General features: G+C 73.8%; 415 protein-coding genes, 3 tRNA genes, 2 other RNA genes, 6 pseudogenes and 2 riboswitches (2 of these 428 only partly in view). Of the genes and pseudogenes, 215 read left to right on the forward strand and 211 right to left on the reverse strand.

The features are described from left to right. The 8 genes from selD to ANAE109_RS17645 all read right to left on the reverse strand — a co-directional run. Window positions 1–386, reverse strand: the 5' portion of a protein-coding gene (gene selD, locus ANAE109_RS17610; RefSeq protein ID WP_083776950.1) for a selenide, water dikinase SelD. Its footprint begins 661 nt before the window's first position; the window shows 386 of its 1,047 coding nt (coding positions 1–386); its start codon is at window positions 384–386; its stop codon lies off the left edge, out of view. Window positions 387–436: 50 nt separating this feature from the next. Next, a complete protein-coding gene (locus ANAE109_RS17615) occupies window positions 437–1,135 on the reverse strand; it encodes a tetratricopeptide repeat protein (protein ID WP_041449372.1) in 699 nt (232 codons plus the stop codon). A gap of 79 nt (window positions 1,136–1,214) precedes the next feature. Further along, the gene (locus ANAE109_RS17620) at window positions 1,215–2,021 is read right to left on the reverse strand and encodes a nuclear transport factor 2 family protein (RefSeq protein ID WP_012098233.1); all 807 of its coding nucleotides are present in this window, start codon (window positions 2,019–2,021) and stop codon (window positions 1,215–1,217) included. Next, the gene (locus ANAE109_RS17625) at window positions 2,005–2,781 is read right to left on the reverse strand and encodes an outer membrane protein assembly factor BamD (protein WP_012098234.1); all 777 of its coding nucleotides are present in this window, start codon (window positions 2,779–2,781) and stop codon (window positions 2,005–2,007) included. The genes ANAE109_RS17620 and ANAE109_RS17625 overlap by 17 nt, the downstream gene beginning before the upstream one ends. Window positions 2,782–2,840: 59 nt before the next feature. Further along, complete coding sequence (locus ANAE109_RS17630; RefSeq protein ID WP_012098236.1) at window positions 2,841–3,335, reverse strand: RecX family transcriptional regulator; 495 nt, start codon at window positions 3,333–3,335, stop codon at window positions 2,841–2,843. A 73-nt stretch (window positions 3,336–3,408) separates the two neighbouring features. Further along, window positions 3,409–3,882 (reverse strand): hypothetical protein, encoded by a 474-nt coding sequence (locus ANAE109_RS17635; RefSeq protein ID WP_012098237.1) that lies wholly within the window; start codon window positions 3,880–3,882, stop codon window positions 3,409–3,411. 106 nt (window positions 3,883–3,988) lie between these two features. Further along, window positions 3,989–5,263 (reverse strand): type IV pilus twitching motility protein PilT, encoded by a 1,275-nt coding sequence (locus tag ANAE109_RS17640; protein WP_041448475.1) that lies wholly within the window; start codon window positions 5,261–5,263, stop codon window positions 3,989–3,991. A 71-nt stretch (window positions 5,264–5,334) separates the two neighbouring features. Next, window positions 5,335–6,417: a lysylphosphatidylglycerol synthase domain-containing protein gene (locus tag ANAE109_RS17645; RefSeq protein ID WP_012098240.1), complete on the reverse strand. Its 1,083-nt coding sequence runs from the start codon at window positions 6,415–6,417 to the stop codon at window positions 5,335–5,337. A 113-nt stretch (window positions 6,418–6,530) separates the two neighbouring features. On the opposite strand from ANAE109_RS17645, the gene ANAE109_RS17650 reads away from it, so the two are divergent. Beyond that, window positions 6,531–7,793, forward strand: a complete 1,263-nt coding sequence (locus tag ANAE109_RS17650) for a phosphatidylserine/phosphatidylglycerophosphate/cardiolipin synthase family protein (protein ID WP_012098241.1) — start codon at window positions 6,531–6,533, stop codon at window positions 7,791–7,793. 69 nt (window positions 7,794–7,862) lie between these two features. Here ANAE109_RS17650 and rpsI read toward each other — a convergent pair whose 3' ends face one another. Beyond that, window positions 7,863–8,255 carry a 30S ribosomal protein S9 gene (rpsI, locus tag ANAE109_RS17655; protein ID WP_041449375.1) on the reverse strand — a complete coding sequence of 131 codons (393 nt, stop codon included), beginning with the start codon at window positions 8,253–8,255 and terminating at the stop codon, window positions 7,863–7,865. 12 nt (window positions 8,256–8,267) lie between these two features. After that, a complete protein-coding gene (gene rplM, locus ANAE109_RS17660) occupies window positions 8,268–8,717 on the reverse strand; it encodes a 50S ribosomal protein L13 (protein WP_012098243.1) in 450 nt (149 codons plus the stop codon). 225 nt (window positions 8,718–8,942) lie between these two features. Here rplM and ANAE109_RS17665 point away from each other — a divergent pair, with 225 nt between their 5' ends. Further along, window positions 8,943–9,908: a M28 family peptidase gene (locus tag ANAE109_RS17665; RefSeq protein ID WP_012098244.1), complete on the forward strand. Its 966-nt coding sequence runs from the start codon at window positions 8,943–8,945 to the stop codon at window positions 9,906–9,908. Window positions 9,909–9,942: 34 nt separating this feature from the next. Here the strand turns inward: ANAE109_RS17665 and ANAE109_RS17670 are convergent, their stop codons facing one another. Both ANAE109_RS17670 and ANAE109_RS17675 read right to left on the reverse strand, forming a co-directional pair. Next, window positions 9,943–10,179: a hypothetical protein gene (locus ANAE109_RS17670; protein ID WP_012098245.1), complete on the reverse strand. Its 237-nt coding sequence runs from the start codon at window positions 10,177–10,179 to the stop codon at window positions 9,943–9,945. Window positions 10,180–10,409: 230 nt separating this feature from the next. Further along, window positions 10,410–12,431 carry an ATP-dependent helicase gene (locus ANAE109_RS17675; RefSeq protein WP_041448476.1) on the reverse strand — a complete coding sequence of 674 codons (2,022 nt, stop codon included), beginning with the start codon at window positions 12,429–12,431 and terminating at the stop codon, window positions 10,410–10,412. Between the two features lie 201 nt (window positions 12,432–12,632). Between ANAE109_RS17675 and ANAE109_RS17680 the strand changes: the two genes are divergently transcribed. After that, window positions 12,633–14,414 carry a dipeptidase gene (locus tag ANAE109_RS17680; RefSeq protein ID WP_012098247.1) on the forward strand — a complete coding sequence of 594 codons (1,782 nt, stop codon included), beginning with the start codon at window positions 12,633–12,635 and terminating at the stop codon, window positions 14,412–14,414. A 149-nt stretch (window positions 14,415–14,563) separates the two neighbouring features. Here the strand turns inward: ANAE109_RS17680 and ANAE109_RS17685 are convergent, their stop codons facing one another. Further along, entirely contained in the window at window positions 14,564–15,451 is an 888-nt protein-coding gene (locus ANAE109_RS17685) for an RluA family pseudouridine synthase (protein ID WP_012098248.1), read from the reverse strand. Window positions 15,452–15,593: 142 nt separating this feature from the next. On the opposite strand from ANAE109_RS17685, the gene ANAE109_RS17690 reads away from it, so the two are divergent. The 6 genes from ANAE109_RS17690 (at window position 15,594) to ANAE109_RS17715 (ending at window position 22,996) form a co-directional block, all read left to right on the forward strand. Then, window positions 15,594–16,778, forward strand: coding sequence for a cache domain-containing protein (locus tag ANAE109_RS17690; RefSeq protein WP_012098249.1), 1,185 nt, complete (start codon window positions 15,594–15,596; stop codon window positions 16,776–16,778). 170 nt (window positions 16,779–16,948) lie between these two features. Then, entirely contained in the window at window positions 16,949–18,328 is a 1,380-nt protein-coding gene (locus tag ANAE109_RS17695) for a multiheme c-type cytochrome (protein WP_012098250.1), read from the forward strand. A gap of 10 nt (window positions 18,329–18,338) precedes the next feature. Then, on the forward strand, window positions 18,339–19,496 hold the full coding sequence (locus ANAE109_RS17700) for a hypothetical protein (protein ID WP_012098251.1): 1,158 nt from the start codon (window positions 18,339–18,341) through the stop codon (window positions 19,494–19,496). 15 nt (window positions 19,497–19,511) lie between these two features. Beyond that, window positions 19,512–21,374: an ATP-binding cassette domain-containing protein gene (locus ANAE109_RS25890; RefSeq protein ID WP_012098252.1), complete on the forward strand. Its 1,863-nt coding sequence runs from the start codon at window positions 19,512–19,514 to the stop codon at window positions 21,372–21,374. A gap of 41 nt (window positions 21,375–21,415) precedes the next feature. Then, complete coding sequence (locus tag ANAE109_RS17710) at window positions 21,416–21,988, forward strand: caib/baif family protein (RefSeq protein WP_234945175.1); 573 nt, start codon at window positions 21,416–21,418, stop codon at window positions 21,986–21,988. Window positions 21,989–22,009: 21 nt separating this feature from the next. Beyond that, window positions 22,010–22,996 (forward strand): M23 family metallopeptidase, encoded by a 987-nt coding sequence (locus ANAE109_RS17715; protein ID WP_012098254.1) that lies wholly within the window; start codon window positions 22,010–22,012, stop codon window positions 22,994–22,996. On the opposite strand, the gene ANAE109_RS17720 is transcribed toward ANAE109_RS17715, so the two are convergent. Continuing rightward, entirely contained in the window at window positions 22,983–23,774 is a 792-nt protein-coding gene (locus ANAE109_RS17720) for an inositol monophosphatase family protein (RefSeq protein ID WP_041448477.1), read from the reverse strand. The genes ANAE109_RS17715 and ANAE109_RS17720 overlap by 14 nt on opposite strands. A gap of 177 nt (window positions 23,775–23,951) precedes the next feature. On the opposite strand from ANAE109_RS17720, the gene ANAE109_RS17725 reads away from it, so the two are divergent. From ANAE109_RS17725 to ANAE109_RS17745, 5 genes are all read left to right on the forward strand, one after another. Next, the gene (locus ANAE109_RS17725) at window positions 23,952–24,794 is read left to right on the forward strand and encodes a hypothetical protein (protein ID WP_041448478.1); all 843 of its coding nucleotides are present in this window, start codon (window positions 23,952–23,954) and stop codon (window positions 24,792–24,794) included. 15 nt (window positions 24,795–24,809) lie between these two features. After that, entirely contained in the window at window positions 24,810–25,511 is a 702-nt protein-coding gene (locus ANAE109_RS17730) for a hypothetical protein (protein WP_012098257.1), read from the forward strand. A 12-nt stretch (window positions 25,512–25,523) separates the two neighbouring features. After that, window positions 25,524–27,683: a PKD domain-containing protein gene (locus ANAE109_RS17735; protein WP_012098258.1), complete on the forward strand. Its 2,160-nt coding sequence runs from the start codon at window positions 25,524–25,526 to the stop codon at window positions 27,681–27,683. Between the two features lie 91 nt (window positions 27,684–27,774). Continuing rightward, on the forward strand, window positions 27,775–28,065 hold the full coding sequence (locus tag ANAE109_RS17740; protein ID WP_012098259.1) for a hypothetical protein: 291 nt from the start codon (window positions 27,775–27,777) through the stop codon (window positions 28,063–28,065). A gap of 6 nt (window positions 28,066–28,071) precedes the next feature. Further along, window positions 28,072–29,838 (forward strand): histone deacetylase, encoded by a 1,767-nt coding sequence (locus tag ANAE109_RS17745; RefSeq protein ID WP_041449380.1) that lies wholly within the window; start codon window positions 28,072–28,074, stop codon window positions 29,836–29,838. Between the two features lie 20 nt (window positions 29,839–29,858). Here ANAE109_RS17745 and ANAE109_RS17750 read toward each other — a convergent pair whose 3' ends face one another. Then, window positions 29,859–30,365 carry a TlpA disulfide reductase family protein gene (locus ANAE109_RS17750; RefSeq protein WP_012098261.1) on the reverse strand — a complete coding sequence of 169 codons (507 nt, stop codon included), beginning with the start codon at window positions 30,363–30,365 and terminating at the stop codon, window positions 29,859–29,861. Between the two features lie 238 nt (window positions 30,366–30,603). Between ANAE109_RS17750 and ANAE109_RS17755 the strand changes: the two genes are divergently transcribed. Then, the gene (locus tag ANAE109_RS17755; RefSeq protein ID WP_012098262.1) at window positions 30,604–31,935 is read left to right on the forward strand and encodes a hypothetical protein; all 1,332 of its coding nucleotides are present in this window, start codon (window positions 30,604–30,606) and stop codon (window positions 31,933–31,935) included. Beyond that, window positions 31,935–32,978 carry a cytochrome c3 family protein gene (locus ANAE109_RS17760; RefSeq protein WP_012098263.1) on the forward strand — a complete coding sequence of 348 codons (1,044 nt, stop codon included), beginning with the start codon at window positions 31,935–31,937 and terminating at the stop codon, window positions 32,976–32,978. The genes ANAE109_RS17755 and ANAE109_RS17760 overlap by 1 nt, the downstream gene beginning before the upstream one ends. Before the next feature lie 132 nt (window positions 32,979–33,110). On the opposite strand, the gene mpl is transcribed toward ANAE109_RS17760, so the two are convergent. The 3 genes from mpl to ANAE109_RS17775 all read right to left on the reverse strand — a co-directional run bounded on the left by mpl (window position 33,111) and on the right by ANAE109_RS17775 (window position 36,734). Then, entirely contained in the window at window positions 33,111–34,532 is a 1,422-nt protein-coding gene (gene mpl / locus ANAE109_RS17765) for a UDP-N-acetylmuramate:L-alanyl-gamma-D-glutamyl-meso-diaminopimelate ligase (protein WP_041448479.1), read from the reverse strand. Window positions 34,533–34,617: 85 nt separating this feature from the next. Further along, window positions 34,618–35,802, reverse strand: coding sequence for a serine hydrolase (locus tag ANAE109_RS17770; RefSeq protein WP_012098265.1), 1,185 nt, complete (start codon window positions 35,800–35,802; stop codon window positions 34,618–34,620). Beyond that, complete coding sequence (locus ANAE109_RS17775; RefSeq protein WP_012098266.1) at window positions 35,799–36,734, reverse strand: LD-carboxypeptidase; 936 nt, start codon at window positions 36,732–36,734, stop codon at window positions 35,799–35,801. The genes ANAE109_RS17770 and ANAE109_RS17775 overlap by 4 nt, the downstream gene beginning before the upstream one ends. 247 nt (window positions 36,735–36,981) lie before the next feature. On the opposite strand from ANAE109_RS17775, the gene acs reads away from it, so the two are divergent. From acs to ANAE109_RS17800, 5 genes are all read left to right on the forward strand, one after another. Further along, entirely contained in the window at window positions 36,982–38,877 is a 1,896-nt protein-coding gene (gene acs, locus ANAE109_RS17780; RefSeq protein WP_012098267.1) for an acetate--CoA ligase, read from the forward strand. A gap of 47 nt (window positions 38,878–38,924) precedes the next feature. Further along, window positions 38,925–40,160 carry an AI-2E family transporter gene (locus tag ANAE109_RS17785; protein ID WP_041448480.1) on the forward strand — a complete coding sequence of 412 codons (1,236 nt, stop codon included), beginning with the start codon at window positions 38,925–38,927 and terminating at the stop codon, window positions 40,158–40,160. Beyond that, window positions 40,157–40,888, forward strand: coding sequence for an FKBP-type peptidyl-prolyl cis-trans isomerase (locus ANAE109_RS17790; RefSeq protein ID WP_012098269.1), 732 nt, complete (start codon window positions 40,157–40,159; stop codon window positions 40,886–40,888). The genes ANAE109_RS17785 and ANAE109_RS17790 overlap by 4 nt, the downstream gene beginning before the upstream one ends. Before the next feature lie 126 nt (window positions 40,889–41,014). Continuing rightward, on the forward strand, window positions 41,015–41,665 hold the full coding sequence (yfcF, locus tag ANAE109_RS17795) for a glutathione transferase (RefSeq protein ID WP_012098270.1): 651 nt from the start codon (window positions 41,015–41,017) through the stop codon (window positions 41,663–41,665). 98 nt (window positions 41,666–41,763) lie between these two features. Next, window positions 41,764–42,210, forward strand: a complete 447-nt coding sequence (locus ANAE109_RS17800) for a pyridoxamine 5'-phosphate oxidase family protein (protein WP_012098271.1) — start codon at window positions 41,764–41,766, stop codon at window positions 42,208–42,210. Window positions 42,211–42,223: 13 nt separating this feature from the next. Here ANAE109_RS17800 and ANAE109_RS17805 read toward each other — a convergent pair whose 3' ends face one another. Next, window positions 42,224–43,333: a methyl-accepting chemotaxis protein gene (locus ANAE109_RS17805; RefSeq protein ID WP_012098272.1), complete on the reverse strand. Its 1,110-nt coding sequence runs from the start codon at window positions 43,331–43,333 to the stop codon at window positions 42,224–42,226. 114 nt (window positions 43,334–43,447) lie between these two features. Continuing rightward, complete coding sequence (locus ANAE109_RS17810; protein ID WP_012098273.1) at window positions 43,448–44,242, reverse strand: DUF481 domain-containing protein; 795 nt, start codon at window positions 44,240–44,242, stop codon at window positions 43,448–43,450. Window positions 44,243–44,397: 155 nt separating this feature from the next. On the opposite strand from ANAE109_RS17810, the gene ANAE109_RS17815 reads away from it, so the two are divergent. Next, window positions 44,398–46,956 (forward strand): RNA helicase, encoded by a 2,559-nt coding sequence (locus tag ANAE109_RS17815; RefSeq protein ID WP_041448481.1) that lies wholly within the window; start codon window positions 44,398–44,400, stop codon window positions 46,954–46,956. Between the two features lie 3 nt (window positions 46,957–46,959). Here the strand turns inward: ANAE109_RS17815 and ANAE109_RS17820 are convergent, their stop codons facing one another. Beyond that, window positions 46,960–47,700, reverse strand: coding sequence for a hypothetical protein (locus ANAE109_RS17820; protein WP_012098275.1), 741 nt, complete (start codon window positions 47,698–47,700; stop codon window positions 46,960–46,962). Between the two features lie 96 nt (window positions 47,701–47,796). Here ANAE109_RS17820 and ANAE109_RS17825 point away from each other — a divergent pair, with 96 nt between their 5' ends. After that, on the forward strand, window positions 47,797–48,102 hold the full coding sequence (locus ANAE109_RS17825) for a hypothetical protein (protein WP_041449381.1): 306 nt from the start codon (window positions 47,797–47,799) through the stop codon (window positions 48,100–48,102). Here ANAE109_RS17825 and ANAE109_RS17830 read toward each other — a convergent pair. Then, window positions 48,023–48,616 (reverse strand): DUF488 family protein, encoded by a 594-nt coding sequence (locus ANAE109_RS17830; RefSeq protein WP_012098277.1) that lies wholly within the window; start codon window positions 48,614–48,616, stop codon window positions 48,023–48,025. The two genes, ANAE109_RS17825 and ANAE109_RS17830, sit on opposite strands and share 80 nt — an antisense overlap. A gap of 303 nt (window positions 48,617–48,919) precedes the next feature. Between ANAE109_RS17830 and ANAE109_RS25375 the strand changes: the two genes are divergently transcribed. Together ANAE109_RS25375 and ANAE109_RS17835 are read left to right on the forward strand one after the other, a co-directional pair. After that, entirely contained in the window at window positions 48,920–49,066 is a 147-nt protein-coding gene (locus tag ANAE109_RS25375) for a hypothetical protein (RefSeq protein ID WP_158305911.1), read from the forward strand. 81 nt (window positions 49,067–49,147) lie between these two features. Then, the gene (locus tag ANAE109_RS17835; protein ID WP_012098278.1) at window positions 49,148–49,501 is read left to right on the forward strand and encodes a hypothetical protein; all 354 of its coding nucleotides are present in this window, start codon (window positions 49,148–49,150) and stop codon (window positions 49,499–49,501) included. A 24-nt stretch (window positions 49,502–49,525) separates the two neighbouring features. Here the strand turns inward: ANAE109_RS17835 and ANAE109_RS17840 are convergent, their stop codons facing one another. Beyond that, window positions 49,526–49,894 (reverse strand): peptide chain release factor-like protein, encoded by a 369-nt coding sequence (locus ANAE109_RS17840; protein ID WP_012098279.1) that lies wholly within the window; start codon window positions 49,892–49,894, stop codon window positions 49,526–49,528. A 182-nt stretch (window positions 49,895–50,076) separates the two neighbouring features. On the opposite strand from ANAE109_RS17840, the gene ANAE109_RS17845 reads away from it, so the two are divergent. The 7 genes and pseudogenes from ANAE109_RS17845 to ANAE109_RS24995 all read left to right on the forward strand — a co-directional run. Next, the gene (locus ANAE109_RS17845) at window positions 50,077–51,663 is read left to right on the forward strand and encodes a 7TM domain-containing protein (protein WP_012098280.1); all 1,587 of its coding nucleotides are present in this window, start codon (window positions 50,077–50,079) and stop codon (window positions 51,661–51,663) included. Further along, window positions 51,660–52,634, forward strand: coding sequence for a sugar-transfer associated ATP-grasp domain-containing protein (locus tag ANAE109_RS17850; RefSeq protein ID WP_012098281.1), 975 nt, complete (start codon window positions 51,660–51,662; stop codon window positions 52,632–52,634). The genes ANAE109_RS17845 and ANAE109_RS17850 overlap by 4 nt, the downstream gene beginning before the upstream one ends. Then, entirely contained in the window at window positions 52,631–54,535 is a 1,905-nt protein-coding gene (locus ANAE109_RS17855) for a tetratricopeptide repeat protein (protein WP_012098282.1), read from the forward strand. The genes ANAE109_RS17850 and ANAE109_RS17855 overlap by 4 nt, the downstream gene beginning before the upstream one ends. Before the next feature lie 17 nt (window positions 54,536–54,552). Further along, entirely contained in the window at window positions 54,553–55,752 is a 1,200-nt protein-coding gene (locus ANAE109_RS17860; protein WP_012098283.1) for a tol-pal system YbgF family protein, read from the forward strand. Between the two features lie 13 nt (window positions 55,753–55,765). After that, the gene (locus tag ANAE109_RS17865; RefSeq protein ID WP_012098284.1) at window positions 55,766–56,959 is read left to right on the forward strand and encodes a hypothetical protein; all 1,194 of its coding nucleotides are present in this window, start codon (window positions 55,766–55,768) and stop codon (window positions 56,957–56,959) included. 61 nt (window positions 56,960–57,020) lie between these two features. Continuing rightward, complete coding sequence (locus ANAE109_RS17870; RefSeq protein ID WP_012098285.1) at window positions 57,021–57,779, forward strand: class I SAM-dependent methyltransferase; 759 nt, start codon at window positions 57,021–57,023, stop codon at window positions 57,777–57,779. A 323-nt stretch (window positions 57,780–58,102) separates the two neighbouring features. Further along, window positions 58,103–58,261 (forward strand): annotated as a pseudogene (locus tag ANAE109_RS24995) (HNH endonuclease); the annotation flags it as partial. A gap of 344 nt (window positions 58,262–58,605) precedes the next feature. Here the strand turns inward: ANAE109_RS24995 and ANAE109_RS17875 are convergent. Further along, entirely contained in the window at window positions 58,606–59,772 is a 1,167-nt protein-coding gene (locus tag ANAE109_RS17875; protein ID WP_012098286.1) for a GNAT family N-acetyltransferase, read from the reverse strand. A 125-nt stretch (window positions 59,773–59,897) separates the two neighbouring features. Between ANAE109_RS17875 and ANAE109_RS17880 the strand changes: the two genes are divergently transcribed. From ANAE109_RS17880 to ANAE109_RS17895, 4 genes are read left to right on the forward strand one after another with little or no spacing between them, the layout of a single operon-like run. After that, window positions 59,898–60,872 carry a fumarylacetoacetate hydrolase family protein gene (locus tag ANAE109_RS17880; RefSeq protein ID WP_012098287.1) on the forward strand — a complete coding sequence of 325 codons (975 nt, stop codon included), beginning with the start codon at window positions 59,898–59,900 and terminating at the stop codon, window positions 60,870–60,872. Next, window positions 60,869–61,531, forward strand: coding sequence for a maleylacetoacetate isomerase (gene maiA, locus ANAE109_RS17885; RefSeq protein ID WP_012098288.1), 663 nt, complete (start codon window positions 60,869–60,871; stop codon window positions 61,529–61,531). Before ANAE109_RS17880 ends, maiA begins: the two co-directional genes overlap by 4 nt. Continuing rightward, on the forward strand, window positions 61,528–62,703 hold the full coding sequence (locus ANAE109_RS17890; protein ID WP_012098289.1) for a 4-hydroxyphenylpyruvate dioxygenase family protein: 1,176 nt from the start codon (window positions 61,528–61,530) through the stop codon (window positions 62,701–62,703). Before maiA ends, ANAE109_RS17890 begins: the two co-directional genes overlap by 4 nt. Before the next feature lie 2 nt (window positions 62,704–62,705). Beyond that, a complete protein-coding gene (locus ANAE109_RS17895) occupies window positions 62,706–63,863 on the forward strand; it encodes a homogentisate 1,2-dioxygenase (RefSeq protein WP_012098290.1) in 1,158 nt (385 codons plus the stop codon). Here the strand turns inward: ANAE109_RS17895 and ANAE109_RS17900 are convergent. Continuing rightward, complete coding sequence (locus ANAE109_RS17900; RefSeq protein ID WP_234945176.1) at window positions 63,775–64,560, reverse strand: hypothetical protein; 786 nt, start codon at window positions 64,558–64,560, stop codon at window positions 63,775–63,777. The genes ANAE109_RS17895 and ANAE109_RS17900 overlap by 89 nt on opposite strands. Before the next feature lie 156 nt (window positions 64,561–64,716). Here ANAE109_RS17900 and alr point away from each other — a divergent pair, with 156 nt between their 5' ends. Beyond that, window positions 64,717–65,898, forward strand: coding sequence for an alanine racemase (gene alr / locus ANAE109_RS17905; RefSeq protein ID WP_012098292.1), 1,182 nt, complete (start codon window positions 64,717–64,719; stop codon window positions 65,896–65,898). Between the two features lie 14 nt (window positions 65,899–65,912). Here alr and ANAE109_RS25380 read toward each other — a convergent pair whose 3' ends face one another. Next, complete coding sequence (locus tag ANAE109_RS25380; protein WP_012098293.1) at window positions 65,913–66,341, reverse strand: CBS domain-containing protein; 429 nt, start codon at window positions 66,339–66,341, stop codon at window positions 65,913–65,915. A 187-nt stretch (window positions 66,342–66,528) separates the two neighbouring features. On the opposite strand from ANAE109_RS25380, the gene ANAE109_RS17915 reads away from it, so the two are divergent. Further along, window positions 66,529–66,915 (forward strand): hypothetical protein, encoded by a 387-nt coding sequence (locus ANAE109_RS17915; protein WP_041448483.1) that lies wholly within the window; start codon window positions 66,529–66,531, stop codon window positions 66,913–66,915. Window position 66,916: 1 nt separating this feature from the next. Here ANAE109_RS17915 and ANAE109_RS17920 read toward each other — a convergent pair whose 3' ends face one another. Then, window positions 66,917–67,411, reverse strand: coding sequence for a hypothetical protein (locus tag ANAE109_RS17920; protein ID WP_012098295.1), 495 nt, complete (start codon window positions 67,409–67,411; stop codon window positions 66,917–66,919). Window positions 67,412–67,572: 161 nt separating this feature from the next. On the opposite strand from ANAE109_RS17920, the gene ANAE109_RS17925 reads away from it, so the two are divergent. Together ANAE109_RS17925 and ANAE109_RS17930 are read left to right on the forward strand one after the other, a co-directional pair. Beyond that, complete coding sequence (locus tag ANAE109_RS17925; protein WP_012098296.1) at window positions 67,573–67,944, forward strand: VOC family protein; 372 nt, start codon at window positions 67,573–67,575, stop codon at window positions 67,942–67,944. 110 nt (window positions 67,945–68,054) lie between these two features. Further along, window positions 68,055–69,665 carry an NAD(P)/FAD-dependent oxidoreductase gene (locus tag ANAE109_RS17930; RefSeq protein ID WP_012098297.1) on the forward strand — a complete coding sequence of 537 codons (1,611 nt, stop codon included), beginning with the start codon at window positions 68,055–68,057 and terminating at the stop codon, window positions 69,663–69,665. A gap of 15 nt (window positions 69,666–69,680) precedes the next feature. Here the strand turns inward: ANAE109_RS17930 and ANAE109_RS17935 are convergent, their stop codons facing one another. Continuing rightward, window positions 69,681–69,908: a hypothetical protein gene (locus tag ANAE109_RS17935; RefSeq protein ID WP_012098299.1), complete on the reverse strand. Its 228-nt coding sequence runs from the start codon at window positions 69,906–69,908 to the stop codon at window positions 69,681–69,683. A 182-nt stretch (window positions 69,909–70,090) separates the two neighbouring features. Here ANAE109_RS17935 and ANAE109_RS17940 point away from each other — a divergent pair, with 182 nt between their 5' ends. Further along, window positions 70,091–70,570 carry a CoA-binding protein gene (locus ANAE109_RS17940; RefSeq protein ID WP_012098300.1) on the forward strand — a complete coding sequence of 160 codons (480 nt, stop codon included), beginning with the start codon at window positions 70,091–70,093 and terminating at the stop codon, window positions 70,568–70,570. A 9-nt stretch (window positions 70,571–70,579) separates the two neighbouring features. Here ANAE109_RS17940 and ANAE109_RS17945 read toward each other — a convergent pair whose 3' ends face one another. Further along, a complete protein-coding gene (locus ANAE109_RS17945; protein WP_012098301.1) occupies window positions 70,580–71,248 on the reverse strand; it encodes a hypothetical protein in 669 nt (222 codons plus the stop codon). A gap of 284 nt (window positions 71,249–71,532) precedes the next feature. Here ANAE109_RS17945 and ANAE109_RS17950 point away from each other — a divergent pair, with 284 nt between their 5' ends. The 4 genes from ANAE109_RS17950 (at window position 71,533) to ANAE109_RS17965 (ending at window position 75,898) form a co-directional block, all read left to right on the forward strand. Then, complete coding sequence (locus ANAE109_RS17950) at window positions 71,533–72,900, forward strand: DEAD/DEAH box helicase (protein WP_012098302.1); 1,368 nt, start codon at window positions 71,533–71,535, stop codon at window positions 72,898–72,900. A 76-nt stretch (window positions 72,901–72,976) separates the two neighbouring features. Next, window positions 72,977–73,258, forward strand: a complete 282-nt coding sequence (locus ANAE109_RS17955) for a pyrimidine/purine nucleoside phosphorylase (RefSeq protein ID WP_041449386.1) — start codon at window positions 72,977–72,979, stop codon at window positions 73,256–73,258. A 79-nt stretch (window positions 73,259–73,337) separates the two neighbouring features. Further along, the gene (locus tag ANAE109_RS17960; RefSeq protein WP_143828013.1) at window positions 73,338–74,573 is read left to right on the forward strand and encodes an SMP-30/gluconolactonase/LRE family protein; all 1,236 of its coding nucleotides are present in this window, start codon (window positions 73,338–73,340) and stop codon (window positions 74,571–74,573) included. Window positions 74,574–74,794: 221 nt separating this feature from the next. Continuing rightward, window positions 74,795–75,898, forward strand: a complete 1,104-nt coding sequence (locus ANAE109_RS17965) for a CotH kinase family protein (protein WP_158305912.1) — start codon at window positions 74,795–74,797, stop codon at window positions 75,896–75,898. A 155-nt stretch (window positions 75,899–76,053) separates the two neighbouring features. Here ANAE109_RS17965 and ANAE109_RS17970 read toward each other — a convergent pair whose 3' ends face one another. The 4 genes from ANAE109_RS17970 to ANAE109_RS23660 form a co-directional block, all read right to left on the reverse strand. Continuing rightward, window positions 76,054–76,902 carry an acyl-ACP desaturase gene (locus tag ANAE109_RS17970; RefSeq protein WP_012098306.1) on the reverse strand — a complete coding sequence of 283 codons (849 nt, stop codon included), beginning with the start codon at window positions 76,900–76,902 and terminating at the stop codon, window positions 76,054–76,056. A 90-nt stretch (window positions 76,903–76,992) separates the two neighbouring features. Continuing rightward, window positions 76,993–78,015: an endonuclease/exonuclease/phosphatase family protein gene (locus ANAE109_RS17975; protein WP_012098307.1), complete on the reverse strand. Its 1,023-nt coding sequence runs from the start codon at window positions 78,013–78,015 to the stop codon at window positions 76,993–76,995. Between the two features lie 57 nt (window positions 78,016–78,072). Beyond that, window positions 78,073–78,792, reverse strand: coding sequence for a DUF4253 domain-containing protein (locus ANAE109_RS17980; RefSeq protein ID WP_012098308.1), 720 nt, complete (start codon window positions 78,790–78,792; stop codon window positions 78,073–78,075). A gap of 210 nt (window positions 78,793–79,002) precedes the next feature. Next, window positions 79,003–79,872 carry a hypothetical protein gene (locus ANAE109_RS23660; RefSeq protein ID WP_049768628.1) on the reverse strand — a complete coding sequence of 290 codons (870 nt, stop codon included), beginning with the start codon at window positions 79,870–79,872 and terminating at the stop codon, window positions 79,003–79,005. A gap of 149 nt (window positions 79,873–80,021) precedes the next feature. Here ANAE109_RS23660 and ANAE109_RS23665 point away from each other — a divergent pair, with 149 nt between their 5' ends. Together ANAE109_RS23665 and ANAE109_RS17995 are read left to right on the forward strand one after the other, a co-directional pair. Then, window positions 80,022–80,837 carry a hemerythrin domain-containing protein gene (locus ANAE109_RS23665; RefSeq protein ID WP_012098310.1) on the forward strand — a complete coding sequence of 272 codons (816 nt, stop codon included), beginning with the start codon at window positions 80,022–80,024 and terminating at the stop codon, window positions 80,835–80,837. 14 nt (window positions 80,838–80,851) lie between these two features. Continuing rightward, window positions 80,852–82,150 carry an App1 family protein gene (locus ANAE109_RS17995; RefSeq protein WP_012098311.1) on the forward strand — a complete coding sequence of 433 codons (1,299 nt, stop codon included), beginning with the start codon at window positions 80,852–80,854 and terminating at the stop codon, window positions 82,148–82,150. A gap of 398 nt (window positions 82,151–82,548) precedes the next feature. Here the strand turns inward: ANAE109_RS17995 and ANAE109_RS18005 are convergent, their stop codons facing one another. Continuing rightward, window positions 82,549–82,992, reverse strand: coding sequence for a hypothetical protein (locus tag ANAE109_RS18005; protein WP_012098312.1), 444 nt, complete (start codon window positions 82,990–82,992; stop codon window positions 82,549–82,551). Between the two features lie 163 nt (window positions 82,993–83,155). On the opposite strand from ANAE109_RS18005, the gene ANAE109_RS18010 reads away from it, so the two are divergent. The 6 genes from ANAE109_RS18010 to ANAE109_RS18035 all read left to right on the forward strand — a co-directional run bounded on the left by ANAE109_RS18010 (window position 83,156) and on the right by ANAE109_RS18035 (window position 87,607). Beyond that, entirely contained in the window at window positions 83,156–83,602 is a 447-nt protein-coding gene (locus ANAE109_RS18010; RefSeq protein WP_012098313.1) for a hypothetical protein, read from the forward strand. Between the two features lie 96 nt (window positions 83,603–83,698). Continuing rightward, window positions 83,699–84,193, forward strand: a complete 495-nt coding sequence (locus ANAE109_RS18015) for an asparaginase domain-containing protein (RefSeq protein ID WP_012098314.1) — start codon at window positions 83,699–83,701, stop codon at window positions 84,191–84,193. Between the two features lie 63 nt (window positions 84,194–84,256). Then, window positions 84,257–85,147: a glutathione S-transferase gene (locus ANAE109_RS18020; RefSeq protein ID WP_012098315.1), complete on the forward strand. Its 891-nt coding sequence runs from the start codon at window positions 84,257–84,259 to the stop codon at window positions 85,145–85,147. Between the two features lie 75 nt (window positions 85,148–85,222). Further along, window positions 85,223–86,437, forward strand: coding sequence for a winged helix DNA-binding domain-containing protein (locus ANAE109_RS18025; RefSeq protein ID WP_012098316.1), 1,215 nt, complete (start codon window positions 85,223–85,225; stop codon window positions 86,435–86,437). A 197-nt stretch (window positions 86,438–86,634) separates the two neighbouring features. Beyond that, window positions 86,635–87,138, forward strand: coding sequence for a polymer-forming cytoskeletal protein (locus ANAE109_RS23670; RefSeq protein ID WP_012098317.1), 504 nt, complete (start codon window positions 86,635–86,637; stop codon window positions 87,136–87,138). A 31-nt stretch (window positions 87,139–87,169) separates the two neighbouring features. Then, complete coding sequence (locus tag ANAE109_RS18035; protein WP_012098318.1) at window positions 87,170–87,607, forward strand: hypothetical protein; 438 nt, start codon at window positions 87,170–87,172, stop codon at window positions 87,605–87,607. A gap of 94 nt (window positions 87,608–87,701) precedes the next feature. On the opposite strand, the gene ANAE109_RS18040 is transcribed toward ANAE109_RS18035, so the two are convergent. Then, window positions 87,702–88,307 carry a CDP-alcohol phosphatidyltransferase family protein gene (locus tag ANAE109_RS18040; protein ID WP_012098319.1) on the reverse strand — a complete coding sequence of 202 codons (606 nt, stop codon included), beginning with the start codon at window positions 88,305–88,307 and terminating at the stop codon, window positions 87,702–87,704. Window positions 88,308–88,453: 146 nt separating this feature from the next. On the opposite strand from ANAE109_RS18040, the gene ANAE109_RS23675 reads away from it, so the two are divergent. The 4 genes from ANAE109_RS23675 to ANAE109_RS18055 all read left to right on the forward strand — a co-directional run bounded on the left by ANAE109_RS23675 (window position 88,454) and on the right by ANAE109_RS18055 (window position 92,821). Continuing rightward, a complete protein-coding gene (locus ANAE109_RS23675) occupies window positions 88,454–88,834 on the forward strand; it encodes a hypothetical protein (protein WP_012098320.1) in 381 nt (126 codons plus the stop codon). Between the two features lie 66 nt (window positions 88,835–88,900). Further along, a complete protein-coding gene (locus tag ANAE109_RS18050; protein ID WP_049768630.1) occupies window positions 88,901–91,462 on the forward strand; it encodes a DEAD/DEAH box helicase family protein in 2,562 nt (853 codons plus the stop codon). Window positions 91,463–91,490: 28 nt separating this feature from the next. Continuing rightward, window positions 91,491–92,177 carry a DUF3427 domain-containing protein gene (locus tag ANAE109_RS24655; RefSeq protein ID WP_143828014.1) on the forward strand — a complete coding sequence of 229 codons (687 nt, stop codon included), beginning with the start codon at window positions 91,491–91,493 and terminating at the stop codon, window positions 92,175–92,177. Window positions 92,178–92,542: 365 nt separating this feature from the next. Continuing rightward, on the forward strand, window positions 92,543–92,821 hold the full coding sequence (locus tag ANAE109_RS18055; protein WP_041448488.1) for a hypothetical protein: 279 nt from the start codon (window positions 92,543–92,545) through the stop codon (window positions 92,819–92,821). A 129-nt stretch (window positions 92,822–92,950) separates the two neighbouring features. Here the strand turns inward: ANAE109_RS18055 and ANAE109_RS18060 are convergent, their stop codons facing one another. Then, window positions 92,951–93,553, reverse strand: coding sequence for an alpha/beta fold hydrolase (locus ANAE109_RS18060; RefSeq protein WP_012098322.1), 603 nt, complete (start codon window positions 93,551–93,553; stop codon window positions 92,951–92,953). A gap of 351 nt (window positions 93,554–93,904) precedes the next feature. Here ANAE109_RS18060 and ANAE109_RS25385 point away from each other — a divergent pair, with 351 nt between their 5' ends. After that, window positions 93,905–94,402, forward strand: coding sequence for a nuclear transport factor 2 family protein (locus tag ANAE109_RS25385; RefSeq protein ID WP_012098323.1), 498 nt, complete (start codon window positions 93,905–93,907; stop codon window positions 94,400–94,402). Between the two features lie 72 nt (window positions 94,403–94,474). Here the strand turns inward: ANAE109_RS25385 and ANAE109_RS18070 are convergent, their stop codons facing one another. The 8 genes from ANAE109_RS18070 to ANAE109_RS18105 form a co-directional block, all read right to left on the reverse strand. Next, window positions 94,475–96,178: a nickel-dependent hydrogenase large subunit gene (locus ANAE109_RS18070; RefSeq protein ID WP_012098324.1), complete on the reverse strand. Its 1,704-nt coding sequence runs from the start codon at window positions 96,176–96,178 to the stop codon at window positions 94,475–94,477. Continuing rightward, window positions 96,175–97,392: an NrfD/PsrC family molybdoenzyme membrane anchor subunit gene (nrfD, locus tag ANAE109_RS18075; RefSeq protein ID WP_012098325.1), complete on the reverse strand. Its 1,218-nt coding sequence runs from the start codon at window positions 97,390–97,392 to the stop codon at window positions 96,175–96,177. Before nrfD (ANAE109_RS18075) ends, ANAE109_RS18070 begins: the two co-directional genes overlap by 4 nt. Continuing rightward, complete coding sequence (gene hybA, locus ANAE109_RS18080) at window positions 97,389–98,270, reverse strand: hydrogenase 2 operon protein HybA (protein WP_012098326.1); 882 nt, start codon at window positions 98,268–98,270, stop codon at window positions 97,389–97,391. Before hybA ends, nrfD (ANAE109_RS18075) begins: the two co-directional genes overlap by 4 nt. A gap of 3 nt (window positions 98,271–98,273) precedes the next feature. Then, on the reverse strand, window positions 98,274–99,383 hold the full coding sequence (locus tag ANAE109_RS18085) for a hydrogenase small subunit (RefSeq protein WP_012098327.1): 1,110 nt from the start codon (window positions 99,381–99,383) through the stop codon (window positions 98,274–98,276). 262 nt (window positions 99,384–99,645) lie between these two features. After that, window positions 99,646–100,851 (reverse strand): NrfD/PsrC family molybdoenzyme membrane anchor subunit, encoded by a 1,206-nt coding sequence (gene nrfD, locus ANAE109_RS18090; protein WP_012098328.1) that lies wholly within the window; start codon window positions 100,849–100,851, stop codon window positions 99,646–99,648. A gap of 374 nt (window positions 100,852–101,225) precedes the next feature. Then, window positions 101,226–102,311, reverse strand: a complete 1,086-nt coding sequence (locus ANAE109_RS18095) for a sialidase family protein (RefSeq protein ID WP_012098329.1) — start codon at window positions 102,309–102,311, stop codon at window positions 101,226–101,228. Window positions 102,312–102,317: 6 nt separating this feature from the next. Beyond that, window positions 102,318–102,614, reverse strand: coding sequence for a MoaD/ThiS family protein (locus tag ANAE109_RS18100; protein WP_012098330.1), 297 nt, complete (start codon window positions 102,612–102,614; stop codon window positions 102,318–102,320). Between the two features lie 102 nt (window positions 102,615–102,716). Beyond that, entirely contained in the window at window positions 102,717–103,640 is a 924-nt protein-coding gene (locus ANAE109_RS18105) for an OmpA family protein (RefSeq protein WP_012098331.1), read from the reverse strand. Window positions 103,641–103,872: 232 nt separating this feature from the next. Between ANAE109_RS18105 and ANAE109_RS18110 the strand changes: the two genes are divergently transcribed. From ANAE109_RS18110 to ANAE109_RS25390, 3 genes are all read left to right on the forward strand, one after another. Further along, a complete protein-coding gene (locus ANAE109_RS18110; RefSeq protein ID WP_012098332.1) occupies window positions 103,873–104,316 on the forward strand; it encodes a polymer-forming cytoskeletal protein in 444 nt (147 codons plus the stop codon). Between the two features lie 146 nt (window positions 104,317–104,462). Continuing rightward, window positions 104,463–106,205 carry a hypothetical protein gene (locus ANAE109_RS18115; RefSeq protein WP_012098333.1) on the forward strand — a complete coding sequence of 581 codons (1,743 nt, stop codon included), beginning with the start codon at window positions 104,463–104,465 and terminating at the stop codon, window positions 106,203–106,205. 79 nt (window positions 106,206–106,284) lie between these two features. Next, complete coding sequence (locus ANAE109_RS25390) at window positions 106,285–106,434, forward strand: hypothetical protein (RefSeq protein WP_158305913.1); 150 nt, start codon at window positions 106,285–106,287, stop codon at window positions 106,432–106,434. A gap of 58 nt (window positions 106,435–106,492) precedes the next feature. Here ANAE109_RS25390 and ANAE109_RS18120 read toward each other — a convergent pair whose 3' ends face one another. The 10 genes from ANAE109_RS18120 to ANAE109_RS18165 all read right to left on the reverse strand — a co-directional run bounded on the left by ANAE109_RS18120 (window position 106,493) and on the right by ANAE109_RS18165 (window position 117,504). Next, window positions 106,493–108,142 (reverse strand): hypothetical protein, encoded by a 1,650-nt coding sequence (locus tag ANAE109_RS18120; RefSeq protein WP_012098334.1) that lies wholly within the window; start codon window positions 108,140–108,142, stop codon window positions 106,493–106,495. A 17-nt stretch (window positions 108,143–108,159) separates the two neighbouring features. Further along, on the reverse strand, window positions 108,160–108,501 hold the full coding sequence (locus ANAE109_RS18125) for a hypothetical protein (RefSeq protein WP_041448489.1): 342 nt from the start codon (window positions 108,499–108,501) through the stop codon (window positions 108,160–108,162). Between the two features lie 122 nt (window positions 108,502–108,623). Next, window positions 108,624–109,736 (reverse strand): chemotaxis-specific protein-glutamate methyltransferase CheB, encoded by a 1,113-nt coding sequence (cheB, locus tag ANAE109_RS18130; RefSeq protein ID WP_012098336.1) that lies wholly within the window; start codon window positions 109,734–109,736, stop codon window positions 108,624–108,626. After that, a complete protein-coding gene (locus ANAE109_RS18135; RefSeq protein WP_012098337.1) occupies window positions 109,733–112,159 on the reverse strand; it encodes a response regulator in 2,427 nt (808 codons plus the stop codon). The genes cheB and ANAE109_RS18135 overlap by 4 nt, the downstream gene beginning before the upstream one ends. A gap of 2 nt (window positions 112,160–112,161) precedes the next feature. Then, window positions 112,162–112,677, reverse strand: a complete 516-nt coding sequence (locus ANAE109_RS18140; RefSeq protein ID WP_012098338.1) for a chemotaxis protein CheW — start codon at window positions 112,675–112,677, stop codon at window positions 112,162–112,164. After that, window positions 112,674–113,078, reverse strand: coding sequence for a PleD family two-component system response regulator (locus ANAE109_RS18145; protein ID WP_012098339.1), 405 nt, complete (start codon window positions 113,076–113,078; stop codon window positions 112,674–112,676). Before ANAE109_RS18145 ends, ANAE109_RS18140 begins: the two co-directional genes overlap by 4 nt. Beyond that, entirely contained in the window at window positions 113,075–114,268 is a 1,194-nt protein-coding gene (locus ANAE109_RS18150; RefSeq protein WP_083776954.1) for a methyl-accepting chemotaxis protein, read from the reverse strand. Before ANAE109_RS18150 ends, ANAE109_RS18145 begins: the two co-directional genes overlap by 4 nt. 47 nt (window positions 114,269–114,315) lie before the next feature. Beyond that, window positions 114,316–114,873 (reverse strand): chemotaxis protein CheW, encoded by a 558-nt coding sequence (locus tag ANAE109_RS18155; RefSeq protein WP_158305914.1) that lies wholly within the window; start codon window positions 114,871–114,873, stop codon window positions 114,316–114,318. 38 nt (window positions 114,874–114,911) lie between these two features. Continuing rightward, window positions 114,912–115,781: a phosphate/phosphite/phosphonate ABC transporter substrate-binding protein gene (locus ANAE109_RS18160; RefSeq protein ID WP_012098342.1), complete on the reverse strand. Its 870-nt coding sequence runs from the start codon at window positions 115,779–115,781 to the stop codon at window positions 114,912–114,914. 16 nt (window positions 115,782–115,797) lie between these two features. Next, a complete protein-coding gene (locus ANAE109_RS18165) occupies window positions 115,798–117,504 on the reverse strand; it encodes a methyl-accepting chemotaxis protein (protein WP_012098343.1) in 1,707 nt (568 codons plus the stop codon). A gap of 321 nt (window positions 117,505–117,825) precedes the next feature. Here ANAE109_RS18165 and ANAE109_RS18170 point away from each other — a divergent pair, with 321 nt between their 5' ends. Next, window positions 117,826–119,142 carry a hypothetical protein gene (locus ANAE109_RS18170; RefSeq protein WP_012098344.1) on the forward strand — a complete coding sequence of 439 codons (1,317 nt, stop codon included), beginning with the start codon at window positions 117,826–117,828 and terminating at the stop codon, window positions 119,140–119,142. Window positions 119,143–119,425: 283 nt separating this feature from the next. Continuing rightward, entirely contained in the window at window positions 119,426–120,115 is a 690-nt protein-coding gene (locus ANAE109_RS18175) for a hypothetical protein (protein ID WP_049768633.1), read from the forward strand. Between the two features lie 74 nt (window positions 120,116–120,189). Here ANAE109_RS18175 and ANAE109_RS18180 read toward each other — a convergent pair whose 3' ends face one another. Then, window positions 120,190–120,903 (reverse strand): hypothetical protein, encoded by a 714-nt coding sequence (locus tag ANAE109_RS18180; protein WP_012098346.1) that lies wholly within the window; start codon window positions 120,901–120,903, stop codon window positions 120,190–120,192. 175 nt (window positions 120,904–121,078) lie between these two features. Between ANAE109_RS18180 and ANAE109_RS18185 the strand changes: the two genes are divergently transcribed. The 6 genes from ANAE109_RS18185 to ANAE109_RS18210 all read left to right on the forward strand — a co-directional run bounded on the left by ANAE109_RS18185 (window position 121,079) and on the right by ANAE109_RS18210 (window position 130,699). Next, window positions 121,079–121,750, forward strand: a complete 672-nt coding sequence (locus ANAE109_RS18185) for a TetR/AcrR family transcriptional regulator (RefSeq protein WP_012098347.1) — start codon at window positions 121,079–121,081, stop codon at window positions 121,748–121,750. A 6-nt stretch (window positions 121,751–121,756) separates the two neighbouring features. Further along, complete coding sequence (locus ANAE109_RS18190) at window positions 121,757–122,416, forward strand: DUF6448 family protein (protein ID WP_012098348.1); 660 nt, start codon at window positions 121,757–121,759, stop codon at window positions 122,414–122,416. 85 nt (window positions 122,417–122,501) lie between these two features. After that, window positions 122,502–123,350, forward strand: coding sequence for a neutral zinc metallopeptidase (locus ANAE109_RS18195; RefSeq protein WP_012098349.1), 849 nt, complete (start codon window positions 122,502–122,504; stop codon window positions 123,348–123,350). A gap of 59 nt (window positions 123,351–123,409) precedes the next feature. Further along, a complete protein-coding gene (locus ANAE109_RS25600) occupies window positions 123,410–124,741 on the forward strand; it encodes a 26S protease regulatory subunit (protein ID WP_012098350.1) in 1,332 nt (443 codons plus the stop codon). Beyond that, window positions 124,738–125,658 carry a tetratricopeptide repeat protein gene (locus ANAE109_RS25395; RefSeq protein ID WP_012098351.1) on the forward strand — a complete coding sequence of 307 codons (921 nt, stop codon included), beginning with the start codon at window positions 124,738–124,740 and terminating at the stop codon, window positions 125,656–125,658. The genes ANAE109_RS25600 and ANAE109_RS25395 overlap by 4 nt, the downstream gene beginning before the upstream one ends. A 199-nt stretch (window positions 125,659–125,857) precedes the next feature. Next, the gene (locus ANAE109_RS18210; protein WP_012098352.1) at window positions 125,858–130,699 is read left to right on the forward strand and encodes a CARDB domain-containing protein; all 4,842 of its coding nucleotides are present in this window, start codon (window positions 125,858–125,860) and stop codon (window positions 130,697–130,699) included. A gap of 90 nt (window positions 130,700–130,789) precedes the next feature. Here ANAE109_RS18210 and ANAE109_RS18215 read toward each other — a convergent pair whose 3' ends face one another. Further along, window positions 130,790–131,290: a methylated-DNA--[protein]-cysteine S-methyltransferase gene (locus tag ANAE109_RS18215; RefSeq protein WP_012098353.1), complete on the reverse strand. Its 501-nt coding sequence runs from the start codon at window positions 131,288–131,290 to the stop codon at window positions 130,790–130,792. Continuing rightward, window positions 131,287–132,744 carry a DNA-3-methyladenine glycosylase 2 gene (locus ANAE109_RS18220; protein WP_012098354.1) on the reverse strand — a complete coding sequence of 486 codons (1,458 nt, stop codon included), beginning with the start codon at window positions 132,742–132,744 and terminating at the stop codon, window positions 131,287–131,289. The genes ANAE109_RS18215 and ANAE109_RS18220 overlap by 4 nt, the downstream gene beginning before the upstream one ends. 238 nt (window positions 132,745–132,982) lie before the next feature. On the opposite strand from ANAE109_RS18220, the gene ANAE109_RS18225 reads away from it, so the two are divergent. Then, on the forward strand, window positions 132,983–133,663 hold the full coding sequence (locus ANAE109_RS18225; RefSeq protein WP_012098355.1) for a YkgJ family cysteine cluster protein: 681 nt from the start codon (window positions 132,983–132,985) through the stop codon (window positions 133,661–133,663). A gap of 17 nt (window positions 133,664–133,680) precedes the next feature. Here ANAE109_RS18225 and ANAE109_RS18230 read toward each other — a convergent pair whose 3' ends face one another. Then, a complete protein-coding gene (locus ANAE109_RS18230) occupies window positions 133,681–133,878 on the reverse strand; it encodes a hypothetical protein (RefSeq protein ID WP_041448490.1) in 198 nt (65 codons plus the stop codon). Window positions 133,879–134,014: 136 nt separating this feature from the next. Here ANAE109_RS18230 and dnaE point away from each other — a divergent pair, with 136 nt between their 5' ends. Next, on the forward strand, window positions 134,015–137,668 hold the full coding sequence (gene dnaE / locus ANAE109_RS18235) for a DNA polymerase III subunit alpha (RefSeq protein WP_012098356.1): 3,654 nt from the start codon (window positions 134,015–134,017) through the stop codon (window positions 137,666–137,668). A 49-nt stretch (window positions 137,669–137,717) separates the two neighbouring features. On the opposite strand, the gene ANAE109_RS18240 is transcribed toward dnaE, so the two are convergent. Both ANAE109_RS18240 and ANAE109_RS18245 read right to left on the reverse strand, forming a co-directional pair. Continuing rightward, window positions 137,718–138,173 (reverse strand): hypothetical protein, encoded by a 456-nt coding sequence (locus tag ANAE109_RS18240; protein ID WP_200860872.1) that lies wholly within the window; start codon window positions 138,171–138,173, stop codon window positions 137,718–137,720. A 20-nt stretch (window positions 138,174–138,193) separates the two neighbouring features. After that, the gene (locus tag ANAE109_RS18245; RefSeq protein ID WP_012098358.1) at window positions 138,194–138,976 is read right to left on the reverse strand and encodes a GNAT family N-acetyltransferase; all 783 of its coding nucleotides are present in this window, start codon (window positions 138,974–138,976) and stop codon (window positions 138,194–138,196) included. Window positions 138,977–139,423: 447 nt separating this feature from the next. On the opposite strand from ANAE109_RS18245, the gene ANAE109_RS18250 reads away from it, so the two are divergent. The 7 genes from ANAE109_RS18250 (at window position 139,424) to ANAE109_RS18280 (ending at window position 146,496) form a co-directional block, all read left to right on the forward strand. Then, complete coding sequence (locus ANAE109_RS18250) at window positions 139,424–139,888, forward strand: response regulator transcription factor (RefSeq protein WP_234945177.1); 465 nt, start codon at window positions 139,424–139,426, stop codon at window positions 139,886–139,888. A 129-nt stretch (window positions 139,889–140,017) separates the two neighbouring features. Then, window positions 140,018–141,229 (forward strand): threonine ammonia-lyase, encoded by a 1,212-nt coding sequence (locus ANAE109_RS18255; RefSeq protein ID WP_012098361.1) that lies wholly within the window; start codon window positions 140,018–140,020, stop codon window positions 141,227–141,229. 2 nt (window positions 141,230–141,231) lie between these two features. Continuing rightward, a complete protein-coding gene (locus ANAE109_RS18260) occupies window positions 141,232–141,453 on the forward strand; it encodes a hypothetical protein (protein WP_041448491.1) in 222 nt (73 codons plus the stop codon). Window positions 141,454–141,647: 194 nt separating this feature from the next. Beyond that, complete coding sequence (locus ANAE109_RS18265; RefSeq protein ID WP_012098362.1) at window positions 141,648–142,217, forward strand: RNA polymerase sigma factor; 570 nt, start codon at window positions 141,648–141,650, stop codon at window positions 142,215–142,217. 12 nt (window positions 142,218–142,229) lie between these two features. After that, on the forward strand, window positions 142,230–145,532 hold the full coding sequence (locus ANAE109_RS18270; protein ID WP_012098363.1) for a protein kinase: 3,303 nt from the start codon (window positions 142,230–142,232) through the stop codon (window positions 145,530–145,532). A gap of 2 nt (window positions 145,533–145,534) precedes the next feature. Next, complete coding sequence (locus ANAE109_RS18275) at window positions 145,535–146,023, forward strand: hypothetical protein (protein WP_234945178.1); 489 nt, start codon at window positions 145,535–145,537, stop codon at window positions 146,021–146,023. Window positions 146,024–146,157: 134 nt separating this feature from the next. Beyond that, entirely contained in the window at window positions 146,158–146,496 is a 339-nt protein-coding gene (locus ANAE109_RS18280) for a hypothetical protein (protein WP_041448492.1), read from the forward strand. A gap of 19 nt (window positions 146,497–146,515) precedes the next feature. On the opposite strand, the gene ANAE109_RS18285 is transcribed toward ANAE109_RS18280, so the two are convergent. From ANAE109_RS18285 to bioB, 3 genes are read right to left on the reverse strand one after another with little or no spacing between them, the layout of a single operon-like run. After that, window positions 146,516–146,755, reverse strand: coding sequence for a DUF2905 domain-containing protein (locus ANAE109_RS18285; protein WP_012098365.1), 240 nt, complete (start codon window positions 146,753–146,755; stop codon window positions 146,516–146,518). A 7-nt stretch (window positions 146,756–146,762) separates the two neighbouring features. Further along, window positions 146,763–147,956: an 8-amino-7-oxononanoate synthase gene (gene bioF, locus ANAE109_RS18290; RefSeq protein ID WP_012098366.1), complete on the reverse strand. Its 1,194-nt coding sequence runs from the start codon at window positions 147,954–147,956 to the stop codon at window positions 146,763–146,765. Window positions 147,957–147,959: 3 nt separating this feature from the next. After that, a complete protein-coding gene (gene bioB, locus ANAE109_RS18295; RefSeq protein ID WP_012098367.1) occupies window positions 147,960–149,066 on the reverse strand; it encodes a biotin synthase BioB in 1,107 nt (368 codons plus the stop codon). A 155-nt stretch (window positions 149,067–149,221) separates the two neighbouring features. Between bioB and ANAE109_RS25010 the strand changes: the two genes are divergently transcribed. Further along, on the forward strand, window positions 149,222–149,374 hold the full coding sequence (locus ANAE109_RS25010) for a lmo0937 family membrane protein (protein ID WP_012098368.1): 153 nt from the start codon (window positions 149,222–149,224) through the stop codon (window positions 149,372–149,374). Window positions 149,375–149,465: 91 nt separating this feature from the next. Here the strand turns inward: ANAE109_RS25010 and ANAE109_RS18300 are convergent, their stop codons facing one another. Then, on the reverse strand, window positions 149,466–149,720 hold the full coding sequence (locus ANAE109_RS18300) for a DUF2892 domain-containing protein (RefSeq protein WP_012098369.1): 255 nt from the start codon (window positions 149,718–149,720) through the stop codon (window positions 149,466–149,468). Window positions 149,721–149,847: 127 nt separating this feature from the next. On the opposite strand from ANAE109_RS18300, the gene radA reads away from it, so the two are divergent. Continuing rightward, window positions 149,848–151,233, forward strand: coding sequence for a DNA repair protein RadA (gene radA / locus ANAE109_RS18305; RefSeq protein WP_041448493.1), 1,386 nt, complete (start codon window positions 149,848–149,850; stop codon window positions 151,231–151,233). 253 nt (window positions 151,234–151,486) lie between these two features. Here radA and glpK read toward each other — a convergent pair whose 3' ends face one another. Together glpK and ANAE109_RS18315 are read right to left on the reverse strand one after the other, a co-directional pair. Further along, window positions 151,487–152,965, reverse strand: a complete 1,479-nt coding sequence (gene glpK / locus ANAE109_RS18310; RefSeq protein ID WP_012098371.1) for a glycerol kinase GlpK — start codon at window positions 152,963–152,965, stop codon at window positions 151,487–151,489. Window positions 152,966–152,967: 2 nt separating this feature from the next. Continuing rightward, window positions 152,968–153,846, reverse strand: a complete 879-nt coding sequence (locus ANAE109_RS18315) for a carboxylesterase (RefSeq protein ID WP_012098372.1) — start codon at window positions 153,844–153,846, stop codon at window positions 152,968–152,970. A gap of 101 nt (window positions 153,847–153,947) precedes the next feature. Here ANAE109_RS18315 and ANAE109_RS18320 point away from each other — a divergent pair, with 101 nt between their 5' ends. The 9 genes from ANAE109_RS18320 to ANAE109_RS18360 all read left to right on the forward strand — a co-directional run bounded on the left by ANAE109_RS18320 (window position 153,948) and on the right by ANAE109_RS18360 (window position 162,467). Then, complete coding sequence (locus ANAE109_RS18320; RefSeq protein ID WP_012098373.1) at window positions 153,948–154,259, forward strand: DUF3467 domain-containing protein; 312 nt, start codon at window positions 153,948–153,950, stop codon at window positions 154,257–154,259. 41 nt (window positions 154,260–154,300) lie between these two features. Further along, the gene (locus ANAE109_RS18325) at window positions 154,301–155,110 is read left to right on the forward strand and encodes an ABC transporter substrate-binding protein (RefSeq protein ID WP_012098374.1); all 810 of its coding nucleotides are present in this window, start codon (window positions 154,301–154,303) and stop codon (window positions 155,108–155,110) included. 161 nt (window positions 155,111–155,271) lie between these two features. Next, on the forward strand, window positions 155,272–155,535 hold the full coding sequence (locus ANAE109_RS18330) for a hypothetical protein (protein ID WP_012098375.1): 264 nt from the start codon (window positions 155,272–155,274) through the stop codon (window positions 155,533–155,535). Continuing rightward, window positions 155,532–155,861: a helix-hairpin-helix domain-containing protein gene (locus tag ANAE109_RS18335; RefSeq protein ID WP_012098376.1), complete on the forward strand. Its 330-nt coding sequence runs from the start codon at window positions 155,532–155,534 to the stop codon at window positions 155,859–155,861. Before ANAE109_RS18330 ends, ANAE109_RS18335 begins: the two co-directional genes overlap by 4 nt. Before the next feature lie 104 nt (window positions 155,862–155,965). Then, window positions 155,966–156,168: riboswitch (cobalamin riboswitch) on the forward strand. 69 nt (window positions 156,169–156,237) lie between these two features. Further along, window positions 156,238–158,199, forward strand: coding sequence for a TonB-dependent siderophore receptor (locus ANAE109_RS18340; RefSeq protein ID WP_012098377.1), 1,962 nt, complete (start codon window positions 156,238–156,240; stop codon window positions 158,197–158,199). After that, window positions 158,196–159,728 (forward strand): MXAN_6577-like cysteine-rich protein, encoded by a 1,533-nt coding sequence (locus ANAE109_RS18345; RefSeq protein ID WP_012098378.1) that lies wholly within the window; start codon window positions 158,196–158,198, stop codon window positions 159,726–159,728. The genes ANAE109_RS18340 and ANAE109_RS18345 overlap by 4 nt, the downstream gene beginning before the upstream one ends. Continuing rightward, window positions 159,716–160,639 carry an ABC transporter substrate-binding protein gene (locus ANAE109_RS18350; protein ID WP_012098379.1) on the forward strand — a complete coding sequence of 308 codons (924 nt, stop codon included), beginning with the start codon at window positions 159,716–159,718 and terminating at the stop codon, window positions 160,637–160,639. Before ANAE109_RS18345 ends, ANAE109_RS18350 begins: the two co-directional genes overlap by 13 nt. Next, the gene (locus ANAE109_RS18355; protein WP_012098380.1) at window positions 160,636–161,676 is read left to right on the forward strand and encodes an iron ABC transporter permease; all 1,041 of its coding nucleotides are present in this window, start codon (window positions 160,636–160,638) and stop codon (window positions 161,674–161,676) included. The genes ANAE109_RS18350 and ANAE109_RS18355 overlap by 4 nt, the downstream gene beginning before the upstream one ends. Then, window positions 161,673–162,467 carry an ABC transporter ATP-binding protein gene (locus ANAE109_RS18360; RefSeq protein WP_012098381.1) on the forward strand — a complete coding sequence of 265 codons (795 nt, stop codon included), beginning with the start codon at window positions 161,673–161,675 and terminating at the stop codon, window positions 162,465–162,467. Before ANAE109_RS18355 ends, ANAE109_RS18360 begins: the two co-directional genes overlap by 4 nt. A gap of 324 nt (window positions 162,468–162,791) precedes the next feature. Here ANAE109_RS18360 and ANAE109_RS18365 read toward each other — a convergent pair whose 3' ends face one another. Continuing rightward, complete coding sequence (locus ANAE109_RS18365; protein WP_012098382.1) at window positions 162,792–163,652, reverse strand: hypothetical protein; 861 nt, start codon at window positions 163,650–163,652, stop codon at window positions 162,792–162,794. Between the two features lie 100 nt (window positions 163,653–163,752). Between ANAE109_RS18365 and dksA the strand changes: the two genes are divergently transcribed. The 3 genes from dksA to ANAE109_RS18380 all read left to right on the forward strand — a co-directional run bounded on the left by dksA (window position 163,753) and on the right by ANAE109_RS18380 (window position 165,810). Then, on the forward strand, window positions 163,753–164,103 hold the full coding sequence (dksA, locus tag ANAE109_RS18370) for an RNA polymerase-binding protein DksA (RefSeq protein WP_012098383.1): 351 nt from the start codon (window positions 163,753–163,755) through the stop codon (window positions 164,101–164,103). A gap of 76 nt (window positions 164,104–164,179) precedes the next feature. Further along, on the forward strand, window positions 164,180–165,049 hold the full coding sequence (galU, locus tag ANAE109_RS18375; protein WP_041448494.1) for a UTP--glucose-1-phosphate uridylyltransferase GalU: 870 nt from the start codon (window positions 164,180–164,182) through the stop codon (window positions 165,047–165,049). Further along, entirely contained in the window at window positions 165,046–165,810 is a 765-nt protein-coding gene (locus ANAE109_RS18380; RefSeq protein WP_012098385.1) for a hypothetical protein, read from the forward strand. The genes galU and ANAE109_RS18380 overlap by 4 nt, the downstream gene beginning before the upstream one ends. Before the next feature lie 53 nt (window positions 165,811–165,863). Here ANAE109_RS18380 and ANAE109_RS18385 read toward each other — a convergent pair whose 3' ends face one another. The 3 genes from ANAE109_RS18385 to ANAE109_RS18395 all read right to left on the reverse strand — a co-directional run bounded on the left by ANAE109_RS18385 (window position 165,864) and on the right by ANAE109_RS18395 (window position 170,042). Further along, window positions 165,864–167,336 (reverse strand): sigma-54 dependent transcriptional regulator, encoded by a 1,473-nt coding sequence (locus ANAE109_RS18385; protein ID WP_012098386.1) that lies wholly within the window; start codon window positions 167,334–167,336, stop codon window positions 165,864–165,866. Between the two features lie 18 nt (window positions 167,337–167,354). Beyond that, complete coding sequence (locus tag ANAE109_RS18390) at window positions 167,355–168,905, reverse strand: ATP-binding protein (protein ID WP_012098387.1); 1,551 nt, start codon at window positions 168,903–168,905, stop codon at window positions 167,355–167,357. A gap of 168 nt (window positions 168,906–169,073) precedes the next feature. Further along, the gene (locus ANAE109_RS18395; protein ID WP_012098388.1) at window positions 169,074–170,042 is read right to left on the reverse strand and encodes a diguanylate cyclase; all 969 of its coding nucleotides are present in this window, start codon (window positions 170,040–170,042) and stop codon (window positions 169,074–169,076) included. 172 nt (window positions 170,043–170,214) lie between these two features. On the opposite strand from ANAE109_RS18395, the gene ANAE109_RS18400 reads away from it, so the two are divergent. Further along, window positions 170,215–170,973: a hypothetical protein gene (locus ANAE109_RS18400; RefSeq protein ID WP_012098389.1), complete on the forward strand. Its 759-nt coding sequence runs from the start codon at window positions 170,215–170,217 to the stop codon at window positions 170,971–170,973. On the opposite strand, the gene ANAE109_RS18405 is transcribed toward ANAE109_RS18400, so the two are convergent. Both ANAE109_RS18405 and ANAE109_RS18410 read right to left on the reverse strand, forming a co-directional pair. Continuing rightward, the gene (locus ANAE109_RS18405; protein ID WP_012098390.1) at window positions 170,933–171,391 is read right to left on the reverse strand and encodes a PPC domain-containing DNA-binding protein; all 459 of its coding nucleotides are present in this window, start codon (window positions 171,389–171,391) and stop codon (window positions 170,933–170,935) included. The genes ANAE109_RS18400 and ANAE109_RS18405 overlap by 41 nt on opposite strands. Next, window positions 171,388–172,728: a hypothetical protein gene (locus ANAE109_RS18410; RefSeq protein WP_012098391.1), complete on the reverse strand. Its 1,341-nt coding sequence runs from the start codon at window positions 172,726–172,728 to the stop codon at window positions 171,388–171,390. The genes ANAE109_RS18405 and ANAE109_RS18410 overlap by 4 nt, the downstream gene beginning before the upstream one ends. Before the next feature lie 54 nt (window positions 172,729–172,782). Here ANAE109_RS18410 and ANAE109_RS18415 point away from each other — a divergent pair, with 54 nt between their 5' ends. The 4 genes from ANAE109_RS18415 to ANAE109_RS18430 all read left to right on the forward strand — a co-directional run bounded on the left by ANAE109_RS18415 (window position 172,783) and on the right by ANAE109_RS18430 (window position 175,329). Continuing rightward, window positions 172,783–173,346, forward strand: coding sequence for a cob(I)yrinic acid a,c-diamide adenosyltransferase (locus ANAE109_RS18415; RefSeq protein WP_012098392.1), 564 nt, complete (start codon window positions 172,783–172,785; stop codon window positions 173,344–173,346). Further along, window positions 173,343–174,050 carry an SDR family oxidoreductase gene (locus ANAE109_RS18420; RefSeq protein WP_012098393.1) on the forward strand — a complete coding sequence of 236 codons (708 nt, stop codon included), beginning with the start codon at window positions 173,343–173,345 and terminating at the stop codon, window positions 174,048–174,050. The genes ANAE109_RS18415 and ANAE109_RS18420 overlap by 4 nt, the downstream gene beginning before the upstream one ends. Before the next feature lie 129 nt (window positions 174,051–174,179). Next, the gene (erpA, locus tag ANAE109_RS18425) at window positions 174,180–174,563 is read left to right on the forward strand and encodes an iron-sulfur cluster insertion protein ErpA (protein ID WP_012098394.1); all 384 of its coding nucleotides are present in this window, start codon (window positions 174,180–174,182) and stop codon (window positions 174,561–174,563) included. 112 nt (window positions 174,564–174,675) lie between these two features. Further along, complete coding sequence (locus ANAE109_RS18430) at window positions 174,676–175,329, forward strand: MBL fold metallo-hydrolase (RefSeq protein ID WP_012098395.1); 654 nt, start codon at window positions 174,676–174,678, stop codon at window positions 175,327–175,329. Between the two features lie 111 nt (window positions 175,330–175,440). Here ANAE109_RS18430 and ANAE109_RS18435 read toward each other — a convergent pair whose 3' ends face one another. Together ANAE109_RS18435 and ANAE109_RS18440 are read right to left on the reverse strand one after the other, a co-directional pair. Next, entirely contained in the window at window positions 175,441–176,289 is an 849-nt protein-coding gene (locus tag ANAE109_RS18435; RefSeq protein WP_012098396.1) for an enoyl-ACP reductase, read from the reverse strand. A 4-nt stretch (window positions 176,290–176,293) separates the two neighbouring features. Continuing rightward, window positions 176,294–176,623, reverse strand: a complete 330-nt coding sequence (locus ANAE109_RS18440; protein WP_012098397.1) for a tetratricopeptide repeat protein — start codon at window positions 176,621–176,623, stop codon at window positions 176,294–176,296. A gap of 87 nt (window positions 176,624–176,710) precedes the next feature. On the opposite strand from ANAE109_RS18440, the gene ANAE109_RS18445 reads away from it, so the two are divergent. The 6 genes from ANAE109_RS18445 to ANAE109_RS18475 all read left to right on the forward strand — a co-directional run bounded on the left by ANAE109_RS18445 (window position 176,711) and on the right by ANAE109_RS18475 (window position 185,818). After that, entirely contained in the window at window positions 176,711–177,322 is a 612-nt protein-coding gene (locus ANAE109_RS18445; RefSeq protein WP_012098398.1) for a molybdenum cofactor guanylyltransferase, read from the forward strand. Window positions 177,323–177,583: 261 nt separating this feature from the next. Next, window positions 177,584–178,102, forward strand: a complete 519-nt coding sequence (locus ANAE109_RS18450) for a hypothetical protein (RefSeq protein ID WP_012098399.1) — start codon at window positions 177,584–177,586, stop codon at window positions 178,100–178,102. Next, on the forward strand, window positions 178,099–181,704 hold the full coding sequence (locus tag ANAE109_RS18455) for a nitrate reductase subunit alpha (protein ID WP_012098400.1): 3,606 nt from the start codon (window positions 178,099–178,101) through the stop codon (window positions 181,702–181,704). Before ANAE109_RS18450 ends, ANAE109_RS18455 begins: the two co-directional genes overlap by 4 nt. 9 nt (window positions 181,705–181,713) lie before the next feature. Continuing rightward, window positions 181,714–183,171, forward strand: coding sequence for a nitrate reductase subunit beta (narH, locus tag ANAE109_RS18460; protein ID WP_012098401.1), 1,458 nt, complete (start codon window positions 181,714–181,716; stop codon window positions 183,169–183,171). Then, window positions 183,168–183,722 carry a molecular chaperone TorD family protein gene (locus ANAE109_RS23680; RefSeq protein WP_012098402.1) on the forward strand — a complete coding sequence of 185 codons (555 nt, stop codon included), beginning with the start codon at window positions 183,168–183,170 and terminating at the stop codon, window positions 183,720–183,722. Before narH ends, ANAE109_RS23680 begins: the two co-directional genes overlap by 4 nt. Continuing rightward, window positions 183,719–185,818 (forward strand): NarK family nitrate/nitrite MFS transporter, encoded by a 2,100-nt coding sequence (locus tag ANAE109_RS18475; protein WP_012098403.1) that lies wholly within the window; start codon window positions 183,719–183,721, stop codon window positions 185,816–185,818. The genes ANAE109_RS23680 and ANAE109_RS18475 overlap by 4 nt, the downstream gene beginning before the upstream one ends. 525 nt (window positions 185,819–186,343) lie before the next feature. On the opposite strand, the gene ANAE109_RS18480 is transcribed toward ANAE109_RS18475, so the two are convergent. Together ANAE109_RS18480 and crcB are read right to left on the reverse strand one after the other, a co-directional pair. Further along, on the reverse strand, window positions 186,344–187,033 hold the full coding sequence (locus ANAE109_RS18480) for a hypothetical protein (protein WP_041448496.1): 690 nt from the start codon (window positions 187,031–187,033) through the stop codon (window positions 186,344–186,346). Window positions 187,034–187,361: 328 nt separating this feature from the next. Further along, a complete protein-coding gene (gene crcB, locus ANAE109_RS18485) occupies window positions 187,362–187,739 on the reverse strand; it encodes a fluoride efflux transporter CrcB (RefSeq protein ID WP_041448497.1) in 378 nt (125 codons plus the stop codon). Between the two features lie 113 nt (window positions 187,740–187,852). Here crcB and ANAE109_RS18490 point away from each other — a divergent pair, with 113 nt between their 5' ends. Continuing rightward, the gene (locus ANAE109_RS18490) at window positions 187,853–188,599 is read left to right on the forward strand and encodes an SDR family NAD(P)-dependent oxidoreductase (protein WP_012098406.1); all 747 of its coding nucleotides are present in this window, start codon (window positions 187,853–187,855) and stop codon (window positions 188,597–188,599) included. Window positions 188,600–188,628: 29 nt separating this feature from the next. Here the strand turns inward: ANAE109_RS18490 and ANAE109_RS18495 are convergent, their stop codons facing one another. Then, the gene (locus ANAE109_RS18495; protein WP_041448498.1) at window positions 188,629–188,994 is read right to left on the reverse strand and encodes a DUF1841 family protein; all 366 of its coding nucleotides are present in this window, start codon (window positions 188,992–188,994) and stop codon (window positions 188,629–188,631) included. A gap of 504 nt (window positions 188,995–189,498) precedes the next feature. Between ANAE109_RS18495 and cobA the strand changes: the two genes are divergently transcribed. The 9 genes from cobA (at window position 189,499) to ANAE109_RS18540 (ending at window position 198,759) form a co-directional block, all read left to right on the forward strand. Continuing rightward, entirely contained in the window at window positions 189,499–190,866 is a 1,368-nt protein-coding gene (gene cobA / locus ANAE109_RS18500; RefSeq protein ID WP_012098408.1) for a uroporphyrinogen-III C-methyltransferase, read from the forward strand. 11 nt (window positions 190,867–190,877) lie between these two features. Continuing rightward, the gene (locus ANAE109_RS18505) at window positions 190,878–192,722 is read left to right on the forward strand and encodes a nitrite/sulfite reductase (RefSeq protein WP_012098409.1); all 1,845 of its coding nucleotides are present in this window, start codon (window positions 190,878–190,880) and stop codon (window positions 192,720–192,722) included. 75 nt (window positions 192,723–192,797) lie between these two features. Continuing rightward, window positions 192,798–192,873: riboswitch (SAM riboswitch) on the forward strand. Window positions 192,874–192,906: 33 nt separating this feature from the next. Beyond that, window positions 192,907–194,181 carry a threonine synthase gene (thrC, locus tag ANAE109_RS18510; RefSeq protein ID WP_012098410.1) on the forward strand — a complete coding sequence of 425 codons (1,275 nt, stop codon included), beginning with the start codon at window positions 192,907–192,909 and terminating at the stop codon, window positions 194,179–194,181. A gap of 16 nt (window positions 194,182–194,197) precedes the next feature. Then, on the forward strand, window positions 194,198–194,473 hold the full coding sequence (locus ANAE109_RS18515; RefSeq protein WP_012098411.1) for a MoaD/ThiS family protein: 276 nt from the start codon (window positions 194,198–194,200) through the stop codon (window positions 194,471–194,473). Between the two features lie 3 nt (window positions 194,474–194,476). After that, the gene (gene moeB, locus ANAE109_RS18520; protein WP_012098412.1) at window positions 194,477–195,640 is read left to right on the forward strand and encodes a molybdopterin-synthase adenylyltransferase MoeB; all 1,164 of its coding nucleotides are present in this window, start codon (window positions 194,477–194,479) and stop codon (window positions 195,638–195,640) included. Further along, window positions 195,640–196,614 (forward strand): cysteine synthase A, encoded by a 975-nt coding sequence (gene cysK, locus ANAE109_RS18525; RefSeq protein WP_012098413.1) that lies wholly within the window; start codon window positions 195,640–195,642, stop codon window positions 196,612–196,614. The genes moeB and cysK overlap by 1 nt, the downstream gene beginning before the upstream one ends. After that, on the forward strand, window positions 196,611–197,564 hold the full coding sequence (locus tag ANAE109_RS18530) for a PLP-dependent cysteine synthase family protein (RefSeq protein ID WP_012098414.1): 954 nt from the start codon (window positions 196,611–196,613) through the stop codon (window positions 197,562–197,564). The genes cysK and ANAE109_RS18530 overlap by 4 nt, the downstream gene beginning before the upstream one ends. Then, a complete protein-coding gene (locus ANAE109_RS18535; protein WP_012098415.1) occupies window positions 197,561–198,004 on the forward strand; it encodes a M67 family metallopeptidase in 444 nt (147 codons plus the stop codon). Before ANAE109_RS18530 ends, ANAE109_RS18535 begins: the two co-directional genes overlap by 4 nt. A 128-nt stretch (window positions 198,005–198,132) precedes the next feature. After that, window positions 198,133–198,759 carry a hypothetical protein gene (locus ANAE109_RS18540; protein ID WP_012098416.1) on the forward strand — a complete coding sequence of 209 codons (627 nt, stop codon included), beginning with the start codon at window positions 198,133–198,135 and terminating at the stop codon, window positions 198,757–198,759. Window positions 198,760–198,790: 31 nt separating this feature from the next. Here the strand turns inward: ANAE109_RS18540 and ANAE109_RS18545 are convergent, their stop codons facing one another. Together ANAE109_RS18545 and ANAE109_RS18550 are read right to left on the reverse strand one after the other, a co-directional pair. Continuing rightward, window positions 198,791–199,600: a DUF3014 domain-containing protein gene (locus ANAE109_RS18545; protein WP_012098417.1), complete on the reverse strand. Its 810-nt coding sequence runs from the start codon at window positions 199,598–199,600 to the stop codon at window positions 198,791–198,793. An 8-nt stretch (window positions 199,601–199,608) separates the two neighbouring features. Further along, window positions 199,609–200,625 carry a bile acid:sodium symporter family protein gene (locus ANAE109_RS18550; protein WP_012098418.1) on the reverse strand — a complete coding sequence of 339 codons (1,017 nt, stop codon included), beginning with the start codon at window positions 200,623–200,625 and terminating at the stop codon, window positions 199,609–199,611. Between the two features lie 418 nt (window positions 200,626–201,043). Here ANAE109_RS18550 and ANAE109_RS25895 point away from each other — a divergent pair, with 418 nt between their 5' ends. Together ANAE109_RS25895 and ANAE109_RS18560 are read left to right on the forward strand one after the other, a co-directional pair. Then, window positions 201,044–201,253: a pirin-like C-terminal cupin domain-containing protein gene (locus ANAE109_RS25895; RefSeq protein ID WP_012098419.1), complete on the forward strand. Its 210-nt coding sequence runs from the start codon at window positions 201,044–201,046 to the stop codon at window positions 201,251–201,253. A gap of 120 nt (window positions 201,254–201,373) precedes the next feature. Then, on the forward strand, window positions 201,374–202,135 hold the full coding sequence (locus ANAE109_RS18560; RefSeq protein WP_012098420.1) for a substrate-binding domain-containing protein: 762 nt from the start codon (window positions 201,374–201,376) through the stop codon (window positions 202,133–202,135). 23 nt (window positions 202,136–202,158) lie between these two features. Here the strand turns inward: ANAE109_RS18560 and ANAE109_RS18565 are convergent, their stop codons facing one another. Then, entirely contained in the window at window positions 202,159–202,725 is a 567-nt protein-coding gene (locus tag ANAE109_RS18565) for a bifunctional 2-polyprenyl-6-hydroxyphenol methylase/3-demethylubiquinol 3-O-methyltransferase UbiG (RefSeq protein WP_012098421.1), read from the reverse strand. Here ANAE109_RS18565 and ANAE109_RS23685 point away from each other — a divergent pair. Further along, on the forward strand, window positions 202,687–203,493 hold the full coding sequence (locus ANAE109_RS23685; RefSeq protein WP_143828016.1) for a hypothetical protein: 807 nt from the start codon (window positions 202,687–202,689) through the stop codon (window positions 203,491–203,493). The genes ANAE109_RS18565 and ANAE109_RS23685 overlap by 39 nt on opposite strands. 31 nt (window positions 203,494–203,524) lie before the next feature. Here the strand turns inward: ANAE109_RS23685 and ANAE109_RS18570 are convergent, their stop codons facing one another. Together ANAE109_RS18570 and larA are read right to left on the reverse strand one after the other, a co-directional pair. Continuing rightward, window positions 203,525–204,688, reverse strand: coding sequence for a Xaa-Pro peptidase family protein (locus tag ANAE109_RS18570; protein ID WP_012098422.1), 1,164 nt, complete (start codon window positions 204,686–204,688; stop codon window positions 203,525–203,527). A gap of 76 nt (window positions 204,689–204,764) precedes the next feature. Continuing rightward, window positions 204,765–206,024, reverse strand: a complete 1,260-nt coding sequence (gene larA, locus ANAE109_RS18575; RefSeq protein WP_012098423.1) for a nickel-dependent lactate racemase — start codon at window positions 206,022–206,024, stop codon at window positions 204,765–204,767. A 177-nt stretch (window positions 206,025–206,201) separates the two neighbouring features. Between larA and ANAE109_RS18580 the strand changes: the two genes are divergently transcribed. Further along, window positions 206,202–206,501 carry a hypothetical protein gene (locus ANAE109_RS18580; RefSeq protein WP_012098424.1) on the forward strand — a complete coding sequence of 100 codons (300 nt, stop codon included), beginning with the start codon at window positions 206,202–206,204 and terminating at the stop codon, window positions 206,499–206,501. A gap of 55 nt (window positions 206,502–206,556) precedes the next feature. Here the strand turns inward: ANAE109_RS18580 and ANAE109_RS18585 are convergent, their stop codons facing one another. Genes ANAE109_RS18585 through ANAE109_RS18595 form a run of 3 tightly spaced genes read right to left on the reverse strand, consistent with a single transcriptional unit; the run spans window position 206,557 to window position 208,075 of the window. Then, complete coding sequence (locus tag ANAE109_RS18585) at window positions 206,557–207,156, reverse strand: hypothetical protein (protein ID WP_012098425.1); 600 nt, start codon at window positions 207,154–207,156, stop codon at window positions 206,557–206,559. Continuing rightward, on the reverse strand, window positions 207,153–207,422 hold the full coding sequence (locus ANAE109_RS18590; protein WP_012098427.1) for an anti-sigma factor: 270 nt from the start codon (window positions 207,420–207,422) through the stop codon (window positions 207,153–207,155). The genes ANAE109_RS18585 and ANAE109_RS18590 overlap by 4 nt, the downstream gene beginning before the upstream one ends. Then, a complete protein-coding gene (locus tag ANAE109_RS18595) occupies window positions 207,419–208,075 on the reverse strand; it encodes an RNA polymerase sigma factor (protein WP_012098428.1) in 657 nt (218 codons plus the stop codon). The genes ANAE109_RS18590 and ANAE109_RS18595 overlap by 4 nt, the downstream gene beginning before the upstream one ends. Window positions 208,076–208,303: 228 nt before the next feature. On the opposite strand from ANAE109_RS18595, the gene ANAE109_RS18600 reads away from it, so the two are divergent. From ANAE109_RS18600 to ANAE109_RS18610, 3 genes are all read left to right on the forward strand, one after another. Beyond that, window positions 208,304–208,609, forward strand: coding sequence for a hypothetical protein (locus tag ANAE109_RS18600; RefSeq protein WP_041448499.1), 306 nt, complete (start codon window positions 208,304–208,306; stop codon window positions 208,607–208,609). Window positions 208,610–208,784: 175 nt separating this feature from the next. Further along, window positions 208,785–210,155 (forward strand): NAD(P)/FAD-dependent oxidoreductase, encoded by a 1,371-nt coding sequence (locus ANAE109_RS18605; RefSeq protein WP_012098429.1) that lies wholly within the window; start codon window positions 208,785–208,787, stop codon window positions 210,153–210,155. Then, a complete protein-coding gene (locus ANAE109_RS18610; RefSeq protein ID WP_083776956.1) occupies window positions 210,152–210,451 on the forward strand; it encodes an anti-sigma factor in 300 nt (99 codons plus the stop codon). The genes ANAE109_RS18605 and ANAE109_RS18610 overlap by 4 nt, the downstream gene beginning before the upstream one ends. A 48-nt stretch (window positions 210,452–210,499) precedes the next feature. Here ANAE109_RS18610 and ANAE109_RS18615 read toward each other — a convergent pair whose 3' ends face one another. Together ANAE109_RS18615 and ANAE109_RS18620 are read right to left on the reverse strand one after the other, a co-directional pair. After that, window positions 210,500–211,249, reverse strand: coding sequence for a hypothetical protein (locus ANAE109_RS18615; protein WP_012098430.1), 750 nt, complete (start codon window positions 211,247–211,249; stop codon window positions 210,500–210,502). After that, on the reverse strand, window positions 211,246–211,782 hold the full coding sequence (locus tag ANAE109_RS18620) for an RNA polymerase sigma factor (RefSeq protein WP_158305915.1): 537 nt from the start codon (window positions 211,780–211,782) through the stop codon (window positions 211,246–211,248). Before ANAE109_RS18620 ends, ANAE109_RS18615 begins: the two co-directional genes overlap by 4 nt. Before the next feature lie 328 nt (window positions 211,783–212,110). On the opposite strand from ANAE109_RS18620, the pseudogene msrB reads away from it, so the two are divergent. Together msrB and msrA are read left to right on the forward strand one after the other, a co-directional pair. After that, a pseudogene (msrB, locus tag ANAE109_RS18625) lies at window positions 212,111–212,566 on the forward strand (peptide-methionine (R)-S-oxide reductase MsrB); the annotation flags it as partial. Further along, complete coding sequence (gene msrA / locus ANAE109_RS18630; RefSeq protein ID WP_012098433.1) at window positions 212,563–213,222, forward strand: peptide-methionine (S)-S-oxide reductase MsrA; 660 nt, start codon at window positions 212,563–212,565, stop codon at window positions 213,220–213,222. The pseudogene msrB and the gene msrA, both read left to right, overlap by 4 nt. 58 nt (window positions 213,223–213,280) lie before the next feature. Here the strand turns inward: msrA and ANAE109_RS18635 are convergent, their stop codons facing one another. The 8 genes and pseudogenes from ANAE109_RS18635 to ANAE109_RS18665 form a co-directional block, all read right to left on the reverse strand. After that, window positions 213,281–213,985 carry a molybdopterin-dependent oxidoreductase gene (locus ANAE109_RS18635; RefSeq protein ID WP_012098434.1) on the reverse strand — a complete coding sequence of 235 codons (705 nt, stop codon included), beginning with the start codon at window positions 213,983–213,985 and terminating at the stop codon, window positions 213,281–213,283. After that, on the reverse strand, window positions 213,982–214,641 hold the full coding sequence (locus ANAE109_RS18640; protein ID WP_012098435.1) for a cytochrome b/b6 domain-containing protein: 660 nt from the start codon (window positions 214,639–214,641) through the stop codon (window positions 213,982–213,984). The genes ANAE109_RS18635 and ANAE109_RS18640 overlap by 4 nt, the downstream gene beginning before the upstream one ends. A gap of 105 nt (window positions 214,642–214,746) precedes the next feature. After that, the gene (locus tag ANAE109_RS18645; RefSeq protein WP_012098436.1) at window positions 214,747–215,259 is read right to left on the reverse strand and encodes a DUF417 family protein; all 513 of its coding nucleotides are present in this window, start codon (window positions 215,257–215,259) and stop codon (window positions 214,747–214,749) included. Window positions 215,260–215,462: 203 nt separating this feature from the next. Next, window positions 215,463–215,846, reverse strand: coding sequence for a response regulator (locus tag ANAE109_RS18650; RefSeq protein WP_012098437.1), 384 nt, complete (start codon window positions 215,844–215,846; stop codon window positions 215,463–215,465). Further along, a complete protein-coding gene (locus ANAE109_RS18655) occupies window positions 215,843–216,946 on the reverse strand; it encodes a HAMP domain-containing sensor histidine kinase (protein ID WP_234945179.1) in 1,104 nt (367 codons plus the stop codon). Before ANAE109_RS18655 ends, ANAE109_RS18650 begins: the two co-directional genes overlap by 4 nt. A 158-nt stretch (window positions 216,947–217,104) precedes the next feature. Continuing rightward, window positions 217,105–218,283: a glycosyltransferase gene (locus ANAE109_RS18660; protein WP_012098439.1), complete on the reverse strand. Its 1,179-nt coding sequence runs from the start codon at window positions 218,281–218,283 to the stop codon at window positions 217,105–217,107. A 220-nt stretch (window positions 218,284–218,503) separates the two neighbouring features. Next, window positions 218,504–218,929 (reverse strand): annotated as a pseudogene (locus ANAE109_RS26205) (metallophosphoesterase); the annotation flags it as partial. A gap of 103 nt (window positions 218,930–219,032) precedes the next feature. Continuing rightward, on the reverse strand, window positions 219,033–219,371 hold the full coding sequence (locus ANAE109_RS18665; protein WP_012098440.1) for a P-II family nitrogen regulator: 339 nt from the start codon (window positions 219,369–219,371) through the stop codon (window positions 219,033–219,035). Between the two features lie 370 nt (window positions 219,372–219,741). Between ANAE109_RS18665 and ANAE109_RS18670 the strand changes: the two genes are divergently transcribed. Next, on the forward strand, window positions 219,742–221,271 hold the full coding sequence (locus tag ANAE109_RS18670) for an ammonium transporter (protein WP_012098441.1): 1,530 nt from the start codon (window positions 219,742–219,744) through the stop codon (window positions 221,269–221,271). A 160-nt stretch (window positions 221,272–221,431) separates the two neighbouring features. Then, the gene (locus tag ANAE109_RS18675) at window positions 221,432–222,925 is read left to right on the forward strand and encodes a glycosyltransferase (protein ID WP_012098442.1); all 1,494 of its coding nucleotides are present in this window, start codon (window positions 221,432–221,434) and stop codon (window positions 222,923–222,925) included. 75 nt (window positions 222,926–223,000) lie between these two features. Here the strand turns inward: ANAE109_RS18675 and ANAE109_RS18680 are convergent, their stop codons facing one another. Next, window positions 223,001–223,600, reverse strand: coding sequence for a YceI family protein (locus ANAE109_RS18680; RefSeq protein ID WP_041449424.1), 600 nt, complete (start codon window positions 223,598–223,600; stop codon window positions 223,001–223,003). A 41-nt stretch (window positions 223,601–223,641) separates the two neighbouring features. After that, window positions 223,642–224,190: a YceI family protein gene (locus ANAE109_RS18685; protein WP_012098444.1), complete on the reverse strand. Its 549-nt coding sequence runs from the start codon at window positions 224,188–224,190 to the stop codon at window positions 223,642–223,644. A 115-nt stretch (window positions 224,191–224,305) separates the two neighbouring features. On the opposite strand from ANAE109_RS18685, the gene ANAE109_RS18690 reads away from it, so the two are divergent. Then, window positions 224,306–225,202, forward strand: coding sequence for a LysR family transcriptional regulator (locus ANAE109_RS18690; RefSeq protein ID WP_012098445.1), 897 nt, complete (start codon window positions 224,306–224,308; stop codon window positions 225,200–225,202). A gap of 328 nt (window positions 225,203–225,530) precedes the next feature. Then, on the forward strand, window positions 225,531–226,529 hold the full coding sequence (locus ANAE109_RS23690; RefSeq protein ID WP_012098446.1) for a choice-of-anchor D domain-containing protein: 999 nt from the start codon (window positions 225,531–225,533) through the stop codon (window positions 226,527–226,529). Between the two features lie 104 nt (window positions 226,530–226,633). On the opposite strand, the gene ANAE109_RS18700 is transcribed toward ANAE109_RS23690, so the two are convergent. The 3 genes from ANAE109_RS18700 to ANAE109_RS18710 are packed head-to-tail and all read right to left on the reverse strand — an operon-like array spanning window position 226,634 to window position 228,585. After that, window positions 226,634–227,083: an arsenate reductase ArsC gene (locus ANAE109_RS18700; RefSeq protein ID WP_012098447.1), complete on the reverse strand. Its 450-nt coding sequence runs from the start codon at window positions 227,081–227,083 to the stop codon at window positions 226,634–226,636. Further along, window positions 227,080–228,225 (reverse strand): ACR3 family arsenite efflux transporter, encoded by a 1,146-nt coding sequence (gene arsB / locus ANAE109_RS18705; RefSeq protein WP_012098448.1) that lies wholly within the window; start codon window positions 228,223–228,225, stop codon window positions 227,080–227,082. Before arsB ends, ANAE109_RS18700 begins: the two co-directional genes overlap by 4 nt. A gap of 9 nt (window positions 228,226–228,234) precedes the next feature. Next, a complete protein-coding gene (locus ANAE109_RS18710; RefSeq protein ID WP_041448501.1) occupies window positions 228,235–228,585 on the reverse strand; it encodes a helix-turn-helix transcriptional regulator in 351 nt (116 codons plus the stop codon). A gap of 153 nt (window positions 228,586–228,738) precedes the next feature. Here ANAE109_RS18710 and ANAE109_RS18715 point away from each other — a divergent pair, with 153 nt between their 5' ends. The 4 genes from ANAE109_RS18715 to ANAE109_RS18730 all read left to right on the forward strand — a co-directional run bounded on the left by ANAE109_RS18715 (window position 228,739) and on the right by ANAE109_RS18730 (window position 231,228). Then, window positions 228,739–229,146 carry a co-chaperone YbbN gene (locus ANAE109_RS18715; RefSeq protein ID WP_012098450.1) on the forward strand — a complete coding sequence of 136 codons (408 nt, stop codon included), beginning with the start codon at window positions 228,739–228,741 and terminating at the stop codon, window positions 229,144–229,146. Between the two features lie 9 nt (window positions 229,147–229,155). Beyond that, complete coding sequence (locus ANAE109_RS18720; RefSeq protein WP_012098451.1) at window positions 229,156–229,854, forward strand: cytochrome c biogenesis protein CcdA; 699 nt, start codon at window positions 229,156–229,158, stop codon at window positions 229,852–229,854. A 97-nt stretch (window positions 229,855–229,951) separates the two neighbouring features. Next, the gene (locus ANAE109_RS18725; RefSeq protein ID WP_234945180.1) at window positions 229,952–230,983 is read left to right on the forward strand and encodes a permease; all 1,032 of its coding nucleotides are present in this window, start codon (window positions 229,952–229,954) and stop codon (window positions 230,981–230,983) included. Between the two features lie 11 nt (window positions 230,984–230,994). Beyond that, window positions 230,995–231,228 (forward strand): thioredoxin family protein, encoded by a 234-nt coding sequence (locus ANAE109_RS18730; protein WP_012098453.1) that lies wholly within the window; start codon window positions 230,995–230,997, stop codon window positions 231,226–231,228. An 86-nt stretch (window positions 231,229–231,314) separates the two neighbouring features. On the opposite strand, the gene ANAE109_RS18735 is transcribed toward ANAE109_RS18730, so the two are convergent. Continuing rightward, the gene (locus ANAE109_RS18735) at window positions 231,315–232,244 is read right to left on the reverse strand and encodes a hypothetical protein (protein ID WP_012098454.1); all 930 of its coding nucleotides are present in this window, start codon (window positions 232,242–232,244) and stop codon (window positions 231,315–231,317) included. A 306-nt stretch (window positions 232,245–232,550) separates the two neighbouring features. On the opposite strand from ANAE109_RS18735, the gene ANAE109_RS25615 reads away from it, so the two are divergent. Further along, window positions 232,551–232,694, forward strand: coding sequence for a hypothetical protein (locus ANAE109_RS25615; RefSeq protein ID WP_200860873.1), 144 nt, complete (start codon window positions 232,551–232,553; stop codon window positions 232,692–232,694). A 25-nt stretch (window positions 232,695–232,719) separates the two neighbouring features. On the opposite strand, the gene ANAE109_RS18740 is transcribed toward ANAE109_RS25615, so the two are convergent. Further along, window positions 232,720–233,349 carry a pyridoxamine 5'-phosphate oxidase family protein gene (locus tag ANAE109_RS18740; RefSeq protein WP_012098455.1) on the reverse strand — a complete coding sequence of 210 codons (630 nt, stop codon included), beginning with the start codon at window positions 233,347–233,349 and terminating at the stop codon, window positions 232,720–232,722. Between the two features lie 65 nt (window positions 233,350–233,414). Beyond that, complete coding sequence (locus ANAE109_RS18745; protein WP_012098456.1) at window positions 233,415–233,966, reverse strand: carboxymuconolactone decarboxylase family protein; 552 nt, start codon at window positions 233,964–233,966, stop codon at window positions 233,415–233,417. Window positions 233,967–234,126: 160 nt separating this feature from the next. On the opposite strand from ANAE109_RS18745, the gene ANAE109_RS26025 reads away from it, so the two are divergent. From ANAE109_RS26025 to ANAE109_RS25900, 3 genes are all read left to right on the forward strand, one after another. Further along, entirely contained in the window at window positions 234,127–234,261 is a 135-nt protein-coding gene (locus ANAE109_RS26025; protein WP_255342588.1) for a hypothetical protein, read from the forward strand. A gap of 21 nt (window positions 234,262–234,282) precedes the next feature. Continuing rightward, window positions 234,283–234,483, forward strand: coding sequence for a hypothetical protein (locus ANAE109_RS18750; RefSeq protein ID WP_041448502.1), 201 nt, complete (start codon window positions 234,283–234,285; stop codon window positions 234,481–234,483). A gap of 108 nt (window positions 234,484–234,591) precedes the next feature. After that, window positions 234,592–234,750: an OsmC family protein gene (locus tag ANAE109_RS25900; RefSeq protein ID WP_234945181.1), complete on the forward strand. Its 159-nt coding sequence runs from the start codon at window positions 234,592–234,594 to the stop codon at window positions 234,748–234,750. 17 nt (window positions 234,751–234,767) lie between these two features. Here ANAE109_RS25900 and ANAE109_RS18755 read toward each other — a convergent pair whose 3' ends face one another. The 4 genes from ANAE109_RS18755 to ANAE109_RS18770 form a co-directional block, all read right to left on the reverse strand. After that, on the reverse strand, window positions 234,768–235,631 hold the full coding sequence (locus ANAE109_RS18755; protein ID WP_049768637.1) for an adenylate/guanylate cyclase domain-containing protein: 864 nt from the start codon (window positions 235,629–235,631) through the stop codon (window positions 234,768–234,770). A gap of 50 nt (window positions 235,632–235,681) precedes the next feature. Then, complete coding sequence (locus ANAE109_RS18760) at window positions 235,682–236,383, reverse strand: metallophosphoesterase (RefSeq protein WP_041448503.1); 702 nt, start codon at window positions 236,381–236,383, stop codon at window positions 235,682–235,684. 142 nt (window positions 236,384–236,525) lie between these two features. Continuing rightward, window positions 236,526–236,741 carry a hypothetical protein gene (locus ANAE109_RS24660; RefSeq protein WP_041448504.1) on the reverse strand — a complete coding sequence of 72 codons (216 nt, stop codon included), beginning with the start codon at window positions 236,739–236,741 and terminating at the stop codon, window positions 236,526–236,528. 1,158 nt (window positions 236,742–237,899) lie between these two features. Next, complete coding sequence (locus ANAE109_RS18770; protein ID WP_049768638.1) at window positions 237,900–238,616, reverse strand: SDR family oxidoreductase; 717 nt, start codon at window positions 238,614–238,616, stop codon at window positions 237,900–237,902. Between the two features lie 114 nt (window positions 238,617–238,730). On the opposite strand from ANAE109_RS18770, the gene ANAE109_RS18775 reads away from it, so the two are divergent. Continuing rightward, window positions 238,731–239,354, forward strand: coding sequence for a TetR/AcrR family transcriptional regulator (locus ANAE109_RS18775; RefSeq protein ID WP_012098461.1), 624 nt, complete (start codon window positions 238,731–238,733; stop codon window positions 239,352–239,354). 515 nt (window positions 239,355–239,869) lie between these two features. Here ANAE109_RS18775 and ANAE109_RS18785 read toward each other — a convergent pair. Beyond that, window positions 239,870–240,910 (reverse strand): LysR family transcriptional regulator, encoded by a 1,041-nt coding sequence (locus ANAE109_RS18785; RefSeq protein WP_234945182.1) that lies wholly within the window; start codon window positions 240,908–240,910, stop codon window positions 239,870–239,872. 64 nt (window positions 240,911–240,974) lie between these two features. Between ANAE109_RS18785 and ANAE109_RS18790 the strand changes: the two genes are divergently transcribed. Both ANAE109_RS18790 and ANAE109_RS18795 read left to right on the forward strand, forming a co-directional pair. Then, window positions 240,975–241,910 carry an alpha/beta fold hydrolase gene (locus ANAE109_RS18790; RefSeq protein ID WP_012098463.1) on the forward strand — a complete coding sequence of 312 codons (936 nt, stop codon included), beginning with the start codon at window positions 240,975–240,977 and terminating at the stop codon, window positions 241,908–241,910. Window positions 241,911–242,024: 114 nt separating this feature from the next. Beyond that, window positions 242,025–242,822 (forward strand): MBL fold metallo-hydrolase, encoded by a 798-nt coding sequence (locus ANAE109_RS18795; protein WP_012098464.1) that lies wholly within the window; start codon window positions 242,025–242,027, stop codon window positions 242,820–242,822. Window positions 242,823–243,068: 246 nt separating this feature from the next. Here ANAE109_RS18795 and ANAE109_RS18800 read toward each other — a convergent pair whose 3' ends face one another. Together ANAE109_RS18800 and ANAE109_RS25400 are read right to left on the reverse strand one after the other, a co-directional pair. Beyond that, complete coding sequence (locus ANAE109_RS18800) at window positions 243,069–243,788, reverse strand: MBL fold metallo-hydrolase (protein ID WP_012098465.1); 720 nt, start codon at window positions 243,786–243,788, stop codon at window positions 243,069–243,071. Continuing rightward, a complete protein-coding gene (locus tag ANAE109_RS25400; protein WP_049768640.1) occupies window positions 243,760–244,419 on the reverse strand; it encodes a TetR/AcrR family transcriptional regulator in 660 nt (219 codons plus the stop codon). Before ANAE109_RS25400 ends, ANAE109_RS18800 begins: the two co-directional genes overlap by 29 nt. A 566-nt stretch (window positions 244,420–244,985) precedes the next feature. On the opposite strand from ANAE109_RS25400, the gene ANAE109_RS18810 reads away from it, so the two are divergent. Next, complete coding sequence (locus ANAE109_RS18810; protein ID WP_012098467.1) at window positions 244,986–245,444, forward strand: SRPBCC domain-containing protein; 459 nt, start codon at window positions 244,986–244,988, stop codon at window positions 245,442–245,444. Between the two features lie 106 nt (window positions 245,445–245,550). Here the strand turns inward: ANAE109_RS18810 and ANAE109_RS18815 are convergent, their stop codons facing one another. Further along, entirely contained in the window at window positions 245,551–245,988 is a 438-nt protein-coding gene (locus ANAE109_RS18815; protein WP_012098468.1) for a hypothetical protein, read from the reverse strand. 128 nt (window positions 245,989–246,116) lie between these two features. Here ANAE109_RS18815 and ANAE109_RS18820 point away from each other — a divergent pair, with 128 nt between their 5' ends. The 6 genes from ANAE109_RS18820 (at window position 246,117) to ANAE109_RS18845 (ending at window position 254,793) form a co-directional block, all read left to right on the forward strand. Then, complete coding sequence (locus ANAE109_RS18820) at window positions 246,117–247,007, forward strand: LysR substrate-binding domain-containing protein (RefSeq protein WP_012098469.1); 891 nt, start codon at window positions 246,117–246,119, stop codon at window positions 247,005–247,007. 254 nt (window positions 247,008–247,261) lie between these two features. Beyond that, window positions 247,262–247,744, forward strand: coding sequence for an STAS domain-containing protein (locus ANAE109_RS18825; RefSeq protein ID WP_012098470.1), 483 nt, complete (start codon window positions 247,262–247,264; stop codon window positions 247,742–247,744). A 425-nt stretch (window positions 247,745–248,169) separates the two neighbouring features. Continuing rightward, window positions 248,170–248,523: a GYD domain-containing protein gene (locus ANAE109_RS18830; RefSeq protein WP_041448506.1), complete on the forward strand. Its 354-nt coding sequence runs from the start codon at window positions 248,170–248,172 to the stop codon at window positions 248,521–248,523. 375 nt (window positions 248,524–248,898) lie between these two features. Continuing rightward, window positions 248,899–251,649, forward strand: a complete 2,751-nt coding sequence (locus ANAE109_RS18835) for a DUF4062 domain-containing protein (protein ID WP_012098472.1) — start codon at window positions 248,899–248,901, stop codon at window positions 251,647–251,649. 816 nt (window positions 251,650–252,465) lie between these two features. Further along, window positions 252,466–253,734 carry a LuxR family transcriptional regulator gene (locus tag ANAE109_RS25905; RefSeq protein WP_234945183.1) on the forward strand — a complete coding sequence of 423 codons (1,269 nt, stop codon included), beginning with the start codon at window positions 252,466–252,468 and terminating at the stop codon, window positions 253,732–253,734. Between the two features lie 138 nt (window positions 253,735–253,872). Next, complete coding sequence (locus tag ANAE109_RS18845) at window positions 253,873–254,793, forward strand: alpha/beta fold hydrolase (protein WP_012098474.1); 921 nt, start codon at window positions 253,873–253,875, stop codon at window positions 254,791–254,793. A 308-nt stretch (window positions 254,794–255,101) separates the two neighbouring features. Here ANAE109_RS18845 and ANAE109_RS18850 read toward each other — a convergent pair whose 3' ends face one another. Then, a complete protein-coding gene (locus ANAE109_RS18850) occupies window positions 255,102–255,653 on the reverse strand; it encodes a hypothetical protein (RefSeq protein ID WP_041448508.1) in 552 nt (183 codons plus the stop codon). Window positions 255,654–256,041: 388 nt separating this feature from the next. Here ANAE109_RS18850 and ANAE109_RS18855 point away from each other — a divergent pair, with 388 nt between their 5' ends. After that, a complete protein-coding gene (locus ANAE109_RS18855; protein WP_012098477.1) occupies window positions 256,042–256,752 on the forward strand; it encodes a gamma-glutamyl-gamma-aminobutyrate hydrolase family protein in 711 nt (236 codons plus the stop codon). Window positions 256,753–256,971: 219 nt separating this feature from the next. Here ANAE109_RS18855 and ANAE109_RS18860 read toward each other — a convergent pair whose 3' ends face one another. Both ANAE109_RS18860 and ANAE109_RS18865 read right to left on the reverse strand, forming a co-directional pair. Further along, window positions 256,972–257,283 carry a helix-turn-helix domain-containing protein gene (locus tag ANAE109_RS18860; protein WP_012098478.1) on the reverse strand — a complete coding sequence of 104 codons (312 nt, stop codon included), beginning with the start codon at window positions 257,281–257,283 and terminating at the stop codon, window positions 256,972–256,974. Continuing rightward, entirely contained in the window at window positions 257,280–257,633 is a 354-nt protein-coding gene (locus tag ANAE109_RS18865) for a type II toxin-antitoxin system RelE/ParE family toxin (RefSeq protein WP_012098479.1), read from the reverse strand. Before ANAE109_RS18865 ends, ANAE109_RS18860 begins: the two co-directional genes overlap by 4 nt. Window positions 257,634–258,160: 527 nt before the next feature. Between ANAE109_RS18865 and ANAE109_RS18870 the strand changes: the two genes are divergently transcribed. From ANAE109_RS18870 to ANAE109_RS18880, 3 genes are read left to right on the forward strand one after another with little or no spacing between them, the layout of a single operon-like run. Further along, on the forward strand, window positions 258,161–258,547 hold the full coding sequence (locus ANAE109_RS18870) for a hypothetical protein (RefSeq protein ID WP_012098482.1): 387 nt from the start codon (window positions 258,161–258,163) through the stop codon (window positions 258,545–258,547). A gap of 3 nt (window positions 258,548–258,550) precedes the next feature. Beyond that, on the forward strand, window positions 258,551–258,946 hold the full coding sequence (gene tnpB / locus ANAE109_RS24670) for an IS66 family insertion sequence element accessory protein TnpB (RefSeq protein WP_012098484.1): 396 nt from the start codon (window positions 258,551–258,553) through the stop codon (window positions 258,944–258,946). Window positions 258,947–258,965: 19 nt separating this feature from the next. After that, complete coding sequence (locus tag ANAE109_RS18880) at window positions 258,966–260,513, forward strand: IS66-like element ISAnsp12 family transposase (protein ID WP_012098485.1); 1,548 nt, start codon at window positions 258,966–258,968, stop codon at window positions 260,511–260,513. A 653-nt stretch (window positions 260,514–261,166) separates the two neighbouring features. Here the strand turns inward: ANAE109_RS18880 and ANAE109_RS18885 are convergent. Beyond that, complete coding sequence (locus ANAE109_RS18885) at window positions 261,167–265,153, reverse strand: DUF3320 domain-containing protein (protein WP_012098486.1); 3,987 nt, start codon at window positions 265,151–265,153, stop codon at window positions 261,167–261,169. Window positions 265,154–265,193: 40 nt separating this feature from the next. On the opposite strand from ANAE109_RS18885, the gene ANAE109_RS25625 reads away from it, so the two are divergent. Further along, window positions 265,194–265,460, forward strand: a complete 267-nt coding sequence (locus ANAE109_RS25625) for a hypothetical protein (protein WP_012098487.1) — start codon at window positions 265,194–265,196, stop codon at window positions 265,458–265,460. On the opposite strand, the pseudogene ANAE109_RS26210 reads toward ANAE109_RS25625, so the two are convergent. After that, window positions 265,386–266,018 (reverse strand): annotated as a pseudogene (locus ANAE109_RS26210) (DUF4011 domain-containing protein); the annotation flags it as partial. The gene ANAE109_RS25625 and the pseudogene ANAE109_RS26210 sit on opposite strands and share 75 nt — an antisense overlap. 81 nt (window positions 266,019–266,099) lie before the next feature. Between ANAE109_RS26210 and ANAE109_RS26215 the strand changes: the two are divergent. Then, a complete protein-coding gene (locus tag ANAE109_RS26215) occupies window positions 266,100–266,438 on the forward strand; it encodes a tyrosine-type recombinase/integrase (RefSeq protein WP_083776960.1) in 339 nt (112 codons plus the stop codon). Between the two features lie 76 nt (window positions 266,439–266,514). On the opposite strand, the gene ANAE109_RS18900 is transcribed toward ANAE109_RS26215, so the two are convergent. After that, window positions 266,515–266,589: transfer RNA gene (locus tag ANAE109_RS18900), tRNA-Gly, on the reverse strand. Between the two features lie 115 nt (window positions 266,590–266,704). On the opposite strand from ANAE109_RS18900, the gene ANAE109_RS18905 reads away from it, so the two are divergent. Next, window positions 266,705–267,895, forward strand: a complete 1,191-nt coding sequence (locus ANAE109_RS18905) for a glycosyltransferase family 9 protein (RefSeq protein ID WP_234945184.1) — start codon at window positions 266,705–266,707, stop codon at window positions 267,893–267,895. On the opposite strand, the gene pgsA is transcribed toward ANAE109_RS18905, so the two are convergent. Genes pgsA through ANAE109_RS18920 form a run of 3 tightly spaced genes read right to left on the reverse strand, consistent with a single transcriptional unit; the run spans window position 267,793 to window position 270,645 of the window. Beyond that, on the reverse strand, window positions 267,793–268,527 hold the full coding sequence (pgsA, locus tag ANAE109_RS18910) for a CDP-diacylglycerol--glycerol-3-phosphate 3-phosphatidyltransferase (protein ID WP_012098490.1): 735 nt from the start codon (window positions 268,525–268,527) through the stop codon (window positions 267,793–267,795). The genes ANAE109_RS18905 and pgsA overlap by 103 nt on opposite strands. Then, the gene (locus ANAE109_RS18915) at window positions 268,524–270,011 is read right to left on the reverse strand and encodes a tetratricopeptide repeat protein (protein WP_012098491.1); all 1,488 of its coding nucleotides are present in this window, start codon (window positions 270,009–270,011) and stop codon (window positions 268,524–268,526) included. Before ANAE109_RS18915 ends, pgsA begins: the two co-directional genes overlap by 4 nt. 4 nt (window positions 270,012–270,015) lie before the next feature. After that, the gene (locus tag ANAE109_RS18920) at window positions 270,016–270,645 is read right to left on the reverse strand and encodes a lytic transglycosylase domain-containing protein (RefSeq protein WP_012098492.1); all 630 of its coding nucleotides are present in this window, start codon (window positions 270,643–270,645) and stop codon (window positions 270,016–270,018) included. 90 nt (window positions 270,646–270,735) lie between these two features. Between ANAE109_RS18920 and nadB the strand changes: the two genes are divergently transcribed. Then, window positions 270,736–272,343, forward strand: a complete 1,608-nt coding sequence (gene nadB / locus ANAE109_RS18925; protein ID WP_012098493.1) for an L-aspartate oxidase — start codon at window positions 270,736–270,738, stop codon at window positions 272,341–272,343. A 19-nt stretch (window positions 272,344–272,362) separates the two neighbouring features. On the opposite strand, the gene ANAE109_RS18930 is transcribed toward nadB, so the two are convergent. The 8 genes from ANAE109_RS18930 to ANAE109_RS18965 form a co-directional block, all read right to left on the reverse strand. Beyond that, window positions 272,363–273,016 (reverse strand): hypothetical protein, encoded by a 654-nt coding sequence (locus ANAE109_RS18930; protein ID WP_012098494.1) that lies wholly within the window; start codon window positions 273,014–273,016, stop codon window positions 272,363–272,365. Next, complete coding sequence (locus ANAE109_RS18935) at window positions 273,013–273,651, reverse strand: orotate phosphoribosyltransferase (RefSeq protein WP_012098495.1); 639 nt, start codon at window positions 273,649–273,651, stop codon at window positions 273,013–273,015. The genes ANAE109_RS18930 and ANAE109_RS18935 overlap by 4 nt, the downstream gene beginning before the upstream one ends. Beyond that, window positions 273,648–274,466 carry a ParB N-terminal domain-containing protein gene (locus ANAE109_RS18940; protein WP_012098496.1) on the reverse strand — a complete coding sequence of 273 codons (819 nt, stop codon included), beginning with the start codon at window positions 274,464–274,466 and terminating at the stop codon, window positions 273,648–273,650. Before ANAE109_RS18940 ends, ANAE109_RS18935 begins: the two co-directional genes overlap by 4 nt. Before the next feature lie 15 nt (window positions 274,467–274,481). Then, on the reverse strand, window positions 274,482–275,018 hold the full coding sequence (locus ANAE109_RS18945) for a polymer-forming cytoskeletal protein (RefSeq protein ID WP_012098497.1): 537 nt from the start codon (window positions 275,016–275,018) through the stop codon (window positions 274,482–274,484). Between the two features lie 2 nt (window positions 275,019–275,020). After that, window positions 275,021–275,389 carry a polymer-forming cytoskeletal protein gene (locus ANAE109_RS18950; RefSeq protein WP_012098498.1) on the reverse strand — a complete coding sequence of 123 codons (369 nt, stop codon included), beginning with the start codon at window positions 275,387–275,389 and terminating at the stop codon, window positions 275,021–275,023. A gap of 113 nt (window positions 275,390–275,502) precedes the next feature. Then, window positions 275,503–276,369, reverse strand: coding sequence for an alpha/beta hydrolase (locus ANAE109_RS18955; RefSeq protein ID WP_012098499.1), 867 nt, complete (start codon window positions 276,367–276,369; stop codon window positions 275,503–275,505). Window positions 276,370–276,402: 33 nt separating this feature from the next. Then, complete coding sequence (locus ANAE109_RS18960) at window positions 276,403–278,319, reverse strand: tetratricopeptide repeat protein (protein WP_012098500.1); 1,917 nt, start codon at window positions 278,317–278,319, stop codon at window positions 276,403–276,405. Window positions 278,320–278,379: 60 nt separating this feature from the next. After that, window positions 278,380–279,012: an excisionase family DNA-binding protein gene (locus ANAE109_RS18965; RefSeq protein WP_012098501.1), complete on the reverse strand. Its 633-nt coding sequence runs from the start codon at window positions 279,010–279,012 to the stop codon at window positions 278,380–278,382. 29 nt (window positions 279,013–279,041) lie between these two features. On the opposite strand from ANAE109_RS18965, the gene ANAE109_RS18970 reads away from it, so the two are divergent. Beyond that, complete coding sequence (locus ANAE109_RS18970) at window positions 279,042–279,854, forward strand: carbon-nitrogen hydrolase family protein (protein ID WP_012098502.1); 813 nt, start codon at window positions 279,042–279,044, stop codon at window positions 279,852–279,854. A gap of 4 nt (window positions 279,855–279,858) precedes the next feature. Here the strand turns inward: ANAE109_RS18970 and ANAE109_RS18975 are convergent, their stop codons facing one another. The 10 genes from ANAE109_RS18975 to uppS form a co-directional block, all read right to left on the reverse strand. Further along, entirely contained in the window at window positions 279,859–280,572 is a 714-nt protein-coding gene (locus ANAE109_RS18975) for an MXAN_2562 family outer membrane beta-barrel protein (RefSeq protein WP_012098503.1), read from the reverse strand. Next, window positions 280,569–281,492: a fibronectin type III domain-containing protein gene (locus ANAE109_RS23700; RefSeq protein ID WP_012098504.1), complete on the reverse strand. Its 924-nt coding sequence runs from the start codon at window positions 281,490–281,492 to the stop codon at window positions 280,569–280,571. The genes ANAE109_RS18975 and ANAE109_RS23700 overlap by 4 nt, the downstream gene beginning before the upstream one ends. 153 nt (window positions 281,493–281,645) lie before the next feature. Continuing rightward, window positions 281,646–282,668, reverse strand: coding sequence for an aspartate-semialdehyde dehydrogenase (locus tag ANAE109_RS18985; RefSeq protein WP_012098505.1), 1,023 nt, complete (start codon window positions 282,666–282,668; stop codon window positions 281,646–281,648). Window positions 282,669–282,774: 106 nt separating this feature from the next. Beyond that, window positions 282,775–283,674: a TIGR01777 family oxidoreductase gene (locus tag ANAE109_RS18990; RefSeq protein ID WP_012098506.1), complete on the reverse strand. Its 900-nt coding sequence runs from the start codon at window positions 283,672–283,674 to the stop codon at window positions 282,775–282,777. A 12-nt stretch (window positions 283,675–283,686) separates the two neighbouring features. Continuing rightward, complete coding sequence (locus ANAE109_RS18995) at window positions 283,687–285,141, reverse strand: site-2 protease family protein (RefSeq protein WP_012098507.1); 1,455 nt, start codon at window positions 285,139–285,141, stop codon at window positions 283,687–283,689. Between the two features lie 101 nt (window positions 285,142–285,242). Continuing rightward, window positions 285,243–286,001: a tRNA (adenosine(37)-N6)-threonylcarbamoyltransferase complex dimerization subunit type 1 TsaB gene (tsaB, locus tag ANAE109_RS19000; RefSeq protein WP_012098508.1), complete on the reverse strand. Its 759-nt coding sequence runs from the start codon at window positions 285,999–286,001 to the stop codon at window positions 285,243–285,245. A 10-nt stretch (window positions 286,002–286,011) separates the two neighbouring features. Continuing rightward, window positions 286,012–287,688: an RIP metalloprotease RseP gene (gene rseP, locus ANAE109_RS19005; protein ID WP_012098509.1), complete on the reverse strand. Its 1,677-nt coding sequence runs from the start codon at window positions 287,686–287,688 to the stop codon at window positions 286,012–286,014. A 105-nt stretch (window positions 287,689–287,793) separates the two neighbouring features. Then, window positions 287,794–288,951: a 1-deoxy-D-xylulose-5-phosphate reductoisomerase gene (dxr, locus tag ANAE109_RS19010; RefSeq protein ID WP_041448509.1), complete on the reverse strand. Its 1,158-nt coding sequence runs from the start codon at window positions 288,949–288,951 to the stop codon at window positions 287,794–287,796. Between the two features lie 46 nt (window positions 288,952–288,997). Next, the gene (locus tag ANAE109_RS19015) at window positions 288,998–289,831 is read right to left on the reverse strand and encodes a phosphatidate cytidylyltransferase (protein ID WP_012098511.1); all 834 of its coding nucleotides are present in this window, start codon (window positions 289,829–289,831) and stop codon (window positions 288,998–289,000) included. 3 nt (window positions 289,832–289,834) lie between these two features. After that, window positions 289,835–290,602, reverse strand: a complete 768-nt coding sequence (uppS, locus tag ANAE109_RS19020; RefSeq protein ID WP_012098512.1) for a polyprenyl diphosphate synthase — start codon at window positions 290,600–290,602, stop codon at window positions 289,835–289,837. A gap of 90 nt (window positions 290,603–290,692) precedes the next feature. Here uppS and ANAE109_RS19025 point away from each other — a divergent pair, with 90 nt between their 5' ends. From ANAE109_RS19025 to ANAE109_RS19035, 3 genes are all read left to right on the forward strand, one after another. Further along, window positions 290,693–291,739 carry a serine/threonine-protein kinase gene (locus tag ANAE109_RS19025; protein WP_012098513.1) on the forward strand — a complete coding sequence of 349 codons (1,047 nt, stop codon included), beginning with the start codon at window positions 290,693–290,695 and terminating at the stop codon, window positions 291,737–291,739. A 182-nt stretch (window positions 291,740–291,921) separates the two neighbouring features. After that, window positions 291,922–292,590: a hypothetical protein gene (locus tag ANAE109_RS19030; protein WP_041448510.1), complete on the forward strand. Its 669-nt coding sequence runs from the start codon at window positions 291,922–291,924 to the stop codon at window positions 292,588–292,590. 12 nt (window positions 292,591–292,602) lie between these two features. Then, window positions 292,603–293,484, forward strand: coding sequence for an ATP-binding protein (locus ANAE109_RS19035; RefSeq protein ID WP_012098515.1), 882 nt, complete (start codon window positions 292,603–292,605; stop codon window positions 293,482–293,484). Between the two features lie 51 nt (window positions 293,485–293,535). Here ANAE109_RS19035 and ANAE109_RS19040 read toward each other — a convergent pair whose 3' ends face one another. Further along, window positions 293,536–294,699 (reverse strand): aspartate kinase, encoded by a 1,164-nt coding sequence (locus ANAE109_RS19040; protein WP_012098516.1) that lies wholly within the window; start codon window positions 294,697–294,699, stop codon window positions 293,536–293,538. A gap of 222 nt (window positions 294,700–294,921) precedes the next feature. Between ANAE109_RS19040 and rpoZ the strand changes: the two genes are divergently transcribed. After that, a complete protein-coding gene (gene rpoZ / locus ANAE109_RS19045) occupies window positions 294,922–295,188 on the forward strand; it encodes a DNA-directed RNA polymerase subunit omega (RefSeq protein WP_012098517.1) in 267 nt (88 codons plus the stop codon). A gap of 109 nt (window positions 295,189–295,297) precedes the next feature. Here the strand turns inward: rpoZ and ANAE109_RS19050 are convergent, their stop codons facing one another. Next, window positions 295,298–295,984, reverse strand: a complete 687-nt coding sequence (locus ANAE109_RS19050) for a hypothetical protein (protein WP_012098518.1) — start codon at window positions 295,982–295,984, stop codon at window positions 295,298–295,300. Then, window positions 295,981–296,592, reverse strand: a complete 612-nt coding sequence (locus ANAE109_RS19055) for a hypothetical protein (RefSeq protein ID WP_012098519.1) — start codon at window positions 296,590–296,592, stop codon at window positions 295,981–295,983. Before ANAE109_RS19055 ends, ANAE109_RS19050 begins: the two co-directional genes overlap by 4 nt. 435 nt (window positions 296,593–297,027) lie before the next feature. Between ANAE109_RS19055 and groES the strand changes: the two genes are divergently transcribed. From groES to ANAE109_RS26220, 4 genes and pseudogenes are all read left to right on the forward strand, one after another. Beyond that, entirely contained in the window at window positions 297,028–297,321 is a 294-nt protein-coding gene (gene groES / locus ANAE109_RS19060) for a co-chaperone GroES (protein WP_012098520.1), read from the forward strand. A gap of 40 nt (window positions 297,322–297,361) precedes the next feature. Beyond that, window positions 297,362–299,005, forward strand: coding sequence for a chaperonin GroEL (groL, locus tag ANAE109_RS19065; RefSeq protein ID WP_012098521.1), 1,644 nt, complete (start codon window positions 297,362–297,364; stop codon window positions 299,003–299,005). A 205-nt stretch (window positions 299,006–299,210) separates the two neighbouring features. Next, window positions 299,211–299,420 carry a hypothetical protein gene (locus ANAE109_RS19070; RefSeq protein WP_143828020.1) on the forward strand — a complete coding sequence of 70 codons (210 nt, stop codon included), beginning with the start codon at window positions 299,211–299,213 and terminating at the stop codon, window positions 299,418–299,420. Window positions 299,421–300,373: 953 nt separating this feature from the next. Continuing rightward, a pseudogene (locus tag ANAE109_RS26220) lies at window positions 300,374–300,733 on the forward strand (tetratricopeptide repeat protein); the annotation flags it as partial. Window positions 300,734–301,010: 277 nt separating this feature from the next. Here ANAE109_RS26220 and ANAE109_RS25910 read toward each other — a convergent pair. The 3 genes from ANAE109_RS25910 to ANAE109_RS19085 all read right to left on the reverse strand — a co-directional run bounded on the left by ANAE109_RS25910 (window position 301,011) and on the right by ANAE109_RS19085 (window position 302,919). Further along, a complete protein-coding gene (locus ANAE109_RS25910; protein WP_012098524.1) occupies window positions 301,011–301,451 on the reverse strand; it encodes a hypothetical protein in 441 nt (146 codons plus the stop codon). Between the two features lie 81 nt (window positions 301,452–301,532). Beyond that, window positions 301,533–301,934: a PaaI family thioesterase gene (locus ANAE109_RS19080; protein ID WP_012098525.1), complete on the reverse strand. Its 402-nt coding sequence runs from the start codon at window positions 301,932–301,934 to the stop codon at window positions 301,533–301,535. A gap of 88 nt (window positions 301,935–302,022) precedes the next feature. Beyond that, window positions 302,023–302,919 carry a DUF1207 domain-containing protein gene (locus ANAE109_RS19085; protein ID WP_012098526.1) on the reverse strand — a complete coding sequence of 299 codons (897 nt, stop codon included), beginning with the start codon at window positions 302,917–302,919 and terminating at the stop codon, window positions 302,023–302,025. Between the two features lie 205 nt (window positions 302,920–303,124). Here ANAE109_RS19085 and ANAE109_RS19090 point away from each other — a divergent pair, with 205 nt between their 5' ends. Then, entirely contained in the window at window positions 303,125–304,354 is a 1,230-nt protein-coding gene (locus ANAE109_RS19090; RefSeq protein WP_049768642.1) for a phosphatidylserine/phosphatidylglycerophosphate/cardiolipin synthase family protein, read from the forward strand. 72 nt (window positions 304,355–304,426) lie between these two features. Here ANAE109_RS19090 and ANAE109_RS25410 read toward each other — a convergent pair whose 3' ends face one another. The 3 genes from ANAE109_RS25410 to sucC form a co-directional block, all read right to left on the reverse strand. After that, a complete protein-coding gene (locus tag ANAE109_RS25410) occupies window positions 304,427–308,515 on the reverse strand; it encodes a hypothetical protein (protein WP_158305917.1) in 4,089 nt (1,362 codons plus the stop codon). 354 nt (window positions 308,516–308,869) lie between these two features. Further along, entirely contained in the window at window positions 308,870–309,859 is a 990-nt protein-coding gene (sucD, locus tag ANAE109_RS19100) for a succinate--CoA ligase subunit alpha (protein ID WP_012098529.1), read from the reverse strand. Between the two features lie 34 nt (window positions 309,860–309,893). Beyond that, window positions 309,894–311,072 carry an ADP-forming succinate--CoA ligase subunit beta gene (sucC, locus tag ANAE109_RS19105; RefSeq protein ID WP_012098530.1) on the reverse strand — a complete coding sequence of 393 codons (1,179 nt, stop codon included), beginning with the start codon at window positions 311,070–311,072 and terminating at the stop codon, window positions 309,894–309,896. 242 nt (window positions 311,073–311,314) lie between these two features. Here sucC and prpR point away from each other — a divergent pair, with 242 nt between their 5' ends. Beyond that, window positions 311,315–313,240, forward strand: coding sequence for a propionate catabolism operon regulatory protein PrpR (prpR, locus tag ANAE109_RS19110; protein WP_041448512.1), 1,926 nt, complete (start codon window positions 311,315–311,317; stop codon window positions 313,238–313,240). 19 nt (window positions 313,241–313,259) lie between these two features. Here the strand turns inward: prpR and ANAE109_RS19115 are convergent, their stop codons facing one another. The 7 genes from ANAE109_RS19115 to ANAE109_RS19145 all read right to left on the reverse strand — a co-directional run bounded on the left by ANAE109_RS19115 (window position 313,260) and on the right by ANAE109_RS19145 (window position 323,283). Beyond that, on the reverse strand, window positions 313,260–313,505 hold the full coding sequence (locus ANAE109_RS19115) for a hypothetical protein (protein WP_012098532.1): 246 nt from the start codon (window positions 313,503–313,505) through the stop codon (window positions 313,260–313,262). Between the two features lie 99 nt (window positions 313,506–313,604). Next, a complete protein-coding gene (locus ANAE109_RS19120) occupies window positions 313,605–314,426 on the reverse strand; it encodes a hypothetical protein (RefSeq protein ID WP_012098533.1) in 822 nt (273 codons plus the stop codon). Window positions 314,427–314,532: 106 nt separating this feature from the next. Then, window positions 314,533–315,513: a cyclic nucleotide-binding domain-containing protein gene (locus tag ANAE109_RS19125; RefSeq protein WP_012098534.1), complete on the reverse strand. Its 981-nt coding sequence runs from the start codon at window positions 315,511–315,513 to the stop codon at window positions 314,533–314,535. Further along, window positions 315,503–318,232 carry a HEAT repeat domain-containing protein gene (locus tag ANAE109_RS19130; RefSeq protein WP_012098535.1) on the reverse strand — a complete coding sequence of 910 codons (2,730 nt, stop codon included), beginning with the start codon at window positions 318,230–318,232 and terminating at the stop codon, window positions 315,503–315,505. Before ANAE109_RS19130 ends, ANAE109_RS19125 begins: the two co-directional genes overlap by 11 nt. After that, window positions 318,229–319,431, reverse strand: coding sequence for a translocase (locus ANAE109_RS19135; protein ID WP_012098536.1), 1,203 nt, complete (start codon window positions 319,429–319,431; stop codon window positions 318,229–318,231). The genes ANAE109_RS19130 and ANAE109_RS19135 overlap by 4 nt, the downstream gene beginning before the upstream one ends. A gap of 113 nt (window positions 319,432–319,544) precedes the next feature. Further along, window positions 319,545–322,103: a BamA/TamA family outer membrane protein gene (locus tag ANAE109_RS19140; protein ID WP_041448514.1), complete on the reverse strand. Its 2,559-nt coding sequence runs from the start codon at window positions 322,101–322,103 to the stop codon at window positions 319,545–319,547. A 178-nt stretch (window positions 322,104–322,281) separates the two neighbouring features. Then, on the reverse strand, window positions 322,282–323,283 hold the full coding sequence (locus ANAE109_RS19145) for an alcohol dehydrogenase (protein WP_041449442.1): 1,002 nt from the start codon (window positions 323,281–323,283) through the stop codon (window positions 322,282–322,284). A 710-nt stretch (window positions 323,284–323,993) separates the two neighbouring features. On the opposite strand from ANAE109_RS19145, the gene ANAE109_RS25030 reads away from it, so the two are divergent. Continuing rightward, window positions 323,994–324,281 carry a hypothetical protein gene (locus tag ANAE109_RS25030; protein ID WP_143828021.1) on the forward strand — a complete coding sequence of 96 codons (288 nt, stop codon included), beginning with the start codon at window positions 323,994–323,996 and terminating at the stop codon, window positions 324,279–324,281. Between the two features lie 109 nt (window positions 324,282–324,390). Here ANAE109_RS25030 and rnpB read toward each other — a convergent pair. Next, window positions 324,391–324,780: RNase P RNA component class A (rnpB, locus tag ANAE109_RS23870), an RNA gene on the reverse strand. Window positions 324,781–325,053: 273 nt separating this feature from the next. Between rnpB and ANAE109_RS19155 the strand changes: the two genes are divergently transcribed. Together ANAE109_RS19155 and ANAE109_RS19160 are read left to right on the forward strand one after the other, a co-directional pair. Continuing rightward, a complete protein-coding gene (locus ANAE109_RS19155; protein WP_041448516.1) occupies window positions 325,054–325,416 on the forward strand; it encodes a CidA/LrgA family protein in 363 nt (120 codons plus the stop codon). Next, window positions 325,413–326,132 (forward strand): LrgB family protein, encoded by a 720-nt coding sequence (locus ANAE109_RS19160; protein ID WP_012098541.1) that lies wholly within the window; start codon window positions 325,413–325,415, stop codon window positions 326,130–326,132. Before ANAE109_RS19155 ends, ANAE109_RS19160 begins: the two co-directional genes overlap by 4 nt. Before the next feature lie 22 nt (window positions 326,133–326,154). Here ANAE109_RS19160 and ANAE109_RS23705 read toward each other — a convergent pair whose 3' ends face one another. Together ANAE109_RS23705 and nth are read right to left on the reverse strand one after the other, a co-directional pair. After that, window positions 326,155–327,333, reverse strand: coding sequence for a hypothetical protein (locus tag ANAE109_RS23705; protein ID WP_012098542.1), 1,179 nt, complete (start codon window positions 327,331–327,333; stop codon window positions 326,155–326,157). Between the two features lie 67 nt (window positions 327,334–327,400). After that, on the reverse strand, window positions 327,401–328,081 hold the full coding sequence (nth, locus tag ANAE109_RS19170) for an endonuclease III (RefSeq protein WP_012098543.1): 681 nt from the start codon (window positions 328,079–328,081) through the stop codon (window positions 327,401–327,403). A gap of 768 nt (window positions 328,082–328,849) precedes the next feature. Between nth and ANAE109_RS24410 the strand changes: the two are divergent. The 8 genes and pseudogenes from ANAE109_RS24410 to ANAE109_RS19215 all read left to right on the forward strand — a co-directional run bounded on the left by ANAE109_RS24410 (window position 328,850) and on the right by ANAE109_RS19215 (window position 337,071). Next, window positions 328,850–329,864 (forward strand): annotated as a pseudogene (locus tag ANAE109_RS24410) (HNH endonuclease). Window positions 329,865–330,263: 399 nt separating this feature from the next. Then, window positions 330,264–330,809 carry a mismatch-specific DNA-glycosylase gene (locus ANAE109_RS19185; protein WP_012098545.1) on the forward strand — a complete coding sequence of 182 codons (546 nt, stop codon included), beginning with the start codon at window positions 330,264–330,266 and terminating at the stop codon, window positions 330,807–330,809. A gap of 96 nt (window positions 330,810–330,905) precedes the next feature. After that, on the forward strand, window positions 330,906–331,937 hold the full coding sequence (gene ltaE / locus ANAE109_RS19190) for a low-specificity L-threonine aldolase (RefSeq protein WP_012098546.1): 1,032 nt from the start codon (window positions 330,906–330,908) through the stop codon (window positions 331,935–331,937). A 95-nt stretch (window positions 331,938–332,032) separates the two neighbouring features. Then, a complete protein-coding gene (locus ANAE109_RS19195) occupies window positions 332,033–333,031 on the forward strand; it encodes a M23 family metallopeptidase (protein ID WP_012098548.1) in 999 nt (332 codons plus the stop codon). A 158-nt stretch (window positions 333,032–333,189) separates the two neighbouring features. After that, window positions 333,190–334,236: a hypothetical protein gene (locus ANAE109_RS19200; protein ID WP_012098549.1), complete on the forward strand. Its 1,047-nt coding sequence runs from the start codon at window positions 333,190–333,192 to the stop codon at window positions 334,234–334,236. A gap of 142 nt (window positions 334,237–334,378) precedes the next feature. Beyond that, entirely contained in the window at window positions 334,379–335,233 is an 855-nt protein-coding gene (gene pssA, locus ANAE109_RS19205) for a CDP-diacylglycerol--serine O-phosphatidyltransferase (RefSeq protein ID WP_012098550.1), read from the forward strand. Window positions 335,234–335,236: 3 nt separating this feature from the next. After that, on the forward strand, window positions 335,237–335,824 hold the full coding sequence (locus ANAE109_RS19210; protein WP_234945185.1) for a phosphatidylglycerophosphatase A: 588 nt from the start codon (window positions 335,237–335,239) through the stop codon (window positions 335,822–335,824). A 14-nt stretch (window positions 335,825–335,838) separates the two neighbouring features. Further along, window positions 335,839–337,071, forward strand: a complete 1,233-nt coding sequence (locus ANAE109_RS19215) for a competence/damage-inducible protein A (RefSeq protein WP_012098552.1) — start codon at window positions 335,839–335,841, stop codon at window positions 337,069–337,071. Window positions 337,072–337,101: 30 nt separating this feature from the next. Here ANAE109_RS19215 and ANAE109_RS19220 read toward each other — a convergent pair whose 3' ends face one another. Then, the gene (locus ANAE109_RS19220) at window positions 337,102–337,545 is read right to left on the reverse strand and encodes a hypothetical protein (protein WP_041448519.1); all 444 of its coding nucleotides are present in this window, start codon (window positions 337,543–337,545) and stop codon (window positions 337,102–337,104) included. Between the two features lie 64 nt (window positions 337,546–337,609). Between ANAE109_RS19220 and ANAE109_RS19225 the strand changes: the two genes are divergently transcribed. After that, window positions 337,610–338,098 (forward strand): hypothetical protein, encoded by a 489-nt coding sequence (locus ANAE109_RS19225; protein ID WP_012098554.1) that lies wholly within the window; start codon window positions 337,610–337,612, stop codon window positions 338,096–338,098. A gap of 112 nt (window positions 338,099–338,210) precedes the next feature. Then, window positions 338,211–341,333 (forward strand): PD40 domain-containing protein, encoded by a 3,123-nt coding sequence (locus ANAE109_RS19230; RefSeq protein ID WP_041448520.1) that lies wholly within the window; start codon window positions 338,211–338,213, stop codon window positions 341,331–341,333. Window positions 341,334–341,615: 282 nt separating this feature from the next. Here the strand turns inward: ANAE109_RS19230 and ANAE109_RS19235 are convergent, their stop codons facing one another. The 4 genes from ANAE109_RS19235 to ANAE109_RS19250 form a co-directional block, all read right to left on the reverse strand. Further along, on the reverse strand, window positions 341,616–343,433 hold the full coding sequence (locus ANAE109_RS19235; RefSeq protein WP_012098556.1) for a MopE-related protein: 1,818 nt from the start codon (window positions 343,431–343,433) through the stop codon (window positions 341,616–341,618). Between the two features lie 508 nt (window positions 343,434–343,941). Then, entirely contained in the window at window positions 343,942–344,964 is a 1,023-nt protein-coding gene (gene recA, locus ANAE109_RS19240; protein ID WP_012098557.1) for a recombinase RecA, read from the reverse strand. Window positions 344,965–345,024: 60 nt separating this feature from the next. Continuing rightward, entirely contained in the window at window positions 345,025–346,545 is a 1,521-nt protein-coding gene (locus ANAE109_RS19245) for a YifB family Mg chelatase-like AAA ATPase (protein WP_012098558.1), read from the reverse strand. Window positions 346,546–346,734: 189 nt separating this feature from the next. Beyond that, window positions 346,735–347,718 (reverse strand): YafY family protein, encoded by a 984-nt coding sequence (locus ANAE109_RS19250; RefSeq protein WP_012098559.1) that lies wholly within the window; start codon window positions 347,716–347,718, stop codon window positions 346,735–346,737. A gap of 63 nt (window positions 347,719–347,781) precedes the next feature. Here ANAE109_RS19250 and ANAE109_RS19255 point away from each other — a divergent pair, with 63 nt between their 5' ends. Beyond that, window positions 347,782–348,330, forward strand: a complete 549-nt coding sequence (locus tag ANAE109_RS19255; RefSeq protein ID WP_012098560.1) for a dihydrofolate reductase family protein — start codon at window positions 347,782–347,784, stop codon at window positions 348,328–348,330. Beyond that, the gene (locus ANAE109_RS19260) at window positions 348,327–349,157 is read left to right on the forward strand and encodes an NAD(P)H-binding protein (protein WP_012098561.1); all 831 of its coding nucleotides are present in this window, start codon (window positions 348,327–348,329) and stop codon (window positions 349,155–349,157) included. Before ANAE109_RS19255 ends, ANAE109_RS19260 begins: the two co-directional genes overlap by 4 nt. A gap of 15 nt (window positions 349,158–349,172) precedes the next feature. On the opposite strand, the gene ANAE109_RS19265 is transcribed toward ANAE109_RS19260, so the two are convergent. The 15 genes from ANAE109_RS19265 to ANAE109_RS19330 form a co-directional block, all read right to left on the reverse strand. Continuing rightward, complete coding sequence (locus tag ANAE109_RS19265) at window positions 349,173–349,886, reverse strand: uracil-DNA glycosylase (protein ID WP_049768643.1); 714 nt, start codon at window positions 349,884–349,886, stop codon at window positions 349,173–349,175. Window positions 349,887–350,008: 122 nt separating this feature from the next. Beyond that, window positions 350,009–351,559: a tetratricopeptide repeat protein gene (locus ANAE109_RS19270; RefSeq protein ID WP_012098563.1), complete on the reverse strand. Its 1,551-nt coding sequence runs from the start codon at window positions 351,557–351,559 to the stop codon at window positions 350,009–350,011. 299 nt (window positions 351,560–351,858) lie between these two features. Beyond that, window positions 351,859–352,464: a hypothetical protein gene (locus ANAE109_RS19275; RefSeq protein ID WP_012098564.1), complete on the reverse strand. Its 606-nt coding sequence runs from the start codon at window positions 352,462–352,464 to the stop codon at window positions 351,859–351,861. 31 nt (window positions 352,465–352,495) lie between these two features. Then, window positions 352,496–353,083 (reverse strand): ATP/GTP-binding protein, encoded by a 588-nt coding sequence (locus ANAE109_RS19280; RefSeq protein ID WP_012098565.1) that lies wholly within the window; start codon window positions 353,081–353,083, stop codon window positions 352,496–352,498. Between the two features lie 2 nt (window positions 353,084–353,085). Continuing rightward, entirely contained in the window at window positions 353,086–353,565 is a 480-nt protein-coding gene (locus ANAE109_RS19285) for a roadblock/LC7 domain-containing protein (protein WP_012098566.1), read from the reverse strand. A gap of 164 nt (window positions 353,566–353,729) precedes the next feature. Then, window positions 353,730–354,326 carry a recombination mediator RecR gene (gene recR, locus ANAE109_RS19290; RefSeq protein ID WP_012098567.1) on the reverse strand — a complete coding sequence of 199 codons (597 nt, stop codon included), beginning with the start codon at window positions 354,324–354,326 and terminating at the stop codon, window positions 353,730–353,732. Between the two features lie 3 nt (window positions 354,327–354,329). Beyond that, window positions 354,330–354,641, reverse strand: a complete 312-nt coding sequence (locus tag ANAE109_RS19295) for a YbaB/EbfC family nucleoid-associated protein (RefSeq protein WP_012098568.1) — start codon at window positions 354,639–354,641, stop codon at window positions 354,330–354,332. A gap of 23 nt (window positions 354,642–354,664) precedes the next feature. Beyond that, complete coding sequence (gene dnaX / locus ANAE109_RS19300) at window positions 354,665–356,485, reverse strand: DNA polymerase III subunit gamma/tau (protein WP_012098569.1); 1,821 nt, start codon at window positions 356,483–356,485, stop codon at window positions 354,665–354,667. 26 nt (window positions 356,486–356,511) lie between these two features. After that, window positions 356,512–356,605: signal recognition particle sRNA small type (ffs, locus tag ANAE109_RS23865), an RNA gene on the reverse strand. Window positions 356,606–356,673: 68 nt separating this feature from the next. Beyond that, window positions 356,674–356,763: transfer RNA gene (locus tag ANAE109_RS19305), tRNA-Ser, on the reverse strand. A gap of 68 nt (window positions 356,764–356,831) precedes the next feature. Beyond that, window positions 356,832–356,919: transfer RNA gene (locus ANAE109_RS19310), tRNA-Ser, on the reverse strand. Window positions 356,920–356,963: 44 nt separating this feature from the next. Then, a complete protein-coding gene (gene tadA, locus ANAE109_RS19315; RefSeq protein WP_041448521.1) occupies window positions 356,964–357,434 on the reverse strand; it encodes a tRNA adenosine(34) deaminase TadA in 471 nt (156 codons plus the stop codon). A 42-nt stretch (window positions 357,435–357,476) separates the two neighbouring features. Beyond that, window positions 357,477–358,979 (reverse strand): hypothetical protein, encoded by a 1,503-nt coding sequence (locus tag ANAE109_RS19320; RefSeq protein WP_012098571.1) that lies wholly within the window; start codon window positions 358,977–358,979, stop codon window positions 357,477–357,479. Window positions 358,980–358,988: 9 nt separating this feature from the next. Continuing rightward, window positions 358,989–359,801 carry a hypothetical protein gene (locus tag ANAE109_RS19325; protein ID WP_041448522.1) on the reverse strand — a complete coding sequence of 271 codons (813 nt, stop codon included), beginning with the start codon at window positions 359,799–359,801 and terminating at the stop codon, window positions 358,989–358,991. Between the two features lie 234 nt (window positions 359,802–360,035). Then, window positions 360,036–361,793 (reverse strand): radical SAM protein, encoded by a 1,758-nt coding sequence (locus ANAE109_RS19330; RefSeq protein ID WP_041448523.1) that lies wholly within the window; start codon window positions 361,791–361,793, stop codon window positions 360,036–360,038. Between the two features lie 225 nt (window positions 361,794–362,018). On the opposite strand from ANAE109_RS19330, the gene ANAE109_RS19335 reads away from it, so the two are divergent. Genes ANAE109_RS19335 through truD form a run of 3 tightly spaced genes read left to right on the forward strand, consistent with a single transcriptional unit; the run spans window position 362,019 to window position 365,273 of the window. Further along, a complete protein-coding gene (locus ANAE109_RS19335; protein ID WP_012098574.1) occupies window positions 362,019–362,942 on the forward strand; it encodes a thioredoxin domain-containing protein in 924 nt (307 codons plus the stop codon). 10 nt (window positions 362,943–362,952) lie between these two features. Beyond that, window positions 362,953–364,227: a DUF4388 domain-containing protein gene (locus ANAE109_RS19340; RefSeq protein ID WP_012098575.1), complete on the forward strand. Its 1,275-nt coding sequence runs from the start codon at window positions 362,953–362,955 to the stop codon at window positions 364,225–364,227. Further along, on the forward strand, window positions 364,224–365,273 hold the full coding sequence (gene truD / locus ANAE109_RS19345) for a tRNA pseudouridine(13) synthase TruD (RefSeq protein ID WP_012098576.1): 1,050 nt from the start codon (window positions 364,224–364,226) through the stop codon (window positions 365,271–365,273). The genes ANAE109_RS19340 and truD overlap by 4 nt, the downstream gene beginning before the upstream one ends. 147 nt (window positions 365,274–365,420) lie before the next feature. Here the strand turns inward: truD and ANAE109_RS19350 are convergent, their stop codons facing one another. Together ANAE109_RS19350 and ANAE109_RS19355 are read right to left on the reverse strand one after the other, a co-directional pair. Beyond that, window positions 365,421–366,743, reverse strand: a complete 1,323-nt coding sequence (locus ANAE109_RS19350; RefSeq protein ID WP_012098577.1) for an OmpA family protein — start codon at window positions 366,741–366,743, stop codon at window positions 365,421–365,423. Then, on the reverse strand, window positions 366,740–367,039 hold the full coding sequence (locus ANAE109_RS19355; RefSeq protein WP_041448524.1) for a DUF4398 domain-containing protein: 300 nt from the start codon (window positions 367,037–367,039) through the stop codon (window positions 366,740–366,742). The genes ANAE109_RS19350 and ANAE109_RS19355 overlap by 4 nt, the downstream gene beginning before the upstream one ends. Window positions 367,040–367,241: 202 nt before the next feature. Between ANAE109_RS19355 and ANAE109_RS19360 the strand changes: the two genes are divergently transcribed. Further along, window positions 367,242–367,508, forward strand: coding sequence for a GlsB/YeaQ/YmgE family stress response membrane protein (locus tag ANAE109_RS19360; protein ID WP_012098579.1), 267 nt, complete (start codon window positions 367,242–367,244; stop codon window positions 367,506–367,508). A 67-nt stretch (window positions 367,509–367,575) separates the two neighbouring features. Here ANAE109_RS19360 and ANAE109_RS19365 read toward each other — a convergent pair whose 3' ends face one another. The 3 genes from ANAE109_RS19365 to ANAE109_RS19375 all read right to left on the reverse strand — a co-directional run bounded on the left by ANAE109_RS19365 (window position 367,576) and on the right by ANAE109_RS19375 (window position 371,590). Next, the gene (locus ANAE109_RS19365) at window positions 367,576–368,997 is read right to left on the reverse strand and encodes a right-handed parallel beta-helix repeat-containing protein (protein WP_143828022.1); all 1,422 of its coding nucleotides are present in this window, start codon (window positions 368,995–368,997) and stop codon (window positions 367,576–367,578) included. Window positions 368,998–369,107: 110 nt separating this feature from the next. Continuing rightward, the gene (locus ANAE109_RS19370) at window positions 369,108–370,061 is read right to left on the reverse strand and encodes a PEGA domain-containing protein (RefSeq protein WP_012098581.1); all 954 of its coding nucleotides are present in this window, start codon (window positions 370,059–370,061) and stop codon (window positions 369,108–369,110) included. Next, window positions 370,058–371,590, reverse strand: a complete 1,533-nt coding sequence (locus ANAE109_RS19375) for a serine/threonine-protein kinase (RefSeq protein WP_041448525.1) — start codon at window positions 371,588–371,590, stop codon at window positions 370,058–370,060. Before ANAE109_RS19375 ends, ANAE109_RS19370 begins: the two co-directional genes overlap by 4 nt. Window positions 371,591–371,656: 66 nt before the next feature. Between ANAE109_RS19375 and ANAE109_RS19380 the strand changes: the two genes are divergently transcribed. From ANAE109_RS19380 to ANAE109_RS19430, 11 genes are read left to right on the forward strand one after another with little or no spacing between them, the layout of a single operon-like run. Next, entirely contained in the window at window positions 371,657–372,595 is a 939-nt protein-coding gene (locus ANAE109_RS19380) for an FHA domain-containing protein (RefSeq protein ID WP_049768644.1), read from the forward strand. Window positions 372,596–372,648: 53 nt separating this feature from the next. Then, window positions 372,649–374,073, forward strand: coding sequence for a sigma-54 dependent transcriptional regulator (locus ANAE109_RS19385; RefSeq protein WP_012098584.1), 1,425 nt, complete (start codon window positions 372,649–372,651; stop codon window positions 374,071–374,073). After that, the gene (locus ANAE109_RS19390) at window positions 374,070–374,549 is read left to right on the forward strand and encodes a hypothetical protein (RefSeq protein WP_012098585.1); all 480 of its coding nucleotides are present in this window, start codon (window positions 374,070–374,072) and stop codon (window positions 374,547–374,549) included. The genes ANAE109_RS19385 and ANAE109_RS19390 overlap by 4 nt, the downstream gene beginning before the upstream one ends. A 19-nt stretch (window positions 374,550–374,568) precedes the next feature. Then, window positions 374,569–375,267, forward strand: coding sequence for a PTS sugar transporter subunit IIA (locus ANAE109_RS19395; protein ID WP_012098586.1), 699 nt, complete (start codon window positions 374,569–374,571; stop codon window positions 375,265–375,267). Beyond that, window positions 375,264–377,276, forward strand: coding sequence for a proton-conducting transporter membrane subunit (locus ANAE109_RS19400; RefSeq protein WP_012098587.1), 2,013 nt, complete (start codon window positions 375,264–375,266; stop codon window positions 377,274–377,276). The genes ANAE109_RS19395 and ANAE109_RS19400 overlap by 4 nt, the downstream gene beginning before the upstream one ends. Next, window positions 377,273–379,237: a proton-conducting transporter membrane subunit gene (locus ANAE109_RS19405; RefSeq protein WP_012098588.1), complete on the forward strand. Its 1,965-nt coding sequence runs from the start codon at window positions 377,273–377,275 to the stop codon at window positions 379,235–379,237. Before ANAE109_RS19400 ends, ANAE109_RS19405 begins: the two co-directional genes overlap by 4 nt. Further along, the gene (locus tag ANAE109_RS19410; protein ID WP_234945187.1) at window positions 379,234–380,157 is read left to right on the forward strand and encodes a respiratory chain complex I subunit 1 family protein; all 924 of its coding nucleotides are present in this window, start codon (window positions 379,234–379,236) and stop codon (window positions 380,155–380,157) included. The genes ANAE109_RS19405 and ANAE109_RS19410 overlap by 4 nt, the downstream gene beginning before the upstream one ends. Before the next feature lie 5 nt (window positions 380,158–380,162). Then, complete coding sequence (locus ANAE109_RS19415; RefSeq protein WP_012098590.1) at window positions 380,163–380,810, forward strand: NADH-quinone oxidoreductase subunit K; 648 nt, start codon at window positions 380,163–380,165, stop codon at window positions 380,808–380,810. Window positions 380,811–380,817: 7 nt separating this feature from the next. Continuing rightward, the gene (locus ANAE109_RS19420) at window positions 380,818–382,251 is read left to right on the forward strand and encodes a proton-conducting transporter membrane subunit (protein WP_012098591.1); all 1,434 of its coding nucleotides are present in this window, start codon (window positions 380,818–380,820) and stop codon (window positions 382,249–382,251) included. Window positions 382,252–382,255: 4 nt separating this feature from the next. Continuing rightward, window positions 382,256–383,803 (forward strand): NADH-quinone oxidoreductase subunit C, encoded by a 1,548-nt coding sequence (locus tag ANAE109_RS19425; protein ID WP_012098592.1) that lies wholly within the window; start codon window positions 382,256–382,258, stop codon window positions 383,801–383,803. After that, on the forward strand, window positions 383,800–384,570 hold the full coding sequence (locus tag ANAE109_RS19430; RefSeq protein ID WP_012098593.1) for a 4Fe-4S binding protein: 771 nt from the start codon (window positions 383,800–383,802) through the stop codon (window positions 384,568–384,570). The genes ANAE109_RS19425 and ANAE109_RS19430 overlap by 4 nt, the downstream gene beginning before the upstream one ends. Before the next feature lie 1,181 nt (window positions 384,571–385,751). Here ANAE109_RS19430 and ANAE109_RS19435 read toward each other — a convergent pair. Continuing rightward, a complete protein-coding gene (locus tag ANAE109_RS19435) occupies window positions 385,752–386,246 on the reverse strand; it encodes a GNAT family N-acetyltransferase (protein WP_041448526.1) in 495 nt (164 codons plus the stop codon). A gap of 95 nt (window positions 386,247–386,341) precedes the next feature. Here ANAE109_RS19435 and ANAE109_RS19440 point away from each other — a divergent pair, with 95 nt between their 5' ends. Beyond that, window positions 386,342–386,971 (forward strand): class I SAM-dependent methyltransferase, encoded by a 630-nt coding sequence (locus tag ANAE109_RS19440; RefSeq protein ID WP_012098596.1) that lies wholly within the window; start codon window positions 386,342–386,344, stop codon window positions 386,969–386,971. A 46-nt stretch (window positions 386,972–387,017) separates the two neighbouring features. Further along, a complete protein-coding gene (locus ANAE109_RS23710; protein ID WP_012098597.1) occupies window positions 387,018–387,344 on the forward strand; it encodes a PspC domain-containing protein in 327 nt (108 codons plus the stop codon). Window positions 387,345–387,636: 292 nt separating this feature from the next. Here the strand turns inward: ANAE109_RS23710 and ANAE109_RS19450 are convergent, their stop codons facing one another. After that, window positions 387,637–388,725, reverse strand: a complete 1,089-nt coding sequence (locus ANAE109_RS19450) for an HNH endonuclease (protein WP_012098598.1) — start codon at window positions 388,723–388,725, stop codon at window positions 387,637–387,639. Window positions 388,726–389,132: 407 nt separating this feature from the next. Next, entirely contained in the window at window positions 389,133–390,608 is a 1,476-nt protein-coding gene (locus tag ANAE109_RS19455; RefSeq protein WP_012098599.1) for a nicotinate phosphoribosyltransferase, read from the reverse strand. Window positions 390,609–390,821: 213 nt separating this feature from the next. Here ANAE109_RS19455 and ANAE109_RS19460 point away from each other — a divergent pair, with 213 nt between their 5' ends. Both ANAE109_RS19460 and ANAE109_RS19465 read left to right on the forward strand, forming a co-directional pair. After that, on the forward strand, window positions 390,822–393,677 hold the full coding sequence (locus ANAE109_RS19460) for an aconitate hydratase (protein ID WP_012098600.1): 2,856 nt from the start codon (window positions 390,822–390,824) through the stop codon (window positions 393,675–393,677). A gap of 77 nt (window positions 393,678–393,754) precedes the next feature. Next, on the forward strand, window positions 393,755–394,063 hold the full coding sequence (locus ANAE109_RS19465; protein ID WP_041448528.1) for a hypothetical protein: 309 nt from the start codon (window positions 393,755–393,757) through the stop codon (window positions 394,061–394,063). A gap of 39 nt (window positions 394,064–394,102) precedes the next feature. Here ANAE109_RS19465 and ANAE109_RS23715 read toward each other — a convergent pair whose 3' ends face one another. Both ANAE109_RS23715 and ANAE109_RS19475 read right to left on the reverse strand, forming a co-directional pair. Beyond that, window positions 394,103–396,280 (reverse strand): ATP-binding protein, encoded by a 2,178-nt coding sequence (locus ANAE109_RS23715; RefSeq protein WP_012098602.1) that lies wholly within the window; start codon window positions 396,278–396,280, stop codon window positions 394,103–394,105. A 98-nt stretch (window positions 396,281–396,378) separates the two neighbouring features. Further along, window positions 396,379–396,729: a putative signal transducing protein gene (locus tag ANAE109_RS19475; RefSeq protein ID WP_012098603.1), complete on the reverse strand. Its 351-nt coding sequence runs from the start codon at window positions 396,727–396,729 to the stop codon at window positions 396,379–396,381. 138 nt (window positions 396,730–396,867) lie between these two features. Here ANAE109_RS19475 and ANAE109_RS19480 point away from each other — a divergent pair, with 138 nt between their 5' ends. Both ANAE109_RS19480 and ANAE109_RS19485 read left to right on the forward strand, forming a co-directional pair. Continuing rightward, a complete protein-coding gene (locus tag ANAE109_RS19480) occupies window positions 396,868–397,287 on the forward strand; it encodes a hypothetical protein (RefSeq protein ID WP_012098604.1) in 420 nt (139 codons plus the stop codon). Between the two features lie 332 nt (window positions 397,288–397,619). Further along, complete coding sequence (locus ANAE109_RS19485; RefSeq protein ID WP_012098606.1) at window positions 397,620–398,948, forward strand: citrate (Si)-synthase; 1,329 nt, start codon at window positions 397,620–397,622, stop codon at window positions 398,946–398,948. Between the two features lie 195 nt (window positions 398,949–399,143). On the opposite strand, the gene ANAE109_RS19490 is transcribed toward ANAE109_RS19485, so the two are convergent. Together ANAE109_RS19490 and ANAE109_RS19495 are read right to left on the reverse strand one after the other, a co-directional pair. Next, complete coding sequence (locus tag ANAE109_RS19490; RefSeq protein WP_012098608.1) at window positions 399,144–400,343, reverse strand: M23 family metallopeptidase; 1,200 nt, start codon at window positions 400,341–400,343, stop codon at window positions 399,144–399,146. 119 nt (window positions 400,344–400,462) lie between these two features. Continuing rightward, window positions 400,463–400,813, reverse strand: coding sequence for a DsrE family protein (locus ANAE109_RS19495; protein ID WP_041448529.1), 351 nt, complete (start codon window positions 400,811–400,813; stop codon window positions 400,463–400,465). A 49-nt stretch (window positions 400,814–400,862) separates the two neighbouring features. On the opposite strand from ANAE109_RS19495, the gene ANAE109_RS19500 reads away from it, so the two are divergent. Further along, window positions 400,863–402,446, forward strand: coding sequence for a S1 RNA-binding domain-containing protein (locus ANAE109_RS19500; RefSeq protein WP_012098611.1), 1,584 nt, complete (start codon window positions 400,863–400,865; stop codon window positions 402,444–402,446). Window positions 402,447–402,465: 19 nt separating this feature from the next. Here the strand turns inward: ANAE109_RS19500 and treZ are convergent, their stop codons facing one another. Continuing rightward, the gene (treZ, locus tag ANAE109_RS19505) at window positions 402,466–404,238 is read right to left on the reverse strand and encodes a malto-oligosyltrehalose trehalohydrolase (protein ID WP_012098612.1); all 1,773 of its coding nucleotides are present in this window, start codon (window positions 404,236–404,238) and stop codon (window positions 402,466–402,468) included. 229 nt (window positions 404,239–404,467) lie between these two features. Here treZ and ANAE109_RS19510 point away from each other — a divergent pair, with 229 nt between their 5' ends. From ANAE109_RS19510 to ANAE109_RS19520, 3 genes are all read left to right on the forward strand, one after another. Then, complete coding sequence (locus ANAE109_RS19510) at window positions 404,468–406,255, forward strand: phosphoenolpyruvate carboxykinase (GTP) (RefSeq protein ID WP_012098613.1); 1,788 nt, start codon at window positions 404,468–404,470, stop codon at window positions 406,253–406,255. Between the two features lie 132 nt (window positions 406,256–406,387). Next, window positions 406,388–407,146, forward strand: coding sequence for an NRDE family protein (locus tag ANAE109_RS19515; RefSeq protein ID WP_012098614.1), 759 nt, complete (start codon window positions 406,388–406,390; stop codon window positions 407,144–407,146). Between the two features lie 34 nt (window positions 407,147–407,180). Next, window positions 407,181–407,510: a DUF971 domain-containing protein gene (locus ANAE109_RS19520; RefSeq protein WP_012098615.1), complete on the forward strand. Its 330-nt coding sequence runs from the start codon at window positions 407,181–407,183 to the stop codon at window positions 407,508–407,510. Between the two features lie 582 nt (window positions 407,511–408,092). Here ANAE109_RS19520 and ANAE109_RS19525 read toward each other — a convergent pair. From ANAE109_RS19525 to ANAE109_RS19545, 5 genes are all read right to left on the reverse strand, one after another. Beyond that, window positions 408,093–408,998 (reverse strand): HD domain-containing phosphohydrolase, encoded by a 906-nt coding sequence (locus ANAE109_RS19525; RefSeq protein WP_012098616.1) that lies wholly within the window; start codon window positions 408,996–408,998, stop codon window positions 408,093–408,095. Window positions 408,999–409,135: 137 nt separating this feature from the next. Beyond that, window positions 409,136–409,633, reverse strand: a complete 498-nt coding sequence (gene smpB / locus ANAE109_RS19530) for an SsrA-binding protein SmpB (protein ID WP_012098617.1) — start codon at window positions 409,631–409,633, stop codon at window positions 409,136–409,138. Continuing rightward, window positions 409,630–410,499 (reverse strand): pantoate--beta-alanine ligase, encoded by an 870-nt coding sequence (gene panC, locus ANAE109_RS19535; RefSeq protein WP_012098618.1) that lies wholly within the window; start codon window positions 410,497–410,499, stop codon window positions 409,630–409,632. Before panC ends, smpB begins: the two co-directional genes overlap by 4 nt. 39 nt (window positions 410,500–410,538) lie before the next feature. Further along, entirely contained in the window at window positions 410,539–411,456 is a 918-nt protein-coding gene (gene panB / locus ANAE109_RS19540) for a 3-methyl-2-oxobutanoate hydroxymethyltransferase (RefSeq protein WP_012098619.1), read from the reverse strand. Window positions 411,457–411,521: 65 nt separating this feature from the next. Next, complete coding sequence (locus ANAE109_RS19545; protein ID WP_012098620.1) at window positions 411,522–412,169, reverse strand: deoxynucleoside kinase; 648 nt, start codon at window positions 412,167–412,169, stop codon at window positions 411,522–411,524. Window positions 412,170–412,384: 215 nt separating this feature from the next. Here ANAE109_RS19545 and ANAE109_RS19550 point away from each other — a divergent pair, with 215 nt between their 5' ends. After that, complete coding sequence (locus ANAE109_RS19550) at window positions 412,385–412,651, forward strand: hypothetical protein (protein WP_012098621.1); 267 nt, start codon at window positions 412,385–412,387, stop codon at window positions 412,649–412,651. 415 nt (window positions 412,652–413,066) lie between these two features. Here ANAE109_RS19550 and ANAE109_RS19555 read toward each other — a convergent pair whose 3' ends face one another. The 5 genes from ANAE109_RS19555 to ANAE109_RS19575 form a co-directional block, all read right to left on the reverse strand. Then, window positions 413,067–414,137: an rRNA adenine dimethyltransferase family protein gene (locus tag ANAE109_RS19555; RefSeq protein WP_012098622.1), complete on the reverse strand. Its 1,071-nt coding sequence runs from the start codon at window positions 414,135–414,137 to the stop codon at window positions 413,067–413,069. Further along, window positions 414,134–415,135, reverse strand: coding sequence for a tRNA (adenosine(37)-N6)-threonylcarbamoyltransferase complex transferase subunit TsaD (tsaD, locus tag ANAE109_RS19560; protein WP_012098623.1), 1,002 nt, complete (start codon window positions 415,133–415,135; stop codon window positions 414,134–414,136). Before tsaD ends, ANAE109_RS19555 begins: the two co-directional genes overlap by 4 nt. Window positions 415,136–415,220: 85 nt before the next feature. Further along, window positions 415,221–417,428, reverse strand: coding sequence for a response regulator (locus tag ANAE109_RS19565; protein ID WP_012098624.1), 2,208 nt, complete (start codon window positions 417,426–417,428; stop codon window positions 415,221–415,223). Between the two features lie 104 nt (window positions 417,429–417,532). Continuing rightward, window positions 417,533–419,215, reverse strand: a complete 1,683-nt coding sequence (locus tag ANAE109_RS19570; protein ID WP_012098625.1) for a DUF4388 domain-containing protein — start codon at window positions 419,213–419,215, stop codon at window positions 417,533–417,535. Between the two features lie 25 nt (window positions 419,216–419,240). Beyond that, window positions 419,241–419,729 (reverse strand): tRNA (cytidine(34)-2'-O)-methyltransferase, encoded by a 489-nt coding sequence (locus ANAE109_RS19575; protein ID WP_049768750.1) that lies wholly within the window; start codon window positions 419,727–419,729, stop codon window positions 419,241–419,243. On the opposite strand from ANAE109_RS19575, the gene ANAE109_RS19580 reads away from it, so the two are divergent. Together ANAE109_RS19580 and ANAE109_RS19585 are read left to right on the forward strand one after the other, a co-directional pair. Next, window positions 419,728–420,669, forward strand: a complete 942-nt coding sequence (locus ANAE109_RS19580) for a diacylglycerol kinase family protein (protein WP_041448530.1) — start codon at window positions 419,728–419,730, stop codon at window positions 420,667–420,669. The two genes, ANAE109_RS19575 and ANAE109_RS19580, sit on opposite strands and share 2 nt — an antisense overlap. Window positions 420,670–420,693: 24 nt before the next feature. Further along, the gene (locus ANAE109_RS19585) at window positions 420,694–421,464 is read left to right on the forward strand and encodes a Stp1/IreP family PP2C-type Ser/Thr phosphatase (protein ID WP_012098627.1); all 771 of its coding nucleotides are present in this window, start codon (window positions 420,694–420,696) and stop codon (window positions 421,462–421,464) included. A 131-nt stretch (window positions 421,465–421,595) separates the two neighbouring features. On the opposite strand, the gene ANAE109_RS19590 is transcribed toward ANAE109_RS19585, so the two are convergent. Both ANAE109_RS19590 and ANAE109_RS19595 read right to left on the reverse strand, forming a co-directional pair. Further along, on the reverse strand, window positions 421,596–422,630 hold the full coding sequence (locus tag ANAE109_RS19590; protein WP_012098628.1) for a sugar phosphate nucleotidyltransferase: 1,035 nt from the start codon (window positions 422,628–422,630) through the stop codon (window positions 421,596–421,598). Between the two features lie 8 nt (window positions 422,631–422,638). Then, window positions 422,639–423,085 carry a GAF domain-containing protein gene (locus ANAE109_RS19595; protein WP_049768646.1) on the reverse strand — a complete coding sequence of 149 codons (447 nt, stop codon included), beginning with the start codon at window positions 423,083–423,085 and terminating at the stop codon, window positions 422,639–422,641. A gap of 20 nt (window positions 423,086–423,105) precedes the next feature. Between ANAE109_RS19595 and ANAE109_RS19600 the strand changes: the two genes are divergently transcribed. Next, window positions 423,106–424,320, forward strand: coding sequence for an MFS transporter (locus ANAE109_RS19600; protein ID WP_012098630.1), 1,215 nt, complete (start codon window positions 423,106–423,108; stop codon window positions 424,318–424,320). Between the two features lie 193 nt (window positions 424,321–424,513). Further along, window positions 424,514–424,945 carry a hypothetical protein gene (locus ANAE109_RS19605; protein WP_012098631.1) on the forward strand — a complete coding sequence of 144 codons (432 nt, stop codon included), beginning with the start codon at window positions 424,514–424,516 and terminating at the stop codon, window positions 424,943–424,945. A gap of 65 nt (window positions 424,946–425,010) precedes the next feature. Here ANAE109_RS19605 and ANAE109_RS19610 read toward each other — a convergent pair whose 3' ends face one another. The 5 genes from ANAE109_RS19610 to ANAE109_RS19630 form a co-directional block, all read right to left on the reverse strand. Further along, a complete protein-coding gene (locus ANAE109_RS19610; protein ID WP_012098632.1) occupies window positions 425,011–425,643 on the reverse strand; it encodes a BON domain-containing protein in 633 nt (210 codons plus the stop codon). A gap of 97 nt (window positions 425,644–425,740) precedes the next feature. Then, on the reverse strand, window positions 425,741–426,343 hold the full coding sequence (locus tag ANAE109_RS19615; protein ID WP_012098633.1) for a 3'-5' exonuclease: 603 nt from the start codon (window positions 426,341–426,343) through the stop codon (window positions 425,741–425,743). 45 nt (window positions 426,344–426,388) lie between these two features. Continuing rightward, complete coding sequence (locus ANAE109_RS19620) at window positions 426,389–428,206, reverse strand: DUF294 nucleotidyltransferase-like domain-containing protein (protein WP_012098634.1); 1,818 nt, start codon at window positions 428,204–428,206, stop codon at window positions 426,389–426,391. Window positions 428,207–428,272: 66 nt separating this feature from the next. Next, window positions 428,273–430,069, reverse strand: a complete 1,797-nt coding sequence (locus ANAE109_RS19625; protein ID WP_012098635.1) for a DUF294 nucleotidyltransferase-like domain-containing protein — start codon at window positions 430,067–430,069, stop codon at window positions 428,273–428,275. A 51-nt stretch (window positions 430,070–430,120) separates the two neighbouring features. After that, on the reverse strand, window positions 430,121–431,122 hold the full coding sequence (locus ANAE109_RS19630; protein WP_012098636.1) for a DUF294 nucleotidyltransferase-like domain-containing protein: 1,002 nt from the start codon (window positions 431,120–431,122) through the stop codon (window positions 430,121–430,123). A gap of 70 nt (window positions 431,123–431,192) precedes the next feature. On the opposite strand from ANAE109_RS19630, the gene ANAE109_RS19635 reads away from it, so the two are divergent. From ANAE109_RS19635 to ANAE109_RS19655, 5 genes are all read left to right on the forward strand, one after another. Continuing rightward, window positions 431,193–431,672, forward strand: coding sequence for a hypothetical protein (locus ANAE109_RS19635; protein WP_012098637.1), 480 nt, complete (start codon window positions 431,193–431,195; stop codon window positions 431,670–431,672). Window positions 431,673–432,005: 333 nt separating this feature from the next. Beyond that, the gene (nhaA, locus tag ANAE109_RS19640; protein WP_012098638.1) at window positions 432,006–433,379 is read left to right on the forward strand and encodes a Na+/H+ antiporter NhaA; all 1,374 of its coding nucleotides are present in this window, start codon (window positions 432,006–432,008) and stop codon (window positions 433,377–433,379) included. 413 nt (window positions 433,380–433,792) lie between these two features. Beyond that, window positions 433,793–434,233, forward strand: coding sequence for a hypothetical protein (locus ANAE109_RS19645; RefSeq protein ID WP_041448532.1), 441 nt, complete (start codon window positions 433,793–433,795; stop codon window positions 434,231–434,233). Window positions 434,234–434,343: 110 nt separating this feature from the next. Then, window positions 434,344–435,255, forward strand: coding sequence for a universal stress protein (locus ANAE109_RS19650; RefSeq protein ID WP_012098640.1), 912 nt, complete (start codon window positions 434,344–434,346; stop codon window positions 435,253–435,255). Window positions 435,256–435,304: 49 nt separating this feature from the next. Beyond that, window positions 435,305–436,309: a sodium:calcium antiporter gene (locus tag ANAE109_RS19655; protein WP_012098641.1), complete on the forward strand. Its 1,005-nt coding sequence runs from the start codon at window positions 435,305–435,307 to the stop codon at window positions 436,307–436,309. Between the two features lie 138 nt (window positions 436,310–436,447). Here ANAE109_RS19655 and ANAE109_RS19660 read toward each other — a convergent pair whose 3' ends face one another. The 3 genes from ANAE109_RS19660 to ANAE109_RS19675 all read right to left on the reverse strand — a co-directional run bounded on the left by ANAE109_RS19660 (window position 436,448) and on the right by ANAE109_RS19675 (window position 440,259). Continuing rightward, complete coding sequence (locus tag ANAE109_RS19660; protein WP_012098642.1) at window positions 436,448–438,208, reverse strand: sodium:solute symporter family protein; 1,761 nt, start codon at window positions 438,206–438,208, stop codon at window positions 436,448–436,450. Between the two features lie 30 nt (window positions 438,209–438,238). Then, window positions 438,239–438,499, reverse strand: a complete 261-nt coding sequence (locus ANAE109_RS19665; protein WP_012098643.1) for a DUF4212 domain-containing protein — start codon at window positions 438,497–438,499, stop codon at window positions 438,239–438,241. A 380-nt stretch (window positions 438,500–438,879) separates the two neighbouring features. Further along, window positions 438,880–440,259 carry a sodium:proton antiporter gene (locus ANAE109_RS19675; RefSeq protein ID WP_083776963.1) on the reverse strand — a complete coding sequence of 460 codons (1,380 nt, stop codon included), beginning with the start codon at window positions 440,257–440,259 and terminating at the stop codon, window positions 438,880–438,882. Between the two features lie 439 nt (window positions 440,260–440,698). Between ANAE109_RS19675 and ANAE109_RS19680 the strand changes: the two genes are divergently transcribed. Together ANAE109_RS19680 and ANAE109_RS19685 are read left to right on the forward strand one after the other, a co-directional pair. Further along, entirely contained in the window at window positions 440,699–441,037 is a 339-nt protein-coding gene (locus ANAE109_RS19680) for a DUF485 domain-containing protein (protein ID WP_012098645.1), read from the forward strand. A 24-nt stretch (window positions 441,038–441,061) separates the two neighbouring features. After that, a complete protein-coding gene (locus ANAE109_RS19685; RefSeq protein WP_012098646.1) occupies window positions 441,062–442,681 on the forward strand; it encodes a cation acetate symporter in 1,620 nt (539 codons plus the stop codon). A gap of 232 nt (window positions 442,682–442,913) precedes the next feature. Here the strand turns inward: ANAE109_RS19685 and ANAE109_RS19690 are convergent, their stop codons facing one another. Then, window positions 442,914–443,560 carry the final stretch of a methyl-accepting chemotaxis protein gene (locus ANAE109_RS19690; protein WP_012098647.1) on the reverse strand. The gene runs 1,039 nt beyond the window's last position, so 647 of the gene's 1,686 nt are visible here — the last part of the coding sequence; the start codon falls outside the window, past its right edge; it ends in the stop codon at window positions 442,914–442,916.

A 443,560-nucleotide genomic window follows, 5' to 3' on the forward strand; every position in this document is an offset into this window, starting at 1 on the left:
CGCGCCGACTCCGCGCCGCCGCGCAGCACCTCCCCGAGCATCTCCATGGGCAGCTTCGCGACCGGCCAGCCGACGAGGTTCAGCGCGAAGAGCGGCCGCGCCCCCATCGCCCACACGTCCGAGAGCGCGTTCGCCGCGGCGATGCGGCCGAACCAGTAGGGGTCGTCCACGACGGGCGTGAAGAAGTCGACCGTCTCGACGATGGCCTCGGTGTCCGACAGCTTGTAGACGGCCGCGTCGTCGCGCGTCTCGGTCCCCACGAGGGCGCGCGGCTCCTCGACCCTGGGCACGTGGCGCAGCACCTGCGCCAGATCCGCCGGGCGGATCTTGCAGGCTCAACCCGCGCCGTGGCTCATGCTCGTGAGACGGATCTTCTCGAGCTCCATGCGATCCCCATACTGGCGCCGCCGCGCGCGGGCAACGGCCGGCGCCGACGTCAGGCGCCGGCGACCTGGAGGTAGAGCTCCGCGTTCCGGTTGCCGGGAGAGACCTCGAGGACCGCGCGCCACTGCGCGACGGCGTCCTCCCTGCGCCCGCCCCCGTACAGCGCGAGGCCCAGGTTCAGGCGGGCGAGGACGTAGGAGGGGTTCTGCCGCACGACCTCCTCGTACTCGCGGATGGCCTGCTCGCGATCGCCCGCGTCGCGCAGCGCGCCCGCGAGCTTCGCGCGGATGTCGCAGAACGCGGGGCCGAGCGCGAGGGCGCGGCGGTACTCGGCGATGGCCTCCTCGTGCAGGCCGGCGGAGAGGTACACGTCGGCGATGTCCGCGTACATGTTCGCGAGCTTGCCCTGGACGTAGCGGTCGAGCTTCCCGTGCGCGGCGCCGGAGCGGGAGAGCGCGTGCCGATACGTCTCCTGCGCCTCGCGGTACTTGCCGGTGTCGTTGTAGGTGACGGCCAGGTTGAGCGCCGCGTCCGTGTACCCGGGGTTTATCCGCAGCGCCGCCTCGAACGCCCGCAGCGCCTTCTGGTACTGGCCCTGGTCGTGGTAGACGACGCCCAGCATGTTGTAGACGTCGGCGAACGAGGGGTTCGACTCGACCACCTGCGTCAGGTACGTCTCCGCGAGGCCGTAGTCCTTCTTCAGATAGTACGCGCGCCCGAGCGCGAGCGACTGCTTCAGGGTGTCGTCCACGGAGCCCTCCGGCCGCGCAGCGTAGCACGCGGACGGCGTGGCCACGCCGATCATGACGGCGCCCCCCGGCGCGCGACGATCACAGCCCCGACGCGATGGCCCAGCGCTCCCCTTCGCGGACGAGCTCGTAGCGGGCGCGCAGCGCGCGCGGCGGCTCCTCGCCCACCGCGAGCTCGTAGTCCTCGCCCACGATGGCGCGGTCGCGCTCGACCCGGATCTGCCACGCCGAGATCCGCACCCGCGCCGCGGGCGCCGCGCGGAGATCCTCGCGGAGGCGCGCGAGCAACGCGTCCTTGCCGCCCGCCCCGGCGTACCGCTCCGAGACGAGGCGCGCGTAGGAGTCGGGATCCCGACCGTTGAACGCGTCCTCGCGCCGGAAGAGCGTGGCGAGCACGCCCTTGAGGCCCGCGAACTGCCGCCCGTCGCCGCACCAGCCGGCGGCGTTGCACCGGCTCATCTCGAACGCCTCGCGCCCCACGTACGAGAGCTGCGCGCGCTCGTCTCCCCACGCCACGTCGCCGTCGGCCTCGACGACGGCCACCACGCGCGCCTTGCCCCCATCCACCGCGACCACCACGTCCTCGTAGCGCACCGCGCGCAACGAGGCGGTGCCGCCCGAGCGGAAGCCGTAGACGTCGGGGACGCGGGCGCGATCCTGGCGCGCGAGCGCCGCCTTCACCTGCGTCTCGGGGCTCGAGACCGCGAGGCCGGCGCCCCCGCAGGAGATCCTTCCCCACAGCGCCCACGCCGCCGCGGCGGCGAGGAGCGCGAGCAGCGACGGGACGAGGTGGGGAGCGCCGACCCGCGCCGCCCGCTCCCGGCGGACGCGCGCCCGCGCGCCGAGCTCCGGACGCGGCGCCCCCGGCGGCTCACCGGAGGGACGCAAGGAGCTTCTCCGCCTCCGGGCGCCGCGGGTCCTGCGGGTGCTTCACGATGAGCTTCTGGAGCGCCGTCCGGGCGCGGTGCTTCTCGTCGATCTCGAGGTACGAGCGGGCGAGCTTCATGAGCGCCTCCGCCTCGTGCCGCGACCCGGGGTACTTCGCGACGAGGGCCTCGTAACGTCCGGCCGCGCCCGCCCAGCGCTTGCGCTTGAAGTAGTACTCGCCGACGTACCACTCGTGCGACGCGAGGCGCCCCTCCGCCTCGGCGAGGAGCTTCCTCGCCTGGGGCGCGTGCTTCGAGTCGGGCTTGGCCTGCACGAAGTCGCGCAGCGCGCGGGCGGCCTTCTCCACCTGCCGCTGGTCCTTCTCGTGGGCCGGCGGGAACAGGACGAAGTCGCCGGGGGCGTCGCGCAGGTACGAGAGGCCGACGCGGAGCTCCGCGTACTCGACCTCCTCGTGCGTGGGGTGCATGGTCACGAACTGCTGGTAGGCCTCGGCGGCCTCGACGTAGCGCTCCTGGTCGAACTTGAGGTCGGCGAGCCGCAGCTCGGAGAGCGGCGCGTACTTCGAGAACGGGAACTTGGTCCGGACGTACTCGAAGAACTTCACCGCCTCCGAGAAGTTGTCGTGCTTGAGCTCGTCCACGCCCGCTTCGTAGTTGGCCTCGGCCGTCGGCTCGTACTTGATCTGGCCGCTGAAGCTGACGCGCTTCGAGCCGCACGCGGACAGGAGGACACAGAGCGCGAGGGCGGCGGGGAGGCGCATGAGGCCGGGGAGGATAACAGAGGCCCGCCCGGCGCGCAGCCGCGCTCGGAGGCCGTGATTCAGGCGTCCTCCCAGATCCCCAGCACCCGCGCGACGACCGGGCCGGCGAACCCGCGCCCGAGCAGGAAGCGCGCGAGCCGCCGGCGCGCCCGATCGTCGAGCGTCTCGAGCGCCGCCCCGCGCGCGCGGCGAGCCGCGAGGGCGCGGCAGAGCGCGACCTCGCCGCCCTCCCCCTCCCCCTCGGCCTCCGCGAGCGCGGCGGCGACGGCCGCGCGCGCCTCTGCGCCCGCGATCCCGGCCGTGCGCAGCCGCCGCTCCGCGAGCCGCGGGCCGAGCCGCCCGGGCGCGACGAGCGCGCGGGCACGCGCGCGGGCGTAGGCCGCGTCGTCGAGGTAGCCGAGCCCGCGCAGCCAGCCCACCACCGCGTCCCCCTCCGCCCCCAGCTCGGCCTTCGCGAGCCGGGCGCGGAGCTGCGCCTCGGTGCGCGCGCGGCTGGCGAGGAGCCGGAGCGCGAGCGCCTTGGCGCGCGCCAGGGGGGGAGCGTCGTCCGCCATCGCGGGGGTCCTTCGCCTGCCCGGGGGCGCCATCGAGGTGACGCTACGCCGCGCGGCCGGCCCCGGGAAGCGCTCAGCCGGCGATGGTGAGGGACAGCTCGGCGCCGTTGCAGACGATGCGCGCGACCTGGCCGTCGTGCCGGGCGGTGGTGGCGCCGAGGCGAGTCTCGCCGACGTTCCACGCCGGCCCGAGCGCCTTCACGAGCTCCTCGCGGACGTGCTCGCAGCCGTCGCGGGGGGGAGCGGCGGCGAGCGAGACGGAGCGGACCCGGGGCAGATCCGCCTTGGCGGTGATCATCACCTCCTCGAAGCGGACCCCGGCGATGACCACCTCGGTCTTCGCCGTCGACGCGCGCGCGCCGACGGCGCTCGCGTCGCGCAGGTGAGGATCGAGCCGGGCGAGCGCCTCGTGGGCGCCGTCCCACGGCGAGCCGGGGAGCACCGGCAGGGCGCTCTCGATGCCCGGGCCGGAGGCGCGGGCGCAGGCCGAGGCGAGCGCGACGAGGAGGACCGCGGCAGCGCCGCGGGGGAGCGAGATGCGGGACACGGGTGACCTCCTGGAAGAGCAGCCGATATAGCGCCACTCGCCCCGCGGAGGAAGCCCCGGCCGAGCCGACGGGACGGGGCTCCACCCGCTTCCCGCCGGACGCGGCTCAGAAACGCTCGATCTGGAAGTCGTCCTCTCGCGCCTTCGCGGGGGCGGCCGCGGGCCGCGGTGCGACGGGCGGGACGGGCGGCCGTCCGGGCTGCGCGCGCGCGGCGGCGGCCGCGCCCGCGGGCGGCCGCGCGGCGGCGCCGGGCGCGGGCGGCCCCGCGGGATCGGCCTTCTCGAACGAGTCCCACTTCGAGTCGCTCGTGCCCGACACGCCGGAGACGCGGAGCGCGAAGTCGTCGGGGTTCGTCGCCTGCCGCAGCGCCTCCTCGTAGGTGATGAGCCCGGACTTGAGGAGCGACATCAGCGACTGGTCGAAGGTCTGCATCCCGTACGAGACGTGGCCCTGGGCGATGGCCTCCGGGATCTCCTTCGTGCGGTCCTTGTCCTCGATGAGCTCGCGCACGCGCGCCGTCGCGAGGAGCACCTCGATGGCCGGGACGCGGCCCTTGCCGTCGGCGCGGGGCACGAGCCGCTGGCTGATGACGCCGCGCAGCACCGACCCGAGCTGGAGCCGGACCTGCTTCTGCTGGTAGGGCGGAAACGCCGAGATGATGCGGTTGATGGTCTCGGTCGCGTCGAGCGTGTGGAGCGTCGACATGACGAGGTGGCCCGTCTCCGCCGCGGTGAGCGCGGTCTCGATGGTCTCGAGGTCGCGCATCTCGCCCACCAGGATGACGTCCGGATCCTGGCGCAGCGCGCTCTTCAGCGCGTGCCCGAAGCTCATCGTGTCGACGCCGACCTCGCGCTGGTTCACGATCGAGCGCTTGTCGCGGATGAGGAACTCGATGGGATCCTCGATCGTCATGATGTGGCAGGTCTCGGTCGCGTTGATGTGATCGATCATCGCCGCGAGGGTGGTGGACTTGCCGGAGCCGGTGGTGCCGGTGACGAGGACGAGCCCGCGTTGCTCGGCCGCGAGCTTCTCGAGCACCTTCGGCAGCATGAGCTGCTCGATCGACTGGATCTTGAACGGGATGACGCGCAGGACCACACCGAGGGTGCCGCGCTGCTGGAAGACGTTCACGCGGAAGCGGCCGAGGCCCGGCACGCCGTAGGCGAGGTCCACCTCGTTCGTCTGCTTGAACTTCTCCTTCTGGTACTCGTTCATGATCCCGAAGGCCATCCGCGCGATCTCCTCGGGCGGGAGGCGGCGCGCGTCCTTCAGCGGGAGCAGCGCTCCGTCCACCCGGAACATCGGCGGGAGGCCCGCCTTGAGGTGGATGTCCGAGGCGCCGCCGCGGAGCGCGACCTGCAGGATCTCGTTGAGTTCCATCGCGCGCGGAGCGTAGCACCGCGATCCGGGTGGATCCATTGCCGGAACCGCGGGACGGCGCGCCGCTGCGCCTATGTAGGCGAGCGTGAGTGACCGTCGGTGGAAGCCGCCGCGGTGCGCTCCTCCGCGCGGGTCGTGAGCTCGGCGACCTCGCGCCGGCGGCGGCGCAGCTCGCGCAGGGCGCCGCGGCGCGCGACCGCGGAGACCGCCCCCACCGCGACGCTCGCCGCGACCATCGCCGCGTGCGTGAGCACCGCCAGCGCCGCCGCGTCGTCCGGCGCCGCCCCCAGCCGGCGCGCGCCCCACGCCGCGAGGCTCCAGTACACCCCGGTGCCGACCGGCAGGCCGGGCGTGAGCTGGCCGAAGGTGATCACGGCGACGAGCACCGCCCCGCCGGCGATCCCCTCGTCGACGCCGAACGCGGCGAGCGGGATCGTGTACGCCGCGGCGGCGGTGAGCGCGGGCGCCACGGCGGCGAGGAGCGCGAGCCCGAGCCGCCCCGGGCTCCCGACGCCCGCGAGCCCCGCGCCGAGCGCGCCCAGGGCCTCGCCGGCGCGCGGGAGCCGGCGCCCGAGCCGGGCGCCCGCGCGCGGGGCGAGCAGCGCCGTCGCCGCCGCCGCGACGGCGAGGGCCGCGAAGACCGCGGCGCCGGCCATCACGGCGCGGCCGAGCCCCTCGATCCGCGGCAGCGCCCAGGCGGCGCCCGCGCCCAGCACCACCACCGCGCCCATCTCGAGCAGCTTCGCGACGAGCTGCGACGAGAGCGCCGCCGCGAACGGCTCGCGCGAGCTGCGCGAGAGCACGAAGGCGGCCGCGAGCGGCCCGAGCTTGCCGGGCACGGTGTTGTGGACGAGGGCCCCGAGCGCCGTGGCGTGGTACGCGTCCCGGTACCGCGGGCGCGGCGGCGGGGCGACGAGCTTCCAGACGAGCGCGCGCCAGGCGAAGAGCGAGGCGGCGAGCGCGAGGAAGCCGGGCAGCCAGGCGGCGTGCTGTGGGAGCTGGCGGACGAACGCGCCGAGGTCGAAGCGGGGGACGAACGTGGGCCCGCCGTGCCACTCGACGCGGAAGAACACGAGCGAGACGAGCAGCGCGCCGAGCAGCGCGCCGGCGACGCCCGCGACGGCGTGGCGCGGGCGGACGGATCGGCGCGCCATGAGGTGAAGCTCGTCATCGCGCCGCGCCGGCACACCCACGCGCCGCGGACCCGGGGGGCTCGGTCCGCGCCCGGGACCGTGCCGCCGTCGCAGGGGGTGCAGAACGTACGATCGTGCGAACGCATCCCATCCTGGCCGGGCTCGCGCTCGGGACGGTGGGGGTGGCGGTCGGCGGTCACCTCACCCGCCGCCTCCGCCGTGCCCAGCTCTCGCGGCGCATGCTGCGGTACGCCGAGCAGGTCCCGCTGGACGTGCTGCTCGAGCGCGAGGTCGGCGTGCCGGTGCGGGGCGGCAACGCGATCGAGCTCATCGAGGACGGCGCCGTCTTCGACGCCCTCGAGGAGGAGATCCGCAACGCCCGCGAGCACATCCACGTCTGCGAGTTCATGTGGATGGGCAAGGGGAATCCGTCCGCCCGGATCGGGAAGGCGATCCTGGAGCGGCGCCGGGGGGTCACCTGCCGGATCGTGCTCGACTGGTTCGGCTCGAAGCGCTTCAGCGAGCCGCGCTTCGATCCCGAGCTCGAGCGGCGGCTCGTGGCGAGCGGCGTCGAGCTGCGGACCCACCTCCCCTGGCCCGATCCGTTCCGCCTCTCCCACCGGCGCATCTTCGTGTTCGACGGCCGGACCGCGCTCGTGGGCGGGTTCGGGATCTGGAAGAGCTGGCTGGGCGACGGGAACGGCCCCGACGAGTGGCGCGACACCTCGTGCCGCGTCCGCGGCCCGATCGTGTCCGACCTGCAGCGCGCGTTCGATCACAGCCTCCAGGCGGCGGGCGGCGAGCCGCTGCCGGGCTCGGCCTACCCGCGCCAGGGGCGCGCCGGCGACTGTCACGCCGCCGTGGTGGCGAGCACGCCCAAGTGGGCCCGCACCACCACCGCCGCGCGCATGTACTACGCCCTCATCGCCTCCGCGCGGAGGCGGCTGTACGTCGCGAACTCGTACTTCGTGCCGGACCGCTCGCTGCAGCACGTCCTCGTCGCGCGCGCGAAGGCGGGCGTGGACGTGCGCGTGCTCGCGCCCGGGCCGCACCACGATCAGCCCCTGGTGCGCGCCGGGCAGCGGCGCACGTACTCGCGCCTGCTGCGCGGCGGCGTCCGGATCTGGGAGTACGGCGCGTCCATGATGCACGCGAAGACGCTCGTCGCCGACGACGTGGCGGTGATCGGGTCCACCAACATGGACTCGCAGAGCCTGTCGTTCCTGTGGGAGACGTCGGTCGTGTGCGACGCGCCGCCGATCGCGCGGCGGATCGTGGAGCGCTACGAGCTCGACCTCGAGCGCTCGAGCGAGATCCGGCTCGAGGCGTGGCGGCGGCGCCCGCTGCGGATGCAGCTCGGCGAGCAGGCCGCGGGGATCACCGAGCCGTGGCTGTGACCGGCCCAAAGCACGACGGCCGGCGCCGCGGGGTCGCGGCCCGGCCGTCGAGCGTCGCTTCGGGGCGGACTAGCGCTTCGAGAACTGGAAGCGCTTGCGGGCGCCGGGGCGACCGTACTTCTTGCGCTCGACCGCGCGCGCGTCCCGGGTCATGAAGCCGGCCTTCTTGAGGATGGGCCGGTACTCCGGGTTGAGATCGCACAGCGCGCGGCTGATGCCGTGGCGGATCGCGCCGGCCTGGCCGGAGAGGCCGCCGCCGCGGGCGGTCACGAGCACGTCGAGCTTGCCCATCTGGTCGACGAGCTTCAGCGGCTCGACGAGGATCATCTTCGACGTCTCGCGGCCGAAGTACACGTCCATCGTGCGGCCGTTGATCGTGATGTTCCCGGTGCCGGGCACGAGCCGCACCCGGGCCACCGACTCCTTGCGGCGGCCGACCGAGATGTTCGCCTGAGTCGCCATCATCGTCTTTCCTTACTGCGCGAGGGGGAGCGCCTCGGGCTTCTGCGCGGCGTGCGGGTGCTGGTCACCCGCGTAGATCTTCAGCTTCGTCATCATCTGCCGGCCGAGCGCGCTCCGCGGGAGCATGCGGCGAACGGCGTTCTCGAGGATGTCCTCGGGGTGACGCTGGCGGAGCTTGTTCATCGGCGTGAGCTTCTCGCCGCCCGGGTACATCGTGTGGGTGAAGAAGACCTTGTCCGTCTCCTTCTTGCCGGTGAAGCGGGCCTTGCCCGCGTTCACCACCACGACGAAGTCGCCGGTGTCGAGGGAGGGCGTGTAGAGCGGCTTGTGCTTGCCCTTGAGGATCGACGCGATGCGGGTCGCGAGGCGCCCGACCGTCTGGTCGTTCGCATCGACGAGCCACCACCTGCGGCCCTTCAGGGCCTCGGCCTTCGTCGCGCTGTGGGTGGTGCCTTTGGCCATGGATGAACCTGGGGAAATCCCGAAATTGGAAACGCGCCTTTTAGAGGAGGGCCGCCCGGATGTCAAGGGCGAACCCGGCCGCCGAGAGAACCCGGGCGACGTCCTGAGGCCGGCGCAATCTAGCTCCTTCACGCCGCCCCCACAAGAGGCGGCGCCCCTTCTCTCGACGGCCCTCCCGCAGGCCGAGCTTGCGCCGCCGTCGCGCGCGGTGTGAACTCGCCCGCGATGCGCGCCGCGATCCCCCTCCTCCTCGCCCCGGCGCTGCTCTCCGCGGCGTGCGGCCACCGCCGCCCGAGGCCCGCCGCCGAGCTGGCCTGCCGCGCCGTGCGCGCCGACCCGGCGCGGCTGCGGGAGCACGTCGAGGCCCTGACGACGCGCTTCCAGCCGCGGAGCGCGGCGCACCCCGCGAACCTGGACCGCGCGGCGGCGTGGGTGGAGCAGGCCTTCCGCGCGGCGGGTGCCCAGGAGGTCGAGGCGCAGGTCTACCCCGCGTTCCGGGCGAGCTACCGGAACGTCATCGCCCGGTTCGGGCCGGACACCCCCGAGCGGCTCGTGCTGGGCGCGCACTACGACGCGGCGGGCGACGATCCCGGGGCGGACGACGACGCGAGCGGGGTGGCGGGCCTCGTCGAGATCGCCCGCATGCTCGCGGCCCAGCCGCCTCCGCTCCGGGTCGAGCTCGCCGCCTACACCCTCGAGGAGCCGCCCGGCTTCGCGACCGAGGCCATGGGCAGCGTCGTGCACGCCCGCTCGCTCAAGGAGGCGGACGTCCGGGTGCGGCTCATGATGTCGCTCGAGATGCTCGGCGCGTTCTCGGACGTCCCGGGGAGCCAGTCGGTCCCGGTCGGCATGAAGCGCGACGCCCTGCCGATCACCGGCGACTTCATCGCCATCGTCGGCCGGAGCGGCCACGCCGGCATGGTCTCCGAGATCGCCGCGGCCATGCGCTACGCCTCGGCCGTGCCGGTCCAGACGCTCGTCGCCGCGCGCGACATGCCCGGAGTGGATCTCTCGGACCACCGCAGCTTCTGGGACCTCGACTACCCGGCGGTGATGGTGACGGACACCGCGTTCTTCCGGAACCCGCGCTACCACACGCCGGAGGACACCCCGGACACCCTCGACTACCCGCGGATGGCGGAGGTGGTCGAGGGCGTGCATTGCGTGGTGCAGGCGGTGGCGAGGCGGTGATACCCGAGGGGTCTGCCCCGTCTTGACGCAGCCGCTACCCGGCGCTGCGTCGCGCGGCGCGCCACGAACGCCACGACAACCAGGCGCCGGCGAGCAGACACAGGATCTCGACGGACGTCAGCGCGCTGATGACGCCGAAGCGCGTGAGGGGCGCGAAGACCGCGTCCCCGCCCGCTTCGCCCCGAGCCCGCCGGGGTGACAGGTCGAGAATGGCGAGCGCCGCCATGGCCGCGACGAGGAACAGGCCGACGACGAGTCTCCTGCGCGCCATCACCGCCTCCGAAGGTCGCGGAGCGCGCGACGACCCGTCCATCCGGAATTGCGTCTACGCGCCAATTCACTGCTCGTGCATGAGACGGATCGTGAGTCCCGGGCGCAACGCATCTCTTGGGGAGCCGCGCTGAATCGGTTCCCATCATTGCCGGCACGGTCCGCGGCTCTCGGGGCCGAGTTCCCGCGAACCGCTGTGGCGCAATGACGCGGCGAGCCGCTGGCCCTCCGCTAGGCCTTCCCGCCGCCGAGCCTGGCCCGCAGCGCCGCCATGACGCTCTCGGTCTGCGCCGCGACCTGCGCCGGCGAGGACGACAGCGCGTCGGGATCCACCTGCTCGTGCGCGTCCGGGGGCAGGTCGCCGAGGAAGCGCGACGGCGTGCGCGGCAGGAGCTTCCCGCGCTTCGTCCGCGTCGCCGCGCGGGTGAGGTAGAGCCGCTCTCGCGCGCGGGTGATGCCGACGTAGGCGAGCCGGCGCTCCTCGTCGAGATCGCGCGCCTCCCCCTGGATGCCGGCGCAGGGGAGCAGGTCCTCCTCCACCCCCACGAGGAAGACGACCGGGAACTCGAGCCCCTTCGCGGCGTGCAGGGTCATGAGCGTGATGCCGTCGTCCTTCGCGGGGTCCTCCTCCGAGCGCGAGTCGAGCGCGAGCCGCTGCAGCCACGTCGCGATCGACGGCCGCGCCGTGCGCTGCTCGTAGCCCTCGAGCGAGCGGAGGATCCCGTCGAGCGCGTCCACCTTGCGCTGCCCGGCCTCGAACGACTGCACGCTCGCGCGGGCGTGCCCGTACAGGTCCACCTCGGCGACGAGCGCGCGCGCCGCCTCCGCCACCCGCCCCTCCCCGAAGCGCGCCCGGTACCTCTCGATGAGCGCGACGAAGGCCGCCATCCGCTCGGGCGCGCCTTTGGGCAGCTCGGGGATCTCCGCGGCGCGGCCCAGCGCGTCGAACAGGTGGACGCCCCGCGCCACCGCCCACGCGTGCACCCGCTCGAGCGACGCGTCCCCGATGCCCCGCGCCGGCACGTTCACGATGCGGGCGAGCGACACCTCGTCGTGCGGGGAGACGCAGACCTTCAGGTACGCGAGGAGGTCGCGCACCTCGGCGCGGTCGAAGAACGCGGGCCCGCCGTGCATGACGTACGGCATGGACGCCTCGCGCAGCGCCTCCTCGATGGGGCGCGACTGCGCGTTCAGGCGGAACAGGATGGCGAAGTGGCTCCAGGGCCGGCCCTCCTGGCGGAGGCGCGAGAGCTCCTCGGCGACGAAGCGCGCCTCGTCCTCCTCCTGCGCCAGCGCGAGGACGCGCACCGGCTCGCCCGGACCCGCGGCGGTGAAGAGCCGCTTCGGCTTGCGCTCGGCGTTCTTCGCGATGACCGCGTTGGCGCAGTCGAGGATCCGCCCCGTGGAGCGGTAGTTCTGCTCGAGCCGGATCTCCCTCGCGCCCGGGAAGTGGCGCTCGAAGCGGAGGATGTTGCGCACCTCGGCGCCGCGCCAGCCGTAGATCGCCTGGTCGTCGTCGCCCACCGCGCACACGTTTCGCCGCTCGCCGGCGAGGTGCTTCAGGAGCTCGAGCTGCGCGACGTTCGTGTCCTGGTACTCGTCCACGAGCAGGTAGCGGAACCGGCGCTGGAGCCGCCGGCGCACCTCGGCGTCGCGGGCGAGCAGCTCGACGGGCTTCGCGATGAGGTCGTCGAAGTCCACCGAGCGCTGCGCCCGGAGCGCCTGCTCGTAGCGCGGGTAGACCTCGCTCGCGACGAGGTCGTAGTCGTCCCCCTGCCCCTCGGCGCCCGGGACGATGCGCTTCTTGCCCGCGTTCTTCGCGCGAGAGACGAGGGCGAGGACGCGCTGCGCGTCGAAGGCGCGGTCGTCCACCTTCACCTCGCGCATGCAGCGCTTCACGAGCGCCGCCTGGTCGCCCGCGTCGCAGATCGCGAAGCGCTTCGGGAGGCCCGCGGCCTTGTGCTCCTCCTTGAGGAGCCACAGCCCGAAGGAGTGGAACGTCGAGACGAACACGTCCACGCCGGGGGGGCCGGCGAGCGCCGCGACGCGCTCGCGCATCTCGCCCGCGGCCTTGTTCGTGAACGTGACGGCGAGGATCTGCTCCGGCTCGACCCCCTGCAGCAGCAGGTAGGCCACCCGGTGCGCGATGACGCGCGTCTTGCCCGAGCCGGCGCCCGCGAGGACGAGGAGCGGCCCCTCCGTGGTGGTCACTGCCTCGCGCTGCGGTGGGTTGAGCGTCGAGAGGTCCAGCATCGGAGCCGCGCGTTGTGACACGCGCACCGGCCACCCGGCAAGACTTGACTCGCCCGGACGTCCGCCCGGCGGGCTGGCGGCTCTCGTCGCCGACGCGCGCCGCAGGACCCTGAGGCGAAGTCGCGGACCTGCAGGTCCAGGTGACGTGAGGAGGGCACGGGCGCGCTTGCCGCGGGTCAATTCCGGTTATGCTGCGCGCCCATGATCCGTCGCTCGCTCGCCGTCCCGCTCGCCGCCCTCTTCGCGGCCAGCGCGCTCGCCGCCCGCCCCGCGCGCGCCTGCACGAACATCCTGGTCTCCCGCGGCGCCACCGCGGACGGCTCCACGCTCGTCACCTACGCCGCCGACTCGCACGACCTGTACGGCGAGCTGTACTACACCGCCGCCGCCCGCCACCCGGCCGGCGCCGCGCGCGAGGTCGTCGAGTGGGACACGGGCGACCGCCTCGGCCAGATCCGGCAGGCGGAGGTCACCTACAACGTCGTCGGCAACATGAACGAGCACCAGGTCGCGATCGGCGAGACCACCTTCGGCGGCCGCGACGAGCTCGTCGACCCGAAGGGCGGCATCGACTACGGCAGCCTCATGTACGTCGCGCTCGAGCGGGCGCGCACGGCGCGCGAGGCGATCGAGGTCATGACCTCGCTCGTCGCCGAGTACGGCTACCGCAGCTCGGGCGAGTCCTTCTCGATCTCGGATCCGAAGGAGGTCTGGATCCTCGAGATGATCGGCAAGGGGCCGGGGCGGAAGGGCGCGGTGTGGGTCGCCCGGCGCGTGCCCGACGGCCACGTCTCGGCCCACGCGAACCACGCGCGCATCCGCCAGTTCCCGCGCAACGATCCGAAGAACACCCTCTACGCGAAGGACGTCGTCTCGTTCGCCCGCGAGAAGGGCTGGTTCACGGGCAAGGACGAGGACTTCAGCTTCTCCGACACCTACGCGCCCCTCACCGCCGGCGCCCTGCGCGCGTGCGAGGCGCGGGTGTGGAGCGTGTTCCGCCGGGTCGCCCCGTCGCTGAACCTCTCCGTCGAGCACGTGACGGGCGGCCCGAGCGCGCCGCGCCTGCCGCTGTGGGTGAAGCCCGACGCCAAGGTGTCGGTCCGTGGCGCGATGGAGCTCATGCGCGATCACTTCGAGGGGACCCCGCTCGATCTCTCGCAGGGCGTGGGCGCCGGCCCGTTCGCGCTGCCCTACCGGTGGCGGCCGATGACCTGGAAGGTGGACGGGGCCGAGTACCTCCACGAGCGCGCCATCTCCACGCAGCAGACCGGCTTCTCGTTCGTGGCGCAGGCGCGCGAGTGGCTCCCGGGGCCGATCGGCGGCGTCCTCTGGTTCGGGCTCGACGACACCTACTCCACCGTCTACGTCCCCCAGTACTGCGGCAACCGCGCGGTCCCGCGGACGTTCGGCGTGGGCAGCGGCAACTTCCAGGAGTTCAGCTGGGACTCGGCGTTCTGGGTCTTCAACTTCGTCTCGAACTGGGCGTACGGGCGCTACAGCGACATGATCCAGGACGTCCAGAAGGTGCAGCGGGAGCTCGAGAGCGGGTTCCTCTCGCGGCAGGAGGACGTGGAGAAGGCCGCCCTCGCCCTCCACAAGACGTCCCCGGGGCTCGCGCGCGACTACCTCACCCAGTACTCGGTCGAGCAGGGCGACCGCACCACCGCGCGCTGGCGCAGGCTGGGAGAGACGCTCATCGTGAAGTACCTGGACGGGAACGTGCGCGACGAGCACGGCAAGGTGAAGCATCCCGATTACCCGGAGGGCTGGCGGCGGCGGATCGCGCAGGACCGGGGGGAGCAGATCAAGGTGGTGAGGTTCCCGGGGGAGAAGGAGGAAGAGGAGCCGACCTCGACCCCGACCTCGACGGCGCCGGATCGGACGGCCGCTCATCCCGAGCGCAGCGACCCCGCGGCCGCGGCGGCGCGGAGTCGAGGGACGACCCCGACCCCGAGCGGATCTCCTGAGGCCGCTCGCCCGTGAGCGTGGCGACGCGGCGCCGGCCGCGGCGCGAAGTCGAAGGGGCCCGACCGCGACCTCCCGAACCGCTCGTGGTTCGACAGGCTCACCACGAGCGGCTGCTCGCTGCTTCCGCTCGCCCTGAGCCTGTCGAAGGGCGAGGCCGTGAGACCCTAGCCGCCGCGCGCCAGCGCCTCGATCGCGCGCGCCAGGTCCTCCGGGAGCGGCGCGCGCACCTCCACCCGCGCCCCGTCGCTCGGGCGGGGGAACGCGAGCCGCTCGGCGTGCAGCGCCTGGCGGGCGATGGCCTCCGACGCCACGCCGTACACCGCGTCGCCCAGCACGGGGAACCCCGCCTCCGCGAGCTGGACGCGGATCTGGTGGGTGCGCCCGGTGTCGAGCACGACGCGGAGGAGCGCCGCGCCCGTGAGGCGCCGCTCGACCGCGAAGGTGAGGCGGGCGCGGCGGGGGGACGGGGCGCGGGTGGTGAAGCGTCGAGGGTCGGCGGCGCTGCGGCCGTACGGCGTGTCGAGCGCGCCGCGGTCCGGCGGCGCTCCGGCCGCGAGCACGAGATACTCCTTCTCGACCGCCCGGCCCTCGAACGCGGCGCGAAGCGCGGCGAGGGCGCGATCGTGGCGCGCGAGGAGAAGCGCCCCGGTCGTGTCGCGGTCGAGCCGGTGCGGCAGGCCCGGCGCCGCCCGACCGTCGACGTCGAAGGTCCCGATCCGGCTCGCCGCCCCGACGGCGGACGGCGCCCCCGGGCTGGAGGGCTCCACCGCGAGCCCCGCCGGCTTGGAGACGACGAGGCAGTCGGGATCGTCGTAGAGCACCGTCAGCGCCGGGCCCGAGGCGCGCTCGGCGCGCGGCGCCGGCCGCTCCACCTCGACCCGCTCCCCCCCGAAGAGCCGCCGCTGGATCGCGCAGGTCTTGCCGCGGATACGCGCCCTGCCCGCCTCGACGAGCGCGCGTGCCCGGTCGAGCGGGATCGCCAGCGCCCCGGCGAGCCACCGGTCGAGCCGCTCCCCCGCCGCCTCCCGCGGCACCTCCAGGATCTCCCGCATCGCGGGATCTTGCCACGCTCCGGCCTCGAGACGCCCGGCCCCTCCGGTGCGATCGACCCGGTACGCGTCCCCGCGGCTGGCGCGGCCGCTGTCCCGCGTTCGTGGTAGGGTCGCTCCGTCGCGGGGGCGTGACGGAGACCTGATGCGAAGCCTGTCGGTCGAGGTGAAGCTGGCCCTCGCGCTCACCCTCGTCGCGCTCGGGGTGACCCTGGCCGGCGCCTGGCTCACCACGGCGTGGATCGAGCGGAACGTCGAGGCCGCCGCCGCGGTGTCGCTGCACCGCGCCTCCGAGGCGTTCGACGCGGAGGAGCACGCCCAGCTCGAGAAGCTCGCCGCGACGCTCGACGCGCTCCTGGGGAACCCGGAGCTGCGCGCCGCGTTCGTCGCGCGGGACCGCGAGCGGCTGCTCGCGGCGGCCACCCCGATCTTCGAGGTCATGCGCGAGCGGAACGGGATCACGCACTGGTACTTCCACCTCCCCGAGCCCGACGACGCCGTCTTCCTGCGAGTGCACCTCCCGGAGCTCCACGGGGATCACGTCGAGCGCGCGACGCTGCGGCGCGCCGAGGAGACGCGCGAGCTCGGGGCGGGGAAGGAGCTCGGCAAGACCGCCTTCGCGCTGCGCGCGGTGCGCCCGTGGCTCGAGGATGGGAAGCCGATCGGCTACGTGGAGCTGGGCCAGGAGTTCGACCAGTTCCTCCGCCAGCTGAAGACGCGCACCGGCGACGACTACGGCCTGCTCGTGCAGAAGAGGTTCCTCGACGAGCGGGCCTGGGCGAGCGTCCTCGGGCCCCGCCAGAACACCTGGAACGATCGCCCGGACGTCGTGGCGATCGACGCCGGCCCGTTCACCGAGGGGCTCGCCGACTTCGACGCCGACGTCGAGGCGCTCCCCGACGAAGGCCGGGTGCTCGGCCACGTCGAGCGGGGCGATCGGGCGCTGCTGCGCGGCATCGTGCCGCTGCGGGATGCGAGCGCGCGAAAGGTGGGCGGCCTCCTCGTGCTGCACGACTTCACCCCGCAGCACGAGGCCCTCGAGGCAGGCGCCCTCCGGATGTACGCCGCGTTCCTGGCCGTGTCGCTCGCGGGCGCCGCCGCCTTCCTCGCGCTCGTGCACGCGCTCGTGTTCCGGCGGCTCGCGCTGCTCCGGCGCGGACTCGAGGCGCGCGCCGCCGGCCGGCCGCCGCCCGCACGCTCCGTTCGGCTCCGCCGCGCGGACGAGCTGGACTGGATCGAGGCGCTGTTCGAGCGGCTCGCCGGTCGGGGGAGCGGAAGCGAGACTTCCGGCGGTGAGCGGAACGCACCGGCGGCACCTCCGGAGCCCTGAAGAGCGCGAGGCCTCCCCGGTCCCGCAGGGGAGCGCGCCGGCGGGCGGGCGGGCGCGTCATCGCGTCACGCCCCGGCTCGACACGACCCGCGCTCACGCTGGGTGCCTACCATCGCGCCGATCCGGCGACGCGCGGCGGAGCGGGAGCGCGCCCCGGGAAGGAGCCGGCCATGTTCACCCTCCGTCACGCCGCCAGCGCGGCCGCTGCCGTCGCGCTTTCGCTCGCTTCGCCCGCGCTCGCGGCCCAGCGCGCCTCCCCTCCCGGCAAGTCGGGCGACGACGCGCTCGGCTCGCGCAAGTACTCCGACTACGACAAGCCGCAGGCCTGCGCCGGCTGCCACGTGGACATCGCGCGCCAGCACGAGCAGGCGATGATGTCGCAGGCGTTCACGCACCACTGGGACGAGATCGAGTACTTCGAGCTCGCCGTGCCGCACGCCGAGAAGGTCGAGAAGGTGAAGGGGGTGAAGGCGGGCTGCAACGGCTGCCACTCGCCGCTCGCGTTCCTCGCCGGCGACATCCCGCCCAGGCCGGTGGCGGCCGGCACGCGCGCGAACGAGGGCGTCTCGTGCGAGGTCTGCCACACCATCGTCGACCGCGGCGGCGATCCATCGGTGAACTACAACTGGATCTCCGAGCCCGGCAAGACGAAGCAGGGGACGCGCGCGGGACTCCAGAGCCCCTACCACAAGACCCGCGAGAACCCGTTCCTCCGCACCGCCGAGTTCTGCGGCACCTGCCACAACGAGCAGGACCCGTGGGGCGTCTGGGTGAAGTCCACGCAGCTCGAGTGGAAGGAGAGCCCCCAGGCGAAGGCCGGCATCGTCTGCCAGGACTGCCACATGCCGCCCGCGCCCGGACGGAGCGCGCGGATGGGGAAGGAGCGCCCGGACATCCGCCAGCACCTCTTCCACGGCGCGCACGACGCCGGGAAGCTCGCGGGCGTCGCGGAGGTGCGCGTCCACCCCGAGGCGCGCGAGGTCGAGCCGGGCGATCCCATCCGCCTCACCGCGGTGGTGGTGAACGCCAAGGCGGGGCACAAGATCCCCTCCGGCTCCGCCGAGGAGCGGGTGCTCTGGCTCCACTTAGAGGCGAAGGACGCGTCCGGCAAGGTGTGGCCGCTGCGCGTCGACCGGAAGGGCTTCGCGGGCGAGGAGTACACCATCGCCGACCCGAGGGCGCTCGCCTACCAGGACATCGGGGACATCCGCGGGATCGCCGGCTTCCAGGGGTTGCCGCGGGACGGCCTCGTGCCCGGGGGCGACCGGATCTTCCGGCTGCCGTACCTCGACGAGAAGGGGCGGATGACCATCGCCCAGTGGAACACGGCGAGGCTCGGGACCGACTACCGGCTCGCGCCGCTGCAGGCGGTCTCGGAGACCTTCACCTGGTCGCCGCCCGACCTGCCCGAGGGACCGGTCACGGTGACCGCGACGGTCTGGTACTCGCGCCTCGTCTCGTCCGTCGCGGAGTTCCTGAAGGTCCCGCGCGAGGAGTACGAGCCGGTCCTCGTCTCCACCCACACCACCACCTTCACCGTCCTGCCCTGAGGAACCCGCCGTGATCCGACGCGTCCTGGCCCTCCTGCCGCTCGCCGCCGTCGCCGCAACGCTCGCCCTCCCCTCGCCCGCGGAGGCGATCCCGGCGTTCGCGCGCCGCTACCGCTTCTCGTGCACCACCTGCCACGCGCCGTTCCCGCGCCTGAAGCCGTACGGGGAGGAGTTCGCGGGGCGAGGTTTCGCGCTCGAGCCGGGCGGCGAGCCCGCCCGCGCGACGCTCGACCTCGGCGACCCGCTGCTCGATCTGCCCCGCGAGTTCCCGCTCGCGCTGCGCTTCGACGCGTTCGGGACGGTGAACGACAGCTCGCCCGAGCTCGACTTCCAGACGCCCTGGATCTTGAAGCTCCTCGCCGGCGGGCGGATCGCGGACAAGGTCGGCTTCTACGCCTACTACATCCTCGAGCAGGGCGAGCCGGGCAAGATCGAGGATGCGTACCTCCAGGTCTCGGACGTGTTCGGCCTCCCGGTGAACGTGCTGGCCGGGCAGTTCCAGGTGTCGGATCCCATCGCCAAGCGCGAGCTGCGGCTCGAGCGGCTGGACTACGAGATCCTGCGGACGCGCGTGGGCGACTCCGTCGTGGATCTCACCTACGACCGGGGCGTCGCGCTGACGACCGGCGTGGGACCGGTGAGCGCCTACGCCACGGTCACGAACGGGAACGGCATCGAGGGCGCGCAGGGCGGGCGCTTCGACACGGACTCGTACAAGAACGTGTCGCTCCACCTCTCCGGCGACGTGGGCCCGGTGCGCCTGGGCGCGTTCGGCTACTGGGGGCGCGAGCGCCGCGACGGGGTGAACGACACGATGGTCTACTGGGGTCCGCAAGCGGCGATCACGCTCACCGAGATGCTCCACCTCTCGGCCGTGTACCTCGAGCGCTACGACTCGAACCCGCGCTTCGGCCCCGTCGACGAGGACCTCGTGACCCGCGGCGGTTTCGTCGAGGCGCTCTTCCTTCCTGCCGGCGCCGACGGACGCTGGGTGGTCGTGGCGCTCTACAACCTCGTCCGCTCGGACGACGACGCGGCCGACGCCGAGTCCGCCGCGCTCTCGTTGCAGTGGCTGTTCCGGCGGAACGTGCGGCTCGCGGCCGAGGTCGACCACGACCTCGAGCGCGACGCCTGGAGCGGCAGCATCGGCACCAGCGCGGCCTTCTGACAATATAGGAGGGACGTGCCGGCGCCCCTCGTCACCCTCGATCGCGTCGACGTCCGCCTCGCCGGCGCGAGCGTGCTCGCGGGCGTCTCGCTCGAGGTGCGCCGCGGCGAGGGGCTCGCGGTGGTGGGCGCGAGCGGCTCCGGGAAGTCCACCCTGCTGCGCCTCCTGCGCGGCGAGCTCTGGCCGCATCCGGCGAGCCGGGGTCGCCGGCTCTTCCACGGCGCGGACGGCGCGAGCGAGAGCCCCATCGGCGTCCGCGAGCGCTTCACGCTGGTCGCGCCGGAGGCGCAGGACGCCTACGTGCGGCGCGACTGGGATCTGCGGGCCGAGGCGGTGATCCGCTCCGGCTTCTTCGACGCCCCCTACCCCGCCGAGCGCGCGACGCCGTCGCAGGCGGCGCGGGTGCGAGCGGTCGCGGAGCTCCTCGACGTCTCGCCCCTGCTCGGCCGATCGATCCTGGAGCTCTCCCGGGGCGAGGCGAGGCGCGTGCTCCTCGCCCGCGCGCTCGCGCCGGCGCCCGAGCTGCTCGTGCTCGACGAGGCGTGCGACGGCCTCGACGCGCACGCGCGCGAGGCCTTCCTCGCGCACGTGTCGGAGGTGCTGCGGTGCGGGACCGCCGTGGTGATGGCGACGCACCGGCCCGAGGAGATCGTCCCCGAGATCGCGCGGGTGGTGGTGCTCGAGGCCGGGCGGATCGCGAGGGAAGAGGGACGGGAGGAGTACCTGGCGCGTCTCGACCGCTCGGCCCGATCCGCGAACGGATCTCCAGCGGCCGGTCATCCCGAGCCCTTCGACTCCGCGGCCGATGGCCGCTACGCTCAGGACAGGCTGCGCGTCTCCGCGGCAGCGGAGACGCGGAGTCGAGGGACCCCGACCTCGACCTCGACCCCGACCCCGACCCCGACCTCGACCCCGACCTCGACCCCGACCTCGACCCCGGCCTCGACCTCGACCCCGACCTCGACCTCGACCCCGACCTCGACCCCGACCCCGACCCCGACCCCGACCCCGACCTCGACCCCGACCTCGACCCCGACCTCGACCCCGACCCCGACCTCGACCCCGACCTCGACCTCGACCCCGACCCCGACCTCGACCCCGACCCCGACCCCGACCCCGACCTCCGAACCGCTCGCTGGTTCCGCTCGCCCTGAGCCTGTCGAAGGGCGAGCGATCCCGACTCCGCCGACCTCCCCCGCCTCCCCGCGGTTCTCCCTCTCCTCCGTCACGGTCCTCGTCGGGGGCCGCCCCGTCCTGCGGGACGTCTCCTTCTCGGTCGCGCCCGGCGAGCAGCTCGCCTTCGTCGGGCCCAACGGGGCCGGCAAGTCCACCCTGCTGCGGCTGCTCGCGGGCGAGGAGCAGCCGGCCTCCGGGACGATCACGCGGCTCGACCTCGGAGCGCGCGCGAGCGCGCTGGAGCTGCGTGGCCGGGTAGGCCTGGTCTCCCCCGAGCTCCAGGCGCGACATCGCTTCGACGCGACCGGCGAGGAGGTCGTCCTCTCCGGCTTCGCGGGCACGATCGGCCTCGCCGTCGCGCCCAGCCTCGCCGAGCGCGCCGCGGTCAGCGCGGTCCTCGCGCGGCTCGGGATCGCGGCGCTCGCGGCGCGGCACCTGCTGTCGCTCTCGTACGGCGAGCTGCGCAAGCTGCTCCTCGCGCGTGCGCTCGCCCCGCGCCCGGAGGCGCTCCTCCTGGACGAGCCGCTCGCCGGGCTGGACGCCGCCTCCCGGGCGTGGATGCTCGCCGCCCTGGAGGAGGCCTGCGCCGCCGGCGCGGCTGCCGTCGCCGTCTCGCACCACGCCGACGAGCTCCCCACGGGCGTACGCCGCGTCGGCTGGCTCTACGGCGGGCGGATCGTCCGCTGGGGCGGTCGTCCGTAGCTGGATTCCCTTCGACGGGGATCCGGGGCAGGATGTCCCCGATGGCCGACGACCCGCGCCACCGCCCCCCGCTCGCCCCACCGCCCCCTCCCGAGCTCGCCCGGACGCCGGCCGTCCGCGAGATCCGGGGCTCGATGTTCATCGACACGGCCGCGGGCACGTTCCAGGACCTGCGGCCGCCCCCGCCCCCCGTCATGTCGCGGCGCGAGTTCGAGGCGGAGCTCCAGCGGCTGCTCCGCAGCTACGAGGGCGACGCGTCGAACCCCGGATCGATCCGCTGCGAGGGCTGCCGCCGCTGCGCGAGCTGCATGTTCTGCGTGGACTGCGAGGAGTGCTATCGCTGCACGCACTCGCGGGGCTGCAAGTCGTCCACCCACCTCACGCACTGCGTGGACTGCGTGGGCTGCCACGACTGCGCCTACTGCGTGGCGAGCGAGAACTGCACGAGGTCGAGCTACCTCGTGCTCTCCCGGGCCTGCTCGGAGTGCACGTACTGCTTCGGCTGCGTGGGGCTCCAGAAGAAGGATTTCCACATCCTGAACGTGAAGTACACGCGCGCCGAGTACTTCCGGATCGTGAAGTCGCTCCAGGAGGAGCTCGGGCTCGGCGGGTAGCCGCCGCCCGCGCCCACCGAAATGACGGCTCCCGCCCTCCTCGCGCTCGCGGTCGTCCTCGCCGCCCCTCCTCGCCTCCACGTGACGACGGCGCCCGCGGCCGCGCGCCCGGGAGACGCGGTCCTCGTGCGGGTGTCCGGCGCCGCGGCGGAGCCGCGCGGCGAGCTCGCCGGGCGACCGCTGGCCTTCTTCCGCGCGGGCCGCGAGTGGCGCGCGTTCGCCGCGCTGCCGACCGAGACGCCCGTCGGCCAGGTGCGCGCGACGGTCGAGGCCGGCCGCGCGCGGGCCGAGGGTGTCGTCGCGATCGTGGAGCCGGGCTGGCCGGCCCGGGCGATCGGCGGCGTGCCCGCCAAGTTCGTGAACCCGCCGCCCGACGTGACCGCGCGCATCGCCGCCGATCGCGCCGCCTTCGACGAGGCCTACGCGCGGCCGCCCGAGCCGCCGCGCTTCCGGCGCGCCTTCGCGTGGCCCAGGCGGGCGCGCGTGACCGGCCGCTTCGGCGACCAGCGCGTCTTCAACGGCGTGAAGCAGAGCGTCCACTACGGAACCGACGTGAGGGGGCCGGTCGGGGCGCCCATCCGCGCCGCGAACGACGGCCGCGTCGTGCTCGTCCGGGAGGCGTACCTGTCCGGACGGACGGTGGTGCTGTCCCACGGGGCGGGAGTCTTCACCGCGTACTTCCACCTCTCCCGCATCGACGTCCGCGCCGGCCAGACGGTCCGCCGCGGGGCGCAGATCGGCAGGCTCGGCGCCACCGGCCGCGCGAGCGGGCCGCACCTGCACTGGAGCGCGCGCGTCGGTGGCCTGTTCGTCGATCCCGAGTCGCTCCTCGCGATCGATCCCGCCAGGGGAAAGGCTCCGCCGCGCGCGCCGCGCCTGCCGCCGGCCGCGCCGCCGGCGCCCACCGTCGCCGGCGCGGGGCAGCCAGCTCCCGCTCCCGCCGCCGGCGCGCTCGAGGCGCCACCGCAGGGCGGGGACGCCGGCCCGGCCTCCCTCAGCGCGCCGTAGTCCCGATGACCTCGAGCATCGGCGGGTGGAGCCCCGGCGCCGCGGCGACGATGTCGCCGGTCTCGAGCATCCGGTCTCCCCCTCCCATGTCGGTGACGAGGGCGCCCGCCTCGCGCGCGAGGAGAATCCCCGGCGCGATGTCCCACGGCTTGAGGCGCTGCTCCCAGAACCCGTCGAACCGTCCCGCGGCCACGTAGGCGAGATCGAGGGCGGCCGAGCCGAAGCGGCGCACCGCGCGGGCCTTGCGGATGAACGCCCCGAACAGCCGCAGCGGGAACTCGTTGTGCTGGTGGATGTCGTACGGGAACCCGGTCACGAGCAGCGAGCCGACGAGCCTCGCGCACCCGGAGTGCCGCAGCCGCTCGTCCCCGAGGAACGCTCCCTCCCCCCGCGCCGCCATGAAGAGCTCGTCCCGGAGCGGGTCGTAGGTCGCGCCCGCCGCGAGGCCGCGCGCGTCGGCGACCGCGACGTTCACCGCGAAGTGCGGGACCCCGTGCGCGTAGTTCGTGGTGCCGTCGAGCGGGTCCACGAAGAAGCGCAGCTCCCCGACGCCTTCCCCGGACGCCCCCGACTCCTCGGCGAGGATCGCGGCGCCCGGGAGGCGGCCCCTCAGGAACCCCAGGACCGCGGCCTCGGCCGCGCGGTCCGCGTCGGTCACGAGATCGATACCGCCCTTCAGCTCGATGATGCGCTGAGTCTTCCACCGCTCGCGCAGCACCGCGCCGCCCCGGCGGGCCGCCTCGACGCAGATCTCCCTCAGCTCCGCCGCCTCCGCCACTTCCACCTCCGTGAGCCGCCGCAGCCCCGCGCCGCTCGGCCGGAGGACAGCATAGCCACATCGCCCGCGGCGCGCAGCCGCCGTGGGCGAGCCGCGCAGCGCCGCGGCGCCCACCTCCCCTCATCCCTTGGACGAGTGACGCGCGCCGCTTCACGTTTCGTTCACAAGTCACCCAACGTGCACTACGCTCCCGCGAACTTCGATCTCCGGGTGGACCTCATGATCGCACGACGTCTCGCAATCGCCCTCGCCACAGCCCTCGCGGCGTCCTCCGCCGCGCGCGCGCAGACCGCTCCGCCGCGCCGCGCTCCGGCCGCCGCCACGGCCGCGAAGAAGCCCGCTGCGAAGAAGGCTCCGGTCGCGCCCGCCACGCCGCCGGCACCGGCCACGCCCGAGAAGGCCCCCGCGGCGGCCACGGCGCCGGCGATCGCCGCGACGCCCGCCGCGCCGGAGCCGCCGCGCCCCACCTTCTCGCCGCTGCCCGCCGGCCGGACCCTCGCCGGCGAGGCCTGGCGCGGCACCCTGCTCGTCGGACCGGAGATCTACGACGGGGCGACCGCGCTCAAGCTGCGCGCCGATCTCGAGACGGATCTCCTGCCGCTCGCGCCCAGGGCGATGCTCTCGGGCGTGGTCTGCCTCGGGTTCGCCCGCTGGAGCGAGGACGAGACGACGCCCTTGCTCGACGCGCAGGTCACCTCCGAGGCGAGCACGAACACCTTCGAGCTCGTGCCCTCGCTGAGGACGAGCGTCGGCGTCGGCAGGAAGGGGACCCTGCACGCGGACGCAGGCCTCGGCCTGTTCCACGCCCGCACCTCGGTCGAGACGAGCGCGCCCGGCCTGGGCTCCGTGAAGGGCTCCTCCTCCACGACCGGCGCGGTGCTGCGCTTCGGCGTCGGCGGCCAGCTCGACGTGAACCCCCGCCTCCGCCTCGCGGCGGAGGCCATCGGCCTCAACTTCCACCTCGCCGACGGGGGCGCGACCTCGGTCACGATCCTCGGCGGCGCCGCCTACCGCTTCTAGGCTCCGGAGGACGTCGTGAACGGATCCCGCCTCGCCCTCGCCGTCGGCGTCGCCGCCGCGCTCGCCGCCGCACCCCGCGCTGGCGCGCAGCCTGCGCCCGCCGCCGTCCCACTCCCTCCACCGCCGCCGGGCACCGCGCTCGTGGCGCCCGCGCCGGCCTCCGCCTTCGGCGCGGGCTGGGTCGGCCTCGCCGCCGGCCCCTACGCCGCCTTCGACCGCGGCCGCTCGGTCGCGCTGGTCCTCGACTTCGGCATCGAGCGCGCACCGCTGGGCCGCTTCGACGCGGAGTGGCACCTGGCGGTGGTGGCCGTGAACCCGACCGAGGAGACCGGCCTCAGCAGGGTGCAGCCCTCGCCCGGCTACGGCGTGCCGGCCATGACCGTCCCCTCGGGCGTCGAGGACGCCAGCGCGGTCGTCGTCGAGGTCGTCCCGATGATGCGGCTGCGCTACCCCTTCGTGCCGGGCTTCGGGCTCGTGCTCGACGGCGGCCTCGGGGTGTGCCAGACGTTCGAGCGCTACGAGCGCGACGAGATGTTCGTCGGGCGCTCGGAGCGCACCAGGAACGTGACGGCGGTCGCGCTGCGCGCGGGCGTCGGCGTCGCGGTGGACTTCACGCCGCGGCTGCGGCTCCTGTTCGAGCCCATCGCCCTCTCGGCCCAGCTCGGCGCCGACTACTCCGGCTTCACTCCGCTGCTCGGCCTTTCCTACCGGCTGTAGGGATCGCGTGCCATGACCAGACGCCTCTTCGCCCTGACGCTCGTCTCGTCCCTCCTCTCCGCCTGCCAGCTCGGCGGCGGGACCGAGCAGTTCGTCCCGCCCGCCTCGTGCACGCCGATCCAGGGCGCGTGCGAGACCAACTCCGACTGCTGCTCGTACGGCTGCATGAGCGGGATCTGCACACCGAACCCGGTCCCCGGCGGGATCTGCCGGACCAGCGACGACTGCGGCGTCGTGATGGACGCGACGGGGTTCCACTACATGGGCTGCAAGTCCGGCGCGTGCACGACCGACGTGGTCTGCCGCGACGACGCGGACGTGTGCGACTCCGACAACGACTGCTGCAGCGGCAACTGCGTCGGCGCGTCCTGGGGCACGTCCGGCCAGTGCAAGCCGAACTCGGCGCCGGTCGTGGATCTCGGGGCGGACCGCGAGATCCCCTACAGCCGCACGGCGGCGCTCACCGCGACGGTCTCCGATCCCGACGCCACGGACACGCTCGTGTACGGGTGGACGCTCGTCGCCGCCCCGCCGGGCAGCACGGCCACGATCTCGAACCCCACCGCGGCGAGCCCCACCTTCGTGCCGAACGTGCCGGGCGCGTACCACCTCCGGCTCGTGGTCACCGACGGCCCGACGACGCAGCGGAGCCGGCTCCAGGGCTCGGACGAGGTGACGCTCGTGGCCGTCAACCACCCGCCCCTCGCGGACCCGGGCGCGGGCTCGAGCCACGCCTCGCGGAACGTCCTCCAGCCGCTGGTCGCCCAGGTGTCGGACCCCGACCTCGACCCGCTGACCTGCACGTGGAAGATCTCGTCGCCCGGCCACGCGGAGGAGATCCGCCGCGGCCCGGAGGCGTGCGCGGGCACCTTCGCCTCCGACTTCACGCCTGACCTCGAGGAGACCTGGACGGCCACGCTCGTCGTCACCGACGGCGTGAACACCACCACCGTCTCGGCCGCCTACGCGTGCGTGAACGACCCGCCGGTCGCGAGCGCCGGGCCCGCGCGCGCCGGGAACCTCGGCGGCGGTCCGGTCCCGATCCAGGGGAGCGCCACCGACGTCAACGGCGACACCGCCTTCGAGTACCTCTGGTCGTTCGACCAGGTGCCGGCGGGCAGCAAGGTCACCGACACGCCGCTGCCGGCGACGGCGGCCGTGAGCTTCACGCCGGACGTGCTCGGGCAGTACGTCCTCCGCCTGCGGGTGAGCGACCGGCCGGGGTCGTACACGGAGAGCACGGTGGACGTGCAGGTGGACCGGAGGGTGATCGCCGTTCACGACGTGAGGGTCGCCGCCTACGCCAAGACGGCGAATCGGCTCGTCGTCGCCGGCCAGGACCCGGACGACTCCACGAAGGGGCGCGTCTCGGTCCTCGATCCCGCGACCGGCAACGCCGTGGCCTACGCCCAGCTCTCCGGGGTGCCGACGTCGATCGACACCAACGCGGATGCGACGCTCATCGCCGCGGGAGGGCCCGCCGCGCTCTGGTGGGTGACGGTCTCGGGCACGACCGCCACGCCGAACGTGATCACCCAGGTGCCCTTCTCGATCAACGACGTCGTCGCCGTGGACGCCCGCCGCATCTTCCTGCTGCCCGCGACGAGCGGCTCGTACGTCTACGCGTTCGACACGCAGAACGCGGCGCAGGGGCCCGTGCAGACGGCCGCGCGCGGGACGAAGGCGTCGCTCGACCCGTCCACCCGCAACGCGCTGTTCGTCTGGGATCCGGGGTGGGGTGAGCTCAGGCGCTACGCCGTCAACTCCACCGGCCAGGGCTCCTCGAGCCTCGGCGCGACCAGCGTCTACGCCCCGACGAGCGGCGTCTCGGATCTGTGGGTCTCGCAGAACGGCGACGCGCTGTTCCTCTCGTCGGGCGCGATCCGCTCCACCATGACCCTCGCGGCGCTCGCGGAGTCGCTGGGGTTCTCGCCCGGCCTGGTCGACTCCTCGGCGGACGGCCGGATCGTGGCGGTGGGCTCGGGAGCCAGCCAGCTGCGGCTCTTCTCGTCGGTCTACGCACCCGCTGGCACCGACCTCCTCCCGCTGTGGGGGTTCGACGGCAACCGGAACCAGACGACCGCCCGACACGCGTTCCTCTCGTCCGACGGGAACACGCGCTACGCGATCGTCTCCGCCGCGGGGCGGTACGGCCTCGTGACGTTCCCCTGACGGGCCCCCTCGGGACCGCCTCCGCGCGCCGCCGCGCGCGGGGGCGGAACCTGCCCGCCCCGCCGCGCCGCGCTGCGCTACACTCCGCGGCATGCTCAAGCTCCTCGCGGTCCTGCGCACGCTGTTCCTGATCTTCGTCATCGGGTACACGGTCCGTGCGATGACGTGGACGTTCGACCTGCCCACGGACTCGGCCGAGGCCTACAACCTCTGCCGCACGGGGCTGTCGGGCCTGCGCAAGGCGGCCTGGATCGCCATCGGCTGGATCGCCTTCGAGACCGCGATCGGCTGGTGGCTCGCGACCCGCGTGGCGCGCGCGAAGCTCCCCGCGGACGTGCCGAAGGGCGGCGAGCCGCCGTTCGCACCCCCCGGCCACCGCTGACCCTTGCTGCGCGCCCGCACCCTGCTCTACCGGCTCCGCTCCTGGCTGCACCGCCGGGACGTGAGCGTCTGGTACGACCGGCGCTACCGGCTCCCGCTCTCCGGGCTGGAGGTGAGCGTGGGCATGGAGCCTCGCCGCGCGGACTTCGCCCTCTGGTGGCTGCGCGAGTGCGGCGCGGTGCCGACGAGGGCGATCCACTCGCCGCGGCGGATCGCCTACGACGACCTGGCGCGGGTCCACACGCCCGAGCTGCTCGAGTCGCTCGGGCGGCCGGAGAACGTCGCGCACATCTTCGCGGTCGACCCGTCCGACGTCCCGGTGGACGAGGTGATGACCACCATCCGGCTCGCCTGCGGCGCGACCCTCTCCGCGACCCGCGAGACGCTGCGGACGAAGCAGCCCGCGCTGAACCTGCTCGGCGGGTTCCACCACGCCTCCCCCGGCGCGGCCGGCGGCTTCTGCCCGGTGAACGACGTCGCCGTCGCGCTCGCGGCGGTGCGGGCCGAGGGGTTCACTGATCGCGTGGTCGTGCTCGACCTCGACGCCCACCCGCCGGACGGGATCGCCGCCTGCCTCGCCGGGGACGCGAAGACCTGGATCGGCTCGCTCTCCGGCTCGGACTGGGGGCCGCTCGCGGGCGTGGACGAGACGGTGCTGCCGGAGGGCACCGGCGACGCGGAGTACCTCGACGCGCTGGCCGCGCTCCTCGGCCGGATGCCGCGGCCGCAGCTCGCCTTCGTCCTCGCGGGCGGCGACGTGCTCGCCGGCGACCGCTTCGGGAAGCTCGGGCTCACGCTCGAGGGGGCCCGCGAGCGTGACCTCCTCGTCGCCGCGGAGCTCGAGGGCGTGCCGCAGGTCTGGCTGTCGGCCGGCGGCTACTCGAACCGAGCGTGGCGCGTGCTCGCCGGCACCGGCATGGCCCTCGCCGCGGGCTCGTCCGAGCTCATCCCGGCCGGCTACGATCCGCTCGACGCGCGCTTCACGGTGCTCTCCCGGGAGATGTCGTCCGTGGACCTCACCGAGACGGGCGAGCTCACCGCCGACGACCTGGAGGAGGCGCTCGGCATCCGCCCGCAGCGCCAGCGGCTGCTGCTCGGGTTCTACACCGCCTCGGGCATGGAGCACGCGCTCTACCGCTTCGGCGTCTTCGAGCAGCTCGAGCGCATGGGCTACCGGCACTTCCGCGTCGCGTTCGACTCCGGTGGCCTCGGGGAGCGAGTCCGGGTGTACGGCGAGTGCGAGGCGCAGGAGCACCTGCTCATGGAGGTCGTCGTCGAGCGCCGGCGCGTCTTCGGGGTGGAGGTGCTGTACGTCCACTGGCTGTCCCTGCGGAACCCGCGCGCGCACTTCAGCGATCGCCGGCCGCGCCTCCCCGGCCAGGACGTCCCCGGCCTCGGCCTCGCGCGCGAGGCCGGCACCATGCTCGCGCGCATGGCGGTCCGGCTGGGGCTCGGCGGGGTCGTCTTCCGGCCCGCCTACTTCCACACCGCCTACGCCGCGCGCCAGGAGTTCGCCTTCATCGATCCCGAGCGCCAGGGCCGGTTCGAGGCGCTCGTCCGGGATCTCGCCCACGTGCCGCTGCTGGAGGCGACCATCGCCGTCGCGGAGGGGCGCGTGCGGATGGACGGCGAGCCCTACACCTGGGAGGCCGACGAGATGGCGTACTGGCTGCGCGAGTCGCCGGCCGACGCGGGCGAGGTCGAGCGCGAGCGGGAGCGGGTCCGGTTCTCGCTCGTCGAGCGGCCCGCGGAGGGCCCGCCGACCGCGCCGTGACGGCCCGCGCCCGGCAGGCGTCACTCGGCGAGGAGCCTGCGCACCTCGTCCTCGAGCTTGCGGCCCTCGGCCGCGTCGTAGCCGAGGTGGACGGAGCGGACGACCCCGGCGCGGTCGACGAGGAGGGTCGTCGGCAGGCGGGTGATCTCGAAGCGCGCCGAGAGCTGCTCCCCCCCGCGATCCCACAGCACCGGGAACGAGACCGGGGTGTGGGCCAGGAACGCCTCGACCATGGCGCGGTCCTCGTCGAACGCCACCCCGTACACCTCGAGCCCGCTCGGGCCGTGCTCGCGCGCGAGCCGGTCGAGGGCGGGGAGCTGCTCCCGGCAGGGGTCGCACCAGCTCGCCCAGAAGTCGATGACCCGCACCTTCCCGGCGGCGTCGGCCACCCGGACCTGGCGTCCGGAGAGGTCCTCCGCGACGACCTCGGCGGGCCGACCGACGAGGGGCGAGGGGGCACGGACCGCGGGGCGGGCTCCGGCGCACGCGGCGGCGAGGAGTCCCAGGAGAACGAGAGCGCGGCGCATCGCCACATCATAATCGGGGGCCGTCCCGGTGTGCCGGCTTCACCTTGCGTCCGGGATCCGATCGGGCGCGCGCACCGACGGGAAATCCCGTGCCCGGAACGGAGGTTTCCGGGGCGTAAATGATCTCAGACAAGATTGGTTCAGGCCTCCTGTGCCATCGTCCGCGCAACCCCGCGGCCGCCGGCCGGCCACCGCCGAGCCTCGCCGCGACGCACTCCACCCTCGAGGTGAGCTCCTGATGCGCAACATCACACCAGTCATCGCCCTTGGGCTCGCGCTCCTAGCCGGCCCGGCGGTGCGAGCGGACACGATCGACGTGAGCTCGACCACCTTCCTCACGGTCGGCGAGCAGACGCGCGGCGGACGCGCCGGGGAGACCCCGGAGCTCGTCACCGTGGCCCCCCTGTACGAGATCCTCAACATCGCCGCGCGCGGCATCACGAACCCCATCGCGAACGACCTGCAGCTGGTCATCTCGACCTGGGGCTCCTACGAGCTCTCCGATCCGCGCTGGGACAACGGGACCAGCTCGGACGTCACGGGCGACGTCGTCACCGGCTACCTCTCCGGCCGCCTCCTCGGCGACGCCCTCACGCTGCGGCTCGGCCGCGCGCACGTGATGACCGGCGTCGCGCGCATGATCCAGCTCGACGGCGGCGAGGCCATCGTCGCGCTGCCGTTCGGGATCCGCCTCTCCGGCTACGCCGGCGTGCCCGTGTCCCAGCGCTTCTCCTCGCGCAGCGGCGTGCGCAGCTGGAACCCGGTGGCGGGCGACCTCGCGTACGGCGGACGCGCGGCCTGGTACCTCGCCATCCCCGGCTACTCCGGGCGCGGCCTCGACGTCGGCGCCTCGGCGAACTTCGTCGAGGACGGCGGCGACCCCGTCCGCCAGGAGGTGGGCGCGGACTTCCGGCTCCAGCCGTTCGCGAAGGTCCTCACCTTCTCCGGCTTCGCCGGCTTCAGCCTGTACGACGAGCGGTTCTCCGAGGGGAACCTGGCGGTGAGCTGGGCGGCGATGCCGCGGCTCCACGTCACCGCGGACTGGCGCTACACGGCGCCGGATCTGCTCCTCTCGCGCAGCTCGATCCTGTCGGTCTTCTCCGACGAGGACCGGAACGACTTCGGCGGCGGCGTGCGGTACGAGCTCACGAAGGAGCTCGAGCTCGGCGCCGACTACCACCTCGCCATCGAGCCCGGCGAGGACGGCGACTACTACGGCCACATCGCGGAGGGCAGCCTGGAGTGGGGCCGCGGCGCGACCCGCGCCGGCGGCGAGGTGTTCTTCCTCGACAACGAGGACAACGGCTACTTCGGAGGCCGCGTGTTCGGGCGCCAGGACTTCGGCCGCTTCTTCGCGACCGCGGACGTGCTCGCGCACCTCTTCCGCGACCAGATCAACGGGGAGGACTACTCCCTCACCGGCACGCTCTCGGCCGGCGCCAAGCTCGCCAAGGGCTTCAGCGCCGTGGTGGCCGGGCGCGCCGGCATGACCCCCTTCCTGGAGCAGACGTACGACGTCATGGCGAAGCTCGTGTACAACCAGTCCTACAGCATCCGGGAGGTGCGCTAATGAACCGCACGCTCCCCCTCCTCCTCGCCGCGCTGGTCGTCGCGGGGTGTAGCGCCAAGGCCAAGAAGGTCGAGAAGGAGCAGCAGGCGCAGCGGCCCGAGCCGGAGTTCCCGCACTCGATCCACGTGGATCAGGGCATCGAGTGCGCGGACTGCCACGCCGGGATCGACAAATCGACGTCGCTGTCGCAGCAGCACCTCCCCACGAGCGAGAAGTGCAGCGAGTGCCACGAGGGCTACGACGCCCCGAAGCCGGGGCCGCTCCCGCAGCGCATCAACTTCTCGCACGCGAAGCACCTCGGCCAGGCGGCGGTGAAGGGCAAGTGCGACACCTGCCACAAGAAGCTGCCCGAGATGGGCGAGCCGCGCTGGTCGATGCCCATGGACACGTGCACCGCGTGTCACAAGCACCAGGCCGACTTCAACGAGGGCCGCTGCCGCCCCTGCCACGTGGACCTGAAGGGCTACTTCCCCGAGCGCGCCTACTCGCACCAGGGCGACTGGATCCGCCTGCACGGTCCCCTCGCGCGCCCCAGCGCCGAGAGCTGCGCGCAGTGCCACGACCAGCCCTACTGCGCCGAGTGCCACTCCGCGACCACCGCGGCGGCGCGCCCCTCCATCATTTTCCCGGAGGAGGTCGAGCGGGGCTTCATCCACCGCGGTGACTACGTCTCGCGCCACATGGTGGAGGCCGCGAGCGATCCGGCGAGCTGCCAGCGCTGCCACGGGCGGAAGTACTGCGAGACCTGCCACGAGCAGCAGAACCTGCAGGGCGTCATCGGCGCCGGCCGGATCCCCGAGTCGCACGCGAAGCTCGGCTGGTCGAACGACCGCGCGAGCGGGAACTTCCACGGCGACGCGGCCCGCCGCAACATCACGAGCTGCGCCGCGTGCCACGACCAGGGCGCGGACTCGCTCTGCGTGGCCTGCCACCAGGTCGGCGGCCCCGGCGGCAACCCGCACCCGAGCTCGTTCCGCAAGCGCCACGACGCCGGCGACATCCGCGACAACGCGATGTGCCGGAACTGCCACACGGCCGGGTAGCCCTCCGGACGCGCTGAAACCACGAGGCCCGGTCGCGCGAGCGGCCGGGCCTTCGTCCATCGTGGTCGCGCTCGGAACCGCTCACCCTGAGCCTGTCGAAGGGTGAGCGAGATCGCGGGGAACGCGCGCCCTTCAGTGAAGGGCGGACAGCAGCTTTCCCCAGATGCCGCCAAACGCCCCGTTCGACATCGCCACCACGACGTCTCCCGGGCGCGCCGTGGCGGCGATGGCCGGGACCATCTCCTCCACCGTCGCGAACGCGCGCGCCGGCGTGCCGGCCGCGGTGACGTCGCGGACCACCGCGTCCACGTCCAGCCGCTCGCTCTCGGGGACCCGATCCGTGGGGGCGGGGCGGAGCAGGAACACCTCCGCCGCGTCGCGCCACGTCGCGCCGGCCGCGTACTCGCGCTGGTGGAGGTTGCGGCGGCTGGTGTTGGAGCGCGGCTCGAAGGCGGCGAGGAGCCGCGCGCCGGGGTACGCGCCACGGATGGCGGCGAGCGTCTTCTGCACCGCGCGCGGGTGATGGGCGAAGTCGTCGATCACCGTCACCCCGCCCGCCTTTCCGCGCACCTCCTGGCGGCGCTTCACGCCGTGGAACGCGCCCAGCCCGGCGGCGATCTCGGCGGGCGAGAGCCCGAGGGCGCTCGCGGCGGCCGCGACGCCCAGCGCGTTCTCGACGTTGTGCGCCCCGCCGACCGGCAGCAGGACCTCGGCGAGCGCCTCGCCCCTGCGCGCCAGCGTGAAGCGGGCGCCCTCCGGGGAGAGCGCGAGCCCCCGCGCCTCCCAGTCCGCGCCCGGGCGGTCGACGGCGTAGGTCTCGACGCGGCAGCGGGCGCCGCGGGCGATGCGGAGCACGCTCTCGTAGCTCGCGCAGGCGGCGAGGAAGCCGTCCTCCGGCAGGATCCCCATGAACCGCTCGAACGCGCTCTCGTAGTGGGCCTCGTCGCGGTAGATGTCCGCGTGGTCGAGCTCGCAGCTCGTGAAGATCGCGGTGCGCGGGCGGTAGTGGAGGAACTTGGGCCCCTTGTCGAAGTACGCCGTGTCGTACTCGTCGCCCTCGACCGCGAAGTGCGGGCCTGCCCCGAGCCGGTAGTTGGAGTCGAAGTCGCGCGTGACGCCGCCGACGAGGAACGAAGGATCGCGGCCGGCGTGGTGGAGGAGGAAGCCCATCATCGCGGAGGTGGTGGTCTTCCCGTGCGTGCCGACCACCACCACCCCGTGCCTCGGCGCGATGAACGCCTCGCCGAGGGCCTGCGGGAACGAGACGTGGGGCAGCCCGCGCTCCCGCATCGCCGTCGCCTCCGGGTTCACGCTCCGGACGACGTTGCCGACGACGACGAGGTCGGGCCGGGCGCGATCGAGGTTCTCGGCCCGGTAGGGCGTCATCACCTCGATGCCCCAGCGCTCGAGCTGGGTGGACATGGGCGGGTAGACGTTCTCGTCGGAGCCCGTCACCGTGTGGCCGGCGGCCTTGAGCATCCCCGCGAACGAGCCCATGCCGGTGCCCGCGACGCCGATGAGGTGGATGCGCTTCACCTGGGACCAGTCGATCACTGCGCTGCTCTCCTTGGTAACGAACGGCCGCTCGGCTCGGGGCTGGGCCGCCCGTCTCCGCGACGGGGGACGCCGAGCCGAGGGACTACCCGATCCCCAGCCCGTCCGCCACCGCGTCATGGAACCGGCGGCGCAGCTCGCGGATTCGCGGCTTGTCCGATCTCCCGGAGGGGTGGACGTGGTTCGTGAGCAGGGCGCACACCACGCCGGCGTCGAGGTCGAGCCACAGCGAGCAGCCGGTGTAGCCGAGGTGGCCGAGGGCGCCGCGCGGGCCGCGGCCGAGGCGGCTGCCGACGGCGGGGGCGGCGCCGCTCGGCGTGTCCCATCCGAGGGCGCGGGCGCTGCCGGGGGTCGAGGCGTCGCGCCGGGCGAACTCCTCGGCCGCGGACGGCGGCACGAGCGCGCCGCTTGCGCCCTGGAGCGCCTCCAGCCACGCCTGACCGAGGGCGGCGACCTCCGCGGCCGTGGAGAACAGCCCCGCGTGTCCCCCGACCCCTCCCATCGCCCACGCGTTGTCGTCGTTCACGGCCCCGCGCACCAGCTCGCGCCGGGGGGCGCTCCAGCCGGCGGGGACGAAGGTCCGGCCGTCGGCCCAGGCGCGCCGTGAGGCCGCCGCCGCGTCGAGGTACCCGGTGGAGGCGAGGCCGAGCGGGCCGAACACCCGCCGCTCGGCGAGCTCCGCGAGCGGCGCCCCCGCGATCGCCTCCACGAGCAGCCCGAGCGCGATGAAGCCGGGATCGCAGTAGCAGGCGCGGGTGCCGGGCGCCGCCTCGACGGGCTCCGCGAGGACCGCCTCGCGCACCAGCGCGCGGCCGCGCCGCGCGGCCTCGCCGAGCGACGCCGCCGGTGGCCGCTCGCCGGGGGGCAGGAATGCGCGGCCCGCGAGCGGATCCCGCGCCACGCGCTCGTAGTACGGCCTCCACTCCGGCAGCCCGCTCGCGTGCGCGAGCAGGTGCCTTGCGGTGACCGCCGCCTTGCCGCCTGCCTCGAACCCGGGGAGCAGCCGCGCGACCGGCGCATCCAGGGCGAGCTCGCCGGCGCCGGCGAGCTGCGCCGCGAGGGTCGCCGTCGCCATCACCTTCGTGAGCGACGCGACGTCGAAGAGATCGTCGCGGCGGAGGGGGCGCGCGACGGGCGAGTCGAGCTCTCCGTGGCAGCTCGCGTGGACGAGCCGGCCGCCGGCGAGCACCGCGGCCGAGAGCGCGCCCGCGACGCCTTCGCTCCGGCCCGCCTCGAGCACCCCCGCGACGGGCGCGAGGACCGGCGTCACGCGACCCCCCTCTCCCCCTCGGTCCACTCCTCGAACACCAGCCTCGGCGCGCCGCTCTCTCCGGGCCCGGGAGCGACGAGCGTGGCCCGCGCGCCGAGCGGCACGGCGAAGTTCGCGTCCTCGTGGCCGCAGGGCACGCCCTCGATGGCGGGCACGCCGAGCGCCAGGACCGCCTCGCGCACCACGTCGGCGCCGTGCGCGTTGGCGTCGTCGCAGCCGGTGAGCTGGCCGATGGCGACCCCGGCCAGCTCGCGCAGGGCGCCCGTGAGGGCGAGGTGCGTGAGGTACCGGTCCAGCCGGTACGGCTTCTCGCCCACGTCCTCGAGGAGGAGGATCGCGCCTGCGAGCCTCGGCGCGTACGGCGTCCCGGCGAGGTGCGAGAGGAGCGTGAGCGAGCCGCCGAGGAGGGGTCCCGTGGCGCGGCCCGCACGGACGGTGGCTCGCCCGGCGAGCCCGGCCCCCGCGCGAGGCGCGCTCCCCCGCAGCAACGCCTCGAGGTGGACGAGGGCCTCCTCCGGCAGCCGCGAGAGCTGGGTGACGCCCGGCCCGTGCACCGTCGCGAGCCCGGCGCGGTTCAGGTGCGCGTGCAGCGCGGTGATGTCGGAGAAGCCGAGGAGCAGCTTCGGGCGGGCGAGGAGCGGGGCGGGATCGATCGCCGGGAGGAGCCGCATGGCGCCGTAACCGCCGCGCGCGCAGAAGATCGCCCGGGCCTCCACGTCGGCCACCGCCTCGCGCCACTCCGCGACGCGGCGGGCGTCGTCGCCGGCGAGGTAGCGCCAGCGCGCGGCCACGTCGTCGCGCATCCGCGGCTCGAGCCCGAGCCGCCGGGAGAGGACCGCCAGGCCGCGCTCGAACGGCTCGGGATCGAACGGGCTCGCGGGGGCGATGACGCGAACGACGTCCCCTGGGCGCAGCGCGGGCGGAAGGATCACGGCGCGGAGGATAACGCCCGCCGGCGCTCCGGTCGAGGCGTTGCGCCGCAGCGCGTCATGGAGGGCGAGGGCGGGCGCGAGGGCCGGAACGCGCGAGGTCCGTGATCGCCGCCCCACCCGGGAGCGGCTTTCGCTACCCTGCCCGTAGGATTCTTCTCCGCTACACCCATTGACGAACCCGCGCTCCGGCCCACCCCGCAGGGCCCGGGCGTCGAGGCCGGCGCCCACGCCGGCAAGGAGCCGCATCATGCCGAAGCCGCAGCAGCTCGAGGGCGAGGTGTTCCACCCGTCCTCGGAGATCGTCTCCCAGGCCCGCGTGAAGGACTGGGAGTCGCTCGCGCGCCGCGCCGACGAGGATCTCGAGGGCTTCTGGGCTGCGGAGGCCGAGGAGCTCGAGTGGTACCGCAAGTGGGACAAGGTGCTCGACGCGTCGGAGAAGCCCTTCTTCAAGTGGTTCCAGGGCGCCCAGACGAACATCGTCCACAACTGCCTCGACCGGCACCAGCGCACCTGGCGGAAGAACAAGCTCTCGCTCGTGTGGGTCGGCGAGAAGGGCGAGGTCCGCACCTACTCGTACTTCGCGCTCAACCGGGACGTCTCGAAGTTCGCGAACGTGCTGAAGGCGATGGGGGTGAGGAAGGGCGATCGCGTCACCATCTACATGCCCCGCATCCCCGAGATCGTGATCGCCATGCTGGCGACCGCCAAGATCGGCGCCATCCACTCGGTCGTGTACGGCGGGTTCTCCGTCGACGCGCTCCAGGGGCGCATCGAGGACTCGGAGTCGAAGGTCGTCCTGACCGCCGACGGCGGGTTCATGAACGGGAAGATCGTCGAGCTCAAGAAGACGGTGGACGACGCGGTCCGCCGCTGCCCGACCGTCGAGACCGTCATCGTGGTGCAGCGCACCGGCCACGAGGTCCGGATGGAGCCCGGGCGCGACTACTGGTACCACGAGCTCATGAAGCTCCCCCTCGCGACGGGCCACTGCCCGACCGAGGTGATGGAGTCCTCCGATCCCCTCTACGTGCTCTACACGTCCGGCACGACCGGCAAGCCCAAGGGGCTGGTGCACGGGCACGGCGGGTACATGGTCGGGATCTACTCCACGTTGAAGTACGTCTTCGACGTGAAGGACGAGGACCGCTACTGGTGCGCCGCCGATCCGGGCTGGGTGACCGGCCACAGCTACATCGTGTACGGACCCCTGCTCATGGGGGCGACGACCTTCATCTACGAGGGCGCGCCGACCTACCCGTACCCGAACCGCTGGTGGTCGCTCGTCGAGAAGTACGGCATCACCATCCTCTACACGGCCCCGACCGCGATCCGCGGGCTCATGCGCTTCGGCGAGTCCTGGCCCAACCGCCACGACCTCTCCACGCTGCGGCTGCTCGGCTCGGTCGGAGAGCCCATCAACCCCGAGGCGTGGAAGTGGTACCACCGCGTCATCGGGAAGGGCCGCTGCCCGATCATGGACACCTGGTGGCAGACGGAGACCGGGATGTTCCAGATCACGCCCGTCCCGACCATGCCGCTCAAGCCGGGCTCGGCGGCTCGCCCGTTCTTCGGCCAGCACGCGGAGATCCTCGACGAGCAGGGCAAGCCCGTGCCCGACGGCGAGGAGGGCTACCTCGTCCTGGACCGGCCCTGGCCCGCCATGGCCACGACGATCTACCGGGACCCGGAGCGCTTCGTCCGCACGTACTGGAGCAGGTACCCCGGCAAGTACATGGCCGGCGACTCCGCGAAGCGCGACCGCGACGGCTACTACTGGGTCATCGGCCGCACCGACGACGTCATCAAGGTGTCCGGCTACCGGCTCGGCACCGCCGAGATCGAGAGCGCGCTGGTCTCCCACCCCGCCGTGGCGGAGGCGGCGGTCATCGGGCTACCGCACGAGGTGAAGGGGCAGGCGATCCACGCCTACTGCCTGCTCCGCCAGGGCTTCAAGGCGAGCCCCGAGCTCGAGGACGAGGTGAAGACCCACGTCGCGCAGCACCTCGGGCCCATCGTCCGACCGGAGAAGGTGAGCTTCGTCGACGTGCTGCCGAAGACCCGCTCCGGAAAGATCATGCGCCGGGTGCTGAAGGCGCGCGCGCAGGGGCTCCCCGAGGGCGACGTCTCGACCCTGGAGGAGTGAAGATTCGGAGGGCGCCCGGGGGGACGATGCGGGATACTCGCGCCCCGATGTCCTTCCGCGCTCCGCTCTGGAAGAGACCGCGCGCGCAGCTGCTCGCGCTCACGGCGGTGATCTGGGCGCTGGTCGCCGCGATCTTCGTGATCGCCTGGCCGGTGCTCCTCCCGTTCGTCCTCGCCGCGCTCGCGGCCTACGTCATCGATCCCCTCATCTCGCGGCTCGCGCGCACCCGGGTCGGCGGGCACGCCGTCCCGCGCTGGGGCGCGGTGGTGGTCGTCTACCTCGGGATCGGCGCGCTCGCCTACCTCGCCGGCGTCTCGATCTTCCCGCAGATCTACCGCGAGGCGGTGCGCGGCCTGGTCGAGCTGCGCGACTTCCTGGCGAGCGTCACGCCCGAGAAGATCGACGCCTGGGCGCGCGCGATCGACGCGTTCCTGGAGCAGTACGGGATCCCCGTCGACGTGCTGCCGTACGAGGGGCCGCGCCAGGGGGCGCGCTTCTCGGTGGATCTCGCCGCCGGGATCGCGGCGGCGCTGCGCGACGCGAGCGAGAGCATGCGCGGACGGGTCGGGGACGTGGTCGCGTTCTCGCGCGCGATCCTCGCCGGCACGTTCCAGGCGATGTTCTTCAGCATCCTCCTGTTCATGCTGACGGCGTTCATCTCCATGGACGCGCCGCGCATCGTGCGGTTCTTCGAGACGCTCTTCCCCACCCAGGCGCGCGACGACTTCCGGCGGCTCCTGCACGGCATCGACTCCGGCCTCGCCGGGGTGGTGCGCGGGCAGCTCACCATCATGCTGGTGAACGGGGTGCTGACGCTCATCGGCCTCCTGGTCATCCAGGTGCCGTTCGCGTTCGCGCTCGGCGCGCTCGCCACCATCCTCTACGTCGTCCCCATCTTCGGCACGATCCTCTCCTCCATCCCGATCGTGCTGCTCGCCCTCACCGCTGGGGGGCTCTCCAAGGCCCTCCTGGCGCTCGGGTGGATCCTCGTCATCCACGCGCTCGAGGCGTACGTGCTGAACCCGAAGATCATGGGCGACGCCTCGAAGATCCACCCCGTCCTCATCGTGCTCGCGCTCGTCATCGGCGAGCGCACCTGGGGGCTCGTCGGCGCCCTGCTCGCGGTTCCGGTGGCGAGCGTCGTCGTCGCGATCTTCCGGTTCCTGCACCGCAAGCTGGCGGAGCTCGACGAGCGCGCCGCCCAGCCGCCCATGGTGCCCGCAGCCCCCCCCACGCCGGACGTGGCGCCGCGCGCGCCGCGCACGAAAGGAAGCTCATCATGAGAAGGACCCTCGCCGTGCTCGCCGCCCTGGCCCTCGCGACGTCCGCGCACGCCCAGGGCGACAAGGCCGCCGCCCCCGAGAAGAAGCCCGCGCCGGCGCCCGCCCCGAAGAAGACGACCCCGGCCGACACCGAGAAGACGCTCTACTCGGTCGGCCTCGCGGTCGCGAACAGCCTCCAGGTCTTCTCCCTCACGCCCGCCGAGCTCGAGACCGTGATGCGCGGCATCCGCGACGGCGCCACCGGCAAGGCGAAGACGGAGCTCGATCCCCAGGCCAGCGCCGCGGTGAACGAGCTCGCGCGCGGGCGCATGGAGAAGGCGAACGCGGCCCAGTCCGCGAAGGAGAAGGAGTCCGGTCCGGCCTACCTCGCCAAGGCCGCCGGCGAGAAGGGCGCGACGAAGACCGCGTCGGGCGCGATCGTCATCCCCATCAAGCAGGGCACCGGCGCGACGCCGGCCGCCACCGACAAGGTCAAGGTCCACTACACCGGCACGCTCGTGAACGGGAAGGTCTTCGACAGCTCCGTGCAGCGCGGCCAGCCGGCGGAGTTCCCGCTCGGCGGCGTCATCAAGTGCTGGACGGAGGGGCTCCAGAAGCTGAAGGTCGGCGGGAAGGCCAAGCTCGTCTGCCCGTCCGACATCGCGTACGGACCGCAGGGTCGCCCGCCGGTCATCCCCGGCAACGCGGTCCTCACCTTCGAGGTCGAGCTGCTCGAGATCGTGAAGTAGCCTCCGCTCCGTCCGGCCTCCCGCGCCCGCGGTCCGCCACGCGCGGCCGCGGGCGCCGCCGTCTGCGGGCCGCCACCCCCGCGCGAGCGTCCCCGCCTCGCGGCGCCGCCGGTTAGAACAGCTCGCATGCCCACGCCCGACGACCTGGTCCTCTACGCGAACGACACGTTCTCGAGCCCGTACGCCTTCTCCGCCTTCGTCACGCTGAAGGAGAAGGGGGTCCCGTTCCAGCTCGAGCTCCTCTCGCTCGAGCGCCGCGATCACGAGCGCGCGCCGTACGCAGAGAGCTCGATCACCGGGCGCGTGCCGGCCCTGCGCCACGGCGACTTCTGGCTCGCCGAGTCGTCGGCGATCGACGAGTACGTGGACGAGGTGTTCGGCCCCCCCGCGCACCCGCGCCTCTACCCGGAGGAGCCCCGCGCCCGGGCGCGCGTCCGCATGGTGCAGGCCGTCCTGCGCAGCGATTTCCTGCCGCTCCGCCAGGAGCGATCGACCTCCAGCTTCTTCTCGGGCGAGGCGGTGAAGCCGTTCACGCCGGAGGGGCGCGCCTCGGCGGAGCGCCTCGTCCGCATCGCCGAGCGCGTGCTGCCGGCCGGCGCGTCGTTCGTCGCGGGGGCCTTCAGCCCCGCGGACCCGGACCTCGCCCTCATGCTCCAGCGGCTGGTGGCCAACCGCGATCCCTGCCCCCAGCGGCTCGCCGACTACGCGCACGCGGTGTTCGCGCGCCCCTCCGTGCGTGCGTGGCTCGGGCACACCGGCTGGCGGGATCGGGCCTAGGGCGCCCTTCTGGCGGATCGCCGCGGGGGCCCCCGGGCCCCAACCGGCGCGCGTCCACCCGCGCGCCGCGAGGCGCATGATGCCCGGGGAGGCAAGCCATGGCCGAAGATCCCCGCGGGTACGCCGCGCTCCTCGCCGCCTACCGCACCGCGATCCTCACGACGCGCGGCGCCGAGGACGGCCACCTGCACGCGCGGCCGATGGCCATGCGGCAGCAGGTGCGGGGCGAGGAGATCTGGTTCGCGACCTCGCTCGGCTCGAACAAGTGCAAGGACCTCGAGGCGGACCCTCAGTGCGCGCTCGCGTTCTTCGAGGCCGCCGACGGGACGACGGTCTCGGTCTCGGGGACGGGCGAGGTGCTGAAGGACAAGAAGCTCGCGCTCGAGCTGTGGGATCCGTCGTGGGCGCGGTGGTTCCCGGAGGGACCGGAGGCGCGCGAGCTGGCGCTCCTGCGCGTGATCCCGGAGCACGTCGAGCGGCACGACGGCCGGACCGGCAAGCTCGAGGTGCTCTTCAGCCGCCCGCGGCGCCGTCGAGAGCGCTGACCAGCCCCGCGCGTCACGTCTTGGTGGCGGTCCTGAGGAAGCTCGCCAGCTCGTTCAGGGCGCGCGCCTCCCGGTCGACCTCGCGGGTCGAGGCCGCCGTCTCGTCCGTGGCGTGCGCGATCTCGGTCATCGACTTCAGCACCTGCTCGATCGCGCCCTCCTGCTGCTGCGCCACGCGCGCGATCTCGCGCGCGGCCCGGGCGGACTCCTGCAGCGCCGTGGCGAGCCCGCGGATCGTCTCGCCGTTGCGGGTGGCCGTCCTGGCGCCGAGCTGGGCGTGGCCGATCCCCTCCTCCGCCGCGCCCATGGCCGCGAGCATGGCCCGGTGCACCTCCGTGAGGACCTGCCGGACCCGGACGGCGGCGCCGCGCGTGTCCGAGCCCAGCCGCTGCAGCCCTCCGGCGATCTCGCCGAGCCCCTCCGCGCCGGGATCCGAGCGGCCGGCCAGCGAGGCGGCCTGCTCCGCGAGCTGCTCGGAGCGATCCGCGAGGCGGCGGATCAGATCGCCGAGGTCGTAGACGTCGCGCATCTGCGCGTCCACCGCCTCGATGCGGCGCGACAGCCCGCGCACCTCCTCGGCGAGCCGCAGCAGCTCCGCGCCCGACGCCTCCGCCTGCTCGAGCCCCTGCGCGCTCTGGCGCTCCGCCTCCATCGCCAGGCCGATCACCGTCTCCGCCGTGAGCGCGGCGGCGGCGGCGCCCTGCGCGAGCTGGTTCATCGTGAGGGTGGTCTGGCGCACGCTCCCGGCGCTCTCCGAGGTGGTCCGGGTGAACGCCGCGACGTTGCCCAGGAGCCCCTGCGCCGCGTGGGAGAGCTCCTTCGCCGTCCGGTCGAAGCTCTCGCGGCGGGCCTGCTCGAGCCGGACGATCTCGTCGCTCTGGCGCACGAGCTCCTCGCTCTGGCGGACGAGGTCGTCGTGCTGACGCTGGATGACCTTCCCGAGCGCGGCCAGGACGAACGGCGTCGTGTCCATGATCCAGAGGAGCGGCTGCTGCAGGTGCGTGCGGAGGAGCGCCCCCGGCGCGACGCTGCCGAGCTGGCGGAACGCCTCGATGATCGTCGCGACGACGGGCAGCCCCGCCCCGACGATCGCGCCGTAGACGTCGTAACGCAGCCTCTTCATGTCGGAGCGATCCCCCGGAGCCGAGTGCCGCCGGATTGTCCTTCAACCCTCCCCGGGCCGCCACCCTCGCGGCCTGGCCCGGAGTCACGCCGGGGACGCCTCCGCCGCGAGCGTCTAGAAGGCCACCTCGGCGATGAAGGAGAGCTTCGTGTCGGTCTCCACCTTCCCGGGCGCCGGCGCCGAGTCCCACGCGACGAGGTACGCGGCCCCGATCGTCAGCGCGGAGACGAGCCTCGTCGTGAGCTTGGTCTGCGAGCGCGCGTTGTACCGCTCGTCGCCGAGGACGTTCGCGAGGACCTCCGCCTCCTCCACGAAGGTCGTGTCCTTCGAGAGGGCGAGCTGGAACGTGGCGCCGATGCGCGGCGCGAGGAGCTCCACGTCCTCCAGGTCCCCCACCGGCGCCGCGGCGGTCGCGTAGTACTGCCAGCGCGAGTCGTACGCGTAGCGGCCGCCCAGGTCGGTGCGGAGGAAGAGGTGACGGTCGCCCTCCTGCTTGCGGTCGATCCAGACCACGCTCGCGCCCGCGTCGCCGAAGGCGCGGTACTCGAGGCTCGCGACGTGATCCGTCTCCGCGCCCACGATCGTGAACACGGAGAGGTGCGGCGCGAGCTTGCGGTCGCCGCGGAGCTGGCCCGAGCTGGCGAGCGCCACGGTCTCGGACGGCGTCGAGCGGTCCGCCGGGCGCGTGCGGCCGTAGACGCTCGTCGTGCGCAGCGCCAGGATCCACTTGGCCCACTCGCGCTGCACGGCCGCGGCGCCGTTCACGGTGGTGGTGCTCGTGTTCCCGGTGAGGTGGATGACCCCGGCGCCGGCCGTGCCGGACCACTCGGGCTTCACGGGGGCCGGCTCGGCCGCGGCGAGCGCGGGCGCGAGGAGGAGCGCGGGGAGGACGTGTCGGAGCGTGGACATGCGCGGCAGTCTCGCCCACGACTCCGTCACTCGCCACGAAACGGCGGCGCGCGTCCGCGACGGATCGCCTCGCCGCGCGTCCGGCCCCGGCGGCCCCCGGGTCGGCGGTGGGCCCCTGGCGTCGGGGGGCCGCGCGCGGTACGTACTCCCCGCTCATGACCACCGCCGCCGCCCTCGGAGAGGCCCCGCTCGCCGCGCTCCTGCCCCCCCACGGCGAGACGCTCGCCCCCGACGCCGTCCTCGATCGCTTCGTGGCCTGGGTCGGGGCCACCGGGCTGACGCTCTACCCGCACCAGGAGGAGGCGATCCTGCAGCTCCTGGACCGCCGCCACCTCGTGCTCAACACGCCGACCGGCTCGGGCAAGTCGCTCGTGGCGACGTTCCTTCACTTCCAGGCGATGGCGGAGGGGAAGCGCTCGTTCTACACGTGCCCGATCAAGGCGCTCGTCAACGAGAAGTTCTTCGATCTCTGCCGGCTCTTCGGCCCCGACAACGTGGGGATGATGACCGGCGACGCGGCGGTGAACCGCGACGCGCCCATCGTGTGCTGCACCGCCGAGATCCTCATGAACCTCGCGGTGCGCGAGGCGGCGCCGCGCGCGGACGCCGTGGTGATGGACGAGTTCCACTACTACGGGGACCGGGAGCGCGGCGTGGCGTGGCAGGTGCCGCTGCTCGCCCTCGAGGACAGCCGCTTCCTGCTCATGTCGGCGACGCTCGGGGACACGCGGGCGATCGAGGAGTCGCTGCGGCAGGTGAGCGGGCGCGAGGTGGCGGCGGTGCGCCACGCGGCGCGCCCGGTGCCCCTGGAGTTCGAGTACCGGGAGACGCCGCTGCACGAGACGCTCGAGGCGCTCGTCACCGCCGTCCGCGCGCCCATCTACCTCGTCAACTTCACCCAGCGCGCCGCGGCCGAGCAGGCGCAGAACCTCATGAGCGCGAACTTCTCCTCGAAGGAGGAGAAGGGGCGCATCGCCGCGGCGCTGGAGGGCTTCCGGTTCGACTCCCCCTACGGCAAGGACCTGCAGCGCTTCCTGCGCCACGGCGTCGGGCTCCACCACGCCGGCCTCCTCCCCAAGTACCGGCTGCTCGTCGAGAAGCTCGCGCAGGGCGGTCTCCTCAAGGTGGTCTCGGGGACCGACACGCTCGGCATGGGCGTGAACATCCCCATCCGCACCGTCCTCTTCACCCAGCTCTGCAAGTTCGACGGCGAGAAGACCGCCATCCTCTCGGCCCGCGACTTCCACCAGATCTCCGGGCGCGCGGGCCGCAAGGGCTTCGACGAGCGCGGGTACGTGGTCGCCCAGGCGCCGGAGCACGTCATCGAGAACAAGCGGCTCGCCGAGAAGGCCGCCGCCGGCAAGAAGGTCGTGAAGAAGCAGCCTCCCACGAAGGGGTACGTCCACTTCGACCGGAGCACCTTCGAGCGGCTCATCCAGAAGGAGCCCGAGCCGCTCGAGAGCCGCTTCGATCCCACCTTCGCCCTCCTCGTGAACCTGCTGCAGAGCGAGACCTCGCGAGTCGGCGGCGGGTACGGGCGGCTCGTCGAGCTCATCGCGCGCTCGCACGGGAACGACTACGTCCGCGCCAAGCACCGGCGCCTCGCGGCCCAGCGCTTCCGCACGCTCCGCGCCGCCGGCCTCCTCGAGGTGCGGCGCGTCGAGGGCTACCCCGGCGCCTACGTCCGGCCCTCGCGCGGCCTGCAGAAGGACTTCTCCCTCTTCCACACGCTCGCCCTCTACCTGCTCGACACCCTGCCGCGCATCCCGCCCGAGCGCGAGACGTACGCGCTCGACGTGCTCTCCATGGTCGAGTCGATCCTGGAGGATCCGGACGTCATCCTCTGGAAGCAGCTCGACCGCGCCCGCGGCGAGGCGGTCGCCGAGATGAAGGCGAAGGGGATGGAGTACGACGAGCGGATGGCGGAGCTCGAGAAGGTCGAGTACCCGAAGCCGAACCGGGACTTCGTCTACGCCACGTTCAACGAGTTCGCCGCCAAGCACCCATGGGTCGGCCAGGAGAACATCCGCCCGAAGTCGATCGCGCGCGAGATGGTCGAGCGCTTCATGACGTTCGCGGACTACGTGCGCGAGTACGAGCTGCAGCGGTCGGAGGGGCTCCTGCTGCGCTACCTCTCCGAGACGTACAAGACGCTCGTGCAGACCGTCCCCGAGACCTACCGGGACGACGCGCTGCTGGACGTGATCGCCTTCCTGCGCGCGACGGTGCGCGGGGTCGACTCGTCGCTCATCGACGAGTGGGAGCGCATGCGCGACCCGGCGTACCAGGCGAGCGCGATCGACGCGCGCGCCGCCGTGGCGGAGACGCTGGGGCCGCCGCCGGTGTGGGCCGACCCGCGCGCCTTCGCGGCGCGGATCCGCAACGAGCTCCACGCGCTGCTCGTCGCGCTCGCGCGCAAGGATCTCGCCGCCGCGCTCGCCGCCCTGGCGCCGGGGGGCGAGTGGACTGCGGCGCGCCTCGAGGAGGCGATGGCCCCCTACTGGGCGGAGCACGGGCGCATCGACACGACGCCCGCCGCGCGCCGCCCTCACAACACGTTCGTGAAGGAGCTCGGGCCGCGCCGCTGGGAGGCGATCCAGCGGATCGTGGACGAGCACGGCGAGGTCGACTGGATGATCCAGTGCGAGATCGACCTCACGGCGCCCCGCGACCCGGAGCTCCCGCTGCTCTCCCTGGTGCGCGTCGGGGCCTGATGCTCACGGCCGGAAGAGATCCGGCGGGAACGAGCCGGGGAAGTCGACGCTCGTGAGCACCGTCTCGCCGGTGTTCTTCCCGTTCGCCCAGTTCTCCTCGTGGAACGGGACGAGCACGCCGTCCACGGTGCGGAAGTCCGAGTAGGTGGTGACGAACTCGACCGGCGCTGGTCCGGCGGCGCTCCCGCGAGAGCGCAGGATGCGGCCGCTGTCGGCCTCGATGGCCGCCTCGACGGTGACCCCCGGCGCGACCTCGAGCGCGAGCACCCGCAGCGTCCTGCCCCCGAGCGCGACCGTGCCGCGCGAGGTGACCTTGGCCCCCGGCGCGGCGAGCAGCGCGGGGAGATCCATGCGCGCCGCCTGCAGGATCATGGCGGCGAGGGGCGGCCCGGTCACCTCCTGCCCCTGCCGCCAGCCGCGCCCGCCGTCCAGCACGCGGATCTCGCCGTCCGGCGCGTCCGGGAACGCGACCTCGACCCGCAAGCGGCCGGGGCGGGCGTAGGCGCGGGCGAGGCGGCCGGGGCCTCCCGGGTGCAGGAGCGAGGTCACCGTGCCCTCGTGCACGCTCGCGGACGCGCGCCCGATCGCCGCGGCCCCGCCGTACGCCTCGACGCAGCGCCGGATGAGCGCCGCGGTCTCGCGCTCTGCCGCGGCGGCGGCGCGGGGGTTCGGGGTGGGCGCAGCCTTCGCCGCCGGGGCGGAGGGAGCGGCGGCGAGGAGCACGGCGAGCGAGAGGGCGAGCAAGGGGGACCTCGGGACGGCGGGGCGGCGAGTGTCCCCCGCCCGGCGGAGCGGACGCAACGGGTGGCCGGCGGCGTGGACGAGGGCCACCCTTCACGGGTGACCGAGCTCCTCGGCTGGCTCAGCTCCGCGATCCTCGTCGCGACGATCCTGAAGCAGGTGCACAAGCAGTGGCGGGAGGGGTCCAGCGAGGGCGTCTCGCGCTGGCTCTTCGCGGGCCAGATCGCGGCGTCGACCGGCTTCACGGTCTACAGCGCGCTGCTGGGGAACGCGGTGTTCGTGGTGACGAACGCGATCCTGCTCGCGAGCGCGGTGACCGGCCTCGTCATCGTCCTCCGGCACCGGCGTCGCGCGCGTCGGGCGGGTAGGTCACCTGCCGTCCGGAGATCCGCGCGAACGGCGTGAGCCGGTGCGGGCGGGTCCGGCCCCGGCCGACGATGTGCCGCACCACCACGCCGCGCGCGAGGAGGGCGTCGGCGATGAGGGAGCGGTGGCATCGCCACGGCACCGCCTCGGCGCACATGACCGCCACCGGCCCCTCGCGCGCCAGCGTGCGGAGCTGCACGAGCCCCTCCTCGAACTCCGGCGTCGCCATGTGATCCGCGTAGCCCCGGAAGCTGGCGTTGCGCCACCCGCCGTTCGGCGAGTCCTTGCGGGCTCGCCGCAGGCCGCCGAGCGCCGGCAGGTGGACGTAGCCGATGCCGGCCGCCGCGAGGGCCCGCGCCAGCGCCTCGCCCTCGTACTGCGGGTTCGCGCGCGAGCGCGGGATCGTCCGGACGTCCGCGAGGGTCGCGACCCCCGCCCCCTCGAGCAGCTCCAGGAGCTCGGAGATCGGCCGCGTGGAGTGGCCGACGGCGAGGACCTGCGCCCTCCCCCAGCCTGGCGCCGCCCTCGGCCTCGCTTCCCGCTCCTCGGCCATCTCGACCTCATTAGGCGCTGGCCGGCGCCGCGTTCCAGCCCGCGACGGGTGCGTTCCACCTTCCCAGCGAGGCCCCCGCCGGCCTAAGCTCCGGAACCCCTCCAGGCCGGAGGGGCTCCCACCCCCGCGATGACGACCGCCCCCGAGCCCACCATCGAGATCGACCCCCGCGCCCGCGAGACGCTCCTCGCGCTGGCAGGCACGGGCGAGCACGCGCATTACGTCCGGATCCACGTCGGGCGAGGCTGAGGTGGCTGGAGCTTCCAACTGTCTCTGGACGAGACGGCCGACCCGCAGCGGGACGTGGTGATCGAGGAGCACGGGGTACGGTTCCTGGCGGAGGTGCACCAGCGGCACCTCGTCGAAGGGCTCCGCATCGAGGTGCAGCGCGTCTTCGGCCGCGAGGGGCTCGTGGCGTACAGCCCGCGGCTCGAGCCGGGCGGTTGCTGACGGCAGGCGGGCGCCTCCTCGCGGGGTAACGAGAACCCCAGGATTGACAAGGACCCAGCCGCGATCGATACGTTCCGGCCGATGCTGGGCAAGCGCAACGAGCCGAAGCGGTGGCCGCGGGGTCAGAAGTTCACGCTCTCCCCGGAGGGCGCGGACGCCGAGGCCGCCTACCGGAACGTCGTCGCCGAGTCCCGCTCGAGCGGGCGCGCGGCGCTCGACGCCGCGCTGGCGGCCTGGGCCGGCCCGCACCGCGTGGCCCCGGCCGACGGGGTGGTCCTCTCGGAGCTGCGCGGCAAGCGGCTCGGCGTTCCGGACCTGGTGCGCGAGCTGGAGGCCGCCGGCATCGCCGCGGACGAGGTGCGCGCCTCGCTCGAGCGGCTCGTCGCCGCGGGCGTCGTCGCGCCCATTCCGCTCGCGTCGCAGCTCGGGAACTAGGGACGGCCCTCGAGCCGCCGACCCCTACTCCCAGCCGCGCCGCCCCGCCTTCTTCTCCCCGCGTCGCTTCTTCGCCGCGATGCGGCGCTCCTGCGAGCCGCGCGTCGGCCGGGTGGGCCGCCTCGCCTTCGGGCGGTGCGCGAGCGGGCCGAGCCGCTCGCGCAGGCGCGCCAGCGCCGCCTCCCGGTTCTGGAGCTGGCTGCGCCGCTCGGTGGCGGTGACGGTCACGCCGGTGGGGCGGTGGACGAGCCGGACCGCGCTCTCCGTCTTGTTCCGGTGCTGCCCGCCCGGTCCGCCCCCCACGAAGAACGTCTCCTCGCACTCGGCGAGGAGCGCCGCCTCGGGGAGCGCGAGCGCGCGGCGCGCGGCGGCGCGGAGCTCTTCCGTGATCACCCGGTCCTCGAGAGTCGCATGAGGCCGGGAGAGTAACGCGGCCGGCCGCAGGCGCGGAGCCGGGTCGGGCGAGGTGCGCGCCCGCCCCGCGCCAGCCCCGCTCCGCCCACCCGCCCGGCCAGGCGAGCGGGCGCTACATTGACCGGACGCCGGCCAGCCGTGATGATTCGCCGCACCCGAACATGGCCGTCGCCCACCACCACAAGGTCGCCGCTACCGTCGTCGCGCTCGTCGCCACGACCGCCGCGCTGATGCTCTACAAGGTCCACGCGCTCGGGTACTCGCTCGCGGACATCCTGCCGGTCCGGCAGTACGAGGTCACCTACGCGCTCCGGCTCGACGGACACGGCGGCGACGTCCGCGTGCGGACCTTCCTGCCCGCGAGCGACGCGCGCCAGACGATCTCCGACGAGCGCACCGAGTCGGCGGGGTTCCACCTGTCGCAGGTGCTCGACGGCCCGAACCGGGTGGCGACCTGGGTCGGCGCGCAGATCCCGGACGGCGCCGAGATCCGGCACACCGTGCGGATCGTCCCGCGGCGGGTCGCCTACGCGATCCCCGCCGATCTCCCGGTGCCCACCTCCTACCCGGCTTCGACGGCGCCGGCGCTCCGGCCGGAGAAGGAGATCCAGGTCGACGCGCCCGAGATCGCGGCCGCCCTCGCGAGCATCGGGGCGGACCGCGGGAGCGTCATGGAGCGGCTGCGGCGAATCCATGACTACACCCATGGGCTGACGACGCGGCCGTTCAAGGGAACCACCGACGCGCTCACCGCGCTGCGCCTCGGCGAGGCGAGCTGCAACGGGAAGAGCCGCCTCTTCGTGGCGCTCGCGCGCGCGACCGGCATCCCGGCGCGCCTCGTGGGCGGCCTCATCCTCGAGACCGGCTCGAAGCGCACCTCTCACCAGTGGGTCGAGGCCTACGTGTCCGGCCACTGGATCCCGTTCTGCCCCACGAACGATCACTTCGGCGAGCTCCCCGAGCGCTACCTCTCCCTCTACTACGGCGACGAGGTCCTGTTCCGGCACACGGCCGACGTGAACTTCGACTACCGGTTCGACGCCCGCTCGCAGCTCGTCCCCTCGCCCCGCGCCAAGGCGTCCTTCACGTTCCTCGACGTGTGGGGCCTGTTCGATCGCCTGAAGCTGCCCTTCAGCCTGCTGCGGACGATCCTGATGCTCCCCATCGGCGCGCTCCTCACGGTACTCTTCCGGAACGTCGTCGGCATGCCGACGTTCGGCACGTTCCTGCCCGCGCTGCTCGCCGCCGCGGCGGGCGAGACCGGCGCCGGGTTCGGCGTCCTCGCGGTGCTCATCGTGGTCGCGGCGGTCGCGACCGCTCGCTGGGCCGTGTCGCGGCTCGAGCTCCTCCACTCGCCCACGCTCGCGATCCTGCTCTGCGCGGTGGTCGTCACCCTCGTCGGCACCTCGATGCTCGCCGAGCGGCTCGGGATCTCCGGGCTCACCCACGTGACGCTGTTCCCGCTCGCGGTGCTCGCCATCTGCGCCGAGCGCTTCTACCTCTCGCTCACCGAGCACGGGGCGCGCGCGGCCGGCAAGGAGCTCGCGGGCACGCTCGTCGTGATGCTCGCCTGCTACGTGGTGATGAACTCGCTCGCGCTGCAGGTGCTCGTCATCGGGTTCCCCGAGGTGCTGCTGCTCGCGGTCGCCGCGAACGTGTACCTCGGGCGCTGGGTGGGGATGCGGCTCAGCGAGTACCGGCGGTTCCGCGGGCTGCTCGGGGCCGCCTCGCCCGGAGGCTCGCCGTGAGCCTCTTCGCCGCCGCGCGCGGCCGCGTCCGCGCGCTCCTCGCGCGGCGCGAGGCGATCTACGGCATCAACCGCCGCAACCTCGTCCTCGTGTACCCCAACAACCACCGGCGCGATTACCCGCTCGCGGACGACAAGCTCCTCGCGAAGCAGCGGTTCGCGGAGGCGGGGGTGCCGGTCCCGGAGACGCTCGCGGTGTGCGACGGGCTCTTCGCCGTGCCCGGCGTCGTCGAGGCGCTGCGCGGACGGTCGCGCTTCGTCGTGAAGCCGGCGAACGGCTCGGGGGGCGGCGGGATCCTCGTCGCGGGGGAGTGGCTCCCGGACGCCGGCGGCTGGCGCCGCGCGGGCGGCGCCCTCCTCACCCCGCGCGAGCTCTCTCGCCACCTCGCGGACGTGGTCTTCGGGGTCCACTCGAACCAGCTCGAGGACCGCGCCTTCGTGGAGCGCCGCGTCGAGCCGCACGCCGTGTTCGCGGCGCTGTGGGCCGACGGGCTCTGTGACGTGCGCGTCATCACCCTGCGCGGCGAGCCGGTGCTCTCGATGATCCGCGTCCCCACCGCCGAGTCGGGCGGGCGCGCGAACCTGCACCAGGGCGGCCTCGGGATCGCGGTGGACCTCGCCACCGGCGAGACCTCCCGCGCGCTCCACCACGGCCGCGCCGTGGAGCGCCACCCGGAGTCCGGCGCGCCGCTCGTCGGGCTCGCCCTGCCCCGCTGGCCCGAGATCCTCGACGTGGCGCGCCGGGCCGCCCGCGCGGTGCCGCTCGGCTACCTCGGCGTGGACGTGGTGGTCGACCGCGAGCGCGGGCCGCTCGTCCTCGAGATCAACGCGCGCCCCGGCCTCGAGATCCAGAACGTCACCGGCCGCGCGCTCGGGGACGCGCTCGCGGCGCTGGAGCACGCGCCCGCCGGGCTCACGGAGGCGCGGGCGCCGATCGTGCGCGCTGGCGGCGCGCAAGGGAGCGCCGCATGAACCCGCTCGTCCTCGACCGCCTCTGGCCCATGCTCGTGTTCCTCGGCCTGCTGCTCGCGGGGGCGCTCGCGCTCGAGACCTTCGCCGCGCGGCGCGGCAACGACCCGCTCGTCATCTCCATCGCGGGGGACGAGGTGACGCTGGACGACGACGACGCGTCGGCCTCCGCGGCGACGGCCGCGGATGCGCCGGTCTCGGACGCGCACGCGCGCGCGCGGCGCGCGGCCCGCCGGGGCGAGCAGGCGGAGGCGCTGAAGCTCTACGAGGCCGCGCTCGCCGCGAGCCCCGGGGCCGCCGTCCTCGAGGAGGAGCTCGGCGCCGTGCTCCTCGCCGCGGGCGACGCGGCCAAGGCGCTCCCGCACCTGGAGCGCGCGGAGCAGCTCGACCCCGGCGCGCAGCGCGCGCTCCGCGTCGGGCTCGCCCGCGCGCGCCTCGGCGACCTGGAGGGCGCCGAGCGCGACCTCCGCCGCTCGCTGGAGCGCCGGCCCACCGGCGACGCTCGCGTCGCGCTCGGGAACGTGCTCCGGCGCCGCGGCGATCCGGTCTCGGCCATCGCGCTGCTGGAGCCGGCGGTCGCCTCCGGATCGAACGAGGATCGCGCCAGGGCGCTCGTCGCGCTCGGCGCGGCCGAGCTCGCCGCCGGGCGGCGCGAGTACGCGGAGCTCCGCTTCTCGAAGGCCGTCGAGTACGCGCCCGCGCGCGTGGAGATCCTGCTCGGCGTGGCGCGCGCCTGGCTCGCCACGGGCACCGCTCCCGACGTGCGCCGCGCGGTGCAGGTGCTCCTCAGGGCCGCGGACCTGGCGCCGGACGTCGCCGCGGTCCACGCGCTGCTCGGGCGCGCCCACGAGCGTGCGGACGAGCCGGGCGCGGCGCTCGAGGACTACGATCGCACCCTGCGTCTCGACCCCACCCACCGGTACGCGCGGCGCCGCCTGCTGCGGCTCGCGCTCCAGGCGCGAGACTTCGCCCGTGCGCGCCACGAGGCGGACCGGCTCGTCGCCGACCGGGCGGAGGAGCCGGAGCACCACTTCCTCGTGGCGCTCGTCGCCGATCGCGACGACCGCGACGACGACGCGCGGCGGGCGTACCGGAAGGCGATCGCGGTCGCCAGGGGCGACTACCCCGAGGCGTACCTGAACCTCGGCGCGCTCGAGAAGCGCGCGGGCGACGTCGCGGCCGCGCGCGCGGCGTACGGCGAGGCGCTGCGCCTGCGGCCCGATTACGGGGCCGCCTGGCTGAACCTCGGCAAGCTCGAGGAGGCGGGCGGCGACCCGGGCGCGGCCGAGGCGGCGTACCGCAAGGCCCTCGCGCTCGACGCGAAGTACGCCGCCGCCTGGCTCGCGCTCGGGCAGCTCCAGTCCGCCGCGGGGAGGTTCGAGGAGGCGCGGTCGTCGCTCGGACGCGCCCTCGTGGCCCGCCCGGGCTACGACGCCGCCCAGCTCTCGCTGGGCGTCGCCGCCGCGCGCGCCGGCCGTCCCGACGAGGCCATCGCCGCGTACCAGGCGCTCCTCGCCCGCTCGCCGCGGAACGTCTCCGCCTGGTACGACCTCGCCCTGGTGCTCGAGGCGGTCTCCCGGCGCGACGAGGCGCGCGCCGCCCTCGCGCGCGCGCTCGCGATCGACCCCGGCCACGCACCCTCGCTGCGCACCGTCGCCCAGCTCCACCTCGACTCTGGCCGGCTGGCGGAGGCTCGCAAGGCGTTCGAGGAGCTCCTCGATCTCGTCCCGGGAGATCTGGAAGGCCGCGCCGCGCTCGCGGAGATCTCCGCCCGCGAGGGGAACCGCGCCGCCTGCGACGCAGCCGCGCGCCGCCTCCTCGCCGAGGCCCCCCAGGACCCGCGCGTCCAGACCCTGCCCGCGCGGTGCGCCGGCCCCCCCGCGCGCACCGTCTCCGCGCCCTAGCCTCGAAGGAACCCTCGGTGCTCAAGCGTCGCCTCTTCACGGTCCCCCGCCTCGTCGTCCTGGCCGTCCTCGCGCTCGCGTGCGGCGGCGGGCAGAAGGGCCCGAGCGCGCCGGGCGTCCCGATCGATCTGAGCCGCCCGGACGACGCGCTCTTCGCCGAGGGCCTCGCGCTCTACGACGCCGCCAACGCCTCGGCGTCCGAAGCGCGCAGGCTCGGCGCGACGGATCTGGCCGCCAGCGCGGCGAAGGAAGCCCAGGCGCTGCAGGGCTACGCGGAGGCGCGGGCGAAATTCGACGCCCTGCCGGTCCGGTTCCCAACCTCCATTCGGCTCGACAACGCCGCCTACCTCGCCGGCCGCTGCAGCTACGAGCGCGGGACGATCGGGGGCGATCCGCTGGAGTTCCAGGACGGCGCGCTCCGGCTCGACGCGATGCAGGTCGCGTTCCCCACCTCGCCGTTCATCGACAACGCCGCCTACTTCGCCGGGCGCGCCCGCTTCCAGCTCGGAGACTACGAGGCCGCGCGCCTTCAGTTCCAGCGCTCGCTCGCGGCGGCTCCGACCGGACCGTACGCGGACAACGCGCAGTACTTCCTCGGCCGCAGCGACTTCGAGCTGGGGCTCGCGCTCGCGGGTGCGGGGGACGGCCTCGGCGCCCATGCGAAGCTCGACCTCGCCGAGGCGGAGCTGCCGGCGGTCCCGACCACGAGCGCGTTCTACGACAACGCGCAGTACTACCTCGGGCGGAGCTACTTCGAGGAGCCGGTGAACGCGACGGCCACGTTCACCTTGCTCTCCCCGGCGGAGTCGGCCGCGCGCAAGGCCAACCTCGAGGCGGCGATCTCTGCCTTCGGGCGCACGCTCGCGGTGCCGGCCGCGACGCACGCGGACTCGGCCCGCTTCTGGCTCGGCCGCGCGCGCTACGCGCACGCGTTCTACGCGACCGCCGGGCTCGACCCGGCGGACCTCGCCGCGGCGGCGGCCGCGTTCCGGGCCGTCCCGGCGACGAGCACCTACGCGGACAACGCGCTCCACTACCTCGCTCGGACGTACGTGAACTCGAGCTGGCGGTACTGCACCACGCCGCACCCGACCGATCCCGCACCCGCCTCGGCCTGCGCCGCCTACGCGGCGCTCGCCGCCGGCTTTCCCTCGAGCAGCTACGTGGCGTCGACGGCGGAGTACCTCGCCGCCCAGACCTGCACGTGCACCTTCTGACAAGGACCCCCCGATGATCCGCACCCTCGCCCCCGTCACAGCCCTCGCGCTGCTCCTGTCGGCCTCGCCCGCGCGCGCCGCCGACGAGGCCCCCAGGTGGACCCTCGACGCCCGCGCCGGCCTGTACGCGGGCGCCTTCGATGGGTGGAGCGTCCGGCGCGACTCGGGCACGCTCCTCCTCGCCGAGGGGGCGCTCACGCCCGAGCTCGAGAGCGGCCGCTTCCAGCTCGAGCTGCCCGTCCGCTTCGCGCACCGGCAGACCTTCGGCGCGACGCTCCCCGAGACCACCGGCTCGGTCGGGGTCGAGCCCGCGTACCGCGTCCTGCGGCGGCTCAAGCTCGGGGCGGAGGCCGGCGTCGGGGGCGCGTGGCGCCCGGGGTGGGACGACCTGTACCAGCGCGACGCGCTCGGCGAGATGCCGGGGACGGACCGCTACGGCTACTTCAGCTGGCGCGCCGGCGTGAGCCTGTACGCGATCCCGGCGCCGCACCAGCACCTCAGGATCAAGTACCGCTACGTCTCGTACTCCTACGTCGAGGACCCCGCCTTCGATCCGGCGGCCCCCATGCACCTCACGCCGCGTGACAACGGGCAGCAGCAGCTCGAGGCGTCGTGGCGGATCCTGGGCGAGCGCTACGCGACGGCGTTCCGGGTGGACTACGTCCACCGGCAGGACTTCACGCTCCTCGCGCGCGACGCGGGGACCGGCGCGACGAGCGGGAACCCGGAGCAGCAGCTCGACTCGGTGGAGCCGTCCGTGGAGATCGAGCTCGCGAGGCTGGGCGGCGCCGTGGACGTCTCGCTCCGCTACGGCTACGAGGTGCAGCGCGACGCGTTCCAGGGCTACTACTCCTACCAGGGGCAGCACCCTCGCCTCATCGTGAAGTCTCCCCTCACGGATCGCCTCGAGGCAGCGCTCCGCGCGGAGGCGTGGCTCCGCGCCTACGGGGCGGACTCGAAGGCGAACACGTCGGACGGGGCGCGGCTCTTCGACCGCCGCTTCGCCCTCGGGGGCGAGCTCCGCTACGCGCTCGGCGGCGGGCTCGCGGCGCGCGCCGAGGCGGAGTGGGTGACGCGTGACACGAACTATCCGGATTACGTCCCCGGCGTCTACCCCGCCGGCCGCTACTACGACGTCCGCTGGAGCTACGACAACGCGCGCGTCATCGCCGGCCTCGAGTGGCGCAGGCCGCGCGCGAGCCGCTGAGGGACCGTCGCCGCCGTCGCTGGCGCTGGCGCGCGGCGGGGCCCGCGGCTAGGCTCCGCGCGTGTCCCGCCGCGGCGTCCGCGTCTCCGATCCCTCCCGCTGGGTCTTCAACCGGCTCGTCGAGGACTACCGCCTGCGACCCGGCTACCCCGGGCCGCTCGTGGCGCGCCTCCTCGCGCTCGCGGGGGGCCCCGGCGCGCGCGTCGCGGAGCTCGGCGCGGGCACCGGCCTCCTCGCGCTGCCCCTGGCGGCCGCGGGCGCCGAGGTGACGGCGGTCGAGCCCGCGCGGGCCATGCTGGACGCGCTGGCCGCGGAGGCCGCGCCGGGCGTGACGCCGGTGCACGCGGCCGGGGAGGACACCGGGCTCCCGGCGGGGTCCTTCGAGCTCGTGGTCCTCGCGGACGCGCTGCAGTGGGTCGATCCGGAGCGCGGCGGGCGCGAGGCGAGGCGGCTGCTCGCGCCCGCGGGCGGGCTCGCCGTGGTGACGCCCCACCTCGCGGAGACCCCGTTCCTCTCGGCCCTGCGGGAGCGGATCGCCGCCGCGAACGTGAAGGCGCGCCCCGCCGCCCCGCCGCTCGCGCTCCTCTTCTCCGTGGCCGGGCTGCCCGCGCCGGTGGAGGAGCGCTTCGAGGCCGAGGAGCTCCTCCCGCCGGACCGGCTCGACGCGGTGCTCCGCTCGCTCTCGTACGTGGGGCCGGCGCTCGGCCCCGGCGCCCTCGAAGCCGTCCTCTTGGATGCGCGGGCGCTCGCGGAGGCCCACGGCGGCGCCGTCTGGCGGCGGGAGATCGTGCTCGCCTGGGCGCGCGCGCCCGCCGGCTGACAGCGTCGCTCGCTCGGGTGAGCAGTCGAAGGACCGCGACCGCGACCCCGACGACCCGACCTCATCATCCATCACGAGTCGGCGACGGTTCTGCCGGAAACGGCTGTATCCGCCAGGCGGCGGTCCCGAGCTGGCTCGAGACGAGGGGGACCGGCCGGAGCGCTACCGAGGACCGGAACGTCGCCGCGCGATCGGCTAACAAGAAACCCGAGGGCGAGACGCGGCACGGGCGTGCTTCGCCCGAACGAGAACGAGATCACGTCTCCGATTGACAGGCCGTTTCATCCTAGTGGCGGTTCGAGTCCGGCGAGCGCTGCGACTGCCGGCGGCGGCTCGAGTACGACCACCTCGAGCCCCTCGCGCTGGGCGGGGCGTCCACGATGGACAACGTCCGGCTGGCCTGCCGTCCCCACAATTTGCTCTCGGCCCGGCAGGTCTTTGGAGATGCGGTGATGGACCGCTACTGCGCCGTCGGCGGTTGACGTCGGAGCAGAACGTGCATTTCTCGCGGTAGCCTTCCTGCCTCATCCGCGTGACCAGCCTGCTCGAGGGCGACTGGATGGCGAGCTGCGCGCGCACGCCCGCGCGCCGCCTCCCGTACGGGCTTCTGGTGAGCCGATCGCGCCGCACCGGTACCGGTATTCGGCGCCGGTCCGGCCCTGCCCCCTCCTCTCGAGCCAACCTCGGCGACGTGCACGAGGCGGAGACGGACCGCCGCCGCGGATCCGGCCGCCGGACCTGAGAGAAATGATCAGACCCCGACCCGCGTCGTCGCATCCCCTCGGCTCCTCGGCCCCGCCCTCCGCGGGCACCATCGGGAGCCTGGTCACCCCCCGAGCCGCGGGTGCTCCGCGCGCCAGCGCTGGACCGCGTCGAGCCGCTCCGCGCGCTCGGCGGCGAGGTGCCGCCGCACGGCCGCGTCCAGCCGCGCGTCGAGGTGGAGGTGCGCGCTCCAGGTCTCCGACGGCTCGAACCCGCGCGAGAGCTTGTGCTCGCCGCCTGCGCCGCCCTCGAACACCTGCTTCCCGCGCCGGATGCACTCGTCGATGGAGTGGTAGAGCGCGACGTTGAAGTGGAGGAACGGGTGATCCTCCACGCACCCCCAGTACCGGCCATAGAGGCGGTCGGGACCGGCGAGGTTGAAGGCCATCGCCACGAGCCTCCCCTCGCGGCGCGCCTCGACCACCTCGACCGCGTCCGGCAGCCAGGCGATGGCCCGCTGGTAGAACCCGAGGTTCACCCAGCGCATCCCCCACACCATGCGATCGGTCGACGCGCGGTGGAGGCGATGGCAGCCTCGCGCCCACCCCTCGGGATCGCGCGCCAGCTCGTCTCCGCGGACGGTGCGGATGGCGATGCCCTGGAGCGCCGGCGCGGCGCGCTCGCGGCGCATCGCGGTCCGGCGCTTCGAGGGGAAGCGCGCGAGGAACTCCTCCGGCGACCGGTAGCCCTCGTTCCGCCAGTGGTACTGGAAGTCCACCCGCGGCGCGAGCCCCGCCCCCTCCAGCTCGCGCGCCTCCTCCGCGTCCGCGAAGAGCACGTGGAGCCCTCGCGCACCCTCGTCCTCCGCCACCTGCCGCGCGCCCGCGAGCAGGGTGGCGACCAGCGCGCGCCGGTCCTCGCCGGGCGCGACGAGGACGCGCCGGCCGGTCGCCGGGGTGAAGGGGACCGCGAGGACGAGCTTCGGGTAGTACGGGATCCCCGCGCGCTCGGCCGCCGCCGCCCACTCCCAGTCCCGGGAAAAGTCTCCGTCCGAGCCGTCCTTCAGGTAGGCGGGCGCGGCCGCGACGAGGGCCCCGCCCCGGCGCAGCGCGAGGTGGCGCGGACGCCACCCCGAGCGCGGCGCGGCCGACCCGCTCTCCTCCAGCGCCCGCAGGAACGCGTGGCGCACGAACGGGCTCGCTCGGGCCGGCTCGTGCGCGAGGAGCGCGTCCCACTCCTCGGCCCGGAGCTCCGAGATCGAGGCGTGCGCGGTGAGGGAGAACCCGGTCACGGGCGGTCTTTATAGCGCCGGCCCACGCCCCTGCCGCAACGCGGCACGGCCGCCCCTCGACCTCACCGGGACGCCCCGCGCACCTCGCGTCGGCGAAGGGACGCCATTACTACCTTCGCCCCAGGATGCGCCTCGCGACCTTACGTGACGGGAGCCGCGACGGGCGGCTCGTGGTGGTGCGCCAGGACGGCGGGGCGTTCGCCGACGCCTCCGGGGTCGCGCCGACGCTCCAGGACGCGCTCGACGGCTGGGAGGCGTGCGAGCCCGCGCTGCGGGCCCTCGCCGAGTCGGTCGACGCGGGCCGGGTCCACGCCGAGCCGCTCGATCCCGCGCGCCTGCTGTCGCCCTTGCCGCGCGCGTACGAGTGGGTGGACGGATCGGCGTTCCTGAACCACGTGCGGCTCGTGCGGAAGGCGCGAGGGGCGGAGCCGCCTCCCACGCTCGAGCGCGACCCCCTCGTCTACCAGGGCGGCTCCGGCGTGCTGCTCGCGCCCTGCGAGGACCTCGCGCTCCCCGATCCGGCCTGGGGCATGGACTTCGAGGCCGAGGTCTGCGCCGTGCTGGGCGACGTGCCGCGCGGCGTCGCGGCCGGCGACGCGGGGCGGTACGTGCGGCTCCTCTGCCTCGCGAACGACGTCACCTACCGGAACCTCGTGCCGGCGGAGCTCGCGAAGGGCTTCGGCTTCTTCCAGTCGAAGCCGTCGACCGCCTTCTCCCCGTTCGCCGTCACGCCCGACGAGCTCGGCGGCGCGTGGCGCGGCGGGCGGCTCTTCTCGCGGCTGGAGGTGCGCTGGAACGGCGAGCGCGTCGGGGACGTGGACACGGGGGAGATGCACTTCTCCTTCCACGATCTCCTCGAGCACGTGGCGCGGACGCGCGCCTTCACCGCGGGCACCCTCCTCGGCAGCGGCACGGTGTCGAACGCCGACCGCGCCCGCGGCTACTCGTGCATCGCCGAGCGGCGCGCGCTCGAGATGATCGAGGAGGGGGCGCCGCGGACGCGCTACCTCCAGCCCGGTGACCGCGTCGAGATCGCGGTGCGCGACGCCGGTGGACGCGACGTGTTCGGCACGATCCGGCAGCGGGTGGTGGCGGCATGATGCGGCTCTACTCCTACTGGCGGTCCTCCTCGGCCTGGCGCGTCCGCATCGGCCTCGCGCTGAAGGGCCTGCCCTACGAGTACGCGGCGGTGAACCTCCTCGCCCAGGAGCAGTTCGACGCGGCGTACCAGGCCCGCAACCCGATGGCGCAGGTGCCGGTGCTGGAGGTCTCGGAGCACGGCTACACGGTGCGCCTCGCGCAGTCGATGGCCATCCTGGAGTGGCTCGACGAGCGACATCCGCAGTCCCCGCTCCTGCCGCGGGATCTCGACGGCCGCGCCCGGGTGCGCATGCTCGCCGAGCACGTGAACTCGGGGATCCAGCCCCTCCAGAACGCGATCGTGCTCCGCACGCTCCGCGGGAAGCTGCCCGGCTACGACCAGGAGTGGGCGGGGCTCTGGATCCGCCGGGGGCTCGACGCGCTCGAGCGCACCCTGCAGGACGACGAGACGGGCCGCTTCTGCCACGGGGACGCGCCCGGGCTCGCCGACTGCTACGTGGTGCCCCAGCTCTACAACGCGCGCCGCTTCGGCCTGGACGTGTCCCCGTACCCCACGCTCCTGCGCATCGAGGAGGCCTGCGCCGCGCTCCCGGCCTTCCACGCCGCCCACCCCGACCAGCAGCCGGACGCACCGCCGGCGGACCGGAGGACACCATGACCACGACCAGGCTGGAGCCGCTGGGGATCCGCCGCATCGAGGCGCTGCACTACTACGTCCACGACCTGGAGCGGAGCCGCCGCTTCTACGTCGAGCGCCTGGACTTCTCCGAGTCCGGCGCCTCCACGCCCGAGCTCGAGCGCGAGGGGCGGCAGCGCTCCGCGGCGTTCGAGGCCGGCGACGTGCGCATCCTCTGCTCCCAGCCGGCCGGCGAGGGCGGGCGCGCCTGGCGCTACCTGCGCAAGCACCCCGACGGCGTCGGCGCGGTGATCTTCGAGGTGGAGGACGCCGAGCGCGCCTTCCGCCTGCTCGAGGAGCGCGGCGGGACCCCCATCACCGACCTCCAGGTCCACGAGGACGACGGGGGGACGCTCCGCACCTTCAACATCACGACGCCGCTCGGCGACACCACCTTCCGGTTCGTGGAGCGCCGCGGGTACCGCGGGCTCTACCCCGGCGTCGCGCGCCACGCGGCGCCGAAGGGCGGGGCGAACGCGTTCGGCTTCGGCTACGTCGACCACCTCACCTCGAACTTCCAGACCATGAAGCCGGCGCTCCTCTGGATGGAGCACGTGCTCGGCCTGGAGGAGTTCTGGGAGGTCCAGTTCCACACGAAGGACGCCGCCGAGGCGAAGCGGGCGGCGATCCAGGCGCAGAAGGGGTCGGGGCTGCGCTCGGTGGTGATGAAGGACCCCGCCTCGGGCGTGAAGTTCGCGAACAACGAGCCGTGGCGGCCCGCGTTCAAGTCCTCCCAGATCAACGTGTTCAACGAGGATCACCGCGGCGACGGCATCCAGCACGCCGCGCTCACCGTCGCGGACATCCTCTCCGCCGTGCGCGGCCTGCGCGCGCGCGGGGTCGAGTTCATGCCGACGCCGGCGTCCTACTACGAGGCGCTCCCCGAGCGGATCCGGCGCACCGGGATCGGCCGGATCGACGAGCAGGTGGAGACGCTGCGGGAGCTCGAGATCCTGGTGGACGGCGCCGGCCAGGGCTCTTACCTGCTCCAGATCTTCCTGCGCGACGCGGCGGGGCTGTACCACGAGCCCGCGGCCGGCCCCTTCTTCTTCGAGATCATCCAGCGCAAGGGCGATCAGGGGTTCGGCGCGGGGAACTTCCGCGCGCTCTTCGAGTCGATCGAGCGCGAGCAGCAGCGCGAGGGGCGCACCTAGCCATGCTCGACCGGATCGTGCAGGGCGCGGTCCCGCGGAAGCACCACATCGCCTTCCGCGATCCCGACGGGCGCCTCCTGCACGAGGAGGCCTTCACGCGCGCCGGGTTCGACGGTGCGTACACCCTCGCCTACCACCGGCACCGGCCCCACGCGACGCACGCCGCCGAGGTCCGTCACGGCTGGACGCTGCCGCGGGCGGCGCCGCCGCGCGGTCTCCTGAAGCGCCACTACCGCACGCAGGAGCTCCCCCTGCCCGCGGGGCCGGCGGTGGACGCGCGCGTCCCGCTCCTCTTCAACGCGGACGTGGTCGTCGGCCTCGCCACGCCGAGCGCGGAGGATCCGGTCTACCTCTCGAACGGCGACGGCGACGACCTCTTCTTCGTCCTCGAGGGAGGCGGGCTCTTGCGCACGCCGCTCGGCGACCTGCGCTTCGCGCAGGACGACTACGTCTACGTGCCGAAGGGGCTCCTCCACCGCTTCGTGCCGGGCGCGGGTCCGCAGCGCTGGCTCTCCCTCGAGTTCCCGGGCGGCCTCCACCTGCCCTCCCAGTGGCGCAACGAGACCGGCCAGCTCCGCATGGACGCGCCCTACTCCCACCGCGACTTCCGCCGCGTCGAGTGGACGGGCCCGCTCGACGAGGGGATCCGCGAGCTCCTCGTCAAGCGCGCCGGGGCTTTCCACGCCTTCCGCTACGACGAGTCGCCGCTCGACGTGGTGGGCTGGGACGGCGCCGTGTACCCGTTCGCCTTTCCCATCCTGAACTTCCAGCCGCGCGCCGGGCTCGTGCACCTGCCGCCCACCTGGCACGGCACCTTCGCCGCCCGCGGCGCGCTGGTGTGCTCGTTCGTCCCGCGCGTGGTGGACTTCCACCCCGAGGCGATCCCCTGCCCCTACCCGCACGCCTCGCCGGACGTGGACGAGATCCTGTTCTACGTCCGCGGGGAGTTCACCTCCCGGCGCGGCGTGGGCCCCGGCTCGATCTCGCACCACCCCGCGGGCGTGATGCACGGGCCGCACCCGGGCGCCTACGAGGGCTCGATCGGCGCCCGCACCACGAGCGAGCTCGCGGTCATGCTCGACTGCTACCTCCCGCTCGCCGCGACCCCCGCCGCGCTGGGGATCGAGGACCCCGGCTACCAGGAGAGCTTCGTGCGCTGAGCGCGGCCTCAGCGCCCTTCGACGCGGCCCCCTTGGAGCGAGGCTTCGCCGGGGACGCGCGGCGCGCCGGGCGCGGGGCGGCCTCGAGCTCCTCGACCTCCTCCTCCTGCCCGATCGCGAGCTGCTCGCCCTCGCTCTCCTCCGCCTCCTCGCTGGCCCCGGGCGCCGGCGCGGGCGGCGCCCCCCGCGCCAGCTCGAGGAGCCGCTCGGTGGAGATGGGGATCTTGAGCCCGCGCCCGCCGTTCTCGAGGAACAGCCGCAAGCCGTACTCGTAGTGACGCTTCACCGCGTTCAGGATGGACTCGTAGATCGGCTGGAGGTGCTCGGGCGTGGGCGCCGCGACCTCGAAGTCCTCGAAGCCGAACAGGCTCACGATGTAGCGGGTGTCGAGCTTCTTGAAGCGGAGGCGGAGGAGGATGGAGTCGCGGGCGCGCGGCTCCTCGATGGCGAGGCGCAGGCCCACGTGCCAGAAGGCGTCGGGGTCGAGGTGCATGGCGTCCTCGATCCGGTGCGTCGGCGCGGCCGGCGCGTCGCCGGGGAGCGGCTCGTAGGTGACGAGCTCGCGCGGCCAGCCGGCGTGGTCGATGAGCCCGCGCGACAGCGTCGCGGCGAACAGGACGCACTCGGAGCGGTACGCCGCGAACTGCGAGCGCGCGTCCTCGAGCGTCTGGCAAAGCTGCTGGTAGCGGCTGATCACGGCAGTTCCCCCTCCGCAGCGAGCATCCCGCATCGGCGCCGGCATCTCCCGCGCCGTCCGGGGCGTGTAGCACGGGGTCGGAGGCGCCGCCGCGTCACGAGCGGGCGAGCGCCTCCCCGAACCTGAGAAGGGCGGAGGCGCGTATATTGCCGCCTCATGGTCACGGACCCTTCCCAGTGGGGCGGCCGGCCGGTCTGGGCGGAGATCGACCTGGACGCCCTCGCCCACAACGTCCGCCTGCTCGCCGCCCGCGCCGCGCCCTCCAAGCTGTACGCGGTGGTGAAGGCGAACGCCTACGGGCACGGCGCGATCGCGGTGGGCCGGGCGGCCCTCGCCGCGGGCGCCTCAGCGCTCGCCGTCGTCTGCGTGGACGAGGCGGAGGAGCTCCGCCGCGGCGGGGTGGACGCCCCCATCCTGGTCATCGGGTACACGCCGCCCGCGGACGCCGCGCGGGTGGTGGCGCTCGACCTCCGGCCGACCGTGGCCTCCGCCGACGTCGCCGAGGCGCTGGCCGTCGCCGCCAAGCGGCGGGGCGTCCCGGTCGCGGTGCACCTCGAGCTCGAGACCGGCCTCAACCGGCATGGCCTCACGCCGGACGCGCTCGTGGCGCTGGCGACGCGCCTGCGCGCCATGCCCGAGCTGCGGGTGGAGGGCCTCTTCACGCACTTCGCCGCCGCCGAGGAGGGCGATCAGCGCTTCACGCGCCGCCAGTTCGACGTCCTGCGCGACGTCTCCGCGAGGCTCTCCTGGATCCCGGAGCGCCACTGCGCCGCGTCGGCGAGCCTGCTGCTCGACCACGAGATGGCGCTCGAGGTGGTGCGGGCCGGCCTGTCGATGTACGGCTACCGCCCCGCCCCGTGGTGCGGCACCGACGCGGACCTGCGCCCGGTGCTCTCGCTGCGCGCCCGGGTGGCGCGCGTCCTCGAGGTCGAGCGCGGCGCGACCGTCGGCTACGGGCGGACCTGGGCGGCGGCGCGACCTTCGCGCGTGGCCCTCGTCATGTGCGGCTACGCCGACGGCTACCGCCGCTCCCTCGGGAACCGCGCCCACCTGCTCGTGCGCGGCCGCCGCGCGCCGGTCGTCGGCCGCGTCGCCATGGACATGTGCATGGTGGACGTGACCGCCGTCCCCGAGGTGCGCGCGGGCGACGTCGCGACGCTCCTCGGGCGGGACGGCGAGGAGCGCGTGGACGCGGACGAGCTGGCGTCGCTCGCCGACACCATCTCGTGGGAGATCCTCGCCGGCATCACCGCGCGCGTGCCGCGGCTCTACCTGCGCGGCGGCGTGGTGGAGTCGGTCTCCACGCTCGCCGAGCGCGTGCCGCTCGCGCCGGGGTAGGCGGCGGCGTGCCGCTACGGGTGGATCTCCCGCTCGGAGATCTGCCGCATCGTCTCGGCGGCGCGCCGATCGTCCTCCTCCTCGACCACGTCGGAGAGGCTGATGACGCCCACCAGCCGGCCGTCCTCGTCCACGATCATCATCCGCGACTTCCGGTAGCGCGCCATGAGCTCCTCGGCGGCCTCGATGGGATCGCTCTCCCGGCAGGTGATGATCTCCCGCGTCATCACCGCTCCCGTGCGCGTCTCGCTGGCGCGGCGGTCCTCGCCGCACACCCGCAGGGCGATGTCACGGTCCGTCAGGGCGCCCAGCGGGTGCCCGTCGGCGTCGCAGATGGGGACGAAGCCGATGTTCACCTCGCGCATGCGAAGCGCGACGGCGAGGACGGAGTCGGTCTCGCGGAACGTCTCGACCTCGCTCTTCATGACCTCCCGGCACAGCATGGGGCACCTCCATGTGCTGGCGGACTGGACCGGCGTCTCGCACCGTGGATAAACCCCGGCACGAGCCGGTGGCGCGCCCGCGCGGGGGGAACCCGGCATGGGCCGCCGCGGGGGCCTGGACGCCTCCCGGACAGGCACGGCGGCGAGCGCGCCGTCCGGCGCCCCGGACGGCGCTATATTGCCGCTCATGCCCGTGACCGTGGAGACCGGCACCACCCTGGCCTTCGACCGCTTCTGGCGCTGGCTCAAGCGCCACCCGAACTGCATCCTGCGCGCCGGGACCTCCGACGCCTTCCTCTACGACGACGAGGATCTCCACTGGCACCTCGAGGAGGACGAGGAGCGCACGCCCACCGTCCAGGTCCTGCGCGGCAAGCAGCTCCTGGGCGAGATCGTGATCGAGGCCCGCGAGGTCATGTTCGTCCAGGCCATGCCCGATCCCGACGGCGAGCAGGGCCAGTTCCTGTTCGAGCTCGTGGGGGGCTCCGGCGACGAGCCTTACGCCGTGTACCACGTGGTGGTCGCGCACGGCTTCGACGAGGAGGCCCAGCACCGGCCGCAGCTGAAGCAGTGAATCACGCCCTGGGCGTCAGGGGCTCGCGCCAGCCCGCGAGCACGTCGCGCACCCGCTCGTAGCCGTCGAGCTCGCGCGGGACGACGATCCCGCGGCCGTCGCGTGCGCGCACCGCCAGCCCGGCGGGGAGCTCCTCGATCGCGGTCACGTCGGCGCGGAGGATCCGCACCGGAGGGAAGCCGAACACCATCCGCCCGATCGCGTCCTCCTCGAGGGCGATCTCGAACGACGTCCACCGGGCCCGGAAGCGCCTCATGCGTCGCACGTACGAGAAGGCCGCGAGGACGAGCAGGAGCGCGAACGGGATCACGAGCGCGTCGAGGCCGCGGCCGCTCTCGCGCATCCCCGCGGCGTAGGCGGCGAGCACGAGCAGCACGACGGCGACGAACGTCGCGGCGAAGCGGCGATTCATCCTGCGGGCGGTGGCGCGCGACGCGTCCGGCCGGAGCCGGAAGCGGGTCACGATGCGGTGCTCCATCTCCATTCGGGGGCGCATGCTACGTCCCGCGCGCGACGAACGCCACCGGTCCCGTGCTGCCGGAACGGCGCCCGACCGCCCGCCGCCGCCCCCCGCGGGCGGGATCCCGGCAGGAAGGCGCGGCGGGTTGCCGCGCCGCTTACGTGGCACGCGGAGCACCGCAGACAAGGAGGAGCGACATGCTGGGGAATCGTCACTTCACGGCCATGTTGCCGGTCACCGACGTCGCCCGCGCCCGGAAGTTCTACGAGGAGAAGCTGGGGCTGCACGCGACCCGGACGCTGGACAACGGGGACGTGCTGTTCCAGGGAGACGGCGGTGAGTTCGCGCTCTATCCGCGGGAGGCGCCGCCGAAGTCGGATCACACCGCGATGTCGTGGGAGGTGCCCGACGTTCGCGCCGAGGTGAAGGACCTGCGGGCGCGCGGCGTGCAGTTCGAGGAGTACCCGCAGCTGAAGACGAAGGAGGGCGTCGCCGAGGTCGGCAACGAGACCTGCGCCTGGTTCAAGGACCCGGACGGCAACATCCTCTGCATCCACCACCACGCGTGAGCGCCCTTTGGACGGCTCGCGCCGAGGCCCGGGAAGGCCGCGCGCCGGGCCGTCCGCCGCGCTAGGCACGCCGGCGGGCTCCGGCTCCGGCTCCGGACCCGCGCTCGCGCGTGCTGACCTGGGACGTCATCGTCGTCGGCGGAGGCCACAACGGCCTCGTCCTCGCGGCGTACCTCGCCCGCGCGGGCGAGCGCGTCCTGGTGCTCGAGGCGCGCGACCGCGTGGGCGGCGCCTGCACCACCGAGGAGACCTGGGCGGGCTTCAAGGTGTCCACCGCGGCGTACGTGGTGAGCCTCTTCCGTCCGGAGATCGTGCGCGACCTGGAGCTGGCCCGGCACGGCTACGCGGTGCTGCGCCGCGACCCGTCCTCGTTCACGCCGCTCCCGGACGGCCGCTCGCTGACGCTCGGGCCGGACCTGGCGCGCAACCAGCGCGAGGTGGCGCGGTTCTCGGAGCGCGACGCGGCCCGGCTGCCCGGCTACGAGGCCCAGCTCGAGCGGATCGCGCGCGCCATCGAGCCTTCGCTCCTGGAGACGCCGCCCGATCCGTTCTCGGGGCGGCCGCGCGAGCTCCTGCGCCTCGCGCGGATGGGCGCGCGCCTCCTGCGGCTCGGCGCGGACGGCCCCGCGGCGGTGGAGATCCTCACCGGCGCCGCTCGCGACGTGCTCGACCGCTGGTTCGAGTCGGACGCCCTCAAGGCGACGCTCGCCACCGACGCCATCATCGGCGCCTGGGCCTCGCCGTCGACGCCGGGCACCGCCTACGTGCTCTTCCACCACGTGATGGGCGAGGTGGACGGCGCGCGCGGCGTCTGGGGCTACGTCCGCGGCGGCATGGGCGCCCTCCCGGAGGCGATCGCCGCCGCGGCCCGAGCGGCGGGCGCGGAGATCCGGACCGGCGCGCGCGTCGCGCGCATCCAGGTGCGCGGCGACGCCGCCGAGGGCGTGGTGCTCGAGGACGGGACCGAGCTCTACGCCAAGCGGATCGCCTCCAGCGCGGACGCCACCCGGACGCTCCTCGGGCTGGTGGGGGAGGAACACCTGCCGCCGGAGGTGGCCGAGCGGGCGCGCCGCATCGACTACGCGAGCGGGTCGGTGAAGATCAACGTCGCCCTGTCCGCGCTGCCTCGCTTCCGCGCGGTGCCCGGAGGCGGCGCGGGGCCAGGGCCGGAGCACCGCGGCACCATCCACGTCGCGCCGTCGCTCGACTACCTCGAGCGCGCCTTCGACGACGCGCGCGCGGGGCTGCCGTCGCGCGCGCCGGTGCTCGAGTGCACCCTGCCCTCCGTGGTGGACGAGAGCGTCGCGCCGGCCGGCAAGCACCTCATGTCGATGTTCGTGCAGTACGCGCCCTTCCGGCTCGCGCAGGGGAGCTGGGACGAGGAGCGCGACCGCTTCGCGGACCGCTGCTTCGCGGCCCTGGAGGAGTACGCGCCCGGGTTCACGGCGGCGGTCCTCGCGCGCGAGGTCCTGGCCCCTCCGGATCTCGAGCGGCGGTTCGGCCTCACCGGCGGAAACATCTTCCAGGGCGCGATGACGCTGCCGCAGCTCTTCTCGATGCGCCCGCTGCCGGGGTTCGCGGATTACCGCACCCCGATCGAGAACCTGTACCTCTGCGGCGCCGCCACCCACCCAGGCGGCGGCGTCATGGGGGCCTGCGGGTACAACGCGGCGCGGGAGATGCTGCGGGATCGCCGGCGCGGCTGGCCGCGGCGACCTTGACTGCGGCGCGGCCTCTCAAGCCGGCGGCGGCGGGAGCCCCCGCGCGCTGCGGACGTGGAGCTCGTCGATCTCGAGCGTCCCCACGCGCGCCTCCTTCACCGCGAGCTTGCGGATGGCGAGCGCGGCGATGGCGACGCCGCCCACCGCGAGCGCCCCGAGGCTCGCGGCGCCGAGGGCGAGCGCGAACGTCGCCCGGCCGAGGTCCTTCCTCCTCCCCCACTCCCGCCCCGCTCGACGCCCCATCCCGTCCTCCCGCGCCGCCGTCGCCGCGATCGCAGGATGGGGCCGGCGGCCGGAGGTGGCTCGGCTGGCCGGTCGCGTGGGGAGCCGCGCCACGCCGCGCACCGCGGCGAGGCACCCCGCGAGACCGGGGACCCGCCCGAAAGCCAGGTGAGATAGCGTGAGGGGTAGGAACGGAGGGTGTCATGCGTGGGATCGCGCTGGATGCCGCCCGCGAGTTCCTGGCCCGCAAGCGCATCGCGGTGGTCGGGGTCTCGCGGAACGAGAAGGACTTCAGCAGGGAGGTGCTCCGCGCCCTCGTGAAGGCCGGCTACGACGCCGTGCCGGTGAACCCCGCGCTCGAGATGGCGGAGGGCCGGACCTGCTATCCGCACGTGCAGGACGCGAAGCCCCCGGTGGAGGCGGCGCTGCTCCTCACGCCGCCGGCGCAGACCGAGGAGGTGGTCCGCGACTGCGCGCGGGCCGGCGTGCGTCACGTGTGGATGCACCGCGGGATGGGAGCGGGTTCTGCGAGCGCGGAGGCGCTCCGGTACTGCGACGCCCAGGGGATCTCGGTGGTGACGGATCTCTGTCCGTTCATGGCGCTCCAGGGGAGCGGCTTCCCGCACGGCCTCCACGCGCGGCTGCGCACGCGCTTCGGGCGGCCGCGCCTCGCGACGGCGTGACGTGACGGCTCAGGGCGCGGCGGCGCGCGGCGGGCCACGGCGCGCCGCGGCGAGCGCCTCCGCTCGCCGGCGGATGCCCATCAGCTGGGCGCGCACCATGACCAGCTCCTGCGGCTCGATCACCGCCACCAGGGCCGCGCTGCGCAGGCCCGGGGCGGCCGTGGCACGGACGCGAAGCACGAGCCGGGTGGCCTCCTCGTCGACCGGGTACAGCCCCCAGGACTGCGTGACCAGCACCTCGCCGTGCACGATGCGCAGGACGAGGGAGCGCTCCCGCTCGACCGCGTGCACCGGCCACCCCGCCGTCCCGCCGATGGGGATGACGTCGCCCGGCCGGAGCTCCTGCCACTCCGGGAGGATACGCTCCGCGCTGGGCGCCTCGATGACGCCGAGCAGCCGGTCGAGGAGATCGAGGCTGTAGAGCCCGCCGCGGCCGTTCCCCATCTGCACGATCCACGGCCAGATCTCCTCCGGCCTCGCGCGGATGGTGATCCCACGGGTGGTGACGTGGCGGGGAGCCGGCACGAGCTCGTCGCCGGGCATCGGCCGGCGCACCTCCTCGCCGGTCGCCCCCCATGTGCGCATCCACGGCCGGACGAACGCCGCCCAGCCCGCGATCGCGGCGGTAGGCACGGCCACGAGGAGGCCGGCGCGTCTCAGCGTCGAGCGTGCGCTCATGAGCAGACGCTACAGCCCCGGGGGCGCCGGCGTCGCGGAATGCTCGGCGTCCCCCGTCCCCGCCCCGATCCGGGGAGGCAGGGCCCGCCTGCCCGGCTCCCGGGCGAGCGATCGCTTGCGTTGCCGGATCGCGCGCGGACGGGTATACCTCGCGCGGCCGTTTCGTTCGTACCGCGCCCCATCGGTCTCGCCGGAGCTTCCGGCCCGCGCGGTCCCCCCGTTCTACCCGGCCTCACTTCACGGCGCGCCGCGAGTCGCCGCGCGCCGCACGCGAGGAGCACCTGTTGTCGACGACGTCTTTCGCCGAGCTGCACCTTTCCCCCGAGGCGCTCGCCGCGCTGCGGCGCGCCGGCTTCGAGCACCCCACGCCCATCCAGGCCCAGGCCATCCCGCCGGCGCTCGCCGGCAAGGACGTCATCGGCACCGCCGCCACGGGCACGGGCAAGACGGCGGCGTTCCTCCTTCCTCTGATCGACCGCCTCGCCGGCAAGCCCGGCACGCGCGCCCTCGTGCTCGCGCCGACGCGCGAGCTGGCCCTGCAGATCGGCGAGGAGCTGGAGCGCTTCGGCCACGCCCGGCGCGTGCGGGGGGCGGTGATCATCGGCGGCGTCGGCATGGCGCAGCAGGCGGAGGCCCTCCGGCAGAAGCGCGAGATCGTCATCGCCACCCCCGGCCGGCTCGTCGACCACCTCGAGCAGGGCAACGCGCGCCTCGACGGCATCGAGGCGCTCGTGCTCGACGAGGCGGACCGGATGCTCGACATGGGGTTCAAGCCGCAGCTCGACCGCATCCTGCGCCGGCTCCCCAAGCAGCGCCAGACGCTCCTGTTCTCCGCGACGATGGCCGGCGAGGTGGCGGACTTCGCCCGCGCGCACCTGCGCGACCCGGTCCGCGTGGAGGTCGCGCGCAGCGGCACCACCGCCGCGCGCGCCGAGCAGCAGGTGTTCCTGGCGGATCAGCACGAGAAGCTCCCGCTCCTGCTCACGCTGCTCGAGCGCGACGGCGACTCGACCCTGATCTTCACCCGCACGAAGCGGCGCGCGGACAAGATCTGGAAGCACATCGGCCGCGCCGGCCACAAGGTCGCCCGCATCCACGCCGACCGCTCCCAGGCGCAGCGGCGCATGGCGCTCGACGGCTTCAAGGACGGCACCTACCGCGTGCTCGTCGCGACCGACATCGCCGCGCGCGGCATCGACGTGGCCGAGATCGGCCACGTCGTGAACTTCGACCTGCCCCACGTGCCGGAGGACTACGTCCACCGCGTCGGGCGGACGGCGCGGGCCGCCGCGAGCGGCCGCGCCTCGAGCTTCTCCGCGCCGGACGAGCGCGACCTCCTGCACGCCATCGAGCGGCTCACGCGCGCGGTGCTCCCGCGCGCCCCGGTGCCCCGGGACGCGGAGACGTTCCAGTCGGAGCTGAAGCGCGCCGCGGCGGCGCAGGCGGACCCGGGGCCGGCCCAGCCGCGCCACCGGACCTCGCAGCCCGCGGCCCCGCGCGCTCGCCGGCGCGCCGAGGCTCGCCCGCAGCACGCCGTGCGCTCGAAGTCCGGCGGCGCCTCCGCCGCCGGCGGAGCGGGCGGAGAGGGCGGTGGGGGCTCGAAGCCGCGGCTCGTCGGGTCGTGGAGCGGCGGCTCCAAGCGGCGCCGTTGAGAGGCGGCGAGGGCGGCGACGCCGCTCCGGCCTTCCGCGCTTGAACGACCGGCCGCGCCCGTGCTCGAATCCCGCCATGCTCAAGCACAACACGTACTTCGAGGGCGGGGTCCAGAGCGTCGGGTTCGAGCGGAACGGCCGCCGGCACACCGTCGGGGTCGTCGACGCCGGGGAGTTCCACTTCGCGACCGACGCCGCCGAGCGGATGACGGTCGTGTCCGGCGAGCTCTGGGCCAAGCTCCCCGGCGAGGCCGCCTTCCGGCCGTTCGCGTCGGGAACGGTCTTCGAGGTGCCGGCGAAGAGCGGCTTCGAGGTGAAGGCCCTCGCGCCGGCGGCGTATCTCTGCGAGTTCCTCTAGGACCGCGCGGGCGCTTCGCGCCGAGTCACATCTCGCCCGAACGCGACTCATTCCAGGGCCGACCTCCCGCGAGGTGCCCGTGATCGCGACCGCCCGCGCCGTCCTGCTCCTGCCCCTCTTCGTCACCCTCGCCTGCCGCCACGGTACGACCGCCCCGGCGGCCGATCCTGCGGGGACTCGACTCGACGCGAGCGACGCGGATCCCGGCAGGCTGTACGTGCGGGCATGGAGCCAGAACGGGGGCGGCGATGCGGACGGCGCGCTCGCCACGCTCCGCCAGCTCGACGCCCGCGGATGGGACGTCCCGCTCGACCCGCGCGACTTCCCCGGCCTCGCCGATCGCGCGGAGTGGCGCGCGATCGCGGAGCGGGCGGCGGCCCGGGCGCCGCGCACGGCCCAGGCGCCGGTCGCGGTCACCCTGCAGGAGCCCGGCCTCGTCGCCGAGGGGATCGCCGCCGATCCCCGGGACGGGGCCCTGTACGTCGGGAGCATCCGCCTGCGCAAGATCGTCCGCGTCGCTCCCGACGGGACGGTGCGCGACGCGGTCCCGAGCGCGACGGGCGGGCTCGGGCGCGTCCTCGGGCTGAAGATCGACGCCGAACGCGGGCTCCTCTGGGCCGCGGCGAACCGCGGCGACGCGGGGACGGCAACCGGCCGGGGCACCGTATCGGGCGTTTACGCGTTCGACCTCGAGACCTGGGCGCCCGTCCGGGCGGTGACCATCGACGGTGCGGGGCACCTGCTCAACGACGTGGCTCTCGGCGCCGACGGAACCGTGTTCGTGACGGACAGCGAGGCCGGCGCGGTGTACCGGCTCGTCCCGGGCGCGAGCTCGCTCGCGGAGGTGGTCGCCGAGGGGACCTTCGTCTACGCGAACGGGATCGCGTTCGCCGAGGGGCGGCTCCTCGTCGCCGACGCCCTCGGCCTCTGGGAGGTGAACCCGCAGGGTGGTGGTGGCGCCCCGCGTCGCCTCGCCGGGCCGCCCGGCTTCCCGCTCGGCGGGATCGACGGGCTCTCGGCGCAGGGGCGGACGCTCGTCGCGGTGCAGAACGGGCTCGGCACCCCTCGCATCGTCCGGCTGGAGCTCGCCGCCGGCGCGGGGCGCGTGGAGCGCGCCTGGGTCCTCGAGGCCGCGAACCCGCTCTGGCACCTGCCGACGACCGGCGCCCTCGCGCGAGGGGCCTTCCTCTACATCGGCAACAGCCACGTGGACGGCTGGAAGGACTCGACGATCGATCCGGCCGGCATGGTGGAGACGAGGCTCCACAGGCTGGAGATCGCGGTGGACGAGCCCGCTCGCGCCCCCGCCCCCTGACACCCTGGGCGTGTCCCCAGGACGCGGCGCGCCGTCGAGCTGTGCGCCGTCACCGCCCACGCTGGGTGAGGATCCATCCCGTCACTGTCGACCGGGCGGGCGCATGACCAACTCGTCGGTGCATGAACACGCCGGGAACCGGTCCCTCGGGGTCCGCTCGTTCGTACGCCTTGCTCGCAGTGGTCGGCGCGGTGCTCGGCTGCAGCGACGCGTCCTCTCCCATGGGCGCTCCGACGCTCGACCCTCCCTTCGTGCAGCCGCCGGGAGAGCCGCCCCCGCCCCCACCCTCCACGGTCAGCTATCCGCTCGCGTGCGCCGACCTGTACGCGGACGGCGCGTTGCCGACGTTCGAGATCGAGATCTCGGAGGCCGACTGGGCCGCCCTCGAGCAGGATCGCCTCGAGGGCGAGGAGATCTACTACCCGGTGGTCTTCCGCCACGAGGGCGAGGTCGTGACGAACGCGATGATGCGGCTGCGCGGCGGGAACTCGCGCTGCGGCGACAAGGCCCAGTTCGCGATCGCGTTCAACCAGGTCGACCCGCGCGGACGGTTTCACGGGCTTCGCCGCCTGAACCTGGATCACGGCGGCTGCCGGCTGCTGCACGAGCGGCTCGCGATGTCGTTCATGCGCGACCTGGGAGTGCCGGCGCCCTGCGTGAACAACGCGCGGCTCGTCGTGAACGGCCGCTACTACGGCCTGTTCGTCAACCTCGAGCACGTGAACCAGGACTTCCTCGAGCGGAGCTTCGGCGAGGAGGGAGACGACGGCAACCTGTACAAGGGCGGCCTGTATCTCCGCACGAACGAGCAGGCGGCGGACTACTCCGGGCTCGAGGCCTATCGCTCGGCCCCCGACGTCGCGTCGCTCGCGGCGCTCGCCGACCTCGAGGCGTCGATCCGGGAGTGGGCGGGCGAGGCGGTGCTGCCGGTCCACGACAACTACTGGAGCGACGGCTGGAACTACTACCTGTACGACCACCCCACGCGTGGCTTCCTGTTCATCCCGAACGACATCGACATGCCGTTCACGACGGCGGCGTCGCAGCCGATCCTGCCGGCCGCGCTGCAGTACCCGGCCGGCATGGTGCTCGCGGATCCGGTCTGGCGGGCACGCTTCGACGAGGCCGTCCGGCGCGCGATCGCGGCGTACGACACCGACGCGTTCGACGAGCGAATCGATCGCTGGTGGGCGCAGATCGCCGGCGCCGCCGCGGAGGACCCGCACGCGATCTACACCGCCGGCGACGCGGAGGAGCTGAGGTGGAGGGTCCACGTCCGCCGAGAGTGGCTCCTGGAGGTCGCCGACGATCCCGCGGCGTGGTAGCGGCTGGTTCTCGTCACCATCCCGAGTCAGCGACGGTTTCGCCGGGAACGTGCCCCTCGTCCCGAGCGTACCTGGGGCGACGCGCACGAGGCGGAGACGGACCGCCGCCGCGGACCCCGGCCGCCGGAGTTGCGACGAACGATCAGAGCGTTCGGCTAGGCCATCGCCGGCCGCGCGTCGCCCGCGCGCGCCTTCCGGAACCGGTTGAGATCGCGGACCGTCTCGAACGTCTCCCCGAACAGCGCCGAGAGGCTGCGCAGGATCGCGCGCACCACGCGCTGCTCGCACTCGGCGTCGAAGCGCAGCTGCTCGTCGAGCCAGCGCTCCAGCCACTCCGGGTCGGGGAGGCGGCTCTGGACGGTGTCGTTCGGGAACAGCGCGCGGCTCACGTGCAGGTTGGTGGGGTGGAGCGGCTTCCCGCCCCGCCCGCCGCTCGCCATGAGGACGCCGATCTTCGCGAACGCCGCGCGCGCCGTGTCTCCGTCGCGCTCGAGCGCGCGGCGCATGTACTTCAGGTACGCGCCGGCGTGACGCGCCTCGTCCTCGGAGACGAGGCCGTACACGTGGCGGATCACCGGCTCGGCGTGCCACGCCGCCGCGCGCCGGTACCACTGGGTGAGCCGCACCTCCCCGCAGAAGTGGAGCATCAGCGTCTCCAGCGGCGGCGCCGGATCGAACTCGAAGCGGACGGCGTGGAGCTCGTCCTCGGTGGGCAGGAGCTCCGGGCGAAAGCGGCGCAGGTACTCCATGAGCACCAGGGCGTGCTTCTGCTCCTCGTAGAACCAGATGGACATGAAGGCGGAGAAGTCGCTGTCGTCGCGGTTGTCGCGCAGGAACATCTCCGTCGCCGGCAGGGCCGACCACTCCGTGATGGCGTTCATCTTGATGGTGAGCGCCTGCTCGTCGCTCAGCGCCGCGGGCTCGAAGCGATCCCAGGGCACGTCGTCGGCGAGGCTCCAGCGGGCGCGCTCCAGCGAGCGGAAGAGTTCGGCGTACAGGGGCATCTCGGCTCCTCGTCGAGGGGAGCCAGGGAGGTAAGGAGCCCGTGTCTCGGTCGTGTCACGGCGCCCGCCGGGTCGGGCCCGGCGGCGCGATCACGGCCCGAGCTCGAGCGTCGCCGCGACGCCGGCGTGATCGGAGGGCCAATGGCCGGCCTGGAAGCTCGCCGCCTCGGCGCCGAGGAGGGCGATCGTGCGGGCGGTGAAGCCGCGGTGCAGGATCAGATCGACGCGCTGGGTCAGCGCGGCGGCGGGATCGTCGACCTGCTCGCGGCAGCAGGTGAGACCCGGGCCGGCGCCGGCCTCCCAGGCGTCCCGGAGCCCGACGGGCCCGCTCACCAGGAGCTCGTACGCAGGATCGCCCGGCGCGGAGTTGAAGTCTCCGACGAGGACCACCGGCAGGTCCGACCCGGCCACGTCGACGAGCTCCGCCGCCTGCGCCGTGGAGACCGCCTCGACGGTCTCGAGGTGCGTGCTCACGAACCGGAAGCGCCCACCGTCGAGCTCGACGTCCACGCTGGTCCACGCCCGCGGGATCCGCGAGGACCCGCCGCCCGGGATGGGGAGCGGCAGCTGCAGCCCGGCGTCGAACCTGCCCGAGCGCGGGTTCGAGACCGCGAGCCCCTCGCGCGCGAGGATCACGTCGCGGTCGGTGAACCGGTACGCCGCGCGCGCGCCGGGGAGCGTGGCGTCCGAGGCGGCGGCGACGACCGCGAGCGCATAGGGCGCGCCGAGGATCCGCAGCTCGTCGAGGACGAGCTGCGCGAGGTCGTACGCGACGGCCGCGCTCCCGTCGCGCGGCTCCGAGCGCCAGAGCGCCGCCTCCTGGAGCCCCACCAGGTCGGGCCGCGCCGCGGCGATCCCGGCGGCGACCGCCCGCATCCGCCCGGCGGGGTCGCTCGCCTCCATCTCGGCCCACACCTCGTCGATGGCCCTGGGAATGTCCGCGGGCGCCGCCGAGGTGACGCGATCGAACCGGCCGCCGTGCAGGACGTTCCACGTCACGAGCTCGACGGTGACCGGCCCCGCCGGTCCGCCGGGTGCCTCCCCGCCGCCGTCGCCGCAGGCCGTCGCGACCAGCGCGACGGCGAGCGCGAGCGCCTTGAAGCCGTCGCGCATGGCCCCCTCGCTCGCTACCTGCGGGGGCCGGATCGCCGGCGCATGGCCAGCGCGGGGTCAGTCCCAGATCAGGTACAGCGTCCGGTGCTTGCCGATGAGATCCGTGAGCCCCGCGATGGGGTTCGTGTGCCCCGCGACGAGGTCGGGCGCGATCTTCGCCGCGCGCCGCGCGATCGCCTCGGGGTGCTTCGGCGCGCGCAGGAACTTGCCGGCCACGTAGTCGGGCCCGATCTCGAACAGCTCGAACGCCTCCTCGCGCTCGAGCGCTGAGAGCCACGACACGACCTGCGCGTTCGTGACGCCGCGCTTCGGCCCCGCCGTCCCCATGCGACGGATCACGGCGCGCTGGTCGCCGGTGGCGAGCAGGCCCACCATGTCCTTCTCCCCCTCGAGGCCAAAGCTCCGCTCGTACCGGAACAGGAACACCCCCGCCTTGCGGAAGGTGGAGTGGCTGCCGGTGAGGAGCCGCTCGGCGACGCGGGGATCGACCGCGAAGGCGCGCCCCTCGGCAAAGGCAATGGGGGCGGCGTCGCTGTCGATCGTGCCGCCCTTCACCCCCACCGCGTCCTCCACGAGCTTCACCGCCGCCTCGAAGCTCTTCGGGGCCGGCAGGACGATCGGACCGTCGACGGCGACCGCGTCGGGAGCGCCCGCGGGCACGGCCGGCTCGGCGAGGGCCCCCAGGGGGGAGAGCGCGAGCAGCAGGGCGGCACCGACCGGAGGAATGGGCGAGCTCGAGCGCGCACGCGGCGCGCGGAACCACTTCGATGGCGTCATCACGGCTCCCCCTCCCCCGAGGTTCAGCCGATGGTATGCGGCCGAGTGTCGCGCGGCAAATTCGCGCCCGTGCACCGCGAGCGTCGTACAGCGCCTGACATCGGGCGTTGTCGCGCGGAGGCGCTCGGAACACGGGAGGAAGAGCCCGGGCGCCGTCGCGGAAGCGGGCGCTCTCGGGCCCTCGCCTGGGAGTGCAGGGGCGCGGTGGAGCTACCGCGGGCGCCAGCCCGGGGGCGGCTCGGCGAAGCCGCGGCTCTCGCGGAACGGCTCGGCGGTCTCGCGCAGCCAGGCGTCGTCGCGCGCCGCCCAGCGCCCGTCCACGTCGATTCCGAGCGCGAGGAGCCCCCGGCGATCGTCGTAGAGGAGGGTGAGCACGGCGGCGGGCCGCGCGCTCGCGCGCTCGAAGTGCACGGTTCGGACGTGGGACGCGTGCTCCTCCCCGAACTCGGTGCCGAGCCCGGACCGATCCTGCGGCCGCGGAGCGGCCTCGGCGCGCGCCTCGCCGGGTGCCGACGGCGAGGAGCGGTGCTTCTCGTCCGGCGCACCGGCGCGGCCTTCCTCCGGGGAAGGCGCGACGCGGCGGGGTGGCGCGAGGCGCGCCGGCTCGCGCTCGGGGAAGACGGCGACGCCGATGACGCCCACGTCGCGGGCGTCACCCTTCAGCGCCGCGTACGAGCGCGGCACGCTGGAGAACCGGAACGCCGCGACCGCGGCGTCGCTGAGGCGGAACCCGTCGATCGCCGCCTCCCCGCCGGCCTCGAGGAGGTATCCGCGCTTGGCCCAGGAGGCGGGGCGCCCGTCGATGACGTCGCGGCCGTCCACCGACACGACGACCTCGGCGCGCCGGCCGGTCTGGTTCCGGACGCGCACGAGGTACCTCTCGCCGAGCGCGCCGAGGACGTACGTGCGACCGCGGTGCGTCCAGGTCGGCAGCACGTTGCCGAGCTCGTCGGTGAGCTCGACGAAGTACGGGCCGTGCCGGGCCGGCCTCTCGACCGGACGGGCGGGATGACCCGCGGCGGCGGTGGACGTGAGGCTGGCGAGCAGCAGGGCGGCGAGGGCGTGGATGCGGACGTGCATGGGCATTCCTCCTGCGAGGGGGGAACGGGCGAGCGGCTGAAAGGATCTGAGGGCCCGCAGCTGCGCCTTTCGTCCCGCTGGCAGTCGCCGGCGCTCCCCCGACCGCATGACGCGTTGCGTCCCGCCGGGCAGGTGTGGAGATTCGCGGGATGGCCACGTCCATCGATGCAGTCGGCGTCCTGGAGCGCGATCACCGTGACCTCGAGGAGCTCTTCCAGGCCTTCGAGCGCTCGGGGAGCGCCGCGCGGAGGAAGGAGCTCGCGGCCCGCATCGTCCGCGAGCTCTCCATCCACGCCTCCCTCGAGGAGCAGCTCGTGTACCCGCGCATCCGGCGCGTCGACGATCGCCCCGCCGGAGCGGCGGGCCGGCGAGGCGCGTCGAAGGAGCCGCAGGTCCTGGTGGCCCTCGAGGAGCACCACCTCGCGAAGGTGGCGCTCGCGGAGATCGCGAGGCTCCCGCCCGGCGACGCCCGCTTCGACCCGAAGGTGCGCGTCCTCATCGCGAGCGTGCGGCGCCACGTCGAGGAGGAGGAGCGAGATCTGCTGCCCGCGATGGCGCGGGCCTATACGCCCGAGGAGCTGCAAGAGCTCGGGACGGCGCTCGACCGCGCGCGGCGGATCGCGCCCACGCGGCCGCACCCGACCGCGCCGGACGAGCCGCCCGGCGCGTTGTTCGCCGGGCTCGCCGCGGGAGCGTACGACCGGAGCCGCGACGGCATCGCGCAGCTCGTCGAGCTGACCGCCGACGTCGCGCGGCAGCTCGCCGACGCGGCCCTGCGCCGGGGCGAGGGCGCCGTGCGGCACGCCCGCGAGCGCTTCACGCGCCAGCTCGGGGAGGCGCGCGCGGAGCTCCAGCCGGCCGCCATCGAGCGGCGCGTCCGTCGCGGCGCCCGGCGGGGGCAGCAGCGGGCCGGCGAGGCGGTCGAGGAGGCGGGCCGCGCGCTGCAGTCGGCCTCGCTCCACTGAGCGTCGCGCCCTCGATGGCTCGCGTCCGGTCCCTCGCCCGCCGGATCACGCTCCGCGCCGCCGCCGCGGCGCGGGCCGTGCGCAACCGCGCCTACCTCTCCCTGGGCGGCCCGGGGTCGATGGAGATCGTCGCCTACCGGGGCTACGGGGGCGAGGATCGACTGCACGTGAAAGGACGGGTCCTGGCCGACAAGGGGATCCGCCCTGGCCGCGCCGACGATCGCCTGTGGCACGACCTGCGCAACATGCGGAAGCGCGTCCTCTCGCGGCCCATCCCGCACGCCCGGCTCGTGGCGACGTTCCAGGGCCGGAGGCTCGAGGCGAGCACCGACGACCTGGGCTACTTCGACCTCTGGATCCGCCCCGACGGACCGCTCGCTCCGGGACGGAGCTGGGTGGAGGTGCCGCTCGAGCTCGTGGCGCCCCTGAACCGACGCCAGGGGCCGGTGCGGGCGACGGCGCAGGTGCGCGTCCCCGGACCGCGCACGCGCTTCGTCGTGGTGAGCGACATGGACGACACGGTCGTGCGCACCGGCGCGACGAGCGTGCTCTCCCTGCTGCGCGAGTCGTTCACGGGCAACGCGTACACGCGCGTGCCCTTCCCCGGCGTCGCCGCGCTGTACCGCGCCCTGCGGGCGGGCGCAGGGGGAGACGAGGAGAACCCGCTGCTCTTCGTCTCCCGCAGCCCCTGGAACCTCTACGACCTGTTCCAGCAGTTCCTGCAGCTCCACGAGATCGACGAGCGGCCCGTCGTCTTCCTGCGCCGGTGGGGCCTCACGGAGGAGGGCCTGACGCTCGCCGACGTGAAGGGGCTCAAGTACACGCTCATCTCGCAGATGCTGGAGCTCCACGCCGGGCTGCCGTTCATCCTCGTGGGGGACAGCGGTCAGAAGGATCCGGAGATCTACCGCGAGGTGATCCGCGCGTATCCGGGGCGCGTCCTCGCCGTCTACGTGCGCAACGTGAGCCGCGATCCGGCGCGCGCCGAGGGGGTGCGGGCGCTCGCGCGCGAGGTCGCGGCCCAGGGATCCACGCTGATCCTGGCCGCGGACTCCGTCGAGATGGCGCGGCACGCGGCGAGGAACGGCTGGATCGACCCGTCGGCGGTGTCCGCCGTCGCGGGAGAGCGCGCGGTGGAGCGCGAGTCCGGGGGGCGCGTGGACGAACGTCCGGCGAGGCACGTGGGCGGGCCCGACGCAGCGGGGACCGAGGCGGCGGTGCGCGCCGGCGCCCTCGACCGCGAGCTGGAGGAAGCCGAGCGGGAGCACGCGCCGGTGGTGGTCGAGGCGGAGCACCGCGACTCCCCGCGCTGACGCGCGCCGCGGGCTGCCGACGCGGACCCACCCGCGGGTGCGCCGTCGCACCTCCGCGCCCTTGTGACCCGCCGGCCAGCGTGCGAGGTTCGCGCTCGCCCCCTCGTCTGCCTCCGCGAGCCTCGAGGAGACGAGGGCGGGACTCGCCACGCCGGTGCGCGTCCGCGCCGGGTCGAGAAGGGAGCCGCCATTGAAGAGCCTCGTCGCCGCGCTGTCCGCCGTCGTGCTCCTCGGGGCCGGGTGCGCCGTTCACGTTCCGTACGCGCGATCCCGCTCCGCCTCGACGGCCTCGGGCACGAAGCGGTGCCCGCCGGGCCACACCTGGAGTGACGGCCGCTGCCACGACAGGGGCAGGGGCCACGACTCGGCACGGAAGGCGCGGTAGGGCGCAGGACCCGTCAGGCGGGAGCGCCGCGCCAGCGCACGGGCCGCCTGCGGCCGGTCCACCAGCGCGCCAGGACCGACAGCACGAAGCCGGCCGACAGGACCGCCAGCATCGCGCGGTGGAACCCCTCGCCCATCGCGGTGCGCGGCGCGTACCCCAGCTCGAGCGACCCGACGCCCACGAGGACGCCCACCAGCGCGAACGCGTGCGCGCGCAGCGCGGTCCGCCAGCGCGTGTAACTCCCGCCCAGCAGCGCGTGCGCGGCCGCGAGCAGGGCGATCCCGCAGAGGCCCTCGACGAGCGTGGCCGTCGCGATGGGCGGCTCCTCGAGCCGGACCGGCCCGAGCACGAGGGGTGAGCCGAGGTGCGCCGCGGCGAACAGCAAGAAGACGATCGCCTCCGCCAGCACGAGCAGGCCGAAGGCGACCGCGCCGAGCGGCGTCCGGTGCATTCCCATGTCGAAAGCTCCTCCTCGACTGCCTCCCGGCGGGGGGCGGTCCGCTGGAACGTCCGCATGCACGGTGCGAACGCGCCGGCAGAGTGGCTCGGTCCCCTGCCTGCCTGACGCACTGCGGCGGCCCAGCGGAACGACCGACCATCCGGCGTGCTACCGTCCGGGCGTGGACCACGACCTACCGCCCCCCAGCGTGGTCGTCTCGATGCTCGCCGCGGGCGTGGTGGCCATGGAGCTCGTCGTCCTCGCGGCGGTCTGCATCCCCTACATCGCGGGCGGCGAGGCTCGTCTCCCCGCGCTCGTGACGAGCCTCATGAGCCTCGGGGTGGCGATCGGGATCTTCACGTTCATCTCCGGGGCGCTCCGGCAGCGGCCCGACGCCCGCGCCTCCGCCGTCGGCTGGTCCGTGCCGGTCGCCGCAGCCCTCGGGGTGCTCGCGATCATCGTGGGGCTCTTCGCGCTCCTGCTCGGCGCGCGACCCGCGGCCGCCCCGCTGCTCACGTTCGTGCTCGCCGTGGTGCTCCCGATCGGCACCATCGGCGTGGCGCTGCTGCGCCCCTCGGCGCGAGCCTGGTTCGAGCGGGACGGACCGCGGCGGTCGCGGCGGCCCTGAACCGGCGCGCCGGGGTGAGCCGTCCACGCGTCACGAGGGGAGCGCCCGCGGCCGCGCACATGCGCTCTCGAGCGTTCCGCCCTATCCTGCGCCGCCATGGCGACCGAGCCCATCCGACTCTTCGTGACCGGCGGCACCTTCGACAAGGAGTACGACGAGCTGTCGGGCCGCCTCTACTTCAAGGACTCGCACGTCCACGAGATGCTCCGGCTCGCGCGCTGCCGCGTCGAGACCCGCGTGCAGACGCTCATGATGATCGACAGCCTCGACATGACGGAGGCGGACCGCGCGACCGTCGTCGAGAGCTGCCGGAGCGCGGCGGAGCGGCGCATCGTGGTCACGCACGGAACGGACACCATGCCCGAGACCGCCCGCGCCCTGCTCGCCGCCGAGACCGGCAAGACGGTGGTCCTCACCGGCGCGATGGTTCCCTACGCGTTCGGCTCGTCGGACGGGCTCTTCAACCTCGGGAGCGCGCTGTCGTTCGCGCAGGTGCTCCCGCCCGGCGTCTACGTCGCGATGAACGGACGCGTGTTCCCGGCGGACCGGGTACGGAAGAACCGCGAGAGCGGCATCTTCGAGGAGACCTGACGCCGGCGGACGGACCCGCCCGGGCGCTCGCGCGGCGAGGGGCGTTGCGCCAACGTCCGGCGCATGCCCCCGCCAGACCGATCCCCCACGTACGAGCTCCTCTACTGGCCCGGCCTCCAGGGACGCGGCGAGTTCATCCGCCTCGCGTTCGAGGACGCCGGGGTCCCCTACGTCGACGTCGGCCGCGCGCCGGAGTCGGAGGGCGGAGGCGTCGCCGCCATCGAGCGGCTGCTCCAGGAGCCCGGCCCCTGGCTCACGCCGCTCGGGCCGCCGGCGCTGAGGCACGGGGACGTGCTCGTCGCGCAGACGGCGGCCATCCTGCAGTACGTCGCACCCCGCATCGGCCTGGTCCCGGAGGACGAGGCGAGCCGGCTGCGCGCCCACCAGATCCAGCTCACCCTCGCGGATCTCGTCGCGGAGGCGCACGCCACGCATCACCCCGTCGCCGTCTCGCTCCATTACGAGGCTCAGAAGCGCGAGGCCGCGCGCAACGCGGAGGCGTTCGTCCGCGAGCGCATCCCGCTCTTCCTCCGCTACCTCGACCGCGCGCTCGACTCGAACCCCGCGGGCGGCGGGCGCTGGCTCGTCGGTACGGGCTGCAGCTACGTGGATCTCTCGACGTTCCAGGTGATCGCCGGGCTGCGCTACGCGTTCCCTCGCGCGATGCGGCGCCACGAGCGGCGCTGCCCGCGCCTCGGCGCCCTGCACGACGCCGTCGCCGCGCGGCCGCGGATCGCGGCGTATCTGGCGTCCGAGCGGCGCCTCTCGTTCAACGAGTGGGGCATCTTCCGGCATTACCCGGAGCTCGATCTGCCCGGTCCCGCCCGCCCCTCCCGGGCGAAGGCGAAGGCCGGCGACGGCTCCGGGAAGCGGCGCCGGTCGAGCGGGGCCGGGAGCCGCGCCGCCGCGGGTACCCGGTCCGCCACGCCCCGGCCCCGCCGCCGCAAGGCGTGAGGGCCTTCGCCGCCGCGGAGGCGGCCGTCCCCCGCGGGTGAAGCGCGCGTCCGCGCGCTCGCCTATCTCCGGCGCGTGGCCGACCGCCCCCTCACGCTGCGCGCGCTGAACCGCGCGACGCTCGCGCGCCAGCTGCTCCTCGCTCGGGAGCGTATCCCCGCGCTGCGCGCGGTGGAGCGGGTCGCCGGCTTCCAGGCGCAGCTCGCGCGGTTGCCGTTCATCGGGCTCTGGTCCCGCGTGGAGGGCTTCCGCCGCGAGGAGCTGATCCGGCTCGCCGCTGCCCGCGCCGTCGTGCGCGGGCCGCTGATGCGCGCGACGCTCCACCTCGTCAGCGCGGCGGATTACCTGCGCTTCCGCGGCCCGCTCCAGCCCGTCCTCGACGGAGCGGCGAGGGTCGTCGCGGAGAGGCTCGCGGAGGTGGACGTAGCCCGCATCGTCGCCGCCGCCCGCGCGTTCCTCGAGGAGGAGCCGCGGACGTTCGACGAGCTACGGCCCCTGCTCGCCGCGCGGTTCCCCGGCCTGGACCCGCGCGCGATGGCCTACGCGGCGCGAATGAAGCTCCCGCTCGTTCAGGTCCCGAGTGACGTCGCCTGGGGGTTCCACGGCTCGGCGCGCTTCACGATGGCCGAGGCCTGGCTCGGCGAGCCGATCCCCGACGGTCGCTCCCCCGAGGCGCTCGTGGTGCGCTACCTCGCCGCGTTCGGGCCCGCGACGGCTGCGGACGCGCAGGCATGGTCGGGGCTGGCGAGGCTCGAGGGGGTCCTCGCGGCCCTCCGGCCGAAGCTGCGGAGCGTCCGCGACGAGGACGGTCGGGAGCTCCTCGATCTGCCGCACGCTCCCCGCCCGCCGGAGGATACCCCCGCGCCCGTGCGCTTCCTGCCGGAGTGGGACAACCTCCTGCTCGGGCACGCCGACCGCCGGCGCGTCGTCTCCATCGCGCACCGGAAGGCGATCGTCACGAAGAACCTGCTCGTGCCGCCGACGTTCCTCGTGGACGGCTTCGTGTCAGGGACGTGGCAGATCGCTGGCAAGGGGGCGCGTGCAAGGCTCGAGCTGAAGCCATTCGCGCCGCTGGCGAGGCGCTCGCGCGACGCGCTCATGGAGGAGGGCGAGCGGCTCGTGAGGTTCGTGGAAGGTGACGCCGACGAGGCCCGGGCGTCCACGGCGGCGGCGGAGCCGCTCCGTCGCCGTGCCCGAGCGTCCAGCGAAGCCCGTCCGGCGCGAGGCCCCCGGCCCGGAGGTACCCGCGGAGCACGCCGTACAGCTGGTCGGCCGCGCAGCGGGAGGTGAGCTTCGAGGGACCGTCGCCGCGGCCACGCGAGCGGGCACCACCCGATCGCGGACCGCTCGCCGAGGACGGGCGTCTCGCGGGAGGCGGGCGGCCTGCGCCGACGGCCCTTCCGGGCTGTCCGTTCGCGCTGCCGGGCGCGGCGCCGCGAAATACGAACGGCCGGGCCGCGTAGGGAACCGCGTCCCCGGAGGTCGTCATGCGCACGCTCGTCGCTTTCCTCGGTTCCGTCGCGCTCGCCGTACCCCACCTCGTCGCCGCCGCTGAAGACGAGGAGCGCGGGTGCGACATCGAGATCACCGGGCGCGACGAGGTCGTCCGGAGCGGAGACATCGTGGTCGGCCCGGGCGAGCGCCTCCGCGAGGTCGTGGCGCTGAGCGGCTCGGTGCGCGTGAAGGCCGGCGCCACCGTCGAGGACGTCGTCGCCCTCGGGGGGCAGATCGTCGTGGAGGACGGCGCGGTCGTGACGGGCGACGCCACCGCCGTGGGCGGCGACGTGCGCCTGCAGAAGGGCGCGCGCGTCGAGGGGAGCGCGACCACCGTCGGCGGGAAGCTAAAGGTGGCGGAGGGCGCGCTGCTCGAGGGCGACCGGAACTCGGTCCAGGCCGAGCTCGGCGGAAAGAGCCTGGAGCAGCACCTCCTGCGCGCGGTATCCTCGGCGCTGAAGGACGCGGACTGCCGGATCCGGATCCACCAGGACTAGGCGCGCGTCCGCCTCTGCCCGGGATCCCCGCGTGCTCTTCTCCCGCCGCCTTCCGCACGTGCTCACGCAGAAGGACCTCGTCCTGCTGCTCGCCCCGACGTACGCGGCTGCGCGAGGCGTCGACGAGGAGGAGGCGCGGGATCGGCTGGCGCGCGCCCTCGCCGTCCCGGCCGCCCTCGACGACGTGTACCGCGGCATCTCCGAGGCCCTCCGCGCCGCCCAGGGGCCCCGGACCAGCGAGGATCAGCTCGTGGACAAGCTGTCCGCCGGCGTGGTCGCGCGTCGCGCCCGCGCGAAGCCCGCGCCTGCGACGGCGGCGGTCTCGGCGGCGCTCGTGCGGCTCGACCTGGAGATCGGCCTCGCCGCCGACGCCATACGCGCGACGCTCGCCTCGCCGCGCGGGGAGGCGCTGCTCGACGAGGGGCTGAAGGCGCTCGGCGCGCACCTCCTGAAGGACCTGCTGAAGTAGCGAGCCCCGCGCGCGCTGCGGCCGGGGCGCGCGCGTCACCCTCCGTGATACCCGCTCGGAGCGGACGCCGAGGCGCCGCGCTCGCGCCGCCTCTTCACGCCGCCTCCTCGCGCAGCTCCTCGAGCGTGCGGGTGAGCCGGTTCCAGCAGGTGAGGAGCGCCAGCGCCGCGAGCGCGTCGAAGAGCCAGGGGGCCGCGGCCGCGGCCGGCGCGTGCAGCGACAGCACGAGCGCGTACGCCCCGACGACGAGGGCGCGGTCGCTCTTGCCCATCGGCCCGTCGTGGCGGCGCCGTCCGCCGAGCGCCTGGCCCAGCACGCCGCAGAACTCCGTGAGCACCCCCGTCGCCGCGAACAGGAAGACGGGCAGCGCGGCCTCGGGAGCGCGCAGGGCGAACGGCAGGTACAGGGCCAGGTCGGAGACCACGTCGCCGACCTCGTTCAGCACCGCGCCGAGCTGCGTCGCCCGGCCGAGCTCGCGGGACATCATCCCGTCGAGCGCGTTCAGCGCCATCCGCGCGAGCAGCCAGGCGGGGAGCAGCGCCAGGCTCCACGGCGCCGCTCCGGCGGCGATCACGCCACCGACCGCGACCGAGCCGACGAGCGCGGCGGTCGTGACGGCGTTCGGCGTCACGCCGGCGCGCGAGAGCGCGCGTATCGCGGGCCGGAGCAGCGCCTGGAGGCGGTCGTGGATCGAGGTCACGCGCGAAGGACAGCACGCCTCGGTCGGCGGTGTCGATTCGACGCTGTGTGCACCGCTCCCCCTGCCCCTCGCCCGGCCCTACACGCCCGGACACGGTCCGTGACAGCCGCCGCGACCGTCATCACCTTTCGAGCAGGGAGGGGATCATGCTGAGGAAGCTTCTCTTGCCGGGGATGGTGATCGCGCTGGCCGCCTGCTCGACCACGTCACAGCCGGCCGACCGGCCAGCGAGCACGCCGACGGCCCGCGACTCGCCGGTCGCGACGGAGCATCCGTTCGAGGTGAAGGGGACGGTGAAGTCGGTCGGCGAGGGGCTGCTCGGGATGGGCGAGAGCCTGACCGTGGCGCGCGACGGCGCCCCGTCGGCGCAGCTCAAGATCGCGGAGCGGACCCGCATCACGCTCGACGACCGTCCGGTGAAGCTCTCGGACCTGCGCGAGGGCGACGAGGTGCGCGCGCTGTTCGACTTCGACGGCGCGACGCCGGTCGCGATCGAGATCGAGGCGAAGCCGGCGAAGCGGCGGTAGCGGGGAGGAGGCGACGCCGGCCGCGGCGGCTCGCGGCGTGGGGCGCACGTGGAGTAACATGCCCGCGTGCCGAAGCTCCTCGCCGACGGCGTCTACGACCACCTGCTCGACGAGGCGCTCCGCGCGCTCGTCCGCGACGCGGAGGGCGGGCGCGCCGTCCACGTCGGCGACCTCGACCCCGAGCGCACCCCGAGCTTCCTCGCCGCGCACTTCCGGCCGCTCCTGGAGCGGGTCCTGGAGGAGGTGCCGGGCGAGGACGACGAGCGTCAGCGGCGGCGGGTGGAGATCCTGAACCGGCTCCTCGCGACGCTCGCCGAGGCCGCGCGCGAGCACTGCGGAGAGTTGCCGCTGAATCCCGACGCGACCGTCGTCACCGCCGCGCGCCACCTTCGCTCGGTCTGGCCGTGTGGCCCGCTCGGCGCGGCGCCCGAGGTCCGCCTGCCGGAGACGCCGCTCTCCGAGAGCGCGCTCCTCGTGAACGCCTCGGGCGAGCCGTCGCTCGGCCACGAGCTCGCGCGCGAGCTCGCGAGCGCCGACCGCGTGGACCTCCTCTGCGCGTTCGTGAAGTGGAGCGGGCTGCGCTTCGTGCTGGACGAGCTCCGGGAGCTCGTCGCGCGCGGTCGCCACCGCGGCGAGGTGCGCCCGCTGCGCGTGCTGACGACGACCTACATCGGCGCGAGCGACGCGCGCGCCATCGAGGAGCTCGCCCGGCTCGGCGCCGAGGTGCGCATCTCCTACGACGCCCAGCGCACGCGTCTGCACGCGAAGGCGTGGCTCTTCCACCGCCACTCGGGCACGCACACGGCATACATCGGCTCGTCGAACCTGTCGCGAGCGGCGCTGCACGAGGGGCTCGAGTGGAACGTGCGCCTCTCCCAGCGCGACGCCGCGCCCCTGCTCGAGAAGTTCCGCCACGCGTTCGACTCCTACTGGGAGTCGGACGAGTTCGTGCCGGTCGATCCGGATCGGGACATGGCGCGGATCCGGGCGGCGCTCGCAGCGCAGCGGACCTCCGCTCGCGCAGAGCCTGTCGAAGCGCGAGCGGGTTCGGAGTGGAACCCCATTCACTTCGACCTCCGCCCGCATCCCTACCAGGAGCCCATGCTGGAGGCGCTCCGCGTCGAACGCGAGCGCGGCCATCACCGCAACCTCGTCGTCGCCCCCACCGGCACCGGGAAGACGCTCGTCGCGGCGTTCGATTACGCGAGCCTGCGCAAGGAGCTCCCGCGCGATCGGCTCCTCTTCGTGGCGCACCGCGAGCGGCTCCTGACGCAGAGCCGGGCCGCCTTCGCGGCGGTGGTGCGCGACGCGTCCTTCGGCGAGCTCCTCACCGCAGAGGCGAAGCCCACGGCGGGCACCCATGTCTTCGCCACGATCCAGTCGCTCGCGCGCGCGGACCTCCCGCGAGACTTGCCTCCCGACCACTTCGACGTCGTCATCGTCGACGAGTTCCACCACGCCGAGGCGCCGACGTACGACCGCCTGCTCTCGCACGTCCGCCCGAAGGTGCTCCTCGGCCTCACCGCGACGCCCGAGCGGCACGATGGCAAGGACGTGCGCCGCTGGTTCGACGGCCGGACCGCGTTCGAGCTGCGCCTGTGGGACGCGCTGGAGCAGGGGCTCCTCTCGCCGTTCCAGTACTTCGGCGTGAAGGACACGGTGGACCTCTCGGACGTCGCCTGGAGCCGCGGCTGGGGCTACGACCGTGACGAGCTCTCCCGGCGCTACGTGGCCGGCGGCGCCGAGGCGCGCGTGCGGCTCGTGCTCCAGGAGGTGCACCGCCGCGTCGCCGAACCGCGCCGCATGCGCGCGCTGGGGTTCTGCGTCTCCGTGGCGCACGCCGAGTACATGGCGCGCACGTTCACGGAGAAGGGGCTCCCGAGCGTCGCGGTGACGGGCGACACGCCCGGCGAGGCGCGCGAGGGCGCCATCCGCCGGCTCGAGCGCGGCGAGCTCACGACGCTCTTCACGGTGGACCTCTTCAACGAGGGCGTGGACATCCCGGCGGTGGACACGGTGCTCTTCCTTCGCCCGACCGAGAGCGCGACGGTGTTCCTCCAGCAGCTCGGCCGCGGACTGCGCCGCCACGCCGAGAAGCCCTGCCTCACGGCGCTCGACTTCATCGGCAACGCCCGGCGGGAGTTCCGCTTCGACCGCCGCTTCAAGGCGATCCTCGGCGGCACGACGCGCCAGGTGAAGGCGGCGATCGAGCAGGGCTTCCCGTACCTGCCGCCCGGCTGCGCGATGCACCTCGACCACCTCGCCACGCGCGCCGTGCTGGACAACATCCAGCACAGCATCGGCGCCGGCGTGCAGTGGCTCTCGTCCGAGCTCGCCGCGCTCGGCATCGGCACGCCGCTCCGCCAGTTCCTGCGCGACGCCGACCGAGCTGTACGCCAACGACCGGAGCTTCACGTCGCTCTGCCAGCACGCGTTCGGGACACCGATCCTCGACGAGCCGCTCCGAGACCTGCACGCGCGGCTGCGGGCGGTGACGCACGTCGCGGACGACGAGCGGCTCCGGTTCCTGCGGCGGGTCGCCGGCGACCAGCCGTTCGGGGAAGCCGATGCGCAGCTCTCCGCTGGCCCCGACCCCTCGGCAGGCTCGGGGGAAGGGCGAGCGGGTAGGAGCGCCCGCGAGGCTCGCCTCGCGGCGATGGCGGCCGCCGCGCTCGTGGACAGCCGCAAGCCCGCCGACGCGTTCACCGCGCTCGAGGAGGCCCGCCGCCATCCGACGTTCCGCCGCGAGCTAGGTGAGCTGCTCGACGTGCTCGAGGACGACCGCCGCGACGCGACGTTTCCGTGGCAGCCTCCGGACCGTCACCCACCGCCGAGCGTGGCGTCGCCGGAACAGGCACCGAAGCGAAGCACGCACGGCGCCATCCCGCTCCACGTCCACGCCCGCTACCGCCAGGAGGAGGTCCTCGCCGCGCTCGGCGCCGGCACCGGCACCCTCCCCCGCCTCCAGGCCGGCGTGTACTTCGCGGAGCGCGAGAACGTGGACGTGCTCTTCGTGACGCTGAAGAAGAGCGAGTCGGGCTTTTCTCCGTCCACGATGTACCGAGACTTCGCGATGAGCCCGACCCGTTTCCACTGGGAGACGCAGAACGCCGCGCATCCCGGCTCCGGCGCCGGCCGCCGCTACCTCGAGAAGACGAGCACGGTCCTGCTCTTCGTCCGCGAGTACCGCAAGCAGCCGAACGGCGTCGCAGAGCCCTACTGCTTCCTCGGCCCCGCGACGCTCGAGTCCGCCTCCGGCGAGCGGCCGATGCAGATCGTCTGGCGCCTCGAGCACGCGATGCCGGGGCACCTCTACCAGCGGGCGACGCTGGCGGCGGGGTGAGGACGGGCGTCCGGTCACGCTCGCCAGGCCTGAGGGGACCCTGCCGCGCTGCGCCTCGTCGCAGGTCGCGCCCCGTCGGTGCTCACCTCCACCCGCGCCACGACCCGGCGACCGGCCCCCGTCCGACGTCGCCGTGTGCTCATCGGAAGACCCACGAACCGGCCGGCCCGCTCCAGGAACGCCGAGCAGGGGACCGGGTGATGTCGCGGCTCGTGCGTGCGCGAGCCCAGCTGGCGAGTTCACTCTCCTCCTCGTCCCGTTCGCCCGGCGCGCCTCGAGCGCTGCGCCTACGCTTCGCTCACCGCTGTCGTGGGCGGAGCTCCCTCCGCTCGGCCCGGGCGCGGACCTTCGCGAGGAGGCTCGACATGGACGACGACCTGACCGTGCTCACCCGGGACCAGCTGGTCGACGAGGTCAAGCGGCTTCGCGCCGGCATCCGCGCTCACCGCGACAGCAGCGGACACGGACTGTGCTGGCATCATCCAGAGCTCTGGGCGCTCCTCCCGGAGCCGCTGGAGCAGAGGGTCTCCGTTCCCGCGTGGCCTCAGTTCATGCGGGGCTGCATCCGGTACCGCGAGTCGCTGGACGAGCAGCTCCCGGGGGCACCTCGGTCCACCGAGGAGTTCGAGGGTCAGCGAGGATGACGCGGTGCCGTGCGGGTGGGGCTCGCCGTTCGGGACCTGACGTCGGTCAGCGAGGCGCCGAGCCTGGCGGAGCTCATCTTCATCGGCCGAAGATGTCTCTCGCCTGACGTTGCGCTGCCATTCGTGCGGTCATCCGGTCAGGTGCGAACGGATGATCGAGGCGACCTCGTCCGGGCGCTCGCTCGCGAACGCGTGGGTCCCGCCCGCCACCGTGACGATGCGCGCGCGCGGGATGCGCTCGGCGAGGAACCGGGCCACCCCGGGCGGGCTGACCGGATCCTGGTCGCTCCACAAGAGGAGCGTCGGCGCGCGGATCTCGGAGAGCCGGCCGGTGAGGTCGGTGCGGTCGTCGATGAACCAGCCCGGAACGTCCGGCAGGGACGCGCGGTACTCGTCGCGCCACTCCGCCGCCCCCAGCCGTCGAACGTCCACGCCGCCCGAGGTCGCCACCAGGACCAGGCGTGCCACGCGCTCCGGCCGCTCCGCCGCCAGACGCGCGGCGAGGATTCCTCCCATGGACTGTGCGATGACGTGGCTCGATCCTGGCGGGAGGCGCTCCACGACCCAGCGGTACAGATCGTCGAGCGACCTCACGCCGTGATCGGCAGGGACGTCGCCAAACCCGGGATAGCCGAGGACCTGCGCCGAACCGAGGTCCTCCAGCCGGTCGGCCACGGGCCGCCAGCAGGACGCCCTTCCACCAGCGCCGGGCAGGAAGACGAGGGGTGGCATGGCGGTGAGCCTCTCTGGTAACGAATGAACGAGCCGCGCCGCAACGCCGCGTCGCTCGGCGCTGCGACTGCCAGCGGCTACTGGGACCTGGTGACGTTCCTGGGACGCGCACCGCGTCGCGCGAGAGTGGCCGTTCGCGCGCGCGCCGTGCCTCCGGGCTTGTCGCCGCCAGGGCGCTCCGCCGGGACACGGTGCGCGAGCTTCGAGCAGCCGGCTGCCCGTCGCGCGCCGGGCGTGTCGGAGGGGTTGGCCCGACGAGACGTCGCCCGAAGCGCTCACGACGCGGCGCGCGGCGCGTGCGACGATCACGACGGCTTGACGTGGAGCAGAGGCCGGGCCAGGAGGGCGGCCATGATCGGAGCACTGATCGCGAGGTCGCGCGCGCGTCGCGGGTTCGACGCGTTGAACCGCAAGGACCTCGCCGCGGTGGTCGGTGCGTTCGCCGACGACGCCGTGTTCGAGTTCCCGGGGCGGACCCGGATGTCGGGGCGGTTCGAGGGAAAGCGCGCCCTCGAGGAGTACTTCCGGCGCTGGTTCGCCGAGCGGGCGATGATCCGCTTTCGGGTCATGCACGTGTGCGTCGAGGACGTCCTCGCGCTCGGCGGCACCAACACCGTGCAGGTCGAGTGGGCGCTCGAGGAGGCGGATCGGCACGACGTGAGCTTCCACCTCTCCGGCGTGACGGTGCTCGACGTCCGCCACGGCAAGATCGTGCGCGCACGCGACTACGTCTTCGAGCCGGACGTGCTCGAGCGCGAGTGGGCGACGCCCGAGGCCGCCGCGCTGCCCCACCCTCGGCGAGGAGCGCGCGCCTCGACCGCATCCTCCACGAGCACCGCCGGTGGGTGATACCCCGCTCCCCGGTGCGCGCGCTGGACCGACGTGGGCGAGGCGAGCCGCCCGGGCGGCGGCCGCTCCCGCTCACCCCACCCTGACCGTCGACAGCTCCGTCCCGTCGGCGTCCACCGCGTGGACCGCGCACGCGAGGCACGGATCGAAGGAGTGGATGGTGCGCAGCGCCTCGAGGGGCAGCTTCGCGTCGGCGATCGGATTCCCCACCAGCGCCGCCTCGTACGGGCCCGCCTGCCCCTTCCCGTCCCGCGGCCCGGCGTTCCAGGTCGACGGCACCACGGCCTGGTAGTTCTCGATCGCACCGTCCTCGATCACGACCCAGTGCGACAGCGCCCCGCGCGGCGCCTCGTGAAAGCCGAACCCGCGCACCTCGCCCTTCGGGAAGGTCGGGGGGTTGAACACCGCCGTGTCGCCCCGGCCGATGTTCTCGACGAGGAGCTGCCAGTGCTTCAGGGCGAGCTCGGCGAGGACGGCCGTCCGGATGGCGCGGGCCGCGTGGCGCCCGAGCGTGGAGTGGAGCACGGCCGGGGTGAGCTTCGCGCCCGCCACCGTCCCCGCCACGTCGAGGCAGCGATCGGCCCAGAAGCGGATGCGCGGGTGGCCGAGCGCGTAGCCGACGAGGACCTGCGCGAGGGGGCCGACCTGCATCGGCCTGTCCTGGAAGCGCGGCGACTTCACCCACGAGTACTTCCCCTCCGGCTGCCAGTCCTGCACCTTGGGGACGGTCTCCTCGGCGAACGGGCTCTTCTGCCAGTCTCCCTCGTAGAACGAGCGCGCGATGGACTCCGTGACGTTGTCGCGGAAGTACGGATCGGTGAACGAGGTGAATGCGCGCGCCGAGGAGAGGTCCCCGGCCATGATCGTCCCGCCGGGCAGGTCGAACTTCGTCGCGGCGGCGTCCACCGGCAGGTCGGGGACGGAGAGGTAGCTCGTCACGCCCGCGCCGTGGCGGAGCCACTCGGGGTACATGCCGGCCACCGCGCAGACGTCGGCGAAGTACGCCTGGTGCACGAACGCCTGCACCTCCTCGAGCAGCGTCTTCACCTGGTACAGCTTCTCCATGTTCAGCGCGGCGGGGCTGTCCAGGTTGATGGCGTTCGCGACCCCGCCCACGGCGAGGTTCTGGATGTTGGGCGTCTTGCCGCCGAGGATCGCGACCGCCTGGTTCGCCTTGCGCTGCACGTCGAGCGCCTGCAGGTAGTGCGCGACCGCGAGGAGGTTCACCTCGGGTGAGAGGCGCATCGCCGGGTGGCCCCAGTAGCCGTTCCTGAAGATCCCGAGCTGGCCCGCCTTCACGAAGCCGTCGAGCTTCCCCTTCACGGCGGCGAGCGCGGCCCGCGAGTTCCCCGGCCAGGCCGACAGGCTCCCGCCGAGCGTCGCGGCCTTCGCGGGATCGGCCTGGAGCGCGCTCGTCACGTCCACCCAGTCGAGCGCGGAGAGCTGGTAGAAGTGCACCACGTGGTCGTGCAGCGCGTGAGCGGCGACGAGCAGGTTGCGGATGAGCTGCGCGTTCAGCGGGATCGGGAGGGCGATCGCGTTCTCGACCGCGCGCACCGACGCGATCGCGTGGACCGTCGTGCACACCCCGCAGATGCGCTGCGTGAACACCCACGCGTCACGCGGATCGCGGCCCTTCAGGATGAGCTCCATCCCGCGCCACATCGTGCCGCTCGACCACGCCTTCCGGACCGCGCCACCGTCCACCTCGATGTCGATGCGCAGGTGCCCCTCGATCCGGGTGACCGGATCGATCGTGATGCGCTGGCCCGTCATGATGCCGCTCCTTCCTTGAGCCCGGCCGGCAGGCGCCTCGGCTCGGGGAGGCTCACGCCCGCGAGGATCGGGAACCGCCGCACCGCCAGGATGTAGACCATCGTCTCGGTGGCGATGAAGCCGAGGGTGATGAGGAGCTCTCCCACCGACGGGAAGTACCGCCAGCCGTGGCCGGGCTGGAACGCGACCAGGAACGCGTCGACCCGGTACAGCGCGCCGCCCGCGAGGGCGAGGAGCGCCGCCTGGAGCTGCGTCGCCGGGCTCGCGTGGATCCACTGCTGCAGGAAGAGCCCCGCGGCGGACAGCAGGAGCAGCGTCTCGGCCCAGAAGAAGAACGACAGCGTGCCCGAGGTGACGGTGAGGCGGAGACGCCCTGCGCCCATGAGGCCGGCGAAGCGCACCGCGACGAACACGAGGATCACGCCGGCGATGAACACGCCGAGCGAGCCGAGCAGCTTCGTCTCGAGCGGCCGCCGGAACGCGACGTTCGAGAAGATCGTCTCGAAGTACAGCACGGCGTACCCCATCCCGAACGCGGTGAGGAGGAACAGCAGCGGGAGCGCGCCCGTGTGCCACAGCGGGTGGACCTTCGTCCCGGCGACGACGAGCAGCGACCCGAGGCTCGACTGGTGCATCGTGGGGAGCACGAGCCCGAGCGCGATCACGAACGGCAGCGCGCGCGCGAGCCGCGGCAGCCAGCGAACCGCGAACGCCTGGCGTCGCAGGTGCCGCTCCGCGGCCCAGCGCTCGAGCAGGGCCGGCGAGAGCTCCACGAGCAGCACAAACAGGTACGCCATGATGCAGAGCGCGACCTCGAGGAGGATCGAGCTCGTGTTCCAGCGCCACGGCATGGCAGGCACCTTCCACAGCGCCCAGTAGCGGCCGACGTCGAACATGACCGCGATGCCCGCGACGGAGTACCCGAGCGCGCTCGTCAGGATCGCGGGCCGGACGAGCGGGTGGTAGCGGCCGCGGTTCAGGACGTAGACGAGCAGCGCGATGGCGTACCCGCCGCTCGCGAGCCCCGTCCCCACCACCACGTCGAACGCGATCCACAGCCCCCACGGGTAGCCGTCGTTCAGCGCCGTGACGGCGCCGAGCCCCTGCGTGAACCGCACGACGCCGACCGCCGTCGCAGCGGCCCAGAGGACCAGCATGAGCTTGAAGGTCGGCGTGAGGAGCCGGCCTCCCACCGCGCGCGCCCCGGTCGTCATCGCTCGTCCTCCCCGCCATCGCTCGCCCGCCGGTTCCGCCACGTGACCCAGGCCAGCGCACCGAACAGGGCCACCGGCGCGACGAAGCCCTGGTAGATGCCGTGCTGGATCGTCTCGCCGAGCGCGGGCACCGCCTCCGGCCCGAGCGCCGGGAGGCCCATCGCCGTGAACGGCACCGCCGACAGCACGAGCACGCCCGTGCCCCCGCCCTCGCGCTCGCCGTACACGCCGGCCCGGTAGCGGTCCGGCTCGGCCTCGAGCCTGCGGTGCGCCTCGGCCCGCAGCTCGGCGCGCGCGCCGAACACCACCGCCTCGCGCGGACAGGCCTCCGCGCAGGCAGCGCCCTTGCCCTCGCGCCAGCGGTGCCGGCACAGCTCGCACTTCACGATGCGCGGCGTGGCCGACGACCACTGGAAGCGCGGCACGTTGAAGGGGCAGGCCACCTGGCAGTAGCGGCACCCGACGCAGCGGCTGACGTCGTACGCGACGACGCCGCGCTCGCCCTTGTGGAGCGCGCCGAGCATGCACACCGAGACGCAGGCGGGATCCGCGCAGTGCATGCACTGCGCCTTCACGAACGCGCCGTCCGCCCCGTCGCTCGTGCGCTTGATGACCGTGAGCGTCCGGTCGTTGAGGTCGATCGGCGCGTCGTAGGGCACGCCGTCCACGAGCTTCACGTCCTCGGTGAGCGAGTTCGCCTCGCGGCAGCGCACGGTGCAGGCGCGGCACCCCACGCAGCGCGTCGAGTCGAAGAGGAGCCCGAGGTCGTCGTCGCGCGGCGGCTTCGGAGCGCGGGCCTCCGCGGGCGCGGGGGCCGCGGCGAGCGCGGCGGCGCCGCCGAGCGTTCCGAGGACGGTGCGGCGGGAGACGTTCGGCATGGCCTACCCCTCCCCAGGCGGTTCCTTGGGCTCGTCGTGCGCGAGCTTGCGCGAGGAGACGTAGCCCGCGGCGGCGAGACCGCCGACGAGGAGCCCCGCCACGCCCGCGGAGACGGCGCTCACCTCGCCGCGCTCCGGCGCGATCCCGGGGTACGCCATCGGCCCGGTCGGCTTCTGGACCTCGACCGTCGTGTGGAGCGGGACGCGGAACGCGATCTCCTGCTCGGTGCAGCCGACGCAGGGGTGGCCGATCCCGATGGGCCAGGCGCCGGGCACCTCGCAGAACGGGAGCAGCGAGCAGTTGGCGTGCGTCTGGGGTCCCTTGCAGCCGAGCTTGTAGAGGCACCAGCCGTCCCGGTGCCCCTCGTCGCCGAACGTCTTGGCGAACCGGCCGGCGTCGAAGTGCGGCCTGCGCGGGCAGTCCTCGTGGATGACGCGGCCGTAGGCGAACTTCGGGCGCCCCTTGTCGTCGAGCGCGGGGAGCGTGCCGAACGTCGCGAACTGGAGCACGGTGCCGAGGAGGTTGTACGGGTTCGCCGGGCACCCCGGCAGCGTCACGACGGTCTTGCCCGCGAGCACCTCCGGCGCGCCGGTCGCGCCCGTCGGGTTCGGCGCGGCCGACGGCACGCCGCCCCACGACGCGCACGAGCCGATCGCCGCGACGGCCCCGGCGCGACCCGCGACGGTGCGCGCGATCTCGAGCGCCGTGCGGCCCCCGATCATGCAGTAGCGCCCGCCCTCGCGCGTCGGGATCGCGCCCTCGATGACGCACACGTACTTGCCGTCGTTCTCGTCCATCGTCTTCGCGAGCGCGTCCTCCGCCTGGAAGCCGGCGGCGGCGAGGAGCGTCTCGTGGTAGTCGAGCGAGACGAGGTCGAGGATGAGCGCCGCGACGTCGGGGTGGCTCGTGCGGAGGAGCGACTCGGTGCACCCGGTGCACTCCTGGAAGTGGAGCCAGATGACGGAGGGCTTCTTTCCCTTCGCGACCTCCTCCGCCATCCGTTCGCCCGCCCACGCCGGGAGGCCCACCGCGGCGGCGGCGGTGGTGCAGACCTTCATGAAGTCGCGCCGTGACGGCGAAGAGGGTCCCGCGACCGAGGTCGGGTGCGGCATCGCGCCTCCTTCCCGCGGGCATCCGCGGACGGTGCGATGATGGGCGCCGTTTTCGGGCGCCCACCTTGACCTCTGTCATTCGGCGCAAAGATCGCGCGCAACTCTTGCGTTCGCTCGTGAATCCGGGATGTTGGCCGTCGCGCAAATTCGGGCCGAGCGGCGAGGACCGGCCGCCTCGGCGCCAGAATTGACTCCTTCGCACCAGGAGTTCACCGACGAGCTGTGATCGAGCCAGCCCGATCACCGCCCCGCGTTCGCGCCTTCACGCGTGCGCGCGCAGGCGCGCGGCCTCCTGTCGCCGCCCGGTGGGCTCGGCGACGCCGCTCAGGATCGGCAGCCGCTTGACCGCGACGACGTACAGCGCGACGCCTGCCGCGGCGAGGCCCAGCGAGAAGACGATCTCGGCGAGCGACGGGAAGTAGCTCCAGCCCATTCCAGGCGAGAACGCACCGAGGTAGACGTCGAAGCGGTACAGCGCCCCCCCGGCGACGGCGAGCTGCGCGGCCCAGAAGAGGCGGCCGGCGTTCTCGCGGTACGAGCGCCGGAGGACCCGCACCGCCGGATAGGTGAAGAGGCCCAGCTCCACGAGGAAGAGCACGCCGCGCCAGCCGGTGACGTTGCGCAGCGCGCCGGACGTGGCGAGATCGCCGACGCGGAGCGCGACGAAGGCGAGCGACAGCCCGGCCATCACGAGCGCGAGCGAGGAGCACAGCCGGACGTCCCGCCTGCGCCCCCACGCGAGGTGCGTGAGCGTGTCGACGACGATCACCGCGCCGAACCCCATGCTCAGACAGGAGAGCAGGAAGAGCGCGGGTAGCCAGCCCGTGTACCAGAGCGGGTGGAGCTTCGTCGGCGCGAAGAGGAACAGCGCGCCGAGGGACGACTGGTGCATGAAGGGCAGGACGATCGCGAGCGCCAGGAGGAAGGGGAGCATCTCCTGCGTCCGCGGCAGCACGCGCGCGGCGAGCCGGCCGCGCGCGCCCGGCGCGTCGCGCCAGCGCTCGAGCAGGGCGGGGAGCACCTCGAGCCACAGGACGGCGCAGTACGCGATGACGCAGAGCGCGACCTCGAGCAGCACCGAGCCGACGTTCCAGCGGGTCGGGACGACGAGCGCCCAGACGGTCCACCATCGCCCGAGATCCACGAGCACGGAGATGCCGGCGAGCGTGTAGGTGATGGCGCCGGTCAGGACCGCTGAGCGGACGAGCGGGTGATGGCGGCCGCGGTTCGCGACGTGGGCGACGAGCGCGAGCCCCAGCGCTCCCGCTCCGATGCCGGTGAACGTCACGACGTTGAGCGGCTTCCAGATCCCCCACGCGAAGCCGTCGTTCAGCGCGGTGATCGGCCCGAGGCCGGTGAGCAGCCGAACCGACACGAGCACCGATGCGGCCGCCGCGATGAAGAGCGCGAGCCTCGTGCCGCGGGTGAGGAGCGGACCTCCGACGGGAGCCACGGACGCGTGGGCCATGTTCCACCTCCCCGCTCCGGAGGGAGCGGTGAGGGACCCGCAGCGGCGGAAGACCCCGAGCGACCGCGGGCCCCCGAGCCCTCACCTCGCAAGCCCGGCGCCAGGGCCCGCGCCCGGCCTCGCGCCGCGTCGAACCCGCGGCTGGCGCGCCGTTCCGGCAGCCGCACCGGCGCCGCGACGAGGGGAGCCGCGACGGGGCTGTTGCCTTGCTCAACGGCCCCGACCGTGGGCCACGCGTGGAAAGGCCAGGCGTATCGCGGACGTCCTCCCCCTCGGCGAGCGCCGTGGCGATCCTCGACGGCCGTCGAATTCGTCCACACCCGCGCGGATGGCGTGCTCACCTGTTCGAGCGGCCCCGCCGCGCCGGCCGGAGCTCAGCCGCCGAAGGCCACCTGGTAGATGGGCGGCAGGCGCGCGGCGAGGAGCTGCCAGCGATCCCCGCCGTCCTCCGAGATCCACAGGCCGCCGGTGGTCGAGCCCATCACCAGCCGCCCGCCGTCGTCGCTGACGTCGAGCCCGTGTCGGTACACGAGATCGTAGGCGTGCTCCTGGGGGAGCCCGTCGCGGAGGACCTCGAAGCTCTCCCCGCCGTCGCGCGTCCGCGCCACGACGAGCCTCCCGTCCACCGGCACGCGCCGCTCGTCCTTCACCGCGGGCACGAACCAGGCGGTGCGAGGATCGGCGGGGTGCGCGGCGACGGCGAAGCCGAACTTGGAGGGCCGGATGGCGGTGATCTCCGTGAACGTCCGCGCGCCGTCCGTGGAGCGGAAGGTGCCGTTGTGGTGCTGCACGTAGAGGACGTCGGGAGAGGACGCGCACTGCGCCAGCCGGTGCACGTCCTGCACGTTCAGGTCGTCGCGCCGCTCGGGAGGCATGTACTCGGCGTACATGCCGTGCCCGCACGGCGTCCAGGTCTCGCCGCCGTCATCGCTCGCCCAGACGCCTCCCGTGGAGATGGCGCAGCGCAGCCGCCGCGGATCGCGCGGGTCGACGCAGATCGAGTGCAGCCCCGGCTCGTCGTAGCCGCCGCCGGCCCACTCCTTTCGCTCCGGTCGATCCCACAGCGAGCGGACGAGCGTCCACGACGCGCCGCGGTCGGCCGAGCGGAAGAGCGCGGCGGGGATCGTGCCCGCCCAGAGGGCCCCGGCTTCGCGAGGACCGCCCGCGGCGAGGGCCCAGAGCTGATGGACCGTGGGGGCGTCCCCGGCGCCCTCCGGCGCGGCGGGGAACGCCGGCGCGCACACCTCGCTCCAGCTCCGGCCGAGGTCGTCCGACCGGTGGAGCTTCACCCCGAAGTGCCCCAGCGCGAGCGCCGCGTAGAGCGTGCCGTCGCGCCGGTCGTCGAGCACCATCGAGACCGGGTCCCCGAGGAAGGAGACGCGCGCGACCGCCCAGCCGCGCGCGCCGCGCTCCAGCAGGAACAGCCCCTTCCGCGTGGCCACGTGGATCGCGTCGCTCATCGCGCCTCATCCTCCCGAGAGGGCCTGCATGACGAACACCGCGCTCGAGGGGCGCACCGCATCCGTGAGGCGATCGCGATCGGCGACGAGCTCTCCGTCCACGAACACGACCACGTGCTTGCGCAGCCGTCCCTGATCGTCGAGCACGTAGCTGCGCAGGCGCGGGTTCGCGCGGAACACTTCGTCCAGCGCCTCGCGCACCGTCGCGCCCGCCACGCGGGTGGCGGGAGCGGCGAGGTGACGCTCGAGCGTGCGCGTGAAGGTCACCACCGGCATGCGGTCCACGGTCCGTCGCGGAGTCATCGCATGCCGCCGGGGCGACGCGGACGCAATCCTCGGGCGGGGTGCCCGGCCGGTAAACGGGCTCTTATTCTCCGCCGCCGCGCGCCCCGCCGGCGGCGGAGGTCAGCGCTTCGCCCGGCCCCCGCTCGCGCGCTTGCGCGGCTGTGCCGGTGCGGCCGGAGCCGCCGCGGCCGGCTGCGCAGCCGGGGCCGCGACCGCCGCCTTCCCGCGGTCGGGATCGATCTCCGGCGTGAGCAGGATCTCGATGCGGCGGTTGCGCGCGCGCTCCTTCGCGGTCTTCCCGGTGGAGATCGGATCGTACTGTGAGTGCGCGGCCCCGACGAGGCGACGGCCGGGCACCCCGGCGCGCTCCTCGAGGAACCGCACCACCGTGATGGCGCGCGCCGCGGAGAGCTCCCAGTTCGTGGGGAAGCGCTCCACGAGCCGCTTCGAGATGGGCAGGTCGTCGGTGTGACCCGAGACCTGGATGTGCTTGTCGCTCATGCGGGCGAGCACCGCGCCCACGCGGGAGAGCACCTCCGCGCCCTGGGCCGAGATCGAGGAGTCGCCCACGTCGAACAGGATCTCGTCCACCATGTCGACCTTGATGCGTCCCTTCTCCTGCGAGAGGCGCACGTTCCCCTTCTCGATCTCCGCCTTCATCTTCTCCTGCAGCTCGTCGAACTCCCCGCGCAGCGCCGCGATCTCCTGCTCCTTCTGCTGCACGTCCTGGGAGAGCTCGTCCTTCACGGCGAGGAGATCGCGCCTCTCGACCTCCGCCTGGCCGAGGCGCGTCGCGAGGTCGGCCCGCTGCGTACGGGCGTCGTCGAGCGCGGCGCGCGCCTCGTGGAGCCCCCGCGTCGCGCTCGCCGCCTCCCCGCGCGCCTCCCGGAGCTGCCAGTAGAGCCAGCCCGCTGCGCCCGCGCCTGCGGCGAGCACGAGGAGGAGCAGCATCCACGGCGCGCGGCTCGGCCGCTTCGCGGCCACCGGCTCCGCGGACAGCTCCTCGAAGTCGTCGAACAGCTCCTGCTCGTCGAGCTTCGGCATGCACCGTCCTCCCGTCGAGGCGCGGGATTCTTCCACCCTGCGTCAGGAAGCGAGCAAGCACCAGGGTGGGCGGAGAGACCACCTCGGCGCCCGGTCAGGGGCGCGGGACCCCCGGATGCGGACGCGGGCGCCCCGCTGGAGCCGCCTCTCGGGTTTCGCGAAGCGTGCGGGAATGCTCACCCTCGCCCGGCTGTAAGTGGTGCGTCGCAGCACCCACGCCGAGGAGCCCTGAATGTCCATGATCAAGCGCGACGAGCTTTCCCCTCCGCCCATGCCCTCCACGAACGGCCCGATGTCGAGCGGCCACAGCGATCTCCTCCTCGGCGCGGGCGCCGAGTTCGAGGGCAAGCTGACGTTCCGGGGCACGGTCCGGATCGACGCGCTCTTCAAGGGATCGATCGTGACGAACGACGTGCTCGTGGTCGGCGAGCACGCCCGCATCGACGCGGAGATCACCTGCGGGACCGTGGTCGTCGACGGCGAGGTGAACGGCGACATCCACGCCAAGACCGCGGTCGAGATCCACCGCTCCGGGCGCGTGCGCGGCAACGTCGAGTCGCCCTCCCTCGCGCTCGACAAGGGCGGGCTCCTGTACGGCTCGGTGAAGATGACGCCCGGCGAGAAGCCGGCCGACAAGCCGGCGCCCGTGAAGCCGACGCCGGCGCCGTCGAAGTAGCGCCGCCGCGCTCGCGCCGCGCGCCCAGGCGCGCCCGGCCCCGTGCAGCGCTGCCGCCCCGCTCCCACGCCTCCCCACATTGATCGTTCGCATCCGGTCACGTACGGGATGGGCGCGTTCACTTCGTGAGAACGGGAGGGCAGCGCATGCGCGAGCTCCAGCACCGGGCCCAGGGCCCAGGCCTCGAGTCCCCGCCGGTGGACGCCGCCTCGCTCTACCCGGAGCCGGACGGCTTCCTCGGGCGGCGCGCCAAGGCGGCGCGGGCGAAGCTGCTCGCCGGCCTCGAGGACGTCCTCGCGAAGGCGCTCGCACCGGGCGAGACGGTCCGCTACGTCGCGCGCGCATGCCGCTTCTTCCTCGCCGAGTACTGGTTCGGCGGCGCGGCGGCGTACTACCACAACACGACCGCGCTGGTGCTCACCGACCGGCGGCTCCTCCTCGTCCAGATCGATCGCCGCGGGCGGCCCGGCGACCTCAAGAACCAGGTCTCGCTCACCGCCGTCCGCGGCGCCGGGCGCACGCTCCTGTCCGGCTGGAGCATCCGCCTCGCGGACGGCTCCAAGCTGTCGTTCACCGCGCTCCGCGGCGCCGACCGAAAGCGGCTCGAGGCGCTGCTCCCCCGCGGCGACGGACCGAGGTCCGCGCAGCGCTCGCTCGAGCACCTCTGCCCGGCGTGCCTTCGCGTCGTGCCCGGTCCGGTGGGCGCGGCGGCGGCCTGCCCCGAGCCTACCTGCCGCATCCCGTTCCGCGACCCGGAGAAGGCGGCGCGCCTCTCGACGTGGGTGCCCGGGCTCGGCGACCTGTACCTGCGTCACCACCTGTTCGGCACGCTCGAGTTCCTCGGGTCGATGGTCATGCTCGGCGCCGGCCTGGCGCTCGCGCTCGACGCCGTCGCGGACCCGGAGCCCTCGAGCGGGATCGCCGCGGCGGCGATGCTCGCCCTGCTCGTCGTGGTCCCGCGCGTCATCGACCGGTCCATCACGCGCCACATGGCGCGCAAGGGGCTCGTCCCGCTCGCCCTCGCGCCGGCGCCCGGGGCCCAGGCGCGGAACCTCCCTTCCTTCCCGCGCTGGAGCCCGCTGCTGTTCGCGGCGGGCCTCGCGCTCACCGGCGGCATGCTCGCCCTGGTCGCGCAGGACGTCGGCCACGACTCCGCGGTCCGGGAGGCGAGCCGGCTCGCCGGGCAGGGCCGCTTCGACGACGCGCTCGCGCGCTGGGACGCGTTGAAGGCCGCGGGCGGCGCCGACGAGACGCGCCGGATGCGCTTCGCGCTCGCGCTCCTCGAGGCGGGCGACCTCACCGGCGCGGACGAGGTGCGCGGAGAGCTGGAGGGCACGCCGGTGGATCGGCAGCTCGTCCAGCGCTTCGAGGCCGCCTTCGAGCGGGAGGAGGCGGCGCTCACGGACTACGCCGAGGGTCTCCAGGCGCTCGTGCAGGGCGACGACGCCGCCGCATGGCCGCGCCTCGATCGCGCCCTCGAGTACCTGCGCGACGTGAAGCGGCCGCACCTCCCGGCGACCCGCGCCGAGGTGCACGCGCACCTCGCGACCGAGCTCCTCGCCGAGCCGCTCGCGGGTGGCGATCTCGCGGCGGCGCCCCGCTGGCTGGACGGCGCCGCCGGCGCCCCCGCGGCCGAGCTCGCGGTGGTGAAGGCCGCCTACCACTCAGCCCGCGACGAGGCAGACGCCGCGCGCGCCGCGCTCGCCGGCGCCGACGTGAGGGCGCTTCCGCTCGACTTCCAGCTCCTCGCCCTCGAGGCGCGGGCGCGGCTCGCGACGACCGACTCCGCGCGCGCCGAGGTCCGCGCGGCGGCGCAGGCCCTCCCGCGCGACGGGCTCTCCGGCCACGCGGCCGCGCGGGTGGAGGCCCTCACCGGACCGGGTGAGTGACGGATGACGAGGCGCAGGTGCGCGTCGCCCACTTGCCGGCGCCGTTCCCTGGCGGAGGCGAGGCGGAGCGTCACCCACCGTGACACGCTCCCGCCGTCCCCGGTTCACGGCCATCCCGCCGGCGAACGCCACCAACGCGCAGCTGCTCGGCGTGCACGGCACGCTCGTGGGAACGCTCCCCGCGCTGGAGACCGGCGGAGGGCCGGTCACCTTCCGCGCCACGTTCTGAGCCGGTCGAGGCGCCTCCCGTCCACGAAGGACGCTCGGCGGACGCTTCGACGAAGCCGCTACGGCGAGGTCGCCTCGTCGAGCCCGTCCGCGGCCGCCTGCGCGCCCGGATCGGCGGGTTGCTCGTCCCAGCCCTGGAGCGAGTAGCCGGCGGGGATCGTCTCGCCGAGGCAGCGGATCTCCCGCGGCGGCGTACCGATTCCGTCGCCATCGGCGTCCGGATACAGCACGGTCCAGCGCCAGAGCGCGGTGTCGGCGTCGTCGCAATCGTTCCCCGCGGCGCTCGCGCGGTACGGTTCGGGGAGCTCGGCGCCGACGCACAAGGTCCCGCCCACGCGCGTGGTGAACCCGTCGCCGTCCTCGTCGAGGCCGGCGTAGGAGAGCTTCTGCCAGGCAGCGGGGTCGGTCGGGGCGCAGTCCGTCCCGGTGACGACGCGATCCGCCGGGAGCGCGCCCGCCGTGCAGTACCGCACCGCCGGCCCCGCGCCCACCGTGTCGTCGTCCTCGTCGGCGTAGCCCCACAGCTCGGTGTGGATCGAGGCGTCCCCGTCGTCGCAGTCGTAGGACGAGGTCGACGTCGCATAGCCCGGCGGGAGCTGCGCGCCGTAGCACACCTTCCCGCTCTGGTAGACGAAGCGCCCGTCGCCGTCCGCGTCGCGGTAGGAGTACGCGTACTCGCGCCACCTCGTCGCGTCGTCGGGAGCGCAGTCTCCCCCGGTCTCGAGGTACCCCAGCGGCAGGGATCCCGCCGTGCAGAGCGTGAGGAGGGCACCTCCCCCGACTCTGTCCCAGTCCGAGTCCGCGTATCCGTACACGACCGCGTGCGTCCTCACGTCCGTGTCGTCGCAGTCGCCGTTCCCGCGCCAGCCCGGGCCGGTCGAGTACGGCGACGGAAGGCCGCCGCCGCCACAGAGGGAGCCGGGCTCGTAGACGCTGTAACCGTCGTAGTCGCGATCCACGTAGGAGTAGGAGAGCCACTGCCAGCGCTGACCGTCGCCCTCGGCGCAGTCGCCGCCCTGCGCGGCCCAGCCCGCCGGGAGGTGGTCCCCCGCGCAGACCTGCCCGGGCTCGCCGCCGCGACCGTCCCCATCCCCGTCGTGGAACGCCGAGGTGAAGGCGAACGCCCGCGGGTCGCCGTCGTCGCAGTCCTGTCCGCTCGGGTCCGCCGCGTAGCCCGGCGGGAGCGACTCTCCGCTGCAGACCACGCCCACGCCCTCGGTCGTGAAGCCGTCGCCGTCGGCGTCCACGTAGAGGTAGGGCAGCTCCCCCCACCGCGAGGAATCCTCCGGGGCGCAGTCCGTCGCCACGTCCGCCCAGCCGGACGGGAGCGCGTCGCCGCGGCACACCGGCGCGAGCGCGCCGCCGGCCCGCCCGTCGCCGTCCGCGTCCGGGTACCCCTCCCCCATCGTCCAGCGCCGCGCATCGTAGTCGTCGCAGTCGGTCCCATCGGCCGACCAGCCCTCCGGCAGCCGGTCTCCGGCGCAGGTCACGCCCTCGCCGGCGACGCCCCTGCCGTCGCGATCGACGTCGCGGTGAGCGCTCACTCGCCGCCACACGTTCGCGTCGAAGTCGTCGCAGTCCTCCGCGCTGACGACGCCGTCGCGATCCACGTCGACGATGGCAGGATCCGCGACCGAGCGGCCCTCCCCGCCTCCGCAATGGAGGGCGGACGTCGCGAGCGCGGCGATGAGCCAGTGCGCGGCGCGCATGGTCGCGGGCCGGCGCGCTACGGCGTGACGCGCGCGAGCTTGCACGCCGGGTACTGGTAGTAGGTGGTGCCGCCGGCGACCTCGAACCGGAACTGACCGGGCCTCGTCATCGCGAGGAGCGCCAGCCGCTGACAGGCCGCGACGTCGTCCCTCTCGCTCGAGGTCGAGCTGCTCGAGAACGTGAAGGTGACTGCCCGAGCTTCGCTCTCGCCGTCCAGAACGCCGGTGACGGTGAACAGGTTCGCTCGGATCTCCAGCGCGTCCACGGCCACGAACACGTGCCGTGGGAGGGCGGTCTGGGCCTGCGCAGTCGCGGCGACGAGCGCGGCGGCCGCACAGGCGAGGAGAAGCCGCTTCATGTGAGCCCTCGGAGCCGGCCGCGCGGCCGGCGCACCTCGAGTGTGACCGCGGTCGTTCCGCGACTTCACGGGTCGTGTCAACACCAGCGGCGCGGCCGCGACATCCGCTCCCTCGCCGGCGTTCACGCGCGGTCGGTGGCGCGGGCCTCGCGCCCGGCGAGCCGCAGGATTTCCCCTGGGATCTCGTCGAGCTCGAGCTCGTGCGCCGCGGCGCCGCGCTCCAGGGCCGCCCTGGGCATGCCGTAGACCACGGAGGAGGCAGCGCTCTGGGCGGCGGTGTAGCCGCCCGCGCGGCGCAGCGCCGCGAGCCCCTCGGCGCCGTCGCTCCCCATGCCCGACAGCACCATCCCCGCGCCCCGCGCCCCGAGCTCTCGGGCCACCGACGAGAACAGGTGCGTTCCGGAGGGCCGGAACCCGTGCACGGCGGGCTCGTCGGAGAGCCGGATGGTCCGGCCGCGGACGCCGAGGTGCCGCCCGCCGGCGGCGAGGTGGACGGTCCCCGCCGCGAGCGGTGCGCCGTCGACGGCGAGCCGCACCGTGAGAGGAGTGAGGGTGTCGAGCCAGCGCGCGAGCTCCGGCTCGAACCCGGGCGCGATGTGCTGCACCACGAGCAGCGGCAGCGGCAGGTCTCGCGGCAGCGGCGCGAGGATGCTCGCGAGCGCCGCGGGCCCCCCTGTGGACGCCGCGATGGCGAGCACCTCCGGCCGCGCACCACCCGGCGGCTCCAGCCGTGCGGGGACGAGGGGCGCCGGCCGGCGCGGCTCCTCGCGACGCGGCGGCTCGCCGGCGAGCGGGGCGGGCCGGGCGGGCCGGGCGGGGCGCCTGCGCCCGACCAGCAGCAGCCCGGCGACGGCGCGCACGGCCTGGCGGATCGCCTCCGCCTGCCGCTCGAAGCGCGGCGTGCCCGGATCGCGCGGCTTCGCCAGCACCTCGATCGCGCCGAGCTGCAGCGCTCGGAAGGAGAGCTGCTGCGCCTCCCCGCCCGCCTCGGCGCTCACCACCACCACGGGGGTCGGCGCCACGCGCATGATCTCCTCGAGCGCGGCGAGGCCGTCGAGGCGGGGCATGCGCACGTCCATGGTGACGACGTCGGGCCGGAGCGCCCGCACGAGCGACACCGCCTCGCGCCCGTCCCCCGCCTCACCCACCACCTCCACGCCGGGGGCGGAGGAGAGGATCTCGCGGAGCACCGCGCGGAAGGCGCGCGCGTCATCGACGACGAGGCAGCGGATCATGCGGGGAGCAGCTGCCGGACGAGGTCCAGCAGCTTCCCGCGCTGCACGTCGCGCTTCACGAGGTAGCCGTCGGCGCCGGCGGCGAGCCCCGCGGCGCGATCCTCGGGCGCGTCCAGCGAGGTCACGAGGACCACGGGCACGTGCGAGAGCTTCGGGTCCGCCCTCAGCCGCCGGGTCAGGCTCACTCCGTCGAGGCGCGGCATCTGGACGTCGGTCACGACGAGATCGCAGCCGGGATCTCGGGCGAGCGCGAGCGCCTCCTCGCCGTCGGCGGCCGGGAGCACCACGAAGCCGGCGATCTCGAGGATCGCCTTCACCGCCGAGCGCGTGCCCAGCGAGTCGTCGGCGACGACGATGCGCCTCGGCGACGGCCCCTTCGCCTCCTCCGGGATCGGCGCCGTCCCCACGAGGTGCGCCGGCTGGAGCACCGCCACCACGCGGCCGTCGTCCAGCACCGCCGCGCCCGCGATGTGGGGCGCCGTGGACATCCGCCGTCCCAGCGAGCTCACCACGATGGCCTGCTCGCCGAGCACCTCGTCGACGGCCAGGGCCGCCCTTCGCCCGCCGGAGGCCACGAGCAGCGCGACGGCCGTCTCCGAGGGCCTCGCCGAGCCGCTCGCCCCGACGACCTGCGCCAGCGGCGCGAACGGGATCTGGTCGCCGTCGACGCAGACCATCACGTGTCCGGCGACCGTCCCGAGGTCGCCCGGGCCCACGAGCAGGACCCGCTCGATGGCGTCGGCGGAGAGGAGCGCCAGCCCGCCGCCCGCGCGGAACAGCAGGCCGGTGGTGCCTGCGATGGTGAGCGGCACGTCGATCACGAAGGACGCGCCGCGGCCGCGCTCGCTCGCGACGTCCACCCCTCCGCCCAGGCGGCGCACCGCCTCGGCGACCACGTCGAGGCCGACGCCCCGCCCCGACAGCTCCGTGATCTCGGCGGCGGTGGAGATGCCCGACCGGAAGGCGAGGCGGAGGGCGTCCGCGTCGCTCAGGCGCGCCGCCTCCGCTGCGGTCACGTCGCCGCGCTGCACGGCGGCGGCCCGCAGCCGCTCGGGCGAGAGCCCCGCGCCGTCGTCACGGACCGTGACGAGCACACGATCGCCGCGCGGCTCGACCCGCACCGCGAGGAGCGCCTCGGCCGGCTTGCCCGCCGCGCGCCGCGCCTCGGGGGGCTCGATCCCGTGATCGAGGGCGTTGCGCACGAGGTGCAGGAGCGGTCCCTTGAGCTCGTCGAGCACGCGCCGGTCGAGGCGGACCTCGCCCCCCTCGAGCCGCAGCGAGACGTGCTTGCCGAGCCGCGCGGCCACCTCCCGCACGGTGGGCCGCAGCGCCAGCAGCGCCGACTCCGCGGGGACCATGCGCAGCTCCTGCAGCGTGTCCCGCAGCGCGTGGGCCGAGAGCCGCTCGCGCTCCGCCTCGCGCCGGAGCTCGCGAGCGGCGCGGCCGACGTCCGCCGCGTGGGTGCGGATCCGGTCGACGCCCTCGTCGAGCGCGCGCGGCCGGGTCTCGTGCGGGATCCCCGCCTCGTCGAGCCCGCGCTGCACGAGCAGGAGCGCCTCGCGCAGCGCCTGCGCCATCCGCTCCAGGTCGCGCCCACGCCGCTCGCGGCGAGAGACGCCGACGACGAGCTGGTCCACCTCGGCGGACACCGTGTCCAGGCGGCTCGCGTCCACGCGGACCACGCGGTCCTCGCCCTTCCTCGGGCGCGAGGCTCCGCCGTCCGGCGCGTCACCGCGCGGCCCGGCGACGGAGGTGGCCACCAGGGCGGCGCGGAGCTCCACCAGCTCGGCGGCCGCGCGGGCGACCGCGCGGGCGACGTCGGCGCCGTCCGCCTCCAGCTCGCCGACGCTGCGCGCCACTCGCCCCGCCAGCTCCCCCGCCCGCCCGCGCAGCGCGCCCTCCAGCCGCTCCGCGACGGCGCGCGCGCGTGCGGCGTGCGCGGCGCGCTCGGCGCCGTCGACGACGCAGATCGAGGAGAGCTCCGCGGCGAGCACGTCCAGCTCGGCGGAGCGGCCCTCGCCGGGCTCCGGCGCCAGCGGCGCGGGCGCGCGCCCGTCGCTCACGGCTGCCAGGCGGGCGAGGACCTCGGCCATGTCGGCGATCCGGCCGGGCGTGGGCGAGGTCAGCGCCTCCTCGACCGCGCGGGCCGCGCGCAGCACGGCCTCCACCGCTCCGGCGGGCAGGCCGCGGTCGCCGTCGGCGAGCACGAGCACGTCCTCGACCGCGTGGGCGGCCTGCTCGATGTCATGGAGCCCCAGGCTCGCCGCCGTCCCCTTCAAGGTGTGGGCGATGCGGCGGAGCGGCATCACCGCGTCGGGCGACGGCGCCGCCTCGAGCTCCAGCACGCCGGCGGCGAGCGCCTGAACCTGCTCGCGGGTCTCGGCCTCGAAGACGGGCCAAACGCGCTCGAGGAGATCCGACACGCTCAGCTCCTCTCGCGCGCCGCGCCGAGGCGCGAAGGATCGAGGACGGCGCAGCGATCGGGCGTCACCCAGGCGAACGGTCCCGCCTCCGGCGCGCGCAGGTCGGAGAGCGGCACCTCGACCCGTCGGCCCACCCGCTCCACGGCGAGGCCGAACAGGTCGCCCTCGTCGTCGACCACGACCACCCGCTGCAGATCCGAGAGGCCGCCGCCCTCGAGGCCGAGCAGCGAGCGGAGATCGAGCACCGGCACCGGGCGAGTACGCCCCACGATCGCGCCGATCACCCCGCGCGGCGCGCCGAGCAGCGGGTGGACGCGGCTGGCGTCGAGGACCTGATGGACCCGGACCACCTCCACCGCGTAGCGATCTCCCGCCACCTCGAACGGCAGGATCACGCGGACGTCCGCGCGCTCCTCCTCGCGGGCCAGCGCCAGCTCCCGGGCGCGCTCACGGAGGATCGCCTCGGAGCCCTCGTCCGTCGCGGCGGGGTCCGCCGCGCGCGTCTCCTTCGCGCTCACTGGCCCCCCTTCGCCGCCGCCACCTTCGCCGCCGTCGTCCTGGCCGCCGTCACCTTGCGGACGGCGTCCCGCAGCTGGAGCGGCGACACGGGCTTGGTCAGGAACGCGCTGGCGCCGACGAGCTCGCCACGCTGGCGCGACGCGTCGTCCCCGCGCATCGTCAGGAGCACCACCGGGATCCGGCGGAGGGCCGGATCGCTGCGCATGGCGGCGCACAGCTCGAAGCCGTCCATCACCGGCATGTTCACGTCCGAGATCACCACGTCCGGGCGGAGCTCGCGCGCCCTGGCGAGCCCCTCCGCGCCGTCGCACGCCTCCGCGAACTCCCAGCCCTGGGCGATCAGGTAGATCTGCACGAGCGAGCGGAGGGTGTGGGTGTCGTCGACGATGAGCACCTTCATGCGCGCTCCCCGTCCCGGTAGCGCGCCGTCGCCTCGTCCAGCCGGCCGGCGAGCGCGGAGAGGCTCGCGGTGGCGCGCTCCACGACCCGCGTCCCGGCCGTCGCCTCCTCGGAGGCGGCGGACAGGTCCGCGATCGCCGCCACGATCTGCTCGACGCCGATGCCCTGCTGCCGCGTGTTGTTGGCGATCTGGCGCGCGGACAGCGAGGAGTCGCGGATCGCGCGGGTGAGCCCGGAGATCGCCTTCGACGCCTCCGCGGCGAGCTCCATGGCGCCCTGCGCGCGGCGCGTCCCCTCCTCGGCCACGCCCATCGCCGCGTGCGTGCCCTTCTCGATCTCGGCGAGGATGCTGCGGACGTCGCCTGCCGCGGAGGTGGACTGCTCCGCCAGGTTGCCCATCTCGACCGCGACCACGGAGAAGCCGCGCCCGCGATCGCCCGCCTTGACCGCCTCGATGGAGGCGTTCAGCGCGAGGAGGTTCGTCTGCTCGGCGAGGTCCTTCAGGCCGGCCACGATCTCGCCGATGTGCCGCGACCTCCGCGCCTGGTCGGCGATGGCGCGCGAGAGCGCCTGGACCTGGCCGGCGAGGCTGCGGATGGTCTCCACGGTGCGTTCGAGCACCTGCTGCCCGTCCGCGGAGAGCTCCTCCGACCGCTGCGCGACCTCGACCACCTCCTCGGCGTGGAGCGCCGCCGCCCGCGCGGTCTGCGCGATCTCCGCCGCGGTGGTGCTCGTCTCGGCCACGGCCGCCGACTGACGGGCGGCCAGCTCGGCCTGCCGGGACACGCCCTCGAGGAGCGCGCCCGAGTCGGCGCCGAGCTGCGCCGACGCCTTCGCCAGCTCGCCGAGCACGCCGTGCAGCGACTGGCGCAGGTCCTCGAGGTGAAGGCCCGTGCGCAGCACCTCGGCAGGGCCCTCTGCCTCGACGGGGCGGCCGAGGTCTCCTCGTGCAGCGGCCCGGGCCGCCTCCGCGAGGCGCTCCGCCGGCCGCGCGAGGAGCGTGGCGGCGCCGAACACCGCCGCGCCCGCGAGCGCGAGGGCGAGGACGAGGGCTCCGCCCCCGCCCGCGAGCCGGGACGCCGCCACGCCCGCGGCGAGGCCCGACGAGCCGACGAGCAGGATGCCCCAGCGCAGCGAAAGCCCAGGCCGCGGGCGGCGTGGATGTCCAGTCGGACTCTCCGTCCGGTTCACTCCGAGACCTCCATGCCTGGGACGGGACGCGTCCGCGGGTGACGGGATCAAGACGTCTCCAGCACTTCGCGCTCCAGCAGCTCCGGAGCGAGGACCGGCACGGCCTCGTCCTCCACCGTGCAGGCCCCGAGGAGGAGGCGCGACGCGGCGCCCTCCTCGGCGCCACCGTCGGCGAGGACGGGGTCCTCGGCGAGGCCGAGGACGTCGTCGATGACCAGCGCCACGGTGGGCGCCCCGTCGAGGATCGCCATCATCGCATCGCGAGAGCGCACCGGCGCCCGGCCGAGCCGCTCGCCGAGGTCGACCGCGAGCGCGGGGCGGCCTCGCCATACGAAGCTCCCCAGCGTCCAGGACGCCGCACCAGGGACGCGGTCGACGGCGACCCGCCGGGCGAGCTCGGCGATGCGCGCGGCCGGGAGGAGCAACCTCCCGCCCGCGACGGCGGCGATGACGTACACCCCGGGCAGCCGCTCTCCCGGGCCGAGCGCCACGAGCCCCGCGCGAAGGCGCTGATACTCACGCTCGATCGCGCGGAGCTCCCGCAGGAGCGAGCGGCGCTGCGCGCCGGCCTCGCTCGTGTCGCCCGCTCCAGGCCTCGTACTCATGGTGCTCATGGGTCTCGCGGCCCGGTTCGGGGCGCCGCTCACTTCGCGGTGATCGCCTTCGTCACGCGGAGGAGCTCGTCGCGCGCGTGGCGGACGTCGTCCCAGTCCGACGGCTTCGCGGCCTCGAACCCGGTCTTCATGTTGAGCGCCTCGAGCATGCGCTGGTTGGCCGGGTCCTTCGCGAACGAGGCGAGCGCCTTCTGGACCTTGGCGACCGCGTCCGCCGGCACGTCCTTGCGCGCGGCGAACGGCAGCGGCGAGTACGCCTTGGTGGTGTAGAGCACGCGGAGCTTGGAGCGCGTCTCCTTGGGGAGGAGCTCGAAGGTCCGCGTCAGGCCGCCGGAGGCCACGGCCTTGCCCTGCAGGACCGCCTGGTAGCCCGCCTCGTGCGAGCCCGCCACGACGACCTTGAAGTCCTTCTGGAGCTCCAGCCCGCCCTCCTTCTGGATGGCGAAGAGCGGGAGCACGGCGGCGCCGAACGAGCCGGCGCTCGGGATCGCGACGGTCGCGCCCTTCAGGTCCGCGAGCTTGGAGAGCTTGCTGTCCTTGGCGACCACGAGCACGCCCACCGTCTTGGCGCCGACCTCGCGCGCGAACGCGCTGTACTGATCGTCCTGCTGAACGTAGGCGAGGGTGTTGTGGTAGTAGAACGCGTACGCTCCCGCCTTCGCCCGGGTCCCGAACTCCGAGATGCTGGGGGCGGTCACGAAGCGCAGCTTCACGCCCGACATCTCGCTCACCTTGTCGAGGAACGGCACCCACTGCTCCGCGACCTTCGCCGTCGCGACCTGGGGGAGGACCCCGAAGTCGTAGACGGTCTCCTCCGCGCGGGCGGTGCGGGCCGTCGCCACGACGCCCGCGAGCAGCGCCGCGGTCGCGGCGACGAGAGCCCTCTTCTTCCGAACCATGTCGTCTTCCTTTCGTTCAGTTGCGGTAGCGCTGCACGAGGTCGGTGAGCCGGCCGGAGACGGCCTTGAGCCGCTCCGCCGCCCGCCTCGTCTCCTCACTCCCAGCCACGTTCCCCTCGGCGGCCTGCGCGAGCTGCGCGAGCGCGCCGACGATCTCGTTCACGCCCCCGGCCTGCTGTCGTGAGCTCTCCGCGATCTGCCGCGCCGCGCCGGCGGACTCGCGGCAGACGTTCGCGAGGTTCCCGATGGTCTCCCCCGCGCGCCGCGCCAGCGCCGCGGTGGAGCGGGCCTTGTCGCTGCCCTGCTGCGTGGCGGCGGAGGCGGACTCGCTGGCCTCCGCGATCTCGCCCAGGAGCTTCGGCACCTCGCCGGCGGTGGCGCTGGACTGCTCGGCCAGCGTCCGCATCTCGCGGGCGATGACCGAGAAGCTCGCGCCGGTCTCTCCGGTTCGCGCCGCCTGGATGGCGGCGTTCAGCGCCAGCACGTTCGAGCGGAGGGCGAGGTCCTTGACCTTGCCGATGATGTCGCCGATCTCCCCGACCCGCGTCGAGAGCGCGCCGAGCCGGTCGGCGATGCCGGAGACGTGCTGCTCGACCTGGTTCGTGCTCCCCACCGCCTCCTCGACGATCCCCTCGCCGGCGCGCGACGACTCCTCGGCCGTCTGCGTGACGGCGATCACCCGGTCGGCCTGCTCGATGGCGGCGGTCGAGGTCTGCGCGATCTCCTGCGTCGAGGCGTTCATCTCGGCGACGGCGGCCGACTGCTGCGCGGCCATGGCCGCCTGCCGCGTGGCGGCGCCCAGCATGGCGTCGGACTCCTGCGCCAGCACCGCGGAGGCCTCCTTGAGCTCGCGGAGCATGGCCTGGAGGCCCTCGACCATCCGTCCGAAGCTGCGGGCGAGGTCGGCGACCTCGTCTCTCCCGTTGCGCGCCACGTCCTGCCGCAGGTCTCCCTGCGCGATCCCGAGCGCCGCGCGGGAGAGGTCCGAGAGCGGCCTCGTGGTGAAGCGCGCGATGGGGAAGATCGCGACGAGGCAGCCGATCAGGACCACGAGCGCGAGCCCCCCCGATCTGCGGGTCGCGGTGGCGATCTGGCTCCGCAGGTCCGCGTAGGCGAACCCGAGCTCCACCGAGCCGAGCACCTTCACCCCGGAGTCCCCGGCCGCGCCGGCGCCCAGGCCCTCCTCGAGCCCGAGGGGATCGAGGTACTGCGCGTCGGACTTGCTCTTGAACGTCACGAGCGCGACGACGTGCAGCATCTCCTTGCCGCCCACGTCCAGCGTGCGTTCGAGGAGGCGGCTCCCGAGATCGAGCTCCTCCACCCTGGTCGGGGTGGGACGCGCCGGGCCGAGTCCCTCCTTCACCGCCTCGGCGAGCGCCCGGCCGCGCTCGTCGCGGACGATGACGTACGCGGCGCCGGGCACGTCCGCGAGCGTCGCCGCCGTGAGGGCCTCGAGCCCCGTCACGTCCTGCGCGAAGATGAAGTTCGCGGAGGTGTTCGCGACGGTCAGGGTCGCGAGGCGCCCGCGGCTGGTGAGCTCCTGCTCGAGCAGCTTCTCCACCTCGTGCCCGAAGGAGAGCGCGAGGATGATCGCCACGAGCGCGGTGGAGACCCCGGCGATCGCCACGATCTTGAGGCTGAGCCCGAACCGCGCCTTCCCGGCGCCCGCCTCGAGCCTCCGGCGAGGAGCATCGCGCCCCGACGTGCTCGCCTCTGTCTGCATGTGCGCCACCTCTCGGATGAACGAGCTTCCCTCTTCGAACGCCTCGCGCCGCGCCGATACGCAACGTCGATTGTCTCGAAAAGTGAACGCAGCCTATGCGCGGTGCCCACGCTGCGTCAACGGCGCGCACCTGCCCCTCGCGCTCACACGGGCCGGTGGGCCGCCGTCGCACACCGGCGGTCGATCGCTCACGGGTCGCCCGCGCACTCGGCTGGGTCCGCGATAGCCAATCGACGGGCGTGGAGGCGCGCTGTACGCTGCCGCCCGTCACCGTGCAGTGAATCTTCACGGCACGTCTCACAGGCAACCGAAGGGGACATCATGAAAGCTCGCATCACGCGCCTGCGCACCGCGGCCACCGCGCTCGTCGCCTGCGCCCTCGCCCTCCCGGCGCAGAGCGCGCTCGCGAAGGACATCTACTTCCGCAGCTTCTCGTCCGCCGAGGCGATGGGGCCGCCCGCGGAGGAGTTCGGCGCCAAGCTCCAGAGCATCACGAACCTGACGCTGGGGCCCTCCGGCGAGGTGCGGTTCGTGAAGCTGCCGGGGATCCCCGCCATCCCCTCGGTGTTCAAGGGCGACATCGTCGCGGCCGTCGGGGCCGGCGCCGCGGGCGGCGGCTTCGACGCCGCGTACAACTCGGGCAGCGAGCTCAACAAGGCCTGGGGCTTCCTCTTCAACTCGGGCGTTCCCTTCGGCCCCGGCTTCGACGAGTACCTGGGCTTCCTCTTCGGAAGGTCCGTCGACGACGGGCAGCGGACGGGGCTCGAGCTCGCGCAGTCCATCCTCGACCTGAACAACAGGAACGTCGTGGTCGTCCCCATCGTCGGCAACGCCGAGCAGCTGTCGGGCTACTTCTTCGAGCCGATCGGCGACGCCGGCAGCACGAAGGGCATCGGCCTCGCGGGCCTGTGCCAGCGCAACTGGACGTTCCGCTACCTCCCCCCCGGCGAGTACACGCTCAACCGCGCCTGCGACGACCTCGTCTCCAGCGGCGTCATCCCCGCGAAGAACCTCAAGTTCATCGCCCCGATCCCGGGCGGCGGCTCGCTCGTGGACGCGGTGAAGAACGGCTACCTGCAGGGCTTCGAGTTCGCCACGCCGCTCGACGACGTCTCGTCCCTCTTCAACACCGCCGACAACCCGGGCACGGTGGGCGTCCGCTACGTCCACTTCCCGGGCTGGCAGCAGCAGTTCCTCATCACCTGGATGATCATCAACAAGCAGGTGTGGGACTCGATGAGCCTGGCGCAGCAGACGCTCACCTACAGCGTGGCGCGCGATCACGTGCTCTCGTCGTACGGCGAGAACATGCGGCGGCAGGGGGCGGCCCTGAAGTACATCCTCGAGGTGAACCGCTTCGACGCCGACCCGAACAACGACCTCGTGCTCGTCGAGTGGCCCAAGAAGGACCAGGAGCTGATGATCGCGTCGTCGATCCGCATGCTCAACGACCGGGTCTACGACGCGACGCTCCCCGCCACGGATCGCCGCGACTACAAGACGATCCTCGAGGCGCTCCGCAAGTACGTCGAGTCGAACGACATCTACTGGGACGATCGCAAGGTCGGCTCGAAGGTGCGCTTCAAGAACTGGACGGACGAGCTCGGGCAGTCGTGGGAGACGGCGCTCGTGAAGTGATCGCCTCCGGCTCGAACCCGGGCACGGAGTGAAGCATCGGCGGCCGCTCCCTCGCGGGGGCGGCCGTCGCCATTTCGGAGGCGATCGAGGAACCTCGGCCCGTGGCGAGCGGGCCGCGGGCACGCCTGCCCACCCTGCGGGCGCCTCCCAGGCGGTCCGAGCACCGTCCGTCAACCGTCCGGTCGCCATGGATGGGGGAAGCCGCCCCTGGGAGGTGACGCGCGGGTGCCTCGCCGCTAACCCGACGTGAACCACCCCGTGTCACCACGGAAGGAGCGAAGGCATGAAGAAGCTGGTGCGGACCCTCGTTTTGCTCAGCGTGCTCGTCCCAGTGGCCGTCCTCGGCCAGGCGTCCTCTGCGCAGCCGGCCGCGCCGGAAGGCGCGGGCGATCCCATGGCGGGCTGGAGGCCTCCGAAGAAGATCACGCCCGCGGAGGAGAAGAAGGCGAAGGCGGACATCAACGCGCTGTTCAAGAAGATGGAGCAGGCGGGCCAGAAGGGCGAGCTCGACACCGCCGCCGCGCTCGTCGACTTCCCGGTGCTGATGCTGACCGACACCAAGGACGGCGACGCGGTCGGCGACCCCTGGGACGAGCAGCAGTGGCGCGAGATGATGACGCCGTTCTACGCGCAGCCGATGAAGGACATGCGCACGACGCACAGCCCGAAGGTCTTCCTCGTCACCGGGGCGCTCGCCAGCGTCGACGACGACTGGACCATGACGATGGGCAAGAAGAAGACGTCGGGTCGCAGCAGCATGCTCCTCGTCCGCAAGGCGGGGGAGTGGAAGATCAAGGCGATGGTCGAGGGCGGCTGGGGCGACATGCCCATGCCCGAGCAGCCCGCCGGGGCAGAGAAGGAAACGCCGGGCGGGACGACGGCTCCGGGCGAGCCGCCGCCGGCCCCCGGGGGTGCGACGCCTCCCGCCGGGACCCCGCCCGCGGAGAGGGGAACGCCGCCCATCACGAAGTGAGCTCGGAAGTCGAGCGCGGCGGCACCGGCCGCGCTGCGCACGCGCGATCGCGCGGCGCAGCGCGGAGCCGAGCCTCAGGGCGAGCTGCCCACGAGGTCCACGAGCTCCGCCGGGCCGTCGACGATCATGCCGACGCCGGCCGCGAAGACCTTGAAGCCCTTGTCGCCGTCGAGCGGGTTGTACTCGCGTAGCCGGATCGTCTCGCCGAACGTGCCGAAGGGCACGGTGACCGGCCCGATCCCGACGACCTTCGCCTGGTCCTCCGCGATCCCGGGCGCGAGCTCCATCGGGAAGCGCACTCCGGGCCACGGCTCGGCGGGCATGAAGATCCCGGGCCGCGCGCCGGCCACCCCCGCCCGCCACGCGCCCTCGTGCGAGACGACGTTCACGCCCGTCTCGTCGTAGAGGTCGACGTCCTCGCCGAAGTAGCAGATCGTCCCCTCCCTCGCGGCGTAGAAGTTCCTCGAGACCTCGACCAGCACGCCGTCGCTCCACTCGCGCTCCTCGACCACTCGGGTCGTGACGCCTGCGACGCTCTCGGTCTCGTCGAGGACGGTGATCACCAGGCGCACCTCCTCGCCGCCCTCCTCGCCCTCGTAGGTCCACGCGAGGCCCACGTCGATCGGGAAGTACGCGTTCTCGGAATCGAGCGTGAAGCCGCCGAGCGTCGGATCGCACGACGACAGATCGAGGATCTTCACGTCCGGCTTCCCCTCCGGTGCCGCAAACGCGCTCAGCGCGAGCGCTGTGAGTGAAACGGCCGCGACGACCTTCCACGAGACGCGCATGGTGGGGCCTCCAGGCCGCCTTACCTCCTGCGAGCGCGGACGCAGCGCAAGGTCACGCACGTGCTCCCCCGGGTGCGGCCCCGCGGTGGGAGGGCGGCGGCCGCGGGGCGCGTCCCGGGAGGGGCTGCGCTGCGATCGGGTGGCAAGTTAGTTTGTACTCACTTACAACGCGGGCATGACGATCAGCCCCGCACGCTCGCGCAAGCCCGCCGAGGATCGGCGCCGCGACATCGCCGACGCGGCGCTCCGCGTGATCGCCGACGACGGGCTCGGTCGCTTCACGGCGCTCGCCATCGCGCGCCAGGTCGGGGTCTCGGACGCCGCGCTGTTCCGGCACTTCCCGAACAAGGAGGCCATCGTCCTCGCCGCCATCGAGCGGGTGGAGGAGCTGCTCCTCGACACCTTCCCGCCGCCGGGCGGCGACCCGCTGCTTCGGCTCGGCACCTTCTTCCGCCGGCGCGTGAGCGTGATCCGCTCCCGGCCCGGGATCGCGCGCCTCTTCGCCTCGGAGGAGCTGTCCCGCGCCGCGCCGCCCGAGGGCGTCGCGCGCCTCGCGACGCTGCGCCAGCGCTCCATGAGCTTCGTCGGGGCGTGCGTGGCGGAGGCGGCCGCGAGCGGGATCCTCGCCCGCGGCGTCGCCGCCGAAGAGGCGGCGCTGGTGGTGCTCGGCGCGCTCCTCGCGCTCGCGCACTCCGGCGCGGTCCCGCCCGGCGACTCGGGCGATCTGCCCGAGCGCGTCTGGCGGACCCTGGAGCGCTTCCTCCGCGGGCCTGCCCGCCCGCGGCACGTGGCCCGCCGTCCGCCGCGCTCCGAAGGACGGCGAACCCGTTCCCCCAAGCAGAGGTGAGTCATCATGACGAACACGAAGCTGCTCCTGACGCTCGCAGTGTCCGCCCTCCTCTCCCCCGCCCTGGCCCGCGCTCACTGCGACACGCTGGACGGGCCAGTGGTGGTCGCCGCCCGCTCCGCGCTGGAGTCGGGCCAGCTGAACCCGGTGCTGGCCTGGGTCCAGCCGGGCGGTGAGGCCGAGATCCGCGAGGCGTTCGCAAAGGCCCGCGCCGCCCGGAAGGCCGGCAAGGAGGCCCGCGAGGTGGCGGACCGCTGGTTCTTCGAGACGGTCGTGCGCGTGCACCGCGCCGGCGAAGGCGCGCCCTACACCGGCCTGAAGGCCGCGGGCCAGGTGGAGCCCGCCGTGGCGGTGGTGGACGAGGCGATCGGCAAGGGCGATCCCGCGCGCATCGACGCGCTCCTCCGCGGTGCGGTGCACCAGGGGCTCGAGGCGCGGTGGAGCCGGCTCGCCGCCGAGAAGCCGCCCGCGGGCGACCTCGCCGCTGGGCGCCGCTGGGTGGCCGCCTACGTCCCGTTCGTCCACTGGGTCGAGGCGGTGCACGCCGCGGCGTCCGGGCCGGACACGCACGGCGAGATCGGCGCCGCGAAGGGCGCCGTCGACGTCGGGCACGCCCACCGCCCGGCCGAGCCGGCCCACGGCGCCGCGCCGCAGCACGCGCACTAGCCTCGGCCCCTCCAGGGAACGGTGGGCGCGCGCGTGAAGCGCGGGCGTGCCATCGTTCCCACGTTTTCTGCCGGGAGGTGGGTGCATGCGGCTCGGGAAAGGCGATCGCTCGAACGTGGAGGACCGCCGCGGGCTCGGCGGGACGGGGCTGAAGCTGGGGATCGGCGGCACGCTCGTCCTCGCGGCGCTGAGCCTCATCTTCGGCCAGGACTTCCTCTCGATGGCCGGCGGCGGCTCGGAGCCGGCCTCGCCCGAGCAGGTCGAGCAGCGCAAGGCAGGGGAGGCGGAGCTCGAGGGCGTGGCGGTCGCGTCCTTCAACGACGCGCAGGACGTCTGGGGGCGCGCGCTGGGGGACCGCTACCGCGCCTCGAAGCTGGTCCTGTTCTGGGACGGGACGCGCTCCGGCTGCGGCGACGCGTCGGCGGCGATGGGTCCGTTCTACTGCCCGCTCGACGAGAAGGTGTACATCGACCTCGGCTTCTACCGCGAGCTCTCGCGGCGCTTCGGCGCTCCCGGCGAGTTCGCGCAGGCCTACGTGATCGCCCACGAGGTCGGCCACCACGTGCAGCACGTCCTGGGGATCGCGCCGAAGGTGCGCGCCGCGCAGGAGCGGGATCCCTCGAGTCGAAACGCGCTCTCGATCCGGATGGAGCTCCAGGCGGACTGTCTGGCCGGCGCCTGGGCCAGCTCGGTCGGCGCCCGGGGTCAGCTCGATCCCGGCGACATCGAAGCCGGCCTCGGCGCCGCCGCGGCGGTGGGAGACGATCGCATCCAGCGGAAGACCACGGGGAGCGTGAACCCCGAGGCCTTCACCCACGGCACGGCTGAGCAGCGCGCGCGCTGGTTCCAGCGCGGCTACGAGACCGCCACCCTGGAGGCGTGCGACACGTTCAGCGGCGGCGCGGTCGCGCAGGACGGCGAGCCGCGGCGGTGAAGGCCAGCGCGCGAGCGCGGTTGTTCCCCAACGCTCCGCCGAACGGGTAGCATCGCCCGGTGACCAGCGACCCCGTCGTGCTCGCGCTGCGCGCCGCCATCGCGGCGAACGACTCTTCGGAGCTGCGCGCCGCGCTCGGTGAGCACCTCCTCCGCTCCGGCGCGCCGCGGGAGGCGCTCGCGGAGCTCGAGGCGGGCCTCCGGCTCGCGCCCGCCTCCGCGCCCTTGCTCGACGCCGCCGCCCGCGCCGCGGAGGCGGCGGGCGACCCGGGCCGCGCCGTGGCCTACCGGCTCGCCGCCGGGGCGATCGCGGGCGCAGCGGGCGCGACGCCCGCTGCGGCTCCGGTCCCTTCCCCGCCGCCGCCCCTCGCCACCGCCCGCGGGCCGTCCGGCGAGCTCGAGGGCGACGAGCGAGAGGACGACGCCGGGGCCGAGGACGACGCGCCAGCCCGCGGCGATCGCCTCGCGGGCGGCCCGAACCTCCGCCTCGTGCCCGGCGACGGCGATCCGCCCGAGGACGACGCGCCCCCGCCCCTGACGTTCGCCGACGTCGGCGGCATGGACGAGCTGAAGGCGAGGCTCGAGCGGAGCTTCCTCGGACCGCTCCGCGATCCCGACACCTACCGGCGGTTCGGGAAGAAGATCGGCGGAGGCATCGTGCTCTACGGTCCGCCGGGCTGCGGGAAGACGTTCCTCGCCCGCGCGCTCGCCGGCGAGATCGGCGCCCGCTTCACCGAGGTGGGGCTGTCGCAGGTGCTCGACATGTGGTTCGGCGAGAGCGAGCGTCGGCTGCACGAGCTCTTCGAGAACGCGCGCCGGCGCGCGCCGACGGTGCTGTTCTTCGACGAGGTGGACGCCCTCGGCCAGCGCCGCTCGCAGCTGCGCGGCGCGGCCGGGCGCAACCTCGTGAACCAGCTCCTCTCCGAGATGGACGGCTTCGCCTCGCGCAACGAGGGCGTGTTCTTCCTCGCCGCGACGAACCACCCCTGGGACCTCGACCCCGCCCTCCGCAGGCCCGGCCGCTTCGACCGGCTCGCCTTCGTGCCGCCGCCCGATGCGGAGGCGCGGCGGCGCGTGCTCGAGCTGAAGCTCGCCGACCGGCCGGTGGCGGCCGGCGCCGACCTCTCGCGCGTCGCGAGAGCGACCGACGGGTTCAGCGGCGCGGACCTCGCGGCCCTGGTGGACGCCGCGACCGAGCTCGCCATCGAGGCCACCCGCAAGAAGAAGACCGAGCAGCCCATCGACGACGCCTTCCTGGCCCGCGCCGCGAAGGACGTGAAGCCCTCCACCCGCGCCTGGTTCGAGGTGGCGCGGAACCACGCGATCTACGCGAACGAGGGGGGCGCCTACGACGACCTCCTCGATCACCTCAAGGCGATGAAGCTCGCGTGAGCACCCCGGGGTTCGAGGAGCTGGTCGGGCGGGCGCGCGCCGCCCTCGAGGTGGGGCGCCTGGACGAGGCCGAGCGCGCCGCGCGGGGCGCCCTCGCCGCGGAGCCGTCCGCGGAGGACGGCCACGCCCTCCTCGCCCGCGTGCACCTCGCGCGCGGCGACCACGGCGAGGCGCTCCGGGCCGCCGAAGGCGGGGTCGCCGCCACGCCCGAGTCGGAGTGGCTCCAGCGGCTCCGCGCGCTCGCGCTGAACGGCATGGGGCGCCGCAAGGAGGCGCTCGCGGCCGCCGACGAGGCCGTGCGGCTCCAGCCGGACGTCGCGCCCGGGCACTTCGTGCGGTCCGTCATCCTCGCGACCCTCAAGAAGCTGCCCGAGGCGCGCGAGGCCGCGGAGCGCGCCCTGGAGCTCGATCCCGAGGACGCCGGCCACCACGCGCAGCTCGGCGATCTGTGGCTGAAGCAGGATCCCGCCCGCGCCGAACGGCACTACCGGGAGAGCCTCGCCCTCGACCCAGCGCGCGCGGACACGCTCAACAACCTCGGCGTGGCGCTGGACGCGCAGAAGCGCACCCGGGACGCGGCGCTCGCCTTCCGCTCGGCCGTGATGCTCGACCCGACCCTCACGGTCGCGAAGCAGAACACCCACTCGACCATCCGCCGCATGACGGGCGGCGGCGCGCTCTTCGTCGTGGCGGTGGTCGTGACGCAGGGCGCTCGCGTCGCGGAGCGGTTCGGGCGCGGCACGAGCGACACGGTGCGCTGGGTGGCGCTCTCCGTCGTGCTCGCCGGCGTCGCCGCGACCTGGGGCATCTGGTGGTGGCGGCGAACGGCGGGGATCCGCCGCCTGGCCGAGACCGACCCGCAGCTCCACGCCATCTACGTGAAGCTCGAGGCCGACCGGAACGCGAAGCGTCGCTGAACGGCGGTCGCGACGCGCGCGCGTGCGCGCTGTTTCCATCAGTGAAGCTCACTGCTCGGCGAGCCGCGACCGCGTCAAGAGGTGGTTTGTCGCGGTTGCCGCCGCTCGGCGGGGAAGACATACGAACGGGCGATTGCTCGCCTGCATTCCCGCTTGCTCTCATCGCGCTCCCACCGACTTTCCTCGGAGTGGAGGGAACATGAGAGCTCGCCTCATCGGTCTGGTCCTGGTCTCGTCGATCGCAGCCTGCAGCGCGGAGCGGGAGCCGCCCGCGCCGCCGGAAGCGAAGACGGCAGGGGCCTTCCCCCAGGTGCAGATCAACGGGTTCTCCATCGACGTTCGCGGCCAGCAGCCCGCCGTCCCCGACGCGCTCCAGGCGCCGGAGGACGCGCCGGCGCAGGTCATCTCGAAGCGCGGGGCCTCCTCCGACCGCGAGGCGCGCGACCGGCCCGGGAAGTGGATCGTCCAGTTCACGGGCCCGATCCGGGAAGGGGAGAAGCGGCAGGTCATCGAGCTCGGCGTCCGGCTCGGCAGCTACCTGCCCGAGTTCTCGTTCATCGCCACGATGGACCCTGCCGCGCGCCGGCGGGTGGAGGCGCTGCCGTTCATTCGCGGCGTGGCGCGCTTCAAGCCGGCCTACAAGATCCAGCCCCGGCTGAAGAATCCGGACGGCTCGGTGCGGATCGACGGCACTCCGGCGCGGCTCGTGGTGCGCGTGGAGGGGGCCGACGGTCTCGGCGGGACGCTGGCGGCGGTGCATCGGCGGCGGGGCAAGGTCCTCCAGGTCGGGCGGGACGTCGCCCGGATCGAGCTCTCGAGGGCGGACATCGCGGCGCTCGCGCAGCTGGAGGACGTCGTCGCCATCGAAGAGGCCCGGGACCTGGTGCTCTTCAACGACGTCTCGCGGTGGACCATCCAGACGAACGTCCCGAACGACACGCGCATCTGGCAGGAGGGGCTGAGCGGTCAGGGGCAGATCGTGGGCATCGGCGACACGGGCCTCGACCTCGACATGTGCTACTTCCGCGACCCCTCGGGCGCGCCCATCGGCGCGACGCACCGCAAGGTCGCGGGCTACCAGGCCTTCACGGACGACTGGGACAGCGACTCGGGGCACGGCAGCCACGTCGCGGGAACCGTCGCGGGCGATCAGACGCCCCTCACCGGCGGCGCCGCCGCGAACGGCATGGCGCCCGGCGCGCGGATCTTCATGAGCGACCTCACGCCCGGTGAAGACTCGTACGTGTACCCGCCGCTCGACCTGGGGGATCTCTTCGTCGTGGCCTACTGGGCGGGCGCCCGCATCCACACGAACAGCTGGGGCGCGAACTCCAGCTGGTACGGGAGCTTCGAGTTCACCACCGACCGCTTCCTCTGGGAGCACAAGGACATGCTCGTCCTGTTCTCCAACGGGAACGCGGGACCGGCCCCCGGCTCCGTGGGCTCGCCCGCCGTCGCGAAGAACGTGGTCAGCGTCGGCGCCACGTGGAACGGCCCGCTGGCGGAGGATCTCGCGTGGTTCAGCAGCTACGGGCCCGCGGCCGACGGACGCATCAAGCCGACCCTGACCGCCCCGGGCGTCAACGTGGTGTCGGCCGACTCGGACGGTCTCCGGGACAGCTTCAACTGCGGCACCCGGAGCTACAGCGGGACCTCGATGGCCACGCCGACGACCGCCGGCGCCGCGGCGCTCGTCCGGGAGTATTTCCTGGAAGGCTTCTGGCCCTCGGGGCTCCGCTCCCCGGCGGACGGCTTCGCGCCCTCCGCGGCGCTCTTGAAGGCGACGCTCATCAACAGCGCACAGGAGATGACCGGCGCCGACGTGGGTGGGCCGATCCCGTCCAACGGCCAGGGCTGGGGGCGCCTCAACCTCTCGAACACGCTCCGCTTCGCGGGGGACGCTCGCTTCCTCGACGTCGCGGACGTCACGAGCGGCGGACTCGGCACGGGCGCCACGTGGTCGCGGAGCTTTTACTCGTCGGGCGATCAGCCGCTCAAGATCACGCTCGTCTGGACGGACTACCCGGGCGTGGACGGCGCCCCGAAGGCCCTGGTGAACGACCTGGACCTCACGGTCGCGGGGCCGGGAGGCGTCACCTACACCGGGAACGTCTTCGCGGACGGCACGTCGGTCACGGGCGGGAGCCCCGATCGCCTCAACGTCGAGGAGCAGGTCCTCGTCCCGCCCGGTCAGGCGGGCATCTACGTCGTCACGGTGAGCGGCTACAACGTTCCCCAAGGACCGCAGCCGTTCGCGGTCGTCGTGAGCGGCGGCGGCGGCATCCGCTCCAACGGGTACATCGGCCTCGACCGCACCCGCTACAACGCGGCGAGCGTGGTCGAGCTGAAGGTGGTCGACAAGGACCTGAACGCGAACGACGCGCTCGCCGAGGAGGTCGTCGTGTCGATCCGGAGCGGCACGGAGCCGGGCGGCGAGCCGGTGACGCTGGTCGAGACGGGGCCGAACACCTCCATCTTCCTGGGGTCCATCCCGACCGCGCCCGGCCCGGTGGTGAGCTCGAACGGCGCGCTGGAGGTCGGCCCCGACGAGACCATCACGGCGACGTACCTGGACGCGAACGACGGGACGGGGGCGCCGGCGACCGCGACGGCCACGGCGACGGTGGATCTCGCGCAGCCCACGATCTCGGGGTTGGGGGCGGTCGGCATCGACCAGTCGAGCGCGACCATCTCGTGGACCACCGACGAGCCCGCGGCGGGCAGGGTCCTCCACGGGGACACCACCGCGCTGGGAGGGGTCGCGGAGGCGGCGTGGCTGAGCATGCGTCACGACGTGGTCCTCGGGAACCTGAGGGAGAACACGACGTACTACTTCGCCGTCGAGGCCACCGACGAGGCCGGGAACACGGTCCGTGACGACCAGGGCGGGGCGCTCCACTCCTTCACGACACGGCTCCTGCCACCCACCCTGAGCGCGCAGTCCTCGGTGGGCAGCGACACCTACGCGGCCGGGGCGACGATCTTCGGGAGCGCGGCCGACCCCTCCGGCATCGGATCGGTCACCATCAACGGGCAGCCGGTCCCGCACCGCGCGAGCGACGGGTACTTCGAGCTCGCCGTGCCGCTCGCGATCGGGGCGAACGCGTTCACCGTGGTCGCCACCGACACGCTCGGTCAGGCGATCTCGAGGACGGTCTCCGTGACCCGGCTCGAGCTGCCGAACCTGGCCTTGACCGCGCTCTCGATGCCGACGCCCGCGGGCATCGGCATGCATTCCCGGGTGACCACCACGCTGTGCAACCTCGGCCCCGGCCCCGCGCCCTTCTCCGGAGCGATCGCCTGGTACCTCTCGCCGGACGCGGTGATCACGCCCGGGGTGGATCGCGAGTTCGGGCCGCGCGTCGTCTACGGCGATCCGCTCGCGCCCGGCGAGTGCTTCACCTTCCCGTGGGACATGTTCGTCCCTCGCGACCTCACGCTCGTGGGTGGGACGTACCACGTCGGCGCCTTCATCGACCTCGGCGAAGAGGTGCAGGAGGCCGACGAGTCCGACAACGCGCTCGCGGGCAACCCGGTCACGTTCGCAGGCCCGGACCTCGCGATGACCTCCGTGTCGGCGCCCGGGACCGTCGGTCTCTACGATGCTTTCACGGTGGACGCCTCCGTGACCAACACGGGGATCGGCGCGAGCCCCCTGTTCGCGGTCGGCTACTACCTCTCGGCGGACGACGTGATCACGCGGGCGGACGCCCGGATCACCGAGTACACGACCGCGCTCAGCGGCGGCGCATCGGCCTCCACGTCCCTGTCGCTGACCATCCCGTACGGCCTGCCGCCGGGGACCTACCGACTCGGGGCGATCGCGGACGCGTGGGAGGGCATCGCCGAGCCGGACGAGCTCGACAACGTCCTCCTCGGGAACCTCGTGACGGTCGTCGCCGGCGCTGATCTCGCGGTGAGCGCGGTCTCGAGCCCGCCGAGCGCCGCGGTCGGCGGGACGCTCGCGGTGACGAACACGGTGGCGGCGGCGCCGAGCGGCTACGCGTCGGGCGCGACCTCGGTCAGCCTCTACCTGTCCACGGATCCGATCATCACCCCGTCGGACGTCCCGCTCTCGAGCCGCACCGTCCCGAGCCTCGCCTCGGGCGCGTCCAGCACCGCACTGACCGTGGTGACGATCCCGGCCGTCGCCAGCGGGACGTATTACGTCGGGGCCATCGTGGACGTCAGCGGCCAGGTCGTCGAGACGGACGAGGCCAACAACGCCCTCGCCGGCAACGCCGTCACCATCGGCGGCCTGAACCTCGCCATGTCCTCGGTGAACGGGCCGACCGCCGGGATCGTCGGAGGGGCGATCGTGATCGACGAGTCCGTCACCGCGACCGGCGCGGGGGCCGCGACGACGGGGTTCAACGTCGGGATCTTCCTCTCCACGGACGCCGTCATCACCCCGTCGGACACCCTGCTCGCCTACCGCTGGGTGCCCGGGCTCGCGCCCGGCCAGTCGAGCCCCTCCTCGACCACGACGACGATCCCCCTGGGCCTGCCACCCGGCACGTACTTCGTGGGCGCCATCGCGGACGACTTCCCCGTGGCCGCTTACGAGGAGGCGACCGACAGCTACTACACCGTCCAGGATCTCGTGCCGGAGGCGGACGCGAGCGACAACGCGCTCGCCGGGAACACGATCGTCGTGACCGGGCCCGATCTCAGCATCACGGCGCTGACCGTCCCCTCGACGGCCATCGCCGGCTCCTCCGTCACCGTCCAGAACACGGTGGCGGCCACCGGCGCTCACGCGGGAGGGTTCTCGGTGTCGTTCTACCTCTCGACGGACCCCGTCATCACCACCGCCGACACGTACGTGGGGGGCCGATGGGTGGCCAGCCTCGCGCCGGGCGCCGCCACCGCTGCGAGCACGGTCGCCTACCTCCCGCTGGAGCTCCCCGCGGGACCCTACTACTTCGGCGCGCTGGTCGATCCCGCCGGCCAGGTGCCGGAGAGCGACGAGACGAACAACGCGCGCGGAGCGGGCGTCGTGACCGTGTCCGCGCCTCGCCGCCCACCGCCGGGTGAATAGCGCGTCGCCGGATCGACACCTGCCGCGTCGGGGATCGAGCAGCACCGGTCCCCGGCGCGGCGGTCCGCCCGAGCAGGAGCGGCCGGGCGATCACCGCTCCGTGCCAGGTCCCCGCCGCACCGCCCGCTCGTGGGCCAGCAGCCACCGCTTGCGCTCCATGCCGCCGGCGTACCCGGTGAGCGTCCCGTCCGCGCCGATGACGCGGTGGCAAGGGACCACGATGCCGATGGGATTCCGCCCGTTCGCGGCGCCCACGGCCCGCGACGCGGAGGGGCGGCCCAGCCGTGCCGCGATCTCGCCGTACGTCCGCGTCTCGCCGAAAGGGATCTCGCAGAGCGCTCTCCACACCTCGAGCTGGAAGGGCGTTCCGCGCGGGCGCAGCGGCAGCGAGAACGTGGTGCGCTCGCCCGCGAACCACTCCGCGAGCTCGCACCGAACCCGCTCCAGCAGCGGGTCGCCGCGCCCGCCGGGGGGATCGAGCCGCGGCTCTCCGGCGCGGTCCTCCATGGTGACTCCGACCAGCGCCTCCCCGTCCGACAGCAGGCGCAGCGCGCCGACGGGGCTCTCCATCCACGCTTCACGCAACGTCATGCTCCTCCTCCTCTCGCCGCCCGGGACCACAGGTGCATCACCGCGTACGAGCGCCACGGGCGCCACGCCTCGGCGCGCGCCTCGGCCTCGAGCGCCGACGACGCGCCCAGCGCGCGCAGCACGCCGAGGTCCGAGGCCGGAAACGCGTCCGGCTCGCCGAGCGCGCGCATGGCGACGACCTCCGCGGTCCACGGGCCCACGCCCGACAGCTCGAGGAGGCCGGCCCGCACGGCCTCGCCGTCGCCGCCCCGGTGGAGCGCGAGCCCGCCCCCGGCCACGGCGCGCGCCAGCTCCAGGATCGTCCGGGCGCGCGCGCCCGGCATGCCGACGCGCGCGATCGCATCGACGCCGGCCGCCGCGATCGCCTCCGCGGATGGAGCCAGCCGGTCCAGCCCGGGGAACGGCGTCGCCACGGGCTCCCCCAGCGCCGCGGCCAGCCGGCCGCTCACGGTGGTCGCCGCCGCGACGCTGACCTGCTGGCCGACGATCACGCGCACCGCCGCGTCGAGGCCGTCGAACGCCCCGGGGACCCGCAGCCCCGGGTGGCGCCGGAGCGCGCGCGCGAGCAGCGGATCGCGCCGCAGCCGGGACGCCACCGCGTCGGGGCGCGCGTCGAGGTCGAGCTGGGCGCGCAGGCGCGCCGCGAGCGGCATGAGCGCTCCCGCGAGCGAGAGCGACGCCTCGGCGCGCAGCGCGGTCGGCCGGGCCGGATCGCGCGTGACCGACACCCAGCCGGTCCGGCCGCCGAGGCGCACCGTGCGGCGATACGCGCCGCCTTCGACCTGCTCCACGCCCGCCGTGCACCGCGCGGCGAGGAAGGCGAGCAGCGCCTCCCAGTCGAGCGGGGGGCGGAAGTCCAGGCGGAGGACGAGCGAGGCCGGCGCGGCGCCGTCGCCGTGGGCGCGCCGGAGCGCCGAGGGCGGACGGCCGAAGCGCTGCTGGAAGAGCGCGTTGAACCGGCGCAGGCTCGAGAAGCCGGCCGCGAACGCCACCTCCGCCATCGGGAGCGCGGTGTCGTGGAGCAGCTGCTTCGCGAGCGCCATGCGGCGCGACTGCGCGAGCTCGACCGGCGTGACGCCCAGCTCGGCGGCCATCGCGCGGCGCAGGTGCCGCGGCGTGACGCCCAGCCCCGCCGCCAGCGCGTCCACCGAGCCCTCGTTGAGGAACCCCTCCTGGATCCGCGCCGCGGCCGCGGACACGAGGCGCGGGATCGCGTCCACCGGTCCGCCGCCGGGCGCGAGCTCGGGACGGCAGCGGAAGCAGGCGCGAAACCCCTCCCGCTCCGCCTCCGCCGCCCGCGCGAAGAACACGCAGCGCTCGCGGCGCGGCGTGCGGGCCGGGCAGATGGGCCGGCAGTAGATGCCGGTGGTCCGCACGCCCACGAAGAAGCGGCCGTCGAAGCGGGGATCGCGCGCCGCCAGCGCGCCGAAGCAGGTGTCTGCGTCGAGGGTCACGGCCCCTGTCTATCGCCTGCCGGGGACGGCGTCTGGCCGTTTTCGGACCCGGCCGCAAGGAAGGCTCAGGCTTCAGGGTTTCAGGCCACGGGAGAGGCTCCCGGGCCCGCCGTCGAGGAACCCGAAGCCTGGAGCCAGTAGCCGCTCTCGAGGTGCTGCTTCCGGGCCTGGGCTCGCGCGGACGACCCAAGCCGGCCGCTCGTCTCCACGGGACGGCGGTCGAGAATGCGAGAACGCCATGCACGAAGACCCCATCACCCGCTGTCAGGAGCGCCTCGGCGCCCTCGCCTCCGGGGCGCTCGCCCGCGCGCGCGGGGAGGACGACCTCGCGGAGCTGCTCGCCGCCGCGTGGGCGATCGTCGAGGAGGAGCTCGCCGCGGGTCGCCCGGCCGGAAGCCCCGCGCCCGCGTGCGGCCCGGGGTGCGCGACGTGCTGCACCCTCAACGTCGGGACGCTCGCGCTCGAGGGGGCCGTCGCGGCGCGCCACCTTCGCCGGAGCGTCCCGGCGGCCGAGCTCCCCGCGCTCGTCGCGAACCTCCAGGCGTTCCACGATCGCGTGCGGTGGCTCGAGGACCGGGAGCGGATCGCCGCGCGGCTCGCGTGCCCGTTCACGGACGCGTCCGGCCGCTGCGTCATCCACCCGGTGAGGCCGCTCGCGTGCCGGAGCGTCAGCTCGCTCGATCCGGCCGAGTGCCGCCGCGCGCTCGACGAGCGCGAGGACGACGACGCGGGCCTGGTGCGGATGGACTGGCTGCAGCGAGCGCTGCACGACGTCGCGCGCGCGACGCTCGCCGAGGCGCTCGCCGCGCGAGGCCTGGACGCCCGCTGCCGCGACGTGTCGGGGATGACGGCGGCGTTCCTCGCGGACCCGGCCTCCGTCGAAGGATTCCTCGGCGGGGCGCGGACGATCGTCGACTGACGGCGCCCGCCTCGCCGTCACCGCCCGCGCTGCGACGCCTTGCGGCCCTGCTGGGCGACGAACGGGTTCCTCGGCTTGCCGACGTGGAGCTCGGCCCTCGGCGGCTGAGCCGCTCCCTCGGAGTCCGCGGACGAGCCGGTCGTGTCGGGCGAGCCGGAGGGCTGCGCCCGCCGCACCGGCTTTCCGTGCTTCTTGCGCTTCGGGCTGACGGGCATGGTGTTCTCCTGGGGCGCAGTTCTACACTCGAAGCCGCGGCGACGCACCTCCTCCCTGCGCGGCGCGCGCGATCGCCGAACCCGCTTGCCCCTCACTGGGTTGGCCGTCAGGCCCTCCTGCTAAGAACCCCCCGCGATGCCCGACTTCGTCCACCTGCACCTGCACACGCTCTACTCCCTCCTCGACGGCGCGATCCGCATCAAGGACCTGCTCAAGACCGTCCAGGCGAAAGGGATGAAGACCGTCGCGGTCACCGACCACGGCAACCTCTTCGGCGCGGTGGACTTCTACAAGAAGGCGAAGGACGCGGGCGTGAAGCCCATCATGGGCATGGAGGCGTACGTCGCGGGCGACAAGGGCCGGCACGACCGCTCCGAGCGCGTGGGCCGGCACCTCATCCTCCTCGCCAAGAACGCGGAGGGGTGGGCGAACCTCCGCTTCCTCTCCTCCAAGGCCTTCACCGAGGGCTTCTACTACGACCCCCGCATCGACAAGCAGCTCCTGCGCGACCACTCGAAGGGCCTCGTCGGCCTGACGGCCTGCCTCGCCGGCGAGGTGCCGCGCCTCGCCCGCCAGGGCGACATGGACGGCGCGCGCCGCGTCGCGCGCGAGTACCGCGACATCTTCGAGCCGGGCTCCTTCTTCCTGGAGGTGCAGTCGAACGGGATGCGCGAGCAGCTCGACGTGAACGCCAAGCTCGCCCAGCTCGGGCGCGACGAGGGCATCCCCCTCGTGGCGACGGCCGACGCCCACTACGTCTCCCGCCAGGACGCGAAGGCACACGAGGTCCTCATGTGCATCGCGTCCAACAAGACGTTCCAGGACCCGAAGCGCCTGCGGCACGAGACGGACGGGCTCTTCATCCAGTCGCCCGACGACATGGTCGCGGCGCTCCCGGAGTACCGCGAGGCGATCGACAACACGATCCGCATCGCCGAGATGTGCAACGTCGAGCTGCAGCTCGGGAAGTCCTTCCTCCCGCGCTTCCAGCTCCCCGACGGCGTCTCGGAGGAGGAGTGGATCGAGAAGCTCGCGAAGGACGGGCTCGACGCCCGCTTCCGCGAGATCGACGGCAAGTACCCGCACGACCGCGACGCGTACCGGCAGCGGCTCGAGATGGAGCTGGGCGTCATCAAGAAGATGGGGTTCAGCGGGTACTTCCTCATCGTCCAGGACTTCATCAACTGGGGGAAGCAGCACCAGATCCCCGTCGGCCCGGGCCGCGGCTCGGGCGCGGGCTCCATCGTGGCCTGGTCGCTGCGCATCACGGACCTCGACCCCCTGCGCTGGAACCTGCTCTTCGAGCGGTTCCTGAACCCCGAGCGCGTGTCGATGCCGGACTTCGACGTCGACTTCTGCCAGAACCGGCGCGACGAGGTCATCGACTACGTCCGCGAGAAGTACGGCAAGGACAACGTCGGCCAGATCATCACCTTCGGCTCGCTCAAGGCGCGCTCCGTCATCCGCGACGTCGTCCGCGTGATGGGGCTGCCCTTCGCCGAGGGCGACAAGATCGCGAAGCTCGTCCCGGACCCGGTCCAGGGCAAGACCCCGCCGCTCAAGGAGCTCGTGTTCGGCAGCGACAAGATGCCGGCCGAGCCCAGGCTCGAGGAGCTCTACAAGAAGCCCACCGTCATCTCGCAGTGGGTGGACGAGAAGGGCGTCCAGCACACGGTCACCACGAAGGACCTGCTCGACATCGCGATGAGCCTCGAGGGCCTGAACCGTCAGGCCGGGCTCCACGCGGCGGGCGTCGTCATCGCGGACAAGCCGCTCTGGGACTACGTGCCGGCGTACAAGGACGACAAGTCCGAGATGCTGGTCTCGCAGTTCGCGAAGGAGGAGGTCGAGGCGGCAGGCCTCGTCAAGTTCGACTTCCTCGGCCTCAAGACCCTCACCGTCATCGACGACGCGCTCCGGATGGTGAAGCAGAACCACCCCGAGATGAAGGACTTCACCGCCGCCGACATCCCCATCGACGACCCCAAGGTCTACGAGCTCATCAGCCGCGGCGACACCGCCGGCGTCTTCCAGATGGAGTCCTCGGGCTTCACCGAGATGGTGATCAAGATGAAGCCCTCGCGGTTCGAGGACGTCATCGCCGCGGGCGCGCTCTACCGGCCGGGCCCCCTCGACCAGAAGCTCGAGGACGGCCGCACCATGGTCGACGTCTACATCGACCGCAAGCACGGCCGCGAGAAGGTGGTCTACGACCACCCCAAGCTCGAGCCGGTCCTGGAGCCGACCTACGGCGTCATCGTCTACCAGGAGCAGGTGATGCAGATCTCGCAGGTCCTGGCGGGCTACTCGCTGGGACAGGCGGATCTCCTGCGCCGCGCGATGGGGAAGAAGAAGGCCGAGGTCATGGCCAAGGAGCGCGTGGGCTTCCTCGCGGGCGCCGTGAAGAGCGGCGTCGACGAGAAGGTCGCCGGCGGCATCTTCGACCTCATGGAGAAGTTCGCGGCGTACGGCTTCAACAAGTCGCACTCCGCCGCGTACGGCCTCCTCACCGTCCAGACCGCCTGGCTCAAGGCCCACTATCCGGTGGAGTTCATGGCCGCGCTCATCTCGAGCGAGGCGTCGAACACCGACAAGGTCGTGCTGCACATCTCCGAGGCGCGCGCCGACGGCATCGAGGTGCTGCCGCCGGACGTGAACGAGTCCGACAAGGACTTCGGCGCGTTCGGGCCGGCCGAGTCCGCTCGTCCTTCGACGGGCCCAGGACGAGCGGCCAACAAGGGCCGCATCCGCTTCGGCCTCGGCGCGGTGCGCGGTGTGGGCGACTCGGCGGTGCAGGCGATCCTCGAGGCGCGCGCGGAGGGTGGGCCGTTCAAGACGCTCTACGACCTCGCCTCGCGCGTGGACTCGAAGAAGATCAACAAGAAGGTGGTCGAGGCGCTCGTGAAGTCGGGCGCGCTCGACTTCGAGGGCGTGCCGCGCTGGCAGCTGTTCGCCGGCATCGACTCCGCCTTCGCCGCCGGCGCCTCCGCCCAGGCCGACCGCGCCTCGGGCCAGGCGAGCCTCTTCGGCGCCCTCCCCGCCGCGCAGGTGGAGCAGAAGCCGCGCTACCCGCGGCCGGGCGACGTCGTCGGCGAGCTCACCGTCGAGGAGTGGCCGGAGCGCGTACGGCTCGCCTTCGAGAAGGAGGCGCTCGGCTTCTACCTCACCGGCCACCCGCTGCAGGGCTACGAGAAGGAGGTCCGGCGCTACGCCTCGACCACCTGCGCCGCGGTCGCGAACAAGCGGCACGGCGACAAGGTCTCGGTGGTCGGCGTGGTCGCCGCCGTGCGCGAGCGGATGAACAAGGAGAAGGGCACGCGCTTCGGCTTCCTCACGCTCGAGGACCTCACCGGCACCGTCGAGGTCGTGTGCTGGGCGGCGCGCCCGGCGAACGGCCAGCGGCCCGCGCAGAAGGGCTGGACCGACTGGGAGGTCTTCTGCAAGTCCGACGAGCCGCTGCTCGTCCACGGCGAGGTGCGGATCAACAACCGCGAGGAGGAGAACCCGCGGGCGGAGATCACCGCCCTCGACATCGAGCCGCTCGCGCTCGTGCGGAAGCAGAAGACGTCCGAGATCGCGCTCCGCATCGACGCCGATCGACTCACGAAGGAGCGCACGACCGACCTGAAGGCGCTCCTCGGCCGGCACCCCGGCGGCTGCGCCATCACCGTGCGCGCCGTGATCCCGGAGGAGTCGGAGACCACGCTCTCGGTCGCGGCCAGGGTCGAGCCCGGCGACGAGCTGCTCGAGGCCGCGCGCAGGCTCGGGTTCGAGGTGGAGCTGCGCTGACCTCGCCCCGCGGCGGTCGACCTCTCACAGGGTTGTTCAGACAGCCCTCTCAGGGCTCCGGCACGGCCTCGCGCCGCTCGACGGGGATGACGCGCGCGGCGCTCCATCCGCCGGCGCTCGCCGCCGGCCGTGCGTCCGCGCGCGCTCGGCGCAGCGCCATCCCCCAACCCGCGACGGTGAGCGCCTCGAGCGCCGCGTCGGCGAGGTAGATGCGCCGGATCCGGCCGCGCGCCGCGTACCAGCCCCCGGCGCCGCCGAGCGCCGCGGCGCTGGCGGCCCCGAGCAGCGCGATCTCCCCGGTCACGCGCCGCCGCGCTCCGGCGACGGCGAGCGTCGTCCCCACGGCGGCGATGAGCGCGCCGACGGTCTTCACGAGCCACCCCGCCTGCTTCGGCCCCGTCACCGCCTCGAAGCTCGTCAGGTGGACGATCGGCCAGATCCCCGACGCCACCCAGTACGTCCCCTGGACGACCGCCAGCCTGCTCGCGAGCGCGCTCCGTTCCATGCCGGAACCATGAGCAGGGTTCACCGCTCGCGCACCATCACCGCGCGCGGATAGGCGCAGCGGAAGCCCGCCTTCTCCAGCGTCCGCTGCGAGGCGGTCCCGGGCTCGGTCGCCGAGGAGGCCAGATCGCACCCCGCCGCCTCCGCCCAGGCGAGCCGCGCGCGCACGAGCGCGAGCTGGATGCGGCGGCCGCGCCGCTCCGGCACCACGCCCGCGCCGGAGAGCGTCGCGACGCCCCGGTGCCCGGAGGCGAGCGCGACGCCGGCGAGCTCGCCCTCGGCGAAGGCGCCGAACGCGACGTTCCCGTCGGCGCGGGGCATCGCGAGGAGCCCCTCGAGCATCGAGGCGTACTGCGGCATCCGGCCGAAGTAGGCTACCGCGAACGCCTCCGCCCAGGCGCGCTCCTCCTCGGGCCGGATCCTGCGGACCTCCACGCTCGCGACGACGTCCGGCAAGGGCGAGGGCGCGCGCCACCAGATCTGGTGAAACCGCTCGATCCGGTAGCCGCGGCGGGCGAGCTCCGCGCGCAAGGAGGCGTCGGCCGGCGCGGCGACCTCGACGCGGATCGCGCCGCCCCCGCTCCCCAGGTGCGCCTCGACGCGATCCAGCTCCGCGGCGCTCACCGCGCCCTGGAGGCCCAGGCCCAGCGCCGCCGAGAACGGCGAGCCGGGCCCCTTCGACACCGCGAGCCCTCCCGCGACCTCGAGCGCGCCGCGCATCCCCGGCTCCCCCGTGCGCGCGAGCTGCTCGGCCTCGGCGCGCTCGATGCGCCTGGCCACCTCGCGCAGATCGGGGAAGGACATGGTCCGAGTCTCGGCGCGGATCCTGCGCGTGTCCAGCGCGTTCGGGGCCGCTCGCCCGCCCGATCTCCGCGCGCGGGGACCCGCGCACGCGCCGCGGTGACGCGCACCACCTCATGCGCGGGTCGCGCGCGACCTCTCGCCGCGCTTGCGGGACGGCTTCGTCGGGCCCGCGCGCCGGCTCGGCTCGGCCGTACGCATGGTTGGTCCGCCCGCACCCGCCCTGAGTCACCGGGACACCGGACACGAAGCCCCTGTAAAGTCTTTGAAAACCCAAATTAGCTTGCCCGTCGGCCCGCTGCGGGTGACCAGTTGTTTTCAAGCCTGTAGTATGTGGGACCTGTCTCCACACGGAGACGAAGAGACGACAGGGGGTGCAGTGTCATGATGCGCGCGAACGTCCGCGTCCCCGCCCCTCGGGGCGCAGCGGCCCACTGCGAAGGCGAAGCCATGCTCCGCTGCGATCGTCAGGCCGAGGACATGCTCCGGGTGTTCTTCCCTGACGCCACCGACGGCGCAACGATCCCTTCGGAGCTCCGCAGCCTCACGGACGGTGCACAGCTGGGACCTCCCGGCATTCGCCGCACCCTCGTGATGGAAGGTCACGGCGAGCGGCTCCGCATCGAGGTGACGGCGGTCGGCAAGGGCAAGACGCAGCTGCACCTGTGGCGCGAGCCGCTCGCGGAGCCGGTGCAGATCGGGCCGGAGCCGGTGCAGGCCGCCTCCCCCGCCGATGGGCTCACCCAGCGTGAGCGCGAGGTCGCCCTGCTCGTCGCCGACGGCCTCCGGTCTCGCGAGGTCGCCGAGCGGCTCGGGATCGCCTCGCAGACGGTCAAGAGCCACCTCAAGACGATCTTCGACAAGCTGGGCGTGCGGAACCGCGTCGAGCTCGCCCGCCGGCTCGTCCAGCACTAGCCCGCGCGGCGAACGCGCGCGCCTGCCCCCGCGCGGGGGCGTCGGCCGCGCCGCCCGGGACCTGTCCACCCGACCCGGGCCTCCGGCCTTGCGATCCACCGCCCCCGGGGGTTAGCGTCCCCGTCCCACATGGTCTCGCTCCAGGACGTCCAGGCCGCGCTCGGTCGGATCCGGGATCGCATCTACGTCTCGCCCTGCGCCCGCACCGAGACGCTCTCCCGGCTCACCGGCACGAGCGCCCATCTCAAGCTCGAGAACCTCCAGATGACCGGCGCCTACAAGGAGCGCGGGGCGCTGAACAAGCTCCTGCTGCTCTCGCCGGCGGAGCGCGACCTCGGCCTCATCGCGGCGAGCGCGGGGAACCACGCGCAGGCGGTCGCCTACCACGCCGGGCGGCTCGGCGTGAAGGCGACCATCGTGATGCCGGAGACCACGCCCATCACGAAGGTGGCGAACACCCGCGCCCACGGCGCGCGCATCGTGCTGCACGGCGCCAGCTACGACGAGGCGTACGCGGAGGCGCGGCGGCTGGAGCAGGCCGAGGGGCTCACCTTCGTCCACCCGTTCGACGACCCCGCCATCATCGCGGGCCAGGGCACCGTCGGGCTCGAGATCCTGGAGCAGGACCCGGCGGTCGAGACGATCGTCGTGCCCATCGGAGGCGGCGGTCTCGTCTCCGGCGTCGCGGTGGCGGCCAAGGAGACGCGGCCCGGCGTACGCGTCGTGGGCGTCGAGACGGAGGTGCTGCCCTGCATGGTCGCGGCGCTCGAGGCCGGCAAGCCGGTGACGCTCGAGGCGGCGAACACCGTCGCCGACGGCATCGCGGTGAAGCGCGCGGGCGAGCTCACGCTCGATCACGTGAAGCGCTACGTGGACGACATCGTCACGGTCTCGGAGGAGGAGATCGCGAGCGCGATCCTGTACCTGCTCGAGAAGGAGAAGACGGTCGCGGAGGGCGCCGGCGCGGTCGCGGTGGCGGCGCTCATGCAGCGCAAGATCCGCGGCGTCGAGGGGCGGAACGTCGTCGCCGTCGTCTCCGGTGGCAACATCGACGTGAACCTCGTCGCGCGCGTGATCGAGCGCGGCCTCGTCAAGGACGGGCGGCTCGTCCGGATCAGCGTGGCGCTCCAGGACAAGCCGGGGCAGCTCGCCAAGGTGTCCGCCATCGTGGCCCACCACCGCGCGAACGTGATCGAGGTTCACCACACGCGCGCGTTCGCCTACCGCTTCGGCGACACGACGCTGCAGCTGACCCTCGAGACGCGCGGGCCAGAGCACGTCGAGGAGCTCCTCACGGCCCTGCGCGAGCGGGGATACCAGGTGCAGCGGATGGGGATGTAGACGTGGCGAGCCGCAGGGAGCGGAAGGCGGCCCGGGCGCGCTCGGCGGACCCGGCTCGGCGGCGGATGCGCCGGCGGGCGCTCGTCGCCGGCGTGATCGTCGCCGCGATCCTGGGGTTCGGCGCGGGCTGGCTCGTGCGGGCCTTCAGCGACCGCTCGCCCGAGCAGCGCGCCCGGCAGACGGTGGACGACCTGCGCGAGCGGGCGCGCAAGGCCGCGCACTGACCGTCTCGAACGAGAAGTCACATCGGCCGTCCCGGTGTCTCGCTAGCGGGAGGGAGTCCCGCGCGACACGGGGGACCCCGAGGAGGGCGAAATTGCTGGGCGCCGCCTGCGTTGAACCCTTGGGGACCATCGGCCATGATCTCGCGCCGGTGGCCGAGCCCCGAGGGGGGCGGCCCGCGAGGAGACGCGCGCCAATGAACGACGATCGTGCCGGCGCGCTCATCGACGCGGGGCAGCTGGGGGCGGGGGCCGAGGCGATCGTCCGCGACTACGGCGCGCAGATCCTCGGGTACCTCACCTCGATCCTGCGCAACGACGCGGACGCGGCGGAGGTGTTCTCCCAGTTCACCGAGGACCTGTGGCGGGGGCTGCCCGGCTTCCGCGGCGAGTGCCCGGTGCGCGTGTGGGCGTACCGCCTCGCGTGGCACGCCGCGGCGCGCTACCTGCGCGACCCGTACCGGCAGCGCGGCCGCCGGCTCGAGACGACCGAGCTGTCCCGCATCGCGGAGGAGGTCCGCTCGAGCGTGCTCCTCGGGCGCCGCGAGGCGCGCCAGCGCGGCATCGACCGGCTGCGCGCGCGCCTCTCGCCCGACGAGCAGACGCTGCTCGTGCTGCGGCTCGACCGCGGGCTGTCCTGGCGCGAGGTCGCCACGGTGCTCGCCGACGACGGCGCCGCGGTCGACGAGGCCGCCCTCCGGAAGAGATTCGAGCGGCTGAAGGACCGCCTCGCGCAGATGGCGCGCGAGGAGGGACTCCTCGAATAGGAACGGCGGCGCATGGCCGGCGGCCCGGACCCGAAGCGTCCCGCGCCCCCCGAGCTGGCGGGGGAGAGCGAGGCCATGTCCGCGCTCCTCATGGAGCTCGCCAGCGCCCCCGCGCGCGACCCGGGCGATCTCGCGACGCCCTTCGCGGCCGGGCAGCGGGTCGGCCGCTTCGAGCTGCTGCGCGAGGTCGGCCGCGGCGGCTTCGGCGTGGTGTTCGAGGCGCGCGACACGGAGCTCGGGCGGCTCGTCGCCTTCAAGGCGATGCGTCCATCCCTCGCCCAGCCCGACGAGCTCGAGCGGCCCCTGCGCGAGGAGGCGGAGGCGGCCGCGCGGCTCAACCACCCGAACGTCGTCACGCTGCACGACTACGGGCTGCACGAGGGCACGCCGTTCCTCATCCTCGAGCTCCTGCGCGGCGAGACCCTCCAGCAGCGGCTCCGGCGGGGAGCGATCGCCCCGCTGGAGGCGGTGCGGCTCGCGCGGGACGTCGCGCGCGGGCTCGTCCACGCGCACGCGCAGGGCGTCGTGCACCGGGACCTGAAGCCCGGGAACGTCTTCCTCACCGACGAGGGGGGCCTGAAGATCCTGGACTTCGGCCTCGCGCGGCTCCTCGACCGCGCGAGCCTCGCCGGCGGCACGCCCGCGTACATGGCGCCCGAGCAGCTCCGCGGCGCGCCTGGCGACGCGCGGGCGGACGTGTTCAGCGCGGCGGTCATGCTCTTCCAGATGCTCGCGGGGCGGCTGCCCTTCCCGGTGGTGGGCGGGCGGTGCACCGTGCTCGATCCCGGCCCGCCCCCGCCCCTCCCGCTCGTCGATCCGCCGCCGGAGCTCGCCGCGCTGCTCGCGAGCGCCCTGTCGCGCGATCCCGCCGGGCGCCCGCAGAGCGCGAGCGCGCTCCGAGCCGCTCTGGAGGGCGTCGAGGAGTCCTACACCCGGCGCGCCGCCCGGGCCTCCCGCGCGCTCCGCCACCGGCGCCTGCGCCGCGTGGCCGCCGCGCTCGGGGGGCTCGCGATCGCCGCGACGTCGGGCGCCGCCTTCCTCGCGCTGCGCGCGCGGGCCGACTCGGAGCGGGCGCTCCGCGCGTCGCGCATCGCGAGCGCCGCGGAGGGCGCCTCGGATCCGCTCACGGCGGCGCTCCTCATGACGGAGCTCGGCGACGATCCGCCCCCGCGGGCGCTCGAGATCGCGCAGCGCATCCTGGCGGAGCCCATCCCCGTCGCCGTCCTCGAGCACCCGCCGGGCGGCCTCGGCCTGGCGATCAGCCCCGACGGTCGCCAGGTGGCCGTGGGCGCCGCCGCGGCGCGAGCCGGCGGCGGCGCCGCGGAGACGGGCGTCGCCATCTCGAGCGCGGACGGCAGGGGCGGCGTGCGCGTCCTCACCGCGCCGGGGGGGCGCGTCAACGCGGTCGCCTTCACGCCCGACGGGACGCGGGTGGTCGCCGCCTCCCACGACGGCGAGGTGCGGGTCTTCCGCGCCGACGGGAGCAGCGCGCCGCTCCTGCTGCAGGCCGGCTCGAGCCCGCACGCGGTGCTCGCCGTCGACCCCGGCGGCCGCACCGCCGCGGTCGGCGCGCTCGACGGGAGGGCGTGGCTCGTCGCGCTGGACGCCGCGCGCCCGGCCCAGCCGCTCGTGCACGACGGCGCCGTGCTCGCGCTCGCGTACGCGCCGGACGGCGCCAGGCTCGCGACGGGGAGCGGAGACGGGCACCTGCGCATCTTCGACGCCCGCTCGGGCGCGCTGCTCGAGCGCGTGACCCTCCCCGGCGGCGCGGTGTTCGCGCTCGCCTGGTCCCGGGACGGCCGCGCCATCGCCACCGGCTCGGAGGACGGCGTGGCGCGGCTCTTCGGCGCCGACGGCCGGCCGCGCGCGGCGTTCGGCGCGACCGGCGCGCCGCTCTCGACCGTCGCCTTCAGCCCCGACTCGCTGCGGATCGCGACCGCCTCGCAGGACGGCTCGGCGCGGGTCTATCCGATCGCCTCGCCGGCCCAGGAGGTGCGGCTGCGAGGGCACCGCGGATCGGTGTCCGACGCGCGCTTCAGCCCGGACGGCAGGCGCGTGCTCACGGTGAGCGGGGACGGCACCGTGCGGGTGTGGCCCGCCGACGGCGAGGGTCCGACGATGGTGCTCCGCGGGCATCCGGCCTTCGAGGCGTCCTTCTCGCCGGACGGCGCGCGCATCTTCACGCGCGGCAAGGACCACACCGTCCGCGTGTGGACGGCGGAGGATCCCCGCGACCGGGGCGTCCTGCGCGGCCACGGGGATCTCGTGGATACGGTCGAGTGGACGCGCGACGGCGCTCGCGTCGTGACCGCCGGGCACGACGGCACCGCGCGGATCTGGCCCGTTCACGGGGAGGGCGCGCCGCTCGTGATCGCCGATCCCGGGCGCGTCCTGCACGCGGCGGACCTCGACCCCGACGAGCGGCGGCTCGTCACCGCCTCGGAGGACGGCGTGGTGCGCCTCTGGGACGCGCGCGACGGGCGCCTGCTCCGCGAGCTGCGCGGCCACACGAGCTCGGTCCTGTCGGCGGCCTTCAGCCCCGACGGCTCCCGCATCGCGAGCGCCTCGCTCGACGGAACGGTCCGCGTCTGGCCGGTCGCCGGCGACGCGCCCCCGGTCGTGCTCACCGGCCACGAGAAGGGGATCACCTCCGTCTGCTGGACCCCGGACGGCCGCGCGGTCGTCTCGGCCTCACAGCTCGACGCGACGGTGCGCATCTGGCCGCTCGACGGCAGCGCCGCGCGGGTGATCCGCGCGGAGCGCAGCGTGTTCCGCGCGACCGTCACGCCCGACGGGACGCGGCTGCTCGTCGCCGAGGAGAACGGGCCGCTCCACGTGTATCGGCTCGACACGCTCGGCGAGCTCCCGCCCATCGCGGCGCTCCCCGAGGGCCTGTTCTCCGCGGCGGCGAGCCCCGACGGCGCCCGCATCGCGCTCACCTCGCACGACGGCATCGTGCGCGTGTACCGCGCGAGCGGCGAGGGCGAGCCGCTCGTGCTGCGCGGTCACGACGGCAGCGTGGGGCACGCGACGTTCAGCCCCGACGGCTCGGAGCTCGCCACCGCCTCGGTGGACGGGACCGCGCGCGTGTGGCCCGTCTCGTGGGACCGCGTCCTCGCGCTGCTGCGCGCCGCGACCACGGCCTGCCTGCCGGTCGGGCACCGGATCCAGATCCTCGGGGAGAGCGCCGCCGAGGCCGAGCGCAGCGCCGCCGCCTGCGAGCGCCTCCACGGACGTGCGCCCGAGCCGCCGCGGCGCATGCGGAGCACGCCGTCGGCCGGCCTCCCGTCGGTGGCCCCGTCGCGAGGAGGATGATCGTGCGCGCCCGCCTGCTCTCCCTCGCCCTCGCCGCCGCCCTCGCGGGCGCCGCCGCGCGCGCCGACGCGCCGGCCGGGCCGCGCGTACCGCCCCCGCCGCCGTCGCCGCCGCCACCGGGCGCCACGCGCGTGGAGGTCCACGTCACGTTCCCGCCCTGGCAATACGTCGGCAAGTTCCTGATCCAGTCCACCTCGGGCGAGCGGCTGGACGCGGGCACGGTGCGGGACGACGGCGGGTTCGCGCCGCAGGAGACGAGCGTCGAGCGGGTGCTCGAGGGCGCCCGCGGGACGCTCGTCCTGCGCGTGCAGGGCGGCGCGAGGGTGCCGCGCTTCCCCGCGCTGTTCGGGCGCTGGACCATCGTGCGCGGCACGGGCGCTTACGTCGGCGCCGCCGGCGGCGGCACGTTCACGAGCTGCTCGTCGGGCGAGACCGGCAAGGGGAGCCCCTTCGAGCGGCAGACGCTCGTGGGCCACGCCCGGCTCCGGTGATCTCCCTGGCCCTCCGGCGGGCCCCCCACGGAGCCCGTCACGAGAGCGTGTCGCATCGCTCTTGATCCATGGGCGGCGCGAGCGTCGGGGAAGACGAACCGGCGGGCGCGAGGGGCCTCTGGAGGATGTGAGCCATGACGACCGGGAATCAGAAGATCCTCTTCGCCGGGCTGCCGCGCCGGCGGCGCCTCGCGGGGCTCGTCACCGTCGGCCTCTGGCTCGGCATCTGCGTGGCGTTCGTCAGCGACGCGATCCCCACCAGCTCCAGCGAGGACTGGCTCTACGGAGTGGAGGCGCGCCGCGATGCGCACGCACGCGTCCTCGCCCAGCGCGCGGCAGCGCAGCAGCCCGCCCCTCGGCGCGCGGCGCGGGCGACGCCACCCGCCGAGCGCGAGCGCCGCGCGCTCTCGATCGTCGACGCCAGCGTCGTTCCGCTGCCGTCGCACGTCCAGGCCGCGGTGTGCAGGCCGTGAAGGGGGCTCGCGGCGGCCCCTACCCGCGGCGCCCGAGCAGCCAGAAGAGGAGCGACAGGACGATCGAGAGGACGATCGACGTGCCGAGCGGGAAGTAGAACCTGAACCCGTCTCGCTCGACCGACAGGTCGCCGGGCAGGCGCCCGATGCGCAGCCCGGGGAAGCGCTCGGCGACGAGGAGGAGCGCGCCGACCAGCGCGACGAGCGCGCCCGTCACCAGGAGCATGCGGCCGAGGCCGCCGAGTCCACCCGCGGGCATGCGCGGATCATAGCACCCGGGGGGCTCCGCCCCCCGGCACGCGCAGCACCTCCTCCAGCGCGCCGAGGAACGCGTCCACCTGCGCCTCGCCGTGCGCCGCGGTGAGCGTCACGCGAAGCCGGCTCGTGCCGCGCGGCACCGTCGGCGGCCGGATGGCGCGCACGAAGAAGCCGCGCTCGCGGAGGGCGCGCGAGGCGGCGACCGCGCGCGCCTCGTCGCCCAGGATCACCGGGAAGATCGGCGCGGCCACCCGCGAGACGTCGAAGCCGAGCCGCTCGAGGCCGACCCTCATCCGGGCGGCGAGCGCGAGCACGCGGGCGCGCCGCTCGGGCTCGGCCTCCACGATCGCGAGCGCGGCGAGCGCCGCGGCCGAGGCGGCCGGCGCGGGCGCGGTGGTGAACACGAAGGTGCGCGCGCGGGAGACGAGGAGGTCCACCAGGCGGCGCTCTCCGGCCACGAACGCCCCGGCCGCGCCGAGCGCCTTCCCCAGGGTGCCCATGTGCACGTCCACGCGGTCCGCCACGCCGAGCGCCTCGGCGAGCCCCCCGCCCCGCGGCCCGAGCACGCCGGTCGCGTGAGCCTCGTCCACGTAGAGCATGGCGCCGTGCCGATCGCACAGCCCGGCGATCTCGCGGAGCGGGGCCGCGTCGCCGTCCATCGAGAAGATCGCGTCGGTGACCACCAGCTTGCGTCGCGCGGGGGTGCCCGCGAGGAGGTCCGCGAGCTCCTGCACGTCCGCGTGGCGGTACCGCACGAGCTTCGCGCGAGAGAGCAGGCAGCCGTCCACGATCGAGGCGTGGTTCAGCACGTCCGAGAAGACGGCGTCGTCGCGCCCGACCAGCGCCGGCGGGACGCCCGCGTTCGCGTGGTAGCCGGACCCGAAGAGCAGCGCCGCCTCCGTCCCGGCGTGGCCCGCGATGGCGCGCTCCAGCGCCCCGTGGACCGGGAGATCGCCCGCGACGAGCCGAGAGGCGCCGCTCCCCGCTCCCTCGCGCTCCGCCGCCTCGGCCGCCGCGCTGCGGAGGCGCGGATCGGCGGCCAGCCCGAGGTAGTCGTTGGAGCAGAGGTTCACCAGGCGGCGACCCCCGACCTCCACCACCGGCCCCTGCGGCGAGGCGAGGGGCTCGAGCGCGCGGCGGAGCCCCTTCGCCTCGAGCGCCTCGAGCTCGCGGTCGATCCAGTCGAGGGGAGCGCGCGCCATCGGCTAGGCGCAGCCGCCGCGCGGCGGGCCCACCACCGGCAGCCCGCGCTTGCCGCCCGGCTCGGCGGCGCGGCGGTTCCACTCCGCCTCGGCGGGGGCGCTCCCGTCGAAGGCCCACTCGCGCCCGGTGTCCGGCGCCCTGAGCCGCAGGCCCTGCTCCTCCACCATCCGCACCGTCTCGCCCGGTCCCCGTCCTGCGCTCGTCAGGTAGTTGCCGACCATGGTGCCGTTCGCGCCGGCGCGGAAGATGAGGTGCTGCCGCCCGCCCAGGTTCACCTCGCGCCCGCCCATCACGAAGATGTGCGCCGCGGGCATCATGAGCCGGAACACCGCCACGGCGGCGAGGCACTCCTCCGCCGTGATCGCCTGCACGTGCTCCATCGGCGTGCCGGGACGAGGGTTCAGGAAGTTCATGGGCACGCAGTCGATCCCGAGCTCGCGGATCGTGGCGGCGAGCTCGACCCGCTGCTCCGGGGTCTCGCCCATGCCGAGGATCCCGCCCGAGCAGAGCTTCAGGCCCTGCCGCTTCGCGGCGCGGATGGTCTCGAGCTGCTCGTCGTACGTGTGCGTGGTGCAGACGTTCTCGAAGAAGCTGCGGGCCGTCTCGAGGTTGTGGTGGTAGTGCATGAGCCCGGCAGCCTTGAGCCGGACGAGCTCCGGCTCGCGGACGAGGCCGAGCGACGCGCACGGCTCGACGGCCGTCTCCGCCCGGAGCTTGCGCACCGCCTCCTCGATCGTGGCGAGCTCGCTCTCCTTCGCGACGCGCGTGCCCGAGGTGACGATGGAGAACTCGCGCGCTCCGGCGCGCTCGGCCACCTTCGCCTGGGCCACCATCTCCTCGGCCGGCACGAGCGGGTACACCGGGGCGTCCGCGCCCGGGAAGTGCGCGGACTGGGAGCAGAAGCCGCAGTTCTCCGGGCAGCGCCCGCTCTTCGCGTTGGTGATGCCGCACAGCGCGACCTCGTCTCCGTGGACGGCGCGCCGCACGGCGTCGGCGCGGTCGAGCAGGGCGTCGAGCGCCGGGCCGCCGGTGTGGCGGATGAGCGTCCTCGCCTCCTCGACGGTGATCGGGACGATGTCCGGCGGAAGGGTCCTGGCGGTCTCACACATGGGACCCGCACGATAGAAGCGAGGGATCCCGTCGTCAACCAGGCGAGCAGGCCCCGGTTTACGACGCGCCGCGCCGCGAGAGCCCTCGCCCGGCGGTGGCCACGCAGCGTGCGTGCGCGCGGGCCGGATGCGTACTTTTCATCCGGGAGGGAACGATGCTCTGGACAATCACGATCCTGCTCGTGGTGCTGTGGGCGCTCGGGATGGTCTCCGGCGCGACGCTCGGCTGGTGGGTGCACCTGCTGCTCGTCCTCGCGGTCATCTCGCTCATCTTCGCCGTGATGCGCCGCGGCAGCGCTGCGGTTTGACGAGGGCGGCGGCGTCCGGTCGGCTCCGGGCGCCGCCGCGTTTCACCTGGCCCGGCTTCGCGGCTCTTTCGCGCCGCCGGGGCACGCACGCTCACGCGCGCGGCGCGGCCCGCACCGCTGGGGCCTCGGCCCCGGCGCCCTTCCCGTCGGGCAGGCCGGCCTTCCTCAGGATCATCTCCGCCGGGCAGAACCCGGTGAAGGCGCTCTGCAGCAGGTTCACGCCGACGAAGGCGGTGAGCCAGAGGAAGCGCGACGACACGAACAGCGGGCTCGCCGCGACGCCGAGCGCGAGCGAGGTGAGCACGACGGTTCCGGCGACCACGCGAACGCCGTTGTCCACGGTCATATGAGCGAGCTCCTCGGGCGACGCGCCCGTCGTGCGTTTTGAGGCGCCCGGCGCCGAAACGGTTCGCCGAGCCCCACGGGGTCCGCCGCCGCGCCGGATGGGTCAGACCGGCGTGCTACGGGAGCGCATGGCCCGCCCCGCTCCCAAGACGAAGACCGTCTATGCTTGCGCCGAGTGCGGGCAGACGAGCCCCAAGTGGCTCGGCCAGTGCCCGGCCTGCCGGCAGTGGAACACCATGCAGGAGGAGGTCGCCGCCCCGGAGCCCAGGGGCGCGGCGCCTCGTGGCTGGGGGCTCGCCACCACCGCGAAGCCCATCCCGTTGCACGAGGTCGAGGCCCGCGAGGAGGAGCGGCAGCGGACGGGCATCGGGGAGCTCGATCGTGTCCTCGGCGGTGGGGTGGTGCCGGGCGCGCTCGTGCTGCTCGGCGGAGATCCGGGCATCGGCAAGTCCACGCTGCTGCTCGCCGCGCTCGACCGGCTCGCGCGCGCCACGCCCGACAAGCCCGTCCTGTACGTCTCGGGCGAGGAGTCCGCGCGGCAGGTGAAGCTCCGCGCCGACCGGCTCGGCGTCGGGGCCGAGAACCTCCGGGTGCTCTCCGAGACCGACGCCCAGAAGGTGCTGCAGGCGGCCGAGGCGCTCGCGCCGGCGGCGGTCGCGGTGGACTCGATCCAGACGCAGTACCTGCCCGAGCTGCAGAGCGCGCCGGGCACCGTGACGCAGATCCGCGAGGTCGCCGCCCGGCTCATGGCCTACGCGAAGACGAGCGAGACGCCGGTCTTCCTCGTGGGCCACGTGACGAAGGACGGCGCGATCGCCGGGCCGCGCGTGCTCGAGCACATGGTGGACACCGTCCTCTACTTCGAGGGCGGCGGCGCGCACCCGTACCGCATCCTGCGGGCGCACAAGAACCGCTTCGGCTCGGCGAGCGAGATCGGCGTCTTCGAGATGAAGGCGGGCGGCCTCGCCGAGGTCACCAACCCCTCTGCGCTGTTCCTGGCCGAGCGGCCCGAGGGGGCGCCCGGCAGCGCCGTGACCGCGGTGCTGAACGGGACCCGCACGCTGCTCGTGGAGATCCAGGCGCTCGTGGCGCCGACCGGCTTCGGCACCCCGCGCCGCACCGCGCTCGGCATCGACTCGAACCGCGTGGCCCTGCTCGCCGCCGTGCTCGAGAAGAAGGTGGGGATGGAGATCCTCGGGTGCGATCTGTTCGTGAACGTCGCCGGGGGCCTCTCCGTGGACGACCCCGCGGCCGATCTCGCCGCCGTCGCCGCGCTCGCGTCGAGCTTCCGCGACAGGCCCCTGCCGCCGCGCACGCTCGTCCTCGGCGAGGTGGGGCTCGCCGGCGAGGTGCGCGCGGTCTCGCAGCCCGAGATCCGGCTCGCCGAGGCGGCGCGGCTCGGGTTCGAGCGCGCCATCGTCCCGTCCGCGAACGCGCGGCACGCCGAGCTCCCCGCCGGGATCGAGCTGGTCGGCGTCGAGACGGTGGCGGACGCGCTCGATCGCCTGGCCTGAGCGCGCCCTCGTCTCGCCCTTCGACAGGCTCAGGGCGAGCGGTCCCTCCGAACGCGCTGCTCGTCCGCTCCTCGCGAGCCTTCCGTCCGCTCCTCGCGACCGTCCGCTCGTGGTGAGCCTGTCGTCCGCTCGTGGTGAGCCCGTCGCCCGCTCGTGGTGAGCCTGTCGCCCGCTCGTGGTGAAGCCTGTCGCCCGCTCGTGGTGAGCCTGTCGAACCACGAGCGGAACGGCTCCCCCATCGAGCTCGCGTGCTCTAGGCGCTCTGCACCGCCCGGCGCCACTTCGCCAGGTGCGCCTCGCGCTCGACGGCCTTCATCTTCGGCTCGAAGCGCTTGCCCACCTTCCAGGCCCGGCGGATCTCCTCGCGATCCTTCCAGAAGCCGATGGCGAGGCCGGCGAGGAAGGCGGCGCCCAGCGCGGTGGTGTCGATCATGCGCGGCCGCTCGACCGGGACGTCGAGCAGGTCCGCCTGGAACTGCATGAGCAGGTCGTTCTGCGAGGCGCCGCCGTCCACCTTGAACACGGGGTAAGCCTTGCCCGCCTCGGCCCTCATCGCCTCCGCGAGGTCGTAGATGAGGAACGCGATGCCCTCGAGGGTGGCGCGGGCGAGGTGCGCGGCGGAGACGCCGCGGTCGATGCCGCGGATCACCCCGCGCGCCTCGGGCCGCCAGTGCGGGGCGCCCAGCCCGGCGAGCGCGGGGACGAACACGAGGTCGCCCGTGTCCTTCACCTGCTTCGCGAGGGCCTCCACCTCCGGCGTCTTCTTGAACAGCCGGAGCCCGTCGCGCAGCCACTGCACCGCCGCCCCGGCGATGAACGAGGAGCCCTCGAGCGCGTAGGTCACCTCGCCTCCGACGTCCCAGGCGACGGTGGTGAGCAGGCCGCGCGAGGACTGCACCGGCTCGCCCCCCACGTTCTGGAGCAGGAACGCCCCGGTGCCGTAGGTGCACTTCGCCTCGCCGGGCGTGAAGCACGCCTGGCCGAACAGCGCCGCCTGCTGGTCGCCCGCCATCCCCGCGATGGGGATCCCGTCCGGCAGGTCCTTCACGTTCCGGGTGGTGCCATAGACGTGCGAGGAGGGGACGATCTCGGGCAGCACGCTGCGCGGCACGCCGAAGAGGTCGAGCAGCTCGCGGTCCCACGCCCGCGCGCGGATGTCCATGAGGAGCGTGCGGCTCGCGTTGGAGACGTCGGTCACGTGCGTCCCGCCGTTCGTGAGCCTCCAGACGAGGTAGCTGTCGATGGTGCCGAACGCGGCGGCGCCGGACTCGGCCCGCTCGCGCAGGCCGCGGACGTTGTCGAGCAGCCAGCGCATCTTGGTGGCGGAGAAGTAGGGGTCGATGACGAGCCCGGTCTTCTCCCGCACGCGCTGCTCGTGCCCCTCCGCCTTGAGCGACGCGCACGCGTCGGTGGTGCGGCGGTCCTGCCAGACGATGGCGTGGTGGAGCGCGCGCCCCGAGAGCCGGTCCCACGCCGCGGTGGTCTCGCGCTGGTTCGTGATCCCGATGGCCGCGATCTCGCGCCCGCGCAGGCCCGCCTCGCGCAGCGCGCGCTGCACCGTCGCGACCGTCGAGCCCCAGAGGTCGTCGAGATCGTGCTCCACCCACCCGGGCTTCGGGAAGATCTGCCGGAACTCCTGGTTCACGCGGGCGCGGGGCGCGAGCCGCTTGTCGAGGATGAGGACGGTGGTGCCCGTCGTCCCCTGGTCGATCGCCATGACGTAGGAAGCCATGCTCACCTCGCGCGCGGACGCCGCCCCTGCCCGCGCCCGCTCGTGCCGCCGGTGCGATCCTTGCGCGCCCTCCCCTTCGGCCGCGGCTTCCCCGCCGCGCGCGCGCCCGGCACCGGAAGACCTTCGAGGAAGCGCGCCGCCTCGTCCGCGCAGAGGTCGCGCTCCACGTCGATGCCCACGAGGTGAAAGCTGTCCGGCAGGACGACGAGGTGGGCGGGGCCGCTCCCGATGCGGCGCGCGAGCCGCCGCGCGCCCGCGACGGTCACGGTGTGATCGTGCGCGCCCGCCACGACCAGAGCCGGCGCGGCGATCCCGGGGAGCTGCCGGTCCACGTGATCGGCGAGGGCGCGCAGCTGCGCCACCGCCGCGAGCGGCACGCCCTCGAGCGTGGCGACGCGGTTGCGCTCGCGCTGCTCGGGGTCGCTGACGTCCGAGCCCGCCGTCTTCGGGACCACCAGGCGCGAGAGCGGGGCGTGTCGCCCGAGCAGCGCGGCCAGCCTCCCGTGGAGCTGGAGCTCGAGCGCGGGGGCGAGCAGGACGAGGCCGTCCACGCGCTCGGGGTGATCGTGGGCCAGCGCGCAGGCGACGAGCGCGCCCATGGAGCAGCCGACCACGAACGTTCGCCGCGCCCCCTCGAGCCGCGCGAGATCCCGGCGCGCCTTCGCGACCCACTCAGGCCAGGGCACGCCGAGCAGGTCCCGCGCCTCGCCGCCGTGGCCCGCCATCACCGGCGCGAGGCAGCGCATCCCCTGCTCGGCGAGGCGGCGCGCGACGACGTGCATCTCGAACGTGGAGCCGGTCAGGCCGTGCAGCAGCAGCACGGCGTCCGGGCCGCCGCGCAGCTCGAACTCCCTCCCGTGCTCGATGCCGGTGCGTGCCAACCGAACGATCGCTTACCCCTGGATGGGCGGCCTTTCAACGTTCCCGGTGCGGCGGCCCCGTCCAGGCAGCGTCGCCGGAGCCGGCATGGTAACACCGCCTCATGTCAGACAAGCCCGGCGTCCCGCCCCACGCGATCCAGCTCCAGATCGAGATCGACCCCGTCACCGCGAACGGCGCGTTCGTGAACATGGCGATGGTCAACCACACGGAGACGGAGTTCACGCTCGACCTCGTCTACGTCCAGCCCCAGGCGCCCAAGGCGACCGTCCGCGCGCGGGTCATCACGACGCCCAAGCACATGAAGCGGTTGATGCACGCCATCCAGGACAACGTCGAGAAGTACGAGGCGCGCTTCGGGACGCTCGACCTCGGCGACACGCCCCACTTCCCGCACGGGGGCGCGGTGGCGTAGGCCGCCCGCCGCACCGCACCGCCCTGGAGATCGGTCGTTCCGTGAAGATCACCTCCCCGCTCCTCGGCACCGCGCTCGAGCTCCCCGCGCGCCCGGCACGGATCGTCTCGCTCGTCTCGTCCGCCACCGAGACGCTCTTCGCGCTCGGGGCTGGCGACGCCGTGGCGGGCGTGACGCCCTACTGCGCGCGGTACGTGCCCGGCCTCGCCGCGCCGGTCGTGGCCGACTACGTCTCCGCCGAGATCGAGGCGGTGCGCGCGGTGGCCCCCGAGCTCGTCATCGCCACCGACGGGGTGCAGCTCCCGCTCGCGCGCCGGCTCGCCGCGGCCGGGCTGCCGGTGGCGCTGCTGCCCGTCCCGCAGAGCCGGTTCGGGATCCTCGAGAACACGGTCGCGCTCGGGGCGCTCTGCGGACGGCTCGCCGAGGCGCGGTCGCTCTGCGACGCGCTGGAGCGCGCCTGCGCGGACCTCGTCGCCTCCGCGCCGGCGCCGCGACCCCGGGCGTACGCGGAGCTCTGGTTCGGGCGCCACCTGCGGCGTCCGGGTGGGCGCGCGTTCGTGCACGACCTGCTCTGGCTCGCCGGGCTCGATCCGGTCCACGGAGCTCGGCCCGACGCCTACGCCCCGCCGGAGCTCGACGAGGTGCCTCGGCTCGCCCCGGAGTGGGTGATCGTGTTCTCCGAGCCGGAGCACCCCATCGACGCGCGGGCGCTCGTGCGCGAGCGCGGCTGGGACCGGGCGTTCGCCCCGCGCGTGCTCGCGTCGAGCACCGACCGCGGGCGGAACCTCATCCACGACGGCCCGTCCTTCGTCGAGACGGCGCGCTGGCTGCGCGGGGCGATCTCTCCCTGACGCACGCCGCGGCGCAGGGCCGCCGCTCGTCCGCCAGGGAGCGCCCCTGAACCTCCGTTCCGTGCCCGCCTCCAGCGATCTCGCGGAGTTCGGACGGGCACGGGGGCTGCTCCCCCACCGCCCGGCGCGCAGGGAGCGCGCCCGAACGGAACGGAGAGACGATGAGCGATTCGAACGACAAGGGCGGCGGCGCCCGCAAGCTCGCGGTGTACGCCATCCCGGAGAGCACGAACGGGGAGCGGGCCTGGTGGACCAAGATCGGCGTCGCGTTCACGAACCGCGACGGGAGCATCTCGATCCTGCTCGACGCCCTGCCCCTCGGGACGAACAAGCTGCAGGTCCGCGAGCAGCGCGAGGACGGCCGGCCGTCGGCGAACGGAGGGCCGCGCCGCACCGCGCTCGAGACGGTGGAGGTGAGGCCGTGAGCCGCGCCGTCCTCGCCTCCACGATGGCCGCGCTCCTCCTCGCGGCGGCCCCCGCGCTGGCGGCGAAGAAGGCGCTCGGGAGCGCCGAGCGGATCGACCTGAACCGCGCGAGCGTGGGGGAGCTCATGCGGCTGCCCGGGATCGGGGAGAAGCGCGCGCAGGCGATCGTGGCGCATCGCACCCGCCAGGCCTTCCGCCGCCCGGAGGACGTGCTCGCGGTGAAGGGGATCGGCCCCGCGTGGCTCGCGAAGGTGAAGGGCAACGTGACGGTGGGCGCGGCCCCCTCGACCGCGCCGGCGCGAGGCGCGACCACCGCGCGGCGCTGAAGCCCGCGGATCTGCTGGGCGACCCGGCCGGTGCCGCGCAACTCCGGCCGGGCTCGCTCGCACCGCCGGGCACCGGCCGCTTGACAGCGGTTGCGCGCGGGAGCTACTCGTCTGCTCGTTTTCGTTTCAGCGGCTCGGAGGAACAGGGAAGCCGGTCGAAGTCCGGCGCGGTCCCGCCACTGTAGCCGGGTGAAGGTGCCTCGGAAGTCACCACTGCCGTGGACGTCTCGCGGTGGGAAGGTGGAGGCACCGCGCGGGGGCAACCCTCCGCGGCCCGGGAGCCAGGAGACCTCCCTTCGAGCACGTCGCGCATGGTGCGCGGCCTCGCCGTTCGCGGCGAGCAAGGATGCATCGGGTCCGGAGGAGACCCGAGGACTTGAGCTCGATCTCCCGATCGCCGGGGCGCGTGCGCGCCCTCTCCGTCGCGCTGTCGCTCGCGCTCGCGCCGCTCGCGCGCGCGGCGCCCGCGGCCGCCGTCGCCCCGCAGGAGAGCGAGCCGCCCGTCGTGCTCCCCGAGGTCGAGGTCCGCGTACCGCGCGCGGAGGTCGAGAAGGATCCGACCGCCTCGGCGACGGTGGTCACCGCCGAGCGCTTCGAGGGCGAGGCGAAGGACGTCGCGCAGCTCCTCGCGACCGCCCCGGGCGTGTCGGTGACCCGCTACGGGACGCTCGGCCAGCTCGCCACGGTCTCGATCCGCGGGGTCGCCGCGGACGGCGTGAAGGTCCTGCTCGACGGGCTGCCGCTCGGCACCGCGGGAGGCGGCGTCGATCTCGCGACCATCCCGCGCCAGTGGATCTCCCGCATCGAGGTCGTGCGCGGCGCCGCGGGGGCGCAGTTCGGCGCGGGCGCGCTGGGCGGCGCGGTGAACGTGGTGACGCGGGGCGGCCAGGTGGGCGACGTGTCCGGAGAGGCGACCGCCGGGGCGTTCGGCACCTACGCGGCCTCCGTCGACACGGTCGCGCCGGTCGGCCCCTTCGCGCTCTTCGCCGCCGCGAGCGGCGAGATCACCGAGGGCGACTTCAGCTACGAGCTCGACCGCACCCCGGATCGACCCGGCGGTCCCGTCGAGGAGAAGACGCGGGTGAACAACGGGGCGCGCCGCGCCGGGGCCATCGCGAAGCTCGGCGGCTTGGCGGGGGGCTTCCGCGTCGACGGCCTCGCCCAGCTGACCGCGGGGCGGCGCGAGCTGCCCGGCTCCCCCTACCAGCCGACGCCGGGCGACTGGCAGGAGGACGGCCGCGTGCTCGCCATGCTGCGCGTCGCCCGCGAGGTGCGGCCGCGGCTCACGCTCGCCGGGCGCGTCCACGGCAGGCGTGACCTGCTGGACACAGAGCTCGCGACGCTCGGGACCGAGCCGACGCGACAGCGCGGCGGAGCCATCGGCGTCGAGGTCGAGGGTGGGCTCACCCACGGTGTAGGCGTGCTGACCGCCGTCCTGTCGGCGGAGAACGAGGGCTACGAGAGCGAGGCGCTGGGCGGCACGCGCGATCGCGCGGGCTTCGCCGGGGCCCTCGCCGAGGACCTGCTCCTGGCCGGGGGCCGGCTGCGGATCGGCGCCTCGGTGCGCGCCGAGCGGACCGGTGACTTCGCGGGGGTCTCCGCCAAGCTCGGGGCGGCATTCGAGCTCGCGCGCGGGCTCGCGCTCCGCGCCAGCGGCGGCCGGACCTACCGCGTCCCGAGCTTCGCCGAGCTCCACCTGGAGCAGGGCCTCCTCTCGCCGAACCCCGACCTGCGCCCCGAGACCGGCGCGGGCGCGGACGCCGCGCTGGTGTACGACGGCGCGCTCGGGCTCCTGTCGGTCGGCGGCCACGCCGCCGTCTACGAGGACATCATCACCTACGAGCCGGCGAGCCTCGGCCACTTCCGCCCGTTCAACACGGGCCGCGCGGTCGTCTCCGGCGTGGAGGCCGAGGCCGCGACCACGCCGTGGCGCCGCGCCCTCGGGCTGGCCCTCTCCGGCGCGTACACGTTCCTCCCGACGGAGGTGCTGCGCGGCAGCCCCGGGGTGCTGGGGAACGCGCTTCCGAGGCGGCCGCTGCACCGCCTCTACGCGCGGGCCGCCGTCTCGCCCGGGCGCTTCGGCGCGCACGTCCAGGTGGAGCACGCGCGCGACCAGTACCTCGGCGTGCTGAACCAGGAGACCCCGCTGCCCGACGTCACCCTGGTCGGCGCGGGCGCATCGATCCGGTTCCTGCGCCGACCGGCGCTCGCGCTCCACGTCGAGGTCGACAACGTCGCAGACGACCGAACGCTCGTCGACGGCTACGGCAACCCCCTCCCCGGCCGGACGTGGATGGTCACGCTCCGCGCCGCTTCCTCCCAGGAAAGGACCCGATGAGAACGCTTGGAACCCCCACCCTCTTCGCGCTCGCCCTCACCCTGACGCTCGTCACCGGCTGCAAGGACGAGCTCGTCTGCCCCCAGGGCGAGACCGACTGCGGCGGCCGCTGCGTGTCGCTCCTCTCCGACGAGGCCCACTGCGGCGCCTGCGGCGCCGCGTGCGGGGCCCTCGAGACGTGCAGCGGCGGAGCGTGCGCGTGCGCCGACGCCGTCGCGGAGTGCGGCGGCGCGTGCACCGACCTCGCCCGCGACGCGGAGAACTGCGGCGCCTGCGGCCTGGCCTGCGAGGCCGCCGCCTACTGCACCACCACGGGCGGCGCGACCTCCTGCACCGCCGGGTGCGAGGCCGGGCTCGTCCCCTGCGACCGCGCCTGCGTGGATGTGGCCTCCGACCGGTATCACTGCGGCGCCTGCGGAGCCCGCTGCGCGGACGGCGAGGTGTGCCGCGACGGCGCCTGCCGCCCCGAGATCTACGTCGCCTGCTACGCCTCGGCGGACGTCCGGCCGGTGAACGCGGAGCTCCGCGACGCCGGCGCGCCGCTCGCCGCGAACGGCAGCCCCACCGCCCTGGCGCTCGGCGATCTCGCCATCTACACCGCGAACGGCGGCGTCCCTGCGAGCGTCGGCGTCCTTCCCCTGGGCTCGCAGCTCGCCGCGGCGACGACGGTGCTCACGGGCACCGACGTGCAGGACGTCACCGTGCACGGGGGGGCGATCTTCGCCGCGAACGCGTTCGTCGGCACCATCGTGGTCCTGGACCCGGCGGGCGACATCCTCGACGAGGTGGTCATGCCCGGCGAGAGCGCGAACCCGCACGGCCTCGCCGCCGTCGGCGACCGGGCCTACGTGCCCCTCTTCGGCAAGGCGGTCGCGCCGGGCGCGCCGCCCTCCGGGCAGGCCATCGCCAAGCTCGACCTCTCCGGCCTCCCCGCCTGCCTCGCCGCGGGTCCGGGCGCGGGCGGGTGCGCGGCGACCGACGGCGCGATCGACCTTCGCGCGATCGACGGGACCGCGACGGCGGGCGCCTACCCGTTCCCGGCCAGCGCGCTCGCGGTGGGGCAGCGGGTGTTCGTCACCCTCTCGAACCTCGAGTACGCCGACTGCGGCGGCGGGTTCTTCGAGTACTGCAAGCCGGCCGGGTCCGGTCGCCTCGCCGTCATCGAGGCGGCCAGCGGCGGCGTGTCGATCGTCGACCTCGGCGAGGGGTGCAAGAACCCCGGCGGCCTCGCCGTGAGCGACTCCACGCTCTGGGTCTCCTGCGGCTCGTTCGGCTTCCCGGACCTCGCGCCCGGCGGCCTCCTCCCCGTCGAGATCTCCGGCGCACCCACGCCCCGCGCGCCGGTCGCGACGCCGCCCGGGTTCGTCCCCGGCAACCTCGCGTTCTGCGGGGATCGGGGCTATGTGACCGATCAGGCCTCGGGCGCGGTGCTCCCCTTCGATCCCGCAGCGCGCACCGTCGGCACGGCGGTCCCGGTGTGCCCGACCGTCTACTTCGCCTGGGCCTCCGACGTCGCATGCAGCGAGTGACCCGCACCGCCGCCGCCGTCCTCCTCGCCGTCGCCGCCGCCGCGCTCGCCCCGTCGCGCGCGGCGGCGGACGACCCGCTGCGCCCGAGCGGCAAGGGCGCGGCGGAGGGCGGCGCGATCTGGGTGGGCCCGAGGCCGAAGGCCCCCCCGCGCCGGATCGTGGTGCTCGCCCCGAGCCTCACGGACGTCGTGGTCGCCATGGGCCACGCCGATCGGCTCGTGGGGGTGACCCGGCTCGACGACGCGCCCGAGGTCCGGCACCTCCCGCGGGTGGGCGGGTTCCTGGACCCCAGCCCGGAGGCGGTGCTGGGGCTCTCGCCCGATCTCCTGCTGTGGGTGACCGACGGCGGCGCGGTCGCCGCGGTGCGGCGCATCGCGGAGCTGTCCGTCGCCTCGGGCCGTCCGTTCCCCATCCTCGCCATCCCGATCGTCAGCGTCGCCGACGTGCTCGCCACCCCGCGCATCATCGGCGAGGCGCTCCTCGACGCTCGGGGCGGCGAGAGGCTCTCGCGCGCGCTGGAGGCGGCGGTGGAGGAGGTGCGCCACCGCGCGCGCTCGGTGAAGCGCAAGCGCGTGCTCTTCGTCGTCGGCCGGGAACCGCTCGTCGTCGCGGGACCGAGGAGCTTCCCCGACGAGCTCCTCTCCATCGTGGGGGCCGAGAACGTGGTGCGGGGCGAGCGGCCCTGGCCGGTCTACCCGCTCGAGAAGGCGGTCGCGGACGATCCGGAGCTCGTCGTGGACGCCGCCGCGCGCGAGCCCGCGGAGGGGATCGCGCGGCTCGCCGCGATCCCCGCCGTGCGGCGCGGGCGCGTGTTCCGGCTCCCGAACGACGACCTCCTGCGCGCCGGGCCGCGCATGGTCCGCGGCCTCGACGCGCTCTTCCGCGGCGTCCACCCGGAGGCCGCGCGGTGAGGCTCTCGCCCGCCGTTCGGCTCGGCCTCGCCCTCACCGCCGGAGCGCTGGCGGTGGCGGTGGCCATCGCCGTCTCCTGCGCGCTCGGCGCCCAGCCCATCTCCGTGGGCGCGGCCCTCGCCGGCCGCGAGCCGGACGCGTCGATCCTGCTCGGGCTGCGGCTCCCGCGCGCGATCCTCGCGGCGCTCGTCGGCTGCGCGCTCGCCGCCGCGGGCACCGCGCTCCAGGCGCTGCTGCGGAACCCGCTCGCCGAGCCCTTCGTGCTCGGCGTCTCCGGCGGCGCGGCGCTGGGCGGCTCGATCGTCCTCGTCGCGGCGACGTGGCTCGCCCGCGTCGCGGGGGGCGCGGGCGAGGCCCTGGGCTCCGCGCCGCCCGTGGCCGCGGGCGCGGTGCTCGGGGCCATCGCCTCGACCGCCCTCGTGTTCGGGCTCGGCCGCGTCGCCGGCCGGCTGGTGCCCGAGGCCGCCCTCCTCGTCGGCATCGTCTTCAACGCCTTCGTGGCGGGCGTCATCACCCTCATCAAGATGCTCGTGCCGCCGGAGCAGGCGAGCCGGCTCCTGTACTGGCTGCTCGGCGCGGTGGGCTACGAGTCGCCGGGGACCATCGCGGTGGGCGCGGTGCTCGTCGCCCTCTCCGTGAGCGCGCTCGTCGCGCTCTCGGCGCGCCTCAACCTGCTCACCCTGGGCGACGAGGAGGCCGCCTCGCTCGGCGTCGACGTCCGGCGCGCCCGCGCCGCGGTGTTCTTCGCGGCGAGCGCGGCGACCGGCGCGGCGGTCGCCCTGGCGGGGATGGTCGGCTTCGTGGGGCTCATCGTCCCGCACCTCGTGCGGCGCGTGGTCGGCCCCGACCACCGCCTGCTCGTGCCGGCCTCGACGCTGTTCGGCGCGGCGTTCCTCGTCCTCGCCGACGCGCTCGCGCGGCTCGCGTTCCTGCCGCTCGGCACCGAGCCGCCGGTGGGCGCCGTCACCGCGTTCCTCGGCGGCCCCTTCTTCCTGTGGCTGCTCCGGCGCACCGAGCGCCCGTCGGAGGCCTCGTGAGCGCGCCGGCGGCGAGCGACCCCATCGTGGAGGTGCGCGGCGCCTCGTTCGCCTACGGCCCGCGCCCGGCGCTGTCGGAGGTGTCGTTCACGGCGAGGGCGGGCGAGTTCGTCGGACTGCTCGGCCCGAACGGCGCGGGCAAGTCCAGCCTGGTCCGGCTCATCGCCGGGCTCGCCGCGCCGTCCTCCGGCACGGTCCGGCTCGCCGGCCTCGATCCGCACGCCGCGCCGCGCCGCGAGGTCGCGCGCGTGTGCGCGCTCGTCCCGCAGGAGCCGCGCGTCGGCTGGCCCTTCACCGTGCGGGAGGCCGTGATGATGGGGCGCACGCCGCGCCAGGGGCTGCTCGCCGTGGCGACGCGGCTGGATCACGGCGCGGTGCAGGGCGCGCTCGAGGCCTGCGATCTCGTCCACCTCGCCGGCCGCCGCCTCGACGCCCTCTCCGGCGGCGAGCGCCGACGCGTGTTCTTCGCGCGCGCGCTCGCGCAGGAGCCGCGCGTGCTGCTCCTCGACGAACCGACCGCCTTCCTCGACCTCGCCCACCAGGTCGCGGCGATGCGCATGGCGCAGGTCGCCGCCCGCGGCGGGCTGTGCGTGGTGGCGGTCCTGCACGACCTCAACCTCGCCGCCGCCGCGTGCGACCGGCTCGTGGTGCTCTCCGGCGGCCAGGTCGTCGCCGAAGGGAGACCGGGGGACGTGCTCACGGACGCGCGGGTGAGCGAGGTGTGGGGCGTGAGGGTCTGGCGCGGAGAGAACGGGGACACGGGGAAGCCGGTCGTGTTGCCGGACGTGTGACGGCCTGCCCGCAATCCAACTACGCCCGCCGCGCGCCGCCCCATGTGCGGGGGCTCGCGCCCGCAAGGCGGACACTGGACGCGGTCGGCACCGAGTCGATCCACGGACCGCATGCAATGCGGTTGGCCGCCAAGGCGCCCTCGCCCTCTCTCGCTGACGCCCGTGCGGCCCCGCATTGCCAGCGGCGCCTGCGGACGGAACCGGTCCCCGTACCTTGTCCCCGTCCATCGTGTCCGCCGAGGACGCGAGCCCCCGCGCCCGCGGCGCGCCACGGCCCCTTTCCCCTGGGTTCGTGCTTCGACAGTCTCAGCGCGGGCGGCCGCTCTAATCGAACAGGAACAGCTTGAGGGACGCGGCGATCGTGCGAGCCGACGTCGAGTCGAGGCTCTGGCGGTAGCCGACGTCGAGCGCGACGCCGCCGCGGGTGACGATGCCGGCGCCGAGGGACCACCAGGACGTGTCGATCACCTCGTCGCGCGCCCAGCCGGCGCGCAGCGGGACGAGGCCGCCGAGGAGCACCTCGGCGCCGACGCCGTAGCGGTTCTTCGTCTCCTCGCCGCGGTCGAGGTCGGCGCGCCAGTCTCCGGTGATCTGGAAGGCGCGATCGTTGCCGAGCGTGAGGCCCGCGCCGACGCCCATCGGCGCGACCTCCTCGTTCGCGATGTCCACGAGGTTGTAGCCGGCGGCGCCGATCGACAGCCACTCGCCGACCTGCCAGAAGAGGCCGGCGTCCACGGTCGCGGCGCTCACCTTCTCGGTCGCGTCGAGCGAGAGCCACTTGCCCGCGACGCCGAGGAACAGCTTCTCGGCGATCGGGCCGGCGAGGGCGAGGTGGACGATGTTCCCCTCGTAGTCGCCGTCGATCGCGCGCAGGTAGGAGAGGCCCGCCGCGACCGGAGAGGAGAGCGAGTCGACCACCGACCCGCCCACGATCTCGGCGACGCTGTCGGAGCCGCGGCGATCCACGAAGCCGGCCGCCTCGATCGAGTAGCGGCGGCGCGCCGCGGTGCTGGCGGGGTTGAGGAGGATGCCGTCGTTGCCCGCCGCGAGCCCCACCCCGGCGGAGAGCGCGAGGCTCCGCGGCCCGGCGATGTCCGGCACGCCGCCCGGGGGCGGCGGCGCGGCGGCGAGCGCGGGCGCAGCGACGAGGACGATCGCGAGGACGCTCAGGAGCCGGGCGCGCACCGCGCGAGGATACGGTCAGGTCTCGCCCCCGGCAAGGACGCTTGTGACCGTTTTCCCGATCGCGCTACCGTCGTGGTGGACCCGTCGAGGAGGGCCGCCCATGCGCAAGCGCGACACCGATCGCTACCGCGCGCTGCTCGAGGAACAGCTCGGCGCGCTGCTCGGGCAGGGCGAACGGGCGGTGCACGAGATGGCCGACGGCGCCCACGAGGTGCCGGATCCGAACGACCGCGCGACGCTCGAGGAGGGCCGCAACTGGGCGCTCCGCCTGCGCGACCGGGATCGCCGGCTCATCTCGAAGATCCAGGAGGCGCTCGCGCGGCTCGAGGCGGGCACCTTCGGCCGCTGCACGTCGTGCGGACGCCCCATCGCGGCCGCGCGGCTCCGTGCACGGCCGGTGACGGATCTCTGCATCGACTGCAAGACCGAGGCGGAGCGGCTCGAGCGCTGAACGACCGTGCGCGCACCCCGAAAGCCGCGCCGCGGGCTTCTGCAACGACCGTCCCGGAGCTAGATTGCCGGGCACCATGGCGAACCGGACCATCCGCAAGGCCGTCATCCCTGCAGCCGGCCTCGGCACGCGCTTCCTCCCCGCGACGAAGGCCGTCCCGAAGGAGCTGCTCCCCATCGTGGACACGCCCACGATCCAGTACATCGTCGCCGAGGCGGTGGCGGCGGGCGTGCGCGACGTCGTGCTCGTGGTCGCCCGCGGCAAGGAGTCGATCGTCGATCACTTCGACATCGCCGCAGAGCTCGAGGCGCACCTCGAGCGGACCGGCAAGCACGAGCTGAAGCGCCAGATGCGCTCCATCGCGCAGATGGCGAACGTCATCACCGTCCGGCAGCAGGAGCCCCTCGGCCTCGGGCACGCCGTGCTGTGCGCGCGCGACGTCATCGGCGACGAGCCGTTCGTCGTGATGCTCGGGGACGACATCATCGACGCCAAGGTCCCCGGCGCGAAGCAGCTCGCCGACTGCTACGCGAAGCACGGGCTCGCCACGGTGGCCCTCATGGAGGTCCCGCCCGAGGAGACCTCGATGTACGGCATCGCGGCGGGCACCGAGCTCGAGCCGCGCACGATCGAGGTGGAGCGCATCGTCGAGAAGCCGAAGCAGGATCCACCCTCGAACCTGGCGGTGATCGGCCGGTACGTGCTCCCTCCGCGCATCTTCGAGGTGCTGGATCAGGTCGAGCCCGGGGTGGGCGGCGAGATCCAGCTCACCGACGCCCTCGCGGTGCTCGCGCGCGAGGAGAGCCTGCTCGGGTACCGCTTCGAGGGCGACCGATATGACGCCGGCGACCGGTTGGGGTATCTCAAGGCGAACCTCGCCTTCGCGCTGAAGCGCCCGGAGCTGGCGGGCCCGCTGCGCGAGCTCATGAAGGAGATGTCCCGTTGACGAAGCGCCTCGTCCTCGCCGCCGCCTTCCTCGCCGCCGCCCTCCCCGCCCTCGCCTACGTCCTCCCCGTCTCGGGGATCCTGTCCCGCCTCGCCTCGAGGCGCGCGGAGCTCTCTCTCGTCTCGCTCGAGGTCCAGGGGACGTTCCAGGCCGAGGGCCCGGACGCCGGGAGGCTCGCGCAGGCCGCCGCGATCGAGCTGCGCGGCGGGCAGCTCACCGTGCCGGCGCGCTTCCTCATGAAGGTGCCTGGCCGCTGCCGCCTCGAGCTCGCGCCGCTCGACGTCCCCGAGGCGAGCCGCCCGTACGTCGCGATCCGTGAAGGGCGCGTCGCCGGCTCGCGCGGCCTGGCCGAGCTCCCCTCCGCGCTCGCGCTCGTGCGCTCCACCTGCGCGCTCCTCGCGCCGTCGCTGTCCGGCGGCGGCGCCGCCGCGTACGCGAACGTGCTCGGGCGCCGCGGCGTCTCGACCTCGCAGGCGTCGCTCGGCCGGTTCGACGGCCGCCTCGCCTACGTGGTGGGCGCGCGGGCGAAGGAAGCGAAGCCCGTTGCGTACGTGGACAAGGAGACGTTCCAGCCGATGCGGCTCGTCTCCGCCGAGGGCGGCGCGCTCTTCGACGTCCGCCTGCTCGGGTGGGGTTCGCCGACCGGCGGCGACTGGTTCCCGCGGGCCGTCGAGGCCTGGAAGGACGAGGCGGTCCAGCTCCGCTTCACCACCGAGCGCGCGGCCGCGAACCCGCGGCTCGCGGATCCGCTGTTCCCTTGAGGTGAGGCGAGAGGCCGGCGCGGCCGACTGCGCCGGCCCCGTCTCCCGCCCTGCTACCCTGCGGCGCGGTCGCTCTCCTCCGGCTCGCCGGCGTCCGGCTCCACGTCGGTGCGGTACTTGCGGAGCACGCGCTTGAAGTTCGAGCGGTCCATCCCGGCCTTGCGCGCCGCGGCGGAGATGTTGTTGTCGCAGTGACGCATGAGCGTCTCGACGTAGCCCTTCTCGAACCGGCGCAGCGACTGCTCCTTCGCCGTGGCGTAGGACATGGTGAGCCACACCGCCTCGTCCCCGCCCGCGGGGGCCTCGCGCACGAGCGGCGCGGTGCGGCCGGTCACGGCGGGCGGCAGGTCGCCGCCCGTCACGGCCTCGCCGCGGCAGAGCACGACGGCGCGCTCGATCGCGTTCTCGAGCTCGCGGACGTTGCCCGGCCAGCGGTAGCCGCAGAGGAGCTCGATCGCGTCGGGCGCCAGCGCGCGGACGCGCTTCCCGAGCCGCTCCGCGTAGCGGCGCAGGAAGTGGTGCGCGAGCAGCGGGACGTCGTCGACGCGGTCGCGCAGCGAGGGGAGCGGGATGTTGATGACGTTGAGCCGGTAGAAGAGGTCCTCGCGGAACTTGCCCGCCTTGACCAGCCGCGGCAGGTCGCGGTGCGTCGCGGCGATGACCCGCACGTCGACCCTCACCGACTCGGCGGAGCCGACGCGCTTCAGCTCGCCCTCCTGCAGCACGCGCAGGAGCCGCACCTGCGTCGCGGGGGGGATGTCACCGATCTCGTCGAGGAAGATGGTGCCGCCGTCGGCGGCGTCGAACAGCCCCTTCTGGTCGCGCTGGGCGCCCGTGAACGCGCCCTTCACGTGGCCGAAGAGCTCCGACTCGAGGAGCGTCTCGGTGAGCGCGCCGCAGTTGAGCGCCACGAACGGCTGCGCCCGGCGCGGGCTCCGGGCGTGCAGGGCGCGGGCGACCAGCTCCTTGCCGGTGCCGCTCTCGCCGGTGACGAGCACCGTCGTCGCGCTGTACGCCACCGCCTCGATCATCCGCACCACCTCGCGGATGGGGGCGGAGTTGCCGACGAGCCCCTCCGGCGCGCCGCCCTCCTTCTCCCGCAGCTGCGTCTCCAGCCGGCGGTTGCGGTCGAAGAGCATCTTCCGCTCGGCCGCCTTGGCGACCGCGCGCGCGACGAGCTCCACGTCCTCGAACGGCTTCGTGAGGTAGTCGTAGGCCCCGGAGCGCACGGCGGCGAGCGCGGTCTCGACCGTGGCGTGCCCGGTCATCATGATGACCTCTACCTCGGGCCGGCGGTGCTTCACCGCCGACAGGAGCTCGAGGCCGGAGAGCTGCGGCATCTTGATGTCGAGCAGCGCGACGTCGAAGTCCTCGTGCGCGAGGCGCTGCGTCGCCACGATGGGTGAGTCGAGCCCGACGACGGAGTAGCCCTTCTGTCCGAGCAGGGCCTCCAGCGCGCGGAGGAGCGTGGGCTCGTCGTCGACCACGAGGACGCGTACGGGCTTGGTGTCTGTGCCATCGGCCATGGTGATGGTCCCCTCGGTTCAGTGCTTCGGCTGCGACGCCGGCAGGTCGACCACGAAACAGGCGCCCCCCTCAGGGCCCGGCTCGACGCGTATCGAGCCGCCGTGGTCCTCGGCGATCTGGTAGCAGATGGAGAGGCCGAGCCCGGTGCCCTTCCCCTCCGGCTTGGTCGTGAAGAACGGCTCGAAGATCCGCTTCGCGATCTCCGGGCGGACGCCCGGGCCGGTGTCGGCGACGGAGGCGCGCACGCGCCCGGCCGCGGCCGGGCCCACCGCGACGGTGAGCCGCCCCGCGCCCGCCATCGCCTGGATGGCGTTCACGACGAGGTTCACGAAGATCTGCTGGAGCTGGTTGGCGTTCCCGAGCGCGGTCGCCGCGCGGTAGTCGCGCACCACCTCGATGCGCCCGTCCTTCATCTGCGGGCGCAGCAGGAACAGCGCGTCCTCCGCGACCTGCGCGACGTCGACCGGGCCCTTCTCCTCGTTGCGGGGCCGCCGCGAGAAGCGGAGCAGGCTCTCGACGATCCGCTTCGCGCGCATCGCCGCGTCCTGGATGAGCTTCAGGCTCTCGAGGTCCGCGGGCGTGCGCTCCTCGCGGCTCATGAGCTGCGCGAAGGCCAGGATCCCGCCGAGCGGGTTGTTGATCTCGTGCGCGACGCCGCCGGCGAGCTGGCCGATGGCCGACATCTTCTCCGCTTGGAACAGGCGCTGCGTCACCTCCCGCTCCTCGGTGACGTCCTTCATCACGACCACGAAGGCGCCGTCCTCGCCGGTGAAGGGGAACGAGCGGACGAGCCAGGTGCGGTCGGCGTAGGCGGTCTCGGCCTCGACCCCCCCTGCGGCGACGCGGCAGCGTGAGGGGCACGGCAGCGCGCCGAAGGCGTGATCGCCGCAGCGCAGGCCGGGCAGCGCGTTCAGCGCGACCCCCGCCGCGCGCGCGAAGGCGGCGTTGGCGCGGACGACCTCGCACCCGCCGCCCTTCACGATGGCCACCGGGTCGCCCAGCGCGTCGAAGCAGGCCCGCCACTCCTCCGCCGCGCGCACGAGCGCCGCCTGACGCGCGACCAGGCGCGCGTCGAGGTCGCGGTTCAACCGCTCCAGCTCGCCGTTGCGCGCCGCCAGCTCACCCGTGAGCCGGTCGTTCTCCTCGACCGTCCAGAACTGGTCGATCGCGCTCTGGATGGTGATGAGCAGGTGCGCGTCGTCCCAGGGCTTCCAGATGAAGCGGAACACCTCGGAGCGGTTCACCGCCTCCTCCACGGCGGCGGAGTCGGCCTGTCCGGTGAGCAGCACGCGCTGGACGCGAGGCCAGCGCTCCTTGACCACGCGCAGCAGCTCGATGCCCGTCATGCCCGGCATGCGGTGATCCGAGACGATGGCCTGCACCGGCTCGCGCTCGAGGACCCGCAGCGCCCCGTGCGCCTCGCACGCCTCGAGCACGCGGCAGCGGGAGCGGCGCAGGACGCGCAGCAGCGCCCGCCGGACGTGCTCGTCGTCCTCGACCACGAGCAGCGTGGACTCGGGGCGGGCGCCGGGGTGCACGGACCCAGTCGAGATGACCTGCGCTTGCATCACGGGGCGCCCCCTGGGTGCATCGTCCGGTCCACGAAGGACGGACCCGGGGAGCAGTGTTTTCCAGCAGTTGAGCGCGATCGAACCCGGGTAACGATACGCTCCGGGTCAACGTATACCCCTACCCTGACAGTCACGCCAATTTGGCGTCAATCTTTGGCGGCAGTCTCAGGCAGCAGGGACGGGCGGCGCCGAGGTGGGCGCCTGGTACAGGCAGATGGTGTTCCGGCCGGCGCGCTTCGCCTGGTAGAGCGCCTCGTCCGCGAAGCGCAGCAGGTGCTCGTGCGCGGTGATGTCCTTCGACGGAAAGAAGGCCACGCCGATGGAGGCGGTCACCTTCAGCTCCGCCGGGCCGCCCGGCGCGCCGGCGGGGATCGCGTAGACCCGCTTCCCGAGCGCGCGCCAGATGCGCTCCGCGACCGCGAGCGCTCCGGGCAGGTGCGTCTTCGGCAGGATGACCGCGAACTCCTCGCCCCCGTACCGGCAGCAGATGTCCGGATCGCGGATCGACTTGCGCACGACGGCCCCCGCCTCCCGGAGCACCGCGTCGCCCGCCGGGTGCCCGTGGCGATCGTTCACGCTCTTGAAGTGGTCGAGGTCGATCATGATGAGCGACACCGGGTCGGCGTAGCGGTGCGCGCGGCAGAACTCCTCGTTCAGGCGCTCGTCGAAGAACCGGCGGTTCTTGAGCCCGGTGAGCGCGTCGGTGACGGAGCGCTCCTCCAGGTCCCGCTGCGCGCGGCGGAGCTGGTCCTGGAGCGACTTGATGCGCAGCATCGCGGCGCAGCGGGCGAGGACCTCCGCCTCGGCGAACGGCTTCGCGAGGAAGTCGTCGGCGCCGAGCCGCAGGCCGGCCACCTTCGTGTCCACGTCGCACTGGGCGGACAGGATCATCACGGGGACGAACGGATCCTCCGGCCGCGCCTTCATGGCGCGCAGCACCTCGAGCCCGCTCACGTCCGGCAGGACGAGGTCGAGCAGCACGAGATCCGGGGGCGACTCGCCGACCGCGCGGAGCGCCTCGCCGCCGTCGCGCGCGCTCCGGACCCGGTACCCCTCCCGCGAGAGCACTGCGACGAGCCACTCCACCTGGCTCGGCGCGTCGTCCACGACGAGGATCTCCGCCTTCTCGATCACGCCTCGACTCTAGCCGAGATCGGGGCGGCGGGAGCGGCGGCGCTCCCCCCACGGCCGAACGACACGCAATTCGCGCAGCCCACCCTGGCCGCGGCGCTCCCACCTTGCGCTCCCGCGCCGGCGGCTCCCACCCGGGCGTTTCGCCGTGGCCCCGCCGCGCTAGGTCTCAGGCATGAGCCGCCGCGACGCGCAGGAGGCGATCCTTTCGGCCGCGCTGCGCCGCGCGGCGGCCGCCGCGCCGGCCGGCGTCGTGGTGCTGGATCTCGACTCCACGCTGCTCGACAACCGCCCGCGCCAGGCGCGTATCCTCCAGGACTACGGCCGCGTGGCCGGCGTCCCCGCGCTGCTCGACGCGCGGCCGGAGCACTGGGAGGGCTGGGACCTGCGGGTGGCGCTGCGCAACGCCGGGCTCTCGCCCTCGGAGGTGGCGGCGCACGCCGGGCCCGCGCGGCGCTTCTGGGCGGACTGGTTCTTCACGAACGCCTACTGCCGGCTCGACGCGGCGATCGCCGGCGCGGGGGACTTCGTCCGCGCGCTCGCCCGCTCCGGCGCCGTGATCGCGTACGTCACCGGGCGCCCGTCGAGCATGCGCGAGGGCACCCTGCACGTGTTCCGCAGGGAGGGCTTCCCCGCGCCCGACGGCGCGGGCGCCCACCTCGTCATGAAGGACGACCTCTCCCTCGGCGACGACGCCTGGAAGGAGCTCGCGGCGACCCGCGTCGAGCGGCTCGGCCCGGTGGTCGCCGCCTTCGACAACGAGCCGGCGCACGTCAACCTCTACGCGCGGCGCTGGCCGCGCGCGCTCGTGGTCCACCTCGCGACGGACCACTCCGGCAGGCCGATCGCGCCGCTCCCCGGCATCCCCGCCATCGCCGACTTCCGCGGCGAGCTCAGCGACGCCGCGGCGTCCGCCACAGCGGGAGCCCCGTGACGGGATCGTCCACGCTGCGGTCGAGGTCCCCGTCGTCGTAGACGTCGAGGGCCAGCTCCACCGACACGGCGCGGGCCCGGGCGAGCAGCCCGCCGGCGCAGGCGGGCGGACCGGGCTCGAGCTGCGGCCACGCCACCACCGCGTGCAGCCTGACGTCCGGGGCGCCGCCGCGCAGGCTGATCGTGCCGGACAGGCTCGCCAGCTCGAGCGCGCCCTCCAGCCGCAGCGGCCCGCCGTAGCTCCGGCGCGCGGGGTCCCACAGGTCGAGCTCGACGAGCTCCACGATCCCCTGCCCGCGCACGAACGCCGCGTCCACCCGCTCCAGGCGCGCGAGCTCGAGGAGCGCCTCGTGCAGCCACTCGCCCGGCTCGAGCCGCCCGACGAGGACGCGCGTGCAGGTCGTCTCGCCGACGATCATCGCAGGGCCTCGTGCACGGCCTCGGGCACGACCGGCGCGAGGCCGCCGCCCCCGAGGATGTTGACGATCGGCGAGGCGGCGGCGCGCACGACCGAGCCGTCCGCCCGCGCCGGGCCGAGCCCACAGTAGGTGGAGAGGTCGCGGTACAGCTCGCCGCGCTCCACGCCCTCGGGCGTCAGCCGCGTCGCCGCGCGGCGCATCGCGAAGATCCGCTCCTGCGCGACGAAGCCGCCGCCGCGCCCGTCCGCGAGCGCGGCCTCCACGATCCGCGGCCACTCCTCGCGCGGCGCCTCCGCGCCGAGGTGCACGCTCTTGCCGCCGTAGTCCCAGCTCCGCTTCAGCACCCAGCGCGCGGGCTCCGCGAGGAGCCGCGGGACGAGCTCCTCGGTGAGACGCCGCGTCACCGGCAGCCGGCCGGCCGCCGCCCGCTCGCCGGCGTCGAGCCCGGCGCGCTCCGCCAGCGGCGCGTCCTCGGCGCACTCGGAGAGCCGGGCGAAGAGCGCCTTCGCCTCGAGCAGCCCGTTCACCGGGTTCACGAGCACGTGCCGCCCGGGGGCGAGGAGCGCGCGAGCGAACGGGGCCGCCGCGTCCACGCGGTGCGCCCACACGTGGCGGTACAGGACGTCCCACCCCTCCGGCTCGCACTCCGCGGGCACGAGGTTCTCCGCGCGGTGACCCATCTGCCTGAGGTGGGCCGCGAGGCGGCGCAGCTCGCCGAGCTGCGCGTCTCCCGGCCGCGCGACGAGCGCGACGGACGGGCGCTCGCGCGTCCCGCCGCGGCTCCGGTAGTACGCGACGAGCACCTCGCGCAGCCGCTCCATGTGGCTGCCGCAGCGCGCGACGAGCGCCTCGACCTCGCGCGGCGGCTTGCCGCGCGCGGCGGCGGCCGCCCGGATCCAGGCGTGCGCGGCGAGGTCCGCGTAGCCGGACATGGCGGGGATCGTCGCGTTGAGCTCGAGCGCGCGGGGCGCTCCCCCTCCCTCCGGCACGAGGAAGTCGACGCGCGCGTGCAGCACCGGGAGCGGGGCCTCGTCGAAGAGCCGGGCCATCGCCTCGCCCTCGAGGCCGGAGAACGGGCCCAGGAGGGCGTCGCGGTCGCGCGCGTCGCCGTGGACCAGCAGGTGGCGCGCGAGCTTCACCGCGCCCGAGAGGATCGCCTGCGCCTCGCCCGCGGCGGCTGCGAGCGCCTCGCGCGACAGCACCTCCGGCTCCGCCAGGAGCGGGATCGGCACGACGCTCCCGTCGGACCTGAGCACGGTGAGCCCACCCGCCCAGGCGCGCTCCGCCGCGGCCCGACCGACCGCCACGAGCGCATCTCCCTCGAAGATCGGCTCCATCCGCTCCTCGGCGGGCGTTGCGGCCCGCGTCGCGCCTCTGATAGGCAAGCCCGCGTGAAGATCTACACGAAGAGCGGCGATCGCGGAGAGACGGGCCTGTTCGGGGGGCCGCGGGTGCGGAAGAGCGACGCGCGGGTCGACGCCTACGGCGAGGTCGACGAGCTCAACGCCGCGCTCGGCGCGGCGCGGGCGATCGTCGAGGACCCGGAGCTCGACGGTCACCTCGCGCGCGCGCAGCACGAGCTCTTCTGCGTCGGCGCCGAGCTCGCGACGCCGCACGACGCGAAGGCCCGCTCCGCCATCCCCCCCATCGACGCCGGGTGGACGGCGCGGCTCGAGGCCGCCATCGACGCGTGGGACGCGGAGCTCCCGCCGCTGCGCCAGTTCGTCCTGCCCGGCGGCACGCGCACCGCCGCGGCGCTCCACCTCGCCCGCTGCGTGTGCCGCCGCGCCGAGCGGCGGGTGGTCGCGCTCGCCGCCGAGGTCGAGGTGGCGCCCGAGACGCTCGCCTACCTGAACCGCCTCTCCGACTTCCTCTTCGTCGCCGCGCGCCTCGCCAACCACCGCGCGCGCCGCGAGGAGATCGCCTGGGAGCCGCCGCGCGGGGACGCGCCGTGAGCGCCGCGCGAGGGCGCGTCGCGCTCGTCACCGGCGCCGGCGTGCGGGTGGGCCTCGCGATCGCCCGCGACCTCTCCCGCCACGGCTGGACCGTCGTCCCCCACTACCGCTCGCACCCTCCGCGTGGCCTCCCCGGCGCGCTGCAGGCGGATCTGGCCGCGCCGGACGGGCCCGCCGCGCTCGCCGCCGCCTTCGCCCGGGACCACCGCCGCCTGGACCTGCTGGTGAACAGCGCCGCCGCGTTCGAGGCCCTGCCGCTCGAGGAGACCGACGCGGCCGCGTTCGACTCGCAGATGGACCTCAACGCGCGCGCGCCGCTCCTCCTGTCGCGCGCGCTCCTCCCCCTGCTCTCCCGCTCGCGGGGCGTCATCGTGAACGTCGCCGACGTGGGCGGCGGCCTGGTCCCGTGGCGGGGCTTCGCGGCCTACGCGGCGTCCAAGGCTGCGCTCGTCCGCCTGACCGAGTGCCTCGCGCTCGAGCTCGCCCCTCGCATCCGGGTGAACGCGGTGGCTCCCGGGACGGTCCTGTGGCCGGAGAGCTATCCGGCGAAGCGGCGCCGGGAGCTCGTCGCTCGCATCCCGCTCGGGCGGGCCGGGACGCCGGACGACGTCGCGGCGGCCGTTCGCTTCCTGGCGGATGCTCCTTTCGTGACGGGCGCGGTCATCCCCGTCGATGGCGGCCGGCACCTCTCCGGCCGCGCTTGAGCCGGCCTGCCCGGGTGGCTCCGTGAAGCGGCGGCACGTCGGATTGAAGCCGCCCAACCCCGCTGTTACACTTCCTTGCGTCACATCAAGCGGCCGGGCGACCAGCCCCGCCACGGAGATTTCGAACACATGGATGCCACGACCTTGAGCCCCGTAGCCCCCTCCCCGACGGACCTGGGCGTCGACGCCCCCGTCCGCCTCACCGCGAAGGCGGTCGAGATGGTGAAGGACGCGATGGAACGTGAGGGTCTCAGCGAGTACGGCATCCGCGTCGGCGTCATGGGCGGCGGCTGCGCGGGTTTCCAGTACTCCATGGACTTCGAGAAGGATCCCCGCGAGGGCGACGTCTCGTTCGAGCAGGAGGGCGTCAAGCTGTTCATCGACCCGATGAGCTCGATGTACCTCCAGGGCGTGACGATCGACTACGTGGTCGGCCTGCAGGGCGCCGGGTTCAAGTTCAACAACCCGAACGCGCGCACGACCTGCGGCTGCGGGTCGTCCTTCTCCTACTGACCCGCTCGGCGCCGGCGACGGCGCGCCTGCCGGACAGCCCAGGGCCGAGGGATCGCGTCCCTCGGCCCTTCGCTTCGGCGGACCGCCACGCGCGGTGGCGGGAGGTCCAGCCATGCTGGTAGTCCGCAACGCCGTCGTCGGCCCCTTCGCCGCGAACGCCTACGTCGCCGCCTGCGATCGCACGGGCGAGGCGCTGCTCGTGGACCCTGGCGGCGAGACGGCGCGCGTCCTGGCCCTCGTCGAGCCCGGCTGGCGCGTCGTGCGGATCGTCTGCACGCACGGACACATCGATCACGTCGCCGGTGCCGCCGAGGCGAAGGAGGCCACCGGCGCGCCGGTGTCGCTGCACGCAGGCGACGCCGGCTGGCTGGAGGCGCTCCCGCGCCAGGCCGAGATGTTCGGCTTCGAGCCGGTGGTCGCGCCCGCCGTCGATCACCACCCGGGCGACGGCGAGAGCTTCCGCGTGGGCGCCTCCGAGGGGCGCGTGATCCACACGCCGGGCCACAGCCCGGGCTCCATCTGCCTGTTCTTCCCCCAGGAGCGGCTGCTCTTCAGCGGCGACACGCTGTTCGCCGGCTCGGTGGGGCGGACCGATCTTCCGGGCGGCGACTTCGACGCGCTGCACGCGTCGATCACCGGCAAGCTGTTCCCGCTCGGCGACGACGTGCGCTTCCTCCCCGGGCACGGTCCGGCGGGCGTGGTCGGCGAGGAGCGGCTCTCGAACCCGTTCGTGGGCGAGAAGCCGCGGCGAGGGCGGTTTCTCTAGGCCGAGGCGGAGGCTTCGGGCTCCAGGCTTCGACTTCGGGAGAAGCAAGTGCGAGCGATGCCCGGAGCGCTCCCCGTAGCCCCGTAGCCGGTCGCCCGTAGCCGGCCTCTCCTACTCCATCGAGACGACGCCCAGGATGTTCTGGCCGGCGTCGACGTGCAGCACCTCGCCCGTCACGTTCCGCCCGAGCGGCGAGCAGAGGTAGAGCGCGGCGCTCGCGCAGTCCTCCTGATCCACGTTCCGGCGGAGCGGCGTCTTCGCCGCGTTCTCGCCGAGCATGGTGCGCATCCCCTTGATGCCCGCGGCGGCCAGCGTCTTGATGGGCCCGGCGCTGATGGCGTTCACGCGGATCCCGTCCTGGCCCAGATCCTCGGCGAGGTAGCGCATGGAGGCCTCGAGCGCGGCCTTCGCGACCCCCATCACGTTGTAGTTCCGGACGACCTTCTCGGCGCCGTAGTAGGTGAGCGTCACGATGCTCGACCCGGCGGGCATCATCGGCCGGAACGCGCGCGCGAGGCCGATGAGGGAGTAGGCGGAGACGTCCATGGTGATGCGCCACGCGTCGCGCGTGGTCACCTCGGTGAAGCGGCCGTCGAGCGCGCCGCGCGGCGCGTAGCCGATCGAGTGGACGAGCACGTCCACGCGGTCCCAGACCTTGCGCAGCTCGGCCACCGAGCGGTCGATGTCCTCGTCCTTCGACACGTCGCAGTCGATGATCGCCTTCGCCCCGATCCCCTCGGCGAGCGGGCGGACGCGCTTCTCCATCGCCTCGCCGGGGTAGGTGAAGGCGAGCTCGGCGCCCTCGCGCTGGAACGCCTGCGCGATGGCCCACGCGATGGAGCGGTCGTTCGCGACGCCGGTCATGAGCACGCGCTTGCCGCGCATGAGCCCGCCGAGCGAGCTCGGGAGCTCCTCCGGCGCGGGGACGACGTCGAGATCCTTGGGGTCCATCTGGCTCATCTCTTCACGCTCCTCGCGCGCGGACGGCGTCGAGCGCCTGCGAGAGCTCGCTCCGCGCGTGCATGTCGTTCGTGCGGGTCGCCGCCGCGATCCCGTCCTCGTACGCCCGGGCCGCCTCGCCGTCGCGGCCGGCCGTCTCGAGCGCCTGGCCCAGCATGAGGTAGCTCGGGACGTAGTCCGGCTTGCGCCGGACCGTCTCGCGGAACTCGGCGATCGCCTCGTCCGCGCGGCCGGCGGTGCGCAGCGCCATCGCGAGCGAGTAGCGCGCGAAGGCGTCGTCCGGGCTCTTCGCCACGAACGCGCGGAAGGCCTCGATGCGCTGCTCCGGCTTCATAGGGGCGTAGGGTTGTACCCGAATCGACCGCTCGACTCCAGCCTCGCCGCCGCCCGGGCCGGCGCTCCGCTGTTATGCTCCCCCGCCGTGACGGCGGCACGCATCTCCGACTGCACGGGAGCGCTCGTCGCGGGGGGGCGAGCGACGCGCCTGGGAGGCCGGCCGAAGGGGCTCCTGCTCGTCGGCGGCGAACCCATCGCGGCGCGCTCCCTCCGGCTGTTCGGCGACCTCTTCGAGGGCGGGGCCCTCGTCGTCGCGAACGACCCCGCGCCCTACGCGCCGCTCGGCGCGCCCGTGGTGCCGGACCTCGTCGCCGGAAAGGGCGCGCCCGGCGGCGTCCACGCGGCGCTCTCGGCGGCGCGCACGCAGTGGGTGTTCACCGCCGGCTGCGACATGCCCTTCGTGTCCGCGCCTGGCATCGCGCTCCTCGCCGCGCGGCGCGCCGGCGTGGAGGCGGTGCTCGTGCGCTGGCGCGGGCGGCTCGAGCCGCTGCACGCGCTCTGGTCGCGCGCGTGCCTGCCGCTCCTGTCGCGCCTCCTCGCCGAGGGCGATCCGTCGCTCCAGCACCTCGCGCGCTCCGTCCACTCCGCCGTCGTCGAGGAGCCGGAGTGGCGCACGATCGATCCCGACGGCCGGGCGTTCGCGAACGCGAACACGCCCGAGGATCTCGTGCGCCTCGGGCTCGTCCTGCCCTCCTGAGGCGAGCGCGCCGAGCGGAGCGCGAGGACCGCGGCCATCGCCGTGGCGGGACGGCGGCGTGGCCGAGCGACCCGCGCAAAGCATGCGGATGCAGGGATCCGAATCACCGTCATCACGGTGCAGCCGCTTCGGTTGCGCAATTTGACTTGACGGCGATCAAATTAGGCCCCGAATGGCCACCGATCCAAGCACTTTCGGCGATCGCAATTTCTGCGTTAACGAGCAGTGAGCAGGACCCACCTGCACCGGAGGATTCACCCGATGCGCCACTTCGTCAGCCTTTGCGGCGCGCTCGCCCTCGCCGCCGCGCTCGTGCCTCCTCCGGCCGGCGCCGCCGCGGACGCACGAGAGGGCGAGGCGCTGTACGTCGGCGCGAGGCCCCTGCAGAACGGCGGGGCCCCGTGCCTCGGCTGCCACGGGCTCGCGGGCCACGGCCTCGCCTGGAGCGCCAGCTTCGGCCCCGACCTCTCGGCCGCCGCGCAGACCTACGACGCGGACACGCTCGCGACCGTGCTCGAGGACGTCCCCTTCCCGAGCATGGAGCCCATCTACCGCGGCCACGCCATCACCGCCGGCGAGCGGGCCGACCTGGCCGCGTTCCTCCTGGAGTCGCACGCGGCGCCTCCGGCGCAGTCGGCGACGCTCGGGCGGCTCCTGCTCGAGGCCGGCCTCGGCGTCGCGGCGATCCTCGCCCTCCTCGTCCTCTCGTTCCGCCGCCGCATGCCGCCCGTCTCCGCCGCGCTCGCGCGCGCGCGCCGGTCGGCGGGAGGTGCCCGATGAGCTTCCTGCGCGACGTCCTCGATCCCGCCTCGCGGCGCTGGGAGCGCCTCTGGCGCGACCGGCACCAGCACGACCGCAGCGTGCGCTCCACCCACGGCGTGAACTGCACGGGGAGCTGCTCCTGGAACGTCCACGTGAAGGAGGGCATCGTCGCCTGGGAGACGCAGGCGACCGACTACCCCGCGCTGGAGGGCGTGCCGCCCTACGAGCCGCGCGGCTGCCAGCGCGGCGCCTGCTACTCGACGTACCTCTACTCTCCGCTCCGCGTGAAGACGCCGTACGTGCGCGGCGCGCTCCTCGACGCGTGGCGCGCCGCGCGGGCCGCGGAGCGGGACCCGGTGCTGGCCTGGGGCGCGCTCATGGGCGATCCCGCCCGCCGCGCCGCGCTCCAGGCCGCCCGCGGCAAGGGCGGGTTCCGCCGCGCCACGTGGCAGGAGGCGCTCGACATCGTCGCGGCGTCCATCGTCCACACCGTGAAGCGCTGGGGGCCCGACCGCGTGACCGGCTTCTCGCCCATCCCGGCGATGTCGATGCTCTCGTTCGCGGGCGGCTCGCGCTTCCTCCAGCTCCTCGGCGGGGTGAACCTCTCCTTCTACGACTGGTACTGCGATCTGCCGAACGCCTCGCCGGAGGTGTTCGGCGAGCAGACCGACGTGGCGGAGAGCGCGGACTGGTTCAACAGCCGCTACGTGCTGGTGCTGGGCTCGAACCTCGCCGTGACGCGCACGCCCGACGCGCACTTCCTCGCCGAGGCGCGCCACGACGGCGCGAAGGTCGTCGTCCTCTCCCCCGACTTCAACCCCACCTGCCGCCAGTCGGACTGGTGGATCCCCGCCCACGCGGGGCAGGACGGCGCGCTGCTCTGCGCGGTGAACCACGTCCTCCTCTCCGAGGTCCACGCGCAGCGGGAGGTGCCCGCCTTCCGGGAGTTCCTGACCCGCTACACCGACGCGCCGTTCCTCGTCGCGCTCGACGTGAAGGACGGGGTCGCCGCGCCCGGGCGGATGCTGCGCGCGGGCGCGCTCGAGCGCTACCGCGGCGAGGAGCACGGCGACTTCAAGTTCCTCGTCTGGGATCGCGCCGCCGACGCGCCGCGCATGCCGCAGGGGAGCCTCGGCTTCCGCTGGCAGGCGAGGAAGGGGCAGTGGAACCTGAAGCTCGAGGACGGGCTGGACGGCGCGCCGATCGACCCGGCCCTCTCCTTCCTCGAGCGGCACGACGCGGTCGTCCAGCTCGAGGTCGCCGACTTCGGCTCGGACCGGGTGTGGCGCCGCGGGGTGCCGGTGCGGTTCGTCGAGACCGACGCGGGCCGCGTGGCCGTCGCGACCGTGCAGGACCTCCTCTTCGCCCAGCACGGCGTCGGCCGCGGCCTCGCGGGCGAGTACCCGGCGAGCTACGACGATCCCGCCGCGCCGTTCACGCCCGCCTGGCAGGAGCAGTACACCGGCGTGGACCGCGCCCAGGTCGTCCGGCTCGCGCGGGAGTGGGCCGACACCGCGGAGCGCACCGGCGGGCGCTGCTCCGTCATCATCGGCGCCGGCGTGAACCACTGGTACCACGCCGACCTCGCCTACCGCGCCGCCCTCACCACCCTCATGCTGTGCGGCTGCGTCGGCAAGAACGGCGCGGGGCTCAACCACTACGTGGGCCAGGAGAAGCTCGCCCCGGTGGCGCCGTGGGCCAGCCTGGCGGGCGCGCTCGACTGGGCGAAGCCGCCGCGCTTCCAGAACGCGCCGTCGTTCCACTACGTCCACTCCGACCAGTGGCGCTACGAGCGCGCCGAGCGCGAGGGCCGCCTCGACCCCGCCTCGCGCGGCGATCGCGCGCACGCGATGGACCACCAGATCCGGGCGGTGCGCAGGGGCTGGCTGCCCTTCTACCCGCAGTTCGACCGGAGCTCCCTCGAGGTCGCCCGCGAGGCGGCCGAGGCGGGCGCCTCCGAGCCGAAGGCCATGGTCGCGCACGTCGCGCGCGCGCTGGAGCAGCGGCGGCTGCGGCTCGCGGTGGAGGACCCGGACGCGCCCGAGGCCTGGCCGCGAGTGCTCATCGCGTGGCGGGGCAACGCGCTCTCCTCGAGCGCGAAGGGGCACGAGTACTTCCTGCGCCACTACCTCGGCGTGAAGGATCTCTCCATCGCCGGCGAGTCGCCGCAGGGCGCGCTGGACGCGGTGCAGCGGCCGGCGCCGGAGGGCAAGCTCGACCTCGTCGTGGCGCTCGACTTCCGCATGACCACCACCGGGCTCCTCGCCGACGTGGTCCTCCCGGCCGCGACCTCCTACGAGAAGGACGACCTCTCCTCCACCGACCTCCACTCCTTCGTCCACCCCATGCAGGCCGCCGTCCCCCCCTGCTGGGAGGCGAAGAGCGACTTCGACGCCTTCGCCGCGCTCGCCGACGCGGTGACCGCGCTCGCGAAGGTCCACCTCCCCTCCCCGCTGCTCGACGTGGTGGCGACGGCGATCGCGCACGACACGCCGGGCGAGATGGGCGATCCGCAGGCGCCCGACTGGGCCGACGGCGCTGCGCCGCTCGTGCCCGGGAAGAACGCCCCCAACCTGTCGGTGGTCGCGCGGGACTACGCGCACCTGGCGGATCGCTTCCGCGCCCTCGGGCCGCTCGTCCGCGAGCAGGGCGTCGCCGCGCACGGCCTCTCCGTCCCGGTCGCGGACCTGTACGACGAGCTCCTGCGCGAGCGTCCCACCGTCTCCTTCGGCGGCCGGACCTATCCGTCGGTCGCGACCGCGCGCGACGCGGCGAACGTCGTGCTGCACCTCGCGCCGGAGACGAACGGCGAGGTGGCCTGGCGCGCGTTCCACGAGGAGGAGAAGAAGGTCGGCGTCCCCCTCGCGGACCTCGCCGAGGGGACGCGCGGGGTGCGCACCACGTTCGAGGACCTCGCCGCCCAGCCGCGCCGCGTGCTCACCACCCCGTTCTGGACCGGGATCGTGAACGACGGCCGGCCGTACACCGCCTACGCGCTGAACGTGGAGCGGCTCGTCCCGTGGCGCACGCTCACCGGCCGCGCGCACCTCTACCTCGATCACCCCGGCTTCCTCGCCGCGGGGGAGGGGCTCCCCACCTACAAGCCCAAGCTCGACCCCGCCCTGCTGCAGGACCTCGACGCGACGCAGGCGGAGGGACCGGTGCTGAAGGTGAACTTCATCACCCCGCACGGCAAGTGGAGCATCCACTCGACCTACGGCGACACGGTCCGGATGCTCACCCTCTCGCGCGGCCTCCACCCGCTCTGGCTGAACGACCGCGACGCCGCCGAGACCGGCATCCGCGACGGCGACTGGGTGGAGGTGGTGAACGACCACGGCGCGGTGGTCACGAAGGCGGTGGTGAGCGCCCGCGTGCCGCGCGGCATCGCCATGCAGTACCACGCGCCGGAGCGCACCGTGGGGACCCCGCGGACGCCCTCGCGCGGCGGGCGCCGCGCCGGCGTGCACAACTCGCTCATGCGCATCCGGCTGAAGCCGACGCTCATGCTCGGCGCCTACGGCCAGATCTCGTACGGCTTCAACTACTGGGGTCCCACCGGGACGAACCGCGACGCGTACGCGCTCGTGCGCAGGCTCGAGCGCGCGCCGGAGTACTAGGAGACCACCATGAACCTGGAAGTGCGCGCGCAGCTCGCCTCGGTGTTCCACCTCGACAAGTGCATCGGCTGTCACACCTGCTCGGTGGTCTGCAAGAACCTGTGGACCGACCGGCGCGGCTCCGAGCACATGTGGTGGAACAACGTCGAGACGCGGCCGGGGACCGGCTACCCCGCGCTGTGGGAGGACCAGGAGCGCCACCACGGCGGCTTCGTGGTCGAGGACGGGGAGCTCCGGCTCCGGCTCGGCGGGCGCGGGAGCATCCTCGAGCGCCTGTTCCAGGCGCCGCGGCTCCCCACGCTCGACGATCAGTACGAGCCCTGGACCTACCGCTACGAGGACCTGTTCCGGGCGAAGCCCTCGGACGAGCTCCCCACGGCGCGGCCGGTGTCGGCGATCACCGGCCGGCCCGTCGACCCGAGCGCGGGGCCGAACTGGGACGACGACCTGGCCGGCTCCGACGTCCACGCCGCGGCCGACCCGAACCTCGCCGCGCTCGCGCCGTCGGAGCGCGAGGCGCTGCGCGCGCTCGAGGGGCTGGTGTTCTTCCACCTGCCGCGCACCTGCAACCACTGCCTCAACCCGGCCTGCGCGGCGGCCTGCCCCTCCGGCGCGATCTACAAGCGCGGCGAGGACGGGGTGGTGCTCATCGACCGCGAGGCCTGCCGCGGCTGGCGGATGTGCGTGCCGGCGTGCCCCTACAAGAAGACCTTCCACTCGTGGTCGGAGGGGAAGTCGGAGAAGTGCATCGGCTGCTACCCGCGCATCGAGAGCGGCGAGCCGCCGGCCTGCTTCCAGGCCTGCGTCGGGAGGATCCGCTATCAGGGCGTCCTGCTCTACGACCCGCACGCCGCCCTGCGGGCCGCGCGCGCCCCGGACGCCGAGCTCGTCGCCGAGCAGCGCGCCGCGTTCCTCGACCCGGCCGACCCCGAGGTGATCGCGGCGGCGCGCCGGAGCGGCATCCCGGACGCCATGCTCGACGCCGCGCTCCGCTCCCCGGTCGATCGGTTCGTGCGGCAGTGGCAGGTGGCGCTGCCGCTCCACCCGGAGTTCCGCACGCTCCCGATGGTGTTCTACGTGCCGCCGCTCTCGCCGGTGCGCGCGGGCGCGACCGCGTCCACCGGAGCGGCCCTCGCCGGCGCCGGCGAGCAGCGCATCCCGGTGCGCTACCTCGCGGCGATGTTCGCGGCGGGCAACGAGGAGGTCGTCACCTCCGCGCTCCGCCGGCTCGTGGCGGTCCGCACCCGGCGCCGCGCCGCGACCGTGGGCGACGTGACCGAGGCGGACGTGGCCGAGGCGCTCCGCGAGGCCGGGCTCACGCCCGAGGTGGCCGACGCCATCCACCGGCTCACGGTGTTCCCGACCCTCCGCGAGCGCGTGGTGCGGCCGCCGGGCGGACGCGAGACCGAGACCGAGCAGCTCGTCGGGCTCCAGGGCCTCGCCGGCGTGCGCGCGAGGGTGCCGTGAGTCCTGCGATCGGGCCCGTGCTCCAGCGCGAGGCGCTGCTCGCGTTCGCCGAGCTCCTCTCCTATCCCGACGACGCGCTCCCCGGCCGCCTGCGCGCCCAGGCCGCTCGGCTCCCGAGCGCGACCGGCGGCGCGCTCGACGCCCTCGCCGACCGGCTCGCCCTCCTCGGCGCGGGCGGCGCCGAGGAGCTCTACACCGCGACCTTCGATCTCCGCCCGGCGGTGAGCCCCTACGCCGGCATGCACCTCTGCGGCGAGGGCCCGCGGCGGAACGCGCTGCTCGCGCACCTCGCCGCCCTCCGCGCCCAGGCCGGCCTCCCGCCGGCGGACGAGGTCCCCGACCACTTCGCCGAGCTCCTGCGCTACCTCGCCGCCGCGCCCGCGGACGAGGAGTCGGAGGACGTCGCCGCGCTCGTGCTCGCCCCGGCCGCGCGCCTCGCCGCCGCCGCGCTGCCGCACGACAACCCGTACCGCGCCGCGCTCGAGGCGCTCGCGCGCGCGCTCCCCGCGCGGGCCGAGCTGCCCGTGCGGACGAAGGAGGCCGGACCATGACGGACCTCGTCCTGTTCGCCGTCGTCCCCTACGTCGCCGTCGCGCTCGCCGCGGCCGGGCTCGTCCTGCGGCACGCCGGCGCCGGGGCCCCCATCACCGCCCGCTCGTCACAGGTACTCGAGGCGCGGCTGCTCCACTTCGGGGCGATCCCCTGGCACCTCGCGATCCTGGCCATCCTGGGCGCGCACGTGTTCGCGGCGGTCGCCCCCGGCGTGATGGGGCGCGTCCTCGGTGACCCGCTGCGGCTGCACGTCATGGAGGTCACCGGCCTCGCGCTGGCCGGCTGGGCGCTCGTCGCCGGCGGGATCCTCCTGTGGCGCCGGCTCGCGGTGCCGCGCGTGCGCGCCGTCACGACGGTGATGGACGTGGTGGTGCTCGCGCTGCTCGTCGCGCAGGTGGGGCTCGGCGTGTACGTGACGCTCTCGCTGCGCTGGGGGTCCGTCTGGTACCTGCACACGGCCGTCCCCTGGCTGCGCTCCCTCGCGAGCTTCTCCCCGGAGCCGCAGTACGCCTCCGTGCTCCCGCTCGCGGTGAAGGCCCACGTCGTGCTCGCCTTCGTGCTCGTCGCGCTGATCCCGTTCTCGCGGCTCGCGCACGTGGTCTCGTTCCCGCTGCGGTTCGCCGGCGGCGTCCGGGGCCGGACGGTCTGGTCGAGCGCGCCGGCCGGCGTGACCCTGCCCAGGCCTGCCGGCGCCGTGCTGCGCTCGCGGGCGCTCGAGCCGCAGGTGCTCTCGGTGTGGGATCCCGAGAACGCGGAGGCCTGGGCGAGGAGCGGCGAGGCGACCGCGCGCCGCAACCTGTGGATCTCGATCTTCGCGCTCTTCCTCGCCTTCTGCGTGTGGATGGTCTGGAGCGTGGTGGTGGTGCGGCTGCCGGACGTGGGCTTCCGGCTCGACACGGGCCAGCTCTTCTGGCTCGCCGCGCTGCCAGGCCTGTCCGGCGCGACGCTGCGGATCTTCTACTCCTTCGCGGTCCAGATCTTCGGCGGCCGGCTGTGGACGACCGTCACCACCGCCTCGCTGCTCGTCCCGGCGATCGGGATCGGGATCGCGGTGCAGGATCCGACCACGCCCTACCCGGTGCTGCTCGGCCTCGCGCTCCTCGCGGGCCTCGGCGGCGCGAACTTCGCGTCCAGCATGGCCAACATCGGCTTCTTCTTCCCCGGCGCGAGGAAGGGGACCGCCCTCGGCCTGAACGGCGGCCTCGGCAACCTCGGCGTGTCGGGCATGCAGCTCGTCGTCCCGCTCGCCATCACCGCCGGCGTCTTCGGCGCCTGGGGCGGCGCGCCCCAGGTCGTGGTGAAGGGCGGGGTGGAGCAGAACCTCTGGCTGCAGAACGCCGGGTTCGTGTGGGTGCCCTTCATCGTGGTCGCCGCCGCCCTCGCCTGGCTCGGCATGGACGACGTGGCGAGCGCGCGGGCCTCCTTCCGCGAGCAGGCGCGCATCTTCCGGAGGCGCCACACCTGGCTCGTCTCCGCCCTCTACCTCGGGACCTTCGGCTCGTTCATCGGCTTCTCCGCCGCCCTTCCCCTGCTGGTGAAGGGTTCGTTCCCCGGCGTGGACCCGGTGCGCTACGCGTTCCTGGGTCCGCTCGTCGGCGCGCTCTTCCGCCCCGTCGGCGGCTGGCTCGCCGACCGCGTCGGCGGCGCGCGCGTGACGCTCTGGAACTTCGTGGCGATGGCCGGGCTCGCCCTCCTCGCGCTGGCGTTCCTGCCGCAGGGCGGCGAGCCCGGGCGGTTCGCCCCGTTCCTCGGGACGTTCGTGCTGCTCTTCGCCGCCACCGGGATCGGGAACGGCTCCACGTACCGGATGATCCCCGCCATCTTCGGGACGATCCACCGGGCGCCCGCGGGCGCGGGTCCCGCCGCCACGGCCGCCGCGAAGCGGTCGGCCGCGACCGAGGCGGCCGCGGTGGCCGGGTTCGCCTCCGCCGTCGCCGCCTACGGCGCCTTCTTCGTGCCGAAGGCCTTCGGCACCTCGCTCGCGGTGACCGGCGGCCCGGCGGCGGCGATCGTGGGCTTCGTCGCGTACTACGCGCTCGCCATCGCGGTCACGGCGTGGGCGTACGCGCGGAAGGGATCGGGGTTCTCCTGCTGATCACGAGTCGGCAACGGTTCAGCCGGGAACGGCCGTGTCCGCCGGGCGGGCGGTTCCGAGGCTGCGTGCACGTCACCGTCTCCCGCCGGTTTCTCGAGAAGCTGGCAGGCCGTCGAAGAACGCGCTTTCACGACCCCGCTCGCCCCGAGCGTAGCCCGCCGCAGGCGGGCGGAGTCGAGGGGCGGCCGTGTGAACGAGTTGGCCGCTCGCCCTGAGCCTGTGTCGAAGGGCGAGCGGCGTCCCGCTGGTTCGACAAGCTCACCACGAGCGGTCGTCAGGCGGGCAGCAGCTTCGAGATCCTCAGCAGGTTGTAAGCGGCGACGACGAAGTGGGCGGCGAGCTGAGTGCCGATTTCCGGGCCCGCCCTTCGCCGTCCGCGCGGTGCGCCGGACGCGCACGGCGCGATCTGCCTGCGCTCGCGAGGAGCGTGCTCTCTACGCGCGGAAGACCTCGGAGCGCGTTTCGCCTGGAACCTCGTCAAGAGGGCGCCTGCCGAGGGACGCCGGCACGCATCCTGCGCCGAGGTCACCAGCTGTAGCCGAGGCCGAGCTTCAAGTACGGACCGTCCTCGCCCCCGGTGTAGCTCGTGAAGTTCTCGTCCTGCTCGTCGCCGGCGAGCCTCGCGCCGTAGCCGCCCATCACCGCCGCGCTGATCCCGTTCGACGCGATGAAGTTGTAGCCGAGCTCCGCGGCCACCCCGAGCCGGGCGAAGTCCGTGGACGTGTCGAACTCCTCGCGCCCGAACGAGAAGTCCAGCCGCGGGCCGAGGCGGATCCCTTCGTTGTTGCGCCCATAGAGGAACAGGTCGGCGCCGGTCCCGAGCCCGAACGAGGTCACGTGGCCGTTCGTGGCGTTCGTGCGCGAGTAGCGCGCCGAGGCGATCCACGACGCGTGCTCCCAGGGGAATGGCCGTATGTAGGAGGCGTTCACGCCGATGCCGCTGAACCAGCCGAGCGGGTCCGTGACGACGGTGTTCCTCACCCGTCCGCGTACGGTCGTCCCGAGGCCGCCGCGCCCGCGCTCCGTGAGCTCGGCGGGCGGCTGGGTGAACGCCGTCGGCGCGCTCGGCCCGGGCGCCGGCGCGGCGGTCGCGACTCCCGCCTGGACGCCCTCAGCGCCGGGCGCGGGCCCCGATCGGCGCAGGAGCCCCTCGCACTGCGCGCGGAGGGCGGCCGCGTCCTCACCCGGCGGCAGGCGCCCATCCATCAGGTCCACGCAACGGTCCGCCACGGTGCGCGCCGCCGGCGAAGCAGGCGGCTGCGGTGGCTGAGTCGCTCCCGGGTCCTGTGCCGTTGCCTGCCCGACGACCGCGGCGATCGCCACGAGCGCTCTCCCCCAGACGTGCGGCTGCATGACGCCCCCCTCGACGGCGCGAGGAACCGGGTCGCGTGAGCGGCGCCGGACGTGCCGCCTCTCCTACAGCTTGTGCACGACCGCACGGACCACGAAGGAGGCGCGCTCCCGAGGAGCGCGCAGACGCGAGAGAGGCGGCCGATCGAGCGGTCGCCCCGTCACGACCGCGCGCGGAGACGCGCTCCCGCGGTCAACCCGCGAGCGCCCGCGCCGCCACGATGCCGGCGAAGCCGGCGGCGAGGCAGCCGAGCACCGTGAGGGCCACGTTCACGGCCGCGGGCCAGACGCCGCGCTCCAGCAGCGCGAGGGTCTCGTAGTTGAACGAGGAGTAGGTGGTGAAGCCGCCCAGCACTCCGGCCCCGAGGAAGAGCCTCGCCTCGGGGGTGATGGCCTCGCGGGTCCCGGCGAGGCCGAGGAGCAGGGCGAGCAGGAAGGAGCCGAGCACGTTCACGATGAGAGTGCCGCGCGGGAAGTCCGCCCCGAGCGCGCGCGCCGCCCAGGTCGAGACGAGGTAGCGCGCGCCGCTGCCGAGCGCGCCGCCCGCGCAGACGAGGAGGAGCCGGATCACCGCCGCCGGTCTATCGCGGCTGGGGTGCGACCGCAATCCCGTCCCCGTGCTACCGTCGCGCGCGCCACCCCTCTCGCGCGGCTCCGCCGCGTCCCCGGCACCGGAGGTGCTCCATGATGAAGAAGCGCGTGGTCCTCGTCACCGGCGCGAGCCGCGGCATCGGCGCCGCGACCGCGAAGCTCCTCGCTCGCCACGGGGCCGCCGTGGCGGTGAACTACCTCCGCAGCGAGGCCGAGGCCCGGGCCGTGGTCGAGGCGATCCGCGCGGCGGACGGGCGCGCGGTGGCGGTGAGGGCGGACGTGCGGGATCCCTCCCAGGTGCGGGCGATGGTGGTCGAGGCGGAGGGCGCGCTCGGCCCGATCGACACCCTCGTCGTCAACGCGTCCATCTCCTTCCCGATCCGGCCGTTCGTCGACTACGAGTGGGAGGACTTCCACGCGAAGCTCGCCGGCGAGCTCGGCGCGGCGTTCCACTGCTGCAAGGCGGTGGTGCCGGGGATGATCTCGCGCCGATCGGGCTGCATCGTCGCCATCTCGAGCGGCCTGTCGCGGCACGCCGGCGGCGGGTTCTGCGCGCACAGCACGGCGAAGGCCGGGCTCGACGCGTTCTCGCGCGCGCTCGCGCTCGAGCTCGGCCCGCACGGCATCCGCGTCAACGTCGTCGCGCCCGGGCTCACCGACACCGACGCCACCGCAGGTCAGCCGGCGGCGCAGCGGGAGGCGGTCGCGCGGATGACGCCGCTGCGACGCATCGGCGTGCCGGAGGACGTGGCGGGCGCGGTCCTGATGGCCGCCTCCGACCACGCGCGCTTCATGACCGGCGTCTACGTTCCGGTGAGCGGCGGAGCGTTGATGCCGTAGGCGGGGTGCGCGGACGCCCGCCCCGGCGGCTAGGACCGAGGTCCCGGACGAAGCGCCTCGAGGGCCCGGGCGTAGGCCTCGCGGTCGAAGCGCCCGCCGGCGAGCGCCGCGTCGAGCGCGTCCGCGGCGACGCGTCCGACTGCGTGCAGCGCCTCGTGGCGCGTGAGGCCTCCCGCCACGAGCCGCTCCAGCGCGCGGCGCGCCTCGGGCGGCTCGCCGGTCGCGAGCTGGTCCTCCACGACCAGGTGGAGCGCCGCGTGGACGCGCGGCTTCGGCATCGGCGGGTGAGGCCGGCCGAGGGCGCGATGGTGCTCCTCCACCGCGCGGAGCCGCTCGTCCTGCGGGGCATCCTTCCAGGCGTTCAGGTCGGGGGCGCGGTCGGCGTCGTAGTCCATGCTCGCGGCGGACCTTAGCGCCGCCCTCCGCGTCGGCGCAACGCGGCGATCCGAAGGGTGGCCGCGTGGCCTGCCGGTCCGCGTCGGAGCCGCTCGCCCTTCCCTGACACGACCGCCCGCTGCCCGCCCGGACGCCGTATCCGCTGTACCGGACGCCCATCCGTTGTCCGCTTGACAGGATTCTCGTCCGTCAAATAGGATGACCCCACGATGCGCTCCTCTTCCTGTCAGCCTCCCCCCGACGCGCATCGGGCTCGTGGGGCGCGCTGCTGTCGCCGGCCGGCGCCGGCCGCCCGAATGCGCGGCTGAGCGGCCGGCCCGCCATCCTCCACCCGCTGCACCACGCGCGGGCCGCACCCGGCCCTGCCCGCGCGCACGCGACACCCCGCTCTCGAGGAGCTCCATGTCCTCCGCGCCCCTCTCCCCTCTTCCCCGGCGCCGCCGCGCCGACACCCGGGCGACCTCCCTCGCCCTCGCGCCGGTGGGCCTCGAGCGGGGGAGCCCGTGACCGCGCCGCTCGTCCCGCTCTTCGTGAAGCTGGCCGGCCGCCGCGTGGTCGTGGTGGGCGGCGGCGCGATGGCCGCGGTGCGCGTGCGCCAGCTGGCCGAGGCGGAGGCGCGCGTCGCCGTCGTGGCGCCGGAGGTGCGCGACGACGTCGCGGCGCTCGCGGTCGAGGTCCACCGGCGCCCGTTCCGGGACGGCGACCTCGACGGCGCCTGGTTCGTGGTCGCGGCGGCGACGCAGGCGGTGAACCGGGACGTGGCCTCCGCCGCGGAGGCCCGGCGGATCCTGGTCAACGCGGTGGACGATCCGGACAGCGCGACGGCTTACACGGCCGGCGTGGTCCGGCGCGGCGACGCGACCGTCGCGATCTCCACCGGCGGCCGCGCGCCGGCGCTCGCGGGCCTCCTGCGCGAGGCGCTCGACGCGCTCCTCCCGCGCGACGTCGCCTCCTGGGTGGACACCGCCGAGGCCGAGCGGGACGGCTGGAAGCGCGCCCGCGTGCCCCTCGCGACGCGCCGCCCGCTCCTGCTCGAGAAGCTGAACGCCCTCTACGCGCGGGCGCCGTCGCCGGGAACCGCCGGGCCGCTGCCGCCGGGCTTCGTGTCGCTCGTGGGGGCGGGCCCCGGCGATCCGGGGCTGCTCACCCGCCGCGCGGCGGAGCGGCTCGCCCAGGCGGACGTGGTCCTCTACGACGCGCTCGTGGACGGGGACGTGCTGCGCCTCGCGCCGCAGGCCCACTGCTTCCACGTCGGGAAGCGCGCCGGGCGTCCCAGCGTCTCGCAGCGCGCCATCGAGCGGCTCCTCGTCGGCGCCGCCCGGCAGGGCAAGCGCGTCGTCCGGCTGAAGTGCGGCGACCCGTTCGTCTTCGGGCGCGGCGGCGAGGAGGCGCAGGCGCTCGCCGCGGCCGGGGTCCCGTTCGAGGTCGTGCCGGGGGTCTCCTCCGCCATCTCCGCGCCCGCGCTCGCCGGCATCCCGGTGACCCACCGCGGGCTCGCCGCCGGCTTCTCGGTGATCGCCGGCCACGACGAGGCCAGCTACGGCCCCGTCCTGGATCGGCTCGGCGCGGGGACGACCCTCACCCTCGTCGTCCTCATGGGAGTCGGGGAGCGGGCCCGGATCGCGGCGCGGCTCCTCGCTCGCGGGTGGGATCGCGAGACGCCCGCGGCGATCGTGCTCGGCGCCTCGACGCCCGCCGCCTTCGCCTGGAGCGGCACGCTCGCGGAGCTCCGCGACGCCGCGCTGCCGCCGGAGCGCGCGAGCCTCCCCGGCACGCTCGTCATCGGCGCCGTGGCCGCCCTGCAGCTCACCTCCCGGCACGCCCGCGGGCGTGCCGGCGCCCCGCTCGCGGCGCGCACCGAGATCGCCTGAAAGGACCCGCCATGACCGCCCCGACCGACCCCAGCCGGGCCGCGCCCCCCCGCGCCACCTTCGCGGACGAGCGCGAGATCGACGCCTTCGTGGAGACGCTGGGCCGCTTCGAGCGCCGGGAGATCGACGCCGAGGCGTGGCGCGCCTACCGCGTGGTCCGCGGCGCCTACTCGCAGCGCCAGGACGGGTGTCACATGCTGCGCATCAAGCTGCCGCAGGGAGCGACCGGCGCCGCCCAGCTCCGGGCGCTGGCCGACGTCGCCGGCCGCTTCTCTCGCCGGTACGGCCACGTCACGACGCGGCAGAACTTCCAGCTCCACTTCGTGCGCCCCTCCGACCTGGAGCCGGCGCTCCGCCGCCTCGCCGAGGCCGGCATCACGACGTCGGGCGCCGGCGGCAACGCGGTCCGCAACGTGGTGGCCTGCCCGCTCGCCGGCGTCTCGCCCGACGAGGCGTTCGACGTGACCCCCTACGCCGAGGCGGTGACGCGCCACTTCCTGCGCCACCCGCTCGCGAACGCCCTGCCGCGCAAGTTCAAGATCGCCTTCGAGGGCTGCGCGCGCGACCACGTCGCCACCGCCATCCACGACCTCGGCTTCCGCGCGCGGCTGCGCTCGGCCGGCGGCAGGACGGTGCGCGGGTTCGCGGTGACGGTGGCGGGCGGCACCGCCTCGCTCTGCACGTCCGGCACGCCGCTCGCCGAGTTCCTCCCCGCCGCCGACCTCCTCGCCCTCGCCGAGGCGGTGATCCGCGTGTTCCACGCCCGCGGCGACCGCGTGAACAAGCAGCGCAACCGGCTCAAGTTCCTCGTGCGCGAGCTCGGCTTCGACGCGTTCCGGGCGCTCGTCGAGGAGCAGCTCGCGAAGGTGCTCGCGGAGGGCCCTCCGCGCCTCCCGTTCGATCCGGACGCGGCGCCGGTGGAGGTGCCCCCCGCGCCGCAAGGGCGCCCCGAGCCCCCCACCGTGGCGGAGATCGTCGCGCGCCTCGCGGCCGCCCCTCCGCGCGGGCCGGGCGAGCCTCCCGCGGTCGTCCCCGTCCGCCATCCGCCGCCCGAGGCGCTCGCCGCCTTCGTCGCGACGAACGTCCGCGCCCAGCGCCAGGCGGGGTTCTCGGCCGTGACCGTGTCGCTCCCGCAGGGCGACGTCACCGCCGTGCAGCTCGAGCTCCTCGCCGAGCTCTCGCTCGCTCACGGGGACGGCGCGGTGCGCTTCGCGAGCGACGGGCACGTCGTGCTGCGCTGGGTGCCCGCCGGCGAGGTGCCGGCGCTGTTCGAGCGGCTCGCCGCGGCGGGGCTGGGGCGCGACGGGGCGGGCAGCGCCGCCGACGTCGTCGCCTGCCCGGGCGCGGACGTGTGCCGGCTCGCCGTCACGCGCACCCGCGGCCTCGCGCGCCTCGTGGACGAGCGGGTGCGCGAGCGGCTCGGCGCGGCCGCGCTGGGCGCGGCGCTGCCGGTGCACGTGTCGGGCTGCCCGAACGGCTGCAGCCAGCACCACCTCGGCGCCATCGGCCTCCAGGGGAGCGCGCGCAAACTCGGCGGGCGGGCCGTGCCCCAGTACTTCGTGCTCGTGGGCGGCGGGGCCGGTGAGGGTGGCGCCGCGTTCGGGAAGCTCGCCGGCAAGGTGCCCGCGCGGCGGATCCCGGAGGCGGTGGAGCGCCTCGCCGCGCTGTACCTCGCCGAGCGGCGCGAGGGCGAGGCCGCCGGCCCGTTCTTCGCGCGCGCGCTCGAGCGCGTGAAGGCCGCGCTCCATCCGCTCGAGCAGCTGCGGCTCGAGGACGCCTCGCCGGAGGACTTCGTGGAGCCCGGCGCGAGCGAGGACTTCAGCCCGGAGACCCAGGCCGGCGAGTGCGCGGCGTGACGAGAGGGGGCCGTCCGCTTGACAGGAATATCCTCCGCTAAATAGGATGCAGGAAGGATCGCGCCGGTGGCGACGATCGCAGTCCGTGGCGATTTGCGGCGTATTGCGGCCACGTAAAACCAACCGCTAAAAAGCCCCTCGCCGGCCGAACCCCGGCGCCTGCGAGGGAGAAGGAAGTCTCCCCATGTCCTCGTCCCTCGCGGCCGCGCCCCGCGCGGCGCCTGCCGTCGCCGATCGCTCCCCGGCGCTGTCTCCCCTCGTGTGCCGCCGCTGCGGCGCCCGGTTCGATCCCCTCCCCGTGGCGGTGTGCGAGGAGTGCGTCGGGCCGCTCGAGCCCGCGTACGCGCCCGATCGCCGCCTGCCCACGCGCGCGGAGATCGAGGCGCGCCCCCGGTCGATCTGGCGCTACCGCGAGTGGCTCCCGATCCTGGGCGAGCCGGTGCTCTCGCTCGACACCGGCTTCACGCCCCTGCTCGACTCCCCGCCCCTCGCCCGCGCGCTGGGCGTCCGCCGCGCGCTCGTGAAGAACGACGCCGTCTCTCACCCCACCCAGTCGTTCAAGGACCGGGTGGTGGCGGTGGCGCTCAACGCGGCGATCGGCCTCGGGCTCGACACCGTCGGCTGCGCCTCCACCGGCAACCTCGCCAACGCGGTGGCGGCCCAGGCGGCCCGCGCCGGCCTCGCCGCGTGGATCTTCGTGCCCGAGGACCTCGAGCTCGCCAAGATCGTGGGGACGGCGGTGTACGGACCCCGCCTCGTGCGCGTGCGCGGGACGTACGACGACGTGAACCGGCTGTGCGCGCAGGTGGCGGACCGCTTCGGCTGGGGCCTCGTGAACCTGAACCTCCGCAGCTACTACGGTGAGGGCTCGAAGACGATGGCGTTCGAGATCGCGGAGCAGCTCGGGTGGCGGCTGCCGGACGCGGTGATCGCGCCGATGGCCGGCGGCTCGCTGCTCACGAAGCTCGACAAGGGCTTCCACGAGCTCTCCGACGCGGGCCTCGTCGCCCCGGGCGCGCCGCGCATGTACGGCGCCCAGGCGTCCGGCTGCGCGCCCATCGTGAACCTCGTGGAGCGCGGCGGCGACACGATCGAGCCGGTCATCCCGCGCACCATCGCGCGCTCCATCGCCATCGGGAACCCGGCCGACGGGACGTTCGCCGCGCGCGCCATCCGCGGCTCGGGCGGCGCCGCCGCGGCGGTCACCGACGAGGAGCTCGTCGAGGGGATCCGGCTGCTCGCCGAGACCACCGGCGTGTTCACCGAGACCGCCGGCGGCGTCACCGTCGCCGCCGCGCGCCGCCTCGCCCGGGAGGGGAAGCTGCGCGCCTCCGACGAGGTCGTCCTCTGCATCACCGGGAACGGCCTCAAGACCATCGACGCGGTCGTCCCGGCGCTGCCGGAGGCGCCGGTCGTCTCCGCCAAGCTCCGCGAGGTCGCGGCGCTCGTGAACGCCTGATCGAGGAGGAACTCCGATGCCCGTGACCCTGAGGCTCCCCACCGTGCTCGCGAAGGCCGCGGGCGGCAAGACCATCCACGAGGCGAGCGGCGCGACCGTCGGCGACGTCGTCGCCGAGGTCTCCGGCCGCTTCCCCGAGCTCGGCACGCGCCTGCGCGACGCGAAGGGAGAGCCGTACCCCTACGTCATCTTCTACCTGGACGACGAGGACATCCGGTTCCAGCAGGGGTTCGCGACCCCGGCGCCGGACGGCGCCGAGATCGTCGTCGTCCCCGCCATCGCAGGAGGCTAGCGAATGTCGATCGGCCGGCCCGCACCCGAGCTGCCCAAGCTCTCCCAGGACGAGATCCTCCGCTACAGCCGCCACCTCATCATCCCGGAGGTGGGCGTCGAGGGGCAGCGGCGGCTCAAGGCCGCGCGCGTCCTCATGGTCGGCGCCGGCGGGCTCGGCTCGCCCATCGGCCTCTACCTCGCCGCCGCGGGCGTGGGGCGCCTCGGCATCGTCGAGTTCGACGTCGTGGACGAGACGAACCTGCAGCGGCAGGTGCTCCACGGCACGAAGGACGTGGGCCGCAAGAAGGTCGAGTCGGCCCGCGACCGGATCCGCGATCTGAACCCGAACGTGGAGGTGGTCGCGCACGAGGCCTGGCTCACCTCGGAGAACGCGCTCGACATCATCCGCGAGTACGACCTCGTGGTGGACGGGACCGACAACTTCGCCACGCGCTACCTCGTCAACGACGCGTGCGTGCTGCTCGGCAAGCCCAACGTCTACGGCTCCATCTACCGGTTCGAGGGGCAGTCCACGGTGTTCTGCACCGACGAGGGCCCCTGCTACCGCTGCCTGTACCCCGAGCCGCCGCCGCCGGGGCTCGTCCCCTCCTGCGCGGAGGGCGGGGTGCTCGGGATCCTCCCGGGGCTCGTGGGGCTCGTGCAGGCGACCGAGACCGTGAAGCTCGTCGCGGGCATCGGCGAGCCGCTGGTGGGGCGCCTCCTCCTCGTGGACGCGCTCTCCATGCAGTTCCGCACGGTGAAGCTGCGCAAGGACCCGCGCTGTCCCGCCTGCGGCACCCGCGAGATCCGGGAGCTCATCGACTACCAGCAGTTCTGCGGGATCCGCGGCGAGGAGGAGACGACGGGCGTCCCCGTGATGACGGTCGCCGAGCTCGACGAGCGGCGGCGGGGCGGGGCCGAGCTCGACCTCGTGGACGTGCGCGAGCCGCACGAGTGGGACATCGGCCGCATCGAGGGCGCGCGCCTCGCGCCCCTCTCCTCCTTCGCGGAGGCGCTCCGCAGCTTCGACAGCGCCCGCGACGTGGTCCTCTACTGCAAGAGCGGCGCGCGCAGCGCGAAGGCGGCCCGCCAGCTCCAGGAGGCCGGCTTCAAGCGCGTCTGGAACCTGGAGGGCGGCATCCTGCGCTGGAGCGAGGAGATCGATCCCACCGTGCCGCGGTACTGATGCCGACGCCCGCGCCGCCCCGCCCCCGCGCCGGCCCGCCGCTCGAGACGATCCTCGACGCGGTCGGAGGGACGCCGATCGTCCGCCTCTCGCGCGTGGTCCCGCCGGAGGCCGCGGAGGTGCTCGCGAAGCTCGAGTCGTTCAACCCGGGCGGCTCGGTCAAGGACCGCATCGCGGTCGCCATGATCGAGGCGGCGGAGCGCGAGGGACGGCTCGCGCCGGGCGCGCGGGTGGTGGAGCCGACGAGCGGCAACACCGGGCTGGGGCTCGCCCTCGCCTGCGCCGTGAAGGGCTACCGGCTCACCCTCGTGATGCCGGACTCCACCTCGCTCGAGCACCGGCAGGCGCTGGAGGCCTATGGCGCAGCGCTCGTCCTCACGCCCGCGGAGGACGGCATGACGCCCGCGGTGGCGCGCGCGGACGAGCTCGCCCGGCGGGAGGGCGCGCTCCTCCTCCAGCAGTTCGAGAACCCGGCGAACCCGGCGGCGCACCGCCAGGGCACGGCGCGCGAGCTCGTGGCCGCCTTCGACGCGCTCGGCGCCCCGATGGACGCCTTCGTCGCGGGGGTGGGCACGGGCGGGACGATCACCGGCGTCGCCGACGTGCTCCGCCAGGAGCGCCCCGGCACGCTCATCGTCGCGGTGGAGCCCGACGCCTGCGCGGTCCTCTCCGGCGGGCCCGCCGGCCCGACGCGGATCCAGGGGCTCGGGGCGGGGTTCGTGCCCGCGGTGCTGGACGCGCGGGCGTACGATCGCGTCGAGCGCGTCGCCGACGAGGAGGCGTGGGCGATGAAGCTCCGCCTGGCGCGCGACGAGGGGCTCCTCGTGGGGACCTCCAGCGGCGCGGCGGTCGTGGCGGCGCTCCGCGTCGCGCGCGAGCTCGGCCCGGGGCGCCGCGTCGCGACGATCCTCCCCGACAGCGGCGAGCGCTACTTCTCGATGGCGGAGTGGTTCCCGCGCGAGGTGACGCCATGAGCGCGGCGCTCCGCCACGGACCCGCGCCGGTCGAGTCGGTGGCCCGGCTCGTGGGGAACACGCCGCTCGTCCGGCTGCGCCGCGTCGGCGCCGGCCTCCCCGGCATCCGCCTCTACGCCAAGTGCGAGTTCATGAACCCGGGCGGCTCGGTGAAGGACCGCCCCGCGCTGCGCATGATCGAGGCCGCCCTCGCGGAGGGCCGGCTCGGGCCGGACCGCACGCTCGTCGACTCGACGAGCGGCAACACCGGCGTGGCCTACGCCTGGATCTGCGCCGCGCTGGGGCTGCGCTGCGCGCTCGTCATGCCGCGCAACGTGAGCGCGGCGCGCAAGCGCATCGCCCAGGCCTTCGGGGCCGAGCTCGTCTTCTCGGATCCGCTGGAGGGCTCCGACGGCGCGATCCGCCAGGCCCGGGAGCTCGTGGCGTCCGAGCCGGACCGCTGGTTCTACCCGGACCAGTACGGCAACCCGGAGAACCCGCGCGCCCACGAGCTCGGCACCGCCGTGGAGATCGCCGAGGCGCTCGACGGTTCCGTCGCCGCCTTCGTGGCGGGGATCGGCACGAGCGGCACCGTGATGGGCACCTCGCGCGGGCTGCGCGCGCTCGCGCCGGGGGTCCGCTGCCACGCCGTCGAGCCGGCCGAGCCGCTGCACGGGCTCGAGGGCCTGAAGCACATGGCGAGCTCGATCGTCCCGGCCATCTACGTGGAGGCGGAGCTGGACGGCAAGATCTCCATGCCCACCGCCGAGGGCTGGGCGATGGCGGAGCGGCTCGGCCGCGAGGAGGGGCTGCGCGTCGGCCACTCCAGCGGCGCCGCCGTGGCGGGGGCCATCGAGGTGGCGCGGCGAATGGCCGAGGCGGGCGAGCGGGGAAACGTCGTCACCGTGCTGCCCGATCGCGCGGATCGCTACTTCGAGCCCCGCCGCTGGGAGCGGAGGATCGCCTGGTGAGCTACGGCCCCGAGGTGCTCGACCGGCTCCGCGCCCTGTGCGAGGCCGACCCGGAGCGCGAGGTGTGCGGCTTCGTGGTCCGCCGCGCGGGCGCCCTCGAGGTCGTCGCCGTCCCGAACGTCGCCGACCGCTATCACGCCCACGATCCGCGCGCCTTCCCGCGGACGAGCCGCGACAGCTACCTCATGGATCCGCGCGCCCAGCTCCGCGTGCACGAGGAGCTCGCCGCGACGGGCGGCGAGATCGCCGCCGTCTGGCACTCGCACGTCGAGGTGGGCGCGTACTTCTCGGCGAAGGACCGCGAGGACGCCGTCGTGGACGGCGTCCCGCTCGTGCCCGGCGCCGACTACCTCGTCCTCGGCGTGCGCCGCGGCCGCGTCGACGAGGTGAAGCGCTACCGCTTCGAGGGCGGCGAGTTCGTGGAATCACCGCTCGCCTGAGGCAGCACCCGCTCCCACCTCCACCGACGCGCCACCACGCGTCCCGTTCGCCTCCCGTGAACGAGGGACTCCGCTGCGGAGCCCAGTTTGCTACGGGTGCCCCTTCACTCTTCGGAGAGGGACCCCGCATGAGAGCACTCGTGGTGGCGTTGGCGGCGACGGCGCTCGCGGCCTGCAGCAGCGAGAAGTCCAAGCCCGTGGTGGTGCCCGGCTGCGACGTCGGCTCCGGCCTGTGCAGATCCGGCCCGGGGATGACCCCCACGGTGTGTGGCGCCGAGGGCGGCGCGTTCCTCCCGAGCGGCTGTCCGTCGGCGAGCCGGGTCGGAGGCTGCACCACCCCCGAGCAGGGTCAGCCGATGATGACGAGCTTCTACTCGCCCGACTACAGCGCCGCGGACGGTGCGGCCGTCTGCGCTGCGATGTACGGAACGTGGACGTCGGCCGGCGGCGGGGGCGGAGGTGGCGGCGGGACGGTCACGGTGCACTGCCGGTGGCCGGACGACCAGTGCTGGGAGGTCACCGGGCCCCTGACCGCGACCGACCTGGCCGAGATGGAGAGCGCGTGCGGCTCGATGCAGGGCATCTATGCCGCGACGGCCTGCTCCACCGCGAACACCGTCGCCGGGCTCTGCTTCTACGCAGACGCCGGCTGGCCGGAGTCGTACGAGGAGGACTACTACTACACGGCGAGCTGGACGCTGACGACTGCCCAGGCCGACTGCGCCAGCTACGGCGGCAGCTGGAGGACGAACTAGACCGACCGGACGTCCTCGGGCCCGGGCGAGCTCACCGCCTCGGGCCCGCGGCCGGCAGCCCCAGCGCCTCGCGCAGCTCCCTCGCCTTCTCCTGGACGACGCGCGTGTTGCGCGGACCCATGCGCAGGAGGTGCTTCTCGACCTGAGAGGACGCCTCGAGCCTCTCGTCCCGGAAGAGGAACACCCCGCCCTTCTCCACGACGGCGACCTCCCCCTCCACGACCGGCGCCGCCTCGAGGCGGCCGAGGGCGCGCGCCGTGACGCCGTCGAGCGACGCGTCCGGGTAGCCGAGCGCGCGATACGCGAGCTGCAGCACGGTGTGCATCGAGCGATACGCCTTCGCCGCGGCCCGGGCGTCGACGGAGGCGATGGCGTCGGCGAACGCGTCGTAGCGGGTGTACGACGCGGGGTCGATGACCGTCGCCTCCCCGCGCCGCGCCACGGCGAATGGGCGCTCCGGCCCCAGCGCCTCGAGCGTCCTGCGCGGCGACACGCCCTCGGCCAGGTTGTCGATGAGGACCGCGGCGCGGCGGGCGACGTCCCCCTGCGCCAGCGCGCGGCGGTAGAGCTCGCTCGGCGACGCCTGATCCGCGAGGGCGCGGACCTCCGCGTCCCCGAGGCCCGGGCCGAGGTCGCGCGCCTCGACGGGCGCGGCCCCCGTGGGCGCCGGTGCCGGCGCGGGCACATCCGCGGGCGCCGCCGGCGGAGGGGGCGCTGGCGGCGCGGCGCGCTCACCGAAGCGGCGGCTCGCCCAGAAGCCCGCCGCGCCCAGGAGGACCAGGAGCGCGACGACGAGCGGGGCCTTGCTGGAGCGACGAAGCGAGCTCCTCGAGCTCTCCATGCTGCACCTCACTCCTGGGCGGCGGGCCGCGCCCGCGGCTCGGGCACGAGCGATCGACGCGCGTATCGCTCGGCCAGGATGGAACACACGAACAGCTGGAGCTGATGGTAGAACATGATCGGCAGCACGATGAGGCCGAGCCCGGGGTGCGCCCCGAAGATGAGCTTCGCCATCGGCACGCCCGAGGCGAGCGTCTTCTTGGAGCCGCAGAACACCGCGGCGATCTCGTCCTCCTTGTCGAGCCCGACGAGCCGCGCGATCCGCGTCGAGAGCGAGAGCACCACCGCCAGGATCACCCCGGAGCCGGTCACCGCAAGGACCAGGACTTCCGCGCCGTGCTCGGTCCACAGCCCCGCGCGGACCGAGTCGGCGAACGACACGTACACGAGCAGCAGGATGACGAGCTTGTCGAAGGTGTTCGCGTAGCCGTGCCAGCGCTGGAACCAGGCCCCGAGCGCGGGGCGGAGGAGCTGACCGAGGACGATGGGCAGCAGCAGCATCGTGGCGATGTCGAGGACCGCCCGCCCGACGGAGAACGACTCCCCCGAGGTCGAGGCCCACACGCTCACGAGCAGCGGCGTCGCGAAGATGCCGATGAGGCTCGAGAGCGTGGCGTTGAAGATCGCGCCGGGGACGTTGCCGCGCGCCACGGCGGTCATCGCCACCGAGGAGGAGATCGTGGACGGGAGCGCGCACAGGTAGAAGAAGCCGAGGAGCAGGTGCTCCGGCAGGAAGCGCCCGAAGGCGGCCGCCAGCGCGATCCCCAGCAGCGGGAAGGCCACGTAGGTCATGGCCTGCACCACCACGTGCAGCTTCCAGCGCATCATGCCGGCGCGCATCCGGTCGCGAGAGAGCGCGAGGCCGTGGAAGAAGAAGATCCCGAAGATCCCCACGTCGCCGGCGACGTCGAGGTGCAGGGGGCCGCCGCTCCTGCCCGGCTCCGGGAAGAGCGTGGCGAGCACCACCGCCCCGACCATGCCGACGAGGAACCAGTCCCGAGCGAGGCGACGCAGCCTGTCGTTCACGCGCTGACCTCCGAGCGGCTACGAGTAGCACGAGGTCGGAGCGCGGAGGAGCCGCTCGCGATCTCGGGCAGGGCCCGGGCGCCGGAGGCCCGCGCGCGGCTCGTGCGGGCGCGCTTGAACCCCGCGCGCGGCTGGGTTAACTGGGCCGGCGACCCCGAGCCCGCGTGGGCTCGCGCACGCGAGGCGGAATGCCGCCGAGGTCTTTCCATGCCCAGCCGCTTCGATCCCCGGAGACTCGCCCTGGCGCTCGCGCTCGCCGCCGCGTGCGCTGGGCTGGTGCACGTGTTCTTCTTCACCCACTGAGCGGCGCGGGGACGTGCCGCGAGCGGGGACGTCCCGGACGCCCGCCCTCCCGGACGGTGGGCGGGCGTCCGTGCGCCGCCGCATCCGCGGTGATCCTCCTCGGCCCGGAGGCCTCGTGAGCTGGCAGCTACCCGAGGAGCCGTTCATCGAGGGGGAGCGCGGCGGCGAGCCGCTGGACGGGCCGCGCCACGTCCACTGGAACTTCGTGTCGAGCTCGCGAGAGCGCATCGAGCAGGCCGGGACGGCCGGGCGGTTCGCTGCGGTCCCGGGCGAGACGGAGCGGATCCCGCTCCCGGAGGAGGCTTCGGTCGCGCGGTACCCTTAGCCGCGCTGCCGCCGGCGTCCGTTCACGGAGCGTACCCGTCCGGTCGGCTGCGCACCTCTTCCCGTGCGCGCATCGTCGAGACCTGGCCCGGCGGCGGCCCCACCCCACGCGGAGGTCCCGATGCCCACCTCGCTCCGTCTCGTCACGATCGTCTCGCTGGCCCTCCACTCCGGCGGCGCGCTCGCGCAGGAAGCGCTCCGCGCCTACGGCCCCGGCGGACCGGCGCCCGCGATGAAGGAGGCCGCCGAGGCGTTCTCGCGGGCGCGCAGGGTGAAGGTCGAGGTGACCGCCGGCCCCACCGATACCTGGCTCGCGAAGGCACGCCAGGACGCGGATCTCATCTTCAGCGGCGCCGAGTACATGATGACGGATTTCGTGAACGCGCTGGAGGGACGCGTGGACGAGGCGACCATCGTGTCGCTCTACCTGCGTCCCTCCGCCATCCTGGTCCGCCCGGGCAACCCGAAGCGCATCCAGGGCCTGCCCGATCTCGCGAAGCCCGGGCTGAAGGTGCTCGTCGTGCAGGGCGCCGGGCAGACCGGGCTCTGGGAGGACATGGCCGGCAAGCAAGGCGACCTCGGGCTCGTTCGCGCGCTCCGGCGGAACATCGTGCACCACGCGCCGAACACGGGCGCCGCGAAGCAGACGTGGACGGAGCGCCCGGAGATCGACGCCTGGATCGTCTACAACATCTGGCAGGTGGCGAACCCGGCCCTCGCGGACCTCGTGCCCGTCGGCAAGGAGCACGTCATCTACCGGAGCTGCGGTGCCGCCCTCACGAAGAAGGGCGCCGCGCGCCCGGAGGCGAGGCGGTTCCTCGAGTTCCTCCAGTCGGCAGAAGGCGCGGCGATCTTCCGGAGGTGGGGCTGGATGGTCCCGTGAGCGTCGGCGGCGGGCGCGCGCCCTCACGGCCTCGCGGGCCTTCGGGCGACGAGCCGCGCCTCGTGCCGGCCGGACTCGAGCCATCCCTCCTCGTGGCGCACCAGCTCGAGCGCTGGGACGAGGGTGGGGAGCTCGCCGTCCTCGAGGACGTGGGCCGGGCCCGGGCGCGGGTGGCGCTCGAGGTTCGAGCGCGTGGCGTGCGCGACCACCAGCCAGCCGCCGGGCGCGAGCTCCGCGGCGAACGCGGGGAACAGGGGCCGATGCAGGAAGTACGTGCAGAGGATCACGTCCCACGGTCCGCGCGGCAGGGGCTCCACCTCGAGATCGAGCTGGACGGTCTCGACGGCGAGCCCCTCGGCACGCGCGTCGCGCGTGGCCCGCGCGAGGGCGACGTCCGAGACGTCCGCGAGCGTGACGTGCAGCCCGCGGCGCGCGAGCCAGCGCGCGTGCCGGCCCGCTCCCCCTGCCACGTCGAGGGCCCGGCCACGGCGGGGCAGGAGCGCGTCGAGCCCGAGCACGAACGGCGAGGGGGTAGGGACGTCCTCGTCGCGGTGTCGGGCGTTCCAGCGCTCGCGGTCGTCCCCTGGCACGACGGGTTCGTAGCGCCGGGAGCGGAGTCCGGCAAGCCGCGCCTGGCCGGACGAGGACGGACGCGGACCGCGCTCACCTCGCTCGGGCTCGTCCTGCTCCTGTGCGCCGCGTGCGCGCCGAAGCGCGCTCCCACGGCCCCGACGCCGGCGGGCGCCGAGGGCGGCGCCCCCGCCGCGCCCGCACCGCCGGCGCCCCCGCAGCCGATCCCCGTGCCGTCGCCTCCGAGCCCGGAGACGACGACCGAGGCGCCGGGCTCCACGCCCGAGCACGTGCCGGCGCCCACCCCGCTGAAAGATCCCGGCGAGCTCCGGGCGGGCGTGGCGGCGTTCGCGCGAGGAGCCGGGGGACCCGCGCAGCGCGCCGCGCGGGCCCTCCAGCTCCTCGCGAGCGGGCTCGATCGCGGCGATCGCGCGGGCGTGGCCGGGGACGAGATCCGCCGCCTGCGCAGCGAGGCGGCGGTGCTCTCCGGCCTCGGCGCCATCGATCTCGATCGCGCGGCGCGGCTGAAGGCGGCGCTCGACCAGGCCGCCGCGGCGGTGGAGCGCATCGCCGCGAGCCGCCACGACCCCTGGCTCGCCGAGTGGGCGGCGGCCGCGACGAGCGCGGTGCGCGAGGTCGCGCCCCGCACGCCGCTCGAGCTCCAGCTGGCGCCCGTGCAGGACGCGCTGCGCTCGCTCGCGGACGCGGCCCTCGTGGCGTGGCAGCTCGAGGCGCGCTGCGCCGCCTGTCCCGGTACGGCGGCGCCCCCCTCGCCCTCCAGGAGGTGAGCGACCCGGGCTCGGGCGCCGCCCGACCAGGTCAGAGCGCGACGACGGTGTCGGGCAGCTCCGTCAGGCGAGCGCCGCCGGCGTCGGCCACCGCCCAGGTGTTCTCGATGCCGATCGCGCCCAGGCCGGGCAGCACGAACTTGGGCTCGACGGCGAGCACCTGCCCGAGCTGGAGCGGCACGTCGAACCCCGGGGCGAGCACCGGGAGCTCGTCGAGCTCGAGCCCGACCCCGTGCCCCACGAACCGCGCCTGCGCGCCGGGCGGTCCCATGAAGCAATCGCTCAGCCCCTCCGCCTCGGCGAGCGCCTTCGCCCGCCCCCATAGCTCCGACGGGATCGCGCCCGGCCGGAGGGAGCGCGCCACCTCCTCCTGGATCGCGAGCGCCACCTCGAACGCGCGGGCCAGCTCCGGGGCGAGCCGCCCGCACACCGCGATGCGGGTCATGTCGGTGACGTAGCCCGACTTCATGGCCGTGTAGTCGAGCAGGATGGGGACGTCCCGCGGGATCGGCTCGACCGACGCGCCGAGCGGGGAGGAGGGCGAGAGACCGCGCCCGGTGACCGGCCCGTCGAAGTAGCTCGGGGCGGTGGCGGAGCCGGCCGCGAGGGCGAGGCCCATGAAGAACTCCTGGTTGAACCCGCGCAGCCGCGGGCTCCCCTCGTTCCCGGCCTTGCGCATCCGGCACTCGATCTCGGCGGCGAGATCGAGCTCGCGCATGCCGGCGTGCAGGAACGCCGGGAGCTCCCCGAACACGCCGCAGAGCAGCTGGGCCGTCTCCCGCATGCGGTCGAGCTCCCAGGCCGACTTCACGCTGCGCTGCACGCGGAGCGGCGCCGACACGTCGGCGAGCTCGGCCCCGAGCGCGCGGGCCCAGAAGCGCTCCACCGCGCCGGGCGCGACGTCGAACGTGAAGCCGACGCGGCGGGGCCGGCCGAGGGCCGCCGCGAGCTCCTTCGACGAGGAGAACGGGCGGACGTCGGCGAGCGGGCTCTCCAGGCGCGCGCGCTCGAGGCTCTTGCGCACGAGGAGGACGGCGTCTCCGGCCGCCGGCACCCACAGCGCGGCGTTCTGGCGGGTGCCGGAGAGGTAGAACACGTCCGTCGCGTGGACGAGCACCGCGCCGTCGAGCCCCTGCGTGCCGAGCGTCTCGCGGAAGGCGTCGAGCCGGCGCTGGCATTCGGAGTTGGGCGTCATGGCCGGCCAGCATGGCCGGGACGGGGCGTCGAGCGCAACGGCGGAAGCGCAGCCTCGCGCCCGGCGCCGGAGCTGCTCACCCGAGGTACGGGATCGTCAGGGGGCCCTCGGGCAGGACCGCGATCGGCACGTCGCCGCGGACCCGGAGCTCGGCGGCCATCCGTGCCCCGACCTCCTCGACCGGCTCGAGATAGGCGCGCCGGACGTCGTCGGGCGCGAGCTCGCTCTTCAGGCCGACGCGCGCCCTCAGCGCGACGATCGCCAGGAGCTGCGCCTCCCACTGGTCGTACATGGAGAAGCCCGGCGCGGCGATGGTGTCGAGCAGCGCCCGCGGCGTGGGATGCTCGAAGAGCAGCCGCTTGAAGTTTCCGTGCGCCGGGAACCCGTCGTTGCACCGCGAGGCCGCGACGATGAGGCCGTCCTGCTCGACGATCTGCATCGCCGCGTGCATGCCCTTCACGGCCTGATAGAGGTTCTGGTCGAGGGGGTACCCCGCGTTCGTGGTGACGACGATCGGGAAGGGCCGGTCGCAGCGCACCATGGCGGTCTCCTTCGCGAACGCGCAGCCGGCCGAGTGCGCCGCCGCGACCTCGCCGCAGAAGAAGCGCGTCACCTGCCGCCTCCGGTTCAGGGTCACGTTCACGAGGAAGTCCACCGGGAGCAGCGCGCCGTTCCAGCGGATCTGCTCCTGCGTCGGGTTCCCCTCGAGCACGCCCCACGTGCTCCTCGGATGCCCGATGACCTCGGCCCGGTGGTAGTGCATGACCGCGGCGATGTCCGCCACGGCGGGGAACACCCCCTTGTAGCCGCCGGAGAACCCCGCCATGAAGTGCGGCTCGATGAAGCCCAGCACGATGCGGCGGTCGGCCTCCACGTACGCGCGCGCCATCGACACGGGCAAGCCGTCCCGGGTCGTCCCCACGGGCGCGAGCGTGCGGGGATCGTGCGCGTCGTGGTTCACCACGCGATGACGCGCCAGCACGTCGGCGCCGGCCATCGCGCGCAGCTCGTCGGGCGTGTTGGCGCGGTGCGAGCCGGTCCCGTTCACGATGACGACGTGCTCCGGCGGGACGTGCTCGAGCTCGGCGAAGAGCCAGCGCAGCAGACGATCGGTGGGCAGCGGCCGGGTGATGTCCGGGATGACGACCGCCAGGCGCTCGCGCGCGGCGACGCACTCCCGCAGCGGCTTGCCGCCGATCGGCCTGCGCACCGCCTCCGTGAACGACGCCGCCTCGTCCGGGAGGCCGGGAACGAACGTCGGCTCGACGACCCGGACGCGGTGCGACGGGATCTCCACGTCGAGGCCCTCGCGCCCGTACTGCAGATGGACCCTCATGACATCGCCCTCGCCGTCGCTCGTGTAGCGGGGCCGCCTCCGTGAGGCCACCCAGTCTCCGCCGGCGTCGCTGGAGCGGCCGGCGGCCGGCGCGAGAGCCCGCCGCGTAACGAGATCGCGTGCGGCGCGTACTCCTCCCCGTGCGCCACACCCTCGGCGCTCCAAGGAGAAGAAGAGATGCGCTCGAAGCTCCGCCTCACCCTCGCGGCCGCGCTCGCGCTCGCCGCCACCCCCGCCCTCTCCGACGATCAGGGCTCGCCGTCCTGGCACGGCGACCGGGGCTCGCTGTCCGGGCACGACGACGTCGACTACGGAGCCGCGCCCGCCGCGGCCGCCTGGGGCGCGACCGTTCAGGCCAGGATCCAGGACGACTCGAGGATGCAGCCCCCCACTCCCGCGCCGGGCACCGAGAGGACGAGCGGCGTCGAGGCCGGCGTCCACTACGACGACACGCGCATGGTGCCCCAGGAGCGGTGACGCCGCGCGCCCCGGAGAGACGACCTCGCCCGTTCGAGCTCCGGGGCGCGTCGCGTCACGAGCGCGCCTGGAGCCCCGCCGGCCCGAGCCGCTCCGCGAGCCACCGCGCCTGCCACGCGCGCTCCGCCTCGAACGCGGCCAGCCCGCCGCCCAGCGTGGAGGCGAGCACCGCGGCGATGTACGACGTCGTGGCGGGGCCCACGTGCCGCGCGTTCTGGGCGGCGTCGCCGACCAGCGCGGCCGGCCGGGACACCGGCGCGGCGAGCTCGGCGGCCGCGGCGAGCGCGTCGAGCTCCGTCGCGGCCGCGAGCGCCTCGCGGGCCGGGGCGGGGACGTGCGGCAGCGCCAGATCGCGGGCACGCAGCGCGCACGCCCGCGCGTAGTCGCGCCCGAGCGCCCCGTCCCAGGCGAGGACGCGCTCCACCAGCCGTCCACGCGGGGAGGCGATCTGGTAACGGCTCTCCCGCACGGGAGCGTCGAGCTCGATCCGCCAGAGCTCCGCGTCGAGCCAGTACGGCAGATCGCCAGCGCGGCAGGCGTGGATCCAGCGCTCGGGCGAGCCGGCCGGTGCGCTCACCCACGCGCCGGGCGCCGGCCATCGGTATCCGGTGAAGGGGGCGCGCGCGCCTGCGGCGAGGAACTTGAAGGCGATCACGCGCTCTCTCCCGGATCCTTCTTCCAGTCACGGAACGTCGCGAGCAGCGCGTCGCGCGCCTCGGGCGCGAGCGACGCCTCGGTGAGCTCGCCGGCGCGCTCTAGGATCTGCCGCATCTGCGCGAGGTAGGTGCGGCACCAGGCGCAGTAGGTGAGGTGCAGCTCGAAGCGGGTCCGCTCGTCGGCGGGCAGGCTCCCCTCGAGGTAGTCCGTCACGAGCTCGACGAGCTCACGGCAGGACAGGTCCGGGACCGGGGCGGTCGTCATGGGGCGCCCTCCCGGCCGAGCCGCTCCTCGACGTAGGCGCGCACCTTCGAGCGCGCGCGGTGGAGCAGCACCCGCTGGTTCACCTCCGAGATGCCCATCAGCTCGCACACCTCGGAGGCCTCCCAGCCGTCCACGTCGCGCAGCGACATCACCGTGCGCTGAGAGGGCGGCAGCGTCTCGAGCGCCTCCGCCACGAGCGCGACGAGCTCGCTCGACTCGACGCGCGCGTCGGGCCAGGGCTCGGGCGGCTCCGCCCAGTGTCCGGCCCAGCGGTCCTCCTCACCCCGGAAGCGATCGGGCGAGACCGCCGGCGCGTCCTCCTCGTCCGAGGCGAGCGACGAGAGCGGGACGGAGCGCGCCTCCTTCAGGCCCCGCGCCTTCGCGCGGTTCACGAGGATGCTGAAGATCCAGGACTTGAGCGACGAGCGGCCCTCGAAGAGGTGGAGGCCGCCCAGCACGCCGACCCACGTCTCCTGGACGACCTCCTCCGCGACCGCCCGGCTGCGCACGTAGCTCGCCGCGACGCGCACCATCGCGGCGTGATGGCGGTTCACCAGCGCGAGGAACGCCCGTTCGTCGCCGGCGCGGAGCGCGGCGAGCTCCTCCGCCTCGCCCGCGAGCCCGACCGCTCCGGCCGCCCTCGGTGGCTCCATCCGCGCCACCCCTCCCTCCGCCGAGATCGCGCCCGATGTAGCCCCCGCCGCGCGCGCGCACTGGGGCCAGACGGGGACCGCCGTTCGGAGTCGGCGCCTCCTCCCCGCCGCCGAGGGGGCGACCGGCCACGCACGCGCGCACCGGCCGAGCCGCCGCGGGCGCTGTAACGGAAGCGCCGGCCCCCGCCACTCATCTCGAGACGGAGACGAGAGGAGCGCGAGGACGTCATGGAGGACGCGAGCGACACCAGGGGCTTCAGGCAGGCGGCGTTCAGGAGCTGCGCGACGGGCGCGGTGATCGCCACCGGGCCGTGCCACGACGTGACCCTGCTCCCCGGCGGCCTGGCCGCGGATCTGGACGAGTGGCAGGCGGGCTTCCTCGACGGCGCCGGACGGTTCCTGGACCGGGCAGAGGCGGCCGAGGCGCTCGGGCACCCCGGCCGGCTCGAGGCCTGCGCCTACTTCGCCGGCGAGGAGCACCCGACGCTGGAGGCAGGGCACGAGGAGAGCTGGCGCGCGCTCCGCGCGGCCTGAGAGGGCTGTCCATAACGCCGGTTCCCGTCGCCGCGGCTCGGTCCCCGGCATTCTGAACAACGCTGCGACGCCCGGGCGCGGCAGGCCCCCCTGCCCGGGACCGTAACGGTTGCCAGCTTTTCCTACACACGCCATCGCGCGGCTCCGGCGAGCGTGCGCCCCGGGAGAGCGAGCCATGGACCTCGACGCGATCGTCATCGGGAGCGGGCAGGCGGGGGTGCCGCTCGCCACGCGCCTCGCGAAGCACGGCCGGAAGGTGCTCCTCGCCGAGCGCGCGGACCTCGGCGGCACGTGCATCAACACGGGCTGCACCCCCACGAAGACGCTCGTCGCGAGCGCTCGCGCCGCGCACGTCGCGCGCAGCGCGCGGCGCCTCGGAGTCCGCGTCGACTCGGTCGCGGTCGACTTCCCCGCCGTCATCGCGCGGAAGGACGCCATCGTCCGCCGGTGGCAGGAGGGCATCGCGCGGCGCCTCGCCGACGCCGGCGAGAACCTCCGGCTCGTCCGTGGCGAGGCGCGCCTCGTCGGCGAGCGAACGGTGGAGATCGCGGGCGAGCGGCACCGCGCCGCGACCGTGATCCTGAACGTCGGCGGACGGCCGATCGAGCCCCCCATCCCCGGCCTCGGCGGCGTGCCCTGGCTCGACAACCGGCGCGTGATGGAGCTGCCGGAGCTGCCCTCGCACCTCGTCGTCGTGGGAGGAGGCTACATCGGCTGCGAGCTCGCCCAGGCGTACCGCCGCTTCGGCGCGGACGTCACCGTCATCGAGCCCGGCAAGCACCTGCTCGGCAACGGGGATCCCGAGGTCTCCGAGGCGATCGAGGGCGTCTTCCGGGACGAGGGCGTCGCGCTCCTGCTCGACGCGCGCGCCGAGGCGGTCTCGCGGGACGGGGGGCGCCTCACGGTCCGGCTCTCCACCGGGCGCACGGTGACGGGCTCGCACCTGCTCGTCGCCACCGGCCGGCGGCCCAACACCGACGACCTCGGCGCCGAGGCGGCCGGGGTGAAGCTCGACGGCCGCGGCTTCGTCGAGGTGGACGATCACTATCGGTCGAGCGCGCCGGGGATCTACGCCGTGGGCGACTGCGCGGGCGGTCCGCAGTTCACGCACGCGGCGTGGGACGATCACCGGCTGCTGTTCGACGTGCTCATGGGCAAGCCCGGGCGCGGCCGGAAGGACCGACTGGTCCCGTACACCGCGTACACGGATCCGCAGGTCGCGGGGGTGGGGCTCACGGAGCGCGCCGCCAGGGACCAGGGCGTCGAGTACGAGGTCGCCACGCTGCCGTTCGAGAACATCGCGCGCGCGATCGAGACCGACGAGAAGGCCGGCCTCCTCAAGATCCTCGTCGATCCGGCCACCGAGCGGATCCTGGGGGCGTCGATCGTCGGGGCCGAGGCAGGCGAGCTCATCCACGTCTTCGCGGCGCTCATGCAGGCCGGCGCGACGGCCCGCGCGGTGGTGGACATGGAGGCCGTCCACCCCTCGCTCGCCGAGGGGCTCCAGTCCGTGGTCATGGCGCTCCCGCGGTACGCCCTGTCGTGAGCCGAGCCCCGCCGCCCGCGGCCGGCGAGCCCGGCGAGCTCCCCGGCGAGCTGGCCTGCCGCGAGCTCGTCGAGCTCGTGACCGAATACCTCGAGGGCGCGCTCGCGCCCAGCGAGCGCACCCGGTTCGAGCTGCACCTCGCCGTCTGCCCCGGGTGCACGGAGCACCTCCGCCACCTCCGCGCCACGCTGCGCGCCGCGGGGCGGCTCTCCGAGGAGGCGCTCGCCGGCGACGCCCGCGAGCGCCTGCTGCGCGCCTTCCGCGATGGGAGACGCGGGCCCCCGGGCGCGGCGTGACGCCGGGCCCGCCGTCTCTCACTGCCGCGCCGCGCCGAAGGCGCCGGGTCATGCGGCGGCGGGCTGGCGCGGTCGAAGCAGCACGCTCGCGGCCACCGCCGCGAGGAGCACGCCGCCCACGTGGAACGCGAGCAGGTGCGGGAGCTCCGCCTGCGCGCCGCAGGTGGCCTGGAGCGCCGCGTCGCCGGCCAGCGCCCCGGCCGCCCCGGCCGCGGCGAGCGCCGAGCGCGCGGGCCTCGTGCCTCCTCCGCGGATGGCCAGCCACCCGGCGCCGAGCACCATCGCCGCCGATGCGAGCTCGGTGCCGAGGCAGTGCAGGCCGGGAGCGCCCGCGAGCGGGGTCCCCCCGGCGGCGAGGCCCGCGGCGAGCGTGGCGAGCACGGCCACGCCGGCGACGAGGAGCGGCCGGCGCACCGCCGCCGCGGCGAGCGCGATCGCCAGGCCTCCGAGGAGCCCGACCCTGACCCAATCTCCCGTCGCGCCGGAGCGGCTCCGCGCGAGCCCGGCGAACACCAGCACCGACGCGCAGACCGCCGCGATCGCGCCGAGCGCGCGGCGAAGGGCCTCGCGCCGCAGCTCCGCGGCGATGGAGCGGGACGCGCGCTCCAGCGCCGCTGCCGGCAGCGGCGCGGGCTCCCAGCGTTCCAGGAGGGCCTGGAGCCGCTCCGCCTCATGCAGGGCGCGGGCGCAGTCGGCGCAGCCGCTCGCGTGCTCCCACGCAGCGACGCGCGCCGGATCGTCGGGGCGGAGCGCGGCGAGGCCCGGCGCGTCCGCTCGCACGTGACGGAGTCCGGTCACGGGGAGTCCTCCCGGACGAGGTCGGCGAGGGCGACGCGGAGCTGCCCGTACGCCCGGAAGGCCCGGAGCTTGGCAGCCCCCTCGCTGATGCCGAGCACCTCGCCGATCTCCGCGAAGCTCAGGTCCTCGTAGCGGTGCAGGTACACGACCACGCGCTGGACCTCGGGGAGGCGGTCGAGGGCCGCCTTCACGCGGCCGGCACGCTCGCCCGCCAGGACGGCGTCCTCCGCGCCCTCCGGGCTCGCGGCGGGGTCGGCGAGCTCCTCCGCGTCGCTCCCGTGGTCCTCGCGCCCCTGCTGTCTCAGCCAGTCGATGCGAACCCGTCCCGCGATGGTGAAGACCCACGGGCGGAGCGGCTCTCCCCGCCGCCAGCTCCCCCGGGCCCCGTGGAGCTTCAGGAAGGTGGTCTGCAGGAGGTCCTCCGCCACCGCGCCGTTCCCCACCGAGCGCACGAAGAAGCCGTGGACCGACGGAGCGAGCGAGCGGAACAGCCGCTCGAACGCTCCCGCGTCACCCGCGACATAGGCCTCCATCAGGGCCTCCTCGTTCGTCTCCGACCGCATACGCACGCGCGAGGGGCGCGGTTACGGAACCTCGCGCGTAACCAGCGCCCCGCATCGCGCGTACTCGAAGCACTCCGGGGATGCTCGTCCTGGAGGGAACGATCGGAGCGAGCACATGTCGCACGTGATCCGGGGAGCGACGGCGTTCGGGATCGCCACCGGGGTCTTTCTGTCCGGCCTCGGCTGCGGGGTGCGCCCCGCGGGCGCCGAGCCGCAGCAGCAGCCCTCGCGAACCTCGCAGGCGCAGGACCAGGAGGCACCGAAGATGGGGACGTTCAAGAGACCCTCGGACGACGAGCTGCGGGACCGGCTGTCGCCGGAGCAGTTCCGGGTGACACAGCGCGACGGCACGGAGCCGCCGTTCCGCAACGCGTACTGGGACGAGCACCGGGCGGGGATCTACGTGGACGTCGTCTCGGGCGAGCCGCTCTTCAGCTCGCTCGACAAGTTCGACTCCGGCACGGGCTGGCCGAGCTTCACGCGGCCGATCGAGCCCGCCGGCGTGGACACCCGCACCGACAGGAGCCTCGTCTTCGCTCGGACGGAGGTCCGCTCCCGGCTCGCCGGCTCGCACCTGGGCCACGTCTTCGAGGACGGCCCTCCGCCCACGGGGCTCCGCTACTGCATCAACTCGGCGGCGCTGCGCTTCGTCCCGGTCGAGCGGCTGGCCGAGGAGGGCTACGGGAGGTTCCTGCCGGTGTTCGAGGCGAGCGGGGAGCGGTCGGCCTCACGCGCCGGAGGGACGAGCCCGTGAAGCTCTTCCTGCTCCTCGGCATCGCCGTCGTGGTGTTCGCCGCGGCCCAGCTCGTGAGCTCCCCCGCGCGCGCCGGACGCGCCGCAGGTGACGGCCAGATCGGCAACCCGAGCGTGGGGACGCGCCCGGGGAACGTGGGGCGCGGAACGCCGCTCGTGGCGAGCGGGAAGAACCAGCTCGCCATCTTCGCTCAGGGTTGCTTCTGGGGCGTCGAGGAGCGCCTCCGCAAGGTGCCGGGGGTGGTGGCGACGGCGGTCGGCTACACGGGCGGGAAGACCCAGCACCCCACCTACGAGGACGTGTCCTCGCACCGGACCGGGCACGCCGAGGCGGTCCTCGTCGAGTTCGATCCGAGCCGGGTCGGCTACGGCGAGCTGCTGGCGTTCTTCTGGAAGACCCACGACCCGACGAGCGGCGACCGGCAGGGGCCGGATCGCGGCAGCCAGTACCGCTCCGCGATCTTCACCTTCGGCCCGGAGCAGCAGGCCGCCGCCCTCGCCTCGCGCGCCGAGGAGCAGCGGCGCCTCGCCGACCCGATCACCACGGAGATCGCTCCGGCGGGCCAGTTCTGGATCGCGGAGGACTACCACCAGCAGTGGGACGAGAAGCACGGCGCCCTCTCCTGCCCCGTGCCGCACCGGGCGAGGGCGAAGTAGCGCGCGCCGGAGGCCGCGCCGCGCGTCGCGCGTCGGCGGCGCCCCGGCGCGAGCGTCCTCACACGCCCGCGAACCACTCGTACCCCTGGTCCTCCCAGTAGCCCCCGGTCTTCACCGGCAGGAAGCTCACCTCCGTGAGGTACTTCACCATCTTGTAGCCGAGCTTCACGGCCGAGTAGAGGCGCAAGGGGGCGCCGTACTCGAGGCGCAGGGGCGCGCCGTTCATCCCGTAGGCGAGGATCGTCTGCGGGTGGAGCGCGCTCTCGAGGTCCCAGGACGACCAGTACCCGGAGTCGAACGAGCGGAACTCGACGTAGCGCGCCCGCGGGTCGACGCCGGCGAGCCGCGCGACCTCGGCGAGCCTCACGCCGTCCCATGACGCGACCGCGGACCACCCCTCGACGCAGTGGTGGCGCACGCGCGTGCGCGTCGCGGGGAGGCGCCGCAGCTCCGCGAGCGTCAGCGTCAGGGGCCGCGCGACGAGGCCCCGCACCGCGAGCGCCCAGCCGGCTGGCGCGACGGGGAACCGCCGGGAGATCTTGTACGCCGGGAAGGCGCCCGGTGGGCTCTCGTCCTCCTCGGGGAGCTCGGGGGCGAGCCGCCGGGGATCGAACAGCGCGCGCTGGAGCCGCTCGTTCGCCCGCTCCATCAGCCCGAGGAACCCGGCGTGGGGGCGGGCGCCATCGCACGCCAGCCCGCCGAGCGCGAGCGTTCCGGCGGCCCGCAAGCCGGTCGCGAGGAAGCGGCGCCGGGACGAGGTCATCGGGGCTCCTCGGGACCTGCGCCCCTGCCCACGGTCATGCCCGCGAGCGTCCGCGGATGCAGCAGCACCTGCACGACGTGGACGACCGTGAAGAGCGCGAGCGCCGCGAGCACGAGCAGGTGGATGGCGCGGGCGGCGTCGTAGCCGCCGAGGAGCGCGGTGAGGCGCGGCAGCTGCACCGGCTTGTACATGGCGAGCCCCGACAGGACGAGGAGCGGGGCCGTCGCGAGGACCCCCGTGTACGTGAGCCGCTGCATCCCGTTGTAGAGGCCGACCGGCGGCGGAGCCTCCTTGCGGAGGCGGAGGTCGTGCAGGAGGGTGCCCCAGGCGTTGCGGGCGTCCCTCCGCGGGAAGAACAGCCTCCGCCGCCATTCGCCGCTCGCGAGCAGGTAGGCCGCGTAGGCGAGCGCGTTCGCCACGAACAGCCAGGCGAAGGCGAAGTGCCAGTGGCGTGCGCCGGCGAGCCAGCCGCCGATCGTCAGGGCCTCGGGCGGCGCCGCGCCCTGCAAGGGATACCAGCCGTACTCGCCGGCCCGCGGCCCCAGGGAGGGATAGGCGGCCAGGATCCGGAGCCCGCTCCCCGCCATGACCGTGAAGAGGACGAGGTTCACCCAGTGGGTGGCCCGGATGAGCCAGGGCTGTGCAGGACGAGCCATTCCGGACTCAGTACGCGCGAGGCGGGGAGGCGTTACGCGGGGAGCTCCCGGCCGGCGCTGGCCCCAGCCGCTCGAGCAGGCGATCGCCGGCGTCGCGGAGCGCGTTCACGACGCCGCCTGGGGCGCGGGCTTCACGAGGCCCGAGCGGCTCGGCGACCTGGCGCGGGCCGCGCGCAGGGCCTCACCGCACGTGTAGACCGAGGCGCCGAGCAAGACCACGTCCTTCACGAGGAAGCCGAACGCGGGCCCCTGCGGCGAGAGGCCGCCGGGCGTGGTGAAGAGGAACGAGAGCGTCGTCGTGAAGATGCCGATCGCGATGGCGCTGCCGATCGCCGACGCCAGGGGCGAGAAGCGCCGCGACGCCATGAGGGCTCCCGTCGCGATCTCGGTGCAGCCGACGAGGTTCGAGACCCCCTGCACGCTCAGGATGCCGTACAGCCAGCCCATGAACGGGCTGTTCGCGACGAGCGGCTGGATGGCCTTCGCCTCGAACTCCGCGAACTTCAGGCCGCCGATGACGACGAGCAGGAACACGACTCCGTAGCGCAGGATGGCGGTGCCCGCCGTCTCGATCTTCGCGATGCGCCGCTCGACGTCCGCTGGGCTTCGCTTCTCCATCTCTTCCTCCGAGGGGTTCGTGACCGCGGGCGCCGCGCCCGGGACACGCCGAGGTGTGGCAGGCGCCACGCACCGTTACGGCCGCCGTCGCGCGAGCGTGACGCCCGCCGCGCCCGGGCCCACCCGAGGCGGGCCGGTGTCGCGGCGCGTGGGGGGCCCCCCGCCCCGCCACTCCCTCGGCCGCGGTCGAGGCCGCGCTGCCGTCACCCGGCTCGTCCATGGCTGGCGAGCACGGCCGCGACCCTGCGGCGCAGCTCCCTCGGATCGCCCTTCGGGACGTAGCCGTCGATCGAGAGGCGCCGTGCCGCGGCCCGGAGCGCCTCCTCGTCGTTCGACGAGTGGAGGAGGATGCGCGCGCGGCGGGTCGGGTCGCGGCCGCGGAGCACCGCGACGAGCCCCTCGCCGGACAGCCCCGGCATGTTCACGTCCACGAGCACCAGGTCCGGGTCGCGCACCATCACCTGCTGGGTGGCCCCGAAGGCGCCCGTGTGGACGAAGACCTCGTACCCCTCCGCCTCGAGCAGCTCCTTCGTGCAGACGAGGTGCGTCGGGTCGTCGTCGACGACCAGGATCCTGGCACGCTTCATGGCTCGCTCCCGGGGGGTGCGGCGGGGAGATGGACGGTGAAGGTGCTGCCCTCGCCGCGCCGGCTCGCCACCTCGACCCGCCCGCCGAGCAGCTCGGTGAGCGAGCGGGTGATGACGAGCCCGAGCCCGGGGCCCTCGTGCGACTTCGTGACGGCCTCCTCCAGCTGCCCGAACGGAACGAAGAGCCGCGGGAGGTCGTCCTCGGCGATGCCGCAGCCGGTGTCGCGCACCGACACGGCGGCGCCGCCCTCCCCCTCCGCCACCGCCGTCACGCGGATCGCGCCTCGCGCGGTGAACTTCGCGGCGTTCGAGACGAGGTTCACCAGGATCTGGCGGACCTTCTGGGCGTCCGAGGTGATGCTCGGCGCTCCCGGGAGCTCGACCTCCACCGCGACGGGCTTCTCACCCACGAGCAGCCGCGCGGTGGCCGCGACCTCCGCGACGAGCTCGGCGAGGTTCACCGGCCCGACGGTCACGTCCATCCGCCCCGCCTCCGCCTTCGAGAGATCGAGGATGTTGTTGACGGTGCCGCGGAGGGTGGCCGCGGCGCGGAGCAGCATCGGAAGCCTCGCGCGGACGTGCTCGAGGTCACCCCGCTCGCAGGCCATCCGGACCAGCTCGGCGAGCGCGACGATGGCGTTCACGGGCGAGCGGAGCTCATGGGTCGCGTGCGCGAGGAACTGCGCCCTGAGCCGGTCGACCTTCTCGAGATCGCTGGCGCGCGCCAGCGCCGCCTCGCGCTCCAGCGCGGTGCGCTCGAGGGCGGCGCCCTGCTCCCGGACGAGCTCCCGGACGGACGAGAACCCGAGGTAGCGGCCCTGCCCGTCGACGACGATCACCTCGTCGTACACCGCGGACGCGTCCCGCTCGAGCGCGCGCTCGACCGCCGTCGCGAGCGGGACGTCGTGCAGCAGCACCAGCGGCGCCAGGTCGGCGATGCGGGTCACCGGCTTCTTCGCGTACAGCTCCCGGCCGAAGTTGCGGGCAAGCTTCACGAGGAGCCGCCCGCGGGTGAGCAGCCCGACGGGGCGCTCCTCGTCGACGAGGGCGACGGCCTCGAGCTCCGGGCTGGCGAAGAAGCGCTGCGCGACCAGCTCCACGCATGTATCCGGGGCGACCCAGGCGTCTCCCGTGAGCAAGCGCCCCAGGGTCGACGTACGCTCACCGTCGTCGCGCCGGGGCGCGTCCCCGTCTCCGTCTTCGCGAGGACGGACCGGGCGCGCGAACGGGCCGTCCAGCGGATTGCACGAGGAGAGGGTCACGCGCGCACCACCGTCTCGCACTCGACCCCGCCGGCCTGCGGGGGCTCGATGCGCGTGCCGCGCCGGACGATCAGCCGCGTCCCGCGCCAGGCCACGTCGCGGCGGAGGAGTCCCCAGATCCAGGCGGCGCCGATGACGAGGTCCTTCGCCGGCACCAGCGCCAGCTGGCGGACGCCGAAGCCGCACGGCCTGAGCGCCCGCGCCGAGGCCCCGTCGAGCGCGGCCTTCGCGGCGCAGGTCGTGACGAGGAGCCCGAGCGACGACAGCGTCGGCTGGACGACCGTGCCCGCCGAGGCGAGCAGGACGGGGTTGAGGAGCGCCTGCGCCGAATACACGAGCGGCCCGACCGCCTGCCGCTGGAGCACGCTCCACCGGGCGTAGCGCGCCGCGAACTCGCGGACGGTGCGGCGCTCGCTCACGTTGTGGATCGGCCGGGGGCCGACCGCGACGCGCTTGCCGAGCGCGCGGCGCACGAGCAGCCCCATCACGTAGTCCTCCGCGAGGACGTCCTTCACCGCCTCGAAGCCGCCGAGCGCCTCCAGATCGCGCCTCCGGAGCGCCATCGACTTGCCCACCACGATGTCGCGCCCGACGAGCCGCTTCGCGGCGACGACGCCTGGGGCCACGGAGCCGGCGAGGTGAAGGTGGTCGAGGAGGGACCCGACCCGCGCCTCTCCCACGCCCGCGATGGGATGCGTCACGAGGCCGACGGCGTCGTCCTCCAGCAGCGCCGCGATCCCGGCGAGATACCCGCGGTCGACCCGGACGTTCGAGTCGGAGACCACGAGCACGTCGTGCCGCGCGGCGGCCGCCAGGGTGACGAGCTGGTTCACCTTCGGATTCATGCCGGGCTCGCCGCGCTGGAACACGATCCGGAAGCGCCCCGGGAACCGTCGCACCGCCTCGCGCGCGACGGGCAGGGCGCGATCGCCGGCGCAGCGCAGGCCGAGCAGCACCTCGTACTCGGGGTACTCGAGCGCCGCGAACGAGGCCAGGTTCGCGGCGAGGCCGTCGTCGAGGCCGCAGAGCGGCTTCAGGATGGACATCGGAGGGGTGCGGCGCGGCGTCGGGGCCGGCCCCCGCACGTGCCGCCGGAGCGCGGCGCACTGCACGGTCAGAAAGACGAGTCCCACCGCCGCGGCCGCGAAGAGCACGACGCTCGGATCGATCGGCAAAGAGGTCTCCCTTGTCGCGCGCCGCAACCGGCGACGCGGAGGCATCCTGGCGCGCCGCCGTGGCTCCGCTGCGTCGGGCCGGTGACGGTTTGGTCTCTCGACGATCAGGCGGCGGCGGGGAGCGGGCGGACGGCCGGCGCGGCGCGCCCCGCGAGCCCGAGGCGTTGCTCCGTGACGATCCGGCCATCCTCGTACGACAGTGGTGGTGCAGCATGAGGGCGACGAGCGTCCCCGGCGGCGCGGCCTCCACCGCGGAATCGACCGCGGCGAGGTCGTCCACCGAGAGCTCGCCATGAGCGGAGAGGAGCGATCGGTTGTGCGGCGCGGTGGAGTCGATCCGCACCACGTGCAGCCCGGGCCGCGTCTCGACGGCGACCCGCGCGCTCGGCATGAGGTGCCTGCCGGCGTCGTCACCCAGCCGATCGTGTTTCCCGGGGACGACCACGACGCGGTCGCGAAGCGTCGCGAACATCGCCTCGAAGCTCTGGAGCTCGCGGCGCCGGCCGCGGTGGGTCACGTCGCCGGTCACGAGGACCACGTCCACGCCGGCCTCGTCGAGGGCGCACGCGATCCGCGCCACGCTCGCGTCGGTGTGCGGGTCCCTGCCGAGGTGCAGATCGGAGATGTGCGCCAGGGTTCGTTCCACCGCTCCTCCTCGCGTGGCACCTCATCAGGCGCTCGTGACGGGGCGGGGGCGGCTTCATCGCGGCCGGGTGAACTCGCGCGCCTCGAGCGGGTTCACCGGGCCCTCACAGCGCGTCCTCCCCCCGCTCGCCGGTGCGCACGCGCACGGCGTCGTCCAGGGGCTCCACGAAGATCTTCCCGTCGCCGATCCTGCCGGTGCGCAGCCACGACTCGAGGTCCGCGACCACGCGGTCGACGAGCGGGTCGGGCAGCACGATCTCGAGCTTCAGCTTCGGGATGAGGTCGATCACGTACTCGGCGCCGCGGTAGAGCTCGGCGTGCCCCTTCTGACGGCCGGCGCCCCTCACCTCCGAGACGGTCATCGCCGAGATCCAGGGGTGCGACAGCAGCCGCCTCACGTCCTCCAGCTTCGACGGCCGGATGATGGCCTCGATCCTCTTCATGGGTCTCCCGCTATCCTGTCGGTGCGATGCCTCGACGTGCGATGCACCGATCGTGCAAGCACCGCACGTGAGATTCGCGGCGGGCTTCCGACGGGGCCGCGCTCCCCTCGCGCGGGGACGCCGACGATCCGGGCAGCCCACTGCTCCGGGAACCGGCAGCGCGCGCGTAGCGCGGAGACGCCGCCGATCCGGGCAGCCCACTGCTTCGGGAATCGGCAGCGCGCGCCTCGCCTGGAGTCACGAGGCCGCATCAGGGGCGCTTTGCGCGGCTTTTCCCGCACGGTCGCGCCGGCACGCTGGCTGCAATCCCCGCCTCCGACCCTTTCGCGAGACCGCAGCTCGCGGTGCCGCCACTCGGAGACGCCCCACGATGAACACACGTCGCGCATCGACCGTCCTCGGAGGGCTCGCCGCCACGGCGGCAGCGCTCCTCCTCGCCCCCGCCGTGCTCGCGAGCGAGCCTCAGGCCGCTGCGGCGGCGCCCGCCTTCACGCAGGAGCTGGCGGACGCCATCGCCAACCAGAAGATCGCGATCGACACGCTGTGGGTGATGATCGCCGCGTTCCTCGTGTTCTTCATGAACCTCGGCTTCGCGCTCGTGGAGTCCGGCTTCTGCCGCGCGAAGAACACGGTGAACATCCTGTTCAAGAACTTCGTGGTGTTCGCCGTCTCCTCCATCGCCTTCCTCGTCATCGGCTTCGGCCTGGAGTTCGGCGACGGCAACCCGCTGTTCGGGACGAGCGGCCTCTTCTTCGCCTCGGGCGTCGACAACAGCCCGGCCATGGGCGACGCCTACCAGGGCGTCTACTCCGCGCTGAGCTGGACCGGCGTGCCGCTGTGGGCGAAGTTCTTCTTCCAGCTCGTCTTCGCCGGCACGGCCGCGACGATCGTGTCCGGCGCCGTCGCCGAGCGGATCAAGTTCAAGTCCTTCCTGCTCTTCACCGTGTTCCTGGTCGGCGTGGTCTACCCGATCGCCGGCCACCTGATCTGGGGCGGCGGCTGGCTCGCCACCCAGGGCTTCCTCGACTTCGCCGGCTCGACGGTGGTGCACTCCGTCGGCGGCTGGGCGGCGCTGGCCGGCATCATCGTGCTCGGGCCGCGGCTCGGGAAGTACGGGAAGGGCGGCAAGGTCAACGTCATCCCGGGTCACAACATGACGTCCGCCGCCATCGGCGTCTTCGTCCTGTGGTTCGGCTGGTTCGGGTTCAACCCCGGCTCGACCATGGCGGCCGACGCGGCCTCCATCGCCCACATCGCGGTCACCACCAACACGGCGGCGGCGGCCGGGACCCTCTCGGCCATGCTCACCGCCTGGATGCTGTTCAAGAAGCCCGACCTCGGCCTCACGCTGAACGGCTGCCTCGCCGGCCTGGTCGCGATCACCGCCCCCTGCGCCTTCGTGAGCGTGGCGAGCTCCGTCATCATCGGCCTCGTCTCCGGCGTCATCGTCGTCGCCGCGGTCGTGTTCTTCGACAGGATCCGGATCGACGATCCCGTCGGCGCCACCGCGGTGCACCTCGCGAACGGCGTCTTCGGCACCATCGCCGTGGGCCTCTTCGCGGATCCCACCGTGGCCCCGTCGGCCGCGGTGGCGAAGCCGGGCCTCCTGCTCGGCGGCGGGATGGCGCAGCTCGGCCCGCAGCTCATCGGCGTCGCGCTCGTGGGCGGCACGGTGTTCGCGCTCTCGCTCGGCTTCTGGTACGTGACGAAGCTCGTCTCCGGCGGAATCCGCGTCACGGCGGACGAGGAGATCGAGGGGCTCGACACGGGCGAGCACGGCAACTCCGCCTACCCCGAGTTCCAGGTGCGCTCCGGCGGCGTGTTCGCCGGCAGCGGCGGCACCGCGGGCCACGCGCTCGAGCCGGTGACGGTGCCCGCGAAGGTCGGTCCGACCAGCTAGGACCGCACCCATCGGACCGACCCCGGGGGGCCCGCCGAGCGCCGGCAGGCCCCCCGGTTCGCGTTTCGACCCGCCACTCGTGGTGCGCGAAGGCGTCGCCGCCGCGACAATCCAGATCGAGCGCGCCGCTCACCGCGAGCGCGCCCTCACTGGGGGCGACATGATCGAACGCGTCGACATCCGCGAGCACGTCCGGCTCGACGACTACGCCCGCTTCCTCCACCTCGCCGAGCCCGTGCGCGAGCTGCGCTCGGAGGCGGCGCTGTGCGTCCCGAGGCTCGCCGGGCGGACGGTCTGGATGCTCAGCTCGACGCGCTCGGGCGGTGGCGTCGCGGAGATGATGCCCCGCCTCGTCTCGATCCTGAGAGAGCTGGGGGTCGCCACCGAGTGGGTGGTGATGCGGCCGGAGCGTCCGGAGTTCTTCGCGCTGACGAAGCGCCTTCACGGCCTGCTCCACGGCGAGGGGGACCCGCGCCTCGGGCCGTCGGACCGGGCCCTCTACGAGCGCGTGAGCGAGGAGTGCGCGAGCGCCCTGCACCCGCTCCTCGCGCCCGGCGATCTCCTGGTGGTCCACGATCCCCAGCCCCTCGGCGCGGGGGCCCGGCTGCAGGCCTCGCTGGGGCTGCAGGCGATCTGGCGCTGCCACATCGGGCTCGAGGTGGATTCGCCCGTCACCCGCGCCGGCTGGTCGTTCCTGCAGCCGTACGCGGAGGCCTACGACCACGCGAGCTTCTCGGCGCCCGAGTACATCCGCGACTTCCTCGCCGGGCGCGCGTCCGTGATGCGCCCCACCATCGATCCGCTCGGTCACAAGAACCGCGAGCTGACCCCGCACAAGCTGGTGGGCATCCTGTGCAACTCCGGCCTGGTCGCGCACGGCCATCCGGTGCTGACCCCGCCGTTCGCCGACCCGGCGCTCCGGCTCCGGCCCGACGGCACGTTCGCGCCGGCGGATCGGCCGGCGGACGTCGGCCTGCTGTTCCGTCCCGTGGTGACCCAGGTCTCGCGGTGGGATCGGCTGAAGGGCTTCCGGCAGCTGCTCGAAGGGTTCCTCGCCCTCAAGCGGCGCGTCGACGACGGCGCCCAGCCGCCGAGACACCGGCGCCGGCTGGAGATCGTCCGGCTCGTGCTCGCCGGGCCGGATCCCTACGGGATCCAGGACGACCCCGAGGCGCGCGACGTGCTCGCCGAGCTGACCGCCGCGTACGTCCGCCTCGAGCCGCGAGCGCAGGCGGACGTGGCCATCCTCACGCTGCCCATGTCCTCGCTCAAGGAGAACGCGCTCATGGTGAACGCCCTCCAGCGCTGCTCCACCATCGTGGTGCAGAGCTCCCTGCGCGAGGGCTTCGGGCTCACCGCGACCGAGGCGATGTGGAAGGGCGTCCCGGTGCTCGGCACGCACGCGTGGGGGCTGCGCCAGCAGATCCGCGACGGCCTCGACGGCCGGCTCGTCGCCGATCCGGAGGACCCCGGGGCGCTCGCCCAGGCGCTCGACGAGATGCTCGCGGACCCGAGGCAGCGGTCCGTCTGGGGCCAGAACGGGCAGCGGCGGGTCCACGAGGAGTTCCTGGTGTTCAGGCAGGTGCGCGAGTGGCTGCGGTTGCTCGGCGCGCGCGAGGGTCGAGCGGGAGCGGCCTCGCCGCGGAGCGCGTAGCCTCGCCCTCATGGAAAAGAGGGACGGCCGGCTCCCGCCTACGGGGAGCCGGCCGTTCGAGCTCGAGAGCGCGGGTCAGCGCGATGCGGTCTTCGGCTGAGCCTTCACCACCTCGAGCTCGAGCGCGATGGAGACGTCGTCGCCGACGGCGGGGCCGGCCTCGACCAGCTTGTTCCAGGTGAGGCCGAAGTCCTTTCGGCTGATCCGCGTCGTCGCCGAGAAGCCGCGGCGCGTCTCGCCGTTCATGCCCTTCACCTCGGGCGTCGTGACGACGTCGAGCACCACCGGCCTGGTCACGCCGCGCAGCGTGAGGTCGCCCGTCACCTTCAGCTTGTCCTTGCCGGCCTTCGCGACCTTGGTGGACTTGAAGGTCATCGAGGGGTACTTCGCCGCGTCGAAGAAGTCGGCCGACTTCAGGTGGGCGTCGCGGTCGGCGACCTTCGTGTCGACGCTGTTCACGTCGACGGTGGCCTCCACCTGCGACCTCGTCACGTCCGCCTCGTCGAGGACGAGCTTGCCTTCGTACTTCGTGAACTCGCCGCGGACGTTGGAGATGACGAGGTGCTTCACCGCGAACCCGACCTGCGAGTGGGTGGGGTCCACGCTCCAGCTGGACGGAGCGGCGAGCGCGAGCGCGGGGACGAGCGACAGCAGAGACACCATGAGCTTCTTCATCGGGCTTCTTCCTTTCCGAGTAGAGGGGTACGGCCGAGGGATCACGCGGCGACGGGAGCGGCGGCCGCCCGCTTCACGGCCTCGAGCTCGATGGAGATCTCCACCTTCTCGCCGACGAGCACGCCCCCGGTCTCGAGCGCGGCGTTCCAGACGAGTCCGAACTCGCGCCGGTCGAGGGAGGCCTTCGCCGCGAAGCCCGCGCGCTGGTTGCCCCACGGGTCCTTGCCGGTGCCGGCGAACTCCGCGTCGAGGACCACCTCCCGCGTGACGCCGTGCAGCTCCAGGTCGCCGACGACGCGGTACCGGTCGCCCGCCTTCTCGATCCGCTTCGAGCGGAAGGTCAGCTCCGGGTACCTCGCGACGTCGAGGAAGTCGGCGGACTTGAGGTGGGCGTCGCGATCCGCCACCTGGGTGTCGATGGACGCGGCCTCGATACGGACGTCGACGGAGGAGCGGGTGAGGTCCTGCTCGTCGAGCTGGAGGGCGCCGGACCACCTCGCGAACCGGCCGTGCACCTTGGAGATGACCATGTGCCGGACGTGGAAGTGGACGGCGGAGTGGCTGACGTCGATGTCCCAGGGGTTCGTCATTTCTTCGTGCTCCTCGTGGTGGGGCGCTTCGCGCTCGTGACGGGAGCAAACTTGTCCCCGTTCCCGTGTTAGAGCAATGCTCGCTCTTGCACATCACCGTTCCACGGAGGGAACGATGGACCTGAACCTCCTCACCCTCTTCGAGGCCGTGGCGCGCACCTCCAGCTTCTCCGCCGCCGCGAAGGAGCTCGGCATCCCGAAGTCGTCGGCGAGCCGCGGCGTCGCGCGGCTGGAGGGCGAGCTCGGCGCCCAGCTCCTCTTCCGCACCACGCGCCAGGTCTCCCTGACGGCGACGGGCACGGCGCTCTACGACCGCGTCACGCCGCTGCTCCGCTCGGTGAAGGCCGCCCTCGGCGAGCTGCCGGAGCGCGAGGAGGCGCCGTCGGGGACGCTCAAGCTCACCGCGCCGGTCGACCTCGGCGTCCTGTTCCTGGCGGAGGTGCTGACGCGCTACACGGCGCGGTATCCGGCGGTGTCCGTGGACCTGCACCTCACCGGCCGGGTGGTGGACCTCGTGGCCGAGGGCTTCGACGTCGCGCTCCGCGCCGCCTCGAAGCTCGAGGACTCGTCGCTCATCGTGCGCCGGGCGGCCGCCGTCGTGTTCCAGCTCTACGCCTCGCCTCTCTACCTCTCCCGCCGTGGCACGCCGCGCACCGAGGACGAGCTCGACGCGCACGACTGGATCGTGTTCCGCGGTGGGCCTCAGAAGCTGCGGATCACCGGCCCCCGGCCCGTCCCGGCGCACCCGCCGCGCATCGTCTGCGACGACCTCCTCTTCGTCCGCGACGCCGTCCGGTCGGGCGCCGGGATCGGGCTGCTCCCGACCTTCGTGGCAGAGCCCGACGTCCTGGCGGGCACGCTCGTGCGGATCGTGCCCCGCTTCGAGCGGTCGGCCGGGAGCATGTACATCGTCACGCCCTCCGCGAAGCACGTCCCGCGCAAGGTGACCGCGTTCCGGGATCTCGTCCTGGAGATGCTGAAGACCCGGACCGGCGCGGGGGCGCCCGTCTGAGAAGGCCTGGCGCCCGCGAGGGAATTCGACTGCGCCTCCCGAAAATCCGAGGTGCGTCACCAGGGGAACCGCCGCACATCCGCGGGGCGCCGCTCACCGAGCGGCGCCTTTCAATACAGACGCTTCCGGGTCAACGGGTCCAGCTAAACCCTGGGTCCGCCTAGATCCGCCTGAGTCGTGGTCCCGTCAGGTCGACGTCGGGAGCGGGTCGCGGCAGGCCTGGTGTCCCGCGTGCACAAGCGCCCTCGCGCTGCACGCGGGATGAACCCGCACCGGGCTTTCCGAGCCCGTCCTCGCCGGGGCAGTCGACCCCGGAGAAGGGAACACGATGTACCGGATCAGGAACCTCGCGCTGGTCGCGACCCTCGCGGCCGCTCCGCTCTCCGCGAGCGCGTTCTCCTCGTACCTCTCGACGTTCAACTCGAAGTACGGGACCAGCGGCACGGCCCTCGACAGCTGCTCGGCCTGTCACGGCAGCGGCGGCACGGGCACCTTCAATCCCTACGGCTCCGAGCTGCGCGCCAACATCGGGTCGGGGATCTCGACCGCGCTCACGCTCGCCGAGCCCAAGGACTCGGACGGCGACGGGTTCACGAACCTCGCCGAGATCACGGCGCGCACCCTACCCGGCGACGCGTCGAGCCGCCCGGTCGCGGCCGCGCCGAAGATCGCGGTCGCCCCGGCGTCGCTCGCCTTCGGCACCGTGACCGTCGGGAGCTCCGGGTCGCAGACGGCGACCGTCTCGAACCCCGGGAACGCCGATCTCGCGGTCTCGGCGGTGTCGCGCTGCAACGGGACCTCCGCGGAGTTCACGGCCTCCCCCGCCGGCCCGTTCACGGTCGCGCCCGGCGGCACCCAGACGCTCACCGTCACGTACGCGCCGACCGACGCGACGGCGGACCTCGGTTGCATCCAGATCGCGAATGACGACGCGACGGCGGCGTCGTTCCAGCTCGCCGTCAGCGGCTCGGGTCAGAGCCAGCCGAGCCCGCTGGTCGACGTGGACATCGCCCGCCTCTCCGTGGCGAAGCGTCTCGACGTCTCGCGCGGAGGCACGGCCGCGCCGAAGGTGGCGGTCGTGAACGCGGGGAGCGTCGCCGGGAGCGTCACCGTCCAGGTGGAAGGGTCCGTCACCGACGGCCAGGGCGTGACGGCGATCGTCTACACCGCGAGCCAGGACGTGCCGCTCGCGCCCGGCGCCACCGCGAAGGTGGCCTTCCCAGCATACGCGCCGGCGGCGCCGGAGGTCATCACCTGGACCGCCACGGTGACCGATCAGAACCCGGACGTCGACGCCACCACCGCGACCACCAAGGTCGTTCCGTAGCGGGCCCTCGCCCCTGACGCACGAGGAGGAGGGCCGCGTGGCCCTCCTCCTCTTTCGCGTTCGACGGGTTCGAACGGGGCCGGACCGGGGTCGCCTTGCCCCGCCTACGGGGCGAACACCCGCTCGAGACGCCGCCGCAGCTCGTCCCGCACACGCCGGAACGCGTCCAGCCTGGCGCTCTCGTCGCCCGGGACGCCGGCCGGATCGGGCAGCCCCCAGTGGACGCGCAGGGCACTGCCCAGGAACACCGGGCAGACCTCCTCGGCGCACAGCGTGACCACCACGTCCACGTCTCCGGCCGGGAGGTCGTTCACGCTCTTGGAGAGGTGGCCGCGGATGTCGATGCCGATCTCGGCGAGCGCCTTCACCGCGAGCGGGTTGAGGCGCGAGGGCTGAGAGCCCGCCGACGAGATCCGCACCGCCGCCGGCGCGAGCGCCCGGGCGATCCCCTCGGCCATCTGGCTCCGCGCCGAGTTCGCGACGCAGAGGAAGAGCACGTGCCCGGGCCGGGCCGCCCGGATCCGCTCGACGTCCTGCTCCCAGCCGGCGCTCACGGCGCCCCCCTGGCCGCAGGGCCCTCCACGGTGACCGCGCAGCTCGCCACCTTCCCGAGCTCGCCGGTCTCGCCGGGGAACCAGCGGTCGCGCAGCTTCAGGGCCACGTTCACGAGCCCGATGAGGACCGGCACCTCGACCAGGGGACCGATCACGGCGGCGAAGGCCGCCCCGTGGGACATGCCGAACGTCGCGACCGCCACCGCGATGGCGAGCTCGAAGTTGTTCGACGCGGCCGTGAAGGACAGCGTGGCGGTCTGCCCGTAGGTCGCGCCGACCTTCCGGCTCATCCAGAAGGAGACGAAGAACATGAGCAGGAAGTAGACGAGGAGCGGGATCGCGATCCGCACCACGTCGAGCGGCACCTGCACGATGGTCTCGCCCTTCAGGGAGAACATCACGACGATGGTGAAGAGGAGGGCGACGAGCGTGACGGGCGAGATCCGGGGGATGAACACCCTGCGGTACCAGTCCTCGCCCTTCCACGCCCGAAGCCCGAAGCGGCTCGCCATCCCGGCGAGGAACGGGATGCCCAGATAGACGAAGACGCTCCGGGCGATCTCGCCGATGGTGATGTGGACCTCGGCGCCCCGGAGGCCGAGCCACCCAGGCAGCACGGTGATGAAGATCCAGGCGTAGACGGAGAAGAAGAGCACCTGGAAGATGGAGTTGAAGGCGACGAGGCCGGCGCAGTACTCGGTGTCGCCCCTCGCGAGGTCGTTCCAGACGATGACCATCGCGATGCAGCGGGCGAGGCCGATCAGGATGAGCCCGACCATGTACTCGGGCCTGTCTCGCAGGAAGATCACGGCCAGCGCGAACATGAGCAGCGGCCCGACCACCCAGTTCTGCACGAGCGACAGCCCGAGCACCTTCCCGTCGCGAAAGATCCGCGGCAGCTCCTCGTACCGGACCTTGGCGAGCGGCGGGTACATCATGAGGATCAGGCCGATCGCGATGGGAATCGAGGTCGTGCCGACGCTCAGCCGGTCGAGCGCCGGGACGACCCCGGGCACGGCCCAGCCGAGCGCGATGCCCGCGCCCATGGCGAGGAAGATCCAGAGGGTCAGGTAGCGGTCGAGGAACGAGAGCCGGCGGGCGACGCCGGAGGGCGCAGCGAGGGTGACTGCGGGCTCGGACATGCGGGGCTCCTAGAGGCTTCCGACGAGCGCCTTCAGCCGCCGCAGCGCGCGAGGCTCGACGCAGTAGCACACGCGGGGGCCGTCGATCTCCCCGCGGATGAGTCCTGCGTCCTTGAGCACCTTCAGGTGCTGGGACACCGTGGACTGCGCCAGCGGCAGCTCGTCGACGATGTCGCCGCAGACGCACGCCTCCCGGCGCACGAGGAGCCGCACGATCTGGACGCGCGCGGGATGGCCGAGCGCCTTCGCGAGGAGGGCGAGCTCCTCGTCGGCCTCGGCGCCCTCGACCGGGCGAACGTCGGGAGCGTCGCGCGGAGCGGGCGCTGGGCCGCAGGGGTCTCGCTTCAAGGCCGTCGGCACGGTTCGTGGTTCTACGATGAGCGCGCGACCGCCGCAAGCCCTCCGCCCGCCATTCGCGCGGTTCGCGGCGCCTGCGACAACTCGGCGCATCAGGGACGGATTGCCGCCTCATCGTCATCATGCGATAGGTGGCGTCGCTCGAGGAGGGCGCGCATGACCAGATTCGCCAGGGCGGTTTCCATCGCGGGCGTGGCCGCGGCGGTCGCGATCGTGCTCGTCGCCAGGACCGCGGCGAGGACCGCGCCTGCGAGCGAGGCGGCGAGCGCCCCGTCCTCCACACCGGCCCTCCCGCGGCTGGTCGATCTCGGCGCGGGGAGGTGTGTCCCCTGCAAGGCGATGGCGCCCATCCTCGAAGAGCTGAAGGCCGAGTACGCCGGCCGAATGGACGTTCAGTTCATCGACGTGTGGCAGACGCCCGGCGCCGCCGCTCCCTACGCCATCCGCATGATCCCGACGCAGATCTTCTTCGGCCCCGATGGCAGGGAGCTCGCTCGACACGAGGGGTTCATGGCCAAAGCCGAGATCCTGGCGCAGTGGAAGGCGCTCGGCGTGAGCCTCTAGGCGGCGGACGTGCCGGAGCTCCTCGCGTCCTTCGGAACCGCCTTCACCGCCTCCGCCGGGTGGGCGCTCGCTGCCGCGTTCGCGTGGGGCATGCTCTCGGTCTTTCTCAGCCCCTGCCACCTGTCCGGCGTCCCGCTGGTGGTCGCGTACATGAACGGCGCGGGCGCGTTCCCGGACACCCGTCGAGCCGTCCAGCTGTCCGCGAGCTTCGCGGTGGGTTCCCTGGGGAGCATCGCGGCCCTGGGCGCCGCGACGGTGGCAGCAGGTCGGATGGCCGGCGACGTGGGGAGGGCGGGGAGCTTCGCGCTCGCCGCGGTCTTCTTCGCGCTCGGGCTGCACCTCCTGGGCGCGTTGCCGCTGCCCTCCGGGTCGATGCCGTCGATCTCGCGGCAGCGGGGCGTGACCGGCGCGCTGCTCCTCGGGCTCCTCTTCGGAGCGGCGCTCGGGCCCTGCACGTTCGCCTTCATGGCCCCGCTCCTCGGGATCGCGTTCGCGGCAGGCCGGGCGCGAGCGGGGTACGGCGCGCTGCTCGTCACGGTCTACGCGCTCGGCCACGCCGCGGCGATCGTGCTCGCCGGCGCCTCCGCCCAGCGCGTCCAGAGATGGCTGTCGTGGAAGGCCGGCGCACGCGCCACGGGCCTGCTGCGCGGCGCCGCCGGGACCGCCGTGATCCTGGGCGGCCTCTACTTCCTCTACACCGCACCGTGAGCGTGCTCGACCCGACGCCCTGGAGCCGACCTCGATGACCGTCCCGCCGAAACCAACGAGTTGCTGCGCCGAACCCGCTCGCGCCGACGCCGTCTCCGTGACGCCGAGGGGACGGGTGCGCCGCACGGTGCTCGTGCTCGGCGCCGGGCTGGCGGCGTGGAGCGCCGCCTACGCGGCCCTCCAGCCTCTCTCGGAGTGGCTCACGTTCCGGGTCCTCGGCTTCGCCGCGGACTCACACCTGGGGCAGAGCGTCGCCTTCTTCCTCTACGACACCCCCAAGGTGCTGCTGCTGCTCGCCCTCATCGTCTTCGTGGTCGGGATCGCCCGCTCCTTCTTCACCGTCGAGCGGACCCGGGCGATCCTGGCGGGCAAGCGCGAATCGGTGGGGAACGTGGTGGCGGCGCTGCTGGGCGTGGTGACCCCGTTCTGCTCCTGCTCGGCGGTGCCGCTGTTCCTGGGCTTCGTCGAGGCGGGCATCCCGCTGGGCGTGACGTTCTCCTTCCTCGTCTCCGCGCCGATGGTGAACGAGATCGCGCTCGTGCTCCTCCTGGGCCTCTTCGGCTGGAAGGTCGCCGCGCTCTACCTCGTCACCGGGCTCGCCATCGCCATCGCCTCGGGGTTCGTGCTCGGCCGCATGAAGCTGGAGCGCCACGTCGAGAGCTGGGTGCGCGACTCGATGAAGGTGAGCGCGCAGTACGAGGGCGAGCACCTGGGGTTCGAGGGACGGGTCGAGATGGGGCGCGAGGCCGTGCGCGAGATCGTGGGCAGGGTCTGGCCGTGGGTCGTCGCGGGGATCGCGGTGGGCGCCGGGATCCACGGCTACGTGCCGGAGGGCCTGCTGGCGACGTTCATGGGCAAGTCGGCGTGGTGGTCGGTGCCGGCGGCGGTGCTCGTGGGCGTTCCGATGTACTCGAACGCGGCCGGCATCATCCCGGTCGTCCAGGCGCTCCTCGGGAAGGGAGCGGCGCTGGGCACCGTGCTCGCGTTCATGATGTCGGTGATCGGGCTCTCGCTCCCCGAGATCGTGATCCTCCGCAAGGTGCTCCGGCCACCCCTGATCGCCGCGTTCGTCGGCGTCGTCGCGAGCGGGATCCTGCTGGTCGGCTGGCTGTTCAACGGCGTGATGTGAGGAGACGGGACATGAAGATCCAGGTGCTCGGCACTGGCTGCGCGAAGTGCAAGCAGCTCACCGCGAACGCGGAGAAGGCCGTGGCGGCGCTCGGGCTGGCGGCGTGCGTCGAGAAGGTGGAGGACCTCCGCGAGATCATGAAGCTCGGCGTGATGACCACGCCGGCGCTGGCCGTGGACGGCGTGGTCAGATCCTCGGGCAAGGTCCTGTCGCCGGAAGCGATCGGCGAGCTGCTGCGCCGGTGATGGGCGCCCCTCGCGACGGCTTGCCGTCGCGAAAGGCCCGGCCGCTGGTGCTCGCCGCGGCGCCCTTCAGCGCCTGAGTCCGTCTCTCAGCGTGCGGCGGCCTTCTTGGCGCGGCGCTTCGCCGTCGCGGTGACGTGCAGGAACGACTCGACGTCCACGAAGTCCTTCGCGCCGTTCGCCTTCAGCTTCTCGAGCAGCTGCGTCGAGAGCGCGCGGAGGGCGGCGTAGGTCCCCCAGTTCGGCGCCGCGTCGTTGCCGAGGTCGCAACCGAGCCGGTCGGCGGCATCGCAGGTGATCTTGGGCCGGAGGAGGACGTGCCGCTCGGGCGAGGCCACGAAGGGGAAGAGCGTCGCCACCAGCCACTGCTGGGCGGGCTGGACCGGCAGGTCTCGCGCAGCGGCGAACAGCTTCTCGAAGCGGGCGCGCCCCGGCGACGGCACGGAGAGCAGCTCGAACAGCGCGCCGCAGAAGGGCCGGGTGGTCTCGTCGTCCGCGAGCGCCTCCTCCACCGCGTCCGCGTCGGCGGCCGGGTGGAGCGCCTCGATCGTCGTCTCGACCTGCAGGAGGCGCTTGACGAGCGGGCGGAGCTCGCCCTCGTCGACGAGCCGCGCGCCCTGCCCTTCGCCGAGCAGCTCCACCCACCGATCGTGCGCGGCGCGCCACCGCGAGGCGCGCTTGCCCGACCCTTCGGCGGCGTACTCCGGGTCGTTGAAGCCTTCGGGGTAGACCGCGAGGAACTGCTCGAGGGCCTCGTCGTGCGTGAGCCAGCCCGCGGCGAGGGTGTAGCGGCCGCTCTTCGGATCGAGGGCGAACGCGGAGAGCCCCTCCAGCCAGCTGTTCGGCTCGAAGCCCTCGGTGCGCAGGAGCGCCCGCGCCGCGGGGAGCCGCAGCTTGGCGGCGAACCGCCTGTCCGCGTCGGGGAAGAACACGTGGACCGCGTTCGCCTCGAGGGCGATGATCTTGCCCACGCCCAGCGTCGTGTGCTGCACCAGCGTTCCGTTCTCGAGATCGGCCATGGCCGCCCTTCCTTCGGTGAGGCGACCGGTCGTCAGCGACGCGAGCGGAAGCAGTGGGATCTATCTTTTTACGCTCCTCGCGCCGCCGGGGATACAGCCGTCTGCGACATTTCGGGTCGGCGACTCGCGCCGTGCGCCGATTCTCCTTCGTTCCGAGGCAAATCCGTGTCAGGCGCTCGCTGTCCGCGAAGTCGACGATGAGCGTGCCGGCGACCGCTCGCCGTCCCCACGCCGCCCCCCGACCGCGCGCCCCCGGTCCCGTGTCAGCCGTGGACGCGACCGGCGTCCTCCCGGCAGGAGGACGCGATGCGCGGAGTCATCACCCGGAAGGAAGTCCTGAAGCACACGCTGCTCATCATCCGGCTGTGGGGTCCCCGCTGCTACGCCCGCTGCCTGCGCGCCGCGCTGAGCAGCTCTCCCAGCACCTTCCTCGAGGTCGTCTGCGCGTGAGCTCGCGACGGCCGCCGGCGCGTCGCTACGCGCGGTCCGGCGCCCCGGTGACGCGGCCCCGCAGCTGCGCGTTCTCCTCCTCGAGCGCCGCGACGCGCTCCCGCAGGCGCCCGAGCGCCTCCTCGACCTCGGGCTCGTCGAGCTTCCGCGGGATGTGCTGCGGGCAGTTCACGTCCCACGCCTCGACGGTGAAGATCACCGCCTGCTCGGCCGTGGCGCGGTACCCGTCAGGCATGAGGCGCTCGACCAGCCCGGGATCGTCCTCGACGATCCGCGCGCGGCCCCAGACCTTCACCCTCGCGCGGCGCGCGTAGTCCATGAGGAAGAGGAACGCCTGGTCGTTCTCCGCGAGGTTTCCGGTCGTGATGTACTGCCGGTTCCCCCGGTAGTCGGCCCAGCCGAGCGTGTGATCGTCGAGGATCCGGATGAAGCCCTTCGGACCTCCGCGGTGCTGCACGTAGGGGCGACCGGTCGCGCTCGCGGTGGCGAGGTACACGCTGTCGCGCTCGCCGATGAACCGGGCGAGCTCCTCGGTGATCTCCGTCTCGAATCCCCCCCGCGCCTCCACGCGCGCGTAGCCGGCGCGGGAACCCCTGCGCTCCTGGATCGCCTTCACGGATGCCGTGAACGCGACGTCGCTCGATGGCCTGCGCATCTCGGTGCTCCCGCCGTCGAAGGGGCCGGCCGGGTCGCGCCGGCCGGCTCCAATCCCGCGCGCGGTCACGCTGCCTTCGCCTCCCCCGCGCGCACGACGGGGAAGTCGATGTCGGTCCGGGCGACCTCGTTCAGGTAGTTCGTGAACACGTTCAGCGCCGCGTTCGCGACGAGCTCGACGATCTGCCCGTCGTCGAAGCCGGCGCGCCGCACCTCGGCGAGCTCGGCGTCCTCGACGCGCCCACGCCGCTCGAGGACGCGCGCGACGAACCGCAGCGCCGCCGCGTCGCGCGGGTCCGTGGCGTCCGCCTGCCGGGCGAGGGCGAGCTCCGCGTCGGAGAGCTTCAGCCCTCTCCCCAGCGCGGTGTGGGCGGAGAGGCAGTAGTCGCAGCCGTCCGCCTCGGCGACGGCGAGCGCGACCTGCTCGCGCAGCCGTGGGCGGAGCCGGCCGCGCGCCAGCGCGCCGGTGAGGGCGAGCACTCCCTCGAGCGCCGCGGGCGATCGCGCGATCACGCGGTACAGGTTCGGGGTCGCGCCCAGGCTCTGCTGCACGCCCGCGAGGAGCTCGCGGACCTTGCCTTCCGTGATGGTCGGCTCGACGGGGGGGATGCGAGACATGACGGCCTCCTTCGGTGATGCCGCCCGGTGGGGCGGCGGGTTGTCACGGGAGGACTTGCGGCGAAGGCGCCGCCGGAACAATGGACCTCCGCGCAGCTCTCCATTGCGTCCGGAGGAATGACGCCGTGGACCGGATCGAGGCCTGGACGAGCTCGCGGCGGTGGCGGAGTCCCGCCGCTTCGTCGCCCGTCGCTTCGTCGCTCGCGGCGGCGGCGCCCGGCTGAAGGCGATCTTCGCGATGCTCGATCTGCGCCCGAGGCTCGGGAGGCCGACATCGGCGGTGACGACGGATTAGATCCGGGGCCGGAGGTCAGCCATGGGGAACGTCGTCTACCGGTCCGAGGCGAAGGTCGAGCGGGTGAAAGGGCCGTTGCGGCGGGCGTTCCTCCCGGGGGAGTCGGAACCGGTCACGTTCGGCGTGCACGGCGCGGTGGCCGAGCACTACGGCCGGCCGCCCGGTACGTTCGACCCGCACGCGACGACCATCGACTACGTCGTCGCGGCGACCGGCGGTTGACTGGCCGGGACCTTCGGAGGCGCGCTGGAGGCGCGCCAGATCCCGGCAGACGAGGGGAAGCTGGTCGGCCACGCGACGGGCGAGGTCGAGCTCGAAGGGAAGGTGCTCGTGCTGAGGCGCATCCACGTCAGGCTCGAGCTGCGCGCGGCTCCGGAGCACCACGCGACGGCCGAACGGGTGCACGGCTTCTACGCCGACTCCTGTCCGCTCTACCGGAGCCTCCGCGCGGCCATCGGCATCACCACCGAGCTCGTGATCGTCGAGTAGGCGGCGGGCGCCGGTGACTACTGGCACTGGAACTCGATGACCGTCGCCTGCGGGTCGGTGGTGGGGCGGCCCAGCGCGATGCGCCCGCGAGCCGGCAGCATCAGCTCCTCCCGGCGCAAGCACCGCTCGGTCTCGCCGGCCGTCGCGACGTAGGTCCCGTTCGCGCTGTGGTCCACGAGGACGAAGTTGTCACGCCGCCTCTCGATGCGCGCATGGCGCCGGGAAGCCTGGCGATCGGCGACGACGACGTCCGAGCCCGGCTCGCGCCCGAGCGTGAGCACGCCGGCGCCGGCTCCGTCGAACCACCGCTCGCGCCCCGCGGACACGAGCCTCAACCGCGCGACGCGCTCGAGCACCACGCTCGGCCGGATGAGGGTCCGCTCTTCCTCCCGCTCCTCCCGCTCCCACACGCACTCGAGGATCTCGACCGGCTCGCGCCGGCCCTTCACGGGCGCATGTCCGAGCCTGCGGGCGCTCCGGCGCAACCCCTCCTCGAGCCGGTCGACGACCTCGCGCGTGACGATGATCTGTCCCGATCTCGCGAGGCCGCCGATGCGCGCCGCCACGTTGACGGAGTCGCCGTACAGATCGCCCGCGCTCTCGAGCACGCGGCCGAAGTGGCAGCCGACGTGGATGCCGAGCGACGACTCGGGGCCCTGCTCCAGGCCCGTGAGCTGCATCGCCTGCGCCGCGCGCACCGCGGCGTTGGCGTCGGCGAAGGCGCACATCAGGCCGTCGCCGAGGTGCTTGATGACCCTTCCGCCGTTCACGCCGGCCGCGAGCTCGATGCGGCGGAGACGCTGGCTGATCCGGGCGTGCGCCTGCTCGTCGCCGAGCGCCTCGTAGAGCCGCGTGCTGCCGGTGACGTCGACGAACAGCACGGCACATGTCCGGGGAGCGTTCATCGGGGCTCGTTCGTGCTTCGCGTGCCTCAGCCGATCCGGCCGGTTTCGTAGATCGCGGCGAGCTGCTGCTCGACGTCGGGCGGCAACCCCCACGCGGCGAGCGAGGCGATCGTCGCGCGCCTGTCGTAGTCGACGCGCATCAGCGAGGGGACGCCGTCCTCGAGGATCGCGTAGGCCGCGCGCGGATCGCCGTCGCGCTGCAGCCCCACCGATCCCGGGTTCACGACGAGCTTGTTCCCGAGCGGCAGGATGACGGGGAGGTGCGTGTGCCCGACCAGGATGAGGTCGGCGTCGACGCGCTCCACCGCTCGCCGCCAGCCGTCCACGTCCGTCGCGGGCAACCACTGGTACAGGGGATCGTCGGGCGCCGCGTGGAGCAGCGCGACGCGCCGGCCGTCGAGCTCGACCGACGCCCGGAGCGGCAGCGCGCCGACCCATCGCCGCTCGTCCTCGGTGAGCATCGGGACCGTGAGCCGGCGCGTCTCCTCGGACAGGCGGCGGAACTCGGGGGACGCTCCGCAGGTGGTCTCGAACGCGACCGCCGTGTCGTGATTCCCACGCACCGTGAACGTCGCGTTCGCGCGCACCCACCGCAACGTCTCCACCGGAGAGGGCCCGTAGTCGACGATGTCGCCCAGGCACAGCACCTGCTCCACGCGCTCGCGGGCCACGACGGCGCGGAGCGCGGGCCAGTTGCCGTGGAGGTCGGAGATCACGAGCACGCGCACCGCGCACCTCGACACGCGTCATGACGACAGCCCATGGCGCGTGCAATGCGCGCTGGGCCGGCGGGAGCTCGGCCAGCGGTAGCTCCACCGCCCGCTCAGCAGGCTCCTGGCCCACGCCGCGCCGACGCGCCAGCTCGTCCGGTCACGCCCGCGAGTGCTTCTCCCAGTCCTCGAGCAGAGCGTCGCGGACGGCCTTCACGCTCGCGTGCGTCGCGTCGCAGCACGTCTCGTTCTGGCAACGCGGGCACCCCTCGACGTGCAGCTGCAACGCCGCGAACATCCACTCGGCCGCCCCGAGGAGCGTGCTGCGCCGGAACTCGAGATGCGCCGCGAGATCGGCCTTCGTACGCGCCACCATGCTCAACGCGTAACCTCTGGCGCTTCGTACGGGAAGGAGGCATGGCGCCCCACCGCACCCGGGAGATCGACTCTCCTCGTCCGGTGGCCCTTTCGAGACGCGCGAGCCTTCCGCCGTCGGAGGCGCGCCCCACTTGACCACGGCTCCGCGACCGACGTCTCCCCGCTCGGACGAAGCGCTCCCGCGCCGTCACGCTGGCCGCGAGGACTGCATCGAGCGCTGCTGGGCGATATGCTCCTCACAGGGTGGAAGCGATGGTCTCGCACCCTCGCGCCGTCGTCCTCTCCGCGGTGATCGCGGTGCTCCCTGGCTTCGCCGGGGGGCAGGACGCCGGTGTCTCGTCGAGCTCGCGGTCGGGTCCGATCCTCGTCGACGTCCAGGAGCAGGTCGCGCAGGCCGAAGAATGGGCCACGCAGACCGGAGAGGAGCCGGCCTCTCCTCCGGCTGCACCGCCGGAAGAGCTCCCTCCGCCCGCTCCATCGCAGGTTCCCGAGCCGCCCTCGAGCGAGCCCCCGTCGACCTCGTCGGTCCCGGAAGGCCAGTGGGTCTACACGCAGCAGTACGGCTGGATCTGGATGCCGTACGCGGACGACTTCATCTACGTACCGCCCGCTGGATACGGCGCGCCGTACATGTACGTGTACTATCCGTACTACGGCTGGACGTGGCTCGTCGCGCCGTGGGTCTGGGGCTGGGGACCGTGGCCGTACTTCGGCGCTTACGGCCCGACCCACTTCGCCTGGTACGGGTATGGCTGGTGGCGGTACCCGGGTTACTGGCCTCACGGACACGCCTCTCGCCACGGGCATGTGCCCCCTCACGGCGTGAGCCCTTTCCCCGGTGCGCGTCCCGGCGTACGCCCGTACCCCGGCATCCGTCCTTCCCCCGGCGTTCGTCCCGCGCCGGCGCCGTTCCGCGGCAGCGCCCCCTCGCGCGCCATGGGACCCGCCCCCCAGCGCGGCGGCGGAGCCGCTCACTGGGGTGCCCCGACCGTCCGAGGAGGGGGTCCCGCGGGAGCGGTCCGCGGCTCTGGCGCTCGCCCTGCGCCGGTCAGGGGCGCTCAGCGGTAGCGCCGACCGGCGCCAGCGCGCGGGGCGTCCGCTGTCGCGGGCAAGGCCGCCGTCCGCAAGACCCGCCGCGGACCGAGCAGCGCGCGAGCTAGCCGGCGAGGAGGCCGCCGTCGACGACGAGCGTGTGCCCCGTCACGTAGCGGTTCGTCATGAGGAACACGATCGCGTGCGCGATGTCGTCCGCCTGTCCGAACCTGCGCGCCGGCAGCGCTGGCGACTCGGCCCATGCGGCGAGCGCCGCTCGCTTCTCTCCGTGAAGAGGCGTGTCGACCAGGCCCGGCATCACCACGTTCACGCGCAGCGGCGCCAGCTCCAGGGCGAGCGCCCTTCCGAAGCTCACGATCGCCCCGTTCGCGGCGGCCGGGAACGAGGTCCCCTTCGGCGGCCTCGCCGCGCCGGCGCCCGACAGCAGGGTGATGGACCCGCGCTCGCGGATCCGGGGCACGGCCGCACGGGTCACGGTCACGTAGCCTCTGAGCTTGTCCAGGCTGCGCTCGAGCTGCTCGGCGGTGAGCTCGGCGATCGGCCCCGAGAACTCGTATTCGTCGCCCACCGCGGTGAGGACCAGGTGGTCGATGGCGCCGACGGCGGACATCGCGCGGCCCACCGCGGCCTCGTCGAGCATGTCCATCGCGACTGCGCGTGTCGTTCCAGGGACCGCCCTCGCGGCCTCGTCCAGCCGCGCCTGCGACCGGCTGAGCAGGACCGTGGTGGCGCCCTGCGCTGCCGCCGCCTTCGCGGTGGCGAGCCCGATGCCGGAGCTCGCCCCCACGATCGCGACCGTCTGCCCTGCCAGCTCGCTCACGTGAGCTCCCCCTCCCCCGCCTCCGGCGCGCGCCAGGCCGATCTTCCTTCGGAGCCGCTCCATTAGACAGGTCTGTCTCTTGAGTGGGTAAAGACAGGTCTGTATCTTGTCAAGGTGCCCCGCCCCGCACGCCCCGCGACACGCGGGACGGCCTCCCCCGAGCCGCGCGACCGGCTGCTCGATACGGCCGGCCGCCTGTTCTACAAGCACGGCTTCCGCGCCGTGGGCATCGACCGCATCCTCGCCGAGTCGGGCGTGGCCAAGATGACGCTGTACCGGCACTTCGCCTCCAAGGACGAGCTCATCGCGGCGTACCTGGAGCGAGCCGACCGGGAGTTCTGGGAATGGGCGGAGTCGGCGATGGCGGCGGCTCGCACGCCGGAAGCCCGACTCCTGGCGCTGTTCGACGCGCTGGCCCGGCACACCACCAGCGCCGAGTGCCTCGGCTGTCCATTCCAGGGCGCGGCGCTGGCGTTTCCCGAGCTCGAGCACCCCGGCCACCGGCGGGCGCTCCGGAACAAGCTCGCGGTCCGGGACCGGCTGGCCTCGATGGCGAAGCAAGCTGGCCTCCGTTCCTCCGAGTCACTCGCCGCGCAGCTGCTGCTCCTCATGGATGGGGCGTGGGTCGCCGCCCGCGTGTTCGGCCCGGGGGACAATCCTGGGGCCAGCGTCGGCCAGGCCGCCCGGGCGCTCATCGAGGCACATCGGCGCGCGTCGACGAAGCCCTCTCGCGGGTGATGAGGCTCGAGGCTGCGACGTCGCGGCGGACCAGGGAGCCTCGACCGCCGCTCGCTCGCCCCCGGCCGCGCTCGCGGGCGCTTCAGCCGGCGGGGCAGCAGTTCGGCGGGGGCGTGACGACGTCCGAGCCGTCCGTCTGAGCCTGGCACGAGGAGCGACCGCCGGAGGCAGCGGTGCACAGGCACGCCCACGCAGAGTCGTCGTCTCCGAGCGTGCACTCGCGCGAGCTCGACCCGCAGCGTTCGTCGTACTCCGCCCGGCCGTCCACCATCCGCAGCGAGACGCTGCAAGATTCGGCTCCGGTCCCCCCATCGTCAGGAGTCGCCGGGCTCGCCGGAGCCGCGGGAGCGGCAGGTGACGCGGGGGCGGCGACCCCGGTGTCGCTGTCCGGCTCTGCTGGCGATGGCTCGGAGCGACCACAGGCAGGCAACAGCGTGATCGCGAGTGCGACCCACGACAGTGTGCGCTTCATGAGGTGTGAGACCGCGCCGCCGCGCGGATCTGACCGCCGGGCGTCACCCGCGCGTTCCAGCGCCGCCCCCTCGCGCGGTCTCGGCGGCTCGCGGTTCGGTGGGCGTCCTCGCCGGCGGTCTCGCCGCGAGCGTCGGAAGGCGGCGGAGCACGTCCTTGAGGCGCGGGCCAGCGAACTCGACGAAGGCGCGGACCTTCGGCGCGACGAGGCGCGACTGCGGGTGGACGAGCTGCACCGAGACCGGCGGCGCCGTGTAGGCGGCGAGCACCGGCGCGAGACGGCCGGCCGCGATCCTCTCCGCGACGATGAAGGAGGGGGAGATGGTGATGCCGTCCCCGGCCTCGGCGGCCTCGAGGGCGGCGAAGGCGTCGTTGACCTCGAACCGCGGCTGCACCGCGATCCGGGAGCTTTCCGCGCCGTCGACGAACCGCCACTCCCGGTTCGGCATGAGGCCGGTGAACGCGATGACGGAGTGTCGCTTGAGCTCGGCCGGGGAAGCCGGAGCGCCATGCTTCGCCAGGTACTCGGGGCTGGCGACGAGGACACGTTGCACCTCGCCGATCCGTCGGGCGACGAGCGACGAATCCGGCAGCTGGCCGATGCGCACGGCCACGTCGATGCCTTCCTCGACCAGGTTGACCACGCGATCGACCAGCATCAGCGAGGCGGTGACGCGCGGATGGTTCCGGAGGAACTCGGTCACGACCGGCGCCATGGCGGAGCGGCCGAACGTCACCGAGGTGGTGACGGTGAGATGGCCGGAGGGCGCCGCGCTGTCTCCCGCGGCCTCCCGCTCCGCCTCCTCCAGATCGCCGAGGAGAGGCTTCGCGCTCTCGAGGAAGCGGAGCCCCGCCTCCGTGAGGCGGAGGCTGCGCGTCGTCCGGTTGAACAGCCGGACGCCGAGCCGCCGCTCGAGCGAAGCCACCGCCCGCGTCACGGCGGGAGGCGAGATGCGGAGCCGCGCGCCCGCCTTGGCGAAGCTGCCGGCGTCGGCGACGGCGACGAATACCTCCATCTCGTGCAGGCGATCCACCGGCGTTCCCCGCGCGCAAGGGTGTATTCCGCGCCGCATACGTTCCCGCAACCGGCCGATGACGCCATCTCTCCTCCGGCGGGCACGAGGCCCGTACAACCCACGGAGGTGCGAGATGCGGACGTCCCTTGCCCATTCCCCCGAGCCCCGTCGCCCCGCGGCGGCCGACGCACCGTTCGCGTCCGAGGCGAACCAGGTTCGCTACAGGAGCGTCGAGCTCCAGGGGGTCGAGGTGTTCTACCGCGACGCCGGGCACGCGGACGCGCCGGCGGTGCTCCTGCTGCACGGGTTTCCAAGCTCGTCGCACATGTTTCGCGGGCTCATCCCGGCGCTCGCCGACCGCTACCGCGTGATCGCCCCGGACTATCCCGGCTTCGGCCACTCGGCCGCGCCGGAGCGCGGGCACTTCGCGTACACGTTCGACCGCTTCGCGAGCATCGTCGGCGAGCTGACCGACGCGCTCGGGCTCGAGCGGTACGCGCTGTACGTGATGGACTACGGCGCGCCGGTCGGCTTCCGCCTGGCGACGGCGCATCCCGAGCGGGTGAGCGCGATCGTCGTCCAGAACGGCAACGCGTACGAGGAGGGCCTGGAGCGCTTCTGGGATCCCATCAAGGCGTACTGGAGCTCCGGGAGCGAGGAGCACCGAGAGGCGCTCCGCTGGCTCACGTCGCTCGCGGCGACCCGCTGGCAGTACACGCACGGCGAAGCGGACGCCACGCTCGTCAGCCCCGACGCGTGGACCTTCGACCAGGCGCTGCTCGATCGCCCGGGGAACGCGGAGATCCAGCTCGACCTCTTCTACGACTATCGCACCAACCTCCCGCTGTACCCGGCGTGGCAGGCGTACTTCCGCGAGCAGGCGCCGCCGATGCTGGTGGTCTGGGGCAGGAACGACGAGATCTTCGTCGCAGCGGGCGCGGAGCCGTACACGCGGGACGATCCGCGGGCGGAAGTCCACATGCTCGACGCCGGCCACTTCGCCCTCGAGACCCACGGCCCGGAGATCGCGCGCCTCATGCGCCGCTTCCTGGCCAAGCAGGTGAAGTGATGCGGTCCGCCCAGGTCTCGCACGCGTGCATTGCGGGCAGAACGCGACCGGCGAAATGGTTCCTTCCGCGACGCGCCGGTGCCCGCGGTCGCCGGCGGTCGTTACGGTCGTCGCATGATCTCTCGTCCTGAACCGACCCCAGACCTCGAGGTCCGCGTCACCTACATCGGCGGGCCCACCGCGCTCATCGAGGTCGGGGGGCTCCGCCTCCTGACCGACCCGACCTTCGATCCCGCGGGCACGCGCTTCCGCCTCACCACCAAGCTCGCTGGCCCAGCGCTCGCGCCCGGCGCGCTCGGGCGCGTCGACGCGGTGCTCCTCAGCCACGACCAGCATCCGGACAACCTCGACGACGCCGGCCGGGGAGTCCTTTCGCGCGCCGGGGTCGTGCTCACCACGCGGGCGGGCGCCAGCCGCCTGGGCGCGAACGCCGTCGGTCTCGCTCCCTGGGAGGCGTACGCGCTCCTCGGGACCGGCGGACGCGTCCGCGTCACGGCGGTCCCAGCCCGTCACGGACCCGCCGAGCTCGTGTCGCGCATCGGCGACGTCACCGGGTTCGTCGTATCGCGCGAGGGCGCGGGGGCGGGCGCGCTCTACGTCTCCGGCGACACCGTCTTCTTCGACGGCGTGGCCGAGATCGGTCGCCGGTTCGAGCTCGGCACCGCGTTCCTCCACCTCGGCGCGGTCCGGCTCCCGGATTACGGCCCGGAGCGCGTGACGATGGACGCGGAGGAGGCGGTCTTCGCCTTCGAGAACCTCGGCGCGCAGAGGTTCGTGCCGCTGCACTTCGAGGGCTGGAGCCACCTGCGCGAGTCGCGCGAGCAGCTCCGCGCCGTGTTCGACCGCAAGGGGATCGCGGACCGGGTCGTGTGGCTCGAGCCGGGGCGGACGATCTCGCTGGGGCACGACTGACGCCTCAGCTCCGGTCCCTGGCATGCCTCGCCTCGAGGTTGGCTCTTCGCGTTGCACTGCTCGCGAAGTGGGTCGACGATACGCCGACGCCCGACCCAGAGTAATGACGTTCTTGCTGTGACGCGCCAGCGGTCGCTACAGGGTCGCAAACGCTGTCGCATCGCGCACTTGCGCCCGCCTTCCGTGACGCGGTCCTCGTCCCTCACCATGCGTCACGAGCTACTCTGGGTTGGGGTGCTCGCCGCGTCACGGCGCCTCGGCGAGCGAGTCGAAGCCGTCGGCCATGCCGCGAAGGACGCGCGCGCCGTCGCCCTCGAAGGCGGAGCCGTGCATCGCGAGCAGCGTCGCCGGCTCGAGCCCGGCGAGCCGGCGGAGCGTCGCGGCGGTCGCAGAGAGGGAGGAGTGGGCGCGGAACATGCGCTCCGTCTCGATCACATGCCCGGAGGGATCCTCGCCGCTCACCGCCGGCCCGTCGCCGTCGGTGGTGAGGAGATCCCCGCAGAAGAGCGCGCGCGTCGTCTCCTCGAGCAGGACGACGGACTCCCAGTTGTGTGGCACGTGCGGCGTCACGAGGAGGCGCACGCGCCTGTCACCGAGGTCGACCGCCTCGCCGTCCGCGAGCATGCGCGGCGGGCGGTCGGCGAGATCATTCAGGGAGACGTTGCAGCCGACCGGGCCGTGGATCACCGTCGCGCTGGGCGCCGCGGCGAGCCAGAGGTTCATCGCTCCGCACTCGTCCGCCTCGACGTGCGAGAAGCCGATCCAGCGGAGCCGCTCCGGCGACATCACGCGCGCCACCGCGTCGCGCACGGCGGGAAAGAGCGCGCGCATCCCGCAGTGGTACAGGAGCGGCTCGTCCGCCGCGAGGAGGTACTGGTTGAAGCGGAAGCCCCTCGGGCCGATCGTCGGGACGAGCGTGGAGATGCGGTAGGTCCGGTCAGCGACTTCCTCGATCTGCGTCTGCATGTGGCGGCTCCTCTCGCGCGCGGACTCGCGCCCGCGACGCGCCCTGCGGTCGGTCCAGGACGGAGAGCACGGCCGAGGCGGCCTGGGCCGCCGCCTCCTCGGTCGTGAGCCCCTCCGACGTGAGCGTCCGCCACGTCGGGAAGGAGGTGAGCGCGTACGCGAGCGCGAGCTGCGCGCCGGATGCGCCGGCAGGCAGGGCCGCGCGCACGAGCGCGTGGTGGCGCGCCTCGACGTCCGAGAACCAGGCGTCGAGCGCCGTGACCTCCGCGCGCTCGAGCTGCAGCCGCGGGACGATGGGAGCGAAGGGTGTGTCCCACGCCCGGTAGAGCGCGACGGCGACCGCCCGAACGCGATCCTCGAGCGCGAGGCGTCCCGCGAGCACCTCGTCGCCGGGGAACGGCCAGGTCGCCGCCGTGAGCGCGCCGCACGCCTGCACCAGCTCCGGCATGCGCGGAAAGTGGTTCAGCACCGTCCCCGGCGAGACGCCGGCTCGCGTCGCGATGTCGCGGAGCGTCGTCGCGAGGATGCCGCGCTCCTGATGGCAGGCCATCGTGGCCTCCACGATCCGACGGCGGGTCGCGTCGCGCGCGTCGGCGCGCTTGCCGAGGGTGTAGTGGCGTCGGCGGGTCACGGCCGAAAACCTAATTCGCTGAACACAACGTGCAACGAATACGGAAGGGGCGCGCTGTAGGCGACGCGCGCTCGCCCGCCCTTGGGCTGCAGCCTGGTACGGCTGCGGGCTGTGCGAGTCGGCGCTCGGGCACCGCCACGCCAGGCAGGACGGCGGCTCGGCAAGAGGAGCGGCTGAAGACGGCCTCCGCCGTACGATGCGGGCGGTGCGGCGGAGCTCCGCCCCCCACGTCGGGAAGAGCACCGGGACGCAGCGACCCATAGTGATGACCTTGGTCCTAGCTCGCTGCAGGATCCCGAACGCTGTCGCATCGCGCTCGCGCACGCTTCGGTGACGCGGCCCTCCAGCGTCACCAAGCGTCACGAGCGACCCTGGGCTGGGTTCCCGCCGCCAAGGGCGCGCACCCTGCCGCCAACGGCGGTCCAGGCTCCATCCCAACGGCCTGCACCCGCGACGACTCGACCGGCGCATCGAAGCCCGCCGCACTTGTTACTCCCTGGCCTCCGGACCCGTCGCTACAAGAGGCGGGTCGCGCGGGGAGGTCCCCGGGCCACGAGGAGGATGACATGGTGGACATCATTCACAGGGTCGGGATCAAGGCGCCCGTTTCGAAGGTCTATGCGGCGCTCTCGTCGGTGGAAGGCGTCGCGGGCTGGTGGACGAGGGAGGCGACGGGACAGTCGCGGCCCGGCGGGACGATCAGCTTCGTGTTTCGCACTCCGGACGGAGACGAGATGGGCAGGATGGACATGGAGGTGCTCGAGCTGGTCGCCGACAAGAGGGTGCGGTGGCGCGTCAAGTCGGGGCCCGAGGAGTGGGTGGGAACCGACGTGACGTTCGACCTGTCCCAGCAAGGCGAGTACACGGTGGTCCTCTTCGGCCACCGGAACTGGCGGGAGGCGGTGGAGTTCACGGCCCATTGCAGCATGAAGTGGGCGGCGTTCCTCCTGAGCCTCAGGCAGCTCGTCGAGACGGGCGTGGGTAAGCCCCACCCCGATGACCTCAAGATCGACGACTGGAACTAGAGGCGGTGCCGGGCTCGCGTCGCGACGCCGCTCGCGTGAGCGGCGGGCGCGCGGAGGGAACGGAGACGGCAGGCCTATCACAGGCCCGGGTGGCCGCCGTCTCCGCTCACGTCGCCTCCTTCGCGCCTCGGGGCGGCGCGCCCGCGGGCTCGCTCGCCTCCATGGCGCGCGCCTGCTGCATGGCTTCGCGCATCGCGGCCTTCACCGGCAGGATGATCGAGAAGGACTTGAAGAGCACGCCGGTGAAGAACGTCGCGAGCTGGATGACGAAGAATGCGCTGACCGCGAGATCGACGGGCGCGAAGCCCGTCTCGACGAGGACGGGACGGCAGAGCGCCACGAGGAAGAAGGCGATCCAGTGGCTCGTGCAGTAGAAGCACGCGATCAGGTGCCCGAGCCAGGAGCTCCGGGCGGCGAGGAAGCGTCGCAGCGGCTCGAAGATGTCCGTGCCCGTGATCGTGTTCGACGTGCCGCTCACGACCATCGCGAGCACGACGCAGGTCCACAGGGCGTCCAGCGGGAACGGGGAGATCAGCGTGTGCATGGGGCTACCCTCCTTGCGGCGGCGGCCCACCAGGGACCGCGACTCGGCCGGAACATGTCGCGGCGCAGGCCGGAGCGGAATTGCGATTCGCGTTGCGTCATTGATACCTGGCCGGTATCACCCGGGGAATGGACGTCCGCGAGCTCCGCGCCTTCGTGATCGTCGCGTCCGAGCTGAACTTCCGGCGCGCCGCCGACCGGCTGCACATGAGCCAGCCGCCGCTGAGCCGGCTCATCGCCGGGCTCGAGCGCGACCTCCGCGTCCGGCTCCTCGAGCGCAGCACGCGATCGGTCTCGCTCACGCCGGCGGGCCGGCTCCTGTTCCGCGAGGCGCCCGCGGTCCTGGATCGCATGGAGGCGCTCGAGCAGCGGGTGCGCGAGCGCGGGAGGTCCGCCGGGCAGGCGACGCGAATCGGCCTCTCGCCCGCGGGATTCGCGACGTGGGTCCCGGAGCGGGTCGCGCGGTTCGAACGGGACGGTGCTGCGGGCGGCGTCGAGCTCACGTCGAACGTCCCGGATCGCCTGCTGCGCGACCTGCGCCTCGGACGCCTCGACGCCATCTGCCTCGAGACGGCGGAGGGCGAGGCGCCCGGCCTCGAGCGCTGGGTCGTCCACGAGGACACGGTCGGCGTGCTTCTGCCGAGCACGCACCGCTGGGCGAGGCGGAGGAGCCTCGGCCTGATGGACCTCGAGGGCGAGACCCTGATCGTCCACCCCCGCCACGAGCACGCGCACCTGTACGAGAGGCAGCAGCGGACGCTCCGGGAAGCAGGGATCCGTTACCGGCTCTACACGAAGAGACCGACCGAGAGCTGCGCGATCCTGGTCGCGCGCGGGAAGGGACTCCTGCTGTCGGCGCGTTCCTACGCCCGGCAGCGGCCGTCGAACACCCGCTTCGTCCCGCTGCGGGAGCGAGGCCTGAAGTTCCAGGTCGCGCTCCTCTGGCGGAAGGACGCCGCTGGTCCCGAGATTCTGCGGCTCCTCGAATGGCTGCGGCGGAGCGCGCCGCGGCGCGGATGAGCCGCCGTGGGCGGGAGCGCACGGGCGATCGGTCACCGGGGCGTTGCCCCGCTGACCGAGGGTGCGCTGGCGGGCACGTCCAAGGGGTCACCGGGCCCGAGAGAAATGTCCAGCGTTGACTCGGCGTGATCGCCCGTGAAGCGGGGTCCGTCGCTTCCCTCCACGGGCAGCCTGTTTGCGTCACCCCGGCTCGTCCTTATCGTTGCTCAGGAACGCCGGGCTCGCCTTGAACCGGTCCCGGCGACGGACCGACGATGGCCCCTCCGGGCTCCCCCGGCATCCGAGTCGAAGACGGCGCGGTGCGCTGCAGCGGCTCGTGGACAATCGATCGCATTGGCCGCGTGGAACGAGCTCTTCGGGGGCTCGCGTGGCCGAGGGGCGCCGCGGTCGTGGTCGACGCCTCCGCGGTCGGGTCGATGGACACGGCCGGCGCCTGGCTGCTGAAGCGGACCGCGCGCGGGCTCGAGCGCAGCGGACGCACGGTCACCCTGAGGCTCCGCCCCGAGCACGAGGCGCTCCTCGAGGTCGTGACGTCCTCGGGCGTCGTTGCCGCGCCGCCGCGTGCGCGCGACCGACCGCGCGTCCTCGCGACGTTCGGGCGCGGGGCGTGGAAGGCCGCTCGCGAGCTCGGCGGCCTCGTCACCTTCTTCGGCGAGATCACCGTCACGGCGGCCCGCGCGCGCACCGGCCCACTCCGAGTCCGCTGGCGACAGGTGCTGCAGCACGTGCCGGCGTGACGCTGGACGTGCACCGGGGGAGAATCTTCGCGCTCGCAGGGCCGAGCGGGGGTGGATAGACCCTGCTCCTCAGGGAGGCGCTCGCGCTGCATGTGCCCGACTCGGGGCCGATCCGGGTCCTCGGGCGAGACGATCGTCGCGTACTGCGTCGAGTCGACGGAGTAGGTTCGGGCTCCGCACGCCTTTCGACCTGGAGCCGAGCCCTTCCGGAGCCGGGCCTCTGCTGTCAGGAACTGGGGCGGCGACGCGCTCCCGCTTGGCTTCGCATGGACGCTTCCGCGGAGGTTGGAGGGTCTCCCGCGCACGTCACGCGGGCCCTGAAGCGCGCGACCGGCAAGACCGTGATGCAGTCTTGCCGGTCGCGGTCGTGGCGGTTAACTGCGCTCGCTGTGACGGCTGGATCGAGGCCGCCGAGGAGGCAATCCATGGCCATGTATCTGTCGCGCTTCAGCTACACGCCGGAGACGTGGGAGCGCCTGATCCAAAACCCCGAGGACCGACGCGAGGCCGCGCGCTCGTACATCGAGTCGGTGGGCGGAAAGCTGCACGGCTTCTGGTACGCCTTCGGCGAACACGATGGCTGGAACCTGTGGGAGGCACCCGACAACGTGTCGATGGCAGCCGTTGCGCTCGCCATCGGTGCAGGGGGCGCGCTCAGCTCGTACGAGACCACCGTCCTGGTCAGCGTCGAGGAGTTGATGCAGGCGCTCGGGAAGGCGAAGGCGATCCGGTATCGGCCGCCAGGAGCGGAGACCGCGCGTGTGCGCGATCCAGCGTAGTCGCGACCAAAAGCATCGAATGAGCCTGCGCCGTGCCACGGCTCGGCGCCAGAACGGGAATGCGAGTCCGGGCGGACGAAACCGGCGCGCAGCCGTTCCGGTGTGGGCTCCGCAGTGCTCGACCGCCTCCGCGACACAGACGGATGCCTCCGGAGCGCCCGACCCATTGGCCGCACGACAGCGGACCTGTCGCCCGGGCGCCGTGATCCCCTGCCCACGCACGGCGGTATCGCGGCGTGCGCCGGCGAGGGCCGCCGCCTCCCCGCGCAGCAGCGGAACGTTCGCCAATCCGCCGCATCTTGGGTCTCACCCATCGGCGCTGTGCGGTCTTGGTAAGGTGGGGTTGCGTGCGAACGGCTCGGGGCGGAGGGCGCAATGGGCACCGCGGCTACACTGGGGCGAGTTGTCGCGCCGCCGCCGCCCATTCGGACGCCGGACCAGCGCCTGCGCGTCTTCATCAGCTCGACTCTGGACCTGCTGGCGGAGCGCAGGGCGGCGCGAGCCGCGGTGGAGCGGCTCCATCTCGCGCCGGTGATGTTCGAGCTGGGGGCAAGGCCTTACCCACCGCGTGCGCTCTACCGCGCATACCTCGAGCAGAGCGACGTATTCGTGGGGATCTATGCGCGCCGTTACGGCTGGACCGCTCCCGGCGAGACGGTGAGCGGCCTCGAGGACGAGTACGCGCTCTCGGGCGATCGTCCGAAGCTGATCTACGTCGAGCGGGCGGCGGATCGCGAGCCGCCTCTCGACGCGCTGCTCGAGCGCATCCGCCAGGAGGACCAGACCTCGTACAAGGAATTCGACAGCGTCGACGAGCTCGGGAGCGCGCTCGAGGACGACCTCGCGACGCTCCTCAGCGAGCACTTCGACATCTCGGGCGAGACGCCGTCGCGCGAGGCGGAGCCCGCGTCGCGCCTGCCCGTCCCCTCCACCTCATTCGTCGGGCGGGAGGACGCCATCCGCGAGGTGCGAGCGCTCCTGTGTGCGGGTCGGGCGCGGCTCGTGACGCTCACCGGGCCGGGCGGGATCGGCAAGACGCGCCTCGCGTTCGAGGCGGTGCGAGGGCTCTCGTGCCGGTACCGCGACGGCATCACCCCCGTGTTCCTCGAGGCGGTGGCCTCCGCCGAGGAGGTGCTCGGCGCGATCGCGGAGGCGCTGGGGGTGGCGGATACGCCGGGCCTGACGCGCCTCGAGACGCTCGTCGCCTACGTCCGGGACCGGAGGATCCTGCTCGTGCTCGACAACTTCGAGCACGTCATCGACGCCGCGCCGCTGGTGGCAAAGCTCCTCGCGACGGCGCGCGCGCTGCGAGTCCTCGTGACGAGCCGTGAGCTCCTCAACGTTCGCGGCGAGCACGGGTACGCGGTTGGCCCCCTGCAGGTGCCGGACCCGAGCTGCGGGTGCGACCTCGGTGCGGTGCTGGGATCGGAGTCGGTCCGGCTGTTCCGCGATCGCGCCTGCGCGGCGCTCCCCGCGTTCGCGCTGGACGGGCAGAACGCCGCGGCGGTCGTGGAGATCTGCAGGAAGCTCGAGGGGCTGCCGCTCGCGATCGAGCTCGCGGCCGCCCGGGTCCGGATGCTGCGTGCCTGCGACATCGCCTCCCGCCTCGATCGGCGACTCGGCCTCCTCGTCCACGGGCCGCGGGACCTGCCAGAGCGGCAGCGAACGCTGCGCGCCACCATCGCCTGGAGCTACGGCCTCCTGTCCGAGGAGGAGCGCCGCATCTTCTCGAGGCTGGGCGTGTTCCGCGGCGGGTTCACCCTGGATGCTGCGGACGCGGTGTGCGAGCCGGGCTGCGACCTGCTCCAGGTGCTCTCGTCGCTCCTCGACAAGAGCCTCGTGCGCGGCAGCGACGGGCGCGCGGGGAACGTCCGGTTCACGATGCTGGAGAGCATCCGGGAGTTCGCGGTCGAGCAGCTCGGCGCCGCGGGCGACGAGGAGCCGGTCCTCCGGCGGCACGCCGCCTGGTTCCGCGAGTGGGTCGAGCAGTGGTGGGTCGCGTTCGAGCGGGATCTGAGCCGCGAGCCGGAGCTCGCCGCGAGCGTGTCGGACGAGCTCGACAACGTCCGGGCCGCGGTGCGGTGGCACCTCGACGCGCACCAGCCCGGCGCCGCGGCGGCGATGGGGCTCGCCCTCTGGCCGTTCTGGTGGATCCGGAGCCACTTCACGGAGGCGCGGAGCTGGATGGAGGAGGTGCTCCGCTCGGAAGGCCTCGCCCCCCGGGATCGGGCGATCGCGCAGCTCGTCATCGGGCTCGCGGCCGTCGGGCAGAACGACTTCGCGGCGGCGGCGCAAACGCTCCCGGCAGCGCGCGCGGGGCTGCTCGAGGCGGGGGACCAGATCGGCGCCGCCATCGCCTCGGTGCCCCTCGGGCTCGGGCAGTGCCTCGCGGGGGATGCCGCCGGAGGCGAGGCCGCCATCCGGCAGGCGCTCGACACCTTCGAGCGATCGCGCCACCCGTTCGGCGTGTGCTTCGCCCTGATCGTGCTCGGGCGCGTGCTCATGCTCCAGGGCCGCCTCGACGACGGCATCGCCGCCGACGAGAGCGCCGCCGCGCGGATGCGGAGCAAGGGCGAGCTCATGATCCGGAGCCTGAGCCTGCTCGCGCTCGCCTGGGCCTACGTCGCCACCGCACGCTTCGACCGCGCGGCCGCCGCGGTGGACGAGGCGCTGGCGGTGCTCGCGATGCTCCAGAACCCGGAGGGGATCGCCCGTGCGCTCGACGTGGCGGGAGCGGTCGCGTTCCAGAGGGGAGCTGCGCGGACCGCGGCGCTCCTGCTGGGCGCGGCGGAGGGCACGCGCCGGTCGGTGGGAGCGCGGCCATGGCTCCTCGACGATCCGGCCCGCTGCCGGCTCACCGCGGACGTCCACGCGGCGCTCGGCGCGGAGGTCTTCAAGGCCGCCCACGCCGAGGGCGTCGCGCTCCGCGGCGCCGTGGCGGTGGCACGCGCCGCGATCGCGGGTACCGGCGCGGCAGGATCGCAGGCGGCGAGTGAGGAGAGCTCGCGCGATCGGCCACGATCGAGATCTTCCGGGGTCGGAGGCGGCTCGAGACCCGCGCGCCGCTGCGCGAAGGGGAAGTACACCTCCGAGAACGAGCACATGCCCCACGATCACGCTCCGTAGACACCGGAGCGAATCATCGCTTGGGCGAAGCGGCTGCAACGCCCGGAGGCTGGTACAGCTGCCGTCGTCCGGGGCCGCCGGATCCGGCGAGGTCGGCGGGGGAACGGACGGGGACGTCGGGCCGGCGACCGCGGGATCGCCGTCGGGCGACGCCGGCGCGGGTCCGGACCCGCCGCAGGCGGGCAACAGCGTGAAGGCGAGCGCGATCCACGAGAGCGTGCGTTTCATCGAGTGGCAGACCGCGCTGCCGCGCGGATCTGACGGGCTGCCGCGCCGCGCGGAGTGCGCACGCCTTCGGAGCGTGCCCGTGAGCAGCTCTTCTGCTCGCCCTCGCGGGCAGCGCGCAGGGCCGCGCCACCCCGCCTGCTGGGCCCGCGCCTCCTGAACGAATCGGCCCTCTGAGTCGTACCGCAGCGCGCTGCGCGCCTGCCGCGGGCGCCCGTTACCTCCGGTCGTGGGATGCCCGACGAGCTTCGAAAGGGTCGCGAGTCGTATCGGCATCGAGCGTGGGCGGATGCCTACCACTCGCTCTCGCTCGCGGATGGGGCGACTCCACTCGCAGCCGAGGATCTCGAGCTGCTCGCCTCGGCGGCGTACCTCACCGGCCGGGAGCTCGCTTTTCACAACGCCCTCGACCGTGCTCATCACGCGCATCTCGACGCCGGCGGCCGTGTGCGGGCAGCACGGTGTGCCTTCTGGTCGGGGCTCACTCTCCTTCTCCGGGGCGATACCGCCCAGGCGACCGGATGGCTCGGGCGCGCTCAGCGGCTCGTCGAGGGCGAGGACTGCGTCGAGCACGGCTACCTTCTCCTGCCCGTGGCCGAGCAGCGTCTGGGCGAGGGCGATGGTGCGGGCGCGCACGTAGTGGCTGCGCGCGCCGCCGGGCTGGGCGACCGCTTCCGAGACGCAGACCTGATCGCCTGCGCCCGGCACGTCCAGGGCCGCGCGCTCATCCAGGTAGGCCAGGTCCAGGCCGGACTCGCGCTCCTCGACGAGGCGATGCTCGCCGTCGTCGCGGGCGAGCTGGCGCCCATCATGACCGGGTTGATCTACTGCAGCGTCATCGACGCCTGCCAGGAGCTCCAGGCGCTCCGTCCTGCGCGCGAGTGGACCACCGCGCTGGCCCGCTGGTGCGAGCAGCAACCCCAGCTGGTCGCCTTCACCAGCACGTGTCTCGTGCATCGCGCCGAGATCATGCAGCTGAACGGCGCCTGGACCGAGGCGATGGCGGAGGCCTGCCGCGCCTGCGAGCGGTTCTCCCAAGGGCTCGAGCGCGTTCCTCCAGCGGCGGCGTTCTACCGGCGAGCGGAGCTGCACCGGCTGCGCGGGGAGCTCGCGGCCGCGGAGGAGGCGTACCGCACCGCGAGCCGCCTGGGCCGGGACCCACAGCCGGGCCTCGCGCTGCTGCGGCTCGCCCAGGGCCGCACCGACGCGGCGTCCGCGGCCATCCGCCGCGTCGTCGGCGCGACCCCCGACCCGCTGCAGCGCGCGAAGCTGCTGCCCGCGCAGGTCGAGATCATGCTGGCCGTCGGCGGCGTCGACGAGGCGCGCAGCGCCTGCCGTGCGCTGGAGGAGTGCGCGGAGACCTTCGACACCGAGGTACTGCGAGCGCTGGCCGCGCAGGCGCGAGGCGCGGTCCTCCTGGCCGAACGCGAGGCCCAGGCCGCGCTCGGTGCGCTCCGTCGCGCGTTCGAGCTGTGGCAGCGGGTCGAGGCGCCCTACGAGGCCGCGCGTGTGCGGGCGCTGATGGGACTCGCGTGCCGCTCGCTCGGGGACCACGAGGCGGCCGACCTCGAGCTCGGCGCAGCCAGAGCCGTGTTCGAAGGGCTGGGAGCCTCGCCCGAGCTCGCTCGCCTCGACGCCATCCGTGAGCGTTCGACCCCGGCAGGCCGGTCGCCGCTCACGCCCCGCGAGCTCCAGGTCCTCCGCCTGGTCGCCGCCGGAAGGACGAACAAGGCCATCGCGGCCGAGCTGTTCCTCAGCGAGCGGACCATAGACCGCCACATCAGCAACATCTTCAGGAAGCTGAACGTCCCTTCGCGGGCCGCCGCCACCGCCCACGCCTACGATCGAAAGCTCCTCTGACCGGGTCCGCCGTCCGGCGCTGGGAAAAGTACTCACGCCGCCAGCGCCGCAGAGTGGGTGTTTTCGCCGAAGCGCGCCGGCGGCGCATGCCGCAGGTTCCGCCTGCGGAGGGGTGTCACGACGAGCGAGGAGGATGCCATGACGGAGCCGCAGGCGCGCATCGCTGGTCAGGTGGGGACGCAGCAGGGACGTGACGACCCGGGCGCCGGCGAGGGCGCTCGCGAGCGATTGCTGTCGGGGCTCCCGACCACCGAGCGATGGCTGGACCTGAACGGCGTCTCCACCGCCGTGCTGGAAGGTGGCGACGGACCGTCGGTCGTGCTGCTGCACGGTCCGGGAGAGTACGGGGCCAAGTGGTTCCAGGTGCTGCCGGAGCTCGCGGCCACCCATCACGTCGTCGCGCCCGACCTGCCCGGCCACGGCGCGTCCGAGGTGATCGGCGGCACGCTCGACGCCGAGCGCGTCCTCGGATGGCTCGATGACTTGATCGAGTGCACCTATTCGGCGCCGGCCGCGCTGGTAGGCCACGTCCTCGGAGGCGCCATCGCGGCTCGTTTCGCGATCCACCGCGCCGAGCGGCTGCGGAGCCTGGTGCTCGTCGATTCGCTCGGCCTCGCGGCGTTCCAGCCCGCGCCCGACTTCGCCGCCGCCCTGGGCGAATTCATCACCCAGCCGACGGAGGAGGCGCACGACCGGCTCTGGGGCCAGTGCGCCTTCGATCTGCACGCGATGCGCGATCGGATCGGCGAGCGGTGGGAGTGGATCAAGGCGTACAACCTCGACCGTGCCCGGGCGCCGGGCCTGAGAGCCGCTCAGGAAGCGCTCATGGAACAGTTCGGGTTCGCCGCGATCCCGCCGTCGGAGCTGGCGCGCATCGCCGTTCCGACCTCCCTGGTCTGGGGCCGGCACGACCTCGCGACTCCGCTGTCGGTCGCCGAGACCGTCAGCGCGAGACACGGATGGCCGTTGCGCGTCATCGAGAGCGCCGGCGACGACCCGCCGCTGGAGCAGCCCCGGGCGTTCCTCGAGGCCCTGCACGCCGCGCTCGGCAGCTCGTGACGGCGCTGCCCAGTCGGGGACACGATGCGTCTCAGCTGGCGGGAAGCCGCGCGGGCCCCAGCGCTGCCGAGGCGAGCTACCGGACCCGCGCCACTCGCAGGCGCACCGCCGACAAGAGGAGCGGGAACGAGGCGCGGGCGGGTCGTCGCGACCCGCTTCGTCGAGCTCTGCTCGACCCACACGTCCGACGACGTCCGTATACTGGGCCGAGCGCGGCTAACCTCGGCCATTGCCGGCCGGTTCTGCGCATGGAACAGGGGGGATTTCGAGCAGTTGTGCTCTGGACCGTGCCACTCGCCGTCGGTCCATCACCGGCGCACGAGCCGCTTCACCGCCTCCACTTCTCGGCACCCGAGCGCCTCGCACAAGATGCGGCGCGCCTTCCTGACCTCGGTCCAGAAGAAGAAGCTCATCAGGGAGTACCCGGTCAGCATCATCCCTCCGACCACCGCGAGTCCGACGCCGACCCCAGCAGCTCGGCCAGACGGACCGAAGCCTTCCGCGAAGCCCACTCGCAGGAAGATGACGGCGACCGTGAGGAGTACACCGAACCAGAGCGCCATGAAGGCGCCGACGAGCAGGCTCAGGCGCATCTTCACCCGGACCTCCGTTCCTCCGGCGAAAGGAGCGATGTCGCCCAGGATGACCGGCTGCCAGGAGTTGTGGCGTGGCAAGCCGAAGAAGGGGTTCAACACCCGAACCACCTTGAAGCGTCGGCCCTGGACCGACCCGCGAAAGGGTTCGGGAGGTGGCGCTAGCGAGAACCATGCTGTCGCCACCTGCGTAACGAGCTTCGCTTCGACGACATCGGGAAGGTTCTCGGAGCGGAGCGTCAGGCGCTCGAACGGGAGGAGCCGCACCCTGAAATCCTACAACCGCCAGCGGCACCGCGTGGTGAGCTAGATGCCCGCGCGTAGGAGCCGCGCTGTCGAGCGTGCGCGCGGCCTCGGCCACAGGGCCCCCCCGCCTCCACCAAGTCGCGCGCGGCGTGCAGCAGGATGGGAGAGGCGGGCGGTCGCCCCAGACACTTCCCCTGGCGCCTCGCCCGCTCCAGCCCGGCCTTCGTCCTATCGATAGGGCGCGTGCGCTTCTCCTCCGCGACCCAGCCGAAGATGCCGACGAGCAGCGCGCGCTCTGGGCCGCTGCGGCTCCGTGCGCGAGCTGCAGGCGCCGCGCTGCGCCCCTCCCGCCGCGCGGGCGCGGACACCGGCGAGGGTGAGAGACGTGCTGTTCCTGTAGACTCCCCCCGTGCCCCGCCGCCCCACCGTCCTCCTCGCCCTGCTCGGCGACCCGGGACCCGCGACCCGAGCCGCGCTGGGCGGCTTCGAGCGGTGGTTCCGCGAGGGGCTGGAGCCCGCCGCGGACGTGCGACTCGTCCACCGGCAGGGCGTGCGCGACGCGGCCGCGACCGCCGACGGGATCGTGGTCACCGGCTCGTACGCAAGCCTGACCGAGCGCGCGCCCTGGATGATCACGCTCGGCGACGCGCTCCTCGAGGCCTCGGAGCGCATCCCCGTGCTCGGCGTCTGCTTCGGCCACCAGCTCCTCGCCGCGGCGCTCGGCGGCGTGGTGGAGCGGAACCCGCGCGGCCCGGAGGTTGGCACGTGCGAGGTCGCGCTCACCGGGGCAGGCCGGGCCGACCCGCTGCTCGAGGGGCTCCCCGAGCAGCTCGCCGTCCAGCAGTTCCACGAGGACCACGTGGCGGCCGTCCCGCCCAGCGCGGTCCTCCTCGCGAGCGGCGACCACACGCCCGTGCAGGCGTTCGGGCGCGGGCCGCGGCTGCGCGCCGTCCAGTTCCACCCCGAGTTCGACGCGGCGCGGGTTCGCGCCATGGCGAACGAGGAGCGGTCCTGGGTTGAGCGCGGGCGCCCCGGTCGCCACGCCGAGGTGGTGGCGGCGCTGCGCGAGGCGCCCGAGGCGGCGGGGCTCCTGCGCCGGTGGGTCGAGCGATTCGTGTAAGGGAGACCGGCAAAAAAGAGAAGAGGGGCTGGCGTTGCCGCCAACCCCTCTCATTTACGCGAGCGGGAAAAGGGATTTGAATCGGGGATAACGCGTGCCGTTACGAAGACTTCGCCAAGCCGTCCGGCAGGTGACCGCCGTCCGCGCGAGCGCGTCGGCGAGCGGAAACCATGGATGAGGTCCGTTCATCTCTCGGCAGCGCTCGGAGGGCTTTCAAGCCTACACGCCGCGCAGCTTCACAACCTTGCCCCCCACCCGCGCGACGACTTGGAGCTCTCCGCCGAGCCCTTCGACATACCGCCGCAGAGTCGACAACAGGTGATCCTCGCGTCGCTCGGCTCGCGACAACTCCGACTGTTTCATCTTCGCAGCGCGGGCTACCTGCTCCTGGGTCTTGCCGGTTGCCTGCCGGAGCTCGCGAAGGTTCATCTCGAGGATCTCGCGCTCCGCGAATCGCTCGGCCTCGGCGATCTCCTCGCGCGTGAAGAGCCTCTTCTCGATCTGCTTCCAGCTCTTGGTCTTGGCCTTCATCGCCCGCGTCCCTTCTCCAGTTCGTCGAGGTGCGCCTCCCATAGCTGCTCAGCCCTGGAGATCGTCCGTTCGTAGAAGCGCTTGTCGTTCCCCTTGTCGCCGCCGAGCAGGAGCAACGCCTCCCGCCTAGGATCGAACGCGTAGATGATCCGGAGCGGGCTTCCACCGCGTTTCGGGCGAAGCTCGCGCAGCGGGTGCTTCGTCCCCTTGAGGGCGCTCGGATACGGCTCGCCGAGCGCAACGCCCACCTGCTCGAGGATCTTCACGACTTGAAGCACGGCCTTCTGCTCTCGGTGGCTCAAGCCCTCGATCCACTGCTCGAACTCGTCGGTCGCATTGACGACGGCCATGCGGTCCTCTACTGCTCCCGTCCGACATCGAGCCGACCGAATATAAGCTGTGGCTCATATGTCGTCAAGCTCATATCCGAGCTGCCGCGGATGGCCGACTTCGCCCGTCTGGGCGTCGCTCTGGAGCGCGCGCTCGGCTGGCCGGCGCCTCGTTCATCGACGCCTACACGGACGCGAACAGCGCCGCGCACGACGTTGCCTCGACGTGTTGCGGCCCCTGCTGAACGACGGTCGCCGTCCCGCGCGCACTGGCGCACTCCGGGACGGTGGGCCAACCGGTGCCGCCTGGGGCGGTCATGGGGCCGTCCACCACCGCGGAGCAGGACGTGCAGCACGGCATCAGCATCATCCCGCCGCCGGCGACCACGGCGGTGGAGACGTAGACCTAGACCTAGACCTAGACCAATAGACCCGGACTCAGAGTAATGACGTTCTTGCTGTGACGCGCTGGGTAACCGCCCGGGGATCGACGTCTGGCAGGGCCGACCGGCCGGGCTGATGCTCCTCCGCTCACGACGGAGGACGGCATGGCCGAGCAGGATCGGACGCGGTGGACGAAGCTTGTGGCGGACTTCGAGTCGAGCGACCTGACGCAGCGCGACTTCGCGACGGAGCGCGGGATCTCACTCAGCCACCTGCGGTACTGGATCTACCGGCTCCGCAAGGAGTCGCGTCCGCTCGTGACGGAGGCGGCCAGGTCGTCCGATCAAGCCCCCGTGCAGGTGACCGCGGAGAAGGGCTCGCGTCTGCTGCCGGTGCGCGTGGTAGCGTCCGCGGCGAAGCCGCGGACCACCGTGATCGCGGCGGCCGGCGGCGACGAGCTCCTCGAGCTGGCCCTCCCGTCCGGCGTCCGAGTCCGCTTCCCCGCGGGAACCGACCTTCGGTACCTCCGGGCCCTCGCCGCGGCGCTGTAGCCCGTGATCACCATCCCGCGGTCGGTCCGCATCTTCATCGGGAAGAACCCGATAGACATGCGGAAGTCCATCGACGGCCTGATGAGCGTGGTCCAGGAGGAGCTCCGCCAGGACGCCTACTCGGGCCATCTCTTCGTGTTCCTGTCGAGGCGCGCGGACCGCGTGAAGATCCTCGCCTGGGACAAGGGCGGCTTCGTCCTTCTCTACAAGCGACTCGAGCGCGGGCAGTTCAAACTGCCGCACATCGGGCAGGACACGATGGCCGTCGAGATCGACTCGACACAGCTCGCGATGCTGCTCGACGGGATCGAGTTCGGCCGCGTTCGTCGGCCCGCGCACTGGGAGCCGCCGTCCCAGGCGGATCGTCCCGCCTGCCGTCCCATGGACAAGCCGATCTGAGTGTGATCGAACATGGTTGATGGGGAGCGGCGATCACGACTGCGAGTGGCGCGAGCGGGCCGAGAGCCTTGCCGTTCAGCTCGACGCCGCGCAGAAGACCATCGCCTCCCAGACGCAGACGATCCAGGCCCAGAGCGAGTCGCTCACGAAGCTGAGCGAGCAGTTCGCATCGGTAAAGGGCACCGTCGAGAAGCTCCAGCGGCACGTCTTCGGGAAGCGCTCCGAGAAGATTACGCCGCTCGCGACGGCGCTCCGTGACCCCGCGCGCGCCGAGGCCGACCGCATCGCGGCGCTGCAGACGCGGCGGGAGAACGCGGAGAAGAAGCGCCAACTCGTCACCCGGAAGATCGAGCACAAGGTCCGCGAGGACCAGAAGGTCTGTCCGAAGTGCGGAGGCCGAGACTTCTCAAAGCTCGGCGACGGGGCCATGAGCGAGCTGTACGAGCTCGTTCCGGCGATCGTGGAGCGACAGCTCCACATCCAGGAGAAGTTGCGCTGCAAGTGCGGCGAGACCGTCATCACCGCGGACGGGCCGACGAAGGTCTTCGACAAGGCCCGCGTCGGACCCACCTTCATGGCGCAGGTCGCGGTGTCGAAGTGCGCCGACGCGTTGCCCCTTCATCGCCAGGCAAAGGCGTACAGGCGCGTCGGCGTACAGGTGAACGACTCGACGCTCGGCGACTACTTCCACCGCACGGCCGAGATCACCAAACCCATCTCCGACCGGCTGCTCGACGTGGTCGCGGAGAAGGAGATCGTCCTCGCCGACGAGACGTCGCACCGCGTGCAGGCGAAGGGGAAGACGCGCCGCTCGTGGCTCTGGAGCTTCATCGCAAAGGACGAGGACGAGCGCGAGATGATCGCGTACGTCTTCTCGCCGAGCCGCTCGAGCGAGACGCCCGAGCGCGTGCTGGAGGGCACCTCCGGCAAGCTCGTCGCCGACGCGTACAAGGGCTACGACCGCGTGACCATGCCCGGCCGGCGTGTCCGCGCCGGCTGCCTCGCGCACGTCCGCCGGAAGTTCTTCGATGCCCAGTCCGTCGCGCCCGATGCCGCGAAGCAGGCGATGGACTTCATCCTCGAGGTCTACAAGATCGAGCGGGCCGCGCTCGACGCCGATCTCCTCGGCACGCCCGAGCACCTGGAGATGCGCCAGAGCGCGAGCCGCGCGGTGATGGACGACTTCAAGGCGTGGCTCGACGCGGAGCAGCCACGGCATCCGCCGAAGGGGCCGATGGGCGAGGCGATCAACTACGCGCTCGGCCAGTGGGACGCGCTGACGCTCTTCCTCACCGATCCGCACCTGCCCATCGACAACAACGCCTCCGAGCGCGCGCTCCGCGTGGCCGCGCTCGGACGGAAGAACTTCCTCTTCGTCGGCACGAACGAAGCCGGCGAGAACCTCGCCGGCCTGTACTCGCTCATCGCGACCTGCGAAGCGAACGGCGTGAACCCAGTCGACTACCTCGCCGACGTGCTCATCCGCGTGCAGACGCACCCGGCCTCGCAGATCGACGAGCTGCTGCCGCACAACTGGACGCCCCCACCGATACGCGCGCCCTCGTGACGTCGCCTGGTGCACGGTCCGATGTAGCATCGGCTCGCCGGCGGATCCTTTCGGAGGTCGACGGGCATGGATGTGGAACGCTTTTTGGACCCAGGGTACCAGTTCGTTCGGGCTTGCCTCGTCGATGAGAAGGGCTTTCCGCCGTTTGCGGTGCTCTTGGCTCCCGATCAGACGACGTCAACGCTCATCGCGGACGATGGCAACATCGAGACCGTTCGAGCGGCTATTGTTAACCGCGACCGGAGCGGCATTCTCGCGGTCGGGCTCTTCTCGATGGTCGACCTGCAAGCCGAACAAGGAGCCACGCAGCGCGCCATCTGCCTTCATCTCGACGTGCCGCAGGGCTTGAACAGAATCGTTCTCACGCCGTATCGGCTCGAAGGCGGCACACTCGTGACGGGGCAGCGTTCATCGTCGAGGCTTCGGAGCGGATCCTGCCGGCACGTTGAATCGACGCATCGAATCCGGCCGCAACACGTCGATCACCGGCCGGTTACCGCGCTGGCGCTCGCTGCAAGGTCGCGGACGCTGTCGCATCGCGCACTTACGCACGCATTCCGTGACGCGGTCGTCGTGCGTCACCAAGCGTCACGAATACTATGGGTTGGGGCCTTGGGGCCCTTCGGTCACGAATCGTCGGGTGACGGTGCGCATCAGTCGGAGCGGCGAAGCCTCAGGCCGGAGACTCCGTACACGACGACTCGGTGCTCGATGAGACGCTGGATCGCTTGCTTGATCCGCGGCGTCCCGTCCTGGGTACGCCGCAGTCCTAGCGCCTCGCGGACCTCCGCCGCGAGGTCATCCTCCGCCATCGAGCCGGCGCGGTCGAGAATCAGCCGTACAGCTTCCTCGAGTTCCTCGAGCGCGACCCACTCTGCGCCCTGGTTCAGGATCGCCCTGTTCCTCGGCCGCACTGGCGACGAATCTGCGTAAAGGAAACCGTCCTTGCGGCTGACCATGCCTGGCCTGGTAGCGGCGCGGATGCCCTGCTCGGCAGCAGAGACGAGGCGCGTGCCGCGCCGTTCGTGGTTCCAGAACTCAATGAGCCGATCCACGACCTCGTCATAGTGAATCGGCCCCTCGACCGCGACAATGCGGGCAGCCTCCTGCGCGACCGTTGCGGCGTTCGCCTCGGCCAACGAGGTGCGGTACATCCGTCCGGCGGAAGCCTTCCTGTACACCGGCAGTTCGGGGCGGACGAACGGCGCCTCGTCGCCCTCGATCTGAAGAGCCGGTTGAGCGGCCGTCGGAACGGGCGGTGGCTCTGGGCCGTCCTCCACCGGCTGGGAGAGCACGGAGTCGGGTACCACGACGTCCGGTTCGTGGAGGCGCTCGCCCAACTCGGCCAGCGTCCTCTTCAGCCGCTCCAGCGTTCGAGAGCGGTCCCTGAACCAGTCCGTCGACCAGACGCGGATGATGACCCAGCCGCGCTGCTCCAGAACGTGCTGGCGCAGCCGGTCTCGGTCCCGTGCGCATGGTGCGGCGTGGTAAGCGGCTCCGTCGCACTCCACGCCCGCAAGGTAGATGCCGGGCCGATCGCGGTTCCGCACGCCGATGTCGATGCGGTACGCGCCGACCCCGACCTGGCGATCGACGAAGTATCCCATGTCCGCGAGCGCTTCACCGACCTCGTCCTCGAACGGGCTCTCGGCGTCCGCCACCGTTCCTGTCGCGGACGCCATCATCTTCCCCGTCTCCGCGAACCGTAGGAAGTCGGCCAGGAGCGCGGGGCCCTGGGTGGCGACGGATGTCGGGTTGATGTCGGCGGCCCGCAGCGAGCTGAAGACCCGCATCTGCTTGCGCGCACGGCTCACCAGCACGTTGAGGCGCCGCCAGCCATTTTCACGGTTCAGCGGGCCGAAGTTGTACCGGAGCCTGCCGTCCGGCTGCTTGCCATAGGTGACGCTCAAGAAGATGACGTCTCGCTCGTCGCCCTGAATGTTCTCGAGGTTCTTGACGAAGAACGGCTCGTGCCTCGCTCGATCGAAAAACTCCTCCAGCGAGGGGTCTTCCCTTCGGATCCGCTCGAGCTCGTCCCAGATCGCCATCTGCTGACGTTGGCTGAACGTTCCGACCCCGAGCGTGAGGTCGGGCTTCGTCTTGAAGTGCTCGACGACTGCGTTAGCGATCCGGCTCGCCTCGGCAGGATTCAAACCCGCGCCGACGTACTGACCGTCCTCGACAAACTCGAACCTGACTCCACGATCCGGCGCGTCGGTGGCGGCGCTGGGGAAGACAACGAGCCGGTTGCCGTAGAACTTCTCGTTCGAAAACTGGATGAGCGACTCGTGAGCGCTCCGGTAGTGCCACTCGAGGTGCGCCTGGTGAAGGCCGACGCCCTGGAACTCCTCGAGCACGCTCTCGGTCTCCTCGAGCACCGGCGCGCCCTCCTCGTCCACGTGGGAGGCGGCGGCGCCCGCCTGAACCGCGAAAAAGTTCGTGGGCGGCAGCTGCTTCGGGTCACCCACCACGACGAGCTTCTTCCCGCGAGAGACCGCGGCCACGGCGTCCTCGGTCGGAAGCTGGCTCGCCTCGTCGAACACGACCAAATCGAAGTCCGCGGTGGGCACAAGGAACTGCGACACGCTGAGCGGGCTCATGAGGAAGCATGGCTTGAGCGCCATTACCGCCTCGCGCGCCTCCCGCAGGATCACCCTGAGCGGCCGGTGTCGTTTCTGCTTCGCGAGCTCCTTCGACAGGAACGTGCGGTGGGCCGAGGAGCTGCTCGCGAACCGCCGCTGCCCCGTTTCCCGGAGCCGCGAGACTAGCTCGCCCTGCTTCTCCGCAAGGAGCTGCGTGTCGAGCTTCTGGAACTGGCGCCGGCGCTCTTCGTGAGTGCCAATCGTGAAGTCCGCGAGTGCCGGGACGGACGGAAGCACCGCATCGAGCCACGAACCGTAGAGTGCGCGCCGGAACGCCGCGCCGACGTGGTCCGGCGCGATCTCTCCTCGAAAGGCCGCCTCGGCAATCGCTGCGGCTGGCGAGTGAGCGAGCCCGTTGGCCGCTCGGACGAATGCTGCCCAAGAGGCTCCCAGCGTCAGGTCCCGAGTGACCTCGCCCAGCCGAGACCGAACCCAGGCGACCGGTTCGTTCTCAAGGTACCCTTGGCGCCACGCGAGCAGCTGACGAACCTCCGCGAGCGCGTCCGTGAGGGCGTTTGCGGTACGCGCGAGTTCCGTCGGAAGACTGTCCCCCTGCGCGTTGCGTTGAGCGCGTTCGTACCCCGCTTCGCCGAGGGTGCCGTGACGGGCGACGAGCGCATGGAAACGTGCGAGCCAATCGAGACGCTTCTCGAGGTCCCCCCAGTCCGAGGCGGCGCCACGCCAGTCACTCCCGAACCATTCTCGGGCATCCGCATGCGCGTCCAGAGCTTCACTTCTGCGGCGCCAGCTTGGAACCGCCTTGAGGTCCGCGACCTGCTCGACGACACCGAGCTTCCCGCCATCGCGGCGCATGGCCTTCATGCGCCGCCGCACGTCGCGATACCGGGGAGCGAAGAAGGCCAGGAACGCGAACGCGGAGCCGAGCTTCGCATCGACGTACCCGAGGTCGTCCTCGGATAGCGACTCGATCATCTCGCCCCGGTACTTCTCCGCGATCCGCGCCGTGAACGCGGCCACCTGCCGGCCTTCCTTGATGAGCTCCGTCGTGTCGCGCGGTGGCGAAGCCCAGGCTGGGTCTCGCAGGAGGGCAAGATTGATGCCGGGCGACGCATCGAGGTGCTCTGCGAGCTCGACGATCTCGGGAACGCTCCGAATCGTCGCGGGCTCGCGAACTCCGAACCGCTCATGGACCTTTCGGGCCTGGGCGACGAAGTCCTCGGCGAGTTTCGCCGTGACCCCGACAACCTGCCCGATGCGCTCAGCGATCGATTCCGAGAAGGCGGTGATCCTCGACTCCCGCCATCCGTTCTTCCCGACGGGAGCAACCGCGACCCCCTGGGTCTCGACGTGCCGGGTCCGCTCCCGCAGGTCCGCGAGGTGGTCAGCGGTGAGCGCCCGCGGATCGCCCGGATACGGGAATCTCGGGGCGTCGTAGACCGCCTCGAACGCGCCGACGGCCTCGTAGGTCGTGCAGTTGAGGGCCGTCCGCCGCGTGTGGACCTCGCGCGCGTACGCATTGAGGTGCCCGCGCGCCCTGGCGAGCTCGGTGGCGCTCTTGACGACTCCCTTCGTGGCATCGCCGCTCCGCTCGAGCGCGGTCCGGAGCGATTCGATCACGTCCGACTTGCGGGCCTTGGTCGAGTGAAGCTCGAGGCAGAACTCCCCGAGACGCGCGTCCACGAGACGCCGGTGGACGACCTCGAGCGCCGCCATCTTCTCGCTCACGAAGAGGACGCGCTTGCCGGCACCGATCGCATCGGCGATCAGGTTCGTGATCGTCTGGCTCTTCCCCGTTCCCGGCGGTCCGTGGATGACGAGGTCGTGCCCGGCCGCGACGGCGGCGATCGCGCGCAGCTGTGACGAGTCGGCATCGACAACCTGGTTCGTGATCTCCGGCGGGTACTCGGCGTCGAGATCGAGCCCCTTGATCTCCGCTGGCAGATCGTGCGCGGGTTCTCCTTCCTTCAGCACCACCCTGCGGACGAGGGGATGCATGGCGAACGCTGCCTCGTTCTGCTCGATGTCCTTGTAGATCACGAGCTTCTGGAAACTGAACGGAGCGAGGACGATCTGGTCGGTGACTCGCCACCTTTTCGAGTTGCTTCACGCGCTCCGCGACCGCCGTGAAGAACGGGACGAGGTCGAACGACTGCTCGTCGTCGCCCGGCTCCGGGATGACGGGAAACGAGTCGAACTGGTGGATGCGGCGCAGGTACTCCACGAGCGATGGATTCACCATCGGCTCGTCTTCCGCGAGCATGAGCTTGTATCCCGCCTTCGCGCTTGCACGCTCGAGGGTGACGGGGACGAGAACGAGCGGCGCCCGCAACGGTTCCTGGGATGAGTCCGATTCCGTGTAGTGCAGGAACCCCAGCGCGAGGAAGACCGTATTGACGCCCTGCTCCTCGATGCTCATCCGCTGCTGCTCGGCGATGCGGCGAAGGCTGAGGTCGAGGCCCTCGGGCGTCGTGTGGCACTGGAGGATCGTGTCGCGGTGCTGGTCGGTGACGTCCTCGCGCTCGTATGGCGTGAACCCAGGGGCGGCGACGTCTCCCGTGGCCTCGGCTTCCGGCAGACCAAGCTCGAGTCCGAGTTGCCCTTCGCCGGCCTCTGCCGGCTGGGGTCTCTCGCCGTCCTTGGCGGAGGGGAGCACCGCCGAGAAGGTGAAGGGCCGCTCCTCCCCCACGAGCAGCCGGTACACCTCAGCAGGCTTCTCATCGACGATCGTGAGCGTCGAAACCTTCGTCGGGCGGTAGTTCAGCGCACGGTTACGCCCCGTCAGATCCAGAAGCCGACCGCGCCACGTGGCGAACGCGCGTTCAAGGAGGCGTTGCTGGCGTTGCCTCGCCGCATCCACGGGTGCTTCCGTGTATGAGGCCGCTCCGGATTGTTCGCTGGGCATGCGGGAACTCTCCCGAACGTCGCGCGTTCCCCTCGGAGCCTAGCACGAGGCCGGACGCGACCGTTTCGCCAGTGAGTGCGAATGAGACCCCCGACCCAGAGTAATGACGTTCTTGCTGTGACGCGAAGGTGTGTCGTGAGACACGACACTTTCGCGTCCCACCTTGTCATGCGCAGCGTGGCCCTGAAGGCCGTCCAGGAGCTCCTGGGGCATGCCACCATCGACGTGACGATGAGGTACGCACACCTCTCGCCGAACGTGAAGAGGGACGCGGTCCGGCTGCTCGATGGGCCCTCGACTTCGGCGCGCTACGCGCGCCTACGTTCGGGACGAACTGGGGCGCGGACCGCCCGCGGTTCGACAGGCTCACCGCGAGCAGAGAGGAGCGACCCACCAGCGGAGAGGAACGGGCACCCATGACTAGGCGCCGCTTCCGCGGTTCCCGACGGGCACGGAGCAGAAAATGAAAAAGCCCCCGGCGGACCGGGGGCTTGACTGGAGCGGGAAAAGGGATTTGAACCCTCGACCCTCGCCTTGGCAAGGCGATGCTCTACCACTGAGCTATTCCCGCAGAATTCCTGCGAAGGACGCCGGTTATAGAGGCCCTCCGGGATGGTGTCAAGGGTCCTGCTCACGGGCTCGCGAGGCAGCGGCGAAGGCCGCCGGTGCTAACATCCGCGGCCCTCGTGACGACCCCGAACGACCCCTCCCACGGCGCCTCCTCCCCGCTCGCGCAGCTCCGCGAGGCGGCCCGGCGCCGCGCCGAGGACCGCAGGCTCCGCGCGCGCGTGGGCGGCGGGACGAAGCGCGGCGCGGCGGGCACGGCGCTCCGTGCGGTGGGACGCGTCCTCGTCCTCGGCCTCGCGAACCTGCTCTGGCCGCGGCCGCGCGCCGCGCTGCCGCCGCTCTCCCACATCCGCAAGGTCCTCGTCATCCGCGTGGACGAGCGGGTGGGCAACCAGCTCCTCACGACGCCGCTCCTGCGCGCGCTCAAGCTCGGGCTGCCGCAGGCGCAGCTCCACCTCCTCGCGCCGAAGCAGGGCCACCTCGTCGGCTCCCCCCACGTCGACCGGGCGGTCCTGTGGCAGAAGCGGGACGCCTTCCGCGCCCCCGGCCGGTTCCTCGGTCTCGTCCGCGCGCTCCGGCGCGAGCGCTACGACCTCGTCGTCGAGGCCGGCCACTGGTCGGCCTTCTCGCTCACGGCGGCGCTGCTGGCGCGCATCGTGGGCGGGCGCCACGGCGCCATCGTGGGCCACGACCGCGGCGATTCGGCCCGCTTCCTCTCCCACCCCGTCCCGCACGATCCTGCGAACGCGGTGGAGGTTCCCGCGAAGCTCGAGCTCCTCTCCCCGCTCGGCCTGCGACCACACGGCCTTGCGCTCGACACCTCGCTCGGCGCCGACCCCCGCCCCGCCGAAGTGGTGCTCGGCGAGGCCGGCCTCTCCGGCCGCTCCTTCGCGCTCCTCAACCCCGGCGCACGCCTCGCCGATCGTCGCTGGCCTCCGGAGGCCTACGCCGCGGTGGCGCGCGGCCTCGCGGCGCGCGGGCTGGAGGTGCTCGTGGTGTGGGGCCCCGGCGAGGAGCCGCTCGCGCGCGCCATCGCGGACGGCTCGGGCGCCACGCTCGCGCCGCCGACCGACCTCGCGCTGCTCGCCGGGCTGATGCGCAGGGCGAGCCTCGTCGTCTCGAACAACTCGGGCCCCATGCACCTCGGCGTCGCCGTGGGGACCCCGACGGTCGGCGTCTTCTTCCGCGGCGACTCCGCGCGCTGGGGTCACCTCGTGCCGGGCTTCGCCGCCGCGGAGGTGCGCGCCGAGTCCGAGTCGGACGCGGTGCTCGCCGCCTGCGACCGGCTCCTCTCGCCGTCGCGGCCGTAGCCGGCGGCGCGGTCCCGCCCCTCGGGGCGCGCCGGCGTCCGGTAGACCGCCTCGATGAAGCCGACGAAGTACTTCACCGCCGAGAGCACCGAGAAGAAGAGCGAGATGTAGAGGAGCCAGGTTCCGACGCGGTTCCCGTCGAGATCGAAGGAGAAGAAGATCGCGTCGATCGGGTAGGTGTAGTGGAGCAGCAGGAAGGTGATGGCCGCGACCTGGAACGCCGTCTTGTGCTTCCCTTCCTGTCCCGCCGCGATGACGATCCCCTCGCTCATCGCGATGGTGCGCAGGCCGGTCACGATGAACTCGCGGGCCATGATGACGATCACCACCCAGGCCGTGACGCGGCCGAGGTGGACGAGCATCACGAGCGCCGCCATCACGATGAGCTTGTCGGCGAGCGGGTCGAGGAACTTCCCGATCACCGTGACCAGGTTCTTGCGGCGCGCGACGAAGCCGTCGAGGAAGTCGGTCGCACCGGTCACGGCGTACACGACGCAGGCGATGAAGCTGTCGACGCGGGACTCGTGGAAGGTGAACCAGAGGAACACCGGGATCATCGCGATGCGCGTGAGCGTGATCGCGTTGGGGGCGTTCAGGAACTCGCGCGCGAGGGTGCGGGACGAGTCGCTCACGGCGCGCTCCCGGCCTCCGCGACCGCGTCGGGATCGGCGATCGCGCGGCCCTCGCCCGTGAGCTCCACCGCGAGCGGCGTCCACTCCGCGTCCTCGGCGAGCGGCCCGAGCCGCGGGGTGAGCGCGCCGGTCCAGCCGACGAGCGCGGCGACGGGCAGCCGCAGCGGCGCGCCGGGGAGCACGTCGACGGCCACGGGCGCCCCGCGGGTCGCGAGGAGCAGCGCCCCCTCGCCGCGGATGTGCACGAGGTTCAGCTCGCCGGCGGAAGAGGGCACCCGCCCGTTCTCGAAGGCGATGGTCCCGTCGAGGCCGCACACCGCGTCCTCGCGGAAGTACGCGGCCTCGCCGCCGAGCTCGATCGCGGTGAGGCGGCGATCGCCGGCGCGGAGGAGGAGGACCCCCTCGCCGCTCGCGCGGTGCATGCGCTCCGCGCCCTCGCCGAAGGGCGTGTCCGTCGTGCGGCCGCGGAACCGCTTCACGTCGCCGGCCAAGGCCACGTCCCCGCGGAGGGCGAAGAGCCCGGCGAGGCGCACGCGCACCTCGCCACGCACCGAGACCGAGAGCACGCCGTCGCGCACGTCGAAGGCGCCGCGTCCGTCCGCTGCCACGACGCGCGCCGCCGCCCACGCCGAGAGCGTCGCCGGCGCGTCCGCGGGCGCGGGGGCGGCCGCTGGGGGGGCCGGCGGCTCGGGCTCGGCGACGGGCGCCGCGCGCTCCTCCGCCGTGAGCGGCGCCGGGACCGGCCTCGGGAGCGGCTCGAGCGAATGGACCCGCGCCGCGATCTCGGCCTCCTCGACGGCAGCCTCGTAGGCGGGGGCCTCGTCGATGGGGGCCTCGTCGATGGGGGCCTCGTCGATGGGGGCCTCGTCGATGGGGGCCTCGTCGATGGGGGCCTCGTCGATGGGGGGCTCGTCGGCGGCGGCTCCGTCGATGCGGGCCTCGTCGGCGGGGGCCTCGCCCGCGGCCGCCTCGCCTCCGGCCTCGAGCGGCTCGGAGGCGGTGGCGCCCGCGAGCAGCGCGTCGCAGCGCGCCACCATCTGCTCGCTGCCGGCCTTCGCGAACCAGCCGCGCGCCGCGGCGGGGTCGCCGCCCTCGAGCAGCGCGAGGCCGAGGTAGCCCATGGCCTTGCGGTGGTCGGGGTTGAGGTCGAGCGCGATCTCGAGCTGCCTGGCGGCCTCCGGGTATCGCTTCGCCTTGAGCCACGCGAGCCCGAGGTTCACGCGCGCGATCGGCTCGACCGGGCTCTCGTCCACGAGCCGCTGCCACACGTCACCCGCGTCCTCGAACCGGGCGAGCCGGTAGTACGCCTGGCCGAGCAGGCCGAGGACCTTCACGTCCTTGGGGCGCAGGGTGCGGGCGCGCTCCAGCGCCGCGCGTGCGCCGTCGGCGTCGCCGGCGCCGATGAGCTCGGTGCCGCGCGTCAGGTGGAACAGGAACTCCTCGTCGAGCCCCTCGACCTCGTGGGTGCCGCCGCGCCTGGCCAAAGCTTCACTTCCCGGCCTTGAAGGCCTCGTACAGGGCGACGACCTTGCGGACGTACTCGCGCGTCTCCGGGATGTTCGGGACGTCGCCACCCGCGCGGCGGACCGCCTCGGGCCCGGCGTTGTACGCGGCGAGGGTCCTCACGAGGTCGCCCTGGTACTGGTTCGCGAGGATGCGCAGGTAGCGCGCGCCGCCCTCGATGTTCTGCCCGGGATCCCACGCGTCGGACACGAACATGTCCTTCGCCGTCCCCGGCATGAGCTGCATGAGCCCCATCGCGCCCTTCTCCGACAGCGCGCGCTGGTCGAAGTTCGACTCCACCGACATCACGGCGAGGAGCAGCGCCTCGGGCAGCGCGTAGCGCTGGGCCGCCGCCGCGATGTGCTCGCGCCACTCGCGCTGGCGATCGCTCGACGCCCGCCGCGCGCGCGCCTGGGGACGCGAGCCCGACTGGTAGACGCCGCCGCCGCTCCGCGAGCGGTGCACGCGCTTGTAGCGGGGGTCATCGGGGGCGTTGGAGAAGTGGACCACGCCGTCGGCGTCGACGTACGAGTAGACGTCACCGGCCGACGCGAGCGCGGGCGCGGAGAGGAGCCCCACGAGGGCGAGGCCGACGAGGGAGCGCGGGCCGGACATTCAGGTGCGAAAAACCTACCAAGAGCACGTCCGGACGGACAACTTTATTCCCCCGACGGCGCAGGCACACATGCGCTACAGGAGAACGCCATGAACGCCCTCTCTGCGCGCGAGCACTTCGACTTCCTCGTCCTGGGCGGGGGCGTCGCGGGCCTCAGCTTCGCCCTCGAGGCCGCGGGTCACGGATCGGTGCTCGTCCTCACCAAGCGACAGCGCTCGGAGGGCTCCACGCAGTACGCCCAGGGCGGCGTCGCCTCGGTGCTGGGCCCCGACGACGACTTCGACCTCCACATCCAGGACACGCTGATCGCGGGCGCGGGGCTCTGCCGCCGCGAGGCGGTCGAGGTCACCGTCCGCGAGGGCCCCGAGCGGATCCACTGGCTGCTCTCGCTCGGGGTGGAGCTCGACCGGGAGGCCCCGGACCGCCTCCACCTGACGCGCGAGGGCGGGCACTCGCGCCGGCGCGTGGCCCACGCGAAGGACACGACCGGGCGCGAGATCGAGCGAGCGCTCCTCGCCGCCTGCGCGGCGCGCGGCATCCGCATCGAGGAGGACCACGTCGCGGTGGACCTCGTCACGAGCGGCAAGGCCGGGCTCGGCGGGCCGAACCGGGTGCTCGGCGCCTACGTGCTCCGCCGCGACACGGGCGACGTCACCACCGTCTCCGCGGGCGTGACCATCCTCGCCACCGGGGGCGCGGGCAAGGTGTACCTCTACACCTCCAACCCGGACGTCGCGACCGGCGACGGCGTGGCGATGGCCTATCGCGCGGGCGCGGCCATCGCGAACATGGAGTTCTTCCAGTTCCACCCCACCTGCCTCTTCCACCCGCAGGCGAAGAGCTTCCTCATCAGCGAGGCGCTGCGCGGCGAGGGCGGGATCCTGCGCAACGCCGCCGGCGAGGCGTTCATGTCGCGCTACAACGCGCGCAAGGAGCTCGCCCCGCGCGACATCGTGGCGCGCTCGATCGACGCCGAGATGAAGCGGCGCGGGGACGACTGCGCGTTCCTCGACATGACGCACCTGCCGAAGGGCTTCCTGCTCGAGCACTTCCCGCACATCTACGCGACCTGCAAGGAGTTCGGGATCGACATGGCCGTCCAGCCGATCCCGGTCGTGCCGGCGGCCCACTACCAGTGCGGCGGCGTCGTCACCGATCTCGTCGGCCGCACCTCGGTCCCGCGCCTGTACGCCATCGGCGAGGTCTCCTGCACCGGCCTGCACGGCGCGAACCGGCTCGCCTCGAACTCGCTGCTCGAGGGGCTCGTGTTCGGGCGCCGCGCGGCGCTGCGCGCGGTGGAGGACCTCTCCGAGGGCAGCGGCCCGCCGCCGCCGGTGCCGGACTGGAACCCCGGCGACGCGCTCGCGCCCGAGGAGGGCGTCGTCGTCGCGCACAACTGGGACGAGGTCCGGCGGGTGATGTGGAACTACGTCGGGATCGTCCGCACGCAGAAGCGGCTCGAGCGCGCCCGCGCGCGCATCGCCCTGCTGCGAAACGAGATCCGCGACTACTACTGGCAGTACCGGCTCACGCCGGACCTCGTCGAGCTGCGCAACCTGGCAGACGTCGGGATGCTGATCGTGGAGTGCGCCCGGCAGCGCAAGGAGTCGCGCGGCCTGCACTACCTCCTCGACTACCCGAAGAGCGACGATCGCTGGCTGCGCGACACGGTGCTCACGCGCGGCGACCTGGAGTAGAGCCCGGGGGCGCTGACGATCACTGCCGCTCTGGCGGCGCGGGCTGGATGAGCGGCGTCGGCAGCGGCGGCGAGGTGTAGTCGAGCTCGAGCATCCCGAGGGCGCTCGCGATCTCCAGCACGTAGCCCTCGTCGGCGAGCGGACCCTCGGCCGGCATCGGGAAGCGCACCTGGTACGCCACGTCGAAGGGGCCGACCCACGGGAAGAGCATGCGAAGCTCTTCGTCCAGGTCGACGGCGTGCGCCTCGGAGCTCACGAGCTCGCCCGCCTCGCTCTTCACCGCGAGGTGCCAGATGCTCCGCGGCGCGTCGAGATCGTTGTTCTTCGACGTCGCGGTGTAGAACACCACGAGGAACTCCTCGCCGGCGGCGGCCTCGGCGCGCTCCACCGCGAGCCGGCGCTCGAGCTCCTCGGCCGTCCAGCCCCTCCACTCCGACAGCCGCCGGGCGCGCGCCTCGCGCACCGGCAGCGAGAGGTGCGTGGCGGTGGCGGTCGCGCGGTGGTCCAGGCCGTCGTAGAGCAGATCGCGCCGGGTCGCCGCGTCGCGCTTCAGCGCCCACTCGCCCTCCTGCGGACCGGGCGTCGGCGTGCGCGCGCGGAGTCTGCAGCCGACGCCGGCCACGCCGACGAGGGCGAGCGCGAGCGCGGCGCGGGCGAGCGTGGTCCGCCTCATCCGAGGAAGTCCTGGCGAGTGAAGAGCGCCTGGAGCGGGACGCCCTGCGCCTCGATGGCCTCGCGTCCGCCCTCCATCCGGTCGACGAGCGCGAGGCACGCGACCGGCTCGAGCTTCTCGACGCGGCAGCGCTCGATGGCCTTGAGCGCGCTCCCGCCGGTGGTCACCACGTCCTCGATCACGACCACCCGGCTGCCGTCGGGGATGGTCTTGCGCCCCTCGATCCACTGGCCGGTGCCGTGCCCCTTCGGCTCCTTGCGGACGACATAGGAGTCGATCGTGCCGGGGGGATACTGCCCCCCCGGACCCCCCGCTCGCTCCGGGGCAGCCTCATCCGGCTGCCCCTGCGCTCGCCGAGCCTCGTACTCCAGGAAGCTCGTCAGCGCGATGGCGCTGGCGATGGGGTCGGCGCCGAGCGTGAGCCCGCCCACGCCGCGCACGAGCGGCGTGATGCGGCGCACCCGGTCGAAGAGCAGGCGCCCGACGAGCACGTGGCCCTCGGCGGTGAGCGTGGTCCGCTTGCAGTCCACGTAGAAGTCGCTCTCCTTGCCGGAGGCGAGGATGACCTTCCGCCGCTCGAAGGAGAGGGCGCGCAGCAGCTCGAGGAGCCGGGCGCGATCGGTGTCGAGGCTCATTCGTCGTCTCCCTCGAGGTGCGGCAGGAGCGCCGCGAGCCAGCGGGCCTGCGCGAGGATCTGGTGACGCCCCTCGGGCGGCAGCTCGGCCCAGGCGCCCGCGGCGAGCGCGAGGTCCTGGTTCAGCTCCCATAGCCGGCGCGCGACGTCCTCGGCGAGCTCGTCGGGCGTGACCTCCACCTCGACCTCGCCCGGGGGCTCCCGCTCCGCCTCGTCCGCCTCGAGCTCTCGCTCGAACGCGGCGTCCTCGTCGACCGGGGGCGTGCCGCCCTCGGGCTCCGCCGAAGGGGGCTCGCCAGGCGCGGAGGCGGGGGCGGAGGCGGGCGCGCCCGCCTCCAGGAACGCGAAGAACCGCTCGCGCAGCTCCGGCTCCACCGGCGCGCGCACGCGCGCCTCGTCCACGAGCTCGTCCGCCCAGGGCGCCACGCCGCTCTCGGCGAGCCGTGTGCGGAGGGCGAGCAGCGCCTCGCCGTCGAGCGGCTCGGTGAGGAGCGCCTGGGCGAGGGCGATCCCCCAGGCGTCGTCGTCCTCGAGCCGCTCGTGGATGCGCGCGAGCACGCGCTCGCGCATCAGCATCCGGAGCGCCGCGAGGCGCCGGAAGCCGGCGATGACCTGGTAGCGGCCTGGCGCCGTCGGGTGCGGCCGCAGCTCGACGGGCGAGAGCTGCCCGAGGCGGCCGATGGAGGCCGCCAGGTGCGAGACGTCGCCCTCCGGGCGCACCCGGTACGTCGCGTCGTCGTCGACGGCGGCGAGGGGTACGAACGCGACGGCGCCCGTCGCATGGGCGGGCGCCGTCGTGCGCGGCTCGTGCTCCACGGCGAGCCTCGCCGACTACTTGCGCTTCACGATCACCTTGCGCTTCACCGCGCCCATGGCGACCGGCGCAGGGGGCACGAGCGGCTTGGGCGCGGCGACCGCGACGGTCTTCTCCTCGCTCTTGCGCTCGATCGGAGCCGGGCGCGGGGCGGGGCGGAGCGACGGGCGGACGGGCAGCGGGGCCGGGCGAGCGACGGTGCGCGTCTCGCGCTCCGCCTCCACGTCCACCTCGCCCATGTCGATGCGGCCGCGGAAGCTCGCGCCGTCGACGATGATCACGCGCGGCGAGCTGATGTCGCCGACCATGCGGCCTTCGCGGGTGATCTCGACGGACTCGCTGGCGGTGACGTTGCCGACGATGGCGCCGGAGATGATGCAGTTCTTGACCTGGACCTCGGCCTTCACGACGCCGGTCGGCTCGACCACGAGGGTCTTCGTGAGGGTGAGCGTGCCCTCGACCCGGCCGCGGACCGTGAGGTCCTCGTCGCCGTTGAGAGAGCCGCTGATGAGGATCGACTCGCCGATGATGGTGCTGCCGTCAATGGTCGCCACGGTCACTTCCCCTTCGTTTCCTTGACGTCCATGTCGACGTTGCCCTTGAAGAGCGCCCCGTCGGCGATCAGGATGCGCGGGGCGCGGATGTCGCCCACGACCTTGCAATCGGCCTTCAGCTCGACCTTGTCGCTCGCGGCGATGTTGCCCGTCACCTGCCCGGACACCTCGACGTTCGCGGTCTCGATGTCCGCCTCGATGACGCCCGAGCCCTCGACGTAGAGGCTCTCGCGCAGGCTGATGCGGCCCTTGACGGTGCCCTGGATGACGAGGTCCTCGTCGCCCGAGATCTCGCCGTCGATCACGATCGAGCTTCCGATCACCGTGTGCGCGCCGCTGCGGGGCGCCGGGACCTTCTCGATGCCAGCCATTTTCAGACGTCCTCCGGGAGCTTCACTTCCGTCGCGCGGGAGCCGCGTGGAGTGAAAGACCGGGGCAGGATAGAGGGCCTCTCCAGGGGGCGTCAACCCGCCTGAACGCCTCTTCACTTCGCGTGGGACGAGAGCCAGGCGATCGCCTCGGCGATGGGCCGATCGCGCTCGATCTCGTTGAAGATCTCGTGTCGGAACCCGTCGTACACGCTGAGCCGCTTGTCGGCGGACCGGGCCGCGTCGACGAACGCGCGCGCCGCGGCCACGTCGGCGATCCGGTCGGCGCCCGCGGCGAGCACGAGCAGGGGCGCCTCGAACCTCGCCGCCCGGCGCAGCACCGTGAGCTGCGCCCGCGTCGACTCGCCGAACCAGCGGGGCGTGGTGGAGCGGGAGTAGAGCGGATCGCGGGCGGTCCAGCGCTGCAGCTCGGGATCCGAGGTGAGGTCCTGGACGTCGAGGCCCGCCGAGATCGGCAGCCAGGGGACGATCCGGCCGGCGAGCTTCGCGGCGAGGACCTTCGCCATCGGCGGACGGAGCGCGAGCCGGAAGTAGGGCGACGAGAGCACGAAGCCGTCCACGTCGCGCCCGTGCTCGAGCCCCCACGCCGCGGCGACGAGCGCCCCGTGGCTGTGCGCGAGGATCCAGAGCTTGCCGCTCGCGCCGTCGGCGCGGAGCTTCGCGATGAACGCGGAGAGGTCCGCGACGTAGTCGGAGAACGCGTCCACGTGCCAGCGCCGCCCGTCGGACTGCCCGTGGCCGCGGAGGTCGACGAGCGCGACCTGGAAGCCGGCGCGGACGAGCGCCGTGGTGACCGCCGGGTAGCGGCCGGAGTGATCCCCGGCGCCGTGGAGCACCACCACCGTGCCGCGGGGCGACGCCGGGGTGTAGCGCTGCCAGAACAGGCGGAGGTGGTCCGACGAGTTGAGGAACCCTTCCTCGTGGCGCGCCTCCGCCTCGGAGGGGAACGAGGGGACCGTCATCCCTGGCACTCGTAACGGCCGGGGTCCGCGCGGTCAAGGGGTCGCGCGGGATCGGGCCGTCGCGCCGAGCTCGCGCAGCTTGCGCTCGATCCCCGCTCTCCGCCTCGGGCCGTCGTCGGCGTCCTCACCGCCGTCTTCTCCCGCGCCCAGGGCGCGCCGGTACGCCTGCGCCGCGTCGGCGGTCCGCGCGAGGGCGCGGTAGGCGTCCCCGAGGTGCTCCAGGATCACGGCGTCGGGTCCGGCGAGCGCGTCGGCCTGCTCGAGGGCCTCCGCCGCGCGCGCGTACTCGCCGCGCCGGAAGAGCACCCACCCGAGCGAGTCGCGGACGTGACCGGAGCGGGGTCTCAGCTCGACCGCGCGCCGGACGAGCCGCTCCGCCTCGTCCAGCCGGGTGCCGCGCTCGGCGAGCGCGTAGCCCATGAAGTTCAGCGCCTCGGCGTGATCCGGGACGAGCGCGAGGAGCGCCTGCATCTGTGCGACGGCCGCGTCGAGCTGCCCGGCCCGGTGGTACGTGGCGCCCAGCGCGTAGAGCAGCGCCTGGTCGCGGGGATCCGAGGCCAGCGCGCTGCGCAGCGCCGACACCGCCTCCGCCGCCTTCCCCGCCCTCACGAGCGCGTCGGCGAGCGCGGCCGTGAGCTCGGCCACCTCCGCCTTCGCCCGGGTCTTCTCGCTCGCCGCCCCCCTCAGGAGAGCGACCGCCTCGGCGCGCCGGCCGGCGCGGGAGAGCGCCGCGGCGCGCGCGAGGACGAGCCGGACGTCCTTCGGGAAGTCGGCGAGGGGCGCCGCCAGCGCGCGCTCCGCCTCGGCGTGACGACCGGCGCGGGAGAGCGCGTCGGCGAGGGCCACCCGCGCCGGGATCCAGTAGACGTCCGCGCTCGGGGGGACGGCCTGCAGGGCCGTCGCGGCCTCCGGGTAGCGGCGCAGCTCGCGCAGCGCCAGCCCCTCCGCGAAGCGGAGCCGCGCGTCGGGGCCCACCTCCCCGAGCCCCTGGCGCGCCGCGGCGAGCGCGTCGGCGGGCCGGCCGGCCTCGAGCCACTCGAACGCGATGCGCAGGTGCGCCTCGGACCGGTCCCCCGCGGCGCGCGCGTGGCGGCGGAACCACTCCCGCGCCCGCTCGGCGTCGCCCGCCTGCGCGGCGAGGTGACCGAGGGCGACGAGCGAGGCGGCGTCGTCCGGCTCTCGCCGCAGGACCGCGAGGTGGTCGTCGCGCGCCTCGCCGTCACGCCCGAGCGCCTCGTGCGCCGCCGCGAGCAGGCGGAGCGCCTCCACCTCGGCCGGATCCAGCTCCGCGGCGCGCCGCAGGCCGTGCTCGGCGCGGCCCGGCTGACCGCGATCGAGCAGCGCGCGCCCCAGCTCCCGCAGCCCGGCGGCGGCCTCGGCCGGCGCGTGCGGGCCGAGATCCTCCAGCGTCCGCGCCGCGGCGGCCTCGTCCCCCAGGTCGAGGTAGAGGTCCGCGAGGAGCCTCCACGGCAGCGCGTCCGCGCGCTCGCCCCGCGCGGCGAGGTCCGCCTCGAGGCGAACGGCGCGGCGGAGCTCGAGCGTCGCCTCCTCGATGCGATCGCGCCCCGCCGCGAGCCGGGCGAGGAGCACGTGCGCCTCCGAGGCCGTCCGGCCGGCGCCGCCCGCGAGCTCCAGGGCCTTGCGCGCCTCGGCCTCCGCCGCGTCGAAGCGGTCCAGCTCGAGCAGCGCCTCGGCGAGCGAGACGCGCAGCTCGGGGCTCGTCCCGTCGTGCGCGACCGCCAGCCTGAGGGCGTCGACGGCGCCGCGCGGGTCACCCGCCCGCGCACGCCGATGCGCCTCGAGGTAGCCGGCGATGGCGCGCGCCGAGGCCCAGCGCTTCGAGCCGGCCCCGTCCGCGCTCCTGCCGGGCCGCGTGAGGGGCGCAGCGCGCGGGGCGCCCGCTGCGGCGAGCAGTGCGAGGACGAGGACGTGACGCGCGACGGTGCGCATGGAGAGCGGGCGGGCGCCCGCCGGGAGCGAACCCGAGCATAGCGGCGCCCCCTCGGCGCTTCAATCCGTGGACGGGCGCCGCGGCCCGCGCCTGCGACGCGAGGTGGGCGATCCTCCGCCACCGGCGCCGCCCCCGGACCCCGCGCCCAGGGCGCTCGCGACCGCCGCCTCGAGCACCCCGTCCGCGGGTGGCCGGGCGATCGCGACGGCGCAGCCCGCCTCCTGTAGCTGCGGGATCCAGTCCGGGTGCCCGAGCGCGACGATCGGGGTGCCGGCGAGGTCGCGATCCGCCCGCAGCGCCCGCAGCACCTCGCCCCCGTCCTCGGCCGTCGCGTGGATGACGAGGACGTCGGGGGCGAAGCGCACCACGGCGGCGCCCGCCGCGAACCCGGGCGACGCCTGCTCGACGGCGTACCCGGCCGCCGCGAGCTGGCGGACGGTCCCCTCGCGCGCGGGGCCTCCCTCGGCGATGACGAGCGCCTTGCGGCGGGCGTGCGCCGCGTCGTCGAGGTCCGCCGGCAGCGGCATGCCGTGCCGGATCATGAACGCCGCCAGATCCTCGCGCGCGATCCGCCGGTGTCCACCTGGCGTGCGGTGCGCCTTGATGCGGCGCGCCTTGATCCAGTTGACCACCGTGGGGAGCGAGACGCCGAGGAGGCGGGCGGCCTCGAACGTCGTGTAGTAGCGGTTCATGGCGCCTCGAACATGCTAAGGAGATCGGCATGGCGCCGTCCGCTTACCTCATGGGCGCGGTCCAGATGACCTCCTCCGCCGACCGGGCGCGGAACCTGGAGGTCGCCGTCCGGCTGCTCGAAGAAGCGGCGGACCTGGGCGCGCGGCTCGTGGCACTCCCGGAGAACTTCTCCTACATGGGCCCCGAAGAGGGGCGCATCGCCGGAGCGGAGCCGCTCGACGGCCCCACGCTGGGGGTGCTGCGCGAGCTGGCGAGGCGGCGCGGCATCTTCATCGTGGCCGGCTCGATCTCGGAGAAGGTGGATGATCCGCGGCGCACGGCGAACACCTCCGCGCTCATCGCGGACGACGGGCAGATCGTCGCCGCCTACCGCAAGATCCACCTGTTCGACGTGAACATCCCCGACGGCGCCCGCTACGCGGAGTCGGAGGGCGTCGTGCCGGGCGACAAGGTCGTCATCGCGCCGACGCCGCTCGGGCGGCTCGGCCTCACCATCTGCTACGACCTGCGGTTCCCGGAGCTGTACCGGAAGCTCGCGAGCCTCGGCGCCGAGGTGATCACCATCCCCGCCGCGTTCACGCTCTTCACCGGGAAGGATCACTGGGAGGTGCTCGTGCGCGCCCGCGCCATCGAGAACCTCGCCTACGTGATCGCGCCGGCGCAGGTCGGGCGACACTCGGCGAACCGGCAGACGTTCGGGAACGCCATGATCGTCGATCCGTGGGGCGTGGTGCTGGCGCGCTGCCCCGACGGCGAGGGCGTGTGCGTGGCGCCCTTCCGGCGCGACCGGCTCGAGCGCTCGCGCCTGGAGCTGCCGGCGCTGAAGCACAGGAAGCTGTAGCGGCTCAAAACACCAGCATCAGCCCGCCCTGCAGCGAGACGCCGTCGGTGGAGAGGTCCCAGCTCTTGCTGGAGCCGAAGTCGTCCACCACCGCGTGCGTCACGTCGAAGAACAGGTAGGTGTGGTTCACGCCGGTGTCGTTGTCGAGCTCGCGCGCGAGCGACGGGTCGAAGGCGTCGAGGAGCAGCGCCGCGCCGGCGGTGACGGACCAGCCGTTCGTCGCGCCCTTCTCGGACCAGTCGCCGTTGCCGTCGGTGACCCACCAGTTGTATCGCTCGAGCGCCGCGCGCCCGTAGAAGGAGAACGGCACGAAGCGGTAGCGCTCGGCGAGCCAGTCGAAGCGGAGGGTGACCGTCGCGCTCGTCGGCACGATGGACAGCCGGGTGTCGTCACCGGAGCGGACCGTGCCTCCGGAGCCGTCCGGGTTCGCCTGCAGCCCCTTCCCGCTCTTCGAGAAGTATCCGGTGCGCAGGCCGAGCTCGATCGCGCCGAGCTCGTTCGAGAGGAGCGCCTTCGAGGCGCCCACCCGGAACACCCAGCCGCTGCCGCCCAGGGTCTGCTCGTACGGCCCGGGGCTGGTCGCGAACTCGGAGTCGACGTCCGGCGTGTACTTGCCCGCGCCCAGCTCGAACGAGCCCCAGCGTGCGGAGGAGACCTGCGCGCCGGCGGGGAGCGCGGCCGCCGCGAGGGCGAGCGCGAGGAGGACCTTCGCGTTCACTGGCGCCTCCGCTGCAGCGCGAGGGCGAGCGCCGCCCCGAGGAGCCCGAGCGCTCCGGCGGGCCCGCTCGCGCAGCCGCCCTGCTCCCTCCCTCCGCTCTCGTCGTAGTGCTCGAAGAAGTCCGACACCGGCACCGGGGTGCCGGGGACCGGATCGGAGGGCGTGCCGTTGTCCGCCGCGGAGAAGGCGATGACGGTCACCTGGTACGTCACGCCCTCCAGGAGCCCGTCGATGCGCCCGCTCTCGCCCGTGAAGTTGCCCTGGTCGTGAAGCCGCGTATCGCGCGGATCCGTCGACTGCGCCTGGATCCGGTAGTAGACGGTGTCGGCCTGCCCGCCGGTCGCGGTCCCCTCGTCCCAGTCGACCCGCAGCCCTTCCTCGCCCGGCGTGACCACCACGTTGACCGGCTTCGCGGGGCCCCTCAGGTCGAGCTCGAGCTGCCCCGTCGCCGAGGCGGTGGCGGAGCTCTGGCCGGTCGGGAAGAAATGCACGCAGACGTAGATGGTGCGCGTCGCGTCGGCCGGGCAGCTCGCCGCGTCGGCCGCAGCCGTCGCTCGGACGAAGTCGGAGGTGAGGAGGTCGGCGTTCTGGGTGCCCGTGCTCGAGGTGGACCCGATGTCGCCGCCGATCTTGCCGGCGAACACCCCGTCCGCCGGGATGTTGCCCGTGTCGCAGAGCTTCACCCCGTCGGTCGTGTCGGCCTTCGGTGCCCGCGTGGAGGCGTAGACCTTGTACGTCCCGGCGCCGAGGCTCGTGCCGGTCGCCGTCCAGCGGACGTTGACGGTCTCGCCGTTGGCGGGGTCGCATTCGGTCTGGCCGATGTTCGCGTCGGGGACGAACGAGATCGTGCCCGTCCCGTTCGTCTGGGCGCCGGCGAGCGCGGGGACGAAGAGGGCCAGGAGGAGGAGGGCGCGGTGCATGGTGGGCGCCGATTCTGCAACCTGAGCGCCAGGGGGGCAAGGGAACGATCCCCGCGCGAGGCCGGCCCTTTTCCAGTGCCACGGCCCCTCCCGGCGCGGGTGTGCCGCCAATTTGGCAGCGCCGCGCGCCGCGCCTGACAAATTGGCAGCTCGCTAGAGGTGCTCCTCCGCGAGCCGCCGCGCGAGCTGCAGCGCGTTCGTGGCGGCGCCCTTGCGCGTGTTCTCCACCACGAGGAACAGGTCGAGGCCGCGATCCTGCGAGGGGTCCTCGCGCACGCGCCCGACCAGCACCGCGTCCTCGTTCGCGGCGAGCATCGGCATCGGGTAGATGCCCTCCCCCGGCGCGTCCACCACCTTCACGCCCGGCGCACCGCGGAGCAGCTCCCGCGCCTCGCTCGCGCCGAGCTTCTCGCGCGTGGTGACGTTCACGGCCGCGGCCTGACCGTAGAAGACGGGGACGCGCACGGCGGTGGCGGTGAGGCGCAGCCCGGGCACGCCGAGGACCCGCCGCGCGTCGCGGACGACGCCGGCCTCCTCGTCGGTCGCCCCGTGCTCCCCGAAGGTTCCCACCTGCGGGATGAGGTTGAACGCGAGCCGGTGCGGGAAGCGCGCGGCGGGATCGGGCTCCGTGAGGCCGAGCAGGTCGCGCGCCTCGCGCTCGAGCTCGGCGACGCCGGCCCGGCCCGCGCCGGAGGCGGGCTCGTAGGTGGACACCACCACCCGCTCGACGCCGGCCGCCCGGAAGGGCGCGAGCGCGAGCGCGACGGCGGTCGCGGTGGGGCCCGGCGTGGCGACGATCCCGCGCGCCCGGAACCGGGCGAGCGCCTCGGGGTTCAGCTCGGCGAGGGCGAGAGGGACGTCGGGGTCCGCGCGGAACGCGGGAGAGACGTCGACGACCGCGCAGCCCTCCGCCCACGCGCGCGGCGCCCATTCCCGCGCGACCTCTGCGGGCACGCAGAAGAGGGCGACGTCGCAGCCGCGGAAGGCGTCCTGGGAGAGGGCGGCGACGCGCAGGTCGTCGCCCTGGAACTCGACGGTCTCGCCCGCGGAGCGCGGCGACGCGTACGGGCGGAGCGCCTTCACGGACAGGTCGAGCTGGTCGAGCGCGTCGAGCGCGGCGCGCCCGACCTCGCCCGTGGCGCCGACGAGGGCGAGGGTCATGGGGAGCTTGGACACGGGGTTCTCCTGAAGGTTTGTCGGGAGCGTCACGCGAAAATTACCGCTCGTGGTGAGCCTGTCGAACCACGAGCGGTGGCGATGGGTCGAGGGGTCGCGTTCGTGGTCACCTCAACAGATCCCTGAGCGCCGCCTCGAGCGCGGGGAAGCGGAAGCGGTACCCGAGCTCGAGGGCCTTGCGGGGCACCACCCGCTGGCTCGCGAGCACCTCCGCGGCGGCCTCGCCGACGGCGAGCCGCACGGCCAGCTCCGGCACCGGGAGCAGGCTCGGGCGGCCGAGCACCTTCCCGATCGCGCGCGCCAGGTCCCGGTTGCGCACCGGCTCCGGCGCGCTCGCCGCGAGCGGCCCGTCCACCCGCGCGTCCTCGAGCGCGAAGCGCACGAGCCCCACCTCGTCGGCGAGGTGGATCCAGGGCATCCAGAAGTCGCCCCTGCCCAGCGGCCCGCCCGCGAAGAGCCGGAACGGCCGGACCAGCCTCGGCAGCGCGCCGCCCGCCGGCGAGAGGACGATCCCGGTGCGCAGCAGCACCACCCGGGCCCGGGCGGCGGCGGGCGCGGCGGCCTCCTCCCACGCCCGGCACACCTCGGCGAGGAAGCCCTCTCCCGGCGCCGAGCGCTCGTCGAGGAGCTCGTCGCCGCGCGACCCGTAGTAGCCCACGGCGCTGCCCGAGACGACCACGCGCGGCCCGCCGGCGCGGACGACTGCGGCGATGCGCGCCGTCGCGCGGACGCGGCTCTCACGGATGCGGCGCTTCTTCGCCGCCGTCCAGCGCCCCTCGACGATCGGCTCGCCCGCGAGGTTCACGCACGCGTCGCACGCCGCGAGGGTCTCCTCCCACGCGCCCGGCTCGGTCGGGTCGCCCTTCACCACGCGCGCCCCGCCCGGCAGCCTCCGGGCTGCCCCCGCGCTCCGAGAGATCGCGGTCACCTCGTGACCCGCGCCGAGCAGCTCGCCGCAGACCGCGCGGCCGATGAGCCCGGTCGCGCCGGTGACGAAGACGTGCATGGCCGTCCTCCTCTACGACAGGATCTGTGCCGCCACGTTCGCGCCGGGCACGTGCGACATGAAGTGCACGAGCGCGAGCAGCCCGCCGGCCAGCGCGGCGTAGCCGAGCCCCCACGCCGCGACCTCGAGCGGCCGGAGCGGCTCCGCGCGCGCGGCCTGCTCCATCCGCTGGAGGTCGCGCGCGAAGAGCACCTCGGACGGCGAGCCGAGCGGCGGTCCGGCCACCGCGCGGAGGTAGCGGAAGTGGGCGGGGCCGAAGCGCGCGCGCTCGGGGAGGAGCCGCAGCGCCCGGCCGCCCGCGCGCGACTGCGCCTCGGCGACGAGCTCCAGCGCCCCGAGGAGCGCGATGATCCACACGAGCTCGTAGCCGAGCACCGTCCCCACGCCCACCGCCGCGCCCAGGCCGAGGATGGTGAGCGCGACGCCCAGGCTCGACGAGAAGGAGAAGGCGAAGGCCTGCATGACGCGGCCGCCGTCGAGCGGCGCGATGGGCAGCAGGTTGAAGAGGTTGATGACCGCCCACCACGCGGCGACGGCGGCGAACAGCGGATCGCGGGTCCAGAACCAGAGACCAACCGGCACGAGCGCGAAGATCGATCCCCACAGCGGCCCGTTCAGCGCCACGTAGGCCTGCTGGCGGCGCGAGGTGAACGCGTCGTCCGTGACCGCGATCGCCCCGAGGAACGGGACGAAATACATGCCGCGCACGTTCATCCCGGTCTTCCGCATGGCGTGGACGTGACCGTACTCGTGGACGAAGAGCTGGACGAGGAGCGCGATCGCGAACTTCCAGGAGAAGAGGATGCCGTACGTCGCCGCCGACGCGGCGGCCCAGCCGAAGTTCGCGGTCTTCGCCGCCTTCGCGACGGTGCCCGCGAGCTTGCCCGCCAGTCCCAGGAGCCCCATGCGCGGGCGCGGCGGCGCGCTCCGCGCACCCGGCTCGGCGGGGTCGACGGTCGCCTCGATCACCGGCGGCGCCAGCAGCGCGGGCGGCAGCACGTGCCACGCCGGCGCGCGCTGCACCACCACGGCGAGGAGGAGGGCGGTGTCCTTCAGGTCCATCACCTCGACGTCCGTCCCGTCGAGCCCGCGCACCGCCTCGCACGCCTGCGCCCCGGCGAAGTCCGCGAACGCGAAGGAGCGGCCACGCCCGTCGGCCACGATGGCGTACCGCTGCCACGAGCCGTCCGCGCGCGGGCTCCTCCCGAAGCCGAGCCGGAGCTCTTCCCAGCGCGCCTCGACGGGGACCGCCCCGCCCTTCACGGCGAGCCCGCCGGCGCTCGCCACGACGCGCACTCCCGAGAGCTGCCGGACCCCCACCGCCAGCGCGGCCGCGACCGCGCCGAACAGGAGCGAGAGCAGGAACGGCGCGCCCACGACGGCCCCGAGGAGCGCGCCGCCGCCAGCGCCGGCGACCAGCGTGGGGAGGACGTTGCGAAGCGCGGGGCGAAAGACGGCGGCTTCCATCGGGAGCGGGACCCTCGACGTGCGACGGGGGTGAACGTGGGAAGATAGCCGAGTTGGGGCGGGCCCGCCCGCCGCCCTGGACGGATCCCTCGTCGGCGGCGTCAGGTCTTGCTCGCGCCCGGCCCGAAACCCTTCGGAAACTTCAGCTCCGCCTCGCTCGGGCGGACGTAGTGGGGCTCGAGGGCGAAGAGGGCCTGCGCGTCGAAGGCGGCGCCCTGCAGCCTCGGCGCGGCCAGGGCCGCCACCGCGGCCGCGCGCGGCGCGGCGATGGACGTGGCGAGGCGGCCGAGCTTCCCCTCCAGCCGGGCGGCGTACGCGGCGTACCCCTCGCCGAAGGCGACCGCGCCTGGAAGCGCCGCCAGCCGATCGAGGAGCGCCTCCGGCGCGAGCGCCGCCTCCGGCAGCACGGCCTCGAGCGCGCCGCGCGCAGCGCGGTAGAAGCCCGCGTACACCTCGCCCTTCTTGGCGTCGAGGAGCGGCACGAGCAGCTCGCCCTCGCGCGCGTCCGGCGCCGCGGCGAGCGCCATGGCCGCGAGGCTCGACGCCCCGGCGATGGGCCTGCGGCTCGCGTAGGCGAGCCCCTTCCACGTGGCGAGGCCGATGCGGAGCCCCGTGAACGAGCCCGGCCCGATCCCGATCGCGTACGCGTCCACGTCCGCGAGCCGGACCCCTTCGGCCTCGAGGAGCTCGACCAGCGCGCCCGGGAGCCGGCCGCCGTGCCCGCCGGTGGCGCCCGGCGCCGGCCGCGCCGGCGCGTGCTCCGTGCGCTCCGCCCGGACGCGCGCCGCGCCGCCGGGACCGAGCTCGACGAGCGCACACGACAGCGAGAGCGTGGCGGTGTCGAGGGCGGCGACGAGCATGCCGCGCGTTCTAACCCATGAGCCGCACGATGTCGTTCTTGAACACGAAGATCATGAGCGTGAACAGCAGGATGATGCCCACGATGTTCGCGATCTCCCGCGCGCGGAGCGACAGCGGCCGCCGCGTGATGCCCTCCACCAGCGCCTGCGCGATGTGCCCGCCGTCGAGGACGGGGATGGGCAGGAGGTTCATGAGGCCCAGGTTCACGCTGATGAGCGCCATCTTGAAGAGGAACGACGCCCAGCCCTCCTCGGCCGCCTCGGAGGCGATGGAGAACAGCATGATCGGCCCGCCCACCGTCTTGAAGCTGATCTGGCCCGTGACGATGCGCTGGATGCCGAGCATGGTGAGCCGCACCACCTCCGAGAGCTGACGCCAGGCGAGCTCGGCCATCTCCACCGCACCGCGCTGCAGCGGCACCTCGGCGACGACGAGCGCGCGCGGGTCCACGACGGCGCGGCGATCCGGGTGGAACCCCAGCAGGAGCCGCTCGGCGCGCTCCTTGGTGAGCTCGTCGACGTAGCTCTCCTTGGCCGGCACCAGCGTCGTCTTCCGCCCGTCGGCGAGCTCGAGCTGGACGGGCTTGCCGGCCTGGAACTCGCGCCCGAGCGCGTTCACGTCGCGCGTGAACGAGCGGACCCGCTTCCCGTTGATGGCGGCGATCGCGTCGCCGCGACGGAGCCCGGCCTTGTCGGCGGGGCTCCCCGGCACCACCGCGGCCACGAAGGTGGACAGCGAGGGGTCGGCGGAGAGGAAGGCGGGACCGCCGTCGACGCACGTCGGCACCTGCTCGAGCTTCATCGGGTCGAACGTCGCGAGCGTCGCGCCGGGGAGCGACACCGGCTTCTCGCGGACCACCTCGAGGGCCACGGGCTGGCAGGACGCCCCGCGCACGGCGTGCTCCAGGTCGCCGAGGTGGCGGACCTTCTCGCCGTTCACCGACACCACGAGGTCGAACGGCTCCAGCGCTCCGGCGGCGCCGGGTCGCGCGGGCGCGACCACGGCGGGCGCGTAGAACGGGGTGACCCCGATGACGCCGCGGCGGATGGTCTCGAGGGGATTCGACTCCACCTCGGCGGCCGGGACGATGGTCAGCGGCTCGAGCGTCGCGCCGTCCCGCTCGACGCGGAAGGAGAGCGGCTCGCCGGGGTGTGGCGAGACGAGGTCGCGCAGGTCGCCGAAGTAGCGGACCGGGGCGGCGGCCGCGCCCGGCGCCTGGACCGCCACGATGCGATCCCCGGCGCGGAGCCCCGCCTCCGCGGCCGGGGAGCCGGGCGCGACCGTGCCGACCACGGGCCCTGCGGTGGGCTCGCCGTTCTGGCCGATCATGAGGGCGAAGTAGATGATCCCGGGGAACACCAGGTTCGCGGCGGGGCCGGCGAAGGCGATGACGAGCCGCTTCCAGGGCGGCTGCTCGAGGAAGCCGCGACCGCGGTCCTCCGGAGCGAGCTCCTCGCTCGGATCGTCGCCTGCCATCTTCACGTACCCGCCGAGCGGCAGCAGGGAGATGCGGTACTCGGTCTCGCCGCGCCGGAACCCGAAGAGCCGGGGACCGAACCCGATCGAGAAACGCACCACCTTCACGCCGAGCGCCTTGGCCACGACGAAGTGGCCGAGCTCGTGCACGAAGATGAGGCCGCCGAGCAGGAGGGCGATCGAGCCTACCTTGAGGAGGAGATCCGGCATGTCGTTCCCATCGTAACCGGGCGACCGTGCGAATTCGCGCGGAGGCCTCCGGAAACTTTCATCGGTCGGGTGGAGCCTGCGTGGCGCCGCTTGGGGCCGAGGGCCCTACGCCCCCGTACGGGCGACCCGGCGCTCTGCCTCTCTGCGTCCCCACTCGCTCGCGGCGAGCGCCTGCTCGACGCTCCGCACGGGCTCGACCACGTGCGCCTCGAGCACCGCGGCGCAGACGTCGGCGATGTCCAGGAACCGGCAGCGCCGGGCGAGGAACGCGGCCACCGCCGCCTCGTCCGCCCCGGAGAGGACGGCCGGCGCGGTGCCCCCGAGCTCCAGCGCGCGGTAGGCGAGCATGTACGCCGGGAAGCGGGCGGGGTCGGGCTGCTCGAAGGTGAGCTTGCCCAGCCGGGCGAGATCGAGCGGCGGCAGCTCCAGCGGCAGGCGCTCGGGGTGCCCCATGGCGTAGCTGATGGGGCCGCGCATGTCGGAGACGCCGAGCTGCGCCACCATCGAGCCGTCGATGTACTCCACCATCGAGTGCACGATCGACTCGGGGTGAACGACGATGTCGATGCGGCTCGGCTCGACGCCGAAGAGCCAGCGCGCCTCGATCACCTCGAGCCCCTTGTTCATCAGGGTCGCGGAGTCGATGGTGATCTTGTCGCCCATCGACCAGTTCGGGTGCTTGAGGGCGCGCTCGGGGCCGACCCCCGCGAGCTCCTCGGCGGGCACGAGGCGCAGCGGTCCGCCCGAGGCGGTGAGGATGAGGCGCCGCACCTCGCGCCGGTTGTGACCGACGAGCGACTGGTGGATGGCGCTGTGCTCGGAGTCCACCGGGAGGATGGGCACGCGCCGCGCGGCGGCGCGCGCCGTGAGGAGCTCGCCCGCGAGCACGAGCGACTCCTTGTTGGCGAGGCCCACCGGCTTGCCGGCCTCGATGGCCGCCGCCGTGGAGCGCAGCCCCGCGCCGCCGGAGATCGCCGCGAGCACGAAGTCGACGTCGGCGTGCGAGGCCACCGCGACCGCCCCACCCTCCCCGGCGAGGACCTCCGTGCCAGGCGGGGCGATCTCGCGGACGGCGCGCGCGGTGGCCTCGTCGGCCGCGGACACCACGCGCGGCCGGAAGCGCAGGACCTGCTCGGCGAGCCGGGCCCCGTTGCGACCGGCGGCGAGCCCGACCACCTGGAACCGATCGGGGAAGCGGCCAGCCACGTCGAGCGCCTGGACGCCGATGGAGCCGGTGCAGCCGAGGATGGCGACGCGCTTCACGGAGCGAATCTCTATCACGGGGCGGCGGCGTGCGCCGCCGGACGACCTACCGGAGGTACGCCGCGCAGACGTACACCCAGGGCGCGACGAAGAGCAGCGCGTCGATCCGGTCGAGCAGGCCGCCGTGGCCGGGGATGATCTTCCCCGAGTCCTTCACGCCCGCCGCGCGCTTCACCATCGACTCGGCCAGATCCCCGAGCGGCCCGAGGAGCGCGCCCCCGAGCCCGATCGCCACGGCGAGCCCGACGGAGAGCTCGTCCTCGAGGAGCAGCGCGCGCGTCACGAGCGCGCCCAGGACGCTGCCCACCGCGCCGCCGGCGAAGCCCTCCCAGGTCTTCTTCGGCGAGATGCGCTCGAGCAGCTTGTGCCGGCCGAGCGCGTGGCCGGTGAAGTAGGCGAAGGTGTCGTTCCCCCACGTCACCACGAAGGCGAGGATCACCCAGCCCACGTCGAAGCGCAGCCGCAGCCCGACGAGCGAGGCGAGGAGCACGCCGCAGTACAGCCACGACAGCGCGACGACCGCCATCGCGCGCGGCACCTCCTCGAGCGGCGAGCGCCGGAAGAGGGAGAACACGAAGAGCACGATGGTCGCGCCGGCGAGCGCGAGCCCGGACCACCCCGGCAGCAGGTTCCCGCTCGGCTCCCACGCGGCGACGAAAGGGATGGCGGCGGCGACGGCGATCCCGAAGACCTCGGCCGCCCCGACCGCGCCGAACATCACCACGAGCTCGAAGGCGGCCACCGCCGCCGCGCCGCCCGCGAGCACCGCGAAGGGCAGCCCGCCGACGTAGGTGATCCACACGGCCAGCGGGAACAGCACGGCGGCCGAGGTGACGCGGAGCACGAGGTTGTGGCGGTTCTTGGGATCGAGCGCGCCCATTCGCTAGGTGCGGCCCGAGCGCTGCGCGCCGGTCATCCCGAAGCGGCGCTCGCGGCCCTGGAAGTCCCGGATGGCGAGGAGGAGCTCCCGCTCGCGGAAGTCCGGCCAGAGGACCTCGGAGAAGTGGAGCTCGGCGTAGGCGCACTGCCAGAGGAGGAAGTTCGAGATCCGCCGCTCGCCGCTCGTGCGCACGAGCAGATCCAGCTCGGGCAGCCCGGCGGTCCACAGCGCCGCCTCCAGATCCTCGGCCTCGAACGCCGGGCCCTTCTCGGCCGCCGCGCGGCGCGCGGCCTGCACGATGTCCTGACGCCCGCCGTAGGAGAGCGCGAGCGTGAGCGTCATCGCCGTGTTGCCCGTGGTCTCCGCGCGCACCGAGGCGAGCTTCTCGCGCACCACGTCGGGCAGCCGCTCGAGGTCGCCGATCGCGTTCAGCCGGATGCCGTTGCGCATCATCTCGGCGCGCTCGGACTCGAGGAACTCGGCGAGCAGCGACATGAGCGCGCCCACCTCCTCGTCCGGCCTCGCCCAGTTCTCGGAGCTGAAGGCGTAGAGGGTGAGCGCCTGGACGCCGATGCGCCGCGCCGTGCGCGTCACCGCGCGCACCGCCTCCGAGCCCTCGCGGTGCCCGAGCACGCGCGGGAGTCCCCGCGCCTCGGCCCACCGGCCGTTCCCGTCCATGATGATCGCCACGTGGCGCGGCACCGGCCTCGCCTTCACGCGCGACTCGAGCTCCTGGACGGAGGACGTCTCCTCGGACACGCGCGGGCTCATAGCACGGGTCGCCGGGCGGCCGCGAGCCCGAACGTCAGTCGCAATGCGGGTTTGACCCTGCCGGCGAGGGTTGGCGTATGCTCGATCGCCGTGCCCCCCCGCCACGTCGGCCCGTACGAGCTCCTCTCCGTCCTCGGACGGGGTGGGATCGGGACCGTCTACCGGGCGCGGCACCTCGCGACCGGCCACCTCGTCGCCGTGAAGGTGCTCGGCCCGGCCGCCGCCTCCGACCCGACCGCCACGCGCCGGCTCGCCCGGGAGTACGAGGTGCTCCGCAGGCTGGAGCACCCGAACGTGGTGCGCGTGTACGACGCCGGGATCGCGGACGGCTGCTCGTACCTCGCCATGGAGCTGGTCATCGGGCTCGACCTGCGCGCCTTCCTCTCCCCCGAGCTGGACGCGCCGACCACTCCGCGGGGGTCGCTCGACGTGCTGCTCACGCCCGCCGATCGCGGCGACGACGCGACCGAGACGAGCGCCGCCGGCCCACCGCCGGACGCGCGCGCCGCGCTCGCCGCGATGCTCGTCGAGCCCGCCACCGAGAACGACTGGCCCTCCGACGCCGAGCCGTCGAGTGGTGGCGTCGTGGCCACGCCCTCGCCGGAGCTCCTCGCCGCGCTGAGCCGCCCGGGCCGCCTCCTGCGGCTGCGCAGCGCCCTCGCGCAGGTCGCCGACGCGCTGGCGTACGTGCACGCCGCCGGCCTCGTGCACCGCGACCTCAAGCCCTCGAACGTGATGATCGACGACGCGCGCGTCGCCCGCCTCATGGACTTCGGGCTCGTGAAGGCCGCGGCGGAGGACCCGGAGGAGGCCCTCACCGCCATCGGCCGCGTGGTGGGCACCTACCGCTACATGTCGCCCGAGCAGGCGCAGGGGCACGACGTCGACGCGCGCAGCGACCTCTACAGCCTGGGCGTGATGCTCTACGAGCTCCTGGCAGGCTTGCCCCCGTTCACCACGAGCGACCCCGTCGCGCTGTGGCGCGAGATCCTCCACGGCACCCCGCCGCCGCTGCTCTCGGTGAACCCGGGCGCCGATCCCGTGCTGTCCCGCCTCGCCGAGCGGCTCCTGCAGAAGGATCCGGCGCGGCGGCCCGCGACCGCCGAGGAGGTCGCGCGCGTGCTGCGCGACGTGTGAAGGCCGCGCCCGCTTGCGTCGACCCGGCTCGCGCGCGGTTCGTGCACAGGCTCACCGCGAGCGGCATTTTCTGATCCGCTCGCCCTGACCCCTCGACGGGCTCGGGGGAAGCGCGAGCGGGAGTGGCTCGGCCTCGTCCCGGCCCCGCCCTCGTCGGACCTCCCCCGTATCCTCCGCCTGCCGTGTCGGACCTCCCCTCCTCTGCCCTCGACTACGGCGCCGTCGTGTCCGAGTACTTCCTCGGCCTGCGCGGCGCGGGGCTCATGCTGTCGCCGCTCGACGAGGAGGTCGTCGCCGACTGGGAGCGGCGCGGCCTCCCGGTCGCCGTGGTCTGCCGCGGCCTGCGGCGCGGCCTGGAGCAGCACGCCGAGAATGGCGCGGGCCGGCGGCCGCGGTCGCTTCGCGCGCTCCGGCTCGCCGTCGAGGACGAGTGGCGCGCCTACCGCAGCGGCCGCGTGGGCGAGGCGCCCCCGCCCGCGGGGGAGGACGCGGTCGCCTCGGCGCGGCTCGCGGCGGCGCGCGCGCTCCTCCAGGAGGCCGGACGGACGGCGCCCCCCGCCCTGCGCGACGCGTATCGCGCCGCCTGGCACTCGCTCGCCCCGGCCGCGGCAGCGGGGAGCCCGCTCGCCCACCTCGACGCCGCGCTGGCCGAGGGCGACCGGCGCATCCTCGCCGCCTGGCTCTCCTCCCTCGAGCGCCCCTCGCGCGCGGCGCTCGGCCGCCGCGTGCGCCTGCTCGCCGGCCCGCGTCCGCGGAGCGCGAGCCGCCGCTCGTACCGGGACGCGCTCCGCGCGCACGTCGCCGACGCGGCGCGGGCGGCGGGGGTCACGTGCCTGCGCGGTTCGGTGTAGACTCCGGCCCCCATGCCAGACCCCGGGACGACCTCCTGCGCCGACTGCGGCGGCAGCGGCTACGTCGTGGAGCAGGTGCTCGGGCACACCGCGCGCGCCCGCCGCTGCACGTGTCAGTCCGCCTGTCCGCGCTGCGGCGGGAGCGGCTACACGCTCGTGCCCTCCGCCGGCTCGATGGTCGCCCAGGTCTGCTCGTGCCGGCACCTCGACGAGCGCATCGGGCTCTTCAACCAGATCGGCATCCCGGCGGCGATCGCGAAGGCGTCGTTCGACGGGTTCAAGAGCTGGTCCCAGGATCACCAGCGCGCGAAGACGGCCGCCGAGGACTTCGCGCGCAAGTTCCGCAAGGACGCGCCGACCAAGGGGTACCTGCTCTACGGCCGCCCGGGAGCCGGCAAGACGCACCTCCTCGCGGCGACGCTGCGCTACCTCGCGCTCGAGAAGGGCGTCTCCGGGCGCTACGTGGAGTTCATGCTCCTGCTGTCGGACATCCGCTCCGGGTTCGACGCCAAGCACAGCCACATGGAGACCCTGCGGCCGCTCCTCTCCGTCCCGGTGCTCGCCATCGACGAGCTGGGGAAGGAGCGCGGGACGGAGTGGGAGCGCTCCATGCTGGACGAGCTCATCAGCCGGCGCTTCAACTCCGGCCTCGCGACGCTGTTCGCCACGAACTACTTCCTCGAGGCGCGCGCGCCTGCCGAGGAGCCGGGGCGCGTCGTCCGCACGCGCTCACCCGACTTCCAGCGCGAGGCGGAGGCCATGACGCTCGCGCAGCGCGTGGGCGACCGCATCTACTCTCGGCTCAACGAGATGTGCAGCTTCGTGAAGCTCGACCCGGGCCACGACCTGCGCAAGGACCGGCACGGCTCCGGGAGCGGCGGCTTCTGGGGCTGAAGCAGGCTCCCGTGTTCCGGCGCCGGGGCGACGATCGGCCGCGGACGGGGGTCAGCCGATGAGCCGCCGGTGCAGCTCGCGTGCGGCCTCGGGCAGCGCGCGCGCGTCGCAGTAAGCCGTCACGCGCAGCGCGGAGGTGAACAGCGCGCGGGCCGGCGCGCCGAGGCTGCCGAGCACCCCCGTCACCTCGCGCAGCACGCGGTGCCCGGCCGAGAGCCCCGTCCCCACGACGGACACCGCGCCGAGCCCCTCGTCCGCGATCTCGATCCCCGGCACGTCGGCGCGGAGCGCGCGCGAGAGGACGTCCCAGTCGTGCACGTTGTCGAGCGCGAGCACGAGGCCGGCCCGCTCGCCGGGCATCGCGATCTCCGCCGCGACGGCGCCGCGTCCCTCGAGGCGCTCGAGCACGGCCGGCAGCGCCTCCGCGGGGAGGCCGAGCAGCGCGAGCTCCTTCTGCGTGGCGACGCCGGCGATGCGCTCCGGGTGCGTCCCGCCGCGCACGACGGTCTCCTCGGCCCCGCCGAAGGTGGACCGGGCGTGGATGGCGATCCCCTTCTCCTTCGCGAACTCGACGGCCTGGGCGTTCAGGACCTTCGCCCCCGCCTGCGCGAGCTCCTGCATCTCGTCGTAGGAGAGCGCGTCGAGCCGCCGCGCGCCGGGGACCACGCGCGGATCGGCGCTGAAGACGCCCGCCACGTCCGAGTAGATCTCGCAGTCGCCGCCGAGCGCCGCGGCGAGCGCGACCGCGGTGGTGTCCGAGCCGCCGCGACCGAGGGTCGTGACCTCCTTGCGCGGCGAGACGCCCTGGAACCCGGCGACGATGACCACCTTGCCGCGCGCGAGCTCCTCCTGCACGCGGTAGGGCCGCACCTCGACGATGCGGGCGGAGGCGTGCGCGTCGGTGGTGATGATGCCCGACTGGCTGCCCGTGAAGCTGATGGCGTCGACGCCCTGGTCCTGGAGGGCCATGGAGAGGAGCGCCATCGAGATCCGCTCTCCGGCCGTGAGGAGCATGTCGAGCTCGCGCCGCGGCGGCGCGGCCGCGACCCGCTTGGCGAGCGAGAGGAGCTCGTCGGTCGTGTCGCCCATCGCCGAGACGACGACGCACACGTCCTTGCCGGATCGTCTGGTCGCGGCGACCTTGGCCGCCACCTTGCGCATCTTCTCGACGTCGGCGACCGAGGAGCCGCCGTACTTCTGCACGACCACGGGCATGGGGGCCTCCGGGCGCGGAGGATGCCCGCGAGCCGCCTGGCGGTAAAGGGCCGGGAGGGCGCGCGGGCGCCCGCCGGGAGCGGCGCGAGGGTGGGATATCGTCCCCGGCCCGGGCGGGTCGGGCCCGCCTGCTCGCCCGCCGCCCGCGCAGCGCGGTTGACCCCCGAGGAAGACCCCCTTATCTTCCGCCGTTCCGACGTCTCGGAGAGAAGGAACCGCCCAATGGCCCGCGTCACCGTCGAAGACTGCCTCCCCCTCGTCGACAACCGCTTCGCGCTCGTGCTGCTCGCGACCAAGCGGACCCGCCAGCTGATGGCCGGCGCCCGGCCGCTCCAGGGGCACGCGAAGAACAAGGCCCCCGTGGTCGCGCTGCGCGAGATCGCGACGGGCAAGGTCCGCTTCGACCGCTCGGTCCGCGACGCGCTGTCCGGCAAGTTCGACAAGGAGAAGTCGACGATCCCGGCCGGCCAGACCCGGACGCTGCGCTAGCCGCCTTCCGCCCGCTCGCGACGAGCGGGGCTCGGCGGCGGCGAGCCGCTCGATCCACGGGGCGCGCCCGAGCGAATCGGGGGCGCCCCGCGCGCTTTCCTGGAAGCGCTCAGTGCATCGAGCGGGCGCCCAGATAGGCGAGCTTCTCCCCGCCGCCGAGCCGGTAGGTCTGGCGCAGCTCGCGGAGCAGCCCCTCGATGTCGGCGCCCTCGACGAACCGCCCCTCGAGCCAGCGCGCGTACCCGTCGCCCAGCCGGTTCGCCTCGCGGTAGCGCGCGAGCGCCTCCGCGCCGAGGTGGGGGTGGTAGCGGACGCGCTCGAACAGGCGTCGCCGCAGCGCGCCGCTCGTCCGGCGCAGCCCGCGCCTCCACAGGTGCAGGAGCAGGAGCACGAACTTGTCCACCTCCGCCTGCGCCTCCAGCTCGAGGAGCGACACCGGCCGCCCTGCCGCGGCGCGGAAGGAGAGGTAGACGAAGTGCGAGACGCCCTCCGCCGCGCAGGCGATCCGCGCGAGCGCCGACCGGGCCACCAGGCGCGGGCGCGGGTGGTGCGGGTCGGCCGCCGCCGCCGTCTCCATCACCGCGTCGTCGAGGTACAGCCCGAGCGCGACGCCGTCCTCCTCCTCGAGCACCAGCAGCTCCTCCGGCGCCTGCGGGATCCGGCCCGCGGCCCGCGCCGCCTCTCCGCCGACGAGGAAGGCGGCCACGCCCGGAGCCTGCACCGCGTAGATCGCCTCGAGCTCGGCCTGGAGGAACGCGAGCGTCTCCCGCGCCCGGCCGCGCGCCTCGCGCGTCACTGCGGGAGCTCTCCCTTCCGCGGGGCGCCCGGACCGGCGAACAGCGCGACCCCGCGCTCGCGGAGGAGGTGCGCCACGCGCTCGGAGCGCGTGTGCAGGAAGCGCTCGTAGAGCCGCACGAGGCCGCGGTTCGAGCGGAGCTCCGACAGCTCCGCGATCTCGGCGAACAGATCCACGAACTGCTCGAAGCGGCCGGAGAGCTCCGCGTACAGCGCGTCGAGGCCGCGCTCCGACTCGGCCAGCGCCGAGTACGCCCGCTCGCCCATGGCGATGTAGTAGTCGACGTCGACCGCCGACCGCGAGATGGAGTCCGCGAAGAAGCCGGAGACGAACAGCGCCGTGTCCCCGAGCCGGCGCAGGTGCGCAGTCCGCGCGCGCCGATCGGCCTCGAGCGCCCGGAGCAGGATGAGGGCGAGCGGCTCCGCGTGGACGCTGCCGTCCGCCTCCTCGACGAACAGCTGCTCCTTCTCGAGGAACCGGGTGAGGAGGTTCACGAGGTAGAACTCGGTGACCTCCTGGATCTTGAGCCTGCGGGTGGAGAGCGTGTCCGCGACCATCTCGCGGAACCACTCGTGCGCCGACTTGCCGACCAGGATCGATTGGCTCACGCTTCCGGGCCCTCCTCGTCCTCCTGACCAGGCGCCCCTGCGTTCCTGACGAGGCGCTCCGCGCGCTGCTGACCAGGCGCTCTGCTCGCTCCGCGCCGAGCACCCCCTCGAAACGCTACGTCCTGCGACACCGCGCCGCAACCTCGCGAACCTCCGACCATTTTCCGCGCGGGAGGCGCGGCGCCGCGGCCGCTGAGCAGTCCGGCCGCCCGGGTGCCAGCCGGGGAGTCGGCACTCGATCGGGGCAACTGCCAGGTCGTCGGAGAAAAGCCCCGCTTTCCGAGATGTTCCGAAGACGCAGTGGCCGCTTGACACCCCGGGGCCGGTGGTTAGGATCCGCCGCGCCGCTGGCAGTCCGTCAGGTCGAGTGCCAGCGGCGTCCAGACCTTCTCATCGTCCCGGCGCGGCGCGTCGGGAACACACCAGGAGGCATCCATGACGAAGATCCGCCCGCTGCAGGACCGCATCATCGTGAAGCGCGTGCAGGAGGAGGAGAAGACGAAGGGCGGCATCATCATCCCCGACTCGGCGAAGGAGAAGCCGATCGAGGGCAAGGTGATCGCCGTCGGCAACGGCAAGGTCCAGGAGGACGGCAAGGTCCGTCCGCTCGACGTCAAGGCCGGCGACCGCATCCTCTTCTCCAAGTACGCGGGCACCGAGATCAAGATCGACGGCGAGGAGCACCTCATCATGCGCGAGGACGACATCCTCGGCGTGATCGAAGGCTAGCGAGCCCGCCTCTCCTCCCACAGAAACGGAGCACACCAGAATGGCTTCCAAGGAAATCATCTTCGATCAGAAGGCGCGCGACGCGATCCTCAAGGGCGTCAACACCCTCGCCGACGCGGTGAAGGTGACGCTCGGGCCGAAGGGCCGGAACGTCGTCATCGAGAAGAGCTTCGGCTCCCCGACCATCACGAAGGACGGCGTGACGGTCGCGAAGGAGATCGAGCTCGAGAACAAGTTCGAGAACATGGGCGCGCAGATGGTGAAGGAGGTCGCCTCCAAGACCTCCGACGTCGCCGGCGACGGCACCACCACCGCCACCGTGCTCGCGCAGGCCCTCTACCGCGAGGGCTCGAAGCTGGTCGCGGCGGGCCACAACCCGATGGAGATCAAGCGCGGCATCGACAAGGCCGTCGAGATCATCGTCGGCGAGCTGAAGAAGCTCTCGAAGCCGACGAAGGACCAGAAGGAGATCGCCCAGGTCGGCATCATCTCCGCGAACGGCGACGAGACCATCGGCAACATCATCGCCGAGGCGATGGAGAAGGTGGGCAAGGAGGGCGTCATCACCGTCGAGGAGGCCAAGGGCCTCGAGACGACGCTCGAGGTGGTCGAGGGCATGCAGTTCGACCGCGGCTACCTGTCGCCGTACTTCGTGACGGACGCGGAGCGGATGGTCGCGAACCTCGAGGACGCGTACATCCTCATCCACGAGAAGAAGATCTCGAACATGAAGGATCTGCTCCCGCTGCTCGAGCAGATCGCGCGCTCGGGCAAGCCGCTCCTCATCGTGGCTGAGGAGGTCGAGGGCGAGGCGCTCGCGACGCTCGTCGTGAACAAGCTGCGCGGCACGCTGCACGTCGCCGCGGTGAAGGCGCCCGGCTTCGGCGATCGCCGCAAGGCGATGCTCGAGGACATCGCGATCCTCACCGGCGGCCGCATGATCGCCGAGGAGCTCGGCCTCAAGCTCGAGCAGGTGAGCCTGAAGGACCTCGGCCGCGCCAAGCGCATCAGCATCGACAAGGACAACACCACGATCGTCGACGGCGCCGGCCAGAAGGCCGACATCGAGGCGCGCGTGAAGACGATCCGCGCGCAGATCGAGGAGACCACCTCCGACTACGACCGCGAGAAGCTCCAGGAGCGGCTCGCGAAGCTCGTGGGCGGCGTCGCGGTCATCAACGTCGGCGCGGCGACCGAGACGGAGATGAAGGAGAAGAAGGCCCGCGTCGAGGACGCGCTCCACGCGACCCGCGCGGCCGTCGAGGAGGGCATCGTCCCCGGCGGCGGCGTCGCTTACCTGCGCGCCGTGAAGGCGCTCGAGGGCGTGAAGGTGAGCGAGGGCGAGAAGTTCGGCCTCGACATCGTCCGCCGCGCGCTCGAGGAGCCGCTCCGTCAGATCGCCGGCAACGGCGGCTACGAGGCGTCCATCGTGGTGAACAAGGTGAAGGAGTCGAAGGACACCAACTTCGGCTTCAACGCCGCCACGGGTGACTACGAGGACCTCGTGAAGTCGGGCGTCATCGACCCGACCAAGGTCTCGCGCTCGGCGCTCCAGAACGCGTCGTCGGTCGCGTCCCTCATGCTCACCACCATGGCCCTCGTCGCCGAGAAGCCGAAGGAGGAGTCCGCGGCTCCCGCCGGCGGCGGGATGGGCGGCATGGGCGGCATGGGCGGGATGATGTAGCCCCCTCCCGGCGGCGCCGCCTCGCGGCGAAGCGCTGACGGGACGCTCGCAGGCTCGAAGGGCCGCCGGGAGACCGGCGGCCTTTTCTTTTTGATCGCGGGGAGTTCGCGCTGGGCCCCCGGGCGCAGCCCCCCGGGGGCAGCCCCGGCACGTGGACCCCGCCTTTCGCGGCACCCTCCCGCTCCGGCGGGCGCACGATCGCGGCATGAGAAAGCGCACCCTCAGGACGAAGTGGGCGACGGTGGAGCGGCCGGGCGACGTGGGGATGGACCTTCCTGCCGGCGTGACGGCGCAGCAGCTCGAGCCGACGGACTACCACCCCGTGGAGATGGAGCAGGCGCAGGAGGAGCCGGTGTTGAAGAAGGCCCGCGCCGTCGCCACGAAGGTGCGCCGCTCGCTGCGCACGCACCATTAGTCGTTCCGTCCCTCGTCCGACGCGGCTCGCGCGCGGCGCCGCGGCGCGCGCGCGAAGCGGTGGACGGCGGATGGACTCGCCGACATCACTGATCGTATGGTTCGGGGATGCGCACGCTTCGTGTCATCCCCTTCCTCCTGCTCTCGCTCTCCGCCTGCGCGCACGCCGGCCGGCAGGACTTCCGCTGCCCGGCTCGGGGCGGGACCGCGTGGCGCGAGCTCCGCAGCGAGCACTTCGTCGTCCAGACGGACTTGCCGCAGGGCCGGGCGCGCGAGCTCGCGAGCGAGCTGGAGCGGATCCTGGGCGCCGTGCGCCACGGCCTGTTCCGCACGCCGCCTCCGATGCCGGGTGCGATCCGCGTCGTGGCGCTCCGCTCGATCGAGGAGTTCGACCTGTTCGCGCCGCCGAAAGCCGGCGCGTTCTACGATCGGTCGAGCACGACGGTCGTGCTGCCCGGTGAGCTCGCCGAGGCGCAGCGCCTGGTGATCGCCCACGAGCTCACCCATCACGTCCTCGCGCGCGCCTTCGCCCGGCAGCCACCGTGGTTTGCGGAGGGCACGGCCGCGTTCATGGAGACGATGGGGGGAATCGGCGTGCCGACCCTCGGCGGCGTCCCCGCCTGGCGCTACCAGGCCGTCTTCCCCTATCACGGCGGAATCGGCGCCGTGCTCGTCGCCAGGGGCCGCCTCGACGCCCGCCAGTACGACCTCGCCTGGGCGCTCGTGCACTTCCTGAACAACCGCCGGCCCCGCGAGTTCGCCGAGCTGCAGGTCCGCTTCGGCCGCGGGCAGGACCCGGCCGCCGCCTGGCGGGAGGTGTTTCCGGCATGGGATCCCGCCGCCCCCGGCGGCGCGGAGCGGCTCGACGACGAGCTCGGGCGGTACCTGGCGAGCGGCAAGTACGCCTACAAGGACGTGAGGCTGCCCCCCTCGAGCGGCCCGAGCGAGCGCGCCATGACCGCGTCCGAGGCGCACGGCGTGAGGCTCTCGCTTCCGTGGACGAACCGCGGGAAGCCCTTCCGCATCGAAGCGGTCCTCGCGGAGGTGGACGAGGCGCTCGCGGAGGATCCGGGGAACGTCCCTGCGCTCTCGAAGGGCGCGGTCGCGCGGCCGGCGCAGGCGCTCGCCTACGCGCGGCGCGCGGTCGAGCTCCACCCGGAGAACGCGCGGGCCTGGCTGCTGCTCTGGGAGCACCTGCCGCAGGAGGACGCCGCTGGCCGGGAGGACGCGCTGCGCCGCGCGGTGCAGGCGGATCCGGAGAACGCGATTGCCCTGAACAACCTGGCGTGGGCGCTGCTCGGCGCGGGCAAGTCCGGGGAGGCCCTTCCCCTCGCCCGGAAGGCGGCGACCTTCGCGCCATGGGACTCCGCCGCGCTCGACACGCTCGCCGGCGTGATGGCCGACCTCGGCCAGTGCGCGGAGGCGTTGCAGGTGCAGCGTCGCGCCACCGACGTGCTCCCCGAGGCCGCGCCCGAGAAGGTGCGCCGCGAGTACACCGAGAGGCTCGAGCACCTCGAGCGGACGTGCCGCGTCGGCTCGAGCGGATCCCCGGCGGGCGCGGGCGCCCCGGCGCCCAGAGCCGCTGCGGGCGTCACCCTCCCGGCCGCGGCGAAGCTGCCGCGGGGAACAGGGCTCCTACCAGCGCGCCGAGCTCGGCGACGAGGACGTCGAGGAAGAAGAGCACGGGCAGCGCGATCGCGAGCCCGAGCACGAACCCCCACGCCCGGCGGTGGTGCGTCGCGAGCTGCGTCGCGACGAGCACCGACGCGCCGAACATGGCGAGCGTGAGCGTGCCCCCCAGCAACAGCGCCGCCGGCCAGGCGAGCCCCAGGAGGCGCAGGGTCCCCGCGAGGCCGACGAGGCCGGCTGCGTTGAGCAGGTCACGCCCGGTGCCGGCCCACCAGGCCCGCTGCTCCTCGTCGCGGAGGCGCAAGCCGACCTCCTGCACCAGCAGGAACGCGAGCACCGCCCCCAGGTAGGCGGCGATCGCCAGGCCACGGGGCACGCCGGCGGGTGGATCGATCGTGAACACGCTCGACCTCTACCAGAACCGCGTGCGCCTCGAGCGCGCCCCCGGAGGTCCGCGCCCCCCAGGCCGCGGTGAGCGGCGCTCCTACCCCGCCTTTCCGCCGCCGCGCTTGCGGTAGGCGGTCCCCTTGAAGAGCGCGACGAGCGCTCCCGCCTCGTCGGTCACGCGCACCAGGCAGGTCGAGAGCCGTGGGTTCACCGCCTCCTCGCGCGCGTCCGCCGTCAGCGTGCCGCCCGACACCGCCCGGATGAAGGAGATCGAGACGTCGATGGCGACGGCGATCTCCCCGTGCGAGTTCGCCGCGGCCGCGAAGGCGAGGTCCGCGAGCGTGAAGATGGCGCCGCCCTGCACGATCCCGACGCCGTTCAGGTGCCGCGCGCCGACCTCCATCCTCGCGACCGCCGCCCCGGGCCGGACCTCGACGAGGGTGATGCCGTTCTCGGAGGCGAACCGGTCGGCCTGGATGCGGGCGCGGATGACGTCCATGCCGCTCACGTTAGCGAACGGCGGCGTCGCGGGAAAGCCGGTCGCCCGGAGCGCGTCGCCTCGGCGCTCGCCCTCGCGCTCGGGGCGTCTACAGCTGCAGGTGGAGCCCCACGCCGGCGTAGCGGATCGACTCGACGAAGAACTGCCCGTAGGGCGAGGGTCCGTCGTAGTACTCCGCGAGGACGCTCCAGATCCGCGGCGGGTGTCCCTCGAGGCGCCACCACGCGGCCTCCACGCCGGCGCGCACGCCGAAGGCCGGCTCCCACTCCTGCTGCTCGGTGGACTTCACGTCGACGGCCGCGACGACCCTGAGGCCCTTCGTGGGCCCGGCGCGCGCCTCCGCGCCGGCGTGCGCCACCCCATCGTCGAGCGTGCTCGGCCTGCGGTTGAAGAGGTATTCGCCGCCCGCGTACAGGCGCAGCCACCCGAGCTCCTGCGACAGGATCAGCTCCGCGGACTCGAAGGACAGGTTCTCCCGCTCGACGTCGCTCTCGCTCCGCAGGAGCAGCTCGTCTCCGAGGTGGGAGCTCTGGTGGTACACGCGCGCGCGCGCCGAGAACCCCGCGCGGCGGAACGTCAGCGGGAGGCCGATGAGGTAGTCCGCGTTCAGGAGGTCGTCGCTGGGAGCGTCGAGATCGAACTGCGCGAACACCGCCGCCTCGACGCCGAGCTGCAGCCCTTCGCCGGGGTTCGGCCCGCCGACCCTGAAGAGGGCGAACCCGTCGCCGAGGCCGACCGAGCCCACGCTGATCGCATCCGTGCTGGTCGGGAACTCGCCCCGCAGGTACGACGCGAACGTGCGGATCGCCTTGGGATCCCCGACCAGCGTGCAGAACAGGCCGCCCTGCGGGAGGAACACGAGTCCGCTCTCCTCCCCCGCGTGGACGCCCGCGCCGCAGCGCTGGATGCGCCCCTCCTCGGCGGCGGCAGGCGCGCCGAGGGCCAGCAGGGCGGCGAGCGGGACGACTCGGGAGAACGGATTCATGGGCGCCTCCTCGGTGAGCGGCCGCACGCATGGACGACGGCCGACACCGTAGCGCGCCGGGCGGCCCCAGCGAGGTCCACCACCGGGGGCCACCTCCAACCGTGGCTGTGAGTGGATGGATGAGCGCCCTCGCCGCGCCCCACCCGCGCGATCTCGCGCCCGCGCCTCGACGCACGGCTTCCGCCGCGTGGATAGCGTTACGGAGATGAGGCCGATCGCCCGCCGCGCGGCCTGGCTCGGCGTCGCGCTCTGCGCGCACGCCTGCCGGTCCGATCCGGAAGCTCGCGTGGACCCCGCGCCCGCCGCAGCGCTGGAGACGCAGCTCGAGGCGCTCACCGGCGCCGACCTCGTCGGCGGCAACGCGCTCACCCCGATCGAGAACGGGGCGGTGTTCGACGCGATGGTGAAGGACATCGGCCGCGCAAGGCGGCACGTGCACGTGCTCAGCTTCATCTGGCGCGGCGAGGAGGGCCCCTCGCGCCGGATCACCGAGGCGCTCCTGCGGCGCGCGCGCGGCGTCGAGTGCCGCATCCTCGTGGACCCGTTCGGCTCGGCGAAGTTCGACGACCGGCAGGAAGCGGCGCTGAAGCGGTCCGGCTGCGAGGTGCGCCGTTACGGGCTGCGCTCGGACGCCCGTCCCACCGCGCGGAACCACCGCAAGCTCGTGATCGTGGACGGCGCCGTGGGCATCACCGGCGGGTGGGGACTGCACACCTCGTGGGAAGGCCGAGGCCGGGCGAAGGACGAATGGCGCGACTCCTCCGTGCGGGCGCGCGGTCCGGTGGTGGCGCAGATGCAGCGCGCGTTCGAGCAGAGCTGGCGCGAGGCGGGAGGGGAGCCGCTGCCGCCCCACGCCTACCCGGACCTGCCCGCCTCGGGGGAGACGGAGGCCGCGTTCGTGGCGAGCTCGCCGCGTGGCGATCGCGCCTCGGCCGCGGAGACGATGACGAAGCTCCTCGTCGGGGCGGCCACGAGGCGGCTGTGGATCGCGAACTCGTACTTCGTCCCCGACGACGGGCTGCGGGACCTCATCGCCGAGAAGGCGCGGCAGGGCGTCGACGTCCGCGTCCTCGCGCCGGGGCCCGTCCACGACGTCCCGCCCGTGCGCGCCGGGCAGCGCGCGACCTACGAGAAGCTGCTCGCGGCCGGGGTGAGGATCTTCGAGTACCAGCCCAGCATGATGCACGCGAAGACGATGCTGGTGGACGACCGCTGGGTGGCGATCGGCTCGACCAACCTGGACCAGCTCAGCTTCGATCGTCTCGAGGAGGGCTCCGTCGTGGCGCGCTCGCCCGCGCTCGCCGTCCACCTGGAGGGAACCCTCCGCGAGGACTTCGCGCGCTCGAAGGAGATCACGCGCGAGGAGTGGGCTCGGCGCGATCCGGTCGTGGACGTCGCGCGCGACGCGGCGTCGCTGTTCGACGAGTGGCTGTAGCGGTCGCGAGCGTCGGGGGGAGTCGGCGCGGCTCCGCCCGGACCGCAGCGGAGCCGCCCCCCCTTCCCCACCTCACTGACCGGCGACGAACGTCGCGGTCACGACCTTGTTCGCGTCGGCGGTCGCCGTGCACGACAGCCGATCGCGCGGATCCGGCAGGCACCCTCCCCACGAGCCGAGCACCGTGCCCGCCGGCGGCGTGGCGCGGAGCGTCACCTGCGTCGCCGGCGAGGTGTTCGGCACGTCGACGCGACAGGTGCCGGCGTTTCCGGTACACGCGAGGCCGCTTCCGGAGACGCTGCCCACCACCCCGAAGGTGCGCACGATGACCGCGTACGTCTCGGGCGGAGGGGGCTCGGCGGGCCACTCGAAGAACGCCGCGACCGCGGTGGCGCCGGTCACCCGGAGCGTGCAGCTCGAAGAATCGGCCGTCGGCGTGCACCCCTGCCAGCGCTCGAACGCCGTGGTGCCGGGCCGCGCCGTCAGCAGGAGCGACGTGCCGGGCGCCGCGTCGACGCGGCAGGTCCCGCTGAGCCGGCGGCAGTCGAGGCCGCCGCCCGAGACGCTGCCGGCGGTGCCGAAGAGACGCACGAACACGGGGTACGTCGACGCGGGAGCCGCCGGCGGCGGCGGATCGAACACCGCGACGACCGCCGTTCCGGCCGTCGGGGTCAAGGTGCACGAGGTGGGAGTGCCCAGGATGGGCGCGCAGCCCTGCCACTGACGGAACGTGTACCCGGCCGCCGGGGTCGCCTGGAGGGAGAGGGTCGTCCCGGCGGCCACGCTCACCCCGCACGTCCCCGAGCCGTTCGAGCAGTCCACGCCGCCGCCCGAGACCCGGCCGCGGCCGAACACGCGAACCGTGACCGGATTGGCCGTCGGCGCGGGCGGCTGGATGCTCTCGAAGCTCGCGATGACGACGGTGCTCTGCGCCGGCTTGACGGTGCAGGTCAGCGGATCTCCGCTCTGGGGCGTGCACCCGGTCCAGCCTGCGAACCTCACCACGTCGGACTCGAGCGCGGTGAGCGTCAGGGTCCCGCCGGAGGGCACGCTGCCGGAGCACTGCGCCGTGGCGGTCGTGCAGGCGATGGGCCCGCCGACGACGCCGCCGTGGAGCGACCCGAAGATGCGGACGAGCACCACGTTGCTCGTCTCGACCGGCGTCGAGGCCATGAAGGTGGCGGCGACGGTCTTCGCGAGGTCCATCGTGACGGTGCACGTGGGGGACGTCCCGCTGCAGGGCCCGCCGGACCAGCCCGCGAAGCTGGAGCCCTCCGCCTGCTCCGCGGTGAGCACGACCGAAGAGCCCCGGGCCTGGTCGGCGCCGCACACGCCGCCGTGACCCGTCGCGGCCGACCAGCTGCAGTCGATGGGTCCGGGAGCGCCGGTGATCCGGCCCGCGCCGGTGCCGTTCGCGGTCGTGGTCAGCCGGTAGGTCGCCGGCGCGTCGAACTGCGCGTCGATGGTGAGCGGCCCGCTCACGGTCACGACGCACGTTCCCGTGCCCGCGCACGGCGCGCCCCAGCCGGCGAAGCGCGAGTCGCCGATCGCGGAGGCCGTGAAGGTCACGGTGGTCCCGACCTCGAAGCTGGCGCCGCACGTCGTGCCGCAGCTCACGGCCCCGGACGAGCTCACGACGCCCGAGCCGGTGCCGGTCTTCCGGATCGTGATCGTCGCGGTCGGCGGCGGCAGCCGGTCGAACTGCGCCGTCACGACCACGTCGCCGTCGACCCTGACGCTGCACCCGCCCGTGCCGGTGCAGGCGCCGCCCCAGCCGGCGAAAGACGAGCTGCCGTCTGGGATCGCCGCGAACGTCACGGGCGTGCCCGCCACGTACTCGACGCACCCGGTGCCGCAGCTCGACCCCGCAGGCGTGGGGGTGATGGTCCCGCCGCCGGTGCCCGCGATCGAGGTCTCCACGCGGTACAGGGTGGGAGGGATCTCCCGGAACGTCGCGGTGACCGAGCGGTCCCCGTCGAGGGCAAGGTCGCACGCGGCGGTGCCGGTACAGTCGCCGCTCCAGCCGACGAACTCCCAGCCGGACGCGGGGATCGCACTCAGCGTCGCGGGATCGGTCGCGGCGAGCTCGGCGGAGCAGACGACCCCGCAGAGGATGCCGGCCGGCTCCGACGTGACGGTGCCCGCGCCCGACGTCGACACGGTGACCGTCGCGCTCGGCGGCGGCAGCGAATCGAACTGCGCCATCACGCTCGTCGCCTCGTTCACGGTGACGACGCAGGCGCCGGTACCGGCGCAGGGTCCGCCCCAGCCGGCGAACGTGGAGAGCGCCTCCCCCGGCGAGGCGGTGAGCGTGACGGTCGAGCCGAGCGGGTACGCCGCGCTGCACGCGGTCCCGCAGTCGATCCCGGCCACGTCCGACGAGACCGAACCGCTCCCGTCACCGATCTTCGAGACGGTCAGCAGGGCGGTGGAGGGCGCCGTCGCGACGAACTCGGCCTGCGCGGTGAGCGGCGCGCTCAGCGTGCACGTCGCGACGTCGCCCGTCGCGGTGCAGCCTCCCTGCGGGAACGACCACGCCACGGACGCGCCGCTCGCCGGCGTCGCGGTGAGCGTGACGGTGCCGCCGTCGACGTAGCTCGCCTCGCAAGCGCCGCCCGTGCCGCACGCGATGCCCGCGGGGTCCGACACCACCGTCCCGCCCGCCGTCCCGCCCCTCGCCACGGTCAGCTGGTACAGCGCGTCGAACCGCGCGCCCACCACCTTCGGACCGTCCACCACGAGGTCGCAGGTGAGTCCCGTGCAATCTCCTGCGAAGCCGCTGAACCGGTCTGTCGCCGACCGGCCCACGAGCTCGAGCGCCGTTCCCATGGCGAAGGAGTGATCGTAGCTGCCCTGGCAGGTGGGGCAGAACGCGTCGTCGACGGCGGGCAGCGAGGTCACCGTCCCCGCGCCGCGCCCGGTGCCCGAGATCGTGACCGGGTAGCCCGCGGCGGGGCCGACCCGTCCGACGATCCCGGTGCGAGCAGCGTCGAGCGCGACGGTGCTGAGCACGGCGAAGTTGCCGCTGGCGTCCGCGGAGACGGCGTCCAGGGAGCGGCCTGCCTCGATCCAGAACCCGCTCGCGTCCGCGACCGCTCCCGTGGCGCCGACGCGTGCCCCGTACAGCGCGGAGGACGCCCCGGCCGCGCGGCGGTACACGACCACGAAGCTGCTGCCCGAGGCGGTCACCGCGCAGTCACCCCCCAGGCCCGCCGGGGAGACGGGGAACGGCGCGGCGTCGGCGAGCGTCGCGTCCGCGTTCAGCCGGATCGCGGTGGTCGTGCTCGCGCTCTCGTTCCACGCGACGAGATACCGCCCGCCAGCCCACGCGAGGCGCGGGGCGGCGGCGGTGGCGGAGCCCGACGAAGCGTCGAGCCGACGCACCGTGCCCACCTGGACGCCGGCCTGCTTGTTCGTCACGCTCGCCGCGTAGACGCCCGTCGCCGAGACCGACGTACCGTGAACGCCCCAGGCGATGACGTAGGCGGCTCCGTCGCTGGCCAGCGACGGGGCGCGAGCCTCGCACGTGCCCACCACCGAGCACCCCGTCGCCGTCGTGGCGGCGATGGTCGCCAGCCCGTTGGACCGCGTGAGCGCCCCCTTCGCGTTCAGGTTCAGCCGCACGCCCCTGAGGTCCGCTCCGTCCTGAACCGCGACGAAGTACTCCGGCGGGGCGGCCGCGGAGAAGGCGCTGGCGACCGCGGGCGCTCCACGGACAGCGCTGGTGTACGCGTAGACGGAGACCGGCGCCGAATCCACGACCGGTGCCGCGCTGGACGATGCGCTCACGCGCTGTGCCAGCACCTGGGCCCCCTCCACCCAGACGACGAGGAAGTTCGTGCCGTCGAAGGTGACGGCCGGGGCGGTCTGCGACGCGCCGCTGCCGAGCGCGAACGGCGTGCCGTTCACGACACCGCTCGGTCCGACGTGGACCGCGCGCAGCGTCGGGCCTCCGTCGCACGTGCCGCCGCTGCAGGCCCGCTGCTCCCACACGACGAGATGGTTGCCCCCGGCCGCGTAGCCAACGGCCGCGTTCGAGTACGCGCTGGACGCGTCCGTCGCGCCGATCGTGAACTCGTGCGCGAGCGTCCCGTCCACCACGGCGTCGTCCCTGCCCTCCAGCGCCGGGCCGGGAGCAGAGGACGAGGAGCAGGCGGCCAAGACGCTGGCGGCGAGGAGAGCGGACGTTCGGACGCAGGGCCTTCGTGTGCGCCCGGCGTGCGGCGCGCTTCGCGGATCGAACATGTCTGGCGCCCCCCGGCGCTGTCGGGCAGGAGCCCGACCGTCAGTACGGGGAGAGAGCTATCACCCGCGAGCGAGGTGCTCCAAGTCAGGCGGTCTCAGTACAGGGACCCCCGATGTGCCTTTCCCGCGGGACGGCCTCACCGCCCCGGAGCACGGCCACGCCAGCGCGGCCCGCCGGCCTCCGGCCGGCAGCGCCCGCTCGATCCGGCGGCGACACCCGGCCGTTCGGACGCCGGCCGGGTGTCGCCTCCGGGACCCCCGGTTCTCGCGCTAGAGGTTGGGGGGATCCTGCTCGACGCGCGCCGCGCGACGTCGCGTCACCGGCTGCCGCCCTCGCCGCGCCGGCTGCGGCGCGGCGGGGCGCTTCGCGCTCCGCGCCTTCCTGCGGGAGAGGACGTGCCGCACCGCCTCGCCGATCCCGGCGGGGCTCTCGCACACCACCACGCCCGCCTCGCGCAGCGCGGCGATCTTGGCCTCCGCGGTGCCGCTCGACCCGGAGATGACGGCGCCCGCGTGTCCCATGCGCCGTCCGGGAGGAGCGCTCCGCCCGGCGATGAAGCCGACCACCGGCTTCGTCACGTTCTTGCCGATGTAGCGCGCGGCCCACTCCTCGCCCGAGCCGCCGATCTCGCCGATGAGCACGATGGCCTCGGTCTCGGGGTCGGACTCGAACCGCGAGAGGCAGTCCACGAAGTCGGTGCCGTTGACCGGATCGCCGCCGATCCCGACGGCGGTGGACTGCCCGAGCCCGAGGTCCGTGAGCTGCTTCACGGCCTCGTAGGTGAGCGTGCCGGAGCGCGAGACGATGCCGATGGGACCGGGCCGGTGGATGTGGCCCGGCATGATCCCGATCTTGCACTGCCCCGGCGTGATCACGCCCGGGCAGTTCGGGCCCAGGAGCCGGACGCCGGGACGGTCCTGAAGGAACCGCTTCACCGTGACCATGTCGAGGACGGGGATCCCCTCGGTGATGGCGACGACGAGCGGGACCCCCGCGCCGGCGGCCTCCATGATGGCGTCCGCCGCGAACGGCGGCGGGACGAAGATGACGCTCGCGTTGGCGCCGGTCTCTCGCACGGCCTCCCCGACCGTGTCGAAGATCGGCACGCGCTGCTCGAAGCGCGTGCCGCCGCGCCCCGGGGTGACGCCGGCGACGACCCGCGTCCCGTAGGCCAGCATCTGCTCGGCGTGGAAGCTGCCGGCGGCGCCGGTGATGCCCTGCACGAGGACCTTGGTGTTCCTGTCGACGAAGATGCTCACGACCCCTCCGCTCCGATGAGTGCCCGCTGCCGCCTCACGCCGCCCGCACCGACTCCCGCGCCGCCGCGACCGCCTTGCGGGCCGCGTCGGCGAGGTCGTCCGCCGGGATGATCTCGAGGTCGCTCTGCGCGAGGAGCTCCTTGCCGAGCTCCACGTTCGTCCCCTCGAGCCGCACCACGAGCGGCACCGAGAGGTTCACGTGCCGCGCCGCCGCGAGGATGCCCTTCGCGATGACGTCGCACTTCATGATGCCGCCGAAGATGTTGACGAGCACGGCGCGCACGCCGGGATCCGCCAGGAGGATCTTGAACGCGGCGGCCACCTTCGCCTCGCTCGCGCCGCCGCCCACGTCGAGGAAGTTGGCGGGCCGGCCTCCCGCGAGCTGGATCATGTCCATGGTGCCCATCGCCAGCCCGGCGCCGTTCACCATGCAGGCGATGTCGCCCTCGAGCGCCACGTAGGAGAGGTCGTGCTCCTTGGCCTCGAGCTCGCGCTGCTGCTCCTCGTCGGGATCGCGGAGCGCGGCGAGGTCCGGGTGACGGTGGAGCGCGTTGTCGTCGAGCTCGAGCTTGGCGTCGAGCGCGACGAGCTCACCCTCCGCGGTGACGACGAGCGGATTCACCTCCGCGAGCGAGGCGTCCGTCGCGACGTACGCCCGGTACAGGCCGGCGGCGAGCTTCACGAACTTGCTCGCGACCTCCCCCCGCAGGCCGAGCCCGAAGGCGAGGCCGCGCGCCTGGTTCGCCTGGAGCCCGGTGAGCGGGTCGACCTCCGCCCGCAGGATCCGCTCGGGGTGGAGCTTCGCGACCTCCTCGATCTCGACGCCTCCCTCGCGGGACGCCATGATCGTCACGCGCCCCGTCTCGCGATCGACGGTCATGCCGAGGTAGAGCTCGCGCTCGATGCGGCAGCCCTCCTCCACGTAGAGCTTGCGGACCCGCTGCCCCGCCGGGCCGGTCTGCGCGGTGACGAGCACCATGCCGAGCATGGCCTCGGCGTGATCGCGCGCCTCCTCGGGAGAGCGGGCGAGCTTCACGCCGCCGGCCTTCCCCCGTCCGCCCGCGTGGATCTGCGCCTTGATCGCGCAGATCGGCGTGTCCAGCACGGCCGCCGCCAGCTCGGCGTCGGCCGGGGTGGTGGCGAGCCCTCCGCGCAGCACCGTCACCCCGAAGCCGCGCAGCAGCTCCTTCGCCTGGTACTCGTGGATCCTCATTCGGTCGGGCTCCTCGTCGATGTCCGCCGTCCCACCGACGAAGAGCAACCGCTGCGCCAGCGCCGCGCGCCTGCGCCTAAGCCCCTGGATTTCGTGAAGCCGGGCCCTCCGGCGGGGTTCCCACTGGCGGCGGGCGAGCCAGTCGCGTACCGTTCCTGGCACACTGCGTCCCGGACCTGGCACTTTGCCGCTCACCCTGAGCCTGTCGAAGGGTGAGCCCCGCGGACGCTGCCGAGGCGCCCGTGCCCTTTCGCAGCGACGAGAAGCCGGTCATCTGGGCGTTCAGCTCGAGCCGGCTGCGCCAGGTGCTCGAGAGCGCCGCCCCCATCTACGCGGACCGCGCCGAGGTGCGCGTCTTCGACCTGAGCTTCGAGGGCGCGCTCGAGACGGCGCAGAGCCTCACCGAGGCGGACGAGCGGGTGGACGCGTTCGTCGCCGCCGGCTCCAACGGCGCGTACCTGCGCGACCACGGGCCCGTCCCCGTGGCGCTGGTGGACGTCTCGACCACCGACGCGCTCCAGGCGCTCGCGCACGCGCGCACCCTCGGGCGCCGCGTCGGCGTGGTGAACTTCCGCCGCGTGCTGCCCGGCCTCGAGCGCTGGAAGGACCTCCTGCGCGGCGTCCAGATCGAGCAGCGCGCCTACGTCACCCCCGAGGAGGCCCGGGCCGCCGTGGCGGAGCTCGCGGCCCACGGCTTCGAGGTGGTGGTGGGCCCCGGCCCCGCCTGCGACGAGGCCGAGCGCGCCGGCCTGAAGTCGGTGCTCCTCTACTCGCTGGAGTGCGTCTGCGCGACCATCGAGCGGGCCATCGAGATGGCGCAGGTCGCGCGGGCGGAGCGGGGGCGGCGCGAGCAGCTCGCGGGCGTCATCGCCCACATCGACGAGGCCGTCGTCGCGGTGGACGCGGCCGAGCGGATCGCGGTGGTGAACCCCGGCTTCGAGCGGCTGCTCGGCGCGCGCGGGGTGGAGCTCGTGGGCAAGCGCCTCTCGAGCGTCGCACCCGAGCTGTCCCTGGCCCGGGTCCTCGAGACGGGCGCGCCCGAGCTGCGGTCGTTCCAGAAGCTCGGCGGGCGCAGCCTCGTCGTGAGCCGCATCCCCGTGCGCCAGCGCGGTGTCCTCTCCGGCGCGGTGCTCACCTGCCAGGACTCGAGGACGCTCCTGCGCGTGGACCGTGACCTCCGCTCCGAGCTCCGGCCGCGCCGCTTCATCGCCCGCTACGAGCTCGCGGGGATCGTGGGCACGTCGGAGGCCATCCGGACGGTGCGGACCCTCGCCGAGCAGTACGCCGGGACCGAGGGGACCGTCCTCATCACGGGCGAGAGCGGCACCGGCAAGGAGATGATCGCGCAGGGCGTCCACAACGCCGGGCGGCGCCGCGACCGGCCCTTCGTCGCCATCAACTGCGCCGCCTTCCCCGAGGCGCTGCTCGAGTCGGAGCTGTTCGGCTACGAGGAGGGCGCCTTCACCGGCTCGCGCCGCGGCGGGCGGGCCGGGCTCTTCGAGGCCGCCCACACCGGCACGATCTTCCTCGACGAGGTCGGAGACGTCCCCATCACGCTTCAGACCCGCCTCCTGCGCGTGCTGCAGGAGCGCCAGGTGCTGCGGCTCGGCAGCAACGACCCGACCCCGATCGACGTCCGGGTGGTCGCCGCGACGAACCGCGATCTCAAGCGCGAGATCGCGCGCGGCGCCTTCCGCGAGGATCTCTACTACCGGCTCAACATCCTCCCCATCCACCTGCCGCCGCTGCGGGCGCGGCGAGACGACGTGGCGCCCATCGCCGAGGCGCTCCTGCGCGACGCGCTCGCGCGCCACGGCGTGCCGGACGCGCTCCCGCGGGCGCTCGCCCTGCTCCTCCCCTGGCTCCAGGGCTACGCCTGGCCGGGGAACGTCCGCGAGCTCGAGAACGTGCTGGAGCGCATCGCGGTCCTCTACTCGCACCGGGCCCCGGACCAGGTCGGATCGGAGGCCTTGCGCGCCGTGCTCCCGGAGCTGTTCCAGGTCGCGGACGAGCCGCGAGACGGCGATCTCCGCAGCGCCCGCGAGGCCCAGGAGGCGGCGGTGATCCGGCGCGTGGTCGAGGAGTGCGGCGGCAACATGAAGGCGGCCGCCAAGCGGCTGGGCGTGGGACGCTCCACGCTTTACCGCAAGCTGAGAACGGCGGGGTGAGCGGGCGGGGCGAGCCCCCTCAGCCGCACCGCTCGCCGGCGGTGCCCTTCCCGTGGCACGCCGCGTCGTCGGGCGCGTCGAGGCGCTCCCCGGAGACCGGCCGCGTCTCCTCCAGCCCGCGCTGGCGGTGCGCGTGCGAGGCGAACCAGATCCCGACCGAGAGCGCGGCGACGAACAGGACCCACAGGCCGCCGCGGGTGTTACCGGTCCCGCTCTCTCCGGGCTCGAGCAGGGCGGCAGAGCCAGCGCCTTCTTCCTCTCGCATGGAGGCGAGGCTACACCCGCGGCGGGATCTCGCGCCCTGCGGCGAACTGCAGCAGGGTGGACGTGGGTGGATGCCGCCGCCGCGCGCCCTCCGGTCACCTCATCCGCGTGATGATCGGGGCTCGGGAAGTGGCCGCCGGCGCGAGAGCATCAGGACGAGCGCGCCGATCCCGAGCGCGGCGAGCAGGTGCTTCAGGGTATGGCCGCTCACGACGCCAGCGGTGGCAGCGAAGATGGCGGCGTCGCGCACCTCGGCCAGCTTCGCGGCCACGTACAGCGCGAGGGCGGCGAGGAGCCACGCGGAGCCCGTGTACCGCGGGCGCACGAGCACGACGAGGAGGGGGATCGCGACGAGCGGAGCGGCCTGCACGGCGACGTAGGGGCGAAGATCGCCAGCGCCGTTCACCTCGCTCGCATACCACCAGACGACCGTCGCCGCGCCGAGCACCAGGAGCGGGATGAGGGGCCCCCGGGCCCCGAGCCGCTCGGCGATCAGCGCCGAGAGCAGGCCCATGAAGCCGACCGTCATCGCGAGCCGGTCGAGGGCGAGCGACGCGTTCGTCGGCGAGAGGTGGTAGACGGCGGAGCCCACGGCCGTGAGCAGCACGCCCCAGAACGTCACGGCCCACGGCGCTCGCTCCCGCGCGTTCACGAAGCTGACGTCACGCGCGGCGACGACCCGCAGGCCGAGGAGGCCGACCGCGAGGAAGGCGAGGCTGGAGAGCACGTCCGCGGCGTTGGGGATCCCGAGGAGCGCACGGCGGTCCGCGAACGCATGGTACGCGGGATCCTGCGCGATGCGCGGCAGCGCGAGCATCGCGGCGACCGCGGCCGCGGCGACGAGCGCGAGGACGAGCCACCCGAGCCTGCGGGGCTGGAGCACGCGGTGAGCCGTCTCGAGCGGGGGGAGCGACTCGGTCATGCCGGTCCTCGGTGAGCCGATGCCGCCGTCAATGATGCACGGGGCGAACGACGCTGCAAGCTCGCCTCGACACGTCACCCGGGGCCGAGCGCGCGGTCTCGAGTGCTCAGGTCCGGCAATCGAGCAGCTCGGGCAGCGATCCCGCCCGCTCGGCGATCCGCTCGCGGACGCGCACCGAGGACCGCGCCAGGAACGAGAGGAACTCGACGCCCATGTCGACGTTGTCCTCGAGGACGTCGAGCACGTGCTCCAGCTCGCCCTGCAGCGCCAGGACCGGCTCCTCGACGACCGCGTCGTACCAGCGCGGCACGTCGGCGAGCACCTCGAGCGCTCCCAGGCTCTGACCCGCGCCGACGCGGAACGGCGCCCGGCAGCCGGGCGGAGCGCAGCGGACCGCGCCCCTCACCAGGAACAGCGTCTGCACCGCACGATCGCCGGCCCGCCAGAGCGCGTGGCCGTCCGGGAAGCGCACCTCCTCCGTGCTCTGGGCCAGCTCGGCGATGGCGTCGATGCTGCAAGCCTGGAAGGGAGGCCGGCTCCGGAGCAGCAGGATCCGCTCGGCGAGATCGATCTCTCCATCGGTGAAACCCGGGAGCGTCGCCGGGACCGCCTCGGGGGCGGCCTCCGCGGGGTGCTCCGCGAGGAGCTCGACGAGCTCGCGCGCGACCCCGCGCAGCGCGCTCCGGAAGATCCCGAAGCGCTCCTCGAGCGCGTCGAGCAAGGACTCCCGGTCCAGCGCGAGCGTGGCGGTGTCGTCCTCGGCCACGGCCTCGAGCCCGTCCTCGTCGCGCGCGAGCAGGAGTGCCGAACCCAGGACCGCGCCGCGCTCGGCGATCCCGAGCTCGCGCCCGTGCCGCCGCACCCGGACGCGCCCCTCGAGGAGCACGTGCATGGCCGCCACCCGCTCCCCGGCGCGGAGCAGGACGCCGCCACGGGGAGTGAAGTGCTCCCGCAGGTTCTCGCCGAGGAACGCGAGGTCTGCCACGCGAAGGCTCCCGAACTCGGGGATACGGCGAAGGAAGAGCAGCCGCTCCACCGGCCCGAGCCTCGGCCCTCGCGGCGCCTGGACGAACGCCTCATCGAGCATCGGCGAGCCCCTCTCCCGCACCGGAGAGCCGTCGAAGCGCGCGTGCGGCGGCGCGCTGGAGCACGCCGGCGGGGTGCTCCAGCTGCAGCCGCTCCACCTGCTCGCGGAGGTCCCGGAGGCCCAGCTCCCCGATGTGGTGGACGGCGAGCGACCGCAGAGCGTCCCCCGGCGACTCGAGCAGGACCCCGAGCAGCCTCTCGTAGCCGAGGGCTTCCACGCGGTAGTGAGCGCCCGCCCGGGCGAGGCGAACGGCGTCCGGGAGATCGTCGACCAGGGCGAGGACCGGCTCGCGCAGCGCCGGCGGGAGCAGGTGCTCGAGCAGCTCGAGGCTCGAGGCGCGCAGCTCCGGGCTGGTGTTCGAGAGGCCGCGGTGCACGTCGTGGAGGTTCTCTCCCCGCAGCTCGAGGGCGAGCAGGCGGAAGAGACGCTCGACGGCGTGCCGCTCCTTGTCACGCAAGAGCGCCACGAGCAGGTCGTGGCTGGCGGTCGCGCGCCGGGGGTCCTCGACCGCACCCTCGAGCAGCACGGCGCGCCAGTGGATCAGCCGGAAGGTGACCTCGAGCGTTCGTTCCATCGCCTGGTGCAGGAGCTCGCGATCGAGCGGGAGCGCGGGGTGGTCGGCGGCGAGGCGCCCCAGGCCCCGCAGGATCCGGAAGCGCACCATCCCGTCCGGCTCGACGAGGAGTCGCCCGAGGAGGACGGGGGCAGCCGCCTCCGCCGGGAAGCGGCTGATCGTCCGCGGCAGGTGGCGTCGCACGGCGTGGGGGAGAGACGGATCGGCGAGCGCAGCGGCGACGAAGGAGAGCCCGCGCTCGCCGAACCGGAGGAGGGCCGTGCGCGCCGCGCCGCGGACCTCCCCCTGCGCCAGCAGGCGCACCAGCACGGGCAGGAACCGCTCGCTCCGGAGCGTGCCCATGGCGCGCGCCACCTCGGTGAGCACGGCCGGCTCCGAGCCGTGCGCGAGCCGTTCGAGCAGCTCCTCGAAGACGGGCGAGGGTCGCTGCGCGACGGCGCGGGCGAGCTCACGCCGCACCTCCGGATCCGGGTCGGCGAGCAGCTCCTCGAGGGCGGGAGCCGCGTCCACCGGGTCCTCGCCCAGCGAGACGAGCGCCACGGACGCGGCGGCGCGCACGACCGGGCTCGGATCGGCGGCTGCCGCGCGGAGGACGTCGCGGTCGGGCACCGCGGCCGTGCGCGCTCGGAGCGCGGCAGCGCGGAGCCGTGGGCTGGCGTGGTGGCGCAGGCGATCGGCCGCCCCCACGAAGTCGCGGCGACCCCCGCGCTCGAACAGCTCGAGCGCCCGCAGGGCCACCGCCTCGGAGGGGTGGTACAGCACGAGCGTGGGGATCAGCCGGACGTGCCCTCCGTCCGCGAGGACGTCCATGGCGCCGATCACCTCGGCGTCGTCGCCGCTGCCGAGCGCCGCGAGGACCGCCTCGAACGCCGGGACGTCCAGCGCGGGCAGCTCCGCTCCACCGCGTAGCCTGCCCTCCCGCAGTGCGCTCCGGAACACGTCGAGGTAGCCCTGGCGCAGCTCACGCGCCCGGACGATCCAGGCGAGCGAGAGCGCGGCGCAGGCCGCGGCGACCCACGTCTCCGGGCGCGGGAGCGCCATCGCCGCCAGGATCCCGAGCGACGCCAGCGCCTGGCCACCCCGGCGCGCCGCGACGTCGAGGAACGGCTTCGTGCGGGAGCGCAGCTCGTCGGGCAACGGCACGAGCAGCAGCTCACTCGTGGAGCGGTGCACGTCCCTGAACGCCCCGTCCGCCGCTTTCAAGAAGAGCGCCGCGACGAGCGCGCCGCCCGCCACGAACCCCGCGGAGCCCAGCAGGAGCAGCCCCGGCAGCACGGCCTGGGTCCGCGTGAGGCCGAGGACGCGCAGGAGCCACCCGGCGACGAAGAGCTGGGTGCCGAGCGCGAGGGCGTTCAGCGCCGTGTACGTACCGGCGAAGAACGCGCCCAGCTCGCCCGCCGGAACCGACCGGGCGACGCCGCTCTTGAAGACGAAGTCGGCCGCGGTGAGGGCCATCGTGGAGAGCAGCGCGAGCGCCGCCAGCCCGCGCGCGTAGCGGTGCTCGCGGACGATCCGCATGGAGGAAGCGAGCGGCGCGCGCGGCCGCGTCAGGGCGGGGCCCCCGGGCGAGAGGAGCAGCGCGGGACCCACCGCGGTGAGCGCCTGCGCCCCCGCGCTCGCGAGCAGCAGGCCCGCGGGTGGGGAGACGGTCAGGAGCGCGCGCGCGACCGCGGCGCCGACGACGCCTCCGACGAGGCCACCGACGGTGAGGGCGGTGAAGGCCCCCTTCGCCTCCCGGACCGTCCAGAACCCTCCCAGGATGAGCCAGAGCTGGAGCCCGGTCACCGTCGCGTTGACCCCCGTCCACACGTAGAGCGCCCGCAGCTTCCACGGGTCACCCGCCGGCCCCAGCGCCCAGAGCCCGGCGGTCACCGCCGCCGTCGTGAGCAGCATCAGCGAGAGGCTGCGCCGCCCGAGCGAGGAGCGGCCCGACGGCCACGAGACGCGCGACAGCCCGGCCGCCGCGACGGCGATGGCCAGGTAGGCCCAGGGGAGCTGCGAGGCGGGGAGGCGGGCGAGGAAGAGCGCGTCACGCGCCGTCTCGAGGAGCGCGTGCCCGACGGCGACGCCGAAGACCGTGAGGAACGCGGCCGCGGCGCGGCGGCGTTCGAAGGCCCCGAGGCCCGCACCGAACCATGACGTCATGAGCACGTGAGGCAGAGCGATCGATAGCGCCGGACGAGCGCCCATGCCGTCGCGGCCCACAGGGGGATCAGCAGCAGGTTCAGGGACGCGAACCCGACGATCCCGACGTCCACGAAGGTGGTGCCGGCGTAGACGACGCCGGCGGAGAGGAGGTCCCCCGCGCGGACGAAGAAGCTGTCGATGGCCTGCTTGGCCTTGTACTTCTCCTCCCGGGCCGTGGGGAGCCACAGCATCTGCTTGCCCGTGTTCATCACCGAGTAGTCCACCGCGTTCTCGGCGGTCTTCGCCCAGCGGGTCGCGGCGAGGCCGGCGCCGGTCGCCACGAGGGCGTAGGCGCCGAACGCGACGAGCGGCAGCGCGAGCAGCGCGCCCGCCAGGCCGAACCGCTTCACGAGGCGCGACACGAGCAACGCCTGGAGGACGACGGAGGCGACGTTCACCCAGTAGAAGTACCGCCCGTAGAACGCCCCGATGTACGCGGCGACGTCCAGCGCCGGATCCGTGGCGGAGGCGAGCCGGGCGGCGCTCACCACCGAGCGGCCGAGAACGTACTCGCCGGTGGCGTTGACCAGGTTCAGGAGGACGAGGAGCACCGCGACGAGGCGCAGGTAGGGGGAGCGCAACACCAGCCCGAAGCCGCCCGGGCCGGGCGCGAGCGGCGCGCGCTGCGCGCGCGGCGTGCCCCGCGTCCTGCGCTCCACGATGCGGTAGAGCGCGAGCTGGAGCACGAGGAGCGCCGCCCCGACGTGCATCAGCTGGTATGGCGAGGCGCCGCCCTCGAAGAGCCGCTCCGCCAGCTTGGAGCCGACCGGGCTGCCCGCGGCGGCGCCGATGGCGATCACCGGGAAGAGCCGCTCGCCCGACTCCGGGCCGTGGAGGTCGTTCGCGTACGACCAGAACAGGGCGATCGCCGCGTTGCTGAAGATCCCCACCCAGACGTAGAAGGCGAAGCCGAGGTACGGCAGCCGGGCGAGCGAAGCGAGGTAGAACACCTCCACCGTCCCCGCGAAGAACAGGCCCATCGCGACCACGAGCCGGGCGCGGCTCACGCGCGTGGAGATCCAGCCGTAGGCGGGCACGAAGGCGATCAGGGCCGCCGCCTGGAAGGCGGCCGCGTACGACTTCATCTCCGCGCCGCCGCCCGCCAGGATGAGCGGCTCGCGGACGGTCTTGAGCACGTAGTACGCGACGAGGAGCACGAACAGGGTGAGGAGGAGGAGGAATACTCTCCCCGACTCCGACGGCTCGACCTCGCCGAAGATCCGCAGCGCGCGCGCGAGGGCGCCTGACGCCCGGGCGGAGGGGGCGCGGTTCAGAAGGGGAACCCCATCCCGACGTACAGGCCGGTCCTCTCCGCGCTGCGGGCGACCGAGAGGGTGACGGTGTTCGCCCGCTTCAGGTAGGCGAACCAGATCCCGCCGCCCGCGCTGGTGTGCCAGCGGTCCGAGTCCTCGCCCTGCAGCCACACACGGCCCGCGTCGGTGAGCGCGAAGGCGCCCCACTCGCCGGGGAGGACGAGGTGGAAGCGCCCGAAGGACAGCCTCAGCTCGGCGCTGCCGTGGGCGCTGGCGTCGCCGGCGAACCGCTGGCTGCTGAACCCACGCAGCGACGCGTCGCCGCCGAGGAACGCCGCCGACTGGAACGGATACGTCCCGAACACCCGCTTCGCGCCGACGCGCAGCGCCAGGGTCGGGCGCAGGACGAAGGGGGCCGTGAGATGGGTCGACGCGTCGAGGTGGAGGTCGCCGTAGGCGTGCTCCGCGTCCCACACGGCGGGGTGGAACGTGCCGCCTGCCCTGACGAGCGTCCCGCGCGTCGCGGCGGCCGGGACGTCGCGGGTGTCGAGCTCGAGCTCGGCCAGGGCGCCGAGCTGCCCGAAGGAGCCGGAGCCGTAGGGACGCGTCTGGCCGATGAACGTGCCCTGGGGCCGGCGCATGGAGAAGTGATGCAGCGTGGGCCCGAGCGAGAGGGTCAACCGCGACGCGAGCGGGACGTTCACCAGGGGCGCGAGCGAGAGCTCCGTCTGCTTCACCTCGTAGAACGAGGTGCTCTCCTCCTTGGGGGTCTCGTTGCCGAACCCGAAGAAGCGCAGGATCTCGACCTGCGACGCCCGCGCGACGAGCGAGTAGAACACCGCCGCGTTCTCGCGGCGGAGCTCGCCGTGGTAGTGGCCCCGGAACCCGCCTGCGCCGGTCGCGTACCCGACGTGGATGAGCTGGCGGCTCCGGTATGGGTGGGTCCGGAACGCGAACCGATCGAGCTGCACCCCGGCGCCGAGGAAGACGCCGAGCTCGGGGGTGAACGCGAACCAGGGGAGCCAGGTCGTCTGTCGGCCCCAGTCCCGGGCCGGGATGAAGGGCACCTCCGACTCGAGCGGAGGAGGCGTGTACGGCCGCTCGTCGAGCGCCGTGCCCGGGCCGCGCAGCACGCGGTTCCGCCCCTGCCAGTCCGCGAGCCGCGTCCCACCGCCCGCCGCGTCATCGAGGAGGTCGTCGCCCTCGCCCCCGAGGACGTGTACGCGCACTCCCGATCGCCCGCGAGCGGCGAACCGGTCCGCGCCCCCGCGCAGGTCGATGCGGACCTCCCGGGTCTCGCGCGGCTCGAAGCGGCGGCGGAACCAGGGCTCGCCGACGGGCGCGCCGGTCGCGTCCGCGCGTGACACCACCACCTCGAGACCGCCGCCCGGGAGCGCGATCGCCTCCGCGACGTCCGGCGCGTCGGTGCCCGCGACGCGGACCTCCTCGGACAGGTGGCGATAGAAGTGGTTCGCCGCCTGCCCGAGGCGGTCGCGGCGTCGCCGCAGGTCATGCGCCAGCCGCGCGCCGTCCACGCGCTGGTACTCCTCCGGCAGCCGGCGGACGGCCGCGTCGATCACGTCGTCGGTGAGCCGGCGCCGGAGATCCGCGGCGAGCTCGTCCCACGCCGGCTTCTCCAGATCAGACAGGAGCTCGCGATCGAGGGGCCACGCCTGCCAGGTGAGCCCGAGCATGCCGGGGTAGTCGTCGCCGAACGACACCCATCGTGGATTCCAGTTGCGCGCCAGGGCGAGCAGGAGGCCCTCGAAGCGGCACAGCGCGAAGTCGCGATCCTCCGGGATGGGCTGCCAGCCGGCCTGCCCCGGCACCTTCGCCCAGCGCCACTGTCCGAGGTGCCGGTCCCAGTCGCCCAGGAGCAGGTCCATCAGCCGCGCGCGGAGGAACGCCCGGGAGTCGGCGCGCTCGTCGGGGTTCGCCCGCAGCCGGTCCAGGAGCTCGCGCCCGTCGACGATCTCGGTCGCGCCGGCGAATCCCGGCTGGCCCGCCTCCGCGGCGCGCGGGAACTCCTGGATCGTCCCCAGCACGCCCGCGAAGTCGCCGCGGAACTCGCCGAGCGCCGCGTCGTCGGGCATCACGACGAGGCGAGGCTCGACGTGGAGCACGCCCGCCGCCTCGAGCAGCGGCGCCGCCACGACCGGCGCGGCGGGGTGGATCGCCGCCACCTGATCCTGCGCGATCTCGCCGGCGATCGTGCGCCGGAGCTCCTCGGGGAGGCCGCGGGTCGCGTCCTTCTCCGTCGCTCGGAACGTGTACGCGCGACCGTCGCCGCCGCGCAGCGCGAGGCCGCTGCTCTGGCCGGCGCCGACACGCCGGACGGGCGTGAGCCCCCCGGCGAAGCGGCGCAGGTCGAGGAGCTCGAACGTCGCGGGCAGCACCCAGAGGGCCCGGTATTCGTCGCCGAAGAAGAGGCGGTGGAGCCGCGGGGTGTCGTAGCGCGCACCGGCGGCCTGAACGACCGTCCCGAGTCCCGGCTCGCCGGACGCCGCGGCCGGCTCGTCCGCCACGGCCTCGGGGCCGCTCGCGGTCGCGAGGAGTCCGGCCGCGATCGTCCGCACGGCGCGGGCGGCGAGGCTCGTCCCGCGCCAGGAGCGGCGCGGTCGCGCGGGCCGCCCGAGGGACTGGCGCGGGGAGGAAGAGGTAGTCCGCGTGGAGGCCATCGAGGCTCAGCCGCTCGTCCACGGTCGCAGCTCGCCTCGAGCGTCCTCGACGCGCATCGGCGGCGGCCTTGGTGCCTCAGGGCACCAGCACCGCGCGGAAGCGGACGCGGTTCGCCATGACCCTGCCGAAGGCCTCTTCTGCCTGCTCGAGCGGAAACCTCTCGACGTGCGGGCGGACGTGGCCGAGGGCGCTGAACGCCATGGTCTCCTCGGAGTCGATCGCGCTGCCGCTCGGCCACCCCGCGATGGTCTTCCCTGACAGGAGCGAGAGCGCCGACAGCTGCAGCGGCTCGAACGACGCGGCGACGATGAGCAGCTTGCCGCGCGCCTTGAGCCCGTTCACCGTGCTCGCGATCGCAGCGCTGTTCGGCGCGGTCGCGAGCACCAGATCGGCCCCGCCGAGCCTCCGCAAGCCCTCCGCCGCATCCACCTCCTGCGTGTCCACGTACTCGTGGGCGCCGAGCTCGAGCGCGAGCGCCCTCTTGTCCACGCCGCGCGAGAGCGCGACGGTCCGAAATCCCATCCGCGCCGAGTACTGGATGGCGAGGTGCCCGAGACCACCGACGCCTTGCACGGCCACGGTGTCTCCGGGCCGCGCGCCGCTGTTGCGCAGCGAGTTGTAGGTGGTGATCCCCGCGCAGAGCAGGGGGGCGGCCTCGGCTGCCTCCAGGCCATCCGGTATGCGCGCCGCCGCCTCGTATCTCACGACCGCGTATTCGGCGTAGCCGCCGTCCAGGGTGACGCCCGTGATCTGCGCCTTCACGCAGTTGATGAAGTCACCCTTGCGGCACGCGGTGCACACGAAGCAGTGACCCCCGTGCCAGCCCACGCCCACCCGGTCGCCGGCCCTCCACGCCGTGACGTTCGCGCCGACCGCGTCCACCCGGCCGGCGATCTCATGGCCGGGCACGCGCGGGAGCGTGAGCCCGGGATACGCGCCGGACCTCGTCACCGCGTCGCTGTGGCAGACGCCGCAGGCCTCCACCCTGACGCGGATCTCGCCAGGGCCGGGATCGGGCACCTCGCGCGAGGCGACCTCGAACGGACCATTCGGCCTCGAAGCCTGCACGACCTTCATCTTCGCCACGGCGCACCTCGCAGCTGGGCGGCGACGTGCCTGACGCTGCCGCGGTCAGCCGTATGGGGTTCCTTCCGATTCACGGCCGCCGGAGGATTGTTCGTGGTCGACTGGACCTCCGCTTGTCCCTCACGGTACCGCCGGTCCGCGCTCCGCCGGACGCGGACGGTCGGCGGGCGACTTGGCGAGGCCACGCATGATGCGGCCTCGAGCTCCGTCCCGCATCGCGGCCGGGCCGCTCACGACCTGGTCCGGCTCGCGTGCTGATGGGGCGGCGGGGCGCTCTACCAGCCAGCGCCCTGGAACGCATGCCGGCCCGCGAGCACGAGGTGACGATCGGTGCGACCCGCGTCGCCTCGACGGCGCGCCCTGGCTCGGCGCCCCATCCCTCGCACGATTGACATCGATGAGCGCGAGATGCTTCGCTCAGTGTCGGCTCCCCGATGACGACCACCGCCAACCTGCAGCCGTGAACAGCGCCGATGTTCGTGATGCGCAGCGCTCCCGTCCTCGTACGCACGAACGCGACGCCGGCGCTCCCTCGCGCGACTCGGCGAGCGAGAAGGATCGCGTGGTTCGTCGTGCTGGTCTTCGGGGGCCAGTTCGCCGCTGGCTGCTCCATCGTGTTCACTCGCGACCCGGCGATCCCCGCAGACCCCGTCGCACCGGTCCGATGCCCCGAGTCCCGCGCCGCCCCGATCGCCGACGCCGTGGCGAGCGCGGCGCTGCTGGCTACCGGGACCGCGATGCTCGTCTACTCGGCGACGCTGGACCCGGCGCGCAACGAGAAGGAGTGCGCTTCCTGCTTCGCCAGCGCGATCGCCGTCGTGCCTCTCCTCTACGGCGCGGGCGTAGGCGTGACGGCGAACTTCGGCTTCGACCGCGCCGCCCGATGCCGGAGAATCCACGGGTGGCAGCGCGAGTGCCTCGCGGGTGATCGCGCGGCGTGCCGCGCTCTCCAGGGCGAAGCGGACTCGGGGGCACTCCCGCCGCGCTGAAGCCGCCGTCCCGGCGGAGTGCGCCCCCGTCCGGCGTCACCGCGAGGGGGTGAGGGCATCGTGCCTCGGGGCGCGAGGGACGAGCGACGCCATCAGGGGAAAACGAAAATGCCGGAGCCGCTCTGTAAGCCGAGTTCTGTCCCGCGGGTTTCCCCGCGGCGGCGAACATTCCTCTAGGACGCGCGTTGCCGCGCGTCTCGAGCGGGCCATACCCGGAGGCAATGACCGGGCCGGTCGCCTCCCTATTTGCCCTTGCACCGGGTGGGGTTTTCCGTGCCGCGCCGGTCACCCGGCGCGCGGTGCGCTCTTACCGCACCGTTTCACCCTTGCCACGCGCGTCCTTCGACAAGCTCAGGACGCCGTTCGGCGGTCTGTTCTCTGTGGCACTGTCCTGCGGGTCGCCCCGACCGGTCGTTAACCGGCACCCTGCCCTGTGGTGCTCGGACTTTCCTCGGCGGCCCCCGTTCCTGCAGACCGACGCGTTCGCCCGAGCGGCTCCGGCACCAACCGTCCTAACACGCGAGGTGGGCGGCGGCAATGGGCGCACGCCCGCCGGTGGGGCGGGGGAGCGACCGACGCGGGACGCCGAGGGAGGCCCTGACCCTCGTCGACGAGGAGACCCTCGGTGACGGCCTCCTCGTGCACGCCGCCCTGGCGCGGCCGCGCGGCGCGGCGCGGGGATGACGTTTCGTGGAGAGCGTTCCGCCGCGGACGGAAGGGGCGGCTCCATCCAGGCGTGGCATCGCCGGCCGGCGCCCGTCAGGCCTCGGGGATGCTTCGCGCGTGGGCGGTCCTCCTCGGGTTCCAGCTCGTCGGCGAGCTCGTGGCGCGCCTGCTCCAGTGGCCCGTCCCGGGTCCGGTGCTCGGGATGCTGCTCCTGCTCGCCGCGCTCGAGCTCCGTCTCCCCCGCGACGAGCCCCTCGTGACAGTCTCCTCCGGGCTCCTGTCGCACCTGTCCCTGCTGTTCGTCCCCGCAGGCGTGGGGGTCATGCTCCACGCCGCGCGGCTCGCGGCCGAGTGGCAGGCGCTCGTCGCCGCGGTGCTGGTGAGCACCGTCGCGGCGATCGGCGTGACCGGCTGGATCGCCGATCGCCTGCTGCGGCGCCACGCGGGCACCGAGGAGGCGCCCTCGTGACCCGCATCACCGAGGTCTGGGTCTACCTCGCGCGGACCCCGCTCCTCTGGCTGACGCTCACGGTCGTCGTCTACGTCGGCGCGGATCTCCTGCACCGGCGCCTCCGCCGCCACGCGGCCGCGAACCCGGTGCTCCTCTCGGTGCTCGCGCTCCTCGCCGTCCTGCACCTGAGCGGCACCGAGTACGCGACCTACTTCGAGGGCGCGCAGTTCGTCCACTTCCTGCTCGGGCCGGCGACGGTGGCGCTCGCGGTGCCCCTCCACCGCGAGCTGCACCGCGGGCGGCCTCGCGCGGTGCCGCTCACCACCGCGCTCCTCGCGGGCTCGCTCACCGCCGTGACGACCGCGATCGGGACGGCGGGTCTGCTGGGCGCGTCCCCGGGGACGCTGCTCTCGCTGGCGCCCAAGTCCGCGACGACTCCCGTGGCCATGGGCATCGCAGAGCAGATCGGCGGGCTTCCTTCGCTCACGGCGGCGCTCGTGATCCTCACGGGCATCACCGGCGCGGTGATCGGGACGGGCGTGCTCCGCCTCCTGCGCGTGAAGAATCCCGTCGCCGCCGGGCTCGCCCTCGGCACGGCTTCGCACGGCATCGGGACGGCGCGCGCGTTCCAGCTCGACGAGCGCGCCGGGGCCTACTCCGGGCTGGCCATGGGACTCAACGCGCTGGTGACGGCGCTGATCGTGCCGCTGATCGTGCGCGTGCTGATTCGCTGACCCGGAACGCGCTCGGGCGCGATCACCCGGAGGTGAAGCGGAGCGGCAGGACCACCCAGATCTCGACGGGGCGCCCCTCGGGATCTCTTCCCGGAATCCAGCGACACGACTGGACAGCCTCCTCGATCACGCGCGCGAGCTTCACCGGAGCGTCCGTGGGGCTCATCACCTGAAACCTGGACGCGTCCCCGCCGCTCCCGATCGCGAACTTGACCAGCATCTGCCGGGGAAAGGTGGATCGCTGCGCGGCGAGGCTCGGGGGTACCGCGATGCCCCTCTTGACGCATCCCGCCTTCGCCATGGCCGGCTTCGTGTAGCCCTCCATGCCGTACACGGGTCCGTCACCCGTCGTGGACGCCACCGGGTCCACCTCGCGCCTCGGCCCAGTCCCTGAGACGAGCAACCAGATGCGCCCTCCGACGCGCGGCGCCGGGAATTCCCAGGTGGCGACCTCGTCGGCGATGCAGCGCTCCGGGGCCTCCGCGGAGGCGTACTTGGACGTTCGCGCCACCCGGACCGAGCGCGTCCGCCCGTCGGATCCGATGCCGAAGCTCACCCACGCGTTCTCCGGCGAAGCGTCCTGGTTCGGGAAGACGTAAACCGGTAGGCAGTCGGACACCTTCCACCGGCGCAGCGACGCGACGCGGCGAATGAGCTGGAAGTCGTCCTCCGGCGCCGGCGGGTCCGCCTCGAGGGCGGCGCGCGTCGCCCCGAGCGATTCGTGGAGGTCGCGAGCGATGAAGTACCGCGCGTACTCGGCGGCGTGCTCCACCGCCGCAGCGGTCTCCTTGGCGTCGCGCGGCCTCGCGTGCCCGAAAGCCGCCCCGCTCGGCGCGACCGTCTCGGTCGGCGCGCGCGCATCGGCCGGTACCTGGAGCCCAGCCCGCGCGCACGCGTCCGCGATCCCGAGCGCGCAGGCGCGGCCGTCGTCCTGGCGCACGCCCCGACCTACCGCGTACATCGCGCCCAGGTCTGCGCACGACTGAGCGTCCTTCGTCTCGCAGCCCTCCATGAAGAGCCGCGCAGCGGCGCGATCCGCGCTCGCGCTCGCAGGTCCACGGAGCGTCTTCCAGCCGAGGTCACGGCACGCCCGTCCTCCCGCGGCGGCGCAGGCAACCTCCAGCGGGTCCGGAGCCGCCTTCCTGTCGGCGTGGGCGCAGGCGAGGAACGCACATGAGATCACCGCGAGCGATCGGCGCATCGAGCCTCCGGGTCCACTCATCGTACCTGGTTTACGACGAGCGATGAAGTCCGCTGACCTCGGAGCGTCACTTCCGCATCGCCGCGGGCACCCCGCGCTTCGGGCACAGCTCCTCGACCGGGCAGCGCGAGCAGGCCGGACGGCGCGCGTCGCAGGTCCGCCGGCCGTGCCAGACGAAGAGCTGGTGCGCCTCGCCCCAGCGCTCCTCCGGGAGGAGCGCCATGAGGTCCTGCTCCACCTTCGAAGGATCCTCGTGCCGCGTGAGGCCGAGGCGGCGCGACACCCGGCCGACGTGGGTGTCCACCGGGAAGGCGTGCGCGGCGCCGAGGTGGACGAGCACGACGCCGGCGGTCTTGCGCCCGACGCCCGGCAGCGCCTCCAGCGCCTCGCGGGTGCGCGGCACGCGCCCGCCGTGCTCCGTCGCGATGGCGCGCATCGCGGCCACGATCGCCTTCGCCTTGTTGCGGTAGAGGCCGAGGCTGCGGATGAACGGCCACAGGTCCTCGGGCGCGGCGGCGCCGTAGTCCGCGGCGGTCCGGTAGCGGGCGAAGAGCGCGGGGGTCGCGCGGTTCACGCCGGCGTCGGTGCTCTGCGCCGACAGGATCACCGACACGAGCAGCTCGAGGTCGTCCTCGAACTCGAGGGCGATGCGCACGTCCGGCATGGCGCGCGAGAGACGGTCCACGATCTCGGCGGCGCGGGCGCGCTTCTCGGCCGGCGGCGGCCGTCTCCTCGCGGGCGTCGGCATGGCGCGCGGATGCTAGCACTCCGGCGCGGGGCGGCAGGCGAAGGGTCGGGGTCGAGGTCGAGGTCGAGGTCGGGGTCGGGGTCGAGGTCGAGGTCGAGGTCGGGGTCGAGGTCGGGGTCGGGGTCGAGGTCGAGGTCGAGGTCGAGGTCGAGGTCGAGGTCGAGGTCGAGGTCGGGGTCGAGGTCGGGGTCGAGGTCGAGGTCGAGGTCGAGGTCGGGGTCGAGGTCGAAATCGGGGTCGGGGTCGGGGTCGGGGTCTCTTCATTCGTCACATCCCACGGCGACAGCACGCGCGCGCGCGCGGGGTTGTGTGGCGCCGCTCGACGCAGAGGGCTCGGGCATCGAGGGGAGAAGCGCCCGGTTCCCGGCGCGCCTCGGGCATGGCACGCGGCGGGTCTTCGTCGCCGTCGGCGCCAGGACTGGACGAGCGGGCAGAGCAGGTCCGAGGAAGTTGCGCGCCGCTCGGCCGACGGCGGCATTCACTACGAGTCCCTGCTTTCTCCAGCGACAGCTCTTGCCGAGCCACGCGAGTCCCAGTTGCGGTGGGTGAACGTTGCCCTCTTGACGAGGTTCGAGGCGAAACGCGCTTCGACGTCCTCGGCACGTCGAGAGCACGCTCCTCGCGAGCGCAGGCAGGGCGCGCCGTGCGCGTCCGGCGCGCCGCGTGGACGGCGAAGGGGCGGGCCCGGAAAGCGGCGCAGGCGCGATCCTGGCGCGTCTCAGGAGGTGCGGAAATCGCGTGTTACGAAGGGTGCACAGGAGGTGCACCATGCCCGCGATCGCCCCTTCCGCCCTCGACTCGACCCTGCTCCCCCAGCGCCTGCGCGAGCTTGCAGGCCAGGAGCGCGACGTCAGTTCCTCCTCCACCTCGAGGTGTTCGATCGCCGCCGCGCGTACGTGGACGCCGGGTACCCCTCGCTCTGGGCGTATTGCCTGGAGGTGCTCCACCTGCGCGAGGGCGCGGCCGGGCGACGCATCCAGGCGATGCGGGTGCTGCGCCGGTTCCCCAGCCTCGAGGACGCGCTTCGGGATGGCCGCCTTTGCATCTCCACCGTCCAGCTGCTCGGCCAGGTGCTGACCGAGGAGAACCTGCCCGACCTCGTCGCCCGGGCCGCGTACCGCACCAAGGCCGAGGTGGATCACCTCGTCGCCTCGCTCCAGGCGCGCACCGCTCCGCGGGCGGGCCTGCGCAAGCTGCCCGACCGCGCCTCAGCCGCGAGCGCCCCGGCGCTGCCGCTGGCGGCAGTCCATGCCGGACCTGCCGAGCCGCAGGAGGCGATCCCCGCGCCGGCGGCGGCTGGTGGGTCGCTGCCGCCCACGGTCTCCGCGCTGCCCGACGTTCCTCGCCCGAAGACGCGGGCGGAGACCCGCGCCGTGAGCGAGAGCGGCTGGTCGCTGCGGGTCACCATCGACCGGGGCTGCAAGGAGGACCTCGACGCTCACCGCGCTGCTCTCGCACAAGATCCCGGACGGCGATCCCGGCGATAGTGCGGCGCGAGGTCTGGAAGCGCGACGGCGGACGCTGCGCCTGGGTCGCTCCGGACGGGCGGCGCTGCAACAGCCGCTGGCAGCTGGAGCTCGACCACATCCACCCGCAGGCCCTGGGCGGTCTCTCGACGCTCGAGAATCTCCGGGTCGCCTGCAGGTCGCACAACCTGTTGCACGCCGAACAGACCTACGGGCGCGAGCACATGGATCGTTTCCGGCGTGAGAGCGCCTCCGAGCGGACGGGGTACGCCGGCGCCGCGCCAGCTGCCATTCAGCAGGGCTTGTGGGCAACGTGACCGCGGTCGGCGGAACGGGAGCAAAGCCGACCGCAGCGTCTTCCGGCGACGCGGCGGACGCGCGGCGACGCCGGCCCTCCGGCCCCCTCGTAGGCCGCTTTCCCTGGCTCGTACTGCTCCCTCGCGCGTGCCCACCGCGGGCGCGCGGTCGGCACCTCGTCCCGAGTCCAGCGCGAGCCGATGTGACGAATGACAAGGTCGGGGTCGGGGTCGGGGTCGGGGTCGGGGTCGGGGTCGGGGTCGCTCGCCCTTCGACAGGCTCAGGGCGAGCGGAACCAGCGAGAGCCCGCTCGTGGTGAGCCTGTCGAACCACGAGCGGTTCGGAGATCGCGGTCGGCATCGGCGTCGGCGGCGTACGCACGCAGGCGGCCTGATGTCGGCTAGGCTAGATCGCACCCGATGCCGGTCGCGAACGCCCCCATCCTCTCGCTCTGCGACCGCGTGGCGCCCGACCTCGACATCCTCTTCGTGGGGATCAACCCGTCGCTCCGCTCCGCCGAGGTCGGTCACCACTTCGCGAGCAAGGGAAACCCGTTCTGGCGGCTGCTTCACGCCTCCGGCCTCACCGCGGAGCTGCACGCCCCCGAGGACGACGTCGCGCTGCCCGCCCGCGGCCTCGGCATCACCAACGTCTGCTCGCGCGCGACCCGGAGCGCGGCGGAGCTCGGCCGCGACGAGCTGCGCGAGGGCGGTCGCGCTCTCCCGGACAGGGTGGCGGCGCTCCGTCCGCGGATCGTCGCGCTCGTCGGCGTCAGCCTCTACCCGCACGTCTTCCCGGGCGGCCGGGAAACCGGCCCGGGCGCCAAGCGCGCCAGGCTCGCGGGAGCGCGCGTCTTCGTCCTCCCGAACCCGAGCGGCCTCAACCAGGCCTACCCCGGCTTCCAGGTCAAGCTCGTCTGGTTCCGGCGTCTCGCCCGGCTGGCGGGTCGCGCCCGCTCTGCCTGAATTGAGGGATGGCGACCCCGCACGCGGCCTGCGGGCAATCGGACGGCGTGCGGAATTCCGGCCACCCCGCCGCGCGAGAGTTAGGCTCCCGTACCCATGACGCCCATCGACCTCCGCTCCGACACCGTCACCCGCCCCACCGCCGCCATGCGCGAGGCGATGGCCCGCGCCGAGGTCGGCGACGACGTCTACGGAGAGGATCCCACCGTGAACCTCCTGCAGCAGGAGGTCGCGGCGCTGCTCGGGAAGGAGGCGGCGCTCTTCGTCCCCTCGGGAACGATGGCGAACCAGGTCTCGCTCGGCGTCCTGACCCGCCCCGGAGACGAGATCGTCTGCGACGCGGGCGCCCACTGCATCTCGTTCGAGAGCGGCGCCCTCGCGGCGCTGTGGGGCGTGCAGGCCCGCACCATCGCAGCGGACCGCGGGCTCCTCGATCCGGTCGAGGTCGAGGCGGCGATCCGGCCGGCCGGCGACGTCTTCCCGCGCACGCGCGCCGTCGCCCTCGAGAACACCCACAACCGCGGCGGCGGCGCGGTCTACCCGCTCGAGCGCATCCGCGCGCTCGGCGAGCTCGCCCGGCGCCGCGGCCTCCACCTGCACCTGGACGGCGCCCGCCTCTGGAACGCCTGCGCCGCCACCGGGATCGCGCCAGCGGAGTACGCCCGGGAGGCCACCACCGTCTCGGTGTGCCTTTCGAAGGGGCTCGGCGCCCCGGCGGGCTCCCTCGTGGCGGGTTCGAGGGACCTCGTCGCCGAGGCACGCCGGCTGCGGAAGCGGCTCGGCGGAGGGATGCGCCAGGCCGGCGTGCTCGCGGCGGCGGGGCTCCACGCGCTCCGGAACCACCGGGGCCGGCTCGCCGAGGATCACGCGAACGCGCGCCGCCTCGCCGACGGCCTCACCGAGCTCGGCGGGCTCCTCCCCTTCCCGGTCGAGACGAACCTCGTCTTCGTCGCGTTCACGGGCCGCAGCGCCGCGGACCTGTCGGCGAGGCTCGCGAGCGAGGGCGTCCTCGCGAACCCCGAGGGCTCGCGCCCCGAGCTGCTCCGCCTCGTCACCCACCTCGACGTCTCGCGCGCCCAGGTGGACGACGCGCTCGCCCGCATCGCGCGCGTGCTTCGCGCCGCGTGACCGCGATCGCTCTCCGCCAGGCTCGTCCCGAGGGGTGCCGCTCGCGCGGGCGGCGACGAGGAGGGCGCGGGAACGCGTGTTAGCATCCGCGACGCGTGTCCCCCGTCCCTCGCCGCGCAGCGCTCCACGCCATCGCGCTCGCCTTCGCGTCCGGGCTCGCCTGCGGCCCGGCCCCTGCCGGCAAGATGTCCTTCGCCGAGGCGGGGTTCACGGCGAGGCCCCCGGAAGGCGTGGAAGACGGCGCGGTCGAGCCGGAGGAGCCTCCGCCGCCGCCCCTGGACTTCCCCGCGCCGGAGTCCATCGCGAGCGAGCTGCCGGAGGGCCCGCCCATCGACGCGACGCTGCTCCGCTTCGCCGCCCAGGCGCGCGAGCGGCGCGCGCGCGCGCCCGCGGGGCGCGGCTTCCCCGATGACGCCATCCGCGCGTGGCGCGCCCTCGCGGGCGAGCTCGACGCCTACCTCGGCCGTGCGCTCCCGCAGACGCCGCTCCTGGAGCTCGTCCGCGCGCGCGTGACGATCGAGGCGGAGTGGGACTACGACCTGCGGCATCACGGGCCGGCGCCCGCAGAGCTCTCCGCGCTCGTCTCCTCCCGCGGCGCGCGGCTCGCGAGCCGCATCGCCACGGCCCGCGCGCTCGGGCTCGGCCTGTTCGCGCGCACGGCGCCGCCGCGGCTCCGCTGGCCCGTGGAGCAGGCGGGGATCTCGAGCGTCTACGGCATGCGCACGCACCCGCTCGACGGGCGCCGGCGGATGCACTTCGGCGTGGACCTCGCCGCCGATGCGGGGCGCGTCGTCGCGGCCGCGGCCAAGGGGTTCGTCGTCCGTGCCGGCTGGATGGGAGGCTACGGGCTCATGGTGGAGGTCCGGCACGAGGGGGGCCTCATTACGCGCTACGGCCACCTCGCCGCGCTGCTCTGCGGACCCGGCGACGCGGTCGAGCCCGGGGGACCGCTCGGCGTCGTCGGTCGCACCGGCCGCGCCACCGGCCCGCACCTGCACTTCGAGGTGTGGCGCGGCGGGGAGCCGTCGGATCCGCTCGCCTGGCTCGGCGTCGTGCCGGCGTCGGGCGCCGGCGCGGGGGACGCGACCCGCTGAGGAAGAAGAGCGCCCCGCGATGTCGCTCGCGGGGCGCCCCGATTCCCCTCACCCTCCCCCGAGGCTTCGTTCCACCGGGGACGCGGCGGATGATGGTTGTCGTGTATCAATGACCCGCGCGTCCGGTCAAACTGCCCCGCCCTTCACGTGGAGTTCCGATGTCGACGTTCCTCGCCGCCGCCCTCCCGCTCGCGCTCGCCGCGACGATCGACGTGCCGGCGGGGGCCGACCTCGCCACCGCGCTGGCGCGCGCTCGCCCGGGCGACCTCGTGCGGCTCGCAGAGGGTGCCCACCGGGGCGGGATCTCCCTCCCCGCCGGCGTGCGGCTCGAGGGCGCCGGCGCCGCGCGGACGCGGCTCGTGGCGCCCGAGGGTCTCGACGCGCTCACGGCGGACCGCGACGCGCACGCTGCGGCGCTTTCGCTGGAGGCGAGCGGTCCGCGCTGCGCGGTGCGGGTCGACGGCGGGACGCTGCGCCTCACGGGCGTACGCGCAGCGGGCGGCGGGTGCGGCGCCCGGATCGTGGCGGGGGCGCTGGAGGGGGTGGACCTCGACGTCGAGGGCGAGGTGGGCCTGATCGGCGAAGGCGGCGCGGCGACGATCGACGGCGCACGGGTACGGGGCGCCCGCTCCGGCGCCACGGTCCACGCGGGCACCCTCACCCTGCGAAACGTCGCGATCACCGGCCCGTCGCGCGAGGCGGGCATCTCGGTCGCGGGCGGCGTCGCCTCGCTCCACGGCGTGGTCATCCGCTCGCCGGGCCCCGCGGGGATCGCCGTGGCGGCGGGCGCACGGGTCGAGGGCACCGCCGTGGTCGTCGCCGGGGCGAGCGAGGAGGAGGGCATCCCCGGTGCGTGCGTCCAGGTGCGACGTGGCTCGCTCGCGCTCTCCGCGAGCACGCTCGTGCACTGTGGCGGGGCCGCGGTGGAGGCGGCGGGGGGCACGGTGCGCCTCTCGGCCGTCGACGCGGCGGGTGGCGCGGCGGGTGGCATCGTGCTCCTCGACGGCGCGACCGCCGAGCTGGACGGCAACCTCCTCGCCGGCAACGGCCCGGGCCTCGTCCTCGCCGGGGGCGCGCGGGCGACCGCGCGGATGAACCGTTGGAGGGTGGACCCGGTCTTCTGGGTGGACTGCGGGAGTGGCGCCCGGGTGATGCTCGGCGACGGCGAGCGCGCCCGGACGCCGTGCGGTGGCGGGTCGCCTTGACGCGACGACGGCGTCTCGACAAAAAAACCCGCCCGTGACAGCCTCTGCCGTCGCCGGTCGAGGGAGCGGGCGACCGGCCCCGCGCCCGGCCTGCACGCAGGCCATGGCGGCGGGGCCGGCAACCGAGGAGGATGGCGCGGAAATGCAGATCAACCTGCGCAAGGCGATGTTCGTGCTCCCGAACCTCTTCACGGTGAGCTCGATCCTCCTCGGCTTCTACGCGCTCACCCTCTGTGCGGGAGAGGCCACCCCGCTGCAGCTGTACCAGGCGGCCCTCGCGATCTTCTTCGCGATGTTCTTCGACGCGTTCGACGGTCGCGTCGCGCGCATGACGAAGACCCAGTCCGACTTCGGCGTGCAGCTCGACAGCCTCGCGGACGTGATCTCCTTCGGCGCCGCGCCCGCGCTCCTCGTCTACAAGTGGGCCCTCGCCCCGCTCGGGTTCGTGGGCTTCTTCGTCTCCTTCGCCTTCGCCGCCTGCGGGGCGCTCCGCCTCGCCCGGTTCAACGTCCTCGCCCAGCGGGGAGACAAGGGATCCTCGCGGTTCTTCGTCGGCCTGCCCATCCCGCTCGCCGCCGGGACGATCGTCTCCCTGGTCATCGCGCACTACCGGCACTTCGCGTCCACGACCGACCCCGCGGCCGGGGTGCCGATCGCGCTGGTCGTCGCGCTGCTCGCGTTCCTGATGGTGTCGACCGTCCGCTACCGGACGTTCAAGGACGTCCACCTCTCGGCGCGCAGCCTCACCATCTTCGCGTTCTTCACGCTCGCGGGCGTCGCGGTCGGCATGGCCACGCGCGCGTCGTTCGTGCTCGTCGTCTACATGGCGGCCTACATCGCGCTCGGCCTCGCCGAGGCGGTGCTCGCCCGCGCCCGCCCGGCGCCCGACAAGGCGTCGCTCCCGCCCGCCATCCGCGCGGAGCTCGAGGCCGACGAGGCGCTCGAGCCCGAGCCCGAGGACGTCGAGGAAAAGCCGCAGCAGGACGAGTACATCTAGCGCGTGACCGGCTCCCCTCCGCCCGCCGCTCCCGCGTTCATGAGCCGCCTCCGCGCCCGCGGGCTCCGCCGCGCGCCCCGTCCCGCCCAGCCCCCCGGCCCGTGGGTGCTCCTCGCCGCGTGGGGCCCGTGCGGCTACGCGCCGGTGGCGCCCGGCACCTTCGGCACCCTCGGCGCCATCCCGGTCTACCTCGCGCTGTCTCACCTCTCGCCCGCGCTCTACCTCCTGACCGTCGCCGCGCTGACGGCGCTCGGCGCCTACGCCGCCCAGCGCGCCGGCGCGTACTGGGGCGTCGCGGACGCGTCCCCCATCGTCGTCGACGAGGTGGCGGGCTACCTCGTCACCATGGCGCTCGTCCCCTTCTCCTGGCCGGCCGCGCTGCTCGGCTTCCTGCTCTTCCGCGTCTTCGACGTGCTGAAGCCCTGGCCGGCCTCCGCCTTCGACCGGGTGAAGAACGGCTTCGGCGTGGTGATGGACGACGTGGCCGCGGGCGTGTTCGCCTGGGCCGCGCTCCAGCTCGTCGCGGCCGCGCTCCGGCTCCTCGCCGGCTGCGACGGGGCGGGCTGGTGGTGCGCGCCGCTCGGCTCGTGATCCTGGAGGCCGGCATGCCGCTCCACGTCGAGATCCTCTCCACCGGCGACGAGCTCCTCACCGGTCAGGTGGTCGACACCAACTCGACCTGGCTCATGGACCGGCTCTGGGATCTCGGCGTCATGGTCCGCCGCAAGACGCTGGTGGGCGACGATCGCGCCGACCTCGACGCGGCGCTCCGCGAGACGAGCGGGCGCTCCGACCTCGTCGTCGTGAGCGGCGGGATGGGGCCGACCGAGGACGATCTCACGAGCGAGCGCGTCGCCGCGGTCCTGGGCGTGCCGCTCGAGCTGCACGAGCCGTCCCTGCGGGCCCTCGAGGAGCGCTTCCGCAAGTTCGGGCGGGCGATGACGCCCAACAACGAGAAGCAGGCGCGCTTCCCGCGCGGCGCCGAGGTGATCCCGAACCGCTTCGGCTCCGCGCCCGGCTTCGCCGTGCGCATCGGCCGCGCCGAGGTGGTGTGCTTCCCCGGCGTGCCGGTGGAGTACCGGGGGCTCGCCGACGAGTGGCTCCTGCCCCGCGTGGCGGCGCGCCTCGGCGAGGTGCCCGCGAGCCGCTTGCTGAAGCTCTTCGCCGTCCCGGAATCGCACGCGGACCACGCGATGCGGCCGGTCATGGACGATCCGGCCAACGAGGGCGTCCGCTTCGGCTTCCGGGCGCACTGGCCGGAGGTTCACGTGAAGTGGACGGTGCCCGGCCCGGGCGCCGACGCGCGCGCCGCGCGGATCGCCGCCGCGGTCCGCGGCATCTTCGGCGACGCCGTCTTCGGCGAGGCGAAGGAGGAGCTGCCCGCGCTCGTCGTCGCGCGGCTCGCCGCCCGCGGCGAGCGGGTCGCCCTGGCGGAGAGCTGCACCGGAGGCCTCCTCGCCGAGCTCGTGACCGGCGTGCCCGGCGCGTCGGCGGTGATCGACCTCGGGGTGGTCGCCTACGCCAACGCGATGAAGGAGGCGGTGCTGGGCGTGCCCGCGCCCCTGCTCGCCGCCCACGGCGCCGTCTCCGAGCCGGTGGCCCGCGCCCTCGCCGAGGGCGCGCGGCGCGCCGGGCGGGCGACCTGGGGGCTCGGCATCACCGGCATCGCCGGGCCGACCGGGGGGACGCCCGAGAAGCCGGTGGGCACCGTGCACGTCGCGCTCGCCGGCCCCGGCGGGACGACCGCCGTCGAGCGGCTCTATCGCGGCGACCGCGAGCGGATCCGCAAGACCGCCGCGTTCGAGGCGCTGAACCTGTTGCGGCTGGCGCTGCGGTGAGCGGCGGCTCCGCCCCGCGCGCCCGTCCGCCTACCCCGCCTCGTCGCAGAAGAGCGCGACGAAGCGATCCCACGACACGAAACCCGCGGCGCTCTCGACCAGCTCGCCGTATAGGACCGCCGCGCTCCCGAGCAGCGCGTCGAGCGGCTTCGGCCGGTAGCGCCCGGTGAGCCCGCCGTCCTCGAGGACGCGCCGGACCAGCGCCTGCACGTTGACGGCCCGACCCTCCAGCTTTCCCTCGCGATCGAGGAGCCAGCCGATGAGCTGGCCGATCCGCTGCCGCACGGCGACGCGCGGCTCGGCGCCGCCCGCGGCGAGGGCCTCGTTCACCGCGTCCGGAGAGGCGTCCCGGACGACGAGCCACGTGAGCGAGCGCTCCGCTTCGAGCCCCGCCCGCGCCAGGGCCGCGCGGCAGCGCGCCTCGTCCTCGGCCTCACAGCGGATCCGCACCACCGGCTCGGTCTTCCCAGTCACGGGCGGTTCGTTACCACCCGCCCGTCGGCTCCGCAACGAGGGCCGCCGGACCTATGATGCGCCGGTGACGACGCCCGACGACGCCGCGCTCGAGCTCCTGCGATCCCGGAGCGGGCTCTCCATCGACGAGGAGGGCCGCTTCCTGCACCTCGGCGAGCCCATCACCCACGCGCGCACGCTGCAGGTCCTCTGGCGCTCGCTCGCGCGCGCACCCGACGGCAGGTGGCTCGTGCGAGTGGGGCGCGAGTCCGCGTACGTCGAGGTGGGAGAGACCCCGTACACGGTGCGGGGCATCGTCGAGGGTGCGCCCGGGGACGCGCCGGAGCTGCTGCTCTCCGACGGCACGCGCGAGCGGCTCGATCCCGCCACCCTCTCGCTCGGCGCGGACGGGGTGTTCCGCTGCCGCGTGAAGGCCGGCGGCGAGCGCGCGCGCTTCACCCGCGCCGGGCAGCTCGCGTTCGGGTTCGCCGTCGACGAGGACCCCCGAGGGACGGGACGCTATGCCATCAGCATCGGTGGTGTCCGCTGGCCCATCCGCGCCGAGCGCGGCTGACCCAGCCCGCCGCGGGCGACCCAGGGCGCGCGGGGGCACGCCGCGGAAGAGCCCTGGCTGGGCTCCTTTCGGTTGCTCGCCCGGAGGACCCCTCCTACGTAGTGTTCATCGAATGAGAGTCCTCGCGCTCCTCGCCCTCACGCTGCCGCTCGCGGCGGGCGCGCAGCTGGGACCAGGGCCGTCCGTCGGCGAGGCGATGCACGCGATGGAGCGGGTGCCGGCGGAGAAGCCACCGTCCCGCGCGGAGCTCGAGCAGACGTACATCCTGCCCGAGCGCCCCGGCCAGAACCAGGTGGCCTGGTTCGACTTCGACTGGCAGTTCATCGACGTCCCGTCGCCCGGGGGCGGACCCGGCGGCATCCGGCTCTACTACTACCGGAACGAGCGCGCCCAGGCGGAGCGGGCCCTGCCGGCGATCCAGAGCGCCTACGCGCGGCTCGTCGATCAGTTCCACTACAACCCGACGAAGCGCATCCCGTACATCCTCTACGCGACGCAGCGCGAGTTCCAGACGCAGAACGTCTTCGCCGTCACCGAGTCGGTCCTGGGCGTCACCTCGCCCGAGGACCTCAAGATGTCGGTCCCCTACTTCGGCGATCACGCGCGCTTCACCGAGGTCTCGACGCACGAGATGGTGCACCAGTTCACCATCCAGAAGCTGCTCGAGGCCGCCGGCGCCGAGGAGATGACCTCGCCCATCGCGTTCCTCCCGCTCTGGTTCATCGAGGGGATCGCCGAGTACTACACGAAGGGCGGGATCGACGTGGAGACGGACCTCTACCTCCGCGACCTCGTCTGGAACCCCGATCCGCGCAGGGGCTACGACGTGCTGCCGTTCGGGGAGGACCGCATCCGCGGGTACATCCCGACGTACAAGCTCGGCCAGGCGCGCATCGCGTTCATCGCCGACCAGTACGGCCGGGAGAAGATCCAGGCCTTCCTCGAGAACGCGTACCTCCTCGGCGACGGCGGGACGGGGTTCGGCGGCGGCGGCTCCTCCGGCGGCACCACGCGGAACTTCGGCGGCCTCGTGCGGCGCGTGCTGAACGAGCCCATCGAGCAGGTGGACGCGCGCTGGCGCGCGTGGCTGAAGCGCCGCTACTACCCGCAGTACCTCGAGGCGAAGCACGATCTCTCCCAGCTCCGCGAGGTCCGCCGGCTTCCCGCGGAGCCCGAGGACTTCGTCTCCTCCGCCGACGGCAACGTGCTGCTGTTCCGCGGCATCGACCGCCGGAAGGGCCGCGCGCGGCTCTACCTCATGGACGTGCGGAACCCGCGGAGCGCCATCGAGATCGTCTCCGACAGCGCCCCCGGCTTCGAGTCGCTCCACCCCATCGAGTACGGCGTCATCGGCCTCGGCCACGGGATCCTCGCCTTCTCGGCGCAGGACGGGATCGGCGACCGGCTGCACGTGCAGCGCTTCCGGCACCGCGTGAAGGAGGGGCGGCCGCCACGCATCGAGCTCGGCCGGCGCAGGAAGCTCGACGTGCGTGCCCCGAGCGGCGCGCCGTTCATCCAGATCGCCGACCCGGCCTTCTCGCCCGACGGCTCGCAGATCGCCTTCGCCGGCGTCTCCACCGACGGCCAGTCGGACGTCTACGTGGTCTCCGTCAAGGGCGGGGAGGCGAAGCGCCTCACGAACGACTTCTACGTCGAGAAGGACGTGGCCTGGGGCGCGGACGGCATCTACTGCTCCTCCGACGCGACCGACCACGGCCGGATGAACCTCTTCCGCCTCGACCCCAGCTCGGGCGCGCGGACGCGTCTCACCACCGGCCCGAGCACCGACCGCGGCCCGTTCCCTCAGGAGGACGGCTCGGTCCTGTTCAGCTCGGACGTCGCCGGCAAGCCCGACCTGTACCGGCTGAAGGACGGCTCGATCCAGCGGATCACCGACTTCACCACGGGGCTCACGAGCCCGGGCCCGTCGCCCAAGGGACGCGGCGTGTTCGCGAGCACCTTCTACGGCGGGTTCTTCAAGCTCGTCGAGGTGCCCAAGGTCGCCTGGCTCGAGCAGCCCGGCGTCGCGGTCGCGCCGCCCGCGGGCGACGTCCTCGCCATCCCGGAGGCCGCCTGGCCCGATGACGTGAAGGACTACGAGTCGCTCTCCATCCGCAACTGGAAGCCCGAGGCGGGGTTCGTCTACGGGGGCGGGGCGGGCAGCTCGGTGGCGGGGCGCGCGGCGGTGCTCTTCTCGGACATGCTGCGCGACAACATCCTCTACGTGGACCTCTCGGTGTACGGGTCGTTCGACTACACCCAGGGGCTCGCGCTGTTCGAGAACCGCGCGCAGCGGCTCGCCTGGATCCTCGGCGGCTTCCACTTCGTGCAGCAGAACCTCGACCGCCTCGACCCGAACCTCGCCTACTACCAGCGTGACTTCGGCGTGGTCGGCGCGCTGCGCTACCCGCTCGACCGCTTCCGGCGCGTCGAGGCGGAGCTCACCCTGGGCGGGGTCCAGCGCTACTGCCTCACCGACTTCACGGGCGCCGTGACGCTGGTCTGCGAGGGGATCCAGATCCAGGGCGGGCCGTACGGTGACACGGCCGGGTGGAAGGACGCGAACGGGGGCGTGAACTTCCAGGTCTCGCCCACCCTGCGCTTCGGCTACGACACGATCCGCTACGACATGGCGACGGGCCCGGTGGCGGGGGGGTCGCTCATGCTCGAGCTCGGCGGCGGGTACCTGCCCAGCCGCAGCGCCGTCCACGGCTTCTTCCGGGCCGACGCCCAGAAGTACTGGCAGCTCCTCGGCCGCTCCAACTTCGGGCTGCGCACCGCGATCGGCACGACCTTCTCGCCGAACGAGGAGAGCCAGGTGTGGGAGAAGAGCTACTGGCTCACCTCCGCGGACAACCTGCGCGGCTTCTACCCGCTCGACATCGACTACCTCATCGGCCAGCACTACTACGTGATGAACGCGGAGCTGCAGTTCCCGCTCGATCCGCTCATCCGCCTGCTCATCTTCGACTACCTCGAGGGCGTCGCCGCGCTCGACTTCGGCGGCGTGTTCAACCGCTTCGAGAGCGCCGCCACGGCGGTCAACCGGACCGATCTCGGCGCCTGGGACTCCCGCACCCTCACCGGCGTGCTCGGCGTGAACGTGCTGTTCGGGCCGCTGCTCCTGCGCGTCCACTTCGGCCACCCGTTCGACATCGGCGGCCTCGAGACCCCCGCGCTGAGGTCGGACACGCGCTGGGTGACGAACGTCACGCTGCGCTACTTCTTCTTCTGACGGAGCGTCGAGGCCCCGGCCGGCTCCTCGCCGGCCGGGGGTCGACGGTTCCTCGCCTAAACGACCGAGCGTGATTCGTAAACAGCCCGGCGAAGCCGCCCGCGGGACGGCGCGAGAGCCCCGAGCCATGCGAGGGGCGAAGCGCGCCCGGGCCCCGCGTAGCAGGGGTGGGGCCCCGACGAGCTTCGCTCGGCGGGGCGGGGGCGCAGCCCCCGTCAGAACATGGCTAAACCATGGCGTGATTCGCGACACCGAAGGGGACCGCGAATCACGAACCATGGTTTAGCGGAGCCCGCGCTCCGGACGCGAGAAGGCGTGGCACCACTTGCAGTCGTAGCCCTTCTCCATGACGTGCCGGTCGTGCACGTTCTGCCAGCCGGAGTAGCTCTTCTCCGAGTGACACTGGGAGCAGACGGTGGACTTCGCCGCCTTGAGCACGTACCCGAGAGACCGAAGGTTCATCTGCGTGGCGCCCGCGCCATGGCACGCGGTGCAGGTCGCGCCGAGCGCCTGCGCCTTGGGCGCCACCTCGTGGTTGAGGAGCTGCATCGTGTCGGTCGTGACCCACGTGACGGGCGCGCTCGGGTCGAGGCCCATGTTCGCGACGCCCTGCGTGGCCGCCGCGAGCGCGTCGCCGGTCGCCCGATAGCTCGCCATGTCGATCGGCGTGAGGATGCCGGCCGCGAGCGGCTGCTCAGCCGTCTTGTACTTGAACGGGAAGAGCTTCGTGCCCGCCGGATCGCCGATGCCGCCCACCGGGCGCGAGGTGGGGTAGCCGCCCGTCGCGGGGTCCCGCGTCGCGGCGTCTCCGAGGAGCATCGTGTCCTGCTGCCCGTTCCAGAACGTGTAGCGCGGGACGAGATCGTTCGCGAGCGTCACGCCCGGATGGAAGATGCCGGCGACGAGCTCGGGCGTGCGCCACGCGCGGTGCGTCTCCGTCGCCTCCGTCGCGAGGGTGTCCGAGGCGTTCCGCGCATACCTCGGGATGTGGCAGGTCTGGCACGCGACGCGGCCCACGTGCTTGTTCACGGCCACCGTGACGGTGTGGCCGGTCGACGTGGCCTTGCTCGCGTGGCAATCGGTGCAGGCGATCTTCGTCGTCGAGTCGCTCGCCCGCAGATCCGCGCCCGCCCCCGCGATCCGGTGGCTCTCCGTCTTGTGGCAGGCGGTGCAGGCGAGGTTCCCGCCCGCCGTCGCCATGTGGACGTCGAAGCTCCGGTCACCGGTCGTCCCGTGGGCGAGGGCGAGGTCGCCCCGCTTGTAGGCGTCGCCGCCGCCCGCCTTGGCGTGGCACTGGAGGCAGGCCGCGCGGGAGGGCGTCCGCTTCACCGTGCGCACCGCCTGGTCCATCGAGATCGACATGGCGGCCGGGTCGGGCACGAGCTCGCCGGTCGCGGCGTCCTTCTTGCGCCGGTACTGATCCTGGTGGCAGAGGAGGCAGTCGATGTTCTGCAGCTGGGCGTCGGACAGGATCGCGGAGGGCTTCGGGCCGCGCCCGACGTGGCAGGCGTTGCACTGCCCCCAGTTCCCCTGCTCGACCGCGATGCAGTAGCTGTTCACGCCGTTCAGCTTCCCCTGCGGCGAGACGCCGTTCACGTTCGCCGGGCTCTGGCCTTTCCACTGATAGTGCTGCGAGCCGAACATCGCCTTCGCCTGCGCGGCGTGGCACGAGACGCACATGCCGGGCCCCGTGTACGTGAGGCAGGTGTGGTCCGCGCACGCGCCGGGAGGACAAGCCAGATCGCTGCCGTCGCAGTCCTGGTCGACGCCGTCCCCGCAGACCTCTGCCGTCGGGGTGCACGTGCCCGGCGGCTCGCAGGCGGCGGCGTTCCCGTCGCAGTCCTCGTCGATCGCGTTTCCACAGACCTCGGCCGCGCCCGGGTTCACGAGAGCATCGCGATCGTCGCAATCCGCTCCGCCGCAGTCGATGCTCGCGTGACCGTCGCCGTCCACGTCGCTCCGCTTCGCGCACCACCCCGGCGTGCGGTCCGCGGCCGCAGCGGACTCTTCAGTCGCGAGCTCGTCCTCCAGGCCTTGGCCGCAGCCGATGCCGCCCACCAACAAGAACATCCCTGCGAGCCAGAACCCCTTTCGCTTCATCGCCAGGCCTCCTCGGCTTCCTTCGGGTTCACGCCACCGGGCATCCGCTGCGCACACCTCGACCGCCGCCGGCGAAGCGCCGGCGTCCGGTGCGGAGAGTGGATCCGCGCAGGAGCGAGCCCGTGAGAGCGTCCGGCCAGGTGCAACTCGCGCGCCCCATGAACACGGGACACGGAGCGGCAAGGTCCTGTTAACACTGGAGTTAACGCGTTAACAGTCGTGTGAACACCGCGCCGGCGTCGCTCAACCGATGCGACTCGAGCGGCGGTGCACGCGGGTCGCGCGAGACCCCGCGGAAATCGGCGCCTGCCCCCGCTCCGGCGGTCCCGGCGCTGCGCTGCGCGCGCAGCGCTTCGATCTCGGAACGCTGCATGCTCGAAGCGCCTCGATCCCTTCCGAGGCGTGCGATGACGTAACCGTTCCGCCGCCGGTGTGGCTGGTACGCACCGACGCGTCCACACTCAGAATTCCGAAGCTGCGGCGATTTTCCGCGGGTCGGCCGGACCCATCACCCCGCAGCCGCGATCACCGGCGCCGGCGCGCTCACGCTCCCGCGCACCCGCGCCGCGAGCCGCTCGTAGGCCTCCGGGTTCGCGCGGAGCCACTCGATTGCCCGCTCGCGCCCCTGCCCGATGCGCTCGCCGTCGAGGGCGAAGTACGCGCCGGACTTCTCGACGGCGCCGCGCTCCACCCCGAGGTCGAGCGCCTCGCCGTGCCGGTCGACGCCCGTGCCGTAGCGGACGTCGAACTCCGCTTCCCGGAACGGCGGCGCCACCTTGTTCTTCACCACCTTCACGCGCGTGCGGCTGCCGACCACCTGGTCCCCGTCCTTCACCTGGCCGATGCGGCGGATGTCGAGCCGGACCGACGCGTAGAACTTGAGGGCGTGACCCCCGGTGGTGGTCTCGGGGTTCCCGAACACCACGCCGATCTTCATCCGGATCTGGTTGATGAACACCACGAGCGACTGGTTTCGCGAGACCACGGCGGTGAGCTTGCGGAGCGCCTGGCTCATGAGCCGCGCCTGCACGCCCATGTGCGCGTCGCCCATCTCGCCCTCGATCTCCGCCTTGGGCACGAGCGCCGCGACCGAGTCCACCACGATGAGGTCGATGGCGCCGGAGCGGACGAGCTGCTCGGCGATCTCCAGGGCCTGCTCGCCCGTGTCGGGCTGCGAGACGAGCAGCTCCGCGAGGCTCACCCCCAGGCGGCGCGCGTAGGTCACGTCGAGCGCGTGCTCGGCGTCGATGAACGCCGCCACGCCGCCCTGCCGCTGCACCTCGGCGATGGCGTGGAGCGCGAGCGTCGTCTTGCCCGAGGACTCCGGCCCGTAGATCTCCACGACGCGCCCGCGCGGGAGGCCCCCGACCCCGAGCGCGAGGTCGAGCCCGAGGGAGCCGGTGGGCACGACCGCCACCGGCGCGGGCTCGGCGCCGTCGCCGAGCCGCATGATGCTCCCCTTCCCGAACTGCTTCTCGATGCCGGCCAGCGCCTGCCCGAGGGCCTTCACCTTGTCGCTCAGCTTCGTCACGTCGTCCTCCTCGCCCCGCCGCTGCGGGGCCGCAGCGCGCCGCCCGCGCGGCGCAGGTCTTCAGAAGATCGGCCGGTCGAGGCCGCGGTACTGCACCGCCTCCGCGACGTGCAGCGCGCGCACCGCGTCCGAGCCCTCGAGGTCCGCGATGGTCCGCGCGACGCGCAGCACCTTGTCGTGCGCCCGCGCGGAGAGCCCCAGCTTCTCGACGGCGCCCTGGAGGATCCGCCGCCCGCCCTCGTCGGGCGTGGCGACCTTGCGCAGCGTGCCGCCCCGCAGCCGGGCGTTCACGCCCGAGCCGCGCCCGCCCGCGCGCGCGCGCTGCACCTCCCGCGCGCGCTCCACGCGCGCCCGCACCTCCGCGCTCGTCGCGGCGGCCGAGGGGGGCTCGCCGAGCAGGGGCGCCGCCAGCGACGGCACGTCCACGTGCAGGTCGATGCGATCGAGCAGCGGCCCGGAGATGCGCCGCCGGTAGGCGAGCAGCTCGTGAGCGGTGCAGCGGCAGCGCCGGCGCCGGTCGCCGTGGTAGCCGCACGGGCAGGGATTCATCGCGGCCACGAGCGTGACCTCGGCGGGGTAGGTGACGCTCCGGCCGGCCCGCGCGATGGTGACCTCGCCGTCCTCCAGCGGCTGCCGCAGCGCCTCCAGCACGTGGCGCCGGAACTCGGGCAGCTCGTCCAGGAACAGCACGCCGTGGTGCGCGAGCGAGACCTCGCCCGGGCGCGGGACGCTGGTCCCGCCGACGAGCCCGGCGTCGGAGATGGAGTGGTGCGGGGCGCGGAAGGGCCGGGTGGTGAGGAGCCCGCGGTGGCGCGTCAGCCCGGCCACGCTGTGCACCACGGTGGCCTCGAGCGCCTCCTCGAACGCGAGGGGCGGGAGCAGCGTCGGCAGCCGGCGCGCGAGCATCGTCTTGCCGCTGCCGGGAGGACCGAAGAAGAGGAGGTTGTGCGCGCCCGCCGCGGCGATCTCCAGCGCCCGCTTCGCGTTCTCCTGGCCGGTGACGTCCGCGAGATCGATGGGCACCCCCTCCGGAGGCGGCGGCGCGATCCCGAGCGGTGGCCGGAGCGAAGCCGCGCCTCGCGCCCACGCGACCACGTCGCCCAGGTGCCGGGCGGAGAGGACCCTCACGCCCTCGACGATCGACGCCTCGAGCGCGTTCGCCTCGGGCACCACGATGGCGCGCGCCGCCGCCCGGCGCGCCTCGATCGCGAGCGGCAGCACGCCGCGCCCCGCCTTGAGCTCGCCGGAGAGCGCGAGCTCGCCGACGAAGTGCACCTGCGCCACCGCCTCGGCGGGGATCTCCTCGGCGGCGGCCAGCACCCCGATCGCCATGGGCAGATCGAAGCCGGTTCCGTCCTTGCGCAGATCGGCCGGCGCGAGGTTCACGGTGATGCGCTTCTGCGGCAGCGTCACCCCCAGGTTCCGCACCGCCGCGGCGACCCGGACCTTCGCCTCCTGCACCGCGCCCGTCGCGAGCCCCACGAGGTGGAAGCCGGGCATCCCGACGGTGGACTCGACCTCCACGTCGACGGGGATCGCCTGCACGCCGAGGACGGCGCCGGAGCGGATGCGGACGAGCACGCACGGACGTTCAGCAGGCCGCGTGCCGCGCGCGCGAACACACGGGGCCACGGAAAGACACGACTTTGGTCCGCCGCCGCGGTCGCGCGGCGAACGGGAGTACGTGGCGCGGACCACTTCGCGAGGCCGCACGGCGGTGTCGCGTCCCCACGCCGCGGAGGCGCGCCACCGCCCGACCGCGCGACCAGCTCACGCCCCCGCCGCGCCCGGAGCCGTCGCGTTCCGCTCGGCCATCGCGCGCCCCACGGCGTGCAGCCGCGCCCGGAGCGCCTGCGGCGCCACCACCTCGACCCCGGCGCCCAGCGCGGTGAGCTGGTGCGCCGCGATCTCCTCGCCCTCGAGTCGCAGCGCGACCGTGCGCCATCCCTCGTCGTCCGGCGCCTCCGCCGCGGCGAGCATGTCGCGGATCGCCTCCGAGGGGACGGCCTTGGGGAGGAGCCGGAACGCCGCGGGCGACAGCCGGATCGTGCACGGGTAGCGCAGCAGCGAGCGGTCGAACTCCGCCGACGCCCGGCCCCACCAGGCGGCGAGCTCGAACCCGGCGGGCCGCTCGAAGCGCGCGTCCAGCAAGACCGCGCCGGAGATGCGGCCGACGCGGTAGGTGCGCAGGTCCACGCGGTGGCGCGCGACGAGGTACCACGTCCCGGCCTTGAGCACGAGGCCGAGCGGATCGACGCGGCGCCGCGCGCCGTCCTCCCCGTAGCGCAGGTCGAGCCGCCGCCCCTCCCAGACCGCCTCCGCCACCGTGGCCAGCGCCTCGATCGGCTCGGTCCGCGTGAACCATCCCGGCGCGTCGAGGTGGAATCGGTCGCGCAGCGCCGCGGCGCGCGCCCGCAGCGCCTCGGGCAGCGTCGCGTCGACCTTGGCGCGCGCGTTCGCCGCCACGGCCGCGAGCCCCAGGTCCGAGAGGGCGCTCGGCGCCCCCGACAGCAGCAGCGCGGTCGTCTCGGCCACGGTCAGCCCGTCGAGGCGCGTGCGCCAGCCGTCCATCAGCCGGATGCCGCCCTGGGGTCCCGGCTCCGTCCAGAGCGGGACGCCGGCGGCCGCGAGGGCCGCGACGTCCCGGTAGAGCGTGCGGACGCAGACCTCCAGCTCCTCGGCGAGCTGCGACGCCGTCGCCCGGCGGCGACGCTGGAGGAGCAGCAGGAGGGCGAGCAGGCGGCTCGACTTCATCGCAGGATCCTCTCTCGGGTCCCTGACAGGAGCTGTCAGGGATGGGGGCGCAGGCTCCCGACCATGACCAGGACCCAGTACTACGTGGCGGCGAGCCTCGACGGCTACATCGCGGACGCGGACGGGCGGCTCGACTGGCTCTTCCAGTTCGACGACGCGGAGGGCGTGAAGGCGCACCACGAGCGGTTCATGTCGGAGGTCGGGGCGCTCGTGATGGGCGCGCGGACCTACGACTTCATCCTCGAGCAGGGTGGCGCGTGGCCGTACGCGGGGCTGCCGGCGTGGGTGTTCACGCACCGCGAGCGGCCGGCGCCGCCTGGCGCCGACGTGCGCTTCACCAGCGAGGACGTCCGCGCCGTCCACGCGTCGATGGTGAAGGCGGCGCGCGGGCGCAACGTGTGGATGATCGGGGGCGGCGAGCTCGCTGCGCAGTTCCTCGCGCACGGGCTGCTCGACGAGCTGCACCTGGGCGTCGCGCCGGTGTTCCTGGGCGCCGGCGCGCCGCTCCTGCCGGCGTCGGTGCGGACGCCGCTCGTGCTCGCGGGCGTGAAGCAGTTCGGGAAGGGGTTCGTCGAGCTGCGGTACGCGTTCCCGAGGGCGGAGGCGCCATGACGGGGGCCAGCGAGCGGGTCCTCGTGCTGGGCGCGACCGGCACGGTCGGCCGGCGCGTCGCGTCGCGGCTCCGCGACCGCGGCGTGGCGGTCGCCGCGGCGTCCCGGGCCGGCGCCGTCCGGTTCGACTGGAGCGACGCGTCCACCTGGGAGGCCGCGACGGCCGGATGCACCCGCGCGTTCGTGATGGCGCCGGACGGGGTCGCCGTCGAGCCCGCGTTCCTGCGGGCCGCGGTCGCGCGCGGCGTCGGCCGCCTCGTGCTGCTCTCGAGCCGGGCGATCGAGGCGATGGCCGACGATCGGCTGCTCGCGGCCGAGGCGGCGGTCCGGAGCGCCGGCGCGGAGTGGACGATCGTGCGCGCGGACTGGTTCGACCAGAACTTCGACGAGGGTGTCCTGCGCGACGCGGTGCTCGCCGGGGAGGTCGCGATCCCGGTCGGCGACGCGCGCCAGGCGTTCGTCGACGCGGAGGACGTCGCCGCCGTCGCGGCGCACGCGCTCGTCGAGGACGGCCACGACGGGCGCACGTACGGGGTGAGCGGCCCCGAGGCGCTCTCGTTCGCCGAGGCGCTCGCGATCGTCTCGCGCGCGTCCGGGCGGACCGTACGGCACCTCGGCACCGCCGATGACTACCTCCGCGTGATGACCGGGCTCGGGCTGCCGCGCGCGCAGGTCCTCCGGGAGGTCGCGGCGTTCGAGGCGCTGCGCGCGCAGGGAGACGCCCGCGTCGACGACACCGTCGAGCGGGTCACGGGGTCGTCGGCGCGACCGTTCCGGCGCTGGGCCGAGGAGGCCGCCGCGGGTGGCGCGTGGCGCGCGGGCCGGTAGGTGCCGCCCGGTCGCTCAGCGCCGCCCCCCTCGGCCCGCGAGGGCCGACGCCCGCGCGAGGACGGCGTCGAGCATCGCCGGCGTCAGCCGTCCGGTCTGGGTGTTCTGGCGTGACGGGTGGTAGCTGCCGAGGAGGAGCGGCGCGCCCTCGAGCCGGAGCTCGGCCCCGTGGCGGAAGCGCGGGCGCGGCCGCGGCACCGCCGCTCCGCCGCGCGCGAGGTGGGCGAGGGCGGCGTCCCAGGCGATCGCGCCCAGCGCCACGATCACCTCCGGCCGCAGCGCCGCGAGCTCGCGATCCAGGAACGGCGCGCAGCGCGCGAGCTCCTCGGGCGCGGGCCGGTTGTCGGGCGGAGCGCAGCGGCAAGCGTTCGTCACGAAGGCGCCCGTCAGGACGAGGCCGTCGTCCACGCCGCGCGCGAGCGGCTGGGAGGCGAGCCCGGCGCGGTGCAGCGCCGCGTAGAGGAAGTCGCCCGAGCCATCGCCGGTGAACATGCGCCCGGTGCGGTTCGCGCCGTGCGCTCCGGGCGCGAGCCCGAGGAGCACGATCCGCGCGGCCGGATCGCCGAAGCCGGGCACCCCGCGTCCCCAGTACTCCTCGTCCCGGTAGGCGCGGCGCTTCTCGCGGGCGACCCGCTCGCGCCAGGCGACGAGCCGCGGGCAGGCGCGGCAGGCGCCGATCTCGGCAGCGAGGGTGACGAGCGCGCGCGGCGGCGTACCGGGTGGGCTCACCAGTATCCGTCCTGGCGCTGGAGCTCGCGGCGCGCCCGAGAAAGCAGCGCGCCCGCGCCCCTCGGAGCGAGGGGACGCGGGCGCGCGAGGACCGGCGACTCCGCCGCGAGGTGGCGGCGCCTCTACTTCTTCATCCGGCGCTTGGCGTCGTCGAGCTGGCTCTTCGCGACCGTGTCGGTCACCCCCGGGAGCGCGATCGCCGCGGCGTAGGCCTCCTTGGCCTTCGCCTTCTGCTTCGCGTCCTCGTAGAGGCGGCCGGCCCGGTACAGCGCGCGGGCGGCGACGTTCGGGTCGGCGCTCGCGCACTTCTCGTCCTTGCCGAAGGTGACGTACCGCTCCGCGGCCGGCGCCGCCTTCTTCGCGAGGTCGAGCTCGGAGGCGACGTTCTGGAGGGCCACGCACCGGTTCGGCGAGTCCGGGTACCTCGCGATGAAGTCGTCGTACAGCTTGGCCGCCCCCGAGTGGTCGTTCTTCTTCGACTTGTTGACGGCGAGGAGCAGCATGTTGTTCCCCGCGACCTTGCTGTCCGCGTGCTCCTTCAGGATCCGCTCGCGGATCTCGGCGGCGCGATCCGCCTTGCCGGCCTTGTCCCAGGCCACCGCGGCGTTGTGGAGCGCGTTCGCCGCGTCGCCGCCGCGCGGATCGGCCGCGAGCTTCTCGAAGGCCTGGGCGGCCTCGGCGGGCTTGCCCTCGTCGAGCAGCTTCTGGGCGGCCGCGAAGTGGGTACCCGCCTCGGCGCGGGAGAGCGCCTCGAGGACCTTGTCGTAGCTCTCCTTCTGCTTCGGGTCCGTCGCCTTCTGCGCCTGGGCCTGCACCTGCTCGCGGATGCGGGCGACCTCGGCCTGGTAGCCCTGGTCGTCGTTCGCGAACAGGAAGGTCTGGAGGTAGAGCGGCACCGCGCTCTCCAGCACCTCCCCCTCTTCCGGCCAGCGGCTCAGGATGTCCGCGAAGCGGCGGCGGGCGTCCTCCATGTTGTCGAACGCGTACTCGACCTCGGCGGCGATGAGCGCGAGCTGCGCGGGCGGCAGGCCGCCGCGGCGCTCGGCGGCCGGCTTCTTCGTCTCCGGGTCCGCCTCGAGGTTCTGGAGGTACACGTCCGCGGAGTCGACGAAGCGCTTCCACTCTCCCGGCGGGACGCGCGGCTGCAGGGGCTGCCCTCGGCGCTGGTCGGCGTTCGCGAGCCGGATCGGCTCGAGCTGGCTCGCCTTCACCTTCTGGTTCGCGACGTTGAGCCACGCGCCGGCGGCGAGCCGCGAGCCGACGGCCTTCGACGAGGCGTCCGACTGGGGATCGGCCACCACCTTCTGGGCCTGCTCCGCGGCGCGCTCGAACTGCTGCGCCTGCATGTAGAGCTCGGCGGCGCGGAAGCGGATCGGGAGGCGCCACTCGGACGACTGGAACTGATCGGCGAAGTCGGCGTAGCCCTGGGCGGCAGTGGCCCACTCGGCGCGCGCCTGGTCGATGTTGCCGGACTGCTGCGCCACGAGGCCGCGATCGTAGTGCGTCCCCGCGTCCTTGATCTTCCCGCGCTCGGCGTCCTCGAGCTGGCTGGGGGCGGGGAGCTTGTAGGTCGCCTGGTAGAACCGCTCGCTGGGCCCCTTCCCGCCGCCGCCCGTTGCACAGGCCGCGGTGAGGGCGAGCAGGACGACCGAGATCCGAGTCTTCGATGTCATGTCGTGCACCTCTCCGTCTTCCGTTTGTCCGATGCCGCTCCGGGCTCGCCCGTCGCACGCGCCCTCCCGCGGGCGACGCACGGGCTGCAGGGCGGGCGCTCCGGACGCCCGCCGGCGCGCGCACGCCTGCCGTGCGGAGGCGGCGTAACATACCGCGCTCCGGGCGCGCCGGCCCGTTCGTTTTCCGCGTCCAGGCCCTTGCGGCACCTACCATCGCGACGACGTCCGGCGGGACGGCCCCCCCGGCCGGTACGCCCCCGCGCAGGACCCAGCGTGAGCCTGCCGGAGTGCACCGTGCGTCACGGGCGAGCGGCCGGCGCGCCGGCGGCAGCGCCCTCGGCGGCTGCCTCGGAGACGACCTCCACCTCGAAGCGGACCGCGGCGCGCACCTCCTCCACCTCCGGCCCAGCGCGCTCGTGCGTGACGAGCGTGAGGCGGGTCGTCGCCCCGGGCTCCGCCTCGAAGGCGTGGGAGGAGCGGACCTCGAGCCTCCGTGGCGGCGCGTCCGCGCCCTCCCGGACGCGGTACACCAGCTCCGCCGAGGCGCGGTGCGGTCCGGCGTCCAGGCGGCGCTCGAGCACGACCTCCGCGCTCCCGCGCGCAGCCCTCGCCGTCGGCGGGGGGCCCTCACGCCCGACGCCGTCGATGGTGAAGCTGGCCGACTCGAGCTCGTAGGGGACTCCGAGCTCGTCGCGGTGGAGGAGCACGGCGCGCGTGCCCTCGGCGAGCTCGGCGCCCAGCTTCTCGTGGAGATCGCGGAGGCGTGCGTTCGCCGGGGCGAGCTTGCCCCGGAGCCGCGACACGCGCTCCTCGAGCGAACGGATGGGGGTCGCCGGCGCGGGCTGCGACCCCGCGAGCGCGGGGAGCGCGGCGGCGCCGAGGGCGATGAGGCAGCGGACTCGCACGACGCTCCCCTCCCCCGGCCGCGCCCTGCGCCTACCCCCCCTTCTTCAGCTCCGTCAGGACGAGCTTCGCCACCGCCTTCAGGGTGTCGAACACGCCCACGCCGGTGGGGGCGACGGCCTGGTACTCGGGGACGCCGCGCGGGTTGATGAGGCGGCGGAGCTCCTCCACCGTCGCCACGTTCGGCAGGTCGCGCTTGTTGTACTGGACCACGTACGGGATCTTGTCGAGGTCGTAGCCCTGCTCGCCGAGGTTCACGCGCAGGTTCTCGACGGACTCGAGGTTCGCCTCCATGCGCTCGATCTGCGAGTCCGCGACGAAGACCACGCCGTCCACGCCCTTCAGGATGAGCTTGCGGGAGGCGTCGTAGAAGACCTGGCCCGGCACCGTGTAGAGGTGGAAGCGGGTCTTGAAGCCGCGGATCTCGCCGAGCGACAGCGGCAGGAAGTCGAAGAAGAGCGTGCGCTCCGTCTCCGTCGCGAGGGAGATCATCTTGCCCTTCGCGTCGGGGTTCGTCTTCGCGTAGACGTACTGGAGGTTCGTCGTCTTCCCGCACAGGCCCGGGCCGTAATAGACGATCTTGCAGTTGATCTCGCGCGAGCTGTAGTTGATGAAGCTCATGATCACTCGCTGAAGAGGTTGTCGATGTCGTCGTCGGTGATCTCGGCGAACGGGCTCGCGGCGCCCGGCGCGGTCTGCCGCTTCGCGAGGCCGTCGAAGACCTTCGCGAGCTCCTCGCCCGCCTTCTTCACCCGCAGCCGCACCAGGCCGAGGGAGCTCTTCGCGTCGAAGATGACGACCAGGACCACCCGCCCCCCCACGATGCTCATGTGGAGCGACTCGCGCTCCCCCTCGTGGAACTGGTTCGGGAACTCCTTCTCGCCGATGAGCTTCGCGAGGCCGCCCATCGCCGCGACGTTGCCGGCCGTGAGCGAGGCGAGCGAGGTCGTGTCGAGGTTCTGAGCGTGGCCGCTGGAGGAGATGAGCTGGCCGTTCTTGTCGACGAGGAAGACGACCTTCGCGTTCGCGTCGCGGGTGAGCCGATCGCAGATCCCGGCGATGAGCCGGAACTCCTCCTCGTACATCACCAAGCCGGAATTCATGCGCGCGGGGCTCCGCAAGGGTCCGAGTCCATGGCGGAATACCAGGGAAACCCGCCCCTTTCAATCCGGCGGCCACGCGCCGCGGGCGGTGTAGCCGACTGTCGCACGGTTCGACAGGCCCACCCCGAGCGGCCCCGACGAGCCCGCGAGCCGAGCGACGCCGCTCAGAGCTCTCGGCGTCCTGCCAGTGCGCGCGCCAGCGTGACCTGATCAGCGTATTCGAGATCACCGCCCATGGGAATTCCCTGGGCGATGCGCGTGACCTTCACGCCGAGCGGCTTCAGCAGCTTGGTGAGGTAGAGCGCGGTCGCCTCGCCCTCGACGTCCGGGTTCGTGGCGACGACGATCTCCTCGGCGGGCTCGCGCTCCAGGCGCAGGAGCAGCTCGCGGATCTTGAGCTCGGACGGTCCGATGCCGTCGAGCGGCGAGAGCGCGCCGTGGAGCACGTGGTACCGGCCGCGGAACTCGTGGGTGCGCTCGACGGCGAGGAGATCCGGGACCCCCTCGACGACGCAGATGATCCGCGAGTCGCGGCGCGGGTCCGCACACACGGCGCACGGGTCCTTGTCGGTGAGGGTCTGGCACTCCGAGCAGAGGCGCACGTCGCGGACCACGCCGGCGATCGCGCCCGCGAGCTCGCCCGCGTAGCCGGGGCCCGCCTTGAGGATGTGGAACGCGAGCCGCTGGGCGGTCTTCTCGCCGATGCCGGGCAGCTTCGCGAGCTCCTTCACGAGCCGAGCGATGGGATCCGCGACCGCCATGGGCTAGCCGGCGACCCCCGGGATCTTGATGCCGCCGGTCGCCCTCGCCATGTGCTCGTCGGCCGCGGCGCGCGCCTTCTCGACCGCCGCGTTGACGGCGGCGGTGACGAGGTCCTCGAGCATGGCCTTGTCCGCCGGGTCCACGGCCTTGGGATCCACGAGGAGGCGGGTCACCTCGCACTTCCCGTTCATGGTGACCTTCACCAGCCCGCCGCCGCTCTCGGCCTCGACCGAGAGCTCGGCGAGCTGCTCCTTCGCGTCGGCCATCGCCTTCTCGAGCTTCTTGGCCTGACGCATGAGGTACTGGATGTCCATCGTCTCTCCCGGAGCAGGGCTCCTCAAAGCTCCTCGATCTTGTCGACGCCGCCGTCGAGGATCCGCACGGCCTCGCGGATGTTGGGGTGGTTTCGGGCCGCCTCCCGCACGCGAGCGCTCCGCGCCTGGCGCTCGGCGGCCTCGGTCGCCGCGATGGACGCGGGGACCGGGGTCGGGGTGGTCGCGTCCGGCGACTGCGCCTCGGCGGCGGGGGGCGCTCCCACCGATATCGCGAGGCGCACCGGGCGGCCCAGGAACTGCGTGAGGACCGGCTCGAGCTCGGACCGCCGCCGCTCGACGCTCCTCGCGAGGAAGTCGGTCGGCATGACGAGGTCGATCTCGCCGTCGCGGATGCCGCGCAGCACCGCCTGCTTCAGCATCGGCGCGCCCGCCGGGCTGACCTTCTCCACCTCGTCCACCGCGGCGCGCCAGCGCTCCGCGTCGGAGCCGTATGCGGTCGGGGCCCCTCGACTTGGCTCCGCCGCTGACGCGTCGGAGCTACGCTCGGGATGCCCGGCCGCGGGCGATCCGGTCGAGGCCGGCAGCGGCCGCCAGCCGGCTGGCTCGGAGCCCTCGGCGCACCCCGGGGTACCGGAGCTCGCGAGGCCCGTGCGCGCCGCGGCGCCACCCGCGCCCGTCTGTCCACCGGGGGCGGGGACCGCGGAGGGCGGGGGCGGGGACGGCGGCGCGGACCGCGGCGGAAGCGGCGCCCCGCGGGCGAGCGCCTCGAGCCGCGCGACGAGCTCCGAGACCTGCGCGCCCGGCGCGAGGAACACCCCCTCGAGCAGCGCCACCTCGAGCGCGTAGCGCGGCTGCTCCGAGAGCTTCACCTGCACGACCGCGCGCTGGGCGAGGTCGAACAGCCGCGTGAGCTGCGCCGGGTCGGCCGCGGCCGCCTGCGCGCGGACCTCGGCGAGCTCGCCGTCCGGGAGATCGAGGGGCGTGGCGGGGACGAGCCTCGCGACCACCACGTTCCGCAGGTGGCGCACGATCTCCTCGGCGACGCGCTTCATCTCCAGCCCGCGGGCGTGGAGGGCCTCGAGCTCCGCGAGGAGCGCCCCGCCCTCGCGGTGCACGAGCGCCCCGCAGATCCGGGAGATCGCGGCGGCGTCCACGGCGCCGAGCGCCTCCGCCACCGCCGCCTCGTCCGGCGCGTCGCCGGCGGCCGCCCGGACCTGGTCGAGGAGCGAGAGCGCGTCGCGCATCCCGCCCTCCGCCTGCCGCGCCACCAGGGCGAGCGCGCCGGGCGCGAGCCGCATCCCCTCCGCCTCGGCGACCTTGGCGAGCTGATCCGCGATCTGCTGGAGCGTGAGCCGGCGGAAGTCGAAGCGCTGGCAGCGCGAGAGGATGGTCTCGGGGACCTTGTGGACGTCGGTCGTGGCGAGCACGAACTTCACGTGCTCGGGCGGCTCCTCGAGCGTCTTCAGGAGCGCGTTGAACGCGCCCGTGGAGAGCATGTGGACCTCGTCCACCACGAAGACCTTGTAGCGGTCGCGGGCGGGCCGGTACTTCACGGCCTCGACGATGTCGCGCACGTTGTCGACGCCGTTGTTCGAGGCGGCGTCGATCTCCACCACGTCGACCGCGCGCCCCTCGGCGATCTCGACGCACGGCGTGCAGGCGCCGCAGGGTTCGGCGGTCGGCCCCTTCTCGCAGTTGAGGGCCTTCGCGACCAGCCGGGCGGTCGTCGTCTTGCCGACGCCGCGCGGCCCGGTGAACAGGAAGGCGTGGGCGAGCTGACCCGTCTTCAGCGCGTTCGAGAGGGTCCGGACCACGTGCTGCTGGCCGGACATCTCCCCGAACTGCTGCGGGCGGTACTTGCGGGCGAGGACGAGGTAGTTCATTCGACCGCCACGAAACAAACGAGCCGGCCCACAATCCCCGGGCGCACGGAGGACCACCTACCGTTGCTCCCTTCCGGGCCTGGCGGGGTTTGGCAACCCCCACGTCGCCCGAGGATTCTGGGCCGGCTCAGCCGGCCTTCGGCCGCCGGATGCGGCCCCTTCATGTAACGAGAAGGGGGCTGCAGCGCTGGCGGAGAGGGTGGGATTTGAACCCACGGTACCGTTCCCGGTACACACGATTTCCAGTCGTGCACCTTCAGCCGCTCGGTCACCTCTCCCGGACTACTGGGGGAGCGATCGGCTCCCCCTATGGCTTGCCGGGGAGCCTGCCCCGGAGAAAAGAGAACGGAGAGCGAGGGATTCGAACCCCCGGTACCGTTGCCGGTACACCTGATTTCGAGTCAGGCGCCTTCGACCAGCTCGGCCAGCTCTCCGCCGGCGGATGTAACCGATCTCCGGGCGCGTGCCAAGCGGCAACCTACGCGGTCTGCCCGTTTCCGTTCGAGCGCCGGGCGCGGAAGAAGGCGCGCAGGAGATCGCCCGCCTCCTCCGCCAGGAGCCCCTTGTCCACGGGGAAGCGGTGGTTCAGCCGGGGATCGGTCGAGAGGTCCACGAGCGAGCCGACCGCGCCGGCCTTGGGATCGCTGGCGGCGTAGACGAGGCGGTCGATCCGGGCGAGGACCATCGCCCCGGCGCACATGGCGCAGGGCTCGAGCGTCACGTAGACCGTCACCCCGGTCAGCCGCCAGCGCCCGAGGGCGCGGGCCGCGTCCTGGATGGCGAGGAGCTCGGCGTGGGCAGTTGGATCGTGCGCCGCCTCCCGGGCGTTGGCGCCCCGGCCGACGACGCGCCCCTCGAACACCGCCACCGCGCCGACCGGCACCTCGCCGCGCTCCGCCGCGCCGCGGGCGAGGGCGAGCGCCTCCTGCATGGCTTCCTCGTGGGTCACGGCGGTGGAGCCTAACGCGCGGCCGGGGCGGGCGCGGCTCGTTCAGGGGCCGGTGACGAGCCGGGACGTAGCCGGGTCGGCGAACACGAAGAAGATCGAGGGATCCGTGGTCCACCACAGGATCCCGGGCGCCCTCGCCTCGTCGTACACGACGCTCTTCTCGGAGGGAGGGGTCGCCGTGGGGAGCGTCAGGCGCAGCACGACCTCGCCCCCGGAAGGCCCGTCCTTGGTGGCGAGCAGGTGGAGGGCGCCGTCCTCGGCCAGCGCGAGCTGGAGGGGGGTGTACCCGGCGACGGGCGGGTACTCGCCGAGCCCGATGGCCGGATAGAGCCCCGACACCTCCCACAGCGACAGCGCCCCCGCGGCATCCCGCACCACGAGCCGGAAGCCCATGACGCTCGTCCGCACCGCCACGACCGTCTCGCCGGACGCGAGCGCGAACCCGGTCAGCGGGGCCTCGTTGCCGGAGGGGTCTAGGGCGAGCCAGGCGGTCCCCGTCGCGTCGGTCCTCGTCACGAGCATGCTGCCGTCGGCCTGCCAGGCGTGAAGCTCGTAGCCGCTGAGCCGCAGCGCGCCGGTGACGTCGAAGTACGTCGAGCCGCCGCACGCGTAGAGGACGTCCCCCGTGCCGCGCTGGACGACCCAGCTCGTCAGGGCGACCGCGCCGTCACACGCCGGGGTCGGGACCTCGGGATCGTTCGCGGCGGTGGCCTCCGGGTAGCGCCACCACGAGAGGCTCGCGTCCCAGGCGAAGCTGTCCTGCCGCGAGACGCGGATGCGCTGGCGGTCCCCGGACTCGGACTCGTGCTGGGTGTAGAGCAGCTCGCCGGAGCCGGTGATGAAGGCGCGCAGACCGTAAGCGCTCGCGCCGAAGCCCACGTAGGGGAAGCTCGGCGGATCGAGCGGCTTCCTCGGCTCGAGCCGGGCGATCGCGCTCCGGCCCGGCCTGCCCGCCTCGAGCGTGCCCCACAGGACGACGCTCCCCGGAACCAGCGGCGGGAGCGCGGGATCGACGCAGGCGTGGTCCTCGCCGGCACAGTTCCGCGCCTGGAGGCAACAGGTCTGGGTGCGGTGACAGCCGCCGGCGTCGTCGCAGTGGCCCGGCGAGGGGACGCAGACGTTCGCGGCTCCGCACTCCTGCCACGCGGCGCAGTCCGCGGAGCTCGCGCACGACGGGAGGCACCGGTTCACCCGCGCATCGCAGCCGCTCCCGGTGGGGCAATCCGCGCTGGTACCGCACCGGCCGGCGAGCGGGACGCACGCGTGATCGGCACAGGTCGCCCACGACGGACAGTCGAGGCTCGCGGTGCACGCGCCGGTGGCGAGGACGCATCGCCCTGCGTCACAGGCCGACCAGGCGTCGCAGTCGGCGTCGGCGGCGCAGGACGCGCCGATGTCGCCCGTGTCCAGGTTGGAGACGCAGATGCTGGCCGAGCAGTGCTGCCCCGCGAGGCAGTCGCCGTCGCGCTCGCAGCGGCCCTCGGGCGCGAGCTGGCAGGCTGCGACGAGGAGCGGGGCGAGCGCGGCGAGGAGACGGCGGTACATGGATGGCTCCTAGAACCGCCCCGACACGCCGACGCTGGCGCCGCCGTGCTCCGGGAAGAGCGTCGGGGCGAAGGTCCACATCGCGCCGCCCAGCGCGGCCGCGACGCCGCCCGCGACGAGCAGCACGTTCGTGGCCGAGCCGAGCCGGTCCACCCGGTCGTAGGCCGCCTGGTCGGCGCGGGTGAGGGTCGCGTTCCGGTACTTCTCGTCGAGCGCGTCCGCCTCCTGCTTGCCGTAGTAAGCGGTGACGGCGCTCGCCGCGAGCAGCACGGCGCCGGTGCCGACGAGCCCCATGCCCGCGGGGCGCATCCAGAGGCCCGGGGGCGGCCCGGACTCGGGCTTGAGCGCGAACGGGGCGGGGGCGGCCGCGGACGCGGGCCTGGGCTTCACGCCGTCGCGCGACGGCGCCGCGGCGACGGCCGGGGCGCCCGAGAGCACGAGCGCCTCGAGGTCGAGGAGCGCCTTCGCGACGGGCTCGGCGTTGGTGACGAACGCGTCCACTCCGACGCGGACCGGGCCGAAGCTCTTGCCCCTGGCGTCCACCGCCTGGAGCGAGAAGACGAGGACGCCCGCGGACTCGCGGGCGCTGCCGCACACGACCACCCCTCTGCCGGCGAGCCGCGCGAGGCATGCGGGCGCCGGCTGGACGCCGCACGAGCGGGTCAGCGTGAAGCGGGGCGCCGGGACGAAGGCGCGCGAACGTCCGGGCAGGCGCAGGAACGCGGACTCCACGAGCGCGCGCGCGTCGGCGGAGCCGTCCACGGGGTAGAGCTGGACGGGGACGCTCTGCGCCGCCGCGGGTGCGCCGCAGACGAGCGCCACTGCCGCTACGGCCGCGCGAACGCGCACCCGGTCTCGCTCCCGCATCTTGCCCCTCCCGTCCGCACGCGTACGGACGCGGGCGAATGTACCAAACGGGCAGGCAGGCAGGCGACTTCACGCCCGCTGCGGCGCGGGGCGGCGCAGCGCGGATCTGGCGCGGTGTGGGCCGGGGTGAGCCGCGCAGGGCGGAGCGGCCGCAGGCGCGGGCCTCGGCGGCGCCCGCGGAGGCGGGGATCAATCGACGACCGGCAGCGCTCCCGGCTTCAGCTCGGGGTGGTCGGCGCAGTCCAGGCCGCAGGCGCGGCAGGTCTCGACGGCGCACTTCGGCGTGAGCTTCGAGCCGACCCCGCGGCGGAGCTCGCGGGCGAGGAACCTCTTCGTGAGCCCCTGGTCGATGAAGTCCCAGGGCAGCCGCTCCTCGACGCCCGCCTCGCGGGTCACGAAGAAGTCGGGGTCGTGGGGCCACAGGCGGAGCGCCTTGCGCAGATCGCCCCCCGTCTCCCGGTGGGCGAGCTCGAGCAGGTCGGCGCAGCGCCGATCGCCGCGCGACAGGAGCGTCTGGAGGTACGCCTCCCGCGGGCTGAAGAACTCGACGTCGATCCCCTTGGGCCGGAGCGTCTTCTCGAGCAGCCGCCGCTTCTCCTCCAGGCAGCCGCGCTCGTGCATGGGCAGCCACTGGAAGGGCGTCCACGGCTTCGGCACGAACGGGTTCACCGAGAGCGAGATGCGGCCCATGCGGCCGCGCTTCTTGGCCCAGGGGAGCATCACCTCCTCGCGGATCCGGACGGCGACGCGCGCCATCCCGAGGAGGTCCTCGTCCGTCTCGGTCGGCAGGCCGCACATGAAGTACATCTTCACGTGCTGCATGCCCTGCGAGAGGGCGTGCTCGGCGGCCTGCACGATCTGATCGTCGGTGAAGTCCTTGTTGATGACCCGCCGCATCCGCTCGGTGCCCGCCTCCGGCGCGATGGTGATCGATCGCTCGCCCCCGGCAGCCATCCGGCCGGAGAGCTCGGGGGTGATCGCGTCCACGCGCAGCGACGACGGGCTGAAGGTGCCGCCGAGCTCGCCGATGAAGCAGGTGAGCGGATCGAGGCCGGTGTAGTCCGAGGTGTCCGGGCCGACGAGGCCGAGCCGGAGCCCGCGCTCCACGCCCTTCCTCGCCTCGGCGCGCAGCGTCTCGAGGTCCACCTCGCGATACGGGCGCTGGACGAACCCGGCCGCGCAGAAGCGGCAGCCCCACAGGCAGCCGCGGGCGACCTCCGTGAGGAAGAGGTCGCCGAACTGCGCCTCGGGCGAGTCCACCACCCGCGAGGTGGGCCGACCGCGCAGGTCCGCCAGGTAGGCGCGGGCGACGAGCTCGGGCGCCCCGTCGCGCGGCGCGAAGCGGGTCACCCAGGCGCCCGCCGGGGCGCGCGTGTCCGAGTACGCGACGTCGTAGAGCGCCGGCACGTACGCGCCGCGGAGCGCGGCGAGGCGCCGGAGCAGCTCCGGGCGCGGCAGGCCGGCGGCGGCGGCCTCGCGCGCGAAGGCCAGGAACGGCGGCACGAGCTCCTCGCCCTCGCCCACCAGGAACGCGTCGAAGAACGGCGCGACCGGCTCGGGGTTGATCTGGACGGCGATCCCGCCGGCGACGACGAGCGGGTACCCCCCTCCCCGGTCCGCGCTCCGCAGCGGGAGGCCCGCCCGCTCGAGGAGCTCGAGGACGTGTCCGTAGTCCTCCTCGAACGAGAGGGAGAAGGCGACGACGTCGAAGTCGCGGAGCGGTCTCCCCGACTCGAGGGTGCGGGGCTCGTCGCCGGGCTCGTCCGGCAGGAAGGCGCGCTCGCACAGGGTGCGGGCGTCGTCGTTCAGCAGCCGGTAGACCGCATGCAGCCCGAGGTTCGCCATCCCGAGCCGGTAGGCGTTCGGGTACACGAGGGCCACCCCGAGCTTGCCGCCCGGCTCCTTGCGGATCGCTCCGCGCTCCCTGGGCGAGCTGAGGGGGTCCAAGGCCGCTGTTCGTAAGGAGAGCACGGGCGGGGCGCATCCTCAAAGCCTGGGCCGCCCGCGTCCGTCCGGGCGAGCGCCCCGTCCCGCGCGCGCAGCCCTCGCGCCCCCGAGCACCCCCGGGCCGCGGCCTTCACGCCTCGTGTCGGCGGCGGCAGCGCACGCTTGCCGGGCCGGGCGCCGCGGGGTACTGATCCGCGGTCTTCGCCGTCCTTCGCCGGAGCCTCGATGCGCGCTCTCTCGGTTCACCTCTTCGCCGCGGTCGCGGCCTGCGCCGCCCTCGGCGCGTGCGCCGGGCGCTCCTCCGGGAGCAGCCCCGCCGCGGCGACCTCGGCGCCCGCCGCGAAGGTCAGCGCCGACGATCCGCAGGCGGTCCTGCCCGGCGTGACGCTCGACGGGCTCTCACCGGAGCAGCAGCGGGCCGTGGCCGAGCTCGCGCTCGACGAGTTCTGCTACTGCGGCTGCCCGCACACCCTCTCCAGCTGTCTGCGCGAGCACACCTCCTGCACCCACGCCCCCAGGATGGCGGCCCACGCGGTCCGGCTCGCGCGCGCCGGCGCCGGGGACCTCCGCAGGCAGCTGTCCGCCTACTACGCCGCGTTCGATCGGCGGGCCAAGCTCGCCACCTCCGGGTTCGAGCCGGCGCTCGGCGACGAGGCCGCGCCGGTGGCGATCGTCGAGTACTCGGACTTCACCTGCCCGTACTGCCGCGCGTTCCGGCCGCAGCTCGAGGCGTTCGTCGAGGAGCACGCCGGGCGCGTGAAGCTCTACTTCAAGCCGTTCCCCATCGAGAGCCACGAGCACGCCCTCGAGGCGGCCCAGGCGGTCGAGTGGGCGCGGGAGAAGGGCTTCTTCTGGCAGATGCACGACCGGCTCTTCGAGTCGGAGGGCGCGCTCGCGGTGGACGACCTCGCCGATCACGCCTCCTCGCTGGGCGGGGACGCCGAGGACCTCCGCGCCGCGCTCGCCGACGGGCGCTACCGGGCGCGCATCCAGGCCTCCCAGGTGGAGGCGCGCGACGCGGGCCTCCGCGGCACCCCCACCCTGTTCATGAACGGCCGGCTCCTCACGGATCTCTCCGAGGAGGGGCTCGAGCAGGCGCTCCGTGACGAGGAGGAGTGGCAGCAGCACCGTGGCTGGGCGCGCGACTAGCGAGGTCCCGATGACTCTCTTCTTCGACCTCGACGCCCACGGCAGGCTCGTCGCGCGCTCCGACGAGACCCGCCGCGCGCTGGCGGACCGCGCCGGCCGGTTCCTGCTCCTCCCCGCCGCGCCGGATCTCCTGGTCGCGCGCCGGACCCCGGCCGCGGGCGGGACCGCCGCGCAGCCGCGGTGCATCCTCGCCGGCGACCTGTCCGGCTTCCCCATCGGCGACTTCGTGGCGTTCATCCACCAGTCGCGCATCTCCGGCGTCCTCACCGTCGCGTCCGGCGGCGCGGAGCGCTCCGTCGCGTTCAAGGACGGCGAGGTGCGCGGCGCGCAGTCCACCGCGCCCGGCGAGCGGATCGGCGAGGTGGCCGTCCGGCTCGGCTACGCCACCGAGGCGCAGATCGCCAAGGCGGCCGCCGGCGGGCGCCCGCTCGGGAAGGCCCTCGTCGAGCTCGGGTTCGTCTCGGCGAGCGACCTCTGGAAGTGCTTCCACGAGCAGGTCACCGAGGTGTTCCACGCCATCCTGCTCTCCCCGTCCGGCACGTTCTTCCTCGTCGACGAGGACGACCCCGAGCGTCCCGGCGCCGCGCTCTCGGTGAACACGCAGTCGCTCCTCATGGACGGGATCCGGCGCATCGACGAGATGAGCCTGTTCCGCGCGCGGATCCCCGGACCGCAGGCGTACCTGCGACGCCGCGAGCCGCGCCGGCCCATCACGCTGAAGCCGCTCGAGCAGACGCTCCTCGGGCTCGTGGACGGCCGGCGCACGGTGGGTGAGATCGCCACCGCCGCCCACGCGAGCGAGTTCGACGCCACCAAGATCCTCTACCACCTGGCGGAGGCGGGCTATCTGGAGGCGGTCGCCGAGCCGGCGGCCAGCGTGGACCCCGCCGCGCGCCTCGACGCCATCGCGCGCGGCATGAACGAGCTCCTGCGCGCCATCGTGCAGGCGGTGCCGGCCGCCAGCCGCCCCGCGTTCCTCGAGTCGGTGCGCGGCTACCTCGCCGACGCCGCCGGCCCGTTCGCCGCCCTGTGGGCGCGCCTCGCCCCGGCCCCGGACGGCGCGCTCGACGCCACCGCCCTCCTCGGCAACGTCGGCTCGCTCCCGCCGGGAGTCGTCGCCGGCCTCGCCCCGGGCGGCGAGCGCACCACCCTCCTCCTCCACGCCCTGCGCGAGCTGCTCTTCTTCTACCTGTACCTGGCGGGCGAGCGGATCGACCGCGCGACCGACGACGCGCTGGGCGAGACCGTGAAGCGCAAGCTCTGGCAGCTCGAGGAGCTGGCGTGACGGACGCGCCGCTCGTCACCGCCGAGCTGCCCGGCTCGGGCGGCTCGCTCCGGCGCTCGCCGGAGGACTTCCGCGTCGACGAGGTGCCCGCGTACCTGCCGTCCGGCGCCGGCCCGCACCTCTACCTCCGCGTCGAGAAGCGCGGCCGCACCACGCGCGACGCGCTGCGGACCCTCGCGCGCGCCCTCGGCGTGCCGGAGCGCGACGCCGGGTACGCCGGGCTCAAGGACAAGGACGCCGTCACGACGCAGTGGCTGTCGTTCCCCGCCGCGCGCGACCCAGAGCCGCAGGCGCTGGCGTCGGAGGGGCTGCGCGTGCTCGAGGTGTCGCGCCACGCGAACAAGCTCAGGCCGGGGCACGTCCGCGCGAACCGGTTCCAGCTGGCCGTCCGCGGGGGCGACCTCGCCCGCGCGCAGGCCGCCGCGGCGGCGCTCGCGGAGCGCGGGTTGCCCAACCTCTTCGGCCCGCAGCGGTTCGGGACCGAGGGCCGCAACGCCGAGGTCGGGCGCGCCCTGCTCCTCGGCGACCCCTCCCCCGAGGCGCGCCGCGCGGCGCGCGACCGCTTCCTGCGGCGGCTCTCGATCTCGGCGTACCAGGCGCTGCTCTTCAACCGCTGGCTGGCGGAGCGGATGGCGGACGGGCTGTTCGCGACCGCCGTCGCCGGCGACGTGCTGAAGAAGCTCGACACCGGCGGCCTCTTCACCTGCGCCGACCCCGCGGTGGACGGCCCGCGCGTGCAGCGCTTCGAGGTCTCGCCCGCCGGCCCCATGTTCGGCCACAAGCTGCGCGCCGCCGAGGGCGAGGCGCTCGCGCGCGAGGAGCGGCTGCTCGCCGCCGAGGGGATCCAGCTCTCCGACTTCGCCCGGGGCGGCGGCGAGGCGGAGGGGACGCGGCGCGCCGCGCGGCTCCGCGTGGAGGTCGCGCTCGCGCCGCTCGAGGACGGCTACCTCGCCACCTTCGAGCTGCCGAAGGGTTCGTACGCGACGGTGGTCATGCGCGAGCTCATGAAGGCCGGCGCGGAGCTGCCCGAGGCGGACGAGGACTGAGGGCCGTGCTCGCTTGCGTCGCGCCGGCTCACTCGCGGTCCGTGCACGGGCTCACCGCGAGCGGCGTTCCCTGATCCGCTCGCCCTGACCCCTCGACAGGCTCGGGGGAAGGGCGAGCGGACGCGGGCCGGCGCCCGTGCCGGGCCCCTACTCCAGCGTCACGATCCGGAACTCGGTCCGCCGGTTCCGGGCGCGCCCGCTCGCCGTCTTGTTGGAGGCGATCGGCTTCGTCGGGCCGAAGCCGATGGCCTCGAGCCGCTCGGGCGAGACGCCCTTCGAGATGAGGTAGTCGAGCACCGCCTCCGCGCGCTGCTGGCTGAGCCGCATGTTGAGCGCCTCGCCGCCGACCGAGTCGGTGTGCCCCTCGATCGAGATCTGCATGTTCGGGAAGTCGCGCAGCACCTGCACGACCTGGTTCAGCAGCGGGAAGGAGTCCGGCAGCACCCGGAACTTGGCGGTCGCGAAGTGCACCTGCTGCTTGATGTCGATCTTCTCCCGGCGCACCTGGACCAGCGTGTACTTCTTCGGACAGCCGTCGGGCCGCGGGCCGAACTGCGTGGGGCACTTGTCGATCCGGTCGGCGAGCGCGTCACCGTCCGTGTCGGCGTCGGGGCAGCCGCCGTTCTCCTTCGTCCCCGCCTGCTGCGGGCACTTGTCCTCGGCGTCCGGGATGCCGTCGGAGTCGGAGTCGGGGCACCCCGCGAGCGCCTTGATCCCCGCGACGTCCGGGCAGGAGTCGGCCGGGTCGGAGACCCCGTCGCCGTCCCGGTCCTTCACCGGGCAGCCGCGCGCCTCCACCGCGCCGGGCTCGAGCGGGCAGGCATCTGCCTTGTCGACCACGCCGTCGCCGTCGTTGTCCGCGTCGGGGCAGCCGTCCTCGTCCTGGAACCCGTCGCGATCCTCGGGGTCCAGCGGGCAGCGATCGATGTCGTCGGGCAGCGCGTCGGAGTCGGAGTCCTTCGAGACCGGGCAGCCCTGCGACTCGCGCGGGCCGGGCTGCGAGGGGCACGCGTCGTCCGCGTCGAGCACGCCGTCGCCGTCGGCGTCGGGGCAGCCGCCCGTCTCGGGGCGGCCCGGCAGCTCGGGGCAGCGGTCGTCCACGTCGGGCACGCCGTCCTTGTCGCCGTCGGTCTTCTCGATCCTGACGGCCGGCCGCTCCTCCTGCTTGGCGATCGTGACCTGGGTCGGGCCGCAGCCGCGCGACAGGTCGAGGGCGCGCTTCACGTTCGCCTCGGAGAGGTCGAGGTGCTCGCGCGCGCGGCCGCCGTTGCCGATCGAGATCTCCTCCTCGGCGAACGCGACGTTCGCCTCGGCCAGGGCGAGCTCGCGCGGAGCGCAGCGCATCGCGCCCGAGCTGCGGGCCTTGGCGATGTCGGCGCGGGCGACCTCCGCGTCGGCGCGGAGCTTGCCACCGGCGGCGCAGCCGGACGCGAGCGCCACGCAGAGGACCGCGATCGCGTGGCGGCTCACAGCGAGGCCTCCGCCTTGTTCGTCGCCGCGGCCGCCTTCTCGCGCGCCTCGCGCGCCAGATCCCGTGCGCGGGCCGCGAAGTCGGCCGAGGCCTCGTACTGGGCGCGTCCCGCCGCCTCGCGGGCCTTGTGCAGGTAGGCCTCGGCGCTGGTGAACTCGTACGGTGCGCTGGTCGCGGCACCCGCGGCGCGGGCTGCCTCGAACGCCACGTCCGCGTCGATGAGGGAGGCGGTGGACTGCACCGGGCCACAGGCGCAGAGGCCGGCGAGCGCCAGCACGGCGGGGAGGAGCCGCACGGGTGAACTCCTTTCGTGAAGCCGACCGACGCTACCCGCGGGGGGCAGGCGAGTCAAGGAAGGGTCCCCCGCACAGGTGGTCAGCGAGCGGACGGGCGAGCCCGTTCGCGGCGGCTGAAAATCCGGGCGGCGGAGGTCCGGGGACGCAGGCGAGCCCCGACGGGAGGGCCGGACCTACCTTGCTGAGGAAGGAGACGGACCAATGGGAATTCTGGCTTGGATAGTCTTCGGGTTCATCATCGGGTTGCTGGCCCGCGCGGTCGTCCCGGGGAAGCAGGGGATGGGGCTGATCATGACGACGCTGCTCGGCGTCGCCGGCTCGCTGATCGGCGGTCTCGTGGCTTCCGCGCTGGGTGGCGGCGACGCGACGAGGTTCCAGCCGAGCGGCTTCATCGGCAGCCTCATCGGCGCGGTCCTGCTGCTGCTCATCGCGGGCTTCGCGATGAAGCCGCGCCGGCGCGTGGCGTAGACGGATGTCGGCGCGGCGCGCCTCTCCAGGCGAGGGGCGCGCCGCGGTGGCTTTACTTGCGGTGGCTTTACTTAGAGTCCGGCGTGCTGCAGTCGAGCTGGGCCGGGAGGGCGCAGTAAGTAGGGGTTCCGGTCAGCAGCACCAAACTGCTGGTCCCGAACCACTTGTAGTCCGTGGAGCCGCTGGGGTACGCAACACCGGATTTCCACGAGATCCGACTGACGTCCGCGACCGCGTCGATCACAACGAGCCCCCGGTACGACACAGACGATCCCGAAGCGTCCGGGTCGTAGCATCCGAAGACGGTGGTATCTGTGGCCATCGTTCCACACGCCGCCGCGCCAAGTGGCCATGTCAGGCCGCCCGAGAGCATCACCAGCACCTGATCGCCACTGTTCGAGTACACCCGGTTGCGCGCGAAGCGGAACGTGGGCTCCGCGTCCGCCTCCGGCGGCTCGCCGATGAGGACGATGCCCCCGCACTTGCGAACGGTTCCAGTCGAGTTGGGGTAGTTCGGCGGTCCCCAGTCTCTCGCTCCGTTCCCGAAGACCGTCGAATCCTCAATGAAGAGACGCGTCGCGTTCATGGCCGCGATGCCGGTTTCGCCGTTGCGCAGCACCTTCACGCCCCTCAGCTCGAGCACGGCCTCGCCCGACGATGAATCGGCCTCGATTCCCTTTCCGGCGTTCATCTCCACGCGCACGCCCTCGAGCTTCAGGACGCCCTGCTTCACGCGGACGCCCTTGCCGTTCCGCTCGAACGCGCCTCCGACGAACGCGCTTTCGACAGCTGCGTTCACGAGCACCGCCTCGGCTTCCATGCCAGCGATGACGACGTCGGCCGCGGTGATGCCGCACGTGTCGTTCACGTGGATGCCGTGCTGCAGCCGGTGCTCCGCATCGACGCCCTCACCACGCAACTCGACGCGGTCGAGGCGCACCGGAAGGTTCGTACCGTCGCACGCGAGCTCGATCGCGTCCCGCGTCGAGTCGCCGGCTTCGTTCTCGATGACGAAGTCGCTGAGCGCGCCCCCACCGTGGAGCCTGACGGCGGCGCTCGCGGCGGCGTCGTCCAGGTGGATCGCGTACGTCACACCGGAGGTGGAGTGGTCCGACCTGACCGTCACGCCCGCAGGGATGTCGATGGGCAGCGTCTCGCCCGTGGCGACGCCGAATCTCGAGCTACCAGTGTTCCCGCCCATCGCGATCACGGTTCCGCCGCCGGCGTCGGCCGCCGCTGCAATCGCGGCGGTCAGCGAGCGGAAGCGGCACTCGGGCGGCTCGGCCACGCCGGTGGGCACCAGCGTCGCTTGGGACATCGAGGCCGGGGCCGCCACTGCGAACTCGGCCCCCTCGTTCGCCGGACACTGGCAGCTCGGCGCGCCGCTGCGGTCGCCGCACACGAGCCCGCCCTGCTCGCAGTCCCTCGTCCTCGCGCCGATCGTCTCGAGCGCGCACGTCGCCGCGCGCGTACTGCAGCGCCGATCCACCCCGCAGCCCTGGCCGGCGGGGCAGTCCTGCGAGGCTTCACAGGGCGCACCCTCGACGTCCACCTGGCAGGCCGCGAGCGCTGCGAGGAGGAGCGGCAGGAGGCGGCGCATCAGAACTTCTTCTCCACGAAGAACAGGGTGACGCCTGCCGCGGCCGCCGATCCCGCGACGGCGTACAGGACGTTGGCGCGGCGCGCCCGCGACGTCGCGTCGGAGGCGTTCGCGTTCGCGTCGCCGTCGCCGTCGTGGAGGGCCGACTCGGCCCGCCGCGCCGACCACCCGTAATATCCACCGACGGCCGCGGCGACGACCGCCGTGCCCCCGGCGATCCAGGTGTAGATGCGGCGCTTTTCCCGCGGGGCCGTCTGGGCCGAGAGCCCCACGTCCGCGGCGTCGTGGGCTCCGGCCGCCGGGGGAGCGGCGCGCAGCGCGAGGTCGGGCTTCGGCGGCTGGCCGGCCGGCCCGGACGGCTGGGTCGCCGGCGCCGTGGACGCGACCGGCGCCGGCTGGGAAGGGCGGAGCTGCAGGTCGAGGACGTGGGCCGCGCGGGAGCGCATCGCGATCTCCATCGCGATGCGCTCGTACCCCTCGAGCGCCAGCGCCACCTCGTAGCTCCCGGGCGGCAGCACGAGGTGGAACGGCGAGGTGCCGCGCGCGCGTCCGTCGATGCGGACCTCGGCGCCGGGGGGATCGGTGTAGACGAGGAGGGGCTGTGCCCCCGTCGCGGAGAGCCGCTCCTCCAGCTTCTGGATCGCGGCGCGCACGACCGCGCGATCGTTCGCCTCGGGCGCCTCGCGCAGGTAGTCGTGGTAGCTGCGGATCGCCGCCGGCCACTCGCCCAGCTTCTCGCGGCACTGCGCCACGTTGTAGTGGATCGCGGCGGCGGGCTTCAGGCGATACGCCTCCTCGAACCGGGAGATCGCCTCGCGGTACTGCTTCGCGCGGTAGAGCTCGGCGCCCTCCCGGAAGCGGGACCTCGCCTCGGCGGTGTCGTCCGCTCGCGCCGGCGCGGACGCGCCGAGGACGGTGGCGAGGATGAGGGTGGCGAGGAGGCGGCGCATCATTGGAACGGGTCCGGCTTCAGGTCCTTGCCCTCGGCGGCGTAGGGGTCCTTCACGTCGGTCGGTACGCCACGTGAGGCGGCTCGCCCTTCGACAGGCTCAGGGCGAGCGGTCGGGGTCGGGGTCGCGGTCGGGGTCGAGGTCGAGGTCGGGGTCGGGGTCGGGGTCGAGGTCGGGGTCGGGGTCGAGGTCGCGGTCGGGGTCGGGGTCGGGGTCGGGGTCCCTCGACTCCGCGTCTCCGCGGACGCGGAGACGCTACGCTCGGGATGACCGGCCTCAGGAGATCCGGCGAGGGTCGAGGTCGCGGTCTGGGTCGCGGTCGGGGTCGGCATCGCCGTCGCGACCGACGCGGCCTCTCCCTTTCCCCCCCACATCAACCACCCGCCGGCCAGCGCCACGCCGAGCGCAGCGGTGGCCCCGATCGCGAAGATCGTCCCGCGGCCCCCGCGCTGCGCCGCGGGGGAGCGGACGAGCGACTCCGTCAGCGCGATCGTGTCCCCGCGCGAGCGGCTCCCACGCGGCGTCGCCGGGCCGGGCACGCGAGCGGAGGCCTGCGCAGGCGGGGGGACGAGCGCGTCGAGGCGGGCGGTCTCGATCGCGTGCCGTATCCCGCTCGCCTTGGCGAGCGCGCCGCGCAGCCGCGCGATCTCCGCGGCGAACGCGGCCATCGTCGGGTGCCGGTCCTCCGGCCGCTTCGCGAGGGCGCGCAGGACGAGCGCGTCGACCTCCGGCGAGACCTCGGCGTTGTGGCGGCTCGGCGGGTCCGGTGCCTGCGTCTGGGCGGCCACCAGCGTGGCGATCTCGGACGACGCCTGGATCGGCAGCGCGCCGGTGAGCATCTCGTAGGCGAGCACGCCCACGGCGTACACGTCGGCGCGGTGGTCCACGACCGCGCCCGTCGCCTGCTCCGGCGCCATGTACTCGGGCGTCCCGATGATGGCGCCCGCGCGCGTCAGCCGCTCGCACCCGGGCGCCGCCGGCACGTGCGAGATGCCGAAGTCGAGCACCTTCGCCTGCTCCTCCCCGTCCTCGCGGCGGATGACGAAGACGTTCTCGGGCTTCACGTCGCGGTGCACCACGCCGCGGGCGTGCGCGGCGCCGAGCGCGCGGCAGATCTGCTCGAGGAGCGCGAGCGCGCGCGCGACCGGGATCGAGCCGCAGTCCCGCAGGATGGTGCCGAGGCTCCTGCCCTCCAGCGCCTCCATCACGTAGTACTGGGCCCCGTCCGCCTCGGCGCCGTAGTCCACCACGTCGACCACGTTCTCCTGGCCGATGCGGCTCGCCGCGATCGCCTCGTTGCGGAAGCGCTCGACCAGCTCCGGGTCGGAGGCGAGGTCGGCGCGCAGCACCTTCAGCGCGAAGCGCCGGCGCAGCACCGCGTGCTCGCACAGGTAGACCGTGCCCATGCCTCCTTCGCCGAGGCGAGATAGCACGCGATATCGGTTTCCGAGGACGCGGCCCAGCATCCGTTCCGGCGCCCCTCCGGACGGGTCGCGCTCCAGGGATCCTTCTGGTGGGCGCGAGGCGGCCATGGCGCGTTCACGGGTAGGGTATCATGGAAAAGACGGCCCGAAAGTTAGGCGTCTTCAGGAGCGGCCTTGTCCGAGATCGTGGTGATGAACGGGGTCTGCGCGGGGACGGTCTTCGTGCTCCCCGACATCCCGACCGTCCTCGGCCGCTCGCCCGAGTCGCACCTCCAGATCGGCGATCCGTGGATCTCGAGCATGCACGCCATGTTCGAGCGCCGGGGCGAGGAGGTCTGGGTCATCGACCTCGAGAGCCGCAACGGGACGTTCCTGGGGGAGGACCGCGTCGGGGAGGCGCGGCTCGACGACGGGTCCATCGTCCGCTTCGGGCGCACGCAGGTCCGATTCACCGCGCGCTCCACCTGGACCTCTCCGCCGCTCACGCCGCGCGAGGAGCGCGCCCGGGCGGACGCGCAGCGCCAGACCATCCGCTCGGACGGGACGATCCCCGCCCGCGCGCCGCCGCCCCCGCGCGCCGCCGAGGCCGACCCGTACGCGCTGTCGCAGCGGCCGCTCGTCGTGCTGCGCGCCTCGCTGCACGTCCCCGGACTCCCGGCCGCGCCCGAGACCGCGGAGCGGCTCCGGGCGGCGCTCGACGCGGTCAGCCAGGCCGCGCTCGAAGAAGGCGCCGCGGTCGCCCGGCTCGCGTCGGTCGGCGTGCTGGCGCTGTTCGGGCTCGCCGGCCTCTCGACGCAGGACGCCGTCCGCGCCCTGCAGGCGGCCCGCACCGCGACCGCGGCCGTGCGGCGCCTCGGCGGGGTGGACCTGCGCGTGGGGGTGGACGCGGGGCCGGTGCTGGCGGGCGACGCGGGCGGGCCCAGCGGCCACGAGCTCACGGCGCTCGGCCCGGCAGCCGATCGCGCCGAGCGGCTGGCGAGCGCGGCGGCACCCGGCGAGATCCTCGTCGGCCCGGGCGCGGCGAGCGCCCTGGAGGCGGCCGGCCTTCCCCGCATCGGGACGCGCGACGTGGACGGGCTCCTGGTCGACGTCATCGGAGCCGGCGACGACTGAAACGTGCCGTTCTTGCACTGCGTGCCGATTCAGCAGTATACCGGCACCTCGTCATGAACGACCGTCCCAAGTCCGTCGCCTGCGGCGCCTGCCTCGTCGTCGTCCCCGACGGCGCGTCCGACCTCACCCGCGCGCTCACGCACGCCGGGTTCGCCGTGACGACCGCCCTCGCCGAGCGCGACGCCCTCGAGGCGCTCGAGCGGTCCTCCTTCGAGGCGGTGTACGTCGCCCAGTCCCTGGGCGGCCCGGCGCTCGCGCGGGTGGTGGCCGCCAGCGGGCAGCGGCTCGGCGACGCGCCGGTCGTGGTGCTCGGCAGCGCCGGCACGGTGCAGGAGGCGGTGGACGCGATGCAGCTCGGCGCGGGGGACTACCTCGCGCCCCCCCATGACCCGGAGGCGGCGGTGCGGCGCCTCGCGCGGATCCTGGAGCGCTGCGCGCCTCCGTCCACCGTGCCGTTCGCCCCGAGCTTGCTCGGCGTGGTGGGCTCCTCCCCCGCGATGCGCAGGCTGTACGCCTCGATCGAGAAGATCTCCCGCTACAAGAGCAACGTCCTGCTGCTCGGCGAGAGCGGGACGGGCAAGGAGATCATCGCCCGCGCCCTGCACGAGCGCGGCCCGCGGCGCCAGCACCTGTTCGTGCCGGTGAACTGCGCGACGCTCGGGCGCGACATCCTCGAGAACGAGCTCTTCGGGCACGAGCGCGGCGCGTTCACGGGCGCGAACGAGCGCAAGAAGGGGCTCTTCGAGCTCGCCGACGGCGGGACGTTCCTCCTCGACGAGATCGCCGAGATGGACCTCTCCACCCAGGCGAAGCTGCTGCGCGTCCTCGAGCGCAGCGAGTTCCGCCGCGTCGGCGGCACCGCCAAGGTCAAGGTGGACCTCTCGATCGTCGCGGCCACGAACCGCAACCTCGAGGAGGCCATCGCGGCCGGCCGCTTCCGCGAGGACCTCTACTACCGGCTGAAGGTGGTGACGCTCGTCGTCCCGCCGCTGCGCGAGCGGCGCGAGGACATCCCCGCGCTGGTGGAGGCGTTCGTCGCCGACTTCAACCGCCGCACCGGCGGGCGCATCGCCGGGGTCGAGCCCGCCGCGCTCGAGGCGCTCGTCCAGCGCGACTGGCCCGGCAACGTGCGCGAGCTGCGCAACGCCGTGGAGGGCGCCTGCGTGCTCGCCATGGGCGACACGGTGAAGCTCGAGGATCTCGGCGAGCCCGACGCGCGCGGCGCTCCCCCCCTCCCTGCCCTCCCGCGCGCCCCCGCGCGCGCGGCACCCCTCCCCGAGCCCACGCCCATCGGCGGCCACATCAGCATCCCGATCGGCTGCTCGCTCGCCGAGGCGGAGCGGCGGATCATCCTCGCCAACCTGGCCCACTACGGCACGCGCGCCCGCGCCGCCCGGGCGCTCGGCGTCGGGCTACGCACCCTCTACACGAAGCTCGCCGCGTGGTCGCGCGACGGCGAGGATGCCGAATCGGCATGACGACCGCCGGCGCGCTCGACCCGGTGCGCCGAAATGCCGTGATCCCGGCCACGGACGGGGTGGCCCGCTTCCTGCTCTCCCGCCGGGGAGTGTCGTCGCCGAGACCGCCGCCTTCCGTCCTCGTGCTCGCCCGCCCCGGCGCGGAGAGCGACGACCTCTTCGCCGATCTCTCGCAGCGCGAGGACGTCTGCCTGCTGCGGGTGGCGACCGAGGCGGCGGCGAGCGTCGCGATCCGCGAGATCCCCGTCGCCCTCGTCATCGCCTGCCCGCAGGCCTCGCCGGCGGCCGTCGACTCCCTCCTCGCGCACCTCGACGCCGCGCGGCCAGGGACGCCGGTGCTCGCCATCCGGGCGCGCCAGGCGCAGGTGCCGCCGGAGTGGGGCGGGCGCGGCGTCGCCGTGCTGCGGCTGCCGCTGCTGAGCGGCGTGCTCTCGCGGGCGGTGGACGTCGTCCTCGGCATGACGGGCAAGCTCTAGGAAGGAACGGCAAGGGACGATGCAGCTCACGACGCGCGACGCAGCCCGCCTCCTCGGCGTCTCGGACTCGACGCTCCACCGCTGGCTCAAGAGCGGGGAGCTCCACGCCACGCGGGTGAACGACCAGTACCGGCTCAACCGGATCGATCTGCTGGAGTTCGCCGCCGCGCGGAACGTGCCCATCTCCGCCGAGCTCCTCGCCGAGCTCGAGACGGAGGCCCCGGAGCTGCCGAGCCTCGCGGACGCGCTGCGGGCCGGCGGCGTCCACCGCGGCCTCGCCGGCGCGGACAAGGCGGCCATCCTGCGAGCGGTCGTGGAGCGGCTGCCGCTCCCGCGTCCCGCCGATCGCGACCTCCTCCACCGGGTCCTCCTGGCGCGCGAGGCGCTCGGCTCGACCGGGCTCGGCAACGGCATCGCCATCCCCCACGCCCGCAACCCGATCGTGCTGCGCATCCCGAAGCCGGAGGTGGCGGTCTGCTACCTCGATCAGCCGGTCGAGTTCGGCGCCATCGACGGGAAGCCCGTGCACACGCTCGTCACGCTCGTGAGCCCGTCCACGCGCGTGCACCTCCACCTGCTCGCCCTCGTCGCCGCGGCGCTGCACGACCCCTCCGTCCTCGCGCGGCTCGAGGCGCGCGCCGGCGCGGAGGAGCTCGTGCCCGAGATCGCGCGCGTCGAGGCGGCCATCGCCGCGCAGCGCGCCGGGGGCGCCCGGTGAGCCTCTTCCTCGCCGCGCTCGTCCTCCTCCTCGCCGGCGGCGCCGCCGCCCTCGCCCTCTCGGCGCGCCCGCGCCTCGCGCTCGCCGTCGGCAGCGCCTCCGCCGCCGCCGGGTCCGCGCTGGGGCTCCTCGGCGCCTTCCCCGCGCTCCGCGCGCCCCCCGCCGCGTGGGAGGCCGCCTGGAGGGTGCCGAACGGCGCGCTCGCGCTCGGGCTCGACCCGCTCTCGGCGGTGTTCGCGGTGGCGATCTTCGCGCTCGGGCTCGCCGCGGCCGTGTTCGGGGCGGGCTACATGCGCGCCCACCTCGCCCGCCGCTCGCTCGGCGCGTTCCTCTTCTCCTTCAACGTCCTCCTCGCCTCGATGGCGCTGCTCGTCGCCGCGCGCCAGGCCCTCCTCTTCATCGTCGCCTGGGAGGCGATGACCGTCTCGTCGTTCCTCCTCGTCGGGCTCGAGCACGAGGACGGGGCGGTGCGGATGGCGACGCGCACGTACCTCGTCGCCTCGCACCTCGGGGCCGCGTTCCTCTTCGCCCTCTTCCTCACGCTGGGCCACGCCGCCGGGTCGCTCCGCTTCGAGGCCTTCGCCGCGCTCGGCGCCGGCGCCCGCGGCGCGCTCCCGGCGACGCTCCTGTTCGCCTTCGCCCTCGTGGGGTTCGGCACGAAGGCCGGCCTCGTCCCCCTCCACGTCTGGCTCCCCGAGGCCCACCCGGCGGCGCCGAGCCACGTGTCGGCGCTCATGTCCGGCGTGCTCGTGAAGATGGGGATCTACGGCATCCTGCGGGCGCTCTCGTTCCTGCCGCCCGCGCCGGTGGGCCACGGCCTCGCGCTCGCCGCCGTCGGGCTCCTCGGCGCGGTGGCGGCGCTGCTCCTCGCGCTCGGGCAGCGCGATCTGAAGCGGATCCTGGCCTACTCCACGGTCGAGAACGTCGGGCTCGTCGCCTTCGGCCTCGGCGTCGGCCTCGCCGGCGCCGCCGCCGGCGCCCCCACGGTGGCGGCGCTGGGCGTCGCCGGCGCGCTGCTCCACGTGTGGAACCACGCCCTCATGAAGGGGCTCGCCTTCATGGGCGCCGGCGCGGTGGTGCACGGGGCGGGCACGCGCGACGTGGAGCGGATGGGCGGGCTCCTCCGGCGAATGCCGGTGAGCGCGGGCCTGCTCGTGCTCGCGGCCGCCGCCCTCGCCGCGCTGCCGCCGCTGAACGGCTTCCTGTCCGAGTGGCTCCTCTACCTCGGGCTGCTCGACGGCGGCCGCGGCGCGACCCCGGGGCTCGCCCTGCTCGCCTACCTCGCGCTCGCCGTCCTCGCGCTCGTCGGCGCGCTCGCGGCGGTGGTGTTCACGCGGCTCGTCGGCGCGGCGCTCCTCGGCAGCCCGCGCAGCGCGGCGGCGGCGGCGGCCCACGAGGGCGGCCCGCTCCTCCTCGCGCCGCTCGCCCTCCTCGCCGCCGCGAACGTCGCCGTCGCGCTCTTCCCCGGCCAGGCCCTCGCGCTCCTCACGCCGGCGGCCGCGCTCGTCCTGCGCGTCCCGGAGGCGCAGCTCGCCCTCGCCCTCGCCCCCGCCGTCGCCTCGCTCGAGGGGCCGCTCCGCCTCGGGCTCGCCGTGCTCGTCGCGGCGGGGGTCACGGCTCACCTCGTCTCGCGGCGCCTCCTCGCGCGCCGGGACGTGCGCGCCTCCGAGACCTGGGGCTGCGGATTCGTGGGAGGGAGCCCGCGCGTGCAGTACACCGCGGCGTCCCTCGCCGAGCTCGCGCTCGAGGCCATGGCGCCGCGCCCGCTCCGCCCCACCGCCCGCGTCGAGGTCCCCCAGGGCGTGTTCCCGCGCGCCGCCCGCTTCGCGCTCGAGGCGGACGATCCGGCCCGCGCGCGCGTGTTCGAGCCGGCGTTCCGCCGGGTCGGGGAGGCGTTCGGACGGCTGCGCCGCTTCCAGCAGTCGCGCCTGCACCTGCAGCTCCTCTACACGGTGCTCGCGGTCCTCGCCCTCTCGGCCCTCCTCCTCCTCCACGGGCGAGGCCCATGACGATCTCCGTCGTCCTCGCCGCCGTCGCCCTCCCCGCCGCGAGCGGGCTCGCCGCGGCCGCGCTGCGCGCGCGGCCTGCCGCGGGCCAGGCCGTCGCGTGCGCGGCGCTGTGCGCGGGGGCGGCGCTGGGGATGGTGGCGGCGGGGGCGGCGCTCCTCGGCGGGGACGTCTCGGCGCCCGGCCTGGGGCTGCGCGTCGACGCCCTCTCGGCGATCTTCCTTCTGCCCATCTGCGCGGTCTCGGCGCTCGGCGCGATCTACGGGCTCGGCTACCACCGGCAGGCGGCGCTCGGCGCGCGCTCGGTGCGCCTGCAGATCTTCTACGGCCTGACCACGGCCGGGATGGTGCTCCTCGTCTCCGCGACGAGCGCGATCGTCTTCCTCGTGGGCTGGGAGGTGATGGCCCTCGGCGGCTTCCTGCTCGTCCACACCGACCACGAGCGAGCGGAGGTGCAGCGCGCCGCCTTCGTCTACCTCGCCGCCACGCACGTCGGGACCCTCGCGCTGTTCGCGCTCTTCGCGCTGCTGCGGCAGGCGACGGGCACCTTCGACCTCGGTGGGATGGCGGGGCTCTCCGGCTCGGGGCCGGTGGCGCGCGGCGCCTTCGCGCTCGCGCTCCTCGGCTTCGGCATGAAGGCGGGGGTCATGCCGCTCCACTTCTGGCTCCCCGGCGCGCACGCGGCGGCGCCCTCGCACGTCTCGGCGCTCATGTCCGGGGTGCTCATCAAGACCGGCGTCTACGGGCTCCTGCGCGTGACCGGCCTCTTCGACGCCCCGCCCGCCGCGTGGGGCACGGCGCTCCTCGTGCTGGGCGGCGCCTCGGCGGTGCTCGGCGTCGCGTTCGCGCTGGCGCAGCACGACCTGAAGCGGCTGCTCGCCTACCACAGCGTCGAGAACGTCGGGATCATCGTGCTCGGCGCGGGCCTCGCCCTCCTCGGGCGGGCGCGGGGAGAGCCCGCGCTCGTCGCGCTGGGGCTCGGAGGCGCCGCGCTGCACGTCGTGAATCACGCGCTCTTCAAGTCCCTCCTGTTCCTCGGCGCGGGGGCCGTCCAGCACGCGACGGGCACGCGAGAGCTCGACCAGCTCGGCGGCCTCGCCCGCCCCATGCGCGCGACCGCCACCCTGTTCCTCGTGGGCGCGGCGGCGATCAGCGGGCTGCCGCCCCTGAACGGCTTCGTCTCGGAGTGGCTGGTCTACCTGGGGTTCCTGGCCGCGATGGAGCGGGGCGGGGACGACCTCCTCGCGTTCGCGGTGCTGGGCGTGCCGGCGCTCGCGCTCGTGGGCGGGCTCGCCGCCGCGTGCTTCGCGAAGGTCGTGGGGGTCGTGTTCCTCGGCAGCCCGCGGACCGCGCACGCGCGGGCGGCGCACGAGGCGCCGCGCGCGATGCTCGTCCCCATGGCGGTCCTCGCCGCCGCCTGCGCCGCCATCGGCCTCGCCCCGGCCGCCGTCCTCCCTGCCCTCGTGCGGGCAGCCTCGGCCTGGTCGCGCCTCGATCCCGCGATCCTCGCCGGCGACGCGGCGCGCGCGAGCGCCGCGGCCTGGCGGGTGAGCGCCGTCGCCGCCGCGCTCCTCCTGGTGGCCGGCGGGATGGTCCTCCTCCGCCGGCGCCTCGGCGCCCCGCGGGCACCCGGCGTCGAGACCTGGAGCTGCGGCTACTCGGCGCCGACCGCGCGCATGCAGTACACCGGCTCCTCGTTCGCGGAGGCGCTCGTGCGCCGGTTCTCGTGGGCGATCTTCCCTCGCGGCGAGCCCCCGCGCCTCGGCGGGCCCTTCCCGGGCGAGGCGGCGTTCCACACCGAGGTGCCGGACACGGTCCTCGACCTGGCGCTCGCCCCCGGCGCGCGCGCCGTCCGGTGGCTCGCGACGCAGGCCCACCTCCTCTACCTGCGCCGCATCCAGTTCCAGGTGCTGCTCGTCCTCGCGACGCTCGTCGCGGTCCTCGCCTGGGGATTCGTCTGGTGACCCCGCCCATGCTCCTCCTGCGCACCCTCCTCCACCTCGCCGCGCTGCTCGCCGTGCCGCCGCTCCTGCTCGGCGTCGTGAACCGCACGAAGTCGATCTTCGCGGGACGCGCGGGGCCGCCGCTCCTCCAGCCCTACTTCGACCTCGCGAAGCTCCTCCGCAAGGGCGCGGTGTACAGCCGGACGACGACCTGGGTGTTCCGCGCCGGCCCGATCGTCGGCCTCGCGGCCGTCGCGTCGGCCGGGCTGCTCCTCTCCATGGGCGGCGCCCCCGCCGCGCTCTCCTTCGCCGGCGACTTCGTGCTGTTCGCGTACCTGCTCGGCCTCGCGCGCTTCTTCACCGCCCTCGCCGCCCTCGACACGGGCTCCGCGTTCGAGGGCATGGGCGCCGCCCGCGAGGTGACGTTCGCGAGCCTCGCCGAGCCGGCGCTGTTCCTGTGCCTGCTCGTGCTCGCGCGCGCGACCGGCACGCTCTCGCTCTCGGGGATGCTCGGCCCGGCGCTGCCCGGCGCGTGGGGAACCGCCGCACCGGCGCTCCTCCTCGCCGCCATCAGCCTCTTCGTCATCGCGCTCGCCGAGAACTCGCGCATCCCGGTGGACGACCCGAACACCCACCTCGAGCTCACCATGATCCACGAGGTGATGGTGCTCGATCACGGCGGGCCGGATCTCGCCTTCATCCTCTACGGCGCCGCGCTCAAGCTCTTCCTGTTCGGCGCGATCCTCTCCCGCCTGGTCCTCGGCCGCGGCGACGGCGCGCTGGCCGCCGAGGCGCTCTTCTTCCTCGGCGTCGCGGTCTTCGCCGTGGCCGTCGGCGTCGTGGAGTCGGTGATGGCCCGGCTGCGCATCGTGCGCGTGCCGCAGCTCCTCGTGGGCGCCTCGGTCCTCTCGGTGTTCGCGCTCGTCCTCCTGCTCCGGTGACCGCGATGGCCTCCTTCGTCGACCTCGTCTTCATCCTGGTGGTGGTGATCGACCTGTTCCTGCTGGCCTCGAGCCGCCTCGGCGCGGCGATCCGGACGGTCGCCATCCAGGGGGCGCTGCTCGCCGCCCTCCCCCTCCTCCTCGTCGGCGAGGGGCACCACCTCGGCCACGCGCTCCTGCTCGCCGGCGGCGCGCTCGCCATCAAGGGCGCCTTCATCCCCTGGCTCATGTTCCGGGCCATCCGCGAGGCGTCGATCCGCCGCGAGATGGAGCCCATCGTCGGCTTCGTGCCGTCGATGGTGCTCGGCGGCGTCGGCGTCGCGCTCGCCTTCGCCTTCTCGAGCCGGCTGCCGCTCCCCTCCGCCGGCGCCCACGCCTTCCTCGTCCCCACGGCGCTCTCCACGGTCTGGGCCGGGCTCCTCCTCGTGGTCACCCGCAAGAAGGCGGTGAGCCAGGTCCTCGGGTTCCTCGTGCTCGAGAACGGCGTCTACGTCTTCGGCCTGCTCCTCTCCGACGTCATGCCGGTGATGGTCGAGGCGGGCGTCCTGCTCGACCTGTTCGCCGCGGTGTTCGTGATGGGCATCGTCATGTTCCACATCAACCGCGAGTTCTCCTCGCTCGACACCGAGAAGCTCTCGGCGCTGAAGGACTGAGCGCGCCATGCTCTTCGTCATCGTCGCCCCGCTCGCGCTCGCCGTCGTCGCGCTCGCGATCCCCTCGAACCGGCGCCGGCCCGTGGCGCTCCTCGCGGGCGCGCTCGTGCACGCCGCGGGGATCGCCGTCCTGTTCGGCGCGCCGCCGCCCGCGCGCGCCGGCGCCTGGCTCGCGTTCGACCCGTTGGCGAAGGTGGCGCTCCTCACCACCACGGCCCTCTTCGTCGCGGCCGCGGTCTACGCGCAGGGCTACCTGGCGCGGCGCGACGACCGCGACAACCGCATCTTCGTGGGCGGGCTCCTGTTCCTCCTCTCCGCCATGACCACCGTGGCGCTGTCGCAGCACCTCGGGCTGTCCTGGGTGGCCATCGAGGCGACCACGCTCGCGAGCGCGCCGCTCATCTACTTCAACCACAACGCCCGCTCGCTCGAGGCGACCTGGAAGTACCTCCTCATCTGCTCCCTCGGCATCGCCCTCGCGCTCCTCGGCACGTTCTTCCTGGCGTTGTCCGGGGCGGGCCCCGGCGGCCCCCGCTCGCTGCTCCTCGAGGACCTCCTCGCGGCGGGGCCGTCGCTGTCGCGGCCGTGGGTGCGCGCCGCCTTCGTCTTCCTGCTCGTCGGCTACGGCACGAAGATGGGCCTCGCCCCGCTCCACTCCTGGAAGCCCGACGCCTACGGCGAGGCGCCCGGGCTGCTCGGCGCGCTGCTCGCCGGCGGCCTCACCAACTTCGCGTTCCTCGCCATCGTGCGCGTGTTCCAGGTGACCCGCGCCGCCGGCGACGAGGCCTTCGCGCGCGACGCGCTCGTCGGCCTGGGGCTGCTCTCCATCGGCCTCGCCGCGGTGTTCGTGGTCGGCCAGCGCGACTTCAAGCGGATGCTGGCGTACTCGAGCGTCGAGCACATGGGCATCCTCGCGCTCGGCGTCGGCCTCGGCGGCGCCGCGGCGGGCGGCGCGTTCTTCCACTCGATGAACAACGGGCTCACGAAGGGCGTGCTGTTCCTCACCGCCGGCAACATCCACCGCGCGTTCGGCGCGAAGACGACGGACGAGGTCCGCGGCGCGGCGCGGCGGCTCCCGGTGTCCGGCCCGCTCTTCCTGGCGGGGTTCCTGGCCATCACCGGCTCGCCGCCCTTCTCCCCGTTCTTCAGCGAGTTCGCCATCCTGAACGGCGCGTTCGGCGAGGGGCGGTTCGTGGTGGGCGGGCTCTTCCTCGCGCTGCTCGCGGTCATCTTCGTGGGGATGGCGACGACGGTCCTCGCCGTCGTGCAGGGCGATCCGGGGGACGCGCCTCCGGTGCCGAACTCCGGCGACAGCTGGCTCACCGCGGCGCCGCCCTTCGCCCTCATGGCGCTCGTCCTCCTGCTCGGGCTGTTCCTGCCGGAGGGCCTGCGAGACCTGTTCGGCGCCGCGGCCCGCCTCGTCGGCGGCCGCTGGGAGTGACCGGATGAACGAACCTCTTCACGATCCGCGGCCGCGCGCGCACGACGTCCTCGAGGCGTGGAACGGCGAGGCGCTGGACGCCCGCGCCGTGCCGGTCCACGCCGTCCCCCGCTTCCGCGCCCTCGTCCTCGAGGCGCTCGCCGGCGGCGGCCGGCTCGCCGCGCTCTTCGGGCGCCCGGCCGAGGGGCGCGTCCTCCTCACCGCCGTTCTCGCCGACGATCCGGAGGGGAAGCTCGCGCTCCTGTCGACCGTGGTGGACGGCGCGTACCCGTCGCTCTCCGCCGAGGCGCCCGCGGCGCAGGCCTTCGAGCGCGAGCTCGCGGAGCAGTACGGCGTGCGCCCCGAGGGCCACCCCTGGCTGAAGCCGCTGCGCTTCGAGCCGCCGCTGCGCCAGGTGCGGGACGCCTTCGGCCGCCGCGATCCGACGGCGACCATCCCCGGCGAGTACCCGTTCTTCGCGGTGGAGGGCGAGGAGGTGCACGAGGTCGCGGTCGGCCCGGTGCACGCCGGCATCATCGAGCCCGGCCACTTCCGCTTCCAGTGCCACGGCGAGCAGGTGTTCCACCTCGAGATCGTCCTCGGGTACCAGCACCGCGGGATCGAGCCCATGCTCGCGGGCGGCCCCGACCGGCGGTCGCTCGCGCTCGTCGAGTCGATCGCCGGCGACACCGTGGTCGGCCACGGGCTCGCGCACGTGAAGGCGCTCGAGTCCCTCGCCGGACGGCCCCCGCCGGCCCGGGCGATGGCGCTCCGCGGCGTCGCCCTCGAGCTGGAGCGGCTCGCGAACCACGTCGGCGACCTCGGCGCGCTCGCGGGCGACGTCGGCTTCCTGCCGACCGCCTCCTACTGCGGCGCGCTCCGCGCCGAGTTCCTGAACGCCACCGCGGAGATCTGCGGCAACCGCTTCGGCCGCGGCCTGCTCGTGCCCGGCGGCGTCCGCTTCGACCTCGAGGAGCCCGCGGCGCTGGCGCTGGCGGAGCGCGTGCGGCGCGCGTGGGATCAGACGCGGCGCGCGGCGGGGCTGTTCTTCGAGGCGCCGTCCGCGCGCGCCCGGCTCGAGGGCACCGGCACCGTCTCGCGCGAGACCGCCCGCGCCCTCGGCCTCGTCGGACCCGCGGCGCGGGCGAGCGGCGTCGATCGCGACGTGCGGCGCGATCACGCCTTCGGCATCTACCGGTTCGTGCACGTCCCGGTGGTCACCGCGGACACCGGCGACGTGTTCGCCCGCGCGTGGATCCGGCTCCTCGAGTGCGAGCGGAGCGCCGCGTTCGCCGTGAGCCAGCTCGAGAGCCTGCCGGAGAGCGGCGTGCGCGAGCCCGCCGGCGCGCTGGCGCCGCGCTCGCTGGTGGTCTCGATGGTGGAGGGCTGGCGCGGCGAGATCGCCCACGTCGCGGTGACCGACGAGCACGGGCGGCTCGCGCGCTACAAGGTGAAGGACCCCTCCTTCCACAACTGGCTCGGCCTCGCCATGGCGCTGCGCGGCGGGCAGATCTCCGACTTCCCGCTCTGCAACAAGAGCTTCAACCTGTCGTACGCGGGGCACGACCTGTGATCGACATCCTCAAGTTCAGGCTGGGCTACGGCCGCCAGACGGTCGCCTTCCCCGACGGTCCGGCGAAGTTCCCGGCGCGCTTCCGCGGCCGCCCGGTCGTCGACCCGGCGCGCTGCGCGGACGGCTGCGCCGACTGCGCGGAGCGCTGCCCGACCGAGGCGATCCTCGACCCTGGCCGGGCGTCGATGGCGGTGGACCTCGGACGTTGCCTCTTCTGCGGCGAGTGCGCCGAGGCCTGCCCCTCAGGCGCGCTGCGCTTCACGAACGACCACCGTCTCGCGGCGCGCGACAGGGAGGCGCTCGTGGTGCGCGGCGACGAGCCGGTGCTCGCGGCCGCGCTCGACGCCGAGATGCGACGGGTGTTCGGACGCTCGCTGAAGCTCCGGCAGGTGTCGGCGGCGGGCTGCAACGGCTGCGAGGCGGAGCTGAACGCCGCCGGGAACATCCAGTTCGATCTGGGCCGCTTCGGGATCCAGTTCGTGGCCTCGCCGCGCCACGCCGACGGCATCGTCGTGACCGGCCCCGTCTCGGAGAACATGCGCCTCGCGCTGCAGAAGACGTACGAGGCGGTCCCGGCGCCGCGGCTCGTCATCGCGGTGGGCGCCTGCGCCATCTCGGGCGGCGTGTTCCGGGAGAGTCCGGTCTCGTGCGGGGGCGCGGCGGCGGCGCTCCCTGGAGTCCGGGTGGATCTCTACGTCCCCGGTTGTCCGCCTCACCCCATCACGTTCCTCGATGGGATGCTGCGGATGCTGGGGCGGTTGGGGTGAGGAACGGGGCGGGCGGCACGTCGCGGGCGAGGTCGTCGCGGTCGGGGTCGTCGGGGTCGGGGTCGTCGGGTCGCGTCGCGGGTCGCGTCGCGGGTCGCGTCGCGGGTCGGGGTCGCGGGTCGCGGTCGCGGTCGCGGTCGGGGTCGCGGGTCGCGGGTCGCGGGTCGGGGTCGACGGGTCGGGGTCGGGGGTCGCGGTCGGGGTCGCGGTCACTGCTCGTGAACGGCGCTGTTGCCGGTCGGCAGGCTCGTGCCACCGGTGGGTGGCACTGCGCCTGCGGCTCTCGGGGCCACGCGCCGTTCGGGCGGACGGTCTTCGTCCGGGGGCTCGCAGTCGTTGGTCATGGGGCGGCTCCTTCTCCGGGGGTGAAAGGAGCCGCCCCATGGCCAACCACCTCGCTTCCCTTGCAGACACAGCCCGCTCCAGCATTTCCTCCCGCTCCCCCGTCCCCGTCCTTCCTCACCACAAGCTCCACGCGTTCGCCGTCGCGCGTGACCTGCTCCTCGCCGTCCTCGGCTCGCCCATTCGCGACGCGAAGCTCCGTGACGAGGCGATCCGCTCGGCCAAGTCGGCCTGCCTCAACGCGGCGGAGGGCGCCGGGCGAGTGACGAGGGGCGACAAAAGCCCGCGCGTTCGCCATCGCCCGCGCGGAGACCGTCGAGGCCGCGGCGGCGGTCGAGATCGCGGCGCTGTGCGGGGACACCTCCGCCGCCCACGCGGAGGAGGTCGCCCGGATCGCGGACCGCCTCGTGGCGATGCTGACGGGGCTGGTGCGCTAGACCGGGAGCGGCGCGGTGACCCTCGCTCGGGTCACCGCGCCGCCGTTCAGGAACGCGCTCTTGGCCGCGCGGGGGGCGTGATCGCGGAGCTCGGGGTCTTGGTGAACGCGGACCGCGAGCTCTCGGGCGCAGCGGTAGACGTCGAGGGACTGAAAGGGAAAGGGTGGCGCAGAGAGAGTGGGAGTGAGAGTGGAGGAAGAGTGAGCTGGACCGGGCTTCAGCCGCCGTGACGGGCAAAGCCCGGCGCGGCGGTGATTGAACGGTTCACGACGTCGCGGTCGGGGTCGAAGTCGAGGCCCTTCGACTTCGCGCCGCGGCTGACGCCCCGTCGCTACTCTCAGGTTGCCGGCCTCAGGAGATCCCGCGGGTCTCGGTCGAGGTCGCGCTCGAGGTCGCGGTGTCTCAGCCGAGCGGCGGCTGGAGCGGCTTCACCATCCGGATGGCGTCCCAGCGCTCGCCGCTGCGTCGCGGATACGCGCGCCGCAAGACGCCCCGCTCCTCGAAGCCGTGCTTCCGGTACAGCGCGACCGCGCCCGTGTTGTGCGGGAAGACGTGGAGCACCACCTCGCGCGCGCCGATGCCGCGCGCCCAGGCGACGCAGGCGTCGAGCAGCGCGTCGCCGACGCCGCGCCGGCGGTGACCCTCCGCGACCAGCATGCCGAGCTCGGGCGAGGAGCGGCCCACCATCGCGGCGAGCCCGAGGGGCCCCGTCCCGTCGTCCTCCTCGGCGAGCAGCAGCGTCCCCTCGCCGGTCTCGACGAGGGCGCGCCAGCGGGCGGACACCTCGCGGCGATCGATGGGCGGCTCCGTGGCGAGCCAGCGCCCCTCCCGCGCGACCGCCTCGAAAAGGTCGAGGCAGCCCGCGAGATCCACGTCCGTCAGGGGCCGCACGCGCACCCGAGAGACGCTAGCACGCGCTGCCCGTGTGCGCGCGCGGCGCACCCGGGGGCGGCCGCTCCCCGCCATGGGCGTTTCGGCTTAGGGTAGGGCGGATGAGCGCGCCCAATCCGTGGACCGTCGTGCAGGCCGCCGACTACGAGCGGCACATGGGGCCGGAGGGCCTCGACCAGCGCGGCGCGCTCGCCGCCATCTTCCAGGAGACCTACCTCGCGGCGCAGCCGGGACGGCTGCTCGTCCTCGGCTGCGGGGCCGGCAACGGCCTCGAGCACGTCGATCCCTCCGTCACGGCGCGCGTGGTGGGCGTGGACGTGAACCTGCAGTACCTCGGGATCGCCCGGCAGCGCTTCTTCCACCTCGGGCCGAGGCTGGAGCTCTACTGCGCCGAGGCGGAGCGGTTCCGCGCCGCGCCCGGCGCGTTCGACCTGGTGCACGTGCCGCTCCTCCTCGAGTACGTCTTCGCGGAGGTGCTCGTCCGCCGCGTCGCGGAGTGGCTCGCGGAGGGCGGGAGCTGCACGACGATCGTGGAGCTGCCCGGCGGGGACGGTCCGGAGGCGCCGTCGAAGGCGCTGCGGCTCATCGAGCGGGCGAAGCGGCGCGTGCCGCCGGCCGAGCTGGAGCAGCTCTTCGAGCACTACGGGCTCCCGCTGCGGCGGGAGCGGACCGTCCCCCTCTCGCACGGACACCGCTTCTGGGTGGGCTCGTTCGGACGGCCGCTGAAATAGCCGTCCGCGGGCGGCGTAGCATCGTCCGAGGAGGAGACCCGCCCAGATGATCTGCCCCTACTGCCGAACCGAGAACCTGCCCGGCGCCACCCGCTGCGCCGCCTGCACGAGCTGGATGGTCGAGCGGCCGCCGACGCGCGACTGGATGCGCGCGCGGGAGGGCCGGATCATCGCCGGCGTGTCGCGCGGCCTCGCGAACCGCTTCGGCGTGCCCTGCGCCGCGGTGCGGCTGGTGTTCCTGCTCTCGATCCTGTTCGGCGGGTGGGGGATCCTCGCGTACGTCGCGCTCTGGATCGCCATGCCGCTCGAGCCGCTCGCGCTGCCGCCCGCGACCATCGAGCGGAGGGAGCCGGAGGCGGTGCAGCGGGGGTGAGGGAGAGGGCGGGTCGGTGGCGGATGGCGGGTGGCGGGTGATCGCGACCCCGAACTCGACCGCGACCCCGACCGCGACCCCGACCCCGACCCCGACGCCGTCATTCGTCACATCGGCTCGCGCTGGACTCGGGACGAGGTGCCGACCGCGCGCCCGCGGTGGGCACGCGCGAGGGAGCAGCACGAGCGAGGGAAAGCGGCTACGCGGGGGCCGGAGGGGCGGCGTCGCCGCGCATCCGCCGCGTCGCCGGAAGGCGCTGCGGCCGGACTTGCTCCCGTTCCGCCGACCGCGGTCACGTTGCCCACAAGCCCTGCTGAATGGCAGCTGGCGCGGTGCCGGCATGCCCCGTCCGCTCGGAGACGCTCTCACGCCGGAAACGATCCATGTGCTCGCGCCCGTAGGTCCGCTCGGCATGCAACATGTTGTGCGACTTGCAAGCGACCCGAAGATTGTCGACCGTCGAGGGTCCGCCCAGGGCCTGCGGGTGGATGTGGTCGAGCTCCAGCTGCCAGCGGCTGTTGCAGCGCCGCCCGTCCGGAGCGACCCAGGCGCAGCGTCCGCCGTCGCGCTTCCAGACCTCGCGCCGCACTATCGCCGGGATCGTGCTCGTGGGCGCGGCGGGCTCGGCAGAGGGCCGTGGGTCCCGGTCCGCCTTCCGCTGACGCTGCAGCTGCGGCGCGACCGCGCCCTTGCGCTTGCCGTGCGTCTCGATGGCGCAGCGGATGGCCTCGCGGAGCACCGCCGCGAGATCGCCGTCCGGGATCTTGTGCGAGAGCAGCGCGGTGAGCGTCTCGAGGTCCTCCTTGCAGGACGCGTCGATGGTGACCCGCTGCGACCAGCCGCTCTCGCTCACGGCGCGGGTCTCCGCCCGCGTCTTCGGGCGGGGAACGTCGGGCAGCGCGGAGACCGTGGGCGGCAGCGACCCACCAGCCGCCGCCGGCGCGGGGATCGCCTCCTGCGGCTCGGCAGGTCCGTCATCCACTGCCGCCAGCGGCAGCGCCGGCGCGCTCGCGGCTGCAGCGCGGTCGGGCAGCTTGCGCAGGCCCGCCCGCGGAGCGGTGCGCGCCTGGAGCGAGGCGACGAGGTGATCCACCTCCGCCTTGGTGCGGTACGCGGCCCGGGCGACGAGGTCGGGCAGATTCTCCTCGGTCAGCACCTGGCCGAGCAGCTGGACGGTGGAGATGCAAAGGCGGCCATCCCGAAGCGCGCCCTCGAGGCTGGGGAACCGGCGCAGCACCCGCATCGCCTGGATGCGTCGCCCGGCCGCGCCCTCGCGCAGGTGGAGCACCTCCAGGCAATACCCCCAAACGCACCAGGATCGCGCCTGCGCCGTTTTCCGTCCCCGCCCCTTCGCCGTCCACGCGGCGCGCGGGACGCGCAATGCGTGCCCTGCCTGCGCTCGCGAGGAGCGTGCTCCCGACGCGCCGAAGACGTGCGAACGCGCGTCGCGGCGAACCACGTCAAGAGGGCAACGTTCACCCACCGCAACTGGGACTCGCGTGTCTCGCAAGAGCTATCGCTGGAAACAGCAAGAACTATGAGTGAATTCCGCCGTCGGCCGAGCGTGCGCGCAACTTCCTCGGACCTGCTCTGCCCGCTGCCCAGTCACCGCGCCGACGCCGGTGAAGACGCACCGCGTGATGGGCACAGGCGCGCCGGGAACCGAGTGCCTCTCCCCTCGATGCCCGAGCCCCGTCCGCGTACGGGCGACGGCACCCGACCTGCCCGCATGCGTGTGCTGTTGCCGTGGGATGTGATGAATCGAGAGACCCCGACCCCGACCCGTCGTCAGACGTCCACGCCCCGCGCCTCGAGCACCAGCCGGGCGCGCATCTCGTGCAGCCCGCGCTCGAGGCCGACCGGGAACTGGTGCGGGTTCATGAACCGCTTCACGCCGGCGTGGAAGCGCCCGAGCTGCGCGGCGGTCCGGGCACGGACGTCGGGCAGGGGTGGCGGATCGTAGACGCGGCGGCCGCGCCGGAACACGGGGACGAGCAGATCCTCGCCGGCCAGGTCGGCCTCGAGCTCCTTGCGGCGGAGCGGGTCGAGCGGATCGAGGATCACACAGGGCGCGGGAATCCCGACCCCCTCCTCGTAGATGGCGTCGGCGACGAACTCGCCCCCGCGCAGGAAGCGCCGGACCTGGAGCACGCCAGGGATGTTCGTCTTGGCGGTCTGGTCGGAGACCTTCACGCGCGGCTGCCACCTCCCCTCCGGACCGTCGCGAACCGCCCCGAGCTTGTACACGCCCCCCAGCGCGCCATCGCCCATGCCGGTGACGAGGCGCGTGCCGACGCCCCACATCGAGATGGTCGCGCCCTGGTCCTTGAGGCTCTGGATGACGTGCTCGTCGAGCTCGTTCGAGGCGAGGATGACCGCCTTCGGGAACCCGGCGTCGTCGAGCTTCCTGCGCGCCTGGACCGACAGCCAGGCGAGGTCGCCCGAGTCGAGCCGGATGCCGACCATCTCCTTGCCCTGCGAGCGCAGCCAGCGCCCCGCCTCGATGGCGTGGTCGATCCCGGAGAGCGTGCCGTACGTGTCGACGAGGAACACGCAGTTGGCGGGGAGCGCGCGGGCGTAGGCCATGAACGCCTCCCGCTCGTCGCCGTGGAGCATGACCCAGCTGTGCGCGTGCGTGCCGCGCACGGGGATCCCGTAGAGCCGCCCGGCGAGCGTGTTGGAGGTCGCGGCGCAGCCGCCCACGTACGCGGCGCGGCTCGCGGCCAGGCCGCCGTCGATGCCCTGCGCCCGGCGCAGGCCGAACTCGATCACCGGCTCGCCGCGCGCCGCGAGGCAGACGCGGGCGGCCTTGGTGGCGACGAGGGTCTGGAAGTTCACGATCGCGAGCAGCGCCGTCTCGAGGATCATCGCGGGGACGATGGGGCCCGCGACCCGCACCAGCGGCTCGTGCGGGAACACGACCGTCCCCTCCGGCATCGCGTCCACGTCGACGTCGAGCTCCAGCGCCGCCAGGGCGTCGAGGAAGCCGCGCTCGAAGAGGGTCTGCCCGTCGATCCCCTTCTGCGCTCCCAGGAAGGCCAGGTCCTCCGCGTCGAAGCGAAGGTGCTGCACGAAGTCGACGACGTGCTCGAGCCCGGCCGCCACGCTGAAGCCGCCGGCGAACGGGTTCTTGCGGAACGAGAGGGTGAAGCAGGCCTCCTTGCGCGTGAGGCCGCTCTTCCACGCGGCGTACGCCATCGTCAGCTCGTAGAAATCGGTGAGCAGGGCGAGCGACGGGCGGTAGAGCTGCGAGGGGACGGGCATCGGGCCTCCGGGGACTCGATCTTGTAGCGCGGCGCGCGCCGGCGGTCTGCGGCTCCGCGGCGCAGCACCCGAGTCGCCGCTTGAACCCGGGCCGCACGCGCCTATGAACGTTGCACACCCTAGAGCCCGGCGGGACGTGACCGCCCCCCGGCCACCGGCTCCCGCCGGCGCATCCGATCAGACGGCGCCGGCGCGAGCAGAGGCGAGGACTCCATGAACGATCCGCTCGGCGTCGTGACCCCCTTCGAGATCGCCCCCGGGAAGACCGGCCGGCTCGTGTCGCTGCCGAAGCTCGAGGAGCTGGGCTACGGGCCCGTGTCGAGGCTCCCCGTCTCGCTCCGCATCGTGCTCGAGTCGCTCGCGCGGAACGTGGACGGGCACCGCGTGACCGAGGCGGACGTGCGCGCCCTCGCAGGGTGGCAGCCCAGGGCCGAGCGCACCCAGGAGATCCCCTTCGTCGTGGCGCGCGTGCTCCTCCAGGACTTCACGGGCGTGCCGCTCCTCGTGGACCTCGCGGCCATGCGCGCGGCGGTGGCCCGGCTCGGCAAGGACCCGCTCGCGGTCGAGCCGCTCGTGCCGGTGGATCTCGTGGTCGACCACTCGGTCCAGGTCGACGCGTTCGGCTCGCGGGACGCGCTCCGCTACAACATGGAGCTCGAGTTCGACCGCAACCTGCCGCGCTACGAGTTCCTGAAGTGGGGCACGCAGGCCTTCGAGAAGCTGCGCATCGTCCCGCCCGGCATCGGCATCTGCCATCAGGTCAACCTCGAGTTCCTCGCGCGCGGCGTGCTCGAGCAGGACGGCCTCCACTACCCGGACACGCTCGTCGGCACCGACTCGCATACGCCGATGGTGAACGGCCTGGGTCTCGTGGCCTGGGGAGTCGGCGGCATCGAGGCGGAGGCGGCGATGCTCGGCCAGCCGACGTACTTCCTCACCCCGGACGTCGTGGGGGTCCACCTCGCCGGCGCGCTGCGCGAGGGCGTCACCGGCACCGACCTCGTCCTGCGGGTCACCGAGCTGCTGCGCAAGGCGAAGGTGGTCGGCAAGTTCGTCGAGTTCTTCGGCGAGGGGGCGGCGAGCCTCCCGGTGCCCGAGCGCGCCACGATCTCGAACATGGCGCCCGAGTACGGCGCCACCGTGGGCTACTTCCCGCCCGACGAGCGGTCGATCCGCTACCTCGAGCAGACGGGCCGGCCGGCGGAGGTCGTCCAGGCCTTCCGCGCCTACTACGCCGCGCAGGGGCTGCTCCGCGTGCCGCGCCCGGGCGAGGTGGACTACAGCGAGGTGATCGAGCTCGACCTCTCGACCGTCGGCGCGGCCGTCGCAGGGCCGAAGCGGCCGCAGGACCGGATCGAGCTGGGCGCGCTGAAGCGCACGTTCCAGGAGCTGTTCGTCCGCAAGGACGCGACGGGCTACGGCAAGCCCGCCGGGGAGCTCGGGCGCCGCTACGCCCTGCCCGACGGGGCCCAGCCTCACGCCCCCGGCGGCGGCCTGCAGGACTCGGACACCGTCCCCGGCGCCGGGTCGGCGAAGAACACGAGCGAGCTCACCGAGTACGAGATGATCAACAACCGGCCCACGCCGGACGCGATCCCGTCGCACCCGCCGCGCCGCCAGCCGCAGCCCGCGGGGGCGGTCGAGGTGGGTCACGGCGACGTGCTCATCGCCGCCATCACCTCGTGCACGAACACCTCGAACCCGGGCGTCATGCTCGCCGCCGGGCTCCTCGCGAAGAAGGCGGTCGAGCGCGGGCTGTCGGTGAAGCCCACGGTGAAGACCTCGCTCGCCCCCGGCTCCCGCGTCGTCTCCCGCTACCTCGAGGTCACCGGCCTGCAGCGCTACCTCGACGCGCTCGGCTTCCAGACCGTCGGCTACGGCTGCACCACCTGCATCGGGAACTCGGGCCCGCTCGACGAGCGCATCGAGAAGACCCTCGCGGACCACGACGTGGTCGCCGCGTCGGTGCTCTCCGGGAACCGCAACTTCGAGGCGCGGGTCCACCAGAGCCTCAAGGCCAACTTCCTCATGAGCCCGCCGCTCGTGGTCGCCTTCGCGATCGCGGGGCGCGTGGACGTGGACCTCGAGCAGGAGCCGCTCGGCGTCGGCGGGGACGGGAAGCCCGTCTTCCTGCGCGACGTCTGGCCCTCCGCCGCCGAGATCGACGCGCTCCGCGCCGCCGCGGCGGACGCGGAGGCGTACCGCACGAACTACTACGGCGGCTTCAACGAGAACGCGCGGTGGAACGCGCTGCCGATCCGCGGCGGCAAGGTCTACGACTGGGATGCGGAGTCCACCTACATCCAGGAGCCGCCCTACTTCGACCCGTTCCCGCCCGCGCCGGGGGAGCCGAAGGACGTGACCGGGGCCCGCGCCCTCGCGATCTTCGGCGACTCGGTCACGACCGACCACATCAGCCCGGCCGGCTCGATCAAGCCCTCCTCGCCCGCCGGGCAGTACCTCCAGTCCCTCGGGATCGGCGTCCGCGACTTCAACAGCTACGGCGCGCGGCGCGGCAACCACCACGTGATGGTGCGGGGCACCTTCGCGAACGTGCGCATCAAGAACCTCATGGTCCCCGGCGTGGAGGGCGGGGTCACGATCCACCAGCCCTCGGGGCGGCGCCTCCCCATCCACGAGGCGGCGCTCGAGTACGCGCGCGAGGGCGTCCCGCTGGCGATCGTCGCCGGGCAGGAGTACGGCACCGGCAGCTCGCGCGACTGGGCCGCGAAGGGCACGGCGCTCCTCGGCGTCCGGTTCGTGGTGGCCCGCTCGTACGAGCGGATCCACCGCTCCAACCTGGTCGGGATGGGGATCCTCCCCTGCCAGTTCCCCGAGGGGGTCTCCGCGCAGTCGCTCGGCCTCGACGGCAGCGAGACGTTCGAGCTCCTCGGCGTCGCGGGGAAGCTCGCGGCGCGGCAGCAGGCGAGGCTCGTCGTAAGGCGCACGGATGGACGGACCGACGCCGTCGACGTGCGGGTGCGGATCGACACGCCGATCGAGGCCGAGTACTACCGGCACGGCGGGATCATGCAGTACGTGCTCCGGCAGATCCTCGCCCGCGCCTGAGGGCGAGACGTGCGCCCATGTGCGCGCCGCGCCGTCTTCTTGCACCCCGGCCGCGGGACGGCGTAGAAGCGCGGGGCATGACGCTCCACGTCGCCCTCGCCGTCTCGGCGCTCGCCGCCTCCGTGCTGCTCGTCGCCTCGTCGCAGCAGCGCGTGCTTCCGGTGATCGCCCTCGTGGCCGCCGCGGTCGAGACCGCCGTCGCCTTCGGCTACCTGCGCGTCGCCATCAACGGCGTTCCGCTGGGGCTCCTGCTCGGGCTGGCGCTCGCGCTCCCCGGCCTCGTCGGGTGGCTGCGCGCGACGGCCAAGGGCCCCATCTCCGCCGCCGCGGTCCTGGCCTTCACGGGCGTGCTGCAGGTCGCGGTGTACGTGGGCGCGCGGCTCTGATCGCGGTCACCGGCGCGGCTCGTCCCCGCCGCGTCCGGATCACCCCGCCGCGAGCGCGTCCTCGCCGCCCTGCTGCGGCGCGCCGGGGGCGGCGGCCGGAACCGGGCCCGACGCCGGGCGGGCTCCACCGCCGCCGCGACCGTCGCGCAGCAGGCCGGCGATCGTGGCGTGCAGGGTGGTCGGGTCGACCGGCTTGGCGAGGTGGGCGTCGAACCCCGCCGAGAGCGCGCGCTGGCGATCCTCCGGCCGTGCGAACGCCGTCAGCGCCGCCACGGGCACGGGCCGCTCGCCGCGGGCGGCCTCGAGCCGCCGCAGCTCGCGCACGAACGAGAAGCCGTCCTCGCCGGGCATCGCGATGTCGGAGACGATGAGGTCCGGCGGCTCCCGCGCGATGGCCTCGAGCGCCTCCCGCACCGACGCCGCCCCCACCGCCTGGGCGCCCCACGAGGTGAGCAGCTGCAGCAGCACGTCCCGGGAGTCCCCCTCGTCGTCGACCACCAGGACGCGCGCGCCGCCGAGCTCCCGCCGCGTCCCGGCGACCACGGGCGCGAGCGCGGGGGTGCGGGCGGTCTCCGGGACCAGGACGCGGAAGGTGGAGCCGCGCCCGGGGCCGTCGCTCTCCGCGTGGATCGTGCCTCCGTGCAGCGCGACGAGCTGCTTGGTGATCGCCAGGCCGAGCCCGAGGCCCCCGTGGCGCCGCACGGAGGAGCCCTCCGCCTGGACGAAGGGATCGAACATTATCGGGAGGAAGTCGCGCGACATCCCGACGCCGGTGTCCTTCACCTCGAGCACCGCGGCGCCCCCCTCCCGCCCGAGGCGGACGTCGACGCTGCCGCCCGGGGGGGTGAACTTCACCGCGTTCGAGACGAGGTTCCACGCCACCTGCCGCAGGCGGCCCGCGTCGCCCACGACGCGGGGCAGCTCCGGCCCCGCCGAGCGGGAGATCGCGACGCCCTTCGCGCGCGCCGCGGCGCGCACCGCCTCGATGGCGTCGTCGACGACCGCGAGGAGGTCCACGTCCGCGTGCTCCACCTCGATCCTGCCGGCCGCGATGCGCGACATGTCGAGCAGGTCCGAGACGAGCTGCGCGAGCGTGCGCCCGTTACGGTCGATCACGGCGAGGCCGCGCGCGAGCCGCTCCGGATCGCCCCCGGCGTCGCGCAGGAGGCCGGACCAGCCCAGGATGGCGTTGAGGGGGGTGCGCAGCTCGTGCGAGAGCGTCGCGAGGAACTCGTCCTTCGCGCGATTCGCCGACTCGGCGTGCGCCCGCGCGTCCTGCTCGCGCCGCAGCGCGTGGGCGAGCTCCTCGCGCGAGGCGGCGCGCTCCTGCTGCGCCCGGATCTTCCCCGCCTCCATCCGGTCGATCGCCACCGCGTCCCGGAGCACCAGCACGACGAACAGCAGCGAGAGGACCACCACGAGCAGCGAGACGGCGAGCCCGCCGCCCTCGCCGGCGTCGGCCACCGCGAGGCTGGCGCCGCCGAGCAGCACCGGCAGCAGCAGGACGTACACGAGCAGCCGTCGCGCGAGCGCGCTCCCGGCGCCGGTGGAGGCGACGTTCGCGACGAACCCGCGATCGGGCCGGGCGCAGAGCAGCCCCACGTCCAGCGCGAGCAGCGACAGCGCCGTCGGGAAGGCGATCCCCGTGACGGTGGCCTGGCCGTAGAGCAGCGTGACGCCGTAGACGTGGCCCACGACGCCGAGGAGCCCGAGGGCCGTCGCCGCGACGGCGAGCACCTGCGCGAGCCACGCGAAGCGGCGGCGCGCGTCGAGGCCGATGAGGACCGCGCCCACGATGAGCATGTTCAGCGCCGCCGGTGGTCCCGGCCTTCCTGGGCTCGTGACGGCGGCGCTGGGGGTGAGCGCCGGCACGAGCAGCCGGTCGATCCCGAGATCCAGGCCCGTGAGGTGCTGGAACAGGGTCGCGGCCCCGAGCGCCGCCACCCCGGCGCCGATGACGCGAGAGCCGATGCGGGCCCACCGCATGGGGAGCCCGGCGAGCAGGAGGCCGACCGCAGCGGCGAGGACGCCGCTCGCGGCGTTCGGCTGCATCTCGATGGCCCTGCCGAACGAACGGAGCAACGGGGTCCCGAGAGGGTAGCTCGCGAGGGCGACGACACCAATCAGGGCCGCGATCGCCGCCGCGACCCGCGACACCTGGTGCATCCGCGCCACCGCTCCTCGATCGAGCAGCGGGATGTCCCTCGATCCGTCCATCCGAACCCTTGCGGGAAGCTAGGGTCGAAGAGAGATCGGCGCCATGTATGCGATCGGGCGGTCGCGTGCTCCCTATGGGGCCGCGCCGCCGCCGGCGCCTACAGCGCCAGCGCCGTCAACACGAGGGTGGCGAGGAGGAGCATCGCGATCCACACGAGCATCGGCGAACGCTCGATCGCAGGGGCGGGCGGCACGAGGTCCTCGTCCGCCTCGCTCGTGGGGAGCTCGCCGCCCGGGCTCGCCAGGATCTCGCGCGCGCGGCACAGATCGCTCGCCGGTACGAGGACGCGAACCGCTTGCCCCGCTCCCGGCAGGAGGGCGGCGTCGATCCCGTCCAGCACCGCCGCGGCGATGCCATCGGCCTCGAGCATCCCGCGGACGAGCTCCGCGTCGGCGAGGCTTCCGAACACCGCGACGGTCCGATATTCCGGCGAGTGCTGCTCGGGCACTTCGCTCCCCCGGTGCGCCATGCTCGCATCCACCGCGGCAGTGGTCCAGTGCGCGCCGTCGGCTGTCAGAGGGGGCCGCTAGGGTCCGCGGCCGGCCGTCCCCAGGCGGCCGGCATAGTGGCAGGAGGTCCTGAAGAGATGGCCGTGAAGGTCATGGTGGCGCCCGCGATCGCGAAGGGCGAGCTGGAGAAGGCTGGCCCGAAGCCGAAGCGCGCCGCGCCCGCCGCGGCGAAGCCGAAGCGGCGACGGTCGTCCGTCTACGACGCCGATGGCAACGAGGTGTTCATCACCCTCATGTGCCTGAAGTGCCACAAGATGCGGCCGCTCGGGCAGTTCGGCCTCCGGAAGATGGCGGACGGCGCGATCCGCAACCAGCCGTGGTGCCGCACCTGCCGCTCCGGGGCCGGCTCGGAGAAGCCTCGCGACGCCACGCCGCGCCCGGAGCCGGTGGAGGCGGAGCTCGCGACGATCCCCGACGTCGCCGACGCTCAGGAAGCGCGCGGCTCGCGCAACGTCGCCGCCGAGGTCGCGGCGGCGCTCGCGGCCGGCCGGCGCTGATCCGCCCGCGGGCGCGTGCTGATCGCGCGCGCGGCCGCCGGACACCTCGGTGCCGGGGCTGGCGTGCCTACACGCTCGCCCCTGCGCTCGGTTGGCGCACCCCCTGTCCGGCGGCGCGACAGGCAGCCGCACCGCGACGGACGAAGCCCGGACGGTGGTCGGTCGTACCCGCGCACGCCCGCTCGTCCCCCGACGCGAAACTAGACCAGGCGGCTCCACGAGTTACGCCCGATCCCGTTTGCTCTCGCCGAAAATCGATGGGTAGGATTCGGCCCTCGGTTCACGCGCTCCGTAGTTGCAGGTCAAACCTCTACAAATGGCTGGGGTCGAACATGGCTGAGACGCTCAAGCGGAAGCTGAAGGAGAAGATCGAGGCATTCCGCCCGCGCACGCAGAAGCTGAACAAGGAGCTGGCGGAGATCGTCATCGACAAGGTCACGATCGGCCAGGCCATCGGTGGCGCTCGCGACGTGCGCTGCCTCGTGACGGACATCTCGTACCTGGACCCGCAGGAAGGCATCCGCTTCCGCGGCAAGACGATCCCTGAGACCTTCGAGGCGCTGAAGCCGCACGTGGTCGCCGGCGCGGAGATGCCGACGGTCGAGAGCTTCTTCTACTTCCTCCTCACGGGTGAGATCCCGACGAAGGACGAGGCGCAGGAGGTCTTCGCCGACCTGAAGAAGCGCGAGGCGCTTCCCCAGTACGTCATCGACGTGCTGCGCGCGATGCCCCGCGACTCGCACCCGATGGCGATGTTCTCCGCCGGCATCGTCGCGATGCAGCGCGAGTCCGTGTTCGCGAAGCGCTACGGAGAGGGCAACCTCAAGAAGACGGAGATGTGGGACCCGATGTACGAGGACGCGATGACGCTCGTCGCGCGCCTCCCGGTGCTCGCGGCCTACATCTACCGGATGAAGTACAAGGGTGACACGCACATCCCGTCGGATCCGAAGCTCGACCTCGGCGGCAACTTCGCCCAGATGATCGGGCAGGTGAAGCCGTACGACGACGTCGCCCGCATGTACTTCATCCTCCACTCGGACCACGAGTCGGGGAACGTCTCGGCGCACACGGCGCACCTCGTCGCGTCCGCGCTCTCCGACGCGTACTACGCGTACTCGGCCGGCATCAACGGCCTCGCCGGCCCGCTCCACGGCCTGGCGAACCAGGAGGTGCTCGGCTGGATCCAGCAGACGATGAAGAAGCTGAACAACCAGGTGCCCTCGAAGGAGCAGCTGAAGCAGTTCCTCTGGGACACCCTGAACTCGGGCCAGGTCATCCCCGGCTACGGCCACGCGGTGCTCCGCAAGACGGACCCGCGCTACACGGCGCAGAACGAGTTCGCGAAGAAGCACCTGCCGAACGACCCGCTGTTCCAGCTCGTGAACATGATCTACGAGGTGGCGCCGGGCGTCCTCACGGAGCACGGGAAGACCAAGAACCCGTGGCCGAACGTCGACGCGCACTCGGGCGTGATCCAGTGGTACTACGGCGTCCGCGAGTGGGACTTCTACACGGTCCTCTTCGGCGTCGGCCGCGCCCTGGGCGTGCTCGCGAACCTCGTGTGGGACCGCGGCCTCGGCTACGCGATCGAGCGGCCGAAGTCGGTCACCACCGCGATGCTCGAGAAGTGGGCGGCCGAGGGCGGTCGCAAGATCTAGCCTCCCTCGCTGCGTGACATGAGAAAGGGCCGCCTCGCGAGAGGCGGCCCTTTCTGTTTCCACCGCGGCGGTGACGGCGACGCACGCGGTTCCGAGAGAGGGGCGACCGGCTTCAGGCTCAAGGCTTTCGGGATCGGCCCGGCTTGCGAGCCTCTCCCGTGGCCCGTCGGCCTCTAGCCTGAAGCCTTCGCGGCGTCAGGGCGCCGGGGCGGTGTGGACGGCCGGCACGGCGGCAGCCGCCGTGGGAGCCGCCGCCCCGCCCAGCGACGCGTCGAGCGCCCCGCGTCGCGCCTCGAAGGCTGGGCGCGACGACGCCGCGAGCGTCCGGCGCTCGGTGCGGTGGATCTCGAAGGGATCGAGCACCCGCCCGCTCGCGTCCTCCAGCTGGTAGTGCAGGTGGGGCGCGTAGGAGCGGCCGCTGTTTCCGGACAGGGCGACCTGCTCGCCCTTCTTCACGCGGCGGCCCGGCGCCATCTCCTTCGACACGACGTCCAGGTGCAGGAAGATCGCGTGGCGGCCGCTGGCGGGGTCGACGATGTCGAGGCAGTTGCCGTTCGCGCGGAAGTTCCAGTTGCGCCGCTGGATCACGCCGTCGAACGGGGCGAAGACGGGCGAGCCCACCGGCGCCTTGTAGTCGACGCCCTTGTGACGGCGGCCGTCGCGCAGGAGCGAGGTGATCTGCTCGTACTCGCCGATCGGCGCGTCGACGATGTGCTCCTCGAGCTCCGTCGAGTCCTCCCGGTAATAGCGCGCCCAGCGCGCGCCCTCGGGCTGGAACCGGTAGACCGAGAACGCCTTGCCGAGCTTCTGCGACACGTAACGGACGGCCTCGACCACCGGCTCCGTGCTGGGCGCCATCCCCGGGGCGATGGGCGCCGCCGGCGTGTAGACGATGTCGAGCAGATCGCCCTTGCGTCCGTCGCGGGCGACCTGAAGGTCCCACACGAGCAGCCGGTTCACGACCTGCGTGAGCTCGTCGGCCAGCTTCCGGTCCTCGGGGGGCATCGCGCGCGCGATGGACTCCTCCAGCGCACCGCGGAGGACCACGTTGACGCGCTTCGCGGTCGGCGCGGCCGCCGCGGCGACGGGCGCGGGCGCGGCGGGCGCCGGCTGCGCCACGACGGGGGAGCCGGGCGCAGCGGCCGTGGACGGCGGGTTCGCTGCGGCGGGCGCGGAGCCCTGGGCCGCTTCGGCTGACCGGGCCGCCGCGGTCGCCACGGGCGCGGCGCCTGGAGTGGAGGAGAGGCTGCCGCCTGGGGCGGTGGCGCGGCCGAGCCAGAACCCTCCGGCCAGGGCGAGGAGGACGACGGTCGCGAAGAGGATGCCGAGCAGCCCGCCTCGCGAGGAACGGGGCTGGCGCGATGACGGCGGCGGATCGATCGACAGGCTGACCATGGAGGACTCCGGAGGGGTAAGCAAAACACCAACGCCTGGCGGCGGCGCTCTCTTCCGGGGTCCTGCTCGGCGCAGGAGGGGCCCCTCCCCCGCCCGCCGTCAGGGCGCCGGGCAGACGGTCAGAAGAAGAAGCGGTCGACGACGCCGCGGCTCCACTCCACGATGGTCGGCCAGCCGACCACGGCGTCGAGCGCCTGCTCGGTCGCGGCGAGCGGGACCTTCTCCTCCACCACGCTGGCGCTGCAGGCGACGAGCCTGCAGGTGCCCGCGCCGCGCGCCTGGTGCAGGAGCGCGCCCGGCTCGTCGGGCTCGGCCTCGTGGGCGGCGACGAGCGCCGGCACGGCCGGGCCGAAGAGGTACACGTCGACCCGGTCCCCCATGGCCGCCGCAGCCAGGGCACAGGAGCCGGCGAGCCGGAGGGCGCCGGGGTCGGCGTGCGAGAGGAAGACGACCACGCGGCGCTGGAGCATCCGGCCACTCATACGCGGATCGGATGACGTCTGCTATAAGACGCCCGCCATGTCCGAGGAGAAGAAGCCCGAATCCCAGGGCCCGGTGGTGATCCGCAAGGGCCACGTGAAGCCGCCCCCTCCCGGCGCCAAGATCGAGGCGCCGCAGGAGGAGCGGCTCGAGCCCGCTCCGCAGCCCCGCGACGCCCGCCCGCTCTGGCAGCGGGTCGCGGAGGAGCGGTCCGGTGCCGGCCGTGCGGCGCCCTCCGGCGGCCCCGGCGGCCCCGGCGCCCGGCGCGGGCCGCCGCGCGGCGAGCGTCCGCCGCGAGGAAACGATCGCGGCGAGCGCCGCGATCGGCCGCGCGAGGCCCGCGGCCCCGAGGGCGAGCGGCCGCGCCCGCCCCCGCGCGCTCCGGAGCCGCCGCCGGCGCCCGAGGTGGCTGCGCCCGACGAGGGGTCCTTCGCGGACATGCTCGCCACGTCCGAGAGCGGCGCGCCGCGCCGGCGCTTCCAGGTGGGCGAGAAGGTCGCCGGCAAGATCATCCAGCTCGGCCACGACGTCGCGTTCCTGGAGCTCGGCTCCGGCGTCGCCGAGGCGATGATCGAGGTCGCGGAGCTGAAGGACGCCGACGGGAACGTCACCGCGCGCGAAGGGGACATCCTGGACGCGGTGGTGATCCACGCGGACGACCGCGGCGTCATCGTCTCGAAGGGACACGCTCGCGCCACGCGCGATCACGCGCGCGAGGCGGTGATCGAGGCGGCCCAGACCGGGCTGCCGGTGGAGGGGCTCGTCAAGGCCGCGAACAAGGGCGGCCTCGAGGTCGAGGTGCACGGCGTCCGCGCCTTCTGTCCCATGTCGCAGATCGACGTGCGGTTCGTGGGAGACCCCTCGACGTTCGTCGGCCAGAAGCTCCAGTTCAAGGTGCAGCGCGCCGACGCGCGCGACTGCGTGCTCTCCCGCCGGGCGCTCCTCGAGGAGGAGCGCGCCGAGAGGGCGCGCGCCACCCGCGAGCGGCTGGCTCCCGGCGCGGTCTTCGACGGCGTCGTGACGAGCGTGCAGGACTACGGCGCGTTCGTGGACATCGGCGGAGTGGAGGGGCTCGTCCACGTCTCCGAGCTGTCCTGGGACCGCGTCTCGAAGCCGCAGGACCTGCTCACGGCCGGCGACGCGGTGCAGGTGCAGGTGCTCCGCATCGACGAGGACCCGAAGAAGGGCGAGCGCATCGGCCTCTCCGTGAAGACCCTCGCGCCGAGGCCCGAGCCGGTGGCGGCTCCGGCGGGCGAGAAGCCGGCCCGCCCTGCCCCGCCTCCGCCGCCGAAGGCGGGGGACGTGGTCGACGTGTCGGTGGACAAGGTCGAGAGCTTCGGCGTGTTCGTCCGCTTCGCCGGCGGCCGCGGCCTCGTCCCGGCGAGCGAGACCGGCACGCCGCGCGGCTCCGACCTGCGCAAGTCGTTCAAGGTCGGCGACGGCTTCCGCGCGCTCGTGCTCGCCATCGACGAGCAGCACCGCATCCGCCTGTCGAAGACCGGCGCCGAGGAGGCCGCGGAGCGCGCCGAGGCGGCGGACTACATGAAGAAGTCGCCCCGCCCCTCCGGGAAAGGCTTCGGCACGCTCGGCGATCTGCTCCGGCAGAAGCTCGAGAAGAAGTAGCGACCAGCGGGCGCGCGGCCTACTCCGCGAGCCCCTCGCCCTTCTGGAACAGGTGCGGGGGATCCCCGCTCGCGGCCGCCTGCGCGCGAGGATCGGGCCCCGCTCCTTCCGTCCGCGCCGGGCCGCGCTCCTCGATCTCGACGCCCCACGCCGGCAGCCCGCCCGCCGGGCTCGCGCCGAGGTTCGCGCGCACCACGAGCCCGGGTCGCACGAGGGAGAAGGCCGTGCCCTCGCACTCCACGAGCGGCCACTCCCCGGTGATCTCGGCGCGGTGCGTCCTCCGGACGGCGAGCAGCCGCCGGTAGTGCTCCCGGAGCGCGCCGTGCCGGCCGTCGCGCCGATGCGTCAGCTTGGAGCGCACGAAGGTCTCCTCCTCCTGCGGATCCGGCACCTCCTCCTCGCCCTCGGCGATGAACTCGTTCTTCCTCCCCTCGGAGACCGCCTTCGCGAGCGCGGGGTCTCCGTGGCTCGTGAAGTACAGGAACGGCCGCTGCTCGCCGTACTCCTCGCCCATGAACAGGAGCGGGAGCCCCGCGCCCAGCACGACGAGGGTCGAGAGCGGATAGAGGGCGTCGAAGGGGACGAGGGTGGAGAGCCGCTCCCCGCGCGGCCGGTTGCCGACCTGGTCGTGGTTCTGCAGGCACGTGACGAACCGCGAGGGCGGCAGCCCCCGGACGTCGGTGCCGTGCCCCCGCTTGCGGTAGGAGGAGCGCTGGCCCTGGTACACGAAGCCCTCCGCGAGCGCGCGCGACACGTCCTCCGGGCGGCCGAAGTCGCCGAGGAAGCGCTGCCGCTCGCCGGTGACGAGCGCGTGCAGCGCGTGGTGGAGATCGTCGGCCCAGACCGCGGACGCGCCCCACCCGCGCGGCGGCGGGTCGAGCACCTTCCGGTCGTTCTCGTCGTTCTCGGCGACGACGTGGACCTCGCGGCCGGCGGCGCGGCCCGCGGCGCGCACGGCCTCGCCGAGCTCCGCGACGAGGTGCGAAGGGGAGTCGTCCGGGATCGCGTGCGTCGCGTCGAGCCGCAGGGCGTCCACGTGGAAGTCGCGGATCCACTGCACCGCCGCGCCGATCATGAAGCCGCGGACCGGCCCGGACGCCCGTCCGTCGAAGTCGAGCCCGTCGCCCCACGGCGATCGGTGACGGTTCGTGAAGTACGGGGCGAGCTCCCCGAGGTAGTTCCCCTCCGGGCCGAGGTGGTTGTAGACGACGTCGAGACACACGGCGAGGCCGAGGCCGTGCGCGCGGTCGACGAAGCGCTGGAGCGCGACCGGGCCGCCGTACGCCTCGTGCACCGCATAGAGCTCGACGCCGTCGTAGCCCCAGTTGCGCGCGCCCGGGAACGGCTGGACGGGCATCAGCTCCACGCAGGTGACGCCGAGGTCCACGAGGTCCGGGAGGCGCGCCGCCCCCGCGTCGAGCGTCCCCTCCGGCGTGAACGTCCCCGCGTGCAGCTCGTAGAAGACGAGCGCCTCGCGCGGGAGGCCCTTCCACGCCCCGTCTCGCCACGCGTGCCGCGCCGGATCGAACAGCTGCGAGGGCCCGTGCACGCCGTCCGGCTGGCGCCGCGACGCGGGGTCCGGCCGGTTCCGGCCGTCCTCCAGCACGAGCTCGTAGCGCGCGCCGTCGCCGGCGCCGGAGACCTCGGCGGCGAACCATCCCCCCTCGCGAGGCTCGAGCGGATGCTCCCGGCCCGAGATGCGGACCGCGATGCTCCTCATCCGCGGGGCCCAGACCTCGAAACGCACGCGGCCGTCGCGCAGGAACGTGGGGCCGTGGGAATGACGCGTCATGTCGGGAAGCTACGCGGCGCAGGGGCGCGGCGGAACCCGTCGACGGCCCATCCGACCACGCCAGGCGGGGTTTACCCGGCAGGCCGTCTGGTCGACATTAAAGGACCCGAATCTCGCACGCGGGGGTCGACGGGGCCCCGCCCGTGCGCTAGCTTGGCCCGCCCCCGGGCAGGTCGAACTCGGCGGAACCCAATCCTTTTCCGCCCAAACCAAAAAAGGAAACCACGGGATGGCTACCTCTTCCGATCGCCCCACGACGAACCCTCATCTCCTCGGCTGGGTCGACGAGATGGCCAAGCTGTGCAAGCCCGATCGCGTCTACTGGTGCGACGGCTCGGAGGCCGAGAAGAAGCGGCTCACGGAGGAGGCGGTCGCCGCGAAGGTCCTGATCCCGCTCGACCAGAAGAAGTGGCCGGGCTGCTACTACCACCACTCGAACCCGAACGACGTGGCCCGCGTCGAGCACCTCACGTTCATCTGCACGCCGACGCGCGAGGAGGCCGGCCCCACCAACAACTGGATGGCGCCGAAGGAGGCCTACCACAAGCTCGGCCAGCTGTTCGAAGGCTCGATGAAGGGCCGAACGATGTACGTGGTGCCGTACATCATGGGCCCCGCGGCGTCGCCCTTCTCGAAGGTCGGCTTCGAGCTCACCGACTCCGTCTACGTCGCCCTGAACATGGGGATCATGACGCGCATGGGGAAGGTCGCGCTCGACCGCCTCGGCCAGTCGAACGAGTTCAACCGCGGCCTCCACTCGGTGCGCGACAGCGACCCCGACAAGCGGTTCATCTGCCACTTCCCCCAGGACAACACGATCTGGTCTGTCGGCTCGGGCTACGGCGGCAACGCGCTGCTCGGCAAGAAGTGTCTCGCGCTCCGCATCGCGAGCTACCTCGCCAGGAACGAGGGCTGGCTCGCCGAGCACATGCTCATCCTCGAGGCGGAGAGCCCGCAGGGTGAGAAGCAGTACGTCGCCGCCGCGTTCCCGTCGGCCTGCGGCAAGACCAACTTCGCCATGATGATCCCGCCCGCCGCGTTCAAGGGCTGGAAGATCCGCACCGTCGGCGACGACATCGCCTGGATGCGGGTCGGCGAGGACGGCCGCCTCTGGGCGGTCAACCCGGAGAACGGCTACTTCGGCGTCGCGCCGGGCACGAACCGGAAGACGAACCCGAACGCGATGGACTCGGTCCGCCAGGACACGCTGTTCACCAACGTCGCGCGCACGGCGGACGGCGACATCTGGTGGGAGGGCTGGGACAGCGAGCCGCCCGCCGAGCTCATCGACTGGAAGGGCCAGCCCTGGAAGAAGGGCTCGAAGGAGAAGGCGGCGCACCCGAACAGCCGCTTCACGGCGCCGGCGAGGAACAACCCGGCGCTCTCGCCCTCCGTCGACGATCCGAAGGGCGTGCCCATCTCGGCGCTGATCTTCGGCGGCCGCCGCTCCACCACCGTGCCGCTCGTGCTCGAGGCCTTCAACTGGACGCACGGCGTCTACCTCGGCGCGACCATGGGGTCGGAGACCACGGCCGCCGCCACCGGCGCGGTCGGGATCGTCCGCCGCGACCCGATGGCGATGCTGCCCTTCTGCGGCTACGACGCGGGCACCTACTTCCAGCACTGGCTCGACATGCAGTCGCGCATCCCGAACCCGCCGAAGGTCTACATGGTGAACTGGTTCCGGAAGAGCGACGACGGCAAGTTCCTCTGGCCCGGCTACGGCGACAACATGCGCGTCCTGAAGTGGATGCTCGATCGCGCCGCCGGCCGCGTGGGGGCGCAGGAGACGCTGCTCGGCAACACGCCCAAGGCCGGCGACCTCGACCTCTCCGGCATCGACGCCACGCCGGAGGCGGTCTCCGCGGCCACCCGCATCGACCTGGGCGAGTGGGAGCAGGAGCTCGAGTCGCAGGCGGAGTGGTTCGACAAGCTGGGCGAGACGCTGCCCCGGCCCATCGCGCTCCAGCGCGAGCTCCTGCTCGAGCGCGTCCGCGCGGCGCGCAAGGTGAAGTAGCGCCCACCCGGCGCCGGCTCCGCGGGCCCGGCCGCTCGGCGGTCGGGCCCGCGCCGTCTGGAGCGGGGACGGCGTCCCGTCCCGTCGCGCCACGAGCCGCCACTCCCGCTCCCTGGCCGTTAGACTCGGTGCATGTGCACCCTTGCCCTCGCCTACCAGACCGACCGCCGCTGGCCGCTCGTGGTGGCCGCGAACCGCGACGAGCGGCTCGGCCGTCCGTCCGACACCTGGCGGCTGCGCCAGCTGCCCGACGGCGGACGGTACGCGGCCCCGCGGGACGCGCTGGCCGGCGGCACCTGGATCGGCCTGTCGAGCCGCGGCGTCTTCGCGGCCCTGACCAACTACCACGCGCCCGTCGCCTGGTACCCCGACCTCGACCGCCGCTCCCGGGGCGAGCTCGTTCCGCTGGCGCTCGCCGCGGGCTCCGCCGCGGCCGCGCGCGCCGCGCTCTCCGCGCTCGAGGCGGCCGCCTGGAACCCGTTCCACCTCGTGGTCGCCGACGGCGACGCCGCGTTCGTGTGGTGGTACGACGGCGAGCGGGCGGGCCTCGAGCCGCTCGGTCGCGGACTGCACGTCGTGACCGAGAACGCCTGGGACGGCCGCTGCCCGCGCGCGGAGCTCGTCCGCACGCGCTGGCCGCTCGACCCGGCCGTCGAGCGGCTGCGTGAGGTGCTCACGATCCACGCGCCCGCCGCGGGCCCGAGCGGCGCGCCCGACCGGCGCGCCACCTGCATCCACATGGACCCGGACTACGGCACCCGCTCCTCCAGCGTGCTGCGCCTGACCGGAGATCTCTCCACCTCCGAGCTCTGGATCAGCGACGTCCGCCCCTGCCTGGGTCCGCTCGAGGACCGCTCGGCGCTCGCGATCGAGCTCGCGCGCATCGCTTGACGCGCCCGGCCCGGCGCGACATGTAAAGCGCCGCATGGGCCTCCTCGACCGCATGTCCTTCAAGAAGCAGGAAGTGGAACCGCCCGAGGCGATCGACGTCGTCGACGACGGCGTGCGCATCCTCTGGCCGGGCGGACCCGAGGTGACCGTGCCACACCTCCGCCTGCGCGACTTCTGCCCGTGCGCCGGGTGCGTCGAGGAGGGGACGGGGAAGAAGATCCTGGACCCCGCCACCATCCCCGCCGACATCCGCCCGCTCGAGCTCGAGGCCATCGGCAGCTACGCGATCCGCATCCGCTGGTCGGACGGTCACGACACCGGGCTCTACACCTGGGAGACGCTGCGCCGCGCGTCGGGGTTGTAGCAGCGGGTGGCCCCCAGCGGCTCCGCCGCTGGGGCGGGGACGCAGTCGAGCCATCACTCTAGGTCATGTCGCGGGAGGGCCCCGCGCGAAGCGCGGGAGGGGCGGAGCCCCTCCGGCGGGGAACCTGCGCGCACCCGCGTCAGCGGGCGCGCAGGTTCACGGGCCCCGCCGAGCAGGGGGTGGGGCCCCAGCGGCTCCGCCGCTGGGGCGGGGGACGCAGTCGAGCCATCACTCTAGGTCATGTCGCGGGAGGGCCCCGCGCGAAGCGCGGGAGGGGCGGAGCCCCTCCGGCGGGGAACCTGCGCGCACCCGCGTCAGCGGGCGCGCAGGTTCACGGGCCCCGCCGAGCAGGGGGTGGGGCCCCAGCGGCTCCGCCGCTGGGGCGGGGGACGCAGTCGAGCCATCACTCTAGGTCATGTCGCGGGAGGGCCCCGCGCGAAGCGCGGGAGGGGCGGAGCCCCTCCGGCGGGGAACCTGCGCGCACCCGCGTCAGCGGCCGCGCAGGTTCACGGGCCCCGCCGAGCAGGGGGTGGGGCCCCAGCGGCTCCGCCGCTGGGGCGGGGGACGCAGTCCCCCGTGAGATCAGACGTACGCCCGAGGCGGCGCCTCCACCGGCGCGTACCTGTTCACCTCGGGCGCGTGCCCCTCGCGGCCGTGTCCGAACTTCACCGCGCGAGGATCGCCGCGTCCGCCGCGCAGGGCGTGCACGAGCAGGCGGACGGTGGTGGTGTCGGCGTGGCCGGCGGCGGCGTCCGCGACGAGCACGTCCGCGGCGCCGCGCGCGCTGTAGGCAGCGGACCGGAAGGCGCGCGGCTGAGTCAGGGCGGCGAACGCGCTCGCGACCGACACCACCTCGATCGACCGTGACGGCGGCGCGCCCAGCGCGGGGTAGCCCTGACCGCACCGCCAGTGATGGCTGCGCGCCGCTGCGACGGCGGGGTGGGCGCCGAGCACGCGCGCGAGGTGGTACGCGCCGGTGAGCGGGTGCGCCGCGATGCGAAGCGCGTCCTCGCGCGGCAGGCGCTCGGGCGGCTCGCGGAGCTTCCTCGGCAGGTGGCGCATGCCGAGATCGTGCAGGAGCGCCGCCGCGGCGAGATCGGGGAGGCCGCGGGCGGGGCCGACCACCAGCAGCAGCATCCGCACCGCCACGGCGGCGGTCGCGAAGGCGTGGGCGTGCAGGGCGGGCTGCTCGCGCCGGGCGTGGACCAGCTCCTCGACGAGCACGTCCGGGAGCATGGCGCTCTCGATCACGCGCTGGACCGCCTCGCGCGCGGAGTCCCCGTGGAAGAGGTGCCGGTACGTCGCGTCGGTCAGCGGCGCGAGGACGTCGCGCTCCAGCGCGGTCTCCGCCAGCCGCTGCCGGTGGGCCCCCGGCGCGCCCTGCGCCACCTCCGCGATCGCCTCCGGCGAGATCACCGTCCCGCGCCGCGCCACGATCGCGCCGCGGCAATCCAGGAGGTCCTCGGTGAGCGTGAGGCGATCGAACATGTCGCCCGATCCAACCTAGCAGAGCGGCTCGCGTCGCGGGGGACGGGCCCCAACCAGAGCCGCGGCGCACCCCGCAGGAGGGAGCCGCGGGGCGTGGGAGCGGTCGTGCCTTGGAGGGGGACCCGCGCTCCTCGGCGTCAGCGGCGGCGCCTCGAGATCTCGCGATCCATCTCGCGCTTCGTCTCGCGCTCGGCGATGGCGTGGCGCCGATCCTCGTGCGAGCGCCCCTTCGCGAGCCCGAGCTCGACCTTCGCCCAGCCCTGCTTGAAGTAGAGCCTGAGCGGAACGAGCGTGTAGCCTCGCTGCTCGATCTTTCCCTTCACGCGGTCGAGCTCGGGCCGGTTCATGAGGAGCTTGCGGTCGCGCAGCGGCTCGTGCCCGAAGTGGGCCGCCTGCTTGTACTCGCCGATCCGGCAGTTCACGAGGAACAGCTCGTCTCCTCTCGGCAGGGCGTAAGCGTCGGACAGGTTGACGTTCCCCTCCCGCAGCGACTTCACCTCGCTGCCCGTGAGGACGAGCCCCGCCTCCCACGAATCCTCGATCGTGAAGTCGAACCGGGCGCGGCGGTTCGTCGCGACGATCTTCTCCCCCTCGGCGCCCCGCCCCCGCGCGCCCCCCGCTCCCTTGGCGCTCATGGCAGCCGGAGGTTGTCGATGAGGCGCGTCGCGCCGACCTGGGCGGCGACGAGCATGACGCACCCGGGATCCGCCCGAGGCACGGGGGCGAGCGAGTCGGGGTGCACGATCTCGACGTAGTCCACCCGCGCCCCCGCGTCCTCCAGGCGGGCGCGCGCGCGGGCGCGGAGCGAGGCCGCGTCCCGCTCGCCCCCGCCGGCGAGTTCGGCCGCCTCGCGGAGCGCGCGGGAGAGCGCGAGCGCGCGGCCGCGCTCCTCCGGCGAGAGGTAGACGTTGCGGGAAGAGCGGGCGAGCCCGTCCGGCTCGCGCACGATGGGCATGCCCACGACCTCGACGTTCATGGCGAGGTCGCGCACCATCGCGCGGATCACCGCCAGCTGCTGGTAGTCCTTCTCCCCGAACAGCGCGACGTGCGGCCGGGTGAGGTTGAACAGCTTCGCGACGACGGTCGCGACGCCACGGAAGTGCCCTGGCCTCGACGCGCCGCAGAGCCCCTGCGACACCCCCTCGACCGTGACCCACGTCTGGAAGTCGGGCGGGAACACCGCCCTCGGGTCGGCCGGCGCGAGGACCCAGTCGATGCCGGCGGCCGCGCACTTCGCGAGGTCGCCCTGGAGGTCGCGCGGGTAGCGGGAGAGGTCCTCGCCCGCGCCGAACTGCGTCGGGTTCACGAAGATGCTGGCGACGGCGAGGCCGCGCCGTCCCCCCTCGTCCGCGCGGGCGCGCGCCGCGCGCAGGAGCGAGAGGTGCCCGTCGTGAAGGAACCCCATCGTCGGGACGAGCGCGAGGCGGGCGCCGCCGTCGCGCGCCGCGAAGCAGCGCGCCTGCCAGGCGGCGGGGTCGGTGATGAGCTCGGGTGCGTTCATCTCGGGAGGAGCGGTCGCGCCGGCGCCGGCGCAGCTCGCTTAGACCGGCGCGCCCATGACGCCGCCCGACGGCTCGCCGTCGTCCTCGTCGACGGGGGCGGCCGGCACGAGGCGCACGGTGGAGGAGTGGAAGCTGTGGGCGTCGTCCGGGAAGACGCGGCGCTTCACCTCGCCCACGTACGCGCCCACCGCGGTGGAGATCGCCTGCCCGATCTCGCCGAAGCGCTTCACGAACTTGGGCGTGAACGCGTCGTCCATGCCGAGGAGGTCGTTCAGCACGAGCACCTGCCCGTCGCAGTGCAGGCCCGCGCCGATGCCGATGGTGGGGATGCGCAGCTGGCTCGAGATGATCCGTGCGAGCTCCGCGGGGATGCACTCGAGCACGATGGCGTAGCACCCCGCGAGCTCGAGCGCGCGCGCGTCGCGCAGGAGCTGCTGCGCCTTCTCGGAGTCCTTCCCCTGCACGACGTAGCCGCCCATGCGGTGCACCGCCTGCGGGGTGAGGCCGATGTGGCCCATCACCGGCACGCCGGCGCGCGCGATGCGGCGGATGACCTCGACGAACTCCGCGCCGCCCTCGAGCTTCACCGACTCGACGCCGCCCTCGGCCACGAGGCGCATCGCGGACTTCACCGCCTCGTCCGCGCTCGCCTGGTAGCTGCCGAACGGCATGTCGCCCACGAGGTGGGCGCGGCCCGAGGAGCGCGCGAGCCCGCGCCGCACGGCGGCCGAGTGGTAGATCATGTGCTCCAGCGTGACGGGCAGGGTGGACTCGTGCCCCTGCACCACCATGCCGAGCGAGTCGCCGACGAGCACCACGTCGACGCCCGCGGCGTCGGCGAGGCGGGCGGCGGTCGCGTCGTAGGCCGTGACGACGGCGATCTTCTCGCCGGCGTCCTTCATCCTGCGCAGCTCGTGGATCGTGACGCGCCTGCGCGGCGCGGTCTGGCTCGACATGGCTCGCTTCCTCCGGTGTAGGCCCCGTAGGCGGGGTCCTGCCCTTTCGCGAGATTACGCCATCCTTAATACGTCCGGGTGGCCATCGGCACGTAATGCTGGGTGCCCTTGCGGTGCCGACGGATCACCGCGAGGAGCGTCTCGAGGTCCTCAGGGTTCTGCTCGGGGTCGATGTCGCTCGTGTTCACGACGAGGAGCGGGGTCTCGTCGTAGTGGAAGAAGAAGTCGTTGTAGGACTTCGCGAGCGTCGCGAGGTAGTCGGCGTCCACGGAGCGCTCGAAGTCCCGGCCGCGGCGGCGGACGCGCGAGAGGAGCACGTCGGCACGCGCCTGCAGGTACACGACCAGATCGGGCTTCACGGTGCGCGGGCCGAGCAGCTCGTAGACCCGGTCGTACAGGGCGAGCTCGTCCGCCGACAGCGTGAGCGCCGCGAAGATGCGGTCCTTCGCGAACAGGTAGTCGGCGATGGTGGACTGGGTGAACAGGTCCTGCTGGAAGAGCGCCTGCTGCTGCTGGAAGCGCGACAGCAGGAAGAAGAGCTGCGCCTGGAAGGCGTGCTTGCGGCGGTCGCCGTAGAAGCTCGCGAGGAACGGGTTCTCCTCCGCGTGCTCGAGGACGAGGCGGGCGCCGAGCCGCTCCGCGAGCGCCTGCGCGAGCGCCGTCTTGCCGACGCCGATCGGTCCCTCGACCGCGATGTACCTGGGCCGCTCCATGTCCGGGAAGCGTGGCAGCTTGCCACGCGTGGGGCGCGCCTCGCAAGGCGGCGGGATGCCTCGGGACTGAAAGGGGTCCTCGAGTGGTACCGTGACAAAACGATCGTGGATCCCGTGATCCTCCGATCAGGGTTCCCATTGACAGCGCATGTCACGCCACGTATCGTCATGACGCTTTCGCAGTGCGTGCAGACGAGAACCGGAGGCAGCGCGAGATGGCCAACCGAGTCGCGACGCGGGACCGCACCGTGACGGTGAACGAGACGGTCGAGGACCCGGTCGACCCGGCCTTCCACCGGGCCATCCTCAAGATCGCGCTCGAGCTCAAGAAGCCGAACGCGCCGAGCTACGACGCGATCGTGGCGAGCACCATCCGCTCGATGCGGCTCGACCCGGTCGCCTTCCGGCGCTACCTCGGCGAGAACGGCGCCCGGGGGATGAGCCTGCTCCTCGCCACCGCACGCACGACCTTCGGCTCCTAGGGGGCCTCGAGTTTCACGGGCGCCCTCCCGACTGATGGTCGTGGGCGGGCGGAGATAGCGGGTGGGCGCCCGTGAATTACGGCGAACGATACCGGGCCTGCGGCGGGCGTCCTCGCTCGTCGCGCCTGCGCCGTACGGAGGCAGTACGGCTCGGCACTCCTCGCTGCGGGTGCCCGCCTCGGCTCCGGTCTCGTTCGCCTGCGGATGACGAGCGGGCCCGTTCATCCCGAGCGTACGTTCCTGCGCGTAGCGCGGGAACCGGAGTCGAGGGACGGTCTCGTACGCCTGCGGATGACGAGCGTCGGCTCCCGTCTCGTGTGCCTCACGAAACGGTGGTGCTCCGGGAGTCCGATCCGCTCGCCCTGAGCCTGTCGAAGGGCGAGCGGTGCGCGGCTCGACTCGAGCGGCCAGGCGATCAGGTCCCCAGCGCGCGGTCCAGGGCGGCCCACTCCTCGACGGTGAGGGTCTCGCCGCGGCGGCCGGGGTCGAGCCCGGCGGCCTGGAGCGCGCGAGAGAGCGCCTCCTCCGGCACGACCTTCCCAGCGCGCAGCGCGTTCCCGAGCGTCTTGCGCCGCTGGGCGAAGCCGGCCTTCACGAGCCGGCGGAAGCGCCCCGGATCCGCGACGGCGAGCCCCTCGCCGGGCGGACGGAAGATCGCGCACAGCACGGCGCTGTCCACGTTCGGCGGCGGCACGAAGGCGCCGGAGGGGACGATCCGCTCGACGGAGACGTCCGCCTCGCGCTGCAGCAGCACGGAGGCGACGCCCCAGTCGCGGCTTCCCGGCGGCGCCGCGAGCCGCTCCGCCACCTCGCGCTGGAGGAGGAAGACCGCGCGCGAGACGTGCTCGAGCTGGTCGAGCAGCGAGAACAGGATGGGGCTCGTGAGGTGGTAGGGCAGGTTGCCGACGACGGCGATACGAGGGGTCGGGGTCGGGGTCCGAGTTGGGGTCGGGGTCGGGGTCGGGGTCGGGGTCGAGGTCGAGGTCGAGGTCGAGGTCGGGGTCGGGGTCGGGGTCGCGGTCGGGGTCGGGGTCGGGGTCGGGGTCGAGGTCGAGGTCGAGGTCGCGGTCGGGGTCGGGGTCGGGGTCGGGGTCGCGGTCGCGGTCGCGGTCGGGGTCGGGGTCGCAGTCGACTCGAACATCCGCGCGACCTCCCCGTAGTCGAGCCGCGCCGCGTCCGCCTCGAGGAGCCGCAGCCGGTCGCCGAGCTCGCCGCGCAGCACGCGGACCATGTCGCGGTCGCGCTCGACGGCGATCACCTCGGCGCCGCGCGCGAGCAGCCGCGCGGTGAGGTGGCCCAGCCCGGCGCCGAGCTCGACCACCGGGTCGCCAGGCCGCGGCGCGGCGAGGCGGGCGATGTCGTCCAGGATCGCCTCGTCGCCGAGGAAGTTCTGGCCCCAGCTCTTCTTCGCCCGGAGGCCGTACTTGTCGAGCAGCGCGCGGGGGCTCGGGTGCCGGCGCGGGGCGGAGGGAGAGGGGCTCGTCACAGGCGCCAGGCCGGATCCGCGTTGAGGTCGGCGCCCGCGCGCTCGCCGCGGAGGAACGCGTGCGTGCCGGCGACTGCGATCATCGCCGCGTTGTCCGTGCAGAGCCTGGGGGCGGGCAGGAACACCTCCATCCCCTCGTACTCCCGCGCGCGCTCGGCCACCGCGCCGCGCAGCCGGCTGTTCGCGGCGACGCCGCCCGAGAGCACGAGCCTGTCGTACTGCAGGCGGCGCGCGGCGCGGAACGCCTTCTCGACCAGAGCGCGGACGATCGCCTCCTGGTAGCTCGCGCACAGATCGGCGAGCCCCTTGCCCTCGGGCAGGCCGTGCTTCTTCACGTGGTGGAGCAGCGCCGTCTTCAGGCCGGAGAAGCTGAAGTCGAGGTCCGCGCCCTTCACGATCGCCTTCGGGAAGCGGATGGCGCGCGCGTCGCCCTCCTTCGCCAGCCGGTCGATGGCCACGCCTCCGGGGTACGGCAGCCCGAGCAGCTTCGCGCCCTTGTCGAACGCCTCGCCCGCGGCGTCGTCGCGGGTCTGGCCGAGCAGCCGGTAGTCGCCGAACCCGTGCGCCGCGTAGAGCGAGGTGTGGCCACCGGAGACCACGAGCCCGAGGTACGGGAAGGCCGGGGCGGTCTCGGAGAGGAAGGCGGCCACGAGGTGGCCCTCGAGGTGGTTGACGCGCACGAGCGGCTTCTGCCACGCGAGCGCGAGCGCCTTGGCGGCCTGGACGCCGACGAGGAGCGCGCCCACCAGGCCGGGGCCGCTCGTGACCGCGATGGCGTCGAGGCCGTCCGGACCGACGCCGGCCCGGGAGAGCGCCTCGTCCACCACCGGCATCACCTGGACGACGTGGTTCCTGCTCGCGAGCTCGGGCACCACCCCGCCCCACCGGCGGTGGATGTCGATCTGCGTGGAGATCACGTCCGCGAGCGCCCGCCGCCCGTCCTCGACGATGGCGGCCGCGGTCTCGTCGCAGGAGGTCTCGATCGCGAGGATCCTCATCCGGAGATCCTGGTTTCCAGGTGATTCATGCGGCCGGGAACCTAACCCGGACGCGCCCCGGGGGCGAGCGGGTCGCCCTATTGCGCTACCTGAGCTGCTTCGCGAGGATCTCGCGCACCGCGCGCGCCTGCTCGCCGTTGGGCGCGAGCTGGAGGAAGCGCTGGTAGGCGGCGCGCGCCTGCGGGATCTTCCCCTCCGCCTGCTTCACCTCCCCGAGGAGCAGCCAGGCGGGCGCGTACCGTCCGTCCACCGCGATGGCCTCCTCGAGCGCGCGGAGGGCTTCCGCCGAGCGGTTCGCGTCGTACAGGGCCCGGGCCAGGCCGACGTTCGCCGGCCCGGTCGAGCGCAGCGCCACCGCGCGACGGTAATCCGCGACCGCATCGACGAACCGCCCGGCGTCGTACTTGCGCTCCGCGGCGGCCAGGACGCGGCGGTAGTCGGCCTCGGTCGGCCCTCGACTCTGCTCCGCCGCGGTCGGCTCGGGGTGAGCGGCCGCTTGGTCCACGGTCGGGGTCCCTCGACTGCGCGTCTCCGATGTCGCGGAGACGCTGCGCTCGGGATGACCGGCCACAGGAGATCCGGTCGGGGTCGCGGTCTCTCTACTGCGCGTCTCCGCTGTCGCGGAGACGCTACGCTCGGGATGACCGGCCACAGGAGATCCGGTCGGCGTCGCGGTCTCTCTACTGCGCGTCTCCGCTGTCGCGGAGACGCGGCGCTCGGGATGACCGGCCACAGGAGATCCGGCGGGGGTCGGGGTCTCGGTCCCCTCTCCTCCCCTCATCATCACGAACGCTCCGCCGGCGATCGCCACCACGCCGAGCGCCGCGAGCACGATCGGCGTGGCCGAGCGACGGGACGGCGGACGCGTGGGGGCATTCCGGACGGCGGCGCGCAGCGGATCGACCGGCGGGGCGGGAGCGGAGTAGGAAGCCGTCGCCGCAGCGCTCGGCTGCGGCGCGCCGCGCGGCGTCGAGGGCGTCGAGAGCGAAGGAGGCAAGGGCAGCGTCCCGGGAGGCGGGACGGGGATCGAGTACCTCCCGTGCTGGAAGACGTGCGCCGGCGGCGGGGTCGGCGCCGGACGGTCCAGCGCAGTGGGGCGCTCCGCCTCCGGCGCGGGCGGCGCCGCGGCTGGCTCGTGAGCCGGCAGCTCCGGCTGCACGCGACGAGGGGTCGCCGCGACGGGGCCGGCGAACCAGTCCACCCCCTGGGCATCGGCGGCGGATGGCGCGGGCGACGCCGGCTCCGCGGCCGGCTCCGCCTCCGGCTCCGGCGGCTCCGCTGGCCGGAGCGCGTCGGGCGGCGGCGAAGACGTGGGCTCCGGCGGGGTCGCGGCCGGAGGCGGAGGCGCCTGCACCTCGCGGAGGATCCCCTCGAAGAAGAGCTTGGAGATCACGCCGGCCGCGGCGAGATCGTCGTAGTCCGCCTCCTCCACGACCTGCTCGAGCGTCCGCCGCCCGTCGAACAGCCGGAGCAGCGTGTTCACGTCGTCCGGGATCTCCGCGAGGCGGTCCGCGAGGAGCGCGTCGTCGATCTCGAACACCTTGTCGAGGGCCGGCAGCTGCTCGACGATGCGACCCCACTCGTCGATGCGCCGCATCCCCTCCATCAGCAGGCCCTGCGTGGAGACGGGGATCCGCTCCTCACGATCGATCGGCTTGAACTCGATCGCGAACTCCCCATCCTGCCAGTTGAGGAGCCGGTAGAACGCGTTCTCGCCGGAGAGCTTCCCGCCGAGCTCGCAGTCGACGATCCGGCCGTCGCGGAAGTAGCAGATCGCGAGCGCGCCCCGCTTGCTGCGGACGTGCAGCGCGCCCGACTTCTTCCCCATCTCCAGCGTCTGGACGAGGTCCACGACGCCCATGTCCGAGAGGCTGCCCGCGAAGCTCGCCCTGAGATCCTTCTTCTCGAGGCGCTCCTTCTCGCGCTTCTCGAGGAGGATCTTCACGCGGGTGACGATCTCCTTGATGTAGATGGGCTTCGTCAGGTAGTCCTCGACGCCCAACTCGAGGCCCTTCACCTTGAACTCGACCGACTTCTGCCCGGTCAGGAAGATGAACGGGGTCCCGCGGTGCCGGTCGTCCTCCTTCAGCCGCCGGCAGAGCTCGAACCCGTCCATCTCCGGCATCTTCGTGTCGGACAGGATGAGATCCGGCGGGGAGATGGCGCACTTCTCCAGCGCGTCGCGGCCGTTCACCGCGGTGGTCACGGAGAAGCCCGCCTTCTTGAGGGAGACCTCCATCACCCGCAGTGACTTCGGGTCTCCGTCGACGAGGAGCAGGTGCTGCTTCGCCAAGCTGTGGCCTTTCCGCGCCGCCGGCGGCGCCGTCGGCTGATCTCGCCCCGGATCGAAGCGCCCGTCAAGGCGGCGGCTGCCCGCCCGCGCCCTGGCGCCCGAGCTCAGCCGCGCCGCGCCGACCGGCGCGAGTCGATGGCGCGCAGCTCACGCACGGCGTCCACGTGGCGCGGGTTCACGGCCACGGCCGCCCGCAGGAGCCGCTCGGCGGCGTCGTCGTCGCCGTCGTCCCTGGCGAGGAGCCCGGCCACGTAGAGCGCGCGATCGCAGGCCGGATCCCGCGTCGCCTCCGCGAGGAGCCGCCGGGCGCGGTCGCGATCGCGCGCCCGCGGATCGGAGAGGCAGGCGAAGGCGAGGGCGGCCTGGTACTCGGGGCGCGGATCGACCCGGACGGCCGCCTCGTAGAACGCGCGGGCCCGCGGGAGGTCCCGCGTGCGCAGGCAAGCCTCGCCCTTCTCGAAGTCCGCCCGCGCGACCGCGGTCCGCCCCGTCGCCGCCCCGGACCGCTCGGCGAGCCAGGCGGCGCGCTTGCGGTCGTCGGAGAGCACCTCGTAGGCCTCGTTCACCGCGATGAAGAGCTCGCGCACGGTGTCCGCCAGGTCGGCCGTCTCCGGGCTGACGAAGCGGTCGGGGTGGAACTGGCGCGCGAGCGCGAGGAACGCCCGCTTCACCTCTTCTCGCCCCGCGCCGTCGGCCAGGCCGAGGCGGGCGAAGAGGTCCTTCTCCCGCGCGCGCGGCGCCACCGCGAGGAGCGCCTCGCGCAGCGCGGCGTCGCCGGGTGCGCCCGAGGAGCCGGCCGCGGCGGCTGGCCCGCCGCCGGCGGTGGCGGTGACGGCCGGGCCCGCGCCCGGGGGCCGCGCGCCGAACGGCCCGACGCCCATGTTGCGCATCGCCCGCAGCAAGAGGCGCTGCCGCCGGGCGCGCGCCTCGCCGGAGTCCGTCCGGCGCTCGACGCCGGCCCGCGCCCCGCCTTCGCCGTCGCGCGGCGCCGGCTCCGACCCTGCCGCCCCGTGCTCCGGGGCGCCCCCTGCTGCCAGATCGATCGTCTCCCGCGCTCCCGCCGACGTGGCGGGCACGGCCAGCTCGAGGAGGAGCAGCGCCGCGAGCAGGGCCATGGCGCGGTCTCGCGGCACCCCGGCCGCGCCGAGGAACGCGTCGAGCGAGAGCGGCGCCGCGAGCCGCGCCACGAGCATGCGCTCCGTCGCCCCGAGACCCCGGGCGAGCTCGGGCTCCGACTCCGCGTACGCGCCCACGAGCCTGACGGCGCCTTCCGCGAGCGGCCGGAGCGTCACGCCGACGAGGTCGGCGGCGGCGGGCGCCGAGAGCGCGTCGGCGAGGACGCGCAGCGGCGAGAGCAGCCCGGCCCGCGTCCACTCCGGCACCTCCACGCTCGCCTCGAACGCGAAGGGCCCGGCGGCCAGCGCGGCGAGCTGGGCGACGTAGCCCGCCTGCTGCTCCTCCAGCGCGCGCTCCACCTGTACCCGTGAGGCCGCGCCCATCTCGACGAGGATCTCGCCGTGGGGCCGCCGCGTCTCCGCCATCCGCACGAGGCTGAGGGAGAGGGCGTCGATGTCGATGACGCCGGCCTGGAGCAGCATGTGCCCGAGCGGACGGAACCCGACGAACACCTGGGCGCCGACCGGGGCGCCGTCGCGGAACCACAGCCGCGAGGTGCCGCCGCCGTGCGCGATCTCGAGCACGCCGTTCGCGCGCCGCTCGCGCGCCTCGAGCACGACGGCGGCGAGCGGCGTCCGGGCGAGGTCGCCGGGCGCGTCGAGCAGGCTCATGAGCCGGGGATCTTACACGCTCGGGTCAGCCGCCGCGAACCGACGCCAGCGCCGAGTACAGCGCCACCCCGGCGGCGACCGCCAGGTTGAGGCTGCGCATCCCGTCGCGCATGGGGATCCCCACCCGGCGTTCGGGCCAGGCGGCGAGCAGCGCGGGTGGCAGCCCGAGCTGCTCCTGCCCGAACACGAGGAAGTCACCAGGAGCGAACCGCGCCTCGAACAGGCTCCGTCCGGCGCGCGCCGTGAAGAGGTGCAGCTTTTCGATTTGACCCCGGAGCGCACGCGCTTCAAAGTCGGCCCAGTCCCGGTAGAGGGCCGGAGCGACCTCCGGCCAGTAGTCGAGCCCGGCCCGCCGCAGCCGCTTCTCGTCGAGGGAGAAGCCGAGCGGCCCGACGAGGTGGAGCGCCGTGCCCGTCACGGCGCAGGTCCGCGCGACGTTGCCGGTGTTGGGAGGGATCTGCGGCGAGACGAGGACGACCTGGAAGGGCGGATCGACGGAGGGCAGGGTCGGCATGGGCGGCATCGGGATCGTGAACAACCCGCGGTCGCGGCGCAACCGGCGCGATCCTCGCATCGCCGGCCGGCTCCGCGCGCTCCTGGGCGACGACGGCGAGGTGATCGACGCCTCGACCCCCGCCGAGCTGGCCCGCGCCGTCGCGCGCCTGCGCGCGGCGGAGATCGACGTCCTCGGCGTGAACGGGGGCGACGGGACGGCGCACGTCGTGCTCACCGCGTTCGTCCGCGCCTACGGGACGGCGCCTCTCCCGCGCCTGCTGCTCCTGCGCGGCGGCTCCATGAACACCGTCTCCCACGGGCACGGGATCCGCGGGCGTCCGGAGCGGCTCCTGCGCGAGGTGCTCCAGCGCCGGCGGCGCGGCGAGCCGCTGCGGACCGTCGAGCGCGACCTCCTCGCCGTCTCCGCCGACGGCGGCCCGCCCGGCTACGGCTTCATCTTCGGCACCGGGGCGGTCGTCTCGTTCCTGGAGGCGTACTACGCCACCGGCCGCACCTCGCCCGCGACCGCCGCGGCGCTCGTCCTCCGCGCCATCGGCTCGGCGCTGCGGCGCGGGTCGTTCGCCGAGGCGCTCATGCGGCGGCAGCGGCTGCGCGTGACCACGGACGGCGACGAGTGGCCGGACGTGCCGTACCTCGCGCTCCTCGCGGGCGCGACGCCCGACATCGGCTTCGGGTTCAAGGCGTTCGCGCGCTGCGACGAGCAGCCCGGCTCCTTCCACGCCGTCGGCGTGACGGCCAGCCTGCTCCCGCTCGCGCTCGCCCTGCCCCGCATCCGGCGCGGCGCCCCCTGGCGCCGGGCGCTCGCCCAGGACGAGGTCGCCCGCGAGCTCGTCGCGGAGGGGGACGGGATCCGCTTCACGATCGACGGCGACCTCTACGCCGCCCGGACGTCCTTGCGCGTGACGACGGGACCGGGCGTCGCCCTCGTCCTGCCGTGATACCCTTCGCCGGAGACCTCGACCATGCGGCTCAGCCACGCGGGCATCACGGACGTCGGACGGAAGCGGGCCCACAACGAGGACGCCTACCTGCTCCTGCCCGAGGAGCAGCTCTACTGCGTGGCCGACGGGATGGGCGGCCACGCCTCCGGTGAGGTCGCGGCGCGCCTCGCCGTCGAGGAGATGGCAGAGTTCTTCCGCCTCACCGGTCGCGACGAGGAGGCGACCTGGCCGTACAAGCTCGACCCGGCCCTGAGCTACGACGAGAACCGGCTGCTCACGGCGGTGAAGCTCGCGAACGTCCGGATCCACGAGCGCGCGCAGACCGACGCGAAGCTGCACGGCATGGGCACGACGTTCGTCGCGGCGAGCTTCCCGAAGAGCGCAGAGACGCTCCTCGTCGGCCACGTGGGCGACAGCCGCGCGTACCTGTACCGCGCCGGACAGGTGCGGCAGCTCACCGAGGACCACTCGCTCCTCAACGACTACCTGCGCACGCGCCGCCTCACGCCCGAGGAGGCCGAGGCCTTCCCGCACAAGAACGTCATCGTGCGCGCGCTCGGGATGAAGCCGGCCGTCGAGGTGGACCTCGTGAAGGAGGAGCTCCGCGACGGGGACGTCGTGCTGCTCTGCTCCGACGGGCTGTCCGGGATGGTCCCCGACGCGCACCTCGGGGACATCATCCGGGCGAGCCACGGCGATCTGAAGCGGGCCGCCCAGACGCTCGTCGAGGCGGCCAACCAGGCGGGAGGGGTGGACAACGTCACCTGCGTGCTGGTGGGCGTGGCCCGGTAGATTCCGACGCGTGCCTCGGGGTCGGGGGTCGAGGTCGAGGTCCCTCGACTCCGCGGCTCCGCTGTGCGGAGGCGCTACGGCCGGCCGCGGTGAACCTCGACCACAGGTGCCGGGTCGGGATCCTGCGCCGCCTAACCCCTCACCCGCTCACTCCCCGCCGCGATCACCCGCACCACCTGCTCTCCCGCGGCGACCGCCGTCCCTTCCCACAAGATCGCCTCGCGGACCAGCGCGCCTGCCCCGACGCGCGACCGCTCGCCGAGCACGGTCCCCGGACCGACCACCGCGCCCGGGCCGACGTCCGCGCCGGCGCAGACGAGGGCCGGTCCGGTGACTCGCGCGGCAGCGTCCAGCCGCGCCGTCGCCGCCGCCCTCACGCCCGGCGCGATCTCGCGGGTGCCCGCGAACGGGTCGGCGCCCCCGAAGCGCGCGAGCGGGACGCGCCCGGCGAGCACGTCCGCCGTCGCCTCGAGGTAGCGCGCGGGCGTGCCGAGATCGTTCCAGTACCCCTCGACGACGCGGCCGCGCACCGCGCCCGACGCCATGAGCGGCGGGTACACGTGCCGGTTGATGTCGCGCTCGAACGGCGCGCCGGCGACGCGATCGAGCAGCGCCGGCGACAGGACGTGCACGCCCGAGAAGTGCCACGGCGAGAGCCCTTCGCCGCCCGGCCCGTACGCACCCGCGATGCGGCGCACGGCCCCGCCTGCGTCCGTCTCGACCGTCGCGTACCGCGCGCCGGCGGGCATGGGCAGGAGCACCATCGTGGCGAGCGCGCCGGAGGCGAGGTGCTCCGCGACGGCCGCGGCGAGATCCACGTCGAACAGGACGTCGCCGTTCACGAGCACGACGCCATCCGCGCCCGCGAGGTGCGGCCGCGCCTCCCGCAGCGCACCCCCGGTCCCAGCGATGACGGGCTCGCGCGAGACGGCGAGCGCGATCCCGAGCGCGCGCGCGGCGTCCTGCGCCGTGGCGGCCATCCCGTCCGGCAGGTGATGGACGTTCACCACGGCGCGGCGCACCCCCGCGCCGGCGAGCAGCGCGAGCGAGAAGCGCACGAGCGGCACCCCGCAGACCGGCACCGCCGGCTTCGCCACCCGCTCGGTCAGCGGCCGGAGCCGGGTGCCCAGCCCGGCGCAGAGCACCATCCCGACGACCTCACCCATCGCGTCCCTCAGGGGAAGACCGGCTCGAGGATCGCCGCGGCCTCGGCGAGGAACGCGCGGTCCCCGGTCCGGAAGGCGGCCGGGTGGTCCGAGTCGACGTCGATCTGCGCGAGGTAGCGCTCGCCGCGGAGGATGGGGAAGACGATCTCGGAGCGCGTCTCCAGGTTGCAGGCGAGGTAGCGCGGATCCGCGGCGACGTCGTCCACCAGCACCACCTCCCGCGTGCGCGCGGAGAGGCCGCACAGCCCCTGGCCCACCGGGATGCGTACGTGCGGCGTCTCCCGGCCGGCGAACGCGTCGAGCTCGAGCACGTCGCCGCGGAGCACGTAGAGGTAGACGCCGGTGTACCGCGGGAGCCGCTGCAGGATGGCCGCCGCCTCGGCGAGCGCCTCGCGGTAGGGGCGGTGCGCGGCGGCGCGGAGCGCCTCGAGCGCGCCTGCGCGCTGGGAGTCCATGGTAAAGCCGAACATAACAGATGGTCCCCGCGGCGCGCCTTCGCCTCTTCTACTTCCTCTATTACGGCACGGTCGGCACGAACCTGCCGTACTTCGCCGCGTACCTGCGCGGCCTCGGCTACACGGGCGAGCAGATCGGGACCGTCCAGATGCTGCCGTCGCTGGCCGCCCCCGCCGTCGCCATCTCCTGGGCCAGCTGGGCCGATCGCACCGGCTCGCCGGCCCGCGCCCTGCGCCGCGCCGCGCTCGTGGCGGTCTCCGCCGCCGCGCTGCTCCCGTTCGTGCGCTCGCCGCTCGCGATCGGCGCCGTCCTGCTCCTTCAGGCGCTCGGCGAGCGCGCGGTCGTACCGCTCGTGGACTCCGTCTCGCTGGAGTGGTCGCGCGCGCGCCCGGGGACGTCCTACACCGGGCTGCGGCTGTTCGGCTCGCTCGGCTTCGTCGCGATCGCGCTCGCCGTCGGCAGCGCGCTCGCCGCCCGGGGCGAGCGCCCGGGCGACGTGCTCGTCCCCGCCACCGTCGCGCTCGGCGTCGCGGGCTACGCCCTCGTCGCGCGCACCATCCCCGCCGCGCCAGCCCACCCCGGCGCCCGGCCCGGTCTCCGCGACCTCGGGCAGCTCGCCCGCGAGCCGCGGCTGCTGCTCTTCCTCGGCGCCTGCGCCCTGCACTGGGCGGCGTGCGCGCCCTACCACCTCTTCTTCGGCGTGCTCGTGCGCGACCGCGGCCTGCCCTCCGACGTCACCGGCCTCGGCATGGGCGCGGGCGTCGCGGCCGAGATCGGCGCGCTGCTCCTCTTCCCGCGGCTCGCGCGCGGCCTCTCGCTCCGCCGCCTCCTCTCGGTCGCGTTCCTCGGCAGCGCGGTGCGGTGGGTGCTCGTCTCGCGCGCGGAGGCGGCGGGCGCGATCGTCGCCCTCCAGCTCCTGCACGGGCTCACCTTCGGGCTGTTCTGGGGCACCGCCATGGACGCGATGGCCGCGTTCGTGCCGGGACGGCTCCGCGCCACCGGCCAGGCGCTCTTTGCCGCGACGGTGTTCGGCGCCGGCAACGCGCTCGGCTACCAGCTCTCCGGCGCCGGCTACGATCACTACCGCTCGGCGGCCCCGCTCTTCGCCTGGGCGGGAGGCCTGGAGGTCGTGGCGCTCGTGTTTGCGCTGTCGTTTCTCGGACGTAGACCCGAACGGAGCGAGCCCCGATCGGGCCAGAGGACGGGCGCCTCCCCTGTGCGGCAGAATGACTAATCAAGGGTGTGACGGCCAAGTGGCCGCTCGCAGGCGATCGGGATGGTCGGGCCACCATCCCATGCGATGGCGGGTTCTCGCGGACCGCGGTCGGGCCTGGGGCGCCGGTCACACGTGACACATCTGACACACCGCAGCATCCGGCTCCTCCTCTGAACACCCACCGGAGTCCCGTCCCGCCCAGGAGGCGACGATGGGTTTCCTGAGCAGCGTCTTCGGAGAGAAGAAGGACACGCATCCCGCGCTCGACCGCGACAGCGTCGCGGGGCGCCGCATCGCGCAGCGGCAGCTCGAGCTCGAGTCGTTCGTCCGCAAGGTGAAGGACCGGATCGAGCTCGTCCCGGCACAAGACGCCACCTACGTCTTCATCGGCAAGCCGCCTGGCAGCTTCGGCGTGGCCTGGCTCGCCGACGGCCGCGAGCAGAGCATGAAGACGCTCATGCAGGAGCGCGGACTCTCCGCGGCCAACGTCCAGATCCTGTCGGACCAGCTCCGCGACGTGTACAGCGCGCACATGAACGAGGAGCGCTACCAGGCGGACATCGCCGGGAAGAGCGTCCTCGTGACGCCATCGGACGCGCTCGCGGCGGACGTGCGCCGGATCGTCGACGCCGTCGCGAAGTGAGCGCCCGCTCGGCGTGAGCGTGCGCCGGTCCGGCCCGCTGGGCCGGGCCGGCGCAGCTCCGTCGCTCAGTGGATCCCCCTCCCCTCCTCGAGCTCCCTGCGCGAGACGCGGAGGTGGTTCTCCACGTCGTCCACGCCGAGCACGTCCTCGCACGCATCCTCGATGCGCCGCTTGTCGCGGCGCTCCGCGACGGTGCCGGTCAGCGTGACCTTCCCTTGCTCGACCCTGATCTCGACGTCGGCGGCGTCGATGCCGCTCCACATCAGCCGCTCGACGATGTCGTCGAGGATCCGCTCGTCCGAGCGGCGATAGCCCTTCGGCCCACGGCGGTGCCGCGGCTCCCCCGCTCGCTCCATCCGCTCGCGCTCCGGGGCGCGGCCCCACCGCGGGTGCGACTCGTGCTCCGGCCTCCCTGCGTACAGGCCGTACGCCGTGCCGAACAGCCCGCGCCCGTAGCCGGAGCCTCCCTCGGATCCTCGCACGCCGCCCGGCCAGCCGAGATCGCCGCCTTCCATCACCTCGCGCCGCTCCTCGGACGCCGGTCGCTCGCGAGCGCCCGTCGGATCCCCCCACACGCGCCGGTACCGCTCGTCCTCCAGGTACCGCTCGTCCTCCAGGCGCCACCCCTCGCGCCCGCTCCTCCACCCGCGCTCACGACCCTCGCCCCACCCCTCGTCCTCTCTCCCGTACCGTCCCATCGCCCCTCCTCGCGGTTCATCCAAAGATTCGTCCCGGGCGGGCGCGAGGGGAAGCGGGCCGGGGAGGAGGCGGAGCAGGGGGCGGACGCGCGTTCGCTCAGCGGAGCTCGCGCAGACGCCGCGCGCCGACGACGCTGCGCAGCACGAGGAACAGCTCCGCCGCGGCGATGGCGTCGGAGAGCGCGTCGTGGGCCTGGTAGTCGGGGAGGCCGTACTCGCGGCGCGCGCGAGTGAGGTTCAGGACCGGCAGCACCGGGGGGAGGTGCGGATCCTTGAAGGGGGAGCGGCGCTTCGCGCGGATGAGGAGGTCCACCGTGTCCACGACGCGCGGGGCCGGCCAGCGCATCCCGCACCGGCGATAAGCGTCCTTCAGGAACGCCACGTCGAGGGCGCGGTGGTGGACGAGCAGCACGCCTTCGCGGAGCCGTCGATCGACCTCGCGGAGCACCTCCCCGATGGCGGGCGCCTCGCGCAGCTCGCCCGCCACGAGCTGGTGCGCGCGCACCGAGTCCGGATCGATGATGCGTCCGGGCGGGGGGCGCACGAGCGAGTAGTAGGCTTCGCCGAGGCGCAGCGTCCCGTGGCGGATGGGGAGCATGCCGATCGCGATGATCGGATCGCGACGCGCGTCGAGCCCGCCGGTCTCGAGATCGAGCGCCCAGTAGACGACGGAGTCCCAGGCCGGCGAGGAGAAGAGCACGCTGACAATCCTACCGGCGTCGCGCCCGGTCGGGCTCGTGGCCCATCAGAATTCCGTCTTGAAGTGGAACGCCCCCGCGTCCTGCCAGCTCTTCACGGCCCGGAGCGCGTCCTTGAGGCGGGTGCGCTCGAGCGGCGTGAGCTCGGCGAGCGCGACCTGGTTCGTCACCGGGTCGCCCGCGGCGATGCGGCGGAGCTGCAGCCGGAGGCGCAGGCCGATGAGGTAGCGGTAGGCCTCCGCGACCCGCGTGGCGACCTCCTCGTCCACCTTGCCGGCGCGCTGGGCGCCGTCGATCCGCTCCAGCGTCCCGCGCGCGCGCAAGCCGGCCTCGAGGCCGTAGCAGCGCGCGAGGAAGACGATGGGCGAGATCCCGTGGGCCTTCAGGTCCACCACGGACGAGGTGCCCTTGAGCCGGAGCAGCAGGAGCGGCGGGGGGCGGAAGTCGAGCGCGGCCTTGGCGAGGAAGCGCAGGAAGACGGGGCGCCCCGCCGCCTCCGTGAGCGCCGCGTCGAGGGGGTCGAGCCCGAGCGTGCCGGCCACCCGGCGGAAGTCGAAGAAGATGGACGCCTCCAGCAGCGCCTGGGGCGCCGGGGCGTCGATCCAGCCGCGGAAGCGGCGCGTCCACTCGGAGAGCGGCCCGTGCCAGCGCTTCGCCATGTAGCCGCCGGGGCACTCCGGGAACCCGGCGGCGACGAGATCCTCGTTCACGCGCGCGGCGAGCGCCGCGTACCACTCGCGAGCGGCCTCCCCCTCGTCGGCGTACACGAGCGCGTTGTCCTGGTCGGTGAGCAGGGTCTGCTCCATCCGCCCCTCCGACCCGAACGCGATCCAGGCCCACGGCGCGGGGGCGGCCCCCAGGTCCGCCTCGGCCCAGCGGAGGATGCGGTGCACGAGCGCGTCGTTGAGGCGCGCCACGAACCCGGAGATGGTGGACGCCTCGAGGCCGCCGGCCAGGAGGACGGCGGTCATCTCCGCGACCTTGCGGGCGTAGCCGGGGAGGCTCTCGCGCGAGGGGAGCCGCTCGACGCTCCGGAGCACCGCGACCGGGCCGGACGCGCTGTGCTTCAGGAGGTCTCCCGCCGTCACCACGCCGACGATCTCGTCCCCGCGCACCACCGGGAGGTGGTGCACGCCGGCGTCGAGCAGCGTGCGCCAGGCCTCGTAGATGGGGGTGCCCACCGTGACGGTGCGCAGCGGACGCGAGACGATGCGCGTGAGCGACGTCTCGGGCCCGAGATCGTCGGCGAGCACGCGGTTGCGGAAGTCGCGATCCGTCACGATGCCGGCCGGCGCGCCGCGCACCAGCACCGACGAGATCGACGCCTCGCGCATGATCCGCGCGGCGTCCCGCACGGTGGACGTCTCCTCCACCCAGACCGGCGGGCGCTTCACGAGCTGCTCCACCGCCCCCGAGACGTCCGCGCGGAAGGTCGCGACCGGCGACTGCTCCAGGCTCGCCCGCAGCCGCTCCGCGAGCCCGGCGGCGAAGTGGCCCGCGAAGCTGGCGTCGCCGAGCAGCGCGCGGAAGGCGGCGCCGGGCAGCCGGTACGCCACGAGGTCCTCCTCCACGACCACGTCCAGCGTCGCCTCGCCCGAGACGAGCGAGGTGTAGCCGAACGTCTCGCCCTCCTCGAGGAGCTGGAGCGTCTGGCCGTCGCGCTCCAGCCGCACGGCGCCCTTGCGGATGACCCACAGGTGCTCGAGGGGCGCTCCGCCGACGCGGACGAGCTGCTTCCCGGCCGGCTCGAACACGACCTCGACGTCCCGCACCGCCTCGTCGAAGAGCTCGCGGCGGAGCGTCGCGAAGGGCGCGGTCGCGCGGAGGTACGCCACCGGATCCACGGTCGTCGTCGGTTCGGCCACGGGGACCTCGCTCGGAATCACTCCGGACCTGGCGACGGCGGCGCCCGGGCGGCGCGCCGCCTCCGCTCAGACCAGGTCCGTCTGGTAGTGGTACGTCGCCTTCTCCTGCCATCGTCGGATGGCGCGGAACGAGTCCTTCACCCGGGTGCGCTCCGCGCCGGAGAGCTCGTCCAGGCGCACGATGTCGAGGAGCGGCCGGTGCTCGGAGAACGCGCGGAGCTGCAGGCGCAGGCGCAGATCCAGCAGGAACCGGTAGGCCTCGGACACGGAGGCGTGGAGGGCCTCCGCCATGAGGCCGGCCGCGCGCGCCGCCTCGAGCCGCTCGAGGGTGCCGCGGGCGGTGCTCCCCACCTCGACCGCGTAGCACCGCGCGAGCATGACCACCGGCGCGATCCCGTGCTGCTTCAGGTCGACCTCGGCGCCGCCGCGCAGGCGCAGGACCATCCCGGGCGGCGGCGTGAAGCGCAGCGCCTCCCGCGCCAGCGACCGGGCGAGGTGACGGGTGCGGGCGCCGCGGGCGAGCGCGGTCTCGAGGGGCGCGACGTCGAGGGGACCAGCCGCGCGGCGCAGGTCGTAGAGGATCGCGGCGGCGGCCGGGCGGTGCTCCACGCACGCGTCGATCTCCTCCTTCCACCAGGAGATCGTCCCGTTCCACCGCCGCGCCATGCGGCCCCCGGGGCAGGCCGGGAACCCCGCCGCGACGAGGTCGGCGTTGAGGTGCTCGGCGAACGCGTGGAACCACGCGCGGTGCGGCGCGCCGGCGTCCTCGTAGACGAGGGCGTTGTCCTGGTCGGTGAGCAGCGTCTGCTCCATCCGGCCCTCCGAGCCGAGCGCGACCCACGCCCAGGCGCCGGGCGCTGGCCCGAGGTCCGCCTCGGCCCACCGGACCAGCCGGGCGAGCAGCGTGTCGTTCAGCCGCGCGACGAGCCCGCCGATCCGCGGCGCGTCGACGCCGCCCGCCACGAGCGCCGCGGCCATCTCGGCGACGCGAGCGGCGTAACCGCGGAGGCTGTCGCGCCCGGCGAGCCGCTCGACGGCGCGGAGGACGGCGACCGGCCCCTGGGCCGAGCAGCGCAGGAGGTCGCCCGAGGTGATCACCCCCGCGATCTCGCCGTCGGTCACCACCGGCAGGTGGTGGATGCGCGCGTCGAGGAGCGCCGTCCAGGCGGCGTGAAGCGGCGCCTCCGAGGGGACGAGCTGCAGGGGCCGCGTGAAGACCTCCGTCACGGGCGTCGCCGGCGGGAGGCCGTCCGCGAGCACGCGGTTGCGGAAGTCGCGGTCGGTGACGATCCCGGGCGGATCCGTGCGCACCAGCACCGAGGAGATGCGGTGCTCCCGCATCACCCGCGCCGCGTGCGCCACGGTGGCGTCGCGCTCGACCCAGACCGCCGGCCGCACCACGAGCCGCCCGACCTCGATCGAGAGATCCGGCTGGCCCGAGAACGCGGGCGCGTGCGCCAGGCTCGACTTGAGCCGGTCGGCGAGCCCGACGGCGAAGTGCCCGGCGAACGGGGCGTACCCGAGCAGCCTGCGGAAGTCGGCGCCCGGCAGCCGGTACGCGAGGAGATCCTCGTCGACGATCACGTCGAGCGTCGCGCGCCCGCTGATGAGCGAGGTGTAGCCGAAGCACTCGCCCTCCTCGAGGACCTGCAGCGTCTGGCCGTCGCGCTCGAGGCGCACCGCCCCTTTTCGTACGACGTACAGGTAGTCGAGGGGACGCCCTCCCGCCGACGTGAGGCGCGTACCCACCGGATAGAAGCCGACCTCCAGGTTGCGCGTCGCCGCGGCGAACTCCGCCGCCGGCAGCGCCTGGAACGGGGGGATCGATCGCAGGTAGGCGATCGGGTCGATCGCGACGGCCATCCGCGGAGGAGCTTAGCACGCGCCCCCGCGGCGCCCTCCGCCCCGGAGCGGTCAGCCGAGGGTCTGGTAGTGGTACGCCGCGCGGGCCTGCCAGCGCTTCACCACGCGGAAAGCGCGCAGCAGCCCGGCGCGCTCCGGCGGGGCGAGCGCGTCGAGCCGCACCCGGTTGGCCGGCGGCTCCCCGGCCTCGAGCGCCCGGACCTGCGCCCGCAGCTGCAGCCCCAGCAGGAACCGGTACGCCTCCCCGATCTCGGCGTGCGCGTCGGCCGAGAGCACCCCCGCGCGCCGGGCCGCCTCCAGGCGCGCGAGGGTCGTGCCGGAGGTCGCGCCCGCCTCCAGGCCGTGGCAGCGCGCGAGGAAGACGAGCGGCGAGAGGCCGTGCCGCTTCAGATCGACCTCGGCGCCGCGCCGGAGCGACAGGACGAGCGGCGAGGGCGGGCTGAGCTCGAGCGCCTCGATCGCCAGGAAGTGGAGCAGGCGCGACGCGCCGGCGCCGCGGGCCAGCTCGGCGTCGATCGCGGCGAGGGGGAGCCGCCCGGCGAGGCGGCGGCGGTCGAGCAGGATCTCCGCGTCGTGCGCGTCCGGCTTGTCCACGCAGGTGGCCGCGCGCCGGACGAACCGCGAGAGCGGCCCGTGGTCGTGCTTCGCCATGTGGCCGCCGGGGCACTCCGGGAACCCCGCCGTCACCAGCGCCTCGTTCACCCTCTCCGCGAGCGCCGCGTACCACGCCCGGGACGCGTCCCCCTCATCGGCGTACACGAGCGCGTTGTCCTGGTCCGTGAGGAGCGTCTGCTCCATCCGGCCCTGCGATCCCCAGGCGATCCACGCGAACGGCGCGGGCGGTGGGCCGAGCTCCGCCGTCCCCCAGGTCACGAGCCGGCGCAGGAGCGCGTCGTTCACTCGCGCGACGACGCGGGCCACCTCCGGCCCGTCGACGCCGCGGCGGAGCAGCGCCGAGACGATCCGCGCGACGCTCCGCGGATGGCCGGCCAGCCCGGCCCGGGAGCGGAGCCGCGCCGGGCGCAGGCAGGCCGCCGCGTCCGTGAACGCCATGACTCCAGAATACGCGCGCGGTCGCTCGCCGTCGTGCCTACCCCCGGGCCGGTCGGGCTACAATGCGCGCATGCGAACGAATCGGGTGCGCGTGGGGCTCTACGGGCTCGCCTTCCACGCGGTGGTGGTCGCGGCCTACCTGGGCGTGGCGCGCTCCAATCGTGCTCCCATCGACGCCCGATTCTGGACGGTCGGCGCGCTTTCCCTCTTCGCCGCCTCATTCATCGTGTATGCCCTGCTCGTCGCGCCCTACGTCGCGCGCCGGGTTCAGAAGCGCGGCGTCGCGTTCCTCGACGCCGCCATCGGCATGGCGGCCGAGCCCGCGGTCGCGATCCTCGCCACCTTGCTCTACTCGGTGGTCTCTGCCGGGCCGGCGCTCCGCGAGGGGGCGGGCGCGTTCGCCGGAGCGCTCGGCGGCCTCACCTACGTCGGGCTCCTCTGGCTGGCGGCGAACTTCGCGACCCAGATCCTGGTCCTCGGAAACGCGGCGGGGTTCATCGGGTTCATCCTGCTGAAGCTCCTCGCCGCCCGCGCCGCGCGCACCGCGTAGCGCGCGCCGCCCGCGAGAGCGGGGGATGACCCGCGCGGGCTCGGCGCCGGTGCGCCCAAGCAGTCGCCGCCGTGAGCCGCGCTTCCCCGTCTCGCGCGGTCTCGTTGACACGGTCGACGGGTGGCCGTAACTGAAGCACGGGTGCGGCGCCGGCCGGAAGCCGGCGCCGCAGGCATCCGGAGCAGTCGGGCCGCTGCTTCACGGTCGGATGGGTCCCGTCGGCGACTCGCCGCTCGTGAGACGGCAGTCGTCCTCCGTCTCCTCGAGGAGCGAGTCGCTCGACGCGATCGTCTTCGTGACGCCGCTCGCGGCTCACGCAACGGAGGCACGAGGATGGGACCGACGCGGCCGACGCCGCCCCGGACGCCAGCCGTCCCGCTGTTCGCCGCGGTCGTCCGGCCGCTCCAGGCGTTCCTTCGCCTGGAGGCGGCGAGCGGGATCGTCCTGCTGAGCTGCGCGGTGGCCGCCCTCGCGCTGGCGAACTCGCCGCTCTCCGACGAGTACCGCGCGTTCTTCGACACGACCCTCGGGGTGCGGGTGGGGCCCCTCGCGGCCGAGTTCAGCCTGGCGATGCTCGTGAACGACGGGCTGATGACGATCTTCTTCTTCGTCGTCGGGATGGAGATCAAGCGCGAGCTGGCGGTCGGAGAGCTCCGCACGCTCCGCCAGGCGCTCCTGCCCCTCGTCGCGGCCCTCGGCGGGATGGCGGTCCCCGCCGCGATCTTCCTGGCGTTCAACGCGGGGACGCCGGCCGCCGCAGGGTGGGGCGTCCCGATGGCGACGGACATCGCCTTCTGCGTGGGCGTCCTCACCCTGCTGAAGGCGCGCGTCCCGCACGCGCTCGTGGTGTTCGTCACCGCGCTCGCCATCTTCGACGACATCGGCGGGATCCTCGTGATCGCCCTGTTCTACGGGCACGGCCTCCAGCTGACGTGGCTGGCGGCCGCGGGCGGCCTGACCGCGGCGCTCGCGCTCATGTCCCGCTCCTACGTACGCAGCCTCGCCGCGTACGCGCTGGTGACGGCGGCGCTCTGGTACGCGCTCCACCACGGCGGCATCCACGCGACCATCGCGGGCGTCATCGCCGGCCTCGCCATCCCGGCGCGCGCGCGCGTCTCGCCGCGCGCGGTGCTCCGCGGGGTCGCCGACCACACGGCCGAGCTCCTCCGCGCCGCGGAGGACGAGGACCTCGACAGCGCCGCCGTCCTGGAGCTCGAGGAGCGCATCGAGGACGTCGAGTCGCCGCTCGGGCGCTTCGTCCACGCGCTCCACCCCTGGGTGGCGTTCGCGATCATGCCGGTGTTCGCGCTCGCCAACTCGGGGGTGGACCTGCGCGCCCTCGAGCCCGCGCAGCTCGTGGGCCGGCTCGCCGTCGGCACGGCGCTGGCGCTCTTCGCCGGGAAGCTGGTGGGGATCTTCTGCTGCACCTGGATCGCGGTGCGCTCCGGCCTCGCGCCGATGCCCGGAGGAGCCAGCGCGGCCAAGCTCATCGGGGTCTCCGCGGTGGCCGGGATCGGGTTCACGGTCGCCCTGTTCATCGCGGGGTTGGCGTACGGCGGCGGGACGCAGCTGCTGGACGAGGCGAAGGTGGGGATCCTCGCCGGATCGCTGGTGTCGGGCGTCGTCGGGGCGCTGGTCCTCCGCCTCACCCCGCGCGTGTCCTCGCGCTCGCCCGCGCCCGAGCTCTCGGTGGCCAGCGCGAGCTGAGCGGCGGGACCTTCGCGGCGGCGAGCCCCACGGCGGGGACGGCCGCGACCGGCGTCCCCCTTCGAGGGGCTCGCACGCCCGGCAGCGCGCGCGTGCGGCGCTCGCCGGCCTCGTTGACAACCGGGTGATCGGGTCCTAACTGACGAGACGGGTGCGGCGCGTACGGACGCGCAGCAGGTACCGGAGCAGTCGGGCCGCTGCTTCACGATCGGGCTGGGTCGCGGCAGCGACGCGCCGTTCGTCCAACCGGGCCGCCGCGTCCCGTCGGGCAGCGTCGAGTCGTGTCGCCCTCCCACTCCGTGCCGGAGCGGTCCCTCGTGCGGGACGCTCCCGTGGAGCGGACCATGTCGACCGCGCGCGTCGTCGCGGATGTTCCTCTGCATCGGGCGCGAGCCCGACGTCACGATCTGCTGGTGGGAGCCACCGTCGCCGGCGTGCTCGCGGGAGGCGCCGCGATGGCGTGGGTCGCGGCGAGCGCCGCGCTCGCGGGCTTGCCCTCCTGGCGCCCGCTCGCCGTCGTCGCCGTGACGCTCCTCGGTGAGGAGGCGGCGAACGGAGGCGCGGGCCCCGTCCTCGGGGGCCTGCTCCTGTGGACCGGGGTCTCCACGGCGCTCGCGCTCGGCTACGCGGCGATCGTCCCCCGGGACTTCTCCTTCGCGTCGTCCGCCCTGGTGGGGGTGGCCTACTCGTTCGTCGTGATGGCGCTCATGACGACGACGGTGCTCCCTCGCGTCAACGCGCTGATGCGCGCGGAGATGGCGGAGATCGGCGGGGCGTGGGTGATCGCCTACGCCGTGTACGGCCTGGGGCTCGGGCTCGTCCCCCGCCTGCGACGGCGCTGGCTGGCCATGTAGCCCGGGTGCGCCAGGTTACCGCACTCCTCGCGCCGAGTCGGTTGGACCACCACCCATCGGCGCGCCGGGTGGCGCTGCGGGCCGTGCGACGATGAACCTCGAGGCCCTGCATGACGACCCGGCGACCGCAGCTGAAGGTGACGCTCGTCGGCGACGATCTCTCCGCCGGTGCCGGATCCGCCCTGCGGAGATCCGCCGTGCTCCCCGAGGTGCGCGGGCGCGTGCTGCACGTCCTGCGGGTGCTGCCGGGAGGACACCGGAGCGCTCGAGGCGAGGAGGCGGTCGAGGAGGCCCGCGTCGCTCTGCGGGAGCGCGCCGAGCAGATCGTCGGTCAGGCGCGCCTCGACGAGCTGCCGAGAGGCGCCCTCCGCGCCACGGTCGTCGAGGGAGAGCCCTTCGTGGAGCTCATCCGGCACGCCCGCGCGGTCGACGCAGACCTCGTCCTCGTGGGCGCTCACGCGCGGAGGACGTGGCGGGACGGTGTCGTCGGCACGACCGTCGAGAGGATCATCCGCAAGGGAGACACCCCCGTGCTGGTCGTGAAGCGGCCGCCCCGCAACGCCTACCGGAGGGCCGTCGCGGCCATCGAGGCGTCGGATGCCGCGCGGCGCGTCCTCGATCTCGCGGTCGCGCTGCTCCCATCCTCGGGCGCGAAGCTCACGGCGTTGAGCTGCTTCACGGTGCCGTTCGAGACGGAGATCTCCGGCGGGGTCCGGGAGGTGGCCGCTCGGACGCGCCGGGAGTACCTGCAGGAGCGCTCTGCGGCGTGCCAGCGTCTCCTCTCGAGGATCGAGGCGCTGCGCACGGTGACGCTGGAGCTCGCGGTGGTGCACGGGGATCCCCGCGTCGAGGTGCTCCGCCGCATCGAGCGCGAGCGCGCCGATCTGCTGGTGCTCGGGACCCACGCGCGCTCGGGGCTCGCGCACGCGCTGCTCGGCAGCACGGCGGAGTGGCTCATCCGCGCCGCCCCCTGCGACGTCGCCGTCACCCGACCCGCGCGCTTCGCGTTCGAGCTGCCGTGAGCGCCATGCGCGCCGCGGTGCCGACTCGTTGGCCGCGGAGGGGCGCGCGATGACGTGGGCCGTGCTCTTCCTCGCCAGCGCGGCCGTCGTGGTCCTCGCCGGGACCGTCCTCTCGCGCCAGGGCGACGCCATCGCGGAGCGGACCGGCATCGGGAGGGTGTGGATCGGCTCGATCCTGCTCGCCGGCGCGACCTCGCTGCCCGAGCTCGCGACGGACGTGTCGGCGGTGCGCCTCGGCGCGGCGGACCTGGCGGCGGGCGACCTGTTCGGCAGCAGCATGGCGAACATGCTCATCCTCGCGGTGATCGAGCTCGTGGCGCCCCGCCGCCAGGTGTTCCGCAAGGTGACGCTGGATCACGCGCTCGCGGCGTGCCTGGCCCTCGTGGTGACGGCGTCGGCGCTGGTGCTCGTCGTGCTGCGTCCGTCGGGCGCGTGGCTCGGCGTGGTCCCCCCCTCCACGCCGCTGCTCGTGGCCTACGCGCTCGGGACCCGGGCCGTCTACCGGCACGTGAGCCGCGCGGGCGACCGCGAGGGACCGCCCGCGATGGTGATCCCGCGGGCGAGCGCCGCGCCGCCGCTGGGTGCGGCCCTCGCGCGGTTCGCCGCCGCCGCGCTCGTGATCCTGCTGGCGTCGCCGCTCTTCGCCCTGTCCGCGAAGGAGATCGCCGTGCTGACCGGGCTCGGCGACAGCGTCGTCGGCGCGTGGCTGGTCGGCCTCTCCACCTCGCTGCCGGAGCTCGTCACCTCGCTGGCCGCGGTGAGGATGGGCGCGCTGGATCTCGCGGTCGGCAACCTCTTCGGGAGCAACGGGTTCAACATGGCCATCTTCCTCGCGCTCGACCTGGCGAGCCCGGGCGGATCCGTGTTCGCCTCGCTGAGCCCGGTCCACGTCGTCACGGGATTGTTCGGGGTCCTGCTCACCGGCCTCGGATTGGCGGCGATCGTGTACCGCGCCGAGCGGCGCTTCGCGATGGTCGAGCCCGACGCGCTGCTCATCGTGGTCGCCTACTTCGTCGGGTTGGGGGCCATCGGGCTCTACGCCGCGAGGATCTGACGCCCGCCGGGGCGGGACGCTCGTGACGCGGCGATGGCTGCCTGTGCCGAGCGCCCGGCGCGAGCCGCTCGCGTGGACGAAAACAGGGCGGCCGCCCCGGAGGACGGCCGCCCCGGACAGCGAGGACGTATGCGAGCGCTAGCGCCCGCTGCCCGCCTTCGCCATCGGAACGACGGCCGGGTGCTCCGCCTCCTTGGGGTAGCGGAGGCTGCGGACCATGTCCTGGACTTCCCTCGGCGGCTCCTTCGTCGCGAGCGACACGGCCGTGAGGACGGCGAAGTTGAGGAGCATGCCGACGGTGCCGATGCCCTCGGGCGAGATGCCGAACCACCAGTGCGCGGGGATGTTCATCGCGGGGTTCATGAACTTGAAGTAGATGATGTACGACGCGGTGAACACGATGCCGGTCGCCATGCCCGCCATCGCCCCCTCCTTCGTCGCCCGCCTCCAGAAGATGCCCATGATGATGACGGGGAAGAACGAGGAGGCCGCCAGGCCGAAGGCGAAGGCGACCACCTGCGCCACGAAGCCCGGTGGGTTGATGCCGAAGTAACCCGCGATGAGCACGGCCACGCCGGCGGCGCCGCGGGCCCACATCAGCTCCTGCTTCTCGGTCATGTCCGGCTTGAGCACGCCCTTCATGAGGTCGTGCGAGATGGCCGCCGAGATGACGAGCAGCAGGCCCGCCGCGGTCGAGAGCGCCGCCGCGAGGCCGCCCGCCGCCACGAGCGCGACGACCCAGGCCGGCAGCTTCGCGATCTGCGGGTTGGCGAGCACCATGATGTCGTTGTCCACGTGGATCTCGTTCTTCGAGGTCGGGACCTTCGCGACACCGGGCGCGTAGTTCATGATTCCGTCGCCGTTCTTGTCGGTCCAGGCGACGAGCTTGGTCTTCTCCCAGTCCTTGAACCACTGCGGCGCGCTCGCGTACGGCTTGTTGTTGATGGTCTGGATGAAGTTCGACTTCGCGAACACCGAGACGGCCGGAGCGGTCGTGTAGAGGATCGCGATGAAGACGAGCGCCCAGCCCGCGGAGGAGCGCGCGTCGCGGATCTTCGGCACCGTGAAGAAGCGGATGATGATGTGCGGCAGACCGGCGGTGCCGACCATGAGCGCGAAGGTGATCATGAAGACGTCGATGGAGCTCTTGATGCCCGACGTGTAGGCCGGGAAGCCGAGGTCCTTCTGCACGTTGTCGAGGGCCTGGAGCAGGTAGGTGCCCGCCGGGACTCCCAGGATCTCCGAGCCTCCCGGGCTCACCGTGCTGCCGTACCCGAGCTGCGGGATCGGGTTCCCGGTCAGCATGATCGAGATGAAGATCGCGGGGAGCAGGTACGCCACGATGAGCACGCAGTACTGGGCGACCTGCGTATAGGTGATCCCCTTCATGCCGCCGAGCACGGCGTAGAAGAAGACGAGCGCCATGCCGAAGACGACGCCCATGTTGATCGACGTCTCGAGGAAGCGGGAGAAGACGATGCCCACGCCGCGCATCTGGCCGGCGACGTAGGTGAACGAGACGAAGATCGCGCAGAGCAGCGCCACGATGCGCGCCGCGTTGGAGTAGTAGCGATCGCCCACGAACTGCGGGACGGTGAACTTGCCGTACTTGCGCAGGTAGGGGGCGAGGAGCACGGCGAGCAGCACGTACCCGCCGGTCCAGCCCATCAGATACATGGAGCCGTCGCGGCCGAGGAACGAGATGAGGCCGGCCATCGAGATGAACGACGCGGCCGACATCCAGTCCGCGCCGGTCGCCATGCCGTTGAGCACCGGGTGAATCGACTTCTCTGCGACGTAGAAGTCACCGGTCGACTTCGCCTTCGCCCAGATGGCGATGCCGATGTACAGCGCGAAAGACAATCCGACGATGAGCCAAGTCCAGCCGAGGATTCCCATGTGGCGTCTCCTGTTCTCTCGCGATGTGGGCTACGTCTCGTAGACGCCGTACTTCTTGTCGAGGCGGTTCATGAGCCAGACGTAGACGAAGATCAGGACGACGAAGGTCACCTCCGACCCTTGGTTGGCGAACCAGAAGCCGAGGGGGAAGCCGCCGAGCCGCCCGGCCGCGTCCAGCTGGTTCGCGAAGACGATGCCGAACAGGTAGGAGACCGCGAACCAGATCGACAGCAGCACGACGATGTAGGTGAGGTTTTGCTTCCAGTACGACAGCTGGTCTTCCGCTTTCATGAACCGGCTCCTTGTTCAGGTGGTGAGCGGCGATTGCTCCGGGACACTCGCCGCTCGTTCCCTTCCGTGAAGCGGAGATCAGCCTACCTCGGCGAAGTTTTTTCGCGCAAGCGCTGCGTCGAATAACCCGATTTGCGCGTGCGGCGAATTGACGCGGATCATAGCCCGCCGCCCCCGCGACGGCGCCCGGCGGCGAAATCCGGCGCGCGCGACCGCGAGCAAGCCCCGCCGCCCGAGCGCGGACGGCCACGAAGCTCGACGCGCGACAGCCACGGCCCCCACGCGAGAGGCCGCAGGCCCAGCGCCGCGAGGCCGCGCGCGACCCGCCGCTCAGGCGAGCGGGCGAGCCCCACGCGCGCCGCGGCACGCAGGTGTTGGGGTCAGACGAGGAAGAGGACCGTCACCAGCACGAACAGCGGGACGAGCACGGCGCCGCTGTAGGCCATGTAGCCGAAGAAGCCCGGCATGCGGACCCCGCTCTGCTCGGCGATGGACTTCACCATGAAGTTGGGGCCGTTCCCGATGTACGTGTTCGCGCCCATGAAGACGGCGCCGAGCGAGATGGACGCGAGGAGCCCCGCGCCGGCCTCGCTCGCCACGAGCAGGCTGAGGTTCGACGCGTCGGTTTCGAGCAGGCCGCTCGCGGCGGAGGCGAAGGTCAGATAAGTGGGCGCGTTGTCGAGGAACGACGAGAGCACCCCGGTGGCCCAGAAGAACTGCCAGGGCTCGGTGATGCCGAGCGCGCTGCCGCGGGCGTTCAGGATCTGCAGCGCCGGGATCATCGTGCAGAAGATGCCGGCGAACACCACGGCGACCTCGACGATGGGACCCCAGGTGAACCCGTTCTCGCGGCGGAGGTCACGCGGAGTCGTCCACCAGGACAGCGCGACCATGAGGAGCATGCCCGCCTCCTGGACGCCCGCGGGGAGCCGGAGCGACCCCGCGGCGAGGAGCACCCCCACCACGCCCGCCAGGTAGAGGAAGTTGAGCCTGCCCGCGATCGAGAGCGGGACCTTGTGCGCCTCGGCCTGCTCGTCGAGGTCGCCCGGCGTGGCGATGTCCTCCTTGCGGAAGATGGTCGAGTCCACGACGTAGAAGATCGCGACGAGCGCCCCGTTCACGAACAGCCACTCGAGCCAGAGGCGCATCGTCCAGAGGAACGGCACGCCGCGCAGGAAGCCGAGGAAGAGCGGCGGGTCGCCGAGGGGCGTGAGCAGCCCGCCCGCGTTGCTCACCACGAAGATGAAGAACACGACGACGTGCGCCACGCGCTTCCGCACCGAGTTCGCGCGGAGGAGCGGCCGCACGAGCAGCATGGAGGCGCCGGTCGTGCCCACGATCGACGCGAGCACGGCGCCGACCGCGAGGAGCGCCGCGTTCAGGCCCGGCGTGCCGGAGAGCGTCCCCCGCAGGACGATGCCTCCCGCGATCACGAACAGCGCGCCGAGCAGCAGGATGAACGCGACGTACTCGTGAAGCGTGTGGAGCACGACCGTGTGATCGTGCGTGGCGATCCACGCGATCACCGGGATGCCGAGCACCGCGCTCAGGATGGCCTTGTTGTGGTTGTGCTCCCAGAAGTGCGGCGCGACGAGCGGCATCACCGCGATGGCCAGCAGGATGAGCGCGAAGGGCGCGACGCTCCACAGCGGGAGGATCTCCCCGAGCTGGGCGCCGGAGCTCGAGGCGAGCGCGGCGCCGGGTGCCGCCACCAGGGCGAGAGCGAAGGCAGCGAGCGAAGCGACGAGTGAGCGGGGCATGGCGCCGCAAGTTACCACAGCCCGAAAGTCCTCGGCGCACATGTTGCGCGCATCGGCTGCGCGCGGCCTCGCGCCGCACGTTCGCGGAGAGACAAAGACCCCAGCGCCGCCCTGTCCACGGCAATGCACCGATTGACGGCGCAAATCGCAGGCAGGCTGCCAAACGCACGCCGCGATTCGTTGCGTTCAGCGCATGACTTGCGCGCATCGGATGCGTCGCGGAATTCCTGCCGGGTGCACGCGGCAATGTGGAGCCCAACGAGTGATCATTTTGCGCGCAAATACCTCGGTGATCCTGTCCAAAGCGCAAACCCTTGCGCTAGTCTCTCGACCTCAACGCTGGCGGAGGCGGAGCCCAGGACGCACCCTCGGTGCGACACCTTGCCACCGCCGAGCAGCACCACTCCCGCCGGCGAGCCCGGCGGAATCGGAGGAGACGATGGCGGATTCTGCGGTTTCCCTCAGGCGCGACGGCCGCGCCAAGAGCGCTCACGAGGTGATCGAGTCGAGCGACTTCAAGCAGCTCGTGAAGAAGCGCTGGACCGTGAGCATGGTCCTCCTCGCGCTGCTCTTCGTGGGCTACTACGGCTTCATCCTGCTGGTCGCGACGGCCAAGGACTTCGTGAACACCAAGGTCGGCGAGGTCACCACCCTCGCCATCCCGCTCGGGCTGGGCGCCATCGTCCTCGCGTTCACCCTCACCGCGATCTACGTGGCGTGGGCGAACAAGTCCTACGACCCCGAGGTCGAGCGGCTCCGCTCGCAGCTGCGGCAGTAGCCCTCCTCACCCACAGGAACCTTCATGACCTCGATCGACGCGATCCAGGCCGTCCTCCTCACGCAGGCCGCCACCGCCCCCGCGCCGGCAGCCGAGCAGATGCAGTCCTCGCTCGGCTCCCCGTCGCTGATGTCCATCCTCTTCTTCTTCATCATCGTCGCGGTGACGCTCGTCATCACGTACTGGGCGGCCCGGAAGACGAAGACCTCCTCCGAGTTCTACGCGGCCGGCCGCAGCGTCTCGGCGCTCCAGAACGGGTTCGCGCTCGCAGGCGACTACATGTCCGCGGCGTCGTTCCTCGGCATCTCCGGCATGGTCGCCCTCAAGGGCTACGACGGCATGATCTACGCGACCGGCTGGCTCGTCGGCTGGCCCGCGCTCATGTTCCTCGTCGCCGAGCCGCTGCGGAACCTCGGCAAGTTCACCTTCGCCGACGTGGTCGCCTTCCGGCTGCGGCAGAAGCCGGTCCGCATCGCCGCCGCGATCGGCGGCATCCTGACGGTGCTCTTCTACACGATCGCGCAGATGGTCGGGTCGGGCGCCCTCATCCAGCTCATGTTCGGCCTCAAGTACGAGTACGCCGAGCTGATCGTCGGCGTGGTGATGCTCGCCTACGTGCTCTTCGGCGGCATGCTCGCCACCACCTGGGTGCAGATCATCAAGGCCGGCCTCCTCCTGTTCGGCGCGAGCCTCCTCACGGTCCTCGTGCTGGCGAAGTTCGGCTTCAACCCGGGCAACCTCTACTCCGCCGTGGTCGCGAAGTACGGCCAGGTGGCGCTCGAGCCGGGCGGCATCGTCGCGAGCCCGCTCGAGGCGGTCTCGCTCGGCCTCGCCCTCATGTTCGGCCTCCTCGGGCTGCCGCACATCCTGATGCGCTTCTACACGGTGCCCGACGCCAAGGCGGCCCGGAAGTCGGTGCTCTACGCCACCGGCCTCATCGGCTACTTCTACGTCATCATCCCCATCGTGGGCTTCGGCGCGGCGGTGCTCCTGCCCGGCGGCCGCAGCACCATCACCGGGTTCGACGCCGGCGGCAACATGACCGCCCCGCTCCTCGCCGAGCTCCTCGGCGGCACCGCGTTCCTCGGCTTCATCGCGGCGGTCGCGTTCGCCACCATCCTCGCCGTGGTCGCCGGCCTCACCCTCGCCGGCGCGTCGGCCTACTCGCACGACATCTACGTGAACGTCATCAAGGGCGGGAAGGCGACGGAGGAGGAGCAGGTCAAGGCCGCCAAGACCGCGACCATCATCTTCGGCGTGGTGGCGGTCGGCCTGGGCATCCTCTTCAAGGGCCAGAACGTCGCGTTCATGGTCGGCCTCGCGTTCGCGATCGCCGCCAGCGCCAACTTCCCGGCGCTCCTCATGTCGATCGTGTGGAAGCGCTTCACGACGCAGGGCGCGGTCTGGTCGATCCTCGTCGGCGCGTTCAGCTCCTGCGCGATGATCGTGCTCTCCAAGACGGTCTGGGTGGACGTCTTCGGCTTCGCGCACGCCATCTTCCCGATGAAGAACCCGGCCATCTTCTCGATGACGGGCGCCTTCGCGGTCGGCATCCTGGTCTCGCTGCTCACCCCCGAGCGCGAGGCGCAGGAGAAGTTCGAGGACGAGAAGCTCCGCACGTACCTCGGCGTCGGCGCCGAGTAGGTCCGCGCAGCAGCTCCGCCGCGGCCGGCGTCCCCAGGGCGCCGGCCGCGGTCTCTTTTTTCGAACGGCTCGCCGGGCTCATCGTCATGGCCGTGCCCGCTTGCGTCGTTCCGGCTGGCTCGCGGTTCGACACAGGCTCACCGCGAACGCATCTCCTGATCCGCTCGCCCTGACCCCTCGACAGGCTCGGGGGAAGGGCGAGCGGGATGGCTCGATCGGAGGGACCGCGCCATCAAAAGCGTCGGTACTCCCCGTCGTGCGCGGCCGCCGCCGCGAGCGACGCCTCCGCGGGAGCGGCGGACCGGCCGGCCACGGGCAGCGCGGGGACCGCGCGCGGGGCGGCCCGCCTGGGCTCCGCGGGGGGCGCGGGCTTGGCGTTCGACGCCCTCGGGGCCGGCGCCGGCCTGGGCGTCCCCAGGCCCGCGATCTCGAAGAAGGCGGTGAGCTGCTGGAGCGCCTCGGCCTGCGAGGCCATCTCCTCCGCGGTCGAGCTGAGCTCCTCGGCCGCCGACGCGTTCCGCTGCGTCACCTGGTCGACCACGCCCATGGCGCGGGCGACCTGCTCCACGCCCGCCGACTGCTCCTGCGAGGCGGCGGCGACCTCCTGCACGAGCTCCGCCGTCCGGCGGATCGCCGGCACCAGCGCGGCGATGAGCGACCCGGACCGCTGCGCGACGTCCACGCTCGTCGTCGCCATGGCGCCGATCTCCTTGGCCGCCTTCTGCGAGCGCTCCGCGAGCTTGCGCACCTCGGTCGCGACGACGGCGAAGCCCTTGCCGTGCTCCCCCGCGCGCGCCGCCTCGATCGCGGCGTTCAGCGCGAGCAGGTTCGTCTGGTACGCGATCTCCTCCACGATCGAGATCCGGTCGGCGATGGCGC

It is taken from the genome of Anaeromyxobacter sp. Fw109-5 (assembly GCF_000017505.1).
Classification (GTDB): Bacteria; Myxococcota; Myxococcia; order Myxococcales; family Anaeromyxobacteraceae; genus Anaeromyxobacter.

Excerpts from the sequence above, each read along its gene's own strand:
- thrC (WP_012098410.1), top strand. The coding sequence starts at position 192,907 with ATGTCCTCGTCCCTCGCGGCCGCGCCCCGCGCGGCGCCTGCCGTCGCC.
- yfcF (WP_012098270.1), top strand. The coding sequence starts at position 41,015 with ATGCCCACGCCCGACGACCTGGTCCTCTACGCGAACGACACGTTCTCG.
- ANAE109_RS25615 (WP_200860873.1), top strand. The coding sequence starts at position 232,551 with ATGCGCGGAGTCATCACCCGGAAGGAAGTCCTGAAGCACACGCTGCTC.
- ANAE109_RS17740 (WP_012098259.1), top strand. The coding sequence starts at position 27,775 with ATGCTCAAGCTCCTCGCGGTCCTGCGCACGCTGTTCCTGATCTTCGTC.
- ANAE109_RS18095 (WP_012098329.1), bottom strand. The coding sequence starts at position 102,311 with ATGAGCGACGCGATCCACGTGGCCACGCGGAAGGGGCTGTTCCTGCTG.
- rseP (WP_012098509.1), bottom strand. The coding sequence starts at position 287,688 with ATGCCGGATCTCCTCCTCAAGGTAGGCTCGATCGCCCTCCTGCTCGGC.
- ANAE109_RS18390 (WP_012098387.1), bottom strand. The coding sequence starts at position 168,905 with ATGCAAGCGCAGGTCATCTCGACTGGGTCCGTGCACCCCGGCGCCCGC.
- ANAE109_RS18270 (WP_012098363.1), top strand. The coding sequence starts at position 142,230 with ATGGCCGGCGGCCCGGACCCGAAGCGTCCCGCGCCCCCCGAGCTGGCG.
- ANAE109_RS19600 (WP_012098630.1), top strand. The coding sequence starts at position 423,106 with ATGGTCCCCGCGGCGCGCCTTCGCCTCTTCTACTTCCTCTATTACGGC.
- ANAE109_RS24655 (WP_143828014.1), top strand. The coding sequence starts at position 91,491 with ATGGCGGCCGCCGCGCTCGTGGACAGCCGCAAGCCCGCCGACGCGTTC.
- ANAE109_RS25380 (WP_012098293.1), bottom strand. The coding sequence starts at position 66,341 with ATGCTGTGCCGGGAGGTCATGAAGAGCGAGGTCGAGACGTTCCGCGAG.
- ANAE109_RS18410 (WP_012098391.1), bottom strand. The coding sequence starts at position 172,728 with ATGGAGCCGATCTTCGAGGGAGATGCGCTCGTGGCGGTCGGTCGGGCC.
- ANAE109_RS18170 (WP_012098344.1), top strand. The coding sequence starts at position 117,826 with ATGAAAGCTCGCATCACGCGCCTGCGCACCGCGGCCACCGCGCTCGTC.
- ANAE109_RS25010 (WP_012098368.1), top strand. The coding sequence starts at position 149,222 with ATGCTCTGGACAATCACGATCCTGCTCGTGGTGCTGTGGGCGCTCGGG.
- ANAE109_RS19660 (WP_012098642.1), bottom strand. The coding sequence starts at position 438,208 with ATGGGAATCCTCGGCTGGACTTGGCTCATCGTCGGATTGTCTTTCGCG.
- dksA (WP_012098383.1), top strand. The coding sequence starts at position 163,753 with ATGCGCAAGCGCGACACCGATCGCTACCGCGCGCTGCTCGAGGAACAG.
- ANAE109_RS18920 (WP_012098492.1), bottom strand. The coding sequence starts at position 270,645 with ATGTCCGGCCCGCGCTCCCTCGTCGGCCTCGCCCTCGTGGGGCTCCTC.
- ANAE109_RS17640 (WP_041448475.1), bottom strand. The coding sequence starts at position 5,263 with ATGGAACTCAACGAGATCCTGCAGGTCGCGCTCCGCGGCGGCGCCTCG.
- ANAE109_RS18870 (WP_012098482.1), top strand. The coding sequence starts at position 258,161 with ATGGCCGAGCAGGATCGGACGCGGTGGACGAAGCTTGTGGCGGACTTC.
- ANAE109_RS18285 (WP_012098365.1), bottom strand. The coding sequence starts at position 146,755 with ATGCCCGCGGGTGGACTCGGCGGCCTCGGCCGCATGCTCCTGGTGACG.
- ANAE109_RS23660 (WP_049768628.1), bottom strand. The coding sequence starts at position 79,872 with ATGCACGTCCGCATCCACGCCCTCGCCGCCCTGCTGCTCGCCAGCCTC.
- ANAE109_RS18225 (WP_012098355.1), top strand. The coding sequence starts at position 132,983 with ATGCACGAAGACCCCATCACCCGCTGTCAGGAGCGCCTCGGCGCCCTC.
- ANAE109_RS17800 (WP_012098271.1), top strand. The coding sequence starts at position 41,764 with ATGGCCGAAGATCCCCGCGGGTACGCCGCGCTCCTCGCCGCCTACCGC.
- ANAE109_RS18570 (WP_012098422.1), bottom strand. The coding sequence starts at position 204,688 with ATGACGCCCAACTCCGAATGCCAGCGCCGGCTCGACGCCTTCCGCGAG.
- ANAE109_RS18595 (WP_012098428.1), bottom strand. The coding sequence starts at position 208,075 with ATGGAGCCACCGAGGGCGGCCGGAGCGGTCGGGCTCGCGGGCGAGGCG.
- ANAE109_RS18515 (WP_012098411.1), top strand. The coding sequence starts at position 194,198 with ATGCCCGTGACCCTGAGGCTCCCCACCGTGCTCGCGAAGGCCGCGGGC.
- treZ (WP_012098612.1), bottom strand. The coding sequence starts at position 404,238 with ATGACGCGTCATTCCCACGGCCCCACGTTCCTGCGCGACGGCCGCGTG.
- ANAE109_RS18825 (WP_012098470.1), top strand. The coding sequence starts at position 247,262 with ATGGCCCCTCCGGGCTCCCCCGGCATCCGAGTCGAAGACGGCGCGGTG.
- ANAE109_RS17865 (WP_012098284.1), top strand. The coding sequence starts at position 55,766 with ATGATCCGCACCCTCGCCCCCGTCACAGCCCTCGCGCTGCTCCTGTCG.
- ANAE109_RS19545 (WP_012098620.1), bottom strand. The coding sequence starts at position 412,169 with ATGGAGCGGCCCAGGTACATCGCGGTCGAGGGACCGATCGGCGTCGGC.
- ANAE109_RS17980 (WP_012098308.1), bottom strand. The coding sequence starts at position 78,792 with ATGACGCCATCGAAGTGGTTCCGCGCGCCGCGTGCGCGCTCGAGCTCG.
- ANAE109_RS19395 (WP_012098586.1), top strand. The coding sequence starts at position 374,569 with ATGCAGCTCACGACGCGCGACGCAGCCCGCCTCCTCGGCGTCTCGGAC.
- ANAE109_RS18835 (WP_012098472.1), top strand. The coding sequence starts at position 248,899 with ATGGGCACCGCGGCTACACTGGGGCGAGTTGTCGCGCCGCCGCCGCCC.
- galU (WP_041448494.1), top strand. The coding sequence starts at position 164,180 with ATGGCGAACCGGACCATCCGCAAGGCCGTCATCCCTGCAGCCGGCCTC.
- ANAE109_RS19465 (WP_041448528.1), top strand. The coding sequence starts at position 393,755 with ATGACGCTCCACGTCGCCCTCGCCGTCTCGGCGCTCGCCGCCTCCGTG.
- ANAE109_RS19125 (WP_012098534.1), bottom strand. The coding sequence starts at position 315,513 with ATGCTCGATGAGGCGTTCGTCCAGGCGCCGCGAGGGCCGAGGCTCGGG.
- ANAE109_RS19440 (WP_012098596.1), top strand. The coding sequence starts at position 386,342 with ATGAGCGCGCCCAATCCGTGGACCGTCGTGCAGGCCGCCGACTACGAG.
- maiA (WP_012098288.1), top strand. The coding sequence starts at position 60,869 with ATGATGCGGCTCTACTCCTACTGGCGGTCCTCCTCGGCCTGGCGCGTC.
- ANAE109_RS18180 (WP_012098346.1), bottom strand. The coding sequence starts at position 120,903 with ATGCGCGTCTCGTGGAAGGTCGTCGCGGCCGTTTCACTCACAGCGCTC.
- ANAE109_RS23710 (WP_012098597.1), top strand. The coding sequence starts at position 387,018 with ATGATCTGCCCCTACTGCCGAACCGAGAACCTGCCCGGCGCCACCCGC.
- ANAE109_RS19080 (WP_012098525.1), bottom strand. The coding sequence starts at position 301,934 with ATGGACGTCATCCGCGCCCGCATCCAGGCCGACCGGTTCGCCTCCGAG.
- ANAE109_RS19500 (WP_012098611.1), top strand. The coding sequence starts at position 400,863 with ATGTCCGAGGAGAAGAAGCCCGAATCCCAGGGCCCGGTGGTGATCCGC.
- ANAE109_RS18430 (WP_012098395.1), top strand. The coding sequence starts at position 174,676 with ATGCTGGTAGTCCGCAACGCCGTCGTCGGCCCCTTCGCCGCGAACGCC.
- ANAE109_RS19650 (WP_012098640.1), top strand. The coding sequence starts at position 434,344 with ATGACGACCCGGCGACCGCAGCTGAAGGTGACGCTCGTCGGCGACGAT.
- ANAE109_RS17915 (WP_041448483.1), top strand. The coding sequence starts at position 66,529 with ATGCCCGTGACCGTGGAGACCGGCACCACCCTGGCCTTCGACCGCTTC.
- pssA (WP_012098550.1), top strand. The coding sequence starts at position 334,379 with ATGCAGATCAACCTGCGCAAGGCGATGTTCGTGCTCCCGAACCTCTTC.
- ANAE109_RS19570 (WP_012098625.1), bottom strand. The coding sequence starts at position 419,215 with ATGAGCCTGCTCGACGCGCCCGGCGACCTCGCCCGGACGCCGCTCGCC.
- ANAE109_RS18210 (WP_012098352.1), top strand. The coding sequence starts at position 125,858 with ATGAGAGCTCGCCTCATCGGTCTGGTCCTGGTCTCGTCGATCGCAGCC.
- ANAE109_RS26215 (WP_083776960.1), top strand. The coding sequence starts at position 266,100 with ATGAGACCCCCGACCCAGAGTAATGACGTTCTTGCTGTGACGCGAAGG.
- ANAE109_RS18750 (WP_041448502.1), top strand. The coding sequence starts at position 234,283 with ATGGGGAACGTCGTCTACCGGTCCGAGGCGAAGGTCGAGCGGGTGAAA.
- dnaX (WP_012098569.1), bottom strand. The coding sequence starts at position 356,485 with ATGAACTACCTCGTCCTCGCCCGCAAGTACCGCCCGCAGCAGTTCGGG.
- nrfD (WP_012098325.1), bottom strand. The coding sequence starts at position 97,392 with ATGACGACCGGGGCGCGCGCGGTGGGAGGCCGGCTCCTCACGCCGACC.
- ANAE109_RS18245 (WP_012098358.1), bottom strand. The coding sequence starts at position 138,976 with ATGTCCTTCCCCGATCTGCGCGAGGTGGCCAGGCGCATCGAGCGCGCC.
- ANAE109_RS19120 (WP_012098533.1), bottom strand. The coding sequence starts at position 314,426 with ATGACCGAGTCGCTCCCCCCGCTCGAGACGGCTCACCGCGTGCTCCAG.
- ANAE109_RS19625 (WP_012098635.1), bottom strand. The coding sequence starts at position 430,069 with ATGGCCGTCGCGATCGACCCGATCGCCTACCTGCGATCGATCCCCCCG.
- ANAE109_RS18155 (WP_158305914.1), bottom strand. The coding sequence starts at position 114,873 with ATGAGTACGAGGCCTGGAGCGGGCGACACGAGCGAGGCCGGCGCGCAG.
- ANAE109_RS17680 (WP_012098247.1), top strand. The coding sequence starts at position 12,633 with ATGATCCGTCGCTCGCTCGCCGTCCCGCTCGCCGCCCTCTTCGCGGCC.
- ANAE109_RS18250 (WP_234945177.1), top strand. The coding sequence starts at position 139,424 with ATGCTCCGCTGCGATCGTCAGGCCGAGGACATGCTCCGGGTGTTCTTC.
- ANAE109_RS17895 (WP_012098290.1), top strand. The coding sequence starts at position 62,706 with ATGCTCGACCGGATCGTGCAGGGCGCGGTCCCGCGGAAGCACCACATC.
- ANAE109_RS18620 (WP_158305915.1), bottom strand. The coding sequence starts at position 211,782 with ATGGAGGCCTATGTCGCGGGTGACGCGGGAGCGTTCGAGCGGCTGTTC.
- ANAE109_RS17845 (WP_012098280.1), top strand. The coding sequence starts at position 50,077 with ATGGCCGTCGCCCACCACCACAAGGTCGCCGCTACCGTCGTCGCGCTC.
- ANAE109_RS19595 (WP_049768646.1), bottom strand. The coding sequence starts at position 423,085 with ATGGACTCCCAGCGCGCAGGCGCGCTCGAGGCGCTCCGCGCCGCCGCG.
- ANAE109_RS18930 (WP_012098494.1), bottom strand. The coding sequence starts at position 273,016 with ATGAGGCGGACCACGCTCGCCCGCGCCGCGCTCGCGCTCGCCCTCGTC.
- ANAE109_RS18450 (WP_012098399.1), top strand. The coding sequence starts at position 177,584 with ATGCGCCACTTCGTCAGCCTTTGCGGCGCGCTCGCCCTCGCCGCCGCG.
- ANAE109_RS17670 (WP_012098245.1), bottom strand. The coding sequence starts at position 10,179 with ATGGCGCGCAGGAGACTCGTCGTCGGCCTGTTCCTCGTCGCGGCCATG.
- ANAE109_RS18110 (WP_012098332.1), top strand. The coding sequence starts at position 103,873 with ATGTCCATGATCAAGCGCGACGAGCTTTCCCCTCCGCCCATGCCCTCC.
- ANAE109_RS18880 (WP_012098485.1), top strand. The coding sequence starts at position 258,966 with ATGGGGAGCGGCGATCACGACTGCGAGTGGCGCGAGCGGGCCGAGAGC.
- ANAE109_RS19155 (WP_041448516.1), top strand. The coding sequence starts at position 325,054 with ATGCTTCGCGCGTGGGCGGTCCTCCTCGGGTTCCAGCTCGTCGGCGAG.
- ANAE109_RS19635 (WP_012098637.1), top strand. The coding sequence starts at position 431,193 with ATGCGAACGAATCGGGTGCGCGTGGGGCTCTACGGGCTCGCCTTCCAC.
- larA (WP_012098423.1), bottom strand. The coding sequence starts at position 206,024 with ATGAGGGTCCATCTGCAGTACGGGCGCGAGGGCCTCGACGTGGAGATC.
- rplM (WP_012098243.1), bottom strand. The coding sequence starts at position 8,717 with ATGGCCAAAGGCACCACCCACAGCGCGACGAAGGCCGAGGCCCTGAAG.
- ANAE109_RS24660 (WP_041448504.1), bottom strand. The coding sequence starts at position 236,741 with ATGGTGGCGCGTACGAAGGCCGATCTCGCGGCGCATCTCGAGTTCCGG.
- ANAE109_RS18405 (WP_012098390.1), bottom strand. The coding sequence starts at position 171,391 with ATGATCGTCGGCGAGACGACCTGCACGCGCGTCCTCGTCGGGCGGCTC.
- ANAE109_RS17790 (WP_012098269.1), top strand. The coding sequence starts at position 40,157 with ATGAGAAGGACCCTCGCCGTGCTCGCCGCCCTGGCCCTCGCGACGTCC.
- ANAE109_RS23675 (WP_012098320.1), top strand. The coding sequence starts at position 88,454 with ATGCTGAGGAAGCTTCTCTTGCCGGGGATGGTGATCGCGCTGGCCGCC.
- ANAE109_RS18635 (WP_012098434.1), bottom strand. The coding sequence starts at position 213,985 with ATGACCTCGTCCCGGCGCCGCTTCCTCGCGACCGGCTTGCGGGCCGCC.
- ANAE109_RS18690 (WP_012098445.1), top strand. The coding sequence starts at position 224,306 with ATGGACCTGAACCTCCTCACCCTCTTCGAGGCCGTGGCGCGCACCTCC.
- dnaE (WP_012098356.1), top strand. The coding sequence starts at position 134,015 with ATGCCCGACTTCGTCCACCTGCACCTGCACACGCTCTACTCCCTCCTC.
- ANAE109_RS18475 (WP_012098403.1), top strand. The coding sequence starts at position 183,719 with ATGACGGACCTCGTCCTGTTCGCCGTCGTCCCCTACGTCGCCGTCGCG.
- ANAE109_RS18160 (WP_012098342.1), bottom strand. The coding sequence starts at position 115,781 with ATGGTTCGGAAGAAGAGGGCTCTCGTCGCCGCGACCGCGGCGCTGCTC.
- recR (WP_012098567.1), bottom strand. The coding sequence starts at position 354,326 with ATGGCGGTCGCGGATCCCATCGCTCGGCTCGTGAAGGAGCTCGCGAAG.
- bioB (WP_012098367.1), bottom strand. The coding sequence starts at position 149,066 with ATGTGTGAGACCGCCAGGACCCTTCCGCCGGACATCGTCCCGATCACC.
- groL (WP_012098521.1), top strand. The coding sequence starts at position 297,362 with ATGGCTTCCAAGGAAATCATCTTCGATCAGAAGGCGCGCGACGCGATC.
- ANAE109_RS19575 (WP_049768750.1), bottom strand. The coding sequence starts at position 419,729 with ATGCCGACCCTGCCCTCCGTCGATCCGCCCTTCCAGGTCGTCCTCGTC.
- ANAE109_RS19455 (WP_012098599.1), bottom strand. The coding sequence starts at position 390,608 with ATGCCCGTCCCCTCGCAGCTCTACCGCCCGTCGCTCGCCCTGCTCACC.
- tsaD (WP_012098623.1), bottom strand. The coding sequence starts at position 415,135 with ATGAGGATCCTCGCGATCGAGACCTCCTGCGACGAGACCGCGGCCGCC.
- ANAE109_RS17695 (WP_012098250.1), top strand. The coding sequence starts at position 16,949 with ATGTTCACCCTCCGTCACGCCGCCAGCGCGGCCGCTGCCGTCGCGCTT.
- ANAE109_RS18115 (WP_012098333.1), top strand. The coding sequence starts at position 104,463 with ATGCGCGAGCTCCAGCACCGGGCCCAGGGCCCAGGCCTCGAGTCCCCG.
- panB (WP_012098619.1), bottom strand. The coding sequence starts at position 411,456 with ATGTCGAGCCAGACCGCGCCGCGCAGGCGCGTCACGATCCACGAGCTG.
- ANAE109_RS23715 (WP_012098602.1), bottom strand. The coding sequence starts at position 396,280 with ATGGACGGATCGAGGGACATCCCGCTGCTCGATCGAGGAGCGGTGGCG.
- ANAE109_RS18970 (WP_012098502.1), top strand. The coding sequence starts at position 279,042 with ATGGCGCCGTCCGCTTACCTCATGGGCGCGGTCCAGATGACCTCCTCC.
- ANAE109_RS18830 (WP_041448506.1), top strand. The coding sequence starts at position 248,170 with ATGGCCATGTATCTGTCGCGCTTCAGCTACACGCCGGAGACGTGGGAG.
- alr (WP_012098292.1), top strand. The coding sequence starts at position 64,717 with ATGGTCACGGACCCTTCCCAGTGGGGCGGCCGGCCGGTCTGGGCGGAG.
- ANAE109_RS17835 (WP_012098278.1), top strand. The coding sequence starts at position 49,148 with ATGCTGGGCAAGCGCAACGAGCCGAAGCGGTGGCCGCGGGGTCAGAAG.
- narH (WP_012098401.1), top strand. The coding sequence starts at position 181,714 with ATGAACCTGGAAGTGCGCGCGCAGCTCGCCTCGGTGTTCCACCTCGAC.
- ANAE109_RS17810 (WP_012098273.1), bottom strand. The coding sequence starts at position 44,242 with ATGTCCACGCTCCGACACGTCCTCCCCGCGCTCCTCCTCGCGCCCGCG.
- nhaA (WP_012098638.1), top strand. The coding sequence starts at position 432,006 with ATGGGACCGACGCGGCCGACGCCGCCCCGGACGCCAGCCGTCCCGCTG.
- ANAE109_RS18715 (WP_012098450.1), top strand. The coding sequence starts at position 228,739 with ATGACCAGATTCGCCAGGGCGGTTTCCATCGCGGGCGTGGCCGCGGCG.
- ANAE109_RS18680 (WP_041449424.1), bottom strand. The coding sequence starts at position 223,600 with ATGAAGAAGCTCATGGTGTCTCTGCTGTCGCTCGTCCCCGCGCTCGCG.
- acs (WP_012098267.1), top strand. The coding sequence starts at position 36,982 with ATGCCGAAGCCGCAGCAGCTCGAGGGCGAGGTGTTCCACCCGTCCTCG.
- ANAE109_RS18960 (WP_012098500.1), bottom strand. The coding sequence starts at position 278,319 with ATGCGCACCGTCGCGCGTCACGTCCTCGTCCTCGCACTGCTCGCCGCA.
- ANAE109_RS18215 (WP_012098353.1), bottom strand. The coding sequence starts at position 131,290 with ATGACGTTGCGTGAAGCGTGGATGGAGAGCCCCGTCGGCGCGCTGCGC.
- nth (WP_012098543.1), bottom strand. The coding sequence starts at position 328,081 with ATGCCGACGCCCGCGAGGAGACGGCCGCCGCCGGCCGAGAAGCGCGCC.
- ANAE109_RS19285 (WP_012098566.1), bottom strand. The coding sequence starts at position 353,565 with ATGAATTCCGGCTTGGTGATGTACGAGGAGGAGTTCCGGCTCATCGCC.
- ANAE109_RS17935 (WP_012098299.1), bottom strand. The coding sequence starts at position 69,908 with ATGGGGCGTCGAGCGGGGCGGGAGTGGGGGAGGAGGAAGGACCTCGGC.
- ANAE109_RS17925 (WP_012098296.1), top strand. The coding sequence starts at position 67,573 with ATGCTGGGGAATCGTCACTTCACGGCCATGTTGCCGGTCACCGACGTC.
- ANAE109_RS17995 (WP_012098311.1), top strand. The coding sequence starts at position 80,852 with ATGGCTCGCGTCCGGTCCCTCGCCCGCCGGATCACGCTCCGCGCCGCC.
- ANAE109_RS23690 (WP_012098446.1), top strand. The coding sequence starts at position 225,531 with ATGTACCGGATCAGGAACCTCGCGCTGGTCGCGACCCTCGCGGCCGCT.
- ANAE109_RS18790 (WP_012098463.1), top strand. The coding sequence starts at position 240,975 with ATGCGGACGTCCCTTGCCCATTCCCCCGAGCCCCGTCGCCCCGCGGCG.
- ANAE109_RS18055 (WP_041448488.1), top strand. The coding sequence starts at position 92,543 with ATGGACGACGACCTGACCGTGCTCACCCGGGACCAGCTGGTCGACGAG.
- ANAE109_RS19255 (WP_012098560.1), top strand. The coding sequence starts at position 347,782 with ATGACCAGGACCCAGTACTACGTGGCGGCGAGCCTCGACGGCTACATC.
- ANAE109_RS19425 (WP_012098592.1), top strand. The coding sequence starts at position 382,256 with ATGAACGAACCTCTTCACGATCCGCGGCCGCGCGCGCACGACGTCCTC.
- groES (WP_012098520.1), top strand. The coding sequence starts at position 297,028 with ATGACGAAGATCCGCCCGCTGCAGGACCGCATCATCGTGAAGCGCGTG.
- ANAE109_RS19655 (WP_012098641.1), top strand. The coding sequence starts at position 435,305 with ATGACGTGGGCCGTGCTCTTCCTCGCCAGCGCGGCCGTCGTGGTCCTC.
- ANAE109_RS19580 (WP_041448530.1), top strand. The coding sequence starts at position 419,728 with ATGGGCGGCATCGGGATCGTGAACAACCCGCGGTCGCGGCGCAACCGG.
- ANAE109_RS18745 (WP_012098456.1), bottom strand. The coding sequence starts at position 233,966 with ATGTCTCGCATCCCCCCCGTCGAGCCGACCATCACGGAAGGCAAGGTC.
- ANAE109_RS17965 (WP_158305912.1), top strand. The coding sequence starts at position 74,795 with ATGGGCGCTCCGACGCTCGACCCTCCCTTCGTGCAGCCGCCGGGAGAG.
- ANAE109_RS18495 (WP_041448498.1), bottom strand. The coding sequence starts at position 188,994 with ATGGACTACGACGCCGACCGCGCCCCCGACCTGAACGCCTGGAAGGAT.
- ANAE109_RS17805 (WP_012098272.1), bottom strand. The coding sequence starts at position 43,333 with ATGAAGAGGCTGCGTTACGACGTCTACGGCGCGATCGTCGGGGCGGGG.
- ANAE109_RS18935 (WP_012098495.1), bottom strand. The coding sequence starts at position 273,651 with ATGAGCCTCGACACCGATCGCGCCCGGCTCCTCGAGCTGCTGCGCGCC.
- ANAE109_RS17750 (WP_012098261.1), bottom strand. The coding sequence starts at position 30,365 with ATGCGCCGCGCTCTCGTTCTCCTGGGACTCCTCGCCGCCGCGTGCGCC.
- ANAE109_RS17785 (WP_041448480.1), top strand. The coding sequence starts at position 38,925 with ATGTCCTTCCGCGCTCCGCTCTGGAAGAGACCGCGCGCGCAGCTGCTC.
- ANAE109_RS18385 (WP_012098386.1), bottom strand. The coding sequence starts at position 167,336 with ATGGCCGATGGCACAGACACCAAGCCCGTACGCGTCCTCGTGGTCGAC.
- tsaB (WP_012098508.1), bottom strand. The coding sequence starts at position 286,001 with ATGCTCGTCGCCGCCCTCGACACCGCCACGCTCTCGCTGTCGTGTGCG.
- ANAE109_RS17675 (WP_041448476.1), bottom strand. The coding sequence starts at position 12,431 with ATGCTGGACCTCTCGACGCTCAACCCACCGCAGCGCGAGGCAGTGACC.
- ANAE109_RS19085 (WP_012098526.1), bottom strand. The coding sequence starts at position 302,919 with ATGAATCCGTTCTCCCGAGTCGTCCCGCTCGCCGCCCTGCTGGCCCTC.
- ANAE109_RS18105 (WP_012098331.1), bottom strand. The coding sequence starts at position 103,640 with ATGCCGAAGCTCGACGAGCAGGAGCTGTTCGACGACTTCGAGGAGCTG.
- ANAE109_RS18505 (WP_012098409.1), top strand. The coding sequence starts at position 190,878 with ATGACCGCCCCGACCGACCCCAGCCGGGCCGCGCCCCCCCGCGCCACC.
- ANAE109_RS19490 (WP_012098608.1), bottom strand. The coding sequence starts at position 400,343 with ATGGTCAGCCTGTCGATCGATCCGCCGCCGTCATCGCGCCAGCCCCGT.
- ANAE109_RS18730 (WP_012098453.1), top strand. The coding sequence starts at position 230,995 with ATGAAGATCCAGGTGCTCGGCACTGGCTGCGCGAAGTGCAAGCAGCTC.
- ANAE109_RS18005 (WP_012098312.1), bottom strand. The coding sequence starts at position 82,992 with ATGGGAATGCACCGGACGCCGCTCGGCGCGGTCGCCTTCGGCCTGCTC.
- rpoZ (WP_012098517.1), top strand. The coding sequence starts at position 294,922 with ATGGCCCGCGTCACCGTCGAAGACTGCCTCCCCCTCGTCGACAACCGC.
- ANAE109_RS19605 (WP_012098631.1), top strand. The coding sequence starts at position 424,514 with ATGGGTTTCCTGAGCAGCGTCTTCGGAGAGAAGAAGGACACGCATCCC.
- ANAE109_RS18995 (WP_012098507.1), bottom strand. The coding sequence starts at position 285,141 with ATGGAAGCCGCCGTCTTTCGCCCCGCGCTTCGCAACGTCCTCCCCACG.
- ANAE109_RS18950 (WP_012098498.1), bottom strand. The coding sequence starts at position 275,389 with ATGGCTGGCATCGAGAAGGTCCCGGCGCCCCGCAGCGGCGCGCACACG.
- ANAE109_RS19200 (WP_012098549.1), top strand. The coding sequence starts at position 333,190 with ATGTCGACGTTCCTCGCCGCCGCCCTCCCGCTCGCGCTCGCCGCGACG.
- ANAE109_RS17815 (WP_041448481.1), top strand. The coding sequence starts at position 44,398 with ATGACCACCGCCGCCGCCCTCGGAGAGGCCCCGCTCGCCGCGCTCCTG.
- ANAE109_RS19385 (WP_012098584.1), top strand. The coding sequence starts at position 372,649 with ATGAACGACCGTCCCAAGTCCGTCGCCTGCGGCGCCTGCCTCGTCGTC.
- ANAE109_RS18845 (WP_012098474.1), top strand. The coding sequence starts at position 253,873 with ATGACGGAGCCGCAGGCGCGCATCGCTGGTCAGGTGGGGACGCAGCAG.
- ANAE109_RS18545 (WP_012098417.1), bottom strand. The coding sequence starts at position 199,600 with ATGGAGAGCTCGAGGAGCTCGCTTCGTCGCTCCAGCAAGGCCCCGCTC.
- ANAE109_RS18175 (WP_049768633.1), top strand. The coding sequence starts at position 119,426 with ATGAAGAAGCTGGTGCGGACCCTCGTTTTGCTCAGCGTGCTCGTCCCA.
- ANAE109_RS19680 (WP_012098645.1), top strand. The coding sequence starts at position 440,699 with ATGGCGGATTCTGCGGTTTCCCTCAGGCGCGACGGCCGCGCCAAGAGC.
- ANAE109_RS23665 (WP_012098310.1), top strand. The coding sequence starts at position 80,022 with ATGGCCACGTCCATCGATGCAGTCGGCGTCCTGGAGCGCGATCACCGT.
- ANAE109_RS18490 (WP_012098406.1), top strand. The coding sequence starts at position 187,853 with ATGATGAAGAAGCGCGTGGTCCTCGTCACCGGCGCGAGCCGCGGCATC.
- ANAE109_RS19415 (WP_012098590.1), top strand. The coding sequence starts at position 380,163 with ATGGCCTCCTTCGTCGACCTCGTCTTCATCCTGGTGGTGGTGATCGAC.
- ANAE109_RS18020 (WP_012098315.1), top strand. The coding sequence starts at position 84,257 with ATGCCCCCGCCAGACCGATCCCCCACGTACGAGCTCCTCTACTGGCCC.
- ANAE109_RS18590 (WP_012098427.1), bottom strand. The coding sequence starts at position 207,422 with ATGACGACCGCCCCGGTCCCGGACCTGTCCTGCCGTGAGCTCGTCGAG.
- ANAE109_RS18190 (WP_012098348.1), top strand. The coding sequence starts at position 121,757 with ATGACGAACACGAAGCTGCTCCTGACGCTCGCAGTGTCCGCCCTCCTC.
- ANAE109_RS17685 (WP_012098248.1), bottom strand. The coding sequence starts at position 15,451 with ATGCGGGAGATCCTGGAGGTGCCGCGGGAGGCGGCGGGGGAGCGGCTC.
- ANAE109_RS23700 (WP_012098504.1), bottom strand. The coding sequence starts at position 281,492 with ATGCACCGCGCCCTCCTCCTCCTGGCCCTCTTCGTCCCCGCGCTCGCC.
- ANAE109_RS18400 (WP_012098389.1), top strand. The coding sequence starts at position 170,215 with ATGAGCCGCCGCGACGCGCAGGAGGCGATCCTTTCGGCCGCGCTGCGC.
- ANAE109_RS19495 (WP_041448529.1), bottom strand. The coding sequence starts at position 400,813 with ATGCTCCAGCGCCGCGTGGTCGTCTTCCTCTCGCACGCCGACCCCGGC.
- ANAE109_RS19360 (WP_012098579.1), top strand. The coding sequence starts at position 367,242 with ATGGGAATTCTGGCTTGGATAGTCTTCGGGTTCATCATCGGGTTGCTG.
- ANAE109_RS18540 (WP_012098416.1), top strand. The coding sequence starts at position 198,133 with ATGAGAGCACTCGTGGTGGCGTTGGCGGCGACGGCGCTCGCGGCCTGC.
- sucC (WP_012098530.1), bottom strand. The coding sequence starts at position 311,072 with ATGAGGATCCACGAGTACCAGGCGAAGGAGCTGCTGCGCGGCTTCGGG.
- ANAE109_RS18810 (WP_012098467.1), top strand. The coding sequence starts at position 244,986 with ATGGTGGACATCATTCACAGGGTCGGGATCAAGGCGCCCGTTTCGAAG.
- ANAE109_RS17735 (WP_012098258.1), top strand. The coding sequence starts at position 25,524 with ATGACCAGACGCCTCTTCGCCCTGACGCTCGTCTCGTCCCTCCTCTCC.
- ANAE109_RS18800 (WP_012098465.1), bottom strand. The coding sequence starts at position 243,788 with ATGCAGACGCAGATCGAGGAAGTCGCTGACCGGACCTACCGCATCTCC.
- ANAE109_RS18145 (WP_012098339.1), bottom strand. The coding sequence starts at position 113,078 with ATGAAGGTGCTCATCGTCGACGACACCCACACCCTCCGCTCGCTCGTG.
- radA (WP_041448493.1), top strand. The coding sequence starts at position 149,848 with ATGGCCCGCCCCGCTCCCAAGACGAAGACCGTCTATGCTTGCGCCGAG.
- ANAE109_RS25385 (WP_012098323.1), top strand. The coding sequence starts at position 93,905 with ATGATCGGAGCACTGATCGCGAGGTCGCGCGCGCGTCGCGGGTTCGAC.
- ANAE109_RS17630 (WP_012098236.1), bottom strand. The coding sequence starts at position 3,335 with ATGGCGGACGACGCTCCCCCCCTGGCGCGCGCCAAGGCGCTCGCGCTC.
- ANAE109_RS18955 (WP_012098499.1), bottom strand. The coding sequence starts at position 276,369 with ATGACGGTCCCCTCGTTCCCCTCCGAGGCGGAGGCGCGCCACGAGGAA.
- ANAE109_RS18330 (WP_012098375.1), top strand. The coding sequence starts at position 155,272 with ATGAGCGATTCGAACGACAAGGGCGGCGGCGCCCGCAAGCTCGCGGTG.
- ANAE109_RS18255 (WP_012098361.1), top strand. The coding sequence starts at position 140,018 with ATGGTCTCGCTCCAGGACGTCCAGGCCGCGCTCGGTCGGATCCGGGAT.
- ANAE109_RS17955 (WP_041449386.1), top strand. The coding sequence starts at position 72,977 with ATGCTCAAGCACAACACGTACTTCGAGGGCGGGGTCCAGAGCGTCGGG.
- ANAE109_RS19590 (WP_012098628.1), bottom strand. The coding sequence starts at position 422,630 with ATGGGTGAGGTCGTCGGGATGGTGCTCTGCGCCGGGCTGGGCACCCGG.
- ANAE109_RS19390 (WP_012098585.1), top strand. The coding sequence starts at position 374,070 with ATGACGACCGCCGGCGCGCTCGACCCGGTGCGCCGAAATGCCGTGATC.
- ANAE109_RS17690 (WP_012098249.1), top strand. The coding sequence starts at position 15,594 with ATGCGAAGCCTGTCGGTCGAGGTGAAGCTGGCCCTCGCGCTCACCCTC.
- ANAE109_RS18735 (WP_012098454.1), bottom strand. The coding sequence starts at position 232,244 with ATGGCCGATCTCGAGAACGGAACGCTGGTGCAGCACACGACGCTGGGC.
- bioF (WP_012098366.1), bottom strand. The coding sequence starts at position 147,956 with ATGGCGCGCGCTCCCCTCGACTGGATCGACCGCGAGCTCGAGGCGCTC.
- hybA (WP_012098326.1), bottom strand. The coding sequence starts at position 98,270 with ATGCCGAACGTCTCCCGCCGCACCGTCCTCGGAACGCTCGGCGGCGCC.
- ANAE109_RS17665 (WP_012098244.1), top strand. The coding sequence starts at position 8,943 with ATGCGCGCCGCGATCCCCCTCCTCCTCGCCCCGGCGCTGCTCTCCGCG.
- ANAE109_RS19130 (WP_012098535.1), bottom strand. The coding sequence starts at position 318,232 with ATGACGTCATGGTTCGGTGCGGGCCTCGGGGCCTTCGAACGCCGCCGC.
- ANAE109_RS18965 (WP_012098501.1), bottom strand. The coding sequence starts at position 279,012 with ATGAACCGCTACTACACGACGTTCGAGGCCGCCCGCCTCCTCGGCGTC.
- ANAE109_RS18265 (WP_012098362.1), top strand. The coding sequence starts at position 141,648 with ATGAACGACGATCGTGCCGGCGCGCTCATCGACGCGGGGCAGCTGGGG.
- moeB (WP_012098412.1), top strand. The coding sequence starts at position 194,477 with ATGTCGATCGGCCGGCCCGCACCCGAGCTGCCCAAGCTCTCCCAGGAC.
- ANAE109_RS18650 (WP_012098437.1), bottom strand. The coding sequence starts at position 215,846 with ATGAAGCGTGCCAGGATCCTGGTCGTCGACGACGACCCGACGCACCTC.
- ANAE109_RS18665 (WP_012098440.1), bottom strand. The coding sequence starts at position 219,371 with ATGAAGAGGATCGAGGCCATCATCCGGCCGTCGAAGCTGGAGGACGTG.
- ANAE109_RS18640 (WP_012098435.1), bottom strand. The coding sequence starts at position 214,641 with ATGGCTCGTCCTGCACAGCCCTGGCTCATCCGGGCCACCCACTGGGTG.
- ANAE109_RS17880 (WP_012098287.1), top strand. The coding sequence starts at position 59,898 with ATGCGCCTCGCGACCTTACGTGACGGGAGCCGCGACGGGCGGCTCGTG.
- ANAE109_RS18990 (WP_012098506.1), bottom strand. The coding sequence starts at position 283,674 with ATGCACGTCTTCGTCACCGGCGCGACCGGGCTCATCGGCCGCGCGGTC.
- ANAE109_RS19215 (WP_012098552.1), top strand. The coding sequence starts at position 335,839 with ATGCCGCTCCACGTCGAGATCCTCTCCACCGGCGACGAGCTCCTCACC.
- ANAE109_RS18530 (WP_012098414.1), top strand. The coding sequence starts at position 196,611 with ATGAGCGCGGCGCTCCGCCACGGACCCGCGCCGGTCGAGTCGGTGGCC.
- ANAE109_RS17920 (WP_012098295.1), bottom strand. The coding sequence starts at position 67,411 with ATGCGCCCCCGAATGGAGATGGAGCACCGCATCGTGACCCGCTTCCGG.
- ANAE109_RS19585 (WP_012098627.1), top strand. The coding sequence starts at position 420,694 with ATGCGGCTCAGCCACGCGGGCATCACGGACGTCGGACGGAAGCGGGCC.
- ANAE109_RS18670 (WP_012098441.1), top strand. The coding sequence starts at position 219,742 with ATGAACACACGTCGCGCATCGACCGTCCTCGGAGGGCTCGCCGCCACG.
- ANAE109_RS18815 (WP_012098468.1), bottom strand. The coding sequence starts at position 245,988 with ATGCACACGCTGATCTCCCCGTTCCCGCTGGACGCCCTGTGGACCTGC.
- ANAE109_RS19515 (WP_012098614.1), top strand. The coding sequence starts at position 406,388 with ATGTGCACCCTTGCCCTCGCCTACCAGACCGACCGCCGCTGGCCGCTC.
- ANAE109_RS19550 (WP_012098621.1), top strand. The coding sequence starts at position 412,385 with ATGGCCAACCGAGTCGCGACGCGGGACCGCACCGTGACGGTGAACGAG.
- ANAE109_RS17940 (WP_012098300.1), top strand. The coding sequence starts at position 70,091 with ATGCGTGGGATCGCGCTGGATGCCGCCCGCGAGTTCCTGGCCCGCAAG.
- ANAE109_RS18435 (WP_012098396.1), bottom strand. The coding sequence starts at position 176,289 with ATGAGCCAGATGGACCCCAAGGATCTCGACGTCGTCCCCGCGCCGGAG.
- ANAE109_RS17760 (WP_012098263.1), top strand. The coding sequence starts at position 31,935 with ATGAACCGCACGCTCCCCCTCCTCCTCGCCGCGCTGGTCGTCGCGGGG.
- ANAE109_RS19685 (WP_012098646.1), top strand. The coding sequence starts at position 441,062 with ATGACCTCGATCGACGCGATCCAGGCCGTCCTCCTCACGCAGGCCGCC.
- ANAE109_RS18345 (WP_012098378.1), top strand. The coding sequence starts at position 158,196 with ATGAGAACGCTTGGAACCCCCACCCTCTTCGCGCTCGCCCTCACCCTG.
- ANAE109_RS19250 (WP_012098559.1), bottom strand. The coding sequence starts at position 347,718 with ATGAAGTCGAGCCGCCTGCTCGCCCTCCTGCTGCTCCTCCAGCGTCGC.
- ANAE109_RS18350 (WP_012098379.1), top strand. The coding sequence starts at position 159,716 with ATGCAGCGAGTGACCCGCACCGCCGCCGCCGTCCTCCTCGCCGTCGCC.
- ANAE109_RS18600 (WP_041448499.1), top strand. The coding sequence starts at position 208,304 with ATGGAGGACGCGAGCGACACCAGGGGCTTCAGGCAGGCGGCGTTCAGG.
- ANAE109_RS19630 (WP_012098636.1), bottom strand. The coding sequence starts at position 431,122 with ATGGCGTTCACGGACGCGGCGGCCTGCCTGCGCCCGGCGCGGCTCCGC.
- ANAE109_RS18560 (WP_012098420.1), top strand. The coding sequence starts at position 201,374 with ATGCCCACCTCGCTCCGTCTCGTCACGATCGTCTCGCTGGCCCTCCAC.
- ANAE109_RS18580 (WP_012098424.1), top strand. The coding sequence starts at position 206,202 with ATGCGCTCGAAGCTCCGCCTCACCCTCGCGGCCGCGCTCGCGCTCGCC.
- ANAE109_RS18195 (WP_012098349.1), top strand. The coding sequence starts at position 122,502 with ATGCGGCTCGGGAAAGGCGATCGCTCGAACGTGGAGGACCGCCGCGGG.
- arsB (WP_012098448.1), bottom strand. The coding sequence starts at position 228,225 with ATGTCCGAGCCCGCAGTCACCCTCGCTGCGCCCTCCGGCGTCGCCCGC.
- ltaE (WP_012098546.1), top strand. The coding sequence starts at position 330,906 with ATGACGCCCATCGACCTCCGCTCCGACACCGTCACCCGCCCCACCGCC.
- ANAE109_RS19320 (WP_012098571.1), bottom strand. The coding sequence starts at position 358,979 with ATGTACCGCCGTCTCCTCGCCGCGCTCGCCCCGCTCCTCGTCGCAGCC.
- ANAE109_RS18165 (WP_012098343.1), bottom strand. The coding sequence starts at position 117,504 with ATGCAGACAGAGGCGAGCACGTCGGGGCGCGATGCTCCTCGCCGGAGG.
- ANAE109_RS17855 (WP_012098282.1), top strand. The coding sequence starts at position 52,631 with ATGAACCCGCTCGTCCTCGACCGCCTCTGGCCCATGCTCGTGTTCCTC.
- ANAE109_RS18240 (WP_200860872.1), bottom strand. The coding sequence starts at position 138,173 with ATGGAACGGAGCGCGCTCGCGAGCAGGCTGGCGGTCGTCCAGGGGACG.
- ANAE109_RS18185 (WP_012098347.1), top strand. The coding sequence starts at position 121,079 with ATGACGATCAGCCCCGCACGCTCGCGCAAGCCCGCCGAGGATCGGCGC.
- ANAE109_RS18865 (WP_012098479.1), bottom strand. The coding sequence starts at position 257,633 with ATGGCCGTCGTCAATGCGACCGACGAGTTCGAGCAGTGGATCGAGGGC.
- ANAE109_RS17755 (WP_012098262.1), top strand. The coding sequence starts at position 30,604 with ATGCGCAACATCACACCAGTCATCGCCCTTGGGCTCGCGCTCCTAGCC.
- ANAE109_RS19090 (WP_049768642.1), top strand. The coding sequence starts at position 303,125 with ATGAGGCCGATCGCCCGCCGCGCGGCCTGGCTCGGCGTCGCGCTCTGC.
- ANAE109_RS19335 (WP_012098574.1), top strand. The coding sequence starts at position 362,019 with ATGCGCGCTCTCTCGGTTCACCTCTTCGCCGCGGTCGCGGCCTGCGCC.
- ANAE109_RS18230 (WP_041448490.1), bottom strand. The coding sequence starts at position 133,878 with ATGCCCGTCAGCCCGAAGCGCAAGAAGCACGGAAAGCCGGTGCGGCGG.
- erpA (WP_012098394.1), top strand. The coding sequence starts at position 174,180 with ATGGATGCCACGACCTTGAGCCCCGTAGCCCCCTCCCCGACGGACCTG.
- ANAE109_RS19035 (WP_012098515.1), top strand. The coding sequence starts at position 292,603 with ATGCCAGACCCCGGGACGACCTCCTGCGCCGACTGCGGCGGCAGCGGC.
- rpsI (WP_041449375.1), bottom strand. The coding sequence starts at position 8,255 with ATGGCGACTCAGGCGAACATCTCGGTCGGCCGCCGCAAGGAGTCGGTG.
- ANAE109_RS17975 (WP_012098307.1), bottom strand. The coding sequence starts at position 78,015 with ATGCGCGACGGCTTCAAGGCGCTCGCGCTCGCCGTCGCGCTGGTCGCG.
- ANAE109_RS19295 (WP_012098568.1), bottom strand. The coding sequence starts at position 354,641 with ATGGACATCCAGTACCTCATGCGTCAGGCCAAGAAGCTCGAGAAGGCG.
- ANAE109_RS19260 (WP_012098561.1), top strand. The coding sequence starts at position 348,327 with ATGACGGGGGCCAGCGAGCGGGTCCTCGTGCTGGGCGCGACCGGCACG.
- ANAE109_RS17830 (WP_012098277.1), bottom strand. The coding sequence starts at position 48,616 with ATGGCCGAGGAGCGGGAAGCGAGGCCGAGGGCGGCGCCAGGCTGGGGG.
- ANAE109_RS17890 (WP_012098289.1), top strand. The coding sequence starts at position 61,528 with ATGACCACGACCAGGCTGGAGCCGCTGGGGATCCGCCGCATCGAGGCG.
- ANAE109_RS19485 (WP_012098606.1), top strand. The coding sequence starts at position 397,620 with ATGGCTGAGACGCTCAAGCGGAAGCTGAAGGAGAAGATCGAGGCATTC.
- ANAE109_RS18645 (WP_012098436.1), bottom strand. The coding sequence starts at position 215,259 with ATGGAGAAGCGAAGCCCAGCGGACGTCGAGCGGCGCATCGCGAAGATC.
- ANAE109_RS19405 (WP_012098588.1), top strand. The coding sequence starts at position 377,273 with ATGACGATCTCCGTCGTCCTCGCCGCCGTCGCCCTCCCCGCCGCGAGC.
- ANAE109_RS19185 (WP_012098545.1), top strand. The coding sequence starts at position 330,264 with ATGCCGGTCGCGAACGCCCCCATCCTCTCGCTCTGCGACCGCGTGGCG.
- ANAE109_RS17945 (WP_012098301.1), bottom strand. The coding sequence starts at position 71,248 with ATGAGCGCACGCTCGACGCTGAGACGCGCCGGCCTCCTCGTGGCCGTG.
- glpK (WP_012098371.1), bottom strand. The coding sequence starts at position 152,965 with ATGGCTTCCTACGTCATGGCGATCGACCAGGGGACGACGGGCACCACC.
- nrfD (WP_012098328.1), bottom strand. The coding sequence starts at position 100,851 with ATGGCCCACGCGTCCGTGGCTCCCGTCGGAGGTCCGCTCCTCACCCGC.
- ANAE109_RS19145 (WP_041449442.1), bottom strand. The coding sequence starts at position 323,283 with ATGAAGGTCGTGCAGGCTTCGAGGCCGAATGGTCCGTTCGAGGTCGCC.
- ANAE109_RS18120 (WP_012098334.1), bottom strand. The coding sequence starts at position 108,142 with ATGCGCGCCGCGCACTGGCTCATCGCCGCGCTCGCGACGTCCGCCCTC.
- ANAE109_RS19070 (WP_143828020.1), top strand. The coding sequence starts at position 299,211 with ATGAGAAAGCGCACCCTCAGGACGAAGTGGGCGACGGTGGAGCGGCCG.
- ANAE109_RS19510 (WP_012098613.1), top strand. The coding sequence starts at position 404,468 with ATGGCTACCTCTTCCGATCGCCCCACGACGAACCCTCATCTCCTCGGC.
- ANAE109_RS19230 (WP_041448520.1), top strand. The coding sequence starts at position 338,211 with ATGAGAGTCCTCGCGCTCCTCGCCCTCACGCTGCCGCTCGCGGCGGGC.
- ANAE109_RS19015 (WP_012098511.1), bottom strand. The coding sequence starts at position 289,831 with ATGGGCGCGCTCGATCCCAAGAACCGCCACAACCTCGTGCTCCGCGTC.
- ANAE109_RS18060 (WP_012098322.1), bottom strand. The coding sequence starts at position 93,553 with ATGCCACCCCTCGTCTTCCTGCCCGGCGCTGGTGGAAGGGCGTCCTGC.
- ANAE109_RS19340 (WP_012098575.1), top strand. The coding sequence starts at position 362,953 with ATGACTCTCTTCTTCGACCTCGACGCCCACGGCAGGCTCGTCGCGCGC.
- ANAE109_RS18605 (WP_012098429.1), top strand. The coding sequence starts at position 208,785 with ATGGACCTCGACGCGATCGTCATCGGGAGCGGGCAGGCGGGGGTGCCG.
- ANAE109_RS17625 (WP_012098234.1), bottom strand. The coding sequence starts at position 2,781 with ATGCGCCTCCCCGCCGCCCTCGCGCTCTGTGTCCTCCTGTCCGCGTGC.
- ANAE109_RS18015 (WP_012098314.1), top strand. The coding sequence starts at position 83,699 with ATGGCGACCGAGCCCATCCGACTCTTCGTGACCGGCGGCACCTTCGAC.
- nadB (WP_012098493.1), top strand. The coding sequence starts at position 270,736 with ATGAACGCCCTCTCTGCGCGCGAGCACTTCGACTTCCTCGTCCTGGGC.
- ANAE109_RS19675 (WP_083776963.1), bottom strand. The coding sequence starts at position 440,259 with ATGCCCCGCTCACTCGTCGCTTCGCTCGCTGCCTTCGCTCTCGCCCTG.
- ANAE109_RS19280 (WP_012098565.1), bottom strand. The coding sequence starts at position 353,083 with ATGAGCTTCATCAACTACAGCTCGCGCGAGATCAACTGCAAGATCGTC.
- ANAE109_RS18860 (WP_012098478.1), bottom strand. The coding sequence starts at position 257,283 with ATGAAGGCCAAGACCAAGAGCTGGAAGCAGATCGAGAAGAGGCTCTTC.
- ANAE109_RS19610 (WP_012098632.1), bottom strand. The coding sequence starts at position 425,643 with ATGGGACGGTACGGGAGAGAGGACGAGGGGTGGGGCGAGGGTCGTGAG.
- ANAE109_RS18795 (WP_012098464.1), top strand. The coding sequence starts at position 242,025 with ATGATCTCTCGTCCTGAACCGACCCCAGACCTCGAGGTCCGCGTCACC.
- ANAE109_RS23705 (WP_012098542.1), bottom strand. The coding sequence starts at position 327,333 with ATGCGCCGATCGCTCGCGGTGATCTCATGTGCGTTCCTCGCCTGCGCC.
- cheB (WP_012098336.1), bottom strand. The coding sequence starts at position 109,736 with ATGATCCGCTGCCTCGTCGTCGATGACGCGCGCGCCTTCCGCGCGGTG.
- ANAE109_RS18820 (WP_012098469.1), top strand. The coding sequence starts at position 246,117 with ATGGACGTCCGCGAGCTCCGCGCCTTCGTGATCGTCGCGTCCGAGCTG.
- ANAE109_RS19370 (WP_012098581.1), bottom strand. The coding sequence starts at position 370,061 with ATGATGCGCCGCCTCCTCGCCACCCTCATCCTCGCCACCGTCCTCGGC.
- ANAE109_RS18675 (WP_012098442.1), top strand. The coding sequence starts at position 221,432 with ATGATCGAACGCGTCGACATCCGCGAGCACGTCCGGCTCGACGACTAC.
- ANAE109_RS18455 (WP_012098400.1), top strand. The coding sequence starts at position 178,099 with ATGAGCTTCCTGCGCGACGTCCTCGATCCCGCCTCGCGGCGCTGGGAG.
- ANAE109_RS17970 (WP_012098306.1), bottom strand. The coding sequence starts at position 76,902 with ATGCCCCTGTACGCCGAACTCTTCCGCTCGCTGGAGCGCGCCCGCTGG.
- ANAE109_RS19040 (WP_012098516.1), bottom strand. The coding sequence starts at position 294,699 with ATGCCCGTGGTCGTGCAGAAGTACGGCGGCTCCTCGGTCGCCGACGTC.
- ANAE109_RS19375 (WP_041448525.1), bottom strand. The coding sequence starts at position 371,590 with ATGGCCGCCTCGCGCCCACCAGAAGGATCCCTGGAGCGCGACCCGTCC.
- ANAE109_RS19270 (WP_012098563.1), bottom strand. The coding sequence starts at position 351,559 with ATGACATCGAAGACTCGGATCTCGGTCGTCCTGCTCGCCCTCACCGCG.
- panC (WP_012098618.1), bottom strand. The coding sequence starts at position 410,499 with ATGAACGCACCCGAGCTCATCACCGACCCCGCCGCCTGGCAGGCGCGC.
- ANAE109_RS18320 (WP_012098373.1), top strand. The coding sequence starts at position 153,948 with ATGTCAGACAAGCCCGGCGTCCCGCCCCACGCGATCCAGCTCCAGATC.
- ANAE109_RS17715 (WP_012098254.1), top strand. The coding sequence starts at position 22,010 with ATGACGGCTCCCGCCCTCCTCGCGCTCGCGGTCGTCCTCGCCGCCCCT.
- ANAE109_RS19520 (WP_012098615.1), top strand. The coding sequence starts at position 407,181 with ATGGGCCTCCTCGACCGCATGTCCTTCAAGAAGCAGGAAGTGGAACCG.
- ANAE109_RS19235 (WP_012098556.1), bottom strand. The coding sequence starts at position 343,433 with ATGAAGCGAAAGGGGTTCTGGCTCGCAGGGATGTTCTTGTTGGTGGGC.
- ANAE109_RS17645 (WP_012098240.1), bottom strand. The coding sequence starts at position 6,417 with ATGGCGCGCCGATCCGTCCGCCCGCGCCACGCCGTCGCGGGCGTCGCC.
- ANAE109_RS18100 (WP_012098330.1), bottom strand. The coding sequence starts at position 102,614 with ATGACTCCGCGACGGACCGTGGACCGCATGCCGGTGGTGACCTTCACG.
- ANAE109_RS23670 (WP_012098317.1), top strand. The coding sequence starts at position 86,635 with ATGCGCACGCTCGTCGCTTTCCTCGGTTCCGTCGCGCTCGCCGTACCC.
- ANAE109_RS18125 (WP_041448489.1), bottom strand. The coding sequence starts at position 108,501 with ATGAAGCGGCTTCTCCTCGCCTGTGCGGCCGCCGCGCTCGTCGCCGCG.
- ANAE109_RS19525 (WP_012098616.1), bottom strand. The coding sequence starts at position 408,998 with ATGTTCGATCGCCTCACGCTCACCGAGGACCTCCTGGATTGCCGCGGC.
- ANAE109_RS18300 (WP_012098369.1), bottom strand. The coding sequence starts at position 149,720 with ATGACCGTGGACAACGGCGTTCGCGTGGTCGCCGGAACCGTCGTGCTC.
- ANAE109_RS19115 (WP_012098532.1), bottom strand. The coding sequence starts at position 313,505 with ATGCGAGAGGAAGAAGGCGCTGGCTCTGCCGCCCTGCTCGAGCCCGGA.
- ANAE109_RS18740 (WP_012098455.1), bottom strand. The coding sequence starts at position 233,349 with ATGCGCAGGCCATCGAGCGACGTCGCGTTCACGGCATCCGTGAAGGCG.
- ANAE109_RS18085 (WP_012098327.1), bottom strand. The coding sequence starts at position 99,383 with ATGCCGCACCCGACCTCGGTCGCGGGACCCTCTTCGCCGTCACGGCGC.
- ANAE109_RS18070 (WP_012098324.1), bottom strand. The coding sequence starts at position 96,178 with ATGACGGGCCAGCGCATCACGATCGATCCGGTCACCCGGATCGAGGGG.
- ANAE109_RS18280 (WP_041448492.1), top strand. The coding sequence starts at position 146,158 with ATGACGACCGGGAATCAGAAGATCCTCTTCGCCGGGCTGCCGCGCCGG.
- ANAE109_RS19460 (WP_012098600.1), top strand. The coding sequence starts at position 390,822 with ATGAACGATCCGCTCGGCGTCGTGACCCCCTTCGAGATCGCCCCCGGG.
- smpB (WP_012098617.1), bottom strand. The coding sequence starts at position 409,633 with ATGAGCGCCAAGGGAGCGGGGGGCGCGCGGGGGCGGGGCGCCGAGGGG.
- ANAE109_RS17710 (WP_234945175.1), top strand. The coding sequence starts at position 21,416 with ATGGCCGACGACCCGCGCCACCGCCCCCCGCTCGCCCCACCGCCCCCT.
- uppS (WP_012098512.1), bottom strand. The coding sequence starts at position 290,602 with ATGAGCCCGCGCGTGTCCGAGGAGACGTCCTCCGTCCAGGAGCTCGAG.
- ANAE109_RS19665 (WP_012098643.1), bottom strand. The coding sequence starts at position 438,499 with ATGAAAGCGGAAGACCAGCTGTCGTACTGGAAGCAAAACCTCACCTAC.
- ANAE109_RS18440 (WP_012098397.1), bottom strand. The coding sequence starts at position 176,623 with ATGAAGCCGGAGCAGCGCATCGAGGCCTTCCGCGCGTTCGTGGCGAAG.
- cysK (WP_012098413.1), top strand. The coding sequence starts at position 195,640 with ATGCCGACGCCCGCGCCGCCCCGCCCCCGCGCCGGCCCGCCGCTCGAG.
- ANAE109_RS19420 (WP_012098591.1), top strand. The coding sequence starts at position 380,818 with ATGCTCTTCGTCATCGTCGCCCCGCTCGCGCTCGCCGTCGTCGCGCTC.
- ANAE109_RS19480 (WP_012098604.1), top strand. The coding sequence starts at position 396,868 with ATGGCCGTGAAGGTCATGGTGGCGCCCGCGATCGCGAAGGGCGAGCTG.
- ANAE109_RS18685 (WP_012098444.1), bottom strand. The coding sequence starts at position 224,190 with ATGACGAACCCCTGGGACATCGACGTCAGCCACTCCGCCGTCCACTTC.